Below are 461373 nucleotides of genomic sequence, written 5' to 3' on the forward strand. Positions count from 1 at the left end.
GAGCCGATGAGGATCGTGCCCGCCGGAGTGCCCTCAACGACGGGGGATGCCTGCAGTCCGGCGTCGGAGCTGCCGACGTTATCGACATACTCGGCGGCGTACACCTTGTGGTGCACCATTGGAGGCAGCGGTTCGGTGACGAGCACAAATCCGCGCCGCGGTTTGACGGGAACGTTGACGCCAGCGAGTGCCGCGATCTCTCCAGCCCAGGTGCCCGTCGCGTTGACGATGTGCTCGGCAAAGAAGTCGCCGTTGGGGTACGCACACCGGTGATTCGGTCACCATTCCGGAGAAAGCCTGTGACCGGGGTGCGCACCTCAAGTTGTGCCCCGGCGGTCCTCGCGAGGCGGAGTAGCTCACTCGCGGCGAGGATCGGCTGCACCTGGCTGTCTTCGGGGTAGTAAGCCGCGCCGAGTGCGCGGTCGGTGACGTTCGGCTCAAGCTCGCGCAGTTCTTCAGGGGAGAGTGTGCGCGACGTGATCCCGAACGACCGCTGCGCCGTGGAGAAACGATCAAGGGACGCGAGACTCGACTCCTTCGAAGCGACGATGATGCCGCCCTTTGACTCAAACTCCCAGAGCGCGCCGTGTTCTGCGAGTTCACCCTTCCAGAGACCGAGCGAGTAACGGGTGAGTTCGAGTTCTGGGCCGAGCTCTTTGTCGGAGACCAAGATGTTCCCCTCGCAGCGCGAGGTGGTGCCGCTCGCCGGAAGGTCGCGCTCAATGACACGGACTGACAGCCCCGCCCTGGCTACAAAGTAGGCGGTGGCGGCTCCAATGATGCCGGAGCCAATAACTATCACGTCCGTGGTTTTTGTCATGTGTCGCTGTCTGCCTTGCTGTTTTCGGGGTACCCGTAGCCCACGAGTTGCGGGTGTGGGCGATGTGCTCGTGCATGAGATGTTCGGCGGCGTCTGCGTCGCCGGCCCTCAGCAGTTCGATGAGTTGCTGGTGCTCCTGCGCGGAGTGCGCGAGCAGCCCGTTCTCTGCGAGTGTTGCGATGCCGTACATGCGCGCCCTGATGCGGAGGGAAGTTGCGAGATTCGCGAGTTGAGGGTTGCCGGACTGCTGCAGCAGCAGTGCGTGGAACTCGCGGTCATCGCGAAGGTACTCGACAAGGTCACCACGCTTGGCGGCCTCCTGGCAAGCCTCCGCCAGTGCGACCAGCTCTGCGTGAGTGCCGTCATCGATGTTGCCAACGACCAACTGCATGGCCGGGGGCTCGATGAGGCGACGAAGCTGGGCAAGGTCGTCGAGGTCAGCATCGCTCATGGTCGTGACCCGAAAACCCTTGTTTTTGATCGTCTCGACGAGACCCTCGCGCACCAGATCCATCATGGCCTCGCGCACAGGGGTCGCGGAGACCCCAAGTGCCTGCCCCAGGGTTGGCGCTGAGACCAGCTCGCCCTCAGCGATCTCGCCCGTGATGATGGCGGTGCGCAACTGCTCGAGGACCGTCTCGCGCAGGTTAAGTGGTCTGGTGAGTGGCCTCAGGGGTGAGTGCTGACCCTCTTTGGACGCGTGAAACGGTGGCATGGTGGTCTCCTCAGTGCAGTCTCATGAGCGCTACCTCAGCAGCGACGTTATGCTGACCGTCCCTCGGTGAACACCGCGGCCGCACAAATGAGATCTTCCCACGACATACCGACTCCGGTATAGCAGGCAGGCCGCCCCGGGGTACGAACGAAGCGACCAGCAACCAGATCTTTCAGGTTCGCCGGTGGAGTGTTCTCCCAGTCGGCGTCTGAAAGAGCTGTCGACAGGTTGCCGTTTTCAGTGCGGGCCGACTTGCGACCCTCCACCACGATGTCGGAGCGAGCCACAAGCGCGTCATCGAGTTCGCGGGCGTCGAGTCCGTGGGTTCCGACGGCCGCAACAATGGCGTTGTCGCGAACGAGCGAACCGTCGAAGAGCGGGGTTGTTGAGGTGGTGGTGCAGAGGATCACATCCGCCTCACTCACAGCAGCGTCGCGGTCGGCAGCGTGACCGGATCCGCGATCTACTATGTCGAGTTCTGGGAACTGTGCGATGAGCTGTGCGACGCGCTCGGGGCTGCGCCCGATGATCTCGAAGCGCGCCGAGGGATACAGCGCGTGCGCGGCGGCGACGTGTCCGATCGCTTGAACGCCGGCGCCGAACACGAGAATTCTGGGACTCTCGGGGAGTTGCTGCTCGGGGGTTTTCACTGCCGCTGCGATGCGGCTGACCGCGAGCAGGGCAACGGCTGGGGTGCGGATCGCCGTCAGACTCGCGCCCTCAAGCACCGCGGCGGGGGCGAGCGTGTCAGAGGAATAGAGCACGTAGAGGCCCTGGATTTTTTCGAGACCGCGGGCAGGGTTCTCAGGGGCGATTGTGAGCGCCTTGACCCCACTGAACGCACCGCCCTGCGCAGGCATCAGCAGAAACTCGCCGTTTGGGGCCGGGCTGAACAGGCGCGGGCCGTCTTCTTCGGGGTCAACATCGTTCTGGAGTGCGCTTTCGAGCGCCAGCACCGCGCGATCGTAGGGAAGGAGCGTGCGCACCTCATCGGCGTCGAAGTAGGGGAGATTGGTCACAGCAGAAACCCTTTCGGAAACGGGTCGGTGGGATCGAGAAAGTACTGCGCGGTGCCGGTCACCCAGGCTCGCCCCGTGATGGTCGGGATAACCGCGGGTTTGCCCGCAACCTCGGTCTTGGCGGTGAGCCTGCCGGTGAAGCGGGAGCCGATGTAGGACTCGTTGACGAAGTCGGTGTCGAGTGGCAGTGCTCCGCGCGCGTGCAACTGGGCCATGCGTGCGCTGGTACCGGTGCCGCAGGGGGAACGGTCAAACCAGCCCGGGTAGATCGCCATCGCGTGCCGCGAGTGCTCCGGGGTGGATCCGGGTGCCTGTAAATACACGTGGTGGCAGCCGCGAATGTCGGGTCTCTCGGGATGAACCGGTTCGTCGGCGGTGTTGATGGCGTCCATGATGCTGTGGCCCGCCTGAAGAAGCTCCTCCTTGTTTGAGCGATCCTCACGCCACTCGATGCCGAGCTTCTCAAGCTCAACGATGGCGTAGAAGTTGCCGCCGAAGGCGAGGTCGTAGTCGACCTTGCCGAACCCCGGCACGTCAACTTGTGCGTCGAGCCGCTCGGCAAACGAGGGTACGTTCACAATGGTCACCCGCTCGGCGTGGCCGTCGCGCACGGCAACCTCCGCAACAACGAGCCCGGCTGGAGTGTCGAGTCGAATAGTGGTGACCGGCTCCGTGACCTCAACCATGCCCGTTTCGATGAGCACCGTGGCCACGCCGATCGTGCCGTGGCCGCACATGGGTAGGCAGCCCGAGACCTCAATGTAGAGCACACCCCAGTCGGCGTCGGGTCGTGTCGGGGGCTGCAGAATGGCCCCGCTCATCGACGCGTGCCCGCGCGGTTCAAACATGAGCAGCTGACGGATCTCGTCGCTGTTCTCCATGAACCAGGTGCGGCGCTCCGCCATGCTGTCGCCGGGGAAAACGCCAACACCACCTGTGATGACTCGGGTGGGCATGCCCTCGGTGTGGGAGTCGACCGCGTGAAAAACCCGGGACGTGCGCATACTGGGCTCCTGTTGTGCTCGGTTGAAGAGGTGAGTGGGTGATGCAGAGGGGTGAGGATCCGGGCGCTCAGATCCTCACCCCATTACAGCGAGGTTACTTTCCGTATCCCTTGGCTACTGCAGCCTTGGTTTCGGCGATGATCTTGTCAGCGGTGACCTGCGGTAGGGGCAGACGTGGCGGGCGGCACGCGCCACCTTTACGACCGAGCACGTCCATCGAGAGCTTGATGGCCTCGACGAACTCAACCTTGGAGTCCCAGCGGAGCAGCGAGTGCAGGTCGCGGTAGATCTCTTGCGCGCGCACGAGGTCTTGCACGTTACCCGAGGTGCAGAGATTGTACAGCTCGATGCAGCTCTGCGGGATTGCGTTCGGGTAGCCCGAAACCCAGCCGACGGCGCCCGCAAGACCAACCTCGAGTACGGTGTCATCGGTGCCGATGAGGATGTCGATGTCGGGTGCGAGCTCCTTGATCTCGTAGATGCGGCGGGGATCGCCGGAGAACTCCTTGACACCCACCATGTTGCCCGCTGCGTGAATCTCTGCAATGAGATCGGGCACAAGGTCAACCTTGGTGTCGATGGGGTTGTTGTAGCCAACGATGGGTAGGCCGACCTTGCCGACGGTGGCGTAGTGATCTTTCACCTGCTCGCGGTTTGCACGGTAGGTGTTCGGGGGAGCAGCATGACACACTGCGCGCCGGCTTCTGCGGCCTGCTCTGCCCAGTGTGCTGACTGAAGCGCGCCGTAGGCACCAACACCTGCCATCACGGTGAACCCCTCGGGGGAGGCGTCGACGGCGGTCTTGATGACCTGCGCACGCTCGGCCTCGCTGAGGTTTTGGTACTCACCAAGCGAGCCGTTCGGGGCAACGCCGTCGCAGCCGTTCTCGGCGAGCCAGGCGACGTGCTCGCCGAAGGCGTCAAAATCTACGGAGAGGTCGTCATTGAAGGGGAGCGCGGTGGCGACGAGGACTCCGTGCCAGGGCTGCGTTTTCTCGGTCATGTGGTGCCTTTCAATAGGAGTGATGGTGGGTAAAAATCTTTATAAGGTGTGACATTGCACAATGTAGCACCTTGGCTGGGGCTTGGCAAGAAGGTGGACTTTTGGTGTTGCTTTCACCGCGATTCGCTTGCCCTGGCTCGCCATGGCGATTATGTTATGTGACATGGCACTTATTGAGTGGTGGCACTGAGCTTAGAGATCGCTTCTGAGCTGTGGCACAACCTGGTCTGTCGCTTTCTTGAGCGCCATGCTCACCTATCCAATGACGGAAGGAAACATCTCGAATGGACGAACTGCTGAGGGTCATCGGCTCCATCAATACGGCAATCTGGAACCCCATGGCCTATCTTGCGCTGGGGCTTGGGTTGTTTTACACCGTGTGGACCGGAGCGGTGCAGGTGCGGCATCTGCCGTCTCTCGTCAAAGTGCTGCGTGAGGAGAGTAAGGGGGAGGGTGAGATATCCAGCTTTCAAGCGCTGATGCTCACGCTCTCGAGCCGTGTTGGTGTTGGCAACATTGCGGGTGTCGCGACGGCCATAGCCGCCGGCGGTCCGGGTGCGCTCTTCTGGATGGTCGTGATGGCACTGTTCGGTGGGGCGACAGCCTTCGCCGAATCAACCCTCGCGCAGATCTATAAGCGGCGTGTTGGTGGAGAGTACCGCGGTGGCATCCCCTACTACATCGAGAAGGGGCTTGGTCAGAAATGGTTAGCCGTGGTTGCCGCGGTGGCGACCCTTGTGTTGTACTCGGCCCTCGCTCCCGGGGTGCAGAGCTTCAATATCGCGAACAGCATGGGGGTGGGCTTTGGCCTGCCGGGCTGGGTGAGCGGTCTTGTTGTCACCGCTCTATTTGCGCTTGTGGTGCTGGGCGGTACGAAGAGGATCGCCGCGGTCGCCGACAAGGTGGTGCCCATCATGGCCATTGGGTACCTACTCATGGCGCTCGTGATCATCATTATTAACATCGCTGAGGTGCCCGCGGTTTTTGCTCTGGTCTTCTCAAGCGCGTTTGGTGTGCACCAGGTGTTTGGTGGCATCGTGGGCGCCGCGATTGCGTGGGGTGTGCGTCGGGCGGTGTTCTCGAACGTGGCCGGTGTTGGTGAGGGAACCTACGCCTCTGCCGCGGCAGCAGTGTCACACCCGGCAAAGCAGGGGATTGTGCAGGCGTTCTCCGTGTACGTTGACACCGTGCTGGTGTGCTCAGCGACCGGAATCATGATCCTCATGACGGGAAGCTACAACGTGATTACCGAGGCAGGCAAAACGCTCGTTGAGAATCTTCCCGGGGTGAGTGCTGGCACAGCCTACACGCAGTCCGCGATCGAGACGATTCTGCCTGGCTTTGGGCCAGGATTTGTGGCGGTCGCACTGTTTCTCTTTGCGTTCACAACACTCATCGCCTTTAACTACATCGCCAGCTCTGCCACAGCCTATCTGTTCTCGGAGCGCTCGCTGCCCCTGGCAACACGCGTGATGCAGATCGTGATGCTCGCCATGGTGTTCTTTGGTGCGGTTGCGCCAGCTGATCTCATCTGGGGGCTCGGCGACATTGGCTACGGCACGCTTGGCTGGGTCAATATGATCTGCTTGATCTTTCTTGCGGGCATCGTTCGTAAGACACTCAAAGACTATGACCGCCAGCGGAGAGCTGGACTCGATCCAGTGTTCGACCCGATTAAATTGGGTATACGCGGCACAGAGGTGTGGAACACTGCGACACCCACAAATAGTGTTCGCATTGCCATGCTCTACAACGAAGAGCTTGAACGCTCTCGAAGCTAGACACTGATGCTTGAGAGCTCGGAGTGCTGGGCAGGCGTCACTGAAACGAGTGGCCGGTGGCATGATTTGATGGGTTCTATGTGTCTAGGGCTTACATAATTAGATTCGAGAGTGAGGACCGCACGACGATGAATGACATCTGGTACCCGATCGGGCAGAAACTTGTGGCACGTGATCTGTGGGTGGAGACGCCGCTCGATTGGTCGCAGCCCGACGGTGAGACCATACGGGTCTACGCCCGCGAGGTCGTCGACGCGACGCGCCAGGGAGAGGATCTGCCGCTGCTCGTGTTTTTGCAGGGCGGCCCCGGCGGCAAGTCACCGCGTCCGCTCGATGCTGATGGCTGGATCGCGAGCGCTGTGAAGCGGTTCCGTGTGATCCTGCCCGACCAGCGTGGCACGGGCAGATCGACGCCGCTCTCTGCTGCCGATTTTGCCGTGCTCACACCCGAGGAGGGTGCGCGACGACTCGCGCTGCACCGTGCTGACTCGATCGTGCGTGACTTCGAGGCGCTGCGGGAGCGACACTTTTCTGGTCGGCAGTGGTGGACTCTGGGGCAGAGCTACGGTGGGTTCCTCACGCTGCAGTACCTGTCGCACTTTCCGCAGTCCGTCGTGGCGTCGGCGATTACGGGAGGTATTCCGAGTATCGATCCCGACCCGGCGGTCGTCTACGCCCGCACCTTCCCGCGCATCGCTGAGAAGAACCGCCTATTCCGTGCGCGGCACCCGCAGTTGGTCGCGCGGATCGACCGCGTTGCAGATCTGCTAGCGTCGAGCGACGTGCGGTTGCCGTCGGGGGATCGGCTGACTGTGCGGCGACTGCAACTGCTGGGGCTGGATTTTGGCATGAAGCCCGGGTTTGATCGCGTGCACTGGATCTTTGATGAGGCGTTTGCCGACGAAGCCGAAACCCGGTTGAGCGACGTGTTCCTTGCAGAGGTTGAGGCCGCCACGAGCTTTGCGACCAATCCGTTGTTCATCGCGCTGCAGGAGGCGATCTACGGGCCGGGTCCTTCTGCTTGGGCGGCGCAGCGGGAGCGCGAGCGTCACCCCGAGTTTGCGGAGGACGCTCGGCCGCTGAGTTTTACCGGCGAGACAGTGTTTCCGTGGATGTTCTCGGAGATCTCACCGCTTCGTGGCTTTGAAGCGGCGGTTGAGCATCTCGCGACGCACGAGCAGCCGATCGAGCTCTACGATGTCGCTGTGCTCGCTCGAAATGAGGTGCCGGTTGAGGCGGCGGTCTACTACGACGATATGTATGTCGACGCGCAGCTGTCGCTTGAAACGGCGGGCCGGATTGCCGGGCTTCACGCCTGGGTCACTAACGAGTTTGAGCACGACGGGCTGCGGCTGGGCGACGTTGCGGAGCGTCTGTTCGCAGCCCTTGAGGTGCGCCTCGGCGGCACGAAGCGCTCGCGCGAACTGTAAAGACCTGAACGGAGAACACATGTCACAGCAAGACGCTGGCATTCAACTGACCGGACTCGCACAGCAGGTGCTCGTGGTCGACTGGGAATCGAGCATTCCCATGTCGCGCGCGGTGCGTCGCGATCCGCGCATGCCTAAACTCACAGAGGTGCCGGGTTTTACGAACTGGCTGCGTGAGGGCTGGGGCGACGCCGATCGGACCCCGCATCTGGAGGACGGCGCCGTTGCTGCGGCTGCCGCGCACCGCCACCGACTATCGGAGGCCCTGCCGGGTCGCACCCTGGTGATCACGGCGGGCCGCGCGCAACTGCGAGTGGGGGACACCTTCTTTGAGTTCCGCGCTGATAGCGACTTCCTGTGGCTGGTCGGCCACTCGGTCGAAGATGGTGTGCTGGTAATGAGTCCCGTCGCCGGTGGGCACGAGGCGACGCTGTACCTGACACCGCCCGCGCGGCCTGGAGACACCGCGTTTCACGCCGACGCCAATCACGGCGAGCTATGGGTTGGTCCGCTGCCCGGACTCGCTGAGCTTGAACCCGCGCTGCAGCTTCACACGGCGCCACTCTCGGAGTTGAACGTGGCTGACGACGCGCTCGTCGCGGGTGCTCCCGTCGTGGGCATCGGGGCCGGTCGCGCGCTTGACGGGTGGGCCCGCTCGGGCTGCTTGCTCGGGTGATCTCGGAGCTGCGCGCGTTCAAAGACGAGTGGGAGATCGCCGAGCTGCGCAAAGCGGTCATCGCCACCGCAGAGGGTTTCGCCCAGGTGCGACGCGAGATCCCGCGCGCGGTTGAGGGCGGTGGTGAGCGCTGGCTGCAGGGCACGTTTGACCGCTGGGCGCGCACGGTTGGCAACGGCCCTGGCTACGCGAGCATTGTTGGATCGGGCGCGCACGCCCCCATCTTGCACTGGGTGCGGGCCGAGGGTGAGGTGGGCGCAGACGAACTGCTGCTGCTCGACATGGGCGTGGAGAACCGCAGCGGCTACACCGCCGATGTGACCCGCACGATTCCGGCCTCTGGGCGTTTCAGCCCCGAGCAGCGTGCCGTGCACGATCTTGTTGAGAAGTCGCACCGAGCTGGACTTGACGCTGTGCGCCCGGACGTCTCTGGGCAGATTTTCACGCGGCCTGCATGGAGGTTATTGCGCAGGGGCTTCACGACTGGGGAATGCTGCCGGTCTCGGTTGATGAGGCGCTCTCTGAAACGGGGCAGCACCACCGTCGCTACATCGTGTGCGGTGTGGGCCACCACCTCGGTCTTGACGTGCACGACTGCGAGTCGTCGCGCTACGAGACCTACCTCGGCGGCACGATCCAGCTCGGCATGGCGCTGACGGTTGAGCCCGGGCTGTACTTTCACGCCTGGGATGAGACGGTGCCGCCCGAGCTGCGCGGCATTGGTGTGCGCATTGAGGACGACCTCGTGGTGACCTCCGACGGCATCGACGTGCTGAGTGATGTGCTGCCGATTGATGCTGCCGGGCTTGAGGCGTGGATGGACCAGACCAGCTAACACCTATCGCTGTTCAACGTAGTGAGCGCCTCCGCGTGCAACTCGGGCGTCGCCGCGGCGAGGAACGTGGAGGTCGAGTGTAGCGTAATCGGCTCCCCGAAGCCGTCACTGCACTTGCCTCCCGCTGCCTCGATGATCGGGGCTAGCGCGCAGACATCGTGTGGGCCAGTGGTGCCGCTCTCGATCGCCAGGTCGAGCGCGCCCGACGCTAGGCGCCCGCACCCGAACGCCGCCGCACCGAACACCCGCCAGGCGGTGAGCGCGTTGAGGCGTTCTCGACCCGCGAGGTGAGGATCAAGCACAACCTCGGGGTTGCTCCACGACACGGTGGCCCCCGCGACCGTCGTGCGCCCGCTCGTGTGCACCACCTCACCGTTGTGTGTGGTGACCCCGCCGCTGACTCCAAGCCAGCGGTCATCTGTTGCGGGTGCGTCGATCAGGCCTACCACGGGGGTCCCGTTGTGGCAGAGCGCGATGAGCGTGGTAAACACCGGAATGCCGGCGATGAACTGCTTCGTGCCGTCAATGGGATCCATGATCCACACAAACTCTGCGTCAGGCAGCTCCGCAGCAAACTCCTCGCCAACGATGCCGTGGTCGGGGTAGCGGTGGTGGATACGGTCGCGCAGCATCTGCTCAACGGCCCGGTCGAACTCGGTAACGGGACTCGCGTCGTCTTTTGTGTCGAAACGACGAACCCGATGGTGGTCCGACAGCGCAGCTCGGGCCGTGTTGGCGAGTTCGGCGATAAACGCCATGAACTCGCCAACACGAGAGTGATCGGCAAACGTCACCACTGCTGCGTCTACCGCGCTCAGTTCTTTGCCCATGAGGAGAGGAACGTCTCGCGACCCTTGGCATCTTCTGGGCCGTGAATGTCGACGATAGTGAGGTCTTCGAGCTTCTTAAAGTCAACGAACTCGGTCGGGTCGATGTCATCTCGAACGGGGCGACGGAACGATTGCTTCAGGTTTTCTTCCTGTGCTTCCTTCGAGAGGATCACGTCGATCAGCTGCTTTGCTGCCGCCGTATGCGGCGCACCCTTCACAACAAATGCCGAATCGTACTCAACGAAGGTGCCGTCCTCGGATACACCATTTCGATCCCTGCTTGCTCGCCAGCGACGTAGGGGTAGATGTTGGACTCGTACGCAATAGCCACGGCGTATTCACCCTGGGCCACCGCCGGGTACACGTTGCTTGAGTTTTCGGTGACCTCGAGATTCTCCACAAGTTTTGTGAAGTCGTTCTCGCCGAGCACCTTCGAGGCCCCGTAGAGTGCCGTGAGCGCCGTCGAAGATTGGCTCGGATCGGCAACGATCACTTTGCCTTTCCACTTGGGGTCAGTGAGGTCTTTCCAACTCGTTGGAGCCTTCCCGCCGTCAATCTGGTCGGTGTTGGCCATCAGTGCAACAACGTGGGTGTTGGTGGGAACCCACCGATCCTCGGCGTCCAAGAGATCTGCGGGGATTGCGTCGGCCTCGGGTGAGCGGTACGGTTCCGCAAACTCACTGAAATCGGCAAACGTGGTCGCGGGGGCGCTGTAAAACACGTCCGCGGCCGGAGCGCTCGCTTCGCTCTTGATGCGCTGCAGCAGTGGACCCGAGCTGCCCGTGACGGCTTCGACCTTCAGTGACGGATCGCTCGCTGCCGCTGCCGAGGTCACAACCCCAACCGTCGTTTCGTTGTTAGAGGTGTACATGACGGCCTTCGAGGTCTCGGCTGCGGAGTCACCACCCGAGCAGCCTGCAAGAAGAAGAGCGGTGGCGACGATGCCAATGCTCGATGTGATGGCGTGGGACAGTTTCATGGGGGTGCCTTTCTAAGGGAGGGCAGAATTAGGTGAACAGTCGGATCTTGAAGACCCGCGTGGCGACAACAATGGGAACAATGGCGAGCAGAACGAGGATCAGCCCGTAGGCCGCAGCCTGGCTGTTTAACCCGGTGTTCATCAGTTGGAACACCTTGATGGTGATCGTCTCGCGACCCGCGGAATACACCACGAGGGAAGCGGAAAGCTCGGCGATGATGGTGGTCCAGGTCAGCACGGTGGCGGCCGCAATGCCAGGAACCATCAGCGGCAAGACCACTTTTACGAACGAGCGGAAGGGCGGGACACCCAGGCTGATCGAGGCATCTTCAAGGGAATCCGGGATCGCGTGCAGTGTCGCTGAGGCGCTGCGCAGACCGTGCGGGAGTCGTCGTACAACAAACACAAGCACGATGATCGCGGAGGTGCCAGAGAGCGTGATCCAACTCCCGCTGCCGAACGCCGTCATCATGCCGATGCCGAGGACCGTACCGGAGAGGGCCATAGGCAGCATGACGAGGTAGTCGAGCGCGGGCGTGAGCGGGTTCTTTTTCTTCACGATGAGCACGCTGATGATCGAGCTGGCAACGACCCCGATCAGGCAGGCAAGACCGCCAAACATGACCGTGTTGAGTATCGGTTGCGGTTCGCGAGCGAGAACGGTCGTGATGCTGTCAAGGGAGAACTCGCCCCACTTCAGCACCGGCCCGCTGCTCTTGGTGAACGCAATGAGCACAACCATCACCAGGGGGAGCGTTGACGCGACAAGCAGAATCCCCGCGACGACCGCGGTGGCGGAGCCCGCGAATCCGCGAAGTGGGATTGGGGTCCAGGAGCGCCCCTGCACCATCTCGTACTTCTTGCGCCCGACCGTCAAGCGCTGAACAAACAGCACGAGCGCAACAATTGCAATGGACACGGTCGCGAGCGTTGACTGCATCGTGGGATCACCGCCGGTCTCCGCGAGGAACACTTTGTAGGTGAGCGGAGCGAGCAGCTTGACGTCTCCACCGACAATCGTGGAGGTGGCGAAGTTGCCGAGTGTGAGGGTGAACACAAGCAACGAGGTGGCAGCGATGGCGGGGAACACCGCGGGGATCATCACCTTGAGACGTGCTTTTAGTGGCGAGGATCCGAGGCTCATCGCGGCCTCTTCGAGCTGAGCGTCGAATCCCTTGAACGCGGCGAGGGTGCCGAGGTAGACGTAGGTGTAATACAGAAACGGCAGGATCAGAATGAGTCCGGTCCAGCCGTAGAGTGAGGGAGTGCCACCCGAACGCGTCGCGTACGAACCGGGTGAGGAACCCGTTGTTGCCAAGGAACATAAGCCAGGACTGTGCCACGATCACCTCTGGCACCAGGATCGCCGTGATCGGCAGAACCGCGATAACGGCCTTTGCCCAGAACGAGAACCGCGAGGTGAAGTAGGCGAGAAACACGCCGATCGCGGTTGCGAGTACCGTCACGATGGTCGCGAGCAGCAGTGTGTTGCCGACCGCGCGAGTGTATTGCTCGTCGGCAAAGAAGGTCGACCAGCCGGCGAAGGCCCCTGTCTCGCTGCTTGAAATCGAGCCGATAAGAATGTTGATAATGGGCCAGGTCACAAACGCGAGGATCAACGCCAGAAAGATCACACTGAGAAGTAGCCAGGGCGAAAACTGCCGCTTCTTCGCCTCCCGAGTGATCGTGTAGGCGCGGGTTTCCGTGGCAACAGGTGGGGGAGCCGTGAGGGTCATGAGGCCATCACCAGCGTTTCTGCGGTCGGAAACACCACGGAGACGAGGTCGCCCGCACTGTGGCTGCTTCCCGAAGCGGGCTCCGCACTCGCGATCACGGTGCCGTCAGTGAGGCGCACGCTGTACTGGTGTTTGTAGCCGAGGTACTGGTGGCGAATCACCTCGCCAGGGATCACCGAGCTTCCGGTCTCTTCGTGCGAGGGATCACTGTGGCCGTCGCCGGGCAAGAGTCGTAGGTGTTCGGGCCTTGCAACGGCGTATGCCGATCCCGCGCGCAATGCCGTGCGCCGTATGCCCCGCAGGGAGGCTGAACCGAGGCTCACGGTGACGGTTTCGTCGTTGGTTGCGGCATCGTCTGCGATCGTTACCGGGAGCACGTTCGCCGCCCCAATAAAGTCGGCCGCGTAGCTCGATGCGGGCCTGCGGTAGATTTCGTTGGGTGTTCCCAGCTGGTCAATGTTTCCGCTGCGAAACAGTGCGATCCTGTCGGAAAGTGCGAGTGCCTCCTCCTGGTCGTGGGTCACAAACACGGTGGTGATCCCGAGCTCACGCTGCAGGTCGCCGATCGCCTCGCGGATCGAGAGCCTGAGTTTTGTGTCGAGGTTTGAGAGTGGCTCGTCCATCAGCAGAACCCTGGGGCGAATGGCGAGCGCACGCGCGAGTGCCACGCGTTGCCGCTGCCCGCCCGAGAGTTCGCCGGGAAGGCGGTCGCCGTAGCCGGTCATGCCGACCTGTTCGAGCGCCTCCTCAACGCGGTTCGGGATCGCACTTCGCTCCAGGTGGCGCGCCTTGAGGCCGTAGGCGACGTTGGTGTTGACGGTCTTGTCGGGAAAAAGTGCGTAATCCTGAAAGACCATGCCGATGTCGCGGCGATGGGTTGGCACCCGTGTGACGTCGGCGTCGTCGAACGACAGGCGACCGGCCACCGGTGTGATGAAACCGGCGATGGTGCGAAGCAGGGTGGTTTTGCCGCACCCGGAGGGGCCGAGGAGCGTAAAGAACTCACCGTCGTGAATGGTGAGACTGAGTTCATTGATGACTTTTGTGTCGCCGTACGACACCGAAAGTTGATCCACCTGGATTGCGGTCACGTTTCCTCCTGACAGCCACAGTGCTGTTGTTGTGTGTCTCGCCGAAACGAAACGAGTTGTGCAATGGTACACAGACTTTTCTCAACTGGTCAATACCAGTTGAGAAACTGGTGCGTGAAAACCATCTGATTTGATTGGTTTTCGACGCTGTGTGTTTCCGGGGATTGGTAACTTTTGCGTTAAGGTATGAACCAGTTTGAGGGATCCGTGCGTGTCAGAGTTCGAGGGGTTAGGGTGAAACGATGAGCACAAACCTTCCACTGCACTCGCAGGTGTATGGGACGCTCCGTGAGTGCATACTCTCGGGTGAGTGGGAGCAGGGAGACCGGGTGCCGAGCGAACGGCGCCTCGTTGAGGAATTCGGTGTGTCGCGCGGCACCGTTCGCCAGGCGCTCGCCGCACTGCGGGCTGAGGGGCTGGTGCTTGGGGGATCGGATCAGCACCCCGGGTACAGCGGGTGGTGCCATCGCAGTCGTTTGACACCTTTGTGTCGTTCACGGAGTGGGCAAAGAGCCTCGGTCGAGTGCCCGGCCAACGGGTGATTGAGATTTCTCGCCGCCTCGCTGACACTCAGGAAGCGGAGGGGCTCGGGATCGAGCCGAGTGCGTCGATCGTGGAGGTGCTTCGCGCGCGGTACTTCGACGATCAGCCCGTCATGCTCGAGTCAGCGCTGTACCCGCTCGACGTCGGTCGCTACTTTCTTGTCGAAGATCTCGAGCAGGCCAGCATGTACCAGATTCTGCGGGAGCACGGCCTGGCTCCCGTGCGAGCCCACAACGTGATCGACGCCGAGGGTGCGGGGCAGCGCGAGGCGAAATGGCTGGGTGTTGCCGAGGGAAGCGCGTTGCTGCGGGTGCGGCGCACCTCTTACGGTGCGCGCGGCATGATCCTCGAACTCGCGACCAACCGCTACCTGCCCAACATGGCGAACTTCACCATTGACAATGCGGTTGACCCCGCTGTGGTCGGCGGTCCTCAGTTGTCCCGTAGTGCCGCTCCGCGCGACTCGGGCAAGGCTGATAACCGAAGGCAAGGATGCTTACCCGCTAGTTTCTTTGCCGGCGGTAAAGTCCCTTGCCGTTGGCGCAATTCGTATCGCCCCGCCACACGAAGCCCTACCGCAGCACAAACCCACTGCCGAGGGGGTCCGCGGGATCAAGCATGAAGCGGTGCTCGCCGGTTTGGTAAGCGGTGCCCGTCACGAACGGGGTGACGAGTGTTTCGCCGCTGAGGTCCACCCCCGCCGCCTCCCAGCGCGCTCGAAACACCGTGTCGACAATCGAGTGGTGTTCGAGGGTGTCAGTTGCAGTGAGGGTGCCATCGTCGGCGAGCAGGGCAACGCGCGCGCCGGTACCGGAGCCGCAGGGCGAGCGATCCACCTCACCGTCAGCGAAGACCGTCACGTTGCGCTGCTTGGGACCCTCGGTGCCTCGGCCCAGGTCATCCCACAGAATTGTGCCGTAGACGCCGGAGAGCCGCGGGTCAGCGGCGTACTGTGCCTCGACGGCATCGTTGAGCGCCCACTTCACCTCGCGACCGAGCGCGATCAACTCGGTGTAGTGCTCAGGATCAACGGAGAGCCCCACATCGGTGGCGCGCACCGAGGCGTAGATTGCGCCGCTGAAACTGAGATCGACGAGCACCGAGCCACGGCTTGTTTCGAGGCACACCCCTCTGGCAATGACGTGCGAGGCTACGTTGCGGAATGTGGCGCTGACCAGCTTGCCGTTCCGCCGCTCAACTTGTGCTGCCACGCGGCCTGAGGGCACATCGATGCGCACCTCGGTCACGCCATCGGGATCACTCTCGACGAGACCAGTGTCGGTCGCCCACACTCCAAGCGCAATCGTGCCGTGCCCACAGGCCGTCGAGAAGCCGTCCTTGTGCCAGAACAGCACACCGAAGTGGGCCCCGCATCATCGGGCGGCACAATGAATCCGCCGTACATATCGGCGTGACCGCGAGGCTCACTGCAGAGCAACTCGCGGACACAGTCAGCTTCTGAGCCCGCCGTCATTGCCGCGACGCGGCGTTCCCCAACGGTTTCGCCGGGCGGAACGGGGGCATCCTCGTGCACGATGCGGAAGGGTTCGCCGGCCGTGTGGTAGTCGGTCGTGCGAATCCACTGCCCAAACAATGACCCAGCCGGTGAGCCCCCAAACACTAGATCACCCCATCGCTCAGATGGTTCGGCGTGCCGAAGCGGTGCGCCGTGATCGACACTGCCTGCTCGCGCAGGTGCGGCAGCATCTCGACGCGACCCGCCGACACGACGGGACCGCCGTAGACCGCGATGTCGGGTTTGCCACCCGAAGCCTCGTAGGTCGCCGAGATAACGTCCTCGCGCGAATCGCCCGCGATGATCCTGATGCGTGCACCGGCGGCTGGCCCTTGGCGTCGGGCAAGGCCGGCAACGCGGGTGGCCCAGGCATCGTCATCTTCGAAGTGGATCGCGACACCGGCTGTTTCGAACGCCGCGAGAATAGCCTGGGGGAGCGCTGTCGGCAGACTCAGTAGCGGGGCCGATCCCGCTGTCACTCCTGCGGCAACTGCACGAACAACGTGGGCCACAGAGGCATCCGCTGTCGCGCGAATCACAGTTTGGGCCGGCAGATAACGCAGCACGTTGCGCTCGATCCCGAGCCCCGAGGCATCGCGGCGCACACCGAATTCCTGCTCCCAGGCTGCGGCGTCCGAGCCGAGAGCTGCGCGCAACCACTCCAGTGACTCCTCGGGCAGATCGGCCTGCTGCGCGGCCCGCAGTAGCGGGGCCGCCGCGGGCATCGGCCGGATCGGATCGGCACTGCTCGGATCAGCAGCGCTTGGCGCGTCTTTCCAGTCGCCGAGCCCGAACAGGTAGCTCGGGCCGCCGGCCTTAGTGCCCGCGCCGATCGCCGACTTCTTCCAGCCGCCGAAGGGCTGGCGGCGAACGATAGCGCCGGTGATACCGCGGTTGACGTAGAGGTTGCCCGCCTCGATGCGTGAGAGCCACAGCGTGAGCTCATCGCGGTCGAGGGAGTGCAGGCCGCTCGTGAGACCGTAGTCGATGTCGTTGACCATGTCGATCGCCTCATCAAGCGTCGAAGCCGTCATGATGCCGAGGATCGGGCCGAAGTACTCGGTGAGGTGGTACTCACTTCCGCGCCGCACACCCTCGCGAACGCCGGGTGTCCACAGCTTTGAAGCGCCTGAAGCGTCGCGGGCGAGCGGGTGATCACCCTCAACGGGACCAGGCTTCACCATCCAGCTCTGCCCCGGCTCAAGCTTCGTGAGACCGCGCTCTAGTTTGCCGGAGGGGGCCGCGATCATTGGCCCCATCTGGCTCGTAAGCTGATCGGGGGTGCCGATGTCGAGCGAGCGCACCGCGTCAAGCAACTGGCCGCGGAAGCGCTTGGACTGCGCCACCGAGCCGACGAGAATCACGAGTGACGCCGCCGAGCACTTCTGACCGGCGTGACCAAACGCGGACTGCGCGACATCGCGGGCGGCGAGATCGAAGTCGGCGTTCGGGTGACGATGATGGCATTTTTGCCGCTGGTCTCGGCGAGAATCGGTAGATCCTGGCGCAGGCCGCGGAAGGTCTCCGCGGTTTCGTAAGCACCGGTTAGGATCAGCCGGTCGATCCGTGTGTCGGCCACAAGGGCCGAACCAAGCGCGCGGTCCGTAAACTGCACCATCTGCAGCACGTCGCGGGGAACTCCTGCCTCCCACAGCGCCTCAACCATCACGGCACCGGAGCGGGCCGCCTGGGTTGCGGGCTTGATGATCACTGAGGAGCCTGCGGCGAGTGCGGCGAGGGTGCCTCCGGCGGGATTGCGACCGGGAAGTTCCACGGCGGAATCACCGCGGTGAGCTTTTGCGGCACGAATGTCGCACCCTCGACCTGCTCAAGCGCCTGGCCGAGCGCCGCGTAGTAGTGCGCGAAGTCGATGGCCTCGGAGACCTCGGGGTCGCCCTGGTCGAGCGTTTTGCCGCACTCCGATCCCATTACCTCAAGCAGAGCAGCGCGGCGAGCTTCGAGTTGCTCGCCCGCGCGGTGCAGAATCTGTGCCCGTTCGTCTGCGCTGAGCGCCTGCCAACCAGAGGCAGACGCGCGGCCACGCTCGATGGCGGCTTCCAGATCGGCACTGTCTGCGATGAGAGAGGCATCGACGGTCGCCTTGCCCAGCTGTGAGTGAACCATGCGGTTCGCGATCTCACGACCCCACTCGCGGTTGCCGGGCAGGTCAGGGTCGGTGTCGGGTGTGTTCTCAAACCCCTCGATGCCCGCGGCTACTCTTGCGGCGATGCGATCGTCAGCGGTGTCCGCGCGAGACACGCGACGATCTTGGCTGCGCTGCGGGCTGGGCACGTTGAAGTGCTCGGGATCACCGTCGGCGGTGATCGCTTCGAGGTCGGCGAGCGACGCGAGAAAGCGGTCTTTTTCGCGCTCAAAAAGCGCGGAGTTGTCGTTGAGTTCGAAAACGGCCGACATGAAGTTCTCGTGGCTGGCTCCCTCTTCGAGGCGGCGAATTAGGTAAGCGATTGCAACGTCGAACTCCTGCGGGTGCACGACCGGCACGTAGAGCAGCAGACCGCCGACCTCGCGCCGCACGGCCTCCGCCTGCCCCGTCGCCATGCCGAGCAGCATCTCGAACTCGATGCCGCTCTGAGCCCACGTGCCTTTGCGAGAAGCCAGGCCAAAGCCACATCGAAGAGATTGTGACCGGCAACGCCGATCCTCACGTTCTTCACACGTTCGGGGTGCAGCGCGTAGTCGAGTACGGCCTTGTACCCGGTGTCGGATTCCTGCTTTGATCCCCAGGTCGCGGCCTCCCAGCCATGAACGGTCGCCTCGACCAGCTCCATCGGCAGGTTTGCGCCCTTCACGACGCGCACCTTGATGGGCGCGCCACCGCGCGCGACGCGGGCCGCCGACCACTTCTGCAGACGCATCATCGCGCTAAGCGCGTCGGGCAGGTAGGCCTGCAACACGATGCCTGCTTCGAGATTGAGAAACTCGGGGCGGTCGAGGATTTTGGTGAACACGGCGAGTGTGAGATCGAGATCTTTGTACTCTTCCATGTCGAGGTTGATGAACTTGCGTGGCGACGCGGCCGCGGCCCTCTCGAAGAGCGGCAAGAGGTGTTGCTCGATTTCGACGACTGCCTCGTCAAACGCCCAGTGGTTGTGCGGTGCAACGGTCGATGACACCTTGATCGAGACGTAGCCGACGTCGTCGCGCGCGAGCAGCTTGTGGGTGCCCTCGATGCGGCGCTCTGCCTCTGCCTTGCCGAGGATCGCCTCGCCGAGCAGGTTGATGTTGAGGCTCACACCGTCGCGCTTGATCTTCGCGATGGCGGGCCCGAGCTTCGAGTCGCTCGCGTCGATAATCAGGTGGCTGACCAGTTCGCGCAGCACACGACGGGCCACCGGCACCACAACTCCCGAGAGCGGCTTCGCGAGTGCACCGCCGAGGGTCATGCCTCCGCGCATGTAGCCGGGCAGAAACTTTGGGGTGAGTGAGGTCAATTCGCTGAGGCGCTTCGCTGCGACGTTGAGGTCTTCGGGGCGCACCACACCGTCGACGAATCCGACAGCAAAGTCGAGGCCGTTCGGGTCGCGGAGCAGGCCCGCGAGACGCTCGGCTGAGGGATCAGCTGGAACCTGCGCGGCTTCGGCGAGCCAGCGGCGCACAAGGGCAATTGCTTCATCCGCGAGTTGCTGGGGGCGGACGTCAGTTGTGGCCATGGTTACCTCGCTCGTTGGGTTGTTCATGAGACCAGTTTCACCCCTTGCAAGAGTGAAGTAAAGCAACAGTTTATGTGGGATAGTGTGAAGTAAAACTGCATGAATTGGGGTGCGCTGTGCTTGAGATGAAACGGCTCCGTCTGCTCTGGGAACTTGATGCCCGTGGAACCGTCGCGGCGGTGGCCGAAGCGCTGCGTTACAGCCCCTCCGCCATATCGCAGCAGCTCGCGTTGCTCGAGCGGGAGGCCGGCGTGACGCTGCTACGTCGAGTCGGGCGCACGCTTGAATTGACAGCCGCAGCGCAGGCGCTCGTGGCCGAGACGCAGGAGCTGCTCGCAGGACTTGAGCGTGCCGAGGCGGCACTGCATCGCGCGCACGCCGAGGTATCGGGCACCGTGCGGCTGGCTGTGTTTCAGACGGCACTCTTGGCACTGATGCCGCAGGTACTCAGGAGGTTGCGAGCGGCGCACCCGAGGCTCCGAGTCGAAATGGTGCAGCACGAACCTGAGGCAGGTCTTGAGGAGACGCGCGCAAGAGCGTTCGATCTTGTGGTGGCTGAGCAATACCCGGGGCACTCGGCGCCGCACTTTTCCGGGTTGGATCGCGAACCCCTAGTGCGGGATCATATCCGTCTGGGCTTGCCTCCGCTTGATGCGGGAGATCCTGAATTTGATCGTGTCGAGCGGCTGCAAGACGCTGCTGGGCTGCCCTGGGTGATGGAACCAGAGGGAGCAGCCTCGCGGCATTGGGCCCTGCAGTTGTGTCGAAGCGCCGGGTTCGAACCCGACGTGCGTTACGAAACTGCCGATCTGCAGACACACGTGCGGCTCATCGAGACGGGTAACGCGGTCGCGCTTTTGCCAGACTTGGTTCACCGCGGCGCCATTCACCAACTGCGACTCGTCTCGTTGAAGGGGGATCCTCAGCGCACGGTGTTTACTGCGGCTCGCTCCTCGAGCGGCATTCACCCGGCACTAGAAGCGGTAAGGCACGCGCTTCACGAAGAAGCTGCTGCGCTTGATGAGGTGGAGTAACTCTGCTCTGCCCTGCCCTGTTTGCTCTGACCGTCCGCGATTTCTCGGTTCGCGTACCGCGAATTGCATCCCCTAATTTGATTTGCTGAGTTGAGAGTGGAAGCCTCAACCCATGACCCGGAGAATATTGCTTGTGGCTGGGGGCATCATCACCCTGATTTTTGCCCTCTTCGTATTTGCGCCTGGATTCGCTCCGATTCAAGCCCTGAGCACATACTTTCCATTCGCTCAAGTGCTCTCGTTTCCGAGAGTGTTTGCGCCATTCGTTGCTGCGCTCTGCGTGATCGTATATTTGATGACGGTGCTCGCGGCATACGTTCGACGTCGCCGGTTGGCAAAGGTTGATGGAGTTCGCACTCCTCGTCGTTTTGTCGGGCTAATTCTCATCTGCGTGATGAACGTGTCTAGCATCTGGGTGGTGGTAGCGCCTTCGGGGCATCTCACCAGCGAAACCCGGCCTCTCCAAACAGGGGAGGCCAAAGACGTGACCTTGGTGGCCTTTAACACACTGCGCAATCTCGATGGTGAGACGATGCAGTACATGATTGACCGTTTTGATCCAGACATCCTGGTCTTGCCTGAGACCTCGCAGCTCGAAGTTGAGGAGGCAATACTCGGAACGAATTTTGTCGGTTATTCATACGTCGGAACCCCCGATCTGGGTGGGGCGTCTCCGACAACAGTGATGACGAACCCGCGTTTAGGGATTTGGCACCAGCGCAAAGGCCCCAACACAACATTTGGCACCGTGACGCTGCAAAACACTGATTCCGACATGCCAATGATCGTTGCCACTCACACCTCACCCCTTTGCCGGGGCGCATGAGCCAGTGGCGTGCAGACCTTGAGAATCTCGCGCACTACGATAGCCTCGATCAGCCGATCATTATGGCGGGGGATTTCAACGCAACGTTGCGGCATGGCTTCTTCACCGACTTGCATTCTCTCAGCGATGCTGCGGTGGAGTGTGGAGCTGCGAACATGGGAACCTGGCCCGTCAGCGTGAACTCAGCGATTGCGGCTCCCATTGACCACGTGCTTGTGAGTGCAGACATCAAGGTGACAGGCTGCGAGGTGTTTGCAACCGATATCTCAGACCACAGAGGGATCGCGGTCTCAATTCGATTGCCCGTGGAATAACCCGAGCCGAGGCAGCACGACCCGGCCTCTCGCCAACAGAGATTAGCCGCGATCGAACGATTCACGCAGCGCGGGTTCGAGGTCTGAAAATTGAAAGGTGAAGCCCGCCTGCTGCAGCTTTTCTGGCAGAACCCAGCGGCTCTTCAATACAAGTTCTGTCTCGGTGCGTATCAGAGAAGCTCCGATTTCCAGCATCCATCGTGGTGTTGGGAGCCCAAAGTTCACCCCGAGCACACGTCGGACGGTTGCCATAAATGTGCGGTTATCAACGGGGTTCGGTGCACTTGCGTTAATCGGACCGGATAGTGTCGGTGTGGCCTCCGCAAAGTCAATAATTCTGCCTACGTCTTCGATGTGTATCCAGCTGAATCGCTGCTGACCTCGCGCGGCGCCTCGCAGGTGCGCGGTTCCCGCGGCCTTCCGAGCACGGCTCACGGGCCAGCGGCCGTCGTGTTGTGGGCCACCGAGGCCAAATCTTGTCAGGGTGCGGATCGGGCCGAGCACCCCGCCTTGCCCCAGCACGATTGCGCTGCGAAGTGCGATGCGGCGAGTCGATGGAAGCGGATCAGCGAACAGGGCTTTCTCCCACGCTTTCGCAACCTCGACCGAGAATCCTGTTCCTATATCGCCGTGACTCTCCGTCATCGCGCGGTCTTCGGCATGGCGGTAGATCGTCGCCGTTGATGAATTCACCCAGAGTGCCGGGGGCGTGTTCGCCGCTGCGATGGCGGCTGAAAGTTCCGCGGTGGTTTCCAGGCGCGAGCGAAAGATCTCTGCACGGTTAGGCGCGGTGTACCGACAATTCACACTCTTGCCAGCGAGCCCGACCACAAGTGCAGCGCCGTCGACTGCTGCAGCGATCCCGATCGCATCGCCCCAACTCAGGTCAGCCCCGGCGCGTCCGATTGTCACCACCTCTCGACCGGATTCGCGGTATCGTCTAGCGAGGTATGAACCCATAAATCCGCCGGCGCCGCCAACAACAACTCGGCCAGTGTGTTCGGACGTCATAGCCTGCCTTCCAACTGAGTATCGACCTCTAGCCTATGTCGAGATTGAAGCCAAGATGTCCGTGGATTCCAAGGGATCCGTGCGCTTGAAGGCGCTAGACTTTGGGGCGATGAGACCCATGTTGACGGCAGTGGTTGCTGCAATTGAAGCGCTCGCCGTTGCCATCGCGGGGGTCGCGATTGTTGCCGTGCCTGCGCTGCTGCTGTGGGCGGTAACGTTTGGTTTGGCTGCCGAACCGGGCGACGTCGCGACGAACATATCCGCGGTCTGGCTGCTTGGCCATTTTGTGCCGCTCACCTTTTCGCTGACCCAGGAAGCAGCGGTTTCCTTCGGCTTAGCGGCAGCACCGTTGAAGTTCACACTGTCACTTGCGCCGCTCGGCGTTACGCTCATTACCGCATTACTCGCAATGCGCTCGGGCTGGCGCTTTGGACGCCGCGGTGGAACGGGCGTTGCTGGTGTGGTGGGCGGCGCGCTCGGGTTTGCCCTTGCTGCGAGCCTCGTTGTTCCGTTCGCGCACGGTCGAATTGTGTGGTCTGCAGGGTTGGCGATCTTTGTTGCCGCGCTCGTCTACGGCTGCGCCTCAGGCGCGGCGTTTGTGGTGAGAGCCGCCCGAGACGAACATGATTGGTGGCTCGTAATCTTGCGCTGGAAGCAACAGGGCCTTGATCGACTCGGGGTACCTGCCGCTGGTGCGCTTCCCGCGCGACTCGCTGAGGTGGTGAGGATCGCCGCGGCGCTTATCGCCGGGGTCATGGGAATCGCGGGTATCGCCCTCACCGTCGCGATTATTGCGGGGTATGTGAGTATTACAACTCTCAGTCAGAATCTGCAGCTTGATGGGGTCGGGGCCTTCCTGCTTTTCCTTTTGCAGCTTGCGTACCTGCCGACCATGTTAATTTGGGGTGTTTCCTGGGTTTCAGGCGCGGGGTTCGCGGTTGGTGCGGGAAGCTCGGCCTCACCCTTTGGGGCGTTGCTTGGCCCGATGCCTGCGCTACCGATGTTCGGGGCGATTCCCCAGGGGTGGGGAAGTGCTGGTTTGATTGCTCCCCTGCTGTTTGTGCTCGTGGGAGTCGGGATCGGCGTGCTGTTTGCAAGTCGCGATGAGATTCGTCGTGCGAGTTGGGTAGTGGGGCTCATTCTTCCGGTGGCTGCCGCGGTGCTTGTGGGCCTCGCCGTGACCGCACTCGCCTCGTTTGCGACCGGTTCGATTGGGCCTGATCGACTCGTCACGGTGGGGCCTGAACCCTGGCTTGTTGGCGGCTTAGTCGCCCTGGAACTCGGAGTTGGGGCAGTAGTCGGTGTCGCCGCTCGCAAGACCGACTATTCCCGCCTTCGTGCCATGTTGCCCGAGCTTTCGGATGCGTCAGATCGGCTTCCCGGGATAGGCGCAAACCAAACTGACCACATCGAGGCTGGTCACCTTGGCGAGCACGAGACCGTCGAGCTTGGCGAGGTAGGGGAAATGAGGGGGGTGCGCAGTGTTGTAACGCTCCCGGAGTCCGAACGCAGCGACAACGAAGGTGCTGCTTCTGAACCGTTTGAAACGGGGGCGTTCGAGACTGAATCGTTCGAAACTGAGCCCTATGATATTGAGACGCCGCCGCGCGATCCCGAGCTGTATGACCAGGAAACGCATGCGCCCGATTCTGAACCTGCTTTGGCCGAAACCGTTGGTTCAGGACCCGTCAGTGCTGAGGACATGGAGACCGAGGAACTGCTGAGGGCCTACTCGTGGGATGCAGTGGATGCGGCTGAGTCTGAAGAACCTAAAGACCACCACAGGGGTTGGCGCTGGCCGGGCAAGGAGCACTAGGCTAAGAGGGTAATCCACGGGAGTCCCTGCGCGAGGGGCTGAGAGGGAGCACGCGAGCTCCGACCGTTCAACCTGATCTGGTTCATACCAGCGGAGGAAGGAACTCTTCATGACGCATGTTCGTGCGCGCGCTCGCCGCGCCATAGTTGCCCCGATCGCCCTGATTGCGGCGGTAGGTTTAACACTCAGCGGGTGTTCGGCGGAACCGCAGGCCGGGGCCACCGAGAAGGACTCGAAGAAGGTCACAATTGCCGTGCACGATTCGTTTCCGAACAAGGAGTTTGCGGCTGCGGCGAGTAAAGCAACCGGCTACGACATTGAGGTGATCTCAGCGGGTGACGGTGGTGAACTCACAAGTAAACTTGTGCTCACGAAGGGTGCGCCAATTGCGGACGCATTTTTCGGCGTAGACACAATTTTCGCCTCCAGGGTCGTCGATAACGACGTGGTTGAGGCCTACGCGCCTAAAGACCTGCCTCAAAGCGCAGCTGATTACGCCTTTGACAACAAGGGATCACTCACGCCGGTTGATGTTGGGGCGACGTGCATCAACATCGATACCGGATGGTTCAAGGATCACGGGGTCGCAGAGCCCCAGGGATACGAGGATCTTACGAGCTCTAAGTATCGGGATCTCACGGTGCTGCTTGATCCCACAGCCTCCTCGACAGGGGCCTCATTTCTGATCGGCACTGTCTCCGCATTCGGTGAAGACGGCTTTGTTGACTACTGGAAAAAGCTGGTCGACAACGGCGCCCGGGTCGAGCAGGGCTGGACCGAAGCCTACAACGGGCAATTCACTCAGGGTGGTGGCGACGGCACCAAACCGATTGTCGTTTCCTACAGTTCGTCACCCGCGTTCACGACTAGCGAAGACGGCACCTCCACGACTACCAAGGCACTGCTTGACACCTGCTCCAACCAGGTTGAGTACGCGGGTGTGCTCGCGGGGGCTGCGAACCCGAAGGGCGCGAAGGCGGTGCTCGACTACATGGTCTCGGGGGAGTTCCAGAAGACGATCCCTGACACGATGTACATGTACCCGATGGATGCTGAGGTCGAGCTTCCCGCGAACTGGGCTCAGTTTGCGCCGATGCCGACTCAGGATCAACTGCACGACCTGCCTAGCGACAAGATTGAGCAGGGGCGTGAGGGATGGCTGCGCAAACTCAGTGATCAGATCGGCCTCTAGCCACTCGATGCACGCCGGGCGGTGGCTCGGGTGGACGTTCGCCACCCTGCTGCCGCTCGGCTTCATACTGCTGTTTTTTGTGTGGCCGGTTTTTTCGCTGGTCGCAACGGGGTTTGCCAGTGAAGGTCGCCTTGATCTGAGCGGGATCCCAGAAGTGTTCGGCGACCCCCGCACTTGGCAGGTGATCGGGCAGACGATCCTGCAGACTGTTGGCTCCACCGTCATATCACTGCTTTTGGGATTGCCCGCAGCCTATGTGCTATACCGGCTTGATTTTCCGGGTCGCGCCGTTTTGCGAGGTTTTCTGACCGTGCCGTTTGTGCTACCTACCGTTGTTGTTGGCACCGCGTTTACGGCGTTGTTGGGTCCGGGTGGCCCACTTGAGTGGCTCGGCCTCGATCGCAGTTTTGTTGGCATTGTGCTGGCGCTTGCCTTCTTTAACGTCACCGTCGTGGTGCGCACAGTTGGGGGCTTCTGGGCTCGGCTCGATGACAGTGCGGCGATGGCGGCCAGGGTGATGGGCGCAGGGCGTGTGCGCGCCTGGCTCACCGTGACGTTGCCCGGCCTCGTTCCTGCATTGGCATCGGCTGCGGCTCTTGTGTTTCTCTTTAGTTCAACCTCGTTTGGGATCGTGCTGATTCTCGGCGGACGCGAGTTCGCGAACGTCGAAACCGAAATCTACCGGCTTACCGTGCAGTTTCTTGATCTGCGCTCGGCGGCGGTGCTCTCGCTCGCACAGTTTGTGATTGTGGGGCTCGCACTCACGGTGTCCGCGCGCTTGCGAAGCTCAGGGGAGCGTGCGGTTGAATTGCGCGCAGAGGCTCCGCGGGGGCAACGGGACAAACGACCGGGTGTTGCGGATCTGCCAGCACTCGCGGTGTTTGGCGCGACGGTTCTCATATTGCACGCGTTGCCGATCCTGACCCTGCTTGGGCGGTCGCTGCGGGGGGCCGATGGAACCTGGGGGCTCGGCAATTATGTTGCGCTGTTTTCGGCTGCCGATCTGCCGATTGATGGGACGGCTCTCGAAGCGATCTGGCTGTCGCTGCGCATTTCGTGTGTGGCGGCGGCGATTGCGATGATTCTGGGTGTGTTGATTGCCCTGGTGCTGTCGCGCCGACCCGGTTCGGCGATGCTGCGCCGAGGCATGTCACTGTTTGATGGTCTTGTGATGCTGCCGCTCGGAGTCTCGGCCGTGACGCTCGGTTTTGGGTTGTTGCTCACGATGAACAAACCGCTCGGTGTCGGCTTCGACCTGCGAACCTCTGTTGTGCTTATTCCGATTGCGCAGGCGCTTGTGGCCCTACCTCTGGTGGTGCGTACGTTATTGCCGGTGCTGCGGTCGATTGATCAGAGACTGCGATTCGCTGCGACCTCGTTGGGAGCCTCTCCGTTTGCGGTGTTGCAGACGATCGATTTGCCGATGGTGGGGCGCTCGGCGGGGTTAGCCCTCGGCTTTGCGTTTGCTTCTTCACTCGGCGAGTTTGGGGCGACCTCGTTTTTGGTGCGCCCGGGGGAGCAGACCCTGCCCGTGGTGATCGCTCAGCTGATCGGGCACCAGGCGCCGGGGAGTTACGGGGCCGGGCTTGCGGGGCCGTGCTGCTGGGAACACTGACGGCATCTGTGATGGTGGTGGCAGATCGCCTGCGGGTAGATCGAGTTGGGGCTGAGTTTCGGGGGAGTTTTAGTGTTGGAGGAGATGTTGTCTGAGTTGGTTTCTGACCTCGAGTCCGCCGACGTGGTGCTCATTGATGGTCGTTCGGGATCGGGCAAGACCTCCCTTGCCGCGCAGCTCGTGGGCCACCTACAGGCTCAGGGGCGTGCGGTGCAGCAGTTGTGTGTTGAGGATCTTTACCCAGGGTGGGACGGGCTTGCCGAGGGATCCCGTGCCGTCGCCGAAGTCCTCGCGACCGGACGGTATCAGCGATATGACTGGGTGCGGGGTGAGTTTGCGGAGTGGGTTGAACTTGTGGCTGACTCGTCGGCCCCGCGAGCGGATCGTGTCGACGCCATCCCGGTGCTCGTTGTGGAAGGCTGCGGGGCGGTGACCCGCGAGAGCATCGCCGCGGCCACCGCGTGGGCAGAACGAACGGGGCGCGGGATCGTGTTCAGCGTGTGGCTCGACGTGCCAGCTGAAGTGCGACGATCCCGCGCGCTCGCCCGTGACGGCGAGATGTTCCGTCCTCACTGGGAACGCTGGGCGGCGCAGGAGGAAGCGCTGTTTGCGCGTACTCAGCCGGAGTTGCTGGTTGACCGTGTGCTCCAGAGCCCCGCCTACGACACAGGATCCGCAATCTTGCCGTAGCTGAGTGCACTCCAAAAGTCGCCGCGCACGTAGCGCTGTTCCGGCCCGGGGTTGTAGTCCCAGTGCTGCACCCGCCCGGTCTGCAGTGCCTCAGCAACAAGACGGCGACTTGCTTGGCTCGCAAGCACACCCGACTCAAGGGCGCCGAGATCGTAGCGGGCATCCAGCGTCGCGCGCAGATCCTGAACCACCGCCGCATACCCCGCGTCGGCCGCGCGGTTCTCTAGCTCGTGGGGGTCGACCGCAAGGTCAAACAGCTGTTCGGGATCGCCGGGGCAGTACACAAACTTCAGGTTTCCGCGCACGAGGGTGAGCTGCGGACGATAGGTTCCCTCGGCAAGATACTCGATCACAATGTCGCGGTCTTCGGCGCGTGCCTCACCGGCGCGCTCGCGGCGGGCGGTTTCAAGCAGTGAGACACCCAACGCATCGGGGTCACCCGGGCTGGGCACCCCGGCAATTTCAAGCAGCGTCGGCATGAGATCGAGCAGACACACGGTGCTCACAAAACGCCCGCGAGGTACAAACTGCGATGGCCCGTGCGCAATCATCGGCACCCGCGACGACTGCTCATAAGGCGACATCTTGTACCAGAGACCCTTCTCACCGAGCATGTCGCCGTGGTCGCTCGTCACAATAATCACGGTGTTTTTGGCGAGACCGAGCTGTTCGAGCCGCTCGCGAATGCGGCCAATGTGGTCGTCGATGTAGCTCACCGAGGCGTAGTAGGCCCGCCTTGCCCGGCGCACCTCGTCGTTGCTCGGGTCGCGCACGTCGAAGCCGCTCATGGCCCGCAGGCGGTGCGTGTGCGGATCCGCTGCCGCGTCGGGCACCTCAGGGTGCGCAGGATCGGGAATCTCAACCCCCTCAAAACGATCCCAGTGCTCGCGCGGCGGTTCGTAGGGGTCGTGCGGATGAATGAACGAGGTGACCATCAGAAATGGCAGCTCTTCGCCCGCGGCCTGGTTCGCTCGCACCCGATCGTTCAGGTGACGCAGTGTACGAAACCCAACCTCGTCGTCAAAGTCCTGCTGCACCGTGGCGTGTGAGGTGCCAGCCGTGAACACGGTGTCTGCGTCGTGGTACCACTGCAGTCGCTGGTCAAGCGGAAGGGTCCAATCAGGCACCATGTCGAGGTCGGCCGGATACACGTCGGTGGTGAGCCGTTCCTCGAAGCCGTGCTTTTGGTCAGGGCCGATGAAGTGCATGCGCCCTATGAGTGCGGTGTGGTAGCCCGCCGCGCGCAGACGGTGCGCGAACGTTGGCTCGGACGCGGCGAAGTCATCGCCATTGTCGTAGCAGCCAATTTCAGAGGGCAGCCGCCCGGTCATCATCGATGCGCGTGACGGCGCACACAGGGGAGTGTTACAGTAGGCGCGATCGAACACCGCACCCTCTTCAGCGAGGGCGTCGATGTGCGGGGTCTTCGCCGCCCGATTCCCGTATGCGCCGAGCGCCTGCGGGGCCATCTGGTCGGCCTGGATCACAATGATGTTGGGTCGGTTTTGTGTCATGATGCACCCTTTCGGTGTGGAGCGGAACGAACAAAGGGGTTGTTATGGGATGTTGTGGGCCCGCAAGAGATGGTGTGGCGGGGCGTGGTACCGAGGGTGAACTGGCCGCGGCAGGGTTCTCGGCTGCAGCGGCGGATCGGGCAGCGAGCCAGGATCGCGGTGCGTCTCTTGACCTCGGGACTGCTCTTGACCCCGAAACGCTGCAGCGCCTCGCGGCCGCTGCGAGCGGTGAACTGCGCCTGGTCGAGTTGCCCGGTGGGGCCTTCCGCATGGGCAGTGACGACGCACTCGCGTACCCCGAAGATGGTGAGGGGCCGGTCAGAACTGTGACCCTGCAACCGTTTGCAATCGCGGCCACCACCGTCACGATCGCTGACTTTGCGGTGTTTGTGCTCGACACCGGCTACGTCACCGACGCTGAACGCTTCGGCAATGCCCTGGTGTTCGGTGGCCTGCTGCCCGAAGAGCTGCGTGCACACACCCCGCGGGTTGCGGCGACCCCGTGGTGGCACCAGATCGCGGGTGCAAGTTGGCACCACCCCGAAGGACCCGGATCCACTGCCGAACACCGCACTCACCACCCCGTCACCCAGGTATCGCAGCGAGATGCTGTGGCCTACGCCGAGTGGGTGGGCGCACGCTTGCCAACCGAGGCTGAGTGGGAGTTCGCGTCGCGAGGGGGTTTGGATCAGCAGCCGTTTCCTTGGGGTACCGAGCGAGAGCCAGACGGCGTGCCGCGCATGAACACCTTCGTCGGGCGCTTTCCCGATGCCCCCACCGCGCCCGTTGGTACGGTTGCGGCGGACGCCTTCGCACCGAACGGTTACGGGCTCTACAACACGACGGGTAACGTCTGGGAATGGACCACGGGGGTGTTCAGCGCGAGCGACGACCGCCCTGTGATGCGCGGCGGATCCTACCTTTGCCACGCCTCGTACTGCCGCCGCTACCGTACCTCGGCCCGCACTGCGGTTACCGCGGACACCTCGCTCGGGCACGCGGGTTTTCGCCTGGCGCTTCATCGTTCTTCGGCTCCTTCCTCCGCGCGCTCTGCGGACGCAAGCTGATCCGGGGTGATCGCCGAAATCTCACCAGTGGCCGGATCGTAGCCGTCAGCCCACTCGCCGGTTTCAAAGCTGTAATCGACCGGCTCGCCCGCCTCGTTGGTGCGCTGGTACCACTCGGTGTAAACGACGCTCTCCGAGTCAACATCGGCCCCGGCACCACACCCCGGTTTCGCTCGAGCGACCTTGAGTGAAAAATCGTCTCCGTAGCGGTCAACGCCCTGCACAACAGCATCGTTCATGGCCTTCTCTGCGTACTGCATACGCAGCACGAGCGGATCGGTGCGTAACTCGCGAAACCACGCAACAATCGCGAGGATCAGTACGATCGCGAACGGCACGGCAGTCACGATCACGAGTTGCTGCAGCCCCGCCAGCGCCTTGCCGTCACCGAGCAAGAGCATGACGATCGCGATCCCAGACATCACGAGGCCCCAGAACACCACCACCCACTTGCGGGGTTCCTGATCACCCTGCGTCGTCAGCATCCCCATGACCACCGACGCGGAGTCTGCGGCGGTGATGAAGAAGATGGCGAGCACACCCAGCACAACATACGGTAGCCACTCCACGTAGGGCAGGTTGCAGATCATCGCAAACAGCACCTCCTGCAGCGCCATCTCGTTTGAGAAGCCTGGGCTGCCCTCGCGGTACATCCAGATCGCGGTGCCGCCCATAATGCCGTACGCCACAAAGAGCAGCGAAGATGGGATCAGGATCGTGCCGAGAATGAACTGACGAATGCTTCGCCCGCGTGAGATTCGTGCGATGAAGATGCCGACGAACGGTGACCACGAGATCCACCAGGCCCAGTAGTAGACGGTCCACGCCGACTGAAAGTCTTGCGTTTCTGCACCCCACGAGAGCGAGCGGCCCATCATGGCGAACATCGTTCCGAGGTATTCCATGATCGCAGAGGGCAGCAGATTCATGAGGAAGAGTGTGGGGCCGAGAAACAACACGATGGCGATCATGCCGAGGGTCAGAATGATGTTCAGGCTTGAGAGATAGCGGATGCCGCGCGCGACCCCCGAAACCGCCGAGATCACAAAACCGATGGTGAGAACCGCGATAATTACGACGAGCGCATTGTTGGTCAGCTCGTCGGCGCCCGACACAATACTCACGCCCGTGCCAATCTGCATGGCGGCGATCCCGAGCGCGGCGGCGGTACCAAACAGAGTCGCGATGATTGCGAACACATCGACCAGTTTGCCGGCGAAGCCGTCGGTGAGGCGCTGGCCGAAGAGCCTGCGAAAGATCGACGACATGAGTAGGGAACGCCCGCGGCGGTACGCGGCGTAGGCGACGGCCCCGCCCACGAGTGCGTAGATGGCCCAGGCGTGAAACCCCCAGTGGTAGTACATCTGGGCGAGGGCCCCGTGCATCGCCTCGACGGTTTCGGGCTCGTGGGTGAGCGGGGGCGGTGAGATGAAATACCCGAGCGGTTCAGAAGGGCCCCAGAACAGCACCGCCACGCCGAGGCCCGCCGCGAACAGCATCGCCGTCCACGAGAACGTGCTGAACTCGGGTTTGTCGCCGTCTTTGCCGAGGGGGATCTTGCCGTACTTTGAGAAGGCGAGGCCGAGCAGGGCAATGAGCACCACAATGGCAACAGCGTTGAACATCCACCCGAGGTTGTTCGTTGACCAGTTAAACGCGGTCTGTGACACCGCCGCGACGCTGTCGGGTGAGGCGACACCCCAGATCACAAACGCGACGGTGAGGGAGCCAGCAATTGCGAAGACGAGTTTGTCGACGCGGTAGCGGCGACGCTGCTCGTCGATCGCAATGCCGGGCACAAGGATCGGATGGGTGTCGTGCGGGTACTTGGGGAGCCTGTAGTCGAGGCTGCCGAGCTCGCGGCTTTTCTTTGGTTTCTTTGGTTTTGGCGATTTCTGAGTGTTTTTGGGTTCTTCGAGCATGAGGAAACGCCCTCTCAGGGGTGTCCGATCTTCGCGTGTGCAGAACTGCGGTGCGTAAAACTGTGGTGCGCAAAACTGCACTGTTGAGCGCGGGCAAGATCGAGACTGAAAATGGGGTCTAAAATATGGGGCGAACTGGTCGCGGGTGAGTCCGTGTCAACACTGACACAGGTGTCATACAGGTCTTGTTGGTCAAGATGTGGCCCCGGGGTCAGGGCTCGCCGCCCCACCATCCGATCGCATCGCCGTCCCAGGAATCATTCTCGTACCCCGAGGCGGGGTTCGCGAGAAAGCACTTGGTGAGGGAGGTCATGCCTTCGGAGAGTAGCCCGATAGCAGTGACGGTGTCAATAGATGTTTCTCAGACTGCGGATAGCATCGCAGATGGCGTCGTCAGTTGGAGCTGCGATCCCACACGCCTGCTTGCCAAGTGGTTCGAGAGTGGTTAGGGTTTTCACAAGCCAGCAGATATATGAATAATACATCACAGTGGAGTGATCATTATGACTGCCGGTGCCTACCGCAGGAGCGAGGAAGGAAAGCCAGACTGACCGAGGCTCGCCCGGAAACGACGGCAATCGTTGACATGAGTAAACGCCCACAGACAACACAAGAGTTCATCGACTATCTGCGTGGACGTCCGCAGCAGAACGCCACCAAGCATCGCAAAGGCACGGACTTCATTGTGTTTGGGATCGCAGGTGCGGCTGTCGTCGGATTTGTGATTTGGGGGTTTGTTTCTCCCCACGGCCTCGGCGAGGTCGCATCACAGCTGCTCGCTGGCACGATGGATAACTTCGGCTGGCTCTTTGTGGTGGCTGCGGCACTGTTTACGACGTTTATCATTGTTGTAGCACTGAGTAAGTTTGGGCGGATCCCGCTCGGAAAAGACGGCGAAAAACCGCAGTTCAAAACCTCGTCGTGGATCGCGATGATGTTTGCGACGGGAATGGGTATCGGCCTCGTGTTTTACGGGGTGGGCGAGCCGCTCTTTTTCTACATGTCGCCGCCGCCGAACACGGTTGACGCGGAGTCCGCTGAGGCGCTGAACGTTGCGATGGGACAGACCCTGTTCCACTGGACGCTTTTTCCGTGGGCCATGTATGCGATCGTCGGTCTTGGTGTGGCCTACAGTACCTTTCGTTTGCGTCGGTCGCTCCTCTTTTCGTCGATGTTCACCTCGCTGTTTGGTGAGCGGGTTGTGAACGGTGCTGGAGGGCGATTTATCAATATTCTTGCCATTCTGGCCACCCTGTTTGGCTCCGCGTGTTCGCTCGGCCTGGGTGCGCTACAGATTGGCGGCGGTATCCAGTCTGCGGGAGTTGTCGAACAGGTGACGACGCCACTTCTTGTCATCGTTATTGCGGTGCTCACCTCCGCTTTTGTGGCTTCAGCGGTGTCGGGTATTGAGCGTGGAATTCAGTGGCTCTCGAACGCAAACATGGTGTTGGCCGTGCTGCTTGCCGTTGTTGTGTTTGTTGTGGGACCCACACTCTTCATTTTGAACGTGATTCCGACGTCTATTGGTGCGTTCATCGAGAATCTTCCGCAAATGGCATCTCGAACCGCTGGGGTGGGCGATGACGATGTGTCCGCATGGCTGTCGGGGTGGACGGTATTTTACTGGGCATGGTGGGTGTCTTGGGCGCCCTTTGTTGGCATGTTTATCGCGCGTATTTCACGGGGACGCACGATCCGCCAGTTTGTTGTTGGAGTGCTGTTTGTACCGTCAGTAGTGTCTCTGCTGTGGTTCTCCATTTTTGGCGGCGGCGCAATTGGCGTGCAGAAGGCAGCTGAGCGAGGGGAAGGAAACCCGCTCGTGAAAATGGTTGATGGTGCTCCCCAGATTAACTTTGATACGGCACTGTTTGACCTGCTCAATTCGCTGCCGGTGCCGAGCGTCATTAACATTGTGTTGATTGTTCTCACGGTCATTCTGATTGCCATCTTCTTTGTGACCGGAGCCGACTCGGCCTCCATCGTGATGGGCGCGCTCTCCGAGAACGGTGCTGAAGATCCGCGTAAGCGTTCCATTATTTTCTGGGGTGTTGCGACGGGTGCTGTGGCCGCGATTATGCTGCTCGCCGGTGGTGACGATCCCTCAGAAGCCCTGAACGGGTTGAAGAACATCACGATTGTTTCGGCGCTGCCGTTTGTTGTTGTGATGATCCTGCTCTGCGTGGCACTCTGGAAAGATCTGTCGCGAGACCCACTGGTGATGCAGGGGGAGCTTGCCTCGAAGCTGCTTGAAGAATCGGTGGCGAATGCTATCGACACCCACACGGGTTCGTTCTCGCTCTCCACGCAGGAAATCACCATTATCGTTCCTGATGATCTTCCCGACGACGAGGATCTCACTAGCGAGACTGAGGGCAGCCGAGGCGACTGAACGGGCAGGGCCGATCTTCGGTCCTCTGCACTGGAAGTAACACCTGCTGACTTTGCTTCGCTCACAGGCGCGAAAAATGGCTGATATTGGTCGAGTTATCCCTAGGCGTTTCTGTGGCTCGATGGAAAAATTGTTGGCATGGAGTTCTTCACCAAGATCGCGACACGGGTTCAAAGCATCCGTGATCTTGTGGGTGAACTCGCTGACCCATCTGATCTCCCAGCGGCAGTCGCGCGTCTTGATGATGTCGCGGTGTTTGCACTACTGGAAGCTGCTTCGGACCTGGAGCAGACAGTTGAGCGGGTGCGAACTGCCGCGATTGGGATCATCGCTCAGCGTTCGGCAAGACCGACTGGCCATGCGGGGTTGGCGCAATCTCGGGGATATCGAAATGCGGCCTCACTCGTGCAGCAAGTAGGCGGTGTGAGCCGTGCGGAGGCGTTTCGTCAAGTCCGTGTCGGTGAATCGCTCTACGACACTGTAGGTAGCGGTCATCCCTCCGAGACTGTCTTGTCTGTCATAGAGGGTGACGGTGTCGGCGACATACCGGTTACCGATGCTGGCGGGTCCGGCGGTTCTGCGGGGCTACATGAGCAGGGAACCGGCGAGCGAGGTCTGCCGTGGCATGCGCCACTCGGGCGTGCGCTGCTCTCAGGCGCCATCACAACTGCCCAACATGATGTGATCGCTCGCGGGCTCGGGCAACCAGCCGCAGCGCCAAGCCCAACCGCACAACATGCTGTTGTGTGTGACGCGGCCACCCACGCTGCGTGGACGCTGGCGGCGGAAGAGCTGATAGTCGAAGCCGGGCGGGTCACGGTTGAAGAGCTGGCGAGGTCGGCCAGGTGCGTGCGTGACCTTCTAGATCCTGTCGGAGCTGACGCACGTTTTATGCGACGGTTTGAGTCGAGATCGTTTCGTATGTGGACGGACCGCGACGGTCTGACCCGCTGTAGTTTGGTGTGTGACGACCTTTCCGCTGAGTGGTTGCGCGCAACGATTGATGCGGCGATGCGTCCGAGACGTGGCGGCCCGCGATTTGTGGACCCGGCGGAGCGGGCACGCGCGAACACGTTGATTGCGGACCCGCGATCAAACGAGCAGCTCGCGTTTGATTTGCTTATTGATATTGTGCGCTCCGGAACGCTCGCCGACACAGAAACCGTATTTGGGGTGCGACAGCCGGGGGTTCGTTTAGTGCAGATTCTTCCCGACAGCGGAGGTATCCCAGGGATCATCGGTGAAAATCCCGGTCCCGAGCCAGGGCATGAGGGCGGGCCTGACAACGGAAACAATACCCGTCGGAGAGATAGTTTTGCTGGTCCTTCGTGCGTCGAGGACGGCGCTCGGATCGTGCCGGGATGGGTTGCAAAACAGCAGGCCTGCACAGTGGGAACGGTGACCGTAACCACGGACCGCAGCGGTAATCCGCTAAACATGGGACGGAGCGCACGACTATACACAACGAAGCAACGGATCGCGCTCGCCGTTCGTGATGGTGGATGTAGATGGATAGAGTGCGATAGACCGGCGTCATATTGCGAAGCTCATCACATTGATCCGTGGGATGAGCACCACGGGCGAACAGATGTTGACCGGGGCATTCTGCTGTGTCGGTTCCACCACATGCAGCTTCATCGGCGTGGGTGGCGAATCACGCGTGAGGGGACGGCTGAGTTTGTGCTGCACGCAGCAGACGGTCAGCAGACGGTGCTGCCACGGGGTCTAGTGCGCCGATACCTATGGCCAAGGGGTACCTCGCCACCCGCACGATGGTGGGAGCCACCGCTCCCACTCGCCGCGTAACAATAAAAGCCGACGCACACGTGTGCTGCGACATTCGCGGTGCCACGAAACGCCGCGGTGTCGTGTTGCTCTCGCTGCCACGCCGTTCCCGGTGCTGTATGCCGTTCCCGGTGCTGTATGCCGTTCCCGGTGCAGCACGTCACAAGGGCGGCTGCGATACCCCTTAGCGCAACACCACCGTGCGGTTACGGTTGAGAAAGACACGGGACTCGCAGTGCCACTTCACGGCGTCCGCGAGTGCTTTGCATTCTGAGTCGCGCCCGATGGCCACGAGGTCTTCGGGGCTCAGTGCGTGGTCAACGGCCTGCACCTGCTGCGCAATGATCGGACCCTCGTCGAGTTCGTGATTCACGTAATGAGCCGTTGCGCCAACGGTCTTCACGCCACGTTCCCATGCCTGGTGATACGGCTTTGCCCCCTTGAAAGATGGCAGGAAGGAATGATGAATGTTGATCGCGCGCCCGGTGAGCTCTCGCGAGAGATCGTCTGAAAGGATTTGCATGTATCGAGCGAGAACCACCAGGTCAACCTCGAAGCGATCAGCAATTTCAAGCAGCTTTTTCTCGGCCTCGGGTTTGGTGTCTGCGGTGATGGGGATGTGGAAGAACGGGATCCCGTGCCACTCGACCAGCTGGCGGTGATCAGGGTGGTTTGACACGACCGCGACTATCTCGGCTGGAATCTCGCCGACTCGGGTGCGAAATAGGAGGTCGTTGAGGCAGTGCTCAAACTTTGAAACCATCACCAGCACTTGCTGTTTGCTCTGGTTCGAGCGCAGCAACCACTCGGCATCCAGCGTCTTGGCTAGTGCCGTCATGTCGCTGCGGAGGGCGTCTACGGTGCCCTCTGCGGCGTCTGTGAGGCAGAACTTTGCCCGAAAGAAAAAGTGACCGGTGATTTGGTCGTCGAACTGCCTGAGGTCGATGATGTCGCCTCCGTGCGACACCAGGATCCCCGTGATTGAGTGAACAATGCCAGCTTCTTGCGGGCAGCTGAAAGTGAGAACATACTCACTGTCTGAGTTGTGGGGAGACACAAGGCCACCTTTCTTGTGAGCATCAGGATGCCCACTGCAACTCAACCTTGAATCATAGTAGGCAATTGATATATCAGGTTAACTCGATGGTAACTTCGACGGGGAGTTCTCGCAAGCCACCCGGATAACTATTTTGAGTGGACTATCGCACTCGGTGCAGAAGTCTGGTCTCGCGGTTGAGTTGAGCGCTGTGGTGCTGAGTATCGCGGTGCTGCGGCGCTGAGTATTACAGTGCCGAGCGCTACAGTGCCGAGCGCACGGTCGCCTCAAAGTGGCGAACGTGTTCTGCTGCCAGGGCGGCGGCGCGATCCTCATCGCCGTCCAATATGGACTGCATGAGGTCGATGTGTTCGCGAATGTGGTTTGAGATTTCGGGAATGCGATCCCGCACGAGGCACCAAATGCGCGTGGCGAGATCGTCCAGCCGCACGAGCGTCTCGGCGAGATGGTGGTTGTTTGCGGCGCGGTAAATGAGGCGGTGTACTTCGAGGTCGTGCTCAAGAAGACGTCGCAGATTGTCTTTGGGGTGTAAGTTTTGTAGTTCAGTTATGGCGTCGTAAAACTGGGACCTGAGTGGGCCACCACTCTGCCGGGCTGCCTTCCTTGCGGCGAGTGGTTCAAGAGTGACTCGCACCTCGGAGATCATGGCGAGGTCTGTGATGTCGACGTTTGCGGCGTAGGTGCCTCGGCGTGGGTATGAGACAACGAGGTGGTTGTTTTCCAGCCGTTTGAGTGCCTCGCGAATGGGGGTGCGGCCGATCCCGAGTTCTGTTACGAGGGACACTTCGTTGATTGCATCGCCCGGGCAATGTCGAGCATGATGAGGCGATGGCGGAGGGTTTCGTACGCCCTGCTTGCTTTTGACGCCTCGGGTGTGCTGGTGCTGATTGTTGTGTCCATCTGTATCCTCTTGTGTTGGCACAAGCATACAAGTATGATCGTGATATATTAGTTGTCGATTAAAGTTTAGAGTCGAAGGAGATTCTCAATGATGAAGTTAGCGACGTTCGAAAGCACTGCCCCGGTCGCGCTGAACACGCAGCTCGCGCAACTCGACCCACAGATTGCGAGGCACATTGATGCCGAGCTTGCGAGGCAGCGGGAGGGCCTCGAAATGATCGCCTCTGAGAACCACACTTCCTACGCGGTCATGCAGGCGCAGGGTTCCGTTCTCACAAACAAGTATGCGGAGGGGTATCCCGGAAAGCGTTACTACGGCGGGTGCGAGCACGTGGACGAGATCGAGACCATTGCTCGGGATCGGATCAACTCGCTCTTTGGTTCGCAGTATGCAAACGTGCAGCCCCACTCGGGAGCCCAGGCAAACGCCGCGGTGATGCACGCCCTGATTCGTCCCGGTGACACCGTGCTGGGCCTGAACCTTGCGCACGGCGGACACCTTACTCACGGCATGAAGATTAACTTCTCGGGCAGGCTATACAACATTGTTCCCTACGGGGTTGATCCCAAAACCTACCTGGTCGACATGGCTGAGGTAGAGCGGCTTGCACATGAGCATCGCCCCAGCTCATCGTTGCGGGCTGGTCTGCTTACTCGCGGCAACTCGACTTTGAGCGCTTCCGGCGCATCGCGGACGCCGTTGGTGCGTACCTGATGGTCGACATGGCACATTTTGCTGGGCTTGTGGCTGCGGGGCTGCACCCCAGTCCGGTTCCGCATGCTCACGTCACCACATCGACCACACACAAAACCTTGGGTGGTCCTCGCGGTGGCATTATTTTGAGCAACGATGCCGAAATTGCCAAGAAGATTGACTCCGCGGTGTTTCCTGGTCAGCAGGGCGGGCCACTCGAACACGTTATTGCTGGCAAAGCGGTCTCGTTCAAAGTTGCGGCGAGCGAAGAGTTTCAGCAGCGGCAGGAGCGAACGCTCGCGGGCGCACGCGTGTTGGCCGACCGGCTCTCGGGGCTTGACGTCGAAGAGCGAGGCATCGCCGTTTTAACCGGTGGTACCGACGTGCATCTTGTGCTTGTTGATCTGCGCAATTCACCCCTGGATGGACAGGCCGCTGAGGACTTGCTTGCCTCCGTCGGAATCACCGTGAATCGCAACGCTGTTCCGTTTGATCCGAGGCCACCAATGGTGACCTCGGGGCTTCGCATTGGCACCCCGGCACTCGCAACGAGGGGTTTCGGATCCGACGCGTTTGCTGAGGTGGCCGATGTGATCGCCGAGGCTCTGATTGAGGGGACAGAGCCCGGCGGGCCTGATCCTGAGGCGCTTGACCGATTGCGCCTACGGGTGTCTGCGCTCGCAATGGCACACCCGCTGTATCCCAACCTTGAACTGGCAGGTGCGCGCTGATGGCCGACATGTTGCCGGAGCACCCGGACTTTCTGTGGCGTAATCCCGAACCAAAACAGGGCTACGACGCGGTCATCGTTGGTGGTGGTGGACACGGACTCGCGACCGCATATTATCTCGCCAAAAACCACGGCATGACCAATATTGCCGTGCTTGAGCGTGGCTGGCTCGCCGGCGGCAACATGGCACGCAACACCACGATTATTCGCTCGAACTACCTGTGGAACGAGTCAGCCGCCATTTACGAACACTCGCTGAAACTCTGGGAGCAACTGCCCGAAGAGCTCGAATACGACTTCTTGTTCTCGCAGCGTGGAGTGATGAACCTGGCACACACCCTGCAAGACGTGCGCGAGTCACAGCGCCGTGTGAATGCGAACGTGCTAAACGGTGTCGACGCCGAGTGGCTCACACCCGCTGAGGTGAAAGAACTCTGCCCGATTATCAATACGAGCGAGGATCTGCGCTACCCCGTCATGGGGGCCACGTACCAGCCCAGAGCAGGAATCGCGAAGCACGACCATGTCGCCTGGGCGTTCGCGCGCAAGTGTGACGAGATGGGCGTCGACATTATTCAGAACTGTGAGGTGACAGGGTTTGTGAAGTCGGGGGATCAGGTCACCGCGGTCGAAACGACCCGTGGGCTCATAGAGACGCGCCGGGTGGGGCTCGCCGCTGCTGGACACTCGTCAATGCTTGCCAAACTCGCTGGGTTCGCGCTGCCGATCCAATCCCACCCCTGCAGGCGCTTGTTTCGGAGCTGTTTGAGCCCGTTCACCCGACCGTTGTTATGTCAAACCACGTACACGTGTACGTGTCGCAGGCTCACAAAGGGGAGCTCGTGATGGGGGCCGGGCTTGACAGCTACAACGGCTATGGCCAGCGTGGTGGGTTTCACGTTATCGAAGAGCAGTTGGCCGCAGCAGTTGAGCTGTTCCCAATCTTCGCGCGAGCTCACCTGCTGCGAACCTGGGGCGGAATCGTTGACGTGACTCTCGATGCGTCGCCCATCGTATCCACCACCCCCGTTGACGGGGTGTCTGTGAACTGCGGATGGGGCACGGGTGGATTTAAAGGCACTCCCGGTGCCGGGTACACCTTCGCGCACACGATTGCTACTGGAGAAGCCCACCCGCTGAACGCACCATTCTCACTCGACCGATTTGAAACCGGCCATCTGATTGATGAGCACGGTGCTGCGGCCGTGGCCCACTGATACGAGACGTGAAGGAGAAGAACCAATATGTTACTCATCGAGTGTCCAAACTGTGGCCCGCGCGACGAAACTGAGTTCCACTACGGTGGACAGGCTCATGTGCCCTACCCGAGGATCCTCACGCGCTGAATGACCGCGAGTGGGCCGAGTACCTGTTTTATCGCGATAACCCGAAGGGGTTGTTTGCCGAGCGCTGGAACCACAGTGTTGGTTGTCGTAAGTGGTTCAATGCGCTTCGCGACACACTGAGCTACAGGTTTCTCGGCACCTATCCGATGGGTGCGCCGCGCCCCAAGATGCGCGAGGGAGCGACCCAATGAGCGGGCGGCGGCTCACAGCCAATCAGGTGACCGGGGTTGGAATCGATCGCTCTCGTAGCATTTCGTTCACGGTCGATGGACGGGCTTATCAAGGGTTTCAAGGTGACACCATTGCGAGCGCACTGATCGCCTCCGGGCGGATCGATTGCGGGCCGTCGATGTACCTGAATCGCCCGAGGGGCGTGTTTGCCGCTGGAGTAGAAGAGCCCAACGCGCTCGTCAGAGTAAAAAAACGCGCGAGCACAGACGTAAACGAGTCGATGCTGTCGGCCACCACCGTGGAGATTTATGAGGGCCTAGAGTCCGAGTACCTCAGCGGGCTTGGCACGCTCGACCCCGATACCGATCATGCCCGCTATGAATACAAACATGTTCACGTCGACGTGTTAGTTGTTGGTGCTGGCCCAGCCGGGATCGCTGCCGCTCGCGAGGCTGCAAAGGGCGGTGCGAGAACGATCCTGCTTGACGAACGCCCCACAGCAGGCGGATCGCTGCTGGGTGCATCGGGTGAACAGATCGACGGGGCCGCGGCAGAAGAATGGATCACCGCGACGATTCAGCGCCTGAGTAGCGCTGAGGAGTTTGTGTACCTTCCGAGAACCACTGCGTTCGGAAGCTACGACGCGAACTACGTGATTGCCGTTGAAACCTGCGCGGGTGGCTCGAAATTAGCGAAAGCTCCCCGGCAGCGCATCTGGCATGTGCGAGCGGCGCAGGTGATACTCGCCACGGGTGCCCACGAGCGTCCCATTGTGTTCGCAAACAATGATCGCCCTGGGATCATGCTCGCGGGGGCCGTGCGTCAGTACCTCAACCAGTACGCGGTGGCCGTAGGATCGCGTGTTGTTGTGGCAACAACCAATGATGCCGCGTACGCGCTGGTCGATGAGCTGCACGCGGTTGGCATCGAGGTCGCCGCGGTGGTTGATTCGCGGACGCTCCCTGGCATCGCAGCCCAGGAAGTGTTGGAGCGCACGGGAGTCACGGCGTTACTGAGCTCGGCGGTGGTTGATAGTGCAGGTGACGGGCAGGCTGGGAGGATCAGCGCCGTCACGGTGTCGGGCGTTGACGAGTCTGGAGACCTCACCGGAGATGCCAGGGTGATCGAATGTGACACGCTGGCGGTGTCGGGTGGATTCTCCCCGACCGTCCAGTTGCACACGCAGCGACAGGGAAAGGTGCACTGGGACTACGACGTGGCTGGTTTTGTGCCGACGGAGCCCGTTGAGCAGCAGTTGACCGCCGGGGCCTTGAACGGTTCGTACAGTCTGCGCGAAGCGCTCACCCAGGGGCAAACGCAGGTCACTTGGCGGCGCAGAGTTGCGGGTTTACCGCACCCTTGATGGTGCCGGATGCGTCGTTGGTTGACCCAGGAAAGGTGAGCCCGCTGTGGTTGGTTCCAGCGGTGGGAACAGATCCCGAATCCCACGCTGACACCGCCAACTGGCAGCACCACTTTGTGGATTTGCAGCGTGACCAGAGCGCGGCTGACGTGTTTCGTGCGACCGGTGCTGGTCTGCGTGGTGTTGAGCACGTCAAGCGCTACACGTCGATCTCGACCGCGAACGACCAGGGGAAAACGAGCGGCGTGAACGCCATCGGCGTCATTGCCGCGGCACTCGGACAGACCGACCTTTCGGGGCTCGGTAGCACTTCGCACCGTCCGCCGTACACACCCGTCTCATTTGCGGCACTCGCGGGGCGTCGGCGGGGAGAACTCTTTGATCCGGCACGACTGACCTCGATTCACCCGTGGCATGTTGCGCACGGGGCTCGGTTTGAAGATGTTGGTCAGTGGAAACGGCCCTGGTACTACCCGCGTTCAGGTGAGGATCTTGACGCGGCCGTGCTGCGTGAGTGCGCCGCTGTCCGGGAATCGGTCGGTGTAATGGACGCCTCAACCCTCGGCAAAATCGAGATTCGTGGAGCCGACGCGGGAGTCTTTCTCGACCGCATCTACACCAACGGTTTCGCCAAGTTGAAAGTCGGATACGCACGTTACGGACTCATGTGCAAGGCCGACGGCATGATCTTTGATGATGGTGTGACTCTGCGGCTGGCTGATGACCGGTACTTCATGACCACCACAACCGGTGGGGCTGCAGGAGTGCTCGAGTGGCTTGAAGAGTGGCAGCAGACGGAGTGGCCGGAGCTTGATGTCTGCTTCACCTCGGTCACGGAACAGTGGGCCACCGTTGCGGTGGTGGGACCAAAGTCGCGTGAGGTGATCGCGCAGCTCGCGCCCGACGTCGATGTATCGAACGATGCGTTCCCCTTTATGACCTTCCAGGAAACCGTGTTGGCAAACGGGATCCCCGCCAGGCTGTGCCGCATTTCGTTCTCGGGTGAGCTCGCGTTCGAAATCAACGTCGAGGCGTATTACGGGCAGGCTGTTTGGGAGGCGGTAGTTGAAGCAGGCGAGCGTTTTGACATCACCCCTACGGCACCGAGACGATGCACGTGCTTCGTGCTGAAAAGGGATTCATTATTGTCGGACAAGACACCGACGGCACGGTGACGCCACAGGATGCAGGCATGACGTGGGTCGTGTCGAAACTGAAGGATTTCGTTGGCAAACGTTCTTTCAATCGCATAGACAATCAGCGTGTCGACCGGAAGCATCTGGTTGGTGTATTGCCGGTAGACCGAGTAACGCGGTTGCAAGAGGGGCACAACTGGTGAACGCGGGCACGCCTATTACTCCACAAGACGGGCCGGTTTCAATGATTGGCCACGTTACCTCCTCGTATCACTCGGCCGCGCTCGGGCGCACGTTTGGGCTTGCCCTGATTGAGGGCGGACGAGACCGGATCGGCGACACCGTGCAAGCTCCTGTCAACGGCCAGCTTGTTGACGTCGAAATTACCTCCCCAGTGTTGTACGACCCAGAAGGAACCCGTCGCGATGGTTGAAATTGCTTATGATCTGGAAACCCTCCGCGTTTCACCCGCGGCTCACCTGAGCTATGCAATGGGTGTCGCGTCTGCGGAGGCACCTGAAGTTGCTACTGTGCGAGAGGTCCCATTCGCTCTGCAAATGGGTCTGCGATGTTCGCCGGCTGGCACCTCTGCGCAGCAGTTGGAACAGGCTCTGGGAGTCTCTCTCCCAAACCGCGTCGGTTGTGTCACGGGTGACTCAGAGGGGTTGCACGTGATTTGGTTGAGCCCAGACGAGTTCTTAGCGGTTGATACTTCCCGCAGGCAGCGTCCAGGTGACATCGTTGGGTCCGAAAGGTCATTGAGTGGCCTACCGGGTCAAGCTATTGATCTGTCTGCAAATCGAACCATCATTGAACTCGGCGGCTCCCGCTCGCGCGAGGTGCTTGAAAAGGGGTGTCGTGCCGATTTGCACCCGCGTGTGTTTCCGGCCGGCACCGCAATCGCGACGCAGCTCGGACAGGTGCCGCTGATTCTGCACTATGTCGGTGACTCTCGGTACCGCTTGTTCCCGCGGGCTTCGTTTGCGGACTTCACCGTGCGATGGCTCATCGACGCGATGGGTGAGTTTACGGAGCGGGCGGACGAATGACTCTCAGTGTTCTTGACCTGTTTTCTATCGGGGTTGGGCCGTCTTCGTCGCACACGGTTGGGCCGATGCGTGCGGCGGGGAGGTTTCTCAGAGAACTCGGTGAGGTCTGCGGACTTGATCGGGTTGCTCGCGTCGAAACGGGTCTCTTCGGGTCTCTTGGGCCACGGGCATTGGCCACGGTTCGGATGCCGCTGTCATCGTGGGGCTGTCTGGGTATGACCCCGAGTACCTTGACCCTGCCATTGTGCCGGACCTTGTTGCCAGGGCGCGCGATGAGCACACACTGTCGATCGCGGGGGTGCGTGAGATTCCATTTGATTACGCACTCGACCTGACGCTGCACCGCAAGCTCGCCCTGCCGGGGCACCCCAACGGAATGCGTATGTCCGCCTATGACTCCGTCGGAACGCCTCTGCTTGAGCGGGAGTATTACTCCGTTGGCGGCGGTTTTGTCGTTGCAGCCGAAGAGCTAGGTGTCGCCGAGCAGGGGGCGGAGGATCCACTGCCCTTTGCCTCGGGTGACGAGTTACTTGCGCGTTGCGCGCAGGTGGGCGGGGAATCGCGCGTGTGATGATGGTCAATGAGAGCGCCCATCGTTCAGAAAGCGAAGTGCGACAGCAATTGCTGCGCGTCTGGGAGGTGATGCAGGAGTGCGTGAGCAACGGTTGCACGCGCAGTGAACCGCTCTTGCCTGGCAAACTCGGCGTGCAGCGTCGTGCCCCGGACTGATGCGGCGATTGCAGGGTGACGCCTCTCGGGTCTCAGCGATTCGGTCGACGGAGGTGCTCTTGATGCGCTCGAATGGGTGAACCTTTACGCGCTTGCGGTGAATGAAGAAAACGCTTCGGGTGGGCGTGTGGTCACAGCCCCGACAAACGGAGCCGCTGGAATACTGCCGGCGGTGCTGCACTATTACACCCGCTTTGTTCGCGGAGCGAATGAGGATCGAGTCGTCGACTTTTTACTCACTGCCGGGGCGATCGGCATGCTGTTCAAACGAAACGCCTCGATTTCGGGGGCAGAGCTCGGGTGCCAGGCCGAAGTGGGGTCAGCCTGCTCAATGGCGGCCGGGGCGCTCTGCGCGGTGCTTGGGGGCACACCCGAGCAGGTCGAGAACGCGGCGGAGATTGGGTTGGAACACAACCTGGGGCTTACCTGCGACCCCGTCGGGGGACTCGTGCAGGTGCCGTGTATCGAGCGCAACGCGATTGCCTCGGTCAAAGCAATCAATGCGGCAAGGCTCGCGCTCGCCGGTGACGGGTCGCACCGCGTGAGTTTGGATCAGGCCATTGCGACCATGAGGCAGACCGGCATCGACATGAAAACGAAGTACAAGGAGACCTCTCGCGGCGGTCTCGCTGTGAATGTGGTCGAGTGCTGAGATTGGAATCGGCAGAAAGTAATTGACAGGGCCAACAGGTGCTCGTAGTCTAATATATCAGTTTCATTTCAAAATTCCGCTTGAGCTAGTCTTGTCGCCAGCGTCTGGGAGTAGCGGTCGCTCGTCAATGATGACGAGGGAATGAGACTCGCCCCGCCGGTGGACTCCTCTCGGCGGAGAAGGGAAGCCATATGCCTACCTCAAGCCCCGCAGCGCAACCTAACCCAGTTGAGGAATCGCGTGTCACCACCAACACGGGAACCCTGCGCATTACTCAAGCCCGTATTCGGTGGCCGGTGCTCATCGGGTCGGCCACCATGATTATTGCCATCTCTATTTGGGCGATTGTTGCCCCAGAGCAGGCCGGATCCTTTATCGGTGGTGCCGTCAGCTGGGTTTCAGAAACATTTGGCTGGTACTTTGTGCTGCTCGCTGGTGTGGTGGTGGCGTTTGCGCTCTATCTCGCGTTCTCCGCGAACGGGCGCACGAAACTCGGCCCTGATCACTCGAAGCCGCAGTTCAACATGTTTACCTGGGCCTCGATGCTTTTTGCCGCGGGCATCGGTATTGACCTGATGTTTTTCGCGGTGGCTGAACCTATTGCGCAGTATGTTGGCCCACCAAGCGGGGAGGCTGAAACGATCGAAGCCGCACGCCAGGCAATTGTGTGGACGCTGTTTCACTACGGACCTGTTGGCTGGGGTATGTACGCGATTTTGGGAGCGGCATTCGCCTACTTTGCCTATCGGCGAAATCTCCCCCTGAACATCCGCTCGTTGCTCTCACCAATCTTCGGGAGACGGGTTGAAGGGTGGACGGGCCACACCTTCGATATCTTGTCGATCCTTGGCACAATCTTCGGTATTTCGGTCACGCTGGGCATTGGTGTTGTGCAGCTCTCTTACGGCATGCATATTTTGTTTGGCACCCCGACAACGTTGGCATGCAGATCGCACTTATTGTGCTCTCGGTTGTTATGGCGACAATCTCAACGGTATCTGGGGTAGACAAAGGCATCAGGCGGCTGTCTGAACTCAACGTGATTCTTGCCATTGTGCTGCTGGTGTGGATTGTGATCACGGGCGAAACCAGGCGACTGTTTGACGGCATGGTCATGAACATCGGTGATTTTGTGTCGCGCTTTCCAAGCATGGTGATGGACACCTACGCGTGGGATCGGCCCGACGCGTGGATGCAGGGCTGGACCCTGTTCTTCTGGGCATGGTGGGTGGCTTGGGCCCCGTTCGTTGGGCTCTTCCTCGCGCGCATTTCGCGTGGCCGTACCATCCGCCAGTTTGTCACCGGCGTGCTCGTCATCCCGTTTGCGTTTATCGCGGTGTTTATCTCGATCCTCGGTAATTCGGCGCTCGAACTGGTCATCGGCGGTGACAAGGGCTTTGCTGACGTCGCGGTGACCGCCCCGGAACAGGCGTTCTTCTCGTTGATGCAGCAGTACCCTCTCGCGCCGGCGGTGGTTGCTCTTGCGCTTGTGACCGGACTGCTGTTTTATGTCACCTCGGCAGACTCCGGCGCGTTTGTGCTGGCCACACTCTCTTCACAGATCGAAGATCCGCGGCAAGACGCCTCAAAGGGATTGCGTATTTTCTGGTCCTTTACGACCGGGTTGTTGACGCTCGCGATGCTATTGGTGGGAGGGTCTCCACGCTGCAACAGGCCACGGTTGTGCTTGGTTTGCCCGTGTCCGTGTTGATCTTCTTGGTTATGATCTCGCTGTTCCGAGCATTGCGCACCGAGACCCAACACCAAGAGGGCTACGCTATGACCATGCCACTGCGTCTCGGGCACTCCGAAACAAGCTGGCGTCGCAGGCTGCGGCGATCCACCACCTACCCAACAGATCGAGAAGTAGCAACGTATGTTGACGCGATCGTCAAACCTGCGCTCGCTGAGGTGGTTTCTGAGCTGCGCAGCAGCGGAGTCAAGTGTGCGCTTGAAATCACTGAATCACCCGTCGCAGGTCTTGGCTCCCTGCTGCTCACCGCACGCTTCGACCAACAAAAAGCCTTTACCTATCAGGTCTATCCGGTCTCGCACGAGCGGCCGAAGTATGCACTGGGTGACCACGATCCTGGGTCTTACTATTACCGCCTTGAGGTCTTCACCGCATCCGGATCACACGGCTACGACGTGTGGGGTACAGCTCCGAACGGATTATCGGAGATGTACTGGGTCACTTTGAATCGCACGTTGAATACCTGCGTATCGCGGAGGCGGGGACCGGTGCGAGTAACGATGTACACGATCCAGTGATTACTGACTGGCAGGACGATTTTGGGCGACCCGAGGAACTTGAAAGCGTGGTGGCGTCTCCGGTTGGAATCGAGACCCCTCGGGATCAACAGGACCACCCTGATCCACCTCAACTTTCGAATCTGGCGGATCAAGTGGATCCACAACACCTCACAAAGGAGCGAACTGAATGAGCGCAACACTCTACATCGGCGGCAGGTGGACGGCTGCACAAAGCGGCGGAACTCGAGACATCCTCTGCCCGGCAAACGGCGAGTTTGTTGGCACCGTGGCTGCCGCCACGGAAGCAGACACGATTGCGGCGATTGAGGCCGCCAAGGCTTCCTGGGATTCGCGCGAGTGGGCGCTCACCCCGGCAGCTGAGCGGGGTGACTTTTTGTTGCGGATCGCGGCGCTGTTGCGTGAACGGCAGGAAGAATTTGCGCGCGCCGAGTCGCTTGACACGGGAAAACGCCTGGTGGAATCTCGCCTTGATATGAGCGATGTCGCGGCCTGTTTTGACTACTACGGCAAGCTCGCGGCGCAGGACGCGGGGCGTGTGGTCGACGCCGGTGATGCCAACGTTGTGAGTCGTATCGAGCATGAACCCGTGGGGGTCTGCGCGCTGATCACCCCGTGGAACTATCCGCTGCTGCAGGCTGCCTGGAAGATCGCTCCGGCGCTCGCCACGGGCAACAGCTTCGTGCTGAAACCGGCCGAGTTGACGCCGCACACGTCTATCCTGCTGTTCCGCCTCTTCGATGAGCTGGGGTTGCCCGCGGGAGTCGCCAACCTCGTGCTCGGTACGGGGTCAGTGTGTGGCAACCCGCTTTCCACCCACAAGGACGTTGATATGGTCTCGTTCACGGGTGGCCTGCCGACAGGCCGTCTGCTCGGCCGTAACGCGGCCGACACGGTCAAGAAGATTGCACTTGAACTCGGCGGCAAGAACCCCAACGTTATTTTTGCCGACGCCGACTTCGATGCGGCGCTCGACAACGCGCTCAACGCGGCATTTGTGCACTCGGGGCAGGTGTGTTCGGCGGGGGCGCGTCTGGTGGTCGAGGAGTCGATCGCCGAGCGCTTCGTTGATGAACTGGTGCGTCGGGCCGAGGGGATCCGCCTCGGTGGTCCGTTCGACGAGGCCGCGGAGACGGGGCCGCTGATCTCGGCGGCGCATCGCGATAGCGTCGACGCGTATGTGCAGGCTGGTATCGCCGAGGGAGCGCGCCTGCGCTGCGGTGGTAAGCGCGGCGAGGGGGCACTCGAATCGGGCTTCTACTACTTGCCAACCGTGCTCGACCGCGTGCAACGCGGCATGTCCGTCGTGCGCGACGAAGCCTTCGGGCCGGTCGTGACCGTTGAGACCTTCACGACCGAAGACGAGGCCGTCGAAATCGCAAACGACACGATCTACGGTCTGGCTGGCGCCGTGTGGAGCCAAGATGCGGGCAGGGTGCAGCGGATCGCACGCAGGTTGCGGCACGGCACCGTGTGGATCAATGACTTTCACCCCTACCTGCCACAGGCGGAGTGGGGTGGTTTTGGCCAGTCTGGTTTTGGTCGGGAGCTCGGCCCAACAGGCTTCGCTGAGTACCGCGAGCCAAAACATATCTACCAGAACCTCACCCCCGCGGTGACCGACTGGTTCCCGAAACACTGAGTTGCCTGCGCGCAAACCTCAAAGGAGAGAATAAACATGGAGACAACACACACCTTCGATTATGTTGTGGTGGGCGGCGGATCAGCCGGCGCGGTCGTTGCTGCTCGCTTGAGCGAAGATCCCAGCGTCACGGTGGGGCTGCTCGAAGCCGGTCCGAGCGACACCGATGAAACCGTTGTGTTGCAACTCGACCGCTGGATGGAGCTGCTTGAGTCTGGCTTCGACTGGGACTACCCGATCGAACCGCAAGAGAACGGCAACTCGTTCATGCGGCAGGCCCGTGCCAAGGTGCTGGGCGGCTGCTCATCGCATAATTCCTGCATTGCGTTCTGGACACCAAAAGAAGACCTCGACGAGTGGGCCGAGAAGTTTGGCGCCGAGGGTTGGGAGTCGGCCCGCACCTTCCCACTGCTGAAGAAACTAGAGAACAACGAGGACCCGGGCGAGCACCACGGCCACGACGGGCCAGTCGCTCTGATGAATGTGCCGCCACGCGACGCGTGCGGTGTTGCGCTATTGGAAGCGTGCGAGCAAGCGGGCATACCGCGAACGCAGTTCAATACGGGCAAAACCGTGGTAAACGGGGCGAACTTCTTCCAGATTAACCGCCAGGCCGACGGCACCCGCGCTTCGTCCTCAGTGTCGTATTTGCACCCGATCCTCGACCGCAAGAACCTCACGATTCTCACCGGACACCACGTCAAAAAGCTTGAGTTCGATGAGGCCCGCAAGTGCGTTGGTGTTGAGGTCGTGGCGAACGCGTTCGGGCGCGCGACCCGCATTGCCGTGTCCCGCGAGGTCATCGTGTCGGCCGGGGCGATCAACACACCCCAACTCTTGATGCTCTCAGGCATTGGGCCGCGCGAGCACCTGGAAGACGTGGGCATCGAGGTACTGGTTGATGCACCAGGTGTTGGATCGCACATGCAGGATCACCCCGAGGCCGTGATTCAGTGGGAGTCGAAGCAGAAGATGACCCGGGAGTCTCCTCAGTGGTGGGAAATCGGCATCTTTGCGGCGACCGAGGAGGGGCTGGATCGCCCGGACCTCATGATGCACTACGGGTCTGTGCCGTTTGACATGCACACCTATCGGGCGGGTTACCCGACGTCAGACGAGATGATCTGCCTCACCCCAAACGTGACGCACGCGAAATCCCTGGGCACGGTGCGGCTGCGCTCGATTGACTACCGTGACAAGCCCCGGGTGGATCCGCGCTACTTTACCGACCCAGAGGGACACGACATGCGCGTGATGGTGGCGGGCCTGCGCAAGGCTCGCGAGATCATGGCGCAGCCTGCGATGGCCGAGTGGGCCGGTGTCGAGCTCGCTCCAGGCATCGATGCGCAGACTGATGAAGAGTTGGCTGCGTACGTGAAGCGTACCCACAACACGGTGTATCACCCGGTGGGTTCGGTGCGCATGGGCCCTGTTGGTGACGCGAGCGCTCCGCTCGATCCCCAGTTGCGGGTGAAGGGTGTGCAGGGTTTGCGCGTCGCTGATGCGTCAGCAATGCCCGAGATCGTGACGGTCAACCCGAACATTACCGTCTACATGATGGGAGAGAAGTGCGCTGAGCTGATCCGCTCGGGGAGTAGCCAGCCTGCGATACACGCGGAGTGCTCACCACTCGGCGCATTCGACGCCCTCATACTCGTGAATGGCGCTGTCTTTGCTCACCACGGTGAGGCCATACATCTGAGCCTGAGCGACGAGAAGCCTGTCGAACGGGTCTCGATGTTTCCAACTCAGTGTTCCGGCAAGTAGCATGTCGGACCCGGTCATTGGTAGCTCGGTCGCCACCATCAGCTCTAGTAGCTCACCCCACCGAGCCAGCACCGCCTCGGCTTGTGGAAGCCTGCCCGATCGCGACTTCTGTGCCAACTCGTAGACGCTCACCGGGGAGACGAACAATTGCTCGGCTTCGGTGAGTTTCGCGCGAACCGTCGAGGGAATCCGATCTGGAGAAATTGCCAACCACAACACCACGTGGGTGTCGAGCAAGAATCGTTTCACCGTAGAGCCTCGCCCAGGGGGTCTCCTGGGTGCCCCTGTTCCCAGGCCGCCAACTCGGCACTGTCCACCCCGCTCAACACGAGTGCGTCGTCTGCGGCAGGGATTCCTGGCAGAAGGGGCTTGTCGAAACGCCTTGCCACCGGCTCGATCGCTTGCAGTCGGGCAATGCCCTTCCCAGCCCGTGCAATGACAACGTCTTCACCGCGCTCAACCAAGCGCAGTAGCTCAGATAGCCGTGTTTTGGCTTCTTGTACGTTCAGCATCGCGGTCATGAGTGTAATTTATCACAGTCTGGTCAAGTTGACCAGACCAACCAAAAATAGTTCCCCCGCGCTAATGATGGTGTGAGTTTGCCGCTTCGCCGCGGGCGAACTGGCAAACTCACACCACCAGATTGAGGAACGTTTCGATGCGGCTCAATACGCGGCCGGGTGGCTCGGCCTGGTCGTTGCTCTACCCCCGCAGCTTTGTCATGCCGGGGTCAACGAGGGGCTCTTCAGACACGGTCGCTGCGATCCGCTTGCCAAAGTACTCGATGTCTACCTTGGCGCCGACCGCGACATTGGCGGGCAGCCAAGCGTAGGCGATGGGACGACCGACCGTATAACCGTAGGCTGCGCTGGTAACGTAACCAGCAATCTCGTAGCCAATATGCACAGGTTCTTTGCCGAGAACAACCGTGGAACCATCGTCGATGGTGAGGCAGCGCAGTGCGGTGGTGGCGGCTTCGCCGCGATCCTGAACCGCCTCGCTGCCCACAAAGTCGCTCTTCGTTTGTTTGACAGCAAAACCCAGCCCGGCCTGAACGGGTTCATGCTCCGTGGTCACATCGGTGCCCCACGAGCGGTACCCTTTCTCAAGACGAAGTGAGTTGAACGCGGCGCGTCCTGCGGCAATGATGCCGTGCTCCTGGCCCGCCTGCCACAGCACCTCCCATAGTCGATGCCCGGCATCCGCGGAAGCGTAGATCTCCCAGCCCAGTTCACCGACGTACGAGAGCCGCATGACGGTGACCGGAATGCCGCCGATCGAAGCCTTCTTCGCCCGGAAGTACTTCAAACCGTCATTGGTGAAATCGTCCTGAGACACTGCAGAAATGACCTCGCGCGCCAGTGGACCCCACAGACCGATACAGCAGGTGCCCTCCGTGATGTCGCGAACGTGCACCCACTGAGAAGGATCCGCTGTGCTCTGGGCGCGTGCCTCGCGCTCAATATAGGCGTGATCTATGCCGCTGTTGATGCCCGCTTGGTACGTGGTTTCATCGAGCCTGGCCACGGTAATGTCGCTTGCGACACCGCCCGCTTCGTCTAACAGCAGCGTGTAGGTGACGGCTCCGGGAGCGCGCAGCATTTCGCCCGTGGTGAGGCGCTGGAGAAGTGTGCCCGCACCCGGGCCCGAGAGCTCGAGACGCTTGAGCGGAGTCATATCGTACATCGCGACCGCGGTGCGAGTTCTCCAGGCCTCAACGGCCGCGATGGGGGAGTGAAACTGCGAGGCCCAGGCTTCGCGATCGGGTGCCTGCCACTCCTGTGGCAACTCTGAGAGCAGCGCGGCGTTCGCCTCGTACCAGTGGGGTCGTTCCCAAGCGGCCCCCTCAAGACACACGGCGCCGAGCGCCTGCTGCTGCTTATGGAAGGGGCTGAGACGCACATCGCGTGGTGCCAAACGGGGCGAAGCGGGTGCAAAATATCGTAAATCTCGATGTAGTTTTGTCGCGAGGTCTGTTCGACGTATTCGGGTGTGGTTTGCACCTTCTCGAAGCGGTTAGGATCACACACGCTGAGGTCGGTCTCCGAGTATCCCTGCGTGAGCACTTCTGCCAGTGCGCGGGCCACACCCACCCCGTGCGTCACCCACACGGCCTCCGCCATAAAGAAGCCGTTAAGATGGCGCGACTCGCCAACGAGTGATCCGCCGTCCGGCGTGAATGAGAAGATGCCGTTGAAGCCGCCAGCGATCTCGGTGTCTCGCAGCTCAGGCATTAGCACACGCGATGCTTCCCACTCAGGCACAAAATCCTCTGGCGTAAACGGCAAGCTTGAGGGCATGCGGTCGTGAGTAATCTCGTCGGGCGTATACCGAGGCAGCGTATCGAGGTCAACCGGAATCGGATCGTGTGCGTACGATCCAATGCCGATCTGATCGCCCCACTCGCGAAAGTAGAGGCTGCGATCCTGATGCCGAATCACCGGCAAACTTGCGCCGCTCGGGCCGGCGTTTTTACCGCGAAGGCTGGCGAGCGGCGTTGTTTTCACGTACTGGTGAGCGAGCGGAAGCAGCGGGATCGGCACACCCGCCATTTTTGCGATGGTCGGTCCCCAGAACCCAGCGCACGAGACAACGATGTCTGCCGGGAAGCGCTCTTCGCCAGCGAGCACGGCGGTAACACGACCGCCCTGCTGTTCGATGCCGGTGACCGTGGTACGGTCGCGGTACTCGACACCCTGCGCGCGGGTGCGCTCGACGAGAATGTGGTTGGCATCCACCGCGAGTGCAAGACCGTCAGTGGGGGTGAGGAGCCCACCAAGCACCACGTCTGGGTCGAGCAGTGGGTGTCTGCGCACACACTCAGTGGAGTCGATGATGTGAGCCTCGATGCCCCAGGAGCGGTTCCAGCCCGCACGGCGCTGTAGGTCGTGCAGACGCTCGGGTGTTGTCGCCACCTCGATACCGGTGACGGCGTTGAAGCACGAGCGGCCGTCAGGTAAGGTGAGCGAACTCAGCTTCTGGATCGTCGCTTGTGCGAACTCCGCCATCGTTTTTGAGGGGTTTGTGGAATAAACGACGCCTGGTGCGTGCGAGGTGGATCCACCGGGAAGCCCCAGCGGTCCTTGATCGATGACGAGAACGTTGGTGTGGCCGCGCTGAGCAAGCTCGTCTGCGAGGTTCACACCGACAATGCCAGCACCGATGATGACGATGCGTGGCGTTGCGGTCGATGACATGGGGGCTCCCTTGATGTTAGGAATGAGGGGTGACGAACGGGTGTGACAGGGTGAAGGGGGTGTGAAGTTATGCGTCGATAACGAGGTTGCTGAGCGGAGTAGAACAGCACGGCAAAAATTTGCCAGCTTCAATTTCACGGGCGCGGATGCCACCCTGGTGGTTCATCTCAACCTCGCCCTCGAGTTTGACTGACTTGCACGAACCGCACATACCCTCTTGGCAATTCACGCCGATCCGAACCCCCGCACGCTTGGCGATCTCAAGAACCCGCTCGCCCGGATTAATGCGCACGTTGAGTCCGCTACGCACAAATGACATGGTGAGACTGCCTGAACCAACGGTTGTATATGAGGCTCGGGTTGCCGCGGAGTCTGAGGCACCGTGCGGATTGGTATCTACCGACTCCTCTGTCGGCTCAGCGATGAGGTTTGCGGCCTCCGCGGCCTCGACGTTCTCTTCCGCGTACTCGTCGGCAAGTTTCTCTGCCATTGCGACTTCTTCTGCGTATTCAACGCGGGTCTCACGGTCTCCGCTGAAGATTTCAAGGTTCACCCCGGTATCGTCAACCCCCACGTCCCGCAGCAGTTCGACCGCGGTGTCCAGATAACCGGCGGGGCCACAGAGATACACCTGGCGACCGGTGATGTCTGGTGCAACCCTGTTCAGCATGTCTGCGCTGAGGCGACCTGACATCCCCTGCCACTCGTGATCGGGGTTTTTGCTTCCCAGCGAGGTGAACACCCTGATGCGCGGGTCCGTCGCAGCGAGGTACTGCAGTTCTTCTGCAAACGCGAACTCTTCTGGGGTTGCCGCGTGATAGAGAAGGATCGCGTCGATCTTGCCGGGGAGGGAGTGGATCGTGCGCATCATCGACATGAGCGGGGTGATCCCAGATCCTGCTGCGAGCATGAGGTAGCGTGCGCGACGATCTCTGTCTGGCAGGTGAAACGCACCCACCGGGCCGAGCACTTCAAGAACCGTGCCCGGCTGCACGTGCTCGTGTGCCCACCGCGACACTAGGCCCTCAGCATCACGCTTGACCGTGATCGAGAAGGTCCATGGTTGAGTTGGGCTGCTTGAAAGCGAGTAGCTCCGGTCGACCGGATCCTCATCGTCGCCGTTCACCGGAAAAGCAATGTTCAGGTACTGGCCCGCGCGAAAGGAGAAGGGGTTGCCGTCTGCTCTGCGGAATACAAACGTCATCATGTCGCCGTGTTCTACAACGGTTTCGACACACTCGGCAAGAAACTCCTGCGGGTGTAACTGCTGAAACACCCGAGCCGCTCCCGAATCGGGGTCTGCTTCTGCAGCGTTTTGGAGCGCCCGGTTCCAGGGCATCTCGAGGCCACGAATGCCCCGAGTCGGGGAGCTAGGGTTGCGGTGGGGGTCATGCGAGGTGTTCCTGCATGCGCTGCCTGTACCAGTCGATGAACATCTCAACCTGGTACTCGCTCTTCATGTAGGGCCCCTGCTCGTAAGCCGGGCTCGATGCGCCCTTCTGGCATAGAGCCACGAAGTTTGCGTCCTGCAGGTTGGTTTGCTTCCAGGTGTGGGTGAGCGTGTCGAGATCGTAGTCGACTCCCTCAACCGCATCGTCGGCCACAAGCCAGGTGGTGCGCACCAGGGTCTGTCGTTCGTTGATGGGGAATGCCGCGAAAGTAATGACGTGATCCGAGAGCATGTGGAACCAGCTGTTGGGCTGCAGGTGCAGCGAGCACCTGCCGAGTCTAAAGTCGGGTAGGTCACCGAGCAGCTTCTTCGATAGGCGCCGGCCACTCTCCGAGAATGACTCGCCGTGACCGTCAAGAGATTCGCGGGATATTCGGAACCCTGCGATGCGAGTGTTGAGCTCTTCTATCACTCTGTAGGGCAGGCCATAGCGGTCGCAGCGATCCTGGAGCTCCTGTTCCGCGGTCTGATTGCGATCCCAGACCTCCTCCAGATGCGGAGGAATGAGTCCGTCTGAGAGCCCCCAAGTTGGGAAGAGTGAGCAGGCAAGCTCGGGGTGGCCGTCGCAGTGGTAGCACTCGCGATTGTTCTCCATAACGAGCTTCCAGTTGCCCTCTTCAAGGATGTCCTGTTGGTAGGCCACCTTGGTTTTGTTGAGCTCGTGGGGCAACAGATACGGCTCGATGGTCGGAATGATCGCGTCGAAATCCTCCGGGGGTTCGGTCGCCAGACAGATAAAGACAAGCCCCGCAACCACCCTGCTGTGAGCGCGCTTCAGCGCAAAACAGTCTTTATCGAACTTCTCGCCTGGTGCTGAGGCCGCGTGAATGAGGGTGCCGTCCGGTGCGTATGTCCACGAGTGGTAGCCGCAGACGAGATTGCCGGTGGTTCCCGACTGCTCTGTGAGCACTCGCGCCCCTCGATGGCGGCAAACATTGTGGAGTGCATTGACTCCGCCATTGTCGTCGCGCACCAAAATGAGGGAGTGGGGACCGTAGTCGACCGTGACGTAGTCGCCCGGCTCGGGGAGTTCTGCGACGCTCGCGGCGAAAAGCCAGTGGTTCCCAAAGATGCCCTCCATGTCGGCATCGAACACTCCGCGGTCAGTGTAAAACGGGTCTTCAAGTGAGTAGCCGATCCTCCTGCGCTCAAGAAGCTGTTCAAGCTGATCGATCGTTTCGCGCGAAACAACCGAAGTGGAGGGGTAGAAACTGTTGTCGTGCGGGGTCTGGTCGCTGTAAAAGTCATGTCTCGTCTCCTGATACTCGATACCGTGCGTCGGGGTTCGAGACTGCACCGTCGTTGGTGCGTATGCCTGTGGCAGTGGGGAATTCGAACGTGCGACGTTGAGTAACACGATACGGAGTCACCTACATGCAATAAAAACGCAAAATTTAGTGCAATAACGTGCAGAATATTCGTATGATTGATCATCGCCTTACAACACTTCGCACCTTCGCTTCCTGCGGCACTATTGCTGCCACAGCCGAACTCACGGGCTTTTCTCCATCCGCTGTCTCCGCGCAGTTGAGAGAGTTTCAGCGGTCGCTCGGCATGACGTTATTGGTCAAAGACGGCAGGAATTTGAGGCTTACCGCGACCGGGCGTGATCTTGTGAACAGATCCGATGCGGTCGTAGTCGAGTGGGAACGCACCAGGGCGGCTGCGCTGAGTGCTGGACAACAGACGCAGAGACGGTTTGGGATTGGCGGCTTTTCTACGGCAGCAGCAAACCTTCTTGCGCCGCTGGCCGCAAATTTGCGGGTGATGCGGCCTGAAGTGCAGGTGGGCGTGATTGAAGCGGACCCGGAACGCTGCCTCAAGTTGTTGACCGCAGAGCGCCTGGACCTGGCGGTGATTGTTGCAGCCCAGGCCGATCCAACACCAGGTGAATCTGCTTTCGAGCGGATCGAACTGCTCACCGACCCGCTCGACGTGATGATGCCGAGTGCCCACCCGCTTGCTCAACGAGAGTCGGTGACCCTCGAAGAGTTGGCTGGGGAAGATTGGATTACCGATGCCGAGGGAGGGCCTTACCAGGCTCTGTTTGTTGCTGCGTTTGCTTCTGTCGGGTTATCGCCGCGCGTGCTGCACGAGGCGATTGAGTGGGAAACCGCCATGGCGCTGGTTGGGGCAGGCTTGGGGCTAGGGTTACTTCCGCGTTTGGTGAGTGTGGATCGTGTGCCCAACGTTGCGAGGGTGCGGCTTGCTGGCTCCGTGAGGTCTAGTCGGCGAATTCTTGCTGTGGTGAGGCGAGGCAGCGCAGAGTCTCCGTTGGTCGCAGAATCGCTTGAAACGCTCCGTGACATCGCGAAGGCCATTATGCATGAGCGCCTGCTGAGTGAGATTTGACACTTGACTTTTTCTTCAGTGACCCGCAGGCTGCTTGAACAAGATGTTTTAGTATGTAACTGATATGCCAGATGGTAAATGGGAATAGTGAATAGGTGACTGAGGAGGCTCAACGATGAGCAACAAAGCAGTGAGTTACGCAGGGCCGGGAAAAGTGGAGGTCATCGACATCCCATTCCCCGAGTTTGTGCTGCGAGATGGCCCGGGCGTCCATCCCGCGAACGTGGGGCGGAAGGTGGATCACGGCGTGATTCTTCGCACGATTGCCACCAATATCTGTGGGTCTGACCAGCACATGGTTCGAGGGCGCACAACCGCACCAGAGGGTCTTGTGCTGGGCCACGAGATTACCGGTGAGGTAGTGGAGATCGGCCGAGATGTTGAGTTCGTGAAGGTCGGCGACGTTGTCTCGGTGCCTTTTAATATTTCTTGTGGGCGCTGCCGAAATTGTAAAACCGGTGCAACCGGTATCTGTTTGAGCGTGAACCCAGACCGTCCAGGATCCGCCTACGGCTACGTCGACATGGGCGGGTGGGTCGGCGGACAGGCGGAATACGTGCTGGTGCCCTACGCAGACTGGAACGTGCTGAAGTTTCCTGATCGCGAGCAGGCCATGGAGAAGATCCTCGACCTGACGATGCTGTCAGACATTTTTCCGACCGGGTTTCACGGCGCGGTGGGTGCGGGTGTCGGTGTTGGCTCAACTGTGTATGTCGCGGGTGCCGGCCCCGTGGGTATTGCAGCTGCGACCTCGGCGCAGCTGCTGGGGGCGGCAGTCGTCATCGTCGGTGACCTCAACGCTGACCGTCTTGCTCAGGCCCGCAGTTTCGGGTGCGAAACGGTTGACGTATCCTTGGGAGACCCGAAAGATCAGATCGAGCAGATTCTAGGCGTACCCGAGGTCGACTGTGGCATTGACGCCGTGGGGTTTGAAGCACGAGGACACGGACGCGAAGCCCAGACTGAGCAACCAGCCACGGTGCTGAACTCGCTCATGGATATTACTCGTGCAGGCGGAAGTCTTGGCATCCCAGGGCTGTACGTGACGGGTGACCCCGGAGCGGTTGATGAGGCCGCCAAAGTCGGATCACTGTCAATGCGTTTCGGTCTCGGCTTTGCCAAGTCGCACACCTTTGTGACCGGCCAGTGCCCCGTTATGAAGTATCACCGCGGGCTGATGCAGGCGATTCTGCAAGACAAGGTCACGATTGCGAAGAACGTGCGAGCCACACCGATCTCTTTGGCGGGTGCTCCCAACGGCTATGCCGCCTTTGACGATGGTGCCGCACAGAAGTTTGTGATCGATCCGCACGAGTTGATTCCACGATAGGCAATCGTGAGTAAGTAGTGGTGGGTCGCGCGCAGATGGCGTGCGGCCCACTTTCGCTGTACCTGAAGAGTGGTGCCGTTAGACTGGGCGGGTGCTGAAACTCGCTGTGTTGATCTCTGGTGGCGGTAGCAACCTCAAAGCGCTGATTGAAGCGGCCGCGGATCCAAGCTATCCGGCACGGATCGTGTGCGTTGGGTCAGACACCGAAGCTCCCGGACTTGAGCACGCTCGAGCCGCCGGTGTGCCCACTTTTGTTGTGCGTCCGCAAGACTCTGACAGCCGCGAAGAGTGGGGTCAACTGCTGGCAGCGGCCATCCAAGAACACGGTGTTGGCACCGGGCCCGAACCAGGACTTGTTGTGAGCGCGGGGCTTATGCGCATCCTGCCCGCCGGGTTTGTGCGCGAGTTCTCGCCGAACCTCATTAACACACACCCTGCGCTCTTGCCACTTTTCCCCGGTGCCCACGCTGTGCGTGACGCGCTCGCCGCAGGGGCCACTGAGACGGGGGTTACCGTGCACATTATTGATGAGGGTGTCGATACCGGTCCCGTCTTGCGGCAGGCACACGTCGAGGTGCAGCCGGAGGAGACCGAAGAAGAACTGCACGAGCGCATCAAGCAGCTCGAACGCCCGCTACTTGTGCGCACCGTGCGTGATATTGCGCTCGACACGCTCGACCTCGTTCAGATTTCACAGCAGCACCAGTCGTAACGACACACTCAAAAGGAGCCCCGCCACATGGCAGTACAGAGCCACGATCCCAGCCTCTACACGCACCGCGACCAGATCCCGGTTCGTCGTGCACTCATCTCGGTGAGCGACAAGTCTCACCTCTTGGATCTCGCCGAAGCGCTCACCGCTGCCAACGTTGAGATCATCTCCACCGGCTCAACCGCCGCGACCATCCGCAATGCAGGCCACCCGGTAGTCGATGTTGCCGAGGTGACGGGTTTCGCCGAGGCGCTCGATGGCCGAGTCAAGACGCTGCACCCTGCTGTGCACTCGGGGCTTCTCGCGGATTTGCGCCTCGCAGACCACCGTGAACAGCTTGAGCAACTCGGCTTTGCTCCGTTCGAGCTGGTTGTTGTAAACCTCTATCCTTTCGAAGAGACCGTGGAGTCGGGCAAGCCCGCCGCCGACATCATCGAGAATATCGATATTGGTGGCCCGGCGATGGTGCGAGCCACAGCGAAGAACCACGCCAATGCGGCGATTGTGGTGGATCCGGCTCGCTACGACGAGGTCATTGACGCCGTGCAGAACGGTGGCACCACACTTGAGCTGCGACGCTCGCTCGCGACCGAGGCGTTCATGCACACCGCAAACTACGACGGTGCGGTTGCGAACTGGTTCCTTGATCAAGAAGACGTCGCTTGGAGCGACGCTCCTGTGGACGAAGCTGAAGACGCAGAAGACACCGAACTTTCAATCGACATGATTTTTGAGGCTTCTGAAGACGCCTCGCTCAACGACAAGACCATTGGCTACGAGATGCTTGGCATGCGCGAGGCTGTGTTGCGCTACGGCGAAAATAGTCACCAGCGCGCAGCGCTCTTCACTGAACTGCAGGGATCCGGAATCGCGCAGGCGACCCAGCTGCACGGTAAAGAGATGTCGTACAACAACTACGTCGATGCTGACGCCGCGGTGCGAGCTGCTTACGATCACGAGCGGCCCGCGGTTGCAATCATCAAACACGCAAACCCCTGTGGGATCGCGGTGGCACCCGAGGGTGCGGCCGATCCCATCGCGGCGGCACACGAACTCGCACACGCCTGCGATCCCGTCTCGGCGTTCGGTGGTGTGATCGCAGCGAACCGCGTCGTAACCGCGCAGATGGCGCAGACCGTTGCCGAGATCTTCACCGAGGTTGTGGTTGCGCCAGGCTTCGAGCCAGAAGCGCTCGCGATCCTCACCCAGAAAAAGAACGTGCGTTTGATCGTGCTGCCCGCGGACTTCGAACAGAACCCCGTTGAGATGCGCCAGGTCTCGGGTGGCTTCCTAGTGCAAGACACCGATCGTTTCTTTGCACCCGCCGCCGAGTGGCAGCTCGCTGCCGGCGAGCCAGCCGATGCTGAGACACTCGCCGAGCTTGAGTTTGCGTGGCGGGCGTGCCGCGCGGTGAAGTCGAATGGAATCCTGCTCACGAGCAACGGTGCCTCGGTCGGGGTCGGCATGGGTCAGGTCAATCGCGTCGATTCCTGCCGCCTCGCCGTCGAGCGCGCCGGTGAGCGGGCCCGTGGGGCAGTGGCCGCCTCCGACGCCTTCTTCCCGTTTGCTGACGGACTGCAGGTGCTCCTTGATGCCGGCGTTCGCGCTGTTGTGCAGCCCGGTGGTTCGGTTCGCGACCCCGAGGTGGTTGAGGCCGCGACCGCTGCCGGAATCACCATGTACTTCACGGGTGAGCGACACTTCTTCCACTAAGCATCCCGCGCGGCAACTCGCGTCCCCCCCGGCATCTGCCGTCAATATAGGAGAGAATGGTTTCATGGAAATTGTTAAGGGGATTTTGGTCGTACTGCACATCATCGGTTTTGGCGTGGTACTTGGTGGAACGCTGGCTCAGCTGCCCGCCGTGAAGCTCGGCAAGGCTCGCATTCTGCCGGGTGTGCTGCACGGTGCCTCGCTGCTATTCGCAACCGGTTTGCTGCTCGTGGGCACGATCTACATGCTGGGTGGCCAGCCGAACAACATGAAGATTGGTGTGAAGCTGCTTGTGCTGATCGGCATCATCGTGCTGATTCTCATGAACCGCAAGAAAGAAAACGTCTCAGGGGGAGTGCTCGGTGCTATCGCCGGGCTCTCGATTGTGAACGTTTGCCTGGCGGTTCTGTGGTCCTAGGCTCATTGAGCTAGTCTCACTCAGAGAAACGCGAGAGGGTGCCGATTTCGGTGCCCTCTTCGTTTTTTATCACGAGCTTGTCGCCGGAGATTTTTGCAGCGTGTGCCGTCTCTAGCCAGGTATCGACACCCTCGCAGAGCATTCGCGTGGATCGCATCGCGCCGAGATCAATGGTGCCGTCGTTGGCCTCGGTGAAACTGCCACCCACCGTGTTGCAGCCGTCGGTGCCGGTGTACTTCCCATCGGCAGTGAACTCAAGCGAGGGTGATCCCTTGGCTTGCGGATCGCCCCAGGTGCCCTCGATGCTTCCCGTGCTGTCGGCAGTGCCAGTGCCGTCGGCAGATCCGGTGCACGCTGAGAGTAGGATCGCCGCGACCATTGCCGCCGCAAACATTGAGGTGCGTAGAACTGCTGATTTCATGGGGCCAGCATATTCCTCGGCACCTTCGTACGGCTACCCCATTGAGTCAGTTTTGTGGACTTGACTTTGCAACTCTACCCCTGGGCTGCGGTGCCCCAGGCTTGAGACTCGCCCGCGCGAGCAAGGGCCTGCGGAACGCCGAGCGGGTTCGCGTCGCGGAGTGTCTCGGGCAGGAACGCCGCTGGTGCATTCTGGTAGGCAACCGGGCGCAAGAATCGCTTGATCGCGGAAGAACCAACCGAAGTGCTCGTATCGTTTGTTGTTGCGGGCCACGGACCTCCGTGCTGTTGAGCCGGGGTAACAGCGACACCGGTTGACCAGCCGTTGAAGAGCACACGGCCGACTTGTTGGGAGAGAGCTTCAACGAGGGCGCGAAGCTCGGCCGCGTTTGCTGTCTCCCCGGTGGCCTCGTTGGAACTGAGGTGGAGGGTGCCGGTGAGGTTACCCTCGTAAAACTCGGGCATGAGGGCTGCAAGGTCCGTGCCCTCCGGGGTTTCGACCAGAATAGAAAGCGGCCCAAACGCCTCTTCGACGAGGGCTTCCTTGTTCGCGCGGAAATCTTCGAGCGAGACAGCAACGATGGTGGGGGTCGCCCAGCCGTGCCCGGCCTCGTCAAAACGAATTCCACCTTCGATGACCGGTCGGACGCCGCTCGCGGTCACGATCGCCTCGCGCCGCTCGTTGAAGCTGCGGGCAATGCGGGGGTCGAGGAGTCGGTGTTCGGAGAGCTCGCCCGCAGCGGCTTGAATTGCCTCGGGCAGCGCGGACCCCTCTGGAATGAAAGCAAAGCCTGGCTTTGTGCACAGCTGGCCCGCGGATCCTGAGACGCTCACGAGGTAACCCGAAGCGATGTCGACAGCACGCTCCTCAATCGCGGCCGCGGTGATAAACACGGGGTTTACCGAGCCGAGCTCGCCGTAGAACGGGATCGGCGCTGGGCGAGACGCCGCGATGTCGGCGAGTAGGCGACCGACGTTGATGGAGCCGGTGAAGGCTCCGGCCTTGACGCGGGGGTCTTTCAGAACGGCAACACCGGCCTCGCGTCCGTGGATCAGTTGGAAGGTTCCGGCGGGCATTCCCGCCGCGGTGAGCGCAGAAGTCGCGACCTCGGCGGTGGCATCGGAGAGGTCAGGGTGGCCCGAGTGTGCCTTCACAATGAGCGGGCACCCCGCCGCGAGGATTGCGGCAGAATCGCCGCCCATCACCGAGAATGCGAAGGGGAAGTTTGACGCGGAGAAATTGATGACCGGTCCGACTGGAACATGGGTGCGGCGAATATCGGGGCGCACGCCGAGCGCGAACTCCGGGTCGGCGTAGTCGATGCGGGCATCGAGGTACGAGCCGTCAACCAGTGTGTCAGCGAAGAGACGCAGCTGAACAGCCGTGCGCGTGACCTCGCCGTTGAGGCGAACGTCGGTCAGCCCGGTTTCGCGCATTGCGATCTCAACAAGTGAAGCCTTCGCGGCTTCGAGGGCGTCAGCGACCGCAACGAGTGCATGGGCACGCGCCTTCGGGCTGGTTGCGGCTAGCGCAGGAGCCGCTGCGGTCGCGTTTGCGACGATGTTCTCGAGTTCCGGGGAGAGAGCTTCGGCGGTCATACCTGAATCCTTCGATGGTGTGTGGGTGCCACTGGCGTGGCGCATCCCGTAAGTCTGTCACGGGAAGTGAGACGCGCGCCTGTTCACCTCGCACAGTTTTGAAAAGTGGGGCAGTGCGAGGTTGCGCCCGTCGCTCACAGTTGCCGGATATCGGAACCCGCGGCCGAGTTATCCACAAAAGTGGCATTCTCGCGTCTTTGCTTTTCTCTTCGACCTAGCGTGAAAAACACCTAAGTTTCGCCCTGAAAGGAACAAGGGGCTCGGTCACTGTCCCGGACGGATTGCGCGTTGAACCGCACGAGCTCGCCACTGCCGAAAACCCCAAGACGCTCGGGTACGACGTAGTGTTTAATGGGATCAACAACGAGGTGCACGCCAAGAATCCCGACCTGACGGTAAACGGGGAGCTCTGGGAACTGAAGAGTCCGAGATGAACTTCGGAAAGAAGTACAATCCAAGATCAGTTCAAGAAAGCCCAAAGACAAGCGCGAATAGCGGTCATTGACGTGCAGCGATGTGGGCTGCCGGATGATCTTGCGTTACGGCAGATCAGACGTCGATTCCACGGGCAAAAGAGAATTGTCCGAATGTTTGTCTTCGATCATGAAGACCGGGTGACAGAGTTGAACCACGGTGATAATCTATAGAGAGAAGCGGCAGGCATCCCACTAGGCGAAAGCTCGGGTAGCCCGGCCGCTTCTCTCGTTCTCGCGGTGCTACGCCCTCGGTTGCTGCTGCGTGATGCAGTGGATGCCGCCGCCGCGCGCGAAGAGCGGACGCGCGTCGATGCCGATCACCTTGCGACCCGGGTACACCTCTCGCAGTGTTGCCAATGCTTGATCGTCGGCAGGATCATTAAACGAGCACGCGAGCACGGCCCCGTTGATGACGACATGGTTGATGTAGCTGTAGTCGACCCAGCCCTCTTCGTCGCGAAGCGCTGTGGGTGCGGGAATGTCGATGATCTCGAAACCAGCGGAGCGGTCATCGCGGTAGCGCTCTGCGACCTCGCGGTTGGCCTGCGAGATCATGCGGTCGGGGTGGGAATCGGAATCCTGCCGGTGCATGAGTAGGTGATCGGGTGTGGCAAACGCCGCCAGAATGTCGGAGTGACCGCGGGTACCGAAGGTGTCGTGGTCTCGAGTGAGGCCGCGCGGAAGCCACATGGCGCTGGTGGTGCCAATCGTGCGGTTGAGTTCAGTCTCAACCTGCTCGGCCGTCCACCCAGGGTTGCGGCCCCGGTCGAGTTGCACGGTCTTGGTGAGGATCACATGCCCCGTGCCGTCGACCTGAATGCCGCCGCCTTCGTTGGTCATTTCGGAGTTGATGAGCGTGGCACCAGCTGCTTCGGCAACAATTCGACCGATGTGCTGATCCTTGTCCCACTGCGCCCAGTCTTGCCCACCCCAGCCGTTAAACACGTAGTTGACGGCACCGAGTTCGCCGTTCTCTCCGAGAACGAAGCTGGGGCCGATGTCGCGCATCCACGCGTCATTCAGAGGAGCCGATAGCGTGTCGATCTGGCTGGAAAGGTAGCGCGCCGCGATTGCCTCGTCGCCGGGATTGACCACGACGGTGACCGCTTCAAACTCGCTCGCCGCGTTGGCGACCGCGGCCCAGGTGGTGCGGGCCTCTTCGACCTCTGCCTCGGTGTCGCCGAGCGTGTAGCCGGTTGTTGGCCAAGCCAGCCAGAGTCGTTCTTGTTCGTGTCCTTCGATGGGCATGCGCCACGTGGTCATCTTGAGATCTCCTGGGTGGGTAGGGAAGCGGGCGGGAGTAAGAGTGCACTCATTCTAGCCTTTACTGGCGGAGTGACCAATAAGAAGAGTCGCTCATCGCGCGGAATCTATTCATCTATAAATATATGAAATCAGCTCAATTGAAACGGTGAAAGGTGTATAGCTCAATCAAATATTGATTTTTAAAACATCTAGATGTAGGTTGTATCAGACCGCACTCGTGTGAGTGTGGCTTCTCTGGCCAACGTACAAGGGAGTACCTGACGACCATGGATACCGCGAACCCAACAGTCGAACATCACGACGAGGATGCCGCGCACCTCGCCTCGCTCGGCTATAGCTACGACACGACCTTTAAACGCGAGATGAGTTTCTGGGGCAACGTTTCTCTCGGCTTTACCTATCTTTCGCCCATTGCGGGTGTGTACTCGATGTTTGCGATTTCGCTTGGGCAAGCGGGGCCGCCGATGGCCTGGGCGCTGGTTATCGCGCTCGTCGGCCAGTTCTTTGTCGCCCTGATCTTCGGTGAAGTGGTATCGAACTACCCTGTGGCCGGTGGGGTTTACCCGTGGTCGAGGCGCCTCTGGGGCCGCAAATGGGCTTGGATGAACGGTTGGATCTACGTTGTCGCCCTCATCGGAACGATCGCTGCGGTGGCCTACGGCGCCGCGCCGTTTGTGGCCTCGGTGTTCGGAGCTGAGCTCGACGCCGGGGGCACGGTGCTGATTGCGCTCGGAACGCTGGTGATCGCCACGGTTCTGAACTTTATGGGAACGAAGGTTCTCGGCATGGCAGCAACTGTCGGGCTCATCGCGGAGCTTGTTGGGTCCGTGGTGATCGGTGGCTACCTGTTGCTTTTTGGCCGTCAGCACGACTGGTCGATCCTGTTCGATAACCAGGGAATTGGCAACGATGCCCCCGGCGGTTATCTTGGCGCGTTCGCCGCGGCCGCGCTGATCGGCATGTTTGCCTACTACGGCTTCGAGGCGAATGGAGATGTTGCCGAGGAGATTAAGAACCCGAGCATGCGCGTTCCGAAGGCGATGCGTATGACACTCTACATCGGCGGATTTGCAGCGAACCTGCTGGTGTTCTCGCTCGTTCTTGCCGTGCCCGACTTTGGGGCGGTCGCGAGCGGCGAGGTGACTGACCCGATCGGTGTGCTGCTGCACAATGCGTTCGGGCCCATCTTTCCGCTTGTGATGCTCGTTATTGTTGTCGCCTTCCTGTCGTGCATCACGAGCTTGCAGGCAGCCGCGAGTCGCCTGGTTTACTCCATGGCGCGCGATCATTTCTTGCCGGGGTCGCACATGCTTTCGCGCTTCAACGAGCGTCGCCACGTGCCTCACAACGCGCTGCTGGTGGCAGGCTTGTTCCCCGCGGCGGTAGTGGTGCTCTCGCTCTTCCTCGAAGACGCGCTCACTGCCATGGTCGGTTTTGGTACGGTCGGCATTTACGTCGGGTTCCAGATGGTGGTGCTGGCCGCGCTGCGCGCCCGCATCCTCGGCTGGAAGCCCGCCGGAAAGTTCCAGCTGGGGCTCTGGGCGTACCCGGTCAACATCGTCGCACTGATCTGGGGTCTCGCCGCCGTCATCAACATTATCTGGCCGCGCCCAACCGGCGGTGGCTGGGCTGAAGACTACCTGATGATCATGACAACCGTCGGGTCATCGCCTTTGGGTGGATCTACATGTTGGCCTCGAAGGCGTATGCTCGCGGCGATGCGCCTGCGGGTGACGCGAGCGGTGCCATCAAGACGGTCGTGCGCTAGTGCAGGCGGCTGACGCGGAGCGCCTCGAGGGGCCAGCGATTCCAATGGTGGTTTCGACGACCTTTCCCGGAATTGGGGCCGCCGCGCAGCGCATGCAAGACGAATTTACGCGCATCGCCTTCGAAGCGGTGCGCCTGGCGGGAGGGTGGCCGATCCTCGTAGATTCGGCCGCCCAGGTGCTCGCGAACGCAAGTGACGTGTTCGCAGGTGCCTCCGCCATTGTGTTTCTCGGCGGTGGCGACGTTGAGACGTCGCTTTACGGTTACGATGGGCCTCCGCCCGAGAATGAGTACGGGGTCGACAAGCGGGCTGACGAGTACTGCATTGACCTGATCCGCGAGGCCGTGGATCGGGATCTTCCCACGCTCGCCATTTGCCGCGGCTCTCAACTGCTCAACGTCACCTTTGGTGGCACCCTGATTCCAGACATTGAGCAGTTTTCGCTGCATCGCGGCGGTGCGGGATCACCGCTGTTTATCAACGAAGACGTGCACCTTGAGGGTGACTCCGAGATCGCCCGGATCCTTGGTCGCACCGAGGTGACCGTGCGCAATGGACACCACCAGGCAGTCGCTGAGGTAGCGCCCGAGCTCCGGGCGACCGCGTTTGCCCACGACGGCATCGTCGAGGGGACGCAACACCGCGAGGCAAGCTGGGTGATTGGTATTCAGTGGCACCCGGAGGAGCCCGAAGCGAACGAGGCTGATCGCGCGCTCATCTTCGGGGCGCTGGTTGAGCGCGCTCGGCCTTTGGCTGCGTCGCTCACGCGCTAAGACAACAGCTCAGCGCCCGGGCGCAATTGACGCTGGTCGGGGCCCGCTAGCCTGTCATGCATGACCGAAGAAGTTCGCGCAGCAGTTCAGAAGTATGTTGACGGGTGCGTTGCCGCCGACCCGCAGGTGGTTCGCGACGCGTTCGACGAACACGCCACAATGTGGGGGTATCTCGGCGACGAGTACGTGAGCATGAACGGCTACGAGTTTGCCGCCAACGTGGTGGGAACGGCTGAACCGGCAGGTGAGACCTATGCCGCAAGGATTCACGGCATTGAAATCACAGGTGACGTTGCGAGCGCGATCCTCGACGAGGAACAGTTTTTGGGCGCGAACTTTCGCAACCACTTCGGGCTGGTGAGGCGCGACGGGGTCTGGCGGATCGTGAGCAAGGTGTTCACGACCGTTTAGTGGGTCCGCCGCTGCGGGACAGACCCCGCACGCCACAACGCCTAAGCTGCAGCCGACTCGCTCACGGCCTCCAGCACACCAGGCAACCACTCGAGGGCGACGTCGCTGCCGAGATCCCATGAAGAAGCATCGTGGCGGCCGTACTCGCCGACGCGAACCGCACCTTGCGCGGCGAAGCGGCGGTCGATGTGTTCGCTGCCCTGGCTATAGGTTGCTTCGTAGAAGGTGTCGCCCAGGCCAAACATGGCGTACTGGATACCGGTGAGGTCAGGCAGCGCGGCGTCAAACGCTTCCGCAAACGGAATTGCAGAGTTGGGCAGGTCGCCATCACCGTGGGTTGAACACACAACCAAGTAGAACCGCTCCGGTGTGAGATCTGCGGGGTCAACGTCTTGCAAATCGTGCACCTCAACGTCGAGCTCGGTCTCGCGGAGCTTTGCGCCGAGGTCTTCGGCGATCAGCTCGGAGTTGCCGGATTCGGTTCCGTACAGCACTGTGAACTTCACTTGGGTCTTCCTCTCGTCAGAACGCATGTTGAATCGGTCACGGGTTATGACTGGCCGCGCGCGATCGCAACCATGCGGTCGTGGTCTGAAATCTTTTGTCGCACGCGGTTTGCCGGGGCAAACTCGCGCTCGTGAGCCTCGAGTGTGAGCCACTGCTCGTAGCTGACGGCACGTTCTTGCAAATCGGTGGGCAGACCCTCAAAGCCGAGCGTAGACGCTGAAACCGAGAGTTTGCCCAAGGTGATGTCTGCCGTGATCTCTTCCGCGACCGACTTGGCGCAGGCGCGGTTCTCGGGGATCGCACCGCGTGGCCCGCGCTTGGCCCAGCCCGTGCGATAGAGGCCTGGCTTGATGCGCCCAATCTCGGCGCTGGCGGCGGCGGGCGTGATGAGTTCAGCGAGTGCCCCGGTGGGTGCAAAGCCGATCGCGGTGAGGATTGCGGAGGCTGGCATCAGCGCGACAGTTGCGCCCGAGGAAAATTCGATGCCCTCCACCCGGGTGTTGCCAACAACCCGAAGTGGGGAGAAGCCGAAACACAGTGTGACCTCGGGGCCCTCGAACGCGGGGCGATCCTCGGTGAGTAGTTGCTCAATCGCGGCGATACGTGCGGTATCTGTGCGGTCAAGTTCTTGACCCGGGGCTGACTCTGCGACCGGCACCGAGGTGTCGTGCAACCGGTACCGGGCGCGCGGGAGAGCGGCGAGCTCCCGAAGCATCTGCGGGTCACCCTTGGAGAGTGCCGCGGCGGAGCGGCTCACCAGTGTGATCCGCTTCGCGGGGGCGGCGGCGTACTGCTCGAGCAGTGGCTCTGCAATGTCGCTTGCGTCGTGGTGCTCGCGATCCTTCACGAGAAAACGGAGAAGATCGAGTGCTACATTCCCAGCGCCCACAATCACCACGTCATCGCCGAGTTCAGGAAGCGTTTCGTGCTCGTCTGGGTGTGCATTAAGAGCGCGGGTCAGGGTGCCCGCGCCAATGATTCCTGGCAGATTGTCTCCGGGGATCCCGAGTGCGTGATCGCCGCTGAGCCCGGTCGCGACCACCACGGCGTTGAAGTGCTCGCGCAGGTCTTCGAGGTTGACGTCGCGCCCGAGTTCAACGTTTCCGGCGAAGCGCACGTTGGGGGTTTGGAAGAGCCGTTCGAACTGGCGAGTGATCGCCTTAGTGTGCTGGTGATCCGCGGCTACCCCGTAGCGAATGAGGCCGTAGGGGGATGCGAGTCTGTCGAAGATCACAATCTGCGCGTCGGGCAGGCTGCGCAGCAGCGACTGCGCGAGATAGCAGCCTGAGGGGCCGCTGCCGACGATGGCGATGTGGGGGGAGGGTGCGCCCGTCATCGTGGCTCCTTTGTGTCAGGTGGGGTGCGTGTTCGCATCCCACTAGCGTAATTGTAACTATAAACATTTGCTTTGTGAATGTTTTATTTCTAGCTTTATCTGAATGTATCCAGAATGCTTATCTGTACTTGCGTTTTAAAACATTCAGATATAGCTTATTTAAGGAATTGTTTCGTCAGTGATGACGAAGCAGGAAATTCGACAAAGGAGTACGGATGACCAACAGCGTCGAACTTGCAGATGTTGCCTACCTCGACATCGCTTCGCCTGACTTTGCGATGAGCTCGGAGGCGGTGCGAGACGCACGAGAACGCAACTGGTACGCCAAGACCAACTACGGCATCGGCGTGCTGCGCTACCGCGAAGTGACCGAGTTGCTGAAGCACCCGAGCCTGAACCAGGGCAGCGCCAAATGGCCGGATCACCACGGCGTGCACAGCGGAGTCTTCTACGAGTGGTGGGCCAAGAACCTGCTCGTGCTTGAGGGCGAAGAGCACCACCGCATTCGCCGGCTACTGAACCCCGCATTTTCACCTACGGCCGCTCGTCGCCTGGAACCCGAGTTCGCGGTGATTGCCAACGAACTCATCGACAACATCAAGGCGAAGATCGCGCGCGGGGAAGCCGTTGAGTTTGTCGCCGACTTCTCAGAACCTTTCGCAACGCGCGCACTCTGCACAATGATGGGCCTGTCGCACGAGCACTGGCCGTTCATCGCTGACCGCGCCAACACCGTGGGCTACGCCCTGAGTGTCGAAATCAAAGAAGACATCGAGAAAATCGATGTTGCGGTGCAAGAGCTGTATGACTTTGTTGATCAGCTGATTCAGGATCGCAGGGCGAACCCGGGTCAGGATGTGGTCTCTCGCCTGGTGCAGTTCAGTGAAGCCGACGACAAGCTGACCGATTCAGAGCTGCGAAATGCGCTCGTGCTGATGCTCTTTGGTGGCATGGACACCACCCGCAATCAGATCGGCCTCGTGCTGCAGACCTTCATGCGTAACCCGGAGCAGTGGGAACTGCTCGCACAGAACCCCGAAGAACTGGGTAAACCCGCGCTCGAAGAAGCGCTCCGCGTGAACCCGACAACCCGCTGGGTGACCCGCGAAGCGAATGAAGACTTCGAGTTTGAGGGGCTGGAGATTAATCAGGGTACAACCGTGCACCTGTTCACTATGGCGAGTGGTACTGATCCCGAAGCCTACCCAGACCCTGAAATCGATATTCAGGCGAAGGATCGCAAGCTTCACCACACCTTCGGAGGTGGCGTGCACCACTGCCTCGGGCACTACATCGCTCGCTCAGACATGGGAGTCGCACTGCCGCTGCTCGCCCAGAACTTTACTGACATCAGCTGCCCCGGTGGTGACGAGTGGCTGCCGGACTCTGGCAACCACGGTCCTGTCCGCCTACCCATCACCCTTTCAGTACGCAAAGGAGCGTAACGATGCTGCAAACGATCGATCCACAAACGGACCCCAAGCCTTCCAGTGAAGAAAAGGCTCAGATATCAGATCTGAGCACTGGTGGGAGATTTGGTGCCGCGCTTCGCGAGATTCTCGCTGACACCACGGCCTTCTCGCGCCACCAGGAGACGAACATGCGCCCCGAAACGGTCGAGGCGCTCGGTAGTAAGATTCACAAGAGCGGCGTGAAATACATCTACTACATGCTCCCCACGGTCGGCAGCCGCACCGTCGCGAAAGTTGTGCCGGCGGAGCTCTACAAGCGCATGCTCAAAAAAGGTATCGCGTTTCACCGCACGGCTCTGACCGACCTGCAGACCAGTCGCGAGGGCGAGCTGATTGGTGGCGGTGTTGACGCGCACGAGTTCTGGGGGCTGCCTGATCCCGAGACCTTCCAGGTGTTGCCCTGGGACACCGAGGTCGGCAGGATCTTCTGCACTGCCTACGATCCGCCCCACCTCGGTGAGGGCGGTGGCCGTCTCATTCCGCTCGACACCCGAGCCCTCTTTAAGGCGGCGCACCGCGGCTTCACTGAGCGCACCGGACTCGAACTGCGCAGCGGGCTTGAGCCCGAGATGACCTGGGTAGGCCCGGGCATCGAAGTGGTATCGAAAGAGGATCAGAGCCCGGCGTATCAGGTGGAGAACCTTGAAAAGATGCGCCCCGTCTACAAGAAGATTATTGGCTACGGTCAAGCGCTCGACTTCACCATGATTCAGGGTGATTACGAGGACGACGGTCAGATCGAACTGAACTGGGACTATGATCGTGCTGAACTGACGGCTGAGCGCATGACCACCTACCGTCAGATCTGTAAGCAGGTCGCGCGCGAGCTTGGGCTGCAAGCGAGCTTCATGGCGAAGCCCTACAACGGCAAGATGGGTAACGGCTGCCACCACAACCTCAGCCTGTGGCGGGTAGCGGATGGTCTCGAAGCTGAAAACGTGATCGAAGATGGCCGGGTCGAGTTGCACGCGACCGACACTGCCCGTCACGCGATCGGCGGTATGCTGCTGCATACCCCGGGGTCAATGCTCGTGATGGGGTCGACGGTCAACTCGTACAAGCGCTACTGGGACGCGGGCCAGTTCGCACCCTCGGGGCCGACTGGGGTCTTGATACACGCGGTGTCGCGATCCGCATCTCCGCCAACGGGCGCATGGAGTATCGTCTGCCGGACGCGAGTGTGAACCCCTATCTCTCACATCTCTATTTGCTCGCCGCGATTGAGCATGGACTCGAGGCGCAGCTCGACCCTGGTGACCCGGGTGAGCCGAGCGCCGCCCTCGACGGAGTCGTTGTGCCGAACACCCTGGGAAGCGCGATCGAGGCATTCGAAGCCGACGAGTATCTGATGGGTGCGATCCCCGAAGAGCTCACCCGCATCTTCTTGCAGCTAAAGCGAGATGAGTGGGCGCGCTACTGCGGCCAGATTTCACAGTGGGAGTTCGATCAGTACTGGGAGGCAATTCCGTGAGCAACAACACCAACGAGGGCCGCAGCGCTGCCCGCAAGATTCGTTTGGCCTGCATCGACTCGGAGGCGCTGCCGCTGTTTGCAAAGAGCCCCGACGGGGTCACGCGCGACGGCTACGAACCGGAGGCGGCTCGCCTCGTGTTCGACAGGATCGGTGCCGAGATTGAGTGGGTTATGGTGCCATGGGAAGAGATGATTCCCGCCGTGCGCCGCGGTGATGCCGACGCCGTGTGGTGCGGCCAGGGCATGACGGCTGAACGAGCCGCTCTTGTCGACTTCACACACCCGTACGCAGTGTTCAACGAGACACTGATTGTGCGCGCCGATGATCCCGCCCGTGCTGCCGAGCACCTCGACGGCTACCGGATCGGCGCCATCGCCAACTCAACCAACATGAAGCTCGCAGAGACGTTCCCTGGAGTCGAACTCGTCAGCTTCGGTGCCAGTGACGACGTATTCGGCGACATGATCGAGGCGACCCGCTCGGGAGCCATCGACGGCTTTGTTGACGATGATGTGGTGATGATCCCGCTCGGCAAGGAGGACCCCGACTTTGTGGAGGCCTTCACCGTGCTCACCGGCAATCGCTGGGGTATCGGTGTGGCACCAGGTAACGAGGCGTTGCGCCGCGAGATCAATGCAGCGATCGAGGGCGTCATTGATGACGGCTCGCTTGAAAAGATATGGGCCAAGTGGATGCCGCTGTTGCCGTTTCCTCTTGAAGCCGCTTTGCTCGCGACGTCTGGAAGACGCGAACAGTGAGCGCACCGCGTATTGGTGTGACCGGCATGTGGTCGAACCAGATTCATGGTCTGCGTTTCGACGGCAGCGCAGTATCGTCTGCCGTGCTGCGTTCTGTCGTGCGCGCGGGTGGCGAACCCCTGACCTTATTTGCAGAGGGTCCGTCACCAGCGATGGATCGACTGCGCGGACTCGACGGGTTGCTGGTGCCGGGAGGAGCCGACGTGAATCCTCGCCGCTACGGTGAAGAACCCGGACCCGCGACCTCTGTCGCGGATTTTTCTGTTCAGGATCAATTCGAGGCCGACATGATGGCGGCGGCGATTGCTCAGAGGATTCCTGTGCTTGCCATCTGCAGAGGCTTCCAGCTGCTGAATGTTGAACACGGTGGCAACCTTGTGCAAGATCTTGCCGCAGACAGCCCACACCGCAACGGCGTACACGAGGTTGCACTCGAACCTGACTCGCGACTCGCAGCAGTTGTGGGAGCGGTTTCGCTGCCTGTTTCTTCGTATCATCATCAGGCGATCTCGACGGTAGGAGTGGGGTTGCGAGTTGTTGGACTCGCACCAGACGGCGTCGTCGAAGCACTGGAGCACAGTTCTGCCGAGTTGCTCGCGGTACAGTGGCATCCAGAAGATACCGCTGCTGTCGAACCCGCGCAGCACGCGATATTCCAGTGGTTGGTGGATCGCGCGCGCGTGAGTACCGAGAGTTTGGAAACAAGGGAGATCGCAGTATGAGCGACGCACGTGTGCTTGTCGTTGAGCATCAGGCAGATGCGGGACTTGGGCTTTTTATGTGGAGCCTGACTGAGAGCGGTGTTGAACTCGAACGAGTTGGACCCACAAACGACAGGCCCGTGCCCGAGACGCTCGATGGTTACGACGGGCTCATTGTGCTTGGTGGATCCATGGGGCCCACTGATGATGAGCAAGCACCGTGGCTGCCAGCTACCCGCGCGCTGCTTTCGGCAGGTGTTGCGCAACAGATTCCCACCTTGGGCATTTGCTTGGGGGCCCAGCTCATGGCAACAGCGCTGGGCGGGCACGTGCGCACCAACCCAGAAGGACCAGAGGTCGGGCTCCACTCGGTTGAGTTTTCCCGTGATGCCTCGGGAGACCCGTTGTTCGGGGAGTTCAGCGACTCCAGCGTTCCCGTCGTGCAGTGGCACTGGCTCGAAGCCGACCAACTACCCGAGGGTGCAACTCTGCTGGCATCGAGCGCAGGCTGCCAGAATCAGGCGTTCCGTGTTGGCCCTCGTGCCTGGGGCGTGCAGTTTCACCCGGAAGCACTCAGCCAGACCGCAAGCGATTGGGCTGCGGATGACCTGCAGGGGCTCACGGAGTTGAACTTGGTGGCCGATGAAGTAGTGGCGCAGGTGCGCGCTGCCGATCCTGAACTCAACAAAACCTGGTCTGGGGTTGCTGCTCGGTTTGCAGAGTTGGTCTCTGCCGACAGGGCGTAGCTCCTGTCGTGGTGCGCTGACCAGACCTTCACTACACGGGCCACTTGTGCACAGTATTTCTCACTTTCACTGTGTTCAAGCGACCCGGCAGCGTCGGTGCCCAGCGCGCTAGCTGTTTGTTGAGTAAACGGTGCTGGATCCGCCACCGGTCGCGCGACGGCCGGTACGGCGCTGGCGGCCCTGCTGGTCACCAGAGCCACCTTGGCCGCCACGGGTTTGACCGCCCTGCCCCTGGTTGCCCTGGCCTTGACCGCTGCGGCTCTGGCCGGACCCTGCACCCTGGCTGCGGCCCGAACCCTGCCCGCGACCTGACCCCTGACCCTGGTTGTTCGAACCGCCACGACCACCGCGTGAGCGCTTGCGCTTCGCGTTGGCCCCCTGGCTGCGTCCCTCACCCTGCGGTGAGTGCCCTGCTGCGCGCTGCTGCGCATTCTGAGCGGCGGCACGCTTGCGCTCAATCTCCTTGGGATCCATGCGCGGCGCGACTTCGCCAATGAGTGCGAGCACCTCTGGGTCGATGCTGGCAGCATTAGGGTTGACGTGGCGAGGCGAGACCTTAATCTTCGCCTGGCGCAGCAGCGATTTCATCTCGCCGCGTTGCTCGGGCAGTACGAGCGTCACAACGTCTCCCTCGTTACCGGCGCGCGCGGTACGGCCGGAGCGATGCAGGTACGCCTTGTGCTCGACAGGCGGGTCAATGTGCACGACCAGATCGACACCGTCGACGTGCACACCACGGGCAGCAACGTCGGTCGCAACAAGCACACGTGCGTCGCCGCTCACAAACTCTGCCAGGTTGCGGTCGCGTGCGTTCTGCGACAGGTTGCCCTGCAACTCAACCGCAGGGATGCCCTGTGCGGTCAGCTGCTTGGCGAGGCGTTTCGCCTGATGCTTCATTCGTGTGAAGAAGATGCGGCGGGCGGTGCCACTCGCGAGCGCCTCGATGAGCGCGTCCTTGTCTGCCTTGCCCGAAACCTCAAACACGTGGTGCGTGAGCTGCGGCACCGGTGACTCGGCAGAGTCGACCGAGTGCATGATCGGATTGTGCAGGTACTTCTTAACAATGTTGTCCACGCCGTTGTCGAGTGTGGCGCTGAACAGCAGGCGCTGACCGCGCTGCGGGGTCTTATTGAGAATCCGCGTGACGACTGGCAAGAAGCCCATGTCAGCCATGTGATCGGCTTCGTCGAGCACGGTAATTTCCACCGTGCTGAGGTCAACGAGGCCCTGTTTCATGAGGTCGTCAAGGCGGCCTGGAGCGGCAACGACGATGTCAACACCGCGCTCAAGTACTTCTTCTTGGCGGCGCTGTGAGACACCTCCGAAGATGGTGGTGACCCGTACGCCAACAGGATCCGCGAGGAATTTGATGGTCTCCGCGATCTGCGTAACAAGCTCACGAGTCGGGGCGAGCACGATGGCGCGCGGTTTGTTCGGGCGACGCTTCTGCGCCACGTTCTCGGCGAGGTTTGCAACGAGCGGGATCCCGAATGCGATGGTCTTGCCCGAGCCGGTGCGGCCGCGGCCGAGTACGTCGCGGCCAGCGAGTGTGTCGGGCAGGGTGTCGCGCTGGATCGGGAACGGCGCAGTCTTGCCGTTCTTTGCGAGTGCGTCTGCGAGCGGAGCGGGAACGCCGAGATCCAGAAAGGTTGGCGTTGCTGGGGTGGTCTCTTCGGTCACTGGGACCTTTCATGCTGGGCAGCTTGACAGTGTGCATGATCGAAATGCCCGCGTGATCATGAGATCAGGGGAAACCGCGAAACCGCGAACACCGTGCGTCACTGCAAAATATCGAGTGCGCGGGATCGCGCATCCGTTCGCCGCGGATCGGGCCGAACGGCGCCCAGGCCTATGAAACAGGCGGGCGGTGCGGTGAATAGCGACGCGTGGCGCTTGCGCGCCAACTGATCTAGTCTAGCCGGTTACTGAGCGGAATTGGCTGAGAAGTCGGTGACTTGGAAAAATCGCCCCTGGGCAGCGCCTCAGTTTTCTGGCAGGATCTGTTCATGGCACGCATTCACATTCGCGAATTTCACGATGACGACCTTGACGCAGTCGTTCGGCTGTGGTGGGAGGCGCGCACCTCGGCTGAGCAGCCGGTGTACTCGCTCGCCGAAGTAACTGCGTCGTGCCGCGAGGACCACGCAGTGGTGGCGGTGCGCGACGACGAGGTGGTCGCGGCCGCTGTTGGTCGCGCGGCGCACGCGCAAGGTTGGGTCGTGTTTTTTGGGATCGAGGAGGGTGCTCGCTCCGAGAACGTGTCCGGTGCCCTGTTCGATGCGCTTGAGCGACGCATGGCGCCGCTCGGGCTGTCAACACTCTCTGTGCTGATGCCTGAGGGGAGTCGGCTTGAGATGCTGACCTCAAATGGCTTTGTCACCCGCCACAGTCTGCGCTATCTGGAGCGGCAGATGCCAGTGCAGCGGCGCGAGCTTGACCTGCTCAAAGACGTGGGTGGCCGTGTGCTGCCGCGGCACCTGTGGGGCAATGTCGCTGGTATGCGGCACGAGAAGCAACTGCTCGAAGAACGTCTGGTTGCCCCACTTGCCCAGCCGGATCTGGCAGACCGCTACGGTGTGGTGCCGCCACGGGCCGTGATGCTCTTTGGGCCTCCCGGCACCGGCAAAACAACGTTTGCCAAGGCCGTGGCTTCTCGCCTCGACTGGCCGTTTGTGGAGGTCTTCCCCTCTCGCCTGGGTGATGGCACGACCAGCATGGCCGCCTCGCTGCGCGAGACGTTCGAACAGATCGTGCAACTTGAGCATGCCGTGGTGTTTATTGACGAGGTTGAGGAGATCGCCTCACAGCGCCGTGGTGATCCGCCGTCACCCACGCAGGGTGTGACGAACGAGTTGCTCAAGATCGTCGCGGAGTTTCGGGATCGCGAGGGCCTGCTGCTCGTGTGCGCGACCAACTTCGTGCGCGCGCTCGACGCTGCGTTCCTGCGCCATGGGCGTTTTGACTACGTGCTGCCGATCGGCTTGCCCGATGACGAGGCGCGAAAGGCGATCTGGCATCGTTATGTGCCTGCCGAGATTGCGCAAGACGTAGACGTTGCGGCGCTTGTCATTGCCAGTGCTGGCCTCACCCCGGCTGATATCGAGTACGCGGCGCGACGGGCCTCGCAGGATGCGCTCGCACGTGCGCTGCGCGCCGGAGCACGTCAAGACGACGAATCGGCGACCGAGCTAGCGACCTCAGACTACCTTGCAGCGCTCGGGGTGACCCGCGCGACGGTTTCGGCCGAAGAACAGGCTGCGTTCCTTGAAGACATAGAGGCGCTGGCCCGGCTGTGACCGGATTTCAGGTCTAGACCAGCTTGTTGTCGCTGAGCCACTTCTGAGCAATCTTCGAGGCAGACTCTTCGTCGTTCACGCTCGCCGCATTGAGCGCAATGAGGTCTTCGGGGCTCATCGCGGCGCTGATCTTGTTGATAATCTCGGCGGCTTTCTCATCGACACGGTCGCTCGCGAGTGGCACCACGTGAGACGCAAGAAACACTCCCTTGGTGTCTTTGAGTGAAACCAGTTTGTTGTCGCTGAGAGTTGGGTCGGCAGTGTAAATGATGGCGAGTTGAATCGAATCGTCTTTGAGCGCTTTGACGGTGAGTGGTCCGCCGCTGTCTTCGATGGGGGTGAACCCGACATCCTTGATGCCGTAAACGTCTGCAAGGCCTTTGGGGCCGTAGGGGCGTGACTCGGCTTCGGAGTTTGCCCCGAGCGTGAGTGGGCTCGCCACGTTTGAAAGGTCTGCCACTGTCTTCAGTTTCCACTTGTCAGCAAAGTCTTGCGTGACTGTATAGCTGTCTTGGTCGGTGGCAGGGGACTGGTCAAGCACGCGGAGACCCTTTGGCGTGGCCTTTGTCAGCGCTGAGTAAACGTCGTCCGAGAGGCGTGCCGTGGTGTCGGGCTCCCAAAACTGCAACAGGTTGCCGGTGTACTCGGGGAAGAGATCGATCTTGCCCGCCTCGATCTCGGGCAAATAAACCTCGCGCTGGCCGATCCTGAACTGGCGGTCAACCGAGTAGTCGTCGACTTCGAGCGCCTGCGCGTAAATCTCGGCGATGATCTCGTTCGAGTAGTAGTCTTGCGAACCGATCACGATGGTGTCACGATCGGCAGAAGCGTTGCCGGGTGCTGAATCCAACGGCTCGCTTGATCCGCAGGAGGAGAGTAAAAGCGCCCCGGTAACGGCAAGCGCTGCGCAAGCAGCGGAGACGAGGCGTGAGCGTTTTTGGGTGGAGTGAAGCACGGTCAAAGGTCCTTCCATCGGGGTGAGATGCATGGTCTGGGATTAGCGTGCCGGTTCGGTCACGCCTTTACTGCTGGTCTTGCGGTCGTGCGTTCTTGGGCTGCCGGGACTGCGCACGCGCCGTGCAAGTCTCTGGCAGTAGGCGAGCGCACCTTCCAAGGTGAGGGTGAGCACGAGCACCAGTATCGCGCCCGCGAGCATCTGGGGGTAATCCCTTGTTTTCAGCCCCGTGAAGAGATAACGGCCCAGTCCAAAGTCTGCTGTGTAAGCAGCGAGTGTTGCGGTCGAAACAACCTGCAGTGTCGCGGCACGGAGGCCACCGACTATTACCGGCAGAGCAAGCGGAACTTCAACACGCAGGATGACCTGGGTCGGGCTCAAACCAATGGCTCGCGCCGCCTCGGGAAGCGTTGGATCGATCGCTTGCACACCCGAATAGGCACCCGCGAGCAGCGACGGGACCGCGAGAACCACGAGCGCAATGAGGGGTGCAGCGAGACCGATCCCCAATGCCAAACCGAGAAGGGTCAACAGCCCGAGAGTGGGCAGGGCTCGCGCCGCACCTGTGAAGCCGCCAACGATCCCCGCTCCACGACGGGAATGCCCGATGAGGACACCCACCGGAAGCGAAACCGTGGAAGCCAGGAGAACGGCGAGTGCCGTGATCGCGAGGTGTTGCAACACGCGAGTTGGGATCCCTCCTGGGCCTGTCCAATGTTCAGGGGCGAGGATCCAGTTGAGTGTGTCTGCGAGTAGGTTCACGAGCTCACCCGCTGATCCGTGCCAGTTGAGGCCGCAAATCCCTGGCTTCGGGCCGACGAATGCCGTCGCGCCCAGGGGGAGAGCCAACGACCCGCCAGCAGAATGAGTCCGTCGATCAGCAGAGCAAGGGCCACAGTTGTGATTACTCCGCTCCACACCTCCGCGGCGATCCCACGCTGAAATCCATCAGTGAGGAGTGTGCCGAGACTCGACACCCCAATGAGCGCTCCGAGGGTGACCAGGCTGATCGTAGAGACGGCCACCACCCGAACTCCCGAGATGAGCACGGGGAGCGCGAGTGGTAGGTCGACCCGCCAGAACAGACTCGGCGCCGAGTACCCCACCGCGATGGCGGCTGCCCGCACGCCGGGATCAACCGACGCGAACGCGTCTGCAGCGGAACGCACGAGTAGAGCAACCCCGTAGATCGTGAGCATGATTACCATGTTTTGCCAGGAGCGAAGGGGGATGCCCAAGACGACCGGAATGATAATGAGGAGCGGCAAAGCTGGAATAGCGTAGGCGAGAGCCGTCGCCGAGAGAAGCGGGCCACCGATACGGGGTCGCTGAAATGCGAGTCGACCAAGCGGTACTGCGATCAGGACTGCGAAGAGGATCGCGGGGAGGCTCAGCCGCAAGTGATCGACCGCCAGCTCGGCCACTCGAGACCAGTTCTCGAAGAACCAATTCACGGGTTTATCACCCCGACGGCGCGCCCTTGGGCATCGACCGCGATGCGCTTGCCGCCGCGCTCGACGGTGCTGAGCTGACGCTCAGCGCGATCTGCCCCGATGAATTCACGTACGAAGTCGTCTGCGGGCGCGGCCATAATTTCGGCGGGAGTACCCCGTTGCGCGATGCGCCCTCGATCCCGCATCACAACAACCTCGTCGCCGAGCAGAAAAGCCTCATCAATATCGTGGGTCACAAACACGATGGTCTTCCCGAGCTCAGCCTGAATCCGAATCAACTCGCGCTGCAACTCTCGACGCACAATCGGATCCACCGCGCCAAAAGGTTCATCCATCAAAAGGATGTTGGGGTTCGCCGCGAGGGCCCGCGCTACGCCCACCCGCTGTTGTTGACCGCCTGAAAGCTGTGATGGATAACGCTTTCCGAGCGTGGGATCGAGGCCCACCCGCTCGAGGAGCGCTGTTGCCTCGGTTCGGGCCTCGCGCTTCGGCGTTCCCTGCAACACGGGAACGGTGGCAACATTGTCGAGCACGGTTCGGTGGGGCATGAGCCCACCCTGTTGAAGCACATACCCAATTGAGCGTCTGAGTTGCACCGGGTGCGTGTTGCGAACGTCCTCGCCATCGATGAGAATCCTGCCGGTCGACGGGGTGACCATGCGGTTCACCATTCGCAGCAGCGTGGTCTTACCTGACCCTGAGGAGCCAACAAACACCACGGTCTTGTGTGAGGGGATGGCCGCCGAGAAGTCGCCGACGGCTTCGGAACCATCATCGTATGTCTTCGACACATGCTCAAACTCGATCACGCCACACCTCCGGGTTGGTTTTCGATGATCGTCCGTTTAACCCTAGCGTTCGCGGAGCCCCCAGACGTGGCAGAGTTGGTTGATACTGCTTGACAACCCAGAATGTCCGAGGTCAGATCTAGGCTGGGAGTAACGGCAACCCCGCTGTCAGAATCGAGGATCGCGCATGTTCATTCAGAAGCGCAGCGGCAACGCCGCTGGTAGCCACGGAACTGGCGGCGATGGCGACATCAAGCTTGTGACGAGTGCGAGCGACTTGACGAGCGCGAGCGCGTGTGAGTTCGCCCTGCTGCGTCGGGTTGACGCCAAGTTGGGTCGTGACGTTGAGGTTCCTGCTGATGACGACCCTATGCTGAGGCGCGCGGCTGAACTGGGCGGGGTTCACGAAGACCGGGTGCTTCAACGGTACCGAGAAGAACTTGGTTTGGGGAGCCTTGGGAGCGCGGGTGGGGTTGTTGAGATCCCTCAGGTCGATTCGAGAGTTGAAGCCGAGCTTTTTGAGGCTTCGCGGCAAACGGAGTTGGCACTGCGCGGAGGGGCGGACGTCGTATTTCAAGCGACGTTTTATGATCCGGAGCAGAGGCCAGCTGAGAAGGCGAAGGGGGATCCCGCAATTGCTTTTGTCGGGTTTGCGGATTTTCTCCGTCGCTTGCCGAACGGCGACTATGAGGTGCAAGACACCAAGCTTGCGCGACGTGCCAGGGTCACAGCGCTCATGCAGCTTGCGGCATATGCCGAGCAACTGGAACGGATGGGGGTTCCTGCAGCACCCGAGGCGATGCTCATTCTCGGGGACGACGCTCAGTCGCGGCACCGACTTCTTGACATCGCACCAGTGTTTCGGCGTCGCCGTGAGCGACTGCACACCATTCTGTTGGAACGAGCGGGGCGGTCGGCCGAGACGGCACGCGTGCGAGCGCCGCTCCGATTGCCTGGGGTGCCCCAGGGGTAACCGCTTGTGGCCGATGCGAGGTGTGTGAGCCAGAGATTGAGCGTGCGCGGGATCCGCTGCTGATCGCGGGTCTCAGCAGGGCACAACGAGATGCACTGATTGCCGCGGGATACAACTCCATTGAGCGTGTTGCGTCACTCACTGAAGCAGGAAGCCTTGAGCTTCCCGGTCTCAGTGCGCAGGTGCTTGAACGTGCGAGTGAGCAGGCTTCGCTTCAACTTGAGGCAGCTCCCGGCAAGAAACCGCCTGTGCGTGTGTTCGATCCCGAGTCGCTTGCGGCGATCCCACAGCCGAACCCCGGCGACATATTTTTCGATTTCGAGGGAGATCCGCTCTATAGGGAGCCCGGCGAAGACGGCTCGGCGCGCTGGGGGCTTGACTACCTCTTTGGCATGGTCGATACGGATGAGCACTTCACAACCTTCTGGGCTCATACGCTGGAGGCAGAAAAGCAGGCGCTTATCGACTTCTTGGCGTTTGTGCGCCGCCGTCGAACTCAGTACCCGGATATGCGGATCTATCATTACGCCGCATATGAACGCACCCACCTGCTCAGCATCGCCGCACGTCACGGCGTTGGTGAGGCCGAAGTCGATGAACTGCTGCGTGAGCATGTGCTTGTCGACCTGTACCCGATCGTTCGTCGAGCGCTGCGCGTCGGATCCCGCTCCTACTCGATCAAGAAACTTGAACCGCTCTACATGGGCGCGGCACTTCGAGACGAAGATGGCGTGACAAGCGCTGCCCAGTCAGTGACTGAGTACGCCGACGCTAGCGCCTTGCTCGCGCGCGAAGAAGCCGCAGAGCGCGCCGAGGGCAGCGCAGACTCGAGGCGATTGCCGATTACAACCGCTACGATTGCGTCTCTACACTGAGGTTGCGAGACTGGCTCCTGTCGCTCGCCGCTGAACATCAGATCGCGCCGTATCCGACCCAGGTCGTTCAGAACTCTGAGACGCCAGAATTGAATCTGAGTTCCATTGCGGTTTCACTCACCACACACGCGGCCCGCGCGCGTAGTTCTTGCGACCGCACCACCGCCGCACTCGCTGCGAGCGCTATCGACTATCACCAGCGCGAGCAGAAATCGTTTTGGTGGGCGCACTTCGCTCGCATTGTTGATCCCGTCGAAGACTGGGCGGATACGAGAGACGTATTGATTGTTGATGTGCGCTCGAGCGCTGTGCTGGCCGACTGGTTTCTCCCCAGCAGAGCCCGCGCGGAGCGGCGACGGATCCGGCTGCGCGGCGATATTGCTCCGGGCAGCAGTCTTAAGGTCGGCACGGATGCGTTTCTGCTCTACGACTACCCCTCACCGTTCCCGCAACCCGGAGCAGCGCCGGGCGCTCGAGGGGCCCGCCGGGTCACGATTATCGATCGTCACGACGATGGTGTCACCGTTGAGGAGGTTCTTCCCGCGGGGCCGAGCGCTACGCCGAAATGCCGATTGCGCTGGTGCCGGGTCCGCCTCCGCCAGCCGGAGCTCAGCGAAGCGCGATTGAAGAGTGGGGCCAAGATCTCGTGGCTGCGCTTGATCAGGGGAAGTACCCACGCGACCCCGTGATTGACCTGATTCGACGCACTCCACCCAGACTCGCCACGGCAAACGCGGGGGAGTCGAGCGCGCTCGGCACCATTGTGGCGGCGGATGATGATCCAATCACCGCAGTCACTGAGGCGGTGCTGAGGCTCGATCGCAGCTATTTGGCGGTGCAGGGGCCACCCGGAACGGGCAAGACTTACCTCGCCACGCGGGTGATCAAACGATTGGCTCAAGATTATGGTTGGCGTATTGGGGTTGTCGCTCAGTCGCACCGGGTCGTTGAGCACGTGCTTGAGGGTGTGGTTGCCGCTGGGCTCTCCCCGCGTTGCGTCGCGAAGGTGCCGCAGGGGGGCGCACTCGCTGAAGGTGCGTCGACGCCCCCATATTCGGTGCTGCGCAAGAACGGGCACAGCGTGTTCCTGCAGGAACGGGTGGCAGAACAACACGGATGTGTGATTGGCGGAACCGCTTGGGACTTCGCCAATCACAGCCGCGTTGCTCGTCGAGAGCTTGATCTGTTGGTAATTGACGAAGCGGGCCAGTTCTCCCTGGCACCGACCATCGCCGCTTCCGTCTCAGCGCAACGGCTTTTGCTGTTGGGGGATCCGCAGCAGTTGCCACAGGTGTCGCAGGGGTCACATCCCGAACCGGTTGATACCTCTGCGCTTGCCTGGTTGCTTGGCGAACACGAAACGATGCCCGATGAGCTAGGCGTTTTTTTAGCCGAGACGCGTCGCATGCGGCCGGAACTCACCGAGGTGGTTTCAGAGCTTGCCTACGAGGGGCGCCTGCGGGCGCACCCGACCACCACTCGACGATCTGTGGCGAGTGCCGGGCTGCCCGGTCTCACCTGGCACCCCGTTATGCACACTGGAAACTCGACCAGTTCCCCTGAAGAGGCTGCCGTGGTTGTGAGGCTCGCGAACCGTATGCTGCTTGGCGAGCTGACAGAGGCGGGGCGAGATCCTCGCTCCCTTACCCAAAACGACCTCATTGTTGTGGCGGCCTACAATGCGCAGGTTGAGTGCGTTGCTCAGGCGCTCGCCGGGGCCGGTCTCGACGAGATTCGTGTTGGCACGGTCGATAAGTTCCAGGGGCAGGAAGCAGCTGTGGCCATCGTGACGCTTGCGGCCTCGAGTGCAGAAGATGTGCCACGTGGGCTCGAATTTCTCCTGCTGCGTAACCGTCTGAACGTCGCGATCAGCCGGGCCCAGTGGGCTGCGCACCTGGTCTCCTCTGCGCTGCTGGGCGATGGGCTGCCCAGCAGCGCAGAGGGAGTTGCAGCGCTTTCTGGCTACCTGCGACTCACGGAGCGCGGTGCGCACTCAGAAGTTACCCCTGAACTCATGCACTGAGTCAATGACTTCACCAGTTTCACTGAGTTCGAAGATTCACTGAGCGGTCGACGGTCTTTCTTGGCTTATGTACCCCGCTACGGTCACAAGGTCGTCCACGCCGTTTGCCGCGTTTGTGACCGGGGTGTCGTTGTCGCGATGCTCGCTAGGGTGCGGGCGCAGCCGTGATTCTTGCAGAGACCTTCGGTGTTGCGCAAGGCTAGATAGTTTGTGCGGAGCGGGTATATGTTGTGACACAGAGTCAACTTCGCTCTTCACGGGGAACGCGAACGCAGTCTCCGGAGCACTCAGCCAAAGGAGAAAGACATGTCGGATCAAGATCAAAGCGGACAGAGCCAGGCATCGGAAGAAGTGCGAAGCATTCGGGACTGGGCTGACCTGGGCCAGGAAATGTGGTCGTATCTTACGGGACGTCACGCCATGGTGAATTACTCGTTTGACGATATGACTGTTGAGGTGCCTCGGGACATCGGTCCAGATGCGCCGCGCGCTGTATGGAAGTTCAACGGCACCGTGCGCATCACGACCAGCGATGATCATACAGAGGGGTGAGTCAAGTGGCTGCCTCTACCAGATTCGATGTCGATGTGAGCTTCGAGGTCACACTGCCCGAGGCTGACGGCCAAGACGTTAAGCGTGTGACGGGTACCATCCAAGCTGCCGGAACTGACATCGTCTTGAACTGTGACAGCCCAGAGGTGTTCATGCAGAGCGGTGTCAAGAATCAAACGATCTTGCGTGCGTTCGCCGAAGTACTCGCATCTCGGGGAACAACCGTATCCGTTGAGGGGCCTGACGGAATGGTGGTTCGGCTTGGGGATCTGCAAAGTCCTCTGGTGCAACGCATGTTGTTGCGGAGTCGACACATAGAGTTTGGTCCTGGGATTAAGCTCACCTCGTTGCTTGGAAATGGAGCATCCCGAAGCCAAAGAGATACAGTGTCGTCTTTGATCCCGCCATTGACCCTCAGTCCGATACTGCCCACGTTCGGAAGAAATATCGTGAGGACCGTCACCACCACGAACTATGGTTACGGGGCTGGGCATCCCCGTCTTGCCTACGTGCTCGACTCCGACCGTTGGAATGGCTCAGCTCCGAGCGTCTGCGACCTCACCAAGAAAGTTACGACGATCGGTTCCGCGCAAGAAGCGGACCTGGTGCTTCCTGGCGCGAGGTTGATACACGCAGAGATTCGGCACACACCCGAGGACGAGTACGTGCTGATCGCACACGGTCCGGCAAGCACCGGCATTGATCCCAAACACACCACGGCAAAGGGAGCCGAGGGTGGTGTGCTTCTTCGCAACGGCGCCAGAATCGGAATTGGGGATTGGCGTATTGCCTTCTTTCGGGAGGAGTATGCCGATCATGGCCGACCGTTTGGGGCAGAGCCGGCGGGGAATGGTCGCATCAGCGCCCTCAACCTCCCAGAAAGATCCATCGTGAAGAGGACGAGGAGTAACGGCGAAGCTGCTGTTTGGCGCGGTGCCTAGTCTGTGGGTATCGCGCCGAATTGTTTCCGTTGACCTGCCGTGAGTCATTGCCTCGACGAACGCCCGCGATTCCGGCTAGCGTGGGGGTATGGCAAAAGCAGGCGGTCCTTTCAAAACCCCTCCATCCGGAACGCTGCCGCTCCTCGGTGCAAACTCGGGATCGGATGTTCGAGAGGGGGTGACTGTGCCTATGCCTTCGAAACGTTCTCACATACCGGCCTTCGAGGTGATGCGGATCACTGACGAGATCGCTCGACGGCGTGCGGGCGGTCACGACGTCGTTTCGTTGTGCGCGGGCGAACCGAGCGCGAGGCCGGTGCCCGGCACGCTCAAGCCGGCCGGCTACACGGGGCCGCTCGGCACTATGCCGTTGCGCGAGGCCATCGCGGGTCACTACCGTGACTGGTACGATCTCGAGGTTGATCCCGCGGCGGTTGCGGTGACGACCGGATCCTCGGGGGCATTCCAGCTGGTGTTCCTCGCGGCGTTTGATCCGGGTGATCGCGTCGCCCTTGCGAGTCCCGGCTACCCGGCCTACCGCAATATTTTGACGGCGTTGGGGGTGCAGGTCGTTGAGATCCCGACCGGACCTGAAACCCGCTACCAGCCGACGCGCGAGCTTCTCGACGCCGCGGTAGAGCAGCACGGCTCCCTGGCAGGGCTCATCATCGCGTCCCCAGCCAACCCAACGGGCACCATGCTGCAGCGCGGAGAACTCGCTCGGCTCGCGGCGTGGTGCCGCAGAGGCGGCGTGCGGCTCATCAGTGACGAGATTTATCACGGGATCACTTTTCCTGCACCGGGATCACCTGATCCTCGCGGGGTCAGCGTGCTCTCGGCCGAACCCGAAGCTATCGTCATCAACTCGTTTTCGAAGTACTGGGGCATGACCGGCTGGCGGCTTGGTTGGGCGATCTTGCCGCCAGATTTGCTTGCCCCGATGGAGGCGTTGGCCTCGAACTTTGCGCTGTCGCCACCGGCGCCTGCACAAGAGCTTGCCCTCACCGCGTTTACTCCCGAAACTTACGCTGAGCGCGACGGCATCGTTGCGAATTTTGCTCGGGCGCGTGAACTCATTCTGGCGGCGGCCCCCGAACTGCAGTGGGGAACCGCTGCACCCTCAGACGGTGCGTTTTACTACTACTCCGAGCTTGGCCCGCAGCTCGAACGGTTCAGCAATTCGGTTGACTACGCGCGAGCGCTCCTTGAGCAAGCGAACGTCGCTATCGTGCCCGGTGTTGATTTTGATCCCGTCGCGGGCACCCGTGCGGTTCGTCTCTCGTACGCCGCGGGCGAGTCGGCGGTCGTGGAGGCGCTTGAACGGATCATTCGGTTTCAGAACGCCGGGTAATGAAACCGGTCACGTACGGGGACCCTGCGATTGGTAAGGTCTGGAGCCAGTGAGATGTTCCGGTAGTCTCAGTCTTCTTGTTACTGGCTGAGTGCTCATTGCCGAGATTCAGTACGCGAAACAGAGTCAACCTATGCCACCCGCACGGGCCTCCCACTGGCGATGCCGGTTCGGCGCTGGAACGCCTCAGTGGTCAGCGCGAGCGCATGATCCTGAGCCGCCTCAAACCCAAGCGCATCAGCAACGTGCTGCTCTGCCCCGCCGAGCTGCAGCACAATCGCCGTCACAGAATCCGCAAGTGGACCCTCCAGCTCCGCCACAACACGCGCCACCGCTGACTGCACGGCACGCGCAAGCGCGCGCGGATCCCGAGCTGATTCTTCGACCTCGGCCCGGCCGTAGGTGACCCCGTCACCCGACAGTGCTTCGGCAAACACCGCAGACTCGGTGCATCGCACCTGAATCTCAAGCACACTACTCGAGGAGGCCGGCGCGACCGAAAACGGGAGCGGAATGCCCGAAGGGCCCCACCCTGCTCATCGTGATGATGATCGGGTGAAGCCCCTCCGAAACTAAACTTCAAATCCATGCATTACAGCTTAGGTGCTGCACGAACGCGAAGGCTGCATGCGCGGCGTGTTACGCCTGGGCTGCGAGAACTTCTTCGACGGTCGACGATGCGAGGTCGGGGAATGCCTGCTCAACGCCGGCATTGGTGATAACACCAGCGTGGGCATTGAGGCCCTTTGCGAGCGAAGGATCAGCCTTCAGCGCTGCAACCCAGCCCTTGTCAGCGAGTGCGACGACGTAGGGGAGCGTTGCGTTGGTGAGCGCTGCGGTTGAGGTCTCGGGGACCGCACCGGGCATGTTGGCCACGCAGTAGTAGATCGAGTTGTGTACCTCGAAGGTGGGATCGTCGTGCGTGGTGGGGCGCGAGTTCTCGAAGCAGCCACCCTGGTCGATCGCGATGTCGACGAGCACAGAGCCCGGCTTCATCTGGGCAACCATCTCGTCGGTGACGAGCTTCGGAGCCTTCTCGCCCGGGATCAGGACGGAGCCGATGACCAGGTCGGCTTCTTTGAGGGCCTCGGTGATGTTGTGTGCATTCGAGGTGCGGGTCTGGATGCGACCGTTGAACTCGTCCTCCAGCTGCTTCAGGCGGGGGATGAAAATGTCGATCACGGTGACCTCTGCACCCATGCCGTAGGCAATACGGGCAGCCTGCTCGCCGGCAGCGCCGCCACCGATGACAACAACCTTGCCGCGACGGGTTGCGGTGACGCCGCCGAGCAGAATGCCACGGCCACCGTTAGCCTTCATGAGGCTGTAAGCGCCAACCTGCACTGAAAGACGTCCTGCGACCTCAGACATGGGGCGAGCAGGGGCAGGCCGCGGCTAGGCAACTGCACGGTCTCGTACGCAATAGCGGTGGTGCCCGAGTTGATCACGGCGTCGGTGCACTCGCGTGAAGCAGCGAGGTGCAGGTAGGTGAAGAGCACCTGATCCTTGCGCATCTTGCTGTACTCAGCCGCGATGGGCTCCTTGACCTTGAGGATCATGTCGGCCTGTGCCCACACGTCGTCTGCACCCTCAACAATCTTTGCGCCTGCAGCAATGTACTCGGCGTCGGTGATGGCGGATCCGAGACCGGCACCGGCCTGGACGAGAACCTCGTGGCCGCGGCGAGCGAGCTCGTAGACGCCGGCCTGCGTGATGGCCACGCGGTTTTCATTGTTCTTAATTTCGGTGGGAATACCGACGCGCATGTTGTGCTCCAAACGAAGTCGCGGAATGTGGATGGTCGAGCGTTAGCTCGCGACACCAACAGCGTAATCGATGTTGCGCGCGAGAGAACGTACTGATTGTGCAGTATATTCGTATTCCGTGGTGAAAAGGTGAATTCTCTTCGGAATTCGTCTAAATTGTGAATTGAATGCAAGCGGAAGGTGGGTTTTGGTGTCCGAAGCTTCGAAGAATCTGCGCCTCGACGTCGAACTCGATGAAATCGACCGCAAGATTATTGAGGAACTGCAGACGAATGGTCGCATTACCAACGCGGAGCTTGCTGACCGAGTTGGGGTTGCCGCGTCCACCTGTATTGCTCGAGTGCGCAACTTGGTTTCCCGCCGCATCATCACTGGGTTCACCGCGACGGTCGATCCGAGGGCAATGGGACTCGAACTTCAGGTGCTCGTGAGCGTCACGGTTCGCTCTGGCGCCCGTCAGCGCATCGCAGAGATGAGTAACGAACTTCGTGCCCTGCCCGAGGTCATGCAGCTGTTCTTTTTGGGCGGTGTCGAAGACTTCATCATTCATCTTGCGGCGCGCGACTCAGATCACGTGCGTGATTTTGTGATGGAGAATCTCTCCGCTCACCCTGCTGTGTCATCGACACGCACCAGCATCGTCTTTAGTCACCATCTGAACCCGGTTCGCGCTGAGAATTAGCGAGCAGGGGGCGGCCTGGGTCACTCCTAGTGCAACGAGGGCGGCATGAGCCGTGTCTCGTGGGCGTCAAGTGCGAGCTCCGCGGTGCGCAGGGCTTCAGAACTGTACTGACCAATAGCCCGCTCTTCGAGCAGCGCGTTTCGTTGCGCTTCAAGGGCGAGTCGTGCGTAACGCAGATAGCTTTGTGCGGGGGTCTCCTCGCTCGGGATCATCACCTGACCTGTTTCAGGGAGCGCAAGTGCGATCGGCGCGAGAGCGTTACGTGCACTCGCCCGGGCTCGATCAACTGCCTCGGTAGACGCTGGATCAAGCTCTTTCGATTTCTCTTGATTCGCGACCGCGTCGTCGATCGCCTCGTTGCCGGCCTCGATGAGGTCCTTGCTGAGCGAGGCCAACTCGCCCGCGCTCGGCCCCGAGTTGGTGCCCTTGGGCCAGAGTCTGCGAATGAGCGGCGGCAGGGAGAGCCCGTGCAGTAGCAGCGTCACAACGGCCACACCAAAGGCGACCAGAATCAGGTGCGCTCTGAAAGGAACAGCGGTTGGAATAGATTGAGCTGCAGCGAGCGTCACCACACCGCGCATGCCACTCCAAGAGAGCGCCGCGCCCTCGCGCCAACCCAGCCGCTGCTGGCGCTCGTGAACGAGATCGGCTTTCGAACGCTGGGCGAGTAGTTCAAGCTTGCGAAGTTTTCGAGTGCTCGGATTTGCCTCGTCGCGCACGCGCTTTGCGATTTCGGAGAATCCGTTGCTGCGTTGCTCATAGACTCGTGAGGTGCCTCGCATTGAAAAGAGCATCGGCACCATAAACGCCGCGCGGCAGATGATGAGAACTGCCACGACCAGTAGCACGATAAGGCCAACGTGCTCTAGTCGCAGAGGACTGTCTCCAACCTGACTGACGAGCGTGTGCAACTGCAATCCCATGATCAGGAACACGCCATTTTCAAGGATGAACTGAATGGTGCGCCAGTTCAGCCGCTCATTCATGCGAGCGGTTGCGCTGAATCTGCGAGAGGCGTGGTGCCCCGTATAGAGCCCTGTAACGACTACCGCAAGAACTCCCGAAGCATCTATCGCCTCCGCAGGAATGAACGCGACGAAGGGCACCACAAACGAGATCATCGTGTCAAAGACGGGATTGCGCAGTTTTGAACGCATCCACACCGTGACCAGACCCATAACAAATCCGACAAGAATCGCGGCAGCGACAGAGTAGGCAAACGTGCCCGTGGCGTTCCAAAAGGCGAAGCTCCCGGCAACAGCCGCGAGCGCTGTTTTGAGAAGTACCAGCGAGGTCGCGTCATTAACGAGGCTTTCGCCCTCAAGAATCGAGACCACACGGTCTGGCATGCCGAGCCGCTTACCGATCGAGGTCGCCGCGACCGCGTCTGTCGGGCTTACGACGGCTCCAAGGGCCACCGCGATGGGAAAAGGAATGTCGGGAATGACGGTGTGAACAACCCAGCCGATGACCACCGCAGAAATGATCACGAGCAGCACTGAGAGACCCACGACGGGGCGAAGATTGCGCCTGAAATCAACGAGCGGCACGTTCACCGCGGCGGCGTAGAGCAGTGGCGGTAGCACACCCAGCAAGATGATCTCGGGGTCGATCTCTACTATTGGTACGAAGGGCAGATAACCCGCCCCGATTCCCAGCACCACAAGCAGAAGCGGTGCTGCAATGCCGATTCTTCCGCCGAGAATTGACGCGCCCACCAGCACAATCACGCCCAATACCGCGATGAGCCCCAGTTCCATGGATTTAGCCTACGGGGTCGTCGCAGTGCTGGGCTGCGAGAGTCAGCGGAATATCTGCAAATCCATAAAATTGCGCCCAACGCTCGAACTCGGGGAGAGCGGCAGCGATGTCGAATCGTTCGCCGGGGAAAGGAGAAAGATTCACGGTTCCTCGTTTTCGTGTGTCGTGTTTCCAAGTACCGACCACACGACCATCATCTACAACTGTCGCTAGGAACATGCCGTTTTTGCCGGGCACAATGTGTTCAAAGTATTCGGGCGCAATCTGCGCGTCTCGATTGGTGTATCCCAGGAGATGTTCGTCAAAGGCAGGGAGCAAGTGCAAGCCGGAAAGAGCGGACGAATGCCCGGAGAGCGGCTCGTCAGGACTGTCGAGCAACTCGGGATCGACCCATAGCGTGTCAGTGTTATCTGCCAGCGAGACCGACACAAGCCGTCCCAATTCCTCAGCGAGAGCCAAACTGCGGTCGGTTTCGCGAAGCGTCAGCCCACTCCACCACGCGAGATCTTTGCGCCGAATTGGTCCTCGAGCAGCGGCATAGCGGGTGGCGAGCTCTGCAAGGGCGTCATCGCCGCCGAGAGATCGAGGATGTTGGATCCAATCTTCAGCGAGTACCAGCCTGGGTTCGCTGTCGCCCTGCTGTGGCCCGAACACTGCGAGACCGTTTTGGCAGAGCCACCAGATCAAGTGGTACCTCCAGGCGCTCTGCCACTCGATGCCGGCCTCGGTCCAAGTCGTCGAGAGTTCGTCTCTATCAAGGGAGTTGTCGTTGGCGAGCGCAGCGAGCGACGTCTCGACCAGTCGATCGAGCAGCGCATCAGTGATGCCGAGAAAATCACGTCGTTTGGGAGCACTCGCCAGTACTCGGTGGTTGGTCAGAGACTGCATCCATCCAATGTCTTCGGCGGCTACAACGTGGATGGTTCCGCGCATGGGCCACGATCGAACGATAAGCCTCTTGTTAAACGCAGCGTAGACGTCAGCAACAGTTGTTCCAGGGCTGCGAACTCCGAGTGCCCACCGCGATGATCGCCAGTCTTGGCCCTGCATCGCGAGCATGCGCGATGCAGTCGCGGCGATCCTCTCTGGGCCGGTCGCAACGGCAGCGTCCACACCCGGTGCCGCGCCCGCACCCTGCAACCCCTGAGCCCGCATCCTTAGCCGCAGCAGTTCGTCTTGATTGATCGTCGCGTTCATGCGCCCAGTGTATTCTCGACCTCCGACCTTGCTGCCCGAATCTAGAACCTCGCGCGTGCGTACTGCGCTGGCACCAGCGACGAAGCAACGGGAGCGCGCAACTCATGGGCCCAGCTGATCGGCAAATGCGGATTTGTGAGCAACGGCCGGGCAAGCAGGATCACATCGGCTTGACCCGTTGCCAAGATCCCTCGGCTTGTGCAGAAGTGGTAATGAGCCCAACCGCACCAACGGGAAGCGACCCGCGTCGCACGGCAGCCGCGAGGCCAACCTGGTATGAAGGCCCAACCGGGATCGGAGCGTTGGGCACGTTCGCTGCGGATGACACACTCACAAAGTCAGCGCCAGCCTCGGCGAGCAGCTCGGAAAGCTCGGTTGCTTCTTCGACCGTGAACCCACCCTCAACCCAGTCAGTCGCCGAGATTCGCACCGAAATCGGCAGCTCTGGGTGGTTCGAACGAATCGCACTCACCACCTCCAACAGCAAGCGGGATCGCCCAGCAAGGTCTCCACCGTAACCATCGGTTCGTTTGTTTGAAAGCGGTGACAAGAACTCGTGCAGCAGGTAACCGTGCGCCGCGTGAATCTCGACCAGGTCAAACCCGACGCTTACCGCTCGATCAGCCCCCGCGGCAAATGCGCTCACAAGCTCGGGTAACTCAGACGTTTCAAGGGCGCGCGGTGTTGCATAATCGCCGAAAGGGATCGCGGAGGGTGCGACAGTTTCCCAGCCGCCTTCTTCGACCGGCACTGACCCCGAAGGCTGGCCCGGCAGACTCGGGTAGGTCGATCCCTTGCGGCCCGCATGCGCGAGCTGGATCCCGATCTTCGCGCCGTGCGAGTGCACAATCTCAACGATCCGACGGAGTGGGGCGAGTTGATCCTCACTCCAAATGCCGGGGCACTGCGGGCTAATGCGCCCTCAGGCACAACTCCGGTCGCCTCCATGGTCACAAGGCCGGCGCCACCGCGTGCCAGCCCACCGAGATGCTGCAGGTGCCAGTCGCTAACAACACCGTCTACAGCGGAGTACTGACACATGGGTGCAACCCACACTCGGTTGCGAATCTCAAGGTTTCGGATGGTTATGGGGCGGAAGAGAAATGGATCGGCCATGCGATTCAGTCTAGGGATGTTCGGCCCGCTCAAGACTCCGGTCAGTGCATTGTTGCGTCGGTTGACATCGCGGGGCACCCTTCCGTCGCGGCTTCGGGCCTCAGCTCGTAGTGCCAGGGTTCATTTTCGTAGGTCTGGCATAGCCCATACGACGCACCAAACTGCGAGAACCACGCGGTAGCATCCACGCCACCGAGGTCAACTGCGCGACCGGAGACATGGGAAGAAACCTCGGGTGTCGCGACCCAGCGCGAAGCCTCCTCTTCAGAACCGTACTTGGCCGCTGCTTCGCGATAGAGCTGAGCCTGATATTCCTTTGATCGCCAGCCGCTGTTCACAAACACATCGACACCTTCAGCGTTCGCCGCCGTGCTCGCCTGGCGCAGTGCGTGCAGCAGGTCGGGATCCAAATTCACGATTCCCGGGAAGTGATCGCCGAAGGCGGTTGTCTTGTTCGGGAGCTTACCCTGTGACTCGGGATCGCTGCTCTGCGACTCATTCCTACTGTCTAATGCAGACAACACCACGCCCGGAGCCATATTCATGTCCTGCTGTCCCGAAGCTTGTGAAGCGAAGGGCTTGAGTAGTAGCGTCACGAGCACAATCGCAATGACCGCGACAAGGCTCGCGGCACCTATCAGAACGACGGCGGCTGACCGGGGAATTTGATGAGTTGTGCCATTCATACCCTCAACCCAACTCCCTGAGCTGTTGCCCGGGCGTATGCGGCTTTCGATACATTGACGATATGTAGGGCGACGTAGGATCGAACTCATGCGCGTGTTAATCGTCGAAGACGAGCCCTTTATGGCCGAGGCAATTCGCGACGGTCTGCGTCTTGAGGCGATTGCGGCCGACATTGCGGGTGACGGTGACACCGCTCTTGAACTGCTGAGCATCAATGACTACGACATTGCGGTGTTGGATCGAGACGTTCCGGGCCCCTCTGGTGACGAGATTGCGAAGCGGATCGTGGCGTCGGGGAGTGGCATGCCGATCCTTATGTTGACGGCCGCCGACAGAATCGACGACAAGGCCTCTGGCTTTGAACTCGGCGCCGACGACTACCTGACGAAACCGTTTGAGCTACAAGAACTCGTGCTGCGGTTGCGCGCGCTCGACAGGCGTCGAGCACACAACCGCCCGCCCGTGCGTGAAATCGTTGGGTTGAAGGTTGATCCGTTTCGCCGTGAGGTGTTTCGAGACGGCCGGTATGTCGCCCTCACCCGAAAGCAGTTTGCCGTTCTTGAAGTGTTGGTCGCTGCTGATGGCGGCGTAATCAGCGCCGAAGAGTTGCTGGAGCGGGCGTGGGACGAAAATGCCGATCCATTTACAAACGCGGTGAGGATCACGGTTTCGGGGTTGCGGAAGCGCCTCGGCGAACCCTGGCTTATCGCAACCGTCGCGGGTGTGGGGTACCGCATCGACACCGGGTCGGATACGGACTCAAATGCCGACTAGCGAAACCCGCTCTCTACGAGAGCCCGGCATGAGCGTACGACTGAAGCTCACCCTCAGCTACGCCGGGTTTCTCATGCTTGCTGGGGTGTTGCTGCTCGCGGTTGTTTGGGTGTTTCTGTTGCGTTATGTGCCACCCGAGGCTGTCTACGCTCAGAGCGGGCACTTCTCTCCTGGGCGTGACGATCTGCTGAAGGAGTTTGTTCCCCGTGCCGGTTGGGCGCTGTTTGCACTGTTGGTGTGTGGTTTGGGTGGCGGCTGGCTTCTTGCGGGTCGTATGCTTGCTCCACTGAATAGGATCACCGCGGCAACACGCCTGGCCGCAGCGGGGTCGCTGTCGCACCGGATCCAGCTCGAGGGGCACGAAGATGAGTTCCGTGAGCTTGCTGATGCCTTTGACGCGATGCTCGCGAGGCTCGAATCTCAGGTCGGCGAGCAGCGTCGATTTGCAGCGAATGCCTCGCACGAGTTGCGCACGCCACTCGCCATTTCGCGAACGATTCTGGATGTGGCTCGCAAAGATCCCGAACGAGATGTGCGAGCAGATATTGAGCGACTGCACACGGTCAACGCGCGGGCCATCGCGCTGACTGAGGCGTTGTTGTTGCTCAGCCGGGCAGACCAACGCACCTTTGACCGAGAACAGGTGGGTCTCCCGCTGATGGTCGACGAAGCGGTCGAAACGCTGCTTCCGCTCGCTGAGAAGCGCGGTGTCGCGCTTCACATTTCTGGGGAGTCGGCGGTGTGCAGCGGATCCCCGGCTCTACTGCTGCAGGTTATTACCAACCTCGTGCACAACGCGATCGTGCACAACCTTTCCGAGGGAGGGCATACCTGGATTACCACGGGTGTGCGGGAGTCTTCGGTTTTTGTGGCCGTAGAGAACACCGGAGACGTTATGCCGCCCGAGCTGGTGGCTACGCTCACGGAACCGTTTCAGCGCGGTACCAATCGCATTCACCGTAATCAGGCCGGAGTTGGGCTCGGCCTCGCGATTGTGAACAGCGTTGTGCAGGCACACGATGGCGCATTACACATCACGCCTCGCAATGCGGGCGGGCTTGTCGTTGTTGTGGAATTGCCAGGGACTTGAACTCTATGAGTGAGCCTAGCTGGCGAGCGAATCACCGCGATCAACCCGCACCGAGTACGGTTGTAGGGATATGAACAACGGAGAACGCGTGAACCTCGGCCAGCTGCTTGACGATCAATCATTTGGTGGGGGCAGCGTTAACGCTGACGACGTGTTTGCCGCGTTCGAAGAGTGGGCCTGGGAAGAGAAGGCCCTGCGGCTCTACCCCGCGCAGGAAGAGGCGATCCTCGGCATCGCGCTCGGCAGCAACGTGATCCTCGCGACGCCCACCGGCACAGGCAAGTCGCTCGTGGCTCTCGGAGCCCACTTCATCGCCGTCGCGGCGGGGCAGCGCACTGTCTACACCGCTCCCATCAAGGCTCTCGTCAGCGAAAAGTTCTTCGATCTCGTCGACGTGTTCGGCGCAGAGCGTGTCGGCATGGTGACGGGGGACACCTCGATCAATCCAGACGCCCCGATCCTGTGCTGCACCGCCGAGATTCTTGCGAATCTCGCGATTCGGGATCGCGACGCCGGTGGTATTACCCAGGTGGTCATGGACGAGTTTCACTTCTACGCCGAGCCCGACCGAGGTTGGGCGTGGCAGGTGCCACTGCTACTCATGAACAACACGCAGTTTTTGCTCATGTCGGCAACGCTGGGTGATGTGACCGACCTCGCTGACGATCTCAGCCGTCGTACGGGCCGCGACACAGCGCTCGTCACGGGGGTCGAACGCCCAGTGCCACTGCACTTTGAATACCAGGTTGCGCCTGCTCACGAGGTCGTTGAGAAACTTATTGAGGATCGGCAGACCCCCGCCTATCTTGTCCATTTCAATCAGTCGCACGCGATTGAGCAGGCGCAGGCTCTCGCCAGCATTCGCGTTGTTGACCGCGCGGGCCGCGACGAGATTGCTGAGGCAATTGGAGACTTCAAGTTCTCGACCGGGTTTGGCAGTACCCTGTCACGCCTCGTGCGATCCGGCATCGGCGTGCACCACGCGGGTATGCTGCCGCGCTACCGCCGCCTCGTCGAACAACTTGCCCAGCGAGGGTTGCTGCGGGTCATCTGCGGCACCGACACGCTCGGCGTCGGTATCAACGTGCCGATCCGCACGGTTGTGCTCACGGCCCTCACTAAGTTCGACGGCGAGAAAATGAGGCGGCTTTCAGCCCGTGAGTTCCACCAGATCGCCGGTCGTGCCGGTCGCGCTGGCTTCGACACCGAGGGTGATGTGATTGCTCTCGCGCCCGAACACGAGATCGAAAACGCAAAGGCCGTCGCCAAAGCCGAGGCGAAAGCGGGTGGCGGCAAAAAGGCGAAGCCGGTCAAGAAGAAGTCGGCACCGCAGGGGTTTGTTGCCTGGTCGGAAGCGACGCTCGACAAGATCGTCGCTTCCCAGCCCGAGGCGCTCGTCAGCCGTATGCGGGTCACCCACGCGATGGTGCTCGGCGTGATCGGTCGTGGCGAGCGGCGCGAGGGGGAGGCCCTCGAAACCATGCGCACGCTCGTGTTCGACAGCCACGAGCCGCGCGCCACCCAGTTTGCCCACGCCCGCACGGCAATCGAGATCTTCCGCACGCTCCGCAATGGCGGCATCGTGGAGGTGCGCGAGGACGCTAGGGGCCACCGGCTACTGGGATTGACCGTTGAACTGCAAGCGAACTTCGCGCTCAACCAGCCGCTTTCGCCGTTTGCGCTCGCCGCAATCGAACTGCTTGACCCCGAATCAGACAGCTATCCGCTCGATGCGATCTCTATTATTGAGGCGACCCTCGAGAATCCGCGCGCGATCCTGCGGGCCCAAGAACACAAGGCGCGTGGTGAGGCCGTCGCCGCGATGAAGTCCGAGGGGATCGAGTACGACGAGCGCATGGAGCTGCTCGAAGCGGTGACCTACCCCATGCCGCTGAAGGAACTGCTCGATGAGGCGTTCCACGAGTACCTCAAGGAGGTGCCGTGGGCGCGCGATTACGAACTCAGACCAAAATCGGTAGTGCGCGACATGATCGAGCGTGCGTTCGGGTTTCGGGATCTCGTGTCGTTTTACCAGCTCAGCCGCGCCGAGGGTGGGGTGCTGCGTTACCTCAGTGACGCATATCGGGCCATCGAGCGCACGGTGCCCGAGCAGGCGAAGACACCGGAACTTGAAGAGCTCATCGACTGGCTCGGTGAGCTGGTGCGGCAGGTCGACTCGAGCCTCATTGACGAGTGGGAAGAACTGGCGAACCCCGACCCCGAGGCCCACCGCGCCGCGCACTCGGGCGGTGGGATCGACGTGCCGCCGCCGGCGCGCTCCGTGCTGAGTAACGAGCGTGCATTCATGGTGATGCTGCGCAACGCGCTCTTCAGACGAGTGCAGGCAGCTGCGTTCGAGCGCTACGACGTGCTCGCCGAGCTTGAGAGCGCCCACGCAACCGGGCCCGGTGCCTTTAATGAGGACCGCTGGCGCGACGCGCTCGCCGGATACTTCACCGAGTACGACGAGATCCTTACCGACGCCGATGCGCGCGCGTCTAGGTTTCTCGAACTCGATCGAGGTGCGGAGGCGCTTGCCGCAGGTACATGGCGCTTCCGTCAGGTACTGCTTGACCCGGAGGGCGATCGCGACTGGGGCATTGAAGGGATCGTGGATCTCGACGCTTCTGAAGCCGAAGGTGAACCCGTGATTCGGGTGGAGCGTGTCGGCCCATTTCATGAGTAGCAGGCTGTTTTATAAGTAGGGTGGGTGCATGACTCAGCAGAATCTCACGGCTGAACTCTTCTTGAAGATTGCAGACCACACGTTGCTGGCCCCGGGAACAACTCCTGCCGAGCTTGACGCTTTTCTGGTCACGGCTGCTGACATTGGTGTTGTACGTGTTTGTGTGAGCCCCGCGCTGCTGCCCGCAGACGCACAGGGCGCAGAGATTGTGACCGTCGTCGGATTCCCCTCTGGCGCCCATCACACTGAGGTGAAAGTGGCTGAGACGGTGAGGGCTGTGGCCGACGGTGCCCAAGAGATTGACATGGTGGTGAACCGCGGACTTGTGCGTGCGGGTAGGTGGGCCGACGTCGAAGCCGAAATTCGGGCGGTGCGAGAAGCTTGCCAGGGCCTTGTGTTGAAGGTGATCATCGAGTCCGCGGCGCTGAGTGACGATGAAATTGTGGGTGCCTGCCGGGCGGCCGAGGCGGCTGGCGCCGACTTCGTAAAAACTTCTACGGGCTTTGACCCTGCCGGTGGAGCGAGCGTGCATGCCGTGCGTTTGATGGCGGTGACGGTCGGTGACAGGCTCGGGGTGAAGGCATCGGGCGGGATCCGCACCGCCACTGCGGTGCGTGAACTGTGGGCGGCGGGCGCCACACGGTTCGGGGTCTCGGGCACCGCGGCGATTCTCGCTGAATGGGATGCGCCAGCGACCCTCAATGAGGCGGGCTCTTCTTTCGATTCGGGAACGTATTAGCGACCTCGGGCCGAGCACAAAAACTGCCCTGTAGCATCAACTCTGAGATCGATGCTACAGGGCAGTTTGGCTGTATCTAGCTGGCGGCTGCCTTGCTGAGTGCAGCCTGCTTGAGCGAGTCGAACTCAGCCTGGGTGATGGCGCCCGAGTCGAGAAGCTCCTTGGCGCGAGCAATCTCATCGGTGGGTGTTGACGAACCGGCTGCGACGGTTCTGATGTAGGCGTCAGCCTGCTCGCGAGCCTGCTGGGATTGGCGTTCCGCCCGTTCACCCATGCCACGACCGCGGGCGATGAGGTACACGAGGGCGGTAATAAAGGGCAGGAACACGAGGAATAGTAGCCAGAGTGCCTTGAGCCATCCGTTGAGCTTTCGATCACGGAAGAGGTCGGCGATGATTGAGAACAGAGCCATCAAGTAGGCAATGAACACGAAGAACGTCAGGAACCACCAGATTACGTCCCAGATAGAAGACCAAAAAGACATGTCAGTTCCCCTTTTTGCCATAGTTGCGGTGCCCTCGGATGAGCGGTACCGCGTATTGAGTTCACCACCGAGGTCTAGGACGACCTCTCATGGCTCAGCATACAACTGTGAGAAAAGTTGCCGTGGGGCCTTGATAATGGACGCTTAAAACGGTAAATAAGTCGCTACATCGTGACGACGTGTTTTCCCACCGCGTGACCGTCTGCCATGTGCGAAAGCGCAGCGGGAAGTTGCGGGAACGGCCATTCACGCTCAATGACAACCCTGAGCTCATTTTCCGCCACACTGTGTGCGAGCTTCGCACTCAGTTCGGGCTGTGTTGTTGCGGCGAGGGGCTTAATGCGACGCCCGCCGCCACCACCGCCGAGAAACATCGCCCGAAGTATGCGTCCGATTGGCCCGAGCACGCGCCCGCCGTTTCCCGCAACGAGTACGAGGGTTCCTCCCGGTGCGAGAAGCCGACGAAGGGAACGAAGCGGCGAAACTCCCGCAATATCAAGAATTGTGTCAAACGACCCCGCGGGCAGTTCGGGTGATTCCGCGGCCGGGTCGACGGCCTTGTAATCAAATGCTTGGGAAGCCCCCAACTCGCGCGCGAGTGTGAGTGCGCGCGATCCGCACAGCGCCCACACCTCGGCACCCCGTGCGGCGGCGAGCTGGATCGCAAACGTTCCAACACCACCCGCACTGATCACGAGCACCCGGTTGCCCGCCGTGACCCCGGCCAGTGTCAACGCCTGCTCGGCCGTTCCACCCGCGAGTGCAATGCTCGCCGCGGTCGTTGCGGAAAGCTCTGCGGGTCGCCGAACCAAGAGGTCGGCGGGCACGGTGGCGTGTGTCGCGAATGCACCACCCGGAATCTCTCCGAACACAGCGTCTCCCGGAGCTAATGAATGCACGCTGCTTCCGACGGCAAGAACCGTTCCGCTGACATCACGACCAGGTACCTTCGCGCGCGGGCGGCGCAGGCCAAAGAAGAGGCGCAGGAGGAGCGGTTCGCCGTGCATCAGGTGCACATCGGCTGCGTTGAGACCGGCCGCTTCGACCTGAATCGTGACCTCTGCGGGACCGGGTTCTGAAATGGGGAGGGTGTCTGTGCTGAGTGTTTCGGGGCCGCCATATTTCTGCTGGGTCCACGCGGTTCCGGCTGGGTGACTCATGATGATTCCTCTGAATCGAAGGGGTATTGGAAAACGTCATCAAGGGGAACCCCGAAGACGCGGGATATTTGGAACGCGAGCTCGAGCGAGGGCGAGTATCTCCCTTTTTCGATGGCGATCAGTGTTTGGCGAGTGACGCCGATGCGACGAGCAAGCTCTGCTTGGGTGAGATCTCCGTGGGTGGCACGCAGATCGCGGATGCTGTTTGTGACTTGAGTGGGCCTCACCATGCTGGCAGCCCCCTGCGGTACGAGACGACCCTGGTTGTGACGTCGAGCAGGCTGGAGAGTGCGAATCCCAGGTAGAGGGTGTTGCCGATCCAGAACCAATCAATCTGCAGCATTGAGAGTGCGATGCCGCCGACCCCGCCCAGCACGAGGAACGCTTGACCGACACGACTGCCAAGCCGCTCGATATCACGATCTCGTTGATCGAGTGTGGGCTTTTCGTGGCTACGCGCACCCGAGAGGATTCCCCAAATGATGCTCAGCAGAATTGAGAGCAGGATCGCCCCCACTATGGTTCCGATCATTGGCCAGGCCCACTGGATATCGCCAACAGCAGTCGTGCCGAGTTGCGGGACGATGATGGTGAGGTAGGTGACGAGCGCCGCGACGGTCGCAATGAGCTGCGACCAGGTATTGCGTTCTGCGTAGACCACGGACCGCTCCTTTCGGTGTTAAGAATATTTGACATTTTGAGAATAGGTCGACGTCGGTTAAATGTCAAGAATTCTTTACGTAATGTGGTTGGGTTCGAACTCGTTGCCGCGCTTGCGGGTTGCCGGGGCTTAGCCCAATAGACTTTCCTCATGCGACTCGGAGTGATTGACGTGGGCTCGAATACTGTCCACCTGCTTGTGGTTGACGCGCACCCCGGGGCGAGCCCGATTCCGTTCCACTCGCAGCGCTCAACTGTGCGCCTGATGCGCTATCTCGACTCGGATGGAGCGATCGTTGAAGAGGGCGTGCGGCTGATCCTCGAAGGGGTAAAAGAATCCGTGCGCACGGCGCGCGAGATTGGCGTTGACGATCTGATCTCGACAGCAACCAGTGCGATTCGTGAAGCTTCGAATGGCGAGGAGGTGCTCGCGCGGATCACCCGCGAGACCGGGGTGCAGTTGCAGGTGCTCTCGGGGGAAGATGAGGCGAGGATCACGATGCTCGCCGTGCGTCGATGGCTCGGTTGGTCAGCGGGGAAGTGCTGCTGTTTGATATCGGCGGCGGCTCGTTTGAGATCGCGCAGGGTGCTGACGAGTATCCCGACGTGCAGGTGTCGCTGCCGCTTGGCGCTGGGCGTTCGACCATTAACTTCTTGGTTGAGGATCCGCCGCCGTATGAGGCGGTGTCGAAACTGCGCGCGCATGCTCGCGCTGAATTCACCCGCGTGCGTGAGGAGTTCTTTCTTGAGCGTCCGCGCCCGAAGCGAGTTGTCGGCACCTCTAAGACGATCCGATCGCTCGCGAGGCTCGTGGGTGGTCCGCCCGATCCGATCACCGGGGATCTTGCGCAGTTGCACTACGTGGGTCTGCGGGAGTGGGAGCCATCACTGCGCCAGATGCAGGGATCGGTGCGGGAATTTCTGCCTGGAATTACGCCCGAGCGCGGGTATCAGATCTTGGCGGGGGCTATTGTGCTGCGCACTGCGATGAAGGTATTTGGGGTTGAAACCCTCAATGTGTCACCCTGGGCGCTGCGCGAGGGGATCGTGCTGCGCTATATCGACGCTCTTGACGGTCGGGGAGCGGAGCCGGTCGAGGGATAGGACCTTCGCTCACAGCCCCGACTTCTCCACAGATTTCCGATTCTTGGCCCTGGTGACCCTCGTAGCGGGCAGTGTGGGTTACATGACTCAAACACCCCCGATCCCAAACCGCAAACGAGTTCTCACCACCGACGAAGAGCTGCACCAAACGCTCGAGTTTCTGCTGCAGGGAGCCAACCAGCGCCAGGTCTGGCTCATCATGCTCGGCGAAGACAAATGTGTTGCTGGGCCTCTTATGCCGATGGCTGACTATCCGATTGACCCCGGAGAACTCATAGAGGCTGACGACCTCGGGTCGGTGACGTTTTCACGCGCGCTCCTGGTTCGATCCAGCACGATTTGCGGAATGGCGGGTGGGCGCGAGTTGGTCTTTGTGTGGGAGCGCCCGGGATCCCGTGATCTCACACCCAGCGACATCGCCTGGGCGCGTGCCGTGGAACAGGACGTGGCAGTGGGTGGTGCCCCTTTGGTCCGGGCCCAGTTTGTGTTGCACGATAGGGGGCTTCGGCAGCTCAGGCCCGACGATCTAGTGTAGTTGAGCAGATCCGGCGCGCGCGGCCCACCCTGATTTGATGTTCGGGGCTTGGGTCTGTAAGCTTGACTCTCGGTGCCAAGCTCCCTGGAGTCTTGGATTTCCGCCATTGGGATATGGTGTAATTGGCAACACTACGGTTTCTGGTACCGTCATTCTAGGTTCGAGTCCTGGTATCCCAGCAAAGTAAGACCCTCGCGTTTCTCATTGAAACCGAGGGTCTTTTTGTGTTTGTGGTCCGTGCGTATTGTTCCCAGTTTTGTGGAACTTGCAGTCGTGTAATATTTCAGGTCTGCAAAAAGAAACACTGCGCCTTTGAAAGGCTGGAATGTCCTCTACTTCCACCACCGGGTTCACTCCGGTCGCACAATCCAATACCTCAAAGCCGATCATGTCGCATCGCCAGATCCTCCTCGTGATCTACGGCCTGATGGCCGGTATGTTCTTGTCTTCTCTCGACCAGACCATTGTCGGAACTGCCATTCGCACGATCGGCGACGATCTGCACGGTCTTGATCAGCAGGCCTGGGTAACCACCGCCTACCTCATCACTTCCACGATCTCCGTGCCGATCTATGGCAAGCTGTCCGACATCTTCGGTCGCCGCCCGCTCTTCATCTTCGGTATTTCGGTCTTTATTCTCGGCTCGGTGTTGTCGACATTCTCGACGTCGATGCTGATGCTGGCCGGATTCCGCGCGTTCCAGGGCATCGGTGCCGGTGCGCTGATGTCGCTGCCGCTGGCGATCATGGCCGACATGCTTGCGCCGCGCGAGCGCGCGAAGTACCAGGGCTACTTCTTTGCCGTCTTTGGCGTGTCCTCTCTGATCGGCCCGCTGGTCGGTGGCCTTTTTGCTGGAGCGAACGAGATTCTCTGGATCGCCGGATGGCGTTGGGTGTTTCTGATCAACCTACCGATTGGGCTTGTTGCTCTCGGCATGGTGATTGCGTTCCTGCACCTGCCCAAGGTGGGTAAAAAAGACAACCCGCGTATTGACTGGTGGGGCGCTACCGCGGTTATCGTGGCACTGGTGCCCTTGCTGCTGGTTGCAGAGCAGGGACGCGAGTGGGGTTGGGGTTCCGCGGGATCCATCACTTGTTACGTCGTCGGTGCGGTTGGCGCAATCGGGTTTGTGCTTATTGAGATTGCGATGAAGGACGACGCGATCATTCCGATCCGCCTGTTCCGCTCCAACACATTCTCATGGGCGACCATTATTGGTGTGCTCGTTGGCTTCGGCATGTTTGGTGCCATGATGACGATTCCGCTCTACATGCAGATCGTCGCGGGTCTCACCCCGACCGAGTCGGGCTTTGCCATGTTGCCAATGGTGGTGGGCCTGATGGCCTCGTCTATGGCGGCGGGCCAGATCACCGCGCGTACAGGCAAGTATGGGATCTTCCCGCGTACGGGAACGATCACAACCGCGACGGGCTTCTTCCTGCTGACGTTTGTATCGGCCAACACCGAGGTGTGGTTCATGATGATCGGCATGTTTGTGGTCGGTCTTGGGCTCGGTCAGCTCATGCAGTCTCTCACCATGGCGAGTCAGAACGCGGTCGAGGCTCCAGACATGGGGGTGGCAACAAGTTCCGCGACCTTCTTCCGCCAGATCGGTGGCACACTGGGCACCGCAATCATGCTGTCGGTGCTCTTCACCCTGCTTCCCACGAATATTGTGCACAGCATGGCTGACAAACCAACGCTCACCGCTGGGCTGGATGCCGCGCTGAACCCTGAGGTTGCTGGCGCTGAGCAGAACAAGGGAGTCATGAAGCAGCTCTGGACTCCTATCATCGGGCCGATTCAAGAAGGGATCCAGACTCAGCTCGACGAAGGGGCGACCAAAGCGAAGGCTGCTGCCTATGACGCTGTGAAGGAAACCGTTACAGATGGCGTGAACAAGGCCGTCGCTGCGGGGGAGATCCCTGAAGCTGCCGCACGGTCAGTGATCGATCAGAAGATTGCTGAAGCAAGCCCGGCTGCTGAGACAAAGGCATTGCAGACAGTCGCAGACAAAGCGCACGCCACCGTCGTTGGCGACACCGTCACGGTGGACTGGTCGAATGAGGCCCAGCGAACGCACTGGGTTGAACAGCTCGCACCCGACATCGTTGACCAGATCAACGACGGCAGCTCTAACGCATCAAAGGGATCGAGCAGTTCTGTGAGTGACACATCGTTCCTGAACGGTGCTGATGCTGCACTGACACGACCGTTTATGGTCGGTTTTACCCAGGCGATCGATGTGATCTACTGGGTTGGCTTTGGGGTGCTGATGCTCGCGTTTGTGCTGAGCTGGTTCTTCAAGGCGCCGCCGCTGCGCACGCGCTCAGCATTGCAGGAGCGCGCCGATATGGCGGGGGTCACAGACACCGGCACGATCCAGGTGCAGAGCTAGCGAGATGAACGACCAGCGCGCAGGGGAGACCTCTGGGCTTCGCGAACGCAAAAAGAAATTGCGACGTGAAGCTCTGCACGAGGTTGCCCTGCGCCTGGTTGAAAAGCAGGGGCTTGACGGCACAACCGTCGAGCAGATCTGTGAAGAGGTCGGCGTCTCGGCGCGCACATTCTTCAACTACTTTCCCTCGAAGACCGCGGCTGCACTCAATCTGCACGAACAGATTTTTTCGCCCGAATCGGTCGCTCGATTTCGAACGGCGACAGGCGAGCTTATGCCCGCGATTTGTGAGCTTCTGGCCGACTCCATGAGTTCAGGGGTTGAGCGCAAAAGACTGAAAAGGCTCATTGCTGATCAACCGCAGCTCGTGACCGAATTCACGCAGTGGATGGGAACGTTTAAGGTCGAGTTTCTGGCGCTGGTAGAGGAGCGCGCCGACTCTGCTGAGATGGCTGATGCTGCAATTATGCTTGCTCTGGCGGCGATGCGCACACTCATGCATCAGCCGACCACGGACGCTCGACCAGATGCAGTTCGACTGCTTGAGACGATGGATCGTCTGATCGGTGTGCGTCATGCGGTAATGACAGAGCCTCAACGGCGCTGAGTCAAGTATGCGTGCCCGTTCTTGCCCGGCAAACGCTACGAAGATTGGAAACTCGACGATCCTGCAGGCCAAAGCATCAAGTCCGTGCGGCCGATCCGCGATGAGATCAAGGCCCGTGTCGAAACTCTTATAGCGGAACTCCTTGACCAGCGCTGAGAGCGAGGAGGTGGGAATCTATCCTTGATTCCCGTCCTCCTGCTTGGCCGAGTCTTACTGGCCGGGTGTAGCTCCTTGGGTCATCGGTTCCGAGCCAATACAGCAGCCGTCCGCTGCGGGCTTCGGGGTATCAAAGAAGCCTGACCTGCCACACACCCCTGTATCAGGCAGTGTCAACTCGACCCGTGCGGCGGCTTCGTGATCGCCCGCGAGGTTCGCGGCGATTGAGCGCACCTGCTCGTACCCGGTTATCGCAAGGAACGTCGGGGCGCGCCCATATGATTTCGCTCCCACGATGAAGAACCCCGAGTCTGGGTGCGAGAGTTCTGCTGCTCCGGTCGCGCGCACTGAGCCGCGCGAATGGATGTTCGGGTCGATCTCGACGGCGACTCTTTTTGGGGCTTGGAGGCGGTGGTCCAGCTCGAGTCGGATCTCTGACAGAAACGACAGATCAGGCCGGAACCCCGTCAACACGAACACCCGATCCACAGGGTCGAGCACTCGCCCATCCTCCGCTGTAACGATCACGTGGCCGTCGCCGTTGAGCGTGATAGCGTCGGTGCGGAACGCCGTCACGAGGGTCACCAGGCCCTCTTCGACGGCTCGCTTCGCCCGCTGCCCGAGCGCGCCTCGCTCCGCCAGTTCATCAGCCGCTCCACCACCGAACGTGTTTCCCACACTTCCGCGCCGCAGCAGCCACGACACCCGCGTGCCTGGATGCGCCCGCACGGTCTCAGCGAGTTGGATGATCGCAGTCGCAGCTGAATGCCCGTTCCCGACAACCACGACATGCCGGCCGTCGAGCCCCTGTGCTTCTGCGTGATCAGGGATACGGTGCGCGACGAACCCAGCAGCAGTAGCGGCCTGCTCTCCGAGCGCAGGAATCCCAGACGCCCCAGCAGGTGCGGGCGTCGACCAGGTGCCCGAGGCATCGATCACTGCACGCGCCTCTACTCGCGCCTCGGTGCCGTGGGCGTCGCGGGTGAGTACGACGAACGGCTGTTTCGCACGCCCGGCATCGACCAAGAGATCGCGGCCTTTGCGCGCGACCCCGACCACGCGGGTGTCAGTGCGCACTCGCTCGCCGAGCGCTGCCGCGAGTGGGGCGAGATAGGCCTCGATCCACTCGCTGCCCGTTGGGTGCCCCGCAACCGGCGCGACCCATCCGGTCGACGCGAGTAATCGCTCGGCTGCCGGTTCGACCAGTTCCGGCCACGAGGAGAACAGTGCCACGTGCCCCCACTCTGCGACCGCTGCCGCTGCTGTTGATCCGGCCTCGAGGATCAGCGGTTCGATCCCGCGCTCTAGCAACTGGGCGCCAGCGGCGAGCCCCTGCGGCCCAGCCCCGATCACGACGACGGGCAGTTCCATTACAACCTCCACGTATCGACAAGCATCAATGTGATAAGACTTTCATGACGTATCGACAAATGTCAATACCTCGGGCAGTATGGAACTATGATCCCTACCCAGACCACTGCCGAAGTGTCCGCGGTCCCATGCTGCGCACCCGGCGAGCTCCCACTTGGTGACGAACACGCGGCAGATCTCTCGCGCGTGTTCAAAGCACTCGGTGACCCGGCACGAGTCAAACTCTTTGCCCTCATCGTCGCTTCCCCTCGGGTGAGATGTGCGTGTGTGACCTCACCGAACCGGTGGGGCTGTCGCAACCGACGGTCTCGCATCACATGAAGCTTCTAGTTGGTGCGGGGCTCGTTACTCGTGAGCAGCGCGGCAGATGGGCCTACTACTCGCCTACGCCGGGGCCGTTGCTGGCGGCGGTGCGGCACCTCGCGGGGTCGTGAGCGTCGCCATGGTTCGGGATATGACCGAAAGTGATTGGCCCGACGTCCATGAGATTTACGCTGCTGGCATTGAGACTGGACACGCTACTTTCGAGCCCGCACCCCCGGCGACATGGGAAGTGTTCGAAGCGGGCAAGCATCCGAAGCTGCGGCTGGTCGCCACGGACTTTGCTGGGAAGGTGCTCGGTTGGGCATCTGGTAGTCCCGTGTCTGCCCGAGCGGTGTACCGTGGCGTGGTTGAGGACTCGATCTACATCCGCCCTGACGCAATCGGGCAGGGCCTCGGTGGGAGGCTCCTTGCGGCGCTGATTGAGCGCGCCGAAGCAGTTGGGGTCTGGACTATACAGTGCTCGATCTTCCCCGAGAACATCGCTAGCATTCGGATCCACGAACGGCACGGGTTCCAAGTGCTCGGCACTCGCGAGCGGATCGCATACATGAGCTACGGGCCTGAAGCTGGCCGGTGGCGCGACACGGTCATGCTCGAGCGGCGCTCGCACGCAGTGTGAAGCCCGCAGCCAATTCTCCTTCCGGAGCTCTGTTGCTGATGCTTCATGGAAGGCGAGCGCAGCTAGTCGCCCGCTAGTGCATCACGACGCAGCCGCTCAACTTCTAGTTCGAGGTTCTGCCGGGCCCGCCGCTCCCAGAGTTGCCGCGCGGGCTCGGTGTGATAAATAGCTGGGCGTTCAAGGTAACCGGTGAGGATCCGGGCGCGGCCCAGGGCAAAGTCTGTCGTCGCGATGTGAGCGTACTCGAGGCGCACTGATTGTGCGTATTCTTCATAGCGGGTGGGCCGTGCCGCGAAGATCGAGAGATCCGCGTCGAGCAGGTGGGCGAGTGGGGTTGCCGGATCCCGAACCACATGCGCTGGTGCGGTCGCGGCGACAAACGAACTGACTTGATTGACAGCCTCGGGAGTGAAGAGGAAAATGCCGAGCTTCTCGACCGCGAGGCGCGCCGAATCGAGCTCGTCGGACTCCGTTCCCGCATAGACCGCGTCGTGAAACCAGGCGGCGAGCAGCGTGGTGTCAGAGATGGACTCACCACGGGCCGCGAGTTGGTTGAGCGCGAGTAACACGTCTTCGAGGTGGCGCTCGTCGTGATAGCTGCGGTGCGGCTCGTTCCAACGGTCTACGAGTTGCGACCCCAGACTGTGCCACTCGCTGCCCGAATGCCCGGGGTCCGCGACCCCCAACCGCTCGCCGAGTTCTGCCCACTCGCCGACTAGGTACTGCCGTCGCCGCACGGGAGCAACAGACTGGCGATCCACCTGTCGCACCCGGAGCCCGGCATCTTGCAATCGGTGAACTATCTCTCTCCCGCTGATGGGCCGCGCGCCGAGCGCTATGGCCTGCTCGTAGAGAGAGGCGGGCACGTCGTAGTGATCGAGATCGAATCCGCGCCTCGGAACGTTCAGGCGCGCTGCGAAGGCGTGCAATTCGTCGTAGCTGGTGTCTGAGACGAGGTGACTCCACAGTGTGCCATGTGCTGGCCATGCGGGCGGGTCGATGAGAATCGCCATGATATTAGCGTAGTGCTCGCCGCACGATGGAGTCGGCGGTCTAGTCCGTGGACTATATAATCACAGCGTGAGCATAGCTACACCGATCCTTATAGCCGTTGGCGTCGTTCTGTTGACCGCATCAGTCATGCTGTTTCGACGGGCGGCGGTGAAGCGGCGAGTCATCGACCGCGTGTGCGTGCAAGGGGCCGTTGTGCGCCACGTTTTTCTGTACCGGCCACCACGACTTGAGTTTGACTACCCCGCGCCCGATGGTTCGCGTCTTCGTGCAATTGGGCAGATCGCGTTTTCCCTTGGAGGGATCCAGCAGCAGCTTGAGGGGCTGAGCCCCGGAGCTCCGATCCTCGTCTATGTTGATCCTCACAATCCACAAGACGCGATTCTGACCCCGGGGCTTCAAGCGGCAACGGCTGGTTGCTTGCCGCGGTTCTAGCACTCTGTTTCGCAATCCTGCTTGTTGCTTCGGGATTGCTCTTCTTTATGCTGTCGATGCTTGGTTAGTTGACAACCTCGGCAGTTACGTGCTCGGCTGCAGCCTCCTTGGCGGCCTTTGCTGCCTTGCGCTTAGCAAGATTGCGCCGCACGAGCGGCCAGAAAGCAATCAGTACTACTGTGGCGATGAGGCTGGTCCACACCTGGGTGCGGCCGGACTCCGAGGTTAGCATGACTCCGAGAATGGCCACGATCGCGACAATGAGCAAGATGTTGAGCCAGGGGTGCAGCCACATCTTGAGCTTCAGTCCGGCTGCCTCTTCGGGGGACATCTTCTGGCGCAGGCGCATTTGAGTGAGCGCGATGAACGCGTACACGAACAGTGCTACAAGGCCGGCGGAGTTCATGATGAAATCGAAGATGCCGGATCCCGGTGCTGCGAAGTTTACGATGGTCGCGATGAGGGCACCGCTGATCGACGCAAGCAAAGCCCATACGGGAACGCCATTGCGTGCCTTCTTCGCCATGATCTTTGGTGCGAAACCTTCTGCGGCAAGTGAGGAGAACATGCGCGACGCGGAGTAGAGACCCGAGTTGAGGACCGAGATGACGGCGGTGAAGATAACGAGCTGCATCACCATGGCTGCACCGGGCAGGCCGAACAGGGTAAATACGTACGTGAACGGTGCAGTGGCGACGTTCGTGGGCTCGGGGAGCTCGTCCCAGGGAACGATCGTCACAATGATGAGGACTGCGCCAACGAAGAAGAGCAGGATGCGCCAGATGACGGTTGAGGTTGCCTGGCGGATGCCCTTCGCGGGGTTCTCGGATTCGGCGGAGGCCATGACCGCGATCTCGGTGCCGAAATAGGAGAAGATCACGAGCGCAACGCCGGTGAAAGCCACACCGAAGCCGTTCGGGGCAAAGCCGCCGTGCTCCCACAGGTTCTGCACGGAGAAGGTGGACTCAGGCCAAAGTCCGAGCGCAAAGAGCACACCAGCTCCCAAGAACACAACAATTGCGAGCACCTTGACGCTGGCAAGCCAGAACTCAACCTCGCCGAACGAGCGCACTGAGACCATATTTGCGCCAACAAAAATGGCGAGCAGCACAAGGGACCATGCCCACGAGGGGAGAACCTCAAACCACGAGTGGAGGGTTTCACCACCGAGGACGGCCTCGTAGGCAAGCACACCCACCCAGAAGTACCAGTAGAGCCAGCCGACCAGGTAGGCGGCCCAGTCGCCGAGTCCGACGCGAGCGTACTCCATGAAAGATCCGATTGCGGGCCGAGCTGCTGCCATCTCGCCGAGCATGCGCATTGCGAGGAAGACGAGCAAGCCACCAACCAGGTACGAGATGATGGCGGCGGGGCCGACCGAGCGGATCACATTGCCTGATCCGACGAACAGGCTCGCTCCGATGATGCCGCCGAGCGTGATCATCGTGACGTGACGTGAGCGAAGCTTTTTGTGAACCACCGCCTTCGTTCCAGCTGATGTTTCGGGGGAGACGGGGTCTGAAAATACGTTCGTGTCGCTGGGGTTAGCGGCGTTCATTAATAAAGCTTTCTGCGTAATAAACAGTGGTACAAGCGGGGTCCTGATGTTTAGGACCTAGGAAGTTTAGTTGAGGACTCTCCTCATTAAAAATCGCGCACTTGGCTGTCGGCGGAAAGTAAACCGCGAGCGCTTAAGGCTGCTGCCATCCCTGTGTCGGAGAAGCCGGTGGCGTTGGGGGTGCTGGGGGTGCCGGGTATGCAGGGGGAGCCGCAACCGGTGTGGCGAATGGGTAAGCCATGTGCTGTGCAGGAACACCCTGGTTGACTCTGTTTTGCCAGTTCTCGATAGTGAGGTCGAGGCGTTCGGCCTTGCCGCGGGCATCGAGGTAGAGCAAAGTTGAGGCGATCGCTATGCCGAGTGCTCCAAGCTCGGTAATCGGTGCTGTTATCGCGTCGCTCAGCACCGTGAGCACTGAGAAGTCATAAGGTGACAGCGGGTTGGGTGAGGCTGCAGTGAACGAGCTATATCCGCCTGCTAGTGACCCTCCAACAAAAAAACTGATGATGCCTACAGCGGCACCAAACGCCAGTGTCACGACAAGAAGAATACCGAAGGTTCGCCAGACTCGCCCTTGGTGAGCTGCCACGAGCGCGATAGGGCGACCATGATTGTGGCACCCTCAAAAACCATCGCGCTGGGAACGAATGTGAGCTTTGTCGCGAGCCAGACAAGAAACACAGTGCCCGTGATGATAACTGCGGCGAGAAGCAAACCGATGAGCAGGGTGGCAGGCCCGCCCGCTGCAATTGCAAACAGCACGCCAAAAATCAGCGCAATGACGACTGCGACTATCGAAAGCCCAACGCCAATAATGACGCCCATCACAACCGTGTAGCCGAGGATCCGCCAAACGACACGACTAATGCCTGCCCAAATTTCCCGTGCATTGGAACGGTACCCCAGAAGCCGAGAACGAATGTTCTCGGCGGCAAAGGCAGGCACAAAGGCTGAGGATGCAAGAAGCACGCACATGTAGACGAGCCAAGCGAGAAGCCCCAGAAAACCGAACCCGACTGCTGAAAGTGGGTTTTGGCCCCGAAATCGGTGCTTGATACTGACCCGAGCAACGTAAAACTCATGAGTTGGTCAGCGAGGAAGGAAGCAACTGCTGGCACAAAAACAGCCCAAACGAGCAGAACCGCTGCTTGTCGCCATGGCATTGAGAACGCCTGCGTGAGTATCTCCGAGAAGGAGGAGAGCTTTCGAATCGCAGCACCGCTCTGCTGACCCGGCCAGTTGTCGGAGCTCGGAGGAGGAACCGGGGCTCCGTTGGGGTGTGCGTTGCCGGGCAGCGGGCTACTCATGATGAAGGCTTTCTTTCATTTTTTGCGCGAAGTTTGCTGTGATGAAGTTTTCCAAATAATGAGACTACTTCGAAGAAGGCCTTTACATCAAAACCATCGCGTAGCCTGGGAACATTCGATTGCTGAAGATCGGTGACACCCTGGGCAGCCCTCGAAAGGATTTACCATGAACGAAACCGTCATTATCGCTGGTGCCCGTACCCGATCGGCAAACTCCTTGGAGGACTCGCCACAGTGTCTGCTCCTGAGCTCGGAGCCCACGCAATCCGTGAAGCGCTCGCACGTGCAAGAGTTTCCGCGGCGGATGTCGAGGAAGTGCTAATGGGAAATGTTGTGCAGGCAGGTGTGGGCCCAAACCCGCGCGACAAGCTGCACTCGCGGCCGGCATCGGACTCAGTACGCCAGCCGCCACGCTCAATAAACTCTGCCCCTCCGGGCTTGCGACTATCACGGCGCTCGACCGTTCAATCAGGCTCGGCGAGCGCCGTGTCGCTGTTGCTGGTGGGTTTGAATCAATGACCCAGACTCCCCATCTTGTGAGGGGGGCTCGCGTTGGGTTGAGTTACGGTGACGGCACTTTCGAAGACGCGTTGAACCGTGACGCGCTGTTCTGTGCCATAGATCATTGCGTCATGGGTGAGGGAACTGAGAGTCACCAAGAGCCCTACGGGCTGAGTCGTGAGGAACTCGACAGTTTTTCTGCCGAGTCACATCGTCGTGCCGCAGCCGCTCGTGAGGCCGGGTACCTCGCGGAGGAGATTGTGCCGGTCGAGATAGTGAGTCGCCGCGGTACAGTCACCGTGGCAGAAGATGAAGGAATTCGTGAGGGCACCACGGCGGAGTCGCTCGCAAAGCTTCGGCCTGCCTTTGCCAAGAATGGGATCATCACAGCCGGTTCGTCGTCGCAGCTTTCAGACGGTGGGTGTGCGCTCGTGCTCATGTCGCGAGCGGAGGCTGAGCGCCGGGGAATTCCCTGGCTGGCAAGGGTGCTGGGCGGATCTGCGGTTGCTGGCCCAGATACGTCGTTGCTGTTGCAACCCGCACGCGCTATTGAAGCGGCGTGTGTGGCAGCCGGAGTCGCCGTTGCCGATCTCGATCTGCTTGAGATGAACGAGGCTTTTGCGGGTGTTACGTTATTGTCTGCTCGTGAGCTTGGTGTTGACCTTGAGCGAGTGAACGTCAATGGAGGCGCTATCGCCCTGGGGCACCCCGTGGGCATGAGCGGTGCCCGAATCGTGCTTGCGTTGGCCTTGGAACTCCGCCGCAGGGGAGGCGGGGTCGGCGCGGCCGGGCTCTGTGGCGGTGGTGGTCAGGGGGACGCGCTGATCATTGAGGTGCCCGCGAGCTGAGTCAAGAGATAGGGAAGGTTGTGGCCTTTAACCGATCGCTGCAAGATGCAGGGCAGATTCTTGCAGTGCGATCGTGTTAGCAGCGCGGATCACCGCTTCCAGGGTCGCGGACAGCACAGATGAAGCCGATCCCGCAACCCAGCGGACACCCTGTGGCACGCGCACCTCAAGTAAGGTCAGCGCGAGGCTGTCGTTGCCGTACCCGATGCTCGTTTGATGCAGCGTGAGTATCTTGATATCGAAGCCGTGCCTGCTGAGAGCTGAGGTGAGCGACTCGACAGGACCGACACCCGCGTGGGTTGACACTTGTTCCACGCCATCGACCAGAACGTTCACCCGGGAGTGCGGCGCGGATCCCGAACCCGATTCCACGACCTCATACGCGGTGAGCTGAACGCGCTCAACGCCGGATTTCGGGAGATAGTTCCGTTCGAACACTTCCCACACCTCGTGTGCATTGACTTCTGCACCTGTAGTGTCGGTGAGCGCCTGTACGTGTCGAGCAAGCTCGATCTGAAAACGTCGGGGCAGCTCGATGCCGTAGGAGGATTCGAGCAGGTACGCGATCCCTCCTTTGCCCGACTGAGAGTTGACTCGGATGACCGCGTCGTAACTGCGACCGAGATCGCTTGGGTCGATCGGCAGGTACGGTACCCGCCACTCGAGCTCACGCTCGGGGTGTCAGTGCGCGTAGCCCTCTCGCGGTGCTCCGCGAAGCCCTTTTTGATCGCGTCTTGGTGAGTTCCGCTGAAAGCCGTGTGCACGAGATCACCCACGTAGGGGTGTCGCGGGTGAAGTTCAAGCTGGGTGCAGTACTCGACGGTGCGGCGAATCTCGTCAACGTCAGAGAAGTCGATCATGGGATCGATACCCTGGGCATGCAGATTGAGCGCGAGCGTAGCGATGTCGACGTTACCGGTGCGCTCGCCGTTGCCAAAGATGCAACCCTCGACCCGCTGCGCTCCGGCGAGCACGGCGAGTTCAGCGCACGCGATCCCGGTGCCGCGGTCGTTGTGCGGGTGCACCGACAGGATCACGCTGTCGCGCCGGGCGAGGTTCCGGTGCATGTATTCGATTTGGTCCGCGTAGACGTTGGGTGTTGCGATCTCGACGGTCGCGGGCAGGTTCAGGATCACTGGGCGCTCCGGGGTGGCCTGCCACAGCGCGGTTATCGCGTCACAGATTTCCAGTGCGAAGTCTGGCTCCGTCAGGTTGAACACCTCGGGGGAGAACTGAAAGCGCACATTTGGCAGGTGCGCGGCCAGCTCGTAGACGTCGCGCCCGCCCGCGAGGATCAGGTCTTTGAGGGCTGCGCGATCCTTACCGAGTACCGTGTTGCGCCAGACCGGTGCCGTCGCCGTGTACATGTGGATCACCACGGGGTTCGTGATTCCCCGGATTGACTCGACCGTGCGCTCGATAAGGTCGCGACGGGCTGGCGTAAAGACCACAATGGTGACGTCGTTGGGTGCGAGGTTGGTCTCGGCGATCAAGCGCACAAAGTCAAAGTCTGTTTGTGAGGCTGAGGGGTAACCCACTTCAATTTCTTTGTATCCCATCGCGATCATCAGTTCGAAGAACCTTTGTTTGCGCTCCGGGTTCATTGGTTCAGCGAGGGCCTGGTTGCCGTCGCGCAGGTCGACCGGCACCCAGAGGGGTGCTTCGCTAAGTTGACGCGACGGCCAGTGGCGCTCGACGCGCGGAACCTGGACTCGGTCGAACGGATTCTGGTAGCGGTGCGAGGGCATTTGTGAGTGCCGCTGTCTGTTCCACTCGGGGGAGTGCGCTGGTATCTCGCCCGCCGGGGTCACGATGCTGGTGAAGTTGGGGGTCGTCTGCTGGTTACTGGTCATGCTGTCATTCCTGGTGTTGAAGGGTGACCGGCACAGCGTTCGACTCCACGGAGGGGAGCCGGTCTGGCTACACCCCGCCGTGGCAGCGAAGGAGAAGGTTGGAGGTGTAAAGCATGGGTAGACTGTAACACAACTCCTCAGACAAGTAGAGGTGTTGCTCAAATTAGGGACGCACATGGCTCAGATTCAGAGAACTCCGCTTGCCGATCAGGCTGCCGAGGCGCTGCTGGATCGTGTGCGCGCGGGCGAGTGGCAACTCGGGGCTAAACTGCCCGGTGAGACAACTCTCGGCCCGCAGCTCGGGGTTGGCAGATCGACGGTGCGGGAGGCGATTCGCCAGCTTGCCGGCCGTGGTGTGCTGAGTTCGAGGCAGGGGGCAGGGGTGTTTGTGGTCGCCCTCGATGTGCCTGACGACTGGGACGCGGTGCTTCGTCGCTCCGACATCGTCGCGGTTATTGAGGCGCGCGCCGCGATCGAGGGTGAGGCTGCGGCTCTCGCAGCAGTCCGGCGCACCCCGGCTGATCTGCGTGCGATTCGGCGAGCACTGCGTGAGCGTGCCAGGCATCGATCCGTCATCGAGGACCACGTCGACACCGACACCGCGTTCCATCGCAGTATTGTCGCCGCCGCCCACAACCCGATTCTGCTCGAATTTTTCGACGGCTTCACGCCGCGGTTGCGGCAGGCGATGCTCGAGATGCTGCGCACTCGGCCGGGGTTTGCGGGTGGCAGCGACGAGGATCATGCCGCGCACGAGCGGCTTGCCGAGGCGATAGCGGGTCGAGATGCCGAAACGGCGAGCTCTCTTAGTCGCTCGCACCTGGTTGCGCTGGCTGCTGCACTGGGGTGACCCGGCATGACCCTTCCCGAGCCCATGAAATTGATGGAACACAAGAACTGTTGCAGAATGAACACGTTCAGTGAACGTGTTTATTTAAAGGGACTGCATGACGACCAGAGAAGCCCTTCGGCGCAACACTCGCGCTAATGTTCTTGCCGCAGCAGCGAAGCTGTTTCAGGAGCGCGGGTTTGAAACCACGACCATTCGGGACATCGCTGAGACCGCCCAGGTCAGTGTCGGAACAGTGATGTTGGTCGGTGACAAAAGCACACTCCTTGTGAGGATTTTTGACGAGAGTATCGAAAAGGTTCACGTTCAGAGGGTTCCGGGGCTCTTGGAAGAACCACGGTCTACAACCCGCAGTTGCGCGGATGGTGTCTTCGAGTTGCTGCAGCCGTTCGCCCTGTTGTTCGCCGGGCAGGCTGACCTTGCACGCAGTTATGCGTCGATCCTGGTCGCAGGAAAACACTCGTCCAAAGTGTTCGCAGAACTTGCGGAAGTGCTCAAACAAGAGATTCGAGCGGTGGTCTCCAAACAACGTGGGGGATGCGCGACAGATCCAGAAAGTCGCGCAACGGCGGTGTACTTCGCCTACATCGGCATGCTGTTTTTGTGGTCGGCTGACGGGAGCGTGGCTGGAGAGGCCGCAACCTCCGACGAGACTGCGAGGCTCAGCCAAGGAGTGAAGACGGTGCTCGCAGAGTTTTGCTCCTGCGTGAAGGAAGCGCAATGATCCTGCTCGCCCAACCCTGGTGGATACCCGTTGCGCTCGCCGCTATTTTGCTCGGCGACGCCATCATCTCGACTCGACCCTCGGCGTTTATTCGTCATTGTCTCGACGGAGTCAAGCTGCCACGAGAGTGGTGGTGGATTCTCATTGTCATTAAGCTGCTCGCCGCTGCGGGTTGATCGTGGGCATCTGGATTCCGGGTATCGGATTCGCCGCAAACGTTGGTGTAATCGTTTACTTTGTGTGTGCTGCGGCCGCACACGTTCGCGCGAGATTCTTGAAACGAGAGTTTTGGATCAACTGCCTCGGCATGCTGCTGCTTTCGATACTCGCGTTTGTAATTTCGTATCTTGACTAGTGGAGGCTGCCCCTATGCCGCGGCCACCGGCTGGCGCAGGATTGTACGGAGCTTTTCGGGGGCAACTTTGCGGGGATCACCGAGATAGATCTCGTGGTGTTTGCCCGTCATGCGCAGACCGTTTTCGGGGATGAACTCGGTGTGTAACTGTTCAAGCAAGGGAGCCTCGTCGTCGTACGATCCGACGTGCAGCGTCTGCACGCAACGGCCCTCGGTGAACGCTTCTAAACGAACATCATCGAGACGCTCGGGGCGATCCTTCGCAGAGACCTGCTCGCGAACGGCCGCAAACATCGCTGCATCGATCCAGTCGGGCACCATGATCATCATCGTCCAGTCCCACTGTGACTTGTCACGCCCCAATGTAAACGAGTCCATATCGTCGGCCCACCACAACCCCTCGAGTGGCATCACCACGTAGTCGCGGCCCAGCTCACGCTTGCTCGCAAACTTCAGCTTGTAGGCGAGTGGGTAGAGCGCCGCCAGCGCGGCGGCATACTCGGGGTCGGTGTTTGGATCGCCGTGTCCATCGATCATGAGGAACTGCATCGCGGGTACCTCAAGCACCCGAAACTGCCCGCGCTTTGCGCGGTAGGCGTCTAGCTCCTTTTTGAAGTCAGTCTTCGACGCCTGGGTTGATGCCGCCATTACTTCTCCTCTGTTGTTGAATCTGCAACCGTAAACTCGACGCGCTCGTGCGGCACACCGTTCACCTGCAGTGCAAGTGCATAACTACCCGGGTAGTACTTGCGTGTTGTGATCGCTTTGAACGAGTGTCCCGTCTCCACCTGCGTGACCTCGCCCGGCTGCAGGGAGCGCTGGGTGATCTTGAACACCTTCGAGCGCTCACGACCGCGCGCGTCTGGGAATGACAGCACGTAGTCGATAACAAGATTTGCTGGTCCCTCACCCACGTTGGTGACCTCCGCCCCAAAACGCACCGCACCACCCGCAACAACCTCCGTGTCAGAAAGCAGAATCGGTGAGACTCGAACCCGCGCCGGCGGAAAACCGAGCAGCGCAAGCGCGCCCGCATCGCCGCGCTTTACGAGCGTGCGGAGCGCGTGCCGAGAAGTTCGTTCGACGTGGGTTCCACCCTGATCCCGCCACGCCTGCACCACCGACACGGTGAACTCGGGGTGAGCGCGACTGTGGTCGTTCAGGTGATTCGCGACGGATCGCCGCACGGATTCTTCGGGGTCGTCATAAAGCGCGTCGAGAATTGGCCGGGTCGGTGAGGGATCACTGACCAGCAGCGGCAACCGTTCGCCCCAGGGCAGCAGCGGTCGACTGCCCTCGGAGGCCAGTCTTCGCACGTGCCAGTTGGGATCGTTTGTCCACTCGCGCATGTGCCCAAGCCCACGCTCAAGATCGTGCAGCAGCAGCGGGCGAATCGCAAACTCCGAGGTCATTTGTGGAGTGAGCTCACGCATGAGGTCCATACCGTTGTCGAACGCGGCTGCCGATCCCGCGTCAACCGCACTCCATGAGGCGGCGAGACCCACCGGCCACAGCACCCACCCTCGAACTCTTCGTTGCGCAGCGCAGAGCGCACCACACGCGAGAGATGATCTCGGTCGCCCCCGACATCGTTCAGGATCGCTCGTGCAACGGCTCGTGCTCGCTCGCTGAGCGTCAGCGATTCAAGTTGGGCACCCGCTGCCCGAGTCGCGACAAAAGCGCTATCGGTATCAGCGATCTCCAGCATTTCAGAGAGCCGTGTGATGCTGCGCTCTCCGAGTAGCTCGTCTGTCATCGACACAGCTGTATCCTGCCTTTACTTAAGAGATGCGCGAATCATCGCGACAGCGGATTCAATGCGGCGTAGTCGTGTTTCGGACTTCTTGGCGTCTTCGACCGCCCGAACATGCTCTTTGCGATGTGTGTAAGGGAGCGCATCAAACGCCGAGCGCACGTTTGGGTCAGCGTCCAGCGCAGCCGCAAGATCTGCGGGCACCTCGACCTCTCGCGGTGCGTCGTCAAGCGTGATGACGGCCGCGATCTTGTCACCAGTGTCAACGCCCAGCTCGGACCTGGCAGCTTTCGACAGCCCGATGAGGTTTTTGCCGCCCATAACCCCCAAACGCAGCCGAGCAGTTTTCTCGCCAATTGTCACGGTTACGGCCGCTCGTTTGCCGCCACCGAGTGCCACGACCTGCTCGTCACTCAGCTCAATCGCGGTTGCCGGCCCGTGTGGCTCAAGGGTGGTCTGAATCTGAATGCCCATGCAAAACATGCTACTCGGCACCCCCGACAAAGCTGGAGCGCACGGCGTAGGCTTGCCGCATGTGCGCGAGTTATGGACTTGGCGGAGGACCTCACGAGCTCGGCCTCACCTTTGATCTGCCGCCAATGCACGAACCGGAGAGCCGAGAACTCATCGCTCAGTGGGCGCGAGAAAATCACAGCAAAGCCTCCATCACGGGCCGTCACGCGAGAAACCTCAACCCGCTGATTCACGAGGGGTACGGTGAGCGCACGGTCGAGCTTGGTTGGTGGTGGCTCCATATTGGATCGGAGCCAGCCCCCTTTAGTGCCTTCAACTCACGCGACGACAATCTGCTCGCGAAGTGGCGCGACCCTCTGCAGCGTCGCGCGATCCTGCCCGCCCACTGGTACATCGAGAAGGGGCGCACGTTCGCGATGCCCGACGACGAGTTATTCGGAATTGCCGCGATCGTGACCCCGGTTTCGCAGCCGGATGGCAAGAAGCTCATGACCTACTCGATGGTGACGAGAGCATCACTCGCCCGCGCCGCCGACGTTCACCCGCGCATGCCACTGCTGTTGCCGCGGGAGGCGCACGACACCTGGCTGGATCCGGCCCGACCGGGGGACAGGTCACTTGTGACCGAGGCTGTTCGTGCATCGGATGATTTTGCCGCCGAGGTCGTCATCATTTCTGACCCCGATGCCGGGGCGACGCTAGGCTAAATGAGACGCCCGAGTCTGGGCAAAACACGCGAATGGAGATGCAGCAATGAGTCAACAGGTCGAACCAGATGCGATCGAAACGGCGGTTCGTGGTCAGGTCGTAGCGCAGTTTGAGCGGACGGTTGAAGATCTCTGCGCGCTCGTGAGAATTCCGTCCGTTTCTTGGCCCGCATTCGATCAGGCTCACGTGGCGCAGAGCGCAAAAGCTATCGCCGAGATGCTGCGCGAGATTGACATCTTTGACGTCGTGGACGTGCGCCAGGCGCCGATCGAGGGGCAACAGAACGAAGCTGATCCTGAGCTTGGTCACCCCGCAGTTATCGCGCGTCGTGAGGCTCGGAACGGTCGCCCCACCGTGCTGCTCTACGCACACCACGACGTGCAGCCTCCCGGCAAAGATGAAGACTGGCAAACTCCACCCTTCGAACCGACGCTTCGTGATGGCAGGCTGTACGGACGAGGCGCGGCCGACGACAAGGCGGGGTCATGTCCCATGTTGGTGCGATCCGGTCCCTGGCAGAATCGCTCACCGCCCTCGGCGAGGATCTGGATCTCGGCATCGCGCTTTTTATTGAGGGCGAAGAAGAATGGGCGTCGCAGTCCTTCGGCAACTTTCTGCGCGAAAACCGAGAACTGCTGGCGGCAGACGCGATTATCGTTGCTGACTCGGGCAACTGGGACCTGAATACCCCGGCACTGACCGTTGCGCTGCGTGGAGCAGTTGCTTTTAACCTAAAGATTGAGACGCTCGATCGTGCTTCACACTCTGGCATGTTCGGGGGAGCGGTGCCCGACGCGATGCTCGCGACCGTGCGACTTCTCGACACGATGTGGGACGCCAACGGTGCAGTTGCGGTCGAGGGATTGCGCGATGCAGATCTCACGGTTCCCAATTACAGTGAGGCGCGTCTGCGAGAAGAAACCGGGCTGCTCGAAGGCGTCTCGCCGATCGGCACGGGCGAAATCCTGTCGAGGATCTGGGCGAAGCCCTCAATCTCGATTACCGGCATTGATGCACCAGACATCGCGAACGCTTCGAACACCCTGATCCCGAGTACCCGCGTGCGCATCAGCGCGAGGATTGCCCCGGGACAGGAACCCGCCGAAGCATTTGAGGCGTTTAAGCGTCACCTGCAAGCCCGTGCCCCGTTCGGCGCAAAACTCACGTTTGAAGACGGTGACTTTGGTCAGGCCTTCCAAGTTGATACCTCGGGCTGGGCTGTCGCGGAGGTTCGTCAAGCGATGGCTGACGCTTGGGAACGTGAGCCGGTCGACATTAGTGTTGGCGGATCCATTCCGTTCATCGCGGAACTGGTTGAGGAATTCCCGAAGCAGAGATCCTGGTTACGGGTGTCGAAGATCCCGATGGGCGGGCGCACAGCCCGAATGAGTCACTTCACATGGAGACGTTCCGCAAATCATTGCTCACGGAGGCGCTGTTTCTAGCGCGGTTGAACCAGCGCACCAGCTGAGCGGGCAAGCCTCAGTAAACGACAAAGAGTCGCAGGATCTATGGGGTAGATCCTGCGACTCTTTATGTATCGGGAAGTTACTACTTGTTTGTGTCGGCCTGAGCTCGCAGTAGATCGCGGATCTCGGTGAGGAGTTGCTGTTCTGTCGGCACGGCAGGCTCTTCTGCAGCCGGCTTGCGAAGCCTGTTCATTGGCATAACAAACACGAAGTAGACCACCGCGGCGACGATCGCGAAGTTGATGATTGCTCCGACGAGCGCACCAAACGCAATCTCGCCGCCGCCAGGCAACCCCACGATCATCGCGCCGTCGAGCGAGTCAGCCTTAAAGAACATTCCAATAATCGGATTGATCAGTGCGTCGACTACCTTCTGGACGACCGTGTTGAACGCGGCACCGATAACCACGGCGACGGCCAAATCGATCACGTTCCCGCGAAGCAGAAACTCCTTGAACCCCTTAAACACGTGTTCTCCCTCACATCATGCTGCGTGGGTTCATGTTACAGGCAGGCCATCGTGTCGTCGAAGACTGCGGAAGAGAACTCCTTGAGGATTGCCTCGAAATCTGCGCCTTGTGCGGACGTCGGGTCCGTCACGAAGCTGTAGTACTTCTTGTAAACCTCTTGGTTAGGGCTCTTTACTTCTGCCAAAGCACCAAAAGCTGCCTTAATTTCTTCGGTTGCCTCTAGGCCCGATGAAGAGACCGTGGAAATTTTGTCGAGTGCTGCGCAGAATTCAGGAGAGCGATCGTCGCTAGCGGAGGAACTGCTGCTCGAATCGTCAGAGGAATCGCTGGACGACGAGTCGTCACCGAGGCTCGGCAGATCTTCGGTAGCCGAGTTGAGCTCTTCTGATGACTTCTGCAGGTCGTCTGACAGCTTGTTCAGACTGTCGCTGGCGGTGTTGAGGATCACGAGCGAGAAAATGAGCACTGCGCCGGACGCGAGAATTGCAACCCCGCCGGTGATCAGACCGGTGATCGACATTCCCTTGGACTGAGCCTTCTTGAGAGCGAGGACGCCGAGCACTACGGCCGCGATGCCGCCGAGGATGCCAACAAAGGGAATCAAGAACAGTACGAGGCTGGCAATACCAACGATGAGTGCGGAGATAGCAAGACCCTTGGTCTGCGTGGGTTGAGGCACTCCCTGGTAGCCGGGGTATCCACCGGGTACTCCGGGGGGAGTCGGCGGCTGCGCTGCGCCGGGGTAGGCTCCTGGCGGCGTGGCTTGAGGGGGCTGAACAGTCATCGCTGGCTGAGTGGGCTGGAACGGCTGCGTCGGCTGCTGAGGCGGGGCCGGTGGGAACTGCTCAGCCGAAGGGAACTCCTGGGTTGGTTGTGCGGGGGCTGCTGGCTGCTGCGGCTGAGCTGGCTGACCAGGAGCGACAGGCTGCTCGGGAACAGCTGGCTGTTCCGGGTTCAAGCCATCAGGTGTGTTTGGATCCGACATGAGCTGCTTCCGTTCAAAATAAAGGGGCTGCACTGAGTCACACGATGTCCCCAGCAAATTCCATTGTACAGAGCACCCACGGATGATACTATTCGCGCGATTACGTTGACTGATCGGGTGCATATACATTGCGTAGATACTGAGCGCCGCAGGCATAGTGGTCGCGGTAGCGTAGAGGCATGGATTTTATTGGGGCCATGCCCACCGTTGACCTCACGTACTCCGATGTTTTTCTCGTGCCGCGACGCTCAGAAGTGCGCAGTCGACTCGATGTAACGCTTTCACCAGGCGACGGTACGAACGCGACGTTGCCGCTCGTTGCCTCAAACATGAATTCGGTGACGGGGCCCCGACTCGCTGCTGTGCTTGCTCGGCGAGGCGGGATCGCGGTTCTGCCGCAGGACATGACCATCGCTGACATGGAACGGGCGATTCGCTGGGTAAAGGATCAGCCGGTCGCGTTCGACACTCCGCTCGTGCTCGCTTCGACCGCGACGGCCGCTGAAGCGTTACGTCTCGTTCCGCGTGCAGAAGGCCAGAGCGTAGTTGTCGCGGATCGCCCTGTGTCGGGGGAGAAGCTTGACGCGCGGGCGGTGAAAGGAGTGCTGCCAGCGACTCGCCTCGCCTCGGTGCCCGATGACGCTCGGCTTGGAGACCTGCTGCACGGTGCGCCCTCACTGATCGAGGCATCAGACCTCACAGATCCTCGCACCGCCTTTGACCTTGTTGTTACGGCTACGAGTGATGAGTCGCACGGGGCAGAGTCAGTGTGTGTTGTTGAGAACGGTGAGCTGGTGGGGGTGCTGTCACGGCGCTCTGCGCTGCGTCGCACCATTTACTCTCCCGCGCTTGACGCTGACGGGCGACTCGTCGTGGCGGCCGCTGTGGGCATCAACGGTGACGCCGCTGCAAAGGCTCGTGCACTCGCCGCTGCCGGTGCAAACGCGCTGGTTGTTGACACAGCGCACGGACATCAGGGAGGCATGCTGCGCGCTCTGGGAGCGGTGGCAGAGCTCTCGCTTGGTCTGCCGATTGTTGCGGGCAACATTGTGACTGCTGATGGTGTGCGGGATCTGGTGGCTGCGGGAGCGTCGATTCTGAAGGTGGGCGTTGGGCCCGGCGCCATGTGCACCACCCGCATGATGACGGCCGTGGGGCGCCCGCAGTTCTCCGCCGTGCTCGAAACCGCGCAGGCCGCTCGAGAACTCGGAGCGCACGTGTGGGCCGATGGTGGAGTGCGGTACCCGCGTGATGTGGCCCTAGCGCTCGCCGCGGGTGCATCTTCGGTGATGATCGGATCGTGGTTCGCGGGAACCGCGGAATCGCCGGGTGAACTGCGCACCGACGTTGACGGCCGTCAGTTCAAAGAGTCTTGGGGCATGGCGTCCACGAAAGCCGTGCAGGGACGCTTTGGCGGACTCGATGTGTACGAACGAGCGCGCAAAGAACTGTTTGCCGAGGGGATTTCTTCGTCCAAGATCTATCTTGACCCCCAGCGCCCCAGCGTAGAGGACCTGGTCGACATGATCACGTCGGGCCTGCGATCCTCGTTTACCTATGCCGGAGCAGACAGCCTGCAGGAGTTTCACCTGCGTGCACACGTGGGCTTGCAGTCGGCTGCGGGTTACGAAGAAGGTAAGGCGTTGCCAGTGAGCTGGTAGCGCACCCCCGTAGACTGGACCAGCGACCATTCGGCACAAACTCGAGGAGCCAACTTGAAGTACATCTCGACCCGCGGCGGCATGGATGCTGCAACGTATAGCGCGATCCTGCTCGAGGGACTCGCAACAGACGGCGGGCTGGTGGTGCCCGAGGTGATGCCGCGGCTCGAAGCCGGGCAGATTGAGCGGCTGCGTGGTTTGGGCTATGCCGAACTCGCAACTGAGATCTTGGGGTTGTTTGCAACCGATATCCCTCGTGAAGACCTCGCTGAGATGTGCCGTGTAACCTACAGTCGCGACAACTTCGCGAGTGAAGATGTGGTGCCGCTGACCGCGATCAGTGACGAAATCTCTCTCGTAGGGCTTTCTGAGGGGCCGACGCTCGCGTTTAAAGACATGGCGATGCAGTTTTTGGGGCAGTCGCTCGAATATGTGCTTGCTCGCAGCAATCGCACGCTGAATATCGTCGGTGCGACCTCCGGTGATACCGGATCGGCAGCCGAGTACGCACTTCGCGGAAAGCAGGGTGTTGCCGTCTTCATGCTGTCGCCCCAGGGTCGCATGAGCGACTTCCAGCGCGCGCAGATGTACTCGTTGTTTGACGACAACATTCACAACGTCGCAGTTGAAGGGGTCTTTGATGACTGCCAGAACCTGATGAAGGCACTCTTTGAAGACCTGGATTTTAAACGCGCGCACCATCTCGGGGCCGTAAACTCCGTCAATCTTGGCCGTATCAGTGCGCAGATTGTTTACTACTTCTGGGCCTGGCTGCGGCAGACCGACGGTGTCGCTGCTGCTGACCGCGCAACAACCGAGGTGTCCTTTACGATCCCGTCCGGCAACTTCGGCAACATCTTGTCGGGCCACTTTGCGCGTGCAATGGGGTTGCCGATTCGGCGCCTCGTGCTCGCCGCGAATGAGAACAACGTGCTCGACGAGTTTTTCCGCACTGGCATCTACACACCCCGTGGAGGCGCTGATACCTTTGCAACCTCGAGTCCGTCGATGGATGTCTCAAAGGCCTCAAACCTTGAGCGCTTTGTATATGACCTGCTCGGGCGAGATTCCGACAGGCTGAGCGCGGCCTGGCGCGAACTCGCAGAGACTGGTCGCATCGACCTCCGGTCCGAGCTGCCTCGGTTTGTTGACGAGTTTGGTATTCAGAGTGGCACAAGCACTCACGCCGACCGGGTTTCGACGATCAGCTCCGTGTTTGAGCAGAGCGGCGTTTTGATTGATCCGCACACCGCAGACGGTGTCAAGGTTGCTCGGGAACATCTCGAACCAGGGGTGCCGATGCTGGTTCTCGAGACCGCAAAACCTGAGAAGTTCCCGGAGATCGTGTTTGAAGCGACCGGTGAGCGCATCGGTGTTCCGCAGCGGCTCGAAGGGTTGCTCGAGCTGCCGCAGCGCGTCATCAAGATGGCAAATGACGAGCAAAAACTGCGCAAGTTCGTTGCAGAGCACGCCGTGTAGCCTGAGGGCATGACAATGAAGCGAAGGCTGCGGTGGGGGCAACAGCGTGGGGGCTTGGCGCACGCGCCCTCGGTCGAAGCCGAACGTGGGCTCGTGGTGCAAACCGAACCCAGCAAGACCCAGCGTATCTGGGGTGAGGGGTTTGGGATACTCGCGACTCGCGCGCTGCAGATCATCATCGTGCTGGTGCTCACCGGGGCGATCATGTGGGGCATGCACATGCTCACCACGGTTGTTATCCCGATCCTGCTTGCTCTGATCTTCGCGAGTACCTTCTCGCCGGCGATGCGCTGGTTGCGATCCCACGGGGTCGCGGACGCACTAGCGACGGTGATGGTGCTGCTCGGGATCGTGTTGATCCTCGCCGGCATCGGCTGGTTGATTGTTTGGGCTGTGCAAGATCAATGGGACGACCTCTCTTCGCAGGCCCAGGACGGCTTCGCGCAGGTGCTTGACTGGGTGAAGACGCTGCCGTTTGCGCCAGATTCTGCTCAGATTGCTCAGTGGCGCGACTCTGTGATTGATTTTCTGACCAGTTCTCAGTTTGGTTCGGGGCACTTGCGGGGGTGGGGGCGGTTACAAACTTTGTGACCGGGTTCGTACTGATGGTCGTTGTGCTGTTTTTCTTCTTAAAAGACGGACCGCGCATCTGGCGGTTTGTGCTTCGCCCGTTTAGCGGAGAAGGATTGGCTCGCGCCCGTCGTGCCGGTGACAAGACCGTAGCTACACTCGGCTCCTATGTTCGCGGCACAGCAGCTGTCGCGGCCGTTGACGCGATTGGAATCGGGATCGGCCTGCTCATCTTGCAGGTTCCGCTCGCGCTGCCGCTCGCGGTTCTTGTGTTTGTGCTCGCTTTCATTCCGTTGGTTGGCGCGACGGTCGCGGGAATCCTCGCAGCGCTGGTTGCACTCGTTGCCAACGGGCCGCTCAGCGCGGTGCTGGTGGTTGGTGTGGTGATTCTTGTGAATCAACTGGAGGGAAATTTTCTGCAACCGGTGTTGATGGGGCGCACTTTAAAGCTGCACGCACTGGTTATTTTGTTGGCCTTGACAATTGGAACCGTGACCGGGGGCATTCTCGGAGCCGTGCTCGCCGTTCCGATTGCCGCTGTAGCCTGGGGAATTATCCAGGTCTGGGACGGGCCGGGTCTTCCAGCGAAGTGGGCGAGGGAACGCTAGAAAAACATTTCCCCGCGCGGTGCCCCCGTTGCAGTACTGTGAGAAAAACACCGGGCTGCTCTGGGGAGAAGGCCGGACCTGACTGCTCTTGAGAAAGGAGCTGGCCATGGGGGATATCGAGTCAGCAGGGGAACTGCAGGCGCGCCTGGAACAGGTTGAGCGTGAAAATGAAGAGCTGCGGGGTCGTCTCAAAGGCCAACCTATGGGTGCTGTCACTGTTAAGCCTGTTGCGAAGAAGCGCGGTCGATCAGTGTTTGCGGTTATCTTGATTGTGATCGGTGCGATACTCGCTCCGGTTGCGACGGTAGGTGCGCGGGCTAACACGCTGCTGACCGACACGGACCAGTTTGTTGCGACCTTTGGTCCGCTCGCGAAAGACCCTGCCGTGCAGAAGCTCGTCACCGACGAAACGGTGACGCTGATCAAAGAGCAGGTTGATATTCCTGCCCTGACCGGATCACTCATTGACGGCATCGCTGACTTGGGTGCGCCACCAAGGGCGGTGGCTGCTGCCAAAGCGCTGAAAGGGCCATTGAACGCCGGGCTCTCCAGTCTGGTCGATACAACGGTGTCCAACGTCGTTTCTTCTGACGCCTTCGCGAGTACCTGGGACGAGGCGTTGCGTTTGACTCACTCCCAGTTGCTGAAGACGCTGCAAGGAGACCAAAACGCGGCACTCGCGATCGCCGGTGACGGTTCACTCAACCTGCAGCTTGCTCCCGTGCTTGAGAGCCTGAAGAAGGCGCTCGTGGCGCAGGGCATTGACTTTGCAGCTCAGATTCCTGCGGTCGATATGCAGATTCCCATCGCAAAAGATGTGTCGCTCACGTCGGTGCAGCTCTCGTACGGTGTCGCTACCGCGCTGGGGCAATGGCTGCAGTGGGTGTCTTTGGGGCTGCTAGCCCTTGGAGTGCTCGTTGCCCCGAGGCGGCGGCGCGCGTTGATGGGGGCCGCCACCGCACTCGCAATCACCACGGCGCTGCTGCTTATCGGTTTTGCGGTCGCCCGATCCGTGCTGCCTATCGTGACCCCGCTGCCCAATGACGCGGTTGAGGCTGTCTTCGCAGCCGTCACGGACCCGATTGTGCACACCGCTATGGCCGTCATCACCGTCGCTGTGTTGTTGGTGATTGTCGGTTGGTGCACCGGGCCCGCGAACCTGCCGACTCGGCTTCGTGCGCTGTTCGGCGCGGGAACGGCGCGACTGAGAGAAATTAGTGACCGTTACGGCGTTGACACGGGTGCATTCGGGTTCTGGTGCGAACGCTGGCATCGAGTGTTGCGGGTTATTGTTGCGGTTGGGGCAGGCACGCTTGTGCTGCTGATACGGCCACTTACGACGGGGCTTGTTGTATGGACGCTCGTCGGTGCGCTCGTATTGTTGCTTCTTAGCGATCTGCTTCGGCGGCCGAATACTGCAGAACCAGAGAATGACCTAGAAGCTGGGGCCGACATCACTGCCTAGAGCAGATTTGTCTCACTTCTACGCGCCAAGCCGGTGAAAGCGGTGCGGAGAGAACGGACGCTCCCGCAGCACACCTGAGTTTTGATTGCAAGGGTGTAACTTATCTTTTTTTCTGAGGGCAAACTGCGACAAAATGAACCTTAGCTTAGGAAAGCAATTTATAACTTTGGAGGACGTCGGTCGATGCGTTTAAGGACGAGAAAAGGGACCAGAAAAGTCCGGGGAGGGGTGCAATCCGCGCACTACTTCGGGGGACGTCGATTTGTTGCTGGTCTGACCGTGTTGTTGCTCTCGTTTTCGGGCCTCGGAACTTTCACAATTGCTTACCCAGCGGAGGCAAAGGCAGAAGCGCTCGACAACGGTTTCAGCCAGACCTTCTACGTGAATGATGCTCGTGATATCGCGGATGTAAGTCCGGGTGATGGGGTGTGCGCGACCAGATTCTCTGCGGGTAGCCCCGCTGCTCCAACTTGCACGTTGTATGCGGCCATTCAAGAGGCGAACGCGCGCCCCGTTGGCGAAAGCATCTTGATCGCTCCTGCACCCCAAATACGTCAAGTCGATGGGAGCTACGCGCCCAGCGCCGAGATCGATCTCAACTGGAATACCACCAACAATCCGACTCCGCAGGTGACCGAGATGTCGCTCAGCATGGTGGCCGATTCGGGAATCAGTGGCGTTATCGACGCCGACTACTATTCTCGTTACTGGGTCAAACACAACAACGTCACGCTCGACTTTCAGAATCGACTCGGCTGGAAAATTGCGACCGACTCGGGTTACAACGTGCTGCTTTTCACCGGAAAAGATCAGACATTTCGAAACTTTACAAAGCTGACGAGCGCCGAGGCCGGCATCTATGTCGGCGCGACCGCCGAGAACTTCTCGCTTCTGAACGGTGCCATTATTAATCCGGCGACGAGCCCTGCACTGCCTTCAAACTATGCCATCGAACGTAGCGTTGTTATTGTCGAGGGCGCCAAAAACACGGTCATTCAGAACATTGCGTTTGAGCGTGCGTACTGGGATGCGGTGTTGCTTGCACCAGCCAGCAACACTTCGCTTGCGATTGACGGTCTCACAATCGACCGCAGCCGTTGGGACCAGCCTGTCAACGGGGGCGGCTACGACCCCGTCTACAACTTTTTTGTGCGTAACTGGAGCTCGGCGGTTTCGGGAAACAATATTCTGATCACCAATAACTCTGTCAGAGCTTGGGGAGCTGACGGCGGCAACAGCAACGTCATCTCACTCGTGAACGGCACGTGGAATAACGTCATGATCCGCGGCAATACCTTCACTGCCACCGTAAACCAGAGTGTAAATCCAATCATTGTTAACGGCGTTGGGGCGACTACCACAACGGTTCGGGACAACACGTTCGCTTACGCTGGTCCTGGAAACCGTGGAAGCACCGTGGACTATGCGTGGGTACGTAGCTACGCCAATACCAACGGGATGCAGATCTTTAACAACCGTTTTGTCGGCGGAAATAACACTGTGCAGATCGCCAATCAGGCGACGACTCCCGCATCAACAACTGTGCCAACCTTCCGCAACACAATGACGGGAGTCGCTGGCACTGTAACGTCTGCTAATGAAAACACGCTCGTTACAAACGCCAACATCTATAACAACTCGAACGGGCTTATTCGAACGACATATCCAACGCTTGCCAGGGTCATCGACGTCCCCGCCCAGAGCTGCCAGATCGACCTTACGATCGCTCCGCCAGGCACGGGAGGAAACGCGATCCCAACCCAGGCAATTTATGTTGATGTGTACCTTGGGCGAACTACAGCGAGCGGCGGTGACAACGTTGGCCTTGAGCAATACCTGGGCAGGATCAGCACCACTCAGGCTGCGCTTCCGGCCGTCTTTAGTCTGCCCTACACCGGAGCGGGCGCGGGAAATGTGGTTCGTTTGCAGACCACCGAGGCCGCTACCGGACGAACATCGCAGTACTCCCGAACCGTTGCGGCTACGGGTGCAGACACGTGTGCGCCGCAGTCCTGGATCAAACAGGGGGTTGGTTCAGCGAAGCTGAAAGCATTTCTTCAACGCAAGAGGATCCCACTTCGTTCCGTAAGGTTCAGTTTGATATTCAAACTTCGGAGCCTTTAGGCGCTGACGGCCTTACCGCTTCCGATATTGTGTTCTCGGGCACGGCTCCAGGGCAGCAGGTCGTTTCGCTCACCCAGGTGTCGAGCACCAGTTGGTCATTGGTAACAAAAGCCAATGGGACCGGCACGATTGTGCCCTCTGTTGCTGCGGGAGCCATCAACGATGTCAGCGGTAATGCCAGCATTGCCGAGTCGAACTCAACAACTGCACCGATCAACTTTGCGGGGTATAGCGATGCCTCCCAATCGCAGGGCATCGCAGGGCCCGACGTCGACCACTCGGTTACCTACAACTCTCCGCTGCAAATCACTCAGCCAACCCCTCTCAACCTAGAGGTCGCTGAGCCGGGGGCCCAGAGTCAGACGTTCCGGGTGGAAAACCTCACGGCAAACGGGAACGGACAGGTCGAGAAAGCGCCATCCGCCACGGTGTTCCTCAACCAGGTGTGGTCCGATCTGGTTCCCGATTCGAGCCTGCCAACACCGGTGCCTCCGCAGGGGCAGCAAGTATCGCAAAAGCGCTCCCAACTCATCCAAATCTCAGCACCACTCAGCCCACACTAGACACCATTGACCTGTACGTGGATGTACCGGTTCAAGCGATCGACAATCTAACCGTTGACGGCACCAGGGCCGCGACTCTCGACCTTGAGGTCACTTCCGCCGATCCCGAGTTTGACGGTCTGCTTCTGAGCCCAGTTCAAGTCTCTGTGACCGACAACGACCAACCCATTGCCGAAACCTCTGTACTGGCCGTTGCCCAGAATGGTCAGCTTGCGAACGGCAGCGCATTAAACGCTCTGACCGCAAGTGTGAAAAACGCTGACGGTGCTCTGGTGGGCAACGCCCCGGTTGAGTTTACGATCCCGACGAACACCGTATGGGTCGGACCCGACGGCATCCCGTCGACCCCCGACGACGTTGTCGGTGGAGACGGTGTAACCGTGAGTATTGTCACGGCTGCCTCTGGGATTGCCGAACTGAAGCTCTTTTCAACTCAGGTGGGCACCTACGATGTGGCGGCGACGGTGAACGCTGGTGCAGCGGTTTCAGGATCTCCACAAAGCATCAACTTTGTCCGAGTGCCAGTGAACATCGTTTCGCCCGACACAAATTACACGGTCAGTGGCGGCAACGTCGTGGCAAACGGAACCTCCACCCACTCGATCACCGTGAATCTGCGTGACGGCTCCGGTAACCCTGCAACTGGGTGGGCGGGATCACTCTCGGCAATCTCAACTCCATCTGCGGGTGTGGCTGTCGGAGAGTTCGCACCAACGGCTACTCCCGGTGAGTATTCCGCGACGGTCACCTCTACGAGCAGCGGAACCAAATCGATAACGGTCTCGCTCACGGATGATGCCTCGGCGCGTCATCCCATTAGCCTGCTTGTTGGCGGAAACTCTGATGCAGTTTTTGTGGCTGGTCCCCCGGTGCTGACCGACGGAAAGTCTTCGGTCAGCATTGATGACAGTAACAGTCGTCTCGCTGACGGCATCGCGTTCCACCGCATAACAGTTGTGCTGGCGGATGCAAACAACAATGCCGTGACCGGAGCTGCAGCGAGGCTTTCGTCGAGCGTCGCAGACAATGGCAACGGTGCGGTTGTTGCAACTGCGTTCTCGGAGACCGCGGTGCCCGGCACATACCAGACGCTGGTGCGGTCAACCGAAGCCGGCCCCCAAGCTCTCACCGTCGTCTACGATGGCACCCTTACTATCGGCACCGTCAACGCCAACTTTGCCGCGGGTGCGGTCGACCTTGGGAATGCGGGAAGCCGATTCACGGTATCGTCGGGTGGCCAGCCCGTTGCTTCCGGACAACACACGATTACCGTTACTCTCGCGGATGCCAACGGCAACCCCGTCTCAAACCAATCATCGTCACTGAACTCGGTTATTAGCGGGTCGCTTGGCGCAGGTGTTGCTTCAGGGTTTGTGGAAACTGCTACGCCAGGAACCTACACCGCGACAGTCACCTCAACGATTTCCGGCACCAAAGGGGTTGCGGTTCGTCTGGGAGTCGCCGCCGTCACCCTCGGCGGAAACGGTTCGGCGGTCTTTACCGCCGGAGATGTTGACCTCGGGAACTCGTCATCGACCTTCACAGTTTCCGGCGGAGACGTTTCCGTTGAAGGTGGTGAACACGGCGTCACGGTGAGGCTCGCCGATGAGTTCGGCAACCCAGTGAGCGGGCGCGCCGCAGACTTGAACGCAACCACGGGAGACAGCCTCGGCAGCGGTTCCATTGCAGATTTTGAAGAAACCGGACCGGCAGGAACCTACACCGCAAAGGTCACCTCCACGGCTTCGGGCAACAAAACGATCGCGGCTACACTGGGCGGCGACCCCATCACGCTTGGCGGGAACAACGTTGCATCATTTGTTGCTGGAGGCGTGGACACGGACAGCATTGGCACACGCTACACAGTGTCGAGCGGTGACGAAACAGCTGGCACAGGATCGCACACCGTGACCGTTACGCTCGCTGATGCGAACGGTAACCCTGTCTCGAACGAGGCCGACGGTATCCTCTCGACAACACTCGACGATCTTGGTGCAGGATCGATCTCAACCTTCACGGAAACAACCACGCCGGGAACCTATACGGGCACCATTACCTCGACAGTCACCGGTGACAAAGCCATTACAACGGTGTTTGGAGCTGCCAAACTTACCGTGTTGCTTGACGGAAATGATACGGCCACCTTTATTCCGGCAGCTGTCGACCTCGGTAACGGGCTGAGCGGATACTTCGTGTCTCCCGGATCGCAGCCCGTTGGCACGGGACAGCACACGGTGACTGTCAGACTCGCAGACGGTCTCAACAATCCAGTTTCCGGCCTGGCAACGCAACTGCTCGTCACGACGAACGACGCGCTCGGCACGGGTGGGGTTTCGGCCGTGACCGAAACTGCGGTTCCCGGAACTTACGAAGCGACGGTGACGTCGAGCACTGCCGGGATGAAGAGCTTCGTGGTAACCCTCGGCGGAGACACCGTGAACCTGACCGGCAATGGGATTGCGACGTTTGCCTCCGGCGGGGTCGACCTCACCAATCCGTCCAGCACCTACTCGGTGTCGGGCGGGGATGCTCCTGTGTCGGGCGGATCACACTCGATCACGGTCTCACTCGTGGACTCCTACGGAAACCCGGTGGCCGCGCAGGCGGCGCTTCTCGACGCGGCCACACCCGACAACCTGGGGAGCGGCTCCATCGGGGCGTTTGTGGCGACCGGACCGGGGACTTACGCGGCGACGGTGACATCGTCAGTTTCGGGTGACAAAACCATCGGTGTCACGCTCAACAGCAGCGGTGTAACACTCAGCGGCAACGGTGTTGCCCGGTTTGTTGCTGGTGGAGCTGACCCGACGAACGACAACACACGCTTCAGCGTTTCAACCGGCAGCCAAGTTGTGGGCAGTGGATCTCACACGATCACGGTCAGATTGGCGGACGCTGATGGCAACCCTGTTCCAGGCCAGGCCGCAGGACTCGCTGGCAGTTCCTCCTCGGCACTCGGGTCTGGAACCGTCTCCGACTTTACCGAGAGTGTAACGACCCCGGGAACCTACACCGCGACCATTACCTCGACGCTGTCGGGGCCAAAGCGGTGACCGTTCACTTTGGTGCAAACATGCTGCTTGTTGATGGCAACGGTTCAGCCCTGTTCGCAGCAGGTGGGGTGGATACGGCCAACGCGAACACGGGATACAGCGTCTCGAGTGGCCAGGTTTCCGTTGCGGGAGGAACCCACTCCGTTACTGTGAATCTGGCCGACCAGTTTGGTAATGCGATTACCGGACAGGGGTTCCTGCTGAACGCGACAAGCGGTGGCCCCCTCGGAACCGGAGTGATTACAGCGTTTGCTGAGAGCTCAACTCCGGGAATGTATTCGGCCACCGTCACCTCGTCTAACGCTGGGGTGAAGCCCATAAGCGCGACCTGGGATGGCAACGACCTCACACTGCGGGGCAACGGCACGGCAGCCTTTGTCGCAGGCGGAGTCGACACCGGTAACTCAGGAACAAGGTACGAAGTTTCCTCGGGAAGCCAGCCAGTCGGTACCGGAATACACACCGTAACGGTGACCCTGGCCGATGCGGACGGCAATCCGGTTTCGGGCCAGGCCGCAGGGTTGAACGCAACCACCACCGGTGATTTTGGCTCAGGTGGTGTCTCCAACTTTGTTGAGACGGGCACTCCGGGCACCTACCTTGCCCAGGTAACCTCTACGGTGGCCGGTGGAAAAACGATCACTGTGACCTTCGGAGGATCCGCAATAACAACTGTGTCGAACAACGTCGCTTCGTTTGCAGCCGAAGGCGTGGACCCGACAAACCCAGCAACCGGTTTTTCGGTGAGCGCGGGTAACGCGTCAGTTGTTGGTGGCTCCCACACCGTGACCGTAACCTTGGCGGATCAGTTTGGCAATCCGGTTGAGGACCTGGCCGCAGACCTTGACGCTGCGAGCGCTGCGAGCCTTGGCACGGGCTTCGTGAGCGGCTTTGTTCCAACCGCCACTCCAGGCAGCTACTCCGCATCTATCACGTCGAGCATTTCCGGAGCGAAGCAAATCACCGCGACTCTCCTGGGTTCCCCCTTGACGGCGCTCGGCAACGACCAAGCCACATTCGTTTCCGGGGCTGTTGATCCTGCCAACGACGCAACCCGTTACTCCGTATCGACCGGATCGCAGACTGTCGGAACTGGAGAACACACGGTCACTGTGACACTCGCGGATGAGCTCGATAATCCAGTGACTGGGCAGGCTGACACTCTCTTAGCTTCAACCACCGATGATCTCGGTGACGGCGAGATCGGTGTTTTCACTGAAACCTCGACACCAGGTACCTACGCGGCTCCGGTTACCTCGACGGTGTCGGGAGACAAAACGATCTCTGTGATGGCGGATGGCGCAGCCATCACCCTTGAAGGGAACGGTGTTGCAGAGTTTGCCGCGGGAGCCCCCGATCTGACAAACGACGGGACGGCGTACTCTGTTTCCACGGGAACGCAGACGGTTGTCTCTGGTGAGCACACGGTGACCATCACTCTCACTGACGAGTTTGGAAACCCCGTTCCGGGGCGGGCTGCCCAAATTGTGCCGACCACAACGGACGACCTCGGCAGCGGCGAGATCTCGGAGGTCACCGAGACCTCAACCCCCGGCACTTACACGGCCACTGTGACTTCTTCGGTCGCGGGTGCAAAGAGCATTACCGTAGAGGTCGCGTCTCAGGCTGTCACGCTGAACGGAAACGGCACAGCCTCGTTCGAAGCGGGAGTCGTCGACCCCGGTAACGATGCAACGGGCTTTGTTGTGACCACGGGGCCGCAGACCGTCAGCACCGGAACCCACACGGTGACCGTAACACTCGCTGACGCCGAGGGTAATGCAGTCGCGGGCCAAGCGGGATCGCTTCTTGCTTCCACGGCGGATGGCCTAGGAACCGGTGCAGTGTCTGACTTTGTCGAGACCGTCACCCCGGGAACCTACACGGCGACAGTGACCTCGACACTGTCGGGTGGCAAAACTATTGCGGTCGCAGTGGGCGGAGCGGGTCTTACCGCGAGTGGAAACAGCATCGCCCTGTTCGCCGCGGGCAGTGTTGACCCCGTAAACGCGGGCACGAGCTACTCGGTGACGAGTGGCCCACAAACCGTGGGCTCAGGTGAACACACGATCACGGTTCTTCTCGCGGACTCGTTTGGCAACCCCGTACCGGGGCAAGCTGCCAGCCTACAGGCGACGACGGCCGATGGCCTTGGAAGCGGCGAGGTCGGGTCCTTCTCCGAGACCGGAACTCTGGGAACCTACACAGCGACGGTTACATCGACACTCGCGGGTGCAAAGACCCTGACCGCTAGTGTCAACAGCACAGCGATCCAGCCAGGCGGCAACACCGTGGCCACATTTGTGGCGGCCGACGTGGATCTCGCGAATGGCGGATCGGCTTTCTCCGTGTCAGCGGGAGACGTGTCCGTTGCAGGCGGATCCCACTCGGTCACCGTGACACTGGCTGATGAATTTGGTAACCCAGTGTCGGGACGGGCTGCGGCACTCGCTGCCTCCACCGCGGATAATGTTGGAAGCGGCGGGATCATCTCGTTCTCAGAATCCGGTGGCACAGCAGGAACCTATACCGCCACAATTACTTCGAGTGTGGCGGGCGACAAAACGATCACCGTTGTGTTTGGCGGCGATGCCGTGAGCGCCGATGGCAACACAATCGCAAGGTTTGTTGCCGGTGGTGTTGATCCTGAGAACGCGGGAACACACTATTCGGTCTCGACCGGAGACGAAGTTGTGAGCACCGGTCAGCACACGGTGACGGTCACGCTTGCCGACGCCGACGGAAACCCGGTTTCTGGTCAGGCTGGTGGGGTTGAAGCAACGACGGACGACAACCTAGGCGCAGGATCGATCTCACCGTTTACCGAAACTTCAACCGCTGGCACCTACACAGCGACCGTTACATCCACTATCTCGGGAGGCAAGACGATCGCTGTTACCTTCGGCGCCTCTGAGTTGGCCGCTGACGGCAACTCGACCGCCTCGTTTGTGGCAGGTGAGGTGAGCCTCGGCAACCCGGGAACGGCCTATTCTGTGTCAGGCGGGGCACAAACTGTAGGAGCCGGTTCGCACACCGTCACGGTGACACTCGCAGACGCGTTTGGCAATCCCGTTGGCGGCCAGAGCTCTCTGCTGACTCCAGCAACCGCCGCAAGCCTAGGCGGAGGGACCCTGACGGGTCTTGTAGAGACCGGCACTGCGGGAACCTACACAGCCACTGTGACTTCGACGCTGAGCGGAACGAAGCCCATCACCGTGGAGTTCGACGGTTCACCGATTGCCCCCGCTGGCAACAGCCTGGCCCTCTTTGTCGCTGCGGGTGTTGACCTTGAAGCCAGCGGTAGCGGTTTTGTCGTCTCTACGGGTGACGCTTCGATTGAAGGCGGTTCGCACTCCGTTACGGTGACGCTTCATGATGAGTTCGGCAACCCGTAAGCGGTCTCGCAGCAGACCTGAACGCCACTACTTCCCAGGAGCTGGGAAGCGGATCGATCAGCGGTTTTGCCGAGATCGGATCAACCGGTGTGTACACCGCGTCGGTAACTTCAAGTGTCGCCGGTGCTAAGACAATGACCGTCACCTACTCTGGCCAGACGGTAACGGCGTCGGGTAATGCGGATGCCGTGTTTATCGCGGGAGGTGTTGACACCACAAACGATGGCACACGTTTTTCGGTGTCGACGGGAGACGAACCCGTTGGCAGCGGTGAGCACACCATATCCGTCAGGCTTGCCGACTCCGAAGGTAATCCTGTCCCGGGTCAAGCGGCGGGCCTGTCTGCGAACAGTTCCGGTGGCCTCGGCGGAGGTGGTATTTCGACGTTCACCGAAACAGCGACCGCGGGCACCTACACGGCCACCGTTTCCTCAACTGTTGCTGGGTCAAAAGTGATCACGGTTGCCTTCGGAGCAAATCAGGTGTTGGTTGATGGCAACGGCACAGCCGCGTTTGTCGCTGGGGGTGTGGATATCGCCAACGCGGCAACCAGGTTCTCGGTGAGCAGTGGCGACACGTCTGTTGACGGGGAAGCCATGTTGTGACGGCCGTGTTGGTTGACGAGTTTGGTAATGCGGTCTCCGGCGAGGAGACGGCTCTGCTCGCAACAACCGCTGACGGCCTCGGCAGCGGCGGCATCACTGCCTTTACCGAGAGCGTAGTTCCCGGCACCTATACCGCAGCCGTCACATCGAGTGTCGCCGGTAATAAGACCTTGGCAGTTGCCCTCAGCGGTGAGCCAGTGCTTCCTGCAGGCAACACCATCGCGCGCTTTGTCGCCGGTGGTGTGGATACCGGCAACCCAGGAACGACGTATGCGGTCTCGGGTGGGCAACAGACGGTGGGAACTGGTGCCCACACAATCACCGTGACGCTGGTTGACGCCGAGGGCAACCCGGTTCCTGCGCAGGCTGCGGGCATTAGCGCCGACACCGGTGACGATCTCGGTGATGGGTCGATTTCGGACTTTACGGAAACGGGCACCGCAGGAACCTACACCGCCTCGGTCACATCGACGGTGTCGGGACCCAAGACAATCACCGTGCTCTACGGCGCCAACCCGGTGACCCTTGCAGGGAACGACACGGCTCTCTTTGTGCCAGGCGCGATAGATTTCACGAACGCCAACACAAACTACACCGTGTCGACCGGCACCAGACCTGTTGGGGCTGGGGAGCACACGGTTACCGTGATCCTGAGCGATGAGTTTGGTAATCCCGTTTCGGGCCAGCAAGCGGCCATTGTTCCGGCAACTGCCGATGCCCTCGGAACAGGGGAATTCTCGGCATTCACAGAGACCGCGACCGCCGGAACCTATGAGGCGACGGTTACCTCCAGCGTGTCTGGCGTAAAAGCGATCACCGTGAGCGTTGGAGTCAACAGTGTGCGTCTCAGCGGCAACGGCACAGCAGCATTCGTTTCTGGTGACGTTGATCTGGAAAACAGTGAGACCAATTACGTCGTGACCACCGGAGACGTCTCTGTCGATGGTGGCTCGCACTCCGTCATCGTGACCCTCGCTGACGAGCTCAACAACCCGGTCACGGGGCAGAGCGCCGATTTGTTGGCGAGTACAATCAACAGCCTCGGGTCCGGAACGATTACGGGGTTCACCGAGACCGCAATTCCCGGTGAGTATCAGGCGACTATCACATCAAGCATCGCCGGCAACAAAGACATCACCGTCTCTCTGGGCGGCGAACCAGTGACAGCCGCGGGCAATACTGCGGCCTCGTTCGTAGCCGGTGGGGTAGATGTTGGAAACAGTGGAACACGGTACAGCGTTTCAGCGGGAAACCAGACGGTGAGCACTGGGTCGCACACTGTCACCGTCACACTGGCCGATGCCGAAGACAACGCTGTTTCGGGTCAGGCTGCGGGGCTCTCTGCCACGACGGCTGCAGACCTCGGAACGGGGGAGATTGGTACGTTCACTGAAACCGCTACGGCGGGTACCTATCAGGCCACGATCACCTCCACTGTGTCTGGTCCTAAGCCCATCACGGTCACCTACGGTGGTTCTGCAGTCACAGCAAGTGGCAACACCACCGCGGTCTTTGTTGCGGGTGAGGTTGACCTGAACAACGGCTCCACCCGCTACAGTGTCACCACGGGTGACCAGGTAGTGGGTTCAGGTCAGCATACTGTCACCGTTACGCTCCGCGACGAGTTCAACAACCCGGTGACGAACCAGGCCTCCAACCTTGTTGCCGACAGCGCGCAGAACCTTGGTGTGGGAACGATCTCGCCATTCACTGAAACCTCTGATGGTGTGTACGAGGCAAGCCTGTCTTCCACCGTCTCCGGAAGCAAAAACATCACTGTTGCACTGGGATTGGCCAGTGTGCCCCTCAGCGGAAACGGTGTTGCAAGCTTCGTGGCAGGCTCCGTTGACCTGAATGATTCCGGCACCGTGTATTCGGTTAGCACGGGAGAGCAGCAGGTCGGCACCGGGCTCCACACAATCACGGTGACTCTGCTCGATGTGTTTGGTAACGGAGTGCCTGGCCAGCAGGCTTTGATTGATGCGAACACTTCAGCCGTGATCGGCACAGGATCTTTCTCGGCTTTTGCTCCCACAGCAACCCCGGGAATCTACACAGCAACCGTGAGCTCGAGTATTTCCGGAAGCAAGCCGATCGACGTGAGTTTTGAAGGGGCAGCGGTCGATGCCTCGGGCAACACCGACGCTCTCTTCGCTGCAGGGGGAGTGGATCCTGCCAACCCGGCTAGCAACTACGCTGTCTCTACGGGCGACGAAATCGTAGGAACCGGCTCGCACACGGTGACTGTAGCGCTGGCTGACGCGCTTGGAAACCCCGTCCCGGGGCAGGCCGCGCAGCTCGCGGCCACGACGTCAGGCGATCTCGGTACTGGTGCCTTCACAGGTTTCGTTGAATCGGCGTCGGTCGGCATCTACGAGGCTACGATGACCTCGACCGTGTCTGGCAGCAAGCCCGTGACCGTGACCTATAATTCGGCACCGATTACGCTGGCCGGAAACGGCTCGGCCTCGTTTATTTCGGGTGACACTGACCTCACGAGTCCGGCGACCAGTTACTCCGTCAGTTCAGGCAACGCCTCGGTCGAAGGCGGTTCACACCTCGTCACGATTACGCTCGCGGATTCCTTCGCGAACCCGGTTCCAGGCAAGGCAGTTGACCTTGTCGCCTCCACCACCGACGACCTCGGGTCTGGCACCATAACTGCTGTCACGGAGTCGCTCACAACTCCCGGAACTTACCAGGCGACGGTGACTTCTTCGGTTGCCGGAGGAAAGGCAATCGCCGTCGCTCTTGGAGGCGACAGCGTAACACTCAACGGAAACGGCACTGCTCAGTTCATCGCGGGTGGCCCTGACACAGACAACGCCGGCACCGTGTTTGAGGTCACCGAAGGGCCGCAGACCGTTGGTGCCGGAAGCCATACGGTGCGTGTGAATCTGCGCGACTCGTCCGGTAACCCCGTCTCTGGCGAAGCCGCTGGGATCAACGCCAACACGGTCGATGGCCTCGGATCGGGTACGATCTCCAGCTTTACCGAAACAGGTACTCCCGGACTGTACGAGGCCTCAGTCACCTCCACCCTGATCGGTGGCAAATCGATCACGGTGAACTACGGTGCGTCGGCAATCACGGCGCAGGGTAACACGGTCGCGCTCTTTGTGGCGGCCGCGGTCGACCCGGGCAGCCCGGGCACAAACTACAGCGTGACCTCTGGCAACCAGCAGGTCGGCACCGGTCAGCACACTGTCACGGTTACGCTAGCCGACGCCTTCGGTAACCGGGTGTCGGGTCAGAGCGCCCTGCTCGACGCGGCGACAACGGATAGTCTTGGCTCAGGCACGATCGGTGGTTTTGTTGAAACGGGAACAACGGGTGTTTACCTGGCACCGGTAACCTCCACACTTGCGGGCAGCAAAGCCGTGACCGCGAGCTACAACAGTCTACCTATCACGCTGAGCGGTAACGGCAACGCTGTTTTTGTGGCTGGTGGAGTGGACGTTGGTAACGCCGCCACTTCGTACACGGTGTCGTCGGGTGACGCCTCTGTGAGCAGTGGTTCACACACCATCACAATGACTCTCGCTGATGCGTTTGGTAATCCGGTGCCGGGTATGGCACCGAGGGTCACGGCAACCACGGCCGCTAATCTCGGATCAGGAACGATCACTGGCGTCACTGAACAAGCGACTCCCGGAACCTATCAGGCCACGGTGACCTCAAGCATCGCGGGAAACAAAGACATCACCGCATTGTTCGACGCAGCGCCACTCACGCTCAGCGGAAACGGCATCGCCCGATTCGTTGCCGGGGAGTTGATACTGCAAACCCGGGCACCGCTTTCTCCGTGAGTACCGGAAACCAGATTGTTGGCTCGGGTCAGCACACAATTACGGTGACACTCGCTGATGCGTCGGGAAACCCGGTGGGTTCTCAGGCCGCGGGCCTCGAAGCTACGTCGACCTCAGATCTTGGTTCAGGATCGATTGGAGTGTTCAGCGAAACTGGAACCATTGGTACATACTCGGCGATCGTCACCTCTACGAAGGCCGGTGGCAAAGACATCGTTGTCACTTTTGGGGGCAGCAACGTCACGCTGAGCGGAAACGGCACCGCGGTATTTGTGGCGACCACGGTTGATCCTGGTGTCTCCTCATCCTTCTACACCGTTTCTTCCGGTGATCAGGTTGCGGGCGCAGGGTCACACACGATTCTCGTTTCGCTCACTGACAGCTTTGGTAACCCCGTAACGGGCGAGGCTTCCGCGCTCTTCGCCGCACCTGTTCAAAGTCTTGGCGCAGGATCGGTTACGGGTTTCGTTGAGACGGGGGTGCCCGGAACTTACAGCGCAACTGTGACCTCAACCGTGAGCGGCACAAAGACCTTCACGGTGATTCATGGAGCCTCGCAACTAACTTCCGGGGGCAACGGTGCGGCGGTCTTTATCGCAGCCGGTGTTGACCTTGGTAACGCTTCGAGTTACTTCTCCGTTTCAGGCGGTGACGCTTCAACGAGTGGTGGTTCGCACCGCATTGTGGTGACTCTCGCCGATCAGTTCGGAAACCCGGTTTCAGGTCAAGCCGGATCCCTGGTAGCCAGCACGGTGGACAACATCGGGAGCGGGAGCATCTCCGGGTTTACCGAGAGCTCGACCGCTGGCACCTACGAGGCCACCATTACATCAACGGTCGTTGGTGACAAAACTATCACGGTCGTATTCAGCGGTGATCCGGTCACGCTCAATGGTAACGACGTAGCCCACTTTGTTGCGGGTGGTGTCGATTCAGGCAACACAAATACGCTGTTTACCGTAACCACCGGCGATCAGCGGGTGGGATCGGGGCAGCACACCGTAACAGTTCAACTCGCGGATGACGGAGGCAATCCGGTGGCAGGGCAGGCAGCGGGCATTTCAGCCAGCAGTTCCGCCTCGCTTGGAACCGGCTCTATTTCCAGCTTCGTTGAAACTTCGACCCCGGGAACCTACACTGCAACGCTGACCTCTTCGGTCTCGGGTGAAAAGACCATTGCAGTGAGGTTCGGTGCTGTAAACCTTGCCCCGTACGGCAACTTCATCGCGAGTTTTATTCCGGCAGACGTTGATCTCGGTAACACACAAACAGGTTTCACGGTCAGTCAAGGAAACCGAACCGTTGGAAGTGGATACCACACGGTAACCCTGGTGCTGGCAGACAGCTTCGGTAATCCCGTCCCCGGTGTTGACAGAGATGCTCTCGCGGCAACCACCAGTGCTTCACTCGGTGCAGGAAGGATAGGGGCGTTTACTGAAAGTTCCTCCTCGGGAACCTATACGGCGCAGGTGTCGTCGACGCTTGCGGGTGGTAAGCCAATGTTGGTCACGTTTGATGACGAGGCTGTGTCTGCACGGGGCAACAGCGTTGCCCGTTTTGTCGCAGCGGTCCCCGACCCATCACGAACGGTAGTCAGTGCGACATCTCCCGTGGTCGCGAACGGGCGTGACACCAGCACCATCACGGTTAGACTCTTCGACGAGTTCGGAAACCCCGCAGATGCCGAGGTGCCTATTGTTCTCGCCAGCACCCTCGGCACCGTCAGTGCCCCGCGGTATGCAGGTAGTGGCATTTACACGGCTACCGTGTCCTCGACTGCAGCCGGAACCGCGACGGTATCCGTTGCTGTTCAAGGGTCCCTAACCGAAGCAACCGCGAAGATCGAGTTCACGCCTCAGGCTGTGAACCGCATCTGGATGGAACTGCAGAGTGAACGGTTGCGACAGGGAAGCACCCAGACCGCTTTTGGGCACCTGTTTGTGCCAGGGGAAAGGGTTACCGGCCTGCTTGAATCCGACCCGATCAGTCTGGGCACGGCGACCGCAGATTCCAGAGGAAACGTGGAGTTTGAAGTCTGGATCCCGACTGACTTTGAGCTCGGCCGACACACGGTTACCCTAACGGGGGAAACGAGCGGCAGTGTGCAAGCATCGTTTGTCGTTGAAGCGAAGGATCGACCCCTGGCCCTCACGGGTGGCGATCTAGGGCTGCCAATTGCGATCGCTGTGGTGCTTCTTGTCGGGGTACAGCCTTTTGGTTCCTGTCGGTGAGCCGCCGAAGGAGGTCCAAGAACGACAAGCTGTAAGGTTCGTTCCGATTGGGCACCTTAGACTCGTTGGGAAATTGGACGCCCCACGAGGAGGATCTTTGACGGACGACAGCGCCTTGTTAGTCGCGGAGCAGGTTGCCGTCGCAATCGACGGGTTCACTCTTTTGTCTCCCACGTCTCTCCGTCTTGGATCAGGGTCGTGTGTTGCCCTGCGCGGTGCGAACGGCGCAGGTAAAACAACGCTGCTCAGGGTGCTCGCGGGCAGGTTGAGAGCCACTGCAGGCTCCGTCACACTCGCGGGGGTGCCACTTGATGAGCGCCGTTCAGATCAGCGAGCCGCAATCGCAGCGCTGATAGAGCCACCAACGCTGTATCCCGACCTCACGCTGCGGGATCAGCTCACCCTCATATCGGCCGCGTGGGGTGTTGGGGATCCCGATCAAGCACTCCGTCGGTTCGGCATTGAGGCGCTACACGAGCGATTCCCTCACGAACTTTCGAGCGGCCAGAGACAGCTGGTTTCCCTCGCGGTAACCTTTGCGCGGCCGTGCTCGGTATTACTTCTCGACGAACCCGAGCAGCGGCTTGATCCTGATCGGCGCCAGCTGGTTGCCGCGGCGATTCTGGAGGCCCGCGACCGCGGTGTTGCTGTCGCGTTTGCCACACACGATCAGAGGCTGGCAGAACGGGTTGCTCAGGCGGAGCTGGCTGTTGGCTCTTAACGTGCGAACGGATGGGTCACGGCTTTGTGAGGTGCGTCGTGTGCTGCGCAACCGTGAGGGCCGAGCGGACGCGGGTGAGATCTCCTACCGACTGTACATGGCCGTGATGCTCGTGATCGTGGTGGTCGCGCCCGTTGTGCGTGTCAGTGTGCTCGGTTTTGCTGACGCCTATGCCGGCGGAATCCCGGCCATTGTCGCCTCGGAGGTCACAGCGCTCACGGCGTTGTTGGTTCTCGCGGGAGCGCAGGGTGGGCCCGCCTACGCTGCCCTGGCACCCATTGATCTATTGTTCACAACCGCGATCCCGAGAGCTCGCTTGTTCGTTCGACCGGTCACTCGGGGGCTGCTCGTTGGGGCCACCGTCGGTGTACTCGTCAGCGGCCTTGTCGTGACCGCACGTGTGGTGCGCGGTGACATGACGGTGAACCTGGCGCTGGCCTCGCTTCTTGCGGGGGCCACGATCGGGCTATTGGCTGCCTTCGGCATGCTGCTGGGTCAGCTCGGGTGGGGAGTTCGCTGGGCGCTCGCGGGGGCGCTCCTGCTGCTCGCTGCGGCACAGGTGCTGTGGGGCTTTCACGCGGATCCGTGGTCTTTGGGTGCCTCGGTTGTGCTGTCGCAAGCGGGTGGATCAGGCGAGGCCGAAGGGCCGCTGGGGGTTTCGGGGCTCGTCCTGCTCTGTGCGCTACTGATTTCGAGTGTTGCCCCGAGGATCGCCGCACTGCTGCGGTGGGAATCGCTTCGAGAGCATGCTGCGCGCTGGGACGTGATTCGTGTATCCGCGGGCACTGGTGACCCCAAAGCCGCACTCGACCGCCTGGGCGCTCCCGTTCGTGTCGGGCGAAGGTGGCCCCTTCGGGTTTCTCGTGGACTGACGCTCGCGATCCTGCGCCGCGACCTGCTCGGATTGCTTCGCACCCCGCCCGCAGTCTGCTGGGGATAATTGGTGTGGCGGGCGCGCTGGCCCTCTGGCTGGGGGCGCTCGGGAGCGCTGTCGTTGGTGGGGGAGCCGCGGATCCTAGCTCCGTGCGGGCTGGAGTGCTCGGTGGGTTCGCGATGCTGCTCGTAACGATTGCGCTTCAGCCGTTGTGCCGTGGCCTTGCCGCGGCCGCGGAGGGGGCGGGGTCATCTCCGCTGCTGCCAGTTTCGTCGCAGGGCCTTCTGGCCAGGCATCTGCTGGCACCGCTTGGGTTAACCGCTGCTGTGATCGCTCTGGGTGCTGCGGTGTGCGCGGCGTTTGGGTTGACCGCTGGCACCTCGCTGTTGGGATCCGCTAGCTCAAGTGTTGTGCTGGTCTGCTGTGCGCTTGCGCTGCGACTGCTGGCAGCCTTGAAGGGAACGATCCCGCTGCGGCTACTCGCGCCGATCCCAACGCCCATGGGCGATGCTTCTGGGATTAACGTTGCACTCTGGATGATCGATGGTCCCGTACTGGCAATGCTGCTTGGTGCACTGCTCGGAGTGCTCTGGGCTGCAGGCCTGGCGGGTGGCGTCATGCTGACCTGGGCGGCAGTGATCTCAGTTGTTGTTCTTGTGTGTGTTCTGCTGTGGGCACAAGGTCGTTTGAAGGCCTGAGTTTCGCGTGTTTTCGGCGAGACTCGCCGCGCGCGCAACCTCATTTTGCGCGATTTCAATTGATGTGCCAAGATAGATGAGTTGCTGCGGCGGTTGAGGAGAAATTCTCTAAGTCACAAAAACTCCGGCCCCATCGTATAGCGGCCTAGTACGCCGCCCTCTCACGGCGGTAACGCGGGTTCGAATCCCGCTGGGGTCACCGGATCGAAAGCCTCACCTTCGGGTGGGGCTTTCTTTTTCTTGTCGTTCTGCCCGAACTCGCGGCTTATAGGCCCGAAAGAGTGGATAGCGTCGGGTGTGTCATCCGCGTCCCGCCCATCCTGTGCGTAGCCAGAGCCCTTCGTCGGGGCTGAGTGCTGTTCCGTAGAGTGGCGTATCGGGTTCGTCTGGATGTTCGGGTTTGGCGGGCTCTGGGGCGGCGGCTTTGGCGGGCAGTGCGTGTTGCATGGCCTCTTCCAAGGACTGTTCGTGGAGGGTGAGGAACCACTCGACCGCGCGTTTCTGGTGTGGTTCACTCATCCCGCGGTGGCGGCGGAGGACCTCACGGATCTGACTATTGATACCCCTTCGAGTGGGCTGGTCGTTCGCGGGTTCCCGTATGTGACATAGGTGAACAGGGTGTTGTTGCGCACGACCCCTCGAACGAGGAGCCAGGCTTTGCGGAGTCGGTCGTGAGTGAATCCGAACTGGCCGTTGCGGAGCAGGGTGCGCTCTTTCGTGAGGTGCCCGAAGGCCCGCCACCATTCATCAAGTTGGATCTGCCAGACGATCGCGGCGTCTTCGTCGTGTACGCTGCTGAGCTTCATCACCAGCCCACGTAACGCTCTGCCCGCGTCAGTGCGGGGGTTCATCGTCAGATGTCTGGACACACGCATTTGCAGATGAAAGAGACACCGTTGGTGTTTCGTTTCTGGCCAACACATGCCAAGCGCGGTAGGGATCCCTGTTCCCCCGTCAGAGACGAGAACCCCAGGTGCTGCAACTTGTGTGAGCAGCGCTTTCCAGGCCGCGACGGATTCACCTCCTGACCATTGCCAGGCGAGAACGTGGCCGGTGTCGCTTTGGGCGATCAACAAGCACCACCCGGAGATCCAGATCCCGTCGACCAGGATCGCATGATGGATGGTGGTCGCGGGGGCCAGGCGCGGTTCGATATCCCAGCACCACATGGTGTGGCGTCGGAAGGTTCGCCCGCTCGCGGTTCCGTCGATCTCGGCCTGGGTGTGTTTGCCGACGAGCCAGGTCACGAACTGTCGCAGTTGTTCTCGGCGGGTGACGTCTGGGCGGCGTCTCACGCTGGAGGCCCCGCATGATGGGCACCGCCAGCGTTGAGTTCCTGATCGGTGTCGGCCGTTCTTCACCAGAGAGCGGCCACATACCATGCACTTCGTTGTATTTGGGGGAAGGTCCACAACTAAGCATCACGGACCATACCGATCCCTATTTCAGCGCGGAGTTACGCGGCTCAACGAGGATCACATCCACTCCTTTTGGCCGATAAGCCGAACTCGCGGGTCAATGGTCTTTTGCTCGATGGTCGGACTACCGGTTTTTGAAGTAGCGGAATAAATGTTTCTCCTGTGTCAAGCCCAGGGCAACCAGTGCTCCTGCGACAGCAGCAACTAGGGCTGGGCCGAATACTCTGAGCGCGAGTACGAATGTGGCCTCGCTCGTGCCTAATGTACTGGAGGCTGCAAAAAGAGTGGCCGTAATTGCGGAGAAGATTCCCGCGGGGATAACCCAAGAACTAGTCTCAACTGTCACCAGTATGGTGAGATCGAGTTTGGAGACACCCGCATGAATTGCTGACGCAAGCTGAATGCGTCTGACTCGAATCGAGACGAACCCGATCCCAAACGCAATGATAACCGCAGCCAGCGGTGCGAACTGTGTAACTCTATTCAAAAACTTGCCGTTCCCGTCAAAAGCTCTGCCCAGTGATGTGTTGAGTTGCGAGAGCACAGCTTTTTCCGCCTTGTCTCCGCCAGGAATGAGCGTTGTCTGAAGCAAGATTGGTGCCTCCTTGATTGTGGGCCACACGTCGATCCAGCATTCGTCGAATGGTCCGCTATCAGGAACAGGGGAGAGGATCGCATAGCCGTATCCCGACCGTCTTCCGTCTGAGGGGTATTCATACACTCCCGAGACTTTGGCTAACCTATGGTTCGCTGTTTGAACTTCGTCCCAGGGCTCACTCCCAGTGCATCGGCCACTGCGTCAGAGATGATTGCACCAGAGGCAGACGAGCTTTTGGTGCCCATGAGTTCTGAGAAGCCTGCTGTCACTTCGAACGAGGGAATCGTTGACGAGGGGAGTGCGGAGGCTTTAGTGCCCGTGTCGAGAGAGCGAATAGCGCCGGAGGAGTGAACGTTGGGAACCGCGCCGAGGGACTCGCAAGTGTCTCCGTCAATGCGTCCTGGGGCTGAGAACGTGATGATGGAGGCACCCGATTTCTGAAATTTGACCGCATCGGCGACGAGAGATTCACTCGTGGTGAGGTCTGCTAATACAAGACATGCGAGGACCGAAGAGAGGATTGTGGCGAATACGACGGTTCGAGTAGTGCCTGAAGTGATGTTGCGCACTGCTTCTCCAATGATTACCCGGAGTCTCATTGGTTGATCCCACCGCTGCCTGGATCTTGGAAAAGCCTGAGATCTATGAGGTCAGTGCAGGCGTTTCGCGTTTGTTCATCATGCGTTGCTACAACAACCGTCACGTTGTCATCAGCGAGCTTTGAAAGGGAGGAGTTTACTTCTGAGGATGTGGAGAGATCCAACTGCGCCGTTGGCTCATCGACTAGAAAAAGTGAGGGCTTTGACGCAAACCCTCGGGCTAACATGAGGCGTTGTGCTTCTCCTCCGGAGAGTGCCCTGAAAGGACGGTTCTCTGCGTGAAGAAGCCCGAAGCGATCGAGCAGACGCGATGCCTCTTCACTCGCTTCACGATACGAGTTTCCGTGAGCCAACAGCGGAAGTGCTACATGGTCTCGCGCAGATCTTCCTGGTACACCGTGGGGTTTTGAAATACCCAAGCTGTTCTTCCGGTGCCGCCGTATTGAATGGAACCCTCTGTGGGCTTCTCCCAACCTGCGAGCATGCTGAGTAACGTGCTTTTGCCTGAACCGGATGGGCCAGTGAGAGCGTACACGTGGCCGGGTATGAGAGTCTCATCTAGATTCCTAAAGAGCCAAGCCCCTCCTCCGAACCGGTGCCCTACGCCGTGCAGATCTACTTGCATTTGGGCGATCCGCTCGGCGATAGCTCTACTTCAGTAGGAGGTTTGGCGGAATCAAAGAGAACAAAGCTCTGTCCGAGTTCTGAGCCAAGGACGCTTACGGGTAGCGACTTATTCCCTGCGAGAACACAAGCCTTCGAATCGTCTAATCCGAAAAGCGCCGAGGGGGAAACTACAGCAACCTCGATGGGTTTCGCAAGAACAAAGCTGGCAGGAATCGATGTTGCAGCATTCCGCATCGCCTCGGCAAACACCTCGTTCTGGGCAAGTTTGTTCAGCGCTTCCTTGTCGATAACCCGCCCTGCGTCGTCGGTGGGTAGTCTGTCTGGTCCGACGCTAAGGAGACGCTTTCCTGCGACGAGGCCTTCAGGTAGATGGGTGACCGCGACTTCCATCAGGGCTGCTGGAAGTTCGGCGAGTTTGTCTCCTGCAGAAATCCTGCCTCCAACTGGTGATAGACAGTTTTTGACTCGGGTCTCAGGGGCAGGGAGCCACAGAATCCGATCAATTGGAATGTTCCCAGCAACAAACTGGCCATCACCAACTTTTTGCATTGCTTCAGCCACCGCGTTTAACGTATCTTGCCCCACCGGTCCCTCAGTCGAAACCGTATATCCAAGCCGATTAAGTTCACGCTGTAATGAAGCTACGTCCGTCCCCGCATCGCCTATGTTTAGATCTCGCCACAGCGGAACTTCTGTCGAGAGATTGAGGACGGGCTTGCCGTCAATTGCTACCGAAGAGGCACCTGAAGTGAAGGCACCCCCAGCAGCGCAGCTGAAGCTGGTAAGAGTGCCTGAAGCGGGAGAGACTAAGGCTGATTCTGCTCCGAAAGAGAAACCGAGTTCGACCGTGCGTGCATCATCGTATTGCTGCTGCGATACAGGAGCCGTAGTAACTGCGTTGGCAGCGCGAAGCGACTCGGGCGTTGCGTCTGCGAAATAGAGTGCGCCGATCCCAAGACCAAGAGCAACAGCCAGCATCAATGAAAGTGTGGCCAACGCGAATTTAGTCTTTGTCATGCGACTCCATTGTCAAGTAGAGACTTCTCCTAGTCGAACAGGCCCAGTGGATCTGCATTGCAATCGGTGAAATCCGAAGCTCCGTGTCCGGAGAGGTATGGGAATGTCTGGCCGGGAGCATCCAGGGCGAAGTCAGCAGCGGAGTATGAAGGATCAACCGCACCCTTTTTGACGAGACATGCTGCCATGATGGTGTCGACATCAAGGTTGTCGGGGTTTATTCGAATGAAGGCGTGCAAGGATGAAATGTGCTGCTCGCCGGACTCTGCTGAGCACTGTGTAACTTGTTTTTCGGTCTCTTTAGATTCTGCGTTTTCTGGAGACTGAAAAGTAAAGGAGCTGTCTTCCTTTATTTTGATGTCGTAGTGACCATAGGCTTCAAGACAGGTCGTAAATCGATCGAGTGTTTCTGCCAGTTCTTGATCGGTAATCTTCTCATCCTCAAGAACGGATCTCTCAAAATCTGATTCTGCAGCTGCGTAGGCGGCTGAAAAGTTTGTCGCCCAAGGGCCGCTAAAGTCAGGGACATCGCTCTCTTCCGTGCCAACTTGTTTTTTTGAGGAGCCGTCTACCTCAGTACTTGCGCACCCAGAGAGCAGAAGCGCAGTTACGCATATTGCGCCTACGAGAGGTAGAGACATAAGCGTTAGAGCATTCTGCTCTCTGGGTATTTTCATGCCGCTGCCTGAGAACCGTAGCTGGTCACGCCGGCATAACAAACTGCTTGGTAAGACGTGTACCTCATTGCGACCCAAGGTGCCCAGCTTGTGCCCCACTTACCCGAGTTCCAATGGCGCATCTTTGGTTGATAGCAGAGTACGTCACTGCTGGAGCACAGCCCGCTGCTTCGGCGGGTGCTGCACTTGACATACTGAATCCCACGACCCCTGTCGAAGCCAAGGCGGTAACGCCCAGCATCGTCATGAGTCTTTTCTTCACGAGAACCTCCATTGCTTCTTATGAGATGTAGCTTTGGGGAAATCTAGCTACATTTCGCAGTGTATGGGAATTTTCGTAAAATTACTAGTGTTGTCTGAAGTGTTCTAAGAAAGATTAAATCGTCTCTTGGTCTTGTCTCGGCAACGGATGTGCGCAATTCAACTAGAAAACTAACGCCGCCCCCACTCATCAACGGTCTCCACGAGCGAACGCTCGAGTAACTGCCGCAGCGCCTCGTGATCCACACCGGTGAGCCGCGTCAAATAAAGGCACGCCTTGCTGGCCTTGTACTTGCCAAGCCTCGACATGAGGTCTGGCCAGTGATCCTCGAAGTCGTGGGTCAGATAGATGGTGTGCCGAGCCGCTCCTGGCGCGAACCCGAGCAGGGGAGCGCGGCCGCTGTGCCCGGTCTCGTAGGTGTACTCATATTCACCAAAACCAATGATCCGCCCAGCCCACACGACGGGCTCCTCGCCGCTCAACTCGCGACACATTTCGAGCAGTTCTTCGGCCTCGGCGCGCCTCGGACCGGTCGCCTTGTCGAGCACTGTCTCGACAGGGGTAGACGATGGTGACATCGCGGGTTCTTTTGCAGCCATGACTCCTCCTCCGCTGAATGATTAATGACCCAGCCTAGTGTGAGAAGGGGGCAGGATCCGAGGCCCAGGCGGCAGTATGCTGGAACGACGCGTGCAAGCATTTTGCAAGCAGAAAGCAAGCCCCACACAGCAGACCCAGCACACAGTAGGCAAAGGAGCGCCAGTGACCCGCACCATCAAGCTCGCAGTAATTCCCGGCGATGGTATCGGACCGGAGGTGATTGAGCAGGCGAACCGTGTGCTTGACAAGGTGCTGGCTGGCGGCGACGTCACGCTTGAGCGCACCGAGTTCAAGCTGGGCGCTGAGCGGTTTCTTGCAACCGGAGACACACTTCCCGCAGACGAGCAGGCGGCAATCGCTGATCACGATGCGATCCTCTTTGGTGCCGTTGGTGGCGTGCCGGGCGACCCGAGGCTGAAGACCGCGAACATTGAGCGCGGTCTGCTGCTCAAACTGCGCTTTGACTTCGATCACTACGCCAATGTGCGCCCCTGCACACTCTTCCCTGGCGTCACCTCGACGCTCGCGGACCCGGGCGACGTTGACTTCCTCGTTGTGCGAGAGGGCACCGAGGGCCCCTACGCGGGCAACGGCGGCTCGTTACGCACCGGTACTCCCCACGAGGTCGCAACTGAGGTGTCTGTAAACACGGCCTACGGTGTTGAGCGTGTTGTGCGCTACGCCTTCGAGACCGCGCAGTCGCGTCCGCGCAAAAAGCTCACCTGGGTCCACAAGACAAACGTGCTCGTGCACGCGGGATCAATCTGGCAGCGAGTTGTCGGGGCCGTAGCTGCCGAGTATCCCGAGATTGCGGTCGACTACATGCACGTCGACGCGGCCACCATCTTTATGGTGCAAGATCCCGCGCGCTTCGATGTCATTGTGACTGATAACCTATTTGGTGACATCCTCACAGACCTTGCCGGCGCCATTGGTGGCGGCATCGGGCTCGCAGCCTCCGGCAACATCAATCCCGACGGCACGTTCCCGAGCATGTTCGAACCCGTTCACGGATCTGCTCCCGACATCGCAGGGCAGCAGAAGGCGGATCCGACCGCGGCGATCCTCTCCGCGGCAATCATGCTCGATCATCTTGGCCTCACCACCGAGGCCAGCCGCGTGCGCGACGCCGTGCGCGCCGACCTCGCCGAGCGCGGAGCTGCTCCTCGCTCGACCGCGCAGATTGGTGACGCAGTCATCGCGCAGCTTCCCGCGCAGGCACACGCGGCAATCGCTTAACTTCGCTCGCGCTCTCTACGCGACCCAACACCAAAGGCAACATCATGACCGAACTCACGTTTACCCTTACCGAGGCCAAACGACTGCCCGCCGCCGAGCGCGACGCGATCCTCGCAGACCCGGGTTTTGGCAACTACTTCACCGACCACATGGTCTCGATCGTGTGGACGAAACAGGATGGCTGGCATCAAGCGGAGGTTCTGCCTTACGGGCCAATTCCAATGGATCCTGCCTCTTCCGTGCTGCACTATGGGCAAGAAATCTTCGAGGGGATGAAGGCCTACCGGCGCTCTGACGGTTCGATCGTCGCGTTCCGGCCTGACGAGAACGCCAAGCGTCTGAACGATTCGGCCCGCCGCCTCGCGTTGCCCGAGATCCCGGTCGGCCTATTTGTTGAGGCCGTGCGTGAACTCATCGCGGCCGATGCTGATTGGGTGCCGAGCGGTGCAGATCAGAGCCTGTACCTGCGGCCCTTCATGATCGCCGACGAGAATTTCCTTGGAGTGCGGGCCGCCGAACGAGCTCGCTTTATTGTGATCGCTAGCCCGGCCGGCCCCTACTTTAAGGGCGGCGTGAAACCGGTCTCGATCTGGCTGTCGCAGGAGTACTCACGCGCGGGTCGCGGCGGAACCGGCGCGGCGAAGTGCGGGGGCAACTACGCTGCGTCACTGCTACCGCAGAATGAGGCCGCCGAGAACGGCTGCCAGCAGGTGCTCTTCACCGATTCCGGGACCGAAGACACGATCGACGAGCTTGGCGGCATGAATCTGTTCCTTGTGCGGGCCGATGGCACGCTGCTCACACCGAGGCTGAACGGCAACATTCTTGCGGGCATCACACGTAAGAGCCTGATCCAACTCGCAAAGGATCGGGGCCTCGCCGTTGAAGAGCGTGACCTGACCGTGAGCGAGTGGCGTGCTGGCGTCAAAGATGGCTCGATCACCGAAGCGTTTGCCTGTGGCACCGCCGCCGTGATCACTCCGATCGGCCAGCTCAAATCACCTGACTTCAGCATCGACTTTGGTGACGCGGCCCCCGGCCCGGTGACGTTGTCGCTGCGTGAAGAGCTGACCGGCATTCAGTTCGGCACACAGGCAGACAAACACGATTGGCTCAAAGTTATGGTGGAGGCGTAAGCATGAAGGTCGCACGTTTTCAGGTTGAAGGTGAGATCTCCTACGGGATCCTCGATGCCGCCGAGAGCGGTGGTGGCGTTGAGGTCGTAGAGCTCGTCGCTGATCCGCTGGTCTCGGGTTACGACACCACGGGGCGTCGTTTTCCACTTGAAGACGTGCGGCTTTTAGCTCCGGTTATCCCGCGCTCGAAGGTTGTGTGCGTGGGCAAAAACTACCTCGATCACGTTGAAGAGATGCGTGGCGTGACGGGCGGTTCTGACGCACCGCCGGCGGAACCGCTGCTGTTTTTGAAGCCCAACACCTCCGTCATCGGACCCGAAGACACGATCGTGCGACCCGCGGTGTCTGATCGAGTTGAGCACGAGGGTGAACTCGCCATTGTGATCGGTGCGATGGCAAAAGACGTTAGCGAAGAAGACGCACTGAAATACGTCTTTGGGTTCACCTGCGCCAACGACGTCACTGCCCGCGACATTCAGATTAAAGACGGGCAGTGGACTCGGGGCAAGGGCTTCGACACGTTCTGCCCGCTCGGTCCGATCATCGAGACCGATCCCGACCTCAGCGACGCTCGTGTGGTCACAAGGGTGAACGGCGAAGTTCGCCAAGATGGCCGCACCTCGCAACTCATCCACAGCCTCCCGAAGATCGTCTCCTATGCCTCGCAAGCGTTCACGCTGCTACCCGGCGACGTGATCCTCACCGGCACACCAGCCGGTGTTGGACTGCTCGAATCGGGTGACGTGGTCGAGGTGGAAATCGAGGGGATTGGGATCCTCCGCAACTCTGTGCGTTAGGGAAATCGTGCGGTAGGGAAACCGTGCGGTAGAGTGCCTTATGGTTTCCACACAGGGGGGTCCGCGCCACTTCGGCGTAGAAGAGGAATACCTGCTTCTCGACGCGCAGACAGGTTTGCCGAGGGACGCTGCGCAGCAGATGATCGCGGCACTGCCCGATTTGCGCGCTGAAGTTGAGTACTTCGAGAGTCAGCTTGAGACGGCGACCCCGGTTTGCACGTTTGCGAGTGATGCCGAAGACACCCTTTTCGCTTTTCGTTCGGGGGCGGCGAGCGCCGCCGCTGACCTCGGTGTTGTGCTGGCGAGCACCGGGCTGCCACCTGTCGGAGGTGACCAACCCGGCACAGTCACCGCAAAGCCTCGGTACAAAGCCATTGAGAGAAACTTAGGGAACCTCGTCTCTCGGTACTACTCGACCGGCACTCACGTGCATGTTGAGGTGCCGTCGCGCGATGTTGGGGTTGAAGTAATGGCGCGCATGGCGCGCTGGTCGCCGCTGCTGGTCGCACTGACAGCGAACTCGCCCATTCACCTTGGCGAGGCAACCGGGTTCGCGAGTTGGCGGTACCTGACCACGATGCGGTGGCCGACCGCTGGGTACCCGCCCTACTTCGAATCGGGCGCGGATTACGATGTGATGATCGAACAGTTCATGCGCAGCGGAATTGTGCTCGATACGGGGGTCGTGAACTGGTCGATCCGGCTGTCGGAGAACTTTCCGACTGTAGAACTCAGAACGGCCGATGCGCAGCTTGATCCACGTGACACCGTTGCCTTTGCCGTGATCGTGCGAGCGCTGGTTGACCGCTGCGTTACAGAGGCCGAGTCAGGATCGCCCAGGCAAGATCCCGACCTCAACCTTGTGAGGGGTGCACACTGGCTTGCGGCGCGCAATGGTCTGAGCTCTCGGCTGGTGCATCCGCTGTCTGGTGACGCGGTGCCCGCTGCGGAAGCGATTTCGGCACTGATTGATTATGTGCAGGACCAACTCGCCGCTGCGGGTGATCTCGACCGCGTTGAAGGATTTGTTGCCCGCCGCTGCGCTGAAGGGGAGCCCGCGAGGTTGCAGTTGCAGACCTTCTCGCAGGGTGGCATTGACGCACTGCTGCGACTCTACTCAAGCGCGGAAGAACTGGGGTAGCCTCGGGGTAACGCTGCGAAGGAGGAGCCCATGGCGAACGGATGGCAGGCCCTGCGTCAGGGGAGTCCGTGCGCGATCGCCGACGCCTACTCGAACGGGTGCATGAGCAGTTTGTTGGGGCTACTGAGACGAGCGAGGCGCTACAGGGCCTCGCGCGGGCTGCGCTACGGCCAGTTGTGCTCCACTCTTGGATGCGTTCTCATCAGCGAACGATTGATCCGGATCGTGTGCCAGATCAGCTTGTTCTGACTCATGACGAACTGGCGGAACTGCGCAGGATCCACCCGCTCGGTCGTGTGCTCCCCGTGGTGCGAAGATTGTTGCTCGACGAGGCAAACGACTCGGGGTTTATTGTTGCTGTCGGTGATGCCGAGGGGCGATTGCTCTGGGTAGACGGCGACTCCGGGCTCCGTTCGGACGCCGAGAACATGGGGTTTGTTGCGGGAGCGGATTGGTCGGAGGCTGCGGTCGGCACGAGTGCACCCGGCAGTGCCCTGGCGCTCAACCACTCGATTCAGGTGTTGGGCGCCGAGCACTACAATCGCTCAGTCCATCAGTGGAGCTGCACAGCGGCTCCCGTGCACGACCCGAGCGATGGCTCGATCATCGGAGTGATTGACGTGACCGGCGGTGATGAGGCGGCCGCACCACATCTATTGCCACTCGTCGAAGCTACACTTGCGGCTGTCGAAGCAGAACTGCAACTTGCCGCGCTCCAAGCGACTATCGAACGGGAACGCACACGGGGTGGTTCGTTACGATCCCGCGCGGTTCCCCAGCGTGCACCGCGTCTACTAGTGCTTGGCAGGGACCCAGCAATGCTCGAATCGAGCTGCGGCTCGTTCCCGCTTAGCGGTCGCCACGCAGAGATTCTGCTCGCCCTCAGTGCCGCCCCGCACGGCCTGAGCGCCGCCGAACTTGCCGAACAAGTGTACGGGGATCGCAACCACGAATCGACGCTGCGCCCCGAACTTGTGCGACTTCGCAAATGGTTGTGCGCAAGCGAGGTCGACCTCGAACTGGAATCCCGGCCGTATCGCCTCAGCAGCGCGCTGAGGGTTGACGCGGGTGAGGTGCTGTCGGCGCTCTCACGAGGTGCGCACCGACTCGCGCTTGCCGCATATGAAGGTTCGGCGCTGCCATTCTCCGATGCCCCGCTCGCTGAGTCCTTGCGTGCCGACGTTGACGCTACGTTACGAGAGGCAATGCTGCAGTCGGCTGGAGCAGAACTGCTGTTTGAGTACGCTCAACACTGGGCTGACGAAGATGCCGAGGTGTGGCATACGCTGCTGACGATCCTGCCCCCGCTGTCGCCTCGTCGCGCACGAGTCGTGGCAAAACTCCAAACGATGGAGAACATGCAACGTTAGTGCAACCTTGCTCTGCGTAGTCTGACGGGTACCCGAGCGTGCGCAAGCGACTCGGGATTCACCTGACATCGACGTCAAAGGAGTCAACCATGGTTGTGTACGCTTCTCCGGGGCACCCCGAATCGCTGGTCATATTTCAAAGCCGTTACCAGCACTACATCGGGGCGAGTGGGTTGCGCCGGTAAAAGGCCAGTACTTTGAAAACCCAACCCCCGTCACCGGAAAGGTGTTCTGCGAGGTAGGACGCGGCACCGCCGAAGACATTGAAGCCGCGCTCGACGCAGCTCACGCGGCCGCACCAGCTTGGGGGCGCACGAGCCCGGCAGAACGCGCGGTGATCCTGAACAAAATAGCGGATCGCATGGAGCAGAACCTTGAGACGCTTGCCGTCGCCGAGACCTGGGACAACGGCAAGGCCGTGCGCGAAACCCTCAACGCGGACATCCCCCTCGCCATTGATCACTTTCGTTACTTCGCGGGTGCGATTCGCGCCCAAGAGGGCGGTCTCTCGCAGATCAACGAAGACATGGTCGCGTACCACTTCCACGAGCCTCTCGGAGTGGTCGGTCAGATCATTCCTTGGAACTTCCCGATCCTTATGGCGACCTGGAAGCTGGCACCGGCGCTCGCCGCGGGCAACGCGGTGGTGCTGAAGCCCGCGGAACAGACACCCGCGTCGATTCTGGTGTTGGCGGGGCTCATCGGCGACCTGTTGCCACCCGGGGTACTGAACATCGTCAACGGCTTTGGTGCCGAGGCCGGTGCGCCGCTCGCGAAGAGTTCGCGGATACGCAAGATTGCCTTTACCGGAGAGACGACCACCGGCCGCCTCATCATGCAGTACGCCTCCGAAAACATCATCCCGGTCACGCTTGAGCTCGGTGGCAAGAGCCCGAACATCTTCTTTGAAGACGTGATGGCGAAGGACGACGCCTACTTCGACAAGGCGAAGGAGGGCTTCACCATGTTCGCACTGAACCAGGGTGAGGTCTGCACCTGCCCGTCGCGCGGCCTGCTGCAGGCCTCGATTGCCGATGATTTTCTTGACGCGGTTGTTGATCGGACCGAGCGTATCGTCCGTGGAAACCCGCTTGACACCAACACGATGATTGGTGCCCAGGCTTCGAACGACCAGTTCGAGAAGATCAAGTCCTACCTCGATATCGGCCGCCAGGAGGGTGCGCAGGTGCTCACGGGTGGTGAGCCCGACGACCGCGGCGGTGAGTTCAGCGATGGCTTCTACATCAAGCCGACTATTTTCCGCGGCGACAACTCGATGCGCATCTTCCAAGAGGAGATCTTCGGTCCGGTTGTCTCAGTCACGACGTTCACCGACTTTGACGACGCCATCCGGATCGCCAACGACACACTGTACGGACTCGGTGCCGGGGTGTGGAGCCGCGATGGAAACACCGCCTATCGCGCCGGTCGTGCGATCCAGGCGGGTCGTGTGTGGGTGAACAACTATCACGCCTATCCGGCGCACGCGGCCTTCGGAGGCTACAAGTCGAGCGGCATTGGCCGTGAAAACCACCTGATGATGCTCGACCACTACCAGCAGACCAAAAACTTGCTCGTCAGTTATAAAGAGACGGCTGACGGCTTCTTCTAGATCGGTGTGCCGAGACAACCGTCAGCAGTATCGACCAATACCCCCAGGAGATAACCAATGAACGCAAACACCTCTAGGCCCACGACCATGCGTGCGGCAAGCGTGAGAACCCTCGGTGCCGCGCTCAAGATCGACGATGTCCCGGTGCCGAAACCTGGACCAGGGCAGGCGCTCGTGCGCGTACTCACATCCGGTGTCTGTCACACCGACCTCCACGCGGTCGAGGGAGACTGGCCGGTCAAGCCGAGCCCGCCATTCATCCCGGGCCACGAAGGTGTCGGCACCGTCGTAGAAATCGGCGACGGTGTCACCGAGCTCGCCGTTGGTGACCTGGTCGGTAACGCCTGGCTCTGGTCGGCGTGTGGGCACTGCGAGCACTGCCGCACCGGCTGGGAGACACTGTGTGAGAAACAGCAAAATGGTGGTTACTCGGTCGACGGCTCGTTTGGTGAGTACATGCTCGTCGACGCTACCTACGCGGCAGTGTTGCCAGCAGGATCCGATCCCGCCGAGGTTGCCCCGGTGCTGTGCGCAGGCGTGACCGTTTATAAGGGGCTCAAAGTCACGGGTGTGCGCCCGGGGCAGTGGGTTGTGATCTCGGGCATCGGTGGCCTCGGCCACATCGCCGTGCAGTACGCAGTAGCCATGGGCATGCGAGTTGTCGCAGTTGACGTCGCTGACGACAAGCTCGTGCTGGCAAAGCAGCACGGCGCCGAGGTCGTCATCAATGCTCTCAACGAGAACCCGGTTGAGGCGGTTCAGTTCGCAACAGGGGGAGCGCACGGTGTGCTTGTCACAGCGGTTCACCCCTCTGCCTTCGGTCAGGCGATCGGCATGACCCGTCGTGGTGGAACCATTGTGTTCAACGGACTCCCGCCGGGAGATTTCCCCGCTCCGATCTTCGACATTGTGCTTAAGGGCCTCACGATCCGTGGATCGATCGTGGGAACTCGTCAGGACATGATCGAAGCGCTTGATTTCTATGCGCGCGGCATGATTCACCCGACCGTCGCCGAGCGGCCGCTCGACGACATCAACGAGGTGTTTGAAGAAATGAAGGCCGGTGCGATCGACGGTCGCATCGTGCTGCGGCTGGCAGACGCCTAATTCGCAGCCGCCGTTGAGGGTCGCTGTCCCGGGTTCTGAATCTCTTCTCGGGGCAGCGACATAACATGGTGGTAAGCGGCACCGAGGTCGTAGAAGGAGGGCAAAATGTCCGGTCATTCGAGCGAGGATCGCGGGCTCGTCAGCGCCCGCCCCGAAATGCCGGGGGAGCACGAGAGTCGCCTGGCCTTCACCCCGGCCGCGGTCGAACTCATCGACCGGCTCTGGGTCGTGCACGGTCCGCTCATGTTCCACCAGTCCGGTGGTTGCTGTGATGGCAGTGCACCCATGTGCTACCAGAACGGTGAGTTCAAAACGGGGGCACAAGACGTGCTGCTTGGCACGCTGGAGCTGCCCCCACTCGAGGGAGGTTCAGGATCACCGCGCGAGATCCCGTTCTGGATGTCTCGCGAGCAGTTCAACGTGTGGGCCCACACCCACCTGACTATTGACGCGATTCCTGGTCGCGGTAGTGGGTTCTCGCTTGAGGCCCCTGAGGGTCAGCGCTTTTTGATCCGCTCGCGCCTGCTGTAGCCCATCGTCCAGCACAACCTGCAACAATGGTGCGGTGGATCCGAACAAGCTCAATCACACCTCAGACGCATCGAAAGCCAAAGCTGAAGCCGCTGGCTACAAAACGACGCGCCCGCAGGTGCGCCCGAAAACGGAGGGTTGGAAACAACTCGCAGATCCCGATGGTCGACCGACGCTGCAGTTTGCATCGCCGCGTGTCAAGCAACCAGCAACCCACCTTGCCGATATGACGCTTAAGGAGCGTGAGGCGAAGGTCGTCGAAATGGGGCTGCCAAAGTTTCGTGCGAAACAGATTTCGAAGCACTACTTTGAGCACCGCACCACCGACCCCGAGCAAATGACTGACCTGCCGAAGGATCGCCGTGGCGAAATGGCGGAGGCGTTTTTCCCGCCGCTGCTCACCGAGGTGAAGCGCCTGGTTACCGATGACGGTGACACGGTCAAATTCTTGTGGCGCCTGTTCGACGGTGCGCTCGTTGAGTCCGTGCTGATGCGCTACCCGGGCAGGATTACGCTCTGCGTGTCGAGCCAGTGCGGCTGCGGCATGAACTGCCCGTTCTGCGCAACCGGGCAGTCGGGACTTACCCGCAACATGTCGACCGCCGAGATCCTCGACCAGATCGTGCAGGCGAATCGCGTGATCGAAGAGGGTGGCCTCGGGCACACTCGCAAAGCCGTGAACGGTGCCGAGCCCGAGCGCGTGAACAACATCGTGTTTATGGGCATGGGGGAGCCGCTCGCCAATTACAAGCGCGTCATGAATGCCGTGCACCGCATGATCGCCCCATCACCTGAGGGGCTCGGCATGTCTGCGCGCGGCATCACAGTATCGACAGTGGGGTTGGCTCCCGCGATCCGCAAGCTCGCCGACGAAGAGATCCCGATCACCTTCGCCCTGTCGTTGCACGCGCCCGACGACGAGTTGCGCGACGAACTGATCCCGGTGAACAGCCGTTGGAAGGTCAAGGAGGTGCTCGACGCCGCCTATCACTACTACGAGAAGACCGGCCGTCGGGTCTCGATCGAGTACGCACTCATTAAGGACATGAACGACCACGCCTGGCGCGCAGAACTCCTTGCCGACAAGCTCAACGAATACGGCAAAGGCTGGGTGCACGTGAACCCGATCCCGCTGAACCCAACGCCCGGCTCTATCTGGACCTCGTCAACACGCGAGGTGACGCGCGAGTTTGTGGATCGCCTCAACGCAGCCGGTGTGCCGACCACACTGCGCGACACTCGTGGCAAGGAGATTGACGGCGCGTGTGGGCAGTTGGTAGCAACCGAGCAGGATCGCGCTGACGCCGACGCGGCGGTCGGGGCCGAGGTTGTCTTAAGTTCCTAAGTTCCTAAGCTGTTTGGTTCAAGCTCCCCGGCAGGGTTGCGGATCCCGAGAAATGAGACAAGCGATCCCGCGAGAAATAGCGCACCAGTCACGATAGCTGCCGAGTGGAACCCAGCGAGGTTCAGGCTCCCGCCGACGATGCTCGAGAGTAGTGCGATCACAATGAGTCCGGCCACGCGCGAGATTGCGTTGTTTACCGCTGAGGCGATGCCGCTGCGTTCGGGGCCGATGGCACCGAGGATGGTCGCAGTGAGTGGAGCGACCATCAGCGACAGTCCGAGACCCATCACGATCATCGACGGCAATACTTGCCACCAGTAAGAAAATGGCTGACCGACCCAGAGCAGCATAAAAGCTCCGATGCTGAGCAGCAGCGGGCCTACAGACATGAACAGACGCGGCCCATACTTGCCCGAGAGTGTGCCAACCTTCGAGCTCAGCAGCACCATCAGAATTGTGATCGGCAGGCTCGCGAGGCCGGCGAGTGTGGCGGTCAGCCCCGGGCCGTCGGTGTTCTGCAGATACACCCCAATAACAAAGCCGTTGAGTGACAGTGCTGCGTAGATGAACAGGGTCGCGAGGTTGCCCGTCCAGAAGTTGCGCACACGAAAAAGACTGAGGGGCAGGATCGGCGATACCGCGCGCGTCTGCCACCACAGGAAGCCCGCAAAGAACAGCACCCCTGCGAGCAGCGGGATCCAGATCTGCGGGCTGGTCCAACCGTGGGCTGGCTCCTCGATCAGCGCCCAGACCGCAAGCCCGAGCCCCAGCGCGGCCGCTGCGCCTCCCGCCCAGTCAATGCGCACGCCCGTTTGCCGGTCGTCGGTGCCTCGTAACTGCACGAGCATCCAGAGCGTGATCGCGATAGGAATCACGCTGATGAGAAAGACCAGTCGCCAAGACAGGTAATCGGTGAATAGCCCACCCATGAGGGGGCCAACGATCATCGCGCCGGTTGTCGCTGCCGTCCATACACCGATGGCCTGGCCCTGCGCGGCGCCCGAGATACGAGAGGTGATGAGTGCAAGTGAACTTGGCAGCAAAAACGCACCCGCTGCGCCCTGCAACGCACGCGCTGCGATCATCATCTCAGGATTAGCAGCGAAGCCAACCGCTATTGACGCGATCCCGAATCCGACGAGCCCGATGCGCATAATGAACACACGCCCGTAGGCATCTGCGATTGATCCGGCCAGCAGCATGAGTGCGCTGAGTGTCACCAGGTAGCTGTCGACCACCCACTGCTGTGTTGCGAGGCCACCACCGAGATCTGCCGCAATTCGAGGCAGCGCCACATTGGTCACCGAAGCGTCAAGTGAAGTGACGAACGACGCGAGAATCGCGATGGTGACAACGAGCCGCTGCTGCTCGGTGAGGGCGTGATCGGTCATGCGAGCAGTTTACGTCTCAGCTCGCGGCCGCGTCAGGGGTGGGTGCGGTACTAACGCCCTAGCGCTCTCCCCAGCAACTCCACGTCCGCGGTCGTATTCCAAAGATGGAACGAAATTCGTGCGTTGCCTGCGCGGCCCGAAGCAGTGATTCCGGCCTGCTGCATGGCCGCAAGTGCTGTGCCTTCGGGATCGGCCCACGTCACAATTGCGGACTTACCCTCGGCCAGTCCAAGTACCTCTCTGGCTGAGTTCGCGAGCGCAAGGTCGTGAGCGTACACGAACGCAGAGTCCAACTCGGTGAAGAGTTCCAGTGCCGCGGCGGTTCCCTCGATAACGGGCCAGGCGGGTGACACACTGAATCGGCCAGCTCCCTCTGCGAGGGGCGTGTGGCCGGCGTAGCAGGATCCCCACACATCGTCGGCGGAGCACCATCCGGCTGCGATAGGAGTGAGTGTGTCGTCGAGGCCCGCCCTGACAGTAAGGAACGCGGTGCCTCGAGGTGCACACAGCCACTTGTAGGCGTGGCAGACGGTGTAGTCGAAATCGCTGGCACCGATGGGCAACCAGCCGAGTGACTGGGTGAGGTCTACGCAGGTGCGCGCGCCGACTGCGGCGGCGGCACTCTGGATCGCGGCCGCGTCGGCAACAACACCCGATGCGGATTGCACAAGCGAAAACGCGACGAGCGAAGTCTTGGCGTTGACAGAGGAGGCCAGCTCCGGCACTGGTACATAACGCACGGTCACCCCGCGACTGCGAAGCTGTTCAAACGGATGCGTCAGCGAAGCAAAATCGCCTGAGGCGCACAGTACCTCACCACCATCGGGCACTGAGGTGGCGACGATCGACACCAGCTGTGATACCTGTGACCCAATTGCGACTCGGTCGGGCGCTACTCCCGCGATCGTAGCGAAGAGCTCGATGCAGCGATCAGCTTCCTTCCCAATGGCCCGGGCGTCCATCGTTCCAGCAACCCAGGAATCAACAAAGTGGTGCATGGCCGCGCTCGTTGCGTGGCTGGGAAGCCCGCCCGTACACGCGGAAAGATATCCGGGCGCCGGTGAGAACTGACTCTGCAGGAAAGCGGAGGTATTGACGGATTCAGTCATGCAGCCAGGTTAAGCGACGGCTCCATATAATGAAAGTGAAAGATTCTTATCATTTCCCTCATCCTGGGTTATGATTGCCGCATGACCACGATTCGCAGCGCCGATCCACTGGGTTCAATCGACTCGACTGAGCTTCGCATTCTGCATGCCCTCGCACTGTCAGGCTCGCTCACTGCAACCGCCGCTCAGCTCGGCCTGAGCCAGCCGGCGGTGAGCCAGCGCATCAAGCGCGTCGAGACCAGGCTTGCGGTTCCCCTCATTGAGCGCAGCGGACGTGGCATTCGACTTACGCCAGCAGGCAAGATCCTCGCGGAACACGGCCGCACCGTCGTCTCCGAGATCGATGCTGCGCTCGCGGCGATCGACGACCTACGCGGCGAGCGTGCGGGCACGCTCCGTCTAGTGGGCTTCCCCTCCGCGTCTGCAACCGTCGTCCCCTCGATCATGCGTTCACTAGCCGCGCAGGCGCCCGAGGTCTCGCTGCAATACCGTGAGGCTGAGCCGCCCACAGCGACGGAAATGCTACGCGATGGCGAGGTCGACTGCGCGCTCGTCTTTGATTACCAGGGCGCCGCTGAGTTGCCCGCCGGTAGTGCTTTCATGCCGCTGTGGCGCGAAGAAGTGAGTCTGGTCGTTTCAGATGAGCGCGCGGGCGACGCAACGTCGGCAACGCTTGGCGAGTTCTCTGAAGAGCACTGGATCGCCGGCTGTGAAAAGTGCCGCGGACACCTGTTGACAGCCGCTGGTGAAGCTGGATTTGAACCTGACATTATTCAAGAGACAGACAATGTTCCCGCGATGCTCGCGATGGCCGCCGCGGGCGGTGCGGTTGCTCTCGTGCCCGGTCTTGCGCTCGCGGCTGCCCGCACACTGCCAGAGGATGCGAGAGCCTTACCGCTCACCCCGCCCCGCTACCGCACCATCGGTCTTGTTTCGATGGTCACTGCTAACGAGAGCCCTCAGGTCAAACTCGCGAAGCGTTTGCTATCCGAAGTTGATGGCAGCTGCTGGGGATTGGCACCCGTTGTCGACTAACGCTTTCGCAATTCAAGCTCACGTGCAGCGCCGCACTGTCACAGTGCTGGCGCTCGCCACGATCCTCGGCGGTCTTGGCGTGGGGCCTCGCTGTCGGCGGGTGCTCTGCTCATTGCCGACATTACAGGCAACCCCGCGCTGTCGGGCCTCGGCTCCACCATGAACGCAGTCGGTGCTGCAATCGCGGGTATGCCACTTGCGCGCCTTGCGGCGAAGAGTGGGCGTAGGATCGCGCTTGCGACCGGCAACCTCACTGCGGTGGGCGGCGCGGCGCTCGTCATTGTCGCAGCGGCCACCCACATTGTGCCGCTCCTATTTGTAGGTCTCGCGGTGCTCGGCATTGCCGTGGCGGTGCAGCTGCAATCGCGATTCGCCGCTGCCGATCTCGCGCTGTCCGAGCGGCGCGGGCGAGATCTTTCGCTTGTCGTCTGGTCAATCACCATTGGTGCGGTCACCGGGCCAAACCTCATTGGTCCGGGGGAGTATCTGGGCATAGCCCTGGGACTCCCCGGTCTCGCTGGTATTTTCATCTTCACGATCGCTGCTCAGCTGGCCGCAGCCTGTGTTGTGTGGTTCGGCTTGCGCCCAGATCCTCTGCTCGAGTCACGCCGTCTTGCGACCGCCGTTGAAAAGAAGGGCGGATCCGCGGCGCCCACCGAGGCATCCGCCGAAGTGCAGAGCTCACCGACCCAGCAGTACCTCGCGATAGCGGTTATTGCACTCGCTCACGCTGTCATGGTGGGCCTCATGGCGATGACTCCGCTCCACCTGACCCACCACGGTGGCAGTATCGAGCTCGTTGGGTTTACCATCAGCATCCACATCGCAGGTATGTACGCTCTCTCTCCCGTGTTCGGTTTCCTCACCGGACGCTTTGGCGCGATCCCCGTTGTGTTTGTGGGATTCGGGGTTCTTGGACTTGCCGCGATTGGCACGTTCTCAGGGGTGAGAGTGTGGCGATTATTCAGACGGCGCTTGTGTTGCTTGGTATCGGGTGGAGCATGGTTACGGTTGCAGGCGCGACTCTTCTGACGAACCTGACACCACTTGCGCAGCGCCCACGAAGACAGGGGCAGTCAGACACAGCGATGAATGCAGCGGGGGCCCTCTTTGGAGCCGCTTCCGGCGTCATTTTTGCGTTAGGTGGCTTTCCGACGCTTTCGGTTGTCGCCGGTGTGTTGATTCTCTTGGGGATCGCGGCCGCTGCGCGGCTCGCCACTGTTACGCGAGGGTAGACTATTGGGGATGGCACACACCGAGACCCCCCAGTTTTCAAACGCGACCGGTTCCGACGTTCGCGTCCGTTTCTGTCCCTCTCCGACGGGCACACCCCACGTTGGCATGGTTCGTACCGCCCTGTTCAACTGGGCATACGCTAGGCACACGGGTGGCACCTTTGTGTTCCGCATCGAAGATACCGATGCTGCGCGCGACAGTGAAGAGAGCTACGCACAGATTCTCGATTCACTGCGCTGGCTCGGGCTCGACTGGGACGAGGGCATTGACGCTGGCGGCTCGCGGGGACCGTACCGCCAGTCGCAGCGTGGCGACATCTACCAGGGCATCATTGCCCAGCTGGTCGATGGGGGATACCTCTACGAGAGCTACTCGACAGCCGAAGAGATCGATGCTCGTAATGAGGCAGCTGGTCGACCAAAGCAGCTCGGCTACGACAACTTTGATCGTAATCTGACTGAGGAACAGCGCGCGGCGTTCCGGGCAGAGGGTCGTCAGCCCGCACTGCGTTTCCGAGTCCCCGAAAGCGATCTGTCCTTCACCGACCTGGTGCGCGGTGACATCACGTTCCCTGCCGGCTCGACAATCGACTTTGTTGTGGTGCGCCCGAATGGAGCCCCGCTGTACACACTGGTCAACCCGGTCGACGACGCACTCATGGGCATCACCCACGTGCTGCGTGGTGAAGATCTACTCTCTTCGACCCCGCGCCAGATTGCGCTCCACCATGCACTCGTTGACCTTGGCATCTCAGAGGCGATCCCGCAGTTCGGGCATCTTCCTTATGTGATGGGCGAGGGGAACAAGAAGCTTTCGAAGCGCGATCCCGAGTCCAACCTTCTGCATCACCGCGAGCGTGGCTTCATCCCCGAGGGGTTGCTCAACTATCTGTCGTTGCTCGGCTGGTCCATCGGGCCTGATCGCGACATCTTTACGAGCGAAGAGATGATCGCCGCGTTCGATGTGACTGATGTCAACCCCAACCCTGCGCGCTTCGATCAGAAGAAGGCTGACTCCATCAATGCGGATCACATTCGCCTGCTGAGCGAAGAAGACTTTGGTGAGCGGATCCGTCCGTACCTCGTTGCGAGCGGTGTGCTGCCGATCGAGCCAAGCGCGCACCAGAAAGAGATCATCCGTAAGGCCGTGCCGCTGGTGCAAAGCCGAGTGACGGTGCTGTCTGAGGTATCGGCAATGCTGGGCTTCCTGTTCACCTCGGTTGAGGCGCTTGAATACGAAGACGACGCGATGAAATCCCTGAAAGAGGATGCGCCCCAGGTTCTTGCCGCAGGCACTGCGGCGCTCACGGAGATCTCAGAGGCAGAGTGGAACACCGAACGGATCCAATCCGCTCTGCAGACCGCTCTTATCGATGGACTCGGGCTCAAACCCCGCGTTGCGTTTGGTGCGCTCCGTGTCGCCGCTTCGGGTCGCCGCGTCTCACCACCTCTGTTTGAATCATTCGAGTTGCTGGGCCGCGAGGAGTCCCTCGCGCGGCTCGCAAAACTTGAGGGTCGCCTCAGTGCTGAGTCCTAGCGGGCAAGTTGTAACTCTTCCGGTCCACTAATACAACTAAAGGAGAAGCTGTCGTGCAAGAGACTAAGCTGCCTGTCGGAGTTGCGATCATCGGTGGGGGTCCTGCTGGCCTTTCAGCGGGACTGCAGTTGGTGCGCGCGAACCGCCGCATCACGGTGCTCGACAGCAATCGGCCCCGGCACGCGGCGACCCTGCGTTCGCACGGCTTTTTGACCCGGGACGGTGTTCCACCGCTTGAGGTACGCAGGCTTGCGCGTGAGGAGTTCGAGGCTTACCCAACCGCCAAGGTCGTGCAGGCCGTGGCGAGTGAGGTAACCCCGCTGAGCCGAGAAGAAGCGCTTGAAGTTGGTTTTCCTGACGGCATCGGTTTCCGAGTGCGCGGCACCGGAGTGCGCGGGGCCGCAGACGCCGAGGTGATTTCGCGTCGAGTGTTGATTGCGGCTGGTCTCACCGAGGATCTGCCTGACCTACCGATGATCCGCGCCTACTATGGCACCGCACTGCACAGCTGTGTTGAGTGCGATGGATTTGAGAAGAGCGACAAGCCACTCGTGCTGATCGGTGAGACGAGCGATCTGTTTGCGAGGGCGTTGCTTATCAGCCGAATCAGCTCAGACCTCATCGTGTTCACAAACGGTGCTGACACAATCACACCCGCGCAAGAGGAGCAGCTCTCCAAGATCGGGATCCGCGTCGAGCGTCGACAGATCGACGACATTGTTGGCGAGAAAGCCGACATGACCGGGGTTCGTCTTACTGATGGCGAGGTCATCCCTCGTGTAGGTGGTTTCGTTCGCCCTCGCTGGCATGCACCCGTCGAGTTCCTGGGTGAAAACGCGATTGAGCGCGATGACTGGGGGCTTGTGGTTGTGGACAAGCGGGGTGAGACTTCCGTGCGCGGCATCTACGCCGTGGGTGACATTGTTCCTCCCGGACCACAGCAGATTGTGATTGCTGCCGGCGACGGAGCCCGTGTTGCAGCGAAGCTCAATATGGACATGATTCGCGGAGCGTTGGGAGTGGGCCTCATTGATGAGTGAGACGGAGCAGAGAGTGAAACAGGACGCAGCGGAATCGTCTGATTCCTCGAAGTACTTGACGCCGGGCGCTCGTGCCGCGGCAAGCGGTGCGCGCTACGCGACGATTTCTGCTGTCTTCGTAGGCATTCTGCTGATCTCAAACGTGGTGGCCGTGAAGCCGATCGCCTTTGGCGCGATCCCGTTGGGCGACTTCTCGCTGCCGCTAGTTTTCGACGGAGGAGTTTTTCTCTTCCCGCTCGCTTACGTCCTGGGTGATGTGCTTGCCGAGGTGTATGGATTGAAAGCCACTCGGCGCACAATTTTCACGGCGTTTGCTCTGGCTGCGTTGGCTTCACTGACGATCCTTGCAACCCAAGTTTCACCACCCGCTGCTGGCTGGGAGAACCAGGAAGCGTTTGCCGCAGTGCTCGGGTTTGTGCCGCGCATTGTTATTGCGAGCCTTGCCGGTTTCCTTGCGGGTCAGCTGCTCAACGCGTGGGTTATGGATCTCATGCACCGCCGCAGCAAAGGCCGCTTCCTGCGATCTCGTTTGATCGTGTCGACGCTCGTAGGGGAGCTCGCCGACACTCTGCTGTTTTGCACCATCGCTTTCGCGGGCATTATCACGGGCATCGACTTTGTGATGTATGTCGTGCTCGGCTACCTAGTGAAGGTACTTGCCGAGGTAGTGCTGCTGCCCGTGACGACGCGAGTGATCCGAATCGTGCGCCGCGCCGAAGAGGCTATTGCGCATTAAGTAGGCGGTGCTTGGCTGCAGCCTCGCGTGCAAATTCTGCACCGTACTGGCGCCCGAGCACCTCATCGCGGAGTTCGGCAAAGGTGCCGTCGACGATGCTCGCGCGAATACGGTCAACGAGGCGCACAATAAAACGCTCGTTGTGAATCGTCGCGAGGGTTGAGCCCAGCATCTCCTTTGCCTTGAAAAGGTGGTGAAGGTAGGCAGCGGTGTAGTTCTGGCAGGTATAGCAATCGCACTCTGTGTCGAGTGGCTCAAAACTGCGACGCTGCGCTGATGCCTTCGCATTGATGCGGCCCCGCGAAGAATACATGGTGCCACCGCGGGCCTGCCTCGAGGGTGCAACACAATCAAATGTGTCTGCGCCCGCGGCGATGGCCGCGAACAGGTCATCAGGTTCTGAAATGCCAAGTAGGTGCCTCGGCTTGTTTTCGGGGAGCTCATCGTTCACCCACGACACGATGGTGCCGAGACGACTCTTCTCAAGTGCGCCACCGATCCCGAACCCGTCGAACTGCTGTTCAGGTGCTTCGGCGCCCGTCATGGTGGCCAGACCAGACGCTGCCTTTCGGCGTAGATCCTCGTATTGCGCTCCTTGAACAACCCCAAAAAGTGCCTGATACGGACGGTGCGTGCGCTCTGCGGTTAGCCGCGCGTGCTCATCGAGGCAACGAACAGCCCAACGAGCGGTGCGGTCTACTGAGTCTTCTTGGTAGATGCGGGTGTTCATTAGAGTGGTGCACTCGTCAAATGCGAAGATGATGTCTGCGCCGAGCTGATGCTGGATCTGCATGGAGACCTCGGGTGTAAAGCGGTGGCGATCCCCGTTGAGGAATGACTTGAAGGTGACTCCGTCTTCATCGACGTGAGCCAGTCGCTCCTTTGTTGAGGCGATCACCTCGGTGCTCGCATATTCTTCCTCTGCCATAGAGATGACCTTCTTGAAGCCGACGCCGAGCGACATAACCTGGAAGCCGCCCGAGTCGGTGAAGGTCGGGCCACTCCAGTTCATAAACTTGCCGAGCCCACCTGCCTCGTCGACAAGATCGCTGCCTGGCTGTAGAAAGAGGTGGTAGGCGTTTGCTAGTACCGCCTGCCCGCCGAGATCCTTCACTGTTTCTGGCAGCATCGCCTTGACCGTTGCTTTGGTGCCAACCGGAATAAAAGCCGGGGTCTGGATCTCGCCGTGAGGAGTGCGGATCGTTCCCGTGCGTCCGAGAGCCTGGTCGCGGGATCCGCGGGCACCTCCCTCTTCCAGGCGATGTTCGAGAGTGAAGCTGAAATCAGAGGAGCAGGGCTGAGTGTTTGGGGGAGTGGAGTCGTTCACCCGACTATTCAAGCAGGTGTGTTGATTGCTTGGCTGTGCTTCTTGGATTGGCACAGTGCTCCGGCGCGCCCGGGAAACGTGGCGTGCGAGGCAGTTTCGCTGGTTTTGAACGAGTTTTGGGGCGAGCGCGAAACGGACGCCTCCGAGGTCCGGATACCGAGATCCGCATGATTCTGCGGAGACACGCCCGGGTTGGGTACACGCTTTGCCACCCCTGCCCGATCCGCGTAATGTTTTCCCTTGTCAGCGAGACGGTGCGGGAAGCGAAAGCGGCCCGGATCGAAAGCCTGAATAAGATCCCACTCAAGGATCACATTCGAACTTGATTAGTCATGTTCTCGTGTGTAGAGTAGGGAACCTCATCTCACCGAAACCGTGACAACACCAACGGGTGTATCATGTTGGTGCCGAGAATTGAATGATTCGGCTAGCCTGGTTTTTCAAGGTTGTTTTGGTAGGTTTGGAAAGTTGCTTTTCGGAAGCCCGGTTGGGTGTGTACGGGGGTGTCTGGTCCTTGAGAACTCAATAGTGTGCACTTTAATTGTCAAATGCCAATTATTTATCCCGTCGCTGATCACGTTTTGTGGTTGGTTGATGGCGATTCCTTTTGGACAAAACATATATGAACGTCAGTAATGATGTTTGTTTTTTTGTCAGGTTGAACTCGTTCACGTTCTAGCTTATTCCGCTGGTCGTGGGCATGTAATTTTTTACGGAGAGTTTGATCCTGGCTCAGGACGAACGCTGGCGGCGTGCTTAACACATGCAAGTCGAACGATGAAGCCCAGCTTGCTGGGTGGAAGAGTGGCGAACGGGTGAGTAACACGTGAGTAACCTGCCCCTGACTCTGGGATAAGCGCTAGAAATGGCGTCTAATACTGGATATGACCTATCACCGCATGGTGTGTGGGTGGAAAGATTTATCGGTTGGGATGGACTCGCGGCCTATCAGCTTGTTGGTGAGGTAATGGCTCACCAAGGCGACGACGGGTAGCCGGCCTGAGAGGGTGACCGGCCACACTGGGACTGAGACACGGCCCAGACTCCTACGGGAGGCAGCAGTGGGGAATATTGCACAATGGGCGCAAGCCTGATGCAGCAACGCCGCGTGAGGGATGACGGCCTTCGGGTTGTAAACCTCTTTTAGTAGGGAAGAAGCGAAAGTGACGGTACCTGCAGAAAAAGCACCGGCTAACTACGTGCCAGCAGCCGCGGTAATACGTAGGGTGCAAGCGTTGTCCGGAATTATTGGGCGTAAAGAGCTCGTAGGCGGCTTGTCGCGTCTGCTGTGAAAACCCGGAGCTCAACTCCGGGCCTGCAGTGGGTACGGGCAAGCTAGAGTGCGGTAGGGGAGATTGGAATTCCTGGTGTAGCGGTGGAATGCGCAGATATCAGGAGGAACACCGATGGCGAAGGCAGATCTCTGGGCCGTAACTGACGCTGAGGAGCGAAAGCATGGGGAGCGAACAGGATTAGATACCCTGGTAGTCCATGCCGTAAACGTTGGGAACTAGATGTAGGGCCTGTTCCACGGGTTCTGTGTCGTAGCTAACGCATTAAGTTCCCCGCCTGGGGAGTACGGCCGCAAGGCTAAAACTCAAAGGAATTGACGGGGGCCCGCACAAGCGGCGGAGCATGCGGATTAATTCGATGCAACGCGAAGAACCTTACCAAGGCTTGACATATACGAGAACGGGCGAGAGATCGTCAACTCTTTGGACACTCGTAAACAGGTGGTGCATGGTTGTCGTCAGCTCGTGTCGTGAGATGTTCGGTTAAGTCCGGCAACGAGCGCAACCCTCGTCCTATGTTGCCAGCACGTTATGGTGGGAACTCATGGGATACTGCCGTGGTCAACACGGAGGAAGGTGGGGATGACGTCAAATCATCATGCCCCTTATGTCTTGGGCTTCACGCATGCTACAATGGCCGATACAATGGGCTGCGATACCGCGAGGTGGAGCGAATCCCAAAAAGTCGGTCTCAGTTCGGATTGGGGTCTGCAACTCGACCCCATGAAGTCGGAGTCGCTAGTAATCGCAGATCAGCAACGCTGCGGTGAATACGTTCCCGGGCCTTGTACACACCGCCCGTCAAGTCATGAAAGTCGGTAACACCCGAAGCCGGTGGCCTAACCCTTGTGGAGGGAGCCGTCGAAGGTGGGACTGGTGATTAGGACTAAGTCGTAACAAGGTAGCCGTACCGGAAGGTGCGGCTGGATCACCTCCTTTCTAAGGAGCACTCAACCCCTTGTGGGTTGCAGAATGGCTCGAACAGTGGCGAATGTTCACTGCGAGCTGCTCATGGGTGGAACATTCGACAAGACAAGTCTTGATTCATTCGTCTGTGTTAGTACACCGGATCCTTTGTGGGTCTGGTCGGAACAGGTGGGCGACTCGAGTGAAGGCTTTACTTAAGTGCATACTATTGGGTCCTGAAGGCCCAGCCACCACGGTAATGGTCGTTCCCTGAATTTGGGGAGTGGTTGTTGGTGTGGGAACTGAGTCTTCGACCCTGGGTTGTGGAACATGTTGTCCATGGCGCGGGGATCGACCGTACGTTGAGAACTACACAGTGGACGCGAGCATCTTTCAAGACAAGGATGTGCTTCTCTCCTTCGCGGAGAGTAGTGCTTGTCTTGTCTTGAGATACTTTATTTTTAATTTCATTGGTCGCACACCATTTTTTGGTGTGTGTCTTTTTATGATGATTATGCTTATGTGATTTCAAGTTTTTAAGAGCAAACGGTGGATGCCTTGGCATCTGGAGCCGAAGAAGGACGTAGTAATCTGCGATAAGCCTCGGGGAGCCGATAAACGGGCTGTGATTCGAGGATTTCCGAATGGGGAAACCCCGCCAGGGCGCTTGCGTACCTGGTGACTCCCGCCTGAATATATAGGGCGGGTAGAGGGAACGGGGGAAGTGAAACATCTCAGTACCCCAGGAAGAGAAAACAACATGTGATTCCGGTAGTAGTGGCGAGCGAAACCGGATGAGGCTAAACCAGTCATGTGTGATACCCGGCAGGGGTTGCATGGTTGGGGTTGTGGGACATGCCTGAGTGGTCTGCCGGCCACTCGACGTGAATGTGTAGCTATAGGAGAACCGCTTGGAACGGCGGACCGGAGTGGGTGAGAGTCCCGTATCCGAAATGGTGGCACTGCGTGGTGTGTATCCCAAGTAGCACGGGGCCCGAGAAATCCCGTGTGAATCTGTCAGGACCACCTGATAAGCCTAAATACTCCCAGATGACCGATAGCGGACTAGTACCGTGAGGGAAAGGTGAAAAGTACCCCGGGAGGGGAGTGAAATAGTACCTGAAACCGTTTGCTTACAATCCGTTGGAGCACCCTTGTAGGTGTGACAGCGTGCCTTTTGAAGAATGAGCCTGCGAGTTAGCGATATGTGGCGAGGTTAACCCGTGTGGGGTAGCCGTAGCGAAAGCGAGTCTGAATAGGGCGATTCAGTCGCATGTCCTAGACCCGAAGCGAAGTGATCTATCCATGGCCAGGTTGAAGCGCGTGTAAGAGCGCGTGGAGGACCGAACCCACTTAGGTTGAAAACTGAGGGGATGAGCTGTGGATAGGGGTGAAAGGCCAATCAAACTTCGTGATAGCTGGTTCTCTCCGAAATGCATTTAGGTGCAGCGTTGCGTGTTTCTTGCCGGAGGTAGAGCTACTGGATGGCCGATGGGCCCTACAAGGTTACTGACGTCAGCTAAACTCCGAATGCCGGTAAGTGAGAGCGCAGCAGTGAGACAGTGGGGGATAAGCTTCATTGTCGAGAGGGAAACAACCCAGATCACCAACTAAGGTCCCAAAGCGCGTGCTAAGTGGAAAAGGATGTGGAGTTGCTGTGACAACCAGGAGGTTGGCTTAGAAGCAGCCACCCTTGAAAGAGTGCGTAATAGCTCACTGGTCAAGTGATTCCGCGCCGACAATGTAACGGGGCTCAAGCACGCCACCGAAGTTGTGGCATTCATATAACAGGTAGGCCTTCGTGGTCCAGCCGTATGGATGGGTAGGAGAGCGTCGTGTGGCGAGTGAAGCGGCGGTGTGAACCAGCCGTGGATGCCACACGAGTGAGAATGCAGGCATGAGTAGCGAAAGACGGGTGAGAAACCCGTCCTCCGGAAGACCAAGGGTTCCAGGGTCAAGCTAATCTTCCCTGGGTAAGTCGGGACCTAAGGCGAGGCCGACAGGCGTAGTCGATGGACAACGGGTTGATATTCCCGTACCGGCGGTAAACCGTCAAAGACCTAACGAGTAGTGCTAAGCAAACTGAAGCTTCACGGATCCTTCGGGTGATGTGGGGTGGAGGCTGCGAACCCAAACTCGGGTGGTGAGCGTGAGGTGTGACGCAGGAAGGTAGCCTGTGCCGGGCGATGGTTGTCCCGGTGTAAATGTGTAGCCTGTCGATTATTAATAGTTTTCGGCTTTGGGTGAGACATGATGCGGACCCGTATGGGGAAGCAGGTGATCCTATGCTGCCGAGAAAAGCATCGACGTGAGGTTTGCTGTTGCCCGTACCCCAAACCGACTCAGGTGGTCAGGTAGAGAATACTCAGGAGATCGAGATAATCATGGTGAAGGAACTCGGCAAAATGCCCCCGTAACTTCGGGAGAAGGGGGGCCATCCACTTATTAGGATTTACTCCGAAAGGGTGTGGTGGCCGCAGAGACCAGTGGGAAGCGACTGTTTACTAAAAACACAGGTCCGTGCTAACACGCAAGTGGACGTATACGGACTGACGCCTGCCCGGTGCTGGAAGGTTAAGAGGAGAGGTTAGACTTTCGGGTCGAAGCTTTGAATTTAAGCCCCAGTAAACGGCGGTGGTAACTATAACCATCCTAAGGTAGCGAAATTCCTTGTCGGGTAAGTTCCGACCTGCACGAATGGCGTAACGACTTCCCAGCTGTCTCCACCGTGAACTCGGCGAAATTGCACTACGAGTAAAGATGCTCGTTACGCGCAGAAGGACGGAAAGACCCCGTGACCTTTACTACAGCTTGGTATTGGTGTTCGGTGTGGCTTGTGTAGGATAGGTGGGAGACTGTGAAGCAGGGACGCTAGTTCTTGTGGAGTCATTGTTGAAATACCACTCTGGTCATATTGGATATCTAACTACGGACCCTGATCGGGTTCTGGGACAGTGCCTGGTGGGTAGTTTAACTGGGGCGGTTGCCTCCTAAAAAGTAACGGAGGCGCCCAAAGGTTCCCTCAGCCTGGTTGGCAATCAGGTGGCGAGTGTAAGTGCACAAGGGAGCTTGACTGTGAGACTGACAGGTCGAGCAGGGACGAAAGTCGGGACTAGTGATCCGGCAGTGGCTTGTGGAAGCGCTGTCGCTCAACGGATAAAAGGTACCTCGGGGATAACAGGCTGATCTTGCCCAAGAGTCCATATCGACGGCATGGTTTGGCACCTCGATGTCGGCTCGTCGCATCCTGGGGCTGGAGTTGGTCCCAAGGGTTGGGCTGTTCGCCCATTAAAGCGGTACGCGAGCTGGGTTTAGAACGTCGTGAGACAGTTCGGTCCCTATCCTCTGCGCGCGTTGGAAATTTGAGAGGATCTGACCCTAGTACGAGAGGACCGGGTTGGACGAACCTCTGGTGTGCCAGTTGTTCTGCCAAGGGCATGGCTGGTTGGCTACGTTCGGGATGGATAACCGCTGAAAGCATCTAAGCGGGAAGCCGGCCTCGAGATGAGATTTCCGTCACCCTTTGTGGTGGTGAGGCTCCCAGTAGATGACTGGGTTGATAGGCCAGATGTGGAAGTGGGGTAACTCATGGAGCTGACTGGTACTAATAAGCCGATGACTTGACTTCAACCCCAACACTCTTTCAGGGTGGGTGGGGACATGAGAGAATTTTGTAACGATAATCGCGTCCGCTTTGTGGTTCTTGACGTACGGCCACACACTCCTAAAATGAAGTGGGGTGTGGGACATGTCAATAGAGTTACGGTGGTTATAGCGTCAGGGAAACGCCCGGTCACATTCCGAACCCGGAAGCTAAGACTGACAGCGCCGATGGTACTGCGAGGGGACCTCGTGGGAGAGTAGGACACCGCCGGACAACTTTTAGAAAGGGCTCCCTCGGAGCGACAATCGGTGACGATTGTCAATCCGAGAGGGCCCTTTCGCATTTTAGAGGGCATTGCAGGCCAAGGATCTGGGTGCTCGGTTTCCGATAAGCTTTGTTTTGGGAACCAACGACGACCGAGCGAAAGAGGCCGCCTATGGGTGTGATGACGAGCACACTGCTCGCGCTCGCACTCATCTCGCTTCTCACCCACCCCATTGTTCGGCAGTTCGGGCGCAAAACGTTTATTGGTCTGGCTGCCGCAATGGCTGGCGCCTTTGCTGCCCTGTTCATCGCGGTTGCGCCGGTGTTTTCTGGTGAAGTGATCACCGAATCATTCGAGTGGATCCCGCAGCTGAACATGACGCTTAGCTTTCGCTTAGATGGGTTCTCCGCGCTCTTTGCACTACTCGTGACCGGGGCAGGTGCGCTGATCCTGCTCTACTGCGCCTATTACTTTGAAGAGGGCGAAGCGGGGCTCGCTCGTTTCGCTGCGGTCTTCATGGGCTTCGCGGTTGCCATGCTCGGACTCGTGCTCGCGGACGACGTCTACCTGCTCTTCATCTTTTGGGAGGGGACGACGATCCTGTCGTTTTTGCTCATCGGACACGTCACGAAACTGCGAACCGCAAACGCGGCCGCGCTTCAGGCGTTGATGGTGACCACCTTCGGGGGACTCGCGATGCTTGTGGGGTTTGTGTTGCTTTCACAGGCGGCTGGAACAACACTCCTGTCTGAGATTGTCTCCAATCCTCCGCAGGGTGCGCTCGGCACAGTCGCCGTCTACCTGGTGCTGGCCGGCGCGCTCTCAAAATCGGCTATTTTTCCTTTTCATCTGTGGCTTCCGGGCGCCATGGCCGCGCCGACCCCGGTGAGTGCTTACCTGCACGCCGCCGCGATGGTCAAGGCGGGAGTCTATCTGATCGCGCGCATTAGTCCTGGTTTCGGAGACGTGGTGGGGTACCGCGAGACACTCGTGATCCTTGGCGCGATCACAATGCTTAACGGTGGAATACGTGCACTCAAGCAGTTCGACATTAAGCTCATCGTCGCTCACGGCACGGTGAGCCAGCTTGGGCTGCTCGTGATGGTATTTGGTTTGGCGGATCCTCGCGCTGCTTTTGCGGGACTCGCGTTGCTCTTCGCTCACGCCGCCGCCAAAGCACCGCTCTTTTTGTCAGTTGGCATCATTGATCACGCCACCGGCACTCGCGACTTGCGCAAGCTCTCCGGGCTGGGGCGAAAGATGCCAGTGCTCTTTATCGTGACCGCCCTGGCCGCAGCCTCAATGGCGGGCCTGCCGCCGCTAGCAGGGTTCGTCGCAAAAGAATCCGCGTTCACAGAGATGTTGAGCATAGGGGCAGACAGTCCGCTCGCCCTTTTTGCGTTCACGGTTGCTGTGCTCGGAAGTATTCTGACGGTCGCCTACATGGGCCGCTTTCTATGGGGCGCTTTCGCCCGTAAAACCAACACCGAAACCTGCACCGTGATTCACTCTCCGGGCCGCGCAATCCTCGTCGCCCCGATGGCCTTTGTAGCAGTTGCACTGTTTACTGGACTGTTCGCAAGCGCGATCGACCCCTTCATGCAGGCTGCGATTGCGCCTCAACTTGAGGGCGCAGAAAAGGGCCACACTATCGAGCACCTCGCACTGTGGCACGGGTTTACCCCGGCGCTGGGTGCTTCTGCTCTGGTCATTATTCTGGGTCTTCTGCTGGCCAAGTTCTGTTCGCGCACCACAGCTGTATTCCGCACAGTGCCCGAGCGATTCTCCGCCTCACACGTGTACTGGCTGATAACACAGTGGCTTGACGTTGTTGCGGTGAAGTTGACCTCACTCACGCAGCGCGGATCTCTCCCGTTTTATCTTTCGGTGATCTTGATCGTTATGGTGGGCACCCTCGGAGGCACACTCATTGCGACGGATCAGTGGCCCGCGTCGTTTGAACTTATTACTTCGCCAGTGCAGATTCCGATCGCAATTGTGATGGTGGTTGCGGCCGTCTTCTCGCTTCGCGCGCGCACCAGGTTTCAATCCGTGGTGCTCGTTGGTGTGACTGGTTATGGCATGGCGGCGATCTTCGCGATGTCGGGAGCTCCTGACCTCGCCCTGACCCAGGCGCTTGTCGAGACCGTCACGCTAATTGCGTTTGTACTTGTGATTCGCCGTTTGCCACAGCGGCTTGGCACTTCATCGACGAGGCGGGTCCGCTGGATCAGGATCATTATTGGTGCCTCGGTCGGACTGACGATCGCTGCGCTTGCCCTCGTGGCGCTAGGATCTCGCGTTGCCGAACCCATTTCACTGCAGTTGCCCGAACTGGCCTACAGCGGGGGCCACGGTAGCAACGTGGTCAACGTGATGCTGGTTGATATTCGAGGGTGGGACACCATGGGTGAGCTCTCGGTGATTCTTGCAGCGGCCACGGGTGTCGCCTCGCTCGTGTTCTTGAACACCCGCGAAGATAACCGGCCCAAACTCAGCCGCAGCGCCGCACGCACGCAGGCGCGCGAGCATCTGCTGCGGGTGGTGGATCCAAAGGATCCGATGCGTCGCATCAGCTGGTTGCTTGCGGGTCGACACCTGGATCCTGCACGACGCTCGATCATGCTTGAGGTCGTGGTGAGGCTCATCTTCCACGCCCTCATCATTTTGTCGATCTTCTTGCTGCTTGCCGGGCACAACGAGCCCGGTGGTGGGTTTGCGGGAGGACTCGTCGCCGGGCTTGCGCTTGTCGCGCGGTACCTCGCGGGAGGTCGCTACGAACTTGGTGCAACTGTGCCGCTTGACGCGGGACGCATTCTCGGTGCTGGCCTTGCCCTCGCCGTCACGATGGCATTCGTGCCGATGTTCTTTGGGCAGGCTGCGCTTGCTTCATCGTGGGTCGATGTTGACCTCGGCATCTTCGGCACGCTGCCTTTTGTAACGTCTACGCTGTTTGATGTTGGCGTGTATCTCGTGGTGTTCGGTCTGATTCTCGATGTGCTGCGCAGCCTCGGCGCTGAGATTGATGAGCACGAAGAAAACGAGGCCTCGATGACGGAGGAAGAGGAGGTGGAATCCCGATGACGACGATGCCCCTGGTGCTGGTGGCACTCATGGCCGTGATGTACGCGTGTGGGATCTACCTCATGCTCGATCGGACTCTCACGCGTCTGCTGCTTGGTTTTTTGCTGGTCGGTAACGCGACGAACCTGCTCATTTTTCTCATGTCAGGATCCTTTGGTGCCGCACCCATCGTCGGTGAGGCATCCGCCGAAGATATGAGTGATCCGCTGCCGCAGGCGTTCATTCTCACTGCGATTGTGATCACGTTTGGGGTGAGTGCCTTCTTCCTAGCGCTCATTTACCGCTCGTGGCGGCTGGCACAAGACCGTGATGACACCGTGCAAGACGACGAGACAGATCTCGAACTGGCGACGGCAGACGAGCTCTCCGTCGATGAGGTCACCGATGAGGATCTCGCAGAGACCCCTGAGTTCTCCGATGATGATTCTGACGAGCCTGAAGATTCGGACAACCGCACTGAGCGTGCGGCAGCCGAATCCTCAGTAGAGGGGAGCGAACAGCGATGACCGTTCTCGTTCCGCTTGTAGTGTTGCTGCCGCTGGTCGGCGCAGCGCTTGCGCTCGCAGTACCGGGAAGGCGCCGCCTTCAGCAGGGAATCACTCTGGTCGCCCTTGGTGGTGTCGTTGCGCTTGGCGGCATCCTCATGGTTGTGGTCAATTCCCAAGGCACCCTGGTGATGGAGGTCGGGGGATGGGCTGCGCCGTTTGGTATCGCGCTGGTCGTGGATCGCGTCTCGGCGCTGATGCTCACCGTCTCGGCCGTGGTGCTGCTCGCGGTGTTTATCTTCTCAACGGGTCAGCGTCTCGCAGACGGTGACGAAGACGCCCCGGTTTCTATCTATTACCCCACCTATTTGGTATTGGGTGCGGGGGTGTTCAACGCGTTTATCGCGGGGACCTCTTCAATCTGTACGTGGGATTCGAGATCCTGCTTGTGGCCAGCTACGTGTTGATCACCCTGGGTGGTACTGCGCAGCGCATTCGCGCTGGCGTGACGTATGTTGTGGTCTCGCTTGTGTCGTCGGTATTGTTCCTCGCCGCGATCGCCATGATCTATGGGGCGACCGGCACCGTCAACATGGCGCACCTGACCGTAAGGATTGCGGAGCTGCCGTCCGAGGTTCAACTACTCCTGAACCTGATGCTGCTCATTGCGTTCGGGATCAAAGCCGCCGTGTTCCCGCTCTCCTTCTGGTTACCAGACTCGTACCCAACGGCTCCGGCCCCGGTCACGGCAGTGTTTGCGGGTCTGCTGACGAAGGTTGGCGTCTACGCGATCATTCGAACGCAGACGCAGCTGTTTCCAGATTCCAGCGTCGACAAGCTGCTCCTCATTATCGCGGGGCTCACCCTACTCATTGGGATACTTGGTGCCGTCTCGCAGCTAGACATTAAGCGTCTGCTTTCGTTTACGCTGATCAGCCACATCGGCTACATGATCTTTGGCATCAGCATGGCGAACGCCGCGGGATTTGCAGCGACGATCTACTACATCACCCACCACATCATCGTGCAGACCACGCTCTTCCTCGCGGTTGGCCTGCTTGAGCGGCAGGGGGCACGACGTCGCTCTCTGGGCTCGGTGGCATGCTCAAGACCGCCCCCGTGATCGCCGTACTCTTCTTTATTCCCATGCTGAACCTCGGGGCATCCCGCCCTTCTCTGGATTCATTGGCAAGATCGGACTATTTACCGTCGCGGCAGACCTCGCCACTCCTGGCGCCTACTGGCTGATTGGGATCGGCGCGCTTGTCTCGTTACTCACCCTGTACGCGCTTGCGCGGGCCTGGGTGCTGGCATTCTGGCGGCAGCGGCCGAAGGCCGCTGGTGAGAGCGGGCGGGATCGGGCTGCCTCGCTTGAAACGGGACCGATCCCGACCCCTGGCGCTGCACCGGGACCGGCAACCGAGGCACTCCGGCTGCGCGAGCGCGAGGAAGCGCTTTTCGAGAGACTCCACGACGCGCCTGACGCGCAGCCGCAGCGGGAACGCAAGACGATCCCGAAACTGATGGTTGGAGCCACGGCGGGCATGGTGCTTGTGAGCATCGCGCTGACCGTGTTCGCTAGTCCACTTTACGATTACTCTTGGAAAGCAGGGAAAGACCTTGCTCAGCCGGGCAAACTCGTGGAGCGGGTGCTGGGCAATTCTTCGAACGGTCTTGGTGGTGGCAGCGGGAAGACCGAACTGAGCGGTTCAGACGACGGTGAAGGAGGGGCCAATGAGTAGTAATCAGAACCTACCCGCACTCCCCACCGCTCGTCGCATCGAGTGGGGTGTTCGCTTGCACGAGCTACCACTGCTCATCGGGCTCGTACTGCTGTGGATGATGCTGTGGCAGACGCTCTCTTTGCTGTCGCTCGTGAGTGGGTTCATCGTCGCCTTTACTGTCATGCGCCTCTTCTACCTTCCGCCGGTTGAGCTAGCCGGCCGGTTTAACGTATGGTGGGCGGCACGTTATCTTGGTTTCTTCCTGTGGCAACTCGCGGTGGCCTCCTGCCAGGTTGCGTTGCTCGCTGTGCGCCCCGGCCCGCCGCCCAGAACTTCGATTATTGCGGTTAAGCTGCACACTCGTTCCGACTTCATACTCACCATGGTGGGTTTGACAACTTCCCTTATCCCGGGTCGCTCGTGGCAGATATCGATCGCTTCGAGTCGACGCTCTACTTGCACGTGCTGAACACTCCAACACAAAAGGAGATCACCAAGATGAGGCGCGAGACGCTGTACATTGAGCGTCTTCTTGTGATGGTCGTGGGATCTCGCGAAGAGATGCGGGTGCTTCGATGACGATGTTCTCGACGGCTTTGCTCATCGCGGCTGGGATCGGCTTAACCGCCACCGCGCTCATGGCGCTCGTGCGCATTGTGCGTGGTCCTACCATTCTTGACCGCATGGTGGCCTCTGACGTGTTGCTCACCACGCTGATGCTTGCCGTCGGTGCTGACATGGTGGCGCGGCACCACACCGCGAGCATTCCACTGATGACGGTTATTGCCGCGACCGCAACCTTTGCGACGATCGTGGTGGCGCGCTTTGTGAAGCGCCGCGCTGCGTTGCAGGCCGGGGCAGAAGCAACGACAGACTCGGGGAGGCAACCCATGTTTGAGCAGATCCTTGATCTCACCGCTCTGGTGTGTGTGGTTCTCGCTGCTCTGCTGTCGGTCGCCGCTGGCGTCGGGCTGCTCAGGTTTTCCGATGCGCTGAGTCGACTGCACGCGGCCACAAAGCCGCAGATCTTTGGGCTGCTGCTGGTCATTGCCGCGATCGCGCTCGATCAGCGCTCGATTGCGACACTCCTCGGCCTGATCCCGGTGTTTGTGTTCCAGTCGCTCACGGCGCCGATCGCGGCCCACATGGTGGGCCGCGCGGCGTACCGAACAGGTCAGCTCGACTCCGAGTCGCTTATTTTGGACGAGCTTGGCCCCGCGATCGAGCGCAGCGACAACGACATGACCCGGTAGAGAAACTACAGCTGTGCGACGATTTCGTCTGCTCGTTCTGGTTGGCCAGTTTGGCGAAGCAGATCAATGAGTTCGCTCGCCGTGTGAGCGCGCTCTTCACGACGCTGAGCCACGCTGAAACCCTCGAACGCTGACTCCAACGACCACAGCGCGTCCGTGGTCTGACCGTTTTCAAGCTGCACCTTGCCAGCAAGCCAGAAGGCGTGCGCGGCGTCGGCGATCCTGCCCAGCTGCGCGAACTCTTCGCCCGCTGAGGTCGCCTCTGCGGCGGCCTGCTCCAAGCCAAAGCCAGACGGACGCTGCTCGGGAGCTGCTGCCGCGAGGGATCGGGCGAAGGTGTCACGAAGTGTCGCACGCTCGAGTAGCCACTCGGACCTTCGGCGCTCCGCGAGATCTTCGCTGAGCCCTTCGGCGTTAAACTCCTCGAATCGCTGTAACTCTTCTTGGGTGATCCGAAGCAGAGTCTCGGGATCGTTCATGCGCGCGGCGATGGGCGCCCACGCTGTGAGTACAGCTGAGAGCGTGCCGGTGTTGCTGCCCCCAGTGCGTAGCCGCGAGACTGCGGCGGTGAAGAACTGGTGCGACGTTTCTTCCTCGTTGGCCAAGGCAGCGCACTGCGCCGCCTCAGCAAACGCGAGCCCGGAGCGTTCGAGCCAGCCCCCTGATTCCAACAGCTTTGCGGCTTCCGCATAAAGCGGGATTGCCTCGCCGTAGGCCTGCTGTGCAGCGAGTCCCTCGGCCTTGGCGAGTATCGAATCGGGTGCCGTTGGCGGGGTAGCCGTGCTCACTGACGCCGTGCCTTCAGCGGAGCCCTCAATCGCGGAGGTGGCTTCCGTACCGACGTCAAGCGCGTCAACGGGGGACTCCGCGAGTGGCTTCTCTACTCGCGTGGCGGCGAGAGCACGATTGATCGATCGGGCGTACATATCGTTCCCGTTGCGTGCGTCGAGATCTCGAGCCAGCCCCTGTGCAGCTGCAAGCACCCAGGCCTGCAGACCCGCAACGGTGTTCCACTCGGGTTCGCGGAACCCCGTTGGTAGTTCGCCGTGATCAAGGTTCGCCGATAAACCGGCGAGCACCCCCAAATAGAATCGCAGGTGGTAGGCGGGACTCTCACCCTTGGTCAGGGCCTCGGGTAGTCGTTACGCAGCAGACGAAGCGCCTGTTCGAGGCGGCCACCACGGGCCAACGTTTCGAAGCCGTATCCACGAGCAGAAGCAAACTCGGTCGGTCCGCCATCGTCGGTTGCGAGCGCTCGCTTGTGCATCGTGAGCGCAAGGTCAGGATCGCCACTCAGCAGGGCGGCAAGTGCAATTCCGTACCAGGTGCGAGTCGGCTCGATGTTGCACGAGCTGTCTTGGGTGAGGCCCAGTTTGACGGCCTCGTCATAGCGCTCAGCCGCGGTGAAGTAATCGACCTGTTGGCCGATGGTGCAGGCGCGGCAATCTTCAAACTCGTCACGCAGCCCCGTAATCCACTCCAGACGGAACGCATCCGTGTCGGGGTGGCCGGTGTGCCAAGCCCAGCGAAAACGGCTCATTCGCACCGACGAAACACCGTGCCCCGCAAGTTCGAAGCGACGCTCCATGTCGTCGAGAAATGCGACGGCTTGGGCGAGCGAGATTTGCGGATACTCGGCGAGGTCACCCGCCACCCACTTGAACTCCCAGAAGAGGTTTCGCTCGTCGCCCTCGTCGAAGAGTTCGGGGCTTTCATCCCAGAGTCGCAGGGTGCGGGCAAAGGCGGAGAACGACTTCACGCCCTGATCTGAAAAGCTGTACGCCTCGACCAGGTCGAGAAGCGCCTCTGCCAGCAGCTCCTTCGGGCCCTCCGTCTCAATGCGGCGTGTGATCGCCTCACTGGCTGATGTTCGCGCGGTGCCGTATGGCATGCGTCGAATGTCGTTGAGTTCGCGCTGTACTGTTGCGATCACAGGTTGCCTTCCTGGGCGGGGCGCCAAGGGCGCCATCGAGGAGTGTTCCAAGGGCGTCGGTGAGTGCCGCTGATTCAGACGAGCGGAGACCATCACCGGCGAGCATCACGGCCGACAGATACAGTGAACGCAAGCCCGCATCAAACACGTCACCGGGTGGTGCTGTGAGTAGGCGTCGTACGACACTCGAGGTGTCATTCAACACGAGGGTGCGCGTGCGGGACTTGGAGTCGCCCGCGAGTGAATCGAGCAGACCGTCCCAGCGTCCAGGTTCTGCTTCGCGTTCGCGGTTCAGCTCTCGACGGTGCTCACCGTCGGAGTCGCGCAGCAGCATCGCGGGCACGGTCTCGGGCGAGAACTCGCGCACGACCACGTCGCAGTCATCGGCTTCGAGAACTGTGCGAGCGTGAGCCACCGCGTCTGTAATCTCCCAATCGCGGCTCAGGTCTAGCTGCCCAAGCACCTGCACCAGATCTGAGCTCTCCAGCTCTCTCACACGCCAACCGGGGCGCTTTCCGAGGCGCTCCATGAGGTCAGCATCGTAGACATAGCCTGCGTTCACCACAACGAGTCCCTGAGCGCGTGCTACAGCGGCAACTCTGCGATATGCCTCGGTAGTGGTCGTGTAGACAACCTCGCCCGCCTTGGCGGCCTGTGCCAGTGTCATCGGGCCGTCCGTGGTTTCAAAGGGGAGAATTTCGGAGACCAGATCGAGCATCGCTGGATCTGTAAGCGCGAGGCCACGTAGCGCGAGGTGATGGGTCGCAATGACCGTGCGTGCGAGGGGTGAGGATCCGCGTAGCTCTGAAAAGGCCCACTGTTTGAGCTGCTCGCCGATCGCTTCGCGCACCCCCATGAGCACCTCATCATCGTGCAGTTGCTCGCGTGACGCGGTGGGTGACAACGAGTTGGTGTCGAGCACGGCGCGCACAAAAAAGGCCCAGTCGGGCAGCACCCGGTCGACACGGGGACCAAGCAGCATACGCTTCGTGTAGACACGGTGCTGGCCAGATCCTGGCGACACCGCCTGCGGCAAAATGAAGGCCACACCGCTCACCCCGCAACGGGCAGATCAAGGTTGATGCTGCCGAGAGGTGTGAAACCGAAGGTGCGCTCGCAGTACTCGTTGAGCGCTCGCTGCCGCGCTGCGGGCGAGGGGTGCTTGATGCGCCAGGGGAGTTCAGGCTCGGTGATTCGGCGCCAGACGTCATCTGAGGCATCGGAACCCTCGAGCTGCGTGCGCACGGCAATGTCAAAAGGCAACAGGGACGCGTACTCGGTCGCGAGGGCGAGTACGGTGTCGTGCGCCATCCAGTGCGCGACGTCTGGTCGGCCTGTGAGGCGCACGGTGGTGCCGGGGATGGTGGCATCAGGATCCTCGGTGATATCGAAGGTGCCGTCTGCTCGGCCGAGCCAACGAATCGGGTGGATCCCGCACGCGCCGAAAACGAACGTACCTCGATGGTTTCGGCAACCATAAAGGCGGCGAGCATGCCGATCCCGAACTGACCGATGAACTCGGCTCGGCCGATCCCGAATTCCTCATTTCGTTTCGAGGATCGTCCAATCGTCGCCAGCATTTCTGTGGCCTCTGTAGCAGTGAGTCCGATGCCGGTGTCGGTCACCTCAAGTGTGGGCGACCGTCTTCGTCGGTGCCAGCGCTCAGCCGAATCTGGGCGGGGTATTGGCATCGAGTTCACGACGCGCGGTTACTGCATCGACGGCGTTTTGAATGAGCTCGCGCACATATACCTGCGGACCCGAATAGAGATGGTGAGAGAGAAGGTCGACCATTCCAGAGAGGTCGACTTGAAAGCGTTTAGACACTGGGTGCGTTCTCCGGGTTGTACTTCTCCCAGACCTCGGGGTAAGCCTCGTTCAAGCTGTCGTAAAAGGCGTTGGCGGTGTTGATCGCGCAGAGCAGCTGCTGCGAGAGCTGACCGTCGGTGAGGCCCTGCTCAAAGTCGACGTTGTGCTCGGTATGCACGCGCACCATGCCCTCGTCGTCAATACGCGCGTAAGTTTTTGGCCACAGCTTCTGTGAGTTCCAGGAGTTGCAGAGCTCCAGGGCACGACCGAACTCGGTTCCCGGAAGAATGCCGCGCCACGCGCCACGAATGCAGAACAGCTCTTCGTTGTTGCCCGTCACAAAGAAGTAGTATGAGGCGGCTTCCCAACCTCCTCCGATGTCGCCGTCTTCGTCGACACCGTAGTTCCATTCTTCGCGGTCGAGGCCAGCTTTCACCCGCTCCTTCGAGAGGGTTGGAGGGTGTCTGCACCGCCAAGTGAGGGTGTGCTGTCCTTCGTGAAAAAAGCCATGCTCGTGTGTCCTTTCGAGGAAAAGTGCTCTCCTGAAGAATGCCACGTCAAGCTATGAAACATCCTGGGACGCACGGGTGCTTCGCAACATCAAAGGCGGCCCGGATCCGAGCAGGATCCGGGCCGCCTAGTTCTGTAGCGTGTGTTTACGCGTCGACGAGGTAGCGGCTGTAGGCCGGCACCGTGAGGAACGTTGGGAAGTCATCACCCAATGCGACGTCGGTGAAGAGTTCTGCCGCATCCTTATAACGATCGCCCTCGAAACGTTCGAAGGATTCCAGGGTTTCCTGGAGTACATCGGCAACCCACTCGCGGGTGATGCGCGTGCCCTCGGCGGTGGTCTGATCCTGGTGGATCCACTGCCAGATCTGCGAGCGGCTGATCTCAGCGGTTGCGGCGTCCTCCATGAGGTTGTCGATCGCGACGGCCCCGAGCCCCCGCAGCCACGCCTCAATGTAGCGGAGTCCGATCGAAACATTGTCGCGCACGCCCGCGTCGGTCACGTCGCGCCCGATATGCACGTCGAGCAGTTCCGCGGCAGTTACGTGTACGTCATCACGCTGGCGCTTGAGCTGATTGGGGTGATCGCCGAGCACCGCGTCGAACTCAGCCTGAGCTACCGAGATGAGGTCGGGGTGGGCCACCCAGGTTCCGTCGAAGCCGTCGTTCGCCTCACGGTTTTTGTCGGCGCGAACCTTCTCTTCGGCCCGTGCAGTGACTTCGGGATCGCGGCGGTTCGGGATGAACGCGCTCATGCCACCGATAGCGTGTGCGCCGCGCTTGTGGCAGGTCTTGACGAGCAGTTCGGTGTAGGCCCGCATGAATGGCACCGTCATGGTGACCTCGCTGCGATCCGGCAGCACAAACCGTGCGCCGCGGCCGCGGTAGTTCTTGATGATCGAGAAAATGTAGTCCCATCGGCCAGCGTTGAGACCAGCGATGTGATCACGCATTACATAGAGAATCTCTTCCATCTCGAATGCAGCAGGCAGTGTCTCGATGAGCACTGTTGCGCGGATGGTGCCGTGGTCGAGGCCGAGGGCCTGCTCGGTAAATGTGAAGATGTCGTCCCAGAGTTTTGCCTCTTCGCTCGACTCAAGCTTGGCGATGTAGAAGTAGGGTCCGCGGCCACGTGCCACAAGCTCGCGGGCGTTATGGAAGGCGTACAGGCCAAAGTCAACGAGGCTGCCCGAGGCAGCACCCGACTGGCCCTGCACATCGGTGAAGCGGATGTGTTTCTCAACCAGGTGCCAGCCGCGCGGGCGCATCACGATGGTGGGAGTGCGCTCGGCGGTGACACGGTACTCCTTGCCCTCCGGGCTGATGAAGCTCAGCCGCTCGCGAATCGCGTCGAGCAGTGAAAGCTGGCCGCCGATGACGTTGCGCCAGGTGGGGCTCGTTGCGTCCTCTTGGTCAGCGAGCCACACGCGTGCCCCCGAGTTCATTGCGTTGATGGTCATCTTCGGATCGGTCGGACCCGTAATCTCAACACGACGATCCTCGAGTCCAGGACCGGCCCCAGCAACCTTCCAGTTCGCGTCCTCGCGAATCCGGCGGGTGTTCTCACGGAACTTCGGATCGCGGCCGTTACCAATTTCGTAGCGCCGGCGCTGGCGATCCGCGAGCCGCTCGTGCCTGGTGCTCGCAAAACGGTGGTGCAACTCGGTGAGAAACTGCAGCGCCTCGGGCGTAAGAATCTCATCGAAGCGTTCGAGCTGCGGCCCGAGCACCTCCATGCGTGGTGAGCGAGTGCGATCCTGAGTTGGGGTGGCGGTCTGCGTCTGCTGCGGAGCCGCCTGCGTGATGGTCATAGTCCTGATCCTTTGTGTGAAAAGTGTTGTCAGGGCCTCGCCTGGTTGAGCGAGACCGAAGCTGGAAAGCTGGTGTACTTCTATCTTGCTGGGTGCATTTGAGGTGAATGCGGCTGATAGGGGGGTGAAGATTTGCGATATTTCTGCTTGCTAGAAAATTTCGGCTCTGGCAGCATTGTGGGCATGACGAATCTCGACACTGCCGGACCGGTTGCTGACGCTGAGAACAGCACCGACGCGCTGACACTTGGGCGCCAGGTGCGTGAGCGCCGCATCGCACGCGGGTTGACTCTCGAGCAACTCGCAGCGGCGGTGGATCGTGCGCCCTCACAGCTTTCGGCGATCGAGAACGGCAAACGTGAGCCCAGGCTACCGCTGTTGCGTGCGCTCGCCGCTGCTCTCGGGGTGACCGTCGACGAACTGCTGAGCGACGAGGCCCCGAATGAACGAGCAGCGCTTGAGATTTCTGTGGAGCGTGCACAGCGTGGCGCGGTGTTTCGCTCGCTCGGAATTCAGCCCGTGCGAGTATCAAAAGCGACGAGCGATGAGACGCTGAAGGCGATTCTTGGTCTGCATCAAGAAGTTGAGCGCTTACACAGCGAGCGCGCTGCCACTCCCGAGGAGGCCCGCCGCGCGAACACTGAATTGCGCGCGGAAATGCGGGTTGCGGGCAATTACTATCCCGATCTTGAAAAAGCGTCGGTCCAGCTGCTCGACAGCGTCGGTTACAGTGGTGGCCCGGTGTCGCAGCAGATGATCTCGACTGTTGCAGAAAAGCTGGGGTTCCAGCTGCACTACGTTTCGAACGTGCCGCACTCGACCAGATCCGTGATCGATCGACGCAACGGTCGTATTTATCTGAGCAGTAATTTACCGTCGAGAGACGCGAGGGCACCGATTCTGCGAGCCCTCGCGAGTGTGGTGTGCGGTCACGAAGAACCCAAAAACTATGCAGATTTTTTGCGGCAGCGAGTTGAGGCGAACTATCTTGCCGGTGCGGTGTTGTTGCCTGAAGAGGCGAGTGTCGACGTGCTTCAGGAAGCAAAGAAGCAGCGCAGGATCTCAATGGAGGACCTGCGCGATGCGTTTGGGGTGTCGTACGAGATGGCGGCTCACCGCTTTACGAACCTCGCTACGGAACGACTGGGGCTGGAGGTACACTTTATGAAGGCGCACGAGTCGGGCACCCTCATTAAGGCCTATGAGAATGACGGTGTCAGATTCCCCTCTGATGCGCTGGGTAACTTTGAGGGCGCGATGGTGTGTCGCAACTGGACCGCCCGCACTATCTTCTCTCAGCCGGATCGGTTTAACCCCTGGTATCAGTACACCGACATGGCAAGTGGTGGAACGTACTGGTGCACCTCGCGTGTTGAGAAGGCTAAGGAGGGGCTCTATTCCGTGAGCGTTGGGGTGCGCTTTGAAGATGTGAAGTGGTTCAGGGGGCGAGAAACGCCCCATCGTTCGCAGTCGTTCTGCCCCGATGACCGTTGTTGTAGACGCGCCTCTGACGAACTCACACGGAAATGGCAGGCAGCGGCCTGGCCCGAGGCCGCAACCCCAACGAGTTTGCTTGCCGCGTTGCCGACTGGCACCTTTCCAGGGTTGACTCCCATGAGGTTTACGAGTTTCTGGAGACTCAAGAGAGACTTTCCCGGTAAAGTGTGCGCGCCACGCCGGTGGCTGGCAGAATTTAGCATTTCGAGATGCGGGTTATGTGCTGGCTGCGATAGCGTAGGGGCGTGGAACCGATTGGTTTCGAGAAGGCGCGAGTGTAGAAGACGGGTGAGGGCGTGGACTCCGAGAAGCAGATTCGTCGTGACGACAGCACTGAGGTAAAGGCTACCCAGCAGTTCCGTGACGACCTGGGGTCCATGATTCGTGCTCGAGCGACCGATCTTACGATCGATGAGCGTGATGCGGTTGAGGCGCTGCCTTCAGGCGCTGCGCTGCTCGTAGTGCGTCGTGGCCCCAATCTTGGCGCGCGTTTTTTGCTTGACCAAGACGTGACGGTTGCGGGGCGTCACCCCGCCGTCGATATTTTTCTCGACGATGTGACGGTTTCCAGGAGGCACGCGGAGTTCCGCAGGAGTGGCACGGAGTTCTCCGTAGCGGATCTGGGGTCACTGAACGGTACTTTCTGTGACGGTTCACGCATTGACGGTGAGTTGCGATTGGAAGACGGTGCAGAGGTGCAGGTGGGCAAGTTCCGTTTCACGTTCTTTGCCTCCCGCTTTGATCTCGCGGAAGCGCTCTAGCGTGACGGCTGCTGGTGCCCAAAAGCTAGCTGGCGGACTTCTCAGCATCGGCCAGGTGCTTGCGGCTCTTCAAGACGACTTCGCTGACCTCACCCCGTCGAAGCTTCGTTTCCTTGAGGAACAAGGCCTTGTTGCTCCTCAGCGAACTAAGTCTGGGTACCGCAAGTTTTCGCAGGCCCATATTGAGCGTCTGCGACTGATCCTTACCCTGCAGAGGGATCATTACCTGCCGTTGAAGGTGATTGCGGAAGTCCTGGACGACATGGATCAGGGTCTAGACCCGATCATTCCCGGGGCTTCTCAGCGAAACGCGTCAAGTGTGCTCGCTCCTAAAAGGGTGCTGAGTAGCGACGAGCTGCGGCGAGTCACGGGCGCGACTTCTCGTTTCTTGGGCGAGGCTATTGCGGCGGGTCTGCTGCCCGCTGCCGAGGTCTTTCCACACGATGCAGTGCCTCAGCTGACGGCCCTCATGCGGCTAGCTGAGCGGGGATTACTCCCCGTCACCTGCGTTCGCTTCGAGTCGCGGCCGAGAAGGAAGCGGAGATGATCTCGCACGCGGTTTCGACGCGCGGTGTAAACAGTCGCACGCCTCTCGGTACGGAGGACTCGTTGGAACTCGCCGGGTACCTCGATACCGTGCGCTCCGGCGTGTTGCGCAGACGTTTTAGCGGACAATAATTCGATCCGATTTCCGCGTAATTTCAACCTTCAAGTGAAACTTGAGAGCGACACGTTTAAATTGTTGTTCGGAGGTCGTTGCACAGGGATCACGCGGTGGGTAGCGTTAGTGGAGTTCGGTGCGGTGCACCGCCCGAGAAAGGACCGTCATGGAGAACTCCCAGCAGCCGATTGATTCAGATCTGCTGTTTAATGACGGCCTTCCCCGCCCCAATCAGGACGGTGGATTCAAGGGGGCAACCGCGGCGAAGGCCGCGGGAATCAGCTACCGCCAGCTCGATTATTGGGCTCGCACAGGACTCGTTGAGCCGACCGTGCGCGGCGCTCAGGGATCGGGATCACAGCGTCTCTACGGTTTCCGTGACATTCTGGTGCTGAAGCTTGTTAAGCGACTTCTCGACACCGGTATTTCACTGCAGCAGATCCGCACGGCTATCGCACAATTGCACGACGCGGGAGTGCACGATCTCTCGCAGACCACCCTCATGAGTGATGGTGCGAGTGTGTACCTGTGCACCTCGAACGATGAGGTTATCGACCTCGTCAGCCAGGGGCAGGGCGTGTTTGGGATTGCCGTGGGCAAAGTGCTTCGAGAAGTTGAGACCTCACTCGTTGACATGGAAGAGCATCGCGACCAGGCCGAACCTGCTTCTTCTGCGAGAGACGAGCTCGCTCAGCGCCGTAAAGCCCGCAAGATTTCCTAACTAGGCTGGGCCTTGCGGGCCGAACTAAGTTTTACTCGGCAGCGTCAGCCATGCCGGCCGACCGGAGGATGCGATCGAGGATCGTATCGAAGTTTGTAGCCATCTCTTGCGACGCTTCGCCCGGCCACATGTGGACGGGTCGTGCCGCGCCCTGGGCCTGCTGAAGTGACGGGCGTTCTGGAAGCTGCGGGCTCAGAATGAGTGGGCCAAACATCTCGCGAAGTTCGCGAATGCGGAACTGATGCTCCATCGACTGCGGCTGGGTGCGGTTGATGAGTACACCCAGGGGCTGCAGACGCGGGCTCACTCCACGTCGAATTTCTTCGATCGCACGGAGTGCTCGGTCGGTTGCCGCGACGGCAAACAGGCTTGGCTCGGCAACGATCAACACGCGGTCACTCGCTGCCCAGGCCGTGCGGGTCAGGGCATTGAGCGACGGGGCGCAGTCGACGAGCACGAGGTCGTACTCAGACTCGACGGTCGCAAGCGCTTCCTCAAGCTTCCAGATGTCGCGAGCGGAGGGGTGCGGGCCGTCAAAGTTGATAGCAGACGGGCTGCCAACAAGCAGGTCGATGGTGCCACCCTCGTGGTACTGATTCCAACCGCTGTGAGCAATCGCATCACGCACAGTCTTTTCCTTCGGGCTCTCCAGAACATCGGCGACGTTGGCATACCCCTCGGGGTTGACGTCGAGGCCGGTCGACACGTCGGACTGTGGATCGAAGTCGACAACAAGGGTGCGAAGACCCCGCGAGAAGGCAGCCGAAGCGAGGCCAAGTGTCACAGTTGTCTTGCCGACGCCACCCTTAAGGGAGCTCACACTCAATACATGCACGACCACAGTTTAGTGGATTCATGCGGAAGAACTTCCCGAAAGAGGTGTGAGCCTGAACAATCCACTGACTTTGAGTCCAGTGCAACCACAGCGTGTACGCTGATTCTGGTAACAGAAACGGTCTGGGCAACCGGTTTACTACAGCAAATACAGAGAGGTGTTCCTGGATGTTCGGTAAAGTTTTGGTTGCTAATCGCGGAGAAATTGCGATCCGTGCGTTTCGTGCGGCGCACGAACTCGGAGCCCGCACAGTCGCGGTGTTTCCATACGAGGATCGCAATTCCCTACATCGTTTGAAGGCAGACGAGGCGTATCAGATTGGTGTTGAGGGACACCCTGTGCGGGCCTACCTTGACGTTTCTGAGATTGTTCGGGTAGCCCGGGAGTCGGGGGCCGATGCCATTTACCCCGGGTACGGGTTTCTTTCAGAGAACCCGGAGCTTGCGGCGGCGGCCGATGCAGCGGGCATTCGCTTTATTGGCCCTGGCAAACTTGCGCTCGAGATGGCTGGCAATAAGGTCGCCGCGAAGGAACACGCGATCGCTGCTGGCGTTCCCGTGCTGAAATCGACTCCTCCCTCACAAGATCTTGACGCGCTGATAGCGGGTGCAAAAGAGATCGGCTTCCCGGTGTTTGCCAAGGCCGTGGCCGGAGGCGGCGGGCGGGGCATGCGCCGGGTCGAGCGGGTTGAGGATCTCAAAGACGCACTCGAGGCTGCTATGCGTGAGGCAGAGTCCGCGTTTGGTGATGCAACGATGTTTATTGAGCAGGCGGTGCTGCGCCCTCGACACATTGAGGTGCAGGTGCTGGCCGATAAGACTGGTGCTACGGTGCACCTGTTCGAGCGCGATTGCTCGGTGCAGCGCCGTCATCAGAAAGTTGTTGAGATCGCGCCCGCCCCGAATCTGTCGCAGGCGCAGCGTGACGCACTGACGCGGGACGCCGTCGCGTTTGCGGAATCGATTGGCTACGAAAATGCGGGCACCGTCGAGTTCTTGATGGACACCGAGGGGCGCGTGCTGGCCAGCACGTGTTTATCGAGATGAACCCTCGCATACAGGTAGAACATACCGTGACGGAAGAAGTCACCGATGTTGATCTCGTGCAAGCGCAGATGAAGATCGCCGCGGGCGCGACACTCGAAGAGCTCGGTCTGTTGCAGGATCAGATTCAGCTGCGCGGCGCCGCTCTGCAGTGCCGAATTACGACAGAGGATCCCGCAAACGGTTTCCGCCCTGACCTTGGACGCATCACCGCGTACCGTTCCCCGGTGGCGGCGGAGTGCGCCTTGACGGCGGTACGATTAATGCCGGTGCGCAGATCAGCCCGCACTTCGACTCGATGCTCGCAAAACTCACATGCCGTGGCCGAGATTTTCAATCCGCGGTGATTCGTGCAGAGCGCGCTCTCGCTGAGTTCCGCATTCGCGGGGTCGCCACAAATATCCCGTTCTTGCAGGCAGTGCTGGCGGATCCCGATTTTCGCTCGGGTGACGTTTCAACCTCGTTTATTGAGGAGCGACCCGAACTGTTGCAGATGAACAAGCCGAAAGACCGCGCCACGAGGCTGCTGCAACACATCGCTGACGTGACCGTGAACCAACCAAACGGCCAGCGCCCGGCGCAGTTGGATCCGGGGCTGAAGCTACCGGCTATCGACGTTACTCAGCCCGCGCCTTCCGGGTGTCGCCAACTGCTGCTCGACCTCGGTCCTGAACAGTATGCGGCAAAACTGCGCCAGCAGACGGCCCTGGCTGTCACAGAAACCACCTTCCGTGATGCACACCAGTCGCTGCTCGCGACGCGTGTGCGCACACGCGACCTTGTGCGGGTTGCCCCCTACGTTGCGCGGTTAACACCCGAGCTTTGGTCCGTAGAAGCCTGGGGTGGGGCGACCTACGATGTCGCGCTCAGGTTCTTGGGGAGGATCCGTGGGATCGGCTCGCCGCGCTGCGCGAGGCCCTCCCGAACATTCCGATTCAGATGCTGTTGCGTGGTCAGAACACCGTTGGCTATACGCCCTATCCGGAGCGGGTCGCCCAGGCATTTGTAAAGGAAGCAGCCGAGACGGGCGTGGATGTCTTTCGTATCTTTGACGCGTTGAACGATGTCGGTCAGATGCGGGTCGCGATTGACGCCGTGCGCGAGACCGGCACCGCGGTAGCCGAGGTGGCGATGTCATATACGGGCAACCTGCTCGACCCGAGAGAAGATAAATACACCCTCGAGTACTACCTGCAGCTCGCAGACAAGATCGTCGCCGCAGGTGCACATGTGCTCGCGATCAAAGACATGGCGGGGCTGCTTCGCCCGGCGGCCGCAGGCAAGCTTGTGACGGCTCTGCGGGAACGTTTTGACCTGCCGGTGCACCTGCACACCCACGACACCCCCGGTGGGCAGCTCGCGACGCTGCTCGCCGCCAGCGCCGCGGGCGTTGATGCCGTTGATGTCGCATCCGCGCCGATGTCTGGGACCACAAGCCAGCCCTCAATGTCTTCGCTCGTTGCGGCGCTCGCAAATACCGAGCGAGACACTGGCCTCGACCAGGACGTTGTGTATGCACTCGAGCCCTACTGGGGTGCGGTCCGTGAACTATACAAGCCCTTCGAGTCGGGTCTGCCGAGCCCGACGGGACGCGTGTACACGCACGAAATCCCAGGCGGACAGTTGTCAAACCTGAGGCAGCAGGCCATCGCTTTGGGGCTCGCTGGCAACTTTGAGAAAATCGAAGACATGTATGCGGCAGCTGACCGGATCCTGGGTCGCATTCCCAAGGTGACACCCTCTTCGAAAGTCGTGGGCGATCTGGCACTGCACTTGGCCGCGGTTGACGCGGACCCCAAAGACTTCGAACAAAATCCCGGCAAGTACGACATCCCCGACTCAGTGGTTGGGTTCCTCGCGGGTGAGCTCGGTGAGATTCCGGGCGGTTGGCCAGAACCGTTCCGCACGAAGGTGCTTGCGGGTCGCGACGTGAACATTGAGGTAGCTGAGGTGAGTGATGCGGATCAGGCGCTTCTTGACGGTACCAGCGTCGAGCGGCGCCAGACACTCAACCGGCTGTTGTTCCCCGGGCCGACAACGCAGTACGAACAGTCAAAGGAGCACTTCGGAAACCTGTCGGTGCTCGAAACCAGTGATTACCTGTACGGGCTCGACGCAGGCACGGAGCACGCGATCGACCTTGCTAAGGGTGTGCGGCTCTACGTTGGACTCGAAGCGATTGGTGAGGCCGACGATAAGGGCGTGCGCACCGTTATGGTGCGGGTGAATGGCCAGCTGCGGCAGGTGTTCGTGAAGGACACCGCAGTGGCCGTGACTGTAGTGGTCGCTGAGAAAGCGGATCGTACGCTCCCAGGCCACGTGCCGGCCCCGTTCTCGGGAACCGTAACCGTGAGAGTTGCTGCTGGAGACACGGTCGAAGTTGGGCAGCCGATTGGTGTGATCGAGGCCATGAAGATGGAAGCCGCCATCACCGCCCCAGTAAGCGGTACGATCGAACGCGTTGCATTCTCTGGTGCCCGAGCAGTCGAGGCCGGAGATCTTATCGCCGTTATTGCATAGGAGACCGCATGGCCGTCCGAGACATCCGCATCTTTGGAGACCCGGTGCTGCGCACCGTCTGCGACCCGATTCTTGAGGTTGACGACGGTGTGCGAGCCCTCGTCGAGGATCTGTGCGAAACGGTGGATTTCGACGGCCGTGCGGGCCTCGCGGCAACCCAGATCGGACACACGCAGCGCGCCTTTAGCCTGCACATTGACGGCAAGATCAGCTATGTACTCAACCCCGAGATAGTCTCGCTTGAGGGGGAGCCGCAGCTTACCGGTGAGGGTTGCCTCTCAGTGCCTAACCTCTGGTTCGAGGTGCTGCGCTACCCAAAGGCGACAGTGCGCGGCATGGATCTCGAAGGCAATGAAATCGTGATCTCTGGTGAGGGTTTGCTTGCGCAGGCGCTGCAGCATGAGTGCGATCACCTCGACGGTAAGCTGTACATTTCACGGTTGGATCGCGAAAGCCGCGGTGAGGCCATGCGCCAGATCCGTACCTCGGATTGGTTCTAGGGACTCACCGCGGCTTTGAATGATTTGTTAGGCACCTGCCCGCTGTGTGTTCACGATTTCAGTCTGAGGGTTGTCGCCGTATAGCTCAGCAATATCGTGCGAGAAATCGCGAAGGATGTTGTCTCGCTTGATGCTCATCTTCGGTGTGAGGTGACCGTTTGCTTCGACAAACTCCGTCGGCAGAATAACAAATTTGCGGATCGACTCTGCACGAGACACGTACTTGTTGCCTAGGTCGATCGCGCTCTGTACCTCAGCCAGTACCTTCGGATTCTTCACCGCCACTTCGAGAGACATTGACGGGTCTTCACCATTGTTCTTCAACCACGCAGGGAGTATCTCGGGATCGAGTGTGACGAGGGCCGCGATGAAGGGCTTCTGATCGCCAACAACAACTACCTGGCCGACAATGGTGTTTGAACGGATCGGATCTTCGAGCGCTGCGGGGGAGACGTTTTTGCCACCGGCAGTGACGATGATTTCCTTCTTGCGGCCCGTGATCGTGAGGTAGCCCTCGCTATCCAACGAACCGAGATCACCGGTCTTGAAGAAGCCGTCCTCGGTAAAGACCGCCCTCGTGGCCTCCGGATTGTTCCAGTACTCCTTGAAGACGTCGATGCCCTTGACCTCGATCTCGCCGTCGGCTGCGATGCGCACTGTGTGACCAGGAAGAGGTGGCCCAACGGTACCGATCTTGAAGTGGTCGGGCAAATTGACGGTGACCGGAGCGGTTGTCTCTGTGAGACCGTAACCCTCAAGAATCTTGACGCCAAGACTGCGATAGAAATGGCCAAGGTAATGGCTGAGAGGGGCGGAACCCGAAACCGCAAACTTGACGCGGCCTCCGAGACGCGCGCGCAGCTTGGAGTACACGAGCTTGTCGAACACCTTGAACTTAATACCGAGCATGAGTGGAACTTTGCCGGCGTCAAGTGCTTTGGAATGTGCGACAGCCACCTTTGCCGCCGCGCGGAAGATATTGCCCTTGCCCTCGGCCTCGGTCTTCTGCTCGGCGGAGTTGTACACCTTCTCGAACACGCGTGGCACCGCGAGCAGAAAGGACGGCTTAAACGAACCGAGCGAGGGGAGCAGTTTTGTCGTATCTGGTTGGTGCCCGACGCGGACTCCGCCATGCACACAAAGCACTGAGATGAACCGTGCGAACACGTGAGCCAGGGTGACGAAGAGCAGCGTCGACGCTCCCTCTTCTTGCACCACCTGCGAGAGAGCAGCACCAGCGTTGCGAGAGAGATCAACGAAGTTTGAGTGGGTCAACACGCAGCCCTTGGGGCGACCGGTTGAGCCCGACGTGTAAATCAGTGTTGCGATGTCGCTACCCACTGCGATGTTTCGGCGACGCTCGATCTCGTCGTCGGCGACCTCTGCGCCTCCTTTAGTGAGCGTTTTCAGCGCATCCTCATCCATGCGCCATGCGAGTTCAACCTTTGGTGCATCGCTGCGAATCTCAGCTAGGTGCTCAGCGTGCGCGGCGCTCTGCGTCAAGATGCCACGCGCTCCTGAGTCTTCAAGGATCCAGTGGAGTTGCAGTGCGGATGAAGTCTCGTACACCGGAACCATGATTGCGCCCGCGTAGAGGAGGGCGAAGTCTACGAGCGACCACTCGTAGCTGGTCTTGCACATGAACGCGATGCGATCGCCTGGCTCAACACCGGCTGCGACGAAACCCTTTGCGAGCGCAACAACCTGGGAGCGAAACTCCGAGGCCGTGACGTCGTTCCATGAATCGCCAGCGGGCGTCGCAAAGACGACACGATCGGGTGTTGCTTTAACGCGCTGCTCGAGCAGGTCAGTGATGTTGTCTTCGGGAACAATCGGGATAAGAATCGGCTTTTCTGACACATTCATGGCAGCTCCTTTGATACCTCGTGTATCGAACGCGGGTGTGGCACTTCCATTTCTCCGCACCCTTCATTTCCATTCAGCATATAGGTATGCCTCGGGTTAGTTAGGGATCACGCTATTCTGTTCTGAGTCGAGAGGAAACCACACCGTGTTGTACTGGTTTTTTAAGCACCTAGTATTTGGGCCGCTGTTGAAAACGATCTACCGCCCGTGGGTGGAGGGTTCCGAGAATCTTCCGGCGACCGGACCGGTCATTATTGTGGGAAACCACCTCTCCGTGATCGACTCATTTTTTATGCCGCTCATGATCGATCGGCGTGTCTACTTCTTGGCTAAGAGCGATTACTTCACTGGGAGGGGCCTCAAAGGGTGGATCGTCAAGAACTTTATGCTTGCTGTGGGGCAGCTTCCCATCGACCGCTCGGGGGCAAAGCTTCTGAAGCTTCACTGAACACCGGGCTCGGGGTGCTGGATCGCGGCGATGTGCTCGCCATCTACCCCGAGGGCACACGAAGTCCAGACGCGCGCCTGTACCGCGGACGAACCGGCGTCGCCAGGCTCGTGCTCGAATCGGGTGCCCTCGTTGTGCCAGCAGTGATGATTGACACCGAGAAGGCGATGCCGATCGGCGCCAAGATTCCAAAGATCCGTCGCATCGGCACCGTCATCGGTGAACCCCTCGACTTTAGTCGTTTCGCTGGCATGAGCGCGGACCGCTTTGTGTTGCGCAGCGTGACCGACGAAATCATGCTTGAGATCCAGAAACTGAGTGGCCAGCAGTACGTCGACATTTATGCGTCCAGTGTGCGCAAGCCCTCGGCGTAATCTGGCAGCGGTTCACACCGCCCTTCGCTAGGCTAGAAGACTGTTGCGTCGAGCACGGCGTGCCAACACGATGTAAAGGACCACGGTGGTGAGTGTGAACAAAACACACGAAATTGATGCCCGTCTCGTGAACGAGGGGCTCGAGGCCTATCGTGTACTTGAGGCGAAGCAGCAGCCACAGTGGCCTGACGCTTCAGCGGTCCAGCTTGCTTCAGACGAGCTTGCCTCTCAGCCGCCCCTGGTGTTTGCGGGCGAAGCGGATCAGCTTCGCACCCGACTGGCCGCCGCCGCGCGCGGAGAAGCGTTCCTGTTGCAGGGTGGCGACTGCGCCGAGACGTTTGAGGCCGCAACGGCCGACAAGATTCGGGATCGGGTCAAGACGTTGCTGCAGATGGCGGTTGTGCTGACGTACGGTGCGTCAATGCCGGTTATCAAGGTGGGGCGTATGGCCGGGCAGTTTGCCAAGCCGCGTTCGAGCGACACAGAGACGCGCGACGGCGTGACGCTGCCCGCCTACCGCGGCGACCTCGTGAACGGCTACGACTTCACCCCTGAGGCTCGGGCGGTTGACCCGAACCGCCTCACCCGGGGCTACCACGTCTCAGCCTCGACGCTGAACCTGATTCGTGCCTTCACGCAGGGCGGTTTCGCCGATCTGCGTCAGGTGCACGAGTGGAACAAGGGTTTTGTGGGCACCCCGGCAAACCAGCGCTACGAATCGCTTGCCGCCGAGATTGATCGCGCGCTCAAGTTCATGGAAGCCTGCGGTGTGGATCACACGGCGCTCACGCAGACCGAGTTCTACGTGAGTCACGAGGCGCTGCTGCTCGACTACGAGCGACCCCTGGTTCGCATTGATTCACGCACAGGCCTGCCCTACGGCACCTCGGGTCACATGCTGTGGATTGGGGAGCGCACACGCGACCTCAACGGCGCACACGTCGACCTGCTATCGAGATTGCGCAACCCGATCGGGGTGAAGCTCGGTCCGACCGCCTCGGTCGACGATGCGCTGCGACTCATCGACAAGCTCGACCCCGAGCGGGAGCCTGGCCGCCTGACGTTCATCACGCGCATGGGTGCCGGCAAGATCCGCGACGTACTGCCTGGATTGCTTGAGGGTGTGCGGGATGCCGGGGCCCAGCCGCTCTGGATCACCGATCCGATGCACGGCAATGGCATCACCACCGAAACCGGCTACAAGACCCGCCGCTTCGACGACGTCATGGACGAGCTGCGAGGCTTCTTCGAAGCGCACCGCGAGGTCGGCACGTTCCCCGGTGGCATCCACGTTGAGCTCACCGGTGACGACGTGACCGAGTGTCTTGGCGGGTCAGAGAACATTGACGAGGAGACCCTCGCGACTCGCTACGAGTCACTGTGTGATCCACGGCTCAACCACCGTCAGTCCCTGGAACTCGCGTTCCAAGTGGCTGAAGAGCTGAAGAAGCTGAAGCACTAGACGCGCTTCGCGCTGATCCCGCCTTACAAGAGCACCCCTGCCCTACAGCTTGAGGGTGCTCTTTACGCTGATCTCGGTGCCCGCGGGCACCTTCTGACCCGCGGCAGGGTTCGTTTCGGTTGCCGTAGCGAAACCGCGGAGCGCATCAGGTACGAGCGTTGTGGGGGCAAACCCAGCGTTTGAGAGTGCATCCATCGCCTCTTGCAGGCCCATTCCCGAGACATCGGGAACTTCAAAGAGTTCGGGCCCAAGAGAGACCTGCAGCCCCACCGCATCGCCGGGACGCACGGGGTCGGTATTCAGCACAAGTGAGATGACTTGGCCCTTTGGTACGTCGTCACTGTGTGCTTCGCTGCCAAGCGTGGGGTCGACGCTGAGCTCACTCTTAGCGAGTGCATCGGTGGCCTGCTTCACCTTCATGCCCGCGACGTCGGGAACGCTGCCGACAGAAATCTGAAGTCCTACAGAATCGCCTGTACGGAGTGGATCGGTGTTTGTGTTGAGTGAAATAACGCTGCCGGCGGCTACGTCGCTGTTAAACGCCTTGGTATTGAGCTCAGAGTTAACGCTGAGCTCACTCTTCGACAAGATTTCGGTAGCGTTTTTAACCGATTTGCCCGCTACGTCGGGCACGCTACCCGCCGAGACAATGAGATCAATGCGAGCCTGCTCGGGGTAAGTATCGCCGAGAGCTTCACCGTTGTCGCCAAGGGCAGCCAACACCGAATCGGCGGGTTCGTCAGAGAAACGTTTTTCGATGACCTTGCCAAAAGTGAAACCGGCGTTTTTTATGGCCGTTTTTGCCGGCTTAATTGACAGACCGACAATGGTCGGAACAGCTTTCATCTCAGGGCCGGTAGATTTGCAGACTTCAACAGAGCTGCCGCGTTCGAGCCGAGTTCCGGCCTTTGGTGTTGTGGCCGCGACCTTGCCTGCTGGGACCTTCAAGCTTGAACACTCAGCTTCGGTTACTTCAAGTGAACGATCAATAAGCGCGGTTCGAGCTGTGCTCAGATTCGACCCGACGAGATCGGGAACCTCCGCCATCGAGCCAGGACCTTGCCCAAACCACCAGCCGATCCCGCCCGCGGCCACGATAAGCGCAACCACACCGAGCGCGATGATGCGCCCGCGAACACTGCGACGGTGTGCGGCGTTCGCAGCAGACGTGAGAGTCGAGGACTGCTCGCTTGCACTGTCGTCAAGGCCTGTTGCGGGATCGTGCCCTGAAGCCAGCAGATCTTGTTGGGCTTCATCAAGCACCGTCGTTGACGGGGTGAGGGCCGTTGTAGCCCGAGTGGCGGGAGAACTCGCGTAGCCTGCACTGGCGCGCCGTGGCGAAGCGCGGAGATGTATTCCAGAGCCTCGCCGGCATCACGTGGGCGCTGGTCTGGCTCTCGCTGGGTGGTCCAGCGCACAAGCTCATCGAGTTCGGGAGGTGTCTCGACATTTTTGAGCGAGGGCACCGGAACCTCTGAGTGTGCGTGCTGGTACGCGATCTGCATCGGCTGTTCGCCGGTGAACGGTTGCGCGCCGGTAAGCATCTCATACAGCATCACACCGAAGGCGTACAGGTCGCTGCGTGCGTCGGCAACGCCGCGAGTCACGAGTTCGGGCGAGAGATACGCGATCGTTCCCAGCAGCGCTTGTCCGGTTGTGGTGTTGGCTGACACGGCGCGGGCAAGACCAAAATCACCAAGTTTGATGCGGCCGTCGTCGGCGAGCATCACGTTTTCGGGTTTCAGATCGCGGTGCACGATGCCTGACTGATGAGCTGCGGAGAGACCTGCCAACACAGCCTCACCGACCTCAAGCGTCTGCTCGATGGTCAAGTGCTTTTGCTGCTTGAGGAGGTCGCGCAGTGTAATGCTTGGAAGGTACTCCATTACCAGGTAGGTGCGCCCGAGATCTTGACCCTGATCAAACACGTTTACCAAGTTGGGATGAGAGAGGCGAGCCGCGCTGCGGGCTTCTTGCTCAAAGCGTCTCGTGAAGTTGTCGTCTTCGGCGAGATGTTCGTGCATCACCTTGACGGCGACGCGGCGTTCGAGTCGAAGATCGTTTGCGAGGTAGACCATGGCCATACCGCCGCGAGCGATGCGTGAGCGAATCACGTATCGCTCGTCAAGCGTCTGCCCGATGAGCGGGTCGGAAGGCACGGAGGACACAAGGAGAGTTTACGGAACAACTGCTGTGTGAAGCCGTGCGCGCGCCGTGCGGTCGAAGATTGCGCTCGCGCGAGGTCACTGGCAAAGTTAAGGTGTGTCCGAGAAATCTACGTCCGAAACTGTTTATCTGACAATCCCCGATCTGGTTGAGCGGCTAGACCTCGCCCCGGAAAGATCCACCGGCTTATTGAGGATTCATACCTCGCCGCGGTCCGTGTCGACGGGGTGCTGAAGGTTCCCGCTGAGTTTGTGCAGGGTAACGAACCGTTGCCACCCCTTCGTGGAACGTTGCTCGCGCTCTTCGACGCCGGATACTCCAACGAAGAAGCTGTTGCCTGGGTCTTTGAGCACAACGAAGAGCTCGGTGAGCGACCTATTGATTCGCTCTTGGCTGGGCGAAAGAGCGCAGTGCGCCGCGCAACACAGTCACTCGCGTTCTAGCTCAGAGCTATGCGCTGCGTCGCGCCGCCCGCTCCGCAAGCTGCGTGAGCGAGGCGACCGCGTCTGAGCGAAGCGGCGCTCCGCTTACCGCTGCCGTTGAACGGGAGATGTTTCGTGAGATCATGCCCTCGACCTGATCGACGGCTCCGCTCTCCCGAATCGAGCGCTGCAAAATCGAGATCTGATTGGCATCGAGTTCGGTTCCCAGCAGATCATCAAAAATGCGCCGGTGTGTAGTCGGCAGATGCTCGCGGGCGAGCGTCACCAGAACCGTGCGTTTGCCTTCTGCGAGGTCGTCACCGCTCGGTTTGCCCGTGACTTCCTCGTCTCCGAAAACCCCAAGCAGATCATCGCGCAATTGAAAAGCAACCCCCACAGGGAGGCCAAAGTTACTGAGGGCGGTTTCCTGTGCCTCGTTTGCGCCTGCCAATGCCGAGCCAATGAGTAGAGGCGCCTCGACGCTGTACTTTGCTGACTTGTAGACGAGTACCCTGGTTGAGCGCTCCAGCTGTTCCGCGTGTTCTGCGAACAGAGGCTGCTGTTCTTCTAACACGTCAAGGTACTGCCCAAGTGCAACTTCACTGCGCATGCGATTGAAGTGAGCACGTGCTGCGCGGGCGGCAGATGGATCCGGCACAGCATCGCAGGCTTTCTGCATAAACTCATCAGCCCAAGACTGCAACAGATCACCCAGCAAGATGGCCCGGCGAGTCCAAAGTGCTCTGAGGCTCCACGCCACCCGTGCTGCTGGTGCATCGCGGAAAACAGGCGGTGAGTCGAGGGTCGACCGCGGCGGGTGTCGGAGCGATCGATGAGGTCGTCGTGAATGAGCGCGGCAGCGTGAAAAAGTTCAAGGGCACATGCCGCGTCAAGAATGGCACCAAACTCGGAGGTGACTTCTCCCGTGAGGTCGAGGGGCTTCACGGCGCGGTAGCCGAGGGTCGCGAACTGGGCCCGGAAGCGCTTGCCGCCAGAAAGAAATCCGAGGGCTTCGTCAAGAAGTGGCTCGGTATCGTGGCCGAGGGGTTTGAGGTCGCGTCGGTGGCCAGCGAGGGTATCGGAGATCCGCTCCTGAATAAGGCCTGCGAGTCGTGTCGTTTCGTGCACGCAACTAGCCTAGCCGTGGTGGGGCAGCGTAGACTGTTGTGACATCAGGATCCATCGACCGCAGGAGGGTGTTATGGCTCTGTCAGAGCACGAACAGCGGCTGCTGGACGAAATGGAACGCGGTTTCTATCGCAGCGAAGCTGACGTTATGCAGACCGCTTCCGTGCGTCGCACTCGTACAAATTACCGATCTCTCGTGCTGGGCACCATCGTTTGCATCGTCGGTATCGGCGTGCTGATTGGCGGTGTCGCTGCTCAGCAACTCTGGCTTGGGCTTATCGGCTTTGCCACCATGCTGGGTGGAGTGCTTCTCATGTTCGCGCGTGGCCCAGATGCCGAAGCGACCGATGAGGAGGGCTCGCCAATGAAGAAGAAGGAAGAGCGGGAGTCCTTTAGCGAGCGCATGGAGCGCCGTTGGGATGAGCGCATGGAAGGCGAGCGCTAGTCGCATAAGCAGCAGTTTCTAGGGACCGTGGCATTAGCCACGGTCCTTTTTTCTTGCCCACGGTGTCTGTCTCGCTTGGGTGCCTCTTTTGGGTGGTCAGTTGCTCCACTTTGCTCCACAATTGCGTGAAAGCTTGCATCTGCGGCTCCCAATTGTTGATTTCAAGCGGTGTCACGTGCTCAAGGGTGAGTTTGGCGTGCCAGAAGAATCGGCGCAATCGCGGGCAATTTCTGCATACCTTTAGTGAAGTGGAGTAAAAAATCATCTAAGTGGAGGAAAGTGGAGTAGTCTGGGGTCGTTGATCGCGTCAGGGAGAGGAGAGGTGCCATGTTTTTGGGAACCTTCACGCCTCGCCTTGACGAAAAAGGACGGCTGATCCTTCCCGCAAAGTTTCGTGATGAGCTCTCTGACGGTCTTGTGATCACTCGTGGGCAGGAACGTTGCCTCTACGTGTTCAGCGAGGCAGAGTTCGCGTCGATGCACGAACGCATTCGACAGGCACCAGTCACTTCAAAGCAGGCGCGTGACTACCTGCGTGTGTTTCTGTCGGGTGCGCACCCGGAAACACCGGATAAGCAGTCTCGAGTGACCATTCCCGCAGGCCTTCGCGAATACGCGGGGCTCGACCGCGAACTCGCTGTTATCGGCGCCGGATCCCGAGCCGAGATCTGGGATGCCGAAGCCTGGCAGGCTTACCTGACGGCGCAGGAATCCGCATTCTCTGACATCGAAGAGGAGGTGATTCCGGGCATGTTCTAGCCCGGAGACCCATGACTCAACACGATGAACGAGACGCAAGCGCACTGCACACTCCGGTACTGCTGCAACGCTGCCTTGAACTCCTCGCTCCGGTTGCTTCGCAAGAGGGAGCCGTGGTGGTCGATGCAACCCTCGGCATGGGTGGCCACAGTGAAGCGCTCCTTGAGAGAAATCCTGGTCTCACACTGATTGGGTTGGATCGGGACACCGAAGCTCTGCGGCTGGCAGGGAACAGGCTTGCGAGGTTTGGTGAGCGAGCCATCCTGGTACACGCGGTCTATGACGAAGTCGCAGAAGCCGTGCTCGATGCCGGGTCTGACCGCATCGACGGAGTGCTCTTTGACCTGGGTGTCTCATCGCTGCAACTTGATGAGGCCGAGCGCGGATTTGCGTACGCGCAAGACGCGCCACTCGACATGCGAATGGATCAGAGCAGGGGTGAGACCGCTGCCGAGGTGCTCGCGGTTGCCCCCGAAGGGCGACTGCGCGCGATCTTTGAGCGCTACGGCGAGGAACCGCTCGCGGCACGGTACGCGAGGGCCATTATCGCGGCTCGTGCTGACTCGCCGATCGAGCGAAGTGGACAGCTCGTTGACATTTTGCAGCAGGCAACTCCCGCTGCGGTGCGTGACCAGCGGCATCCAGCAAAGCGCGTTTTTCAGGCGCTGCGGATCGAGGTCAACAGCGAACTTTCGGTGCTTGAGCGCGCGATCCCCGCGGCTCTTGACTTGCTCGCGCTGAACGGTCGAGCCGTCATCATGGCCTACCAATCACTTGAGGATCGCCTTGTGAAGCGAGAGCTTGCGCAGCGGTCCCGTTCGACGGCCCCAGCGGGGCTGCCCGTCGAACTTCCTGAACATCGTCCCGAGTTTCGCCTGCTTACACGCGGAGCGGAACTCGCCGACGAACAAGAACGTGCCCAAAACCCACGGGCAATCCCGGTGCGCTTGCGCGCCGCTGAGCGAGTAAGGGGTGTGGAATGAGCATTACCGTTCCACTCGAACTGGACCGAGACCGGCTGCTTGGAGCAGTAGCACCGCTGCCCGAGCCGACCGAGCGACCCCTGCGGCTCGCTGAGACCCACAAACCCGTCAGAAAGAGTCCCCTGGTTGGTGCTCTTGTTTCGGTCGGCATCGTGCTCGGTATTCTCGCAGCGCAGCTTGGCCTCAGCATTGCTATTTCGCAGGGCGCCTATGAGGTACGAGCTCTCGAGATTGAGAAGCGCGACCTCAGTCGTGTGCAGCGTCTACTGTCGCAGAATGTCGATAAGCTCGCTTCACCGCAAAACCTTGCCGCAAACGCTGCTGCGCAGGGCATGGTGCAGAATGTGCAGCCCGCAACGCTGCAACTCAGCACAGGGGCGATTCTTGGCTCGATGGATTCGAAAACCACCGAGGCAAACAGCAATCTCGTACCCAACGCAACTCTGAGCACCCTGCCGACAGTCGACGCTCAGGGCGTGTCCGTCTCGCGCAACACCGGACTCCCAGCTGCCACTACCGCCAAGTCAACTGACGCGCCGGTACGGTGGAAGGGGAAACTTCCGGCGCCAGACACGCACTAGGTCCGGTTTTAGAGTGAGGAGCGGAATGTTGAGACTGCGCCAATCGCGGTTTCGCCGCGCAATTGCCCTAGTGCTCGTGGTGAGTGCCTCGTTGGCTTTTCTGGTGAGACTGGCTGACGTGCAGTTGGTGTCAGCCGCGGCTTTGAATGAAGAGGCAAAAGATAAGCGTGCCGTGCCTGTCGAGATTCCGAGCATGCGCGGTGACATTGTCGATCGCAACGGCGTAGTGCTGGCGACCACGGATGCCCGCTACGACGTGCAGCTCTCTCCGAAGAACACGAAGCTGAACGGGGGAGTGTTCACCCGGCCAGACCCGAAGGGTGGCGTCGGCACGATCAACGTCACCGCAAAAGAGGCCTTTGAAGAGATCGGTGCCATCACCGGACAGAAAGCAAGTGAGATTCAGAAAACGGTTGACGACGCTCTGAAGAAGAACAAGAAATCAGACTTCGCCTACGTGAAGCGTTCCGTTGACCTTACTGTTCTGAACAAGCTCAAGGCGCTCAACATCCCGTGGCTCACGTTTAGCACCCACATGACTCGCACCTACCCGAACGGTGCCGTTGCTGGCAACATCATCGGGTTTTCAGGTGCCGAAGACAAACCGCAGGCCGGTATCGAACTGTCACAGGACAAGTGTCTCACGGGCATTGACGGAACCGAGAACTACGAGCGCAGCGCCGACGGTGTACCGCTGCCAGGCAGCGTTGTCGTGACTCAGAAAACGCTCGACGGTGGCACGGTCAAGCTGACTCTTGACCGTGATCTGCAGTGGCAAGCCCAGCAGATCATCAACGAGCAGGTACAGAAGGTAAGCGCCGAGTACGGATACCTGGTCATCATGAACGTGAAGACGGGTGAGCTCGTGGCGGTTGCAGAGGACGGCTCCGTGGATCCCAACGACGTTGACGCCTCTGACCCTGCGAAGCGCGAGGCGCGATCCTTCGTGGCGCCCTACGAGCCGGGGTCTACGTTCAAAGTGATCACCGCGGCGGCGCTCATCGATCAGGGGGCGGCGACCCCGAGACCCAGAACGCGACGCCTGAAAACTGGCGACCCGAGCCCGATGTGTACTTTGAAGACGCCTTCAGCCACGAGGTGAAGCAGTGGACGCTGGCTGGCATCCTGACCACGTCCTCCAACGTGGGCACTTCGATGCTGGGCGCGAGGCTCACCCCTCAGGTTCGCTACGACTACCTGCACAAGTTCGGGGTCGGGACCGCGACCGAGTCGGGCATGCCTCTTGAAGACTCCGGCCAGTTATGGCCCGTCGACAAGTGGGACGCCCAGACCTCGTACAACACTATGTTTGGGCAGGGGCTCTCCTCCACTATTGTGCAGACCGCCGGTGTATATCAGACGCTTGCAAATGGAGGCAAGCGCGTGCCCCCGACCCTTGTTGAATCGTGCAAAACACGCGATGGAAAAACCGTGGTGCCAAAGCACGGTGACCCGGTTCAGGTGGTAAAGCCCGAGACGGCCCAGCAGATGATGAGCATGATGGAGACCGTTGCAACCCAGGGCTGGTTCAAAGCCGATCTCGTGATCCCGGGTTACCGCGTCGCTGGTAAGACCGGCACCGCGGAAGAGGTGGACCCGAACACCGGCCTATACCGCACTGACGGTTACGTTAACTCGTTTGCCGGAGTCTTCCCTGCCGACAACCCGCAGTACGTCGCGGTAGCATCTATTGGGTTCTCCGCCTCGGTGAATGATGGAAGCATGGCGGCCCGAATCGCATTCCGTGATGCGGCCGAGGCCACGATCCGTACCTTCCATATTCCACCGTCCACGGGAGAATTCACCCCGTACCCAATAGAGTATTGACCGAAGACCCGCCCAGGAGGCAAGAAGCACGTGAGTTCCGGAGACGCACTCAGTATTCGACCCAAAGCGCCAACGCCGGTACCCCTGGCCTCCCTGGCGGAGCGGTTTTCGCTTGAAGTGCACGGTGGTGCCAGTGGCTCCAGTGGGATCGATGGCGTTTCAACGACCGGGGTGACCCTCGACTCGCGTGACGTGCGTCCCGGCGATCTCTACCTGGGGGTGCCTGGAGCGCTGCGCCACGGCGCGGAGTTTGCGAGGCAGGCTGCCGAACTGGGAGCAGCCGCAGTCTTAACCGATGCGGAAGGTGCTGAGCTTGCAGTCGCCGCGCTTACGAACTCCGAGATCGCGCTGCCGATTGTGGTGACGTCGCTTCACCCTCGCCATATCGCTGGTGAAGTCGCTGCTGTCGTCTACGGAACCGACGAGCGCTTCGACGCCAAGACCTTTGGCATTACCGGAACAAACGGCAAAACCAGCGTCGTCTACATGCTCGCCGAACTGCTGAGCGCGGCGGGGTTTACCCCCGGCCTCAGCTCGACCGCTGAGCGCCGCATCGGCGACGAGGTCATTACGAGCAACCTGACGAGCCCGGAAGCGCCTGAACTGCACGGTCTGCTCGCGCGCATGCGAGAGGCCGGGGTGGACGGTGTTGCGCTCGAAGTATCGGCGCACGCCGTCGAGCGCCACCGCATCGACGGTGTCCACTTCGACGTGGTTGCCTTCAACAATTTTTCACAGGACCACCTTGATGACTTCGGTGACATGGAGACGTACTTCGCCGCAAAGCTGGCGCTGTTCGCGCCCGAGCATGCGGAGCGCGGTGTGGTGGTTGTTGATTCGCCATACGGGCAGAGGATCGCGCGTGAATCTCAGATTCCCGTGACCAGGCTCGCGACCGAGTTTGGGCAAGAGGCAGACTGGCACCTTGCAATCACCCGGCAGACGCTCGACGGAGTTTCGTTTGTGTTGCAGGGTCCTGCAGGGGAACACTTTCGCGGACGAGTTCCGGTGTTCGGTCGGTTCATGGCAGAGAACGCGGCGCTCGCGCTCATTATGTTGCACGAGGCGGGGATCCCCATCGCTCAGGTCGAGGCGGGTCTCGACGGGGGATTGATCCCGGTATACATTCCCGGTCGGCTTGAAGAGATGACTGATCACTCGAGCGACAACAAGCCACGTTTCTATGTTGACTACGGCCACACGCCCGGTGCCTTTGAAGCCATGCTCGAGGCTCTTGGCGAGGTTGCGCCCACGCGGGTCATTTTTATGTTCGGTGCCGATGGTGATCGGGACACGACCAAGCGTGAAGAAATGGGCAGGATCGCGGGGTCTCTTGCCGACACCGTGATCATTTGCGACTACCACCCACGATCGGAACCACCCGAACAAATCCGAGCGCAACTGCTGGCGGGTGCTCGATCCGCAAACCACGCGACGGTGATCGAAGAAGGGGATCCGCGGCGCGCGGTGCGGCTCGCCATTTCGCTTGCCGGGCCGGGGGACGTTATTCTATATGCCGGTCCCGGACACGAGGACTACCAAGAGGTCGCCGGGCAGATGATTCCCTACTCGGCGCGTGATGAAGTACGCGGCGCGCTCCGCGAGGCAGGATTGCTCACGTGATTGATCTGACGCTCGCCGAGATTGCGGCGGCCATGAACGGGCGGCTGGTGATCGGCGAATCTGCCGGGGCCGTCTCTGAAGACACGGTTATCAATGGCGAATCACAGACAGATTCGCGTGAGGTGCGACCCGGGCAAATCTTCTTCGCCCGGCGCGGCGAAGAAACCGACGGTCACCTCTTTGTCGTGAAAGCGATTGATTCAGGCGCGGCTTTGCTGGTGGTTGAGCGCGAGGTTGATGGTCGAGTCCCGCAGATCGTGGTTGAAGACGCCACGGTCGCGCTTGGCCAGCTCGCCACTGAAGTTGTGCGACGTGTGCGCGCGGGTGGCGAACTGACAATCGTCGGGATCACCGGTTCGAATGGCAAGACCACCACTAAGAACTTGGTCGCCGCGATGGCTGAGCGACGCGGATCCTCCGTTGCCTCAGAGAAGTCCTTCAATAACGAGGTCGGTGGGCCGCTCACCATGCTTCGTGTGCAGTCGGACACCCGCACGCTCGTTGCCGAGATGGGTGCGAGCGCCGAGGGTGAGATTGCGCGCCTCACCGCGATGGCACCGCCGCACATCGGTGTGGTGCTGACCGTCGGACTCGCGCACGCCGGCGAGTTTGGCGGCATCGAAACGACATTCCGCACCAAGAGCGAGATGGTGCAGGATCTGCCGAACTCGGCAGTGGCAGTGCTCAATCGAGACGACGCGCATGTGTCTCGCATGGCTGAGTTGACCTCTGCCCGCGTGCGTTGGTTTGGCCTGCACCCTGAGGCCGACGTGCGCGCGAGCGACATCGACTCTGACGCCGCGGGCACCCGCTTCACGCTGCATGTTGACGGCGAGTCAGCCCCGGTGAACTTTCACGTGCTCGGTGAGCACCACGTCACGAACGCCCTCGCCGCCGCGGCTGTCGGTCACGAGCTGGGGTTGAGCCTCGCCGAGATTGTTGACTCGCTACAGAGCGCGACAAAGGCCGCGCGTTGGCGCATGGAAGTTATGGGCGGCCGCGACGGCGTCACTATCGTGAACGACGCCTACAACGCGAGCCCCGACTCGATGGCAGCGGGGATTCGTACACTCGCGCAGATCCGCAAGCCTGATGGTCGTGCCGTTGCCGTGCTCGGTGCGATGAGTGAGCTCGGTGAATACTCGATCGAGGAACACATTCGCATCGGTTTGCAGGCCGTGCGCTTGCGCATTGACGAACTCGTGGTGGTTGGCAAAGAAGCCAGGCAACTGCACATCAGCGCCATCAATGAGGGTTCATGGGATGGCGAGAGTGTTTTCTTCGAGGGGCAAGACGACGCATTCGAGTACCTGATGAGCACACTTCGCCCAAACGATACCGTGCTCGTAAAATCTTCTAATTCCGCGGGACTCCGCTTCCTCGGAGACCGACTCGGAGAGGCCTTCGCATGATCGCCCTGTTGATTGCGGGCGGCTTTTCGCTGCTCTATTCGCTGTTGCTGACGCCACTCTTTGTGCGCGGCTTCCGCAAACTATCGTGGGGGCAGTTCATCCGTGAGGACGGGCCCGAATCGCACTTCGCGAAGCGCGGCACTCCCACCATGGGCGGCCTGATTTTTATCTCTGGTGCGGTCATTGCGTACTTCCTCGGCAAATTCCTGATGGGGGAGCAGCCGAGTCCCTCCGCGCTGCTCGTAATTCTGATGGCCGTTGGCTCTGCCGCTGTCGGGTTTATCGACGACTTTATGAAGACGCGTAAGCAGCAGTCCCTCGGCCTTGGTGGCTGGGCGAAAATTGGTGGTCAGGTGCTCGTGGCTATCGTGTTTGCGTTCCTCGCGCTCCGCTCGCCGAACGATTTCGGCGTTACTCCCGGCTCCACCCACATCTCGATTTTCCGTGACCTGCCATTTGACTTCATGTCGTTCGGCACGATTCTCGGTATTAGCCTGTTTGTGCTCTGGGTGATTGTGATCGTCGTTTCGACCACCAACTCCGTCAACGTGACCGACGGTCTTGACGGTCTCGCGGGCGGCGCCTCTATCATGGTGTTTGGCGCCTATATGATCATCGGCTTCTGGCAAGCCTCGCAGAGCTGCTTCAGCACGGCGTATGAGGCAGGCTGCTATCTTGTGCGTGATCCGATGGATCTCGCCGTCGTTGCGGCCGCGTTCCTCGGCGGCCTTGGGGGCTTTCTCTGGTGGAACACGAGCCCCGCTCACGTCTACATGGGTGACACCGGATCCCTCGGACTGGGCGGTGCTATTGCGGCGTTTGCGATCCTCACTCAGACCGAACTACTGCTCATCTTGCTTGGTGGGCTCTTTATTATCGAATCCGGATCCGTCATTCTGCAGCGCGCCTACTTCAAAGTGACGCGCGGTAAACGTATCTTCCTGATGAGTCCAATCCACCACCACTTCGAGCTCAAAGGATGGGCCGAGGTGACGGTGGTTGTCAGGTTCTGGATCATTGCGGCGCTCTTTGTGATCGCCGGAGTGGGAGCCTTCTACGGAGAATGGTTGTTACAGCAGTGACGGAAGCATCAAACGCGGTTCGGGATCGAGTGCTAGGCCTGTCGAGCTGGCACCACGATTGGACTGGCCTGCGCGTCGCCGTGCTTGGGCTCGGGGTGACGGGGTTTTCGGTTGCGGACACGCTTGTTGAACTCGGATCGCGCGTACGCGTGATCTACGGGGCTCCAGACCCCGACCGTGAACGACTGCTCGATGTGATCGGTTCGGAACGCTACTGCGATGACAACAACGATGGTCAGCTCACCGATCTGCGTGTGTTTGATCCCGAACTCATCATCGTGTCTCCGGGGTACCGCCCCGACCACCCGCTGACCGAGTGGGCTGGCGAGAACGGCATTGTTGTTTGGGGCGACATCGAACTCGGGTGGCGGCTGCGCGACAAGACCACGCGAATTGCCGACTGGATCTGCATCACCGGCACCAACGGCAAAACCACAACGACCGAACTCACCGCGCACATGCTCGTCGCGGGAGGACTGCGTGCGACACCGGCAGGCAACATCGGTACTCCAATTCTCGACGCGCTGCGTGATCCTCAGGGCTACGACGCGCTGGTTGTTGAACTCTCAAGCTTTCAGCTCGAGCGCCTGGGTGAGATCTCGCCCTATGCGAGCGCCTGCCTCAATGTTGCCGACGACCATCTCGACTGGCATGGCAGCCCCGGCGCTTACCGCGCGGCCAAGGCGAAAGTCTACGAGAACACGCAGGTGGCGTGCGTCTACAATCGCGCAGACGCGGCGACCGAGCACATGGTCGAAAACGCCGACGTGGTCGAGGGAGCCAGGGCGATTAGCTTCGGTCTCGACTCGCCGCCGCCGAGCGGCTTCGGTGTGGTCGAGGGCATTCTGGTTGATCGTGGATTCCACGCCGAGCGGCGCAACGAGGCCTTCGAACTGGTAACCGTCGAAGAGCTGCTTGAGCGCGGCACCGCGGCGCCACACATGGTGCAGAACATTCTTGCCGCGAGCGCGCTCGCGAGGTCGCGCGGAGTGGAACCCACCGAGATCGCTGGCGCGATCCTCAGCTTTCAGCCCTCGCCGCACCGGGCGCAGCAGCTCGGTGAATACAACGGGGTTCGCTGGATCGATGATTCGAAGGCGACAAACGCTCATGCGGCTGACGCGTCGCTGCGCGCGCTGAGCGATGTCGTCTGGATTCTTGGGGGTCAGCTCAAGGGTGTGGACATCAACGAGCTCGTGAGCACCCACACCTCGAGGTTGCGCGGTGCAGTGGTGATTGGTTCCGAGCGCGCCGAGGTGATGGCCGCTCTGACTCGCCACCTGGGTGAACTGCCGTTCGTTGAGATCTCCGATGAGGACCCGGACGTGATTATGGCCCGGGCGGTCGGGGCCGCGGCGAGGATCGCGCAGTCCGGTGATACGGTGCTCCTTTCGCCGGCCGCCGCCTCGCTTGACCAGTTCAGCGGCTACACGGACCGCGGACGCCGTTTCCAGCGCGCGGTGGGCGAGCTGACCGGAGGAGCCGCGGGTGTCGTCGGGGAATAAACCCGCCGCATTTGGTGCCCAGACCCGCATTAGTCTGGGGGCCTCACTCAAGTCTGGCACCGACCGCACGGTAGCTGCGCTCTATGCCATCACGCTGCTGCTTGTTGGGTTCGGTCTGATCATGGTGCTATCGGCCTCGTCCATTAGCTCTTACGTCGCCGAACAGGGCTTCTTCGGTGGGTTTTGGCGGCAGGCGCAGTTTGCCCTTATCGGGCTGCCACTCATGCTGCTCGCCGCGGCGATGCCGGTCAGCTTTTGGAAGCGCTGGGCGTGGTGGTTGTTTGGCGTCGGACTGTTTTTACAACTGCTTGTGTTTACGCCGCTTGGTGTCGAAGTGTACGGTAACCGCAACTGGATTCAGATTGGCACCTCGTTCAGTGCGCAGCCGTCGGAGATGCTAAAGCTTGCGCTTGTGGTATGGATCGGTGCGGTGCTGCTGAAGAAAGAGCCGTTGCTCGGACAAATGAAGCATGAGCTGATACCGGTGGTCTTTCCGGGGGCCTTGCTGGCTCTGGGGCTGGTGCTGCTCGGCGATGACCTTGGCACCGTGATGATTATGGCCGCGCTAGTTATTGGTGCCCTCTACTTCGGGGGCATGAGCTGGAAATCGCTCGGAGTGATTTTGCTCGGTGGAGTGCTCGCGGTTATCTTCTTTCTCGTTACGAGTCCCAACCGCATGGCGCGACTCTTCGGCCACGCTGATGGCAACACTGACTACAGCGGCCTCGGCTGGCAGCCGCTCCACGGGCTCTGGGCGCTTGCGGGCGGTGGTCTCTTTGGGGTAGGCCTCGGCGGGTCAAAAGCCAAATGGATGTGGCTGCCTGCTGCCGACAACGACTACATTTTTGCGATCATCGGTGAGGAACTGGGGCTCATCGGCGCGATCCTCGTGATCGCCCTGTTTGTGGTGCTTGCCGCCGTTATGTTGCGAGTCATTTCGCGTGCGCGTGACCGTTTCGGTAAGGCCGTGGTCGGAGGTGTGCTGGTGTGGATCGTCGGTCAGGCATTCGTGAACATTGGTGTGGTGATCGGTATTCTGCCGGTGCTTGGTGTTCCGCTGCCTCTGATTAGCTCAGGAGGAACAGCCCTTATTGCGTGTTTGATCGCGATGGGCGTGGTGATTTCGATCGCGCGTGATGGCACGCTGTACCAGCGCGAACTCGCAGAGGGTAAGCTGCAACGATGACCAGCTATCTGCTTGCGGGGGGTGGCACTGCGGGGCACGTGAACCCGCTGCTTGCTCTCGCCGATCTGATTCGTGCACAAGAACCTGACGCCGAGATCGTTGTACTCGGCACCCGAGAGGGACTCGAGGCCAGGCTTGTGCCTGAGCGCGGATATGAGCTCGCCTACATTGCTCGACTCCCTTTTCCGAGGCGCCCAAATCTCGCGGCGATCAAGTTTCCGACGCGTTTCGCTGGGGCCGTACGTGAGGTGCGCGAAATGATTCGTTCTCGGGGGATTGACGTTATGGTGGGCTTTGGTGGCTATGCGGCCGCTCCCGCCTACCGCGCAGCTAAAGCCGAAAACATCCCTTACGTGATCCATGAGGCGAATGCCAAACCCGGAATGGCAAACAAACTGGGCGCACGTAACACCGACTTTGTCGCCGTGACATTTCCTGGCACCCCTATTTCAGGGGCTCGGGTGACGGGGATGCCTCTGCGGCCAGAGATCACGGGGCTTGATCGTGCTGAGCTGCGACCGAGTGCACGTACACACTTCGGGCTTGATCCTGAACGACGCACGCTGCTTGTGACCGGGGGTCTCTGGGAGCGCGTGCGATCAATCGAGGGATTTCCTCGTCAGCAGCCGACTTGACCTCGGCAGGAGTGCAGGTGTTGCACGTGTGGGGAGGACTCACGGAGCTTCAAGACCCGGGGGTGCCCGGGTACAACGTGATTCCCTACTGCGACCGCATGGACCTCGCATTTGCCGCTTGCGACTTAGCCGTATCGCGTGCCGGGTCCACCACGGTGAGCGAACTCGCTGGCCTCGGCGTGCCTGCTGTGTTGGTGCCCTATAGTCACGGCAACGGTGAGCAGCGCTTCAACGCTGCGAGCGTGGTGTCGGCCGGGGTGCCTTGCTTGTTGAAGACGCTGAACTGACCCCTGCTTGGGTGCGAGAAACTCTCATCCCGTTGCTGGGCAATGAGGATCGGTTGGTGGAGATGTCAGAGCGTGCGCGAAGCGCGGGATCCCTTGACGGAACCGAACGGCTACTAGGTTTGGTGCGCGAGGCGCTGGCGGGCTAGCGATTTCCAAACAATAGCGGAACTACGAAGCTGGGCGTGCTGGCCAGCTTCCAAGGCGTATAGCGCTATTCTTGACGGGCAGACCCCAGAAGGAGCCCCGATGATTTACCCTGATCTCGACCTGAAGATTCCCGCCGATCTCGGTAACGTCCACTTTGTTGGCATTGGCGGCTCAGGCATGAGCGGGATCGCACGCATGATGCATCAAGCGGGGGTCCGAGTTACGGGATCCGATCGCAGTGCAAACTACTCGACCAAGGCGCTTGAAGAGCTCGGGATTACGGTTGCAATCGGCCACGATGCAGCGAACGTTGGTGACGCCGACACTCTTGTGGTCACCGGCGCACTCTGGCAAGACAACCCTGAGTACCAGCTGGCCCTTGCAAAGGGCTTGCCAGTGCTCCACCGCTCACAGGCGCTTGCCTGGTTGTCGCGTGGTAAGCGAGTGGTGGCAGTTGCCGGTGCCCACGGCAAAACAACCTCAACCGGCATGCTGGTCACGGGAATGCTTGGGCTTGGTCTCGACCCCTCATTCGTGAATGGTGGGATCATCGAATCCCTCGGGGTGAGCTCGGGCGCGGGGACAGACGAACTGTTTGCGATTGAGGCAGACGAGTCCGACAAGTCCTTTTTGCTCTACGACACGGCAGTGGCGCTCATCACCAACGTCGATCCTGAGCATCTGGACTTCTACGGCTCCCGCGAAGCATTCATGCAGGCATTTGTCGACTTCGCTCGAGGTGCTACTGAGCAGATCGTGATTTCCGCCGACGACAAGGGGGCGCTTGAAGTTCTCGCTACCCTCCGTGCAGAGGGGACAACGACACCGATTCGCACCTTCGGGGAAGCCGCAAACGCCGACGTGCGAATGGTCGATGTTGATGACTCGGGTCCGGTGCGCTTTGGTGTCGAGATTGACGGTGCTCGGTTCGAAGCGCAACTGGGTGTGTATGGGAGACACAACGCCGTGAACGCCGTTGGTGTGCTCGCGGTGCTGACCGCGCTTGGGCACGAACCCGGTGCAGCTCTCGCCGCGATTGCCGAGTTTGGTGGCACGAAGCGCCGTTTTGAGTTTCACGCAGATGTTGCGGGTGTGCGAGTCTACGACGATTATGCGCACCATCCGACCGAGGTCGCGGCTCTTCTGGAATCGGCTCGCGCCGTGGTGGGTGAGGGGCGCCTCATCGCAGTGCACCAGCCGCACCTCTTCAGCCGAACCCATACATTTCATAGGGAGTTTGCGGAAGCGCTTGAGCGTGGCGCAGATCACACGGTCGTGCTTGCTGTCGATGGGGCGCGCGAAGATCCGGTTCCTGGTGTGACGGGTGAGCTTGTGTCGCGTGACTTTAGCGATTCCACAAAGGTGGCTTACCTCGACGACTGGCAGAACGCCGCAGATTACCTTGCCGGCATTGCCAAACCCGGTGACGTAATGGTCACGATGAGCTGTGGAACGGTCTACCAGATCATTCCGCAGATCGTGGCGGCGCTGCAGAATCGATTTGACGCAGTGGAGTCTGCAGCGAAGTGAAACGACCGGGCGGGTTTGACCGAATGCCGGACCGGCAAGAGCCCGATGAAGAACTGACAGCTTCGGAGTCGGAATCCGATGAAAATACTGCGCCCGACCACTCGCGGCGGCTGCGCGGTGTGCTCAGTAGATTTCAGGCTGAACATTCGAGCGATCTTGAGTCAGCGCCCGTGCGCGCTTCGGAACCCGTGTACAGGGCCGAACCTGATCCTGTGGCCGAAGCCGAGCGCCAGCTACGCGAAGCCGCTCGACGGGCCAAAGCCCAGCGGCGGCGGGAGAGTCGCAGGTTCTCGGCGCATACGCGCCGACGTCGCCGCAACTGGTTGATAGCGCTCGGCACCGTTATAGCCCTTGCGCTCTTTGTCGCCGTTGGTGTGTTTACGCCGCTCATGGCGGTGCGTCAGGTGCAAATTGAGGGTGCGTCGAGCGTCAAGGTTGAAGACCTAAAGAAGGCGCTTTCCGAGTTTGAAGGTGTACCGCTCGCCCTCGTCCAAGACTCCGCGATTCGAGATGCGCTTGAGCCCTTCCCTGGAATCGAGCGCTATTCCATGGAGGTGATTCCTCCGAGCACGCTCAAAGTGCGTATCGAGGAGCGTGTGCCGGTGCTTTCAATCGAAAAGGGCGGCACTTTTCAGCTCTACGATGCGGCGGGTGTGATGCTCGGGACCGCAGAGGCTCCGCCTGCGGGCGTACCACTTGCGAGTGGGCCAGCATCGGACAAAAAGTCGAAGGCCTTCGCTGCGTCAGCTCGCGTGCTGCGCGACATGCCGGCCGAACTGCGTGCGCAGGTTGTGTCGATCACCGCATCAAGCGGACAGGACGTAACGCTCAAGCTCGCGAGCGGGGTCGAAGTGATGTGGGCGACGCCGAGCTCTCGAAGAAGAAAGCCGTCGTGCTCACCTCGATGCTGGGTGCCCTCGGGGATCGCGCGATCACACGCATCGATGTTTCGTCAACTGAAGCTCCCGTCTTCCAGTAGTTTCGGCGTGTCTCCGAGGGTCTTGCGTCCCTGGGACATACCTTGGTGCCCAGGAAATGTATACGGCGATACTAACTTTTAACTTCAGGTAGAGGTTGAAGGTTAGGGGCGGAGGAACCACGTGTCAACGAACCAGAACTACCTCGCGGTGATCAAGGTCGTCGGTGTTGGCGGCGGTGGCGTCAACGCTGTCAACCGCATGATCGAGCTTGGTCTGCGCGGAGTTGAGTTCATTGCCGTGAACACCGACGCACAGGCTTTGCTGCTCAGTGATGCGGATGTCAAGCTCGACATCGGGCGCGAGCTGACCCGTGGGCTCGGCGCAGGCGCCGACCCTGAGGTTGGCCGTCGCGCAGCCGAGGATCACGCTGAGGAGATCGAAGAGGCCCTTGCCGGGTCAGACATGATTTTTGTGACCGCGGGTGAGGGCGGTGGCACTGGCACCGGAGCGGCACCGGTCGTGGCGCGGATCGCAAAGTCGATTGGTGCGCTCACCATCGGTGTTGTGACCCGTCCCTTTAGTTTCGAAGGTAAGCGCCGTGCAGCCCAGGCCGATGCTGGTGTGCATACGTTACGCGAGGCGGTTGACACGCTCATCGTTGTACCAAACGACCGTTTGCTCGATATCAGCGAGCCGGGTATCAGCATGATCGAGGCGTTCGCTGCCGCAGACCAGGTGCTGCTCGCGGGTGTTTCGGGCATTACCGACCTCATCACGACCCCCGGTCTCATCAACCTCGACTTCGCCGATGTGAAGTCGGTTATGCAGGGCGCGGGTGCTGCCCTCATGGGTATCGGATCGGCGCGCGGTGCTGATCGCGCCATTAAGGCGGCCGAGCTTGCCGTTGCGTCGCCGCTGCTTGAAGCCTCGGTTGAGGGCGCGCACGGCGTGCTGCTCTCCATTCAGGGTTCCTCGAACCTTGCGCTCAGTGAGATCTACGAGGCGTCGACGCTCGTGCAAGACGTTGTGCACCCTGAGGCCAACATTATCTTCGGTACTGTCATTGACGACACGCTCGGTGATGAGGTGCGGGTCACAGTGATTGCAGCCGGTTTTGATGATGAGCCCGTCGCACAGACTGCACCTGTCGAGCGCGGCCGTCGTGGGAGCCACGTCGAGGGGATCGACGAGGCTGCAAATACGGCACGCATTGCAGCCGGTGTCGGTGCTGTGAGCGCCAGTGGTGCTGAATCACTCTCCAGTCCCGCCACGGGGCAGTTCGGAGAAGTATTGTCGAACCCTCCCGTTGAGGCACAGCTGCCCGATCCCGCGTTTGATGGTGACGATGACGATGATCTCGACATTCCCGAGTTCCTGAGGTAAATCATTGGCAAGTGAAGCTCTGTCGTCTTATCCAGAACTCGGTGCTCGCCTGCAGTTCGTGCAGGCGGGTATCTCCGAGGCCTGCAAGCGGGCCTCTCGGGATGCTGGCGACGTCACGCTTATTGTGGTGACGAAGTTTCACCCCGCGAGTCTCGTGGCTGCCCTCTCTGAGCTGGGAGTCCGTGACGTGGGTGAGAATCGTCACCAAGAAGCCCAGGCAAAGGCTGAGGAGCTTGCCCAGCTTAATCTGAACTGGCACTTCATTGGTCAGTTGCAGACCAAAAAGGCTCGGCAAGCCGCCAGGTACGCGCACGCGATTCACTCGATCGATCGTGAACGGCTCGTCGATGCGCTCGCGGATAATGAAACTGGTCGAGTGATTGATGCGTTTGTGCAAATCAATCTCACTGACGATCCTGGTCGTGGGGGAGTTGCCCCCGACGGGATCGAGACTCTCGCTGAGAAAGTGTTACAAACGCCCTCGCTGCGGTTGCGGGGCGTGATGTCTGTGGCGCCGTTGGAGGAGCCAGCCGCCGCCGCATTCGAGCGTCTTGCCGGTTACTCGGATCGGGTGAGAGCGCTTGAACCTTCGGCCTCGGCGATATCTGCGGGTATGACCCATGACTACGTCGAGGCCATTGCGGCGGGCGCGACACACCTTCGTATTGGCAGCGCAATCACGGGTAATCGGCCGGAGCACCGGTAGTCTCAAAACACCGCACCGTTGGGAGAGAAAATGAGTAACGCGCTGAAGAAGACCATGGTGTTCCTGGGGCTCGCCGAGGAAGACCTCGAAGACCAGAACGCCACGGCGCAGCAGCCGACCCAGTCGGTGCAGCAGAGTTCTGTCGCGACGCCGGCGGCGAAGCCCCAGAACAGCCGCCCTGCTCCGCAGCGCGCTGCCGTCACTCCTCTGCGCAGGGTCACGCCCACCAGGCAGGCTGGCGCTCCAGTGATGAACGAGATTTTGACGGTTCACCCGGCAGAGTACCGCGATGCAAAGTCGATCGCGGAGGGCTTCCGCGATGGTCTTCCCGTCATCATCAATCTGTCGCGCATGAATGAACCGGATGCAAAGCGGCTCATCGACTTCGCAAGTGGTCTCACGATGGGTCTGAACGGGCGCATCGAGCGGGTTACCAGCAAGGTTTTTCTGTTGACCCCCGAGCATATCGAGGTTGGCAGCGACGAATCCGCACCGAACGACAGTGGTTCGTTCTTTGTGACACCTACTGCATAACGTGGAGATTTTGCTTTTTGGGGTGCTGACGACCATTCGTGTCGCTCTGCGCATTTATGTCATCGTGCTCTGGGCGCGGTTTGTGATCGACTGGATCCGTGTGCTCAGCCGCAATTTCCGGCCGCGTGGCCCGATGGCTGTCGCAGTTGAGTTTGTCTACACCTTGACGGACCCTCCCATCCGAATGTTCCGCCGCCTTCTCCCTCCGATCCGTCTTGGGCAAGTTTCCTTGGATCTTGGCTGGCTGCTTACTATGCTGACTTGCTGGATCTTGTTAGCGGTCATTCCTGGCTATTTGTAGTAGAAAATGGTGCGCGCTGCGAGAATCAGGCTTTTTTTGCTAGCGTTGTACTGATCACGTGAGTGAACCCGAATTGAAAGAGACGTAACGATGGCCTTAACTCCTGAAGATGTCGTAAATCAGAAATTTACGATCACTAAGTTCCGCGACGGTTACGATCTCGACCAGGTCGACGATTTCCTTGACTCAATCGTCGAGTTGCTGCGCCAGCACGAGCTGGAGAAGTCTGAGCTTCAGGCACAGGTCGACGATCTCACCCAGAAGCTTGCGGCTTGCGAGGCCCGCTCCGGCGCCTCCGAAGAGGCGGTTTCCGAGCAGACCATCGTTGTCGAGGCACCGGTTGCTCCTGCGGCTCCTGCTGAGGCGCCAGCGGTGCAAGAAACACACGCTGCTCAGCCTGATGCCGTGAAGTCGAGCGCAATGCTGCAGCTCGCACTTGAACTGCACGACAAGCACGTTCGTGAAGGCGAAGCAACTCGTGACAGTCTCATCAGTGAGGCGCAGGCAAAGCGTGACCAGATGGTCGAAGACGCCGAGCTCACCGCAAAGCAACTCATCGAAGAAGCGCAGAAGCAGCGCGCTGAAGAACTTCGTCTGCTCGGCAACGAGCGCAGCGATCTGCAGTTCAAGATCAAAGATCTTCGTCAGTTCGAGAGCGAGTACCGCTCGACGCTGCGCTCCTACATTCAGTCGCAGCTGCGCGGCCTCGACGGCTCACCGGAGCCCGCTGGCGCACCTGACGGCCTGCAATAATCGAGAGCGTGAGTGACACTCCCGAGGCTTCGGGAACTTCAGGGCAACCCGCTCCGCGTAAGCGCTGGATACCGCTGCTGCTACTTTTGGTAGCGGCAGCGGTCTTCATCGCTGACCAGCTCGTAAAAAACTGGGTTGTTGCGAATCTGCCAGAGGGAGAAACGGTCCCTGTTATCGGCGAGTTTTTGCAGTGGCACTTCGTGCGCAACCCGGGCGCAGCATTCTCCATGGCGAGCGGCTCGACCTGGATTTTCACGATTCTCGCTGCTGTCGTTGTTGTGGTGATTCTGTGGCAGATCCGTCGTCTGCGGTCGATCTCATGGTCAATATTCCTGGGGTTACTGCTCGGCGGTGTGCTCGGTAATCTAACTGATCGGCTGACGCGCGATCCTGGCTTCCCAGTGGGACACGTCATTGATTTCATCTCAACCCCTTGGATGATTCCTGCGATCTACAACATCGCAGACATGGGCATTGTGGTTGGCATGGTGCTGTTTGTGCTCATCACCCTGTTTGGGGTGCCGATCGACGGATCGCCACGCGTTCGGAAGAGCGCAACCGGCGAGCGGGAACCTCATTCCGATCCTGAGCTCAGCGAGGGAAACGATGGAACACCGTAGTCTTCCCGTGCCCGACGGCCTCGCCGGTCAACGGGTCGATGCTGCGCTCGCGAAGTTGATGGGGTTCTCGCGGAGCTTCGCCGCAGAGGTGGCGCAGGCCGGAGGGGTGACCCTTGACGGAAAGGTGCTGGGAAAGTCAGACCGCTTGCACACTGATTCTTGGCTCGAGGTGAGCTGGACAGAAAAGACCGGGCCAGAGATCGTGCCGGTCGAACTGCCAGAACTCGGCATCATCTACGATGACGAAGACTTTGTTGTTGTTGATAAACCTGCGGGAGTCGCGGCTCATCCTTCTCAAGGCTGGGAAGGCCCTACTGTGCTTGGCGCACTTGCAGGGGCTGGGTATCGGATCGCAACCTCGGGACCGCCCGAGCGTCAGGGCATCGTGCACCGACTTGATGCGGGAACGAGTGGTCTCATGGCCGTAGCCAAGAGCGAACGTGCTTACAGCAGACTGAAGCGCGCTTTCAAACAGCGCGAAGTTGACAAAATCTACCACACAGTGGTGCAAGGACACCCAGATCCCTTCTCCGGGACGATTGAGAGTGCTATCGGACGGCATCCCGGACACGAGTGGAAGTTCGCGGTTGTGCAAGAAGGAAAACACTCCATCACGCATTACCGCACGCTCGAAGCGTTTCCCTACGCAACACTGCTTGAGGTCGAACTCGAGACTGGACGCACACACCAGATTCGCGTGCACATGTCTGCGCAGCGTCACCCCTGCGTGGGAGATACAATGTACGGCGCCGATCCCACGCTTTCTGAGCGTCTGGGACTCGACCGTCAGTGGCTCCACGCGATGCGGCTGGGATTCAGGCACCCAGGTACCGGTGAGCCTGTCGAGTTCGAGAGTGTCTATCCTAACGACCTGCAGCACGCCATTGACGTGCTTGACGCCTAGTTAACCGCGCTTCTTGCGCAGATCCAGACTCAGATTGCCCTGGTTCGTGGCGTAGGCGAGGCCTCCAAGCTTCTGCCCCTTCTTGAGTGGCGCAGTGCGGACTCGCGTCTGGCGGCCGCTCAGGTTTGGATGGACCTCAGCTATGGTCCACATATCAACACGCTCACCAGGAAAGCGCCGAAGCAGTTCTTCGGGCAGCACAAACCGAAAGTGGAGAGATCCATTTTGTGCGCCAACCAGGCGGCCCGGCACGGCGATAGCGTTGCGCACTCGACGACCAGCAAGCATCAGGTAGGCGCCGGGTGCACGCCCAACCGCAATTTGTGAAAGTTTGCGGCTGAGGCCACGCGCAAAGTGGTGTCCAAAGAACGGGCGCAACACGCGGTGCACAAGACGGGCCAGGTTTAACCGCCATGCCGAGGGTGTGCGGCTCTGACCAAGAATGCTGGTTGGATCTTCGGGCGTGACCGCAACGAGAAGCTCCACACCGTAGGTGCCATGGGTCCCACCGAGATATTGATTCGTGTGTACGAGCTCTTGCTCAGCAGCAATCAGGCGGTCGAGGCCGATGACGTCGCCCGCGCGTATCAGCATCACCTTGCGGCGATCAGTGACGTTTTGAATGAGGGCGTCGCTCTCTGACGGCACGAAATCGCGCAGAAACTGCTGGTGCAGGGTGACCCAACGCTGCTTGCGCTCGGCATCAAACTTCAGCCACCGCTTCGCCGCATAGAAGCGCAGCCCCTTGCGAGAAAAGAACTGGCGAATCAGTCGTTCGGATCGCTTCGCATCAGGCACACCATCACGCAGTAGCTCGGCGATCTTGCGGCACGAAGAGACATAGTTGTCAGGATCTATGGGGCGCGCTGAGATGTTTTGCCCGTCATCGCGCTCGGCAATGAAATAGAGCGGGCCGGTACCGCAGAACGTAATTCGGCGGGCGATGGTGTAGGCGCGGGTGATGAAGATGCCGTCTTCGAGGCGAACCTTGCCCTCGGGAAAGCGCAGCTGATCCTGTTCGATCATGCTGCGGCGGAAGAGTTTCTGGGGTGAGAGCGTCTCCATTGCGCGGGGAAGACCAATGTCGCCCTCCGGGAAACTGAGGAAGAGGCCCTGCACCTGACGACCACCGGTGCCCTGGAAACGCGGGATGACAATATCGGCCTGGCGATCCTCGGCCATGTTAACCATCGCGCTCAGAGCATTGCGGGCGAGCGTGTCGTCTGAGTCCATGAACATGACAAAAGTACCGCGCGCGATGTCGAGGCCGCGGTTGCGGGCATACCCGGCCAGCCGCTGTTCGGTTGGTGATGCACGGTGACACGGCTGTCAAGCGCGGCAAACCGGTCAAGTTCCTCGCCTGACCCGTCGGTTGAGCCGTCATTCACCGCGATGACCTCTAAGTCTTGGAGGTCTTGCGACAGGACCGACTCCATGGTCTCTGTGAGGTATGGCATCGAATTGTAGACCGGCAAAATGACGCTGACGGTTGGGGACTGGTGGTACCTGCAGATTCGCTCACCCTCGCAACTTTAGCGCGCTCAGATTGTTAGCATATTCAGATGGCGAAGGCGGGGCAGCAACAAAGTGCCTTCTCACGCGTGCAGCACTTCGACCTGTTGCGTGTGCTTGCAATTGTTGCCGTTGTGATGCTGCATGTCTCAATTACGGAGTGGCACGACCTGACTCCTGATAATCCACGCTGGGATGACCTAGCGGTGTTCGGATCTTTCCTTCGCTACTGTGTCCCCGTCTTTTTCATGATTTCGGGGGCGCTTTTTCTAGATCCAAAACGAGACGTGACCTGGCGCTCGTTGTTTCGCAGGAGCATCCCAAGGCTTCTGCTCCTGTATGCATTTTGGTCACTGTTCTACGCGACGCTTGAGGTGTACGGTCCAGGGGCAGCTGGGATCTGATGGAGTTCGTTACCCGTGTTGTGACCGGTCACTTTCACCTCTGGTTTCTCCTGGCTCTCGCAGGACTGTATCTGGTCGCACCCATTCTGAGACTGATCGTTCGAGATAGGCGAGTCGCCTGGTATTTTGTCGCCCTTGCGATTCCGTTTGTGTTTGTTCTTCCTTTGTTGACACGTATTCCCGTGGCTGGTGAGTTGCTCGCTGAAGTGCTCGGAACGATCAGGCTGGAGTTGGTACTGGGTTACTCCGCGTACTTTTTACTGGGTTACCTGCTCAGCACCTGCAGGCTTGGCTCCCGTGCTGTGACCTGGTTGAGCGTTGCTGGCCTACTCGGGCTGGTGGGAACTATCGTCGGTACCGTGATGGTGTCGCACGCCCGAGAAGAATCCGATGAGCTGTTTTATCGATACTTGACGATCAACGTAGCGGTCGTTGCAGTTGCGGTGTTTGTGCTTGCGCGAGCGTGGGGTGAGCGGGTAAGGCTCTCGGGAAGCCACTACGTCTGGTGATGTTCTTAAGTGCGAATTCGCTTGGCCTCTATCTGATTCACCCGTTCTTCCAGTGGCTGTATAAACAGCTTGGCTTTGAAACCACCACGGGCCCGGTGTGGGCGACCGTGCCTCTGCTGACGTTACTTGTGTTGATCCCGAGCCTGTTTGTGACGGTGCTCATTCGGCGGATTCCGCGTGTCGGCAAATACCTCGGGTCGTAGCTCTCACATCAAAGCAGGGTAACCTTGAGTGGTCTGTGAAAGGGGCGTCCTCTGTGGCTGAAAATGACGGATTTGTTCACCTGCACGTGCACAGTGAGTATTCAATGCTTGATGGGGCAGCACGAGTTAAGCCGCTGATTCAGGCGGCGGCTGAGCAGAATATGCCGGCGATTGCAGTGACTGACCACGGCAACACGTTTGGCGCCTTTGATTTTTGGAAGACCGCAAACGATGCGGGCGTGAAGCCGATTGTCGGTATCGAGGCATACTTGACGCCGGGTACTCACCGCGGCGATCGCACCCGCGTTCGTTGGGGCGACGGTTCCGGTGACGACGTTTCTGGTGCTGGTGCATATACCCACATGACGCTGCTGTCGGAGACAACCGAGGGTATGCACAACCTCTTTCGGCTCTCAAGTCTCGCTTCGATGGAGGGCTACTACTTCAAGCCCCGCATGGACCGTGAATTGCTGCAGAAGTATTCAAAGGGTCTCATCGCAACAACCGGTTGCCCCTCTGGCGAGATCCACACCCGCATTCGCCTCGGCCAGTTAAAGGAAGCCCGTGAGGCTGCGGCTGAGTTTCAAGATCTCTTTGGCAAAGAAAACTTTTTCTGCGAGCTGATGGATCACGGCCTCGATATTGAGCGCCGCGTAAAGACCGATTTGCTTGAGATCGCCCGCGACCTGAAGATCCCGCTCGTCGCCACGAACGATCTGCACTACGTACACGAAAGTGATGCTGAGGCTCACTCGGCGTTGCTGTGTGTGCAGTCCGGATCTCGCATGGACGATCCCAACCGCTTTCAATTCAGCGGCAGTGGCTACTACCTCAAGTCAGCTGCAGAGATGCGGCACATCTTCCGTGAACTACCGGAAGCCTGCGACAACACGCTTCTCATCGCTGAGCGCTGCGGATCCGAGTTCAACACCAGCGCAAACTACATGCCGCGCTACCCAGTTCCCGATGGCGAGACCGAGGAAAGCTGGTTTATCAAAGAGGTCGAGCGTGGCCTGCACTACCGATACCCAGACGGGATCCCTGACGCAGTGCGTAAGCAGGCTGAGTATGAGACTGGCGTGATTACCCAGATGGGCTTCCCCGGTTACTTCCTAGTCGTTGCCGACTTCATCAACTGGTCAAAAGACAACGGGATTCGAGTGGGACCCGGGCGTGGTTCGGGGGCCGGTTCGATGGCCGCTTATGCAATGAGGATCACGGACCTCGACCCGCTGCAGCACGGGCTCATCTTCGAGCGGTTCTTGAACCCCGATCGTGTGTCGATGCCCGACTTCGACGTCGACTTCGATGATCGCCGCCGTGGCGAGGTGATTCAGTACGTCACCGAAAAATACGGCGATGAGCGTGTTGCGCAGATTGTGACCTACGGCACGATTAAGTCGAAGCAGGCCCTTAAAGACTCTTCGCGTGTGCTTGGATTCCCGTTCGGCATGGGGAGAAACTCACCAAGGCCATGCCGCCCGCCGTGATGGCGAAGGATATCCCGCTCTCTGGCATCACCGACCCCGCGCACCCCCGGTATAAGGAAGCCGCAGAGTTCCGTGCCGTTCTGGCCGAAGACGCGGAGGCCAAGCTGGTCTATGAGACCGCGCTCGGGCTTGAAGGTCTGAAGCGCCAATGGGGTGTGCACGCTGCTGGTGTGATCATGTCGAGTGACCCGCTCATCGACATCATCCCAATTATGAAGCGTGAGCAAGATGGCCAGATCGTCACGCAATTCGACTACCCAACCTGCGAGGGTCTTGGACTCATCAAGATGGACTTCTTGGGGTTGCGTAACCTCACGATCATCTCTGACGCGCTCGAAAACATTCGCCTGAACAAGGGCGAAGAACTAGATCTTGAGCGACTCGCACTTGACGACGCCCCATCGTATGAGCTGCTTGCTCGCGGTGACACACTCGGGGTGTTTCAGCTCGATGGCGGTCCCATGCGTGGGCTCTTGCGGCTGATGAAGCCGGACAACTTCGAAGATATCTCAGCTGTGCTCGCACTGTACCGACCGGGACCAATGGGTGCAGACTCACACACGAACTATGCTCTTCGAAAAAACGGGCTGCAACCGATTACCCCGATTCACCCAGAACTTGAAGAACCGCTGCGTGAGATTCTCGACACGACCTACGGTCTGATCATTTATCAGGAGCAGGTCATGTCGATTGCGCAGAAGGTCGCGGGTTTTTCGCTCGGCCAAGCGGATATTTTGCGGCGCGCAATGGGCAAAAAGAAGAAGGAAGAGCTCGATAAACAGTACGAGGGCTTTTCTGGGGCATGAAGGCGAACGGCTTCGGCGAAGCCGCAATCAAGGCGCTGTGGGACATTCTGCTGCCCTTCTCCGACTACGCCTTTAACAAGGCGCACTCGGCCGCCTACGGGGTGATCAGTTATTGGACCGCGTACCTCAAGGAACACTATCCGGCGGAGTACATGGCCGCGCTGCTGACCAGCGTCGGAGACTCGAAAGACAAGCTCGCGATCTATCTGAACGAGTGCCGCCGCATGGGCATCAAGGTGCTGCCGCCCGCGGTAAACGAGTCGTTTGCTGACTTTGCTGCTGTCGGCGAAGATATTCGCTTTGGGCTCGGCGCGATCCGTAACGTCGGCGCCAACGTTGTCGAGGGAATTCGTGAAGCTCGAGAGTCCCAGGGAGCCTTCGAGAGCTTTCACGACTTCCTCAAGAAAGTGCCTCTTGTAGCCCTGAACAAGCGCACAGTTGAGTCGCTAGTGAAAGCCGGCGCGTTTGACGGTCTTGGCGGCACCCGGCGTGCGCTGGTTGAGATTCACGAGCCCGCGATCGAGAGCGCGGTAAAAGACAAGCGCGACGCAGAGAAAGGCAACGTTGGTTTCGACTTCGACAGCTTGTTTGCAGAGGCTGCAGAGGCTGGCGAGGTTGAACCCGAACAGGTATTGCAGATTCCAGATCGCCCCGAGTGGACCAAAAAGGACAAGCTTGCCTTCGAGCGTGAGATGCTTGGGCTCTACGTCTCAGATCACCCGCTTCGTGGCCTCGAGTCGGCGCTCGCAAAAGAAGCGTCTGCGACGATCCAGCAGGTCACCGATCCCGACGCGAGCCCTGGGTTTGACGGTGAGATTGTGACGTTTGCGGGCCTGCTGACAAACGTGCAACATCGCACCGCAAAATCAGGCAACCTCTACGGCATGGTCACGATCGAAGACTATACCGGTGAGGTGCAGGCTCTGTTTATGGGCAAGTCCTACCAGGAGTTTGGACAACTGCTTCAACCTGACTCGATTGTCGCACTGCGCGGCAAGATGAACTCTCGCGACGACGGTATGACCATGCACGCCTACGGTGTGCGCCCCATTAACGCGGCTGTGCAAGATGACGCGACAACACTCATGCTTACGCTCTCTGACACCCGAGCAACCGAAGAACTCATGGAAGAATTGAAATCGATGCTCGGGCGGCACCGCGGTGATAGCGAGGTTCGCTTGAATCTGTTGACCAACAATGTCGTGCGAGTTTTTGAGTTGAAGCAGCAGGTCCGAGTGACAGCAGATCTTTACGGTGAACTCAAAGGGCTGCTTGGCCCGCGCTGCTTGAATTCAATTGAAGAAGCGTTTGCTTAGCCGGTCAGCATCGGAACCGAGAGATGACGGGGGCAATGTGAAGAATATGCGCAAAACTCAGGGAGAGATCGTCGAGGCGCTCGGAACCGCGCCCGAAATAGACCCGACTGATGAGATTGAGCGGCGGGTGGCGTTTCTTGCTGACTATGCCTCCTCTCTTCCAGGGGCGCGTGGGTTTGTGCTCGGTATCTCGGGAGGCCAAGACTCCTCTCTCGCGGGTCGGCTCGCCCAACTCGCGGTTGAGAGGCTGCGTGCTGGGGCCGCGACGCCGAGTTCATTGCGGTTCGCCTGCCTTACTCAGTGCAGCACGACGAGGACGACGCCCAGCTGGCGCTCTCGTTTATTCGTCCAGATCGATCGGTGTCTGTCAACATCGCGAGTGGGGTTGACGCGCTTACCGCAGAGGTTACTCGGGCGATGGGGGAGCCAGTCAGCGACTTCAACCGGGGCAACGTCAAGGCTCGGATGCGCATGATCGCTCAGTACGCCATAGCGGGTGAGCGTGGGCTGCTGGTTATCGGCACGGATCACGCCGCGGAGGCCATCACAGGGTTCTTTACGAAGTTTGGGGATGGGGCTGCGGATGTGCTTCCTCTCTCTGGATTGACAAAAGGGCAGGGGCAGCATTGCTGCAAGAGCTCGGTGCTCCTGAGCGGCTTTGGGAAAAGATCCCGACCGCCGATCTGCTTGATGGAGACCCAGGACATACCGACGAGTTGAGCCTCGGGGTGAGCTACACGGATATCGATGCTTACTTGCGAGGCGATGAGATTTCTACGCCCGCGGCTGAAAACCTTGAGCGACGCTATCGTGCGAGTGAACACAAGCGTAGGCTTCCTGTCGGGCCCGCTGACACCTGGTGGAAGGAAACACTGTGAATACAACACCCGCTCTCACTACCTACGTGGTCGCTGGAGGGTGCTTCTGGTGTCTCGACGCGGCTTATCGTCAACTCCGAGGAGTGACTGAAGTGCTCTCCTGCTACACGGGGGTCAAACGAATCAACCTAGCTACGAGCAAGTGTGCACCGGCACCACCGGTCATGCTGAGGCAGTCGCCGTGACCTTTGACGAGACCCTCGTTCCGTCTGAGGTGATCCTTGACGCATTCTTCACAATGCACGATCCCACCCAGGTGAATCGGCAGGGCAACGATGTTGGAACACAGTACCGTTCAGCGATGTTTCCCGCAGACGCCAATCAACGAAGTGTGTTTGAGGCGGCAATCAAGCGGGCGAGCGAGTGGTGGCCTGGCGAGATCGCGACCACTCTCGAACCCCTCGGGGAGGTATTTGCAGCCGAGGAATACCACCAGGATTTCTTCGCGAAGAACCCAACTCAGGGTTACTGTCTTGCCGTTGCGGTGCCCAAAGTAAACAAAATACGTGCGGCCTTTACCGCTTACCTGCGCTAGGCAGCGGCGCTTACCTGGCTAAACCCATCGTTGTTCTGCCCCTGTTCGGGAGCATCCGCCGTAGTCAGCCACCCGTCATTCACTGAATTATTCAGGGGCTTCGGTTCAGCCGCCGTCATTTCTGTCGGCTCGGCATCGGGAACGGGCGTTCCAATCATGCGCTTTTTGAATGTCGAGACACCCCAGCGCAGGTCGTGCCCGAGTCCGTCGGCATCCAGCTCAACTGAGACCCCCTTGCGGTCTTGGGCTTCCCAGCGTTTCACACGAAGCTTTCCGTTCACGATGACACGATCCCCGACCGAAAATGATTCTCGCGCGTGTTCAGCGAGACTGCGAAACGCATTGACTGAAAGCCATGTTGTCTCGCCGTCGACCCACTGGTTTTTCTCGCGGTCATAGCGTCTCTCGTTGCTCGCCACGCGGAACGTGCAGAACGAGGTCTTCCCCGCTGAGTTGAGAAGCTTTGGCTCTGTGGCGACGGTGCCGACGACACTGATTTGTATGGACATGTGGTCTCCTCTGCTGAGTTTACTCGCGCAAATTGAATGGTGTGTTGAGATGAAAGAGCGGACGGGCCGTGCCGTGCGGGATCCGGACCGTCCGCTCATCTCCAGACTGCCTCGCCGGGTATCTTGGAGTGCTGAAGATTGAAAAATGTGGATAAGATCCTGAGCTAGCGGGAAAAATCGTACATGTGAACGAATGTCGTTTTGGATGACGCTCAGCAAGCTAGGGCGCAGCTTGCGTAAACTAGCGGGGTGACTGAATCCACAACTGTCAAGCGTCTGGGCCGCGCCGCGTTAGCGCTTGGAATTGCGCTGCCCCTGTTAGCCGGGTGCTCGGTCGTCGAAAGTGTGGTTGCGGGACCAACACCGCAGACCCCGAAGCGCGAAGAGACGACAAAGAAGCCAACTGTTGCTCCGGTATTCGTGCCGGATGGCACAGCGGAGCAGAATCTTCCTTACTTCACCGAGGTCATCCGCAAGTACACCGCGGGTAAAGAGCCAATCGTGGGCAAACCGGTCGCGCAGGCCGTTATCGACGCCGGGTTTGATCCCACGATGATGCAGTTCAGCTTCGATCAGACAAAGACGAACCTTGAAGCCGACAACATCTTTGTTTCCGTGCGTATCGGTACCGACTGCTTGATTGGGCAGTTGGTCACTGCCGATCGCACCTTTGTCGCCAAAAATGAGCCCGCCGTCGGCCCAAACACAGACATATGTCTGATTGGCAACACGCGTTCAGTTGATTGGTAGCTGCACACACTTTTGCTGACCGCCGGTAGAGTAGTCAGAGTTTCGTTTTTCGCCTCTTAAAGCAGGGAGTTCGGGGACCACCCCGGAAGTTATATGGCTGAGTACATTTACCAGATGGTGCGCGCACGTAAGGCGCACGGCGACAAAGTAATCCTCGACGACGTAACCATGGCGTTTTTGCCCGGCGCGAAGATCGGTGTTGTGGGTCCGAACGGTGCCGGTAAGTCGACGATCTTGAAGATCATGGCCGGGATCGATACCCCTTCAAACGGCGACGCGATCCTGACGCCCGGATACTCCGTTGGCATCTTGATGCAGGAGCCAGAGCTCGACGAAGATAAAACTGTTCTCGAGAACGTTCAGCAGGGTGTCGCAGACATCAAGGGCAAGCTTGATCGCTTCAACGAGATCTCGGCCGAAATGGCTGATCCAGATGCCGACTACAACAAGCTGCTGCCAGAGATGGGCGAGTTGCAAGAAGCGATCGACCACGTCGACGGCTGGGATCTTGACAACCAGCTTGAGCAGGCGATGGACGCGCTGCGCTGCCCGCCTTCCGACGCCATCGTCAAGAACCTCTCGGGTGGTGAGAAGCGCCGCGTTGCGCTTTGCAAGCTGCTGCTTGAGAAGCCCGATCTGCTTCTGCTCGACGAGCCGACTAACCACCTCGACGCAGAGAGTGTGCTCTGGCTTGAGCAGCACCTCTCTAAGTACCCCGGAGCCGTCATGGCTGTGACTCACGACAGGTACTTCCTCGACCACGTTGCCACCTGGATTTGTGAGGTCGACCGCGGTCGCCTTTACCCATACGAGGGCAACTACTCGACGTACCTTGAGCAGAAGGCCGCGCGCCTTGAGGTGCAGGGCAAGAAGGACCAGAAGCTGCAGCGCCGTCTGAAGGACGAACTCGAGTGGGTTCGATCCAACGCGAAGGGCCGCCAGGTCAAGTCGAAGGCTCGTCTCGCCCGCTACGAAGAAATGGCTGCTGAGGCCGAGCGCACCAAGAAGCTCGATTTCGAAGAAATCCAGATTCCTGCGGGCCCACGCCTTGGTAACCTAGTGCTCGACGCCAAGAACCTCAAGAAGGGCTTCGACGGGCGTGTGCTCATCGACGGGCTCTCGTTTACCCTTCCGCGTAACGGAATCGTCGGCATTATTGGCCCGAACGGTGTGGGTAAAACAACACTCTTCAAAACGATCGTCGGTGTCGAGCCACTCGATGATGGAGAACTGAAAATTGGCGAGACCGTCAAACTCAGTTACGTGGATCAGACCCGCGGTGGCATCGACCCGAAGAAGAATGTGTGGGAGGTCGTTTCTGACGGGCTCGACTACATTCAGGTCGGCAACACTGAGATTCCGTCGCGCGCGTATGTGTCGACGTTTGGGTTTAAGGGGCCGGATCAACAGAAGCTTGCAGGCGTGCTCTCCGGAGGCGAGCGCAACCGCCTGAACCTCGCGCTTACGCTCAAGCAGGGTGGCAACCTGCTATTGCTTGACGAGCCGACGAACGACCTCGACGTCGAGACCCTGTCGAGCCTCGAGAACGCACTGCTTGAGTTCCCCGGCTGTGCTGTGGTCATCACTCACGATCGGTGGTTCCTTGATCGCATCGCAACGCACATTCTTGCGTACGAGGGCACCGAAGAGAACCCGTCGAACTGGCACTGGTTCGAGGGTAACTTCGAGTCCTACGAAGCAAACAAGGTTGAACGTCTTGGCGCTGACGCCGCGAAGCCCTCGCGCGTGACCTACCGCAAGTTGACCCGCGACTAGCGTCGTGATAATGGTCTGACATGGCACGCACCTACGTCGATATTGAGCTCCGCTGGGGCGATCAAGACGCGTACGGCCACGTGAACAACGTCGCCTACGCGCGCTACCTTGAGGAAGCGCGCGTACGCGTGTTCTGGCGTGGCAGTGGGCGCCAGGCCACCGGCATGGAGGGTTACTTTCGCGGTGACACTCCCGAGGGCCTGAAGATGCTCGTCGCGAACCAGCAGATCGAGTTTCTCGGGGTGCTTGAGTACGGCGATACCCCGATCGTCGTTGAGATGTGGATCGGCAAACTCGGTGGATCGAGCCTTGAACTGCACTACGAAGTTGTCGACGCGGCGGCGGAGCCGGAACGCCGCGTGGTCGCCCGCGCGATTACCACGGTTGTGATCGTTGACGGTGTGCACCTGCGCCCGATCCGCATCCCCGCGGAGGCCAGGGCTGCTGTCGAACCCTGGAGGGACGAGCCGCTGAAGTTCCGCCGGGGCTGACACGACACACCATCCGATAGTGCCAAGTGGTCGCTTCGTCTCGGACCAAGCGGCAAACCCGCACTACCGGATGGGTTATGGGTGAAGCTCAGCCCGCAACCGGGCGCGAAGCCTCGAGTAGCGCTGCCGAGCGGCCTCGGCCTTGAAGCCCAGTACGGCTCCGGCTTCGGCGACCGACAGGTCCTCCCACGCGACGAGCAACAGAAGTTCGCGATCCTTCTCCGCCAGCTTGGCGAGCGCGCTTGCAAGTTGAGGGTGAGGATCCGGGGCCACCTGGGGAGCCACCACCATTTCGCGCCGCAGCCGCTCTGCCAACTCGGTGTGCCGCACACGGCCACGTCGGGCTTTGAGAAGCACTTTGCGGGCCACCCCAAAGCCGTACTGTCTGAGTGACTCGCGATCCCGGGGCGGCTGATCCTGCTTTCGAACGAGCACGAGCAACACATCAGCGGTGGCGTCAGCCGCGTCGTCGGGATCAGCGAGCCTGCGCAGAAAATATCCTGTGAGATCGGGCAATAACTCGGCAACAATCTGGTTGAAGTCGGTTTCATTGTAAATGAACGAGGTTGAGAGCCTGGGTGTTCAAATTGGTCAACGACCCTGGGGTGGAAAGCGCGGTCATTTGACGTCTCCGCCCTCTGACTGCTCACCCTTCCAGACCGGCTCGTCCTTCCACATCGATGGCCCGAGTCGACTGTGGCCTACCGCCGCCGCTGGATCTTTCACCCCTGCTGCCGTCGCAATGTTGACAAGCGCGCGGTCGTAGTCATCCCAGTAGGGGGAACCGGCGCTGGAGTCATCTTCGCTTGAGACAGTGTCGATTCCCGCGAGAATCTCGGTGATGAGCAGCTGCCGATCACGGTGATCCCATACCTCGTACAGTTTGTGAAATGCGGGGCCACGCGTTGCAAGCTGCTCGTCCGCGGGTAGAGCGTCGGTGAGGTCTAGCTCGATGAGCTGGTCCACCCGAGCAATCTGTCCGGTTTCGCGCTCGGCCAACGCTTGCGCGGCGACCCTGCGAGCCTGGGGATCTGCTACGTTCATGCGAGCAACAAATGCCCACATGCTGTAGCGAATACCGCCACCGTCAGAACTCGCAATGTTCGGCCAGCTGGGTGCCTCGCGAAGCGCAGCCATCGCTGCCTCGCGCCTCACGTCGTCATTTTCGTGGTCCGCCATGATCCACTCTGCGATCCATGCCTGCCACAGCGTATTTTCGAAGTCACAAATGAGGGTGGCGTCTTCGATATAGCCGCCCTCATAACTTTGGTACCACTTGGCCGCGACCTTCGCTTCGGCGTCCCAGTCAAGCCACTCGGGTGCGGGCAGGTGCTTGGGAACAATACTCAAGAGGTACGACTCGTAGTCGGGACTGCCGGTGTAGATCCACTCGTTGCCGGCTTCTGACTCCGTGGTCTCCTCGGAGAACTCACCACTCTGTGCTTCAAAGATGCGCTCGGCAACGGCCGCGGTCGGGATCGCGAGCAGGCTCACAGCGATGAGTGCTGTCGGCATGAGCCAGATCCGACGGCGTCTGCGGTGACTCGCGGATCGCGCGGCCTCGTGCGTGAGAGCGAGTGCTACCGCAGAGTCAATTGCGGGGTAGGAGGAGCGAGCGAAGCTGCGCATCAAGCTCTTTGTCGGTGAGTGACATGGTGACCTCCGTGGTTTGTTGTTCACCATGTACCTGCCAGTTTCACCGCAAACGTGACAAATTCTTCTGACGAGTCCCGTGGGGCGTTGCGGCCGTGAAGGTCGAAGCACATGCTAACTACGACTGGGCCACTTTTCGGCGGGGAAGTCCCGTGGGAAAGGGGCCCAATCGTTGGAGAGAGGTGGCTCGTGCAAACTGCAAACCTCGAACCCGGTGAGTGATGTAGCCACAGCCGCAACTGCCAACGCAGCCGCCGACAATGGCTTGAAACTACTCTCCGCTGGGCAGTCGGATCATGCTCTCCTGTGCCACACTCGCGACCAGGTCGCCAGAGGTATTGTAGAAGCGTCCGTGCGCAAGCCCGCGGCCACCCTGCGCCGTGGGGGAGTCGAGCTCGTAGAGCAGCCACTCGTCGGCGCGGAACGGACGGTGGAACCACATCGAGTGGTCGAGGCTCGCGGTGCTGAGCCCCGGGGTCGCCCACGGTACACCGTGGCGCCGTAGCACGGGCTCCATCAAAACATAGTCCGAGGCAAACGCAAGCGCGGCCGAGTGAATGAGCTGTGTGCCGGGCAACGTGTCGCGTGCCCGAAGCCACAACCGTTGGCGGCTTGCCTGATCCTCAACCCGCAGCACAATGTCAGACTCGACGTAACGCAGGTCGAACGGTCGGTTGAGTACCCATGAGGCACGACCACTGTCGGCCAGGTGGCCGTATTTTTCCCATACTGTGGACAGGTCATCGGGTGAGGGGATCCCGGACATGTCCAGGCTTTCCTGGTGTTCGATGCCCTCTTCGATCCCCTGGAAGGAGGCGATCATCGACATCAGCACGTCACCGTTTTGGTACGCCTGTGCGCGCCGTGTTGAGAACGAACGGCCGTCGTAAAGCCGCGCGACCTCAAACGTCATGCGTTCCGAGCTGGATCCGGGCCGCAGAAAGTAGCCGTGCATCGAGTGGATTTCGCGCCCCTCGGCAACCGAGGTGCCGACCGCGGCAATGGCCTGCCCAAGAACTTGGCCTCCGAAGGAGCGACCGTGGGGTGTTGGCAGAGGCGGCCCCGTGAGAATGTCATAGTGGGTGCGCGCGTCGGAATCAATCACCGAGAGCATGGCGAGAAGTTCGGATTCTGCAGTCATGGTTCCTCCCTGCGGTTGACCTGGTATGGATCCAGGTAGTCTTGTCGGCAACCAGTCTATGGCCGCCGGGTGACCGCTAGGCTGATTGGAATGGCTGCCACACTACTGCTCGCGGATGTCGCGACGCGAGACGACATGCGAATCTTTCTTGAGCGTCTGTTGCGCGCTGGGCAGGCTGAGGTGCGCCTCGTGACCCGCGGATCAACACTCGCCGTTTACGGCTGCACACAAATGCCGCGCGGGATCACCGACGCCGTTCCCGTGGTGCTGGTCATGCGGGCGTTTGCGCTTGCCGAGCAACCCGCCGAACCCGTCGACACTACGGTGCAGGCGCGCGCGATCCTCGATCGAATTGCACGGCTCGGGATCGTTGGACGTACCCTGGAATTGCCCGATGTGACCGTGATGGCGGCGTGGGCCGGGGTGCTGCCGCCAACTTCGGGGTGGGAGCCTGCTGGGAGTGTCGACGGTAACTCGCTTGCTCAGGTCGCCGCCGAGGGGATCGAACGGGTGGTCTCGCTGCTGCCGGCGGACCCCGGTGAGGCCGTGGTGCAGAAGGTGCGCGCGAGTGTGTGGGGCGTTGAAATTGCGCCTGGTTTGCCAGCAGCCGCGGCGTTTGCCGCGGAGATGCTGGGGTTTTTGGTCGAGGGCGAACCGGTTCGCCGTTCCCGGTCGCTCACCTGGACACGTCTCACAACGGAACGCGGGCACGTGCTGGTGCGATCACTGTTGGGTTAGCCTATCCGGGGCCGACAGGGTACAATGGCTAGGTCTATTAGAGGAGTGTTTACATGGCCAATGTTAACGGCATCATTGATCCGCCCATCGACGAGCTGCTCGATAAGGTGGATTCGAAGTACGCTCTGGTGATTTTCGCTTCGCAGCGCGCGCGTCAGATTAACAACTACTACACCGATTTGCACGACGGCAACCTGTTCGACAATGTCGGTCCGCTGGTCGACTCGTCTGTTGATGACAAGCCCCTGTCGATTGCGCTGCACGAGATCGTTGAGGGCAAGCTCACGATGACGAAGCACGAAGAGAGCGCTGCACTGTAGCGTTCACGCGTAACTTACTGCTGCACAAGCGGCAATGTCAGTGGCGTCGGATACTCTGTAGAGAGTCCGGCGCCACTGTCGTTTGCGGCTTTCGGATCTGTCATTTTTGTTCGTTTTACGACCTAGGAGCATCGTGTCGCTGCGCCAGTTCACCTCCGAGTCCGTGACCGAGGGGCACCCCGATAAGATCTGTGATCGCATTTCAGATTCGATTCTTGACGCCATTCTGAAACAGGACCCGGGTGCGCGTGTTGCCGTTGAGACGCTCGTGACGACGGGGCTTGTGCATGTTGCCGGTGAGGTCTCGACTTCGGGGTACGTCGAGATTCCGCAGATTGTGCGTGAGGCCGTGCGCGATATCGGCTACACGAGCTCAGATATGGGCTTCGACGGTTCTTCTTGTGGCGTCTCGATTTCTATCGGCCAGCAGTCGCCCGATATCGCGAGTGGTGTTGACACCTCGCTTGAACAGCGCAGCGGTGCCACCGACGACGGCTTGAGTCGCCAGGGCGCGGGCGACCAGGGCATTATGTTTGGTTTTGCGACAGACGAGACTCCCGAGTTGCATCCGCTACCAAGCTGGATCTCACATCGTTTGGCCGAGCGCCTCACCAACGTGCGCAAGAGCGGACTGCTGCCCGAACTGCGGCCAGATGGCAAGACTCAGGTGACCATTGGGTATGACGGGGATCGCCCAGCGACCGTTGAAGCCGTGGTCGTATCGACGCAGCACCAGCCCAGCATCACGCAGCCCGCGTTACACGACGCCGTCATGCGTGAGGTCATTCGGCCAGTGCTCGACCGGGTTGATCTCACGAGTAACGACACCCAATACTTCATAAATCCAGCCGGGCCGTTTGTTGTTGGTGGCCCAATGGGCGATGCTGGCCTGACCGGGCGCAAGATCATTATTGACACCTACGGTGGTTCAAGCCGTCACGGTGGTGGGGCCTTTAGTGGTAAAGACCCCTCGAAGGTCGACCGCTCGGCGGCCTACGCGATGCGTTGGGTAGCGAAGCACGTGGTGCGTGCGGGGCTCGCTCGACGGGCCGAATTGCAGGTGGCCTACGCCATCGGTCGCGCCCACCCCGTTGGATTGTACGTTGAGACCTTTGGCACCGAGACTGTACCGCGGGAGAAGATCGAAGTCGCCGTGCGCGAGCTCTTTGACCTGCGCCCGCTCGCCATCATTCGGGACCTGCAGCTGATTCGACCCATTTATGCTGCCACGAGTGCCTATGGCCACTTTGGTCGTGAGCTGCCCGAGTTTACCTGGGAAGCGACTCCTCGGGTCGCGGAGTTGCGCGCCGCTGTTGGCCTGTGAATGAAGCCTTAGGAAGTCTCTGAACGTGGCGGCTGTCGTGAATATCGCGAGCGCCTATGAGCTTGCAGAACCCGCTGCCGGACGACCGGTAGCGCAGGTGCTGCTCGACTCCGCCTTGCCGCAGCTTGATCACCTCTTCGATTATGCAGTGCCGGTAGACCTCGCTGAAACCCTGCGCGTCGGGCAGCGAGTGCGTGTGCCGTTCCGTTCGAAAGACCGAAAGACTTTCGGGTACATCGTCGGGTTTGCTGACCGCAGTGAGTTTGGCGGCGAACTGTCTCCCATTGCAGACATCGTCACGACGGTTCCGCAGCTGACGCCTGACGTGTGGCGCCTTGCGCGTGCCGTCGCGGATCGGGCTGGCGGTTCGGCAGGCGATATCTTGCGCCTTGCGATCCCGACCCGGCAAGTGAGGGTTGAAAAGAAACACCTCGCGGGCGAGGCAAAGGGCGCAGTCACGGTCGCAGCTGCCGAGGGTGCACCCGAGCGTGAGATAGAGACAACCCCAGAAGGAGCGATCGCAGCGGAGCTGATTGTCGGAGCGCGCCTGTCACACACGGCCTCACACGGGCCAGAACGTCTGCACACCGGCGAGTGGGTCGGTGGGTGGGCAGCTCAAATGGCTCGTGTTGCGCTCGCGGTGTTTGCGAGCGGTAGGAGCGCGATCCTCGTTGCCCCCGATTACCGAGACCTCGATCAGTTGCGCGACGCTTTAGCGGCGCTGGGGCACCCCGACGTGGTCCGGGTGGATTCCCGGCAGTCAAACTCCGAGCGTTACGCAGCATTTTTGCGCGCGCTCGATGCGACACCTCGAATTGTGCTGGGTAATCGCTCCGCGGTGTACGCGCCGGCTCATAATCTGGGTGCGATCCTGCTCTGGGATGATGGTGACCCCGTGCTGGCGGAACCGCTCAGCCCCTACGTGCACGCGCGTGACGCGGCGTTGATTCGCGCTGAGCAATCGGGCGCAGGGTTGCTGTTCGCCGGGCATGTGCGCAGCGCAGAGGTGCAGCGTCTCGTTGAGATTGGGTATGTACTGGCGCAGCAGAATCTGCCGCGGCGCACCCGCGTGTTTCACGCAGACGCCGCGCGCGCGCCAGATGCCTTTGCGGGTCGTGTACCTGAGTTTGCTGCGCAGACCATTCGTGAGGGCTTGAAGACCGGTCCCGTGCTTGTGCAGGTCGCGACGCCCGGGTACGCGCCGGTGGCGGTGTGCGGTGACTGCGGCGATCTTGCCCGCTGTATGAACTGCGCCGGGCCGATTGGGTTCCGAGTGGTGGGTCGGGCTTCGTGCCGATGGTGCGGCGAATTCGCGAACGCCTGGCGGTGCGGCAGCTGCGGCAGCGGGCGCCTGCAGGAGCGCGGCATGGGATCCGGACGCACCGTTGAACAGTTCGAGCGTCAATTTGCCGGGGTGCGAGTGCTGCTGAGCGACGGCGAACACCCGCGTGAGCGCGTTGATGCCAGACCAGCCCTCGTCGTTGCGACTCGCGGGGCCGAGCCACTTGCTGCCGGGGGATACCGCGCGGTGGTGCTGCTTGATGCTGAGCGGTTGCTCGGCATTGAGACCCTGCGCGCGGGCGAGGACTGTTTGCGATGGTGGGAGAACGCTGCGGCACTCGCAGCCCCCGACGGTCTGTGCCTCGTGGCTTCGGGCGGGGGTCCCGTAGTGCAGGCTTTTGTTACGGGCCGCAGCGAAGAATGGCTGCGGGGCGAGGTGCGGGATCGGCACACGTTGCGCTACCCGCCCGCCGTGCGGGTGGCGAGTGTGAGCGGCGGATCCGAAGAAGTCGAGCGTGCGCTGCACACCATTGCCGATCTGCCTGGAGTTGATTATCTCGGTCCAACTCAGGTTCCGGTGCGTGTTACTCAGGGCGGAGCTGCCTCACCCGCGGGGATCGTGCGTGCGATCGTGCGCTTCGATTACGTTCAGGGAGCAGAAGTAGCGAAGCGTCTTCGTGGCGCCCTGGTTGCGGATGCAGCAGGATCCGCCTCCCGTGCCAAAGGCCGCGCCCCGGGCCGTGCCCGACCCGAGGCGCTGCGCCTGCGCTTCGACGATCGTGGTGTGTTCGACGGATAGGTTTGACGCTTGCGCAGAGGGCTCGCCCCGCAGTGAAAACGATCCTCTTAGGCTCCGCGCAGGCGATCCGCGACGAAGTCTACGTCTTTGTCACCGCGGCCCGAGAGGTTCGCGATGATGATTGCGTCGCTCGGAAGTGTCGGGGCAAGTTTGACGACCTCCGCCAGAGCGTGTGCAGACTCGAGGGCCGGGATGATGCCCTCCTGCCGAGTCAGTAGCTGGAACGCTGACACTGCCTCCTCGTCAGTTACCGAGACGTATTCGACTCGACCCAGCTGTTCAAGGTGCGCGTGCTGCGGCCCGACTCCCGGGTAGTCGATGCCCGAGGCGATGGAGTGCACTGCGGAGGGCTCACCGTCTGAGTCCTGCAACACCTTCGTGTGCATACCGTGCAGCACACCCGGTACACCGAGTGTCATGGTTGCGGCGTGCCGATCCCCATCGAGCCCCTCACCCGCGGGCTCAACCCCGATGATTCGCACGGACTCGTCTTCGAGAAACGCGTCAAACAGGCCCATCGCGTTTGAACCACCACCGACAGCTGCCACGAGCACTTCGGGCAGGCGCCCCTCTTCCTCAAGAATCTGAGCGCGCGCCTCGCGCCCAACGACGGACTGGAAATCGCGCACCATTGAGGGGTACGGGTGCGGCCCCACAACCGATCCGATGGCGAAGAAATAGTCTTCGGGCTTTGAAGCGAAGACCGCAAACGCCGAGTCGACTGCCTCCTTGAGCGTCTTTCCACCCTCTTCAACGGGTACAACCTTGGCACCGAGCAGCTCCATGCGCACCACGTTTGGGTGCTGCTTTGCGATGTCGACCGCTCCCATGTGGATCTCGCACTCCAGCCCAACGAGGGCGGCGGCGGTCGCGAGCGCAACGCCGTGCTGGCCCGCCCCGGTCTCGGCAATGAGCGTCTTTTTGCCCATGCGCTTTGCGAGCAGAGCCTCACCGAGACAGTGGTTAATTTTGTGGGCACCGGTGTGGTTCAGATCTTCGCGCTTGAGGTAGATACGAGCGCCTCCGAGAGTAGCCGTCAGGTTCTCAGCGAAGTACAGCAGAGAAGGGCGGCCAACGTACTTTGTGAGTAGCGACTGCAGCTGGCGCTGAAACTCGGGGTCTTGTGACGCCTGCTCGTAGGCGGTGGCCACTTCGGTGATCGGCTCCACCAAAAACGGCGGTAGTGCGGATCCGCCAAACTCGCCGAAAAATCCAGCTTCGTCAGCGCGGTAGGGAGAAAGTGTGATGGTCATAACTTCTGGTCCTTTGCTTCATTGCGCCGCCCATAGACAAAAATACCGCCTACGAGGAGGCGGTATTGGAAATATGCGTATGCGCACGGGAAACCGCCCTCAGGCGGTCCACCACTGAATCACAATGTGCATGAGGGGAGTGTAGCAGGTGTGCACCGCACCTTGGCAAGCAGCAAAAGCTGCGAGAATGGTCGAATGCGAGTTGTCTTTGCCGGGACCCCGGAGTTTGCCGTACCGAGCCTGCGTGCGCTCGCTCAGAGTGACCACGAAGTCGTTGGTGTCATCACGAGAGAGGACGCACCGCTCGGGCGCAAGCGGATCCTCACCCCTTCGCCGGTTGCTCTTGCGGCTGACGAACTCGGCATCCCCGTATTCAAGGCAAACAAACTCGGTGACGAGGCTACTGCCTGGGTTCGCGACCTGGCCCCGGAGCTCGGTGTGATTGTCGCCTACGGCGGACTTGTTCGCGAGCCACTGCTGTCGCTGCCAACCCTGGGGTGGATCAACCTGCACTTCTCAGATCTCCCGCGCTGGCGCGGTGCCGCGCCTGTGCAGCGCGCGCTGCAAGCGGGGGAGCAGGAACTCGGTGTGACCGTGTTCCGCCTGGTTGAGGCGCTGGATGCGGGTGACGTGTTGACACGTGATTCGCAGGCTTTTGCCCCCGGAACATCCGCGGGGGAGGCTCTCACCGCGCTCTCACAATCCGGCACGGATGCCCTGCTTGCTGCGGTCGATGGGCTTGCTGATGGCTCTCTCGTAGGCGAGCCGCAGACCGGCGACGCGAGCTATGCGCACAAGCTGAGCCGAGAAGATGGGCGACTAGATCTCAGCCTTCCCACACAGAGCGTGCTCGCCCACTGGGCGGGAGTGACACCGGAGCCCGGTGCATTTGTGCAGGTTGACGACCAACCATTGAAGGTGCTTGAGGCGAGCGCGGTCGAGCAGATCACCGGTGTGCTCCCTGGTGCTGCAACGATTCAAAAGGGTAAGGCGGTCCTGAATCTAGTTGATGGCGCGCTCGAACTCACTCGGGTGCAACCGGCCGGAAAGGCCGCGATGGATGGGGCCGCGTGGCTACGTGGCCGCGGTGAGGAAGCGGTGGCGCGATGAGTGAGCGGCAAATACGTGGCGGTCAGGGCAAGCAGCGGGGCGGTCAAAATCGCAGCCAGGATCGCCGGCCTCGTGTATCCCGAGTCGAGATCTCTCCGGCTAGGTTGGTTGCTTATGACGTGCTGCGAGACGTAGAAGACCGAGACGCGTACGCGAACCTTGCGCTGTCTTCGCGGATTCGCGAGGCTAATCTTGACGGGCGTGATGCTGCGCTCGCGACGGAACTCGCCTCGGGCACGCTGCGTGAACGAGGACGTTACGACCGAATTATCGAATTAGCCGCGAACCGCGCTGTGAGTGATATTGATACTCGAACCCTCAACGTGCTTCGCCTCGGCGCTCATCAACTGCTGTCGATGCGCACGGCGGCGCACGCCGCGGTGAACGAGAGCGTCGAACTTCAGCGTCGTGTCGCAGGTCAGAGCGGCGTTGGCTTTGTGAACGGTGTATTGCGCGCGATCGGGCGTTCAACGCCGGCTGCGTGGGAGGCGAAGATCGTAGAGTCGGCAAGTTCTCCCGACGAGGCTCTGGCTGCGCGGGATTCACATCCGGCCTGGGTGGTGCGTGCGCTGCGTGACGCATTGCGTTCCGAGGGACGTGAGCAAGAGCTCAAGGCTCTTCTCTCCGCAAATAATGAGTCACCCCGAGTCAGCCTTGTTGTGCTGTCAGGCTGGCACGCTGGAGATACGGAAGCTTTGGCAGACGCCGACGATCTCACCGCGAACGGACCGTCTCCTCTCGGGCTCGAACTGGCGGGAGGAGATCCCTCGCGCGCGATCAGTGCACTCGGGTTTCCTGAAGGCGTCGTGCGTGTGCAAGATCAGGGCTCGCAACTTGCAGCACTCGCTCTCACCCGGCTACGGCCCGTAGCTGAGGGGGAGCGCTGGCTGGATCTGTGTGCTGGCCCGGGGGGCAAAACGGCGGTGCTTGCTGCAGAGCTGCGCGGCGATACGCCTCCTGTGCGCGCCAATGAAGTGTCTGAGCACCGGGCCGAGCTCGTGCGACGCTCAGTTATTGCGGTCGCAGATAGCGTAAACGTGGTGAGTTTTGATGGCCGCGAAGCTGATGCTTACGGCGACGCGGACGCGCGATTCGACCGCATTCTTGTCGATGCGCCCTGTTCAGGGCTCGGCGCGCTGCGTCGCCGACCGGAGGCGCGCTGGCGCAAGCAACCCTCTGACCTGCCTGAGCTGACCGCTCTGCAGGGGGAACTGCTTGATGCTGCGGTGGCGCGACTCGCCCCAGGCGGGGTGCTCGCTTATGTGACGTGTTCGCCTCACCTTGCGGAGACCAGAGTGACGGTTGACCGACTATTGAAGCGCAACTCAGAGATTCGTGAACTCGATGCGAAAGCCGTGCTTCAGCGTGTGGCGCGTGGTGATTTGGATCTCGCGGGCAGCGCCTTGAGTGCACAGCTGTGGCCGCATCGTAACGGTACAGACGCGATGTTTATCGCGCTGTTCGAGCGGGTCTCCTAGCGGTCTACCGTATTTCGACATGATCATCACCCCCTAGAGAATGTCGGTGGTGCGATTTAACCTGTCTGCATGAGTGCAGAGAGCAAGAATGCAGCGCAGAACGCCGACGCGCTCCAAACTAAGAAGAATATGCGTACCTTCTTGCAGGTGCTCGTGAACACTGCGGTTGCCAACCTCACCACTAATTTCTTATGGTTCGCGATTGTTTTCTGGGTGTACCTAGAAACCAAGAGCATTTTGGCCACGGGAGTGCTCGGCGGGGCGTACATGATTTTGCTTGCGTTGAGCTCGATGTGGTTTGGGTCGCTCGTGGATCGCCTGCGCAAGCGGCGGGTCATGCTGATTTCAGCTTGGTCCTCGCTTGTCGCGTTTGTGATTGGCTGCGTGATGTATTTCACGCTGCCCGAGTCGGTGCTGCTTGATATTCAGGGTCCGTGGTTTTGGATCTTCACGTTCATTTTGCTGGCGGGCTGCGTTGTTGAGATGCTGAGAAATCTGGCCCTCGCCACCACCGTGACGCTGCTCGTGCCCGTCGAGCGCCATGCGAACGCGAACGGGCTCGTCGGCACGGTGCAGGGAATCGCGTTTATCGCCACGAGTGTATTCAGCGGTCTTTCTGTAGGGTTGCTCGGCATGGGGCTCACCATGCTCATTGCGACGGTGTTTGTGGCGGTGCCCATTGTGCACTTGTATGTGCTGCAGATTCCTGAGCCAGAGGTCGTGCCAGATCCTGACCGCAGCGCCATCGACTTCAAGGGTGGGATGGCGGCGATGGTCGCAGTCCCAGGACTGTTTGCCCTCGTGCTGTTTACGATGCTGAACAACCTATCCGGTGGAGTGTTCATGACGCTGTTGGATCCTTACGGTCTCAACATGTTTCCGGTGGAGGCGTGGGGCATCGTGTTTGGGGTCGCCTCTACCGGTTTTATTGTCGGAGGCATCGTCGTGGCAAGGTGGGGGCTCGGCAAGAATCCGATTCGAACCATGCTGATACTTGTCGGTGTACTCGGGGCACTCGGTATGGTCTTCACGCTTCGTGAATGGCCGTGGCTGTTTGTCGTCGGCATCTGGGTATTTATGGCGATCATGCCAGCCGTTGAGGCCGCTGAACAGACCGTTATTCAGAAGGTTGTTCCCTTCGAAAAACAGGGGCGGGTGTTTGGACTCGCAATGACGTTTGAGGCGGCCGCCGCACCGATCACCGCGCTGCTCATAGCGCCGGTCGCCGAGTTTTGGGTGGTGCCCTACATGGCGGGGCAGGCCGGTCAAGACCGCTGGGGGTGGTTGCTTGGCGAAGGGGAGAGCCGAGGTATCGCGCTCATCTTCCTGGTGTCAGGCGCCGCTATGATATTGCTCGCGGTGGGGGCTTCACTCACGAAGCAGTATCGATTGCTCTCGCGCAGCTATTCCGAGGCGTTAGTTGAAGTACGCTGACGCGGTTATGCTCACTTTTTCCAGGTAACCGTTGGCTTTTCTGCCGCGAAGTCAACGGTTGGGGTGAGCAATGGGCCGCCGTAGACCCGACGAGACCGGTTAGCATCTCCATTTGTGAGGCTCACCTCGATGTCGACGAGGGCAAACGCAGAAACCGATGATGGAGATTCAAAGTCTGACCGTGTCTTGAGTCCCTTCAGATCTGTCTCACCCTCAGCAGTCAGGGTCCGCCGAATGTCGCCGTCAGCGACAGTCGAACCGTCGGAGAGTTTTGCGTCGACGTTGTTGCCGCAGGGGGTTGTGAGAGTTTTGAGAGCGAGACACTCTTTGAGTGAGGTGCTTACGAGTTCGGTGAAGAGCTTATTTGCGTTCTCAGTGAGAACGGGGTGAGTCTTTCGCTGTGCGAATAGGCAGTGTCGTGCGTGAGCGCGACGGTATTCGTTCCGCCTTCGAGGGTGAACGCCTCAACCGACATATCAACTTCGTAGGTGCCGGGGAAGAGTTGAACATAATCGTCCTTCACGGGGACACCGTTGAGAGAGACTCCCAAGCCCTTGAAAGCAGACAGGGACACATCGGCAAGTCCGTCTTCGAGTTCCCACTCGCCCTCATAGTTATCGTAGACGCTGAAATCACGGGTGATCGTTTTGCCTCCGAGATCGAAAGAAGCTGAAACGGTTGCCCCGTAAGAGTCCTGCTGGATCGAGTTGTCGTCTACCGAGATGTTGGTCATCGGTGCGAACTCAAGTGACTTCTTCAGGACCTCGTTAGATAGCAGTTTGTTGGAAGAGGTTTCACCAACGATGTCGCGGGCGGCGTCAGCATCACCGTCTGCGAGGGCGTTGAGGTACTCCTCCACGATGTCACTGGGGGAGCCCAGGGCCGGATCCTCATTGTCGTAGTCAGATGACCAACTCGAACTGCTCGAAGCTACAGCACCAGCAAGGACGGCACCGACTGCGACGATACCTCCAAATGCCAGCAGCAAGAGTAATACGAAGGCACCCGCACCCGCGACGATCCCGATGATTGCCCCCGCAGAGAGCCCTCTCTTGGGTGGCTGTGGCGCGCCGTACTGGCCCGGGTAGCTGGTGTGCTGCTGAGGTGGTGGCTGCTGCGCATAGTGAGGCTGGGTTGGCTGCGCATACTGAGATGCGTACTGCGGCGACTCGGTAGGAGGCGCATATTGCGGTGGCTGGGACGGCTGCACCGGCTGTGTCGGCTGTGTCGGCTGTGTCGGCTGCGTGAACTCTGGTTGCTGGGGATCCTGGGGCACAGTCATGGATTCCAGCATATTTGTATGTGACCCCAGCTAGAAATTGCGGCTCTAACTCACCAGGTTGGCAACACCTGAACCAATGAGTTTCGCCCCAAGCATCAGGAACAGGATGGTCATGATCTCTGAGCGGTTTGAAGGCCAGCCAATCCCGCATTCCGCTCAGTCTTGCCTCGACCGCGTTCGACGGGATGACACTGAATAGCCAGGGGGTGCCCCGACCCAACTCGGTCGTATCAGTGGTGGAAATGCGATCCGCTGCTGGCCTTGCGGGGCAGAGGCGTCTCCAACGTCTCCAAGAACTCAACCTCACCCTTGATGTCGGAGAGCAGAGCGGTCGCGAGATCGCGGCTCATGCCAACCTTGACGACGATGCGCTGAAGCACCATGTCAGAGAGGTCGTCTGCCATGGGGTAGGCCGGTACGAGCCAACCCTTCATGCGCAGCCGATCCGCCAGATCATAGAGAGTCCAGTTCTTTGTTGCACCGTCCTTCAAGATCCAGGCGAACACGGGAATTGTGTCGCCCCTGGTGACCAGCTCGAACGGGCCGATCTCTGCGATGCCTGCCGAGAGGTACTGTGCCACGTCGAGCGAGTTCTGCTGGACGGCACGATAGCCCTCTCGGCCGAGGCGCAGGAACTGGTAGTACTGCAGCAGCACCTGCGCGCCAGGTCGCGAGAAGTTCAGCGCCAGGGTTGGCATGTCCCCGCCGAGGTAGCTGACGTGGAAGATCATGCTCTCGGGCAGCACCGCGGTATTGCGCCAAATGACCCAACCTACACCTGGGTAAACGAGACCGTACTTGTGGCCAGAGGTGCTGATCGAATTGACCCGGTCGACTTTGAAGTCCCACTCAAGCTCTGGCTGGCAGAACGGCGCGATCATGGCACCTGACGCACCGTCGACGTGAATCTTCACGTCGAAACCGGTGTTCGCCTGAATCTCATCGAGCTTCTTCGCGATTTCCCTGACCGGTTCGTAGGCTCCGGTGAAGGTCTGGCCAAGGATAACCACAACGCCGATAGTGTTCTCGTCCACGTACTTTTCGAGGTTGTAGCCGTCGAAGAATAGGTGCTCCTTCGTAATGGGCACGTAGCGCGGCTCGACGTCCCAGTAGTTGCAGAACTTCTCCCACACCACCTGTACGGCAGCCGACATGATCAGGTTTGGCTTTTCGGTTGACTTGCGCTCAGCCCTGCGTCTCTCTTGCCACAGGCGCTTGAGTGCCAGGCCACCCAACATGCAGGCCTCCGACGAGCCGATGGTCGAGGTGCCGATGGTGTCGTTAGGATCCGGCACGTGCCACAGGTCAGCTAACATTCGCCAGCAGCGCTCCTCGATCGCGGCCGTCGCAGGGTATTCGTCCTTGTCGATCATGTTCTTGTCGGCGGCCTCGGCGTATAGCTTCTTCGCTTCGTCATCCATCCACGTGGTGACAAAGGTTGCGAGATTCAGGCGTGAGTTGCCATCGAGCATGGCCTCATCGTGAACGATCTGGTAAGCGGTCTCCGGCAGGCTTGGTTCGTCCGGCATCACGAACTTGCTAAATTCGGTTGCCTCGCCGGGGCGTACGAACACCGGGTTGATGCTCAGCACGGGGTCGACGTTGCTTGACTGACGTGCTTTGCTGTTAGTGGTAGCCATTTCTTCTCCTCAGAGTGGGTTCAAAGACTTCCTCGGGCGTGGCCACTGGGTGATTGGGCAAGCGATGCACCCGCGACCAGCAAGTGCCTACCCTTTGCGGTTCTTCCGAGGGCGGAACCAAGGAAACAGGGAGCCGATCACTACACCGGCGAGAAGAACAGCAAGAAACCATGCCCAGGTCGGCATCGTGAACCTTAGAAAGAGAAAGTGCAGAGTTGCGTCGCCCACGTTTGAGAATACGAAGGCGAGCGCGGTGATAGTCAGAACAATCGCAACAATTGGTTTGGTGTAGTTCTGTTGTTCCACCGCTGACCCCGAGACGTTGATTGATCCTTGGTGCTCATGATTGCTTCCCCCTTTTTTTGTGATCTTATGTAAAAACGTCCTGAAATCTTAGTGAGATCTTATGCCAGGGTGGTTCTAGAGTGAAGCCTAGTGTCCGAGGAGCGATCTACGGTTTTGGGTCTACTTAGATTGTTGAGCGGAGAAACACCACATTGCTTCCGGGCGAGCGGTGGCACGGGTGTGGCGATGCTCTATGCAAAACGATTGAGCGGCCCGGTCCGGCCCAGCGCGCTGAAGCCGCGGTGCTTTCTCGGGGCTGAGGGCTTCGAGATGAACCAACTCTTGCTTGCCGCAGGAAGAATCGGAGGCTGTCGAGTAACGTAGGCTAGTTTTTGTGACCGCGCAGCGTATTAATCCGAGCATCCTTTCCGCCGACTTCGTGAACCTTGAGTCAGAGTTGAAGGCGATTCGTTCCGCCGACCTTGTGCACGTTGACGTGATGGACAATCACTTTGTGCCAAATCTCACGATGGGGCCGCCGATTGTTGAGCGCATTCAAGCGGTGTCACCCATCCCGCTTGATGTGCACCTCATGATCTCGGATGCGGATCGCTGGGCACCGGGCTACGCAGAGCTTGGTGCCTACTCCGTGACGTTTCACGCCGAAGCCGCGGCCGATCCCGTGGCGCTCGCCCGTAAAATTCGTGAGGTTGGTGCCCGCGCTGGCATCGCGCTCAAGCCCGGCACAGATCCTGAGCCATACCTCGAACTGCTGCCTGAGTTCGACCAGGTGCTGGTTATGACGGTGGAGCCTGGTTTTGGAGGGCAATCATTTATGGCTGACATGATGCCAAAATTGCGCCGCTTTGCTGAGGCAAAGTCTAGGCAGGGGCTTGATCTTTGGTTGCAGGTAGACGGTGGTATTACGGTCGACACAATTGGGATCGCGGCCGAGGCTGGAGCCGATACGTTTGTTGCAGGCTCTGCAGTCTACGGTGGCGTTCCCGAGGATCGCATTGCCCAACTGCGTACCGCTGCGGCAGGACACGCACACTAAAAAACAGTCCGGAATCCAAGACACCGCAAGACAGGATACGCTAGACGAGTGAAATCCTTCGAAGAACTGTTCGCTGAGCTTGGCGAGAAGGCGTTGACCCGCCCGGAGGGTAGCGACACTGTCGCGCGGCTCGACGCCGGTGTGCACTCAATCGGCAAAAAGATTGTGGAGGAGGCCGCCGAAGTTTGGATGGCCGCCGAGTACGAGTCGAAAGACGCGTGCGCCGAGGAGATCAGCCAACTGCTGTACCACCTGCAGGTCATGATGCTCGCAAAGGGCATCAAACTCGAAGACGTGTACACGCATCTCTAGCGTCGGTGCGACGGTCCCCATCCGCAGCCGACGCCAGCCGCTGATTTCTCTACTCCGGCCGCGACACGGCCACCACGGAAGGATCCATTCGACCATGCTGCGTATTGCCGTTCCCAACAAGGGTTCGCTCTCCGAAATTGCCGCCGAAATGCTCGCCGAGGCGGGCTATTCTGGACGTCGCGATAGTCGCACTCTCGTGCACACCGATGCTCGCAACGATGTCCAGTTCTTCTACCTGCGTCCTCGCGATATTGCGACCTACGTTGGTTCCGATGCACTCGACGTCGGCATTACGGGCCGGGATCTGCTGCTCGATTCCGGATCCAACGCCAGTGAAATTGCCGAGCTGGACTTTGCAGACTCTACGTTCCGTTTTGCTGCTCCCGCGGCTGGCGACATAGCTGAGATCGCTGACCTGAGAGGCCGTCGCGTCGCGACCAGTTACCCCAAGCTCGTAGATGACTTCTTGCGCTCACACGGGGTTGAGGCGACGCTCGTGCAGCTTGACGGTGCGGTCGAATCAGCTGTTGAACTCGGTGTTGCTGACGCTGTCGCCGATGTGGTTTCGACCGGCGCGACGCTGCGTGCAGCCGGCCTCGAAATCTTCGGTCCCGTGATCCTCGAGTCGACCGCGGTGTTGATTCGCGGTGAATACGAGCACCCAGGTATTGCTCGCCTGCTACGTCGCTTGCGCGGTGTACTTGTAGCGCGCAAGTACGTGCTCATGGACTACGATTTGCCGGTCGAGCAACTGGACGCCGCAATCGCGGTTGCCGGTGGCATCGAGTCACCCACTGTCTCGCCGCTGCGAGATGAGAAGTGGGTCGCCGTTCGGGTCATGGTGTGTGCTGACGAGGCAAACGAAGTCATGGATCGCCTCTACGATTTGGGTGCGAAGGCGATTCTCGTGACCGCTATCCACGCGGCGCGCCTGTAAGAGATAGGGGCAGACATGTCAGTTGCAACACGTGTGATTCCATGCCTCGACGTTGCGGGTGGCCGCGTCGTGAAAGGCGTGAACTTTCTGAATTTGCGAGACGCGGGGACCCGGTTGAACTGGCCGCGCGCTACGCAGAGCAGGGTGCCGACGAACTCACCTTTCTTGACGTCACCGCAACCGTCGACGACCGCTCAACCACTTACGATGTGGTGCAGCGTACCGCCGAACAGGTTTTCATTCCGCTCACCGTGGGTGGGGGCGTGCGCAAGGTCGACGACGTTGCCCGATTGCTCGCTGTTGGGGCCGATAAAGTCGGGATCAACAGCGGCGCAATCGCGAGGCCCGCGGTGATTGGTGAAATCGCTGACCGTTTTGGTGCGCAGGTGCTTGTGCTCTCTCTCGATGTGAAACGCAGTGACCGTACCCCCTCTGGTTTTGTGGTGACCACCCACGGAGGTAAGCATGAGACCGATCTCGACGCGCTGGAGTGGTGCAGCGAGGCGGTTGAGCGTGGCGCGGGAGAGCTGCTCGTTAACTCAATGGATGCTGACGGTACACTTGCGGGTTTTGACTTAGAACTGACGGCAGCGGTGCGGGAACTCGCGACGGTCCCGGTGATCGCCTCGGGTGGTGCTGGCAAACTTGAGCACTTCGCGCCGGCGATCGAGGCGGGAGCCGATGCCGTGCTGGCAGCCTCGGTCTTTCACGACGGCACGTTTACCGTTGGCCAAGTCAAGCAGGCCCTTGCTGATGCCGGGCACACTGTGCGGCTGACGAATACCAGTGCCGGGGCCTACGCATGAACCCCGTAGACCCCGTTCCTGCGGATCTCGTTTTCGATGCGAACGGCCTGATCCCCGCCATTATCCAAGACGACGAGTCGGGTGATGTGCTGATGCTTGCGTGGATGGATCACGAGGCAATACGACGTACGCTCACCACCGGTAGAGTGACCTTCTGGTCGCGCTCTCGCGGCGAATACTGGCGCAAGGGCGACACCTCTGGCCACAGGCAGTACGTTCGTAGCGTTGCCGCCGATTGCGACAGTGACACGCTGCTTGTGCGCGTCGTTCAAATTGGGGCGGCGTGTCACACTGGCACCCCCAGTTGCTTCACAGACCGGCAGATTCCCGCGCTTGTGGGGGATCCAGACTCACCTGTCTAGCGGCCATGGCGCGATAGGCTGTGACGGTGACTCTGACGACAACGCGAGCCGCCTTTGACGCTGCGCGTGCATCCCATGCCGTTCTTCCTGTGTGCCGCGAGATTTTCGCGGACGCTGACACGCCCGTCAGTATTTATCGCAAGGTGGCCGGTGGTCGCGCCGGAACGTTTTTGCTTGAATCGGCGGAACAGGGTGGGGTGTGGACTCGCTTCAGCTTTGTTGGAACAGGCAGCTTCGGGGTGCTCGGCGAGCGAGACGGCCGCGCTCACTGGGTGGCGAACCCTGATGATCAAAGCCTGTCTGAAGAGAGACTGCTGCTGGGCGGCGTGAGCGAACTCGCGCCAGTGGAAGCGCTGCGCGCCGTGTATGAGCGTTGGAGGTCACCCCAAGTTGAGGGATTGCCTCCGCTCGCGAGTGGTTTTGTCGGTTATGTGGGCTGGGACACGGTGCAGCAGTTTGAGCGCATCGAGGGTGGTGCTGTGGCAGCTGGCTCAGGGCCGGGCCTGCCTACCCAGGGCCTGAGCTTTGTGTCCGAACTTGTGGTGATTGACCATCGCGAGGGTTCCGTGGTGCTGTTGGTGAATGTGCTCAACGACGATGAGACCGTCTCAGGTAACGATCAGTGGGCATACGCACAGGCCCGGCTCGACTCATTGCAGGCCACCCTTGCTGCTCCGGCGTCATCGCCGCTGGGGGCGCTTGACCCGGATGCGATGCCGTATCCAACTCGCCGCACGACGAGTGCTGAGTTCATGGAGACTGTCAATACAGCGAAGCGCCACATTGTTGACGGCGACATTTTTCAGGTTGTACCCTCCCAGCGTTTCGAGCAGGAGTGCTTGGCTGATCCGCTCGACGTCTACCGGGTGTTGCGCCACCTAAACCCGAGTCCTTACCTCTACCTATTGCAGCTCGAAGACAACGAGGGCCGCCCGTTTGCAGTTGTGGGGTCGAGCCCCGAGGCGCTCGTGACAGTCCAAGAGAATGGACACGCGATCACGCACCCGATTGCTGGTTCGCGCCCGCGTGGGGCGACGATTGAAGAGGATCAGCAGCACGAGCGTGAACTGCTCGCAGATGAGAAGGAGCGGGCCGAGCACCTTATGCTCGTGGATCTTGCGCGCAACGACCTGTTGCGGGTTTGCCAGCCCGACTCGGTGGAGGTCACCGAGTTCATGCGAATCGAACGTTTTAGCCACATCATGCACATCGTGTCTACTGTTGAGGGGCAGGTGAGCGAGGGGAATAACCCCGTTGACGTATTCCGCGCCACGTTCCCCGCTGGCACACTCTCTGGAGCCCCAAAACCGCGTGCTTTGCAGATTATCAACGAACTCGAGCCCGTCCCTCGTGGTGTCTACGGTGGAGTCGTTGGCTATTTTGGCCTCGGCGGTGCCGCTGATCTGGCGATTGCGATCCGCACAGCAACGATTCGTGACGGCATCGCGGTTGTGCAGGCGGGTGCCGGAATTGTTGCGGATTCCGTCCCTGAGACCGAGGATGCGGAGTGCCTCAGTAAAGCAGCCGCACCTCTGAGAGCGGTCGCCGTGGCAAACACATTGCGCCCATTGATCACCGGACTACAGACGAGTGTGGAGGGAAGCAATGCGCGCTAAACCACTGGTTCTGCTCGGGATCGCCGCCGCGGGCGCTGCTTCGTTGCTGGCGGGTTCGCAGGCCTGGGTGTCATTTATGCTTGAGGGCGTCCACAAAGTCGAGACAGTGCCGGGGCAAGATATTAACCCGGCACTCACACCACTTGCCCTCGCTCTTGTTGCCGCAGCCCTTGCGCTCACGATCGCCGGTCCGGTGTTTCGGAGGGTGCTCGGTGTGCTGGTAGCGTCGCTGGGTGCTGGATCGGCTGCCCTTACATGGAGTGCACTTGTTTCCCCCTTAGCGCCATCTCTGGCAAAGTAACGGAGCTCACCGGTATTACGGGGACCACATCGGAAGCGGCCATCGTCTGGTCAGAGGTGTCACCCTGGAGCTACGTCACCCTCGTGCTCGGGGTCGTGGCAGCGTTGCTCGGGATCACCGTTGTTGTTTGGGGTGGACGCTGGGGATCGGCGGGACGTAAGTATGACGCCGAGCGCAAGCGCCAAGAGTGCAAAGCTGACGGCCCCGACCGCATCTCCGACTGGGATGCGCTCAGCGACGGCGACGATCCAACACAACCGCAGTAACTGCGGTGAGCGGTCGCCAAACTCAGCGCGCAGCCGCCAGCGGCTCAAGAAGCTGAGAATATCCGGTAGGCTTGAGTCGTTCACTTCGCATCTAGAGGAGATTCATGAGTACCCAGCACGGAGACCCCGGCCACGGCGATTCACCCGCCGCATGGACAGCAGTTATCGTGATGCTTCTTGGCGTCGCAGCTGGTGCAGTCTTCTTCTTCCTGCACATCCCAGTCGGCGTTTACGCCTGTGTTGGTGTTGTGGTTCTGGGTGCACTGCTCGGTTTTGTGCTCTCGAAGGCCGGGTACGGTGTCAACGGGCCAAAGTATTCGCCCAAGACACACGAGTAAGTTGCTGCAGCAACTCCTCGCCGGCTCGCTCGAAGACGCAGCCACTAGGAGGCAACAGCGTCCGTTCTCGGAGGTTGAGGCCGAGGCGCTGGCGCGTCCTGTTGCGCTAGACGTGCTCGAAGCGCTCTCTCCGGCGGAACACATTAAGGTCATCGCCGAGGTGAAGCGGGCTAGTCCTTCCCGTGGCGACCTGGCAGAGATCGCCGAACCTCGCGCCCTTGCCGCCCAGTACGAAGCTGGTGGGGCAAGCGTAGTCAGCGTATTGACCGAGGAGCGAAAGTTTAAGGGATCACTCGCCGATCTCGAAGACGTGCGCAAGGCTGTGAGCATTCCGGTGCTGCGCAAGGACTTTATTGGCGATGAGTACCAGTTGCTTGAGGCACGTGCCGCCGGCGCCGATCTTGCGCTGCTCATTGTTGCGGCACTTCCGCAAGCGACCTTGGAACGCCTCTATGCTTTCACCCGAGAACTGGGAATGACCCCGCTCGTCGAAACCCACTCTGCTGACGAGGTCGCGCGTGCCGTTGATCTTGGTGCTCAGTTGATCGGCGTGAATGCGAGGGATCTCTCCACATTTGAGCTTGATCGTGATCTGTTCGGTCGTGTCGCTGACCAGATCCCGCGGGCGTTATTCGTGTGGCAGAGTCTGCGGTGCTCGATGTTACCGATGTGGTGCACTATCGCGAGGCCGGCGCTGACGTTGTGCTGGTTGGCGAAGCGCTCGTCACGAATGATCCCATTGCAACACTCTCTTCATATTTGAGCGTTTAACCTGACAGGCAGAAATGACAAACCAGCAATCCGATGTAGTGGCGTCGCGAGCACCAGGCCAAGGCCTGAGAACTCAGACAGGCCCCTTCTTTGGCGAATTTGGTGGCAGGTTCATGCCCGAATCGTTGATCGCGGCACTCGACGAGGTGCAGCGCGCTTACGAGGCTTCCAAACAAGATCCTGAATTTGCTGCCGAGCTCGCTGAGCTGCACCGCAGCTACACGGGCCGCCCGTCCATTCTTACCGAGGTGCCTCGATTTGCGGAGCACGCGGGTGGTGCGCGCATTATCTTGAAGCGCGAAGACCTGAACCACACCGGTTCCCATAAGATCAATAATGTCTTGGGTCAAGCCCTGCTCGTGAAGCGGCTCGGCAAGACCCGCCTCATCGCCGAGACGGGTGCGGGCCAGCACGGCGTGGCCACTGCGACAGCCGCCGCGCTTTTCGGCATGGAGTGCACAATTTACATGGGTGAGGTTGATACCGAACGGCAGGCACTCAACGTCGCGCGCATGCGGCTTCTCGGAGCCGAGGTCATTCCGGTAAAAACCGGTTCTCGCACGCTGAAGGACGCAATTAATGAGGCGTTTCGCGACTGGGTAGCAAACGTTGAGAACACTCACTATTTGCTCGGCACGGTCGGTGGGCCGCACCCGTTTCCCGAGATGGTGCGCGACTTTCACCGCTTTATTGGTGAGGAAGCCCGCGAGCAAGTCCTTGAACTTACGGGAAAGCTCCCCGATGCGGTAGCTGCCTGTGTAGGCGGCGGATCGAACGCAATTGGTATTTTCCACGCGTTTCTCGATGACGCCGATGTGGCTCTTTATGGCTTCGAGCCTGGCGGCCACGGCATCGAATCCGGTGAGCACGGTGCCACTCTTAGCGAGGGGCGTCCCGGAGTCTTTCACGGTACCAAGACTTACCTGCTGCAGGACGAGGACGGGCAGACCAGGGAGTCGTACTCGATTTCTGCTGGCCTCGATTACCCGGGTGTTGGACCCGAGCATGCTTGGCTGAAAGACCTCGGTCGCGCGACTTACGAGTCGGTGACCGATGACGAGGCAATGCAGGCGCTGCGACTCCTCAGCCGCACCGAAGGCATCATTCCGGCGATCGAATCGGCGCACGCTCTCGCGGGTGCAATCCGCATCGGCAAGAATCTCGGTCCAGACGCTGTGATTCTCGTGAACCTTTCTGGTCGTGGTGACAAAGACATGGTGATGGCAGGTCGGTACTTCGGCCTGCTTGATGGCGATCAGACGGAGGTTATGGGATGAGTGCGCGTGAGTCCCAGGTTTCCCGGGTTATTCGAGAGGCGAACGAAAGTCGCCGAGGTGCGCTGATCGGTTACCTGCCCATCGGTTTCCCTGATCTCGACACAAGTGTTGAAGCGGCTATTGCGATGGCCCGTAACGGCGTCGACGTAATCGAGCTCGGCATCCCTTACTCTGACCCCGTCATGGACGGTGTTGTGATCCAGGAAGCAACTCTCACTGCGCTCAACGAGGGATTTCACGTCTCGCAAGCGTTTGAAGCCGTACGGCGCGTGCGCGAAGCCGTCGACACACCCGTGCTGATCATGACCTATTGGAATCCGGTCATGCAGTACGGGGTCGATCGTTTTGCTCAAGATCTTGCCGCGGCGGGTGGTGCTGGGCTCATTACCCCAGACATCACACCTGATTCCGCAGATGACTGGATCGTTGTCAGCGAAGCCCACGGCCTTGACCGCGTGTTCCTAGCGGCTCCCACCTCAGCAGATGATCGTCTCGAAATGATCGCCCGAAGTGCTACAGGATTCATCTACACGGTCTCGACGATGGGCATCACGGGGGAGCGAGCACAGCTTGACGCTGCTGCGCGTCGCCTCACTGAGCGCCTACGTGAGCACGGTGCCGAGCTTGCGTGTGTGGGGATTGGCATCTCCACAGCAGATCAGGTTGCGGCAGCACTTGAGTATGCCGATGGCGCGATTGTTGGCACGGTGTTCGTTCGTGCACTGCGTGACGTTGGTGTTGAAGGTCTCGCCGCCACCGTCCGAGAAATTGCTGCAGGAACAGTGCGATAGCGCACGCTAGGATTGATCCGTCCGTCTGAATGACGTGGCGGAACCAGCAAGCAGGATTCAGCGGCGATAGTCGCCAGCGAAAGAGAAGTGAATGATTCTCCCGTTCAGTATTCCGAGCCCGGATGTGCAGTACATCGACTTCGGCACGTACCAAATATTCGGTTTTACGTTCTCGCCGGTCGTCCACTTCTATGCACTGTGCATTATCGTCGGCATCATCTTCGCTGGCATTTGGACGGCTCGCCGTCTTGGGCAGCGTGGTGGTGAACGCGGTGCAGTGTTCGACTTCATCGTTTGGTCGCTCGTCATGGGAATTGTTGGCGCGCGTCTCTACCACGTGGTAACCCACTGGGGTGATTTCTTCGGCCCAGACAAGAATCCGCTCGACGTCTTTGCGTTCTGGAAGGGCGGCATCGCGATCTTTGGTGCGCTGCTCGGCGGCGCGATCGGTGTGCTCATCGCATCACGACTCACCGGTATTCGGTTCCTGTCCTTCGCTGACGCGCTTGTTCCCGGTCTGTTGCTTGCGCAGGCTATTGGCCGCTTGGGCAACTGGTTCAACCACGAGCTCTTCGGTGGCCCAACCACACTTCCATGGGGTCTCGAGATAGAGTCGAGCAACCCCGCGTTCCCGATCGGGCTTCCTGAGGGAACACTCTTCCACCCCACGTTCCTCTACGAGGCCGTGTGGAACATTCTGGGCATCATCGTGCTGCTGGCGATTGAGCGAAAGTGGCGTCCGCGCTGGGGCAAGTTCTTTGCCATGTACCTTATCTGGTACGGCATCGGACGAACCTTCACCGAGTCGCTGCGAGTGGACCCCAGCTTGCTGTTCCTCGGACAGCGAACCAACGTACTCGCTGCGGCGCTTGCGGCGGTGCTTGGCATCGTGATTCTCATCGTGCAGCACCGCCGTCACCCAGGCTTGGAGCCTTCTCCCTACCTGCCGGGCCGACAGAATCCCGCCGATGCCGTACTGAAGTACACCTCGAATCCTGACGAGTACTACCACGTGATTGACCGTGGAGAGAGGCCAACGGATGCATCGAACGATGAAGATCTTGAACATGCCTCAGAAGAAGAGGCTGCCGCGGATACCGCACTAGCCAGCCCAACCAACTCCTAAGCAGCAGGGAAGTTACATGCGCCACGCAAAGATCGTTGCAACCTGGGGGCCCGCGGTCTCTAGCTACGACCACACACTCGACCTGATTCGGGCCGGTGTGAACGTGGCACGGCTGAATATGTCCCACGGTACCTACAACGTGCACGAGGGCATCTATCGCAATATTCGGCGCGCCGAGGCCGAGGTTGGCCGCCCCATCGCGGTGCTGGCCGACCTGCAAGGCCCCAAGATTCGCCTCGGCAAGTTCGAGGGTGGTCCGTACGAGCTTGAGGTTGGTGACGAGTTTGCGATCACTACACGCGACATCGTTGGAGGCCGTGAGATTTGCGGCACCACCCACAAGGGCTTGCCCGGTGACGTGAACGTGGGGGATCCGCTGCTCGTTGATGACGGTAAGGTTGGGCTGCGCGCCCTTCGTGTGACTGAGGACACGGTCTACACGGTCGTCGAGATTCCGGGGGCGGTGTCGAACAACAAAGGCATAAACCTGCCCGGTGTTGCGGTGAACGTGCCCGCGCTGTCGGAGAAAGACGAAGAAGACTTGCGTTGGGCGATCAAACTTGGTGCTGACTACATCGCGCTCTCGTTTGTGCGTGACGCGGCCGATATTGTGCGCGTGCACGAGATCATGGATGAAGAGGGTGTGCGCCTTCCTGTCATTGCCAAAATCGAGAAGCCGCAAGCGGTTCAGCACCTCGAAGAGATCGTTGATGCCTTCGACGGCATCATGGTCGCCCGTGGTGATCTCGGCGTAGAGTTGCCGCTCGAGCAGGTTCCGCTCGTGCAGAACGAGGCGATCAAGCTTGCCCGTCAGAACGCAAAGCCGGTGATCGTTGCGACCCAGGTGCTCGAATCGATGATCGAGAACCCCCGTCCCACACGTGCCGAGGCCTCCGATTGCGCAAACGCAATTCTTGACGGTGCCGACGCGGTCATGCTGTCGGGCGAAACCAGCGTTGGTGCTTACCCGGTTGAGGCCGTTGCCACAATGGCCCGGATCATCGAAGCGACCGAGGATCACGCGCTCGACCGCATCGAGCCCCTTGGCACGCCGCCCCGAACGCAGGGAGGGATCCTGACCCTTGCTGCGGCCGAGGTTGCAGAGTTTATTGGTGCTAAGTACATCTGCGTGTTCACGGAGTCCGGCGATACTGTGCGCCGTATGTCGCGGCTTCGTAAGCCCAAGCCGATTGTGGTGTTCACACCGGATCCCGAGACCCGTCGCCGTATGGAGCTCACCTGGGGGGCGCGCAGCTACCTGGTGGATCGTGTCGGCAGCACCGACGAGATGTACGTTCAGGTTGATCAGGTGATGCTTGATCACGACCGACTTGAGGTCGGCGATAAAGTTGTGATTATTGCCGGTTCCCCTCCCGGGGTCGTTGGTACGACCAACACCTTACGCATTCACCGTGTTGGCGAGGCGACTGGCCAACTGCCTGAAGCTGGGCCGCGTAAGCACGTTGTTGGCCGAGGCAAGGTGTTTGTCTAGCCCGCAGGCGACCAGCTATCGCTCGGATCCCTCCGTTCTCGGGGTGCTGCGTTCGCCTCGTCTGCTAACGCGGGAGGCTCTCGCGGGTCTGGTCGTTGGCCTTGCCCTGATCCCCGAGGCAATTGCTTTTTCCGTTATCGCGGGGGTTGATCCGAAGGTCGGGTTATTCTCGTCGTTCATCATGGCGGTCTCGATTGCCTTTTTGGGTGGTCGACCCGCGATGATTACGGCGGCGACGGGTGCGGTTGCCCTCGTTGTTGCGCCAATTGTGCCGACCTATGGGCTCGACTACCTGATTGCAACGATCATTCTCGCCGGGGTGTTTCAGATCCTGTTTGCGCTGTTGGGGGTCGCGAAACTCATGCGGTTCATTCCGCGAAGTGTGATGGTCGGGTTTGTGAACTCGCTTGCGATCCTGGTGTTTATCGCCCAGTTGCCGCACCTTATCGGAGTGCCCTGGCTCGTGTATCCGTTGGTGGGTGCAGGGATTCTCGTGATCATCTTTATGCCGAGGATCACGAGGGCGATCCCGGCTCCGCTCATATCTGTCATCGTGATTACTGCGACGGCAGTGGTGTTTTCGCTGAACGTGCCGACCGTCGGTGACCAGGGTGAGTTGCCGCACAGTTTGCCGGAGCTGTTCATGCCGCAGCTGCCGCTGAACTGGGAGACCCTCACGGTCATTGCGCCGTTCGCGTTTGCGGTCGCGATCGTGGGGCTGCTGGAGTCGTTGCTGACAGCGAAGCTGGTCGACGAGATTACAGATACCCACTCGAACAAAACGCGCGAGTCGTGGGCTCAGGGTGTCTCGAACGTGCTGTCGGGGTTTTTCGGCGGCATGGGCGGCTGCGCCGTTATTGGGCAGACCATGATGAACGTGAAGGTGTCAGGGGCGCGCAGCCGGGTCTCAACGTTTCTGGCGGGTGTGTTTTTGCTCGTGCTGGTCGTGGTGCTCGGCGATGTGGTGAGTGTGATCCCGATGGCGGCCCTTGTTGCCGTGATGATCATGGTGTCGGTCGCGGCTTTCGACTGGCACAGCATTGCACCGAGCACGCTCCGCCGCATGCCGAAGAGCGAAACTTTTGTGATGGTAACAACGGTGCTCGTCGTTGTGCTGACCCACAATCTCGCTATCGGTGTGATCGTTGGAGTGGTGGTGGCCTCTGTGCTGTTTGTACGTCGTGTCGCGCACTTCGTATCGGTGGAGCGCACGGTGAGTTCGGCATTTGGCGTAGAGACCGCGCACTATTTTGTGACTGGGGAACTATTCTTTGCATCGAGCAACGACCTCACGACACTTTTCTCTTATGGCGAGGACCCCGAGCGTGTTGTGATCGACATGTCGCAGGCGCATGTCTGGGATGCGTCGACGATCGCCGCTCTCGACGCGATCACCACGAAGTACACTCATCGCGGCAAACGCGTCGAACTGTTGGGCATGGACGAGGCTGCAACCTCACTTCACACGCGACTCTCAGGTGGGTTTGGGGCCGAGAACTAGCGCCTTCTACGCTTCTTCGTTGGGTGTTGGTGTCTCTTCACCTGTTGAAGTGTGGCGGATCAACTCGGGGTTGTCCATGCCGAATCGAGGATCCACGTCTTCGTCGTAGTGTTCTGTGGACCCGTCAAGAATCGGGTGCCTGAGTGTTTCGCCTCGCGGTGAGTGATGAACGGTACCGAGCCCGTTTGCGGCTTCGGTCTCGCTCTCACCGTGTGGAGCGTGGGCGTCGTGCGTTGGCTGAGACATCATTGACCCTCCTTGGCTTGCGTGCTCCCATGCTAGAACGGTTCGCGCTTTAGCTCTAGTGCCTTGAAGGCACTGCCAGGAGAAGGTGACAGAACCTATGCCAATATCTTGTGCCGGATGAGGGACTCGAACCCTCACGTCTTTCGACAACGCATTTTGAGTGCGCCGCGTCTGCCAATTCCGCCAATCCGGCTTGCTATTTTGTTGTGTGCCATTCCGTTTCAAGCGGAACACCAGATCTACCTTAGCGTAGGTTTTGGTCCGAAGAATCTACGTTATTGATAAGTGCCGGGAATGTTGCAGACTCTCACCAGCCTGAGCCGGTAAGCTAAACGGCGTGAATGACCAAAGCACTGCCCCGAGCACCCCGCGTCGCGTTGTCGTTGCGGAGGACGAGTCCCTGATCCGCCTTGACATCGTTGAGACCCTTCGCGATAACGGATTCGATGTAGTTGGCGAGGCTGGTGACGGCGAAACCGCTGTGAAGCTGGTTGAAGAGCTGCGCCCCGACGTCGTTGTGATGGACGTGAAGATGCCTGTGCTTGACGGTATCTCTGCAGCCGAGCAGATCAACAAGACCCACATGGCCCCCGTGGTGTTGCTCACCGCTTTCAGCCAGCGTGAGCTTGTTGAGCGCGCCAGCGAGGCGGGTGCGCTTGCCTACGTGGTGAAGCCGTTCACTCCTGCTGATCTGATCCCCGCGATCGAGATCGCTCTCTCGCGTTTCCAGCAGATTGTCGCCCTTGAGAGTGAAGTCTCTGACCTCGCCGAGCGTTTCGAAACCCGAAAGCTGGTTGACCGCGCCAAGGGCATCTTGAACGACAAGATGGGTCTCAGTGAGCCTGAGGCGTTCCGCTGGATTCAGAAGGCATCGATGGACCGCCGCCTCACCATGCAGGACGTGGCAAAGACCATCATTGATCAGCTTGGTGCCAAAAAAGACTAGTTGTTACACAGAGATGCCCGAAAGCCACCAAGGTTTTCGGGGCATCTGTATTTTCAGAGCACGAAATTAGCGTTTGAGCTTCTTGTAGTGGTTCGTGATCCTTACGGTTGAACAACGCCGCCCGTTCTCATCGCTCACAACGATCTCGTGGACCGCGACCGAGCGGCCACTGTGTATCGGCGTGCAGACGCCCGTGACAAGCCCTGAGGTTGCTGACCCCGTGTGGGTCGCGTTGATATCAACTCCGACCGCAACATATCCCTCGGGTGCCATTAGGTTTGCGTGCATTGAACCGAGCGACTCGCCGAGCACAACATACGCGCCGCCGTGGAGCAGCATGATGGGCTGTGTGTTTCCCTCAACCGGCATCGTTGCTACAGCACGCTCAGCCGTGAACTCAAGCATTTCGATGCCCATTTTTTCGGCCAAAGCGCCGAGGCCGCGCTCTCGAACGTAGGCGAGTGCATCAATGTTGACGGAGGAGGATTCGGTCATTTCAGCATCTTTCTCTGCGGGGCAACTGTGGTCGCGAGCAGCCCAGGCTTGTAGGCTTGTGTGCGTGTCGAATACGCCTCAGCCTACCCTCATGATCATTGATGGACACTCGTTGGCCTTCCGGGCCTTTTACGCGCTGCCCGTTGACAATTTCCAGACGCAAACTGGGCAGCATACCAACGCGATTCACGGTTTTATCGCGATGCTGATCAACCTGCTCAGCAACGAAACGCCCGACTCGCTCGCGGTGGCGTTCGACATTTCGCGGCACTCGTTCCGCACCGAGGAGTACCCGGAATATAAGGGCACCCGCGGTGAGACTCCACCCGAGTTTAAAGGCCAGATCCCACTGCTGCAGGAGGCACTGCACGCGATGGGGATCCGCACCATCGAAAAAGAGAACTTTGAGGCAGACGATATTCTTGCGACACTCTCGACCCGTGGCAGCCAGGCTGGCTACCGGGTGCTGGTGGTGAGTGGGGATCGCGACACGATTCAGTTGGTCGACGACAACGTCACGCTGCTCTACCCCTCGAAGCAGGGTGTGAGCGAGCTCACCCGCTACGACGCCGAAAAGGTGATGGAGCGCTACGGGATCCGCCCCGAGCAGTATCCCGAGATCGCAGCTCTCGTGGGGGAGACAAGCGACAACCTGCCCGGCGTGCCGAAAGTCGGCGAGAAAACCGCGGTGAAGTGGATTAACCAGTTCGGTTCGCTCGAAGAGATTCTGCGTCGCCAAGACGAGATCGGTGGCAAGGTTGGCGAGAGCCTGCGTGAGAACGCGCACCTCGCCGTGCGCAATCGTCGCCTGAACCGCCTCGTGCGCGACGTTGAGCTCGATGTTGAGCTCGACGATCTGAAGCGCGGCGAGATGGACATGGCGGCAGTGCAGCAGGTGTTCGCGCAGCTCGAGTTCCGCACGTTATTGCAGCGCGTCGCGAAGCTCGCAGGTGCCGAGGTGCCCACGGGTGGCGCGGCGGCCGCAGTATCGCTGGCCCAGAAAAGCCTGAGGCCAAGAACCTGATCGATGAAGAACTGGGTGATTGGCTCGCGAAATCAGATACCCCCGCCGTGCTGCTGCGCGAGGTTGGCTCGGGGATCGAGGTTGGTATCGCGACCCCAACCGCTTCGGTCCTGTTTCAGTGGCAGTTGGGTGGCCGCGACTACACGCAGTTCGAAGAGTGGCTCGCATCAGATGCGCCCAAGATGTTCTGGGATTCGAAGCAGCAGATTGGCCTCGCGAAGCGCCTCGGCAAAGAGGTCGGTGGTGTCGCCGGTGATCTACTGATCGCCTCCTGGCTGCTGCGCCCCTCGAACGCGGAGAAAGATATTGCCGACGCCGCCTTCCGCTACCTGGGCGAAGAGGTGCCGCAGGGGGATCCAAACCAGCTTGTGCCCGACGAGGGCACCGTCTCTGACGCGGCGGCGCTCGCGTGGTACACCGTGCGCACGCACGCGGCCGTGGTCGAGCGCTTCCAGTCGCGTACCGGAGAGATCTACCGCGACATCGAGCTGCCACTCGTGCCCGTGTTGGCAGCGCTACAGTACCGCGGTGTGCAGATCGACCTGCCGCTTCTCGAGGCGCACGACGCCGAGCTGCGCGAGCGCGTCGCTCATCTCGAGAAACAAGCGTTTGCGGCCATCGACCGCGAGGTCAACCTCTCGTCGCCCAAGCAGCTGCAGGAAGTGCTGTTCGAGCAGCTCGACATGCCAAAGACCCGCAAGACCAAGAGTGGCTACACGACCGATGCCGCAGCGCTCGCTGATCTGCAGGTCAAGAACCCGCACCCCTTCCTCGATGCACTGCTCGCGCACCGCGACGCCAACAAGCTGCGGCAGATGGTCGAAACGCTTATCAAAGCTGTGAAAGAAGACGGCAGGATCCACACCACCTTCGTGCAGACGGGGTCGAGCACTGGCCGCCTCGCCTCAACCGACCCGAACCTGCAGAACATCCCGGTGCGCTCGGAAGAGGGCCGCCGCATTCGCGAGGGCATCATTCACGCGCCCGAGTTTGAAACCCTCATGACCGCCGACTATTCACAGATTGAGATGCGCATCATGGCGCACCTCTCGGGGACGAGGGACTCATTGAGGCTTTCAACCAGGGCGAGGATCTGCACCGCTTTGTCGGCTCACGCATTTTCGGCGTGCCGCCAGAAGAAGTGACGAACGATATGCGCTCGAAGGTGAAGGCCATGTCGTACGGTCTCGCCTACGGCCTCTCTGCCTTTGGCCTCTCAAAGCAGCTCGGCATTTCCGCTGCCGAGGCCAAGCAGCTGATGACGGACTACTTCGAGCGGTTCGGTGGGGTTCGTGACTACCTGCGCTCCGTTGTGGATCAGGCGAAGCGCGATACCTTTACTGAGACCATTTTTGGTCGCCGCAGGCCGTTCCCGGATCTATCCAGCCCAAACCGCATTCTGCGTGAAAACGCTGAGCGAGCCGCTCTGAACGCGCCGATCCAGGGTTCGGCTGCCGACATCATTAAGCGCGCCATGATCGAGGTCGAGCGCCGCATGTGTGAAGACTCGATGAAGTCGCGCATGCTGCTCCAGATTCACGATGAGCTCATGTTTGAGGTTGCCGAGGGGGAGTGGGACGCGCTTGAGGTAATTGTGCGCGAGGAGATGGCCGGTGCTGCCGAACTATCCGTACCGCTTGAAGTTCAGGTCGGCCACGGCCCGAATTGGAACGCCGCTGCGCACTAGGCAAATCGACCCGGAAGTGGTGCCAACTTCCGCATAATTCTGGGACTGGCCAGACGGTCGAGTCGCAAAAATCGCGGCTGAGTTGGGGCCGGTTGACCTTGCACGATTGAATGCTGAGTATGGACATCACCAAACAGGATTTCGGTCGTTTTGTCACCGAGCGGCGGCACACAACCGGCCTCACCCAGCGTGAGCTTGCTGGGCGGCTGCACGTTACAGAATCTGCCGTCTCAAAGTGGGAGCGTGGACTCTCATATCCAGACATCACACTCGTAGCGCAGCTAGCGGGTGAGCTTGGAATCACCGCGCAAGAACTCATTAGCGCGAGTGAGGATCGGCTCGGCCGCGCCGAGCGAAGAGACGCCCGCAGCTACCGTCAGTGGCGGGGAGCTGTTCTCTGGACCACGCTGGGGTGTTACGCTGCGGCGATCCTGACCTGCTTTATCGTGAACCTGTCTGTCGAGCACACGCTCTCCTGGTTTTGGCCAGTGCTGCCCGCCGTGGTTCTAGCGTTCTCGCTCACGACCTTGCCGCTGTTGCCAGTGCCTCGGCCGGGGTGGACCGCGCTTGTGGGTGCCACAGTGAGTCTTGGATCGCTGCTGCTTGTTGTGTGGGTGAGTTATGCGTCCGGACCCTGGTTCGCTGTCGCCTGCGCCGCGATCCTCTTTGGAATGTTGGTGGTGTTTGGTCCCATCTGGTTGTGGCTTTGGGAGCTTCCGGCCCCGCTTGCCAACCATCGCGCTGCGCTTGCCCTCGGGATCGACACGATCGGTCTCCTGGCTCTGCTGCTCGTCATTTTTGTGTCGATTGGGCGAACGGATCTGTGGCTGTGGCCGGTGCTCGCGCTGGCCGGGATCGGGTTGGTTCCTGTTTGGCTGATTGCGCTCACTACTCGCTACCTGCCGCTCAGTGGACTCGGTCGGGCCGCGGTAGTTGTGGCACTCTGCGGTGTTTTGGTGTTCGCCGTAGATCTGGCGGTTGACTGGGTGCTCGAGTCAGATCGTGATGGCGCATTGGATCTCGCTCGCTGGGACCCGGTCACGATCAGCGCAAATGTTCAATTCCTTGTGCTGGTGGGATTGCTGTTGCTCGCTGCCGTGCTGGGGCTGGTGGCTGGAGTGCGCCGTCGCCTTGATTTCGGGCGTGTCGGGTAGATAGGATGGAGTGTCACATTTGTGGCGACTCAACTATGTCCACGTGTGTGTGACTCGCGAGCTTTGGCTCGGCCGGATTTCCGGATCGCACACGCCTGATTCCCTGTCCATTCTGGAGACCAATTACATGACGAACGCAACGACCGAACGCAAGCAGGTTGCAGTAAACGACATCGGCTCGGCCGACGACTTCCTTGCAGCGGTCGAACTGACCATTAAGTCCTTCAATGACGGAGACCTCATCGAGGGCACCGTAGTGAAGATCGACCGCGACGAGGTTCTCCTTGACGTAGGTTTCAAGACCGAGGGTGTTATCCCCTCGCGTGAGCTGTCCATCAAGCATGACGTGAACCCCGACGAGGTCGTTGAGGTTGGCGACTCGGTTGAGGCGCTCGTTCTCCAGAAAGAGGACAAAGAGGGTCGCCTGATCCTGTCCAAGAAGCGTGCTCAGTACGAGCGTGCCTGGGGCGATGTGGAGAAGATCAAGGAAACCGAGGGTGTGGTTACTGGCACCGTCATCGAGGTTGTCAAGGGCGGCCTCATCGTTGACATCGGGCTCCGTGGCTTCCTCCCTGCTTCGCTTATTGAGCTGCGCCGTGTGCGCGATCTCACCCCGTACCTGGGCCAGGAGATCGAAGCGAAGATCCTCGAGCTCGACAAGAACCGCAACAACGTGGTTCTGTCGCGTCGTGCGCTTCTCGAAGAGACGCAGTCGGCAACTCGCTCCTCCTTCCTCGCCGAGCTCAAGCCCGGCCAGGTTCGCAAGGGTGTCATCTCGTCGATCGTCAACTTCGGTGCGTTTGTTGACCTGGGTGGCGTTGACGGCCTCGTGCACGTCTCCGAGCTCAGCTGGAAGCACATCGAGCACGCCTCTGACGTTGTCGAGGTTGGCCAGGAAGTCACCGTTGAGGTTCTCTCTGTCGAGCACGATCGCGAGCGCGTGTCGCTCTCGCTGAAGGCTACGCAGGAGGATCCTTGGCAGGTCTTCGCGCGTACCCACGCGATCGGCCAGATCGCCCCGGGTGCTGTCACCAAGCTCGTCCCCTTCGGCGCGTTCGTGCGTGTTGCAGACGGCATCGAGGGCCTTGTGCACATCTCCGAGCTGTCGGGTCAGCACGTTGAGCTCGCTGAGCAGGTCGTTTCGGCAGGCCAGGAAGTCTTTGTCAAGATCATCGACATCGATCTTGAGCGTCGCCGCATCTCGCTCAGTCTCAAGCAGGCGAACGAGGGTGTTGATCCCGAGGGCGCCGAGTTCGATCCGGCGCTCTACGGTATGACCACCGAGTACGACGAGAACGGTGAGTACAAGTACCCCGAGGGCTTCGATCCCGAGACACAGGACTGGAAGGAAGGCTTCGAGTCACAGCGCGAGAAGTGGGAGCAGGAGTATGCTGCTGCCCAGGAGCGCTGGGAAGCGCACAAGAAGCAGGTCGCTGCTTCTGCCGCTGAGATCGCTGCCGCTCCCGCGTCCGAAGACGCCGCTGCAGGTTCGAGCTTCTCGAGCGACTCGGCTTCGGCTGGCGCGCTCGCTGATGACGAGGCGCTTGCCGCACTGAAGGCACAGCTCGAGGGTAACTAACCCTTAGTCCAAAGGCCCGGTCCCACTTCGGTGGGGCCGGGCCTTTGCCGTTTGCGGGTCTAATCGAGTGTCGCCAAATGTCTAGTTCAGCAGCGTTCAACTATACATTTGGCGACACTCGATTAATGGCGCGGGCCCTGCGCTCGGCAAGAGCGCGGCGAAGCCGGCGCACGAGCAGCACCACGATCAGAATGAGTAGCACGAGGGCCAGAACCGGCACGATCACAGCCAGCACCGTGAGTACTGCTGCACCGAGATCCTCGAAAAAGCTCATGACCGCTGCGCCGGCGCCGGCCGTCAGTATGTTTAGAACCGGGCGCGCCACCGCCTTCAGAACGTGCGGGATCAGGGCAATCCCGATTCCGAGCAGAAACGGCCACACTTGCGCCGAGGTAAAGAGCGCAGCGGGGTCCTCAACGGCGAACGTGTTGCTCGCGGATCCCGCAGCAAAAACCATACCGCCCGAGGCGGGGCGCACGATTGTCTGCAATACGTCGTTGACGCTATCGAGCGCGGGAACCTTGTCGACGATGATCTCAATCACGAGTAGCACAGCAATGATGCCGAGCGACCAATCATTTTCAAGCCATAACCAGCTCGCGGGCAGTTCGACCAGGTCGGTGAAGCGAGAGAGAAGGCCGAGGCCAAGCAGCGGAATATAGGCGTTGAGTCCAGCTGCGGCCGCAAGCGTTAACCCTGTGATAACTTCAATCAATGCAGATCCTTTCTGGATCAAGCATATGGCTGTGAAGGAGTGGTTCGCTTGACGCTCATTGCGCTCACAGGGGGTATTGCCTCCGGAAAATCGACCATTGGTGCTCGCCTCGCAGAACTGGGGGCGATGCGCATTGACGCTGACCAGCTCGCCCGCGACGCTGTGGCGGTGGGATCACCGGGGCTTGCGCGGGTGGTAGAGCAGTTCGGTGACGGGGTGCTGCAGAGTGATGGCAGTTTGGATCGGGCGGTGCTCGGCAGCCTCGTCTTTAGCGACCCTCAGTCGCTTGCCAAACTGAACGGGATCGTGCACCCCGAGGTGCAGCGGCTTGCAGACGAACGGATCGCTGAGGCGCGCGCGGCTGATCCTGCCGCCGTTGTCGTCTATGAGATCCCGTTGTTGGTTGAAACACTTGATGAGCGGGCGTCTAACAAAAAGTGGGACCTGGTGGTGGTGGCAGATGCGCCCGTGGAGCAGCGTGTGCAGCGGATGGTGACGCTGCGCGGCATGACCGAGCAAGACGCAAACACGCGCGTCTCAAATCAAGCGAGTGACGCGGAGCGCAGAGCTATTGCGGACGTGATCATTGATACGTCAGGGAGCAAAGAGGAAACGCTCGCGCAGGTTGAGGCGCTCTGGAAGCGCCTCACCGTGGCGAACTAGACCCGCGAGAACTCAGCGAGCCAGTCGAGGCGCAGCTGTGCTGTGAATGCGATCGCGATGTAACAGATCAGAATGATCACCCAAGCCCAAGAAAGCAGCTTTTCAAAAAGCTGCTGTGTTGAAGTCTTCACGGGAATGTCACCCGACGCGTAGGGGCGGAAGAGCGTCACCCAGAACAGTGGGATAGTGACGGTCCACACCACCATGCACCATGGGCAGAGTGTGCCTAGCGAAAAAAGACTCTGGTAGGCGAGCCAGAACACAAAGGAAACGCCACCCAACATGCCAAGTTGATAAATGCGCCAGAACCAGGGGGCAAACTTTGCACCGGCTAGCAGCGCAACACCCACGATGATGGGTGCCATGAATGCTGCGATCCCGAGCAGGGTGTTTGTGAAGCCAAACGCGGATCCCTGCCATGACTCCATGTTTGGTCCGCATGACACGATGACGCTGACATTGCAGTTAGGAATGTAAGAGGGATCTTTGAGTTTGTGAATGAACTCTGTGAGGAGTTCGAACGAAGCGAACCACCCGATCACCCCAGCCACAATCGAAAAGATTGCGAAACCGACGGGCCGTGATTCGGTGCGAAGTTCAGAACTCATAGTTCGATCATAATCCACACCTTGCTGCGCATTCGGTGATGGCCGTGACATAATGAGTGTTGGTGTGGCATTCCGAGAAGGTGAGTCGCACGCACAGTCTTTTGGCTGCCGAGTGGTAGCCACCGGTCGCTGACCGAGCGCGGATGGCTTATCCGCGGAGAATAGAATTTGCGGAAAACCACCGCACGAATAGGTTCCCGGCGAGAATACAGTTCTCCTGGGTCAGAGGAGCACACCAGGAATGGTGAATAACGAGAACACCGAGGAATTGGTAGCGCATGCTGGCCAAGACCCTGTAGCGGAAACCGAAAAAAATGTTGATCAGTCAAACGAAGATGTTGCAGCCGAGGATGGTTCTGCAGCGGAGTCTTCTGTTGAGGCGGTAGACGCAGTTGAAGCGAGCACTGAGGCCCCCAAAGATGCAAAGTCGGAGGGGCCCAAGCTGATTCTCCCGCTCGCAGAAATGACGCCTGAGGAACGCTTCCGAGCGACGACCCGACTCATCTTCCTTGCGCCAGATGTACCTCCGATTGAGCCGCGGCCTCGTCGCGGAGATCTGAGTCGTCTTGACGACATGCTCGACCAGCGTTTTACGCGTGACGGAGATCGTGAGCGCCGCGACGGTCGCAACTCGCGCGACGATCGAAATGGTCGTGATGATCGGGACTCGCGTGACGACCGCGAGGATCGCGACAGTTTCTCAGGTCAGCGCCGTCAGCGCCGTCGCTTGGGTGGTTCAGAGAACGAAGATGACTCCGAGCGTCGAAGCTCAAGATCCGCACCCCCTGTTGTTACTGAGCCGCAGCGCGTCAAGGGTTCAACTCGACTCGAAGCTAAGAAACAGCGCCGTCGTGACGGTCGTGACGCTGGCCGTCGCCGCGTTGTTATTACCGAGTCCGAGTTTCTCGCGCGCCGTGAGTCGGTCGATCGTGAAATGATTGTGCGCTCAACAACGGATCGCGTGCAGATCGGTGTGCTCGAAGACAAGGTGCTCGTTGAGCACTACGTTGCGCGCTCCAGTGAAAATTCGCTTATCGGCAATGTCTACCTCGGTCGTGTGCAAAACGTGTTGCCGAGCATGGAGGCCGCTTTTGTTGATATTGGCCGCGGTCGCAACGCAGTGCTGTACTCCGGCGAGGTCGACTGGTCAGAACTGGAAGGCGGCAACACCGCTCGCCGCATTGAGAATGCTCTGAAGCCTGGCGATCACGTGCTTGTGCAGGTGACCAAGGACCCTGTGGGCCACAAGGGTGCTCGACTCACGAGCCAGATTTCGCTGCCTGGCCGCTACCTCGTCTACGTGCCGGGTGGGGCCATGAACGGTATCTCGCGCAAGCTTCCAGACACGGAGCGTGCGCGCCTCAAGAAGATCCTCAAAGAGGTGCTGCCTAGTGGTGCGGGCGTGATTGTGCGCACCGCAGCCGAGGGAGCGAGCGAAGAGCAGCTTACGCACGATGTACAGCGCCTGACGCGCCAGTGGGAATCGATTCAGAAGCGTGTTGAGAAGGGTGGTGGCCCTGTGCTGCTTCACTCGGAGCCCGACATGCTCATTAAGATTATTCGCGATGTTTTTAACGAAGATTTCCAGCGTCTACTGATCTCGGGCAACGATACTTACACTGTGATCGAGGATTACCTCTCGCAGGTGGCTCCCGACCTGCTGCAGCGGGTCGAGCGTTACGAAGAAGAGCGCGACATTTTTGACGAGTATCGCATCACCGAGCAGATCGCGAAGGCGCTCGACCGAAAGGTTTGGTTGCCCTCGGGTGGTTCACTCGTGATTGACCGCACAGAAGCCATGACCGTTGTTGATGTCAACACGGGTAAGTTCGTGGGTACCGGTGGCAACCTCGAAGAGACTGTCACGAAGAACAACCTTGAGTCTGCTGAAGAGATTGTTCGTCAGTTGCGTCTGCGCGACATTGGCGGCATTATCGTCATTGACTTCATCGATATGGTGCTGGAGTCGAACCGTGATCTGGTGTTGCGCCGCCTAGTGGAGTGCCTGAGCCGGGATCGCACGAAGCATCAGGTCGCGGAGGTAACCTCGCTGGGCCTCGTGCAGATGACCCGAAAGAAGCTTGGCCTTGGGTTGCTTGAGTCGTTTAGCGAGCCGTGTGAAGTTTGCGCAGGTCGAGGTGTGATTGTGCATCACGATCCCGTCAATAAACACCGCAGTGCTGACGGCGGTGCTCGCAATCAGAAGCGCGGCAGGGGGTCGGGATCCGGATCGCAGGCACCGGCACAAGAGCCAAAGTCGCAGACCCATGCGATCACTGACGGAGCCAAGAACATGCTCGCTCAGGTTGCGGCGTCGACCATTCCCGGGGCTAAACCGGAGGCAGAATCTGCAGAACCGCAGGTTTTGGCGCCGATCGCAGAGACTCCCGCCGAGCCCGTTGTAAAGCGGACCGGTCGCGTCCAGTCGCGCCAGAAGCGTGCCGTTGACACGAACGAGCAGGTCGAGAGTGGCTCGAAGACGTTGGGTGCGGATCTCCTTGGGTCGGTGCTCGATGCGCTGCCAGAGGCTCCCGCCGCAGGTACCGGGCGGGCGCGCAGTCGCCGTGTTTCAACGAGTACGCTCAAGGGTGGCTCGACCGAGCAGAACTCGGAAGCGGCGCAGGCAGCTCAACAATCACTCCTGGAAGCTCTCGACGCCACAACCCAGCGGCGCTCGAACTCCTAGGCGTGACACGCGTGACATGTATTTGACCATCGGGGAATGTGTGAGATACGATGGAGCGTTGGTGTCGTCCGTTCGCGGATGACGTATAACTCAGACTTCGAATACGGCCAGGCCGCGATTCGACACGTAAGACGATCCTCAGGAAAAGGGTGACAAGTGGTTTACGCAGTAGTGCGCGCAAGCGGCCGGCAGGAAAAGGTTGAGGTTGGCTCAATCATTACCGTCAACCGTGTAGCGGGCGACGCAAAGGGCAAGCTTCAGCTGCCTGCAGTTTTGCTCGTTGATGGCGACAAGGTAACCACTGATGTTGCCGCGCTTGCCAAGGTGAAGGTAACGGCTGAGGTGCTCGACGACTTCCGCGGTCCCAAGATCGTTATCCAGCGTTACAAGAACAAGACCGGCTACAAGAGCCGTCAGGGTCACCGTCAGGATCTGACCCGCCTCAAGATCACTGGCATCAAGTAACCGGTAACGGCTAAAGCTTCAAGGAGTTAGAGACAATGGCACATAAGAAGGGCGCAAGCTCAACTCGTAACGGTCGCGACTCAAACGCGCAGCGCCTCGGCGTTAAGCGCTTCGGTGGCCAGGAAGTCAACGCGGGCGAGATCATCGTTCGTCAGCGTGGCACACACTTCCACCCCGGAGTGAACGTCGGTCGCGGCAAGGATGACACCCTGTTCGCGCTTTCCGCTGGCTCGGTTGAGTTCGGTGCGAAGGGTGGCCGCAAGGTTGTCAACATCGTAGCTGCTGCGTAACGCAGACAGTCAAAGGCGAGGCGGGCTTCGGCTCGCCTTTTGCCGTATCTAGAGAAGATTTCGAAGAGTTTCGGCGGGTGGATTCAGCATGGTGACATTTGTGGATCAGGTGCAGGTGCACCTGCAGGCGGGTCGCGGTGGAAATGGTTGCGTATCGATTCGGCGCGAGAAGTTTAAGCCACTCGCGGGTCCAGACGGTGGTGCCGGCGGTAACGGTGGCGATGTTGTATTGATCGCTGATCCGCAAGTTACGACTTTGCTGGAGTACCACCGCCGCCCGCACCGAGAGGCAGAAAACGGCGGCTATGGCGCCGGCGATTACCGTGACGGTGTGAACGGGCAAGAGTTACTTTTGCCCGTGCCAATCGGTACGGTGGTGAAGAACGACAAGGGTGAAACGCTCGCCGACCTCACTGAACCCGGCACCCGCTACGTCGCGGCTCAGGGTGGCCTTGGGGACTCGGCAACAACGCGCTCGCGAGCCTGAAGCGTAAAGCTCCGGGCTTTGCCCTACTCGGTACAGCTGGCACGAGCGGCAGCTTCACGCTTGAACTGAAAACAATCGCTGATGTGGCGTTTGTGGGGTACCCCTCCGCGGGCAAATCAAGCTTGATTGCGGCCATGAGTGCCGCCAAACCAAAGATCGCAGACTACCCGTTCACAACGCTGAGTCCGAACCTTGGCGTGGTCGAAACGGGAGAGCATCGCTACACCGTTGCCGATGTTCCTGGACTGATCGAGGGTGCGAGTGAAGGCAAGGGCCTTGGCCTTGACTTCTTGCGCCACGTTGAGCGCTGCAGCGCTCTGCTTCACGTGCTCGATTGCGCAACGCTGGAGCCTGGGCGTGACCCCATTTCAGACCTTGACGTGATCCTCGCTGAGCTGGGTGCCTACCCGGTTCCCGACGGGCAGACGCCGCTCTTGGAACGTCCACAGCTCATCGCGCTGAACAAAGTCGATGTGCCCGAGGCTCGTGAACTCGCTGATTTCGTGCGCCCAGAACTCGAATCACGCGGATACCGGGTGTTTGAGATTTCGGCAGCCTCTCACGAGGGACTGCGGTCGTTGAGCTTTGCCATCGCGGACCTGGTTGAAAAGGCTCGAGCCGAAGAACTTGCTGAGGCCGAGAACAAACCTCGCATTGTGTTGAGGCCCAAGGCGGTCAACGACGGAGGCTTCCGCATCGCGACGGAGGGCGGTTCCTACGGAACGCTGTACCGTGTGCTGGGCATCAAGCCGGAGCGCTGGGTCGAGCAGACCGACTTTACGAACGACGAGGCCGTTGGCTACCTCGCCGATCGCCTTCAAAAGATCGGCATTGACGACGCCCTGGTGAAGGCTGGTGCCGTCGCCGGCTCAACTGTTGTGATCGGCCCGGGATCCGGCGTGGTGTTCGATTGGGAGCCGACGCTCACCAGCGCCGCCGAGGTGCAGGTGGGTGCTCGCGGCACCGATTCACGCGTTGACCCGAATGATCGCCGCACAAACAAGGAGAGGCGCGCGGAATACACGGCCCGCATGGATGCAAAGGCTGAAGCGCGTGCAGAGCTCGAGCGTGAGCGCAAGGCAGGGATGTGGAAAGAAGAATCGTGAGCGTAGGCGAGGAGTTGCTGGCTGCACGCCGTGTGGTCGTGAAGGTTGGATCATCATCCGTCAGTGGCGAGAACGCATCCCAGATCCCAACCTTGGTGTCTTCACTCGCTCGACTGCACGCTGCCGGCGCCGAGGTGATCCTTGTCTCCAGTGGCGCGATTGCCACCGGTGTGCCCTTCCTCCGCCTTGAAGAACGACCCGAAGATCTCGCGACACAACAAGCCGCCGCCGCTGTCGGTCAGAATATTCTCGTTAACCGTTACCAGCGAGCCCTTGGCAGTCACGAAATCATTGCGGGTCAGGTGCTGCTTACCGCACATGACATGGAAAACCCGACCCACCGCGGAAACGCAAGGCGCGCAATCGAGCGTCTGCTGCAGCTCGGGATCCTGCCGATTATCAACGAAAACGACACCGTTGCGACCCACGAAATTCGCTTTGGTGACAATGACCGCCTTGCTGCGCTCGTTGCCAGGCTCGTTGAGGCGGATCGCTTGGTGCTGCTCTCCGATGTCGATGCGCTGTACACGGCACCACCCACGATGGTCGGAGCGACGCGGATCGCGCATGTTCCCTACGGCGATGCTCTTGAGGGCATCGAAATTGGTGAGGCTCAGTCGGGCTGGGGCACTGGGGGAGCCGCAACCAAGGTCGAGGCCGCCAGACTTGCCGCCGATGCGGGCGTCGCAGTGCTGCTGACCGAGACTCGTTTACTTGCCCCGTGCTTGAAGGAGCTGACCACGGGACGCGTTTTGATGCCGTGCCCGCATAACTGTCGAAAGGTAGACTGACGCCATGCCAACCGTTGACCCGTTTCTCACCAAGCTTGAGCGTGCCCGCGTCGCAGCCAAGAGCTTTGCCACCGTTACCACCGGCCAGAAAAATAGCGCACTCGAGGCGATCGCTGCAGCGCTCGAGAACAATATCGAAGCGGTTGTTGCCGCGAATGCGCTTGACTTGGAGCGTGGCCAGGTGGATCAGATCGGTGAGGGGCTCCTCGATCGGCTCGCGCTGAATGAGGATCGGCTGCGGGCACTCGCTGCGGCTGTGCGCGACGTGATCGCTCTGCCCGATCCGGTCGGCCAGGTGGTACGAGGAAGCACGCTCGCCAATGGGATCACGATCAATCAAGTGCGTGTGCCATTTGGAGTTGTCGGGGCTATTTACGAAGCGCGCCCGAACGTCACCGTTGATATCGTGGCGCTTGCGCTGAAGAGTGGAAATGGCGCGGTTCTGCGCGGCGGTACCGCAGCCGAGAGCACTAACGCGGTTCTGGTTTCGCTGATGCAGAGGGCTATTTCGAGTGCGGGTCTTGATGGCGAGGCCGTGCAGACGATTGACGAGTTTGGTCGAGAAGGTGCTTCGCGGCTCATGAAGGCGCGAGGGTATGTCGACGTGCTGATCCCGCGCGGAAGTGCAGGCCTGATTGCGACCGTGGTGCACGAATCGACCGTTCCTGTTATTGAGACTGGTTCAGGGATCGTGCACGTGTTTGTCGATGCAACGGCCGACGAAGAGATGGCCGTGAACATTGTGCGCAACGCGAAGACCCACAGGCCGAGTGTGTGTAACGCGGCTGAGACGCTGCTTGTGCATCGAGACGCCGCTGAGCGACTGCTGCCCCGTCTCGCGAGGGAGCTGATTGCCGCGAACGTCGGGTTAAGGGTGACGAAACGACTCGAGCGTTAGTTGTTGAAGCTGACGTCGCTGATGACACCACTTGGGCTACCGAGCACCTGGCGCTCGAGATGGGGGTGAGGGTGGTCGACTCGATTGATGAGGCGATTGCCCATATTGATCGCTATTCGACGAGGCACACCGAGTCCATAGTTACGCGGGACTATGCCAATGCGGAACGTTTTTTAGCGGAGGTTGACTCGGCCGTTGTGATGGTCAATGCCTCCACTCGATTTACCGACGGCGGAGAATTTGGTTTCGGTGCAGAAGTCGGAATTTCAACTCAGAAACTGCACGCTCGCGGTCCGATGGGCCTGTCAGAACTGACCAGCACAAAGTGGCTTGTGCGCGGTGCGGGTCAGGTTCGTTAGCCGAAACCGATAGACTACTAGTTGACCATCCAATTTGTAATGAATACAGGGGTTTCCCATGTCGCTTCTCGCAACGATAGCCGCCGCTGAAGAAGGCTCACACACTCTCAATGAGTTGTGGTTTCCAGCACCCATCTTTGGTATTGCCATCTTCGTTGTGCTGTCCGCTCTCGCAATCGTGACATTCACGTTCCGCGATGTTGCCAATCGCCATTCCGATAAGGCCGAGGCCTACGCTCGCGAGCACGGCGCAAGTCAGCAGCACTAGTCAGACGATCGGGCGGTGCGTAACCAACGTCGTGTCGGAGTGATGGGTGGAACCTTCGACCCCATTCATCACGGCCACCTGGTCGCGGCAAGTGAAGTCGCCCAGCGATTCGACCTCGACGAGGTAGTGTTTGTTCCCACAGGGCAACCTTGGCAAAAGGCCAATGTCACCCCGAGTGAACATCGGTACCTTATGACCGTTATCGCGACAGCTTCAAACCCGCGATTCACTGTGAGTCGTGTGGATGTTGATCGCGATGGCATGACCTATACTGTCGACACGCTGCGCGATCTGCGCGAGCAAATGCCTGAAGCGGAACTGTTTTTCATTTCCGGGGCTGACGCGGTTGAGCAGATCCTCAGTTGGAAAGATGTAGACAAACTCTGGGAGCTTGCACACTTTATCGCGGTGTCAAGGCCTGGACACGAGCTTTCCCTTTCGGGATTATCTGGTGAACACGTAAGCTTATTAGAAGTTCCTGCACTGGCAATCTCGTCAACGGACTGCCGGAAGCGGGTATCTAGGGGAGACCCAGTCTGGTACCTCGTGCCTGACGGGGTTGTGCAGTACATTGCAAAACATGAGCTGTACAGCGAGGAAGTGATGAAGAGATGACTGAGCACGATGAACAACAACCGCTAACGCGGCGCGAGCGCCGCCTGCGGGAAATGAGTGAAACCGGGGCTCTTGATATCTCGGAGGCAACGGTAGCGCAGGTTGAGGCTGTTCAGCCCGCTGCAGAGCCTGCTGCTCCAGCGACCCCCGTCGCTGCAGTTGCTGGCGAAGATGACATTGAGATTTCTCCTGTTAACCCAGACGGAACACCACGAAGCCGACGCGAGATGCGGCAGCTACGCGAAGAGGCGCTTGCTGCACGTGAAGCTCGGGCAGCGCACGTCGTTGAGGTGGAACCGGAGCCTGAACCGGTAGTCGAGCAGGTTGCTGCGCCTAAACCAATCGTGGTATCTGAGCCCGTGGTTGTGCCAGAGCCAATTGCTGCGCCTGAGCCTGTTGTTGATCATGTTCCTGTCGTTGTGGAAACTGGTGTTGCCCCGCAACCTGCCGCTGAGGCTGTGGCACCAGCCGTTGCAGAGGAACCCGCCGCCGTGTTCCCTCAGCCCATTGCTGAGGAGTCGCCCGCTGTTGACGCCGCACCCGCGATGGATTTTGACTCGCTCATCTCGCCCCGACCGAGGCGTTCACGGTTGAAGAACTTCAGGAAGCTCAGACGGCAGCTCGGGCAGAGAACGTTCAAGCGGAGTCATCTGAGATTCCCGCTGTGCCCGAAGAGTCTCCGGTCATTTCTGATGTGTCGCCGGTTGCTGAGGAAGAATCGAAACCGAAGCGTCGTTTCTGGAAGCGCGGCAAAGATGCTGAAGAGTCTGCAACTCCTGCAGTTGAGCTACCTGTCGAAGCGGTAGAGATTGAGCCGGTCGTGCCTGTTGTCGAGGCCGAGGTGGTCGAAGGCCAGACCGCAGATCCCGTTCTTCAGGTTCCCGTCGAGCCTGAGCCCGTGATTCAGGAGCCGGTAGCGTTTGTTCCACCTGTTGCTCCGGCTCCCGCCGACGCAGAGCCGGTCGTTGCGCTCGGGACCTCGGATCCTGAGCCAGCTGCCGACACCAACTCGACTGCTGCGTATTCGTTCCCAGACATTCAGCCGCCCGAAGAGTGGCGTTCAGTCTTTGACGATCCGACTTCGCGCACCACTCCCATGCCCGGAAAGCGGAATGAAGGGTCAGGCGACTTTGACGATCTCATCTCGCGTGCGGTTGCGCAGGAAGGTGCCGCGGGGACCTCGAATACCTCTGCGCTGATCCTGCCCGCGATGCCTGATGACACCGGTGGCCTCAAGGGGCCCCTTGGTGGCACAGGGGAGTTGTACCTCACGGGATCAATTGAGCTGCCGAAGTCTCTTGGCGAGACCGGTGGACACTCTGCACTGCATGATTCCATCGAGATGGATCCGATTATTGGGGCCGAGGTTCCCGAGTCGCAGATTACAGCGGATCAGGGGCCCGCTCCCGTTGCTGCACGTCACGCTGTGAGTGCGCGGGTCGTCTCGGGTGCTCCCGTCGTGGCGAAGCCGACCAAGGAACACAGCAAGCTTCCGCTGGTGCTGGCATTGACGGGCGGTGGGCTGCTCGTTGTTGTCGTTGGCTTCGGAGTTTGGGGCGCAACGAACGGGATGTTCGGCTAGGCTGACCGAAGCTTCCCGGTGTCAACACGCCCCGAATCAATTTTTACCAAAGGACATGAACTGAATACCATGGCAAATCAGCCGAACGACGTGTTCGAAAGCCTGCGAATTGCCGTACAGGCAGCTGACAGTAAGGGCGCAACCGCTCCTGTGGCGTTGGATGTAGCAGAGCATTTCGCGCTGGCCGACGTATTTCTGGTGCTGAGTGGCGCTGTCGAACGAAACGTTCAGGCGATCTCGGACGAGGTTGAAGACGCCCTGAATCTCTCGGGTGTGCGCACAATTCGGCGCGAGGGACGCGAGGGCGGCCGTTGGGTGCTGCTTGATTTCGGCGACCTGATCGTACACGTGTTCCACAGCGAAGAGCGTGATTTCTACCAGCTCGAGCGCCTGTGGCAGGATTGCCCGGTGATCGACGTGAGCACCATGCTCAAGGAGGCCGCCGATTTGCGCGCGACCCCGGGTGATGGTCTAAACTAGAGAAGTTGTCGGGTGAGCATTCGCCCGACTTCCCGGGTCTGTGGCGCAGTTGGTAGCGCACCTGCATGGCATGCAGGGGTCAGGGGTTCGAATCCCCTCAGATCCACCAAATGATTGCAGTTCACACATGCGATTGGTTTGCAAGGACGGGTGACTGCTTTACGCACAGCCAAGTTCGTGTAGATGAGCATCATCCATCTCGGAATAGTGGCCTATTTCGTGAACCAGGGTGATTCTCACCCTTGCTCGCAATTCATCGAGGGCGTGACTGTGCTGCTGCCTATTGTTTTGATCGAGGGTGATTCGGTCGGGGATCGCGTCGTACTCATCTGCGGTCATTCGCTGGAATATTTCGGCGCTCATTTCAATCATTTTCACCCGTGGTTTTTGCGTGGGTGTGCAGGAGTCATCGAGCGTATGTAAGCGTCAAAATCTCAGTGGCGTATGGGGACGAAAGGGAATCTCTGTATATGCTGGCCCGATCGCTTGCCGGTCGCAGGGTGCTGGGCGGGAGCCAAACATTGAGTTCGGCTCCCGCGTGTTTTACTGAGTCGCGGACGACCCCCAGAACGCATCCTCAGCGGGGCCATCCGCTGAAAACAGGTGCACCTCGACGATGAGCCCGTCATGGACGGTCAGCAGATCGAGTCCGAGCTGATCGAGCTGAACTCCGTCATTCCGGGAGCCGGTGAAGTGTACCGGTGCAGCTACAAGGGCTCCGTTTGCCATGAGTGGTCCAGCCGGGGCGAGTGCGAAGGTGCCGCCGCTGACGCCCATCATGCCTCCAATGAGGGTGGAGACGGCATCGGGGCCGGTGTGAACACCGGAGAACTGATTCTGGCCGGGTTGGTGCCACTGTACCTGTGGGTGAAGCTTGGCGAGCGCGTCGGGCACCCGCCCCTCAGCGAGCGCGGTGAAGTAGTCGGTGACGACGGTGATCGGTGCGGATTGCGGGGACATAAAATTCCTTTGAACTTAAAGTTACTATTTGTGAGTGATAATAGTTTCATGATGTAACATGTTACCTCAACGTAACTAAAGGAAATTTTGTGGAAAAAGTATCGTGGAACGTGCTGACCTCAACGTGTCCCTCTCGCACTTCGCTGGCCAGGATTGCGAACAAATGGACAGCAATGATCGTCATTGCGCTTTCTGACGGGCCTTTGCGCTTCAAAGACATTCACTTGACCGTTCAGGGAATCAGCGGAAAAGTGCTGACTGATACGCTGCGCGCGCTCGAGCGGGATGGCATTGTCTCTCGCAGGGTGTACGCGGAGATTCCACCCAGGGTTGAATATCAACTCACTGCGCTTGGAGAGACACTCTCGACGCCCTTAGGGGTGCTCCGCTCGTGGGCGGAAGCGCACATCGAAGAGGTGTTAGAAGCGCGTGAAGCTTACGACCTGCGCTCGTGAGTGCGCGGTAGGAGATCGAGAACTTGGTTCGCGGGGCAATGGGTGTTGCTATTGAACGATTCTTTGTGGCTTGGTCGTAAGATCGACTTCTCCATGTGATGGGATCGTTGTTGAAACTCGTGCGGTCTACACTCGGCCCACAAGCTCTGCGGTTGCTGCACCGGGTGTCGTGAGCCTGTCGGCAACCTCCTGGATGATCGACTGCAGTGCTGTGCTCGCTGGCGTTGGTGTCATGTCTGAGCGTCGGGCAATGCTTATGGTGCGGGTTAGAGTTTGGTCTGCGAGCGGGGTGGCGCGCAGCAGCGGACGGTCAACCGCAACCATTGCGGGTACCACAGCAATACCTATGCCCCGCTCAACGAAGCGAAGTACCGCATCCATTTCGGCACCCTCAACCGCGACGAAGGGATGCACGTCGTGGGCCTGAAGTGCCGCGTCTACCGCAACGCGGAGGTCGTAGTTCTTCGGGAACATGATGTGAGGCAGCTCGGCGAGATCTTCGATCTCCGCGGCTGATCCTGCTATTGAAGTAAACGGGCTGGGGTCGGAGGAGGCGGAGACGACAACGAGGCTCTCGCGCAAGACCGCCTTGCGCTCAAGTACCGCACGCGCTGCGCCCGATGACACACTCGTCACAATGAGCGCAAGGTCAAGCGATCCTTCCACGAGCGCCTCGATGAGTGTGCGAGAGCCGCGCTCAAGGATCTCGACATCGATGCCGGGGTGGCGATGTCGAAACTCGGCGAGTACATCGGCAACGAGGCTTGTGCAGAGTGTCGGGGTGGCTCCAAGTCGAATCCGACCGCGTCGAAGCCCCGCGAGCTCCGCCATCTCGCCGCGGGCGGTGTCGGCATCGGCAAGCATTCGGCGAGCGAGGGGAGCAGTCGTTCACCGGCGCTCGTTAGAGCGATATTTCCGCGTGCCCTATGAAGTAGCTCAACGCCAAGGTCTGCCTCGAGGGTGGCAATCTGACGGCTGAGGGAAGGCTGCGCGAGATGTAGCTGTTCTGCGGCGCGAGTGAAGTGGCCGATCCTCGCAACCTCAGAAAAGCTTCGTAACTGCTCGAGGTTCATGTTAATAGCATAATCGAATCGTAATGATTTGATCTATTCATTGGAGTAATCGAAAGAGTCTCCGTAACGTGGTCCGCATGAGTATCTCAAAGTCACCCAACCGCAGCGAACGCCTGCTGGCAACCTCCGTCCTCGTTATCGGAACCGGCGGCGCGGGCCTCCGCGCTTCCATCGAGCTAGCCGAACGTGGGGTCCAAGTGCTCGCCGTTGGCAAACGTCGTGCCCACGACGCCCACACCACCCTCGCGGCCGGTGGCATCAATGCTGCTCTCGGAACGATGGACCCCGAAGACAGCTGGCAACAGCACGCGGCAGACACGCTGCGCGAGTCGTACTTTCTCGCCGATCCCGCAATCGTTGAGGTTGTTGCTCGCGGAGCCGCACAGGGGATTGAGGACCTTGAGCGCTGGGGCATGCCCTTTGCTCGGGAAGAAGACGGGCGGATCAGTCAGCGCTTTTTCGGCGCACACAAATACCGCCGCACCTGCTACGCGGGGATTACACGGGGCTGGAGATCCAGCGAACGCTGATGCGCCGCGCCGCCGAACTGCGGGTACCGATCGTGGACAAGAACTACATCACCCGACTACTTGAGAGCGACGGACGTATCTTCGGTGCGTACGGTTTTGACATCGTTGACGGTTCTCCCATCGTGATCCACGCCGACGCCGTGATTCTTGCGGCCGGTGGGCACACTCGTATTTGGCGCAACACCTCTTCCCGTCGGGATGAGAACACGGGGGATTCGTTTCGACTTGCGGCGCTCGCTGGCGCAAAGATCCGCGACGCCGAACTCGTGCAGTTTCACCCCTCGGGCATCTTGGAACCGGCCGACGCTGCGGGGCTGCTGGTGTCTGAGGCGGCTCGAGGTGAGGGCGGGATCCTGCGCAACGCTCTCGGTGAGCGTTTTATGGCGCGCTACGATCCTGAACGCATGGAGCTTTCAACCCGGGATCGTGTAGCGCTGGCAAGCTACACCGAAATAGTGGAGGGGCGCGGCACCACCAACGGCGGCGTGTACCTCGACGTTTCGCATCTGCCGCGTGAGCAGATCCTCTCGAAGTTGCCCAGGGTGTACCGCAACCTCATCGACCTGCAAATGCTAGATATTACTGAGCAGCCGATCGAGATTGCCCCAACGGCGCACTACTCGATGGGCGGGGTGTGGGTGCGGCCAGAGGATCATGGCACGGGGTCGAAGGGCTCTACGCGATAGGTGAGGCTTCGAGCGGGCTTCACGGGCAAACCGCCTCGGTGGCAACTCGCTGATTGAACTACTTGTGTACGGGCGGATCACCGGCGCCGACGCGGCAAACTACGTCGGCGGTGTGACGACTGTGCACCGGGATCCTGCGGCCGTGGCCGCGGCACGAGCTGAGATGGCGGGGCTGCTCGGAGACGCGCCGGTATCGCATGGTGGAAGCTCCGCAGCGAAGAGCACCGAGAGTCCCCGCCTGTTGCAGCGTGTGCTGCGTGATCTGATGACCGAGCACGCCGGTGTAGTGCGTGACGAAGCTGGGCTTCTCGCGGGTCTTGCGAAGCTGGAAGAACTTGACGAACGGGTCGCTCGCGTAACAGCCCACCCCGATATCGCTGGGTTCGATGACCTAGCCCACGCATTTGACCTCTACGGATCGGTGCTTGCGGCCCGCGCGACGCTCGAGTCTGCGCTGGCGCGCAAGGAGACCAGGGGCTGCCACAACCGCTCTGATTTTCCTGAGCAGGACGATAGCCTCCGCGGCAACATGGTTTGGACGCCAGCGGGCGGGTAGCCTTTGAGTCCGTGGCCGACGCCCCCAGCTCGTTCCGTGATCTTGCGACTTCCGGGATCGATGACTCAGTCGTGGGGAAGCTCGTGGAGTAGTAGGTGCTGCGGCCTATGCCATAACCTATCCGCGCAAGATAGATGTCATCTTTTTGCCGCGGGCAACTTCGTCGACAAGTTTGTCCATGTAGCGAATCTTTTGCATCAGCGGATCTTCGATGTCTTCCACCCGAATGCCACAGATCACTCCGGTGATGAGGCCCACGTTGGGATTGATTGCTGGTGCGGCGTCGAAGAATTGTTCAAGGTTGATCTCATCGGCAATGACGCGGCGGATCGCATCACTGTCGTAGCCGGTGAGCCACTCGATGACCTGATCAAGTTCTTCTTGAGTGTGGCCCTTCCTCTCGAGCTTGGTGATGTAGAGCGGATAGAGGTCCGCGAAGCTCAGGTCGAAGATTCTGTGGCGGGTCATTGTGATGATCCTTCGATATCGGGCGTTTGGGAGTGGCGTGTGCGTGTTCGGTGATCATTTAAGCTTATTGTGCCAAGACAAGGGATGGCTGGCTCTTCTTTGATATTCAAAGAATGAGTATCGTGGTCGACATTCACACCCGCAGTTGCTCTGAAGATCGTGCGGCGAGTGGTCAGATCCCCGCGCGCACCAAACGAGCCGGTTGTTGCGGTGGATTTGCTGCGAGAGCACCTGAAGCGGTTGCGCCATGCTTTGAGGGTCAGTCCAAGAATCGGGCTTGAGCCCGTGAGGCGGGAAGCTCTGCAAGTGTCGAGAGCAGGGAGTTGGGCACGAGTGAGAGATTTGCTTCTCCCGATTGCACGAGCTCGGCGATCATCGTTCCCACCTCGCTCGTGGACATGCCCATCTCGGCACCAGCGAGTGCCGGCAGCTCTCCGAGAACCTGCACAGTCACCGCTTCAACGCACCGAGCTGCCTCACCCTCGCCGAGGTGGCCGAGCATGAGTGCGAGGGAGAGGATCGCGCCCGAGGGGTTCGCCCAGCCCTTCCCCGCGATGTCGGGAGCTGAACCGTGGATCGCCTCGAACATGCTGGGAGCCGAACCGTCGAGGTTCAGGTTCGCGCTGGTCGCGACACCGAGTCCACCCTGAACGACCGCGCCGAGGTCGGTGATGATGTCGCCGAAGAGGTTGTCAGTGACCACAACATCGAAGCGCTCGGGGAGAGCGGGAGGTGGAAGCACATGGCATCGACGTGCACGTAGTCGACCTCTACCTCGGGATACTGCTTTGCGAGATCGTTGACGACCTCCTGCCACAGTTGGCCCGCGGTGACCAGAATGTTCGTCTTGTGGCAGAGAGTGAGCTTGCGGCGGCGGCCGAGAGCGAGGCGGAACGAAAAATCAACCACACGCTCGATGCCTGCCCGGGTGTTCAGTGATTCCTGCATGGCGACGGCGTTTGGTGTGCCGGCGTGCACCGTCGAACCGCGCCCTACGTAGGCGCCCTCGGTGTTCTCGCGCACGATTACGAGTTCGCAGCGTTCCGGGGTGAGACCCGTGATGGGGGAAGGGACACCCGGGTAGAGCCGCACGGGGCGCACATTTGCCGCCTGCTCGAAGCGCTGGCGCATTTCGAGGATGAAGCCGCGCTCAAGGATGCCGGGGGTGACACGAGGATCGCCCATCGATCCAAACAGAATCGCGTCTTGGTCGCGCAGCCTTTCTGCCAGCTCATCGAACAGTTCGCCTGTGCGCAAATAGTGCTGGGCGCCAGCCTCGAACTCGCTGCGGTCGGTGCGAAACCCGAAGCGTTGCTCGGCTGCGTCAAGCACCTCAAGCGCGCTGCTAATCACCTCGGGTCCGATGCCGTCGCCCGGCAGAACGGCGATTGAGTAGGAGCGAGTCATGATGAACCTTCCGATGGGCAAGCGGAGCTTTGTTGAACCGTGTGTTGTGATCTATATTAAATGGTAAGGCCACTCGCAAGAAGTGGTATTGCTGAGAGTGATCCCCACCGATCACCCGTCGCACCGAGGCACGGATTCGGGAGAACTGCGGCGTGAGCCCAACACTGAGGACAGTCCGCCATGCAAGACACCGCTTCACGACTCGCGCCACTCCTCGCGCCCGCTGGGGCACTGCCAATCGGTTCAGAGTGGCGGGCCATGAGGGCGAGTTCTCCGATCGTGTTCCCCTTTGACGGCAGCGTTGTTGCGCAGGCACCGACCTCGACCGCTGCTGAATCGCGCGATGCGTTGAACGCCGCAGAGTCGGTGCTCGCCGAGGTTGCGGCGCTCACCACCGCTGAACGGAAGTCGATTCTGCAGGGTATTCACGACCGCGTGAAGGCCGAGGGTTCTCGACTCGAGGACCTGCTGATTCTTGAGACCGGCAAGCCCCGGGCTGACTGCAGAACCGAGGTTGCACGCACGCTCGTAACGCTGCAGGCGACGGCGGAGGAGGTCTCGCACATTCACGGTGAGACCGTGCCGCTCGACCTGCAAGAACTTGGCCGCGGCATGATCGGGTATTACACCCGTCGCCCCGCTGGAATCGTGATTGGTATCGCCGGGTTTAACTATCCTCTGCTGCTCGCAACCCACAAACTTGCACCCGCTCTCGCCGCGGGCTGCCCCGTGATTCTGAAGCCCGCTCCGAACACGCCGCTGGCGACCCTTGAACTTGTTGCGATCACGCGCGAGGTTCTCGCCTCACACGGTGTTACTCAAGCCGCCGTGCAGTTGGTGAACGGTGATCCGATCGTTGGTGAGACGCTCGTGCGTGACCCCCGGTCACAGATCGTTTCGTTCACGGGATCCGCGAAGATCGGCCACCTCATTGCGCAGCAGGCGGCCCCGCGGAAGACGCTGCTCGAACTCGGCTCGAACACCGGCTTTATCGTTGCGGCCGATGCTGATGTCGAGGCCGCCGTCAACGCGGTGCTCGCGGGCGGGTTCTACGCCAACGGGCAGGCGTGCATCTCTGTGCAGCGTGTGGTGCTTGATCGCAGGATCGCCGAGCAATTTACGGCTCGCCTTGTTGCACGCATCGACGAGTTGGTCGTTGGCGATCCCCGCGACGCGGCGACTCGGGTGGCGCCGGTGATCAATGCGGCCTCTGGCGAGCGCATTCGTGCCATGATCGACCGGGCGGTATCGGCCGGGGCCACTCTGCTGGCCGGCCCGGATGGCAGCGTCGCTGACGACGCGGCCGGCGGATCCTCGAACCCCGCCCTTATCTACCCAACCGTGCTCAGCGAAGTGCCGACTGCGCTCGATGTGTGGGCTGAAGAGATCTTTGGCCCTGTTGTGTGCCTGACCACGGTGGACTCAGTGGGCGAGGCGATCGACCTCGTCAATGCCTCGCGTTATGGGCTGCAGGCGGCCGTCTTCACTTCCTCGCTCGAGAGTGCATTCGCTGCGATCGAACGCCTTGAAGTTGGTGGTGTGGTGGTGAACGAGATCCCCGGATTCCGTTCAGACATCATGCCCTACGGCGGCGTCAAAGATTCGGGCATCGGTCGTGAGGGGCCGCGGTACGCCATCGAAGAGTTCACCGTTACTCGGATGGCGATGATCCGGCCTGTGGCGGGCAACTAACCAGTTTTCCCTGCAACCCTCTCACTCACTCCACAAAGGAACTCATGTCTCTCTCTGCCGCTCCCGACTACTCCAAGCTATTTCGGCTCGATAATCGCTCCGTTGTGATTATCGGAGCGGGCAGCGGGATCGGGCGCGAGGCAGCCCAAGCGCTTGCCGCCCAGGGGGCGCACGTGGTTGTTGCGGACCGCATGGAAGACGCGGCGGTCGAGACGGTCGGGATGATCCAGGAGCGCGGCGGATCGGCCGAGGCTATTCAGCTCGACGTTCTCGATGATGCTGCCGTCGAGGCTGCGGCCACAAGGTTCGCGGATGCTGCGGCCATGGTATTCACCGCGGCGACAAACGTGCGCAAGCGTATGGACGGCTACTCGATGGACGAGTTCGACCGCGTCGTGAACCTGAATCTGCGCGCCTCCTTCCAGCTGATTCGCCATTTCGGGCAGAGCTTCAGTGAACGTGGCGGTGGTTCGATAATTGGATTCAGCTCTATTCGTGCGCAGGTCGTGGAGCCAGGCCAGGGTGTCTACGCGGCCACCAAAGCCGGACTCACACAGCTGGTGAAGACCGCCGCGGCGGAGTTCGGACCGCAGGGCGTGCGTGTGAACGTGATCGCGCCGGGCGTAGTTGAGACTCCGCTGACCGCGCAGATCAAAGCGAACCCGGAATGGTACGGAGCGTATGCAGCGAAGAGCGCGCTCGGTCGCTGGTCTCGCCCCGATGAACTGGCCGGTGCGGTCGTGTTTCTCGCGTCGGATGCGTCATCGTTTGTGACGGGCACCACCCTTACCGTTGACGGCGGTTGGACTGCGATTGATGGACGGTTCACGCCGCCGGCCTAGGTGGGGGTGTTTGCGTTTGGGGTGGGCTGATCCTGCTTGGCTTGGCCTGCTTCGCTAACAGTTGGCTGTTTTCTCCTGTTCAGGTGAGTTATCCACCGCTTTTGGTTGTCTTGGGTCTATGAGCCGTGAATGTCAGGGGCTCCGTGTGTAATTGAGGCATGTTTAGACCACGCCCTGCATCCTCTTCTGGCGCTTCGAGTGCCAGAATGCCGGGAGGTTCTGGGACTGGTTTCCCTCGGTCTCCGGCGGACGCGTATGCGGCAGTCGTTGGCCCCGCCATTGCTGAGCTCGTTGAAATTCGAGCGAAAATGGCTGCCTTGCAAGCTCGGGAGGCCACTCTTCTGGCCCTGTGCGACAACGCAGCCGCAACGCTTGCGAAAACCGAGAATCACCCTGACCGTGGTGAATTTGCGCACCGCTCGCTTGCGGCAGAGATCGGTTTTGCTGTTCGCGAGTCCGACCGCGCAACGGCCCATAAGATTGCACGAGCGATCACGCTTGTGAAACATTATCCTGCGGTTCACGCTGCTCTAGGTAGGGGGAAGATTTCGCAGGCCCACGCGAACGTGATCTGTGACGCAGGTGAGGTGATCGGAGCAGATGTCGACGACGCGACGCTGGCGAGGCGGGCCGCGTATGAGAGACAAGTTTTGGCGGTTGCGCAAGAAGAGACATCTGGCAGGCTCCGTCCGATTGCGTGGGGTCAAGCTGAAACCCAGGCTCTCCGATCGCTCGATGAACGGCATCGCGACGCGGCGAGAGCTCGTCGGGTGGTGCTGGTGGAGCAGCCGGACGGCATGACAGACATTATTGCGACGGTTCCTGCGATCTACGGCAAGGGTGTCATGGATCGTCTCGACCAGATCGCTTGGGTGGTGAAGAACGCGAACCGAAACGCTGAGGGTGATGCGACGGACGACAGCGGTTCGAGCACTGTCGGCGATGAGCGAGCAATCGATGATCGGGGGCTCGATGAGATTCGCACGGATGCGTTTGTTGAGATGCTGCTCGGTTCGGATCCCTCGAAGATGCTAACTTCTCGGGGGAAGGGCTTGCCTCGATCCAGGCTCGAGTTCAAGTGATCGTTCCCGAGGAGAGGCTGTCGCCAGAAGAACCATTTGGTAGTGGAGATGCCGCGAACGCCGCGTCAGCGGAACTTGTTGGATATGGCCCCGTAGACACACAGACCGCACGCAAGGTTGCTGGGTTGGCAGCTTCTTGGGAGCGTGTCATGGTGAGCATGATGACGGGCGATGTTTTGAGTGCTGACGCGTATCGACCGTCAGCGGCGATCAAACGGTTCCTCGCCGCGAGAGATCTGCGCTGCAGGGCACCCGGCTGCAATGTCACCGTAGGTCGAAGCGACATTGACCATACGATTGATGCCGCCCTTGGCGGACCTACGTCGACCGATAATCTTGCCACTCTATGTAGATACCACCACACGATGAAGCATCATCCCGGTTGGAAGTTGGTTCACAAGCCAGGTGGGGTAATGGAATGGGAGACACCGCTGGGCAAAAAATACACCGACAGGCCAGGTAGTCGAGTCAGGTTTCAAAAACGTGATGTCTCAGAGAACCATTGATCGTTTTGTGTAACGACATCGATAGTCGTTTTGGGGACGGTTTCGGCGACAGTTTTGGTGATCTTGGTGGCGACACCGCTGCTGTTTACTGAAGCCTCCAGGCATCATATGCCGCCTACTCACGAACTGTGATTACGGTTTTGGCAGCAGTTCGTCGTCAATGTAGCGCACCAGAATCTCTTGCATTGCTGGGATGGTGATGCGAAGGGAGCCGGTGAGAAACTGAATGGCCAGTCCGTCTGTCATGGCGGTGAGCCGTTGGGCCACCGTTTCGGGATCGGCGTTTGAGCGAAATGCGCCCTGGCGCATGCCTCGCTTTACAGTGCGTTGCACCGTTTCGTACCAACGATCGTAGTAAGTGCGATGCGCGGTGCGGAGTTCTGGGCGCACGGTGGCCTCGGCCCAGAACTGTACCCAGATGGACCATTCGTCGCGAACCTCTCCGATGCGCGGAAGCTGCATGTCGATGAGGGTGAGTAGGCGTTGGTGGGCGTCATCAATCTCACGAAGCACCTGACTCTGGCGATCAAACGCTCGGTCTACCGCTCGCACGAGGGCGGCGTTAAGCAGGTCATTCTTGCCAGCGAAGTGATAGTGCACCAGGCCTGTACTGATGCCGAGTGTTTGGGCAACATCAGAGATGCGAACATTTGAGAATCCGCGCTCGGCAATGAGACCGGCGGTGGCATCGAGGATGCGAACCCGCGCATTGTTATGGTCCTCAGCGTGTGCTTCTTGCTCGGTGCCCACCGTGCCTTGGTTGGGCACGACCTCGGTGTGGCGTGACATGAGTTTGAGTGTAGTACGAACCCGAATCGCCGAGGCGGGCTCGGGGTGTTATCCGCGAGTTCCAGAACTGATTCTATAGTCAGTCGCTTGAAGAAGTGTTGCAGTTAGTGAGGCCAAAGTGCATCATATCTCTTGATATGAAAAGAACTTCTTGACACTGACTTAAGAGTCAGTCTAGCCTGATTCGAAAGTCAGTCGAGCGGAGACAACGATGTCGAATGAGAATCGACCCTCCCCAGGGTCAATAGTGCTCAGGCACGATGCGCTGTACGGAAACGTGGTGTTGGTGACGGGCGCCGGAACTGGAATCGGCAGAGCCATTGCGCTTGATGCGGCCGCGGCCGGAGCGGCGGTGGTGCTGGTGGGGCGCCGCGAGGACCCGCTTCGCGAAACTGAACGCGAGATCCTTGCCCGTGACGCAGACTGCCTCGTCATTACCGCTGATATTCGCGAAGAAGTGGACGTAACCCGCATGGTCGATCAAACGCTCGAGCGCTTTGGTTGCATCGATGTGCTCGTGAATAATGCTGGTGGCCAGTTTATGGCCGCCGCGGAAGACATCACTCCGAAGGGGTGGCGGGCGGTTCACCGACTTGCGGTAGACGGAAGCTGGATGGTGACTCGCGAGGTCGCCACCCGGTCAATGATTCCGAGGCGCAGTGGCGTCATCTTCTTTATCGGGTTTTCACCGCGGCGCGGGATCCCGAACATGGTTCACGCCACTGCCGCTCGCGCGGCCCTCGAAAACCTCGCTTCGGGACTCTCGCTTGAGTGGAGTCGTTACGGCATTCGCTCGCTCTGCGTCAACCCGGGCACCATCAACACTTCAGGTCTGCAGGAGCAGTACGGCGAGTCGGATCGCGCCGGTTGGGCCGCCGGGGTGCCGCTCGGACGGCTCGGTTCCGAGTGGGACGTCTCCGCGCTTGTGACGTTCTTAGCAACCCCCGCCGCGGCATTTGTGACCGGAACAAACATTGTTATTGACGGTGGGGCCGACGCATGGGGAGCCGCGCACCCCGCGCCCTCGCTTGAGACACGATTCGTTGATGATCTGACAGAAGTAGGAGCCGCACGTTGAACACACGCGAATTTACTGCACTCTTCGAGCCGAAGTCCGTTGCGATTCTCGGTGCCAGTAACGACGAAACGAAGTACGGTAACTGGTTGAGTGTGCAGGCCCTGAAGATGCTGGATCACCGCAGCGTTCACCTCGTGAATCATCGAGGGGTGTCGGTTCTCGGGCAACCGCCGACGTCGTCACTGAGCGATATTGATGGTGGGGTCGACCTCGTAGCCATTACCGTTCCAGCAGGCGGGTTTGAACTGGCCATTGAAGATGCGATCGGTGCGGGGGCAAAAGCGATCATTGGCGTCACCGCCGGGTTTGCCGAACTCGGCGCCGAAGGGCGTGAGATGCAAAACCGTGTGGTGCGGCGGGTACGCGACGCTGGGGCATTGCTCATCGGCCCCAACTGTTTGGGAGTTCTTGATACCTCGTCAGGGCTCACTCTCGCTTCCAACCCGCTGCCCAAGGGGAGGTAGCACTCCTGTCGCAGAGCGGAAACATGGCGCTTGAGCTCAGCGGATTTCTGAGTGAGCGTGGGCTGGGGTTCTCGCGGTTTGTCTCCCTGGGTAACCAGGCGGACGTGACAGCTGCCGAGTTGATTGAGGCCTGTGCGGATCACGAGGCCACTCGCGTGATTGCCCTGTACTGTGAAGATTTCGGTGATGGCAGGGCCTTCACCCGTGCAGCTGCCCGTGCGGTCGACGCGGGGAAACCCGTCATTCTCATGACCGTGGGTGGCAGTGAAGCATCTATTCGCGGGGCCCAGTCGCACACGGGGGCGCTGACCTCAGACAGCGCAGTCATCGATGCTGCCTGCCGCGACGCCGGCATCGTACGGGTTGCGACACCTCGCGCGCTGGCGGACGCGGCAAAGGTGCTGCTGAGGTTTGGCACCGGGCACAGGCCTCATCGGGTAGCCGTCGTTGCTGACGGAGGCGGCCACGGCGGAATCGCCTCGGACACGTGCGAGCGGGTCGGACTATCTGTCACCGCCCTGAGTGCAGAACTGAGTCGAGAGATAGGCGATTTACTCCCTCCTTCGGCAGGTACCGCAAACCCCATCGACCTTGCCGGAGCGGGGGAGCAAGACAACCCGTCGTTTGCCCACGTACTTGAAGCGTGTCTGCGCAGTGATGAGGTCGACGCGGTGCTCTTCACCGGGTACTTCGGCGGGTATGGTGCCTACGGTGAGGGGCTAGCCGCCGAAGAATTGTGTACTGCACAGCGAATGATCGACCTTACGGCTGCGCATGGCAAACCCGTGATTATGCACACGATGGCTCACGAGTCACCGGCCGCCGAATTGCTAGACACGCAGGGAATGCCCGTGTTCTCCGCTGTGGAGGATGCGGTTGGTGCTCTCGCCGCACTTGGAGGAGCCTCACGGCCGGACACATTGGAGCCGGGCGCAACCGAGCCAAACGTTGAACTAGTCAGTGACGACTACTGGCTGGAGCGCGAAATGCTCACCGCGATCGGAGTGCCCTTCGCTGCGGCAGAGCGAGTTCAGAACGCGGCTGAGGCAGTGGAAGCAGCTGAACGCATTGGTTACCCTGTTGTCTTGAAAGCACTCGGACTGCTTCACAAATCAGACACGGGCGGTGTTGCCCTGGGCCTAAGTGACGAGGAGGCCCTGGTCACCGCCCTGGATCGCATGCAGCAGACGCTTTCGCCTCCCGGCTACGTGCTGGAGCGTATGGTCGACACGCGGGACGCCGTTGAAGTCATCGTTGGAGTGCAACGTGACCCGAGATTCGGTCCAATCGCAATGGCAGGGGCTGGCGGCGTGTTTACCGAGGTGCTCGGTGACGTGGCGTTTGCGTTTGCCCCGGTGAGTGCCCAGCGCGGCACGGAGCTCTTCCGATCGCTGCGCACTGCCCGACTGCTCGACGACTATCGGGGTCGCCCCGCGGTAGACGTTCCAGGGGCTGCGGAGGTACTCGCCAAGGTTTCAGCGTTCGCGGCGGCCAATCCTCGCGTCAGCGAGATTGAAATCAACCCACTGCTCGTTTCGCCTCAGGGAACTCTCGCGCTCGACGCACGAGTGATCCTCGCGCCCGAAGTAACCAACGATTAACCGTCTACAGATAACTCTCTACAGAAAGAAGCCATGATGGAATTTGCATACACCAACCGCCTCTCTGAGCTTCGTGAACGCGCGCGATCCCTGGCGAATGTGCTTGAGACCTTTGAACTTGAGTGCGAGGAGAACAACGGGCTCAGTGCGGAGTCACACGCGACGATCAAACAGGCCGTACTCGACCACCAACTGAACGCCATCAACACCCCCGTGGAATACGGCGGAACCGGACTTTCGGTGTTGGAACAGGCCGTTGTGCAAGAGCAGCTTGGCCGCGTGACAGGTGTGCTGTGGGACACCGTGTGGCGGCCAGCAAACCCGCTCGCACACGCCACCCCGAGCAGCGCGAGCGCTACCTGATTCCGGGGGCTCGCGGTGACCGCCGTGATGCCGTGGCTATTTCGGAAGCGCTGGCCGGATCCGACTTCTCCTCAGCCACCACAAGCGCGACCCCAACGGAAGATGGCGGTTACCTGTTGAACGGCGAGAAGTGGTTTGTGACGGTCGGCGACGTCGCCGACTACCTGATTGTGCTCGCAATGGTCGGGCAGAACGCGCGCCCACGATATTTCTTGTCGACATCGATACACCGGGAGTCGAGAAGCTTCGTACTCCGCGCTACACGCACACCTTTGTGTACGAGCACCCGGAATTCGGTTTTACCGACGTGAAAGTCGGGGCGGACGCGGTGCTCGGCGGCATTGGGCAGGGACTCGAACTCACGCGTGACTGGTTTACCGAGGAACGCTTAATGATCGGCGCGCGCACGATTGGTGCCGCAGAGCGTGCGCTTGAACTTGCCGTGGACTGGGCAAAAACCCGCGTTCAAGGCGGAACCCGCATCTTCGACCACCAACTCATTCAGGGCATGATCGCCGATTCTGTTGCGGAGATCGCCGTGAACCGAGCTCTGACACACCAGGTTGCCTGGGAATTCGACCAGGCGGATCCCGCAGACCTTGCGCGGCGCAAGACCCTGCATGCAAAGGCAGCGACCGTGAAGCTCGCTGCCTCAGAAGCCTCGAACCGGATCGCGGATCGGGCAGTACAGATTCTCGGTGGACGCGGCTACATGCGTGAGAACGCAGTCGAGCGTCTGTGGCGTGAGCTGCGAGTTGATCGTATTTGGGAAGGGACCTCCGAGATTCAGCGTGTTGTCATCGCAAACGAGGTCGACAAGCGTGGGCTGAGCGGTGTGCTGGGATTTAGTGGGGTAACTGAGACTGAGCAGTCGTGGGCGAGAATACCAGCGCTGGCGCTGTAACCGTGAGTCGTGCCGGCGCAGTTGCGCTGGTCATGATCGACCGGCCCCTCAAACGCAACGCACTCTCCACACACATGGAGAGTGAACTGCAACGGGCGATTCAGAGCGGAGACGTATCGAGTAGTCGGGCAGTGGTGATCACCGGAGCAGGGGGGTGTTTCTCTGCCGGAGCCGACACAACGGAGCTCCGGGAAATGACCCCCTCAGCAATCGCCAGCTACTACCGCGAAAGCGGCGGAGTCTACGAACAGATCGCGAACTTGAGGCAACCAGTTATCGTCGCGATCACCGGCTACTGCCTGGGCGGTGGGCTCGAGCTCGCGCTCGCCGCGGACACCCGCGTGGCCGACGAAGACGCGGTATTCGGGTTTCCCGAGATTGGGATCGGCATACTGCCCTCATCGGGAGGGGTGACTCGCGCCATCCGATGTGTTGGCGCGGGTCGTGCCCGCGACCTCGTGCTGCGCGGACGTCGTTTCGGCGCGGTGGAAGCGGAGCGATGGGGGATCCTGAACGAACTCACGAAGCGCGGAGAAACCGTCACCCGAGCCCTGCAGATCGCGAGTGAACTCGCTGAGCTCGATCCCCTCGCGCTCGAACACACCAAACAGGTACTCATGGCGAGTGAGGAGTCAAGCTTGCAGGCCTCCCTGCTACTTGAGCGATTGGCCTATGCGGCACTGAATCGCACCTAGGCCTAGGCCTAGGCCTAGGCCGAATACGAACGAACGAACAAGATCAAAGGAGATCGTATGAGTTCATATGAGTTCATGGAACATCCCGCGAAAAAGGGGTTCCTAACGAAACTGCTGGTTGCGTGCTGCGGGGGTCCCTTCCTCGACGGCTACGTCATGAGTATTATCGGCGTGGCCCTGGTGGGGGTGAGCGCTGACTTGCAGACCACCGCCTCAGAAATGGGGATGATCGGTGCAGCCTCACTCGTTGGCATTTTTATCGGGGCGGGAGCTTTTGGGTTTCTCACCGACCGATACGGGCGCGAGAAGATGTACGCGGCCGACCTTATCGTGCTGGTGATCGCCTGCGCGCTCAGCGTGTTTGTGCAGGAAGCCTGGCATCTGATTGCGCTGCGGTTTGTGATCGGCATGGCGATTGGGGCTGACTATCCGATTGCCACGTCGCTGCTGACGGAATTCACGCCGTCGAAGAAGCGCGGTTTTATGGTGGGCGCTTCGGCAGCGGCCTGGTCTGCAGGCGCAGTGTCTGCCTACCTGGTGGGGGCGATTGTGGTCGGGCTCACTGGCAGCAACGAGAACTGGCGGTTGCTGCTGGCATCGACGGCCGTGCTCGGTGTGATCGTGATCCTGCTGCGGCGCGGCATCCCTGAGTCACCACGGTGGCTCACCCGCAACGGGCGAGTTGCCGAAGCAGAGCAGGTCGCGAAGCAGATTTATAACGTGGATGTTTCGCTCGCTGACGCGGAAGGCGCTGGGGTGGTGGGCAAGCGCGTGAAGATCGACCTGAAACCGTTGTTCAGGGGTGAATATCTGCGTCGGCTCATTATGTGCAGCGTGCTCTACATTGCGGTAGTCACCCCTCTCTACGGGCTCGTCACGTTTTTGCCCGCGCTGCTCGAAGGGTTCAACATCGACGGCGGCGGCGTCTCAGGAATGTGGGTTGAAACCGTGATCCTCGCGATCACCGTGGCGGGTTCACTGATCGCGATGTCGAAGGTTGACCGATGGGGGCGCAGGCCGCTCGCCGTGTACCCGCTGCTGTTGATGGCCCTACCCTTATTGGGACTCTGGCTGTGGGCAGACGGGCCGATCTGGTTTGTGCTGGTCGCGTTCTGCGCTTATAACTTCTTCTCAGGAGGCCCTAGCATTCTGGTGTGGATCTATCCAAATGAACTGTTTCCCACGGAGTACCGCGCAAGCGCCGTCGGGATCGCTACCGCGGCGAGCCGATTCGGCGCAGCCACGGGAACCTACCTGCTACCACTCAGTCTTGAAGCCTTCGGTAGCGGCACGACCATGCTGTTTGGGGCCGTGCTGACCATGATCGCGTTTGTGGTGGTCGTAGCGATGGCACCCGAAACCCGGGGGCGCTCGCTAGAGCAAACCGGCTCTATTCCGGTGGTTGCCGCGATGGCTCGCTAGTTAGAAGCCGCGCACTGTCTCGAACCAGGCTGCCACACGCAGCAGCATCGGGTCTGTGCCAATGTGAGAGGCGATCTGCAGGCCGATGGTGCGACCGTCGGCCTGCACGCCAGCGCCCACCGACACAGCCGGTTGCCCCGACATGTTGTACGGCACCGTAAACGAGATGTGACCCATAGTTTCGAGGGGTCGGTGATCGGCATCGGATCCTCCGCCGCGAACGCTGCAACAGGTGTGACCGGCGAGAGGATCAGGTCGTAGCCCGCGGTCGCTGCGCGCGTCAGCTGAGCCATTTCGTCAATACGATTGCGGTTGCGGATCGTCTGCGCCGCCGAGAACTCAGCCCCTGCCAAACACCACTCGGCGATGAACGGCAGCACACTCGCGCGCTCGGCCTCACTCAACTCCTCGTAGTCGGCGTACGATCGGCTGCGCCAGAAGTCCACGAGGCCATCGAGTACGTCCGCGCCGACGAAGGGGTCAAACGGCTCAATGATTGCCCCAGCCTCAGCGAACAGTGACGCTGCGCGCTGCACGGTCGCGAGCGTTTCGGGCTCGACGGGGAGGCCTGATCCCGCATCAAGTTGCAGCGCAATCCGCATGCCCTTGGGAGTGAGCGGCTCGGTTGACCACTCCATCTCGCCATAGGGGCGACTCAGATAGTCACGCTCATCGGGGCGCCCGATCAGCGACATCAACCGGATGGAATCTGCCACGGTGCGCGTGAGCGGGCCCGCGGCGCGGCCGTCGTAGGGCACATCCAGGGGATCAGACCCTCACTCGGCTTGAGTGCGGTAAGACCCTGCCAGCTGCCGGGCAGTCGAATCGAGCCACCGATGTCGGTGCCAACGTGCAGGGGGCCGTACCCGGCCGCTGCCGCGGTTCCAGCCCCAGCGCTCGAGCCACCCGAGGTAAGTGCCGGGTCGAGTCCGTTGCGCGTGATCCCGTGCAGACTGGAGACCCCAGAAGAGAGCATGCCCCAGTCCGGCATGGTGGTTGATCCGACGATGACTGTGCCGGCCTCAAGTAGTCGGTCGGTGGTTGGCGCATTGCGCACAGAAACTGGTGGATTCGGAATCGCTGTGCCCGATGGCTTGGGCTGACCAGCCCTAGCGATGTTCTCTTTGACGGTGACGGGTACGCCGTCGAAGTCGCTGAAAGGGGACCCCGAAGCCCAGCGGGCCGTCGAAGCTGCAGCGTCTGTGCGCACCTGATCCGCGTCGAATAGATACATAGCGTTCAGTTCAGGATCGCGCAGCTTGATTCGTGCGATCACGTCTTCGAGCACGTCGGTGGGTGTGAACGAACCCTTGGCGTACCCCGCGGCGAGGGCGCCCGCGTCGAGATCGGCGAGGCTGGAATCGTGGGTTGACGGTGGAATAGTCATGTTAAGCAACTCCCGTCAGTTCTTGCCGCAGAGTGAGCGAGGAATCGATGAGTCGTTTGGTGTACGGATGCTGCGGTGAGCGATACACCGTTTCGGTGTCGCCCGCCTCGACAATCACTCCCGACTGCATCACGATCACCGAGTCGCAGAGGTACCGCACCACGTTGAGGTCGTGGGAGACAAACACGAGGGTGAGTCCGTACTCGTCAACCAGGTCTGCGAGCAGGTTCAGCACCTGGGCCCGCACCGACACGTCGAGTGCGCTCACGGGCTCGTCGGCCACCACAATCTGCGGGCGGCAGATGAGCGCGCGGGCGATCGAGATGCGCTGCCGCTGTCCGCCCGAGAATTGGTGCGGGTGGCGGCTTGCGGAGGCGGCAGGCAGCCCCACTGCTTCAAGCATCTCGGCGACCATGGCCGTGCGCTCTGTGCTGGTCTCGTTTCGGCCGCGCACGAGCAGCGGCTCAGAAACAATCTGGCCGACCGTCATGCGTGGATCGAGCGAGCCCATCGGGTCTTGAAACACGATCTGCAAGTTTTGCCGCAGCTCACGCAGTTGCTGTTCTTTTGCCCCAGTGACCTCGTTACCCGCAACGATCGCGCTGCCGGATGTCGGTTGATCGAGACCCGCAAGGATCCGCAACAGTGTTGACTTGCCCGATCCCGACTCGCCAACAACCCCAAGTCGGCCACCTTTGGCCACCTCGAACGAGATGCCCTGCAGCGCCTTCACCTCGGGAGCGGGCTTGAACAGGCTTGTTTTGCCGCGGGTGTAGGTGCGCACGAGGTCGGTGACGCGCATGACTGGTGGTGCTGAGGTTGTGGCCGGGGGAGACGCGATCTTGGCCTGTGGTAGCTGCTGAACCACACCTTCGCCCAGCACCGGGGTACATAGTTCTGCGCACTCGCGACGGTGAAGAGACGCCCGGCTTCGTCAACCGCATCGAGGTCGGAGGCCGCGAGCAGGCCCCGCGTGTACGCGTGTTGCGGGCGTGTAAACACCTGTTCGGTGGTGCCCTCCTCGACGATCACACCGTGGTTCATGACGAGCACACGCGTGCACATGTTCGCGACCACTGCAAGGTCGTGTGTGATGAACAGCAGCCCGGTGTTGCGCTCGCGCACGAGCTCCAGGATCAGATCGAGAACCTGCCGCTGCACCGTCACGTCGAGCGCGGTGGTTGGCTCATCGCAGAGCAGCAGACTCGGGTCGTTGGCGAGTGCCATCGCGAGCATGACGCGCTGCCGTTGCCCGCCCGAAAGCTGATGCGGGTACGCCTTGGCGGCCTGTGCGGGGTCCGGCAGGTGCACGGCATCGAGCATCTCGACTGCGCGCCGGTTTGCCTCGGCCTTGTTTGGTGCGAGCTTGTGCTGCAGCATGATCTCGGCGACCTGGGCGCCGGCCCGCATGAGTGGGTTGAGAGCGGTGAGTGGCTCCTGGAACACCATTGCCACGTCTTTGCCGCGCAGACGCATCAGCTCAGACTCGGGGCCTCCAGCAGGTTTCCCGCGTGGCCGTTGAGCGTCACAGAGCCGTCGGCGGTCACGCCAGCGGGCAGCAGGCCGAGCAGCGCGGTGGTGGTCATGGACTTGCCCGAGCCCGACTCGCCGATGAGTCCGATGCGCTCACCGCGTGCCATGTGCAGCGAGAAGTCGCTGACGAGGGTGCGATGCGGGGTGCGCACGTTGAGATGGTCAACTGCAAGTAGTGAGTTAGCACTGTGTAGTGAGTTGGCACCGTGTAGTGAGTTAGCACTGTGTAGTGAGTTGGCACCGTGCGGCGTCTTTGTCTCGTCCGTCATGACTGACTCCCATTCAGTTTCGGATCGAAGCGGTCGCGCAGGCCGTCACCGAGCAGGTTGAAGCCCATCACAGCGACCGCAATGGCGACGCCGGGCCAGATCGCGAGCAGCGGGTGGGTGCCGAGGAACTGCTGGGACTCCTGCAGCATACGCCCCCACGACGGGGTTGGTGGCGGTGTACCGAGACCCAAAAAGCTGAGGCCTGCCTCGGCCAGCACGGCCAGCGCAAACGACACTGAGCACTGCACCACGACAATACCGATGATGTTGGGGAGCACATGCCTGAGGGCGATGCGGAAGCGCGACTGGCTTGAGGCGCGTGCCGCGAGCACGTACTCGGTGCTCATCACCTGCAGCGTGCCGGAGCGCGCGACGCGTGCAAAGCCCGGGATCGTGGAGATGCCGATCGCAATCATCGCGACGAGCGTCGAAGCGCCAAACACCGCGGCGAACATGATGGCGAGCAGCAGCGCCGGGAACGCGAGGGCAATGTCGGAGGCGCGCATAATCACCTCTTCGATCCAGCCACCGCGAATGCCCGCGAGAATGCCGAGTGGGGTGCCAACCAGCAGCGCGATCCCGACCGAAATGACGCCGACGAAGAGGGTGATGCGAGCACCGTACAGCATTGCTGAAAATACGTCGCGACCGTACTTGTCGGTCCCCATGAGGTGCGCCGCGGTGGGGCCCTGCAAGCGGGCGGCAGCGTCGGCCTGCACCGGATCGTACGGCGTCCAAATGAACGAGATGACGGCCGCGGCAACAACAATGCCCACCAAAATGAGGCCTATGAGGAGCGTGGTTGAGAGCCGACGAGGCTTGCCCTCGGCCTGCACGAGGCTTGATCCGCCCGGTGCCTGAATCGCACTCGTGCGCGGGGCCTGCACCGGGGAGAAGGGATGTTTTGGGCGGTCATGGTTAGGCACTCCTTCGCATCCGCGGATCGATAACCGTGTAGAGCACGTCCACAATCAGGTTCAAGATGAGTGTGATGGCGACCAGTACCATCACAACCGACTGCACGGTCAGTAGATCACGGTTGCCGACCGCGTCGAGCAGCATAGAACCGAGTCCGGGAATCACAAAGACCCGCTCGATCACCACCGCACCGATAATCAGCGCGGCGATCTGCACACCCGTTACCGTGATAACAGGAATGGCAGCGTTACGAAGGCCGTGTTTGACCAGGGCTCCTGTTTTGCTGAGCCCCTTCGCGCGGGCTGTGCGCAGGTAGTCCTCGCTCATCACCTCAAGCACGGCCGAGCGAACGTAGCGGGTCAGGATCGCCCCCTGCACCGAAGCGAGGGCGACCACGGGCAAGATCAGTCTTCTTAGGAAGTCACCAAAGTCCTCAGAAGGCGGAGTCCAGCCGTTCGCGGGAAGCCACCCGAGCCCAACCGCGAACACCATGACGAGCAGGATGCCAGCCAAAAAGCCGGGGATCGCGACACCGATCTGCGATCCTACCCCGATGGCAACACCCGAGAAGTTGCTGTGCTTCACCGCGGCCCAGGTGCCGAGGGGGATCGCCACCGCGAGCGCCACCACCATCGCCGTCAGCACCAGGATCAGACTGACCTGGAGCCGGTCGCTGACCATCGGGCTAATGTCCGTCTGCGTGAGGTAAGACGTGCCAAAGTCGCCGCGCAAGATGCCGCCAGCCCAGTCGAAGTACTGCACGATCAGCGGCTGATCGGTGCCGAACTCCTTCTGCTTCTGCGCGAGCAGCTCGGGGGTCGCATTGACCCCAAGCGCAATCTGTGCGGGATCACCCGGGATAAGCCGCATGAACAAGAACACAACGATCGTCGCGACCAGGTAAGTCACGGCGAAACGCGTGAGATTAATCAGAATCCGTATGCCCATGCGGCTTCCTCGGGTTGTAGGGGGAGAGTACTTCCAGCTCGTTATTTCCAGCTGAGCTCGGTGAGATTGAGCGATTCGACGATGGCGTTCTTCGGGAGACCCTGCAGGTCAGCCTTCGCCACCACGATGTTCGGGAAGAGGAACAGCACACCCGATGCTGCGTCGTCAACAACCTGACGGGCGACCTTCTTCATGCCCGCAACGTATCCGGCCTCGTCTGCGGCGTCGGCCTCAGCGGCAATCGGCGCGATCACCGAGTTGTCGTAGCCAATGTAGTAGTTGGGGTCGTTGAACACTGTGAGCAGATCCCGAGCCTCAACGGCAAGCACGGTGGTCATCTGGTAGTCGTGTTTCGTGAAGACATCATCGAGCCAGACTGCAGGGAACTCGGAGGACTTGATCGTCACATTGATGCCAACATCCTTCAGTTGCGAAACGACGATCTCTGAGACGGCCTGGGCGTAGGGGCGAGTGGGAACCGTGTAGGTGATGTTGAGGTTCTCGGCTCCAGCTTCTTTCAGTAGTTTCTTGGCCTTCGCGGGGTCGTAGGGATACACCTTGTTGAGATCTTCGTAGTACGGATCGGTCGGGGTGACAAGCGTCGAGGTGAGCGTGCCGTAGCCGTTCCAAGCGGTATCCATGATCGCCTGCTTGTCGAGCGCATAGAGCACAGCCTGGCGAACTCGCTTGTCGTTAAACGGTGCCGTTTGGTTGTTCATGGAGAGTGTGACCTCGCCGCTCGACGTGCCGGTGATGACCTGGAACTTGTCGTTGGACTCGAATGAGCTGAGCAGTTCGGGGGCCTGAAGGTTCGCAATCGCATCAACGTCACCGGTCTGCAGTGCGTTGGTTGTTGCCGTTGCGTCGGCGAAGTACTTCAGCGTGACCTGCTTTACCCCGGGCTTTGCGCCCCAGTAATCGTCGCGAGTCTTGAGCACGATGCTCTCGTTGGGAGTCCACTTTTCGACAGCGTAGGGGCCGGTGCCAACGGGGGTGTTTGCGAGATCTTTCACGCCGTTCGGCGAGAAGATTGCACCGACCGGGGTGGCGATGTTGAAGAGCCACGCGTTTGATGGCTGCTTGAGGTGCACGGCGACCTCGGTGTCAGAGACGACCTCGACGTTGTCAACAACGTCCATCTTGGCCTTCAGGCTCGACACCCAGTCTGACTTGACCCGGTCGAAGCTGAATTTGACGTCCTTTGCGGTGAAGGGGTCGCCGTTCGAGAACGTCACACCCTCTTGTAGGTTGAACGTGTAGGTCTTGCGATCGTCGCTGAGCTTCCACTCTTTTGCGAGGAGCGGAATGACCTCGCCCTCCTGGTTGACCTCAACAAGGCCCTCGTACACGTTCGACATCAGCGCCTGCGGGATCGCCGCACCCGCGGTCGTTGTGAAGTCGAGGTTCGTGGGGTGCCGGTGAGAGCGATTGTTGCCGTGGTTGGCGTCTTGCCGTCTGAGGTGTCCTTCGAGCTTGTCGAACCAGCGGAGCAACCTGCGAGCAGCAGGGATCCTGCTGTGAGCACTGCTGCGGTAATGAGGAGGGGAGATTTGCGTCGTCGCATCATTGCTTCCTGTAGTGAGTTGAGTGACGGCAGAGCCGCGCGAAATTGGGAGGGGACGGTGTGTGACTTGAGCGGCGGTGCTCGCCGACTCTTCCGCAGGGTCCTTGTGAGATCCAATATTAGGAGAGTCGTGCACAATCCTTTCGAACGTTGGCCGAATTTAAACCAGGATACATGGTAAGGCCACTTAGTGGGGGTCATAACGGCGCGCTACGATGTGTAGAGTTCGGAGCGCCCCGAATTCGCGCCGGTGTGAAGGTAACCAAGTGAATCTCGCTCAGTGAAACTCGCCCAGTGAATCTCGCCCAGTGAATCTCGCCCAGCAGGAAGACCCCAGACGATGGCCCACAATTTTGAACCGGCAGTTCCCGTGCACACCTACCAGCGCATCGTGGATCAGATCGAGCAGGCAATTGTGTCGGGGGCGATCCCGGTTGGATCGCAGCTCGCAAGCGAGCGAGACCTGATGGTGCAGTTCGGTGTGAGTCGCCCAACCGTGCGCGAGGCGCTGCGGATTCTGCAGAGTATGGGGTTGATTGAATCTCGGCCTGGCACACGCGGTGGTCCCCAGGTGCTGGCACCAACCTCAAAGAACCTGACTCGCTCGATTCGTGCAATGGTGGGAACCGATGCGCTGAATGTCGCGGAACTCGTGCAGTATCGTGTGGTGCTTGAAGGATCAACCTGCAAACTCGCGGCGCTCCGCCACACGGCCACACAGCTTGAGCGTATGCGTGTCGCCGTCGAACGGATGACCGCGGCCGCCGCCGAAAACGCCTCAGACTTCGCCGACGCGGACCTTGAGTTTCACGAGGCAATCTGGGCCGCGAGTGGCAATGGGATCCTTGAGATGAGCGGACAGGCCGTCTCGGGGGTACTGCGCGGGCTCATGCAGCGTGACGCCGAGGGATCAGGCCTCGATAACAGTGTGAAGCTTGCGTCTGCTGACATTGACCGTGGGCTTTTTGACGCTATCGCCGCGCGTGATGCCCAGCTTGCGGGCAGGATCGCGAGACGCGCCGTCGCTGAACGCTTCGCGCCGCTGCTCGACTCCGAAGCAGATCGACAAGTGCTCGCACTGCTGGCTGAGTAAGGGTTTTGGCGGAGCTCGTGCATAAATTTGCGTGTTCTTGCGTGTGAAAGCTTGCATAAATGTCGGCGGCTGCTGGAATGATGATGGCATGCAAACAACGCACACCCCGGAAACACACCCACTGAGCGCTTCGGGCCTGCAGCACGAGGCCATTGAGATACTTGCGAAGCTCACGGGTGTTTCTGGTCCGCGGTTTCATGACGGTCAGTTTGAGGCGATTCAGACGCTGGTGCAGGGCCGTCGCCGCGCGCTCGTGGTGCAGCGCACAGGCTGGGGCAAGTCGGCGGTGTACTTTATTGCGACGCTGTTGCTGCGCCGTCGCGGTGCCGGGCCAACGCTGTTGGTATCTCCTTTGATTGCGCTGATGCGGGATCAGGTAGCCGCGGCTGCTCGGGCAGGTGTGCGGGCCGTCGCTATCAACTCTGCGAACGCTCACGAGTGGGACTCGGTTCGCGACGCGCTTGCCCGCGACGAGGTGGATGTGCTTCTGGTCTCGCCTGAGAGATTGAACAATCCGCGGTTTCGAGACGAGCAACTACCCTCGCTTCTTGAGCGCATAGGCCTGCTGGTGGTAGACGAGGCACACTGCATTTCAGATTGGGGCCATGATTTCAGACCCGACTATCGGCGTATTGCCGAATTAATTGCACAGTTACCTCCAGACCTTCCTGTGCTTGCGACAACGGCGACAGCGAATGCGCGCGTGGTGACCGATGTTGAAGAGCAGCTTGGTGGTGCCAGCGTCGTCACGATCCGCGGCTCGCTCGCCCGCGCTTCGCTGCGCCTCGGGGTGCTTGAACTGCCGCACTCCCGCGACAGACTGGGCTGGTTGCTGAGCCATTTGGGCGAGCTCAGCGGTAGCGGCATCATTTACACCCTGACCGTTGCCGCTGCCGAAGACACAGCCAGGCTGCTTCGGGAGGCAGGGCACACGGTGCGCGCGTATACCGGGCGCACCGACAACGACGAGCGCGAGGAGTCCGAGCGCCTGCTCAAAGACAACCAGCTGAAAGCGCTCGTCGCGACGAGCGCACTCGGCATGGGATTTGATAAGCCCGATCTGGGATTTGTGGTGCATCTGGGAGCACCATCCTCTCCCGTTGCCTACTACCAGCAGGTGGGGCGTGCCGGGCGTGGCACTGATCGCGCCGACGTGCTGCTGCTGCCGGGAAACGAAGACCGAGAGATCTGGCACTACTTTGCGACAGCCTCTATGCCCGACGAAGCACGGGCGCAGGCAGTGCTTGCCGCGTTGAGTGACATGCCGCTCTCGACTCCCGCACTCGAGACTCGTGTGAATCTTCGCCGTAGCCCGCTCGAACTGCTGCTAAAGGTGCTCGACGTTGATGGCGCAGTGCGGCGGGTTGAGGGCGGGTGGATTGCGACGGGTTCACCGTGGCACTACGACGCTGAGCGCTATGATCGCATTCGGCAGGCGCGCATCGCCGAGCAAAGCTCCATGATCGAGTATCAGCGCACCGGCGAGTGTCGCATGGCCACTCTGCAGCGTGATCTCGATGATGACACAGCTGCGGCGTGTGGTCGCTGTGATCGGTGCGCGGGGCCCTGGTATGCGGTTGGCATCGCAGACGAGGCGGCGCACGCCGCTGCTTCGTCGCTCGACCGTGTATCGGTTGAAATCGAACCTCGGAAGCAGTGGCCCACCGGGGCGGCGCAGCTGGGAGTGCTCCTGAACGGGGCTCCGGTGCGTGGCAAGATCACACCGGAGCAGCAGCTTGAACCGGGGCGTGCAATTGCGCGACTCACCGACCTGGGCTGGGGAAACACGCTGCGGGATCTGTTCGCGCCGCACACGCTTGATGCTTCGGTCTCGGAGTCGATCTTCGGTGCCTGTGTTCGTGTGCTTGCGGAGTGGAACTGGCAGGAGCGACCAGTCGCTATCGTCAGCGTGCCTTCGCGCACCCGCCCGCAGCTTGTCGAGTCGGTTGCGAGCGGGCTCGCGCGGGTCGGGCGGCTGCCTTACCTTGGGCAGTTGAGTCTGGTCGGAGACGGACCAAGCGGAGACTCGGGCGGCAACAGTCCCTATCGGCTCGCCGCGGTGTGGGGCGGGCTCGCCGTGGGCGAAGAACTCGCCAGCGCGATCACTCGTCTGAGTGGTGGTCCGATCCTGCTCGTAGACGACAGAGTTGACAGCCGTTGGACAATGACCGTCGCGGGCATGCGCCTGCGAGAAGCTGGTGCAACCGCGGTGCTGCCGTTCGCGCTCGCGGCGACGGCGTAGCTTCTCAGCTCTCGCGACTTGAGTGCGATTTGACTGCGACTTGGCTGCGATTTGACCCTGCACCGGGGTGCAGGGCTCATGATCGGAGCATGTTAGAAAAACGTGCATTAACCGTTGTCCGAGTATCCGCTGTATACGATCTGCTCATAACCTTCGCCTTTGCACTGCCGTTTACCGCGCCGTTGGTGTTTGGCGGTTGTTCAGGGTGTGGCCGTCATCAGTGCTTTTCGCGCCGAAACGAGAACACAGCGAGAGCGGAGCAAAGGCCCCCGCCTGGCGTGAGGTTTAGGGTAGAACAATGAGAATCGCTGAAATTGCGAGAAAGGCTGGGGTGAAGGTTTCGACCGTTCGATATCACGAACGCCACGGGGTGCTTCCCGAGCCTGACCGAACGCAAGCGGGGTACCGCGATTACGACAATGACGCGCTGCAGTACGTGAGATTTCTCCGCCGCGGTCAGGCCCTGGGGTTCACACTTTCAGAGCTCAAAGAGCTCGCCGCCTATCCAACCGGGGTTCGACACGGGCACGTGAGGCGAGACGAGGTGGTTGAGGTTGCCTCCGCAAAGCTCGATGAAATCGATGAGCGTATCGCCGATCTTAAGCGCACGCGGGCAGCCATTGAAACGCTGCTGAATGCTGAGTGCATTGATCCGTTGAGTCCCTGTCCTATTGTCACCGCGCTGGCTGAGTCCTCATCACACGCAACAGCCTGAAATGAAGGGAGGGGTGGCTTCGCGGCCCCGCCCTCGAAACCGCTACGATTACCACGTGAGAACCACGACCGCGATGCTCGCCGACCTCGGGCTCGTTGCGCTTGGCGGGACACTTGGAACGCTCGGCAGATACGGCCTCTCTGAAGCCCTTGGAGAGGTGGCTGGGCTACCGTTCGGCGTCCTGATCATTAATCTCAGTGGTGCCTTTTTGCTTGGTGCTCTACTTGAAGCGCTTGCCCTCCGTGGAACAGATACGGGTGCGCGACGCATAACTCGCCTCTTGCTTGGCACAGGGGTTCTGGGCGGATACACGACCTACAGTTTGCTAGCGACGGATATTGCCTTGATGCTCGGGCAGGGAGAGGTGCTGGCTGGGACCGCGTATGGTGTGCTTACCCTAGTGCTTGGAGGCATCGCCAGTTGGCTCGGGATCCTGGCCGCTAAAAAACTGCGTCGGCCCGGACTCAGCAGCGCCAAACCGACAACCACCGAGGCTGTCTCATGAACGGTATCAGCCTCGCCCTCGCGGTTGCCGTTTCGGGTGGCATTGGAGCTGCGGCTCGCTACGCGATCGATTCGGTGGTCACCGCTCTGCTGAAGCCTCGATTCCCCTGGGGAATCATGCTGGTGAATCTCTCGGGATCATTCGTGCTCGGATGCCTCACGGGGCTCGCACTCGACGGCGACGTTGCGCGCATCGTCGCGATCGGTTTGCTCGGTGGGTATACGACGTTCAGCACGGCGAGCATTGACAGCGTGAGGTTGGTGTTGGCGAAGCGCTACTGGGCTGGGCTGCTTAACGGCCCGGGCATGCTCGTCGCGAGCGTCGCGCTCTCGGTCGTAGGGATCTTGCTCGTCCGAGGTTAGGGCTGGTCCGGTCCTGTTTGCAAAACTTAGGCGCGAGAGTGCAAAATGACATGATTTGCCCGCCTTGAAGCATGTAAAATTGCGATCTCGCGGGAGTGTCCACTTTTTTTTGGGGGGGGCTCAGCGCACCCTTGTCGGAGTGAAGCGCATGCTCGGGTTGGCATACGCTTCCTGCGCCTCGATGAGTTGCAGTTCACGCTGGCCCGACGCAGCGGTGATCTCAAGCAGCTCGAAAACACTTGAAGCCGTGCGCGCGAGTGCGTCTGCGGCGTCCCCGAGCGCAGCAGGTGGGCCGTGAAGAGCGCCGTCGTGACGTCCCCCGACCCGTTGGTTTTACCAGGCAGCTGCGGGGTCTGCACGATCCACGCACCGTCGTCGGTGACGGTGAGCATTTCGATGGTGTCGGGATCTCGATCCGGGCGCACAACGTTCTTGACCAGGATCGTGCGTGGTCCGATCTCGCGGGCTTTGTCAGCGGCCTCAAGCGTCGAAGACAGTGAGTCGGGTGACGTGCCGGTGATAAAGCCAAGCTCAAACTGGTTTGGTGCGATCAGATCAGCGTGCGGTACGACCCGATCCCGAATCAGGTCTTGCACCTCGGGTGAAACATGGCAGCCCGAAGTGGCGTTGCCGAGCACAGGGTCGCAGGCGTAGATAGCGTTGGGGCTGTGCTTCTTGACGCGAGCGACGGCGTCGAGGATCGCGTCTCCGATGTCGTTGCCACCCTGATACCCGGAGAGAACCGCGTCTACGTTCTCAAGGCCGCCTCGATCCTCAATGCCCGAAACGATCTCACGAACGTTGTCGCCGCTGAGCATAGGGCCGCTCCACGCACCGTAGCCGGTGTGATTCGAGAAGCAGACGGTGGGCACCGGCATGACGTCAACGCCGATGCGCTGCAGAGGGAAGACTGCTGCCGAGTTACCGACGTGACCATAGGACACCAGCGACTGGATTGAGAGGATTCGCATGCTCCGATCCTGCCACTGGTCCACGTGGTGGACCACCGGGGCTGAAGGGGAGTGGACCACTTGGGTTGCAGGAGTGCTAGATTGCACGATCCGGTGTCAAAATTCCATGAGGATCGAGCGCCTCTTTAATCGCCCGCTGCACATCGAGTGTGACGGCGTCGAGTTGCCACGGGAGTTCGTGGCGCTTCACCGAGCCGATGCCGTGTTCGCTAGAGATCGTGCCGCCGAGTGTCAGCGCCAGGCGTGTAATGTCGTCAAGCACGGCGTCGGCCGCGAGAATGCCGTCGGGCGTGTCGAGTGCCTCGACGGCACTGTGTAGATTGCCGTCGCCAGCGTGCGCAACAGTGGACACTCTGAGGCCATGCTGGCGCGAGATCTCTCCGATGCCGCGAAACACCTCTGAGAGAGCGGCGATTGGCACGCCAACATCGCAGGAAAGCTTCAGTCCGCGCGCGTTCAGCGCGGGGTTCGAGAGTCGGCGAGCCTCAAGTAGCGAGTCCGATTCCGAGATCTCCACCTCATTTGCGCCGGCGTCCAGGCAAGTCCGCGTAATCGCCTCTGCCTTCGCCTGAGCATCGACGCCCACGGTCTGCCCGACGAGCATCGCGCCCTCGGGCACAACGAGTCCGCTTGGAAAGTACGACTCGACGATCTCGATGCTGAGAGCGTCCATCAACTCAAGTACCTCGGGCTGAGCGGCACCATTCACAATTGCAGTGACCGCATCTCCGGCGCTCTCCAGCGTCGGGAAGCCCGCGCGAAAGGTGCGGGGTGTGCCCGGTGCCACTGGCTTCAACCTCACTGTCGCGGCCGTGATCACACCGAGGGTGCCCTCGGATCCCACGAGCAGACTCGTGAGATCAAACCCGACCACGTTTTTGCGGGTACGAGCGCCCGTGTGCATGATGCGGCCGTCGGCGAGTACAACCTCTAGGGCCGCAACCGCGTCCGAAGTGACCCCGTGTGAGACGCAGCGCAGTCCGCCGGCATTGGTGGCAATATTGCCCCCAACGGTTGAGGTGCGAGCGCTTGCCGGATCCGGCGGAAAGAAGAGCCCGTGCTGATGAGCCGCAGCATCGAGCTCTGCCGTGATCACACCGGGCTCCACCACGGCGAGACGATTCGGAACATCGAGGCTGAGGATGCGGTTCATACGCTCGAGAGAAATGATGATGCCACCCTCGTAGGCGACCGCGCCGCCAGCGAGGCCGGTGCCGGCCCCGCGCACGCTCACTGGCACTTTCGCCGCGTTTGCCCAGGAGAGCGCGGCGGAGACGTCGGCGGTGGACTCAGCTAGCACGACCGCCTGCGCGGCACCCGCGACAAGCTCCCGAGAGGAATCACGGGCATACTTTGCTATCTCTGCCGCCTCGGTGACCAAACGGCTTCCAAGGGCACGATGCAGAATATCGAGTTCTTCCACGCTGATCTCCTCACCGAGGGGGTATTTTGGGCAGAGGCCGGTGACTTCAGACTATCTGCGCGTGGGAAGATGATGTCATGTCTTTTTCGCCCGCAGCAGACGGAGCCGGTCGGTATGCTCCCAGTCCCTCGGGTGATCTGCATCTTGGCAATCTACGCACCGCGTTGCTCGCCTGGCTGTTTGCGCGCTCAAGCGGTCGTCGTTTTATGATGCGCATTGAAGATTTGGATCGCGCGCGTGACGCCGGCAACGCCGAGAGCCAGCTAGCAGACCTTGCAAGCATCGGCCTCGATTGGGACGGCGACCTGGTGTGGCAGACGGAGCGAGGCTCCGCCTATGAAGCCGCGATCGAGCAACTGCGAGAGCGCGACCTCGTATACGAGTGCACCTGCACGAGGCGAGACATTCTGGCGGCACCGACTGCACCGCACGCACCGCCTGGCGCCTATCCAGGAACCTGTCGTGATCGCAGCGACGCTGAGCGTGCGGCGGCGCGAGCCACGATTCATCCACGCCTACCAGCCCTGCGTTTGCGGGCTCCGCGTGAACTCACACGGATGGAGTTCCAGGATCGGCTGCTCGGCACTGTGTGCGGTGACATCGATGACTTTGTGCTGCGCCGCGGAGATGGCACGGTGGCTTACAATCTCGCGGTTGTTGTAGACGACGCGGCGATGAGGGTCGACCAGGTGGTGCGTGGTGACGATCTCGCGAGTTCGACGCCGCGTCAGATCCTGCTCCATCAACTGCTGGGACTGCTCAAGCCCGAGTATGCCCATGTACCCCTCGTGCTTGGCCCGACCGGTGCACGTCTCGCCAAACGCGACGGTGCGGTGACGCTGAGGCAATTGCAGGATCAGGGAGCGAACCCCGAGCAAGTGCTCACACTGCTCGCGCGTTCCCTGAATCTAGCGGGCCCTGAAGAAACGGTGAGCGCCACGCAACTGCTCGCCCGTTTCGATGCGGATCTGCTCCCCAAGACTCCTTGGACGTGGAACGGAATCGCTACCGCTTCAATGCACGAATAACTCGCGCCAGCGCGCGACCAGCAACCCACACAAACGGGGCACCAACGACAAGAAGTGCGATGATGTTCGGCTCAAAACGGGTCACGCCGTCGCGTGTCACGTAGGCCCCGACGGGAATAGCCACGCCACCGCCGCCACCACCGGAACCCTCACCTTGGGCTTCAGCGTCATCTTCGCCTCCCATGCCTGCGGCTCCGCCACCTTCGCCACCCCCAAAGCCGTAGCCTGTGCAAGCCACGGGCATGATCTTGGTGCCGTCTACGTCAACTGGATCGCCAAAGGCGGCGTGAACGCCCACCTTGGTCACAGTTTCTGCGAGCTGCTTTGTGAGGTTTGCCATGTTGTCCACCCTATCTCTCTGCGAATTGTTCTTACTAGGAGTGTCGCCCGATACGAACCGAGCTTGGCTGGGGCGCTTGGGCTCAATATCGTCGCCTGAGGATACCTGCTTAATCCGTCGAACGACCCAGGGTACAAAATGCTCGCGGGCCCAGACCACGTCTTCTTTGCGAGCCTGTCGCCAACTGCGTACGGGGAGAGACGGAGGATCAAGTGGCTCTAGACTGTTCGGAATGTTGAGTTCCTGAAGAGCAGCCCGCGCAATGGTGTGGTGCCCGAGGGCGTTCAGGTGGAGGCGATCACCCGCCCAGAACCGTTCATCTTGAAGAGCCTCGATGGCCCACTGGTCTACGACGATACAGTCGTGTTTCTTTGCGACCTTGCGAACGTTTTCGTTGTAAATTGCGACTTTGCCGCGAATTGAACGGAACACCGGTTGAAACGCAACATCGGCCCCGGTAAAAAGCAAGATCGTGGCTCCAGTCTCGCTCAAGCGCGCCACCATGCGATCGAGCTTCGCGGCGACCTCGTCTGGGTCGGAGCCCGGGCGAATCACGTCGTTGCCACCGGCGCACAAGCTGATCAGGTCGGGGCGCAGATCTAGTGCGGCCTCAATTTGCTCGTCCGAAATTTGCTGAATGAGCTTGCCCCGCACCGCGATGTTGGCGTAAGCAAAGTCTTCGTTCAAGTCGCTGAGTACCTCGGCGAAGCGGTCAGCCCAACCGCGCAGGCCGCCGGGGCTGTCTGCGTCAGGGTCGCCAACTCCCTCGGTAAATGAATCACCAAGTGCCACGAAACGTGACCAAGGAATCTGGGCTTCTGGCTGCGTGGATGGTTGGTCCTGCGTCACCTTCACACTCCCTTTCGGATCTCCTGTGTAAACCGCGAGCGTGCTTGCGGCCATCACAGGTAGTCTAGAACGTTGTGACAGATTCGGACCAAGCACTACACCTTCCGGGGACGAGTGCCGCCGAACACCTGCCCCCCGCGTACCCAGAACGTGCTGCACACGGCACCGCCGGAACGCTGCGAGCGTGGCAGGAAGAGGCGATTCGGCTCTACCTTGAGAAAGAACCAAAAGACTTTCTCGCTTCGGCGACCCCGGGCGCAGGAAAAACGACGTTTGCGCTCAGGCTCGCGGCGATCCTGCGCGCCAATCACACCGTGCAGCAGATTATCGTGGTGGCACCAACGGAGCACCTGAAAACTCAGTGGGCAGATGCGGCCTTCCGTGCCGGCATTCGGCTCAACCCGAGCTACTCGAACAATGATGGCCTTGGCTACGGTCGCCACTACCACGGTGTTGTTGTGACCTACGCTCAGGTCGCCATGAAACCGGTGCAGCACCGGCTGCTGACCGAGCACTCCGACACCATGGTGATCCTCGACGAGATTCACCACGGCGGTGACGCGTTGAGTTGGGGTGACGCGATTCGTGAGGCCTACGGATCGGCGAAGCGCAGGCTCTCTCTGACCGGCACGCCGTTCCGCTCTGACGACGCGCCTATCCCATTTGTGCAGTATGCGCCGCAGGGGACGGATCGAAGGTTTCGCTCACCGATTACGACTACGGCTATGGTCGGGCGCTCGCTGACGGCATCGTGCGTCCCGTCATCTTTATGGTCTACGCCGGGGCGATGCGCTGGCAGACGTCGGCTGGTGAAGAGATGGAGGCTCGCCTCGGCGAGGGCAACACCAAAGACATCACCTCGCAGGCGTGGCGTACAGCGCTAGACCCTGCGGGGGACTGGATTTCGAAGGTGCTGGAGGCTGCGAACCGTCGGTTAACCGAGGTGCGTCTGCAGATCCCCGATGCCGGTGGGTTGGTTATTGCGACCGATCACGCCTCTGCAAAAGCGTATGCGCAACTGCTGCACCAGATGACAGGTGAGGAGGTCGCGCTGATCCTCTCTGACGACAATGGGGCGAGCGAGCGGATCGACTCTTACTCACACGGAGATTCGCGCTGGATGGTTGCGGTGCGTATGGTGTCGGAGGGCGTGGATGTGCCACGACTCGCCGTCGGCGTGTATGCGACAAGCTCGTCAACACCGCTGTTCTTTGCGCAGGCGATCGGCCGGTTTGTGCGCTCGCGGCGACGCGGCGAGGTAGCGTCGGTGTTCATTCCGAATGTGCCTGCGCTCATGCAGCTTGCGGCGGAGCTTGAGAAGGAGCGCAACCACGTTCTCGAGGGACCGGGCAGCGCAGAGGAGATGTGGGACGCCGAGGCCGCGCTGATGGCGGAGGCGGAGCGCGAGGATCGTGCCTCGTCTGACCTCGAAGAGCAGGAGTTCAAGTATCAGGCGCTCGCGTCTGACGCGCACTTCGACCGGGCCGTCTTCAACGGTGATGAATTTGGTGGGTACGCAGAGGTCGAGAGTGAAGAAGAACTCGACTTTCTTGGGCTGCCAGGAGTGCTCGAACCGCAAGAGGTGCAGGTTCTTCTGCAGCAGCGGCAAGCGCGGCAGGCTCGTCGCAGCGCTGCGAAACAGGGTTTGCTTGAGCACGCCCCCGATCGTGCTGAGGAGCCAGGGGCCCTGCACCGCACCCTGGGCGAGCAGCGCAAGCTGCTATCGAGTCTCGTGGGCATGTACGCGAAGGTGTCGGGGGAGCAGCACAAAGACATTCACACCGAGCTGCGGCGCGTCTGTGGCGGGCCCGCTGTCGCTCAGGCATCTGTGACGCAGTTGCAGAAACGGATCGATCTGCTGCGACGGCGGCTGCGGCCGTAGACCTCTGAAAATCGCTCATACAGGGGCGGCGCGCGCGAATTCCCGAGTAGATTCGATACCCGCTCGGATCCGTGCTAAGTTATTCTCTGTTCGGCTGATGGAGGCCGGATCGTTCGCGCGGGTGGCGGAATGGCAGACGCGCTAGCTTGAGGTGCTAGTGCCCGTATTAGGGCGTGGGGGTTCAAGTCCCCCTCCGCGCACGTGAATGGAAAACTCCCGGTCTGAGATTGCTCTCAGACCGGGAGTTTTTGCGTTTTGCGTCGCCCGAGTTCCGGCAGCGTACGGGCGCTCGGTACGGGTCCGGCGCAGGATCGGCGCGGCATGACCCAGCGAGTAGCTGTGCAGCCACAGGCAGCAGCCCCTTTCCCACGCTTACGGTGCTCGCCACCTCCGGGGTGCTCGTCCCGCTCAGCGTATTTCCTGATGGGGTACAGACGGTACTGCGGATCTTTCCCGCTACCCGGTTCGTAGACGCCATAAACGCCCAGCTCGCGGGTCAGGATGCAGCCATCCCACTCGGCATCACCTGGTTACTCATGGCGCTCACCGCGACTCTCTCGCGGTACGCGGCCGCTCGCATCCTCCGCTGGTCCAGGGTGAGCTAGCGTGAAGTTGATGCGCTCAGCGCAAGCCCCCCTTGTGCGCGATTCGAGTCTGAGTAGAGTGACAGCATGACTTCCCGCGGGTTCCGCAACTGGCTTATGGCCGATACAACTCAAGCGCCCGGCACTCACACTGGTCCGCACGGCAAGCCTGAGGGGCACCGAAAGGCCTCCTGGTGGCGGGTCATGTGTTTGAGCGGTGTCGACTACTTTTCGACACTCGGTTATCAGCCAGCGATCGCAGCACTTGCGGCCGGGCTGTTGGCTCCGCTCGCCACGATCCTGCTCGTCATCGTGACTCTTGCAGGTGCTTTACCGATCTATCGACGTGTTGCGCGTGAAAGCCCGCACGGGGCGGGATCGATCGCGATGCTCGCGAAGCTGTTGCCACGGTGGGGAGGCAAACTCGTTGTCTTGGCTCTGCTTGGGTTCGCGGCGACAGATTTTATGATCACGATGACGCTTTCTGCAGCGGATGCGACGGCTCACTTCGTCGAAAATCCGTTTGTGCCGAAGGCACTGCACGGTCAAGAGGTTGTCATCACGCTGGTACTGCTCGCGGCCCTTGGCGCGGTGTTCTTGCGTGGGTTTGCGGAAGCGATACGTATTGCAACCTACTTGGTTGCCGCCTTCCTTGTGCTCAACGTGACTGTGATCGTGGTCGCGTTTATGCATCTCTTCTCCGAGCCGCTTGTGATTACGGATTGGTGGGGTGCGCTCACCACACAACACGGCAGCCCGCTGGTCATGATCGGGATTGCCCTCCTCGTGTTTCCCAAATTGGCCCTGGGGCTTTCCGGTTTTGAAACCGGGGTTGCAGTCATGCCTCAGATCAAAGGGCAGTCGGGGGACACCGAACATGAGCCTCGAGGGCGCATTCGAGGTGCGCATCGTTTGCTCACGAGTTCAGCATTGCTCATGAGCGTGCTACTCATCGCCTCATCGATTACGACAGTGATGCTGATTCCTGCGGCTGAGTTTCAGGCAGGTGGGGCCGCGAACGGGCGTGCGCTTGCGTACTTGGGGTATGCGTACCTGGGGGACGGCTTCGGTACGGCTTACGACATTGCGACCATTGCCATCCTGTGGTTCGCGGGTGCCTCAGCTATGGCGGGTCTGCTGAACCTTGTGCCTCGCTACCTTCCGCGATTGGGCATGGCGCCGCAGTGGGCGCGCGCGATCCGCCCCCTCACGCTCGTGTTTACCGGTGTCGCCTTTCTCATCACCGTTCTGTTCCAGGCCGATGTGAATGCGCAGGGAGGTGCGTATGCGACCGGGGTGCTTGTGCTGATTACCTCCGCTGCGGTGGCGGTGACGCTGTCCGCGAGGCGACAGAAGCAGAAGAAGGCAACGATCGGGTTTGGAATTATCACGGTGGTGTTTCTCTACACGACCGTCACAAACATTGTCGAGCGTCCTGAGGGTATCAAAATCGCAGGGTGCTTTATTCTCGGGATTCTGGTGACGAGCTTCGTGTCGCGGGTTGCCCGTTCAACCGAGTTGCGCGCCGCGACGATCACGTTTGATGCACAGGCTGAACAATGGCTCGCGGAGCGTTCTGGGGAGCGTATTGACCTCATCGCCCATGAACCCGGGCATGCGTCGCGCTACCCGCTGAAACTGCTGCACGCGCAACAGGCACACCATCTCTCAGACCTTGAGCCGTGGTTTATTGAAGTGACAATTGGAGATAGCTCTGACTTTGAGGAAGAGCTTCTGGTGCGAGGCGAAATTCACGACGGGTATCGTGTGCTGGCTCTGCGGAGTAGCAGTACACCCAACGCCCTTGCCGCGGTGCTGATGGAGTTGCGCAATCGCACAGGAGGAGTCCCGCACGTGTATTTCCGTTGGACCGAAGAGAACCCCTTTGCAAACCTCGTTCGCTTTTTGCTGCTCGGTGAAGGAGAAGTTGCGGCGGTGACGCGCGAGGTGCTGCGTAAGGCGGAACCGAACCATACGTGCCGACCATGGGTGCACGTGGCGTAAAGAGAGATGCTGTGACCGATTACACCACTTTTCCAGAAGGCTTGCCTGTTCCACAGGACGGCGGAACCGCAGACCATCTCGTCGGGATTCCCGGTGCGCACGCCTGCACTTACGGCTCACTCTCGTGATTCTGGATGGGGTTATCGAGCAGGTGATTTACCCGATCTTCCCGCCGATCACCCACGCGCAACAGGTACTCGACTGGCTCGGTGAGGGATGAGCGCTGCTTCCTAGGTAACCGCAGCCCGCGTACGCCTTCGACGCGCCACCATGCGAGTCACGATCAATCCGTGCCGAGGACTCAAGAAATACACCAGCGCAAACGCGACCCCCTGTGTGAGCACGATCATGCCACCTGCGGCGGTGTCGAGGTAGTAACTCACGTAGAGACCAATGACCGCGCACAGGGCTGAGATCGCGGGGGCGATCACCAGCATGCGGTTGAAGCGATCGGTCAAGAGGTACGCCGTGGCCCCCGGAATAATCAGCATGGCAACCACCAGCACCACGCCGACCGCCTGCAGCGCAACCACAGCGGTGAGCGCTAATAGACCCAGCAGTGCCGCTCCGAGTATCCGGGGTTCAGGCCAATTGCGTGGGCGTGGGTGGGGTCAAACGCGTAGAGCGTGAAATCGCGGCGCTTCGCGATGAGAATGCCAAACGTGACGGCACCGAGAATGAGAACCTGCGTGAGATCCGCCCACGACACCCCGAGTAGATTCCCAAAAATGATGTGGTTGAGGTCGGTCTGAGACGGAGTCACTGAGATGAGTACCAAACCAAGCGCGAAGAGAGACGTGAAGACGATCCCGATAGCCGCGTCTTCTTTCACTCTGCTGGTGTCTCGCACAGCACCGATGAGGGCCACCGCAAGAAAGCCAAAGACAACCGCTCCCAGCGCGAATGGTGCGCCGACAACGTAGGCCAGCACAACTCCTGGTAACACAGCGTGTGACACTGCGTCACCCATGAGTGACCAGCCAACTAGCACCAGCCAGCATGACAGCACCGCGCACACGATCGAGGCCACGAGCACCGTAGCGAGCGCGCGCACCATGAAATCGTAGCTCAGTGGTTCAAGAAAAAAGTCGACGGGGTTCATACTGCCTCCTCGGTGTTGCCACTCTGGCCCAGCACGTCAAGTCCAAACGCAAGCGCCAGGTTCTCCGGCCGCAGCACCTCTGCTGGCGTGCCGTGCATGAGTACCCGTCGCATGAGCAGCACCGCTTCGTCAGCGAGTGAGGGCAGCGCGTGCAGATCGTGGGTAGATACGAGGATCGTCGCACCGTCACTCGCGAGTTCGCGCAGCAGGCGTGTCATCGTTGCTTCGGATCTCTTATCAACCCCGGCGAACGGCTCATCGAGCAGCAGTGTTGTGGCCCCCTGCGCGATCCCACGCGCCACAAAGGCACGTTTTTTCTGGCCGCCCGAGAGTTGCCCGATCTGTCGCCCAGCGAACTCGGTGAGTTCAACCCGTTCAAGAGCCTGATCCACGGCCTCGTGGTCGGCCCGACGAGGCCTGCGTGTGATCCCCATGCCCCCGTAACGCCCCATCATCACAACGTCACGCACCGATAGTGGAAACGCCCAGTCGACCGCTTCGCTCTGCGGTACGTAGCCTAGGGTGCCTTGCTTGCGAGCCCTTGCGGGGTTCTCTCCATTGATCAGCACACTGCCAGTGTCGGGTCGCAGGCGTCCCATGATGGTGCCAAACATAGTCGACTTGCCGGAGCCGTTCATGCCGATGAGTCCGCACACCCTGCCCGGAGCAACACTCAGTGATGCGTGGTCCAGCGCGAGCACCTCACCGTAATGGACGGTGACGTCGCGAACCTGGATCGCGGGCGAAATCATGACTTGCTCCCGGAGGTGCCAGTCAGGGCCGAAACGATGAGGTCGCTGTCGTAGCGAATCAGGTCGAGGTAGCTGGGCACTGGGCCGTCGGACTCAGAGAGCGAATCAACGTAGAGGGTGCCGCCAAACTTCGTATCCGTCGCATCGACCACCTGCTGCATGGGAGCGTCAGAGACGGTCGATTCGCAGAACACCGCGGGTACGTCGTTTTTGCGCACGAACTCAATCGCTGCGGCTATCTGCTTCGGGGTCGCCTGCTGTTCCGCGTTTACCGCCCAGATGTACTGCTCCGTGAGCCCCGCGTCTCGCGCGAGGTAAGAGAATGCTCCCTCGCAGCTCACTAGCGCTCGCTGTTTCTGTGGCAGCGTGTCGAGTTGAGTGACCAGTTCATCCTGCACCGCTTGCAGCTTGGCCTTGTATGCCTTGCCATTGGTCTCGAAATCGTACCTGTGTTTCGGGTCGAGTTTGCTAAACGCATCCACCATATTGTCGACGTACTTCTGTACGTTGACGGGGCTCATCCAGGCGTGCGGGTTTGGCTTGCCTGCGTAGGTGTCCTCGGTGATGTCGATGGGCTCGACACCCTTTGAGGCAACAACATGCGGCACGTCGAGGTCTGCAACAAACCGCGTAAACCAGGCCTCAAGGTTCATGCCGTTGTCGAGGATCAGGTCGGCGTTGGCGGCTTTACGAATATCGCCGGGGGTGGGCTCGTAACCGTGAATCTCGGCCCCAACCTTGGTGATCGACTCCACCTGCAGGTGGTCACCGGCGACATTTCGGGCGATGTCGGCGAGCACCGTGAACGTCGTCAACACAATCGGCTTTTCGGCTGTGTCGCTCTTTCCACTGTTGGTGTTGCTGGCGCCGCACCCTGAAAGTGCAACCGCGAGCGCAATCGCGATAACAGAGACGGTTGCGTGTCGTAGAGACCGGCTGGGGCTCATGTGTGCTCCTCGCGGAATGGTGTACGTGTTTTGGGTACTGCTAACTATATTGTTCGTTATGTCGAACTTCAATTCAAGGGGTGCCGTACTTTTCGTTAGGTAACCGAATGATGCTGGAAAATCGCCCACGTTCAGCCGCGGCCAGATACGCTTGGGGTCATGTTGGCAACTGCAGGCGAGGATGAGCAGCAGCTCTCTGAAACGGTGCGTATCGCGCGCGATCTGATTCGTATCAACACAACAAACAGGGGCGGGGGAGATGCCGAACCGGAGCGCCCCGCGGCAGACTACGTGGCCGCGTACCTTACTGAACTGGGCCTGCAGCCAGAGATTTTTGAGTCAAACCCGGGCCGCGCGAGTGTGGTTGCGCGAGTGGAGGGAACGGATCCCGAACTGCCCGCGCTCGTGTTGCACGGGCACCTCGATGTTGTGCCAGCTGACCCCGTCAACTGGTCGGTAGATCCGTTTGCTGGTGTTATCAAGGACGGCATGCTCTGGGGTCGTGGCGCTGTCGACATGAAGGACATGGATGCCATGATCCTGACCGCCATGGCTGAGCTGTTGCGCGCGGGTGAGTGCCCCGCCGCACCGTGATTCTTGCTTTTTTTGCTGACGAAGAGGCCGGTGGCGAGCTCGGTTCCCACTACATGGTCGAGCACCACCCCGAACTCTTCAAAGGGGCCGCAACGGCAATCAGCGAGGTCGGTGGTTACTCGATCGACGTCGAGGGCACCCGCGCCTATCTGATCCAGACCGGCGAAAAATCTCTCGATTGGATCAAGCTGCGCGCGCGGGGCACAGCGGCCCACGGCTCGCGAGTGTGGCAGGACAACGCAGTGACCAGGCTCGCCGAGGCTGTGGCGGCGCTCGGGCGACACGAGTGGCCCCTGAATTTATGCGACACCACTCGTGAACTCATCGATGCGCTCGCGGCGATTCTGGGTGAGCAGCCGACCGAGGCTGGTGCCGAAGACCTCGTGATGCGGCTTGGCAAGGGCGGCGGTTTCATTCACGCGAGTCTGCGCAACACAAGTAACCCGACGGTGCTGAACGCAGGCTACAAACACAACGTGATCCCTGACACAGCCGAGGCACTGGTCGACGTGCGGGCGATCCCCGCAGATCAGGCGACAATTCTCGACGAGGTACAGCGCATCGTGGGCGACGACATTGAGATCGAGGTCATGCACTCCGACATCGGCCTCGAGGTCCCTTTTGGCGGTGAACTGATCGAAGCGATGACTGCGAGTCTGCAGCGCCACGATCCTGAGGCGCGCGTGCTTCCCTATCTACTCTCGGGAGGCACCGATAACAAGGCGCTCTCGAAGCTTGGCATTACGGGCTATGGGTTTGCCCCGCTGCGGTTGCCTGCAGACCTTGACTTTCCGGGCATGTTCCACGGTATCGACGAGCGGGTGCCTCTTGACGCGATCGACTTCGGTCACCGCGTCCTCGTTGATCTGCTCCGCACATATTAAGGATCAGTCCGCTATTCTTGACGGCGGCCCTGTCACGTTTGCGTGAGTCTGGGCTGGGCGAGACCCCCTCGCTGTGAAAGGAAACATGGGAATCTTCGAGGCGATCCTGCTCGGCATTTTGCAAGGCCTGACCGAGTTCCTCCCGATCTCGTCGAGCGCGCACCTGCGGGTGGCGAGCGAACTTATGGGCATTGGTGACGCGGGAGCCGCGTTCACCGCGATCACGCAGATCGGCACCGAAGCCGCCGTGATTGTGTTCTTCTGGCGCGATATTGTGAGGATCATCGGCCGCTGGTTCCGTTCGCTCACAGGATCGGTGCCGCGCAAGGATCCCGACGCGCTCATGGGGTGGTGGATCATCATCGGCACGCTGCCGATCGTGGTGCTCGGACTGCTCTTTCAGGATCAGATTGAAACTACGCTGCGTTCGCTGTGGTTTGTCGCCATCAGCCTGATCGTATTTGGTCTGCTGCTCGGCGTCGCAGATCGCGTCGGACAAAAGGTGCGCCCGCTCGAAAAGCTCACGTGGAAGCACGGCCTCATCTACGGGTTTGCCCAGGCACTCGCGCTGATCCCCGGTGTCTCGCGTTCAGGCGGCACCATCACCGCTGGTCTCTTCATGGGCTACAAGCGCGAGGCAGCAGCGCGCTACTCGTTCCTGCTCGCGATCCCTGCCGTGCTCGGCTCCGGTTTCTACCAGGTGTACAAGGCGCTGAAGGCTCCTGAATCTGAGACGCCGATGAGTCTGACGCTCGTCGCTACCGTGGTCGCGTTTGTCGTTGCGATCTTCGTGATTGGCCTCTTCATGAAGTACATCTCAAAGGGCAGCTTCTTGCCGTTTGTCATCTACCGTGTGGTGGTCGGCGCTGCGATCATCGTGCTGCTGAGCACCGGAGTGCTCTCGGCCGATGGAGGTACCGCTGCGAGCGGGCAAACTCCGCCCGTTCAGACTCAGTCCGCCGAACTCACGACTGGAGCCGCGCTGTGAGAACCTGGACTCCGCCAGTACTGCCCGAGTTGCCTGGAGAGGGCCTGACGCCCAAACTCTTCAACACGGCGAAACAGCGACTCGAACACCCCGCAATTCCTGATGGCCGCGCACTTCTCTACGTGTGCGGCATTACGCCCTACGACGCGACCCATCTCGGGCACGCGTTCACCTACCTCACGTTTGACATCATGCAGCGGGCCTGGCGTGACGCGGGCATCGAAACCGTGTACGCGCAGAACATCACTGACATCGACGATCCACTGCTTGAACGCGCAAACGCTACGAACGTCGATTGGCAGGAGCTCGCGGAAGAACAGATTGGACTGTTCCGCTCAGACATGCACCGCATGGGCATGATCCCGCCCGAGCACTACGTCGCTGTGACCGAACAGATCACCGAGATCGCTGAGGCCGTGCGCGAGCTAAAGCAGCTTGGGTTTGCGTACGAGGTGCCCACGGAGGGTGCTGCCGGACACGACATCTATTTCGACATTGATGCTGCACAGCAGTCGTCGCAGTGGCGGCTCGGTGATGTTGCCCCCTACGGCCACGCTGTCATGCTGCAGCTGAGTGCTGAACGCGGCGGCGATCCCGAGCGACCCGGCAAGCGCAACGCGCTAGATCCTCTGCTGTGGCGTTCGGCCCGCGAGGGCGAGCCCAGCTGGCAGAGCCCGGTCGGTGAAGGGCGCCCAGGCTGGCACGTTGAATGCTCGGTCATTGCAACGCGCGCCCTCGGTGGTGCGTTCACGGTGCAGGGCGGTGGTGAGGACCTTGTCTTCCCACACCACGAGTTCACTGCGGCCCACGCCACGGCGCTCTCGGGCACCCCGCTCGCGCACGCGTATTGCCACGCTGGTCTCGTCTCGTATCAGGGTCACAAGATGTCAAAGTCGCGTGGCAATCTGGTGTTTGTTTCGAAGTTGCTGAACGCGGGGGCGGATCCGTCCGCGATTCGCCTCGGCCTGCTTGCTCACCACTACCGCTCGGAGTGGGAGTGGAGCGACGGTGACCTTGAGGTCGCGACGCGCAGGTTGAAGGGATGGCAGCAAGGCCTCACTCGTCAGAGTGATGACCCGGCGTCATCTCTCGCGGTGCTGCAGCAGCTGCGCGCAGCCCTCGCGAACGACCTCGACACGACCGTGATGCTCGCGACCCTCGACGCGGCGCTGGATCGTGGCGTCGACGACCCCAATCTGATCGCGGATGCCGTGACAGCCCTGCTCGGGGTGACGCTCTAGCTGACCCTGAGATTAACGCTCGGGGTTCTCATCCGGATCTTCGAATTTCGGCTTCGACTCACGGTCGTCTTCAAGGAACTTCTCGAACTCGAGCGCAATCGCATCGCCCGTTGACTCGGCAGCAAGCGCCTCGTCGCGCGACTCTTCCAACCTGCGAATGTAGCGTGACATCTCGTCGTCTGCCGCCGCGATCCGGTTAATGTTCGATTCCCACTCGTTCGCTTGCGCGAGCAGTTCACCGCGGGGGATCACAATGTCGAGCACTTCCTCGAGCTTGTCGAGCAGGGCCAGCGTTACCTTGGGTGATGGCGTGCTGTGTACGTAGTGCGGCACCTGGGCCCAGAGCGAGATGGGGGCGATTCCGGCCTCTGCGAGGGCAAGGTCTATCACCGTGGCGATCCCAGCTGGCCCCTCGTAGCTGCTGCGCACGGCACCGGTCTCGGCTCGACGCTTGGCGCTTTCCGTTGAAACCGTCGTGACGATTGGGCGAGAGTGTGGCGCGTCCGAGAACATCGATCCAAGGATGATGACGGTGTCGATCGCCCACACGTCAACAAGTTCGAGCACCTCGTCGGCGAAGTTCTGCCAGTCGCGCGCGGGCTCAACCCCGGCGAGCAAAAAAAGATCGGTGACGGGAGTGCCGTCGAGCCTGCGGACCGTCTCCGCAGGGGACTCGTCGGTGCCGTTGTTCTCAGACACGGGCTCCGCCGCGAGCTCTGCAGCAGCTCCGAGTACCGCGCTCGGCCGCTGAACCGTTCCCAAAAGACGGGTGTCTGGCCAGTCAAGAACCCTATTGCCTGCCTCGTCAAAGACCAGTTTTGGGCGATGCACCTGAAAGTCGACGTAACCTTCCGCCGCTATCACATGGAGAACTTCGGCGTCGATGAGCCCGCCAAGATGCTGGAGCACCTCGGTCGTGGCGTCGCCCGCGTCACTCCATCCCTGGAACGCCATGATGAGCACTCGAGGGCGTTGGGAATCGGATTCGGTCACTGGTGTGGGCTCCTCATAAGGGGTTGCGTCGGCGAGACGGGTGAATCTCTCTAGAATACCGACCGCGGCTGGATAGACTTGCTCGAATGAGCGAAGTTTCTTCCATACCCCCTTCCAGTTCTGCCCCGCGGCTGTGCTGTGGGACATGGATGGCACGCTGATCGATTCTGAGCCGCTCTGGCTCGAAGCCGAACTCGTGATGCTCGCCCGATACGGCATCGAGCTTACGTCAGAGGTAAAACACTGGCTGGTCGGTTCGGGGCTGCGCGCCGCGGCGGCAAGGTTTCAAGAACTCGGTGTGCCAATGTCTATCGACGAAATCATTGCTGAGTGGCGAGACGCTGTGATCGCGGGTTTGCTCGACGGCGAGCCGGTGTGGCGGCCCGGTGCCGTTGAACTACTTGCGTCGCTTCAAGCGGCAGGGATTCCAAGCGCACTGGTCACAATGGCTGTGCGGTCGATCGCGGACGCCGTGGTGGGCATGCTGCCAAAGGGATCGTTCGCAGCGATTATTGGGGGAGACGAGGTGGAGCGAGAGAAACCGGATCCCGATCCTTACCTTCGCGGCGCGGCACTGCTTGATGTACCGATCGAGCGCTGTCTCGCGATTGAAGATTCACCAACGGGACTGAGGGCCGCATACGCGGCAGGGGCGGTGACAATCGGTATACCCAACCTGATCGACCTGGTCGAGGCCCCGAGCCACGCACTGTGGCCGACGCTGGCGGGAGTCGACGCGAAGATCCTGAGCCAACGATTTACTCAGCTGCGGGGAGACGCCCGCAGTTCACAACCAGACGGAAGCAAGTAAGTAAGTGACAGAGAACACAATGCACACGCCCTCACCCAGCGGACCGCTTGGTTACGGTGATCGCGTCAAGCTCACTGGGCCGAAGGGGCGCATCAATACGATCACCCTGGTTCCAGATGGTGAGTTTCATAGCCACCGCGGTATTATTCCGCACGCGCAGTTGGTGGGGCTGCCCGATGCGTCGGTTGTTGTGAACAGCAACGGTGAGGAATACCTCGCGATTCGACCGCTGCTCTCAGATTTTGTGATGTCGATGCCCCGAGGTGCGGCGATCGTGTACCCGAAGGATGCCGCGCAGATCGTGTCCCTCGCTGATGTCTTTCCCGGATCTCGAGTCGTTGAAGCCGGGGTTGGTTCTGGCGCTCTGTCGCTGCACCTGCTTCGTGCGACGGGTGCGGACGGTGAGCTTTTCTCGTTCGAGCGACGGGAAGAGTTCGCGGATATCGCACGCGGCAATGTTGCCGCATTCTCGGGCTCGTTTCCCGAGAACTGGAGCATCACGGTGGGGGATCTGCAAGATGCGCTCCCCGCTCGCTGCGAGGCTGGCTCAATCGACCGGGTGGTGCTCGACATGCTCGCTCCCTGGGAGTGTGTCGACGTTGCTGCGACGGCCCTCAAACCGGGCGGCGTGCTGATTTGTTACGTTGCAACGGTGACCCAGCTGTCGCGCACGGCGGAGCAACTGCAACGGAGTGGATTGTTTACTCACCCGCAGTCATCTGAGACCCTCGTGCGCGGTTGGCACGTTGAGGGGCTCGCGGTGCGACCTGATCACCGAATGGTGGCTCACACCGGATTTCTGATTGCCGCCCGAAGGCTCGCCCCGGGCGCGGTGCTGCCAGAGCTGAAGCGGCGCGCCTCAAAGAGCGAATTCAGTGACGAGGATCTGGCAACCTGGCTTCCCGACCTTGGCGCGAACGGTGACGCAGCAGCCTGGGATCCAGAGAGTGTCGGTGAGCGCCCGAAGAGCGACAAAATTCTGCGTAAGAAGGTTCGAGACGCGCGGAAGTTTGCAGAGGAGCGCGGCGTGCAGGATCCCAGCCAGGATTCGATAGGATAGCTGAGTTCACACGCGTGGGGGATCCGCAAGGATCAACCACCCACAGTCTCTTGCAGAGGTGCATATGCTTCGTCGAATTGTTCCCGCTACTGCTGCCGCCGTGCTGCTACTCACGGGGCTCACTGCTTGCAGTGCGCAGCAGGATCAGTCGAGCGACTGTGTGGCGCAGCTAAAGCCTGGTGCGTTCAGTGATGGTGTGAAGGTGAAGAACGGCTTTGGTGAGTTGCCCGAGGTGACGATTCCCAAGGACATCGATATCGAGGTTTCGCAACGGTCCTTCGCTGAAAAGGCGAAAGATCGTAGCCAGCTTGCGGGTGAGAACACCCTTGTTTCCATGAATATGGCGCTCTACGACGCTACGACTAGCACTCCCGTATACGCAAGTCCCGCGTTTAGCGGGGAGGCGGCCGGGCCCGAGTTTTTGATGGTCTCAAAAGAGCAGTCAAACCCCGTGAGCGAGGCAGTCCGTTGTGCTGCGGTTGGTGACCGCATCGTAGTTGGTATTTCGGCAAAGGACGCTGCTCAGATCAGTGGCGATGATAAGACCACTCTGGTGGGTGTTATCGACGTTGTTGCTGAGAGCCCCTTCGGGCTCAGGGCAAGACACACGGACTGCCAAACGGCTTCCCTGCTGTCGTTACAAACGAAGAAGGTCGCCCCGGGGTGGTTGTGCCACCGGGCAATGCTCCTGAGGGTACTCGTTCCGCGGTGCGCATCGAGGGCGATGGTGCCAAGGTCAAGAGCACTGAGAACATAGTGGCTCAGGTCACCGAGGTACTGTGGGATCCAACCGTCACTGACAATTCCCAGAAGCTGCTCTCTGACACCTGGACGGACGGTCTTAAAGCGCTTGGCAACGAAGATCAGATTGCCCAGTCAGGTAACACTTTCCGCACCGAGCTCACCGGCAAGACAGTGGGATCGCAGGTCGTGGTTATCGAGAACACCGGTGGAGAGGCTCGCGTTCTCGTCGTAGATATCCTCGGAGTCAGCTGACGCGTGTCGAAAACCCCCGAACGCTCAACTGTTCCGAGCGAGCAGCGGGTCTTCGGTTTAGTTCTCGCGCTGGTAGCGAGTACCGAGGGCTTGACGAAGAGTTCTCTGCTCTCTTCGGTCTACGGCTACTCAGAGCGTTACCGACGTGGCGGCGATAACTCCACCCTTGAACGGCAGTTCGAGCGCGACAAGGAGTTATTGAGGTCACTCGGTATTCAGATTGAGACGCTCGATTCTCCGCTTGAGCCGGGCAATAACCTGCTCACTCGGTACCGCATTTCAAAAGAGCTTCTGCAGTTTCCCGAAGACCTCCGCTTCACCGAGCGCGAACTCATGCTTCTGCGGCTTGCCGCGGTTGCGTGGAGTGAGGGCAGCCTGAGTGCGGAGTCTCGTCGGGCCGCGATGAAACTTGAATCGCTGGGGGCCGGTCTTGATGTTCAGCATCTCGGGATCGCTCCACGTCTCGGCACTGCCGAACCCGCTGCCGCGCCTCTGCAGCGCGCAATTGACACCGGTGTCGTGGCGCATTTTGACTACACAATGCCGGGGCGAGACACCCCACTCATGCGAAGGGTCGCTCCGCTCCGACTGCATCGGGTTGACGGTCGTTGGCACCTTATCGCATGGGACCTTCAACGAAATGCGGATCGGGTCTTCCTTCTGTCTCGCATCTCGGGCGAGGTGCGAGTCGGACCAGAACCCTTTGAGCCAGAGTTGCATGAGCGAGCGGACGGCATCGTTGCTGACTTACTGCACCGTCGTGAAACTCAACTCGCGACGGTGCGAGTGCGAGCCGGAAGCGTTGCTGAGGCCCGGCTATCGTCGCGAATGACAACCTCTCAAGGCGTAGTCGGAGCACCGCAGTCGGGTGAGAATGTCGAGCTTGTTGTGGGCATGCTCGACGCGCACGTGCTCGCGGCCGAGCTTGTCGGTTACGGCGCAGATGTGACGGTGCTTTCGCCGCCAGAATTGCGCTCGCTTGTGGTCAACCGTCTCCGGGCGGTAGCGGCCGCGCACGCGGAGGCGGATCATGCATAAGGCTGTTCTGAGTTCTGACCGTGTGATGCTACTTCTCGCGCTTGTTCCTTACCTCGCGGAGCACGGTCCCACAACCGTGACCGAGCTCGCCGCGGCATTTGAAACTTCTCCGGCGCTCTTGCGTAAGCTTGTGACGATACTCGGAACCGCCGGTGTTCCTGGCGAGACCCTTACGTACCAAGACGACGACCTCTTCGACATCAACTGGGATGCGTTCGAACACGAAGATCTGGTGAGCCTCACGAGGGTGGTTGGCGTCGACGACGCTCCTCGATTTGCTCCCGCGGAGACCGCCGCATTAGTAGCTGGTTTGCACGCCCTGACAGGCGTACTGCCGCAGGAGTACGCAGATCTCGCCCGCGCAACCGCAGAGAAACTCGGAGCTGCGCTGGGCGATCCCGAGCGAACTGCCGCGATTACCGTTACCGCAGATCGCGAAGATGCGCGACTGCCGATTGCGGTTTCAGCGATCGAGCAACAAAGAGTGCTCGCGTTTGAGTATCGTGACGCGGCTGGTGAGCACACCTCTCGCACGGTCGATCCGATCGAGCTATCGCAGCACGGTGGCTCTTGGTACCTGCGAGCGCACTGTCACGACCGTGAAGCCGGTCGAACGTTTCGTCTCGACCATATGAGTGAGCTTCGACTGCTCGACCCTGTCGAGGCGTCGCAGCGGGCGCATCTTGCCCCTTCCCATGCAACCGACTCAGATCCTGACCAGCGCAGTTTTACAGTGACTGCCTCGCTGCCTGCACGCTTGCTGACACACATTCAGGGTTTCGACCCCGAGGTGGTTCAGGATCTGTCGGCTGATCGGGTTCTCGTTGCGATCGATGCCTGGCATGAGCGTGCGGCCATCCAATTAGTGCAGGTTGCTCCCGGCCAAATTGTGATTGAGTCGCCCGCAGCCGCGTGTGCCGCGGTTCGAGACTGGACCGCGCGTGCCCTCGCCGCGTACGACGTGTGAGCGTGACTCGCAGGCACCCTGGGATAAACTGAACAAATGGCAACTGAGGCGCGAAAGAAGCGCAACACCGAAGGGCGCATGAGCCTCGGTGCACACCTCGTTGAACTGCGAAAACGGCTGTTCATTTCGGCCGCGGCGATTGTCGTGGGGCTCGTCGCGGGCTGGTTTCTGTCAGCGTGGGTTTGGGACGTGCTGCGTGTTCCTATTCTGCAGCTTGAAGACAAAGGTCGTGACGCAATAATCGCTTACGGCGACATTACGGGTGCTTTCAACACCAAGATGCAGATTGCTCTGTTCGTCGCCATTCTGATTGCGTCGCCGGTGTGGCTCTACCAGATCTGGGCGTTTGTGGCCCCGGGGCTCACGAAGCGTGAGAAGCTTTACGGCGTGGCGTTTCTCGGTGCCGCGGTGCCGCTGTTTCTCGGTGGGGCTTTTGCCGGCTGGATTGTGATGCCGAACATTGTGCGACTGATGGCAAGTTTTCAACCGAAGGAAGACGCGTTCTATCTTGACGCGCGCAGCTATCTGGATTTCGCAACCAAGTTGCTTCTCGTTGTTGGTGTCGGATTCGTGATGCCGGTGTTTTTGGTGATGCTGAACTTCATTGGCGTGCTGCGAGGAGCATCGATTCTGAAGAGCTGGCGCATTGCCTTGCTCGTCATTATTCTCTTCGCGGGCATCGCCACCCCCGCGGCCGACCTCGTAAGCATGTTCTTGCTGGCGGCACCCATTATCGTGCTGTACTTTGCGGCGGCTGGCATCTCCATCCTGCACGATAAGCGGGTCGATAAGCGCCGGGCCAAGGAATTCGCCGATTACGATCTCGCGACGACCGACAGCGAGGATGTAGCGTGAGTGACCACCCCGCGCTCGCGCAGTTCTCTGCCCGCCTCGGTTACACACTAGACACGTTCCAGGTCACAGCCTGCGAGCGCCTCGAAGAAGGACGGAGCGTGCTGGTCGCGGCCCCACGGGTTCAGGCAAAACGACGATTGCGGAGTTTGCGGTGTACCTCGCCCGACGCGAGCGTGACGCACGAATCTTCTACACGGCCCCGATTAAGGCCCTGTCGAACCAGAAGTTCCACGAGCTCTGCGCGGAGTACGGTGAAGACGAGGTCGGCCTACTCACTGGCGACACCAACATTCGCGGAGATGCCCCGATCGTTGTGATGACGACCGAGGTGCTGCGCAACATGATTTACGCCGACTCAGAGGCACTGCACGACCTCGCGTTTGTGGTGCTCGACGAGGTGCACTATCTGGGTGATCGTTTTCGCGGGGCAGTGTGGGAAGAGATCATTCTCCACCTGCCGCGTGCGGTGAGACTGGTCTCGCTCTCTGCAACGGTGTCGAACGCCGAAGAGTTTGGTGACTGGATGCATGCGGTGCGGGGCGACACCGACGTGGTGCTATCTGAGCATCGCCCCGTTCCGCTGTATCAGCACGTCCTCACCTCAAAGGAATTGCTGCCCCTCTATGTCAGCGATGCTGGCGAATTAGTGGCGCGCGGAAGACTGAACCCGAGTTGCGCATGCTGGAGCGGAGGGGTGGTCCCGGAAACCGCGAGGTGAACGGCCGTGGTCGCAGTAGCGAGTATGGCAGCGCTCAGGGACGTAACCACTACGAGCGTGGGCAGCAGCGGGGCCATGGGCAGCAGAGCCGTGGCCAGCAGGGCCGAAATCAACGCAGTCGAGGCCGTGCCCCCGTGCGCACCAAACGAATATCGCGCGCCGACGTCGCTCGCGCCCTCGATGAAACCGAACTGTTGCCAGCGATCGTGTTTGTGTTCAGCCGCAACGGCTGCGACCAAGCTGTTCGACAGTGCCTCTACGACGGTATCCGGCTGACAACTCGCGAAGAACGCGACGAGATCCGCAGGGCGGCCCTCGCTGAGGTCGCAGACATGAGCGATGAAGAGCGGCGGGTGCTTGGAGTGAGCGAGTGGATCTCTGGCCTTGAGCGTGGCATCGCTGCGCACCACGCAGGCCTGCTGCCTGCGTTCAAAACCGTCGTTGAGCAACTGTTTCAGCGCCGACTCGTGAAGCTCGTCTATGCAACCGAAACCCTTGCACTCGGCATCAATATGCCGGCGCGTGCCGTTGCGATCGAGCGTCTTGACAAGTTCAACGGCGAAGAACGTGTGGCGCTCACCTCGGGCGAGTACACGCAGCTCACCGGGCGCGCTGGGCGTCGTGGCATTGACACTGAGGGGCACGCCATCGTGGTGTGGAACGACGGGGTCGAACTCGAGTCGCTAGCCCACCTGGCGGGCGCACGATCCTTCCCAGTGAAATCAAGCTTCCGCCCCACGGCAAACATGACCGTGAACTTACTGCAGCGCATGAACCTTGAGGTTGCGCGCGACACGCTGGAGCTCTCGTTCGCGCAGTTTCAGACAGATCGTGCGGTGGTCGATCATGCCCGCGAGCTGCGCGCGGAACAAGAGTCGCTTGCAAGCTACGACGCGGCAGCGGCGCGCGCGCACGGATCTGACCGCAAGCGTTGGGAGGATCGCGCGCGCAAGCTGCGTCGTAAGGTCGAGCGCGGTCGGCGGCAGATCGCTTCGCGCACTGGCACCATCGCGCGAACCTTCGAGCGGGTCGTGGAAGAACTGCTGCAGCTTGAGTACCTTGAGAGCGTCGAGGGCGAGCCCGAGGTAACACTCTGGGGAGAATTGCTGCGTCGAATCTACGGAGATCGGGACTTGCTCGTCGCGGAGTGCTTGCGCCATGATGCGTTCCGCGGGCTCGACGCCGCAGGTCTTGCCGCAATGTGCTGTGTGCTCAGCTATGAGCCACGTCGCGACGACGATATCGAGCCTCGTTTGCCCGGTGGGGCGGCCTTTGCTGCAGCCCACGACCGTGTGCTTGACACCTGGGTACTGCTTGACGACCTGGCTGAGCGCTACCGCCTACCTCGAACCGAGATGCCTCATGCCGGGCTCGCCTCAACCATGCATGCCTGGTCTCGAGGAATCTCAATTGAGCGGCTGCTCGAAGACACTGGCATTGGGGCAGGTGACTTTGTGCGCTGGTCGAAACAGACCATTGACCTGCTCGATCAGATTGCTCAGGCCTGTGAAGCGGCGGTGCTTGCGCAACTCGACGAGGATCGGCTCAGCGACCTTGCACAACTCGCACGTGAGGCAAAACGCAGCGTGCGGCGTGGCATCGTGGAAGCTTCAAGTTCAAGCTGATGGGTAAGTCAGACTTGCTGCTGCGCACGTCTCTCTGGAGGGCGCTGCTACTCGCTATCGCTGGTGGCCTGCTGCTCGATGCCGCGACGCCGTCACTCGGCTGGTGGTGGGCCGTGTTTCCAGGAGTTCTGGCGATCCTAATCGCCCTGTGGCAGCAACGAGTGTGGCGAGGCGCACTTATTGGGGCCGTTGCGGGGGCTGCTTTCTGGCTGCCGCATATCTCGTGGCTGACGCTGTATCTGGGGCCCGTGCCGTGGCTGGGGCTCTGTGGCCTCATGATTATCTGGTTTGGGTTGTTTGGTCTGCTCACGGCGGTCACAACACGCGGCATTGCCAGCCTTAAGTGGTTTGGGCATAGGCCCCTGCTGCTCGCCGTGGCTCAAGCGTTTGCCGTCGCAGGGTTGTGGGTTGCGCGCGAGCAGGTGCAGGGATCAGTGCCGTACGGTGGATTCCCCTGGGGAAGACTGGTGCACACTCAGGCCGATGGACCTCTCGCGCAGTCCGTCTCGTGGGTGGGGTTCGCGGGCTTGAGCGGTCTCATCGCACTCGCCTGCGCTGTGCCGGTCGCCGTATGGTTTGTGAGCCGGGCCTGGCGTGACTCGGCGCTGGATGCGTTCCGCGATCCTGTGCCGTTCGTAGCCGCTGGTGCCTCGCTGGCCCTGCTCCTGCTGCTGGCACTGGTTCCCGCTGCCTCGCTCGAGTCCAAGGGCACTCTGCGGGTTGCTGCCGTTCAGGGCAATTCCAAGTCGGGCATTTTTGATGACCGCGAATCCGGGGCGGTGCTGAACGACCACATCAAAGCGACGAAAGCTCTGCTCGACAATCTGGAAGCCAAGGGGGAGTCGGTTGACCTCATTGTGTGGCCCGAAAACAGTGCCGAGTTTAATTTTGCGGGCAACCGTATCGGACGGTTCCAGATCGAAGAACTCGCGGATCGCGCAAACGCTCCCATCGTGCTCGGTTCGGTGATGCCGAACGATGACGGCACCTACACCAACAGCACGTTAGTGTGGGGGAGCGCCGGCGAGGAGCCAGGGCGCTACGACAAAAACTACCCGGTACCATTTGCCGAGTACATGCCGAACCGCGACTTTTTCCACGCGCTCGCACCAGACCTGGTGGACTTGGTGCAGTTGGAGTATGTCCCGGCACACGTTCACCTGTGATTGACGTGGCGACCGATGCCGGGCCTGTGCGTGTGGGCATCGCGATTTGTTTCGACATCATCTTTGATCAGCAAGCGGTTGAGCTTGTGGGTGATGAGGCCGAGGTGGTTTTTGCGCAGACAAACAACGCTGACTTTGGACGCACCGACGAGAGCGCCCAGCAGCTTGCGATCGCTCGCATGCGTGCGATCGAAACGGGTCGAGCTCTCGTGAATATCTCAACGGTCGGCACAAGCGCTATTGTCGCGCCCGACGGTACCGATCTCGCGCAGCTGACACCCTTCACTGCCGATGCAATGGTCGCAGAGCTGCCGCTTGTGTCGGGAGAGACCCCCGCGCTTCGATTTGGTGCCGTTTTCGCAGCGCTTTGGGTTCTCTGCGGTGCGGCTGGAACAGGAGTGGGCGTCGCAGTTCTGCTGCGACGCCCACGTATCGCTTCCGATTAACCCTTGAAGGTCTCGAAGATATTCGTGTAGTTGGTGAGTTCCTCGTTGCTGCAGGGCTTCACCGGCTTCGCGAGATCGTAGCCCTTCGGAATCACGATAGCTTCGCTCTTTGCGAGCTCCGGCGACATCAGTTCGTCGGTGCCCTTCACACCCGAAGCGTAAGCCTGGAAGTTTACGGCCACGGCCATGTTCTTGGGATCAAGCATCCAGTTCAGGAAGGTCTTGGCCTGGTCGACGTTCTTGGCGCCCGACGGGATCGTGAAGTTGTCCTGCCACAGCGCGATGCCCTCCTTCGGGTACACGTAGGTGAGTGACGGCTTCTCTTGCATCGCGCGGTGTGCAGCACCGTTCCAGATCATCGCCATCGACTGCTCGCCGTTTGCGAGACGCTCAAGGATCGCGTCGCTGTTGATCGTGCCGACGTGTGGTTTGAACGCGGTGAGTAGATCCTGTGCCGCCTGCAACTCGGTACCGTCGGTGGTGCAGAACTCACCGCCCGTGGCACGAAGCGCGGAGTTCACAACCTCCACCTGGTCGTTCATCGTACCGACCTTGCCCGCAGAGGCGGGTGGATTGAAGTAGTCGTTCCAAGAGGTGAGGTCTTCTTTGATCACGTCCTTGTCATAAGCGAACGAGGTTGTGCCGTAGAGATATGGGGTTGAATACTGGCGGCCCTCGTCGAAATAGACATCGAGGAAGTCATCCTTAATGTTGCCGCCGTTGGGTAAGGTCGAAGCATCGAACTTCATCAGCAGGCCGTCGTTCTTCAGAATCTCAACCATGTAGTCGCTCGGCACCACCACGTCGTACCCCGCGCCGTCAGAGGCGCGAAGTTTGGCCTCAAGGTTTTCGTTGCTGTCGAAGTAGTCGACGTTGAGCTTGATCCCGTGTCTTTTGTGAATTTCTTTACGAGCTCGTCGGGAAAGTAGTCGCTCCAGGTGTAAAGGTTCAGTTCGCCGCTCGTTGCCTCGACGTACGTTGACGAGGCCTTGTTTCCGCTGTCGCTGCTGCCGCTATCGCTGACCCCACCTCCACACGAGGTGAGCGCGAGAGCGCCAACCGCGCCGATGGCGAATGCCGAAATGACCCGTGATTTTCGCAGTGAATTACGCATGTTTATTACTCCTTCGTTGAGACTGCAGGAACGTGATGGTGGTAACGACGATTGCCAGCACAAGCAGCATGGTTGCCACCACGTTGACTGCTGGGCTCGCGCCTCGTCGAATCAAACTGAACAGGAACACCGGCAGCGGGGTCGCCCCGCGGCCGAGAGGAAATTCGAGATGATGAAGTCGTCGAGTGAGATCACAAACGCGAGGATCGCGCCCGAGATGATTCCCGGTACGAGCAACGGCAGTGTGACCCTGCGGAACACCTGCAGGTTTGTAGCTCCCAGGTCTGTCGCGGCCTCGAAGTAGGTGTTTCCGAGGCCTTTCAGTCGCGCCCGAATTGGCATGAGAGCAAACGGAATGCAGAATGACGTGTGGGCGAGAATCAGGGCGAACATACCGGGCTGCAAACCGATCATACGAATGAATCCGAGCGTTGCAACCGCGAGCACAATCTCTGGGATCACAAGTGGAGCGGTCAGGATCGCGGTGGCGATTGCACTGCCCTGCCTGCGTAGCCGTTCGACCGACAGGGCAAACAGGATCGAGAAGATCGTGGCGACGACGGTGGCGACCACCGCGATCTGCAGTGACACCCAGACCGAACTCATCAGGTTCGAGTTCTGCGCGACCTCTCCGAACCAACGCAAACTGAACCCCTTCCACACCAGGGCAGAGGATCCATCGTTGAACGCGTAGATTGTCGTAATGATGATGGGAACGTAGAGAAAGACGAGCGCAAAAATTGAGATCGGAGCAACACCCGGAAAGTCTCGCAGGCGCAGCGCGCGTGAAGGCCTGCGGTCTCGCCGAGTGATGGTGTCGACGGGCTTAGTTGCATCGGTGTAGGTCATAGCGAGATCTCCACCTTTCGTCCCGACTTTCGGGAGTAGAACGCGATCGCCATGAGTGCGATCATCAGCATGACGAGAATAATGACGGAGAGTGCCGCACCAAACGGCCAGTTGCGCGCATCCCCGAACTGCGAAGCGATGAGGTTACCGATGAGCAGCACCTTGCCGCCACCGAGCAACACGGGCTGCACGTAAGAGCCAAATGCTGGCATAAACACGAGCAGCACCCCCGAAATAATGCCGGGCGTCGCAATAGGCAAGATGATGCGGCGAATGACAGTCCACTTGCGCGCACCGAGGTCATACGCAGCTTCAGCGAGCCGGAAGTCGAAGCCCGCGAGTGATGCATAGATCGGCAGCACCATAAACGGCAGGAACGTGTAGATCAGGCCGAGCTGTGACGCGAAGGGCGTGTAAAGCAACTCCATCTTGCCGAAACCGAGAGCCGACGAGGCGTTGTTGACGATCCCGTTGTCGTTGAGGATCAGCATCCAGGCGTAGGTGCGCACGAGCAGGTTTGTCCAGAACGGGATCGTCACGATCAACACAAGAAAGTTTTGCAGTTTTGCGGAGCGTGTGGCCATCCACAATGCGAGCGGAAACGAGAGTAACAGACAGACTGCCGTGGTGACCAGGGCCTGCCAGAGTGAGTCTCCGAACACCCGCAGATAACGCGGGTCGAAGGTGGTGTTGCCGACGAAGTCGCTCTGAAAGAGAAAACTGATGTAGGGATCGAGCGTGAAGTCGTAGACGACACCGCCACCCTGCGGGGGCCGTGACATAAAGGAAAACAGCACGATAATGACGAGCGGGCCGACCGTGAATAACAGGCCGATGATGATCGCCGGTGTGCTCGCGAGCCACCCCAGTTGGCCGGGTCGGCATGGGGTGCGCAGTCTGTTTGGTTTCGCTGTTGTTGTGGGTGCCGTCTGGCTGGCAGGATCCTGCGCTCGCTCTGGCGCCTGCACGCTCATGACCGCACCTCGGCGGGTTCCGATGTGAGCGGCCGCAGCGCGGTCGGCTCTGCATACAGTGAGACACGCGCCTCAGGACGAAGATCGTCGTGGAACGGCGGTGGGATCCGAACGCTCATCTCGGTGCCGTCGTCGAGTGCCACTGTGCAGCGCAGGTCCGTGCCCATGTAGACCAGCTTCGAAATGGTGCCGCTCGCAAAGCGGTGTCCGCCAGCGGAAAGGCTGATTCGCTCAGGCCGAATCGTAACGGTCACTGTGCCATCGGGGGTCGGCACCGATTTCGGCAAGACCACGGGCTCACCACCCGGCAGCTGTACCTGGATGAGGTCATCACCGTCGACATCGACCCTGGTTGCCGGGGTCTTGACGAAGTTAGTTTCTCCAATGAAGTCGGCGACGAAGCGACTCACCGGCTTTTCGTAGATCTCTTCGGGGGTGCCAATCTGCTCGGGTCGACCCTGATTAAACACCGCGATCCGGTCGCCCATGCTCAGGGCCTCTTCCTGATCGTGGGTGACAAACACAAAGGTGATGCCTGTTGTGCGCTGCAAGCGCTTGAGCTCGCTCTGCATGCCGCGGCGCAGTTTGAGGTCGAGGGCCGCGAGGGGCTCGTCAAGCAGCAGTACCTCTGGCTGCTTGGCCAAAGCCCGAGCGAGCGCCACGCGCTGCTGTTGACCCCCGGAGAGCTGGTCGGGCTTGCGGTTCGCCATCTGCGAGAGCTGTACGAGCTCCAGCATCTCTTGCACACGATCACGAATCTCACTCTTCGGTTTGCGCTCCATCTGCAGTCCAAACGCGATGTTTTCAGAGATCGTGAGGTGCGGGAAGAGCGCGTACGACTGAAACACCGTGTTGACGGGCCTATCGTGTGGGGCGAGTTGGTCGATCCTGCGACTGCCGAGCAAGATCTGACCCTCGTCAAGTGTCTCAAGCCCCGCAATACTGCGAAGCAGTGTGGTTTTCCCGCAGCCTGAAGGCCCAAGCATCACAAAGAACTCACCCTGTTTAATCGAGAACGAAACGTCGTCGATCGCGTTGAGTTCCACTTTTTCTGGAGTCATGAATGACTTACGCGCGTGTGAAATCGTAAGTTCTCGGGAGGGGAGTCTTCTGGGGCAATACGGTCGAACCCGCTGATGGTCGGGATGGGCGTTGTCATAGCGTCGCCAACTCTCTCGCTAGCAGCTTGCGCCTGTGCAAGCCGACGTGTTTTGATAAAGCTAATGGCCGTAGATTTCTTCCGCAAGGTTTGATTCAAGCCTTTACCAAGCTGAAACATTACGGATATGATCCCCAACACTCGAGAGGGGCCTCAAAGATGAGCGCACCGCGAAGTCCGGAGTCGCAGCCACGCAAGCCGGGACGACCGAGCCGACCACCGCTCACCGAGGCAGATATTGCGCAGGCCGCGCTCGACATTATTGACGAGTGCGGGTGGAGCGCGTGCACGATGGCGGCGCTCGCGCGGCGCCTGGGTGTTCGCGCGCCCTCGCTCTATCACTACGTCAGTGGGCAACAAGAGATCGTTGATCTGGTGCGAGAGTTGGTGGTGAGAGAGATCCACGACCCTGCCATCGTGGACCTGCCATGGTCTGAAGCGATGCACCGGTTTGGCATTGCGTATTACCGAGCCTTCACAAACCACCCCAACGTCATTCAGGTGCTCAGCACCACTCCCGTGCGCGACGCCGCGACCCTCCAGATGTACGAGACGTTTTTGCAGACGCTGCACCGCGACGGCTGGGAGGGATCGCGCGCTTTTGAAGCGCTACTCGGCATCGAACACCTCGCGCTCGGGTTTGCGTTCGAGTGGAACGCCGAAGACCTGATGCTCGATTCGGCGCTTGCAGCCGGGCTCGGTGCACCGCTGCTCGCTGAGATCACGCGGGATCGCACCGACCAGACGGATATCGCGGAGGCGAGTTACCTCAGCCTGCTGCGGCGCTACATAGAGATGTTTCGTTTGGAACTGAACGAGATTCGCTAGTCGCGCGCGCCCATGTCGCCGGTGAGGGGTCTTCCTTCGAGCCGTTCATAGCGCTGCATGACTGCCCCGCTCGGAGAAACAACAACCGGCTCTAACAGCTTGAGGGACGTAGGAACTGAACCCTCCGCGAACACCCGTTTTCCGGGGCCGAGCAGGATCGGGTACACCCAGAGTGTCAGACGGTCGTAAAGGCTTTCTTCGAGAAGGGATTGCACAAAGTCGAGGCTGCCGATGACGTGAACTTCGTCGTGTCGCTCCCTGAGTTCTGCGATGGCCTCCGGCAAATTTGGGCCGAGAAGTGAGGATCCGGGCCACTCAAGGTGAAGAGTTTGGCGCGAGGCAACGTACTTCGGAACCCGATTGAATCGTCTAGCAATGCTGTCATCCGTACCGCCCTCTTGGTGCGGCCAATACGAGGCAAAAATGTCGTAGGTCTTGCGACCAAGCAAGAGGGCATCCATGCTATTGATGCCGTCTTGCACCTGCTGGCCAACGACCTCGTCGATAAGAGGAGCTTGCCAACCGCCAAACTGAAAATCGTCCGATGGATCTTCTTCTGGCCCACCGGGCGCCTGCGCGACGCCGTCGAGGGTGGTAAACAGATCGATGTGTATGCGTCCCATGATGGCTCCGTGCTTGCTGGCCTACGAAATTAATCCGCGCCGCCACCGCGCCGTGCGCGAAGCAATTGAAGTCGCTCTTCCAACAGTTCTTCGAGTTCTTCACGGCTGCGACGTTCAATCAGCATGTCCCACGGGGTTCGCTGGGATGCTTCCTTCTCTTCGAATTCGGTGCGTGCCGTTCGCCCCGCTTCGTCGTCGAGAAAACCGACCTCGCCACTTCGCTGATCCACCCACTCAACGGGAGGTTCAGCGTCGGCGTCAAACATGACGGTGAAAGCGCGACCTCGATCGGTGAGGTACTCGACGGCGCGTCTCGGAGAGAGCTCGACTCCCTCTTCTCCTTGCAAGCTTGTCGCGCCAATGCGCGTGCCGCGAAGCGTTCTGTCAGCCATGTGCCCCTCCTCGCCGGTGTTCTCCACAGCTGGGCGATTCCGATGGCGGATGCGCCCTCACTCCTTAATCTGAAGCGTACTCTCTTGCCGAGATCGTTGGTACCCTTCCAACGGTGAGAGAGTTCTGATAAAGGGGCCGGTCGTTCCCAGTTAGGCGGCTATTGGGGTGGATCGGCGGATTGTGATGTCGCCGTGGCTTGTGTGCGCCGTTACCTCTACCGTTGCTTGCTCACCACCGTGTTGCCATGTGCGTCATTAAGTCGAATCCGACAAGAAATCTCGGATATATGCACATCACCCTTGTGGTGTTGAAAAGTGACACCGCTGGGAGTGAATCTTGGGTGACTTGCTCGAGTGCTGCGCATGTGCTGTCTACTACGCTTGGAGTGTTGAACCTCAATATCACTAGGAGCTTTTGTGACTCAAACACTCGAATCGGGCAGCCTCGCAGGTCGCCGCGCCCTTGTTACTGGTTCGTCGCGTGGAATTGGCGCTGACACCGTGCGTATGTTTGCTGAGGCGGGTGCCGACGTGGTTGTGAACTTCCGCAACAAGGCTCCACGCGCCGAGAAGCTTGCTGCGCAGTTGCGGGAGCTCGGTGTTCGTGCGCTGGTGCAGGGCGCTGATCTGACTGATTCCGACTCGCTTGCGGCGATGATGTCTGCGATTCGCGAGGATTTTGGTGGCCTCGACATTCTTGTGCTCAATGCCTCCGGTGGCATGGAAAGTGGCATGGGTGAGGATTATGCTCTGAAGCTCAATCGTGATGCCCAGCTCGCGGTGCTCGATGCCGCGCTGCCGCTGCTCGCGGATGGTGCGCGTGTGGTTTTTGTGACGAGCCACCAAGCTCACTTCATTCGCACAACTCCGACTATGCCAGAGTATGAGCCCGTTGCTCGCTCCAAGAGGGCTGGCGAAGACGCGCTGCGGGCAAGGATCCCAGAACTTGCTGCGCGTGGCATCGAGTTTGTTGTGGTGTCGGGCGACATGATCGAGGGCACCGTTACGGCTACGCTGCTTGAGCGCGCTAATCCGGGCGCGATTGCTGAGCGTCGCGAGTCTGCTGGAAAGCTCTACAATGTTTCTGAGTTCGCTGCAGAGGTTGCGCGGGCCGCCGTTGAACCGGTGCCCGCCGACAATACTCGTCTGATTGGTGATACCTCCAGCTTTGGCGAAGAAAGCTAGCCAACTCGGACGGTTTCAGTCCTGCAAACTGAGTGTTTCGGGCTTGTTTCGGGGGCCAGTGCCCTGCGGTCAAACCTCATTATTGCCGCATAAACTGCGAACTGGTTCCCGAAATCGCCATATTCTCTGCATAAAGCAGAGCTATCGATTGTTTCCACCGAATAAACGAGTGGTAAACTCAAGGCCCTGAGCGGGGCCACCGACGTCCCGTCGAGAGAAAGGGCGTCGATGAGCGAGCATCAATCGAGCCGAAACAGCAATCCAGATTTTCCGCGCGCCATAGGTCTATACGATCCGGCCAGCGAGAAAGACGCCTGCGGTCTTGCCTCTGTTGTGTCGCTTAAGGGTGAGCCCTCGCACGAGATCATTGCCCTCGCTCTTGAGGCACTTGGGAACCTTGAGCACCGCGGTGCCGTCGGATCAGACGCTGGCACCGGTGATGGTGCTGGGATCCTGAGTGATTTGCCGGATCAGCTCATTCGAGAAGAGCTTCATGCGCGGCAACCCAAATTGAGGTTGCCCTCGCCAGGAAATTATGCCGCTGGCCTCGTATTCTTGCCGCAGGCCTCAACCGAGCGCAAAGCCACAAAGTATCGCATCGCCGCTATCGCCTCGGAAGAGGGTCTTGAGGTGCTTGCTTGGCGACCCGTTGCGGTGCGACCGGAGGTGCTCGGCGAAAGCGCACGTGCGGCAAGCCCAGTCATTGAGCAGGTCATTCTTGCGCCGCGTAACAACGATCCCATTGACACAGCGCAAATCACGCCGGTTCAGCTCGAGCGCCGTGCGTATCGCACTCGCAAGCGTGTTCAGCTCGAGACCGGGTGTTACCTGCCGTCGCTCTCAGCCCGCACGATTGTTTACAAGGGCATGGTTACCACGCTGCAATTGCCCGGTTTCTACGAAGAGCTCTCTGACGAGCGCTTCACCTCACGCTTCGCGATTGTGCACTCTCGTTATTCCACAAACACGTTCCCGTCCTGGCACCTTGCCCAACCGCTCCGCATGGTGGCGCACAACGGCGAGATTAACACGGTGCGAGGTAATCGCAATTGGATGCGCGCTCGCGAAGCTCAGCTTAAGTCTGAGCTGCTGGGAGATCTGCGCCCGCTGCAGCCAATCTGTTCCGATGGCGGCAGCGACTCCGCGAGTTTTGATGAGGTGCTCGAGTTGCTCGTCATGGCCGGTCGTTCGCTGCCGCACGCGCTCGCAATGATGGTGCCCGAGGCGTGGGAATCAGAAACCGGCCTGCATCCCGAGCTTGTTGACTTTCTCGAGTATCATTCGCTGGTCATGGAGCCGTGGGACGGTCCCGCGGCGATGATTGCCACCGACGGCAATGAACTCGTCGCACTGCTCGACCGCAACGGGCTGCGCCCCGGTCGTTACCTCACGACTTCGGACGGCCTCATGGTGATTGCGAGCGAAACAGGTGTGCTCGATATTGCACCGGAGCGCGTGACGCAGCGTGGCCGACTGCAGCCGGGGCGTATGCTCGCCGTTGATCTTGTGACGGGCAATGTGCGCCATGATGACGAGGTGAAAACTGAGCTGTCGCAGCTTGCGCCGTGGGGTGTGTGGCTGCGAGAGGGGCGGATCCGCCTCGGCGATCTGCCGGAGCGCGAGCACCTGGTGCATCCGCCCGCCTCGACCAGCCGTCGTCAACGCACCTTCGGGTACACCGAAGAAGAACTGCGCCTGCTTATCACCCCGATGGCGCGCGACGGCATCGAGCCGCTCGCGGCTATGGGCACAGACACCCCAATTGCCGTGCTTTCGGATCGCCCGCGACTCGTCTTCGACTACTTCGTGCAGCAGTTCGCCCAGGTGACGAACCCACCACTCGACGCGCTGCGTGAAGAACTTGTCACGAGCCTGCTCACGGGCATCGGACCCCAGGCGAACCTACTCACGGCGTCGGCGGATCACGCCCGCCAGGTGATCCTCGACTTTCCGGTCATCAACAACGACGCACTGGCCAGAATTCAACACTTCGGTGAGGACCCGAGCGCGAGCGTGCGGTGACTATTCGTGGGCTGTATCCAGTTGATTTTGCCGCTAAGGGCCTCGCGGATCGCCTTGAAGCAATGTGCTGGGAGGCCAGCGCCGCCATCGAGGCCGGTGCAGAGTTTGTGATCCTGTCGGACCGCGACTCCAACAAAGATCTCGCGCCAGTGCCGTCGCTACTCGCGGTCTCGGCGGTGCACCACCACCTGATTCGTGAGGGTCAGCGCATGCGTGTCGCTCTGATCGTGGAGGCTGGCGACGTGCGTGAGGTGCACCACGTGGCCGCACTCATCGGCTACGGTGCCGCCGCGGTGAACCCGTACCTGGCGATGGAGACAGCAGAACTGCTCGTGCGCGACGGCTCGATCACCGGCGTCACCGCCGAAGACGCCGTCGCAAAGCTGATCAAGGCACTCGGCAAGGGCATGCTCAAGGTAATGAGCAAAATGGGCATTTCGACCGTGGCTTCGTACTGTGGCGCCCAGACCTTTGAAACGATCGGGCTTGCCCAAGATGTGGTGGACCGCTACTTCACCGGCACGACCTCACGCCTCGGCGGAGTGGGCCTCGACGTGATCGCGACCGAGGTTGCCGCGCGGCACCGGGCCGCGTACCCCGACGATCCAGCGACCCTCGCGCACAAGCGCCTCGAAACAGGCGGCGAGTATCGCTGGCGCCGCGGCGAAGAGCCGCACCTCTTCGACCCTGAGACGATCTACAAACTGCAGCACGCCACTCGCACCGCACGTCGCGAGATCTTCACCGAATACACCGCACGCGTGAACGAGCAGCAAGAGCGTCTCATGACCCTTCGTGGCCTCATGAAGTTTGTTCCCCAGCGGCCACCAGTGCCGCTTGATGAGGTGGAACCGGTGGACGCCATCGTGAAGCGCTTCGCCACGGGTGCCATGAGTTACGGTTCGATCTCACTCGAAGCGCACCAGACGCTCGCTATCGCCATGAATCGGCTCGGCGGCAAGTCAAACACGGGCGAGGGCGGTGAAGAAGAAGAACGCTTGCTCGACCCCGAGCGCCGCAGCGCGATCAAACAGGTCGCCTCGGGCCGCTTCGGTGTGACGAGCATGTATTTGACGCATGCCGACGAGATTCAGATCAAACTCGCACAGGGCGCGAAGCCGGGCGAGGGTGGCCAGTTGCCGCCGGCAAAAATGTATCCGTGGATCGCGCGCACCCGTCACGCGACCCCCGGTGTCGGATTGATTTCGCCGCCACCGCACCACGACATCTACTCAATCGAAGATCTGAAGCAGCTTATCTTCGATCTCAAACGAGCTAACCCGAGTGCGCGCATCAGCACCAAGCTCGTCGCCCAGAGCGGCATCGGTCCAGTTGCCGCGGGCGTTGCGAAGGCGCTCTCCGACGTCATCCTGGTTTCAGGACACGACGGCGGCACGGGCGCGAGCCCCATGAACTCACTGAAACACGCGGGATCACCCTGGGAACTCGGGATCGCCGAGGCGCAGCAGACGCTCATGCTCAATGGACTGCGCGAACGGGTGGTGCTGCAGGTTGACGGCCAACTCAAGACCGGCCGCGATGTAGTGATCGCTGCGCTGCTCGGTGCCGAGGAGTTTGGCTTCGCCACTGCGCCGTTGGTGGTTTCCGGCTGCATCATGATGCGCGTCTGTCACCTCGACACCTGCCCGGTAGGAGTCGCCACCCAGAACCCCGAGTTGCGCGAGCGCTATACCGGCCAGGCCGAGCACGTGGTGAACTTCTTCCGATTCATTGCCGAAGAAGTGCGCGAATTGCTCTCCGAACTCGGCTATCGCACCCTGGAAGAGGCCGTCGGCGACACCAAAGCCCTCGATATTGACGACGCGATTCGGCACTGGAAAGCTGAGGGCTTGGATCTCACGCCGATCCTGCGCGGCCCGGTGTTTAACAACAGCGAACCGCGTCGCCACGGCCAAGAGCAAGACCACGAGCTGGCTACCCACTTCGACCAGCAACTGCTGTCGATGGCGGCCGACGCCCTAGAGCGGCGCGATCCTGTGTTCGCCCAACTGCCAATCCGCAACATTGATCGCGCGGTTGGCACGATGCTCGGGCACGAGATCACCAAGCGCTTCGGGTCCGAGGGCCTCGCTCCCGGCACAATCGATGTCACACTCACCGGGTCGGCGGGCCAGTCACTCGGCGCGTTCATTCCGCCCGGACTCACGCTCAGGCTTGTTGGAGACGCAAACGACTACGTCGGTAAGGGACTCTCGGGCGGCGAGATCGTCGTGAGGCCCGATCCGCGTGCTGGGCACGGCTCGGCGGGCAACGTGATCGCGGGCAATGTGATCGGCTACGGCGCAACGAGCGGTTCACTCTGGATTGCGGGTGTGGTTGGCGAGCGGTTCTTGGTGCGCGGTTCGGGTGCAACCGCGGTGGTGGAGGGAACAGGTGATCACGCCCTTGAGTATTTCACGGGCGGTTTTGCCTTGATCCTTGGACCAACGGGCCGAAACATCGGAGCGGGAATGTCTGGTGGTGAGGCTGTGCTGCTCGACCTCGACCCCGCGAACATCAACGCCGCAGAGGTTGGTTCGGGATCGCTGACGCTGCAGTCACTCACCGGTAAATTGCCTGCAACCGAACAGCGGGCATTGCGCGAAAAAGTCTTCGCGCTGCTGCAGCGACACAGTGAGCAGACCGATTCACAACTGGCAAAAGAACTGCTGGCTGAGATTGAGGCCGATCCCGAGCGGGCGTACTCGCGTTTCACCCGTTTGATTCCGCGCGATTACTCGCGAGTGCTCGACATTCGGGTGCGCGCGAACGAGCGGGGGCCGACCCCGACGGCGAGCAGGTATGGACCGAGATTCTGGAGGCGACTCATGGCTGATCCGCGCGGATTTCTGAGGGTGCGCGAGCGCGAGCTTGCCCCGAAGCGACCGGTTGCTCTGCGGCTGCAGGACTGGCGTGAGGTGGTGGATCCTGCGGACCCGAAGCTCGTGGCAAGGCAGGCCTCAAGATGCATGGACTGCGGAGTTGCGTTCTGCCACCAGGGCTGCCCGCTCGGCAACCTGATCCCGGAGTGGAACGACCTCACCTACCGCGGTCGCGAGCGCGACGCCATCGAACGGCTGCACGAGACCAACAACTTCCCGGAGTTCACGGGCCGTGCGTGCCCGGCACCCTGCGAGTCGGCGTGTGTGCTTGGCATCAACCAGCCAGCGGTCACCATCAAGCAGATCGAAAACAGCATCATTGATCAGGCCTTTACAAACGGCTGGGTGCAGCCGCAGCCGCCCTCGCGCCTCACCGGTAAGACGGTAGCAGTTGTGGGATCGGGGCCGGCCGGTCTCGCCGCAGCCCAGCAGCTCACTCGCGCGGGCCACACCGTGGCGGTTTACGAGCGCGACGCAGAACCGGGCGGACTCCTGCGCTTTGGCATCCCCGATTTTAAGCTCGAAAAAGAACTTGTCACGCGCAGGATCGAGCAGCTACGCGCCGAGGGCACACGCTTCCGCTGCGGTGTCGAGATCGGTGGTAGCGAGGCCGGGCGCGACATGAGCTGGGCAGAGTTGCGCCGCCGCTTCGACGCGGTGATTGTTGCAACGGGCGCGACGATCCCGCGCGAACTGCCACTGCCGGGTCGCGAGCTGGCGGGTGTGATGCCCGCGATGGACTACCTCGTCGCCGCGAACCTCGTGCAGTCGGGTGCTGCCGAGTCAACGCCGTTCGATGCCGCTGGCAAACACGTCATCGTGATCGGGGGCGGTGACACCGGTTCCGACTGTGTAGGAACCGCGCACAGGCAGGGTGCGAAGTCGGTGACGAGCCTTGCGATCGGACGTCAGCCGGGCGTCGAGCGGGCGGATCATCAGCCGTGGCCCGTGCACCCGACACTGTTTGAGGTGTCGAGCTCGCACGAGGAGGGCGGCGAGCGCAGTTACCTAGCCTCGACGGTCGAGTTTGTGGCGGGAGAGTCCGGTGAAGTGAGCGGTTTGCGCGTCGCCGAGACAGGTTTTGTTGACGGTCGCCGTGAGCCGATCCCGGGCACAGAGAGACTGATCAAGGCCGATCTTGTGCTCATAGCGATGGGTTTCTCCGGACCCGAGCAGATCGAAGAGTCTGCGTTTGTGCTGCCGGTTGGTGTGCGCGGTTCGTTTGAGCGCGGCCGTGACTATTCGACCGACCTACCTGGAGTGTTTGTCGCGGGAGATGCCGGTCGTGGCCAATCGCTTATCGTGTGGGCGATCGCCGAGGGGCGTGCCGCCGCTGCGTCGGTTGACGCTTACCTTACGGGCGAGACGGTGTTGCCCTCGCCGGTTGCTGCCGACGCCAGGGCGTTTGCGTAATCGCGGCTCGCTGGGGAATAGTGCGCGCCCGACACCGGTTGCTGTCAGTGTCGGGCCGTGACCCAGCGACCCCCGAGAGCGAAGGACCCAGCGATGACTGAATCTGTGACAACCAAGGTAAGCATTATCGGCGGAAGTGGCTACGCAGGATCCCATATCGCCGAAGCGGCGGCCGTTCGTGGCCTCGACGTGCGCAGCTTTAGTCGCAAGGAAGCCGCACAGCAGACTGCCGGGGTGAAGTACGAGACGGGATCAATCGCCGAACCCGCAGATCGCGCCCGGATCCTTGACGGCGCCGATGCTGTTGTCATTGCGATTGCCCCGCGTGGCGACATGGCGGGCAAGGTTCGGCCGCTCATCGCTGCGTTCGCCACTGAGGCAGCGGCAGCCGGTGTTCGACTTGGTGTTATCGGTGGTGCAGGATCGCTGCTCGTGTCCGAGGGAGGCCCGCGCCTGGTCGACACCCCCGAGTTTGCCGAAGAGTTCAAGCCCGAGGCACAAGAAATGGGTGCGGTTCTTGAAGACCTGCGCGCGATGCCCGAGGGCCTTGACTGGTTCTTTGTCAGCCCTGCGGGCGATTTTGGGCCTTGGGTGGCCGGCGAGTACACCGGTGAATACCGTGTTGGCGGCGACGTACTGCTGAAGGACGCCAACGGTAAGTCGGCGATCGGTGGTGCAGACTTCGGCCTCGCCATCACCGACGAGCTTGAGACCCCGCGTCACCACCGCACCCGCTTCACCGTCGCGTACTAGAAGCACTGTGGTATCAAACCCCCTACGCTAGTGGGGTGGATCCTGAACTCATCGACCTATTGCGCGCGGATCTGACCTCCGCCGAATACAACACCGCTGCGGTCACCTCGCTGCTGGGTGTCACAGCCGACGGAGCAAGGCAACGCGGAGTGTTCACCCCCGCGCTGAGGGTGCTGAAGGGGCGGGAAACTTCGGCACTCGCGACACTCACAAGGGTGTTTTTGCTGGGGGAGACCGGCACAGCTGCCGAACTCGACGCAGCCCTGCCAAAGCTCGGCCATGCTGGTGCAGAGCAACTGGGTTTACTGACGGGCGATCCCGATTCGCATCATTTCCGAGCGGTGCTCTCGCTGAACCCGGTTGCGCTCGAAGCCGCCAGCGGAGCCTCGGAATGGTGGATCATCTCTGACCTTGACGATCAACTGCGCCGCGGCCCGGCACGCCCAGACCACGTGATGGGCGTCGGGGGAGCAACCCGCTCTCTGATTACGCAGGCACCATCTGGCAAAGTTGGATCCGCTCTAGACCTCGGCACAGGCTGCGGCATCGTGGCGCTCCATCTTGCCTGCGAGCTCGTGGACGTAGCGGATGCCAAGATCGTGGCCACTGACATCTCCGAGCGTGCCCTCATGCTTGCGTGTGCAAACGCACGACTCAACGGCCAACAGGATCGCATCGAGTTTCGCCAGGGCAGCCTGTTCGAGCCAGTAGACGGGGAACGGTTCGACCTGATTCTCTCGAACCCACCGTTTGTGATCACCCCGCAGAACCAGCCCGCAGACACCGAACGATACGAGTACCGAGACGGCGGCATGCGCGGTGACGATCTCGTGGCGGGCGTGGTCTCTGACGCCCCAAAGCACCTCACCGTTGGTGGCACCCTGCTGTGTCTCGCAAACTGGGAGTGCCCGTGGGGCGTTGATGGACTCGAGCGAGCGCAAGAGTGGATCGCCGGGCCTCAGGATCGCGCCGAGCACGTTGCTGCCTGGGTGATCGAGCGTGACCGCATCGAACCCGCGCAGTACGCCGAAACCTGGGCTCGCGACGGTGGGGCACGCCCGGGTTCCGAAGCGTTCGACACGCTGATGACCGGTTGGCTCGACGACTTTGCTGAGCGTAACGTTGTGGCGATTGGACTGGGATCGATCAGACTGCAACGTCTAGACATGAACAACTCATGCTCCGCGTCGATCCACGTCGAACGCGCCGGGGGACCCTTCTCGCCAGACGCCGGTGAGGTGCTCCAGTCGGCCTTTAAAGCCGCGACTCGTGTCGCCCAGATGAGTGATGCACAACTGCTTGAAACCCGATGGCTGCTTGACTCGGGAGTAACCGAAGAACGCGAGCATCAGCCGGGCAGGAATCCCCGAGAGCGATCACACTCGCTACCGAACGCGGAATCGCCCGTCGCGTGACCGCTGACCCTCTGCTTGCCGCCGCCGTGGGGGCCTGCGATGGCGACCTCACCCTCGGGCAAATAGCCGACGCCCTCGCGACTCTCCTTGAGGTTGACGCAGCCGCGGCAGAAGAAGCGCTCATCACGAGCACGCGCGAACTTGTATGGATGGGGATTCTCTCGCCAATACTGGCCACGGCGGACCGGTAGACTGGCTCAGTGATGCGAACTATCGATCTGAGAGGCAAGAGCCTCTCTCGGGCCGAACTGCTGAGCCTCGTGCCGCGGGCTGCATTGAGCGCCGAGACCGCCGTCGAACAGGTGCGACCCCTCGTTGCCGATGTTGCTGAGCGCGGCGAGGCGGCGTTGCGTGAGCAGGCGCTGAAATTTGATGGGGTCGAGGATCACGCACTGCGTGTTCCAGCCGAAGCCGTTGCGGCATCTCTCGCTGACTGTCCCTCCGATGTGGAGGCGGCCCTGCGCGAGCTCATCGTCCGTCTCCGCAAGGGGTCGGCAGCCCAGGTTCCGGCGGAGCAGGTGACTCGTCTTGCCGATGGTGCCGAGATTCGCCAGCGGTGGCAGCCGGTGTCTCGGGTAGGGCTGTACGCTCCCGGCGGCAAGGCGGCCTACCCCTCGTCCGTCATCATGAACGCTGTTGCGGCGCAGACCGCGGGGGTGCCGAGCCTCGCACTCGCCTCGCCCGCGCAGCGAGACAACGGTGGGCTGCCGCACCCGGCCGTGCTCTGGGCCGCCGCGCTCTGCGGCATCGATGAGGTGTACGCGATTGGTGGAGCCGGAGCGATCGCTGCATTTGCGTACGGTGTTCCCACCATCGCGCTTGACCCAGTTGACGTTGTGACCGGGCCGGGTAACGTGTTCGTCGCCGCGGCAAAGCGGGTCGTCAATGGCATCGTTGGCATTGACTCCGAAGCTGGCACCACCGAAATTTTGATCATTGCCGACGACTCGGCCGACCCCGGTTTCGTCGCGGCAGATTTGATCAGCCAGGCTGAGCACGACGAGGCCGCGGCCTCCGTGCTGGTGACGGATTCGGCTGCTTTTGCAGAGGCCGTCGCCCGCGAGCTTGAGGTCATCGCGCCGACAACCCGGCACGCGAGTCGTGTTGCTACCGCGCTGAGTGGCCAACAGTCTGCTGTGATCCTGGTTGATGACCTCACGGTCGCGGCCAGGGTGAGCAACGCCTATGGTCCCGAGCACCTTGAGATTCAGACGCGCGACGATGCAGCCGTGCTCACGAACGTGTTTGATGCCGGGGCCATTTTTCTGGGCGGTTACACTCCTGTCAGCCTGGGAGACTACCTCGCCGGTTCCAACCACGTCTTGCCCACGGGTGGCACTGCTCGCTTCGCTTCGGGGCTCGGTGCTCACACCTTTCTGCGGCCTCAGCAGGTTATTCACTACGATCGGGCTGCGCTCGCGGAGACTAGTGAGTTGCTTGTCGCGCTTGCCCAGGCCGAGGGTCTGCCCGCGCACGGTGAGGCCGTGACCGCTCGATTTAAGCAGCCAGTTCAGCACGAGCAAGGAGGACACTGATGTATTGCCCGTTCTGCAGACACCCCGATAGTCGCGTTATCGATTCACGCACGGCAGATGATGGTCTCTCAATTCGACGCCGTCGGCAATGCCCTGAGTGCGGTCGTCGCTTCACCACCACTGAAACCGCAAGCCTTACAGTCATCAAGCGGTCGGGCGTGGTCGAGCCATTCAGCCGCGAAAAAGTGATGAGCGGCGTGCGTAAGGCGTGCCAGGGGCGCCCCGTAACCGAAGCAGATCTTGCGATACTTGCGCAGCAGGTCGAAGAGTCGGTGCGATCCACCGGCATTGCCCAGTTTGACGCAAATGAAATCGGCCTTGCGATCCTGCCCCACCTGCGTGATCTCGATCAGGTCGCCTATCTTCGCTTTGCAAGCGTGTACCAAGCCTTCGATTCGCTCGCGGACTTCGAATCAGCGATATCAGAGTTGCGCACCCACCCGAGTGCCGCGCGACCAGACTCAACCAAGGAGTAACTCGGCATGCGACTCTACCCACACCTGTTCAATTTGGTTTTTAAACGGATGGATCCCGAGCGGGCTCACCACCTTGCTTTTCGAGTGATTCAGGCGGCCCCGCTGCTCGGTGGTGTCGTGCGACGGGTGTGTGCCCCAGATCCTTCGCTGCGGGTCTCTGCGCTCGGCATTGATTTTCCGAGCCCCTTCGGGCTTGCAGCGGGCTTCGACAAAAATGGTACCGCGATCCTCGGCCTAGGAGCCCTCGGGTTTGGTCACGTTGAGATCGGCACACTCACCCGACACGCTCAGCCTGGCAACCCCAAACCACGAATGTTCAGGCTGGTGGGGGATCGCGGTCTCATTAACCGCATGGGCTTTAATAACGGGGGATCCGCTGCCGCGCTGCCACGAGTCGAGAAGGCTCGCCTCGCGCGCAGCCGCCCGGTGATCGGTGTGAACATTGGTAAGAGTCGTGTGACCGAGGTTGAGAACGCGACGCAAGATTATGTGTGGAGCGCAGAGCGACTCGCTCCCGTCGCCGACTATCTCGCGGTCAATGTCAGCTCACCCAATACCCCGGGACTTCGCGGTCTACAAGAGCTGGAGTCTCTCGAACCGCTGCTTGCCGCTGTGCGTGATGCGGCAGGATCGACACCACTGCTCGTGAAAATCGCCCCTGACATGGGTAACGAACAGATCGATGGCATCGTCGCGCTTGCCGTGCGGCTAGGGCTCGACGGAATAATCGCAACAAACACGACGGTTTCTCGAGAGGGATTGACCACCGCCGACTCCGAAGTCGAACGCATGGGTAACGGAGGACTCTCGGGAGCGCCACTTAAAGATCGCTCACTGGAAGTACTCAAACGAATCGTTGCGACTACGCCTCAGGGATTCTGCATTATCTCGGTTGGTGGGGTGTCTAACGCTGAGGATGTTGTGGAACGTTTGCGCGCCGGCGCCACCCTGGTGCAGGGATACACGGCGTTTATATACGAAGGGCCGCTGTGGGCGCGACGTATCAATCGTGATCTGCGACGTCTGGGGTGGCGGGCGCCAGCCGCTGCTTAGTTCGGGAACTTGCCGCGCTTGACCTGTGGCTTCGGCGCGCGCAGCATGCGGAACTGGAAGGCACGCATTGCCGCATACCAGCGGAATCCGGGCTGAACTTTGTCTTCACCGAACTTCTTGGCCAGGATTCGCTTGAGACGGAAGCCGAGAAACACCGCGTCAAGCACTGCGAGGCCGACGAAGATCCAAATCACAACGAGGCTGACGATCTGAATGATGCCTGGGATAAACGTCATCACTAGCACGACGAGCATCATCGGAATAAGCATTTCGCCGATATTCCAGCGTGCGTCAACATAGTCACGCACAAACCTACGCTGAGGGCCCCTGTCGCGCACGGTGAGGAATCGCTCTTCGCCATTCATCATGCCGATACGAGCACGCTCACGTTCGCTGGCTTGCTGTAGACGCTGTTCTTTCGCGATCGTCTTGTCTTTTGAGCCAACGATGGGCCGTGCGTTTGCCGCCTGCGCTGCTTTGCGCGAGGGGGTGGGCCGACCCTTGCCGACAGTCGTCTCTGTGACGTCTTCGTTGGTCTCTGCGGCGTCCGCCGCACCCTTCTTTGCCACGCCTGGTCCCTCTCGCTGTGCACCTTTTGTGCTGTTAACTACTGCGTCGACGCAATATCGACCTCGTACCAGACTACCGGGCGAAATCATGGAGAAGCCGCGAATGTGCGAGGTAGACTGATTCCCACACATCATCACGTGAGCGAGGAGTACGTATGAGCACTGTAGTAACGGGTACTGCCGCTGATCAGGCCCACGGAGTAAAACTGAGTGTCGCAGCGAGCGACAAGGTTCGCAGTTTACTTGCGCAAGAAGGGCGAGATGACCTCCGCCTACGCATCGCTGTTCAGCCTGGCGGCTGCTCCGGACTAATTTACCAACTCTTTTTTGATGAGCGCGAACTTGAGAACGATGCCGTAGTTGATTTTGACGGCGTTGAGGTTGTGGTGGATGCCATGAGCATTCCCTACCTCAACGGAGCGACGATTGACTTCGAAGACACGATCCAGAAACAGGGTTTTACCATAGATAACCCAATGCGGAAGGAAGTTGTGCTTGCGGAGACAGCTTTAGTTGATCCGCTAGAGACAATTTTTCGCGGATTTGCGCAAATTAGTGCGCGCGACACCCTCTACGTGTACGGCGAACGCTCAGGTTCGCGCTAAGCTATCAGGGAGTCATCAGTTTCGCGCGCTTCACGTGCGGACGAGAAACAATTCGAAAGGTATGCGGTGCGTTCCAATCGTCGAATGAAATGGGTCGCGGCCCCGGCAGTACTCTCTATTGGGTTACTGCTTGCAGGTTGCACTCCAGAGCAGCAGCGGGGCTTTCTTCCCGCAGGATCCACGGATGCCACGAACCTAACGCCGGGTATCACCGGCCTTTGGGTCACCTCTTGGATCGTGCTCCTCGCCGTGGGTGTGATTACCTGGAGCTTGATTCTCTGGGCAACCATCGCTTACCGCCGCCGCAAGGGCCAGACCGGCCTTCCTGTGCAGCTGCGCTATAACATGCCGATCGAAACTTTTTTTACGGTTGTTCCCGTGATTCTGGTGCTGGGTTTCTTTGCCTTCACCGCACAGGAGCAGAGCAAGATCGAGGCGCGCTACGACAACCCTGAGAACGTTGTTCAGGTGTTCGGCAAGCGCTGGGCCTGGGACTTCAACTACGTAAAAGACGACGCCTACTTCCAGGGCGTTCAGGTTCAGACCGATAAGGCTGGCGAGCCCAAAGATGGCACGATGCCCGTTCTTTACCTGCCGGTGAATAAGAAGACCGAGATTCAGCTTGAGACTCGCGACGTTATTCACTCCTTCTGGGTGGTCGAGTTCCTTTACAAGAAGGACATGATCCCCGGTCAGGTGAACTACATGAGTTTTACTCCCACCAAAACCGGCACCTTCATGGGTAAGTGTGCCGAGCTTTGTGGGGAGTACCACTCGATGATGCTGTTTGAAGTTCGCGTTGTCGAGCAGGACGAGTACGACGCTTATATCGACTCGCTGAAGGCCGCAGGTAACAAGGGCCAGGTTGAGGGTGACCTTAACCCGAATCAGGAGTACTTCTTCGGTGACGAAGCCAAGGCTGAGAACGAATAATGAGGGATAGCAACATGAAGAAGGGCAATATCATTGTCTCGTGGCTAACGTCCACGGACCACAAGGTGATTGGGTACATGTACCTCATCAGCTCCTTCGTGTGGTTCCTGATCGGCGGCCTGATGGCTCTGCTGATCCGTGCGCAGCTCTTTGCTCCGGGCCTTGAGATCATTCCAACAAAGGAACAGTACAACCAGCTGTTCACCATGCACGGAACAATCATGCTGCTGATGTTCGCAACCCCGCTGTTTGCGGGTTTCGCGAACGCTCTCATGCCGCTCCAGATCGGTGCGCCTGACGTGGCATTCCCCCGTTTGAATGCTTTCGCGTTCTGGCTGTACACATTTGGATCGCTCATTGCTGTTGGTGGCTTCCTCACCCCGCAGGGTGCTGCTTCCTTCGGATGGTTTGCATACGCACCGCTTTCTGAAATGACATATTCGCCGGGTATCGGCGGAAACCTATGGGTGCTCGGTATTGGCCTCAGCGGTTTCGGTACGATTCTCGGTGGCGTTAACTTCATTACGACCATCATTACGATGCGCGCACCGGGAATGACCATGTGGCGTATGTCTGTGTTCACCTGGAACACGCTCATCACCTCGCTCCTGGTCATCCTGATCTTCCCTGTTCTTGCAGCGGCAGCCTTTGGCCTCGCGGCAGACCGAATCTTTGGGGCGCAGATCTACAGTGGTGAGGGCGGAGCCATTCTCTGGCAGCACCTCTTCTGGTTCTTCGGTCACCCCGAGGTCTACGTCATCGCCCTGCCGTTCTTTGGTATTGTCTCCGAGATCTTCCCGGTCTTCAGCCGTAAGCCGATCTTCGGCTACAAGACACTTATCTACGCAACAATCTCGATTGCCGCACTCTCGATGACGGTGTGGGCTCACCACATGTACGTCACCGGTTCAGTGCTGCTGCCGTTCTTCGCTCTGATGACCATGCTCATTGCGGTTCCGACCGGTGTGAAGATCTTTAACTGGCTTGGCACGATGTGGCGAGGATCGATCACCTTTGAGACTCCCATGCTGTGGTCGCTTGGCTTCCTGGTGTCGTTCGTGTTCGGTGGTCTGACCGGTGTCATCCTGGCTTCGCCAGCGCTTGACTTCCACCTCTCAGACACCTATTTCGTTGTGGCTCACTTCCACTACGTCATCTTCGGAACCGTGGTCTTCGCGATGTTCGCTGGATTCTACTTCTGGTGGCCAAAGTGGACCGGAAAGATGCTCGATGAGCGTCTAGGCAAGATTCACTTCTGGGTGCTCTTCATTGGCTTCCACATGACCTTCCTCGTGCAGCACTGGCTGGGCGTTATGGCCATGCCTCGTCGTTACGCTACTTACCTGCCAGAGGACGGAGTCACCTGGGGTAACCAGTTGTCGACCGTCGGTGCGATGGTGCTCGGTGTCTCAGTGATTCCGTTCTTGCTGAACGTTTACATCACCGCGCGTCGCGCACCCAAGGTCACAATTGACGATCCGTGGGGTTACGGTCGTTCGCTCGAGTGGGCAACCTCTTGCCCGCCGCCGCGACACAACTTCACCTCTATCCCTCGCATTCGCTCGGAGTCTCCTGCTTTCGATCTGCACCACCCTGAAGTCAGCGGTGTAGAACAGCCGAAGCCGGCGCCCGCGATTGCCGAGAAGAAGTAACCGGAGGCAAACTGAATCATGAAATCTAACATTGTTATCTTCTGGTTACTGACGACCTACTTCATCATCCTTGCGACGGTGTACACGGTGTGGAACATCAGTATTCACGATCGCCCAGAGTGGGCTGGGTCAATCGCGATCCTGCTCTCCGGAGGCCTTACCGCCTTTATCGCGTCCTATTTAGGCCTCGTAAAGAAGAAGCAGGGTGGTGTTCAGGTAGCTGATATCGACCTTGCTGATATTGATGACGGCGATCCCGAGGTTGGCGAGTTCAGCCCGTGGAGTTGGTGGCCTATCTTCCTCGCCTTCGCTCTGGGACTTGTGATACTCGGTGTGTGCATCGGATTCCAATTCTGGATGGTCTTTTTCTCACTGCCTCTCGTGATCGTCGGCGTCGTCGGCTGGGTATACGAGTACTACCGCGGCAACTTCGCCCGCTAGGTCACTCACCTGTGAGCATCTCTATTCGACGCGGCCGGAGCGAAGACGCAACTGCGCTCTTTGCTCTGGCCCGTCAGTATCAGACCGGTCGCGAAGCTATCGGCCGAGACGAATTTCTTGTCGCACTCGATAACGTCTTGCGACACCGCGACCAGGAAGCAAACGTCCTCTTTGTCGCTGAGCTCGATGGAAAGGTTGTGGGTTACTCGCTCATGACCGTTTCCCGGTTGCTTCACGCTCCGGGACTGACAGCCCACCTGCAAGAGATCGTGGTCGATGAGACGACTCGTGGACACGGTGTTGGTGACAGGATCATGCAGGCAAACGAGCACTACTGCATGGGCCGTGGAGTACGACAGCTCTCGGCCTCGACATCAAGGATTGGCTCGTTTTATAACCATCGTGGCTTTGAGCCCATGGGCGAGCACTACCGCAAGATCCTAGACCTCTCTTAGACCATGTCCTCGCGTCGACCGCGGCGTAGACCCGGGCAGAACCATGAACTCCTTATCGAAGCGGGGATCGTCGAGTTTGGCCTGTATGGTTACCAAGGCGCTTCGACGTCGGCGATCGCCGTTCGAGCCGAGGTGCCACAACCTCACGTCTACGCAAACTTTGCGACAAAGCAGGAACTCTTTCTCGAGTGTTTTCTGCGAGTTTCGACGCTGATATTCGCCTCGCCGGGTGAGGCGCCCCAAACCATTCTGTATTCATTTTCCAGGCGGTTTCAGCGGTAAACGACCCCAATCTGGCACAATCGCTCCCGCTGCGCCTTGCTGCATTCAGAGAAGAACTGGGTGATATTCGTTTCTACGATCTGCTGTCGGAGGGCGCGCTGACGCTACTGAATGCTGCTCCGTTGCAAGTCCTGAAGCACTAGATCGTTGGGTGAGTCGCCGGCTCGACTCTTACATCCACTTCTTGCGCTTGAACACAACCCATAGTGCGGTGCCAAGACCCACCATGGACATTAGCGCAAGCGGGTATCCAAGGGCCCAGTGCAGCTCCGGCATACTGTCGAAGTTCATGCCGTAGATTGCTCCGATGAGGGTCGGTGTGAAAAGGATCGCGGCCCAGCCTGAGATCTTCTTCATGTCTTCGTTCTGCCGTTGTGCCACGAGCGTGCCGTTGACGTTAAGAATCTGTGAGAGCGCGTCTTTGAGTTCTATCGTTTCGGTGAGTACGTGTGCGAGGTGATCTGCGACATCTTCTAGATAGGTCTGCAGCTCGTCGGGGATGGCATACTTATCGGCGCCGTTTCGGAGCCCCTGAACAAGTTTCGTGAGTGCTGTCGTTGCATGTAACACGTCGATCACTTCGCGGCTCAGTAGATAGATACGCTCGGCAGCCGCTGCATCGCCGCTAAATACCTGGCGCTCAATTTGCTCCCGATCATACTGAAGGCCGTCCAGTGTGGGGGAGTAGGAGTCGACAACCGCGTCGATAAGGCGGTAAACGACGCCCTCGGTGCCGAGAAGCTTGAGATAGGTGCTCGGGACACTGGCCAGTGCAGTGGCGCGTAAGGTTTGTGCGGCGAGGTTTGGATCGTCTGGGATCTCTGTTCCATCGATGAGTCGCCCGTCTTGGCACACAATGAGCACGGCACGCGACTTGACCAGTAAGTGAAACTCGCTAAATAGAACTTCTTCGAGCTCATCAACGTAGTGCGCGGATCGCAGTACGAGTGATAGCACATCGCCGTAACGTTCGAGTTTGGGGCGCTGCCCGGCCTGCAAGAGATCTTCGGTAAGCATCGGGTGTAGGTCCCAAGCATCGGCGAGCTCAGCTATGAGCACTGGGTTGGGACGCACCAACACTGTGTGACTGGTTACAGACGAATCGTCAGCTTCTCGTTGCAGAGCCTCACTCAGGGAGGAGACCTCAACCAGTTCTTCGACCTGTCCCTTGACAACATGGCGCGTAAAGATCTCGGCCATGATACGATCCTTCCAATTGAGAGAACACAATGGGCCCGCAGGAATACCTGCGGGGCCCATTGCTCTGTCTCAAGAACACTCAGGTCTAGTGGCCCCCATTGTGTCCTTCTTCGATTTCACCCTTTGTAGGGGGAACGATCCTGTCCTCGAAGAACCAGCGGCTGAAACCAGCACGCAGTCGCTTAGAGAACGGAATCTTCCCGTCATCGTTCGGGCGCAACATCAGCGGAGCGTAGTCGTGGTAGCTCACAAGCTCCCACTGCTCATAAGCGCTGAGCGGCTTGTGGATCTCGGTGTACTGGCCCCTGGGAGGCGAACAATGCGACCCGACTCGTAGCCGTGCAGAGCGATAGAACGATCCTTCTTCTGCAGTGCGAGGCAAATTCGCTTCGTAGTCACGTAAGAGATGATCGGACCAAGGATGAGGAGTGCCTGCAGCGTGTGGATAACACCCTCCATCGACAGCTGGAAGTGTGTTGCCATAAGGTCTGAGCTCGCACCCGCCCACATGACAGCGTAGAACGTGACTCCTGCAGCTCCGATTGCGGTACGGGTAGGAGCGTTGCGCGGACGATCCAGAATGTGGTGCTCACGCTTGTCGCCGGTTACCCAAGATTCAATGAACGGATAAATGGCAACGAGCACAAGGAAGAGTCCCATGATCGCCATAGGGATCAACATGTTCCAAGACCAGGTGTAGCCGAACCACTCGGTCTCCAACCCCGGCGGAATCAAGCGCAGCATGCCATCGGCAAAGCCGATGTACCAGTCGGGCTGAGTACCAGCAGACACGGGTGAGGGATCGTAAGGTCCGTAAGCCCAGATCGCGTTAATACTCACGAGTGAAGCGATAAGCATGATCACGCCGAAGACGATGAAGAAGAAGCCACCGGCCTTGGCTGCATAAACAGGCAGTACGGGGAAGCCGACGACGTTCTGCTGCGTCTTACCCGGACCGGGGTATTGCGTGTGCTTGTGAATCACAACGAATGCGAGGTGAAGCGCGACGAACAGGATGACAAGCGCAGGCAGCACCATGATGTGGAGCATATAGAGGCGACCAACAATGTCGGTGCCCGGGAACTCGCCTCCGAAGAAGAAGTAGGAGAAGTAGGTTCCGATGACGGGGATCGACTTCACGAGTCCATCAATAATGCGGAGACCGTTACCCGAGAGAACATCGTCGGGGAGCGAGTAGCCGGTGAAGCCCTCAGCCATTGCGAGAATGAAGAGAACGAAGCCGATGACCCAGTTGAGCTCGCGCGGTTTGCGGAAGGCACCCGTGAAGAAGATGCGGAGCATGTGCAGACCAATGGACGCTACAAATAGGAGTGCTGCCCAGTGGTGCACCTGGCGCATCAGGAGGCCACCACGGACCGAGAAGGAGATATCAAGTGTCGAGGCCATGGCCGCGGACATCTCGACTCCCTTCATCGGGAGGTAAGGACCGGTGTAGACCGTCTCAACCATCGATGCTTGGAAGAACAGGGTAAGGAAGGTGCCCGAAATCAGAATCACAACGAAGCTGTAGAGGGCGACCTCACCAAGGAGGAAGGACCAGTGATCTGGGAAGACCTTACGGCCGAATTCCTTGACCGCAACACCAATCTTGGTGCGATCATCGATATAATTTGCCGCCGCAGATGTAAAACGGGTTCCGTTTTGTGCGGGGATTCAGTTACGGTGCTGCTCACTTGAGACGCTCCCAGAAGCTCGGGCCGACAGGTTCATGGAAATCACTCTGTGCGATGAGGTAACCGTCCTTATCGACAGTGATTGGCAGCTGCGGAAGCGGACGCTTCGCAGGTCCAAAGACAACCTTTGCGTGCTCTGACACGTCGAACTGTGACTGGTGGCAGGGGCAGAGCAAATGGTGAGTGTGCTGCTCGTACAGGGCAACAGGGCAGCCAACGTGTGTGCAAACCTTGGAGTAAGCGACGATACCGTCGTACGACCAATCTTTGCGGTCCGGAAGCTCTTTAAGCTGGGACTGATCGAGACGCATCAGCAAAACGATGGCTTTGGCCTTAGCGTCAAGGAAATTCTCGCTGCCTCCGCGCTCTTCAAGTGAAAGCTTTGAGAATTCCTCATGGGTGAGGGTCTCAGGGATGACGTGAAAGGCGGAGCCAATGGTGACATCGGAGGCCTTGATTGCAACACCCGAGGGGTCACGAGCCAGGCGGATGCCCTTGTCCCACATGGTGTGCTTCAGCAGCTGTACAGGATCGCGATCCTGAGGTGCCAGGCTGCGCATCAGAGTGATTCCCGGGAGAGGAAAAGCTATGAGCGCACCGATCAGGCTGTTGCGAACGAGCGAACGACGTGAGAAGCCCGACTCCTTGTCAGCGAGAGTAAAGACCTCTGCTGCCCCTTCGCGAGTCTCCTGGTTGCTCGGCACTGGATGGCGCTCATCGATGGATTCGTGATCGGCCATAAGCGCCTTGCCCCAGTGGACGGCACCAATACCAACTGCAAGAAGAGCGAGCGCCATGGCGATTCCCACAAACATAGTGTGAAGTCGAATTGCCAGCAGCTCTCCCGTTTCGATCGGGAAGAACATGTAGGCAAGCACTGCGCCGAGGCTGCCCACAATTGAGATGTAGAAGAGGGTGTAAACCGTGCGTTCTGCACGTTTTGCCTTCTTGGGATCGAGATCCGTTACACGTTCCCGATGCGGGGGAAGGCCCGGATTTTGCACTGCATCAGAAGAGAGCACAGCGGTTCCCACTGCTGCTCCATCTGCGCTGTGGCTCTGGGCTGCGACAACGGCGTCATTCACGCCACTGTTCTTCGCTTCCTCTGCCATGTTGCTCCTTGGTTCCTGACTCATGAATTCTGTCTGCGCTGTCGGTTAGTTCGACTTTGCAGTGACCCAAACGGTGAGGGCGACAATTGCACCCAGGCCGATGACCCAAATGAACAGACCTTCAGCTACTGGACCGAGTGACCCGAGAGTCAGGCCGCCAACTGATGGCTTCTCTTCGATGTACTTGAGGTACGAAATGATGTCGGCCTTCTCCTGGGGGAGATATTGGTGTCACTAAAGACCGGCATATTCTGCGGCCCAGTTACCATTGCCTCGTAAATGTGCGTGGCGGGGACCCCGGTGAGTTTCGGGCCATCTTGCCTTGAGTCAGTGCGCCACCAGCAGCAGCAACGTTGTGGCACATTGCGCAGTTGATGCGGAACAGCTCGCCGCCCGCTGCAACATCGCCATCGCCTTTAAGGTAACGGGTCTCGGGCAGACCAGGTCCCGGGGCCAGCGAGGCCACGTATGCAGCCATCTGCAGCGTTTGCTCTTCAGAGAACTGCTTCGGCTTGACCATGCCCTGCGGGCCCTGGAATGCAAGAGGCATACGCCCAGTGCCGACCTGGAAGTTTACAGAGGCTGCGCCAGCGCCCACGAGGGAGGGACCGTCTTTTGTGCCCTGTGCGCCGGCACCGTGGCAGGTGGCGCAGTTCGCGCCAAAGAGCTTCTCTCCCTCTGAAATGGTGCTTGCCGAGTTGAGGTCGATCTCTGCAGTTGCAGAGGTCTGGCTGAATCCTGCGTAGGCAGCGCCGGTAACCAGGAGCCCCACTGCTACAAGAGCAACGGTTGCGAATGGATGCCGACGGCCCGACTTACGGACGTTCTGAGTGGCGCGAGCCATAATGTCGATTTCTCCTGATCTCTATCGGAGGACGTAAATGACGATGAACAGGATGATCCAGACGATATCCACGAAGTGCCAGTAATAAGACACAACGACGGCGCTGGTCTCTTCCTTGTGCCCGAAGTTCTTAACCGCGTAGATGCGGCCAATGACGAGCAGGAAGGCAACGAGGCCCAGGGTCACGTGGATTCCGTGGAAGCCGGTAGTCAAGTAGAACGCGGATCCGTAAGGATCGCCGTTAAAGAGAATTCCCTCTGAAACAAACGTTGCGTACTCGTAAGCCTGGCCGGCCACGAAGATGGCACCCATAAAGAAAGTGAGGTAGAACCACTCAACCGTGCCCCACTTGCGTAGGCCCCGTCCGGTAGCTCTGGGCTGCATCCGCTCAGCGGCGAAAACGCCTGCCTGGGCCGTAAATGATGATGCAACAAGAACCAGGGTGTTGATCAGAGCAAAAGTGAAGTTATGCTTCTCCACTTGTTCTGCCCAAAGGTCTGGATTCATGGCGCGCAGCGTGAAATAGATCGCGAAGAGGCCAGCGAAGAACATAACCTCGCTGCCGAGCCACACGATCGTACCGACGGCGACGATGTTCGGTCGCTTCACCGTGGGCACGGCTGACTTCGTATTCATAGTGGTCGTAGTCACCCCTCCATTATGGCTGAAAGTTTGGTGTGCGTTTTGCCTGAGCGCGGCGCGCCGAACTTTCTGCGAACTTCCTGAGTAAGCTTACCGCGTCTGAGAGGGCTTTGTGTGCACGCGACGCGCTGAGGCCACTCGATAAGATTGCTTCATGATCGAAGAACGCAACTGGCCCTCCGTGCTGACTACCCTTTTGGATAGTGAAGACCTCAGCGTTTCGCAGGCAGAGTGGGCGATGTCTCGCGTGATGACGGGGTCTGCAACCGGTGCACAGATGGGTGCTTTTCTTGTTGCACTTCGTTCAAAAGGGGTCACGATTGATGAGGTAATCGGATTTCGAGACGCGATCCTTGCCGAGTCATTGCCGCTCTCGCTGCCCGCGATGTCGCTGGACATTGTCGGGACAGGGGGCGATCGCTTTGGTACGGTCAATGTTTCGACGATGGCCTCTGTGACCGCAGCAGCCGCCGGGGTTCCCGTGGTGAAACACGGAAATCGTGCTGCCAGCAGCCTTTCGGGATCCTCTGATGTTCTGAGTGCACTTGGCATAAATCTGGCTCTCGACGCCGATCAGCTCTCTGAATCTTTCGGTAAAGCGGGCATTGCGTTTGTGCACGCAGCCCGCTTCCTTCCAGGATTCCGCCACGCGGCTCCGGTTCGTTCGGAACTTGGGATCCCAACCGTGTTTAACTTCCTCGGCCCACTCTGTAACCCGGTCAGGCCTGAAGCTTCTGCGGTGGGTGTCGCCGATATTGAAAGGGTTCCGCTTTTTGTCGGCGTTTTTCGGCTTCGCGGCGCGTCGGCTCTGGTGTTCAGAGGTGATGATGGGCTCGACGAACTCACAACCACCGGTCACTCGCGTGTGTGGGAGGTGAGCCGAGGTGGCCTCACTGAACACGACATAGACCCCGAGACCTCGGCATACCGCGTGCAGAGATTCGCGACCTCGTTGGTGGAACTCCCGACGAGAACGCTGACGTGGTTCGTCGCCTGTTTGCGGGGAGAAGGGGCCGGTGCGCGATATCGTTCTACTGAACGCTGCCGCTGGTCTAGTTGCCTATGACCTCGCGAGTCGACCCGAGTCTGTCGAGAGGCCCCTGCTTGAGCGCCTCGCGGAGAAGATTTCAGTAGCGGCCGAGACTATTGATTCCGGTCTCGCTTCAGCGAAACTCGAAGATTGGGTCCGCGCGACTTCGGTCTATCACGGGACGCCCTCCTAGAAGCGAAATTCGGAGGCGTCGAGAAATTAGTCTCCGCGTGCAGGCGTTGCTGTGGGGTCAGGCGCACAACCTGTTTACCTAGTCGTTCGTGTGAGGACGATCCATTCGGCTGTACTTCGCTAAGAACGGCATCGGGTCGATGGGTTTTTTGTCGAGTACAAGCGCTAGATGCAGGTGCGGTCCAAACGACATTCCGGTGTTGCCCACGCGGCCAACTGGATCACCCATCTTGACGTCATCTCCGACTTTTAGGGTGTGCGATCCCATTTGCATGTGACAGTAACGGCTCGTGAGGGTTTTGTTATCGATGCTGTGTTCAAGCTTGAGACCGAACCCGCAGCCATCGTCTGCGAAGCCCGCTTCGAGTACCTCACCATCCGCAATTGCTTGGATGGGAGTGCCCGCTGTCGCCGCAAAATCTTGAGCGTCGTGAAATTGCTCTACGGGGGCGGTGCGGTACCCGAACGGGTCAGTAAGCATTACCGTTTGAACAAACGGATAGTTCACGAGAGCTTCGGGGCGGAAGGTAAACGAAGTCGGCGAAGAGTCGAGGGTTTCAACCGCATCGATGTTGCTGAGAGAGTCAGCCAGAGCTTCGGGAGCCTCAGCGGTACTGAATAGCCGCTGCTGCGCTGCGACAGCTGGCTCGGTGTAAGCGACATTTTCCGTGAGGGGAATTGAGAGTGCGAGTAACAACGCACACGCGCTACTGCCTGCTGCAACCTTGATAAAGGGGTGGCGACGCTTCGAATCAGTAGCCTCGGTCTCTATTGCCACAAGGGGAACGTGAGTACGAGCTGGAACGCGAACTGAAGAGGTATGGGTGGCCACGTGTTCAGCGCGCCGCGCGGGCGTGGTGAGCAGTGCTGTGGTTGCCACATCGGAAAGCTCATTTGCAACTGGTGTGGTTGGTGTTTGTCGTTCCCGCTGCTCTCGAAGAGATTTGCGAGAGGGGTAGCGGACCGGTGCCGGGGAGGAGCGTCTACCATTCGACCCCGCGTTACGGGAGTGTCGCAAGTAATAACCTCGCTTGAACATAACGGACAGATTACAACGAAGCCGCGCTGAGCGCCATCTCATTATTGAGAAAGCATTAACTGTGTGCTCGACTCAAAGACTGTTTTGCGGCACGAATAAATTTTTCTACAAGCGCAAGATCTTTCACTCCGGGGGCGCATTCCACGCCGCTGGAAACGTCAACCCCCACGGCGCTGCAGCTGAAATCGCCGAGGATACATTGTCTGGGGTGAGTCCCCCAGCGAGGATCCAGTTGCTGCCTAGGGCGCCAGGTTTTACTTGAGCGAGATTCCATGTTTCGCCCGACCCCGGCGTCGCGCCGTCGACCAAAAGACGCTCCTCGAAATACTCGCCAGATCGTAGTTTCGGGTGTGTCGTAAGCGAAGTAGCGCGCCAGACTCGAGGCAGGATCAACCGCGCCTTCGTGAAATCATCAAGAGTATATGCCTCCCGTGGAGCTGAAGAACGTTAAAACCAAGATCCCGAGCTATCTTTGCAGCCTCGATCGCGGGAACGCGGTTCACTACCAGAACGGTATCCGCGTGGGGGTTGGTGGTATTCACTGCAGACACGACCTTTGCCGCGATTTCGGGCTTTGCGTCACGTGGGCGCCGTGATCCCATGACCACCCCGATTGCATCGGCACCGAACCCAACTGCGCGCCGTGCCATCTCGGCATCGCGTAGCCCACAGATCTTTACATACACACTAGACAGGTCAGGCACGCAAGTAGTTAATCAGAGTAACGGGTGAGAGCCCTGTGTGTTCGCCCTCGTCGAATTACCGGGGCAAGTACATGCAGCGGGTCTATGCTCAGAGCATGTGGTTGCGACGAGCGTTTTACTGGTGGCTCTTTCCCTCTGCGATGTTGTTACCGCTCTGGTTACTTATTGGGTGGGGTGTGTTTCAAGCTGGTGGGTGGGTCTTTCTCTGGGTGCTGTTCGTCGCGATCCCGTCGGTGCTGATCGGTCAGTTGGTGCTGGCCCTCCTTGTTCGTTCCAGACCGTCGGTTCGTGCCAATGGGGCTGTGTCTTGGCTTGACGTTATGGGCTTCTCCGTGTGGCACGTGCTTGTGATTCTCGTGGGCTGCTTTATCGAGGCCTGGTTTCCGTTGCTGCTCACCGCAGCAATTGTTGCTGCGATCGGGTTGTTCTGGTTGACCTTTCGGCAACTGCGGGCTGAGATCGTGGCCCGTGTTGAGATGAACTCAGGGGAGTTATCTATGAGGAAGCATCCACGAGTGGAACGGGTTTTGCGAAACCGGGGAGGTGCTCATCATTACTGATGCCCCTTCAGATGATGAGGATCCTCGCGCGACACCAAAGAATTGACTAAGCGTGAATGGCGATCCTTCGGAGGCGGTCAATAGTGTGCGTGAGGCCTATGGTCTCAGAGCAGCGGAGTATGCCAAGGTCTTAGGTAACATGGGGGCAACCCACTCCGCGGATCGTGAGTTCGTGCTGCGCTGGGCAAGGCGATGCGTGGGGCCGGTTATTGATGCCGGTTGTGGTCCAGGACATTGGACCGAGTTTCTCAGGCTTGAAGGTATTGAGGTAGAGGGAGTCGACTGTGTTCCCGAGTTCATCTCGGAGGCCGAACAGCGATACCCCGACACTTTGTACAGGCTTGCGGTTCTGCCGGACCTTGAAGTTGCCTCAGGGGCACTCAGGGGAGTGCTCGCGTGGTACTCACTGATTCATTTGCCTCCTGAACAAATGGGGGCGACGATCACCTCACTGGCCAAATTCTTGCAACCAGGAGGTGAACTCGCACTGGGCTTTTTTGAAGGACCAGAAATTGAGCCATTTGAGCACGCGGTGGTGACCGCCTATTTTTGGCCAATCAATGAGCTTGTGCGTCACCTTGAAAGCGCAGGTTTTGAGATCGTAGAAATCGACATGCGTGCAGATCCTCATGCTCGTTCGCACGGGGCGATCTCAGCTCGACTCTCTGCGCGATAAACTCGTGCCCGCACCCACTTCGTGCGATTGAGTTTTGGAGGGCAACAATGAAGCAGCAGGAAAGCCCAGCCAAAAACGGCATTGCCCGTGTTGAAAAATGGGAAATGCGAACCGCCTGGCCACTGTTTTTGGGTTCCGTCGCCTTTGTGACGATTCTGACCTGGACTTTCTTTAATGAGGGAACGCGGGAAGACCTCCTAACGCTCGCAATAGCGACGCTTCCGCTGCTCTGGGTCTGGTTTGCGACCGACTATTTTGTTCGTCTCGGAATGGCTGGGCGGGATCGTCGACACTTTATTGCCACGCGGTCGCTTGACCTCGCGAGCCTGATACTGCCGTTCCTTCGGCCCTTTCTCATTCTTGTCTACATTTGGAGACTTCCGGTGTTCAGGCACGGATCCGGGCGCGCTCAACGCGTTCGCTACATCCTTACAATCACCCTGTTCACCTTCATGCTTGTGTACACCGAGTCGTACTGTGTGTGGCTCGTCGAGAGAGATGCCCTGGGTGCAAACATCGTGAACTTTGGTGACGCCTTGTGGTGGGGCTTTGCGACGATTGCGACCGTCGGGTACGGCGATTTTGTGCCGGTCACTGTGCCTGGGAGAGTGCTCGCTGTCACGCTTATGGTCGGGGGATTCTTCGCGATCGGAGTTGTCACAGCGACCTTGGTTTCAGAACTCAACGACCGGATCCACAAGGCAGCACAAAAGATCAAGGAACGGCGTGAAGCAACGGAGCATCAAGCGGACACTGGTTGAAGTGTGGCTATGACACCGTCATTGCTGCAGCGGTGATGATCACAAAGCCGAATGTGCTCCAGTCGTTCAAGATGTGAGCACCCGTTGATACCGCGATGTTCTTTGTACGAATAAAGGCGAGGGTCAGTACGAGGCGGGCAGCTCCGATGATGAGGAGTGCCTGCGCAAAGTTCCAACCGTAGGTTGGCAGGTGCGCAGCACTGAACCACATGGCCGTGATGACCCAGGCGAGAATGATGGAGGTTTTGCGGCTTAGTTTTGCCTTTGAATAGAGCAAGTACATCACGGCGAGGAAAGGGAGGATCGTGAAAATCTCCTCTCCAAAGAGCTGAATGCCGGTTCCGAGGAAAAACGCGAGGACTTCGACTTCACCAGCATCGGCGAGGCCATCGGCGGCCGTATTTGCATTTGCGCCGAAAAGCATCGCAACGAGAATGCCAACGAGCGACGTCACAGCGAGGTTTAGTAGCCAGAACACGACCATTGTCAGTCAGTCTCGACCGCTGAGGCGATGGAAGATGGCCGACCAATACTTCCCAGTGAACACGACAAATAGAGTGAGAGGGATCGCGGGGAACAGAATGCGGGGGATTAGCGCCGTAAGCTCGTCGGAACGCGGAATTGATATGAGTGCCAGAAACCCGAGAATGCAAGCCACGATGATGAGCAGCCATTTCCACGTGCCTACCATAATCGGTTCACCGTCGTAATACGGGAAGTCGCGATCATCATTTCGTTCGATGAAGCGACCGAAACGTTTGGGTGCTGCGAGCTCTGGATTCATGACTGGATTATTGCAGTTCGAATTCTGTGGCGCAGGGGATGGTGCTGGTATGACGTGCGCGGTAATGAGGGAGCGGGCAATTCTGCTTAAACTGACATAATATAGATTATCGTGCAATCGCGAATCGGATTGCAGGATAATCTATGGCCCAATCAGGGACCGGTTGTTGGGTACGTATTTGGGTGCACGATAATCTGAGTCAGCATTCAGCGGTGAGCGGTTGATAGCCACGCAACCGCGGCAAAAGAGTATGTAGTAACTTCTGGCCAGGAATCAGCCAAACAAGAACGGGTATGGATCCAGGTAAGGCACATAGTAGTTATCGTTGAAACCTGGGATGACCTCAAAGTGCAGGTGGCAGCCCGTGCTGGCTCCTGTCGAGCCAACCCAGCCAATGGTCTGGCCTGCCTGCACGTACTGACCGGCGCTCACCGGCGGCCAGCCAATCATGTGAGCAAAACGTGTCTGGTAACCATTGTCTTGGTTGAGATAAACCATGTTGCCACCAAAATTGTCGACATAGCCCGCGATGCTGACAGTGCCTCCAACAGGTGCCACGATGGGTGTGCCGCATGGTGCAGCCAGGTCCAATCCAGTGTGGTCGGGACGCTCAGGCGGGCGGAAACCCTCAGAGATGTAGTAGTTCGAAGTCGGGATAATCCAGCCGGTTGACGACTGGCCGCCACCACCACCGCCTCCGCCAGTGTTGCCTCCGCCTCCAGTGTTTCCGCCGCCAGAGTTATTGTTGTTCGCGTTCTCGGCGTTCTTTCTGGCTTCTTCTTCGAGGCGCTGGCGCTCAGCTTCTTCTTCGCGCACGCGTTTCTCGTAGCCGGCAACGGTGTTTGTCGTGGTGTCTTTGAGGGCAGCCAGCTGAGCCGTAAGCTCATTCTGTTTCGCTTCCTGGGCCACCACGCTCGAGCGTTGCGCCTCGACCGCCTTTGCCGCAGCAGCCTCCTTGGCCTGCAGGTCAACCAGCAGCGCCTCACGTTCCTTCTTTGCGGCTTCGGCTTGTTTGCCGAGTGAAGCAGCGTTGTTAGCGGACTGTTCTGCTTCTCCTGAGATTTCGCTATTGCGCTCAGTTGCCTTCGACATTGACGCGAGGCGATCAAGCAGTGCATCGCTGGTCTTCGCATCTGACTCCAGCAGCAACTCAAGGCTGCGGTCCACTCCCCCCGAGCGATACATCTGGGCGACGATCACGCCGGCACGGTCTGCCGCATCGTCAGCCTTCTTTTTGCTGTCTGCAGCCTGGGTGACGAGTGAGTCTGCTTTCCAAGCGGCATCGTTAAACTTTTGCTGAGCCTCGCGCATTGCCTCGGTCGCTGCCGCGTGTGTGTTTCTCAGACGAGTGAGTTCCTTCTCCCCGCGGCAATGAGACCCTCTATCTCCTTAGCTTTGGCTGCGGCAGCCGCCTCGTTTTTCTTGGCATTTTGAACGTCTTCCCAGGTTGGCAGGTCAGTTGCCTGCGCTGGAACCGGGGTGAAGTGTGCGGGTGCAGCCAGCGTGAGTGCCAGAGCGGCGGCAAGTATTGCACGCACCCAAATGTTCTTGCGTGCGGTGGTGTGCTTAGCCATGTGATCCCAAACGGTAACTCAATTAGATGTCCGGAACGAATCTATCGAGAATTTGCCGAAAAAACCGTGAGTCAAATTCGCGTTTTCCTGAGAATCTGTCAGATTCGATGTTTTAGGTGCTGAGACGAAAGAGCGAACGCGAGCCAAGAATACTGGTCCCGATGACACCGTACTGCCCCGCGTTGAGCAGCAGGCCTTGATTCGAGATTGCAACCGACACGAACGCCAAAACAATAGCTGCCGCGATGAGAACCCAACTCAGTATTGCCATTCCGACCAAGGCCGTGCCCGCGAGCAGGGGCGTTCCCCGTGATGTCGATGGTCGAATCAGCGTGGCAATTGCAAACGCCACGATCCCGAGCGCAATTGCCCCAAGCACATCGCTGGGTCTGTGCCAGCCATAAGCCAGCAGCTGCCAGCCAACGGCCGAGAGGGTCGCCGCCCCACCGAGAGTGACGATTGCACGAGCCCTCGTGGGTACCGCCCAAATGATCGCCGCAACGAGCACGGTGAAGACGGTCATGTGACCGCTGGGAAAAGTGTTCGGGGCATCAAGCTCAAAGAGCTCGGGACGATCTAATAGTTGCAGCTTCAGCAACTGTGAGGTAAGAATCGCGAGTGCAGATATAGCCACAATTCCCACCGCGCGAACGATGCCGTGCACGATCCAGGCTAGAATTCCGATGGCCAGCAGTGCGACGCCCACGGAAGGAGTCGACACCAGGTTGAGCGGCGCAGGCGGGTCCGTGGTAAATCTGGCAGCCTCGAGTACGCTGGCCTCCGCCTCCTGCCCGAGTGCGCTCTGTACGCCAAACACGTAAGAACCGATGCCGAGGGCCGCCCAAAACAGTGTCGACCAGAGCGCGCGCAGGCGCCGCCCGGTAAGCGCTATGCTCATCGTGAAGCCCCCGCACAGCCGGTGAGTTTCGCTTGATCTGCGGTGCGCACAGCCCAGAGGGCAAGAGCCGCAGCGGTTGACACGTTGAGGGAGTCCACGCCGTGCTCCATCGGGATCACAACGGAACGTGAGGACGAGGCGAGCGCTCGTCTGCTCAGACCTGTCCCTTCGGTTCCAAACATGAGCGCCAGGCGATCTGGAAGATGGTTAACGTAGTCGGCAAGATCTTCTGCGTCATCTTTCAAGGCAAGGGCCGTGAGCTCGTAGCCCTCTTCGCGAAACATTGGTCCGGCAACTCGCCAGTCTGGCATGCGTGCCCAAGGCACCTGCAGTACCGCCCCCATGCTCACGCGCACCGCACGGCGATAGAGAGGATCAGCACAGGCTGGGGACAGCAGTACCGCATCGGCGCCGAGCGCCGCAACCGACCGAAAAATGGCGCCGACGTTTGTGTGGTCGGCCAAGTCTTCAAGAACCACGACACGCCGTGACGTGCGCAGCAATTCAACCGGATCGCGATCGGTGGGCCGGTGCATTGAGGCCATTGCTCCCCTGTGGAGGTGGAAGCCCGTGAGCTGTTCGAGCTGCGCCGACTCCCCCACATAAACCGGAACCTCGGGGTAATCCGTAAGAATCGACTCAACCTTGGACAGCCAATCCTCAAGTAGTAGCAGGGAACGCGGTTGATGCCCGGCTCTGAGAGCACGCTCAATAACCTTCGGTGATTCTGCGAGGTACAGTCCCTCCTCGGGCTCGCGCACGCGCCGCAGTGCCACATCGGTGAGCTGCGTGTAATCGGCGAGTTCGGGCGCGGTGAGATCGCTTATCCGCGTCACCCTCACGCGGCAACCTCATTTTTTGCTGCGTTGGAGTTCTCAATCAGAAACTCGGAGATATAGGTGACCGCGTCTTCCACAGCTTCGTAATGCACAAGATGTCCGGTGCCAGGGATGATCCGAAGTCGCGACCAGGCAATGCGATGGTGCAGTTCCAGCTGCTTTGAGAGCGGGGTAATGTCGTCGCGCTCCCCCGCAATCAGGAGCGTCGGTCGATCAAACACTGCAGCGCGCTCGATGACGGTGTTGGAGACCGATGCCCGGAAGGCTTGGAAGAGCGTTGAAGGGTCTGAGAAGGTGCTGAAATAGCTGGCGTGTTGGCCGTGGATCCAGGCACGTAATTCGACGTCGCCCGTTTTAGCCATGACCTCGCTCATGCCACGCACGACTATAGGGCTGCCGAGAAGCTGACGCGCGGCACGCTCTGGCAGCAGTTCTGCGGCACGGTAATACCCAATTGTCAGTTGAGTAAGTGCGGCTTGAGGTCCCTTGAGAGCTGGTGCAGAGATCGGGTTGATGAGTACCACCCGGCTAGCTTCGAGTCCCCGGCCATTGCCGCTGTCACGACCAGTGAACCGAATGAGTGGCCGAGGATTGCGAAGCCCTCGGAGCAGCCTCAGCTGCGAAGGCACGCAGCCATTCGCCATATAGGTCGATGTTGTGCTCGCGGTTTGGGATCGCGGGTGTTTCACCAAAACCGGGCAGATCGGGCACCACTGTGCGCACGCCCGGCAATGCCTTGGCAACTCCGCGAGCGATGGCATCTAGACCGTGGTGATCCCCTCGGAAGCCGTGTACGAGGATCAGGGTCGGGGGGTGCGTGTTCCCCTCTGTCGCGCTGTCAGCACCGTAATGCCAGGCTCGTGTTTCAATGCCGAGCGTGGGAACAAAAAGAGGTGCGGTAGTCACGAAACGATCCTACCGAGGGGTCCTGGCAGATGGCTGCGCCACGTCGGGCCCCGCAAGCTACCAGCAGTCGGTAACATCAAAGGAACGAAAGGACCTCTGTGACCCCCTCTACTCCTCTTTGGGCAGCCAATCTCGCGGTGTTCGACACCGAGACCACGGGCGTCGATACCGCCCACGCACGCATCGTGAGTGCGACGGTCGCCCTCCTCGGGTCCGAAGGTGAGGTGCTTGAGCGTTACGACTGGCTTTTGAACCCCGGTATCGAAATCCCTCCGGCGGCTCAGCGAGTGCACGGAATCAGCACCGAGATCGCACGCGCGAGCGGCATCGACGCGGCGGTGGGTGTGCAGCAGATCATTGAGCAGCTTGCAGAGATGATTGAGCGCGGGTTTCCGGTTGTTGCCTACAACGCACCCTACGACCTCACGCTGTTGCGTGCCGAAGCTGCGCGATACAGTCTCGCGTGGCCGGAGATCTTCGCCCCCGTGATCGACCCGCTGGTCCTCGATAAGCAGTTTGATCGTTATCGAAAGGGCAAACGTACGCTAGAGGCCGTAGCCGCCCACCACGGCGTGGAAATCGGTACAGCCCACGACGCCGGTGATGATGCGATCGCGGCGGGACGTGTGTTGCAGTGCATCGCGCGTAAATACGGAGATGTGATACCGAGCGAACTCGAAGAGTTGCACCGCGCGCAGATTGCCTGGGCAGCTGCGCAGGCCGCCAGCTTTCAGGAATACATGAGGAAGGCTCGCGATCCTCACTTTGTCGCGGAGGGTAGCTGGCCGCTGCGTTAAGACTGCTGAGGGCAAACAAAAAGGTGGTGGCGATTCGAAGATCGCCACCACCTTTTGTGTAAAGCCTCTGACTATGCGCCGAAGCCCTTGAAGCGCTGGTTGAACTTCTCCACGCGACCGGCGGAGTCCATGATGCGCTGCTTGCCCGTGTAGAACGGGTGTGATGCGCTCGAGATCTCAACGTCGATGACCGGGTAGGTTGCACCGTCGAGCTCGATCGTCTTGTCGCTCGACAGCGTCGAACGGGTGAGGAAGGTCTCTCCGGAAGCGAGGTCGCGGAAGACGATTGCGTTGTACTCGGGGTGGATGTCGGTCTTCATGAGTGTCCTTATATTGAGTAGTTGATGCTGCGATTCGCGCACCGAAGTCTTGCGGCTTGTCCGCGCCAAGGTTCTACTTTAGCAGAACTCGCCACGAACATGCGCCGTGAAACAGATTAGTTCCAGCTTAGGGCCTGGCAACCGCGGCGTAGCGCCCATCTTGCACGGTCAACCCGAATGGCATCCCAAAGGTTGCCTCAAGATTTTCCGCGGTGAGGGTGTCTGCAATTGGCCCGGAAGCCTGGATCTGCCCGTCGCGCAGCATGAGCACGTGGGTGAACCCCGGAGGCACTTCTTCAACGTGGTGTGTCACCATGATCATCGCTGGCGAGGAGGGTGATTGGGCGAACCCTGAGAGCATCTGCAGCATGCGTTCGCGGGCGCCGAGATCGAGGCTCGCACTGGGCTCGTCGAGCAGCAGCACCTCGGGATCGGTCATCACCGCGCGCGCGATGAGCGCACGCTTGCGTTCCCCGTCGCTGAGGGTGCCGAACGTGCTGTCCGCGAGCTCAAGCAGATCCCACTCCGCGAGGATACGCTCGGCCTGTCGCACGTCGATCGGGTCGTACTGCTCGTTCCAGCGACCCTCGACAGAGTACGCGGCCGTCAGCACAATATCGCGCACGATCTCGTTTGCGGGGATCCTGCGGGCTGTCGCTGAGGACACAAAGCCGAGTCGGGTGCGAAGTTCAAAGATATCGACACGCCCGAGGCGCTTTTCGAGCACGTCGACCGTGCCCGATGTCGGGTAGTCGTTGGCAGTCGCAAGCTTCAGCAGCGTTGTTTTTCCCGCGCCGTTCGGCCCGAGGATCACCCACCGCTGCGAATCTTCAACGGTCCAGTTAATGCCGTTGAGAATCGGGCGACGATTGCGGAGGTAGGTGACATCGGTGAAGCGCAACACATTGACCATGGCAGCAAGCCTAACCAGACGCGCGGCAACCGTGCGCAAGCCACCCCGTCATCTCTAGACTGGATCGCATGAGCCTTTCCCCCTTAATCGTTCTCGACTGCGACTCCACCACCATTCAAGACGAGGTGATTGAGCTCATCGCTGACGTTGCGGGCACTCGCGAACGGGTTGCCGAGATCACGGAGCGCGCGATGCGCGGTGACTTGGACTTCTCTGAAAGTTTGCAAGAGCGAGTGGCGACACTTGCGGGTACACCCGAATCGGTGTTCGCTGATGCCTATAGTCGTGTGCGACTCTCCCCTGGCATTCGAGAGCTGATTGCAGAGGTGCGCAAGCGTGGTGGCAAAGTGGGGGTAGTGTCGGGTGGCTTTCACGAGGTGCTGGATCCAATCGCTCGAGATCTCGGCCTTGATTTTTGGCGCGCAAATCGACTTGAGGTTGTTAACGGCCTCTTGACTGGTCGCACGGTTGGACCCATCATTGATGCCGCAGCAAAGGCCGAGGCCCTTACAGAGTGGTCGGCCGAGTCCGGTATTCCGCTCACCGCCTCGGTTGCCATCGGCGACGGAGCGAACGACCTCGAAATGATGAAGATCGCAGGCTTGGGCGTGTCTTACAACGGTAAGCCGATCGTGCGGGATCAAGCGGACGTATCCGTAGAAGACGATTTGGCCCGTGTGATCCCTCTGCTTGATCGCCTCAGCTAGAAGTTGTTCAGTATTTCCGTGTCGCTCGGAATCACTCCTTCGCCGAGCAGTGAAGCGCCGAGCCTCTTGAGTGCTGTCAAAGCGACATTCTGCGGCATTGGGCCGTAGGAGATGCGAGCAACACCCAGCGACTCGTATTCGCCTGCGCTGAGGGCCCCAGGAAGGCCAATCACGCTGACCTTGCGCTCTCCAATGCCGGCCACGAGCTGGCGTGTCACATCGGCGTCGAGAATCCCCGGCACGAAGATGCAGGTCGCGCCTGCGTCGAGGTACGAACGCCCACGCTCAACTGCATCCGCGATGATTTCGTCAATAGGGCGGTTGCCGCCCCGCACAAACGCATCGGTGCGAGCATTCAGCGCAAAACTGACACCCTCACGCTCCCCCGCCTTGACTGCATCCGCCACAAGCCTGGTCGACTCCACCAGGGGACGAAGCTGATCCTCGATATTGGCGCCGGAAACGCCTACGCCAATTGCGCGGCGCACGGTCTCTCCAGCGTCTCCAAAACCACCGTCGAGATCCGCCGAGACCGGCAGATCGGTCGCCAAAACGATACGGCCTACAGCCTCAAGCATCAGGTGAAGCGGAATCTGCTCGCCATCGGCGTAGCCGTGGCTTGCTGCGATCGCGTGACCAGCGGTTGCGATGGCGCGTGTGCCGGGGAGCTCCGCTACAACGCGTGCGCTCACGGCATCCCACACGTTGACAACCCGAAGTACCTCGGATGCTTCGTAGAGGGAACGGAGTGTGTTGGCGTCTTCTGCGACGGCTGAACGTGTGCGTGGGGCAGGAATGTGGTTCATGTCCCTCACCCTACGAACAACCGTCGCAAAACGAAAGGGTCTTGTGTACTAGTGGCCCATGCCAAGGCCACCGTCGACCGGAATCACGGCACCCGAAATGTAAGCCGCGTCGTCTCCGGCGAGGAATGATGCGGCTCCGGCGATCTCCGCGACCTGGCCGAAACGGGCGGCAGGAATCTGTGAGAGATACTGCTTCTGCTGCTCGTCGCTTAGCTCGGCGGTCATGTCGGTCTCGATGAACCCGGGCGCAATGACGTTCGCTGTGATGTTGCGGGCACCAAGCTCGCGGGTGAGCGAGCGAGCGAAGCCCACAAGCGCGGCCTTCGAAGAGGAGTAATTGATCTGACCTGGTGATCCGTAAAGTGCAACCACGCTCGAGATGAGAATCACGCGCCCGAAGCGCCCCTTCAGCAGCCCCTTCGCCGAACGCTTTACCACGCGGAAAGTGCCGGTGAGGTTTGTGTCGATGACACTCGTAAATTCTTCCTCGGACATGCGCAGCAGCAGTGTGTCCCGAGTGATTCCTGCGTTCGCCACAACAACCTCAACGGCTCCAAGCTCTGCCTCGATTTGAGTGAAAGCGGCATCGATCGAGGCGGCGTCGGTCATCTCTGCGCGCACCGTGAGTGATCCTGCTGGCCCCTCGCCCGAACGAGCGGTGACGGCGACCCTATGGCCGTCCGCAATCATCCGCTCTGCGATGGCAAAACCGATGCCACGATTGCCACCGGTCACAAGAACAACACGGGAGGTGCTCATTGGGAGACCCTTTCTGTAGGAAAAGTGCGACTCTCACCCTATCGTTCGCTCGCATGCTTGGGGCTATGGTCCGGTGTTTCTTGGGGCTAAGGCCCAGCGGAACGGCGTAGGCTATTCGCGGTACGAAGAAGGAGCCCATGGCTGAGAGCTACAGTGTCACGTCGGCGGGAGTGAACCCCGCTGAGGATCGCACGCACCGTATGCGCATGTACTTCATCGCGATGGCGCTTCGAGTGGTGTGTGTGGCCTCACTCTTTTGGCTGCGTGATTGGTGGGTGTTGCTAGCAGCGGCCGGTGCTATCTTTCTCCCCTGGTTTGCTGTGATGGTTGGTAATGCGGTGGCCCACAGCGTTGATCAACCCGTTGACGCACCTGACCCGCTCCAGCTTGAGAGCGGAGAACCAGAGGTCTCGACCGACTCCCCCGCCGACATGTTGCTCGTGGTTGACGTTGATCCTGAGCGGCGAGGATCGGGCGGAACCGCCGAGCCCGAATCGCCCGAGTCCACTGACTCAGACTCAGACTTAGGTGAGCCTCAGCCACCCGCCCAGGGAATTGCCCAGTGAGCGCCGCGGTGTTCCCCGGGCTCAGTCTCGGGGTGATGCTGCTCAGCGGTTTGAATGCTCTAGGGCGGGTTGTCGCGAGTCGGCGGACTGGGCGATCCTGTGGCGCAACCCGAAGATCCATGCTGAGGATCGCCGCAAGACCTGGCTCGCCTGTGAAGCTCACCTGTCCACGCTGCGCGAGTTTTTGTCTGATCGATCGTTTCCACTTGAGGTTGTTACCGTAGGAGAACTTGATGTCTGATCCCACACAGGTCGGGTGGACGTTTCTGCGGTCGCGTCGCTGGATCGGGTACTTTGCGATGCTGATTGTGTTCTCGATCGCGTGTGTGATGCTCGGCAACTGGCAGTTCGAACGCCGTGCCGAGGCACGCGCAGAGATCGAGCGAATCGATAACAACTACGGTGCCCCAGCGATTGCACTTGCTGACGAGCTTCCAACACTTGATGCCTTTGACGAGTCGAAACAAAAATGGCGGACGGTCTCGGTTGTTGGTGAGTACTTCGGTAATCCTTTTCTTGCTCGCAACAGGCCCGGCCCCAACGGGGTTGGCTCCGATCTGATCCAGCCGATCCGCACGAACTCCGGCGAGGTGTTTTTTGTGGATCGTGGCTGGGTGAGTATCGACGGCAGCGAAGCCAGCAGCGTGAAGGTTGAGGATCTGCCTCAGCCCGCCGCAGGCAAAGTTACCGTCGAGGTGCGTCTGCGCGCCGGCGAACCCAAGATCCCTGGTCGCACCTCTTCGGGTCGAACGGTTGCGAGCATCGACCTGCCTGAGCTGGCGAAGCTCTCGGGAACCGAAGGTGAAAGTTATACGGGTGCCTACGGCATGCTGATCTCTGAGTCCCCGCGGGAGAACACGGTTGGCTGCCGCCGAAGCCGGAGCGTGACGAGGGACCACACCTCTCTTACGCGCTGCAGTGGTACGTGTTCATTTTGATAGCCCTGATCGGAGTTGGGTTCGCCGCGAGGCAGGAGTATCGCGGCCTTAACGCTGGCAGTGGATCTGTCAAAGAACAGGATCGCCGCCGCGCTGAACGCAAGACCCGAAAAGGCCCCACCGATGCTGACGAAGAGGATGCACTGCTCGATGCGTAAAATGACCACTCTCGCTGTTCTTGGTCTCGCGGGTGTGTTCGCCCTCTCTGGTTGCGCAGCAGAGCTTGACCCGGTAGAGGCGCGAGATTCTTTGGCAGAAGTGACCGAAGATCCCGAACCGCCGGCAACTGCCAGTGAATACGACGCTGAGCTACACCCGGAGCCCGTGGTTGAGCCACAGGAGTGCTCACGCTACCTCGTGATTACCGCACGAGGCACAGGGGAGCCTTCGAAGGGGCAGCTGCTCTCCCCGTGGCGAAAGACATCTCAAAGGCTCGCCCGGGCGAGGTAACAACTGAAGATCTCGACTACCCCGCCGACACCAACGTTAAAGAGGGTGGTACCCGCGGGGTGCGCGTGCTGATTGACACCCTCAACGTTCAGACTGAGGCGTGCCCTGATCAGAAGTTTGTGCTGCTCGGCTACTCGCAGGGTGCCATGGTGATCGGTGACGCTCTCGCTGATGCCAAGACCCGCATGATCGGTGAAACGACCGGCGCGCTCACTCAAGAGGCCGCCGAGCACGTGCTTGCGGTTGTTCTGTATGGTGATCCGCGGTTTGAGGGACAAGAAACCTTCAATGTCGGGAGTTTTGATCCCAAACTAGGCGGAATTATGCCGCGTCAGTTGGGCTCCCTGGGCACCTACGCTGAGCGCATTAGAGATTTTTGTGTCGAGGGAGACCTTGTGTGCCAGGCAAGCCTAGCGGCGGGCGAGTCCCGCGAAGCGGTCGATTCCGCCCAGGAGCAGCACGTCGCTTATTACACAAACGGCATGCAAAAGGAGGGGCCGAATTCGTCATCGACAAGCTCGACCCCAAAACAAAGAAAGCTACGCCAACTCGATGAGCTCGAGGTAGTCCTTTGACCAGTGATCTTCGGTCGCGTCGGGCATGATCAGTACGCGCTCAGGGTTGAGCGCCTCGACGGCGCCCTGATCGTGTGACACGAGTACAACAGCACCCTTGAAGTGTGCCAGGGCGTCGAGGATCTCCTCGCGGCTCGCGGGGTCCAGGTTGTTGGTGGGCTCGTCAAGCAGTAGCACGTTCGCGCTTGATACCACGAGCATCGCGAGCGCAAGGCGGGTCTTTTCGCCGCCTGAGAGCACTCCCGCTGGTTTGTGTACGTCGTCGCCCGTGAACAGGAACGAGCCGAGCACCTTGCGCGCTTCGGTTTCGGTCAGGTGGCGCGACACCGAGATCATGTTCTGCAACACGCTCGCTTTGACGTCGAGCGTCTCGTGTTCCTGCGCGTAGTAGCCGACTTTGAGGCCGTGGCCGGCAACAATCTCGCCGGTGTCGGGCTCGTCCACCTGGGCGAGCAGGCGCAGCAGAGTGGTCTTGCCCGCACCGTTGAGACCCAAGATCACCACCTTTGAGCCGCGGTCGATTGCAAGATCAACGCCGGCAAAAATCTCGAGCGAACCGTAGGACTTCGAGAGCCCCTCCGCCATGAGCGGTGTTTTCCCGCAGGGGCCGGATCCGGGAAGCGCAGCTTTGCTACTCGATCGACCTGGCGCACCTCTTCAAGGCTCGACAGCATCTTGTCGGCACGCGCCACCATTTGGTGAGCAGCTGCCGCTTTCGAAGCCTTTGCTCCGAAGCGGGCGGCCTGATCCTTGAGTACCGAGGCCTTCTTTTCGATGTTCGAGCGTTCCTTGCGGCGACGCTCTTCGTCGGCAGCGCGCTGGCGCAGGTACAGCTTCCAGCCCATGTTGTAGATGTCGATGACCTGGCGGTTGGCATCGAGGTAGAAGACACGGTTGACGGTCTCACCCACAAGGTCGATGTCGTGACTGATCACGATGACACCGCCCTTGTAGGTCTTTAAGAACTCGCGCAGCCAGACAATGGAGTCGGCGTCGAGGTGGTTGGTGGGCTCATCGAGGATCATCGTGTCGGCGTCCGAGAAAAGGATGCGCGCAAGCTCGATGCGACGACGCTGACCACCGGAGAGGGTGCCGAGCGGCTGATCAAGAATGCGATCGGGAAGCCCAAGGTTGTGTGAGATTGAGGCGGCTTCTGACTCGGCAGCGTAGCCGCCCAGCGCGTGGAAGCGGTCGGTGAGATTTCCGAAGCGCTTCATCGCCTTTTCAGCGGTAGCGGGATCGTCAGACGCCATTTCTTCGGTCGCCTTGGCCATGTTTTTGGTCAGGGTGCCGAGTCCACGGGCATCGAGAATACGGTGTCGTGCGAGCTGGTCGGGGTCGCCGGTACGTGGATCCTGCGGCAGGAAGCCCAACTCGCCCGAGATGGTGATGTTGCCCTCAGCGGGTGGCAGCTCACCCGAGAGTGTGCGCGTGAGCGTTGTTTTGCCGGCACCGTTGCGCCCGACGAGACCAATCTTGTCGCCGGGGTTTACCCGAAACGTGACCCCTGACATCAGGCGACGCGCACCGACATCGATCGCTAGATCCTCGACCGTAATCATGTGTGCGTTCAACTCCCGGGTTCGTGTTCGGGAGAGCATCTCCCGCCAGACAACCTTGCTAGTCTACGTCACTTTGGGTTGAGGGTTGGTCCTGCGTGCCGCATGAAGCAAGGGAGCTCACACCAGGTGTACAAGAATCAGTAGGCTGGGGGCAGGCCACACACGAGAAGGAGTCTCAAGATGAGTTCTGAAGAAGACGCACAGCGCGAGGCTGCCGAAGAGTCGAAACGGAAGTTTCGCGAAGCTCTTGACCGGAAAAAGAAGCAGCAAACACAGCCGCGCGGTGCTGGGAAACGAGGAGATGCTGGCCCCGTTGGCCATGCACAGGGGTCCGCGGCGCATCAGCGCGAGTTTCGCCGCAAGAGTGGCTAGATAGCAAAAGAGCTCCTCACCACACGGGTGAGGAGCTCTTCTCGTTTCGCTACTAGATCGAAAAGCCCAGCGCTCTCATCATGTCCCGACCGTCGTCGGTGATGCGTTCCGGCGTCCACGGCGGCATCCACACCCAGTTGATGCGGAAGGCCGTCACGAGCCCGTCGAGCGACTCAGCGATGTCGTTCTCGATCACGTCGGTGAGGGGGCAGCCCGCACTGGTCAGCGTCATACTGATAACCAGAGCATCGTGTTCCTCGTCGAAAGCTAGATCGTAGATCAAACCGAGGTCGACAATATTCACGCCGAGCTCGGGATCGGACACGTTCTTCAGTGCTTCGATCGCCTGCTCGCGGAATTCCGGGTCGATTGACTGCGGAACTGTGGTCGTGTTCTCGCTCATGGTGACAGCCTACGCCTTAAGCCTCAACGAGGAAACGGTCGTAGCCCTCTTCTTCAAGGCGATCTGCAAGCTCGGGGCCACCCTCTTCTGCGACGCGACCGTTCACGAACACGTGCACGAAGTCGGGCTTGATGTAGCGCAGGATTCGCGTGTAGTGCGTGATCAGGAGGAGCCCGAGTCCGGTGTTGTCTTTCGCGCGGTTCACGCCCTCGGACACAATCTTGAGCGCGTCAACGTCGAGGCCGGAGTCGGTCTCGTCGAGCACAGCGAACTTGGGCTTCAACAGTTCGAGCTGCAGAATCTCGTTGCGCTTCTTTTCGCCGCCGGAGAAGCCCTCGTTCACGTTGCGCGATGCGAAGGACTCGTCCATGCGCAGGTTCTCCATTGCAGACTTGACCTCCTTCATCCAGGTGCGGATGGCGGGGGCTTCGCCGTCGATGGCGGTCTTGGCGGTGCGCAGGAAGTTTGCGTTGGTGACGCCCGGGATCTCAACGGGGTACTGCATCGCGAGGAAGAGTCCAGCCTGAGCGCGCTCATCGACGCTCATTTCGAGCACCTCTTCGCCGTCGAGCAGGATCGATCCACTGGTGACCTCGTAACGTGGGTGGCCAGCAATTGCGTAGGCAAGCGTCGACTTGCCTGAACCGTTCGGGCCCATGATGGCGTGGGTCTCGCCCTGCTTGATGGTGAGGTCGACTCCGCGCAGGATCTGCTTCGCGCCCTGCTCGGTCTCGACACTGACGTGCAGGTCCTTGATCTCAAGAACTGAACTCATGACTGAATCTCTTTCGTAACGTTGGGGTCTATGTACACGTCGCCGTGGTTAATCTCGACGACATAAACGGGAACCGGTTCGTAGGCCGGCAGGTTTTGGGGTTGGCCGGTGCACAGTGAGAATGCTGAGCCATGTGCCCAGCACTCCAGGGTGTCACCCTCCACGAAACCCTCAGAAAGGCTGATCTGGCCGTGGCTGCAGGTGTCACCGATGGCGTGCACTTCGCCCTGAGAATCGAGCACTACAGCAATCGGAACACCATCGATGACCACACGAGTGGCCTGATCCTGAACCAAATCGCTGATTGCGAGTGCCTTCTGCAGCCCCATTTAGATGGAACTCTCGGCGAGTTCAGCCTCGATTGCTTCCTGCAGTCGAGCCTCAGTTGCTTCGTGGCCAATCTTGCTGACCACCTCAAGCAGGAAGCCGCGAACGACAAGCTTGCGTGCTTCCTCTTCTGATACGCCGCGGCTCATCAGGTAGAACAGATGTTCCTCGTCGAAGCGGCCCGTTGCCGAGGCATGGCCCGCGCCCTCAATGTCGCCGGTTTCGATCTCAAGGTTCGGGATCGAGTCTGCGCGGGTGCCCTCTGAGAGCACAAGGTTGCGGTTCTGCTCGTAGCTGTCAGTGCCAGTTGCGTTACGGCGGATGAGCACGTCGCCGATCCACACGGTGTGAGCACCCTCGCCCTGCAGCGCACCCTTGTAGGTGACGCGGCTGCGGGTGTGAGGGGCGTCGTGGTCCATATAGACCTGGTGCTCAAGGTGCTGGCCAGCATCGGCGAAGTACGCGCCGAAGGCCTCGCCGTTTGCGCCTTCGTGATCCAGGTGGATCGAGGGGTTCAGGCGCACGATGCTGCCGCCGAGCGATACCACGATGTGGGTGAACGACGCATCGCGGCCCACGGTGGCGTAGTGGCTGGCGAGGTGGATCGCCTCGCTCCCCCACTGCTGCACCGAAACCAGAGTGAGGTTCGCGCCGTCGCCGACGACGATCTCGACGTTTTCGGAGAGCTGCGCCGAGCCGGTGTTCTCGACGATAACGAGGCCCCGGCTGTTCGCCTTGGCCTCGATGATCGTGTGTGCGGCGCGAGGCGCCGCATCAAGGGAATCACGAGTGATCGTCGCGGTGACGTGCTCGTCGCCCGACACGGTGACCAGGTGTGCCTCCTGGAACGCGCTCCACGCCGCGGCAGCTCCGCGCTCTTCGGGTGTGCCGGCGCGACCGATACGCTTATCGTCGCGTGCGATCCACTCTGCGGTGATCCCCGCTACGGCAGGAACCTCAACCGCGATGCGGGAACCGTCGAGTTCACCGTTTAGTAGAGCGTCGAGCTTCGCGACTGGCGAGAACTTCCATGCGGCCTCGCGGCCGGTGACCTTCTCGAACGCCGCAACGTCGGTTGATTTCGGGCGCTCTGAGCGAGTCTGCACCGGGATGCGGTTTTCCCAGTCTCCGTCGGAGTGCGCTTTCAGGCCGTGCTGAGCATTACCCTCTGCTGCGGGCACTGGTTTGGTGGCTTCAGCTGTGGTCATTATCCGACGGATCCTTCCATGCCCATTTCAATGAGCTTGTTCAGTTCGAGGGCATACTCCATGGGCAGCTCACGAGCGATCGGCTCGATGAAGCCGCGCACGATCATTGCCATGCCCTCTTCTTCCGCCATTCCGCGGCTCATAAGGTAGAACAGCTGCTCTTCGCTGACGCGGGAAACGGTAGCCTCATGGCCCAGTTGAGCGTCATCGGTGCGAATATCGATGGCAGGGTAGGTGTCGCTGCGCGAGATTCGGTCTACGAGCAACGCGTCACAGACCACCGAGTTTGCGGAGTGGTGAGCGCTGGCTTCGATGCGAACCTCGCCGCGGTAACCGGTGCGACCGCCGCCACGTGCGATCGACTTCGCGAGGATCGACGATTGTGTGTTGGGTGCGAGGTGAATCATCTTCGCGCCCGTGTCCTGGTGCTGGCCGGGGCCCGCAAACGCTACGGAGAGAGTCTCTCCCTTTGCACGCTCTCCCGTCAGGTAGATCGACGGGTACTTCATGGTGACCTTGGATCCGATGTTGCCATCGACCCACTCCATGGTCGCACCCTCTTCTGCCACGGCACGCTTGGTGACGAGGTTGTAAACGTTGGTTGACCAGTTTTGGATCGTCGTGTAACGAACGCGAGCGTTCTTCTTCACGATGATCTCAACGACTGCGGAGTGCAGCGAGTCAGACTTGTAGATCGGGGCCGTGCAACCCTCGATGTAGTGCACGTAGCTGTCTTCGTCGGCAATGATGAGCGTGCGTTCAAACTGGCCCATGTTCTCCGTGTTGATGCGGAAATAGGCCTGTAGCGGGATCTCGACGTGAACACCCTTCGGTACATACACAAAGGATCCGCCCGACCAAACGGCCGTGTTGAGTGCGGCGAATTTGTTATCGCCCGAGGGGATAACGGTGCCGAAGTACTCTTCAAAAATCTCTGGGTGCTCGCGAAGCGCGGTGTCGGTGTCAAGAAAGATGACACCCTGCTCTTCGAGGTCTTCACGGATCTGGTGGTACACCACCTCGGACTCGTACTGAGCTGCGACGCCGGCTACAAGGCGCTGGCGCTCTGCCTCGGGAATGCCGAGGCGCTCGTAGGTCTCTTTGATCTCTTCCGGCAGCTCTTCCCAGGTGGTTGCCTGCTTCTCGGTGGAGCGCACAAAGTACTTGATGTTGTCGAAATCGATGTCGGAGAGGTCAGCGCCCCACGACGGCATCGGTTTCCGACCGAAAATCTGCAGAGCCTTCAGGCGTCGCTGCAGCATCCACTCGGGCTCGTTTTTCAGGGCTGAGATCTCGCGCACGACCTGCTCACTGAGGCCACGTTTTGCAATCGCGCCCGCCTCATCGCTGTCGTGCCAGCCGAATTCGTACTGGCCCAAGCCCTCAAGCTCTGGCCGGTCGATCAATACCTCAGGCATGATCCCTTCCTCATTCATTGTCTCGCTGACAGGGCCTTACCTATATGAGATTAGACACTCACACTTGGCCCTGCAGCGGTGCAGTAGTCTGGTTTGTGGACGGCGCCGGCGCTGAGCGGTGACGTACACCGTTTCTGGCTTCGCCGTTCGCAACCACAGCTTCCCATTCTACAAGGTTCCCGTTCAAAACGGGAGGGCTGTCACGCAGTCAGCGTAAAGTGGGGCGCAGCCGAGAGGAGCACCCTTGTCCGCCGCCACCAAGTCAGGTCCCGGAAGTTCGCAAAATGGTATCGCCAAGCAAAGCGACGGTCCCCTGGCGCATAGGCCGACACAACTCCTGCGGGTTTTCGCTTGGATCTCTTTCGTTTTAAACGTTGTCATTATTGGAACAGGTGGAGCAGTACGACTCACCGGATCGGGCCTGGGATGTCCGAACTGGCCGCTCTGCGCGCCAGGATCGCTTATTCCAACAGAGGAGCTGACCTATCACTCACTGATTGAGTTCGGTAACAGAACCCTAAGCGGACCTCTTCTCGTCTTTGCGCTGCTCGTATTTTTGCTGAGTTTGCGAATACGCGAACAACGCCGTGACCTCTTCACGATCTCGGCGGTTGTACTCGGTCTGGTGTTGTTGCAGGCGGTTATTGGTGGAGTCGTTGTGTGGATGCACCTCAACGCAAATCTTGTGAGCGTTCACTATGCGATCTCCCTTGCGATCGTTTGTATCACCGCCGCGTATCTGGCTCGGATGTATGAGGTGGCTGCGCCTCGTGAACTTGTGGTACCGAAATCGTTCATGATTCTCACACACGTAACGACTGTGGCGATGGCGATCACGGTGATCTTTGGTGTGATCACTACAGGATCAGGCCCGCACTCGGGTGACGCCACGATTCAGCGGGACGGGGTCGACGCAACCTTGATGAGTCATATTCACGCTTGGCCGGGTTATGCTGCGCTCGCGCTAACACTTGTCCTGCTCGTTCTGGCTGCAAAAGACAAGCTTCGTCCGCTGCGATGGATCATTGCACTTCTTGCGGTATTGATCTTGCAGATCGTGCTCGGTGTTTACCAGGCGCGCAATGGCCTACCAGCGCTTGTAGTCGGTGCTCACATGATACTCGCCACGTTGACGACGGCCGCGATGACGCTTGTGGTATTGCGCTTAAAGCGCCCTGTGGCGCAGTAGCGCCTACTTGCTTCGAAGCTTGTAGTTCAGCGGCGGGCCAAGATCTCGGCGTGGGGCATGAGGAGCCATCCGTCGGGATCGTTAGCCCAGCGCTTCCAGCCTTCCGAGATACGCTCAAGGGTCGCGCGATCCGCCAGTCCGAGGCGTTGCGCGTTCTCCGCAAACGCAGAGTCGACAGCGCGCTCAGCCCACATGCCGCCCCACCAGGCGCGGTCCTCGTTGTTCTCGAAGAGCCAGGTTGAGGCCGTACACGTCACTTTCGTGAGCCCAGCTTCCCTCGCCCAGGCTTTAAGAAAGCGTCCGGCGGCAGGTTCCCCGCTCACTCCGCGGTGAACTTTGAGGTATAGCTCCAGCCATTCCGTAAGTTCAGGGCTGCGTGGCGACCAAATGACGCCCTCGTAGTCAACATCGCGTACGGCCACGGTGCCGCCGACGGCAGTGACTCGCTCCATCTCGCGCAACATAGCCACGGGTTCCCTACGTGTTGCAGCACCTGGTGAGCGTGAACCACATCGAAGGTGCCGTCGGCAAACTGAAGGTCGTAGGCGTCTCCGGTTGTGAAACTTAAGTTTTCGTAACCAAGAGACGCAGTGTCCGCCGTCGCTTTTGCGATGACCTCTGCGGAGGCATCAATACCAAGAACACGGCCCGGCGTGACGATCCGCGCGAAGTCAGCGGTAATCGTTCCCGGCCCGGAACCGATGTCGAGAACGCTGGTACCCGGTTTGAGTAACGGGAGCAGGTAGGCGGCAGAATTCTCTGCCGTGCGCCAGGTGTGCGACTTCAATACGCTTGCGTGATGACCGTGGGTGTATGCGTCTGCCATGGTGCAAGCGTAACGACCCCGCTGGCAGTCGACCAACTAGAACGGCAGCAGCGGATCGATCGCGATCGCGAGTGAGAGCACGGAAAGGTAAGTGATCGAGCCGTGGAAGACCTGCATAGGTTTCCCCTCTTGGCCACGAATGGCGTTGCCATAGAGGCGGTGCGCCTGAATGATGAAGTAGCCGCCAGATGTGACCGCAACGACCCCGTACAGCCAGCTGATTCCCGGCGCGGGAAGAAGTAGCAGGCTCGAAGCGACGGTCGCCCACGCGTACAAGATGATCTGTAGGCCAACAGTTGCGCGGCCGCGCACGACACCGAGCATTGGGACTCCGGCTGCAGCGTAGTCATCGCGGTAGCGCATCGAGAGTGGCCAGTAGTGCGGTGGGGTCCACAAGAAGATGATGAGAAAGAATACCCAGGCCGGCCAGTCGAGACTGTTGGTTACTGCAGCCCAGCCGATGAGCACGGGGAAACACCCGGCGATCCCGCCCCAGATAATGTTCTGTTCGCTGTGACGCTTCAGCAGCATCGTGTAAATGACAACGTAGAAGAAAATAGCCCCGATTGAGAGCGCAGCCGCAAGCCAGGTTGTGGTGAAATACAGCCATACAACCGAGAGTGCGCCCAGCACCCAAGCAAAGACGAGCGCGTTGCGATCGGAGATCTCACCGGTGACAAGCGGGCGGTTTTTGGTCCGCTTCATCTTGCGATCCATGTCGCGATCGAGGTAGCAGTTGAAAGCACCCGCGGATCCTGCGCTCATGGCACCGCCGAGCAGTGTCGCGAGTACCAGCCACAGGTTCGGCAACCCACCCTGCGCAAGAATCATGGCGGGTACGGTTACGACGAGCAGCAACTCCATAACGCGGGGCTTGGTGAGCGCGACGTAATTGTTTACGGTGCGCCAGAAGCTGCGTCGAGGGTGTTGCGCCGCCGACTGGGTCTGGGCTGAGATCTCGGTGGACATCTCCTCCATGATACCCCGCCTGCCGGTAGGATTGTTTGGGTGTGCGTGGAACGGCGCGCAGACGTCCCTTCGAGAGGTGAAGCATTGGGAAAAGAATTGCAGTGGGATGAGCTTGACGGCCGCGCCGTCGATACCGCGAGGGTGCTTGCGGCAGACGCGGTGGAGAAGGTCGGCAATGGCCATCCGGGTACTGCGATCAGTCTGGCACCCGTGTCGTATTTGCTTCACCAGAAGGTGATGCGCCACGATCCTTCCGATGCGAAGTGGGTTGGTCGGGATCGCTTTATCCTGTCTGTCGGGCACTCCTCGTTGACGCAGTATGTGCAGCTGTACTTGGGCGGCTACGGCCTTGAGCTCGATGACATCAAGTCGCTGCGCACCTGGGGATCTAAGACTCCCGGTCACCCCGAGTATGGTCACACCGACGGCGTCGAGATTACGACCGGCCCACTCGGTCAGGGCCTCGCATCTGCGGTTGGCTTTGCTTACGCCGCGCGTTACGAGCGCGGGCTGTTTGATCCAGATGCCGCCCCGGGCACGAGCCCCTTTGACCACTTCATCTATGTTATTGCTGGTGATGGTGACCTGCAGGAAGGTGTGACCAGCGAGGCATCGTCGCTCGCTGGCCACCAGGAGCTTGGCAACCTAATTGCGATCTATGACTCCAACCAAATCTCGATTGAGGACGACACCGACATCTCCTTCACGGAGGACGTTGCGAAGCGCTACGAGTCGTACGGTTGGCAGGTTCTTGAGGTTGACTGGAAGAAGACGGGCAACTACGTCGAGGATCTCATTGAGCTCAACGATGCAATCGAGGCGGCAAAGGCTGAGACTTCGAAGCCGACCCTGATCGTTCTCAAGACCATCATTGGCTGGCCCTCCCCGGTAAGCAGAACACCGGTGGCATTCACGGGTCCAAACTCGGTGGCGAAGAACTCGCTGGCCTGAAGCAGGCGCTCGGTTTTGATCCAGAGCAGCACTTTGTGGTCGCCCCCGAGGTGATCGAGCACACGCGCAAGGCTGTTGAGCGCGGTGCCGAGGCGCGCGCTGAGTGGCAGGTCTCGTTTGACGCCTGGGCTGCGGCGAACCCCGAGCGTAAGGCACTGTTTGATCGCGTGGAGGCCCAAGAGCTTCCTGTCGAGGCGGCAGAGGTGCTGCCCACGTTCGAACCCGGCACCAGCGTTGCGACACGCTCCGCGAGCGGCAAGGTGCTCGCCGCGCTCGGCCCCGTGATGCCCGAGCTGTGGGGTGGATCCGCAGACCTCGCAGGATCGAACAACACCACAATTCCTAACGTTCCCTCATTCGTTCCGGCCCGCCGCTCAACCTCGAGCTGGCAGGGTGACCCCTACGGTCGTGTGCTGCACTTCGGTATTCGCGAGCACGCGATGGGCGCGATCCTCAACGGCATACAGCTGCACGGCAACACGCGCAGCTACGGCGGCACCTTCCTCATCTTCAGCGACTACATGCGCCCCGCGGTGCGACTCGCAGCTCTCATGAATGTGCCCAGCATCTTCGTGTGGACGCACGACTCGATTGCCCTGGGCGAAGACGGACCGACGCACCAGCCGATCGAGCAGATGGCGACGCTGCGTGCGATCCCGAACCTCGCCATGGTGCGGCCCGCCGACGCCAATGAGGTTTCGGTCGTTTGGCACGAGATGCTGAGCCGTCACGCTGGCCCAGCAGGTATTGCCCTGACACGCCAGAACGTGCCGGTGCTGCCCCGCGGCGGCGACTTTGCTGCGGCCGAGGAAGCTCGTAAGGGTGCGTATGTGCTCGCGGACTCCCCCACCGACTCGCTCGACGTGATTTTGATCGCGACGGGATCGGAGGTGCAGCTCGCGGTTGAAGCTCGGGATCGTTTGGCTTCAGAGGGCGTTGGTGCCCGTGTTGTATCGGCCCCGTGTTTGGAATGGTTTGCCGAGCAGACCAAGGAGTACCGCGCGAGTGTGCTGCCCGCAGAGGTGACCGCGCGCGTGAGTGTTGAGGCTGGGCTGTCGCTCGGTTGGGAGCGCTTCGTTGGTGACCGTGGGCGTTCCGTTTCGATCGAGCACTTTGGTGCATCGGCTGATTACGAGACACTGTTCCGGGAATTCGGGATCACTACTGATGCTGTTGTGGCAGCTGCCCGCGAGAGTCTGGCGGCGTAGATGGCTACCCCCACAGCTGAGTTCAGCGAGGCAGGCGTCAGCATCTGGTTGGACGACCTGTCGCGCGACCGCATCGAGAGTGGTAGCTTGCGTGAGCTGATCGGCTCGCACAGTGTGGTCGGCGTGACCACCAACCCGACTATCTTTGCTGGAGCAATTGGTAGTGGCGTTGGTTACGGCGATCGCATCGCGAGTTGTGCCTCGCGTGGTCTCAGCGTCGACGAGACTATTTTTGAGTTGACCACGGCTGACGTGGCCGATGCCTGCGACATTTTTGACGGTGTGTTTGCCCTGACCGGCGGTCTCGATGGCCGGGTCTCGATTGAGGTCGAGCCCGGTCTCGCACGTGATGCGGCTGGGACCGTTGCGCAAGCTCGTGAGCTTTGGGACCGTGTCAACCGGCCCAACGCCATGATCAAGATTCCCGCGACGGTTGAAGGGCTTGAGGCCATCACAGAAACCATTGCGGCCGGTATCAGCGTGAACGTGACACTGATCTTTAGCCTCGAGCGCTATCGCCAGGTCATTAACGCCTATCTCACCGGACTCGAGCGCGCGCGTGCTGCCGGAATCGACCTCTCCAGTGTTCGCTCCGTTGCCTCGTTTTTTGTGTCTCGTTTGGACACCGAGATCGACGCGCGTCTCGATGTCGTTGGTACCCCCGAGGCGCTTGCTTTAAAGGGTAAGGCCGGTGTCGCGAACGCGCGCCTCGCCTACGAGGTGTTTAAACAGAGCTTTAGGAGCGAGCGGGCGCAGTTTCTGAGGTCGCTTGGTGCTCACGTGCAGCGCCCTCTGTGGGCATCCACTGGAGTAAAGGATCCTTCGCTGCGCGACACTCTCTACGTTGAAGAGCTTGTCGCTGCCGATGTGGTCAACACCATGCCCGAGGCTACTCTCCGGGCTGTTGCCGATCACGGTGAAGTGCGTGGCGACACGATTACCACGGAGTTTCTCGAGTCAAACCAGGTGCTCAACGCCATTGATGCGCAGGGTATCGACTACGTTGAGGTGACAACGAAGCTTGAAGATGAGGGGCTGAAGAAGTTCGAAGCCTCGTGGTCAGAGCTGTGCGAGACAGTAAACCAGGCGCTTCAGAGCTAACATGACTATTCAACTCAGCATCCCCAGTGTTCTTGACGAACAGAAGCTCTCCCGCGATCTTGCCCTTCTCGTGCAGGATCGCGTAGCCAGTCGCATCTTTAGGAAAGACGCGACACTGTGGGGTGAAACGGCCGAAAAGGAAGCGGCGATCCGGCTCGGCTGGACTGACTTCGCGCAGCCAGCCGAAACTGTCGTTTCTGAGGCCGAGCAATTTCGAGCAGAGTTGCTTGCACGCGGGGTTGACCGAGTTGTGCTCTGCGGCATGGGGGATCAAGCCTTGCCCCCGCGGTTATCTGCCGCTGGGCAGGGGTTGCGCTTGAAACAATTGATTCGACGCACCCTGCAGCCGTGAAGGCAGCGTTACAGGGCGACCTTCCCCGAACTATTGTGGTGGTGAGTTCCAAATCTGGCGGAACCATAGAGACACTGAGCCATCGCGCAGCGTTCAACGAGGCGTTTCGTGAAGCAGATCTTGATCCCGCGCAGCACATGGCAGTGGTCACGGATCCTGGGTCTGCGCTCGAAGCTGACGCTCGTGCGGCTGGGCAAAGGGTGTTTCTCGCGGACCCCAATGTTGGTGGGCGGTTCTCTGCGCTGACGGCGTTTGGGCTTGTGCCCTCGGTTCTCGCGGGAGCAGACGCGCGGGTGCTCGTCGCTGAGGCTCAGGCTGTGCGAGAAGAACTTGCCTCCGACACTCCGGATAACCTCGCTCTGCGGCTCGCCGTGGCAATCGTGGCGGAGCTTCCCGAGAAATACGTGCTTGGCCTCGTTGCCGAGCCGGATGCCCGTTGGGGCCTCGGGGCGTGGATCGAGCAACTGGTAGCTGAGTCGACCGGTAAAGAGGGTAAGGGAGTGCTGCCAATCTCGCTCCCTGAAGATGCTATTGAGATTCAGTCGCCCCCGGCAAACACCCGCATTGTTCGCCTGGGAAATGATCATGTCTCACCGGGCTTCGTCGGCGAACTAGCAGTCGCCGCTCCGCTTGGTGCTCAGCTCTTGCTATGGGAAACGGCCACCGCCGTGATCGGTCGTCTCATGGGTATCGATCCGTTCGATCAGCCAGATGTTGAATCGGCGAAGGTGGCTGCCCGCGTGCAACTGGAGGCTGTCCCCCAATCGGAAAACGCCTCCGCCATGTCGCCCCGTGCAAGCGCCAGCGAGTCGCAGGATCTGAACGAACCACTTGCAACTCTCCGTCAAGGCACCCCAGCGAACGGTTACCTTGCGATCCAGGCCTACCTCGACCCTAAAGGTCCGAGCGCACCGCTGCTACACGAGCTGCGAAACAGACTCGCAGAGTTGCTCGGCGTTCCGGTCGCACTGGGCTGGGGTCCACGATATCTCCACTCGACCGGCCAACTACACAAGGGTGGGCCCGCACTGGGCGCCTTCTTGCAAATCACAGAGCAGAATCTTGAACCGCTTGCGATCCCCGGCTCAAGGAATGGTTTCGACAGGCTCATTTCGGCCCAGTCCAGCGGCGACCACGATGTGCTGATTTCTCGGGGCCGCCCAGTTTGGATTCTCGCCTGCGCTGATCCCGCAGCTGGACTGCGTTCGCTTCTCGCTGCGCTATAGCAGTGGTTGTGTGCTGAAACGAGAGAAGACCCCCGCCTAAGCGGGGGTCTTCTCTGTAGAGCTTGCGAGTACTAGGCCGTGATCTTGGCTGTTCCGCGACGCTGGCGAAGCTTGAGTAGTGCTGCCTCTAGCAGTTCCTCAGCCTCTTCAGGTGTGCGGCGCTCCTTCACGTATGCGAGGTGCGTTTTGTAGGGCTCGTTCTTGAGCAGAACGGGTGGGTTCTCTTTGTCCCTGCCCGCAGGAAGCCCAGTTGTTGGGCAATCAATCTGCTCGGGGATGTCCTCTTCAATGATATCGGCCGCGAAGTAGCGAACCGTCTCATTGCCGAGCGCATCCCAGTATGAAATCTGAACACGATCTGCGCGAACGCCGTGATCTTTCTCCCCCATGGGGCCAGATCCAACGCGAGCGCCACGAATGGCGTTACTGCCTGCCACGAAATACCTCTTCTATACAGTCGAGCGCTAGACCACCGAGAAACGAGCAATCAGCCCGAGCCCGATGATCGATACAACCCAAATCAATGACACCACAATGGTGATGCGGTTAAGGTTACGTTCCGCTACCCCCGACGACCCGAGACTCGAGGTCACTCCACCACCGAACATATCGGACAGGCCGCCACCGCGGCCCTTGTGGAGCAAAATAAACAGCGTGAGCAGCAAGCTCGTGATCACGAGAATGACGATCAGTGCGATCTTGAGGATGAGCACGAGGTCACCTTTCCTGGGTCGAGGGCGCGATGCGCCGCCTATGAGTATACCGCGACTCTGGCTGAAGCGGTGCCACGGGGTGTTAAGCGGTCACGTGTTTCTTAAATTGGACAATGCGGCTGAACTCGTCAACCTTGAGGCTGGCACCACCAACGAGGGCTCCATCAACATTCGGCTGGCGCATAAACGCAGCAACGTTCTGGCTCGCGACGGATCCGCCGTACAAGATTCGTGTGGCGGCAGCGCGGTCATCACCACGAAGATCACGGAGCGCCTCACGGAGCGCCCGAGCAACCTCTTCAGCCTGCTCAGGGGTTGCTGCCTGACCACTACCAATTGCCCACACCGGCTCGTACGCAACCACAAACTCGGCATCAGCCGGAAGCTGAGTGACAGCAGCCTGCATCTGGGCGAGTGGGATCGCCGCGGCACCGTGGGCTTCCAGGTCTTCTGCCGTCTCCCCCACGCAGATGACGGGGATCATCCCGGCTGCCTGTGCGGCACGGGCTTTCGCGCCGACAGCTTCGTTAGATTCGCCGTGACCGTGGCGGCGCTCAGAGTGCCCAACGAGCACGTACTTGACCTCAAGCTTCGCGAGCATTGCCGCAGAAACGTCGCCCGTAAAGGCACCGGCCTGCTGAGGTGATACATCTTGCGCGCCGAGTGTGAGCGCGAGCTTGTCAGCAGCGAGCAGAGTCTGCACAGAGCGGAGATCGGTGAAAGGTGGGAAAACCGCAACCTCAACATCTCCGAAGTCGTGCTTGACATCTTTCAATGCCCACGACAGTTTCTGCACAAAGGCGATTGCCTGGAGATGATCAAGGTTCATCTTCCAGTTGCCCGCGATGAGCGGTGTGCGCTCCACAAACGGCAGCGGTTCGCGTATCAGCTGCGGTTGCTCCTGCTGTGCGGCTTGTCCAGGCTGAGCGCCGGGAATGTTCTGATCGCTCACGCGAGTACCTCCAGACCGGGCAGTGTTTTGCCCTCAAGGAACTCCAGGCTGGCGCCGCCACCCGTGGAGATATGACCAAATTGATCGTCTGCAAAACCCAGCGCGCGAACGGCGGCTGCGGAGTCACCCCCACCAACAACGGTAAACCCGTTGGTCTCGGTGAGTGCCCGCGCGACGGTGCGCGTGCCTGCCGCAAATGCATCCATTTCGAACACTCCCATGGGGCCATTCCAGAAGACCGTTGCCGAGTCGGTGATGATCGCCGCGAAAGCGGCCGCGGTCTCCGGGCCGATGTCGAGGCCGATGCCGGCGGCTCCGAAGCTGCTGGATTCAATTGCATCAGCTGCGACGGTCTCGTGAGCCGCGTCAGCCGCGAAGGCCTCTGCAACAACGATGTCGGTAGGCAGCAAGATGCGCACGCCTCGCTGCTCGGCCTTGGCTAGGTAGCCGCGTACTGTGTCGAGCTGGTCTGCCTCGAGCAGGCTCGCAGCAACACTGTGCCCCTGAGCCGCAAGGAAGGTGAAAAGCATGCCGCCGCCGATGAGGAGAGTGTCGACACGCTCAAGCAGATGAGCAATAACACCAAGTTTGTCGGAGACCTTTGAACCTCCGAGGACCACAGTGTAAGGGCGGGCGGGATCGTCGGTGAGCTTGCGCAGCACTTCGAGTTCGCCAGCGACCAAACGACCGGCGGCACTCGGCAACAGCTCGGCGAGATCAGTGACGCTTGCCTGGGCACGGTGCACCACTCCGAATCCGTCTGAGACAAACACGTCACCGTAAGCAGCTAGCTGCGAAGCGAACGCACGACGCTCGGCCGCGTCTTTGCTGGTTTCGCCCGGGTTGAAACGGAGGTTCTCGAGAAGAACCACGTCGCCGTCGTTGAGACCGGCAATAGCAGCTTGGGCTTTGTCGCCGACAGTTTCAGCCACAAACTGCACGGGTGCGCCGAGCAGCTCAGCCATGCGGGCAGCAACTGGCTTCAGTGAGAAACGTTCTTCGGGTTCACCCTTGGGGCGGCCGAGATGGCTGACAAGAACAACCTTCGCGCCCGCGTCGCGCAACTCGCGAATGGTGGTGAGTGATGCACGGATCCTGCCATCGTCGGTAATAACGCCGTCTGATAGTGGAACATTCAGATCACAGCGAACGATGACGGTACGTGATGTGAGCGAACCCAGAGACTCAATGGTGCGCATGCGGTGCGGTACTCCTTGAAGGTGAGATGTACGGGAAACGCGGCTGTGGGCCGATCCTGTCACCAGAGATCGACCCACAAACGAGGATGCTAGATCAGACCGGGGGTCTGTGTGCGAGCGGCCTCGAAGCGCTTTGCTACGTCTTGCCAGTTCGCGATGTTCCAGAACGCCTTCACGTAGTCGGCGCGAACATTGAGGTAGTCGAGGTAGTACGCATGCTCCCAGACATCGAGCATGAGCAACGGAACGGTGCCGGCAGGCAAGTTGCCCTGCTGATCAAAGAGCTGAACGACGTTGGCACGCTGACCAAGGGCATCCCATGCAAGCACGGCCCAGCCAGAACCCTGCACACCCATCGCGGTCGCGGTGAAGTGTGCCTGGAACTTCTCGAAGCCGCCGAAGTACTCGTCGATCGCTGCGGCTAGCTCGCCCTCGGGGCGCTCGCCACCCTCGGGCGATAGGTTGTTCCAGAAGATCGTGTGGTTCACGTGCCCACCGACGTTGAAAGCGAGGTCCTTTTCTAGCTTATTGACCGCGGCAAGGTTGCCGGAATCGCGAGCCTCGGACAACTGCTCAAGAGCGGTGTTTGCACCCGTCACATAGGCCTGGTGGTGCTTGTCGTGGTGCAACTGCATGATCTTGCCACTGATGTGTGGCTCGAGTGCTGCGTAATCGTACGGAAGCTCAGGAAGTGAGTAGGCGGCCATAGGGCGCTCCAATCTCTGATGTGGACGTGTGTCGTTTCAGTCTATGCCCGGCCTGCGACACTGGCAGGAAAGCGTCTTGCGCCCCTGGCGAACGGCATCCGGGAATAAACTCAGTCCAGTTCGTCGGGCAGGTTCGCGTCGGTGCCGGGGATACCGCGGGCTTCGGCTTCTTTATCGGCCATTGCGAGGAGTCGGCGAATGCGACCAGCGACCGCGTCCTTGGTGAGCACCGGCTCAGCGCGGGCCCCCAGATCGTCGAGGCTTGCCTCGCGATGCTTCAACCGCAACTCCCCTGCGTAGCGCAGGTGCTCGGGAACCTGGTCGCCCAAAATCTCAAGCGCCCGTTCTACGCGCGCGCACGCTGCAACAGAAGCCTGTGCCGAGCGTCGCAAGTTGGCGTCGTCGAAGTTTACGAGGCGGTTAGCGGTGGCGCGGGTTTCCCGTGCCTTGCGCAGTTCGTCCCAGCGAGCACGGGCGTCGAGTGCGCCCATCGCTTCGAGCATTTCGCCGATCACTTCAGCGTCGCGAATCAGAACCTTATTCTGGCCACGAATCTCCCGGCTCTTTGACTCGATTCCGATTCTGCCCGCTGCCCCAACGAGGGCCATGGCAACCTCGCTGCTTGGGCAGAGAATCTCCAGGCCGGCAGAGCGGCCGGGTGCTGTGATGCCGCCGCGCGCGAGAAACGCACCGCGCCATAGTGCGGCGAGCTCAGTCGGTGAGCCCGTGGTCAGGCGATTGGGTAGACCTCGAATCTGACGACGTCGCTGGTCGAGCAGACCAAGCTGACGCGCGAGAGTTTCGCCATCGAGCACACGAACCAGAAACTGCGGTGCCCCGGGTCGGGTTGCTGTGGGAGGGAGCTGTTTTGCTTCGGAGCGAACCCCGTAGAGTTCCGCGAGATCTTTACGAACGCGCTGCACAATCTGGGGTGTGTGGAGTTCTGCCTCGAGAGCGATCCGACCTGAGATCGTGTGGAGACCGCCCGCAAGTCGAAGGATCGTCGCCACCTCAGCGGTGCGTTCCCCGGTGCGCTGCATCGGAAATCGCACAAGCTCGCTCTTAACCTCGGAGGTAGACGGCACAAAAAATCCTTTCAAGAGCGTAAGACAGGGGTGAAGAAAAAGAAGAAGTATTGAGTTGGAACTATTCGCGACCGAGGTCACGGTGGCGTAGTGTCACATTGACACCCGGCAGACCCGCGAGCCGATCCGCGAGTTCGCGCGCGATCGCAACTGAGCGGTGTTTGCCACCGGTGCAGCCTATAGCAAGAGAAGCGTGACGTTTGTTCTCGCGCTGGAAACCTGAAAATACCGGGGTCAGCGCAGCCACGTAATTGTCGATAAATTCAGCGGCGCCGTCGCGGCTGAGTACGTACTCTTTGACCTCGGGATCAACCCCGGTCAGTGCACGAAGTTCTGTCTCCCAGAAGGGGTTTGGTAAGAAGCGCATGTCGGCCATCAGGTCTACGTCGGTTGGTGCGCCGTACTTAAAGCCAAAGCTGAGGACGGAGAGTTGCAGCCCGGGCGTGTTGTCGTCGGAGAACAAGTCGCGTGTGGCCGTCGAGAGATCGTGCACGTTGTAACGCGAGGTGTCGATGACGACGTCGCTGGATGCGCGCAGTTCTTGGAGTCGATCGCGTTCGAGGCGAATACCCTCGAGCAGGCTGCCGGCCTCGCCCTGCAGGGGATGGGGCGGCGTACGGACTCGTAACGTCGCACCAGAATCTCGTCGGTTGCGTCGAGGAAGACAACACGTACGGTTGCGGTCTCACGGAGATCTTTGACGGTGTGTTCGATGTCAGAGTAGAGGTCGCGACCACGAACATCAACCACAGCAACGATTCGAGGCAGTGCTCCCCCGACTTATCTGCCATGTCGGCGAGCGTTTTAACCATCGTGAGGGTAGATTGTCAACGACGTACCAGCCCAAGTCTTCAAGGGTGTTCGCGACGGTGCTTCGCCCGGCGCCAGACATACCCGTGACAATCAGGATCTCCTGACCGGATGCTGCCTCGTTCATTCGGTCTCCCTCCGGTCCTGATCCGATTCGTTTGCTTCATCAAGCTTAGCGGGCGTTGCCTCAGTATTCAGGTGGTTCAGGATCTGCTCGGCTAGTTTTGTGCCGAGTCCGGGTGCGGCGGCCAGTTCTTCGACCGAGGCACTGCGCAATCGAGCCACTGATCCGAAGTGTTTGAGGAGACCCTGGACACGTTTGGGTCCAAGACCTGGAACCTCGGAAAGCTGGCTCGCTATTGACGTGCTGCGACGCTGACGCTGGAAAGTAATGGCAAAGCGGTGCGCTTCGTCGCGAATGCGCTGCACCAAAAACAGAGCTTCGCTTGTGCGGGGCAGAATAACCGGGAAAGGATCCCCGGGAAGCCAAATCTCTTCGAGGCGTTTTGCGACGCCGCACAGAACGATGTCTGTGATGTTCGCCTCTGCGAGTGCGCGAGCGGCTGCCTTGACCTGCGGCTCGCCACCGTCAACAATGAGAAGCTGCGGGCGGTCACGGTAGATGCCCGAAGACGGTTCGTTGTTCTCTCGGGCGAGGTTGAGCTGAGCCGCACGACGAGACACCACCTGGTGGATTGAGTCGGTGTCGTCGCGGGTCTGTTCGATTCTGTACTTGCGGTAGGCACCCTTCGCGGGGAGACCATCTTCGAAAACCACGAGAGAGGCAACGACGCCGGTGCCCTGAAGGTGCGAGACATCGATGCACTCGATGCGCAGCGGAGCCTCGTCCATGTCAAGGGCCTGCTGCAGTTCGGCGAGGGCGTCAGTGCGGGCCGTGAGGTCGGCCGCTCGTTTGAGCTTGTACCTGATGAGGTGCTCTCCCGCGTTGAGTGTCGCACGATCCATAAGCTGCACCTTGTCACCGCGCTCGGGGATGCGTATGCGCACTTTGCCGCGGCGTGGGCGCTTTGCGCTCAGTACTTCTTCGAGTTCGAGGGAGTTCTCTGGCATCTGCGGCACGAGAATCTCGGGAGGTGGTTCTCGGTCTCCCTCGTATGCCGATTGCAGTACCTGCTCAAGTAGCGTGCTGGGCGAATCATCGATCTCGACGTCAACAATCCAGCTTCGCTCGCCGCGAATCCTGCCGTCGCGAATAATGAACTGATGTGCAGACGCGGCGAGCTCGTCTGCTCGCAATCCAAAGACGTCCACGTTGGTGTCGAGGCCCAGCACGACGGCGTTCTTTTCCATGACGTGCTCGACGGCCTGCATCTGGTCGCGCAAGCGGGCCGCGTCTTCGTAGCGCTGATCTGCCGCAGCCGCGCGCATATCGACGCGGAGCTGCTTGAGGTGGCTCTGATCGCCTCCCGCCAAAAACGCGACGAGTTCCGTGACACGTTCGCGATGATCCTCAATGCTGATCTGCATGGAGCAGGGGCCACCGCAGCGACCTATTTGACCGGCCAGGCACGGTCGACCGCTGGTCATAGCCCGTTTGTAATCTGCGTCGTTGCAGGTGCGGATCGGGAAGGCCTGCTGCAGCAGGGCCGTTGTTTCACGGAGCGCCCAAACTTTGGGATACGGCCCGAAATAGCGTGCGCCACGAATCTTTTCGTTGCGAGTAATGATGAGGCGCGGGGCCTCCTCGCGCAGTGTGACGGCGAGGTAGGGATAGGTTTTGTCGTCCTTGAACTGGACGTTGAAGGGTGGCTTGAACTCCGTGATCCAGGTGTGCTCAAGTACCAGCGACTCGGTATCGGTCGCAACGACCGTCCAGTCGACCTTCGCCGCCAGGGCCAGCATGCGCTGTGTGCGCGGCTGGAGTGAGTGAAGCGGTTGGAAGTAGTTGGCTAGGCGGGAGCGGAGAACTTTCGCCTTGCCGATGTAGAGCACTCGCCCGTGGCGGTCGCTAAAACGATAGACGCCAGGGCTCGTGGGAATTTCGCCCTGGGCAGGGCGAAACGATCCTCGGTTATCAACTCCCTGGATCAAACCCCCACCTTCACCGGCTGCTTCTCTGTGAGTGCACGTGCAGTCTTGTCTGCCCAACCACCCAGCACCTCGGCGAGAAAGAGCCCTGTGTAGCTTCCCTCAACCTTTGCGAGTTGCTCGGGCGTGCCCTCGGCGAGAATCGTGCCGCCACCCGAGCCGCCCTCTGGGCCAAGGTCGATGACCCAGTCCGCGCTGCGGATCACGTCGAGGTTGTGCTCGATCGTGATAACAGTGTTGCCCTTGTCGACGAGGCCGTTCAGCACGAGTAGCAGTTTGCGCACGTCTTCAAAGTGGAGGCCGGTCGTGGGTTCGTCGAGCACGTAGATGCTGCGACCGTTTGAACGCTTCTGCAGTTCGGTTGCGAGCTTGACGCGCTGAGCTTCGCCGCCTGAGAGGGTGGTGGCACTTTGGCCGAGGCGCACGTAACCGAGGCCAACATCGACCAGGGTCTTCATATAGCGATGAATTGAACTGATCGGTTCGAAAAACTTCTCGGCGTCGGCGATGGGCATCTCAAGCACCTCTGAGATGTTCTTACCCTTGTAGCGCACCTGCAGGGTCTCTCGGTTGTAGCGCTTGCCGCCGCAGGCCTCGCAGGCGACGTAGACGTCGGGCAAGAAGTTCATTTCGATCTTAAGAGTGCCGTCGCCCGAGCAAGCCTCGCAACGGCCGCCCTTGACGTTGAAGCTGAAGCGACCTGGTAAATAACCTCGAATCTTTGCCTCGGGGTCTCGGCGAAGAGCGTGCGAATCTTGTCGAATACGCCTGTGTAGGTGGCGGGGTTCGAGCGTGGGGTGCGGCCGATTGGTGCTTGGTCAACGTGCACGACCTTGTCGAGGTGCTCAAGACCCGTGACACGGGTGTGCTTGCCCGGAACTAGGCGTGCGCCGTTGAGCTGATTTGCAAGCACGCGGTACAGGATGTCGTTGACGAGCGTTGACTTGCCCGAGCCACTCACTCCGGTGACCGCGGTCATGACGCCGAGCGGGAACGTAACGTCGACGTTCTGCAGGTTGTTGGAACGGGCGCCCTGCACCTTCAGTTCGCGTTTGCGGTCGCGCTTGCGACGCTTCTTTGGGGTGTCGATGGAGCGGCGCCCTGCGAGGTAGTCCCCCGTGACCGACTCGGTGTTTGTGAGCAGTTCGGCGTACTCGCCAGAGTGCACGACAGTGCCTCCCTCGACGCCAGCGCCGGGGCCGATATCGACAATCCAGTCGGCGGCCTCGATGGTCTCTTCGTCATGCTCAACGACGATAAGAGTGTTGCCGAGATCTCGGAGTTTGATGAGTGTCTCGATGAGGCGGCGATTGTCGCGCTGGTGCAGTCCGATGCTGGGCTCATCGAGCACGTAGAGCACTCCGGTGAGGCCCGAGCCAATCTGGGTGGCCAGGCGGATGCGCTGTGCTTCGCCGCCCGAGAGCGTGCCAGAGGCACGAGCGAGCGTGAGGTAGCCAAGGCCGACCTCGATGAGAAAGTCGAAGCGCAGACGAATTTCACGCAGCACCTGGGCGGCGATCTTGGCCTCGCGTTCGGTGAGCGTGACCTCATCGAAGAAACGCTTGGCGTTGAGTAGGCTAAAATCGCCAACCGCGGCAATCGATTCCTCGTTGACAGTGACCGCAAGTACCTCAGGCTTCAGGCGCTGACCGTTGCAAGCGTGGCAGGGTACCTCTCGTAAAAACTCCGACCAGCGGTCGCGCTTGGCATCTGATTCGGCCTCGGCGTATTGGCGCTCGATGAACGGAATGACTCCCTCGAAGCCGGAAGAATACTTCACCTCGCGGCCGAAGCGGTTCTTCCAGCGCACATTGACCTTGAAGTTGTTGCCGTAGAGAACGGCCTGCTGCACGTCTTCGCCGAGTGAATCCCAGGATGCATCAAGCGAAAAGTCGAGGTCTTGTGAGAGGCCCTTGAGTAGCTTTTCGTAGTACTGGTAGAGGCTCTTGCCCTGGCTAGTCCATGGCACGATGACCCCCTCGGTAATGGAGAGTTGGGGATCGCCGAGCACTAGGTCTTCATCGACCGACATGCTGGTGCCGAGCCCTGAGCAGGTGCTGCAGGCACCAAACGGGGCGTTAAACGAGAAGGTGCGCGGCTCGATCTCGGTGAGTTGCACCGGGTGTTGGTTTGGGCATGAGAGGTGCTCGGAGAAAAGCTGCGTGCGATCCTCGGCCTTTTCGTCGCGGTCGATGAAGTCGATGCACACGATGCCACCAGCGAGCTTAAGGGCAGTCTCAAGTGAGTCGGTGAGGCGGCCGAGGCCTTCCGGGCTTGCTACGAGGCGATCCACAACGACCGAAATATCGTGTTTTATCTGCTTCTTAAGCGTCGGTGGCTCGGAGAGCTGGATCAGTTTGCCGTCGACAACCGCGCGGGAGTAACCGCTCGCTGCGAGGTCTTGGAAGAGTTCAACGAACTCTCCTTTTTTCTTGCTGACGACCGGTGCAAGTACCTGAAAGCGCGTGCGCTCGGGAAGTACTATAAGCTGATCCGCGATCTGCTGCACGGTTTGTGATTCGATGCGCTCCCCGCAAATCGCACAGTGTGGCACGCCGATGCGAGCCCACAACAGGCGCATGTAGTCGTAGATCTCGGTGATCGTGCCGACAGTCGAGCGCGGGTTGCGGTTGGTTGACTTCTGGTCGATTGAGACCGCCGGGCTTAGGCCCTCGATAAAGTCAACGTCGGGGCGATCCACCTGGCCGAGAAACTGACGAGCGTAGGCGCTCAGGCTCTCGACGTAGCGCCGCTGCCCCTCGGCAAAGATTGTGTCAAACGCGAGGCTCGACTTGCCGCTGCCCGAAAGGCCGGTGAACACCACCATCGAATCGCGTGGGATTGAGAGATCAACGTTCTGAAGGTTGTGGACCCGCGCACCCTGCACGCTGATGTGTGCGTGTGTAGCGGAGGAGCGGATCGGTGTTGAGAGCTGCGAAGTCACCGTCTCATTCTACGGGGTTGCGACTGAAAATTCGAACATATGTGCGATTGGGTCGAGAAGTCTTTGGCGGCACGCCCGAGAAACTTGAACCTGCTCAGGTGATACAACGTGTCCGAAATGTTCAAGACAGAAAAACCACGCGGACTTAGGCTTGAGCCATGACACTCACATTCAATTTCGTCGGTATCGTAACGCGTGATCTCGGAGCCTCTCTCGAATTCTATAGAGGCCTTGGGCTCAACATTCCAGTGGAACAGGACGAGGCCCCGCACGTTGAAATCGTGCTTTCGGGCGGGGTGAAACTCGCTTGGGATCCGGTGTCGACTATCGAGAGTTTCCAACCCGATTTTGAGTTCCCTACAGGACCTGGTCGAATCAGCTTTGCGGTCGAGGCTGACTCACCCGCCAGCGTAGATCGTGCATACTCCGAGATTGTTGAGCGCTTTCCTTCTGCAGCCCACACCGCACCCTGGGATGCGCCGTGGGGCAGCGCTACTCCACGCTGCGCGATCCTGACGGCAACACGGTGGATCTCTACGCAGGTTTAGTCGAAGAAGTATAATTTGAACTCCTCAACGAGCATCCTTCTCTCTCTGGTTCAGCCCCACGGGACCGGGGCAAAGAGACTACTAGGGGTTGTGCCCGCAAGCCTTTGAAGCTCGCGGGAAAGGTGGGATTGGTCGCTATAACCTGCCCTGTGCGCAGTTTCTGTTGGGTTGAGTCCAGTTGCAAGCATTACTCGAGCGCGTTCTGCGCGAACGACTCTGCGAAGCGTTGTGTAGCCATACCCGAAACTCGCAACCATGCGGCGATGCATGTGCCGCTCGGAACTCGCGAGCCTCTGCGCGAGCATCCATGCGGCCTCTCCACGACCCGCGGCATCATGCGCAACCGCGACCCACTTTCTTCCTGCGGAAGGGTGAGCGTACTCTGCAGCGAGGTCGACGCAGGCGATCCTCTTGGCTTCCGGGGTTGACGCGTCCCGCAGCTGACGCAAGAGCGAGAGCCCTCGTTGTTGTGCGTCAGGAGTGAGGACATCTGCAGCGTCGAAGTGCAAGTCTCGCAATCGCCCAAGCGGCATTCCAAGTGCAGCGTCCGCTGTGCCAGGCAGAAAGCGTAGACCCAGGGTGACGCCTTGTTCACCACTGCGTCCGATGAATGCCTGCGTGGAAGGGCCTGCCACCACTAGTGCATCGTCTCGGAGGATCAAATCGGTACAACCGTCGGCTGGTAAAACGGCAGATTCCTTTTGTTGGCTGATTGTGCACCACAGCACGCCGATGCCGTCGAGCTTCAACTCCCGATACGCCGTTGTAGTCACCGTTGTATGCGAATCTACAGGTGCCCGGCGGCGTCCATGCTGCGTAGCTCCCGTTTGAGTTCGGCCACTTCGTCTCGTAGACGAGCAGCGAGTTCAAACTTGAGTTCCTCAGCAGCGGCAAGCATCTGCTCATTGAGATCGGAGATGATCTCTTCGAGTCTTGCGGCGCCCTCCCCCGCGATGGCGCCAGCCCGTGCGGCGCTTTTACCCTTGGCTCGTTGCGGTGATCCCTTTTGCGCGTGTGCGCTCGCGCGCGAGTTGAGCACCTCTTCGGTATCCGCTGCCTCGCGTGCGAGCATCGCGGTGATGTCGTTGATTTTCTTTCGCAGAGGTTGGGGATCGATACCGTGTTTGGTGTTGTACTCGATCTGGATCTCGCGGCGGCGATTCGTCTCGTCTATGGCCTCACGCATAGAACGCGTTATCTTGTCGGCGTACATGTGAACTTGACCTGAGACGTTACGTGCGGCGCGGCCGATCGTTTGGATGAGAGAAGTGCTCGATCGCAGGAAGCCTTCTTTGTCTGCATCAAGAATCGCCACCAAGGAGACCTCGGGGAGATCGAGTCCCTCACGCAGAAGGTTAATACCAACGAGCACGTCGTACACGCCGGCACGTAGTTCACTGAGCAACTCGACGCGTCGTAGAGTGTCAACGTCGGAGTGCAGGTAGCGCACACGCACACCTGCCTCTTCCATGAACGTGGTGAGTTGCTCCGCCATCTTCTTGGTGAGGGTCGTGACAAGCACACGCTCGTCTCGCTCGGCACGGATTCGTACTTCTTCGAGCAGGTCGTCTATCTGGCCCTCACTTGGCTTCACGATGATCTCTGGGTCGATGAGTCCTGTCGGGCGAATAATCTGCTGGACCACACCGTCGGCGAGTTCCATCTCGTATTTGCCAGGCGTCGCAGAGAGGTAGACGGTCTGCCCTACGCGCTCTTTAAACTCCTTGAATTTCAGAGGGCGGTTGTCGAGCGCGCTCGGCAGACGGAAGCCATGGTCGACAAGCGTACGTTTACGAGAGGAATCGCCCTCGTACATCGCGCCGATCTGCGGCACGGTGACGTGTGATTCGTCGATGACCACGAGGAAATCATCAGGGAAATAGTCAAGTAGACAGTGTGGGGCCTCCCCCGGCTGACGGCCATCAATGTGCCGAGAGTAATTTTCGATACCAGAGCAAAAACCGATCTGCTCCATCATTTCGAGGTCGAAGGTGGTGCGCATGCGCAGTCGCTGCTCTTCGACGAGCTTGTTCTGCTGCTTCAGCTCTTTCGAACGTCCGTCGAGTTCGTCTGAGATCTGCCCCATCGCCCGGTTCATAACGGTTCGGCTCGCAACATAGTGCGAGCCGGGGAAGATCGAAACGGCTTCTACCTGTTTGATAACGTCGCCCGTCACGGGGTGTAAGTAATACAGCGCCTCGATCTCGTCACCAAAGAACTCGATGCGGATCGCGAGCTCTTCGTACATTGGGATGATCTCGACGGTGTCGCCGCGAACCCGAAAGTTGCCGCGCACGAACTCAATGTCGTTGCGCTGGTACTGCATGTCGACGAAGCGGCGCAGCAGTACGTCGCGATCGAGGATGTCTCCGATCTGCAGCGGCACCATGGCCTCGTAGTACTCTTCGGGCTTACCGAGGCCGTAGATGCAGGAGACGGTGGAGACAACAACCACGTCACGACGGCTGAGCAGTGCGTTGGTGGTTGAGTGTCGAAGTCGCTCGACCTCAGCATTGACTGACGAGTCCTTCTCAATAAACGTATCGGTCTGCGGCACGTAGGCCTCGGGCTGGTAATAGTCGTAATAGCTGACAAAATATTCGACCGCGTTGTTGGGCATGAGCTCGCGAAACTCGCTCGCGAGCTGCGCCGCGAGGGTTTTGTTGTGGGCCAGGATCAGCGTTGGTCGTTGCACGGCCTCAACCAGCCAAGCGGTGGTCGCCGACTTGCCGGTGCCGGTAGCACCCATGAGCACAATGTCGGTCTCACCAGCATTTATTCTCTTCGCGAGCTCTTCGATAGCCTGCGGCTGATCGCCGCTGGGTTCGTACTCGCTAATTACCTCGAAAGGGCGGACGCTGCGCGTGGGTTCCATAGTTTCGAGCCTACTCTGGGGCGCCGACATTCAAGCCGCGTGGCTTGACCCTAGCGCGATCGATCATGCCGTGATTTTATTATCAACATGCGCATACAACGGGGTAGGGCAACGAAGACACTGGCGCTTGTAACTGGGACCATCGCCTTCGGGCTGCTGCTTGCAGGTTGTGCGGGATCAGTCGGAACAGCCGAGACTCAGAGCCAAGATGCCGCAAAACAGCCCACTGAGGATGAGCTCACCGACACCATCTCAAGGTTCCTTAAGAAGGAGGGAGTTCCAGGGGCTGCCGTGGTTGTCATCGGGGCAAAGAATGAGGAATACAAGGGAAATTTCGGAGACGCGGTTATTGACGACCCCGTGACGGCCGAAACTCGCTTCGCCTATCGAAGCATCACCAAGGCCTTCACCGGAACTGTCATTTTGCAACTGGCAGATGAGAACAAAGTGAAACTCGACGACCCCGTGTCAAAGTATGTAGACGGCGTGCCAAACGGTGAGAATATCACCCTTCAAGAGCTCGGTGACATGCGCTCTGGGCTGGCCAACTACTCGTCGAACCCCGAGTTAGGTGCGATGCTAACCAAAGACCCGAGCCGCGAACCCAACGTGTCAGAGCTGCTCAAGCTGGCGTACTCGGAACCCGCTAGCTTTAAGCCGGGTGAGAAGTATGAGTACTCGAACACCAACACGCTCCTGCTGGGTGAGGTCATTGAAGCAGTAACCGGAATGCCGTGGCAGGACGAGGTAAAGACTAGAATACTGACTCCCCTGAAACTCAATTCTGTCGAGTACGGCTTTACTGACCCCAACCTCGACGCCACGGGCTACGAGGTCGCCAACGGCAGGGTCGTTGAAGCACTGCCCGTGCTCGCTCCAGGGTGGCTTGGCTCCGCGGGTGCGCTGACTGGCACCGCGGCTGATCTCGCCACCTGGGGTCGAGCGCTCGGTAGCGGATCGCTGATTGACGCCAAGACGCAGCAGCTGCGCGTCGAACAGTTCGGATCAACGGCCGATGACCAGAAGAGTCCGGAGTACGACCGCTACGGATTCACAATGGGAGAGATAGAGAGCTGGGTCGGCCATACCGGAACCGGGGCCGGGTTCCAGGGGCTTGTCATGTACGACGCGAAGTCGGAGCGTGTGATCGCGATCCTGCTCAACGCCACGGGCGAGGAGCCCGACCTGCCAGCGCACCTGTTTAAGGAGATGCTGCCGCTATACAACTAGTTTGCTTCGGGATCGAAACGGTTTGGCAGCGCGAGGTTGCCGACGCCGCTAACGCTCACCGATTCGAGGCCCTGCCAGGCGGCAGCGCGCGCAAGCAGCGTCTGGGTGGCCTCCGCTGTGCGGGCGGGCGCGCGATCCTCTTGCCATGCCGCCTGCACCAGCAGCTCGCGGTTCTTGCGGTCAGCCTTCAGGTCGATGCGACCTGCGAGTACACCGTTCACCATGAGCGGCAGGCAGTAATAGCCGTACTGCCGTTTCTCCTTGGGGGTGTAGATCTCGATGCGGTAGCGGAAGTCGAACATGCGCTCGGCGCGTGGTCTGAACCAGACAACTGGGTCGAACGGTGTGAGCAGCGCGTCTGGACTCAGTCGGCTTGGCACTGCGGCGTCGCGGTGGATCCACGCCTGTTCAGGCGACCCGTTCACTTTCAGCCAGCCAGCAACAGAAACCGGGGTGAGGATCCCACTCTCTTCGAGCGCCTTCACAGCGACTCGGGCGTCCGCCGTTTTGAGGCGGTGGTAGTCGGCGATGTCTGCGAGCGTCCCCACGCCGAGGGAGCGCGCGGCTTGCTCTACGAGCTGCCGCTGGGCATCCTCGCGACTAACCTCGATCAGCGCAGGGGTGGGAAGCACCTGTTCCGCGATCGCGTATCTGCGCTGGAACCCCTCGCGGCCGATGGACACCACGTCGCCTCGAGCAAACAGCACCTCGACGGCGTGCTTTGTCTCGCTCCAGTCCCACCAGGGTCCGCGCTTTTCGCGCGGGCCTTCCTCAAGCTCTCGCACGAACTGGGGGCCACTATCAGCGAGTGCCTCGCGCACCCTGTCGAGCGTCGGCTGCAGTGCTGCGTAGCGCTCCTGACCCGCGTAGCGGTCTCGAAACTCCTCCATGCGCCACCCGAAGAGGGGTCGATCCTCCACTGGGATGAACGCTGCCTCGTGCGCCCAGTATTCTGTGTACTCGCCACTGTTCCAGAGGTGATTGTCGAGCTGGTCCGAATCGTAGCTGCCATGCCTTGAGAAAATCGGCAGGTAGTGGCTTCGCGCGAAGACGTTGACGGAGTCGATCTGCAGCACGTGTAGTCGCTCAAGCGCGGGATCGAAGGGCCGCCGGGCCCGCAAACGCGCAGACGCGCGAAATCCCTGGGCTGCGAGAGCAACACGGCGCGCTTCTGCTGCGCTCAGGGACTCGCGGGTCATGAGCTGAGAACGCCTACGCGAACCAGAGCGAGAGCTCGCGCTCTGCCGACAGAGTCGAGTCAGAGCCGTGAACGAGGTTCTGCTGCACCGCAAGACCCCAGTCGCGACCAAGATCGCCACGAATTGTGCCGGGAGCGGCAGCAGTAGGATCGGTGGCCCCAGCGAGCGCCCGGAATCCCTCGATCACCCGGTTGCCCGAGGCGCGCACAGCGACCACGGGTCCGGAAGCCATGAACTCGACCAGTGGCTCAAAGAATGGCTTTCCCTCGTGCTCTTCGTAGTGAGCCACGAGCAACTCACGGCTTGCGGTCACCATGCGCAGATCATTGATGGTGTAGCCCTTTGCCTCAATGCGACGCAGAATTTCGCCGGTCAGTCCGCGCGCGACTCCGTCAGGCTTGACCAGGATCAGGGTTTCTTCTGCAGACACGTGTACTCCTTGAAGTATTGAAAGTTGGTGGGATGTTCCCCGAACAATAAGCCTAGCTTGGGTCTGAGTGCTCGGCGATCCAGGCGGCGCGCTGCCTGTCAAGCTGTGCGCCCTTCACCATGCAGTACACCCACAGCGCGGTAAACAGCACACCAACGACCAGCGCCATCGGCAAGATAATCGCCGACAGCAGCATCAAACCGTGCACCGCCCAGCCCAAGTAAATGCCGACCTTCCCCCGACGCATAATGGCCAGCGCCACCAGAATCACTACGGCGAGTCCCCCACCGAGGTAAAGTCCGAGCTCGCGGGGCTCGGTGATCCCAAGCCCAAAAATGGTGAGGCCGATCAGCACCACAATGATGAGCTCAAAACCGAGCACAATCGAGGCGAGGGCGCGCTGCGTGGAGCGTTGCCCCTTTGCTGCGCCAGAGATGCGCATGGCAGAGTTGTGAGCCATCGTTTCTGACGGTGACAGCTCAAGTTCATCTTCTGGCTCGGGATCCGATCCGAACCCAGGGCTCACAGAACTCATGCAATCCCCCACCCTTCGCTTCGCGAAAACTCGATGGCCTCGCCAGCCAGCAAGACTGACCCAACGACTAGCACGGCGCGCCCTTCAGCGCGGCCCGCCCAAGCTCGAGCATGATCGAGTGCCTCGGGTAAAGACGATGCCACCTCGATGGGGGTGTCCGGGATTGCCGATGAGGCCATAACAAACAGGTGTTCGGCTTCGAGACTGCGCGGTGAACTCACCGGAGTGACTGTGACGTGGTGTGCGATGGGCGCGAGCGCCTCAAGCAAACCAGAGGCGTCCTTCTCTTCGAGCACACCAACAACCAGCGTGAGTTCTTCAAAGCTGAACGACTCCGTGACCGCTTCAACGAGGGCCTGGGCTCCATGAGGGTTGTGCGCCGAGTCGACGTAGACGATCGGATCGTTGCCGATGAGCTGTAGACGGCCGGGTGAGGTGAGTTGCCCCAGTCCCTCGTCGAGCACTTCTTCTGGCACAGGTCGTTCGGAACCGAAGAACGCCTCCACTGCCGCGATCGCCAGCGTGATATTCTCTGCCTGGTGCTTGCCGTGCAGCGGTACGAATGCGGGATCATAGGCCTGACCCGTAGCTCCGACGACGTCGATCTGGCGGCCGCCGACGGCGAGTCGATCTTCGATAAGACGGAAATCGCGACCCTGTACGACGAGGCGCGAGCCATTGCGCTGGGCCGCCTCTTCGACCTCGATCATGGCGTCGGCGTCTTGTACCGCGGTAACAACCGTGCTGCCGGGCTTGATGATGCCTGCCTTGGTCTTCGCGATTGTGGCGGTGTCGTTGCCGAGGATCGCGGTGTGATCGAGCGCGATTGGCGTAAACACGGCCACCTGCGCGTCTGCGATATTGGTCGCGTCCCACTCGCCGCCCATGCCGACCTCGATGACGGCGACCTCAACGGGGGCGTCAGCGAAGATCGTAAACGCGAGCACCGCGAGCGCCTCGAAGAAGGTGATCGGACTGTTGCCGGCTGCCTCGAGTTCGGCATCAACGACTTCTAACGGCAGCCGTAGCTCATCCCAGGCTGCCGCAAGCACGGTGTCGTCGACCGGTGCGCCGTCGAGCTGAAAGCGCTCCGTGAATGCGAGTAGGTGCGGGCTCGTAAAGAGGCCGGTGCGCAGGCCGTGTGCCCGCAGTAGCGACTCAATCGCGCGACTGGTTGAGGTTTTGCCGTTGGTACCCGCGACCTGGATAACCGGGTAGGAGAGCTGCGGCGACCCTGCAAGCTCAGCCAACCGGCGCACCGGTTCGATACGTGGGCGCGGGTTTGCCTCGCCGACCCGCTCCAGGAGTTCGGTGTATACCTTCTCAGCGTCGCTCATCGTGCAGCCTCCTTCGAAAGGGAGATCCCGAGGGGATCTTTACCCGTGCCGAGTGCCTGTGCCGCATCCCTGGAGTTCCAGGATCCAGATTCCATTACCCTGACCGAGACACCCTCGGCGGCGAGCGTTTCGGCGGCGATCAATGCACTGTGAGTCTGCAGCGCATCTGCGTGCTCAGGATCGACGGTCAAAACCAGTCCGATGCGATCGCTCACCTCAAGACCGGCGTTCTTGCGGGCCTCCTGCACGGCGCGGATCGCGTCGCGCGCAATGCCCTCGGCCTCAAGCGCCGGGGTGGTGGCCGTCTCCAGCAGCACAAAACCGCCGCCCGGGATCAGCGTGAGTGCGGGGCCCGCCGCTGCGTCTGGCCCGTCCGTGCCGCCAACATTGAGCGTCAACTCGTACTCGTGTGGTTCGAGCGCGATCCCGCCCGCGGTGACAACTCCGTCGGTTTCGCTCCAGTCGCCTGACTTTGCGCCCTTAATGGCCTGCTGTACCTGCTTGCCGAGACGAGGGCCAGCGGCTCGCGCGTTCACGGTGAGTGTGTGCACGATGCCGTGATCCGCCGCACTCGACTCTGTCTGCTGCACCAGTTGGACGGTCTTAACATTGAGCTCCTCGCGGAGGATCTCAACGAAGGGAGTCAGCGCCTCCGGGCGTGCGGTGACAACGGTGAGCTCAGCGAGCGGCAACCGCACACGAAGCTTACGAGCCTTACGCAGAGAGAGCGCGTGCGAGGTGATCTGGCGAATCTCGTCCATCGCTTCAACGAGCTCGGGGTCACTCGGGAACTCAGTGACGTCTGGCCAGTCGGTGAGGTGCACCGAGCGGCCGCCCGTAAGGCCACGCCACATCTCTTCGGTGACCAGAGGGGCGAGCGGTGCTGCCACTCGGGCCACCGTTTCGAGCACGGTGAAGAGTGTGTCGAAGGCCTGGCGGTTTTCGGGCTTGCCGTTGGCGCCGGCCATGCCTTCCCAGAAGCGGTCGCGTGAGCGACGCACGTACCATTTCGTCAGCACATCAGCGTAAGCGCGCAGCGACTCGGACGCCGAGGTGGTGTCGAGATTCGCGAGGTGATCCCCCACCTCGCGCACGAGGTCGGCGGTCTTCGCGAGAATGTAGCGGTCGAGCGGGTCGCTCGAGTCGGTGCGGCGTTCCGCGGTGTAGTTGTCGGCGTTGGCGTAGAGCGAGAAGAAGTACCAGGTGCTCCACAGCGGCAGAATGAACTGGCGCACACCCTCGCGGATACCCTCTTCGGTGACGATGAGGTTGCCGCCGCGCACGACCGGTGAGGCCATGAGGAACCAGCGCATCGCGTCGGAGCCGTCACGGTTGAACACCTCATTGACGTCGGGGTAGTTCTGCAGCGACTTCGACATCTTGTTGCCGTCGGAGCCGAGCACGATGCCGTGGCTGATCACGTTCTTGAACGCGGGTCGATCGAACAGCGCTGTCGCGAGCACGTGCTGCAGGTAGAACCAGCCGCGCGTCTGCCCGATGTACTCCACGATGAAGTCGGCGGGCTGATGGCTATCGAACCACTCCTGGTTTTCAAAGGGGTAATGCGCCTGAGCGAAGGGCATTGATCCCGAATCGAACCACACGTCGAGCACGTCTTCGATGCGGCGCATGGTCGACTTGCCCGTTGGATCGTCGGGGTTCGGGCGAGTGAGCTCGTCAATGTAGGGGCGGTGCAGGTCGATTTCGCCCTCGGCATTGCGTGGCAGCTCGCCGAAGTCGGCCTCAAGCTCGGCGACCGAGCCGTAGACGTCGACGCGCGGGTAGTCAGGGTCGTCGCTCTTCCACACCGGGATCGGGCTGCCCCAATAGCGGTTGCGGCTGATCGACCAGTCGCGCGCGCCCTCAAGCCACTTGCCGAACTGGCCGTGCTTGACGTTCTCGGGCACCCAGGTGATCTCTTCGTTGGTCTCAAGCATGCGGTCTTTGATGTCTGTCACGCGCACAAACCAGCTCGACACCGCCTTGTAGATGAGCGGGTTTCGGCAGCGCCAGCAGTGCGGGTACGAGTGCATGTAGCTCTGCTCGCGCAGCACGCGCTGCTTCTCGTTCAGCAGGCGGATGAGAGGTCGGTTTGCGTCCATCCATAGTTCACCGGCGACGTCGGGCACCGACTTCACGAAGCGGCCACCGTCGTCGAGGCTCAGGATGGTCGGGATGCCCGCGGCGTTGCCGAGGCGCTGATCGTCTTCGCCGTAAGCGGGGGCCTGGTGCACGATGCCGGTGCCGTCGCTGGTCGAGACGTAGTCGTCAACGAGGATCTGCCAGGCATTTTCGGTGCCCCAGAGTTTCGTGTCGGCGTAGTAATCGAAGAGCCTCGCGTAGCGCACACCACTGAGTTCTTTGCCTGAAATCGTGCGCGTCACCGCCTCGCGGGCTGCTTCGGCCGATTCGTAGCCGAGATCCTTCGTGTGATTGCCGACAAGATCGAGGGCGAGCATGTACTGGGCTGTGGCCCCGGCTCCCCCGTCAGCTGCACCGTTGGGGCCAGCGGGCAGGATCGCGTACGCGATCTCCGGTCCGACCGCGAGTGCGAGGTTGGTCGGCAGGGTCCACGGTGTTGTCGTCCAAGCGAGCGCGCGGACACCCTCGACGCCGAGTTCTGAGGCTTTTGCCCCCTCTAGCGGAAAGGTGACGGTGAGCGAGGGATCCTGACGCATTTGGTACACGTCGTCATCCATGCGCAGCTCGTGGTTGGAGAGTGGAGTTTCGTCGCGCCAGCAGTAGGGCAAGATGCGCGAGCCCTCGTACGCGAGGCCCTTGTCGTAGAGCTGCTTGAATGCCCAGATGACACTCTCCATGTAACCGAGGTTGAGGGTCTTGTAGCCGTTCTCGAAGTCGACCCAGCGGGCCTGTCGAGTCACATACTCCTCCCACTCGCGCGTGTACTGCAGCACCGACTCGCGCGCCTTTTCGTTGAAGGTCGCGACACCCATCTCTTCGATCTGGGCCTTCTCGGTGATGCCGAGCTGCTTCATCGCCTCAAGCTCGGCGGGCAGACCGTGGGTGTCCCAGCCGAAGCGGCGCTCGACCTTCTTGCCGAGCATCGTCTGGAAGCGCGGGAAAACGTCTTTGGCATAGCCGGTCAGTAGGTGACCGTAGTGCGGTAGCCCGTTCGCGAAGGGAGGGCCGTCGTTGAAGACCCACTCTTCGGCATTCTCGCGCTGGCGAATCGACTCGCGGAAGGTGTCGTCTGTTTTCCAGAACGCGAGCACCCGCTCTTCGATCTCGGGAAACTTTGGAGAGGGCGTGACACCAAACGCGGCACCCGCGTTGGTAGTCGGCTCGCTCGCTGCGCCAGTTGACTGCTGAGGATATGGCATGGGCTTCCTTATGGTTCCGGCTTACGTGTAAAGCTTCTGCCGGGACGAGCGCTGCGCGGCTCTCGCCACCAACTCCCGCGGTACCACCCCGCTTGCGCACGCGGTTCCGTTTGGGATCGCGGTGTGCCTCTTCGTTTGGCTGTAACGGGCCTGCCCGCCCGGTTCTAGTGGGCTCTCTCGCGAAATTCATCTCGAGAGAGCTGTTCTTCCGGGGACTCCCCATTGATGGTGGATCGTCGTCTCTAGTGAAGAATCTTAGCGCAGTTGCGCTGGGGTTAGGTTGGCGGTCCCAGCGCAACTGCGCGTGTGCGGCAACTAGTTGTCGCGGATCGTTGCGTTGAACCGGCTCTGAACGATCGCGTCGCCGATGACTCCGAGCAAGAAAATCAGGAGGAAGGCGGCAACCTTGCTCATGCGATTCTTTGTGAACTCCTCAACTGCCGTGGCGTAGCGCCACAGCCACCAGATATTCACGAACGGAATGATGAACAACCAGGCCGTAGGAACGCGGGTTCCGGTGTTTGCGGCGTTCATCTCGTTTTTGGTCTTCACGTACCAAACGAGGGTGTAAATTCCGAAGGTTACAAAAGGTAGCAGGAGGGGTGCTGCGGGACTACGAAGCTTCACGAAAAGTTATCCTTACAAATAATGAACAAAGCCATGATTGTAGCGGTTCCGCGTTCACTTCACGGCATCGAGCCAGCTCAGTCCATTGGGTTGCGACCGCACCAGCCCGAAATTCTTACACCGACGAGCCCGTTGATGGTCTGTCGGTCGTGCAGATCAGCGGAAGCAATCGGTAGTCGCTCGCCAACGGCCACGTAGCTGTCGGTTCGAGTGGGCGTAACGGTGCAACTGGCCTCTCTCCAGATATCGCTTGGCCCTCAGCTGTCTTTAGCCCCTCCGGCGAACTCTTAGCCGTCGCCGCGATCATCGTTTGTATCTCGGTTTCTACCTCGGCCGGTGTGAAGGTTGGTGGTGATTCTTCTTGAGGCGTGGAGGAATGCTTTTGGGTTGACTCCGCGTGCTCAGTAACGCTCTTCAGCTTCTTAGAACCATTTATTTAAGACAAACACCAGAGTCACGAGAAGTATGGCCCCACTGAGGGCTCCTGTTGAGATCCATCTTTTCGAGGGATACCAGGTCGCGAAGACGGTGACAATGGCGGCGACCGCAACGCTAATGGCGGCTGCGATCACAACTTCGTTCACGCTTCGTGTCGTGGAGACCACTTCTACGGTCCAGGCCTCATTCGTTGAAAAGTCATTTGGGTCGAGCGAGGCTGCCCCACCCAAGAATATGGATGCCACTATGAGGCATCCACTTAGCAACCTCGAGAGCTGTTCGCTTCCAACTTTTTGTCATGCGTTCAACCTCCGCTACCAACCGCGTTTAGATGAACGGCTGAGCATACCAGTGCGCACCTCTTACTCATCTGATATCCCTCGGCCTAAACTGATGCCAAAGACGAGTGAACCTGAGGAGACCCAACCATGACCGATTCCGCTTTTCCAACACCCGAACTCACGGAGTCGCCCGAGCGGCACCTCGTAGTTGTGCGCGAGACCGTGCCGATGGACCGCATTCCCGATCTCTATGATCGCGCGTTCCCCCTTATCTTTGGTGCGCTCGGTGCCGCGCAGGTCACTCCGGTTGCGGCCCCGATGGGCGTGATCCACGGGGTCCCCGGTGACTCGCTGGATTTGTCGGTGGCGGTTCCCGTTGCGGAGCCCTTTGCCGCGGTCGATGCTGCCGCGGGACTCGCAGCAGAAACGCTGCCGGCAGCTAAAGTCGCAACCCTTATGGTTTCCGGTGACTACTCGCGCCTTGCCGACGCCTACGGTCATCTCTACGGCTGGCTCGCAGAGAACGGTCTTGAGGCGGGCGACATCGCCTGGGAGCAGTACCTCACGGAGCCGGAACCGGGCGGCGACCCCGCAGCCAATGAGACTCTGATCGGGGTGCACCTTAAGGAGCTGGAGTAGCTTGTCAACGTTTATTGCAGGTGTGCGGCTGGGTCTATGCGGCGAGGGTGAATCGTTTGGACGGTGGGTCTGTCCCGGCCCACGCATACCGTAGCGTGATCTGACGCGGCAGCTGGCGCCTCCGGAACACGGTTTCGGCGTGGGCGAGGGGGCCTGCCCACAGCACGTTAATCAATAAATCAAAAGCGAGCTGATCATTCGTGTGGGGATCACTTGATAGTTCCTTCGCACGCGCTTGCTCCGCGGTATCCGCAAACCTTGGACCACCCCGTCTTGGCCGAAGCGCCGCAGAAATTATGGACCTCACCCACGCGGCAGAGAGATCATCAAACACCACCCTCGCATGAGTTAGCCCGCTTGTATCGGTCCACATCCGAAACGACCCCGCCTCATGCCGAGCAAAATATCGGGTTTCAGCACCGGCCGTATCAAGCAGATCACGCACATTTCTTGCGGCCTTCGCGAGCCCTTTGACGGTCACCGCACCGGTTTCGGTGAGAAGGTCTTCAGCAGCAAGAGTCCACGCTAGAACCAAAGCTTCAACCTGGTCGGGACTGCCACCGCCATCTTTGACATCTGCTGTTGGTGGTTCGCCGAGTACCTGCCGAATGGCATCGTGCTGGGCCGCCGTGATGGTACCTGTCAGGAGTGCGCGCCCGAGAGACGCGTGCTACGGAGCGCCAGCACCATCGAATCCAGCCTTGCCATCCACCCCATTGGCGCCACTAGAACCACCATTTCCAGGTCCGCTGATTCCGACCCCGCCAAGTTCCCCGTTGATGAGTGCTTCACCAACTCGTACCTGGCGGGCCGCTTCGGCACGCTGCGCGACCACTCCCGCAGCCGTCGTACCCAACCGCTCGGCCAATTGCCCCAACTCTGACGCGCGTTCCAACAATAAGATCGCATCAGTATCATCGAGCTGATTCACCACGGACGGTAAAACGGAAACCTCCATGGCATCACCGAGCAACGCACGGATCAATGCGATCTGTGTGTCGATATCGGCGAATAACTTCATCCCCAATTTTCCCAGATCGTGGCAACAAGCACCTAGGGATATTGCATCAGTGCAGCGAAGTCGCGCTAGCGCGGCCTCATCAGGGAGTCTGCTTCTCGCTGCCGAGCCTGCAGCCCACAACTGGAAGCTCGGCAATCTACCGTAGGTTCGGCTGCGCCTCACTCAGCCCGACGGGGTTCGCCGCAAATCCACACAGCCCCGGTGCGCCTCTGATCCCCAGCGTGATTCCCGGTAAACTAGCGGAATTGACCATCAGGCACCAGAGCGCCGCAGTACTCAGTAAGCACAGCCCAAAAGCACCACGCGCTCACCGACTCGGTGCCGCCCGCATCGAACCCCACGGAGCACACGCATGAGCGCGATTCCCGACAAGCCGGCACTCGAAGGCCTCGAAGAAAAGTGGGGGCTGTCTGGGAAGATCAGGGCACCTACGCTTTCCCCCGCGAGGGCGCAGCGCGCGAAGACGTTTACAGCATCGACACTCCCCCGCCCACGGCCTCAGGATCCTTGCACGTCGGTCACGTGTTCTCGTACACCCACACCGACACGGTCGCCCGCTACCAGCGCATGCGTGGTAAGCGCGTCTTCTACCCGATGGGCTGGGACGACAACGGCCTGCCCACCGAGCGCCGCGTGCAGAACTACTACGGTGTGCGCTGCGATCCGTCGCTCCCTTACGTCGCAGACTTCGTCCCTCCGCACGACGGTGGTGAGGGCAAAAGCATTAAAGCCGCGGATCAGCAGCCCGTCTCACGCCGCAACTTCATTGAGCTGTGCGAGCGCCTCACGGTGGAAGACGAGAAGCAGTTTGAGGATCTGTGGCGCACGCTCGGGCTCTCGGTCGACTGGAAGCAGACATACCGCACCATCGGACAAGACTCGCTGCGAGCCTCGCAGCTCGCGTTCCTGCGCAACATCGAACGCGGTGAAGCTTACCAGGCGCAGGCCCCTACACTCTGGGACATCACCTTCCGCACCGCCGTGGCACAGGCTGAGCTGGAGGATCGGGATCAGCCCAGCGCCTACCACCAGCTCGCGTTCCACAAGAGCGACGGCAGCGGAGACATCCTGATCGACACGACGCGCCCCGAGCTGCTCGCGGCCTGTGTTGCGCTCGTTGCTCACCCCGACGACGAGCGCTTCAAGCCGCTCTTCGGAACAACCGTGCGCACGCCGATCTTCGGCGTTGAGGTGCCGATCCTCGCCCACCACCTTGCCCAGCAAGACAAGGGCACCGGCATCGCGATGATCTGTACCTTTGGTGATGTCACCGACGTTGTGTGGTGGCGCGAGCTGAACCTGCCGAACCGTGCGATCCTTGGCTTCGACGGCAGGATCCTCGCGGAAGCCCCTGAGGCAATCACCAGCGATGAGGGCCGCGAAGCCTACGCCCAGATCGCGGGCAAGACCGTGTTCAGCGCGAAGCAGACCATGGTCGAGCTGCTGCAGGCATCGGGCGAACTGCTCGGCGAGATTCGCAAGATCACGCACCCCGTCAAGTTCTTCGAGAAGGGCGACCGCCCGCTCGAGATCGTGTCGACGCGCCAGTGGTACGTGAAGAACGGTGCCCGCGACGAGGCGCTGCGCGAGCGCCTGCTCGCCCACGGCCGTGAGATGGAATGGCACCCCGACTTCATGCGGGTGCGCTACGAGAACTGGGTCGAGGGTTTGTCGGGTGACTGGCTGATCTCGCGCCAGCGCTTCTTCGGGGTGCCGATCCCGGTCTGGTACCCGCTCGATGCCGAGGGCAACCCGGTGTTCGACGAGCCGATCCTCCCCACCGCTGATCAGCTTCCCGTTGACCCTTCAAGCGACGTTCCTGCGGGTTACGAAGAGGCCCAGCGCGGCCAGGCCGGTGGTTTCCAGGGTGAGGTCGATGTGATGGACACCTGGGCGACCTCCTCGCTCACCCCGCAGCTTGCGGGCGGTTGGGAGCGCGATCCCGAGCTCTACTCGCTCGTGTTCCCCTACAGCCTGCGCCCGCAGGGCCAAGACATCATTCGCACCTGGCTGTTCTCAACGCTGCTGCGCTCTGAGCTTGAATCGGGCCAGCTGCCGTGGCAGCACGCGGGTATCTCGGGATGGATCCTTGACCCGGATCGCAAGAAGATGTCGAAGTCGAAGGGCAACGTTGTGACGCCCGCGGGTATGCTCGCGCAGCACGGCTCTGACGCCGTGCGCTACTGGGCGGCCTCCGCGAAGCTCGGCACCGACGCTTCATTTGATCCGCAGAACCCCACGCAGATCAAGATTGGCCGACGCCTTGCGATCAAGCTGCTGAACGCGGCGAAGTTCACGCTCGGGTTCGACGCGAGTGCCGCGGGCACGGTGACAGAGGCGCTCGACCGGTCGATGCTTGCTGGCCTCGCCTCCGTGATCGATGACGCCACTCGCGCCTTCGAGTCCTACGATCACGCTCGCGCGCTCGAACTCACTGAGTCCTTCTTCTGGACGTTCTGTGATGACTACCTTGAACTCGTCAAGGAGCGCGCGCACGGTGGTGAGGGCCAGGCTCAGGCCTCCGCGGTTACCGCGCTGCGCGCAGCGCTCTCGGTCTTCGTGCGACTTCTTGCCCCGTTTTTGCCCTACGCGACCGAAGAGGTCTGGTCGTGGTTTGGCGAGGGCTCGGTGCACCTGGCTGAGTGGCCCGCTTTGAGCGAACTCACCGCGTTGGCTGGCGCCGATGCTGATGCCGGGTTGCTCGGACTCGTTGGCGGTGCCCTTGTCGGCATTCGCGGCGCAAAGACCGATGCGAAGGCTTCCCAGAAGACTTCGGTGACGCTCGCGGTTGTGCACGCGCCGGCGGTAGATCGGGATCGCCTAGCGCTTGCAGCGTCTGACCTGTCTGATGTGGGTCGCATTGTCGAGTTGCGTATCGAAAGCGCTGACGTTGCTGAGCCGACGGTGGTTGAAATTCAGCTCGAAACGGCGGAGGCTTAAGCCATGCAGTTGGGGGCACGTTGGAGGGTCGGCGCCCCGCCGCACTCCAGCCTGCCCCCTGAGCTCTACGCGGAGATCGCGGAACAAGAGAAGAAGCATCCCACTGCAGACTCGTGGACGCTTACCTGGCTGGAAGGGCGGCCGCGAGCAGCACTCGACGACCTCGTGATCGTCAGTGTGAGTGCTGAGAGACAGATTGTGGTCTCGTCAGTGAGGGGCTCTCTCCCCCAAGACGATGACGATGATTGGCTGAGCTAGACGCGAAAATCTAAGCTAAGCGCTCTCGCGGCCACTGCGGGCCTGGAGCACGCGCGGTGGTGCCTCACCCAGCACGGACTCGCTTGTGACGATCACCTTGGTGATGTCATCGTCTGAGGGAACATCGAACATGACCGGCTGGAGCACGTTTTCGAGGATGGCGCGCAACCCGCGCGCACCCGTCTTTTTCGCGACGGCCATCTCTGCGATTGTCTCAAGCGCCGCCTCTTCGAATTCGAGGCTCACGCCGTCGAGCTCAAACATGCGCTGATACTGTTTAACCAGCGCATTTTTCGGTTCGGTCAGGATGCGGGTGAGTGCCTCGGTGTCGAGCGGATCGACGGTGGCCACGACAGGCAGCCGGCCGATGAATTCGGGGATCAAACCGTACTTGTGGAGGTCTTCGGGCTGCACCTTGGAAAACAGATCTGCCTCGTTACGCTTGCTTGAGACGGGTGCGCCGAAGCCGATGCCTCCCTTGCCTAGGCGAGAACCGATGATCTCTTCAAGCCCGGCAAACGCGCCTGCCACGATGAAGAGCACGTTGGTGGTGTCGAGCTGCAGGAACTCCTGGTTTGGATGTTTACGCCCACCCTGGGGTGGAATTGAGGCGACGGTGCCCTCAAGAATTTTGAGCAGTGCTTGCTGAACGCCCTCGCCCGATACGTCGCGCGTGATGGAGGGATTTTCGGCCTTACGAGTGATCTTGTCGATCTCATCGATATAGATGATGCCGGTCTCAGCGCGCTGCACATCGAAGTCGGCTGCCTGGAGCAGCTTCAGCAAGATGTTCTCGACGTCTTCGCCGACATAGCCCGCCTCGGTGAGCGCGGTCGCGTCTGCCACCGCAAACGGTACGCCCAACTGTCGGGCAAGTGACTGCGCGAGATAGGTCTTGCCGCAGCCGGTGGGGCCGATCATGAGGATGTTCGACTTCGCGATTTCCACCTGCTCAGAGGCAACCTCGGCAGAGGTGAGGGTGCTGAGCGCGCGCACGCGCTTGTAATGGTTGTATACGGCCACCGCGAGTGACTGCTTCGCCCGATCTTGACCGATGACGTACTGGTCGAGAAAGTCAGAGATTTCGCGTGGCTTGTGCAGGGTGAAGTCTGAAGGTTCGGCGGTTTCGTGCTCCGCGAGACGCTCTTCAATGATCTCGTTGCACAGAGCAACGCACTCGTCACAGATGTAAATCTGAGGACCAGCGATGAGTTGCTGTACCTGCTTCTGTGATTTTCCACAGAAAGAGCACTTGAGCAGTTCGCTGCTCTCGCCGATCTTTGACATCCGGAGGCTCCTTCGGGATCAGTGAATGTTTTCCAGTGAAAATCTCTCATTCGAGATTAACTCTAGCCACCGACATTCTTCGGCGGCGCGCCGCGGGCCCCGACTGGTCTCACCATTCCGGGGCCCGCGAGCACTCTACTGAGCGATAACCGCTTGAGGGTTCTTGCGACTCGTCAGCACCTGATCAACAAGGCCGTACTCAAGTGCCTCTTCTGCGCTCAGGATCTTGTCACGATCGATGTCCTTGTGCACCTCTTCAGGGGTGCGTTTGGAGTGCTTCGAAAGTGTCTCTTCAAGCCACTCACGCATGCGCATGATCTCGGCCGCCTGAATCTCGATGTCGGATGCCTGGCCGTGGCCAGCCTGTCCGGTCGAGGGCTGGTGAATCAGCACGCGCGCGTTGGGAAGCGCGAGACGCTTTCCGGGGCTACCACCCGCGAGCAGCACAGCGGCTGCGGAGGCAGCCTGGCCAAGGCAAACCGTCTGCACGTGCGGACGAATGTACTGCATCGTGTCGTAGATCGCCGTCATCGCGGTGAACGAGCCACCGGGTGAATTGATGTACATGGTGATGTCGCGCTCGGGATCTTGGCTTTCCAGAACCAGGAGTTGCGCCATCACGTCGTCGGCCGAGGCATCGTCGACCTGCACGCCGAGGAAGATAATGCGATCCTCGAAAAGTTTGGCGTACGGATCCTGACGCTTGTAGCCGTACGCGGTGCGCTCCTCAAACGAAGGAAGCACATAGCGTGAACCGGGCATTTGCAGGCTTGCGCCGCCTGATTGCGGCATTTGTGGGGTCATCATCGAATCGTTTACTCTCTGTCCCGTTGCCTAGTTGGTATTTGTTCCGCCGCCACCGACGACATCTGCCGCGGAGTCACGGATGAAATCAACGAAGCCGTACTCAAGTGCTTCCTGAGCGGTGAACCAGCGATCACGATCGCCGTCTTCGTTGATCTGCTCCACGGACTTACCGGTCTGCGCGGCGGTGATCTCGGCGAGGCGGTTCTTCATCGAGGTGATGAGCTGTGCCTGCGTCTGAATATCGCTCGCGGTACCACCAAAGCCGCCGTGGGGCTGGTGCAGCAGCACACGTGCGTTTGGTGTGATGTAGCGCTTGCCCTTGGTGCCAGCGGTCAGCAGGAACTGGCCCATTGAGGCAGCCATTCCGATGCCCACTGTGACGATGTCGTTTGGCACGAAGGACATCGTGTCGTAGATTGCCATTCCCGCGGTGATAGATCCACCTGGCGAATTGACGTAGAGGTAGATATCTGCCTCGGGATCTTCTGCTGCGAGCAGCAGGATCTTGGCGCAGATCTCGTTTGCGTTGTCGTCGCGCACCTCGGACCCGAGCCAGATGATGCGATCCTTCAACAATCGATCAAACACACTGTTCGGCGGCACTTGTTCTGCCATGCGGAGCTCCATTCGTTGTTGCTTGATTCGAGGCTACAGACTCGAGGCCCGCGATATGGCCTTGTTCGCCGTGGGCGCATGCTGTGGAAACGCGAAGATCCCCCACCCAATATATGTGGGTGAGGGATCTCTGCCGTGTTGAAGGCGAATTACTTCGCTTCGGAATCCTTGGCGGCAGTCTTCTTTGCTGGTGTCTTCTTTGCCGGTGCCTTCTTCGCGGCAGGCGCCTTCTCGGCGGCGGCTTCTTTAGCCTTTGCCGGTGCTTTCTTGGTGGGAGATTTCTTCGCGGGCTTCTCTTCTTCGGCCTCTGCGATTTCTTCGGCCTCTTCGACGACTTCCTCTTCCGCCTCGGTATCAACCGCGGTGAACTCGCTCAGGTCAACAGCCTTGCCGTTCTTGTCGACAACCTTGGCCTTTGAGAGCGCAACGGCTAGAGCCTTATTACGGGTGACCTCGCCGAGAATAACGCCCATCTGGTTGCCCTGGCTGATTGCCTGGAGGAACTCGGTGGGCTCCATGCCGTACTGCTGAGCAGACTGGAAGATGTATTGCGACAGCTCGTTCTGTGTCGGAGTAACACCCTCGGCCTCAACGATTGCATCGAGCAAGAGCTGCAGCTGGATCTGCTTCTCGGAAGAAACGCGAACCTCTGCGCGGTGCTCATCATCTTCGAGGCGACCTTCACCTTCAAGGTGACGGTGAACTTCTTCTTCGACGAGCTCCTCGGAAACCGGGATGCCGGCCTTCTCAATGAGGGTCTCGGTGAAGAGATCTCGAGCCTGCTGGCCCTGGGCGAACACCGACGCACGTGCGACCTGATCCTTTAGGCTCTCGCGCAGTTCCTTGATCGTGTCGAACTCGCTTGCAAGCTGCGCGAACTCGTCATCTGCCTCGGGCAGTTCACGATCCTTCACAGCGGTGAGCGTGACCTCAACCTCTGCGTCCTGACCCTCGTACTCGCCGCCCAGGAGCTGGGAAGAGAACGTGGTGGTCTCGCCAGCGGTGAGAGTTTCGATTGCCTCGTCGGTTCCGGCGAGCAGGTTACCCGCGCCGATCTCGTACGAGACACCACTTGCCTGGTCAACCTCTTTGCCGTCGATGCGTGCGACAAGGTCAAGCTCAACAAAGTCGCCGGTCTTCGCGGGGCGGTCCACGGTAACAAGCGTTCCGAAGCGCTCCTGCAGCTTGACGAGCTCCGCGTCAACCGCGGCATCGTCAATCTCAACGTTGTCTACGGTCAGCTTGAGGCCGTCGTACTTGGGAAGCTTGAACTCGGGGCGAACCTCGACCTCAAAGGTGAGCTCCAGCTCGCTCTTCGGATCCTTCGCGTCTGGCCAAGCGGCCACGTCAGCAGTGGGGCGTCCCATGGGGCGCTCGTTCGACTCCGCGAGAGCCGACTGGTAGAAATCGTCGAGTGAAGCGTTTACTGCCTCTTGCACAACGGCCTCGCGGCCAACACGCTGATCGATGATCTGCGCGGGAACCTTGCCCTTGCGGAAGCCAGGGATCGAAACCTGGTTCGAGATGGTCTTGTATGCCTGCTTGAGGTAGGGCTCCAGCTCGTCGAGCGTAACCTTCACGCTCATCTTCGCGCGGGTCGGAGTGAGCTTCTCAGCTGTCGTCTTCGGCAATTTGACCTCTCATGATTGTCCATTTGGCGGTATCAGCCTGTGTCGGGCCTTGTGACCCTGGTCGGGGCGACAGGATTCGAACCTGCGACCTCCCGCTCCCAAAGCGGGCGCTCTAGCCAAGCTGAGCTACGCCCCGAAACCCTAAGGTTTCTTCGTGTTGATCCCGCGCTTGCGCGAGCAACCTGAGCAAGTCTAGCTGATCTGAAGCTGGGTGTGTGCCACGTACGGAAATTACGGGCGTTTCGTCCTGGTCAGCAGACGGTGATGGTATTTGGAGGGGATGACGGGAATCGAACCCGCGTAATCAGTTTGGAAGACTGAGGCTCTACCATTGAGCTACATCCCCGGAGCGGTTGCCGTGTTGCAATCGCACCTCAATGATCATAGTGCATTTTTGCTCGCATTTTTTCCAAGTGCGTTTTGGTGGTTCGCTGTGTACTCGAGATATACCTCAGCATTGCGCCGAACGGACTCGCGATCCTCATTGCTTAATGTGCTGACGACTCGGCCGGGAATACCGGCTACGAGCGAGTGGGGTGGGATCACGGCTCCCTGCGGTACCAGTGCTCCAGCGGCAATGAGGGATCCTGATCCAACGATCGCACCGCTGAGCACGGTCGCGTTCATGCCTATCAGGCAGCCGTCTTCAACCGTTGCGCCATGCACGACCGCGTTGTGTCCGATCGAAACATCGTCGCCAATGATCGCGGGGTGCCCGCGATGGGTGTGGATCACTACACCGTCTTGCACGTTGCTGTTGGAGCCGATTGTGACGCTGTCGGAGTCACCGCGCACGACCGCGTTGTACCAGACGCTGCTGCCACCTCCCAGCGTCACGTTGCCGACCACAACAGAACCTGGTGCGAGCCACGCGCTTTTGTGAATCTCGGGCGTGCCGTAGGGGTCGACGCCGAAGATTTGGGGCGGATTCATTTCACTCATGCCAGGATCTTACTTCCCCGGCTGGGTGCGTAAATCAAAACAGCCCCCACCGTGAAGGTGAGGGCTGTTTTGTATTCTGCTCCCCCGGCTGGGCTCGAACCAGCGACATCCTGATTAACAGTCAAGCGCTCTGCCAACTGAGCTACAGGGGATCATTTCGTTGCCGTGGCAACCTGACTATATTACCAAGCCAAGTTGTCTTTGCAAATCCGGGCTCGCGTTTCGCTTACTCTTCGGCGATCTCGTCATAAGCGGTCGCCCGAAGTGCCTGTGCGAGTTTCTGCACGTAACCGTGATCCGCCTGCCGAAAGATGGCGTTGATGTCGCCGTGACCAACCAGGCGCCCCTGCTGCAGCACGAGCACGTCGCGTGCCAACGCCTCCAGCATCCCAATATCATGGCTGATGAGCACCAGTGTGGCGCTGGTGCGTTCGCGATACCAGCGCAGCAGTTCAACGATTTTCGGCCGATTATTCGCGTCGACGCCCAGGGTGGGCTCGTCTGCGATGAGAACGGTAGGGTCAAGCATGAGCGAGCGCATGACCGCGACACGCTGTCGTTGCCCCTTGGAGAGTTCGTAAGGGTATTCCTGCAACTTGCTCAGGGGTAGGGCAATGATGTCCATCATCTCGGCGATGCGTTCGCCGAGAGCGTCACGATCAAAGTTTTTGCTGCGCTCAACAATCGGTTCAAACAGAATGTCGCCGACGTTGAGCTCGGGAATGAGTGTTGCCCCTGCGTCTTGAGCGAGGTGTCCGACATAGGCCGTCAGGCGCGCTCGGGCGCGTCGGCTGAGTTTGGCCATTGGTACGCCAAGCACGTTGGCGTCTCCCCCGGTGAATTTGATACGAGCAGACTTTTCGCCCGCATCGGACCCGCGGCCGGCAAGAAACTTCGCCAGGGTTGACTTACCAGATCCACTCTCACCCAGAAGGGCGACGACATCGCCTTGAGGGATATCGAAGGAGACGCCCTCAACCGCCTGGAACTCGCGGCCGCCTGCGTGGGCTGGATACGACAGGGAAAGATCTGAGACTCGTATGGTCGGGTCGGCATTAAGCCGCGGATGTACCATGGTCTGTTCCTTCAATGAATGCGGGGTGGGTATGTTAATGAAAACTAACCTGACCAGCCTAGGGCATTGTCTGGTACACCGATCACTCGTCGCGAAGCCCACGTCTTGCCGCTTCAAGCGCCACAAGTTGTTCTTGAATACGACGGGATCCAGGATCGCTCGAATCACCGATTCTCTGCATTCGTGAGAGCAGTTCTCCCTTAAGCGAAAGAAGATCCCGATCTAGAAGCGACACAACAACCTCGCGTGCGTAGACCTTCAGTTGATCGGGTCTGCGCTCGGGCATGGGTGCCATCGCCAGTTCACGGACGAGATCTTGATGGCTCGGTGGGGTCGCCGCCAGTACAGCCTCAAGCCACCCGGTCGTGCCGAGTTGCGGTAGGGCTGCCGCCAGCGCGTCGCGCACCACTTTCAGGTTTGGCTCCATGACCTGTGCGGTGACCGCTTGCGCGAGCAGATCCGCGCCCACGGCTTCGCCCTGTTGCAGCATCGACATCAGCGCGTCACGCTCAAGCCAGGTTGTTGGGGTGGACCTCAGGGTTGAAAGAGAGGCTCTTGGCATTTGCGGCTGAGCCTGCGACTGGAAATCGGGGTCGAACTGCTCGTTCGGTGGGCCCTGGGTGTCTGTGCCTTGGTTGTACCGCCGCCGGTCAGCCTGACGGTTGTGCTGTTGGGATCGCTGCTGGCCCTGCTGCTGGAGGGTTGTTCGGCCAGGTGCACGTTCGGACTGCTGCGCAGCCTGGCGAACTGCCTGTTGAACCTCGGACAGTTCACCACCCAGCATTTTAGTGAGCTCTCTTGTGTAGCCGGGCCGCATTGAGGGGTCCTTGATCTCGGCAATGATTGGTGCGGCCTCACGAAGGGCAGACACGCGCCCCTCGACACTATTGAGATCAAAACGGCTCACGGCACGCTTGAGCGCAAACTCAAAGAGTGGAACCTTACGTGTGAAGAGTTCTCGGACCGCCTCGTCGCCCCTGTGGAGACGCAGGTCGCAGGGATCAAACCCCTCGGGTGCCACCGCGACATAGGTTTGTGCCGTGAAGCGTTTTTCTTCACTGAACGCCCGCAGTGCGGCTTTCTGCCCGGCCTCATCGGGGTCAAAGGTGAAGACGACCTCGGATGCACTGTCGTCGCCCATAATTCTTCGCAGCACCGAAATGTGGTCTTTGCCAAACGCGGTGCCACAGGTTGCGATCGCAGATTCCACCCCAGCTAAATGGCACGCCATCACGTCGGTGTAGCCCTCAACTACCACGGCCTGATGGCCACGCGAAATCGTTTTCTTTGCGAGGTCAAGTCCGTAGAGCACCTGCGACTTGTGGTAAACCGGGGTCTCGGGCGTGTTCAGGTATTTGGGACCTTTGTCGTCTTCATAGAGGTGGCGCGCACCAAAACCGAGCGTCTGCCCGCTGGTATCGCGGATTGGCCATACCACTCTGCCGCGAAAACGGTCGTAGACGCCACGTTGCCCCTCGGAAACAAGGCCGGATTGCACAAGTTCTGCCGGGGTATAACCCTTTGCCCGGAGGTGTTTTGTGAGTGCGTCCCAACCTCGAGGCGCGTACCCAACGCCAAACTGGCCCCAGGCGGCTTCGTTGAATCCCCTATCGCTCAAGAACTGACGACCGGTTGCGGCCTCTTTGCTGCCCAGCTGCTCAGTGTAAAACTTGGCGGCGGCGGCATTCGCTGCGAGCAAGCGGGCCCGGTTAGGGCCTTCTTCTCGTGCGAATCCGCCCTCTTCGTAGGTGAGCGGGTAGTGGATCCGTGCCGCGAGCCGCTCGACCGACTCTGCAAAGGTGAGGTGATCCATGCGCTGCAAGAAGGTGAACGCATCGCCAGATTCTCCGCAGCCGAAGCAGTGGTAATAGCCGAGCGCTGGGCGCACATGAAAGCTGGGACTGCGCTCGTCGTGAAAGGGCAGAGCCCCTTCATTGAGTCGATGCCCGCGTTCTTGAGCATCACGTAGTCACTGACAAGATCGGCCAGATTGGTGCGACGTTTCACCTCTTCGACGTCACTCGCCTTAATCCGACCTGCCATAAGCATTGAGTCTAGCTAATGGTGGCCCCGTAATCTTCCCAGCTATACGTGACGCCAATTTGAATGGCAGAAGTGCGACTGAGTCGCACAGCATATTGATTTTGGATTCACGGTTCAAGGGGTTGTCTGAGCGATTTCAAAGTCGTAGGTTACTCCCAAGTTCACCCGCAGGGGGGTGCGACGGTTCATCCACGGGGAGGGTGACCAATATGGGTTCACGCAGCTTATTAGGAAGCATTTGTGCCTTAGCTTTGGCGGGGGGTGCACTGGTGCTTCCGTCAGGCGCAGCGGCCAATGCAGAGTCAGCAGCAGGTGTTTGGTTTGTCGACGATGCTGCTCCCCCGACAGAAATGCAACAGCAATCTCAGGCGGTCCCACCTTCGGGCTCGTCAAAAGCACCCAGTGTGGCACCAGACGCGCTCCCGCCCTCTGACGTGAGCCAATCAAGGGTGTCGCCACTCGACGCAGACGCAGCCCTAGGTCAGCTGGTATCCCCAGACGTGCTCGCGCAGGATCCAGGTGATGAACGAGTTGTCGTTCCCTCGGCGAGCAACTTTGCCCTGCAGCTCTTTGACGGCCGTCAGATGCAGGTGACGGTACAAGAGGTGGCTCTCACGAAATCAGTTGGCGCATCAACTCAGTCCCCGACGTTGAGGTGCTCGGGCAAGCGATCACCCCTGAGGGTGGCACGGGATCGGTGACACTCTCGTTTGTGCCTGGGGTGACGGGATATGAACTGTTTGGTGGTGTACAAGAGACGTCGAATCCATCGGTGATTATCAAACCAGACGAGGGCAAAGACAATACCTACAGCATTGAAGAGACGAATCTCGCTTACGAGCCCACGCAGAATATGACGGAGCCCGAAGGAGAAGCTCCAACTCAGGAAGACATCAGCGCTGCCGAGGAACTGGGAGCTGCAGAACCCGATACAACTACGGAGGCTGCCACGAGCGCCGCACAGGGACTCGCCACTATCGATGTTCTGGTTGGTTTCGCCAACAACTTTGAGAGTGTGGGGGCAGTGGAGAGTTATATCGCCAGCCAAATCGCATTCATGAATCAGGCGCTCTTGAACTCGGGCGTGACACTGCGTGTGCGGGTCATGAAAATTATTTACGTCAACTACACACAGAGCTGGAGCAATATCGTGACTGACATCGATAACCTCAGGAGTGGCGCGGGTGACCTGTGGCGGCTTAAAGCTGAGCGCGATGCGATCGGTGCGGATCTCGTGACCATGATTGTGCCAAACGCGACAAATGCCTGTGGTGTGGCTGGGCGACCAACTTCCGTGTACGGTGCTCGTGAGGGTGGGGCCTACAGCGTCACGGCAACCGCGCCCTACTGCTATCGCAAGTTTACGCTCGCGCACGAACTCGGACACAGCCTGGGTCTGTCGCACAACCCCGAGGTTCCCGCCGCTGCACCGCCGATTTTTCCTTATAGCCACGGCAGCTCCACACCTGGGGTGGCCCGAGACATTATGGGATACGAGTGCTGGAGTGGTGGGGTCGACACCTGCCCAGTTCGATTGCAGTACTCAAACCCCTGGATCAATTACTTGGGAACGGGAGTTGCATCAGGAGAACCCGTGTATAGGCATGGGGCACGAGCTCTCAACGAGATGGCGGCCACGATAGCGAACTACCGTCAGCGAGTGCGGGCTTGGGATGTGCCGACTTCGCATAAGTTCTTCAAAGAGATCAACTGGATGATTGGCAAGAGGTACTCCAACGGGTTCTCGGACGGAACCTACCGACCCAACGACTCAGTCTCGCGCGAGGCAATGGCAGCCTTTCTCTATAGGTACGCGGGTAGCCCCTCGTACCGCCCACCCGCACGTTCTCCGTTTACTGACGTACCAAGAGGCCACAAGTTCTATAAGCAGATTACCTGGCTAAGTTCGACCGGCATCACGACCGGCTACAAAGACGGTACCTTTAAACCTGGCTATTCGATCTCGCGACAAGCAATGGCGGCGTTCTTCTACCGGTTTGCCGGCTCACCAAAGTACACGGCACCGACCAAGGCCCGCTTCAAAGATGTGAGGCGATCCGCTCAGTTCTATAAAGAGGTCAGCTGGCTCGCCTCGACGGGCATCACAACGGGGTACGGGGGTGGAATCTTCCGCCCGAATGAGCCCGTCACCCGCGGTGCAATGGCGGCTTTCATTTATCGCTACGATCGCAAATTCTAAAGAACGAAGATTTAGACCAGAGGGACGTCGCACAGACGCTTGTGCCAGGCGATCGCTGATTGATCGGTAAGAGAGGCAACCTGATCGACCACCGCGCGCTTGGCATCGGCGTCGTTGCGGGCGGCTCGATAATCATCGGCGAAAGCGGGCTCTAGTTCGCTGCCGTCCGATTCCCACAGTACCTCGAGCAGCTCAAGCAGTAGGTCTCGTTGGCGGCGATAGGTGGGCTGGCGGCGACCGCTCGCCATAACAAACGCTGCAACGATGCCCTTGAGCACGGCAATTTCGGCACGCACCTCGCGCGGCACCACGATGCTCGCTCCGTACCGGGTGAGAGGGGACCCATCCGCGGCTTCGAGTGTGTCGTGAATTGCGGCGCGCGCAAATCGCCCGATCATGTCGCTCGTAAAATTCTTGAGTTGCGCCTGGTGTCGCCTGGTGCCGTCCCAGCGGATTAGCCAGTTCGAAGACTCCGCGATGCGATCGTAGCCGGCACCGAGCTCATCGGTGGTGAATGATCCGCCGGCCCACTCTGCAACCGCATCGATGAGCGAGCTGTGACCGGAGCGGGAAGTGAGAATTTCAGGATCGATGAACTCGCTGACAACCGCGTCTTCAAAATCATGCACCGAGTACGCAATATCGTCCGCCAGATCCATAGCCTGGGCCTCGGCGCACTTCACACGAGCCGGGGCTCCCGCACGCAACCAGCGAAACACCGGTTCGTCGTCGGTAAAGAACCCAAATTTGCCGCTGCCCGCGGGAGCCTCGGAGAGGCTCCACGGATACTTGCAGCTGGCGTCGAGTGTGGCTCGAGTGAGATTTAGCCCAATGCTGGTGCCATCGGGAGCAAAGCGCTTTGGCTCCAGTCGGGTCAGCAGCCGCAGCGTTTGGGCGTTGCCCTCAAAACCGCCTGCATCGGCTGCCCACTCGTTGAGCGCTCTCTCACCGTTATGGCCGAAGGGAGGGTGGCCAAGATCGTGCGCGAGGCACGCAGTGTCCACAACGTCTTGAGCGAGACCCAGCGACACGGCTAGCTCGCGGCCAATCTGTGCGACCTCAAGCGAGTGAGTCAGCCGGTTGCGCGCGAAGTCGATACCTGCGGTGGGGCTCAGCACCTGCGTTTTAGCGGCGAGCCTGCGCCAGCCGCTTGAATGGAGCACGCGAGCGCGATCCCGCGCGAAGTCACTGCGGGTGCTGCTGTGCTGCTCCGGCACGACTCGTTCGGCGTCTTCGACGTCGTAGCCCACGGGCAACTGCGTTGCAGCCGTCAACATCTCAACCACCGGAATCGTCTCGCTCCGCCTCTGCCAGCTCAGAGAAATCGATGCTGTCGCTGGTGCGGCTCTCGAGCCAGCCCTGCGGCAGGATTGGGCGCTTTGGGCTGCCAGCGCGGCCGCGCGGACCCTCTGCGCCCTCGCCCGGGTAGGGCATCGAGCCGTCCATCGTGCCGAAAATCTCGTCCATGTGTTCGATCGATTCGACCGTGGCGAGCGCGCGCCTCGTGTCGCCACCAACCCCGTAGCCCTTGTAGTACCAGGCGACGTGCTTGCGAATATCACGGCAGGCATGGCCCTCGTCGCCGTCGAAAAATTCAACAAGCAGCTCCGTGTGGCGGCGCATCGCTTGCATGACAAAGCCGAGCGGGGGTTTTGCGATCGCGGCTTCGGCCTCATCCCAGGTGATGTCCCCGCGCTCGGCGCGGAAGGCCGAGGCGAGGTCGCCGAACAGCCAGGGGCGGCCCAGGCAGCCGCGGCCGACAACCACACCGTCGCAGCCGGTCTCGCGCACCATGCGGATCGCGTCTTCAGCCGACCAGATATCGCCATTGCCGAGAATTGGCACGCTGGTGATCGTTTCCTTGAGGGTCGCTATTGAATCCCAGTCGGCCTGGCCCGAGTAAAATTCGTTGGCGGTGCGCCCGTGAAGCGCGATAGCTGCAACACCCGCATCCTCTGCGGCTTTGGCCGAGTCTAGGTAGGTGAGGTGATCCGCGTCGATGCCCTTGCGCATCTTGATCGTGAGTGGAATTTCACCCGCAGCCCTCACCGCACCCTCAACGATCGCGCGGAACAGGTCGCTCTTCCAGGGCAGCGCCGATCCGCCACCCTTTCGAGTCACCTTAGGAACAGGACAGCCGAAATTGAGGTCGATGTGGTCGGCGAGATCTTGATCAACAAGAAACTTGACGGCCTCGGAAACCGTTTTCGGGTCAACGCCATAGAGTTGGATGGAGCGGGGTGTTTCGCTCTCGTGGTGCTTGATTAGTCGGAGGGATCCCGGTGTGCGCTCGACGAGGGCGCGGCTTGTAATCATCTCTGAGACGTAAAGTCCCGCACCGTACTCGCGGCACAGTCGACGGAACGCTGTGTTCGTGATTCCAGCCATGGGGGCCAACACAACGGGCACGTCGAGGGTGAGCGGCCCGATGTTGAGGCGGTCGCCTGTGAGAGTTTGCGAGTTCATATCCGGTCTATTGTCGCAGATGAATCCCCAGGCTCCTCTGCGCGCGCCGGGCGGCTCAGGATCCGGTGCCGGGCAGGTCAACTGCTCCACCGAAGCGGCGGTCACGATCCTGATAGATCTGGATCGCACGCCACAGCTCGGTTCGGCCGAAATCGGGCCAGAGGGTGTCGAGAAACACCATTTCTGCGTAGGCGGACTGCCACAGCATGAAATTGCTGGTGCGTTGCTCGCCCGAGCTGCGCAAGAAAAGATCAACATCGGGAAGTTCGGGCACGTACAGATGGCGTTCGATCGTGCGCTCGCTGATGCCGCTGGGCGAGAGCCTGCCGATCCGTACTTCTTCCGCGATCTTGCGCACGGCGTCAGTGATCTCGTTGCGCCCACCGTAGTTAACACACATGGTGAGTGTGAGGCCGGTGTTGCCCGCGGTCACGCGCTCAGAGGTCTGAAGCTCATTGATGACCGAACCCCACAGACGTGGCCGGCGACCGGCCCAGCGCATGCGCACGTTCCAAGCGTCAAGCTGTTCACGTCGACGGCGCAGTACATCGCGGTTAAACCCCATGAGGAAGCGCACCTCATCGGGCGATCGCCGCCAGTTCTCGGTGGAGAACGCGTAGACGCTGAGGTGTGTGACCCCCGCCTGGATCGCGCCAGCTACGACATCGAGCAGAGCCTGCTCCCCCATGCGGTGTCCCTCGACACGAGAGAGGCCACGACGGTTTGCCCACCGTCCATTCCCGTCCATCACGATGGCAACATGGCCGGGGACAGCAGAGACAAATCGGGGTGGTTGCTCTCCGGTCCAATCGACGGGCACCAGAGAGGTGGGAGCAGTGCGCATGCGTGCAAGTTTATGCCCGCGCGCCTGGCTTAGGCCCGAGGTGAGCTGCTGTGCCGCGAGCTAAACGAACGAAGTCCGCGTTCGAGGTGCCACTGTGTGTGCGCGGCGGCAATCCCCGCGGCCTGGCCGCGTTCTCTTTCGGTCGAGTCACTCGCGGTCTCCCAGTCCCCCGCCAGCAGGGCTGCGAGCAATCGAATGCTGCCGGGATCGAGTCTCGGCGATCCTGCCTGGCGACAGTTTTCGCAGACAACCCCACCGAGCTGTACCGCGACTACGGTGTGTGGCCCGGGCGCGCCGCATCGCACACACGCGTCAAAACCGGGGGTCCATCCCGCGAGTCCCATCGCTCTGAGCAGAAACCCGTCACGCACAAGCTCAGCCGGAATGTTGGCGGCCGCGAGTGTGCGAAGTGCGCCAACAAGCAGCGCGTACTGCTCTCGCGATGGGCCACCCTCGGCGATGCGCTCGGCGGTCTCGACGATCACACTGCCGGCGCGGTAGCGGTCGTAGTCGGCGCTGATGTTGGGGCCATAGGCTCCGAGGGTCGAGGCCTGCGTGATTGTGTCGAGCGTGCGGCCCTCGTAACACTGAATGTCGGCGACCATAAAGGGTTCAAGACGAGCACCGAACTTAGACGAGGTACGCCGCACACCCTTTGCGACCGCCCGAAGCAGTCCGCGACCACGAGTGAGCAGGGTGACGATGCGATCAGCTTCACCCAATTTATGGGTGCGGATCACAACGCCTTCTTCGCGGTAAAGAGGCATGAAGCCAGTATCTCGCACTCAGTTGCGAGGCCCGCGGCGGGCGCCCGACTTTTGTTCCGCTTCGCGCCAGGCGCGCTGCGCGGGGTTTCCGTTCCCGGGGCGGCACCGCGACCGAGGCGATCGGCCGATCCCCCTCTTCCCAGGTGCCAGGCATGGGTGATGGCGAGCGCCAGCGCGTCGGCGGCGTCCGCCGGCTTAGGGGGTGCCGCGAGGCGCAAAAGTCTCGTCACCATCGTGGTGACCTGAGACTTGTCTGCCGCCCCATAGCCCGTGACCTGTGATTTCACCTCGTTGGGTGTGTAGAGCGCGACCGGAATGCCGCGTTGCTCGGCGAGAAACATGACGACCCCGCTGATCTGCGCGACGCCCATCACACTTGGCAGGTTCTGCTGGGCGAACACGCGCTCAAGAGCAATGCCGTCGGGTTTTTCGCCGTCGAGCAGGCGCTGGATCGCGGAGCCGAGCAGCAGCAGCCTCTCTGGTGTGCTCGCCGAGGCCGGGCTGTGCAGCACCTCGACGTGCTCGAAGGTGACACGCCGCCCGGCTTCAGAGGTGACGATCCCGACCCCAAGTCGTGTAAGGCCGGGATCAATCCCGATGATGCGCATCGGTAGCGGCTACTCGTCGTTGGCGAGTTCCGCCTGCACTTCGGGGGTCAGGTCGAAGTTCGAGTACACGTTCTGCACATCGTCGCTGTCCTCGAGGGCATCGATAATGCCGAAGACCTTGCGGGCGGTCGCGGCGTCGATCTCAACCTTCAGACTCGGCACAAACTCGGCGTCGGCGGAGTCGTAATCGATGCCGGCCTCGACGAGTGCGGTACGAGCAGCGACAAGCTCGGAAGATTCAGTAATGACCTCGAACGCCTCGCCATTGGGAGTGAGGTTGACCTCTTCAGCACCGGCATCGAGCACCGCGTTCAGCACGTCGTCTTCCGTGGTACCCTCGGCGGGAACTGTGATAACACCCTTACGCGCAAAGTTGTAGGCAACACTTCCGGGATCCGCGAGTGTGCCGCCGTTGCGGTTGAGCGCAGTGCGCACCTCGGCAGCCGCACGGTTCTTGTTGTCGGTCAGACACTCGACCATGAGAGCGACACCGTTCGGGCCGTATGCTTCGTACATGATGTTGAGGTATTCAACAGCGTCGCCGTCGAGGCCCGCACCACGCTTGATCGCGCGATCGATGTTGTCACCCGGAACCGAGTTCTTCTTTGCCTTGTGCACGGCATCGGCGAGAGTCGGGTTACCCGCGAGGTCGGCACCCCCGATGCGGGCCGCAACCTCGATGTTCTTGATGTACTTGGCGAACGCCTTGGCACGGCGGCTGTCGATAATCGCCTTCTTGTGCTTGGTCGTTGCCCACTTGGAGTGTCCTGACACGGGAGCTTCCCCTTTTCTGAAGTGTGTTGTTCGCTGAATCGAGTCTAGACGCGAGCCGCTCAGAGCTTGCGTTGAATGCCGTGCGGCGAGTTGTGCTAGGGATGCGGCCAGGCAGCCGCGAGCGACGCGCGCACATCTCCAAGCAGCTGAGGCAGGGCCTTTGTCTTCGCGATGATCGGAAAGAAATTGGCGTCTGACGACCAGCGCGGCACGATGTGCTGGTGTAGATGTGAGGCAACCCCCGCACCCGCAATGGCACCCTGGTTCATTCCAATATTAAAGCCCTGGCAACCCATGACCTCGCGTGCAACCCGCATAGCAGTCTGCGTGAGAGCCGCAATTTCGGCGACCTCTTCGTCGGTTGCCTCGTCGTACAGCGAGACGTGGCGATACGGGCACACGAGCATGTGGCCGTTGTTGTAGGGGAAAAGGTTCAGCAGCACGTAAGCGGTTTTGCCGCGAGCAACGATGAGAGCATCCTCGTCACTGCGATGTGATGCCTCGCAGAACGGACAGTCGCTGTGATCGGGCTGGTGGTGATCCGCGACGTACACCATGCGGTGTGGCACCCACAGCCGCTGCATGTCGTCGGGATCACCGACGGCAGCCGTCGTGCTGAGGTCTTCTACTCCGTCCACGCCGTCGACACCTGCTCGTGCATTTCGATCGACTTCACGATCCGCTCGACAGCCTCAGCTACCGGCACACCGTTGAGCTGGGTGCCGTCACGGAAGCGGAAGCTCACGGCACCGGCCTCGCGATCTTCTTCGCCCGCAATCAGCTGGAACGGCACCTTGGCCTTCGTATGATTGCGAATCTTCTTGGGCATGCGGTCGTCGCTGTGATCAACCTCGGCGCGCACCCCGCGGGCTCGCAACTGGGCGATTACCTCGTCAAGATAGTCACCGTATTGCTCAGCGACCGGGATCCCGACCACCTGCACGGGTGACAGCCAGACGGGGAATGCGCCCGCGTAGTGCTCAAGCAGAATCGCGAAGAAGCGCTCGACGGAACCGAGCAGCGCGCGGTGGATCATGATTGGCTGCTTGCGCGTACCGTCAGCAGCGGCATATTCAAGCTCGAACAGCTCCGGCTGGTTGAAGTCGAGCTGCACGGTCGAGAGCTGCCAGGTGCGTCCAATGGCGTCGCGAGCCTGGACGGAAATCTTGGGGCCGTAGAAGGCAGCACCGCCGGGATCGGCAACGAGTTCGAGACCGGACTCTTCGCCCACCTGGCGCAGCGTCTCGGTGGCCGCTTCCCACTGCTCGTCTGAGCCTACAGACTTTTCGGGATCCCGCGTCGAGAGCTCGAGGTAGAAGTCATTGAGTCCGTAGGCGCGCAGAGTCGCAAACACAAACTCAAGCTGGCGCTTGATCTCGTCTTTGACCTGCTCGTCGGTGACGTAGATGTGGGCGTCGTCTTGGGTAAGGCCGCGTACGCGGGTGAGACCCGAGAGGGTGCCGCTCTTCTCGTAGCGATACACGGTACCGAACTCGGCGAGGCGGAGTGGAAGCTCGCGGTAGCTGCGGGCACGCGCGCGGTAGATGAGGTTGTGGAACGGGCAGTTCATGGGCTTCAGGTAGTAGTCCTGGCCCTGCTTGGTCACGTTACCTTCGGCGTCAGCAACCTCGTCGAGGTGCATCGCCGGGAACATGCCGTCTTTGTACCAGTTTAAGTGCTGGCTGGTCTCGAAGAGCGTGCCCTTGGTGATGTGGGGGCTGTTGACGACCTCGTAGCCGTTCTTGAGTAGCTCGTCGCGCATGTACGACTCGATCTCGTGGCGGATGATGCCGCCACGAGGGTGGAAGACGGCGAGGCCGGATCCGATCTCGTCGGGGAAGCTGAAGAGATCCATCTCAACACCGAGCTTGCGGTGGTCGCGCTTCGCGGCCTCCTCAAGACGGGTCTGATAGGCGCGCAGCTCGTCTTTGGTTGGCCAGGCTGTGCCGTAGATGCGCTGCAGCATGGGGTTCGCTTCGCTGCCTCGCCAGTACGCACCCGCGCTGCGCATGAGCGCCCAGCCATTGCCGAGCATGCGGGTATTCGGAACGTGTGGGCCACGGCAGAGGTCTTTCCAGCAAACCTCGCCGGTCTTGGGGTCAACGTTGTCGTAGATGGTGAGTTCAGCGCCGCCAACCTCAACGCTCTCGTTATCGTCGCCGGTGTTGCCACCTTTGAGGCCAATCAGTTCAAGCTTGTAGGGCTCGCTTGCGAGCTCGGCGCGCGCCTCGTCTTCCGTGACAACACGACGAATGAAGCGCTGACCCTGCTTCACAATCTTCTGCATCTGGGCAGAGATCGCCTTGAGATCCTCGGGCGTGAACGGCTCAGCCGGATCAAAGTCGTAATAGAAACCATCGGTGATGGGCGGCCCAATGCCGAGCTTTGTGTCTGGGTTGATCTGTTGCACCGCCTGCGCGAGCACGTGGGCTGCGGAGTGGCGCAGGATGCTGAGACCGTCAGCGGAGTCGACCGTGATCGGCTCAACGGTGTCTGTATCTGTCACCTCTGCGGCGAGATCGCGCAGTTCACCGTTGACGCGCATGGCGACAATCGAACGGTCGGTAAACAGGGAGAATCCGTCTGCCACGTGGCACACTCCTTCAAAGCGAGTGAACACGGCACCTTGGCACTGCCTTGGGGCGTTGCATCGAATACTGCCGTGTTCAGGGTTACGACGTAACGATCCTACTGGGTCGAGGTGGTGGAATCTTCCGCGCGCTCACGCAAGACGCGGCGTTTGCCGGCCCAGAGCCACAGCACGCTCCCAATGATTGGGAGAAGTACGATCAAGACGATCCAGCGGCCGGCCCTAAGTGCCGTCATCGAGCTCGCAACCTTACTCATTGAAATGACCGCAATGAGTGCCAGTACCAGATGGCTTACGACGAAGATGCTCCAGATGAAATCAGTCATGTGGTGGGCGATACCGGACTCGAACCGATGACCTCTTCCGTGTGAAGGAAGCGCGCTACCAACTGCGCCAATCGCCCGTACGCGCTGGCTCGGGATCTTTCGATTCGCCACCTGCGCTGACCGGAACGATCCTACACGGATTCAGCGCGCACGAAAAATCTACTCTTCGGGGCGAGTCGTTACGGGGGCGAGATCACTGTTGAGTTTGCCTGCAAGCTCGGAGCTGACCTGTCCCAGCTCCTGAAGTTGTTTACGCAGGTCGTTGTAGTGATCGATGTCCGCTTGCAGGTCGGTGAGGGCTGCTTGCAGCGCGGATCGTCGCTCAGACAGCTCTGCGCGGATACGATCGAACTCGTCAGGGGTTTCCGAGAATTCGAACCGCTCGTTGCGTGCCCGAAACTCCGCCGCATCGAGGTTGAACTGCTTGACAGCAGCGTCGTAGCTGAGATTTCGCTGCTCGACATCTGCACGCAGGGACGACATTTCACTCTGCAAATCTTCGGCGCGATCCTGAAGTCCGATGAACACCGAGTGGTACGAGTCGAAAACGTCGACGAGTGCGCCGCGATCCTTAAACCAGGTGGCGTAATGCGTGTTGAGCCAGGTGGGTAAGTCTCGTACTTCGGTGCCCAGAACTGAGTTCAACTCATTCGCAAATGCGGAGTCTGAGAGGTGCGAGTAAACGCTCATGCGGTCAACAAGTTCAGGATTGTTGGTGCTCATCACGTCGTACTCGTTGAGTAGCTTCTCTGAGTACGCGGTGCGGTCGCCGTCGCTGAGGCGCGAAAAAGCCGCGTGGAGCAGTTCGTGCGCGGCAGTAACCTCGACAATTCCGCGCACTCGCTTGTCGGTCACGTCAAACAGATGGATACGATCCCCCGTGAAACATCCAAGAACGTGCCCCTCTTCCGAGTGATCAACGTTGGCGCACTGCTCATTGAACTTCTGGCTGCCATCAACCGTGGGATGCGATGCCAGAAAGACACGCTTACCCGTCGGGGTGAGTTGAAGTGCCTTCATGACCTCGACAGTGCGAGTCGACGGGTCAAAGCTTGAGGCGCTGAAATGATCTTGGATGTCTTGCCTGTGAGCAAACGCGACTATGAGCGCAATAACAACCATGACAAAGGCAGATATGCGCAGTGCCCGCTTGGCACCCCTGCGCGACTCCGTCCCCATCACTCCACAGTATCCGTCAAGCTCATTCAATGTTGGCAAAATAATCGCCTGGTTCAAATTGTTACAGCAATTTGAGGCAGACAGGGCGGCACGCCCGAACACTCACGCCGAATTTGCGAGGTCCAGGCAAGTCCCCTATAGTCATTTGGGTACACGGAAACGTGCACAAGCGGATGTAGCGCAGTTGGTAGCGCATAACCTTGCCAAGGTTAGGGTCGCGAGTTCGAGTCTCGTCATCCGCTCGAATGGATCGGTTCGCCGAGCCATGATGTGGTGTAAATCACTGCGGTGGCGTGGCCGAGAGGCGAGGCAGCGGCCTGCAAAGCCGTATACACGGGTTCGAATCCCGTCGCCACCTCTCTATAACTAAATAAGCCTTAACTGGCGCGATTGGCGCAGCGGTAGCGCGCTTCCCTGACACGGAAGAGGTCACTGGTTCGATCCCAGTATCGCGCACGAACAAGACCCGGCTAGCGCCGGGTCTTTTTGTTGTGCACAGCTTCGGCCGGGCTCTTTGTGTGTGCAAGATACTAGTCACTGGTATGCGCGAACGACCTTCCTGCCGAGTCACCCGGGTCGTCGCTCAGGCGTGCAGCACTCGCAGAGCTCGAAGGCACCCGATACCGACGAGAGCCCCCGATAATCACACGTCGGTATCCAGGGACCTCGTCGGTATCGGGCGCACTCGCCAATCTCACGAAGAATGCGGACCCCAGATCACGCAAACGCTGGCGCGTTTGCTCTGAAGAATCTGCGCCGTGGCAGGATTTGAGTTTGTGGCAGAAGCAGGCGACAAACGTGCAATGAAACGATGTGGATCTGCCCACCGAATTTGCTCGTGTCGCCGTTTCATCAAGCGGAAATGCTGCAGAGGACGCCACCCCCAGAGGGAAGAATGGCGCTAAGTAAAGTACCGCAACGATAATCGTGCCACCACTTCAGAACTAACAAACACAGAAATGGCTCTGTCTCTCTTGTTGGAGCGACAGGGCCATTTCTTTTGTGGTGAGAGTGTGTATGCCCACAACAAAGTCCGAATCTCGCGAGTGTATCGACCCGCATACATCTAGCGTTGTTGACATGATTGTTACCGGACTTGATTCCCAACAGCTGGCCGAGATGCGTACTTCGGGGCTTGACCATGGCCAGAACGCCGTGGAGCCGTTCACCGATCTCGAAGGCGGTTGGCCGCTGCGCTGCTGCCTAAGTGACTCAGTGGTGGGAGATAAACTCGCGATTGTCGCTTGGAACCCCTTCCCCTGGCGAGGACCTTTCGCTGAGACCGGGCCCATAGTGGTCCATGTCGAACTTTGCGACTCGCGCGAGCACACCAGAGTGCCTTCTCAGTTCGAACACCGTCGACAGCTTGTGCGTCCCTACACCTTGGATCATCGCATTGCGTACGACCTGGTGACTATCGTTGAACCCACTGAATCGCTCGGAGACGCGCTCAAACATCTCGTTCGCCGAGACGATGTCGAGCGTGTCATCGTACGCAACGTACTTGCCGGTTGCTACAGCTTCACAGCTGTGCATCATTCCTGACGGTCGGCGGCGACTGGTCGGCCCAAACATCCACTATGTTGGTGTGATGCGCCCGCTTGCGGGCAACGACAGGCACAGAAAACGGGCCACAAAGGAGTAGCCAATGACCGCTCAGCCCAAAAGATACGCACTGATCGGTGCTGGACCCACGGGCCTCGCCGCGGCCCAGAAGATGCTCGCGAAGGGCGTTATATTTGTTGGGTTCGAATCGTCGGACGGCGTGGGTGGACTCTGGGACATCAGCAACTCCCGCAGCACGGTCTACGAGTCGGCGCACCTCATCTCTTCCCGCACAACAACTGAGTTCGCAAATTTCCCGATGAGTAAGGTGCGTGCCGACTACCCCAGTCACCGCGAGCTCAAGCAATACTTCGACGACTTCGCTGATGCATTCGATTTGCGCGAGCACTTTCGCTTCAACACCACGGTCAACGCCGTCACTCCCGAAGGCAACCGCTGGCAGGTCAAGTATCAAGACGAACATGGCGAGCACACAGACACATTCGACGGTGTGATCCTCGCCTCCGGAACCCTTGCGCACCCAAACAGGCCGAAGCTCAAGGGCACCTTCGACGGCGAGTTGCTGCACACCGCCGACTACAAACATCCGCGTGTGTTCGACGGCAAGCGTGTTCTGCTCATTGGTGCGGGTAACAGCGGCTGCGATATCGCGGTCGACGCGGTGCACTACGCCAAATCGGTCGACATGAGTGTGCGCCGTGGTTACTATTTCGTGCCCAAATATATGTTCGGTAAGCCGACCGACACACTCACTCAGGGCAAGCCACTCCCCGTCCCATCAAGCAGGCCGTAGACTCGCGCTTGCTCAAAGCCTTCACTGGCAAACCCGAGCGCTTCGGCTTCCCGAAGCCCAAGTACCGCATCTACGAGTCTCACCCGGTGGTCAACACCCTCATCTTGCACCATGCGGGTCAGGGCGACGTGAAGATCCGGCCCGACATCACTCGCGTCGAAGGACACACGGCTCACTTCGCAGACGGATCCCGAGCGGACTACGACCTCGTGATGCTCGCGACCGGTTATGTGCTCGACTACCCCTACATTGACAAGACTCATCTCAACTGGATCGGCGCTTCTCCCAAGCTCTACCTCAACATGTTCAACCCGAGTTTCAACGGCATCTACGTGCTCGGCATGATCGAGGCGTCAGGCATCGGGTGGGAAGGTCGTGCCGAGCAGGCCGAGTTGCTCGCAAGCTATTTGGCGGGGATTGACGCGCAAGACGGCACAGCCGAGCTGATTCGGGATCGCGCCGCCGCTCCCTGGCCCGATCTCACCGGCGGATACCGCTATCTCGGACTCGACCGCATGTCGTACTACGTCGATAAACACACCTACCGCACCACCGTGAAGACGCTGACCGCCGAGCTCACGAAGAAACGCGCAGAAGCATCGGCTCCGGGGCGCACCCTGGTGGAGCAGTCATGAACATCGACGAGGCTGCGGTTAACTTCACACCGGGCTCGCTGATCGCGCTCGGTGCGGTACTCGCGTTCGTGATGTTCGGGATCGCGCTCGACACCAAGGTGAGCGACTTTCGACGCGCGCTTCAGAACCCCAAGGCGATTATCGTTGCGATTGCAGCCCAGTTTTTGCTGCTGCCGGCGATCACGTTTGGACTCACCATCTTGCTGGGGCTATCAGCCTCGGTTTCGCTGGGCCTGATCCTCGTTGCCTGTTGCCCGCCCGGCAACGTCTCTCAGGTGCTCACCTATCGCGCTAAGGGCGATGTGGCGCTCTCTGTGTCGATGACCGCAGTCTCAAACGTGATCGCCATCTTCGTCATGCCAGCGAACCTTGCTTTTTGGGGTGGGCTGCATCCAACCGCGCACGAAATTCTCAAGACGGTGCGCCTCGAACCCCTGCAGATGCTGATCGAGATAGCCCTCATTATCGGTGCACCATTTGTGCTCGGCCTCTTGATCGCTCACCGCTGGCCGCGCTTTGCCGCGAAGGTGCAGCCCTGGGCAAAACGGCTCAGCCTGCTGGCGCTGCTCGGATTTGTGCTGGCGGCCCTGCTGGGAAATCTGCAGCTCTTTATAACCTATATCGGGCTGGTGCTGGTCGCGGTGTTTCTGCATGAAGCGATTTCGTTGGCGCTTGGCTGGGGTATTGCCCGCGGGTTCGGGCTACCGCCCAAAGCAAGGCGAGCGATGGCCTTTGAGTTGGGCATCCGCAACGCCGGACTGGGCCTCGGCCTTGTGTTTACCTTCTTTGGAGGGCTCGGTGGCATGGCCGTTGTGGCGGGCTGGTGGGGCATCTGGGATATTATCGCGGGCCTGATCCTCGCGACGTTTTGGGCGCGTTACAGCACACGATCTGAGGCGCGCAGAGTTGCGCAGTCGGAGGTGCCAGCGTGAATGCTGAGGCATTGCATGCCGAGGATACAAACACCGAGTTGACGGGGCGCCGTGTGCTTATTACGGGTGGCAACGGGTTTTTGGGACGCTCCGTTATCGAGCAACTGTGTCGTGGGGGCAGGATCGCCGGCGTTGAACACGTGGTCAGCGCAGATATTCGCCTGCCCGCCGACGGTGACCGGATCCCAACCGTGAGTTATGAGCTTTGCGACGTGACGGATGCGACTGCGCTGCCTCCGCTGTTGCGTAAGCACGGGATCACGACCGTGATCCACCTCGCCTCGATCGTGAACCCGGGCAAACAGACAACCGAGGCGCAGGAGTACGCGGTCGACGTCACCGGAAGCCGAAACACAATCGACTCCTGCCTCGCTGAGGGAGTGCAGCGCATCATCGTGTCTTCGAGCGGGGCGGCCTACGGGTACCATGCTGATAACCCGAGTGGCTTACCGAGGCGGACCCGCTTCGTGGCAACGACGAGTTTTCGTACAGCAAGCACAAACGCCTGGTTGAAGAGATGCTTGCTGAGTGTCGCGAGCAGCATCCCGAGCTTGAGCAGAGCATCTTCAGGATCGGCACGATCCTCGGAGAGGGGTTGCAGAATCAGATCACGGCCCTGTTTGACGCGAAGCGGGTGCTCGCGATTGCGGGCAGCGACTCCCCCTACGTGTTTATTTGGCACAGCGACGTGGCGACGGTGCTCGCAAAAGCAGTGACGAGCCCGGTTACCGGCATCTTTAACGTGGCGGGAACGGGCGCTCTCACGATCCAGAACATTGCCGCTCGCATGGGTAAGCGCAATCTAACGCTGCCGGCCTGGCTGCTATCGGTCGGACTCACTGTGGCACACGCGGTTAGGCTAACCCCGCACACGGCTGCCCGCGTGAACTTTGTGCGTTACCGGCCCGTGTTGAGCAATACGGCGCTCATAGAACGCTTCGGTTACACCCCGAGCAAAACGTCGGCGGAAGCCTTTGAGGCTTTCTGGGCGAGCCGTCCTCAGAAGCACTCGGACTAGCCCAGCCCAACGGCCCGCATCTCGTCGTAAGCGGCAAGCGCGGATACGCGCGTTTTGCGCAGATCGACAATCGGCGTGGGGTACGACGCACCAAACAGCGTCTCGGCCTCGGGGGCACGCTTGCCCGCAACTTCCCCTCAAATTCAGGGACCCAACGCTGAATATAGTGAGCCTCGGGGTCAAACTTCTTTGCCTGCGTCTCCGGGTTGAACACCCGAAAATAAGGGGCCGCGTCCACCCCGCTGCCGGCAACCCACTGCCAGTTTCCCGGGTTGCTCGCCTCGTCGGCGTCGACGAGAGTGTCCCAGAACCAGGCTTCACCGATGCGCCAGTCGACCAAAAGGTTCTTGACCAAAAAACTGGCAGCGACCATTCTGACCCGGTTGTGCATGACGCCCGTGTGCCACAGCTCGCGCATGCCCGCGTCGACAAGAGGAACGCCCGTTTGCCCCGTCTGCCAGGCTTCCAGTTGTTTAGAATCAGGATCCTTCCAAGGAAACGCGTCAAACTCGGGACGCACGTTCTGGTCACGAAGACGGGCATGTAAAACAGGATGCTGGCGTTGAACTCGCGCCACCCGATCTCGCTCAAGAACTTCGCTGCGTTGTCGAGCGATTGCCCGGAGAGCAGGGTTCGCTTTGCCAGGTCTACGGCGTGCCAAACCTGGAATGGGCTAATCTCACCAAACCGCAGGTGTGGGCTGAGCATCGAGTTCACCGCTTCGGAGGGTTCGTCGCGACGGTGGTACGAAGCCAATCCAATCTCAAGAAACGTGCTCAAACGATTCAGGGCACCCTGCTCCCCCGGCTGCCAGGTCTCGCGTAACCCTGACGCCCAGTCGGGATTCCCTGGCAAGAGGTTCCAAGACGACAGATTATCGCTGGCAACGTGTGTCGTCGGTGTTGTGATTTGCTCTGGTGCGGGTAGGGGTGCACGCGGCACCGGTCTACTCAGGCAAGCGCGCCAGTAGGGTGTGAAGACTCGAAACGGAGTGCCCGATCCCGTGCTGACTGTCCAGGGTTCGTGAAGCAGGTTCGCTTGAAAGCTGTGCGCGTCGATTCCTGAGACGTGCAGTCGCGATTTGATGGCGCCGTCGACGGCGCGGGCGTTTGTGTAGCGGCGATTCCAGTAGACCCCGGTCGCGTTCACCTCGTGCGCGAGTTCGGGAATCACCGACGCCGCATTGCCACGGCGCAAGACCAACTCGCATCCGATCGCGCGCAGCCTTGAAGCCAGTGCGGTGAGCGAGTGGTGTAACCACCACCGCGACGCGCCTCCCAGGGGCCGGGGTGCGTTCGAATCGGGTACGGACTGGTGTGCCTCTTTAAATTCCAGGCCGTGCGACGAATTCTGGGCCGGCAATGGGTACTCCGTGGCGTCGGACTCTTCGAGCACATACACGACAACAACCGCACCCTGCTCGCCTGCGGCCTGAATACCAGCGATCAACGCGGGGTTGTCTTCAAGCCTGAGATCGTTGCGCAGCCACACCAAGCTCACGGTTGGACTGTCGGGTTTACTCACCGTTTTTGGCTCCTGCGGCTTGAATGATTCGGTTTGCCATACCGCTAAAGATTATGCCGTGGAAGGGAAGAATGGAAAACCAGTAGAGCCTGCCAAACAGTCCGCGTGGAAAGAAGATGGCGCGCTGTTGGTATCGACACCCTTGGCCATCGTCACTAGGCTCGGCGCTTAGTTCAAGCCAGGCCCGCCCAGGAACCTTCATCTCCGCGCGCAGACGCAGGAGGCGCCCACGGTCTAGACCTTC

At 60.3% G+C, this 461373-nt stretch carries 386 protein-coding genes, 12 tRNA genes, 3 rRNA genes, 67 pseudogenes and 1 riboswitch (2 of these 469 running past the window's edge); of the genes and pseudogenes, 273 read left to right on the forward strand and 195 right to left on the reverse strand.

Annotated features, from left to right (window positions below):
• The 6 genes and pseudogenes from G7066_RS17365 to G7066_RS17790 all read right to left on the reverse strand — a co-directional run.
• Positions 1–230: pseudogene (locus G7066_RS17365) on the reverse strand (NAD(P)/FAD-dependent oxidoreductase); its annotated part reaches 157 nt to the left of the window's first position; the annotation flags it as partial.
• 83 nt (positions 231–313) lie between these two features.
• Positions 314–820 (reverse strand): annotated as a pseudogene (locus tag G7066_RS17370) (NAD(P)/FAD-dependent oxidoreductase); the annotation flags it as partial.
• On the reverse strand, positions 720–1535 hold the full coding sequence (locus G7066_RS05125; RefSeq protein ID WP_166329544.1) for a GntR family transcriptional regulator: 816 nt from the start codon (positions 1533–1535) through the stop codon (positions 720–722). The gene G7066_RS05125 and the pseudogene G7066_RS17370, both read right to left, overlap by 101 nt.
• A gap of 47 nt (positions 1536–1582) precedes the next feature.
• Complete coding sequence (locus G7066_RS05130; RefSeq protein ID WP_166329546.1) at positions 1583–2554, reverse strand: ornithine cyclodeaminase family protein; 972 nt, start codon at positions 2552–2554, stop codon at positions 1583–1585.
• Positions 2551–3558: a proline racemase family protein gene (locus G7066_RS05135; protein WP_166329548.1), complete on the reverse strand. Its 1008-nt coding sequence runs from the start codon at positions 3556–3558 to the stop codon at positions 2551–2553. Before G7066_RS05135 ends, G7066_RS05130 begins: the two co-directional genes overlap by 4 nt.
• 94 nt (positions 3559–3652) lie before the next feature.
• Positions 3653–4560, reverse strand: a pseudogene (locus G7066_RS17790) (dihydrodipicolinate synthase family protein).
• A 284-nt stretch (positions 4561–4844) separates the two neighbouring features.
• Between G7066_RS17790 and G7066_RS05145 the strand changes: the two are divergent.
• The 5 genes and pseudogenes from G7066_RS05145 (at position 4845) to G7066_RS17390 (ending at position 9282) form a co-directional block, all read left to right on the forward strand.
• Positions 4845–6341, forward strand: a complete 1497-nt coding sequence (locus G7066_RS05145; protein ID WP_166329550.1) for an alanine/glycine:cation symporter family protein — start codon at positions 4845–4847, stop codon at positions 6339–6341.
• A 128-nt stretch (positions 6342–6469) separates the two neighbouring features.
• A complete protein-coding gene (locus tag G7066_RS05150) occupies positions 6470–7771 on the forward strand; it encodes an alpha/beta fold hydrolase (RefSeq protein ID WP_166329552.1) in 1302 nt (433 codons plus the stop codon).
• Between the two features lie 19 nt (positions 7772–7790).
• Positions 7791–8447, forward strand: coding sequence for an aminopeptidase P N-terminal domain-containing protein (locus tag G7066_RS15240; RefSeq protein ID WP_205881531.1), 657 nt, complete (start codon positions 7791–7793; stop codon positions 8445–8447).
• 86 nt (positions 8448–8533) lie between these two features.
• Positions 8534–8797, forward strand: a pseudogene (locus G7066_RS17385) (M24 family metallopeptidase); the annotation flags it as partial.
• 104 nt (positions 8798–8901) lie between these two features.
• On the forward strand, positions 8902–9282 hold the full coding sequence (locus tag G7066_RS17390) for a M24 family metallopeptidase (protein WP_341873865.1): 381 nt from the start codon (positions 8902–8904) through the stop codon (positions 9280–9282).
• On the opposite strand, the gene G7066_RS05160 is transcribed toward G7066_RS17390, so the two are convergent.
• The 5 genes from G7066_RS05160 to G7066_RS05180 form a co-directional block, all read right to left on the reverse strand.
• Positions 9279–10112, reverse strand: coding sequence for an inositol monophosphatase family protein (locus G7066_RS05160; RefSeq protein ID WP_205881532.1), 834 nt, complete (start codon positions 10110–10112; stop codon positions 9279–9281). The two genes, G7066_RS17390 and G7066_RS05160, sit on opposite strands and share 4 nt — an antisense overlap.
• Positions 10097–10330: a hypothetical protein gene (locus G7066_RS05165; protein WP_166329554.1), complete on the reverse strand. Its 234-nt coding sequence runs from the start codon at positions 10328–10330 to the stop codon at positions 10097–10099. Before G7066_RS05165 ends, G7066_RS05160 begins: the two co-directional genes overlap by 16 nt.
• Entirely contained in the window at positions 10327–11091 is a 765-nt protein-coding gene (locus G7066_RS05170) for an extracellular solute-binding protein (RefSeq protein ID WP_166329556.1), read from the reverse strand. Before G7066_RS05170 ends, G7066_RS05165 begins: the two co-directional genes overlap by 4 nt.
• 28 nt (positions 11092–11119) lie before the next feature.
• Positions 11120–12409 (reverse strand): ABC transporter permease, encoded by a 1290-nt coding sequence (locus G7066_RS05175; protein WP_205881533.1) that lies wholly within the window; start codon positions 12407–12409, stop codon positions 11120–11122.
• A gap of 414 nt (positions 12410–12823) precedes the next feature.
• Entirely contained in the window at positions 12824–13918 is a 1095-nt protein-coding gene (locus G7066_RS05180; RefSeq protein ID WP_166329558.1) for an ABC transporter ATP-binding protein, read from the reverse strand.
• Positions 13919–14160: 242 nt separating this feature from the next.
• Here G7066_RS05180 and G7066_RS05185 point away from each other — a divergent pair, with 242 nt between their 5' ends.
• Positions 14161–14460: a GntR family transcriptional regulator gene (locus G7066_RS05185; protein WP_166329560.1), complete on the forward strand. Its 300-nt coding sequence runs from the start codon at positions 14161–14163 to the stop codon at positions 14458–14460.
• Positions 14442–15083 carry a GntR family transcriptional regulator gene (locus G7066_RS05190; RefSeq protein ID WP_166329562.1) on the forward strand — a complete coding sequence of 214 codons (642 nt, stop codon included), beginning with the start codon at positions 14442–14444 and terminating at the stop codon, positions 15081–15083. The genes G7066_RS05185 and G7066_RS05190 overlap by 19 nt, the downstream gene beginning before the upstream one ends.
• On the opposite strand, the gene G7066_RS05195 is transcribed toward G7066_RS05190, so the two are convergent.
• The 3 genes and pseudogenes from G7066_RS05195 to G7066_RS05200 form a co-directional block, all read right to left on the reverse strand.
• Positions 15034–15816, reverse strand: a complete 783-nt coding sequence (locus tag G7066_RS05195; RefSeq protein ID WP_280116243.1) for a proline racemase family protein — start codon at positions 15814–15816, stop codon at positions 15034–15036. The genes G7066_RS05190 and G7066_RS05195 overlap by 50 nt on opposite strands.
• The gene (locus G7066_RS16890; RefSeq protein ID WP_341873866.1) at positions 15705–16082 is read right to left on the reverse strand and encodes a proline racemase family protein; all 378 of its coding nucleotides are present in this window, start codon (positions 16080–16082) and stop codon (positions 15705–15707) included. The genes G7066_RS05195 and G7066_RS16890 overlap by 112 nt, the downstream gene beginning before the upstream one ends.
• A pseudogene (locus G7066_RS05200) lies at positions 16082–19675 on the reverse strand (bifunctional proline dehydrogenase/L-glutamate gamma-semialdehyde dehydrogenase). The gene G7066_RS16890 and the pseudogene G7066_RS05200 overlap by 1 nt, the downstream one beginning before the upstream one ends.
• 89 nt (positions 19676–19764) lie before the next feature.
• Between G7066_RS05200 and G7066_RS05205 the strand changes: the two are divergent.
• The 3 genes from G7066_RS05205 to G7066_RS05215 all read left to right on the forward strand — a co-directional run bounded on the left by G7066_RS05205 (position 19765) and on the right by G7066_RS05215 (position 21822).
• Positions 19765–20682 (forward strand): LysR family transcriptional regulator, encoded by a 918-nt coding sequence (locus tag G7066_RS05205; RefSeq protein ID WP_166329564.1) that lies wholly within the window; start codon positions 19765–19767, stop codon positions 20680–20682.
• Between the two features lie 112 nt (positions 20683–20794).
• A complete protein-coding gene (locus G7066_RS05210) occupies positions 20795–21508 on the forward strand; it encodes a hypothetical protein (RefSeq protein ID WP_166329566.1) in 714 nt (237 codons plus the stop codon).
• Positions 21505–21822, forward strand: a complete 318-nt coding sequence (locus tag G7066_RS05215) for an endonuclease/exonuclease/phosphatase family protein (RefSeq protein WP_166329568.1) — start codon at positions 21505–21507, stop codon at positions 21820–21822. The genes G7066_RS05210 and G7066_RS05215 overlap by 4 nt, the downstream gene beginning before the upstream one ends.
• A gap of 42 nt (positions 21823–21864) precedes the next feature.
• Here G7066_RS05215 and G7066_RS05220 read toward each other — a convergent pair whose 3' ends face one another.
• Positions 21865–22833, reverse strand: a complete 969-nt coding sequence (locus tag G7066_RS05220) for an epimerase (protein ID WP_166329570.1) — start codon at positions 22831–22833, stop codon at positions 21865–21867.
• A gap of 109 nt (positions 22834–22942) precedes the next feature.
• On the opposite strand from G7066_RS05220, the gene G7066_RS05225 reads away from it, so the two are divergent.
• From G7066_RS05225 to G7066_RS05240, 4 genes are all read left to right on the forward strand, one after another.
• Positions 22943–24649: a cell division protein PerM gene (locus G7066_RS05225; RefSeq protein WP_166329572.1), complete on the forward strand. Its 1707-nt coding sequence runs from the start codon at positions 22943–22945 to the stop codon at positions 24647–24649.
• A gap of 6 nt (positions 24650–24655) precedes the next feature.
• Positions 24656–24765: riboswitch (TPP riboswitch) on the forward strand.
• Positions 24759–25841 carry a thiamine ABC transporter substrate-binding protein gene (locus G7066_RS05230; protein WP_166329574.1) on the forward strand — a complete coding sequence of 361 codons (1083 nt, stop codon included), beginning with the start codon at positions 24759–24761 and terminating at the stop codon, positions 25839–25841. (Overlaps the previous riboswitch by 7 nt.)
• A gap of 7 nt (positions 25842–25848) precedes the next feature.
• The gene (locus G7066_RS05235) at positions 25849–27456 is read left to right on the forward strand and encodes an ABC transporter permease (protein ID WP_244303303.1); all 1608 of its coding nucleotides are present in this window, start codon (positions 25849–25851) and stop codon (positions 27454–27456) included.
• An 84-nt stretch (positions 27457–27540) separates the two neighbouring features.
• The gene (locus G7066_RS05240; RefSeq protein WP_166329576.1) at positions 27541–28146 is read left to right on the forward strand and encodes a nucleoside/nucleotide kinase family protein; all 606 of its coding nucleotides are present in this window, start codon (positions 27541–27543) and stop codon (positions 28144–28146) included.
• Here G7066_RS05240 and betC read toward each other — a convergent pair.
• Positions 28116–29660, reverse strand: a complete 1545-nt coding sequence (gene betC, locus G7066_RS05245; protein ID WP_166329578.1) for a choline-sulfatase — start codon at positions 29658–29660, stop codon at positions 28116–28118. The two genes, G7066_RS05240 and betC, sit on opposite strands and share 31 nt — an antisense overlap.
• A 74-nt stretch (positions 29661–29734) precedes the next feature.
• Here betC and G7066_RS05250 point away from each other — a divergent pair, with 74 nt between their 5' ends.
• Positions 29735–30727 carry a formylglycine-generating enzyme family protein gene (locus G7066_RS05250; protein WP_244303304.1) on the forward strand — a complete coding sequence of 331 codons (993 nt, stop codon included), beginning with the start codon at positions 29735–29737 and terminating at the stop codon, positions 30725–30727.
• Here the strand turns inward: G7066_RS05250 and G7066_RS05255 are convergent.
• Entirely contained in the window at positions 30679–32649 is a 1971-nt protein-coding gene (locus tag G7066_RS05255; protein WP_166329582.1) for a BCCT family transporter, read from the reverse strand. The two genes, G7066_RS05250 and G7066_RS05255, sit on opposite strands and share 49 nt — an antisense overlap.
• 586 nt (positions 32650–33235) lie before the next feature.
• Here G7066_RS05255 and G7066_RS05260 point away from each other — a divergent pair.
• Together G7066_RS05260 and G7066_RS05265 are read left to right on the forward strand one after the other, a co-directional pair.
• Positions 33236–35038, forward strand: a complete 1803-nt coding sequence (locus G7066_RS05260; RefSeq protein WP_166329584.1) for a BCCT family transporter — start codon at positions 33236–33238, stop codon at positions 35036–35038.
• Positions 35039–35176: 138 nt separating this feature from the next.
• Positions 35177–36844, forward strand: coding sequence for an HNH endonuclease signature motif containing protein (locus tag G7066_RS05265; protein ID WP_166329586.1), 1668 nt, complete (start codon positions 35177–35179; stop codon positions 36842–36844).
• Positions 36845–37007: 163 nt separating this feature from the next.
• Here the strand turns inward: G7066_RS05265 and purU are convergent, their stop codons facing one another.
• Both purU and G7066_RS05275 read right to left on the reverse strand, forming a co-directional pair.
• Positions 37008–37880 carry a formyltetrahydrofolate deformylase gene (purU, locus tag G7066_RS05270; protein WP_166329588.1) on the reverse strand — a complete coding sequence of 291 codons (873 nt, stop codon included), beginning with the start codon at positions 37878–37880 and terminating at the stop codon, positions 37008–37010.
• A 241-nt stretch (positions 37881–38121) separates the two neighbouring features.
• Positions 38122–38780, reverse strand: a pseudogene (locus G7066_RS05275) (GntR family transcriptional regulator).
• Between the two features lie 91 nt (positions 38781–38871).
• On the opposite strand from G7066_RS05275, the pseudogene glyA reads away from it, so the two are divergent.
• The 10 genes and pseudogenes from glyA to G7066_RS05320 all read left to right on the forward strand — a co-directional run.
• Positions 38872–40205 (forward strand): annotated as a pseudogene (gene glyA / locus G7066_RS05280) (serine hydroxymethyltransferase).
• Positions 40205–41421: pseudogene (locus G7066_RS17395) on the forward strand (sarcosine oxidase subunit beta family protein). Before glyA ends, G7066_RS17395 begins: the two co-directional pseudogenes overlap by 1 nt.
• 27 nt (positions 41422–41448) lie before the next feature.
• Positions 41449–41741: pseudogene (locus G7066_RS05290) on the forward strand (sarcosine oxidase subunit delta).
• Positions 41738–44653, forward strand: a pseudogene (locus G7066_RS05295) (2Fe-2S iron-sulfur cluster-binding protein). The pseudogenes G7066_RS05290 and G7066_RS05295 overlap by 4 nt, the downstream one beginning before the upstream one ends.
• A complete protein-coding gene (locus tag G7066_RS05300; RefSeq protein ID WP_166329590.1) occupies positions 44646–45269 on the forward strand; it encodes a sarcosine oxidase subunit gamma in 624 nt (207 codons plus the stop codon). Before G7066_RS05295 ends, G7066_RS05300 begins: the two are co-directional and overlap by 8 nt.
• Positions 45266–46650 (forward strand): annotated as a pseudogene (locus G7066_RS05305) (L-serine ammonia-lyase). The gene G7066_RS05300 and the pseudogene G7066_RS05305 overlap by 4 nt, the downstream one beginning before the upstream one ends.
• A gap of 317 nt (positions 46651–46967) precedes the next feature.
• Positions 46968–48361 (forward strand): annotated as a pseudogene (locus G7066_RS15800) (BCCT family transporter).
• A 74-nt stretch (positions 48362–48435) separates the two neighbouring features.
• Entirely contained in the window at positions 48436–48921 is a 486-nt protein-coding gene (locus tag G7066_RS15805; protein ID WP_244303305.1) for a hypothetical protein, read from the forward strand.
• A 169-nt stretch (positions 48922–49090) separates the two neighbouring features.
• Positions 49091–50563 carry an aldehyde dehydrogenase family protein gene (locus G7066_RS05315; protein ID WP_166329592.1) on the forward strand — a complete coding sequence of 491 codons (1473 nt, stop codon included), beginning with the start codon at positions 49091–49093 and terminating at the stop codon, positions 50561–50563.
• A 36-nt stretch (positions 50564–50599) separates the two neighbouring features.
• Positions 50600–52156, forward strand: a pseudogene (locus G7066_RS05320) (GMC family oxidoreductase); the annotation flags it as partial.
• A 30-nt stretch (positions 52157–52186) separates the two neighbouring features.
• Here the strand turns inward: G7066_RS05320 and G7066_RS17795 are convergent.
• The 5 genes and pseudogenes from G7066_RS17795 to G7066_RS05340 form a co-directional block, all read right to left on the reverse strand.
• Positions 52187–52579, reverse strand: coding sequence for a type II toxin-antitoxin system VapC family toxin (locus tag G7066_RS17795; RefSeq protein ID WP_425280754.1), 393 nt, complete (start codon positions 52577–52579; stop codon positions 52187–52189).
• On the reverse strand, positions 52576–52851 hold the full coding sequence (locus G7066_RS05325; RefSeq protein ID WP_166329596.1) for a type II toxin-antitoxin system Phd/YefM family antitoxin: 276 nt from the start codon (positions 52849–52851) through the stop codon (positions 52576–52578). Before G7066_RS05325 ends, G7066_RS17795 begins: the two co-directional genes overlap by 4 nt.
• Positions 52852–53032: 181 nt before the next feature.
• Positions 53033–55527: pseudogene (locus G7066_RS05330) on the reverse strand (GcvT family protein).
• A 67-nt stretch (positions 55528–55594) separates the two neighbouring features.
• A complete protein-coding gene (locus tag G7066_RS05335) occupies positions 55595–56866 on the reverse strand; it encodes a ferredoxin reductase (protein WP_166329598.1) in 1272 nt (423 codons plus the stop codon).
• A 49-nt stretch (positions 56867–56915) separates the two neighbouring features.
• Positions 56916–58151, reverse strand: a complete 1236-nt coding sequence (locus tag G7066_RS05340) for an aromatic ring-hydroxylating oxygenase subunit alpha (protein WP_244303376.1) — start codon at positions 58149–58151, stop codon at positions 56916–56918.
• A 248-nt stretch (positions 58152–58399) separates the two neighbouring features.
• On the opposite strand from G7066_RS05340, the gene G7066_RS05345 reads away from it, so the two are divergent.
• The 5 genes from G7066_RS05345 to G7066_RS05365 all read left to right on the forward strand — a co-directional run bounded on the left by G7066_RS05345 (position 58400) and on the right by G7066_RS05365 (position 63502).
• Positions 58400–59329, forward strand: a complete 930-nt coding sequence (locus G7066_RS05345; RefSeq protein WP_166329600.1) for a LysR family transcriptional regulator — start codon at positions 58400–58402, stop codon at positions 59327–59329.
• A gap of 115 nt (positions 59330–59444) precedes the next feature.
• Positions 59445–60659, forward strand: coding sequence for a formaldehyde dehydrogenase, glutathione-independent (fdhA, locus tag G7066_RS05350; RefSeq protein ID WP_166329602.1), 1215 nt, complete (start codon positions 59445–59447; stop codon positions 60657–60659).
• 91 nt (positions 60660–60750) lie between these two features.
• On the forward strand, positions 60751–61371 hold the full coding sequence (gene purN / locus G7066_RS05355) for a phosphoribosylglycinamide formyltransferase (protein WP_166329604.1): 621 nt from the start codon (positions 60751–60753) through the stop codon (positions 61369–61371).
• Positions 61372–61398: 27 nt separating this feature from the next.
• Entirely contained in the window at positions 61399–63084 is a 1686-nt protein-coding gene (purH, locus tag G7066_RS05360) for a bifunctional phosphoribosylaminoimidazolecarboxamide formyltransferase/IMP cyclohydrolase (RefSeq protein ID WP_166329606.1), read from the forward strand.
• A gap of 64 nt (positions 63085–63148) precedes the next feature.
• The gene (locus G7066_RS05365) at positions 63149–63502 is read left to right on the forward strand and encodes a hypothetical protein (protein WP_166329608.1); all 354 of its coding nucleotides are present in this window, start codon (positions 63149–63151) and stop codon (positions 63500–63502) included.
• 16 nt (positions 63503–63518) lie between these two features.
• Here the strand turns inward: G7066_RS05365 and G7066_RS05370 are convergent, their stop codons facing one another.
• Positions 63519–63923, reverse strand: a complete 405-nt coding sequence (locus G7066_RS05370; protein ID WP_166329610.1) for an META domain-containing protein — start codon at positions 63921–63923, stop codon at positions 63519–63521.
• Positions 63924–63997: 74 nt separating this feature from the next.
• Positions 63998–65521, reverse strand: a complete 1524-nt coding sequence (locus tag G7066_RS05375; RefSeq protein WP_166329612.1) for an aldehyde dehydrogenase (NADP(+)) — start codon at positions 65519–65521, stop codon at positions 63998–64000.
• A 281-nt stretch (positions 65522–65802) separates the two neighbouring features.
• Here G7066_RS05375 and G7066_RS05380 point away from each other — a divergent pair, with 281 nt between their 5' ends.
• Positions 65803–65955, forward strand: coding sequence for a hypothetical protein (locus G7066_RS05380; RefSeq protein ID WP_166329614.1), 153 nt, complete (start codon positions 65803–65805; stop codon positions 65953–65955).
• A gap of 18 nt (positions 65956–65973) precedes the next feature.
• Positions 65974–66168, forward strand: a complete 195-nt coding sequence (locus tag G7066_RS17800; RefSeq protein WP_166331920.1) for a hypothetical protein — start codon at positions 65974–65976, stop codon at positions 66166–66168.
• Positions 66169–66237: 69 nt separating this feature from the next.
• Here G7066_RS17800 and G7066_RS05390 read toward each other — a convergent pair whose 3' ends face one another.
• Complete coding sequence (locus G7066_RS05390) at positions 66238–67260, reverse strand: agmatine deiminase family protein (RefSeq protein WP_166329616.1); 1023 nt, start codon at positions 67258–67260, stop codon at positions 66238–66240.
• Between the two features lie 269 nt (positions 67261–67529).
• Between G7066_RS05390 and G7066_RS05395 the strand changes: the two genes are divergently transcribed.
• The 3 genes from G7066_RS05395 to G7066_RS05405 are packed head-to-tail and all read left to right on the forward strand — an operon-like array spanning position 67530 to position 70215.
• Positions 67530–69044 (forward strand): APC family permease, encoded by a 1515-nt coding sequence (locus tag G7066_RS05395; protein WP_244303306.1) that lies wholly within the window; start codon positions 67530–67532, stop codon positions 69042–69044.
• On the forward strand, positions 69031–69804 hold the full coding sequence (locus G7066_RS05400; RefSeq protein ID WP_244303307.1) for a gamma-glutamyl-gamma-aminobutyrate hydrolase family protein: 774 nt from the start codon (positions 69031–69033) through the stop codon (positions 69802–69804). Before G7066_RS05395 ends, G7066_RS05400 begins: the two co-directional genes overlap by 14 nt.
• Before the next feature lie 60 nt (positions 69805–69864).
• Positions 69865–70215, forward strand: coding sequence for a nuclear transport factor 2 family protein (locus G7066_RS05405; protein ID WP_166329618.1), 351 nt, complete (start codon positions 69865–69867; stop codon positions 70213–70215).
• A 41-nt stretch (positions 70216–70256) separates the two neighbouring features.
• Here the strand turns inward: G7066_RS05405 and G7066_RS05410 are convergent, their stop codons facing one another.
• Positions 70257–70721, reverse strand: coding sequence for a flavodoxin domain-containing protein (locus G7066_RS05410; RefSeq protein ID WP_166329620.1), 465 nt, complete (start codon positions 70719–70721; stop codon positions 70257–70259).
• A 44-nt stretch (positions 70722–70765) separates the two neighbouring features.
• A complete protein-coding gene (locus G7066_RS05415; protein WP_166329622.1) occupies positions 70766–72058 on the reverse strand; it encodes an FAD-dependent oxidoreductase in 1293 nt (430 codons plus the stop codon).
• Between the two features lie 215 nt (positions 72059–72273).
• On the opposite strand from G7066_RS05415, the gene G7066_RS05420 reads away from it, so the two are divergent.
• From G7066_RS05420 to G7066_RS05440, 6 genes are read left to right on the forward strand one after another with little or no spacing between them, the layout of a single operon-like run.
• Positions 72274–73503 (forward strand): cytochrome P450, encoded by a 1230-nt coding sequence (locus tag G7066_RS05420; RefSeq protein WP_166329624.1) that lies wholly within the window; start codon positions 72274–72276, stop codon positions 73501–73503.
• A gap of 2 nt (positions 73504–73505) precedes the next feature.
• Positions 73506–74714 carry a type I glutamate--ammonia ligase gene (locus tag G7066_RS16905; protein ID WP_280116244.1) on the forward strand — a complete coding sequence of 403 codons (1209 nt, stop codon included), beginning with the start codon at positions 73506–73508 and terminating at the stop codon, positions 74712–74714.
• Positions 74684–75001, forward strand: a complete 318-nt coding sequence (locus G7066_RS16910; protein ID WP_280116245.1) for a type I glutamate--ammonia ligase — start codon at positions 74684–74686, stop codon at positions 74999–75001. Before G7066_RS16905 ends, G7066_RS16910 begins: the two co-directional genes overlap by 31 nt.
• Positions 74998–75762: a substrate-binding periplasmic protein gene (locus G7066_RS05430; RefSeq protein ID WP_205881534.1), complete on the forward strand. Its 765-nt coding sequence runs from the start codon at positions 74998–75000 to the stop codon at positions 75760–75762. Before G7066_RS16910 ends, G7066_RS05430 begins: the two co-directional genes overlap by 4 nt.
• Positions 75759–76484, forward strand: coding sequence for a gamma-glutamyl-gamma-aminobutyrate hydrolase family protein (locus tag G7066_RS05435; RefSeq protein WP_244303308.1), 726 nt, complete (start codon positions 75759–75761; stop codon positions 76482–76484). The genes G7066_RS05430 and G7066_RS05435 overlap by 4 nt, the downstream gene beginning before the upstream one ends.
• Positions 76481–77209, forward strand: coding sequence for a type 1 glutamine amidotransferase (locus G7066_RS05440; protein WP_244303309.1), 729 nt, complete (start codon positions 76481–76483; stop codon positions 77207–77209). The genes G7066_RS05435 and G7066_RS05440 overlap by 4 nt, the downstream gene beginning before the upstream one ends.
• A 108-nt stretch (positions 77210–77317) precedes the next feature.
• Here the strand turns inward: G7066_RS05440 and G7066_RS05445 are convergent, their stop codons facing one another.
• Positions 77318–78889: a DEAD/DEAH box helicase gene (locus G7066_RS05445; RefSeq protein WP_166329626.1), complete on the reverse strand. Its 1572-nt coding sequence runs from the start codon at positions 78887–78889 to the stop codon at positions 77318–77320.
• Positions 78890–79215: 326 nt separating this feature from the next.
• Here G7066_RS05445 and G7066_RS05450 point away from each other — a divergent pair, with 326 nt between their 5' ends.
• Entirely contained in the window at positions 79216–80505 is a 1290-nt protein-coding gene (locus G7066_RS05450) for an ATP-binding protein (protein ID WP_166329628.1), read from the forward strand.
• Between the two features lie 13 nt (positions 80506–80518).
• Here the strand turns inward: G7066_RS05450 and G7066_RS05455 are convergent, their stop codons facing one another.
• From G7066_RS05455 to G7066_RS05470, 4 genes are read right to left on the reverse strand one after another with little or no spacing between them, the layout of a single operon-like run.
• Positions 80519–81478, reverse strand: coding sequence for an ABC transporter substrate-binding protein (locus G7066_RS05455; RefSeq protein WP_166331925.1), 960 nt, complete (start codon positions 81476–81478; stop codon positions 80519–80521).
• Between the two features lie 24 nt (positions 81479–81502).
• Positions 81503–82222: an ABC transporter permease gene (locus G7066_RS05460; protein ID WP_166329630.1), complete on the reverse strand. Its 720-nt coding sequence runs from the start codon at positions 82220–82222 to the stop codon at positions 81503–81505.
• Positions 82219–82914: an ABC transporter permease gene (locus tag G7066_RS05465; protein WP_166329632.1), complete on the reverse strand. Its 696-nt coding sequence runs from the start codon at positions 82912–82914 to the stop codon at positions 82219–82221. The genes G7066_RS05460 and G7066_RS05465 overlap by 4 nt, the downstream gene beginning before the upstream one ends.
• Positions 82911–83723 (reverse strand): ABC transporter ATP-binding protein, encoded by an 813-nt coding sequence (locus tag G7066_RS05470; protein ID WP_166329634.1) that lies wholly within the window; start codon positions 83721–83723, stop codon positions 82911–82913. The genes G7066_RS05465 and G7066_RS05470 overlap by 4 nt, the downstream gene beginning before the upstream one ends.
• A 166-nt stretch (positions 83724–83889) precedes the next feature.
• Between G7066_RS05470 and G7066_RS15815 the strand changes: the two genes are divergently transcribed.
• The 7 genes from G7066_RS15815 (at position 83890) to G7066_RS05490 (ending at position 90417) form a co-directional block, all read left to right on the forward strand.
• Positions 83890–84675, forward strand: a complete 786-nt coding sequence (locus G7066_RS15815) for a hypothetical protein (RefSeq protein WP_244303311.1) — start codon at positions 83890–83892, stop codon at positions 84673–84675.
• Positions 84676–84695: 20 nt separating this feature from the next.
• On the forward strand, positions 84696–85550 hold the full coding sequence (locus G7066_RS15820) for a TM0106 family RecB-like putative nuclease (RefSeq protein WP_244303312.1): 855 nt from the start codon (positions 84696–84698) through the stop codon (positions 85548–85550).
• A 2-nt stretch (positions 85551–85552) separates the two neighbouring features.
• The gene (locus tag G7066_RS15825; protein WP_244303313.1) at positions 85553–86239 is read left to right on the forward strand and encodes a hypothetical protein; all 687 of its coding nucleotides are present in this window, start codon (positions 85553–85555) and stop codon (positions 86237–86239) included.
• Entirely contained in the window at positions 86197–87573 is a 1377-nt protein-coding gene (locus tag G7066_RS15830; RefSeq protein ID WP_244303314.1) for a DEAD/DEAH box helicase, read from the forward strand. Before G7066_RS15825 ends, G7066_RS15830 begins: the two co-directional genes overlap by 43 nt.
• A gap of 306 nt (positions 87574–87879) precedes the next feature.
• Positions 87880–88125 (forward strand): hypothetical protein, encoded by a 246-nt coding sequence (locus G7066_RS05480; protein ID WP_166329636.1) that lies wholly within the window; start codon positions 87880–87882, stop codon positions 88123–88125.
• Positions 88126–88130: 5 nt separating this feature from the next.
• The gene (locus G7066_RS05485; protein ID WP_166329638.1) at positions 88131–89066 is read left to right on the forward strand and encodes an FHA domain-containing protein; all 936 of its coding nucleotides are present in this window, start codon (positions 88131–88133) and stop codon (positions 89064–89066) included.
• Positions 89067–89154: 88 nt separating this feature from the next.
• A complete protein-coding gene (locus G7066_RS05490; RefSeq protein ID WP_166329640.1) occupies positions 89155–90417 on the forward strand; it encodes a pyridoxal phosphate-dependent aminotransferase in 1263 nt (420 codons plus the stop codon).
• Positions 90418–90548: 131 nt separating this feature from the next.
• Here the strand turns inward: G7066_RS05490 and G7066_RS05495 are convergent, their stop codons facing one another.
• Both G7066_RS05495 and ald read right to left on the reverse strand, forming a co-directional pair.
• On the reverse strand, positions 90549–90890 hold the full coding sequence (locus G7066_RS05495) for a hypothetical protein (protein WP_166329642.1): 342 nt from the start codon (positions 90888–90890) through the stop codon (positions 90549–90551).
• Between the two features lie 166 nt (positions 90891–91056).
• Positions 91057–92183: pseudogene (ald, locus tag G7066_RS05500) on the reverse strand (alanine dehydrogenase).
• 190 nt (positions 92184–92373) lie between these two features.
• Here ald and G7066_RS05505 point away from each other — a divergent pair.
• Positions 92374–92865 carry an Lrp/AsnC family transcriptional regulator gene (locus tag G7066_RS05505; RefSeq protein ID WP_166329644.1) on the forward strand — a complete coding sequence of 164 codons (492 nt, stop codon included), beginning with the start codon at positions 92374–92376 and terminating at the stop codon, positions 92863–92865.
• A gap of 26 nt (positions 92866–92891) precedes the next feature.
• On the opposite strand, the gene G7066_RS05510 is transcribed toward G7066_RS05505, so the two are convergent.
• From G7066_RS05510 to G7066_RS05525, 4 genes and pseudogenes are all read right to left on the reverse strand, one after another.
• Positions 92892–94625 carry a cation:proton antiporter gene (locus G7066_RS05510; protein ID WP_166329646.1) on the reverse strand — a complete coding sequence of 578 codons (1734 nt, stop codon included), beginning with the start codon at positions 94623–94625 and terminating at the stop codon, positions 92892–92894.
• 4 nt (positions 94626–94629) lie between these two features.
• Complete coding sequence (locus tag G7066_RS05515; protein WP_166329648.1) at positions 94630–95823, reverse strand: winged helix DNA-binding domain-containing protein; 1194 nt, start codon at positions 95821–95823, stop codon at positions 94630–94632.
• Positions 95824–95983: 160 nt separating this feature from the next.
• Positions 95984–96939 (reverse strand): annotated as a pseudogene (locus G7066_RS05520) (oxidoreductase).
• A gap of 41 nt (positions 96940–96980) precedes the next feature.
• The gene (locus G7066_RS05525) at positions 96981–97625 is read right to left on the reverse strand and encodes a M15 family metallopeptidase (RefSeq protein ID WP_205881535.1); all 645 of its coding nucleotides are present in this window, start codon (positions 97623–97625) and stop codon (positions 96981–96983) included.
• Between the two features lie 88 nt (positions 97626–97713).
• Here G7066_RS05525 and G7066_RS05530 point away from each other — a divergent pair, with 88 nt between their 5' ends.
• The 4 genes from G7066_RS05530 (at position 97714) to deoC (ending at position 102915) form a co-directional block, all read left to right on the forward strand.
• The gene (locus G7066_RS05530) at positions 97714–98400 is read left to right on the forward strand and encodes a response regulator transcription factor (RefSeq protein WP_166329650.1); all 687 of its coding nucleotides are present in this window, start codon (positions 97714–97716) and stop codon (positions 98398–98400) included.
• 28 nt (positions 98401–98428) lie between these two features.
• A complete protein-coding gene (locus G7066_RS05535; RefSeq protein ID WP_166329652.1) occupies positions 98429–99490 on the forward strand; it encodes a sensor histidine kinase in 1062 nt (353 codons plus the stop codon).
• Positions 99491–99560: 70 nt separating this feature from the next.
• Positions 99561–102176, forward strand: coding sequence for a DEAD/DEAH box helicase (locus tag G7066_RS05540; protein ID WP_166329654.1), 2616 nt, complete (start codon positions 99561–99563; stop codon positions 102174–102176).
• A 28-nt stretch (positions 102177–102204) separates the two neighbouring features.
• Positions 102205–102915 carry a deoxyribose-phosphate aldolase gene (deoC, locus tag G7066_RS05545; protein WP_166329656.1) on the forward strand — a complete coding sequence of 237 codons (711 nt, stop codon included), beginning with the start codon at positions 102205–102207 and terminating at the stop codon, positions 102913–102915.
• Between the two features lie 76 nt (positions 102916–102991).
• On the opposite strand, the gene G7066_RS05550 is transcribed toward deoC, so the two are convergent.
• From G7066_RS05550 to G7066_RS05565, 4 genes are all read right to left on the reverse strand, one after another.
• Positions 102992–103399: an SHOCT domain-containing protein gene (locus G7066_RS05550; protein WP_166329658.1), complete on the reverse strand. Its 408-nt coding sequence runs from the start codon at positions 103397–103399 to the stop codon at positions 102992–102994.
• Positions 103400–103563: 164 nt separating this feature from the next.
• The gene (locus G7066_RS05555) at positions 103564–104559 is read right to left on the reverse strand and encodes an NAD(P)-dependent alcohol dehydrogenase (protein WP_166329660.1); all 996 of its coding nucleotides are present in this window, start codon (positions 104557–104559) and stop codon (positions 103564–103566) included.
• Positions 104556–104789, reverse strand: coding sequence for a helix-turn-helix transcriptional regulator (locus G7066_RS05560; RefSeq protein ID WP_166329662.1), 234 nt, complete (start codon positions 104787–104789; stop codon positions 104556–104558). The genes G7066_RS05555 and G7066_RS05560 overlap by 4 nt, the downstream gene beginning before the upstream one ends.
• Entirely contained in the window at positions 104783–105220 is a 438-nt protein-coding gene (locus tag G7066_RS05565) for a hypothetical protein (protein ID WP_166329664.1), read from the reverse strand. The genes G7066_RS05560 and G7066_RS05565 overlap by 7 nt, the downstream gene beginning before the upstream one ends.
• Before the next feature lie 264 nt (positions 105221–105484).
• Here G7066_RS05565 and G7066_RS05570 point away from each other — a divergent pair.
• From G7066_RS05570 to G7066_RS15835, 6 genes and pseudogenes are all read left to right on the forward strand, one after another.
• A pseudogene (locus G7066_RS05570) lies at positions 105485–106323 on the forward strand (Ppx/GppA phosphatase family protein).
• Positions 106324–106405: 82 nt separating this feature from the next.
• Entirely contained in the window at positions 106406–106858 is a 453-nt protein-coding gene (locus G7066_RS05575) for a hypothetical protein (RefSeq protein ID WP_166329666.1), read from the forward strand.
• A 107-nt stretch (positions 106859–106965) separates the two neighbouring features.
• A tRNA-Gln gene (locus G7066_RS05580) sits at positions 106966–107037 on the forward strand.
• Positions 107038–107183: 146 nt separating this feature from the next.
• Positions 107184–109256: an MDR family MFS transporter gene (locus tag G7066_RS05585; protein ID WP_166329668.1), complete on the forward strand. Its 2073-nt coding sequence runs from the start codon at positions 107184–107186 to the stop codon at positions 109254–109256.
• A 4-nt stretch (positions 109257–109260) separates the two neighbouring features.
• On the forward strand, positions 109261–109863 hold the full coding sequence (locus G7066_RS05590) for a TetR/AcrR family transcriptional regulator (protein ID WP_166329670.1): 603 nt from the start codon (positions 109261–109263) through the stop codon (positions 109861–109863).
• Between the two features lie 9 nt (positions 109864–109872).
• A pseudogene (locus G7066_RS15835) lies at positions 109873–110019 on the forward strand (heat-shock protein HtpX); the annotation flags it as partial.
• A gap of 54 nt (positions 110020–110073) precedes the next feature.
• Here G7066_RS15835 and G7066_RS05600 read toward each other — a convergent pair.
• Entirely contained in the window at positions 110074–111390 is a 1317-nt protein-coding gene (locus tag G7066_RS05600) for an NAD(P)-binding domain-containing protein (protein ID WP_166329672.1), read from the reverse strand.
• Positions 111391–111477: 87 nt separating this feature from the next.
• Between G7066_RS05600 and G7066_RS05605 the strand changes: the two are divergent.
• A pseudogene (locus G7066_RS05605) lies at positions 111478–111824 on the forward strand (ArsR/SmtB family transcription factor).
• Between the two features lie 20 nt (positions 111825–111844).
• Complete coding sequence (locus tag G7066_RS05610) at positions 111845–112333, forward strand: GNAT family N-acetyltransferase (protein ID WP_205881536.1); 489 nt, start codon at positions 111845–111847, stop codon at positions 112331–112333.
• Between the two features lie 62 nt (positions 112334–112395).
• Here the strand turns inward: G7066_RS05610 and G7066_RS05615 are convergent, their stop codons facing one another.
• Positions 112396–113346 carry a DUF4031 domain-containing protein gene (locus G7066_RS05615; RefSeq protein WP_166329674.1) on the reverse strand — a complete coding sequence of 317 codons (951 nt, stop codon included), beginning with the start codon at positions 113344–113346 and terminating at the stop codon, positions 112396–112398.
• 67 nt (positions 113347–113413) lie between these two features.
• Between G7066_RS05615 and G7066_RS05620 the strand changes: the two genes are divergently transcribed.
• Positions 113414–113779 (forward strand): DUF3592 domain-containing protein, encoded by a 366-nt coding sequence (locus G7066_RS05620; protein ID WP_166329676.1) that lies wholly within the window; start codon positions 113414–113416, stop codon positions 113777–113779.
• A gap of 64 nt (positions 113780–113843) precedes the next feature.
• Here G7066_RS05620 and G7066_RS05625 read toward each other — a convergent pair whose 3' ends face one another.
• The 3 genes from G7066_RS05625 to G7066_RS05635 form a co-directional block, all read right to left on the reverse strand.
• Positions 113844–115337 (reverse strand): amino acid permease, encoded by a 1494-nt coding sequence (locus tag G7066_RS05625; protein ID WP_166329678.1) that lies wholly within the window; start codon positions 115335–115337, stop codon positions 113844–113846.
• Between the two features lie 133 nt (positions 115338–115470).
• A complete protein-coding gene (locus tag G7066_RS05630) occupies positions 115471–115875 on the reverse strand; it encodes a hypothetical protein (RefSeq protein ID WP_166329680.1) in 405 nt (134 codons plus the stop codon).
• Positions 115872–116312 (reverse strand): DUF7847 domain-containing protein, encoded by a 441-nt coding sequence (locus tag G7066_RS05635; RefSeq protein ID WP_166329682.1) that lies wholly within the window; start codon positions 116310–116312, stop codon positions 115872–115874. The genes G7066_RS05630 and G7066_RS05635 overlap by 4 nt, the downstream gene beginning before the upstream one ends.
• Positions 116313–116878: 566 nt before the next feature.
• Here G7066_RS05635 and G7066_RS05640 point away from each other — a divergent pair.
• Positions 116879–117993, forward strand: a pseudogene (locus G7066_RS05640) (acetyl-CoA C-acyltransferase).
• 27 nt (positions 117994–118020) lie between these two features.
• On the opposite strand, the gene G7066_RS17405 reads toward G7066_RS05640, so the two are convergent.
• The gene (locus tag G7066_RS17405) at positions 118021–118638 is read right to left on the reverse strand and encodes an alpha-isopropylmalate synthase regulatory domain-containing protein (RefSeq protein WP_425280764.1); all 618 of its coding nucleotides are present in this window, start codon (positions 118636–118638) and stop codon (positions 118021–118023) included.
• An 83-nt stretch (positions 118639–118721) separates the two neighbouring features.
• Positions 118722–120023, reverse strand: a pseudogene (locus G7066_RS05645) (2-isopropylmalate synthase); the annotation flags it as partial.
• On the opposite strand from G7066_RS05645, the gene G7066_RS05650 reads away from it, so the two are divergent.
• The 4 genes from G7066_RS05650 to G7066_RS15845 all read left to right on the forward strand — a co-directional run bounded on the left by G7066_RS05650 (position 120022) and on the right by G7066_RS15845 (position 121775).
• Positions 120022–120696 carry a FadR/GntR family transcriptional regulator gene (locus tag G7066_RS05650; RefSeq protein ID WP_166329684.1) on the forward strand — a complete coding sequence of 225 codons (675 nt, stop codon included), beginning with the start codon at positions 120022–120024 and terminating at the stop codon, positions 120694–120696. The pseudogene G7066_RS05645 and the gene G7066_RS05650 overlap by 2 nt on opposite strands.
• A gap of 97 nt (positions 120697–120793) precedes the next feature.
• Positions 120794–121420: a TetR/AcrR family transcriptional regulator gene (locus G7066_RS05655; protein WP_166329686.1), complete on the forward strand. Its 627-nt coding sequence runs from the start codon at positions 120794–120796 to the stop codon at positions 121418–121420.
• Positions 121417–121596 carry a hypothetical protein gene (locus G7066_RS15840; RefSeq protein WP_244303316.1) on the forward strand — a complete coding sequence of 60 codons (180 nt, stop codon included), beginning with the start codon at positions 121417–121419 and terminating at the stop codon, positions 121594–121596. The genes G7066_RS05655 and G7066_RS15840 overlap by 4 nt, the downstream gene beginning before the upstream one ends.
• A 2-nt stretch (positions 121597–121598) precedes the next feature.
• Positions 121599–121775 (forward strand): hypothetical protein, encoded by a 177-nt coding sequence (locus tag G7066_RS15845; protein ID WP_244303317.1) that lies wholly within the window; start codon positions 121599–121601, stop codon positions 121773–121775.
• Between the two features lie 12 nt (positions 121776–121787).
• On the opposite strand, the gene G7066_RS05665 is transcribed toward G7066_RS15845, so the two are convergent.
• From G7066_RS05665 to G7066_RS05675, 3 genes are all read right to left on the reverse strand, one after another.
• The gene (locus tag G7066_RS05665) at positions 121788–122423 is read right to left on the reverse strand and encodes a GyrI-like domain-containing protein (RefSeq protein WP_166329688.1); all 636 of its coding nucleotides are present in this window, start codon (positions 122421–122423) and stop codon (positions 121788–121790) included.
• Complete coding sequence (locus tag G7066_RS05670; RefSeq protein ID WP_166329690.1) at positions 122423–123292, reverse strand: DNA alkylation repair protein; 870 nt, start codon at positions 123290–123292, stop codon at positions 122423–122425. The genes G7066_RS05665 and G7066_RS05670 overlap by 1 nt, the downstream gene beginning before the upstream one ends.
• Positions 123293–123552: 260 nt before the next feature.
• Positions 123553–124002, reverse strand: coding sequence for a YdeI/OmpD-associated family protein (locus G7066_RS05675; RefSeq protein WP_166329692.1), 450 nt, complete (start codon positions 124000–124002; stop codon positions 123553–123555).
• Between the two features lie 59 nt (positions 124003–124061).
• Between G7066_RS05675 and G7066_RS05680 the strand changes: the two genes are divergently transcribed.
• Complete coding sequence (locus G7066_RS05680) at positions 124062–124709, forward strand: SOS response-associated peptidase family protein (protein WP_166329694.1); 648 nt, start codon at positions 124062–124064, stop codon at positions 124707–124709.
• A gap of 46 nt (positions 124710–124755) precedes the next feature.
• A pseudogene (locus G7066_RS05685) lies at positions 124756–126181 on the forward strand (M20/M25/M40 family metallo-hydrolase).
• An 80-nt stretch (positions 126182–126261) separates the two neighbouring features.
• On the opposite strand, the gene mscL reads toward G7066_RS05685, so the two are convergent.
• Both mscL and G7066_RS05695 read right to left on the reverse strand, forming a co-directional pair.
• On the reverse strand, positions 126262–126648 hold the full coding sequence (gene mscL / locus G7066_RS05690) for a large conductance mechanosensitive channel protein MscL (RefSeq protein ID WP_166329696.1): 387 nt from the start codon (positions 126646–126648) through the stop codon (positions 126262–126264).
• A gap of 35 nt (positions 126649–126683) precedes the next feature.
• The gene (locus tag G7066_RS05695; RefSeq protein ID WP_166329698.1) at positions 126684–127634 is read right to left on the reverse strand and encodes a DUF4190 domain-containing protein; all 951 of its coding nucleotides are present in this window, start codon (positions 127632–127634) and stop codon (positions 126684–126686) included.
• Between the two features lie 179 nt (positions 127635–127813).
• Between G7066_RS05695 and guaB1 the strand changes: the two genes are divergently transcribed.
• From guaB1 to G7066_RS05770, 15 genes and pseudogenes are all read left to right on the forward strand, one after another.
• Entirely contained in the window at positions 127814–129295 is a 1482-nt protein-coding gene (gene guaB1, locus G7066_RS05700) for a GMP reductase (RefSeq protein ID WP_166329700.1), read from the forward strand.
• A 54-nt stretch (positions 129296–129349) separates the two neighbouring features.
• Positions 129350–130774 carry a threonine synthase gene (gene thrC / locus G7066_RS05705; protein WP_166329702.1) on the forward strand — a complete coding sequence of 475 codons (1425 nt, stop codon included), beginning with the start codon at positions 129350–129352 and terminating at the stop codon, positions 130772–130774.
• A 9-nt stretch (positions 130775–130783) separates the two neighbouring features.
• Positions 130784–131952: pseudogene (locus G7066_RS05710) on the forward strand (AI-2E family transporter).
• A 106-nt stretch (positions 131953–132058) separates the two neighbouring features.
• A complete protein-coding gene (locus G7066_RS05715; protein ID WP_166329704.1) occupies positions 132059–133417 on the forward strand; it encodes a hypothetical protein in 1359 nt (452 codons plus the stop codon).
• A 228-nt stretch (positions 133418–133645) separates the two neighbouring features.
• Positions 133646–135541: a right-handed parallel beta-helix repeat-containing protein gene (locus G7066_RS05720; protein ID WP_166329705.1), complete on the forward strand. Its 1896-nt coding sequence runs from the start codon at positions 133646–133648 to the stop codon at positions 135539–135541.
• A gap of 29 nt (positions 135542–135570) precedes the next feature.
• Positions 135571–136104 carry a hypothetical protein gene (locus tag G7066_RS05725; RefSeq protein WP_166329707.1) on the forward strand — a complete coding sequence of 178 codons (534 nt, stop codon included), beginning with the start codon at positions 135571–135573 and terminating at the stop codon, positions 136102–136104.
• A 17-nt stretch (positions 136105–136121) separates the two neighbouring features.
• Positions 136122–139157: a beta strand repeat-containing protein gene (locus G7066_RS05730; RefSeq protein WP_166329709.1), complete on the forward strand. Its 3036-nt coding sequence runs from the start codon at positions 136122–136124 to the stop codon at positions 139155–139157.
• Between the two features lie 20 nt (positions 139158–139177).
• Complete coding sequence (locus G7066_RS05735) at positions 139178–142552, forward strand: beta strand repeat-containing protein (RefSeq protein ID WP_166329711.1); 3375 nt, start codon at positions 139178–139180, stop codon at positions 142550–142552.
• Between the two features lie 89 nt (positions 142553–142641).
• The gene (locus G7066_RS05740; protein ID WP_166329713.1) at positions 142642–143157 is read left to right on the forward strand and encodes an Ig-like domain-containing protein; all 516 of its coding nucleotides are present in this window, start codon (positions 142642–142644) and stop codon (positions 143155–143157) included.
• Positions 143154–146966 carry a beta strand repeat-containing protein gene (locus tag G7066_RS05745; protein ID WP_166329715.1) on the forward strand — a complete coding sequence of 1271 codons (3813 nt, stop codon included), beginning with the start codon at positions 143154–143156 and terminating at the stop codon, positions 146964–146966. Before G7066_RS05740 ends, G7066_RS05745 begins: the two co-directional genes overlap by 4 nt.
• Positions 146963–149197 carry an invasin domain 3-containing protein gene (locus tag G7066_RS05750; RefSeq protein WP_166329717.1) on the forward strand — a complete coding sequence of 745 codons (2235 nt, stop codon included), beginning with the start codon at positions 146963–146965 and terminating at the stop codon, positions 149195–149197. The genes G7066_RS05745 and G7066_RS05750 overlap by 4 nt, the downstream gene beginning before the upstream one ends.
• A gap of 97 nt (positions 149198–149294) precedes the next feature.
• On the forward strand, positions 149295–149918 hold the full coding sequence (locus G7066_RS05755; protein WP_244303318.1) for an ABC transporter ATP-binding protein: 624 nt from the start codon (positions 149295–149297) through the stop codon (positions 149916–149918).
• Positions 149919–149958: 40 nt separating this feature from the next.
• Complete coding sequence (locus tag G7066_RS05760; protein WP_166329719.1) at positions 149959–150858, forward strand: hypothetical protein; 900 nt, start codon at positions 149959–149961, stop codon at positions 150856–150858.
• A gap of 5 nt (positions 150859–150863) precedes the next feature.
• On the forward strand, positions 150864–151490 hold the full coding sequence (locus G7066_RS05765) for a hypothetical protein (RefSeq protein ID WP_166329721.1): 627 nt from the start codon (positions 150864–150866) through the stop codon (positions 151488–151490).
• A 126-nt stretch (positions 151491–151616) separates the two neighbouring features.
• Positions 151617–151689 (forward strand) — tRNA-Glu (locus G7066_RS05770).
• A gap of 101 nt (positions 151690–151790) precedes the next feature.
• Here the strand turns inward: G7066_RS05770 and G7066_RS05775 are convergent.
• The 9 genes from G7066_RS05775 to G7066_RS05810 form a co-directional block, all read right to left on the reverse strand.
• Complete coding sequence (locus G7066_RS05775) at positions 151791–152009, reverse strand: hypothetical protein (RefSeq protein WP_166329723.1); 219 nt, start codon at positions 152007–152009, stop codon at positions 151791–151793.
• The gene (locus G7066_RS05780) at positions 152006–152872 is read right to left on the reverse strand and encodes an IS1/IS1595 family N-terminal zinc-binding domain-containing protein (RefSeq protein ID WP_244303319.1); all 867 of its coding nucleotides are present in this window, start codon (positions 152870–152872) and stop codon (positions 152006–152008) included. Before G7066_RS05780 ends, G7066_RS05775 begins: the two co-directional genes overlap by 4 nt.
• A 160-nt stretch (positions 152873–153032) precedes the next feature.
• Entirely contained in the window at positions 153033–153629 is a 597-nt protein-coding gene (locus G7066_RS05785; protein ID WP_166329727.1) for a hypothetical protein, read from the reverse strand.
• A gap of 14 nt (positions 153630–153643) precedes the next feature.
• The gene (locus tag G7066_RS05790; protein WP_166329729.1) at positions 153644–154075 is read right to left on the reverse strand and encodes a hypothetical protein; all 432 of its coding nucleotides are present in this window, start codon (positions 154073–154075) and stop codon (positions 153644–153646) included.
• 26 nt (positions 154076–154101) lie between these two features.
• On the reverse strand, positions 154102–154578 hold the full coding sequence (locus tag G7066_RS17805) for an ATP-binding cassette domain-containing protein (RefSeq protein ID WP_425280755.1): 477 nt from the start codon (positions 154576–154578) through the stop codon (positions 154102–154104).
• Positions 154470–154730: an ATP-binding cassette domain-containing protein gene (locus G7066_RS17810; RefSeq protein ID WP_425280756.1), complete on the reverse strand. Its 261-nt coding sequence runs from the start codon at positions 154728–154730 to the stop codon at positions 154470–154472. The genes G7066_RS17805 and G7066_RS17810 overlap by 109 nt, the downstream gene beginning before the upstream one ends.
• Positions 154721–155749, reverse strand: coding sequence for a peptidoglycan-binding domain-containing protein (locus tag G7066_RS05800; protein WP_166329731.1), 1029 nt, complete (start codon positions 155747–155749; stop codon positions 154721–154723). The genes G7066_RS17810 and G7066_RS05800 overlap by 10 nt, the downstream gene beginning before the upstream one ends.
• Before the next feature lie 29 nt (positions 155750–155778).
• Positions 155779–156426 carry a hypothetical protein gene (locus G7066_RS05805; protein WP_166329733.1) on the reverse strand — a complete coding sequence of 216 codons (648 nt, stop codon included), beginning with the start codon at positions 156424–156426 and terminating at the stop codon, positions 155779–155781.
• 432 nt (positions 156427–156858) lie between these two features.
• Entirely contained in the window at positions 156859–157287 is a 429-nt protein-coding gene (locus G7066_RS05810; protein WP_166329735.1) for a DUF1801 domain-containing protein, read from the reverse strand.
• 163 nt (positions 157288–157450) lie between these two features.
• Here G7066_RS05810 and G7066_RS05815 point away from each other — a divergent pair, with 163 nt between their 5' ends.
• From G7066_RS05815 to rlmN, 9 genes and pseudogenes are all read left to right on the forward strand, one after another.
• The gene (locus G7066_RS05815; protein WP_166329737.1) at positions 157451–158527 is read left to right on the forward strand and encodes a 3-isopropylmalate dehydrogenase; all 1077 of its coding nucleotides are present in this window, start codon (positions 157451–157453) and stop codon (positions 158525–158527) included.
• A 44-nt stretch (positions 158528–158571) separates the two neighbouring features.
• Positions 158572–159663, forward strand: coding sequence for a branched-chain amino acid aminotransferase (locus tag G7066_RS05820; protein WP_166329739.1), 1092 nt, complete (start codon positions 158572–158574; stop codon positions 159661–159663).
• Positions 159664–159665: 2 nt separating this feature from the next.
• Positions 159666–160460, forward strand: coding sequence for a fumarylacetoacetate hydrolase family protein (locus tag G7066_RS05825; protein WP_166329741.1), 795 nt, complete (start codon positions 159666–159668; stop codon positions 160458–160460).
• Between the two features lie 40 nt (positions 160461–160500).
• Positions 160501–161601 (forward strand): carboxylate-amine ligase, encoded by a 1101-nt coding sequence (locus G7066_RS05830; protein ID WP_166329743.1) that lies wholly within the window; start codon positions 160501–160503, stop codon positions 161599–161601.
• 41 nt (positions 161602–161642) lie between these two features.
• Complete coding sequence (locus G7066_RS05835; RefSeq protein WP_166329745.1) at positions 161643–162971, forward strand: GAF domain-containing protein; 1329 nt, start codon at positions 161643–161645, stop codon at positions 162969–162971.
• 89 nt (positions 162972–163060) lie between these two features.
• Positions 163061–164583 (forward strand): annotated as a pseudogene (gene exaC / locus G7066_RS05840) (acetaldehyde dehydrogenase ExaC).
• A gap of 87 nt (positions 164584–164670) precedes the next feature.
• Entirely contained in the window at positions 164671–165690 is a 1020-nt protein-coding gene (gene adhP, locus G7066_RS05845) for an alcohol dehydrogenase AdhP (RefSeq protein WP_166331929.1), read from the forward strand.
• Between the two features lie 105 nt (positions 165691–165795).
• On the forward strand, positions 165796–166221 hold the full coding sequence (locus tag G7066_RS05850) for a DUF779 domain-containing protein (RefSeq protein ID WP_166329747.1): 426 nt from the start codon (positions 165796–165798) through the stop codon (positions 166219–166221).
• A gap of 34 nt (positions 166222–166255) precedes the next feature.
• Entirely contained in the window at positions 166256–167566 is a 1311-nt protein-coding gene (rlmN, locus tag G7066_RS05855; protein ID WP_166329749.1) for a dual-specificity RNA methyltransferase RlmN, read from the forward strand.
• On the opposite strand, the gene G7066_RS05860 is transcribed toward rlmN, so the two are convergent.
• Both G7066_RS05860 and G7066_RS05865 read right to left on the reverse strand, forming a co-directional pair.
• Positions 167563–168957, reverse strand: a complete 1395-nt coding sequence (locus tag G7066_RS05860) for an MFS transporter (RefSeq protein ID WP_166329751.1) — start codon at positions 168955–168957, stop codon at positions 167563–167565. The genes rlmN and G7066_RS05860 overlap by 4 nt on opposite strands.
• A gap of 50 nt (positions 168958–169007) precedes the next feature.
• Positions 169008–170066, reverse strand: a complete 1059-nt coding sequence (locus G7066_RS05865) for an aminotransferase class V-fold PLP-dependent enzyme (RefSeq protein ID WP_166329753.1) — start codon at positions 170064–170066, stop codon at positions 169008–169010.
• Positions 170067–170147: 81 nt separating this feature from the next.
• Here G7066_RS05865 and G7066_RS05870 point away from each other — a divergent pair, with 81 nt between their 5' ends.
• The 6 genes from G7066_RS05870 (at position 170148) to G7066_RS05890 (ending at position 175649) form a co-directional block, all read left to right on the forward strand.
• Positions 170148–171101 carry a LysR family transcriptional regulator gene (locus G7066_RS05870; RefSeq protein ID WP_166329755.1) on the forward strand — a complete coding sequence of 318 codons (954 nt, stop codon included), beginning with the start codon at positions 170148–170150 and terminating at the stop codon, positions 171099–171101.
• A 159-nt stretch (positions 171102–171260) separates the two neighbouring features.
• Entirely contained in the window at positions 171261–172133 is an 873-nt protein-coding gene (locus G7066_RS05875) for an MFS transporter (protein ID WP_244303320.1), read from the forward strand.
• Positions 172134–172189: 56 nt separating this feature from the next.
• Positions 172190–172336, forward strand: coding sequence for a hypothetical protein (locus tag G7066_RS15850; RefSeq protein WP_244303321.1), 147 nt, complete (start codon positions 172190–172192; stop codon positions 172334–172336).
• A gap of 10 nt (positions 172337–172346) precedes the next feature.
• Positions 172347–173873 (forward strand): glutamate--tRNA ligase, encoded by a 1527-nt coding sequence (gene gltX, locus G7066_RS05880; RefSeq protein WP_166329757.1) that lies wholly within the window; start codon positions 172347–172349, stop codon positions 173871–173873.
• Positions 173874–173926: 53 nt separating this feature from the next.
• The gene (locus tag G7066_RS05885) at positions 173927–174913 is read left to right on the forward strand and encodes an NAD(P)/FAD-dependent oxidoreductase (protein WP_166329759.1); all 987 of its coding nucleotides are present in this window, start codon (positions 173927–173929) and stop codon (positions 174911–174913) included.
• Positions 174914–174926: 13 nt separating this feature from the next.
• Positions 174927–175649, forward strand: a complete 723-nt coding sequence (locus G7066_RS05890) for a queuosine precursor transporter (protein ID WP_244303322.1) — start codon at positions 174927–174929, stop codon at positions 175647–175649.
• On the opposite strand, the gene tgt is transcribed toward G7066_RS05890, so the two are convergent.
• Positions 175636–176976 carry a tRNA guanosine(34) transglycosylase Tgt gene (tgt, locus tag G7066_RS05895; RefSeq protein ID WP_205881538.1) on the reverse strand — a complete coding sequence of 447 codons (1341 nt, stop codon included), beginning with the start codon at positions 176974–176976 and terminating at the stop codon, positions 175636–175638. The two genes, G7066_RS05890 and tgt, sit on opposite strands and share 14 nt — an antisense overlap.
• Before the next feature lie 709 nt (positions 176977–177685).
• On the opposite strand from tgt, the gene G7066_RS05900 reads away from it, so the two are divergent.
• From G7066_RS05900 to mnhG, 8 genes and pseudogenes are all read left to right on the forward strand, one after another.
• Positions 177686–179207 (forward strand): 16S ribosomal RNA (locus G7066_RS05900).
• Between the two features lie 493 nt (positions 179208–179700).
• Positions 179701–182802 (forward strand): 23S ribosomal RNA (locus tag G7066_RS05905).
• Positions 182803–182935: 133 nt separating this feature from the next.
• Positions 182936–183051, forward strand: a 5S ribosomal RNA gene (gene rrf / locus G7066_RS05910).
• The 16S, 23S and 5S rRNA genes sit together here, the layout of an rRNA operon.
• 163 nt (positions 183052–183214) lie before the next feature.
• Positions 183215–186127: a Na+/H+ antiporter subunit A gene (locus G7066_RS05915; RefSeq protein ID WP_166329763.1), complete on the forward strand. Its 2913-nt coding sequence runs from the start codon at positions 183215–183217 to the stop codon at positions 186125–186127.
• Positions 186124–186633 (forward strand): Na(+)/H(+) antiporter subunit C, encoded by a 510-nt coding sequence (locus tag G7066_RS05920; protein ID WP_166329765.1) that lies wholly within the window; start codon positions 186124–186126, stop codon positions 186631–186633. The genes G7066_RS05915 and G7066_RS05920 overlap by 4 nt, the downstream gene beginning before the upstream one ends.
• Positions 186630–188354, forward strand: a pseudogene (locus G7066_RS05925) (Na+/H+ antiporter subunit D). The gene G7066_RS05920 and the pseudogene G7066_RS05925 overlap by 4 nt, the downstream one beginning before the upstream one ends.
• On the forward strand, positions 188347–188805 hold the full coding sequence (locus G7066_RS05930) for a Na+/H+ antiporter subunit E (protein ID WP_341873870.1): 459 nt from the start codon (positions 188347–188349) through the stop codon (positions 188803–188805). The pseudogene G7066_RS05925 and the gene G7066_RS05930 overlap by 8 nt, the downstream one beginning before the upstream one ends.
• A 106-nt stretch (positions 188806–188911) precedes the next feature.
• Positions 188912–189589 (forward strand): monovalent cation/H(+) antiporter subunit G, encoded by a 678-nt coding sequence (gene mnhG / locus G7066_RS15855; RefSeq protein WP_244303323.1) that lies wholly within the window; start codon positions 188912–188914, stop codon positions 189587–189589.
• Positions 189590–189594: 5 nt separating this feature from the next.
• Here the strand turns inward: mnhG and G7066_RS05945 are convergent, their stop codons facing one another.
• From G7066_RS05945 to G7066_RS15865, 4 genes are read right to left on the reverse strand one after another with little or no spacing between them, the layout of a single operon-like run.
• Positions 189595–190668, reverse strand: a complete 1074-nt coding sequence (locus tag G7066_RS05945) for a hypothetical protein (RefSeq protein WP_166329767.1) — start codon at positions 190666–190668, stop codon at positions 189595–189597.
• Positions 190669–190712: 44 nt separating this feature from the next.
• Positions 190713–191522, reverse strand: a complete 810-nt coding sequence (locus tag G7066_RS05950) for a hypothetical protein (protein WP_166329769.1) — start codon at positions 191520–191522, stop codon at positions 190713–190715.
• Positions 191446–192570, reverse strand: a complete 1125-nt coding sequence (locus tag G7066_RS15860; protein ID WP_244303438.1) for an HSP90 family protein — start codon at positions 192568–192570, stop codon at positions 191446–191448. The genes G7066_RS05950 and G7066_RS15860 overlap by 77 nt, the downstream gene beginning before the upstream one ends.
• Before the next feature lie 5 nt (positions 192571–192575).
• Positions 192576–192833: a hypothetical protein gene (locus tag G7066_RS15865; RefSeq protein ID WP_244303439.1), complete on the reverse strand. Its 258-nt coding sequence runs from the start codon at positions 192831–192833 to the stop codon at positions 192576–192578.
• Between G7066_RS15865 and G7066_RS15870 the strand changes: the two genes are divergently transcribed.
• Positions 192825–193031 carry a hypothetical protein gene (locus G7066_RS15870; RefSeq protein ID WP_244303440.1) on the forward strand — a complete coding sequence of 69 codons (207 nt, stop codon included), beginning with the start codon at positions 192825–192827 and terminating at the stop codon, positions 193029–193031. The two genes, G7066_RS15865 and G7066_RS15870, sit on opposite strands and share 9 nt — an antisense overlap.
• A gap of 153 nt (positions 193032–193184) precedes the next feature.
• Here the strand turns inward: G7066_RS15870 and G7066_RS15880 are convergent, their stop codons facing one another.
• The 3 genes from G7066_RS15880 to aceB form a co-directional block, all read right to left on the reverse strand.
• On the reverse strand, positions 193185–193349 hold the full coding sequence (locus G7066_RS15880) for a hypothetical protein (protein ID WP_244303324.1): 165 nt from the start codon (positions 193347–193349) through the stop codon (positions 193185–193187).
• Entirely contained in the window at positions 193342–193767 is a 426-nt protein-coding gene (locus tag G7066_RS05960) for a type III secretion system chaperone family protein (protein ID WP_166329771.1), read from the reverse strand. The genes G7066_RS15880 and G7066_RS05960 overlap by 8 nt, the downstream gene beginning before the upstream one ends.
• Before the next feature lie 220 nt (positions 193768–193987).
• Positions 193988–195652: a malate synthase A gene (gene aceB / locus G7066_RS05965; RefSeq protein ID WP_166329773.1), complete on the reverse strand. Its 1665-nt coding sequence runs from the start codon at positions 195650–195652 to the stop codon at positions 193988–193990.
• 183 nt (positions 195653–195835) lie between these two features.
• Here aceB and G7066_RS05970 point away from each other — a divergent pair.
• The 4 genes and pseudogenes from G7066_RS05970 (at position 195836) to G7066_RS05985 (ending at position 199292) form a co-directional block, all read left to right on the forward strand.
• Positions 195836–197313, forward strand: a pseudogene (locus G7066_RS05970) (helix-turn-helix domain-containing protein).
• A 132-nt stretch (positions 197314–197445) separates the two neighbouring features.
• Positions 197446–197910, forward strand: a complete 465-nt coding sequence (locus G7066_RS05975; RefSeq protein ID WP_166329777.1) for an FHA domain-containing protein — start codon at positions 197446–197448, stop codon at positions 197908–197910.
• Between the two features lies 1 nt (position 197911).
• Positions 197912–198588 (forward strand): annotated as a pseudogene (gene ftsR, locus G7066_RS05980) (transcriptional regulator FtsR).
• Between the two features lie 149 nt (positions 198589–198737).
• The gene (locus G7066_RS05985) at positions 198738–199292 is read left to right on the forward strand and encodes a MerR family transcriptional regulator (protein ID WP_166329779.1); all 555 of its coding nucleotides are present in this window, start codon (positions 198738–198740) and stop codon (positions 199290–199292) included.
• 31 nt (positions 199293–199323) lie between these two features.
• Here the strand turns inward: G7066_RS05985 and G7066_RS05990 are convergent, their stop codons facing one another.
• Positions 199324–200127 (reverse strand): ParA family protein, encoded by an 804-nt coding sequence (locus G7066_RS05990; protein ID WP_166329781.1) that lies wholly within the window; start codon positions 200125–200127, stop codon positions 199324–199326.
• Between the two features lie 167 nt (positions 200128–200294).
• Between G7066_RS05990 and G7066_RS17815 the strand changes: the two are divergent.
• Both G7066_RS17815 and def read left to right on the forward strand, forming a co-directional pair.
• Positions 200295–203690: pseudogene (locus tag G7066_RS17815) on the forward strand (pyruvate carboxylase).
• Positions 203691–203698: 8 nt separating this feature from the next.
• A complete protein-coding gene (gene def / locus G7066_RS06000) occupies positions 203699–204190 on the forward strand; it encodes a peptide deformylase (RefSeq protein WP_166329783.1) in 492 nt (163 codons plus the stop codon).
• Between the two features lie 27 nt (positions 204191–204217).
• Here the strand turns inward: def and G7066_RS06005 are convergent, their stop codons facing one another.
• Positions 204218–206056, reverse strand: coding sequence for an AMP-dependent synthetase/ligase (locus tag G7066_RS06005; RefSeq protein WP_166329785.1), 1839 nt, complete (start codon positions 206054–206056; stop codon positions 204218–204220).
• A 145-nt stretch (positions 206057–206201) separates the two neighbouring features.
• On the opposite strand from G7066_RS06005, the pseudogene G7066_RS06010 reads away from it, so the two are divergent.
• Positions 206202–206878 (forward strand): annotated as a pseudogene (locus G7066_RS06010) (lysophospholipid acyltransferase family protein).
• 127 nt (positions 206879–207005) lie between these two features.
• Positions 207006–208340, forward strand: a complete 1335-nt coding sequence (locus G7066_RS06015) for a class II 3-deoxy-7-phosphoheptulonate synthase (protein WP_166331932.1) — start codon at positions 207006–207008, stop codon at positions 208338–208340.
• A gap of 42 nt (positions 208341–208382) precedes the next feature.
• Here the strand turns inward: G7066_RS06015 and G7066_RS06020 are convergent, their stop codons facing one another.
• Together G7066_RS06020 and G7066_RS06025 are read right to left on the reverse strand one after the other, a co-directional pair.
• A complete protein-coding gene (locus tag G7066_RS06020; protein WP_166329787.1) occupies positions 208383–209387 on the reverse strand; it encodes a PASTA domain-containing protein in 1005 nt (334 codons plus the stop codon).
• On the reverse strand, positions 209351–210508 hold the full coding sequence (locus G7066_RS06025; RefSeq protein WP_244303325.1) for a protein kinase domain-containing protein: 1158 nt from the start codon (positions 210506–210508) through the stop codon (positions 209351–209353). The genes G7066_RS06020 and G7066_RS06025 overlap by 37 nt, the downstream gene beginning before the upstream one ends.
• 225 nt (positions 210509–210733) lie before the next feature.
• On the opposite strand from G7066_RS06025, the gene G7066_RS15885 reads away from it, so the two are divergent.
• Positions 210734–210949, forward strand: a complete 216-nt coding sequence (locus tag G7066_RS15885) for an Rv2175c family DNA-binding protein (protein WP_244303326.1) — start codon at positions 210734–210736, stop codon at positions 210947–210949.
• 7 nt (positions 210950–210956) lie between these two features.
• Here the strand turns inward: G7066_RS15885 and G7066_RS06035 are convergent, their stop codons facing one another.
• Both G7066_RS06035 and G7066_RS17820 read right to left on the reverse strand, forming a co-directional pair.
• Complete coding sequence (locus G7066_RS06035; RefSeq protein ID WP_425280757.1) at positions 210957–211607, reverse strand: polyprenyl synthetase family protein; 651 nt, start codon at positions 211605–211607, stop codon at positions 210957–210959.
• Positions 211496–212056, reverse strand: coding sequence for a polyprenyl synthetase family protein (locus G7066_RS17820; protein WP_425280758.1), 561 nt, complete (start codon positions 212054–212056; stop codon positions 211496–211498). The genes G7066_RS06035 and G7066_RS17820 overlap by 112 nt, the downstream gene beginning before the upstream one ends.
• A 73-nt stretch (positions 212057–212129) precedes the next feature.
• On the opposite strand from G7066_RS17820, the gene G7066_RS06040 reads away from it, so the two are divergent.
• The 20 genes and pseudogenes from G7066_RS06040 to G7066_RS06135 all read left to right on the forward strand — a co-directional run bounded on the left by G7066_RS06040 (position 212130) and on the right by G7066_RS06135 (position 232179).
• Positions 212130–212501: a DUF3040 domain-containing protein gene (locus G7066_RS06040; RefSeq protein WP_166329789.1), complete on the forward strand. Its 372-nt coding sequence runs from the start codon at positions 212130–212132 to the stop codon at positions 212499–212501.
• Between the two features lie 327 nt (positions 212502–212828).
• Positions 212829–213260: a division/cell wall cluster transcriptional repressor MraZ gene (gene mraZ, locus G7066_RS06045; protein WP_166329791.1), complete on the forward strand. Its 432-nt coding sequence runs from the start codon at positions 212829–212831 to the stop codon at positions 213258–213260.
• Positions 213261–213271: 11 nt separating this feature from the next.
• Entirely contained in the window at positions 213272–214243 is a 972-nt protein-coding gene (rsmH, locus tag G7066_RS06050; protein ID WP_166329793.1) for a 16S rRNA (cytosine(1402)-N(4))-methyltransferase RsmH, read from the forward strand.
• Entirely contained in the window at positions 214240–214824 is a 585-nt protein-coding gene (gene ftsL / locus G7066_RS06055) for a cell division protein FtsL (protein WP_166329795.1), read from the forward strand. The genes rsmH and ftsL overlap by 4 nt, the downstream gene beginning before the upstream one ends.
• A 193-nt stretch (positions 214825–215017) precedes the next feature.
• A pseudogene (locus G7066_RS06060) lies at positions 215018–216651 on the forward strand (peptidoglycan D,D-transpeptidase FtsI family protein).
• Between the two features lie 30 nt (positions 216652–216681).
• Positions 216682–218274 (forward strand): Mur ligase family protein, encoded by a 1593-nt coding sequence (locus G7066_RS06065; protein WP_166329797.1) that lies wholly within the window; start codon positions 216682–216684, stop codon positions 218272–218274.
• Entirely contained in the window at positions 218271–219686 is a 1416-nt protein-coding gene (locus G7066_RS06070) for a UDP-N-acetylmuramoyl-tripeptide--D-alanyl-D-alanine ligase (RefSeq protein ID WP_166329799.1), read from the forward strand. Before G7066_RS06065 ends, G7066_RS06070 begins: the two co-directional genes overlap by 4 nt.
• Entirely contained in the window at positions 219683–220768 is a 1086-nt protein-coding gene (mraY, locus tag G7066_RS06075) for a phospho-N-acetylmuramoyl-pentapeptide-transferase (RefSeq protein ID WP_166329801.1), read from the forward strand. Before G7066_RS06070 ends, mraY begins: the two co-directional genes overlap by 4 nt.
• Complete coding sequence (gene murD / locus G7066_RS06080) at positions 220750–222273, forward strand: UDP-N-acetylmuramoyl-L-alanine--D-glutamate ligase (RefSeq protein WP_166329803.1); 1524 nt, start codon at positions 220750–220752, stop codon at positions 222271–222273. The genes mraY and murD overlap by 19 nt, the downstream gene beginning before the upstream one ends.
• Positions 222257–223459 carry an FtsW/RodA/SpoVE family cell cycle protein gene (locus tag G7066_RS06085; RefSeq protein ID WP_166329805.1) on the forward strand — a complete coding sequence of 401 codons (1203 nt, stop codon included), beginning with the start codon at positions 222257–222259 and terminating at the stop codon, positions 223457–223459. Before murD ends, G7066_RS06085 begins: the two co-directional genes overlap by 17 nt.
• A pseudogene (locus tag G7066_RS06090) lies at positions 223456–224527 on the forward strand (UDP-N-acetylglucosamine--N-acetylmuramyl-(pentapeptide) pyrophosphoryl-undecaprenol N-acetylglucosamine transferase). Before G7066_RS06085 ends, G7066_RS06090 begins: the two are co-directional and overlap by 4 nt.
• Positions 224528–224627: 100 nt before the next feature.
• Positions 224628–226058 (forward strand): UDP-N-acetylmuramate--L-alanine ligase, encoded by a 1431-nt coding sequence (gene murC, locus G7066_RS06095; protein ID WP_166329807.1) that lies wholly within the window; start codon positions 224628–224630, stop codon positions 226056–226058.
• On the forward strand, positions 226055–227119 hold the full coding sequence (locus G7066_RS06100) for a cell division protein FtsQ/DivIB (RefSeq protein WP_166329809.1): 1065 nt from the start codon (positions 226055–226057) through the stop codon (positions 227117–227119). Before murC ends, G7066_RS06100 begins: the two co-directional genes overlap by 4 nt.
• A gap of 39 nt (positions 227120–227158) precedes the next feature.
• On the forward strand, positions 227159–228361 hold the full coding sequence (gene ftsZ, locus G7066_RS06105; protein WP_166329811.1) for a cell division protein FtsZ: 1203 nt from the start codon (positions 227159–227161) through the stop codon (positions 228359–228361).
• A gap of 4 nt (positions 228362–228365) precedes the next feature.
• Entirely contained in the window at positions 228366–229067 is a 702-nt protein-coding gene (locus tag G7066_RS06110; RefSeq protein ID WP_166329813.1) for a YggS family pyridoxal phosphate-dependent enzyme, read from the forward strand.
• Positions 229068–229097: 30 nt separating this feature from the next.
• A complete protein-coding gene (locus G7066_RS06115) occupies positions 229098–229601 on the forward strand; it encodes a cell division protein SepF (protein ID WP_166329815.1) in 504 nt (167 codons plus the stop codon).
• 1 nt (position 229602) lies between these two features.
• Positions 229603–229902: a YggT family protein gene (locus G7066_RS06120; RefSeq protein WP_166329817.1), complete on the forward strand. Its 300-nt coding sequence runs from the start codon at positions 229603–229605 to the stop codon at positions 229900–229902.
• A gap of 90 nt (positions 229903–229992) precedes the next feature.
• Positions 229993–230655 carry a DivIVA domain-containing protein gene (locus G7066_RS06125; protein ID WP_166329819.1) on the forward strand — a complete coding sequence of 221 codons (663 nt, stop codon included), beginning with the start codon at positions 229993–229995 and terminating at the stop codon, positions 230653–230655.
• An 8-nt stretch (positions 230656–230663) separates the two neighbouring features.
• Positions 230664–231275 (forward strand): signal peptidase II, encoded by a 612-nt coding sequence (gene lspA / locus G7066_RS06130; protein WP_244303328.1) that lies wholly within the window; start codon positions 230664–230666, stop codon positions 231273–231275.
• Positions 231262–232179: an RluA family pseudouridine synthase gene (locus tag G7066_RS06135; protein ID WP_166329821.1), complete on the forward strand. Its 918-nt coding sequence runs from the start codon at positions 231262–231264 to the stop codon at positions 232177–232179. Before lspA ends, G7066_RS06135 begins: the two co-directional genes overlap by 14 nt.
• Here G7066_RS06135 and G7066_RS06140 read toward each other — a convergent pair whose 3' ends face one another.
• Positions 232180–233412 carry a glycosyltransferase family 2 protein gene (locus G7066_RS06140; RefSeq protein ID WP_244303329.1) on the reverse strand — a complete coding sequence of 411 codons (1233 nt, stop codon included), beginning with the start codon at positions 233410–233412 and terminating at the stop codon, positions 232180–232182.
• Positions 233376–233636 carry a glycosyltransferase family 2 protein gene (locus G7066_RS06145; RefSeq protein ID WP_166329823.1) on the reverse strand — a complete coding sequence of 87 codons (261 nt, stop codon included), beginning with the start codon at positions 233634–233636 and terminating at the stop codon, positions 233376–233378. Before G7066_RS06145 ends, G7066_RS06140 begins: the two co-directional genes overlap by 37 nt.
• 105 nt (positions 233637–233741) lie before the next feature.
• Between G7066_RS06145 and G7066_RS16935 the strand changes: the two genes are divergently transcribed.
• The 7 genes and pseudogenes from G7066_RS16935 (at position 233742) to msrA (ending at position 239832) form a co-directional block, all read left to right on the forward strand.
• Positions 233742–234095: an acyltransferase family protein gene (locus tag G7066_RS16935; RefSeq protein ID WP_280116249.1), complete on the forward strand. Its 354-nt coding sequence runs from the start codon at positions 233742–233744 to the stop codon at positions 234093–234095.
• A complete protein-coding gene (locus G7066_RS06150; protein ID WP_280116250.1) occupies positions 234095–234604 on the forward strand; it encodes an acyltransferase family protein in 510 nt (169 codons plus the stop codon). Before G7066_RS16935 ends, G7066_RS06150 begins: the two co-directional genes overlap by 1 nt.
• Complete coding sequence (locus G7066_RS15895; protein ID WP_341873885.1) at positions 234604–234807, forward strand: hypothetical protein; 204 nt, start codon at positions 234604–234606, stop codon at positions 234805–234807. Before G7066_RS06150 ends, G7066_RS15895 begins: the two co-directional genes overlap by 1 nt.
• A 104-nt stretch (positions 234808–234911) precedes the next feature.
• Positions 234912–238419 (forward strand): annotated as a pseudogene (gene dnaE / locus G7066_RS06155) (DNA polymerase III subunit alpha).
• Between the two features lie 46 nt (positions 238420–238465).
• Positions 238466–238603: pseudogene (locus G7066_RS17825) on the forward strand (ammonia-dependent NAD(+) synthetase); the annotation flags it as partial.
• A gap of 116 nt (positions 238604–238719) precedes the next feature.
• Positions 238720–239297, forward strand: a pseudogene (nadE, locus tag G7066_RS06160) (ammonia-dependent NAD(+) synthetase).
• Between the two features lie 26 nt (positions 239298–239323).
• A pseudogene (gene msrA, locus G7066_RS06165) lies at positions 239324–239832 on the forward strand (peptide-methionine (S)-S-oxide reductase MsrA).
• On the opposite strand, the gene ssb reads toward msrA, so the two are convergent.
• Positions 239829–240341 (reverse strand): single-stranded DNA-binding protein, encoded by a 513-nt coding sequence (gene ssb / locus G7066_RS06170; protein ID WP_166329825.1) that lies wholly within the window; start codon positions 240339–240341, stop codon positions 239829–239831. The pseudogene msrA and the gene ssb sit on opposite strands and share 4 nt — an antisense overlap.
• A gap of 249 nt (positions 240342–240590) precedes the next feature.
• Here ssb and G7066_RS06175 point away from each other — a divergent pair, with 249 nt between their 5' ends.
• The 3 genes from G7066_RS06175 (at position 240591) to G7066_RS06185 (ending at position 243358) form a co-directional block, all read left to right on the forward strand.
• Complete coding sequence (locus G7066_RS06175; protein WP_166329827.1) at positions 240591–241091, forward strand: DUF6993 domain-containing protein; 501 nt, start codon at positions 240591–240593, stop codon at positions 241089–241091.
• A 93-nt stretch (positions 241092–241184) separates the two neighbouring features.
• The gene (gene ettA, locus G7066_RS06180; protein ID WP_166329829.1) at positions 241185–242867 is read left to right on the forward strand and encodes an energy-dependent translational throttle protein EttA; all 1683 of its coding nucleotides are present in this window, start codon (positions 241185–241187) and stop codon (positions 242865–242867) included.
• A gap of 20 nt (positions 242868–242887) precedes the next feature.
• Positions 242888–243358, forward strand: a complete 471-nt coding sequence (locus tag G7066_RS06185; protein ID WP_166329831.1) for an acyl-CoA thioesterase — start codon at positions 242888–242890, stop codon at positions 243356–243358.
• 75 nt (positions 243359–243433) lie between these two features.
• Here the strand turns inward: G7066_RS06185 and G7066_RS06190 are convergent, their stop codons facing one another.
• The 3 genes from G7066_RS06190 to G7066_RS06200 all read right to left on the reverse strand — a co-directional run bounded on the left by G7066_RS06190 (position 243434) and on the right by G7066_RS06200 (position 246152).
• On the reverse strand, positions 243434–243916 hold the full coding sequence (locus tag G7066_RS06190; protein WP_341873886.1) for an RNA polymerase sigma factor: 483 nt from the start codon (positions 243914–243916) through the stop codon (positions 243434–243436).
• A 60-nt stretch (positions 243917–243976) separates the two neighbouring features.
• Positions 243977–244987 (reverse strand): hypothetical protein, encoded by a 1011-nt coding sequence (locus tag G7066_RS06195; RefSeq protein WP_166329835.1) that lies wholly within the window; start codon positions 244985–244987, stop codon positions 243977–243979.
• Positions 244988–245282: 295 nt separating this feature from the next.
• A complete protein-coding gene (locus tag G7066_RS06200; RefSeq protein ID WP_166329837.1) occupies positions 245283–246152 on the reverse strand; it encodes an acyl-CoA thioesterase in 870 nt (289 codons plus the stop codon).
• 90 nt (positions 246153–246242) lie between these two features.
• Between G7066_RS06200 and G7066_RS06205 the strand changes: the two genes are divergently transcribed.
• The 4 genes from G7066_RS06205 (at position 246243) to G7066_RS06220 (ending at position 250614) form a co-directional block, all read left to right on the forward strand.
• The gene (locus tag G7066_RS06205; RefSeq protein ID WP_166329839.1) at positions 246243–246890 is read left to right on the forward strand and encodes a DUF8185 domain-containing protein; all 648 of its coding nucleotides are present in this window, start codon (positions 246243–246245) and stop codon (positions 246888–246890) included.
• Positions 246891–246943: 53 nt separating this feature from the next.
• A complete protein-coding gene (rpoZ, locus tag G7066_RS06210; protein ID WP_166329841.1) occupies positions 246944–247210 on the forward strand; it encodes a DNA-directed RNA polymerase subunit omega in 267 nt (88 codons plus the stop codon).
• Between the two features lie 133 nt (positions 247211–247343).
• Positions 247344–248534: a methionine adenosyltransferase gene (gene metK / locus G7066_RS06215; protein ID WP_166329843.1), complete on the forward strand. Its 1191-nt coding sequence runs from the start codon at positions 247344–247346 to the stop codon at positions 248532–248534.
• Positions 248535–248559: 25 nt separating this feature from the next.
• Positions 248560–250614, forward strand: a complete 2055-nt coding sequence (locus tag G7066_RS06220; protein WP_244303331.1) for a primosomal protein N' family DNA-binding protein — start codon at positions 248560–248562, stop codon at positions 250612–250614.
• Positions 250615–250661: 47 nt separating this feature from the next.
• Here G7066_RS06220 and trpB (G7066_RS06225) read toward each other — a convergent pair whose 3' ends face one another.
• Positions 250662–251867 (reverse strand): tryptophan synthase subunit beta, encoded by a 1206-nt coding sequence (trpB, locus tag G7066_RS06225; RefSeq protein WP_166329845.1) that lies wholly within the window; start codon positions 251865–251867, stop codon positions 250662–250664.
• A 195-nt stretch (positions 251868–252062) separates the two neighbouring features.
• Between trpB (G7066_RS06225) and fmt the strand changes: the two genes are divergently transcribed.
• The 3 genes from fmt (at position 252063) to G7066_RS06240 (ending at position 255889) form a co-directional block, all read left to right on the forward strand.
• Positions 252063–252977: a methionyl-tRNA formyltransferase gene (gene fmt / locus G7066_RS06230; RefSeq protein ID WP_166329847.1), complete on the forward strand. Its 915-nt coding sequence runs from the start codon at positions 252063–252065 to the stop codon at positions 252975–252977.
• Positions 252974–254455: an RsmB/NOP family class I SAM-dependent RNA methyltransferase gene (locus G7066_RS06235; protein ID WP_166329849.1), complete on the forward strand. Its 1482-nt coding sequence runs from the start codon at positions 252974–252976 to the stop codon at positions 254453–254455. The genes fmt and G7066_RS06235 overlap by 4 nt, the downstream gene beginning before the upstream one ends.
• 69 nt (positions 254456–254524) lie before the next feature.
• Positions 254525–255889, forward strand: a complete 1365-nt coding sequence (locus tag G7066_RS06240; RefSeq protein ID WP_425280759.1) for an MFS transporter — start codon at positions 254525–254527, stop codon at positions 255887–255889.
• A 340-nt stretch (positions 255890–256229) separates the two neighbouring features.
• Here the strand turns inward: G7066_RS06240 and G7066_RS06245 are convergent, their stop codons facing one another.
• Both G7066_RS06245 and gad read right to left on the reverse strand, forming a co-directional pair.
• Entirely contained in the window at positions 256230–257171 is a 942-nt protein-coding gene (locus G7066_RS06245) for a hypothetical protein (RefSeq protein ID WP_166329851.1), read from the reverse strand.
• Between the two features lie 230 nt (positions 257172–257401).
• Positions 257402–258811 (reverse strand): glutamate decarboxylase, encoded by a 1410-nt coding sequence (gene gad, locus G7066_RS06250; protein WP_166329853.1) that lies wholly within the window; start codon positions 258809–258811, stop codon positions 257402–257404.
• A gap of 679 nt (positions 258812–259490) precedes the next feature.
• Between gad and rpe the strand changes: the two genes are divergently transcribed.
• From rpe to G7066_RS06320, 14 genes and pseudogenes are all read left to right on the forward strand, one after another.
• Entirely contained in the window at positions 259491–260153 is a 663-nt protein-coding gene (rpe, locus tag G7066_RS06255) for a ribulose-phosphate 3-epimerase (protein WP_166329855.1), read from the forward strand.
• Positions 260154–260201: 48 nt separating this feature from the next.
• Positions 260202–260465: a phosphoribosyl-ATP diphosphatase gene (locus G7066_RS06260; RefSeq protein ID WP_166329857.1), complete on the forward strand. Its 264-nt coding sequence runs from the start codon at positions 260202–260204 to the stop codon at positions 260463–260465.
• A 94-nt stretch (positions 260466–260559) separates the two neighbouring features.
• Positions 260560–261402, forward strand: coding sequence for an ATP phosphoribosyltransferase (gene hisG, locus G7066_RS06265; RefSeq protein ID WP_166329859.1), 843 nt, complete (start codon positions 260560–260562; stop codon positions 261400–261402).
• A 15-nt stretch (positions 261403–261417) separates the two neighbouring features.
• A pseudogene (hisF, locus tag G7066_RS06270) lies at positions 261418–262208 on the forward strand (imidazole glycerol phosphate synthase subunit HisF).
• Entirely contained in the window at positions 262205–262570 is a 366-nt protein-coding gene (gene hisI, locus G7066_RS06275) for a phosphoribosyl-AMP cyclohydrolase (RefSeq protein WP_166329861.1), read from the forward strand. Before hisF ends, hisI begins: the two are co-directional and overlap by 4 nt.
• Before the next feature lie 26 nt (positions 262571–262596).
• Entirely contained in the window at positions 262597–264186 is a 1590-nt protein-coding gene (locus G7066_RS06280) for an anthranilate synthase component I (protein ID WP_166329863.1), read from the forward strand.
• Positions 264176–264753: pseudogene (locus G7066_RS06285) on the forward strand (Trp biosynthesis-associated membrane protein). Before G7066_RS06280 ends, G7066_RS06285 begins: the two are co-directional and overlap by 11 nt.
• Before the next feature lie 104 nt (positions 264754–264857).
• Positions 264858–265091 carry a DUF6704 family protein gene (locus tag G7066_RS06290; protein WP_166292822.1) on the forward strand — a complete coding sequence of 78 codons (234 nt, stop codon included), beginning with the start codon at positions 264858–264860 and terminating at the stop codon, positions 265089–265091.
• 1 nt (position 265092) lies between these two features.
• A pseudogene (gene trpC / locus G7066_RS06295) lies at positions 265093–265862 on the forward strand (indole-3-glycerol phosphate synthase TrpC).
• Positions 265863–265876: 14 nt separating this feature from the next.
• Positions 265877–267139, forward strand: a complete 1263-nt coding sequence (gene trpB, locus G7066_RS06300) for a tryptophan synthase subunit beta (RefSeq protein WP_166329865.1) — start codon at positions 265877–265879, stop codon at positions 267137–267139.
• Positions 267136–267930 carry a tryptophan synthase subunit alpha gene (gene trpA, locus G7066_RS06305; RefSeq protein ID WP_166329867.1) on the forward strand — a complete coding sequence of 265 codons (795 nt, stop codon included), beginning with the start codon at positions 267136–267138 and terminating at the stop codon, positions 267928–267930. Before trpB (G7066_RS06300) ends, trpA begins: the two co-directional genes overlap by 4 nt.
• A 91-nt stretch (positions 267931–268021) precedes the next feature.
• A complete protein-coding gene (lgt, locus tag G7066_RS06310) occupies positions 268022–269056 on the forward strand; it encodes a prolipoprotein diacylglyceryl transferase (protein ID WP_166329869.1) in 1035 nt (344 codons plus the stop codon).
• Positions 269057–269072: 16 nt separating this feature from the next.
• Positions 269073–270548 carry a pyruvate kinase gene (pyk, locus tag G7066_RS06315; RefSeq protein ID WP_166329871.1) on the forward strand — a complete coding sequence of 492 codons (1476 nt, stop codon included), beginning with the start codon at positions 269073–269075 and terminating at the stop codon, positions 270546–270548.
• Positions 270541–272049: a SulP family inorganic anion transporter gene (locus tag G7066_RS06320; protein WP_166329873.1), complete on the forward strand. Its 1509-nt coding sequence runs from the start codon at positions 270541–270543 to the stop codon at positions 272047–272049. Before pyk ends, G7066_RS06320 begins: the two co-directional genes overlap by 8 nt.
• Before the next feature lie 6 nt (positions 272050–272055).
• On the opposite strand, the gene G7066_RS06325 is transcribed toward G7066_RS06320, so the two are convergent.
• Both G7066_RS06325 and G7066_RS06330 read right to left on the reverse strand, forming a co-directional pair.
• Positions 272056–272298, reverse strand: a complete 243-nt coding sequence (locus G7066_RS06325; protein ID WP_166329875.1) for a hypothetical protein — start codon at positions 272296–272298, stop codon at positions 272056–272058.
• Positions 272299–272406: 108 nt separating this feature from the next.
• Positions 272407–272488 (reverse strand) — tRNA-Leu (locus G7066_RS06330).
• A 144-nt stretch (positions 272489–272632) separates the two neighbouring features.
• On the opposite strand from G7066_RS06330, the gene G7066_RS06335 reads away from it, so the two are divergent.
• Complete coding sequence (locus G7066_RS06335; RefSeq protein WP_166292830.1) at positions 272633–273241, forward strand: ANTAR domain-containing response regulator; 609 nt, start codon at positions 272633–272635, stop codon at positions 273239–273241.
• 66 nt (positions 273242–273307) lie between these two features.
• Here the strand turns inward: G7066_RS06335 and G7066_RS06340 are convergent, their stop codons facing one another.
• The gene (locus tag G7066_RS06340; RefSeq protein WP_166329877.1) at positions 273308–273736 is read right to left on the reverse strand and encodes a hotdog fold thioesterase; all 429 of its coding nucleotides are present in this window, start codon (positions 273734–273736) and stop codon (positions 273308–273310) included.
• Positions 273737–273827: 91 nt separating this feature from the next.
• Here G7066_RS06340 and polA point away from each other — a divergent pair.
• The 3 genes and pseudogenes from polA to rpsA all read left to right on the forward strand — a co-directional run bounded on the left by polA (position 273828) and on the right by rpsA (position 279180).
• Positions 273828–276447: pseudogene (gene polA / locus G7066_RS06345) on the forward strand (DNA polymerase I).
• Positions 276448–276566: 119 nt separating this feature from the next.
• Entirely contained in the window at positions 276567–277601 is a 1035-nt protein-coding gene (locus G7066_RS06350) for a helix-turn-helix domain-containing protein (protein WP_166329879.1), read from the forward strand.
• A gap of 127 nt (positions 277602–277728) precedes the next feature.
• Positions 277729–279180 (forward strand): 30S ribosomal protein S1, encoded by a 1452-nt coding sequence (rpsA, locus tag G7066_RS06355; RefSeq protein WP_166329881.1) that lies wholly within the window; start codon positions 277729–277731, stop codon positions 279178–279180.
• A 100-nt stretch (positions 279181–279280) separates the two neighbouring features.
• Here the strand turns inward: rpsA and G7066_RS06360 are convergent, their stop codons facing one another.
• Entirely contained in the window at positions 279281–279895 is a 615-nt protein-coding gene (locus G7066_RS06360; RefSeq protein ID WP_166329883.1) for a DUF4126 domain-containing protein, read from the reverse strand.
• 48 nt (positions 279896–279943) lie between these two features.
• On the opposite strand from G7066_RS06360, the gene coaE reads away from it, so the two are divergent.
• Complete coding sequence (coaE, locus tag G7066_RS06365) at positions 279944–280558, forward strand: dephospho-CoA kinase (protein WP_166329885.1); 615 nt, start codon at positions 279944–279946, stop codon at positions 280556–280558.
• On the opposite strand, the gene G7066_RS06370 is transcribed toward coaE, so the two are convergent.
• Positions 280555–281166 carry a vitamin K epoxide reductase family protein gene (locus G7066_RS06370; protein ID WP_166329887.1) on the reverse strand — a complete coding sequence of 204 codons (612 nt, stop codon included), beginning with the start codon at positions 281164–281166 and terminating at the stop codon, positions 280555–280557. The genes coaE and G7066_RS06370 overlap by 4 nt on opposite strands.
• Before the next feature lie 241 nt (positions 281167–281407).
• Here G7066_RS06370 and G7066_RS06375 point away from each other — a divergent pair, with 241 nt between their 5' ends.
• The 11 genes and pseudogenes from G7066_RS06375 to G7066_RS06425 all read left to right on the forward strand — a co-directional run bounded on the left by G7066_RS06375 (position 281408) and on the right by G7066_RS06425 (position 291302).
• Positions 281408–283852, forward strand: coding sequence for an Rne/Rng family ribonuclease (locus G7066_RS06375; protein ID WP_166329889.1), 2445 nt, complete (start codon positions 281408–281410; stop codon positions 283850–283852).
• A gap of 156 nt (positions 283853–284008) precedes the next feature.
• Positions 284009–284317 (forward strand): 50S ribosomal protein L21, encoded by a 309-nt coding sequence (gene rplU, locus G7066_RS06380; RefSeq protein WP_166329891.1) that lies wholly within the window; start codon positions 284009–284011, stop codon positions 284315–284317.
• Between the two features lie 35 nt (positions 284318–284352).
• Entirely contained in the window at positions 284353–284607 is a 255-nt protein-coding gene (rpmA, locus tag G7066_RS06385) for a 50S ribosomal protein L27 (RefSeq protein ID WP_166292840.1), read from the forward strand.
• A gap of 88 nt (positions 284608–284695) precedes the next feature.
• Positions 284696–286200: pseudogene (gene obgE, locus G7066_RS06390) on the forward strand (GTPase ObgE).
• Entirely contained in the window at positions 286197–286991 is a 795-nt protein-coding gene (gene proB / locus G7066_RS06395; protein WP_244303333.1) for a glutamate 5-kinase, read from the forward strand. The pseudogene obgE and the gene proB overlap by 4 nt, the downstream one beginning before the upstream one ends.
• Positions 286992–286995: 4 nt before the next feature.
• Positions 286996–288248, forward strand: a pseudogene (locus tag G7066_RS06400) (glutamate-5-semialdehyde dehydrogenase).
• A gap of 58 nt (positions 288249–288306) precedes the next feature.
• The gene (locus G7066_RS06405; protein ID WP_166329893.1) at positions 288307–288516 is read left to right on the forward strand and encodes a hypothetical protein; all 210 of its coding nucleotides are present in this window, start codon (positions 288307–288309) and stop codon (positions 288514–288516) included.
• Between the two features lie 15 nt (positions 288517–288531).
• The gene (gene nadD / locus G7066_RS06410; protein WP_280116251.1) at positions 288532–289131 is read left to right on the forward strand and encodes a nicotinate-nucleotide adenylyltransferase; all 600 of its coding nucleotides are present in this window, start codon (positions 288532–288534) and stop codon (positions 289129–289131) included.
• A 664-nt stretch (positions 289132–289795) separates the two neighbouring features.
• Positions 289796–290713, forward strand: coding sequence for a hypothetical protein (locus G7066_RS06415; RefSeq protein ID WP_166329895.1), 918 nt, complete (start codon positions 289796–289798; stop codon positions 290711–290713).
• 69 nt (positions 290714–290782) lie between these two features.
• The gene (gene rsfS, locus G7066_RS06420; RefSeq protein ID WP_166331940.1) at positions 290783–291193 is read left to right on the forward strand and encodes a ribosome silencing factor; all 411 of its coding nucleotides are present in this window, start codon (positions 290783–290785) and stop codon (positions 291191–291193) included.
• Positions 291194–291227: 34 nt separating this feature from the next.
• Positions 291228–291302: transfer RNA gene (locus G7066_RS06425), tRNA-Ala, on the forward strand.
• Positions 291303–291352: 50 nt separating this feature from the next.
• Here the strand turns inward: G7066_RS06425 and G7066_RS06430 are convergent.
• Both G7066_RS06430 and G7066_RS06435 read right to left on the reverse strand, forming a co-directional pair.
• On the reverse strand, positions 291353–291565 hold the full coding sequence (locus G7066_RS06430; protein ID WP_166331941.1) for a metallopeptidase family protein: 213 nt from the start codon (positions 291563–291565) through the stop codon (positions 291353–291355).
• 171 nt (positions 291566–291736) lie between these two features.
• Complete coding sequence (locus tag G7066_RS06435) at positions 291737–292153, reverse strand: nuclear transport factor 2 family protein (RefSeq protein ID WP_166329897.1); 417 nt, start codon at positions 292151–292153, stop codon at positions 291737–291739.
• 89 nt (positions 292154–292242) lie between these two features.
• Between G7066_RS06435 and G7066_RS06440 the strand changes: the two genes are divergently transcribed.
• A complete protein-coding gene (locus G7066_RS06440) occupies positions 292243–292608 on the forward strand; it encodes a winged helix-turn-helix transcriptional regulator (RefSeq protein ID WP_244303334.1) in 366 nt (121 codons plus the stop codon).
• A 126-nt stretch (positions 292609–292734) separates the two neighbouring features.
• Here G7066_RS06440 and G7066_RS06445 read toward each other — a convergent pair whose 3' ends face one another.
• Positions 292735–293472: a LysR family transcriptional regulator substrate-binding protein gene (locus tag G7066_RS06445; RefSeq protein WP_341873873.1), complete on the reverse strand. Its 738-nt coding sequence runs from the start codon at positions 293470–293472 to the stop codon at positions 292735–292737.
• An 83-nt stretch (positions 293473–293555) separates the two neighbouring features.
• A pseudogene (locus tag G7066_RS17420) lies at positions 293556–293681 on the reverse strand (LysR family transcriptional regulator); the annotation flags it as partial.
• Between the two features lie 77 nt (positions 293682–293758).
• Between G7066_RS17420 and G7066_RS06450 the strand changes: the two are divergent.
• Positions 293759–295545, forward strand: a pseudogene (locus G7066_RS06450) (FAD-dependent oxidoreductase).
• Positions 295546–295570: 25 nt separating this feature from the next.
• Here G7066_RS06450 and G7066_RS06455 read toward each other — a convergent pair.
• Both G7066_RS06455 and G7066_RS06460 read right to left on the reverse strand, forming a co-directional pair.
• Entirely contained in the window at positions 295571–295921 is a 351-nt protein-coding gene (locus tag G7066_RS06455) for a DUF2200 domain-containing protein (protein ID WP_166329899.1), read from the reverse strand.
• Positions 295922–296180: 259 nt separating this feature from the next.
• Positions 296181–297328 (reverse strand): annotated as a pseudogene (locus G7066_RS06460) (3-isopropylmalate dehydrogenase).
• 180 nt (positions 297329–297508) lie between these two features.
• Here G7066_RS06460 and G7066_RS06465 point away from each other — a divergent pair.
• The 4 genes from G7066_RS06465 to G7066_RS06480 all read left to right on the forward strand — a co-directional run bounded on the left by G7066_RS06465 (position 297509) and on the right by G7066_RS06480 (position 301450).
• The gene (locus G7066_RS06465) at positions 297509–299020 is read left to right on the forward strand and encodes an aldehyde dehydrogenase family protein (RefSeq protein WP_166329901.1); all 1512 of its coding nucleotides are present in this window, start codon (positions 297509–297511) and stop codon (positions 299018–299020) included.
• Between the two features lie 44 nt (positions 299021–299064).
• The gene (locus tag G7066_RS06470) at positions 299065–299862 is read left to right on the forward strand and encodes an SDR family NAD(P)-dependent oxidoreductase (protein WP_166329903.1); all 798 of its coding nucleotides are present in this window, start codon (positions 299065–299067) and stop codon (positions 299860–299862) included.
• Between the two features lie 206 nt (positions 299863–300068).
• Positions 300069–300944: a DUF222 domain-containing protein gene (locus tag G7066_RS06475; protein ID WP_280116252.1), complete on the forward strand. Its 876-nt coding sequence runs from the start codon at positions 300069–300071 to the stop codon at positions 300942–300944.
• Positions 300941–301450 carry an HNH endonuclease signature motif containing protein gene (locus tag G7066_RS06480; protein WP_166329907.1) on the forward strand — a complete coding sequence of 170 codons (510 nt, stop codon included), beginning with the start codon at positions 300941–300943 and terminating at the stop codon, positions 301448–301450. Before G7066_RS06475 ends, G7066_RS06480 begins: the two co-directional genes overlap by 4 nt.
• Positions 301451–301582: 132 nt before the next feature.
• On the opposite strand, the gene G7066_RS06485 is transcribed toward G7066_RS06480, so the two are convergent.
• Positions 301583–302239, reverse strand: coding sequence for a TetR/AcrR family transcriptional regulator (locus tag G7066_RS06485; RefSeq protein ID WP_166329909.1), 657 nt, complete (start codon positions 302237–302239; stop codon positions 301583–301585).
• 211 nt (positions 302240–302450) lie between these two features.
• On the opposite strand from G7066_RS06485, the gene G7066_RS06490 reads away from it, so the two are divergent.
• Genes G7066_RS06490 through G7066_RS06510 form a run of 8 tightly spaced genes read left to right on the forward strand, consistent with a single transcriptional unit; the run spans position 302451 to position 308766 of the window.
• Positions 302451–303317 (forward strand): SDR family oxidoreductase, encoded by an 867-nt coding sequence (locus tag G7066_RS06490; RefSeq protein WP_205881539.1) that lies wholly within the window; start codon positions 302451–302453, stop codon positions 303315–303317.
• Complete coding sequence (locus tag G7066_RS15250) at positions 303314–303781, forward strand: CoA-binding protein (RefSeq protein WP_205881540.1); 468 nt, start codon at positions 303314–303316, stop codon at positions 303779–303781. The genes G7066_RS06490 and G7066_RS15250 overlap by 4 nt, the downstream gene beginning before the upstream one ends.
• A 23-nt stretch (positions 303782–303804) precedes the next feature.
• Complete coding sequence (locus G7066_RS06495; RefSeq protein WP_205881541.1) at positions 303805–305382, forward strand: acetate--CoA ligase family protein; 1578 nt, start codon at positions 303805–303807, stop codon at positions 305380–305382.
• A 33-nt stretch (positions 305383–305415) separates the two neighbouring features.
• Positions 305416–305745 (forward strand): acyl-CoA dehydrogenase family protein, encoded by a 330-nt coding sequence (locus tag G7066_RS15255; protein WP_205881542.1) that lies wholly within the window; start codon positions 305416–305418, stop codon positions 305743–305745.
• The gene (locus tag G7066_RS15260) at positions 305688–306056 is read left to right on the forward strand and encodes an acyl-CoA dehydrogenase family protein (protein WP_205881543.1); all 369 of its coding nucleotides are present in this window, start codon (positions 305688–305690) and stop codon (positions 306054–306056) included. The genes G7066_RS15255 and G7066_RS15260 overlap by 58 nt, the downstream gene beginning before the upstream one ends.
• Positions 306020–306649 (forward strand): acyl-CoA dehydrogenase family protein, encoded by a 630-nt coding sequence (locus tag G7066_RS15265; protein WP_205881544.1) that lies wholly within the window; start codon positions 306020–306022, stop codon positions 306647–306649. The genes G7066_RS15260 and G7066_RS15265 overlap by 37 nt, the downstream gene beginning before the upstream one ends.
• Positions 306619–307344: an enoyl-CoA hydratase/isomerase family protein gene (locus tag G7066_RS06505; RefSeq protein WP_205881545.1), complete on the forward strand. Its 726-nt coding sequence runs from the start codon at positions 306619–306621 to the stop codon at positions 307342–307344. Before G7066_RS15265 ends, G7066_RS06505 begins: the two co-directional genes overlap by 31 nt.
• 57 nt (positions 307345–307401) lie before the next feature.
• The gene (locus G7066_RS06510; RefSeq protein ID WP_166329911.1) at positions 307402–308766 is read left to right on the forward strand and encodes an MFS transporter; all 1365 of its coding nucleotides are present in this window, start codon (positions 307402–307404) and stop codon (positions 308764–308766) included.
• Here the strand turns inward: G7066_RS06510 and G7066_RS17425 are convergent.
• The 6 genes and pseudogenes from G7066_RS17425 to G7066_RS06535 all read right to left on the reverse strand — a co-directional run bounded on the left by G7066_RS17425 (position 308763) and on the right by G7066_RS06535 (position 315314).
• The gene (locus G7066_RS17425; RefSeq protein ID WP_341873874.1) at positions 308763–309482 is read right to left on the reverse strand and encodes an amidase; all 720 of its coding nucleotides are present in this window, start codon (positions 309480–309482) and stop codon (positions 308763–308765) included. The genes G7066_RS06510 and G7066_RS17425 overlap by 4 nt on opposite strands.
• Complete coding sequence (locus G7066_RS16945) at positions 309461–310153, reverse strand: amidase family protein (RefSeq protein WP_280116253.1); 693 nt, start codon at positions 310151–310153, stop codon at positions 309461–309463. Before G7066_RS16945 ends, G7066_RS17425 begins: the two co-directional genes overlap by 22 nt.
• A gap of 1 nt (position 310154) precedes the next feature.
• A pseudogene (locus G7066_RS17830) lies at positions 310155–311955 on the reverse strand (ABC transporter ATP-binding protein).
• A complete protein-coding gene (locus G7066_RS06525; RefSeq protein WP_205881570.1) occupies positions 311952–312818 on the reverse strand; it encodes an ABC transporter permease in 867 nt (288 codons plus the stop codon). Before G7066_RS06525 ends, G7066_RS17830 begins: the two are co-directional and overlap by 4 nt.
• Positions 312819–312873: 55 nt before the next feature.
• Positions 312874–313821, reverse strand: a complete 948-nt coding sequence (locus G7066_RS06530) for an ABC transporter permease (protein WP_166329913.1) — start codon at positions 313819–313821, stop codon at positions 312874–312876.
• Positions 313822–313862: 41 nt separating this feature from the next.
• Positions 313863–315314 (reverse strand): ABC transporter substrate-binding protein, encoded by a 1452-nt coding sequence (locus G7066_RS06535; RefSeq protein WP_341873878.1) that lies wholly within the window; start codon positions 315312–315314, stop codon positions 313863–313865.
• 411 nt (positions 315315–315725) lie between these two features.
• Between G7066_RS06535 and G7066_RS06540 the strand changes: the two genes are divergently transcribed.
• The 5 genes from G7066_RS06540 (at position 315726) to G7066_RS06560 (ending at position 320302) form a co-directional block, all read left to right on the forward strand.
• Entirely contained in the window at positions 315726–316478 is a 753-nt protein-coding gene (locus G7066_RS06540; protein ID WP_166329914.1) for a FadR/GntR family transcriptional regulator, read from the forward strand.
• Positions 316479–316566: 88 nt separating this feature from the next.
• Positions 316567–318720, forward strand: coding sequence for a RecQ family ATP-dependent DNA helicase (locus G7066_RS06545; RefSeq protein ID WP_166329916.1), 2154 nt, complete (start codon positions 316567–316569; stop codon positions 318718–318720).
• Between the two features lie 298 nt (positions 318721–319018).
• Entirely contained in the window at positions 319019–319435 is a 417-nt protein-coding gene (locus G7066_RS06550) for a heavy metal-responsive transcriptional regulator (RefSeq protein WP_166329918.1), read from the forward strand.
• A 55-nt stretch (positions 319436–319490) separates the two neighbouring features.
• Positions 319491–319940 (forward strand): fluoride efflux transporter FluC, encoded by a 450-nt coding sequence (locus tag G7066_RS06555; protein ID WP_244303337.1) that lies wholly within the window; start codon positions 319491–319493, stop codon positions 319938–319940.
• On the forward strand, positions 319937–320302 hold the full coding sequence (locus G7066_RS06560; RefSeq protein WP_166329919.1) for a fluoride efflux transporter FluC: 366 nt from the start codon (positions 319937–319939) through the stop codon (positions 320300–320302). Before G7066_RS06555 ends, G7066_RS06560 begins: the two co-directional genes overlap by 4 nt.
• Positions 320303–320422: 120 nt before the next feature.
• Here the strand turns inward: G7066_RS06560 and pdxY are convergent.
• Both pdxY and G7066_RS06570 read right to left on the reverse strand, forming a co-directional pair.
• Positions 320423–321273 (reverse strand): annotated as a pseudogene (gene pdxY / locus G7066_RS06565) (pyridoxal kinase PdxY).
• A gap of 76 nt (positions 321274–321349) precedes the next feature.
• Entirely contained in the window at positions 321350–322696 is a 1347-nt protein-coding gene (locus G7066_RS06570; RefSeq protein ID WP_166329921.1) for an FAD-binding oxidoreductase, read from the reverse strand.
• A 77-nt stretch (positions 322697–322773) separates the two neighbouring features.
• Here G7066_RS06570 and gluQRS point away from each other — a divergent pair, with 77 nt between their 5' ends.
• Positions 322774–323724, forward strand: a complete 951-nt coding sequence (gene gluQRS, locus G7066_RS06575) for a tRNA glutamyl-Q(34) synthetase GluQRS (RefSeq protein ID WP_166329923.1) — start codon at positions 322774–322776, stop codon at positions 323722–323724.
• Between the two features lie 400 nt (positions 323725–324124).
• On the opposite strand, the pseudogene G7066_RS06585 reads toward gluQRS, so the two are convergent.
• Positions 324125–324856 (reverse strand): annotated as a pseudogene (locus tag G7066_RS06585) (SGNH/GDSL hydrolase family protein); the annotation flags it as partial.
• Between the two features lie 131 nt (positions 324857–324987).
• On the opposite strand from G7066_RS06585, the pseudogene G7066_RS06590 reads away from it, so the two are divergent.
• The 4 genes and pseudogenes from G7066_RS06590 (at position 324988) to G7066_RS06605 (ending at position 329383) form a co-directional block, all read left to right on the forward strand.
• Positions 324988–326795: pseudogene (locus G7066_RS06590) on the forward strand (DEAD/DEAH box helicase).
• Between the two features lie 115 nt (positions 326796–326910).
• A tRNA-Leu gene (locus G7066_RS06595) sits at positions 326911–326995 on the forward strand.
• Positions 326996–327022: 27 nt separating this feature from the next.
• Positions 327023–327400 carry an ABC transporter permease gene (locus tag G7066_RS06600; protein ID WP_166329925.1) on the forward strand — a complete coding sequence of 126 codons (378 nt, stop codon included), beginning with the start codon at positions 327023–327025 and terminating at the stop codon, positions 327398–327400.
• 66 nt (positions 327401–327466) lie between these two features.
• Entirely contained in the window at positions 327467–329383 is a 1917-nt protein-coding gene (locus G7066_RS06605; protein ID WP_425280760.1) for an APC family permease, read from the forward strand.
• Between the two features lie 230 nt (positions 329384–329613).
• Here G7066_RS06605 and G7066_RS06615 read toward each other — a convergent pair.
• The 3 genes and pseudogenes from G7066_RS06615 to G7066_RS06625 form a co-directional block, all read right to left on the reverse strand.
• A pseudogene (locus G7066_RS06615) lies at positions 329614–330485 on the reverse strand (metal ABC transporter permease).
• Positions 330482–331237, reverse strand: coding sequence for a metal ABC transporter ATP-binding protein (locus G7066_RS06620; protein ID WP_166329927.1), 756 nt, complete (start codon positions 331235–331237; stop codon positions 330482–330484). The pseudogene G7066_RS06615 and the gene G7066_RS06620 overlap by 4 nt, the downstream one beginning before the upstream one ends.
• Positions 331234–332184, reverse strand: coding sequence for a metal ABC transporter substrate-binding protein (locus G7066_RS06625; protein ID WP_166329929.1), 951 nt, complete (start codon positions 332182–332184; stop codon positions 331234–331236). Before G7066_RS06625 ends, G7066_RS06620 begins: the two co-directional genes overlap by 4 nt.
• A 159-nt stretch (positions 332185–332343) precedes the next feature.
• On the opposite strand from G7066_RS06625, the pseudogene G7066_RS06630 reads away from it, so the two are divergent.
• From G7066_RS06630 to mshC, 3 genes and pseudogenes are all read left to right on the forward strand, one after another.
• Positions 332344–333662 (forward strand): annotated as a pseudogene (locus G7066_RS06630) (M20/M25/M40 family metallo-hydrolase).
• An 85-nt stretch (positions 333663–333747) separates the two neighbouring features.
• On the forward strand, positions 333748–334650 hold the full coding sequence (locus G7066_RS06635) for an undecaprenyl-diphosphate phosphatase (protein ID WP_166329931.1): 903 nt from the start codon (positions 333748–333750) through the stop codon (positions 334648–334650).
• Positions 334647–335891, forward strand: coding sequence for a cysteine--1-D-myo-inosityl 2-amino-2-deoxy-alpha-D-glucopyranoside ligase (gene mshC, locus G7066_RS06640; protein WP_166329933.1), 1245 nt, complete (start codon positions 334647–334649; stop codon positions 335889–335891). The genes G7066_RS06635 and mshC overlap by 4 nt, the downstream gene beginning before the upstream one ends.
• A 12-nt stretch (positions 335892–335903) precedes the next feature.
• Here the strand turns inward: mshC and G7066_RS06645 are convergent, their stop codons facing one another.
• Positions 335904–336884: a proteasome assembly chaperone family protein gene (locus G7066_RS06645; protein ID WP_244303338.1), complete on the reverse strand. Its 981-nt coding sequence runs from the start codon at positions 336882–336884 to the stop codon at positions 335904–335906.
• A 133-nt stretch (positions 336885–337017) separates the two neighbouring features.
• Between G7066_RS06645 and G7066_RS06650 the strand changes: the two genes are divergently transcribed.
• The 10 genes and pseudogenes from G7066_RS06650 to G7066_RS06685 all read left to right on the forward strand — a co-directional run bounded on the left by G7066_RS06650 (position 337018) and on the right by G7066_RS06685 (position 346566).
• Complete coding sequence (locus G7066_RS06650; protein WP_280116254.1) at positions 337018–337695, forward strand: HAD family hydrolase; 678 nt, start codon at positions 337018–337020, stop codon at positions 337693–337695.
• Between the two features lie 19 nt (positions 337696–337714).
• The gene (locus G7066_RS06655) at positions 337715–338755 is read left to right on the forward strand and encodes a tRNA (adenine-N1)-methyltransferase (RefSeq protein WP_166331950.1); all 1041 of its coding nucleotides are present in this window, start codon (positions 337715–337717) and stop codon (positions 338753–338755) included.
• A gap of 64 nt (positions 338756–338819) precedes the next feature.
• Positions 338820–339512, forward strand: coding sequence for a hypothetical protein (locus G7066_RS06660; protein ID WP_244303339.1), 693 nt, complete (start codon positions 338820–338822; stop codon positions 339510–339512).
• Positions 339512–339751: a hypothetical protein gene (locus tag G7066_RS15910; protein ID WP_244303340.1), complete on the forward strand. Its 240-nt coding sequence runs from the start codon at positions 339512–339514 to the stop codon at positions 339749–339751. Before G7066_RS06660 ends, G7066_RS15910 begins: the two co-directional genes overlap by 1 nt.
• A 3-nt stretch (positions 339752–339754) precedes the next feature.
• Positions 339755–340789 carry a helix-turn-helix transcriptional regulator gene (locus G7066_RS06665; RefSeq protein ID WP_166329937.1) on the forward strand — a complete coding sequence of 345 codons (1035 nt, stop codon included), beginning with the start codon at positions 339755–339757 and terminating at the stop codon, positions 340787–340789.
• The gene (locus tag G7066_RS06670; RefSeq protein WP_166329939.1) at positions 340782–341756 is read left to right on the forward strand and encodes a helix-turn-helix transcriptional regulator; all 975 of its coding nucleotides are present in this window, start codon (positions 340782–340784) and stop codon (positions 341754–341756) included. Before G7066_RS06665 ends, G7066_RS06670 begins: the two co-directional genes overlap by 8 nt.
• Before the next feature lie 36 nt (positions 341757–341792).
• The gene (tatC, locus tag G7066_RS06675) at positions 341793–342611 is read left to right on the forward strand and encodes a twin-arginine translocase subunit TatC (RefSeq protein ID WP_244303341.1); all 819 of its coding nucleotides are present in this window, start codon (positions 341793–341795) and stop codon (positions 342609–342611) included.
• Positions 342608–344954: pseudogene (locus tag G7066_RS06680) on the forward strand (DEAD/DEAH box helicase). The gene tatC and the pseudogene G7066_RS06680 overlap by 4 nt, the downstream one beginning before the upstream one ends.
• On the forward strand, positions 344954–346120 hold the full coding sequence (locus G7066_RS15915) for an apolipoprotein N-acyltransferase (protein ID WP_244303342.1): 1167 nt from the start codon (positions 344954–344956) through the stop codon (positions 346118–346120). The pseudogene G7066_RS06680 and the gene G7066_RS15915 overlap by 1 nt, the downstream one beginning before the upstream one ends.
• On the forward strand, positions 346018–346566 hold the full coding sequence (locus tag G7066_RS06685) for a nitrilase-related carbon-nitrogen hydrolase (protein WP_244303380.1): 549 nt from the start codon (positions 346018–346020) through the stop codon (positions 346564–346566). The genes G7066_RS15915 and G7066_RS06685 overlap by 103 nt, the downstream gene beginning before the upstream one ends.
• Here G7066_RS06685 and G7066_RS06690 read toward each other — a convergent pair.
• The 5 genes from G7066_RS06690 to G7066_RS06705 all read right to left on the reverse strand — a co-directional run bounded on the left by G7066_RS06690 (position 346563) and on the right by G7066_RS06705 (position 350564).
• Complete coding sequence (locus G7066_RS06690) at positions 346563–347450, reverse strand: extracellular solute-binding protein (protein ID WP_244303381.1); 888 nt, start codon at positions 347448–347450, stop codon at positions 346563–346565. The genes G7066_RS06685 and G7066_RS06690 overlap by 4 nt on opposite strands.
• Entirely contained in the window at positions 347333–347680 is a 348-nt protein-coding gene (locus G7066_RS15920; protein WP_244303343.1) for a hypothetical protein, read from the reverse strand. Before G7066_RS15920 ends, G7066_RS06690 begins: the two co-directional genes overlap by 118 nt.
• A gap of 111 nt (positions 347681–347791) precedes the next feature.
• Positions 347792–348529: an ABC transporter permease gene (locus G7066_RS06695; RefSeq protein ID WP_166329943.1), complete on the reverse strand. Its 738-nt coding sequence runs from the start codon at positions 348527–348529 to the stop codon at positions 347792–347794.
• A complete protein-coding gene (locus G7066_RS06700; RefSeq protein ID WP_166329945.1) occupies positions 348526–349503 on the reverse strand; it encodes an ABC transporter permease in 978 nt (325 codons plus the stop codon). Before G7066_RS06700 ends, G7066_RS06695 begins: the two co-directional genes overlap by 4 nt.
• Positions 349500–350564, reverse strand: coding sequence for an ABC transporter ATP-binding protein (locus G7066_RS06705; protein ID WP_166329947.1), 1065 nt, complete (start codon positions 350562–350564; stop codon positions 349500–349502). The genes G7066_RS06700 and G7066_RS06705 overlap by 4 nt, the downstream gene beginning before the upstream one ends.
• Positions 350565–350821: 257 nt before the next feature.
• On the opposite strand from G7066_RS06705, the gene G7066_RS06710 reads away from it, so the two are divergent.
• Positions 350822–351490, forward strand: a complete 669-nt coding sequence (locus G7066_RS06710; protein ID WP_166329949.1) for a TetR/AcrR family transcriptional regulator — start codon at positions 350822–350824, stop codon at positions 351488–351490.
• Here the strand turns inward: G7066_RS06710 and G7066_RS06715 are convergent.
• Both G7066_RS06715 and G7066_RS06720 read right to left on the reverse strand, forming a co-directional pair.
• A complete protein-coding gene (locus tag G7066_RS06715) occupies positions 351487–352113 on the reverse strand; it encodes a dihydrofolate reductase family protein (protein WP_166329951.1) in 627 nt (208 codons plus the stop codon). The genes G7066_RS06710 and G7066_RS06715 overlap by 4 nt on opposite strands.
• A 29-nt stretch (positions 352114–352142) precedes the next feature.
• Positions 352143–352505, reverse strand: coding sequence for an RNA polymerase-binding protein RbpA (locus tag G7066_RS06720; protein ID WP_166329953.1), 363 nt, complete (start codon positions 352503–352505; stop codon positions 352143–352145).
• Positions 352506–352922: 417 nt separating this feature from the next.
• On the opposite strand from G7066_RS06720, the gene G7066_RS06725 reads away from it, so the two are divergent.
• From G7066_RS06725 to G7066_RS06760, 9 genes and pseudogenes are all read left to right on the forward strand, one after another.
• Complete coding sequence (locus G7066_RS06725) at positions 352923–353690, forward strand: SDR family oxidoreductase (RefSeq protein WP_166329955.1); 768 nt, start codon at positions 352923–352925, stop codon at positions 353688–353690.
• 228 nt (positions 353691–353918) lie between these two features.
• Positions 353919–358548 (forward strand): annotated as a pseudogene (gene gltB, locus G7066_RS06730) (glutamate synthase large subunit).
• Between the two features lie 10 nt (positions 358549–358558).
• Positions 358559–360007, forward strand: a pseudogene (locus G7066_RS06735) (glutamate synthase subunit beta); the annotation flags it as partial.
• 93 nt (positions 360008–360100) lie between these two features.
• Positions 360101–360760, forward strand: coding sequence for an NAD(P)-dependent oxidoreductase (locus G7066_RS06740; RefSeq protein WP_166329959.1), 660 nt, complete (start codon positions 360101–360103; stop codon positions 360758–360760).
• Positions 360761–360795: 35 nt separating this feature from the next.
• Positions 360796–362175, forward strand: coding sequence for a DUF7059 domain-containing protein (locus G7066_RS06745; protein ID WP_244303344.1), 1380 nt, complete (start codon positions 360796–360798; stop codon positions 362173–362175).
• On the forward strand, positions 362172–362366 hold the full coding sequence (locus tag G7066_RS15925) for a hypothetical protein (RefSeq protein ID WP_244303345.1): 195 nt from the start codon (positions 362172–362174) through the stop codon (positions 362364–362366). The genes G7066_RS06745 and G7066_RS15925 overlap by 4 nt, the downstream gene beginning before the upstream one ends.
• Before the next feature lie 12 nt (positions 362367–362378).
• Positions 362379–363710: a histidinol dehydrogenase gene (gene hisD / locus G7066_RS06750; RefSeq protein WP_166331953.1), complete on the forward strand. Its 1332-nt coding sequence runs from the start codon at positions 362379–362381 to the stop codon at positions 363708–363710.
• Positions 363710–364186 (forward strand): transcriptional regulator NrdR, encoded by a 477-nt coding sequence (gene nrdR / locus G7066_RS06755; RefSeq protein ID WP_166329961.1) that lies wholly within the window; start codon positions 363710–363712, stop codon positions 364184–364186. The genes hisD and nrdR overlap by 1 nt, the downstream gene beginning before the upstream one ends.
• A 6-nt stretch (positions 364187–364192) precedes the next feature.
• Entirely contained in the window at positions 364193–365239 is a 1047-nt protein-coding gene (locus G7066_RS06760; RefSeq protein ID WP_166329963.1) for a quinone-dependent dihydroorotate dehydrogenase, read from the forward strand.
• On the opposite strand, the gene G7066_RS06765 is transcribed toward G7066_RS06760, so the two are convergent.
• On the reverse strand, positions 365236–365808 hold the full coding sequence (locus tag G7066_RS06765) for a DUF3043 domain-containing protein (RefSeq protein WP_166329965.1): 573 nt from the start codon (positions 365806–365808) through the stop codon (positions 365236–365238). The genes G7066_RS06760 and G7066_RS06765 overlap by 4 nt on opposite strands.
• Positions 365809–365963: 155 nt before the next feature.
• On the opposite strand from G7066_RS06765, the pseudogene G7066_RS06770 reads away from it, so the two are divergent.
• From G7066_RS06770 to G7066_RS17835, 6 genes and pseudogenes are all read left to right on the forward strand, one after another.
• Positions 365964–366325: pseudogene (locus G7066_RS06770) on the forward strand (HesB/IscA family protein).
• A 172-nt stretch (positions 366326–366497) separates the two neighbouring features.
• Positions 366498–367346, forward strand: a complete 849-nt coding sequence (gene ctaC, locus G7066_RS06775) for an aa3-type cytochrome oxidase subunit II (RefSeq protein ID WP_205881546.1) — start codon at positions 366498–366500, stop codon at positions 367344–367346.
• A gap of 14 nt (positions 367347–367360) precedes the next feature.
• Positions 367361–368998 carry an aa3-type cytochrome oxidase subunit I gene (ctaD, locus tag G7066_RS06780; protein ID WP_205881547.1) on the forward strand — a complete coding sequence of 546 codons (1638 nt, stop codon included), beginning with the start codon at positions 367361–367363 and terminating at the stop codon, positions 368996–368998.
• A gap of 18 nt (positions 368999–369016) precedes the next feature.
• Complete coding sequence (gene ctaF, locus G7066_RS06785; RefSeq protein ID WP_166329971.1) at positions 369017–369439, forward strand: aa3-type cytochrome oxidase subunit IV; 423 nt, start codon at positions 369017–369019, stop codon at positions 369437–369439.
• An 11-nt stretch (positions 369440–369450) separates the two neighbouring features.
• Positions 369451–369894, forward strand: coding sequence for a GNAT family N-acetyltransferase (locus tag G7066_RS06790; protein WP_244303346.1), 444 nt, complete (start codon positions 369451–369453; stop codon positions 369892–369894).
• Positions 369895–369897: 3 nt separating this feature from the next.
• Positions 369898–370176, forward strand: coding sequence for a helix-turn-helix domain-containing protein (locus G7066_RS17835; protein WP_166329973.1), 279 nt, complete (start codon positions 369898–369900; stop codon positions 370174–370176).
• 171 nt (positions 370177–370347) lie between these two features.
• Here G7066_RS17835 and G7066_RS06800 read toward each other — a convergent pair whose 3' ends face one another.
• The 5 genes and pseudogenes from G7066_RS06800 to ctaE all read right to left on the reverse strand — a co-directional run bounded on the left by G7066_RS06800 (position 370348) and on the right by ctaE (position 375662).
• The gene (locus G7066_RS06800; RefSeq protein WP_166329975.1) at positions 370348–371376 is read right to left on the reverse strand and encodes a magnesium and cobalt transport protein CorA; all 1029 of its coding nucleotides are present in this window, start codon (positions 371374–371376) and stop codon (positions 370348–370350) included.
• Between the two features lie 85 nt (positions 371377–371461).
• Positions 371462–373070 (reverse strand): annotated as a pseudogene (gene qcrB, locus G7066_RS06805) (cytochrome bc1 complex cytochrome b subunit).
• On the reverse strand, positions 373067–374182 hold the full coding sequence (gene qcrA, locus G7066_RS06810) for a cytochrome bc1 complex Rieske iron-sulfur subunit (RefSeq protein WP_166329977.1): 1116 nt from the start codon (positions 374180–374182) through the stop codon (positions 373067–373069). Before qcrA ends, qcrB begins: the two are co-directional and overlap by 4 nt.
• Before the next feature lie 45 nt (positions 374183–374227).
• Positions 374228–375026, reverse strand: a pseudogene (qcrC, locus tag G7066_RS06815) (cytochrome bc1 complex diheme cytochrome c subunit).
• 21 nt (positions 375027–375047) lie between these two features.
• Complete coding sequence (gene ctaE, locus G7066_RS06820) at positions 375048–375662, reverse strand: aa3-type cytochrome oxidase subunit III (RefSeq protein ID WP_166331955.1); 615 nt, start codon at positions 375660–375662, stop codon at positions 375048–375050.
• A gap of 160 nt (positions 375663–375822) precedes the next feature.
• On the opposite strand from ctaE, the gene trpD reads away from it, so the two are divergent.
• Complete coding sequence (trpD, locus tag G7066_RS06825) at positions 375823–376734, forward strand: anthranilate phosphoribosyltransferase (RefSeq protein ID WP_244303347.1); 912 nt, start codon at positions 375823–375825, stop codon at positions 376732–376734.
• Between the two features lie 235 nt (positions 376735–376969).
• Here the strand turns inward: trpD and G7066_RS06830 are convergent, their stop codons facing one another.
• Positions 376970–377770, reverse strand: coding sequence for a M23 family metallopeptidase (locus G7066_RS06830; RefSeq protein ID WP_244303348.1), 801 nt, complete (start codon positions 377768–377770; stop codon positions 376970–376972).
• A gap of 214 nt (positions 377771–377984) precedes the next feature.
• Positions 377985–378322: pseudogene (locus tag G7066_RS16955) on the reverse strand (phosphoribosylanthranilate isomerase).
• 406 nt (positions 378323–378728) lie between these two features.
• Here G7066_RS16955 and G7066_RS06840 point away from each other — a divergent pair.
• From G7066_RS06840 to G7066_RS06850, 3 genes are read left to right on the forward strand one after another with little or no spacing between them, the layout of a single operon-like run.
• Complete coding sequence (locus G7066_RS06840) at positions 378729–379193, forward strand: MFS transporter permease (protein WP_166329981.1); 465 nt, start codon at positions 378729–378731, stop codon at positions 379191–379193.
• Positions 379194–379245: 52 nt separating this feature from the next.
• Positions 379246–379869: a class I SAM-dependent methyltransferase gene (locus G7066_RS06845; protein ID WP_244303350.1), complete on the forward strand. Its 624-nt coding sequence runs from the start codon at positions 379246–379248 to the stop codon at positions 379867–379869.
• 47 nt (positions 379870–379916) lie between these two features.
• Positions 379917–380630, forward strand: coding sequence for a potassium channel family protein (locus G7066_RS06850; protein ID WP_166329983.1), 714 nt, complete (start codon positions 379917–379919; stop codon positions 380628–380630).
• Positions 380631–380637: 7 nt separating this feature from the next.
• Here G7066_RS06850 and G7066_RS15270 read toward each other — a convergent pair whose 3' ends face one another.
• The 8 genes from G7066_RS15270 to G7066_RS15940 all read right to left on the reverse strand — a co-directional run bounded on the left by G7066_RS15270 (position 380638) and on the right by G7066_RS15940 (position 385631).
• Positions 380638–381114, reverse strand: coding sequence for a CPBP family intramembrane glutamic endopeptidase (locus G7066_RS15270; protein ID WP_205881548.1), 477 nt, complete (start codon positions 381112–381114; stop codon positions 380638–380640).
• A gap of 6 nt (positions 381115–381120) precedes the next feature.
• Positions 381121–381414 (reverse strand): hypothetical protein, encoded by a 294-nt coding sequence (locus G7066_RS15275; protein WP_205881549.1) that lies wholly within the window; start codon positions 381412–381414, stop codon positions 381121–381123.
• A 273-nt stretch (positions 381415–381687) separates the two neighbouring features.
• A complete protein-coding gene (locus G7066_RS06860; protein ID WP_166329985.1) occupies positions 381688–382725 on the reverse strand; it encodes a M23 family metallopeptidase in 1038 nt (345 codons plus the stop codon).
• Positions 382726–382754: 29 nt separating this feature from the next.
• Positions 382755–382988: a hypothetical protein gene (locus G7066_RS06865; protein ID WP_166329987.1), complete on the reverse strand. Its 234-nt coding sequence runs from the start codon at positions 382986–382988 to the stop codon at positions 382755–382757.
• Between the two features lie 112 nt (positions 382989–383100).
• Positions 383101–383886, reverse strand: coding sequence for a phosphatase PAP2 family protein (locus tag G7066_RS06870; protein ID WP_166329989.1), 786 nt, complete (start codon positions 383884–383886; stop codon positions 383101–383103).
• Complete coding sequence (locus G7066_RS06875; RefSeq protein ID WP_166329991.1) at positions 383883–384728, reverse strand: TrmH family RNA methyltransferase; 846 nt, start codon at positions 384726–384728, stop codon at positions 383883–383885. The genes G7066_RS06870 and G7066_RS06875 overlap by 4 nt, the downstream gene beginning before the upstream one ends.
• Positions 384725–385249 carry an alpha/beta fold hydrolase gene (locus G7066_RS15935; protein ID WP_244303351.1) on the reverse strand — a complete coding sequence of 175 codons (525 nt, stop codon included), beginning with the start codon at positions 385247–385249 and terminating at the stop codon, positions 384725–384727. Before G7066_RS15935 ends, G7066_RS06875 begins: the two co-directional genes overlap by 4 nt.
• Before the next feature lie 34 nt (positions 385250–385283).
• Entirely contained in the window at positions 385284–385631 is a 348-nt protein-coding gene (locus G7066_RS15940; protein WP_244303352.1) for an alpha/beta fold hydrolase, read from the reverse strand.
• A 98-nt stretch (positions 385632–385729) separates the two neighbouring features.
• Here G7066_RS15940 and G7066_RS06885 point away from each other — a divergent pair, with 98 nt between their 5' ends.
• Positions 385730–386428 (forward strand): exonuclease domain-containing protein, encoded by a 699-nt coding sequence (locus G7066_RS06885; RefSeq protein ID WP_166329993.1) that lies wholly within the window; start codon positions 385730–385732, stop codon positions 386426–386428.
• Between the two features lie 71 nt (positions 386429–386499).
• Here the strand turns inward: G7066_RS06885 and G7066_RS06890 are convergent, their stop codons facing one another.
• Positions 386500–386748 carry a type B 50S ribosomal protein L31 gene (locus tag G7066_RS06890; protein WP_017884662.1) on the reverse strand — a complete coding sequence of 83 codons (249 nt, stop codon included), beginning with the start codon at positions 386746–386748 and terminating at the stop codon, positions 386500–386502.
• A 127-nt stretch (positions 386749–386875) separates the two neighbouring features.
• The gene (locus tag G7066_RS06895) at positions 386876–387661 is read right to left on the reverse strand and encodes an ABC transporter ATP-binding protein (protein ID WP_166329995.1); all 786 of its coding nucleotides are present in this window, start codon (positions 387659–387661) and stop codon (positions 386876–386878) included.
• Positions 387662–387729: 68 nt separating this feature from the next.
• Here G7066_RS06895 and serB point away from each other — a divergent pair, with 68 nt between their 5' ends.
• A complete protein-coding gene (gene serB / locus G7066_RS06900) occupies positions 387730–388368 on the forward strand; it encodes a phosphoserine phosphatase SerB (protein WP_166329997.1) in 639 nt (212 codons plus the stop codon).
• Here the strand turns inward: serB and G7066_RS06905 are convergent.
• Together G7066_RS06905 and fabG are read right to left on the reverse strand one after the other, a co-directional pair.
• The gene (locus G7066_RS06905) at positions 388365–389174 is read right to left on the reverse strand and encodes an isocitrate lyase/PEP mutase family protein (RefSeq protein ID WP_166329999.1); all 810 of its coding nucleotides are present in this window, start codon (positions 389172–389174) and stop codon (positions 388365–388367) included. The two genes, serB and G7066_RS06905, sit on opposite strands and share 4 nt — an antisense overlap.
• A gap of 48 nt (positions 389175–389222) precedes the next feature.
• Positions 389223–389933, reverse strand: coding sequence for a 3-oxoacyl-ACP reductase FabG (gene fabG, locus G7066_RS06910; protein ID WP_166330001.1), 711 nt, complete (start codon positions 389931–389933; stop codon positions 389223–389225).
• Positions 389934–390070: 137 nt separating this feature from the next.
• On the opposite strand from fabG, the gene G7066_RS06915 reads away from it, so the two are divergent.
• The 5 genes from G7066_RS06915 to G7066_RS06925 all read left to right on the forward strand — a co-directional run bounded on the left by G7066_RS06915 (position 390071) and on the right by G7066_RS06925 (position 392462).
• The gene (locus tag G7066_RS06915) at positions 390071–390499 is read left to right on the forward strand and encodes a DUF3099 domain-containing protein (protein ID WP_166330003.1); all 429 of its coding nucleotides are present in this window, start codon (positions 390071–390073) and stop codon (positions 390497–390499) included.
• A 233-nt stretch (positions 390500–390732) separates the two neighbouring features.
• Complete coding sequence (locus G7066_RS06920; RefSeq protein WP_244303354.1) at positions 390733–391437, forward strand: SURF1 family protein; 705 nt, start codon at positions 390733–390735, stop codon at positions 391435–391437.
• On the forward strand, positions 391425–391595 hold the full coding sequence (locus G7066_RS15950; protein WP_244303355.1) for a hypothetical protein: 171 nt from the start codon (positions 391425–391427) through the stop codon (positions 391593–391595). Before G7066_RS06920 ends, G7066_RS15950 begins: the two co-directional genes overlap by 13 nt.
• Positions 391588–391887, forward strand: coding sequence for a hypothetical protein (locus G7066_RS15955; RefSeq protein WP_244303356.1), 300 nt, complete (start codon positions 391588–391590; stop codon positions 391885–391887). Before G7066_RS15950 ends, G7066_RS15955 begins: the two co-directional genes overlap by 8 nt.
• Complete coding sequence (locus G7066_RS06925) at positions 391848–392462, forward strand: cutinase family protein (protein WP_244303357.1); 615 nt, start codon at positions 391848–391850, stop codon at positions 392460–392462. Before G7066_RS15955 ends, G7066_RS06925 begins: the two co-directional genes overlap by 40 nt.
• Here G7066_RS06925 and G7066_RS06930 read toward each other — a convergent pair.
• A pseudogene (locus G7066_RS06930) lies at positions 392427–394024 on the reverse strand (ABC-F family ATP-binding cassette domain-containing protein). The gene G7066_RS06925 and the pseudogene G7066_RS06930 sit on opposite strands and share 36 nt — an antisense overlap.
• A gap of 180 nt (positions 394025–394204) precedes the next feature.
• Between G7066_RS06930 and G7066_RS06935 the strand changes: the two are divergent.
• A complete protein-coding gene (locus tag G7066_RS06935; protein ID WP_166330005.1) occupies positions 394205–394396 on the forward strand; it encodes a DUF5302 domain-containing protein in 192 nt (63 codons plus the stop codon).
• Between the two features lie 52 nt (positions 394397–394448).
• Here G7066_RS06935 and G7066_RS06940 read toward each other — a convergent pair whose 3' ends face one another.
• From G7066_RS06940 to sufB, 5 genes are read right to left on the reverse strand one after another with little or no spacing between them, the layout of a single operon-like run.
• A complete protein-coding gene (locus G7066_RS06940) occupies positions 394449–394799 on the reverse strand; it encodes a metal-sulfur cluster assembly factor (protein ID WP_244303358.1) in 351 nt (116 codons plus the stop codon).
• A gap of 16 nt (positions 394800–394815) precedes the next feature.
• Positions 394816–395574, reverse strand: coding sequence for a Fe-S cluster assembly ATPase SufC (gene sufC / locus G7066_RS06945; RefSeq protein WP_166330007.1), 759 nt, complete (start codon positions 395572–395574; stop codon positions 394816–394818).
• Complete coding sequence (locus tag G7066_RS06950; protein ID WP_166330009.1) at positions 395571–395903, reverse strand: non-heme iron oxygenase ferredoxin subunit; 333 nt, start codon at positions 395901–395903, stop codon at positions 395571–395573. Before G7066_RS06950 ends, sufC begins: the two co-directional genes overlap by 4 nt.
• Positions 395904–397109 (reverse strand): Fe-S cluster assembly protein SufD, encoded by a 1206-nt coding sequence (sufD, locus tag G7066_RS06955; RefSeq protein ID WP_166330011.1) that lies wholly within the window; start codon positions 397107–397109, stop codon positions 395904–395906. It abuts the gene before it with no gap.
• On the reverse strand, positions 397109–398527 hold the full coding sequence (gene sufB / locus G7066_RS06960; protein WP_166330013.1) for a Fe-S cluster assembly protein SufB: 1419 nt from the start codon (positions 398525–398527) through the stop codon (positions 397109–397111). The genes sufD and sufB overlap by 1 nt, the downstream gene beginning before the upstream one ends.
• 244 nt (positions 398528–398771) lie before the next feature.
• Between sufB and G7066_RS06965 the strand changes: the two genes are divergently transcribed.
• Positions 398772–399716, forward strand: a complete 945-nt coding sequence (locus tag G7066_RS06965; protein WP_244303359.1) for a COX15/CtaA family protein — start codon at positions 398772–398774, stop codon at positions 399714–399716.
• A gap of 26 nt (positions 399717–399742) precedes the next feature.
• Here the strand turns inward: G7066_RS06965 and G7066_RS06970 are convergent.
• Together G7066_RS06970 and G7066_RS06975 are read right to left on the reverse strand one after the other, a co-directional pair.
• Positions 399743–400542, reverse strand: a pseudogene (locus G7066_RS06970) (methyltransferase domain-containing protein).
• A 36-nt stretch (positions 400543–400578) separates the two neighbouring features.
• Complete coding sequence (locus G7066_RS06975; RefSeq protein WP_166330015.1) at positions 400579–401511, reverse strand: heme o synthase; 933 nt, start codon at positions 401509–401511, stop codon at positions 400579–400581.
• Positions 401512–401595: 84 nt separating this feature from the next.
• Between G7066_RS06975 and tkt the strand changes: the two are divergent.
• From tkt to G7066_RS06990, 4 genes and pseudogenes are all read left to right on the forward strand, one after another.
• Positions 401596–403670 (forward strand): annotated as a pseudogene (tkt, locus tag G7066_RS06980) (transketolase).
• Positions 403671–404771, forward strand: a complete 1101-nt coding sequence (tal, locus tag G7066_RS06985; RefSeq protein ID WP_166330017.1) for a transaldolase — start codon at positions 403671–403673, stop codon at positions 404769–404771.
• A gap of 1 nt (position 404772) precedes the next feature.
• Positions 404773–405123 (forward strand): hypothetical protein, encoded by a 351-nt coding sequence (locus G7066_RS15960; RefSeq protein ID WP_244303360.1) that lies wholly within the window; start codon positions 404773–404775, stop codon positions 405121–405123.
• The gene (locus tag G7066_RS06990) at positions 405120–406349 is read left to right on the forward strand and encodes a glucose-6-phosphate isomerase (protein WP_244303361.1); all 1230 of its coding nucleotides are present in this window, start codon (positions 405120–405122) and stop codon (positions 406347–406349) included. Before G7066_RS15960 ends, G7066_RS06990 begins: the two co-directional genes overlap by 4 nt.
• A gap of 71 nt (positions 406350–406420) precedes the next feature.
• On the opposite strand, the gene G7066_RS06995 is transcribed toward G7066_RS06990, so the two are convergent.
• The 11 genes and pseudogenes from G7066_RS06995 to uvrA all read right to left on the reverse strand — a co-directional run bounded on the left by G7066_RS06995 (position 406421) and on the right by uvrA (position 416808).
• On the reverse strand, positions 406421–406786 hold the full coding sequence (locus tag G7066_RS06995; RefSeq protein ID WP_166287524.1) for an RNA polymerase-binding protein RbpA: 366 nt from the start codon (positions 406784–406786) through the stop codon (positions 406421–406423).
• 27 nt (positions 406787–406813) lie between these two features.
• Positions 406814–407062, reverse strand: a complete 249-nt coding sequence (gene secG / locus G7066_RS07000) for a preprotein translocase subunit SecG (RefSeq protein WP_166330019.1) — start codon at positions 407060–407062, stop codon at positions 406814–406816.
• A gap of 82 nt (positions 407063–407144) precedes the next feature.
• Complete coding sequence (tpiA, locus tag G7066_RS07005) at positions 407145–407948, reverse strand: triose-phosphate isomerase (protein WP_280116270.1); 804 nt, start codon at positions 407946–407948, stop codon at positions 407145–407147.
• Positions 407949–408010: 62 nt separating this feature from the next.
• On the reverse strand, positions 408011–409213 hold the full coding sequence (locus tag G7066_RS07010) for a phosphoglycerate kinase (RefSeq protein ID WP_166330021.1): 1203 nt from the start codon (positions 409211–409213) through the stop codon (positions 408011–408013).
• Between the two features lie 89 nt (positions 409214–409302).
• Entirely contained in the window at positions 409303–409920 is a 618-nt protein-coding gene (locus G7066_RS07015; protein WP_166330023.1) for a superoxide dismutase, read from the reverse strand.
• A 110-nt stretch (positions 409921–410030) separates the two neighbouring features.
• Positions 410031–411005 carry a DNA-binding protein WhiA gene (gene whiA, locus G7066_RS07020; RefSeq protein ID WP_166330025.1) on the reverse strand — a complete coding sequence of 325 codons (975 nt, stop codon included), beginning with the start codon at positions 411003–411005 and terminating at the stop codon, positions 410031–410033.
• A gap of 61 nt (positions 411006–411066) precedes the next feature.
• Positions 411067–411498, reverse strand: coding sequence for a RapZ C-terminal domain-containing protein (locus tag G7066_RS17445; protein ID WP_425280765.1), 432 nt, complete (start codon positions 411496–411498; stop codon positions 411067–411069).
• A gap of 21 nt (positions 411499–411519) precedes the next feature.
• Positions 411520–411755 (reverse strand): annotated as a pseudogene (locus tag G7066_RS17840) (RNase adapter RapZ); the annotation flags it as partial.
• Positions 411748–411942, reverse strand: coding sequence for an RNase adapter RapZ (locus tag G7066_RS17455; RefSeq protein WP_341873879.1), 195 nt, complete (start codon positions 411940–411942; stop codon positions 411748–411750). The pseudogene G7066_RS17840 and the gene G7066_RS17455, both read right to left, overlap by 8 nt.
• Positions 411939–413867, reverse strand: a complete 1929-nt coding sequence (gene uvrC, locus G7066_RS07030; protein ID WP_166330027.1) for an excinuclease ABC subunit UvrC — start codon at positions 413865–413867, stop codon at positions 411939–411941. Before uvrC ends, G7066_RS17455 begins: the two co-directional genes overlap by 4 nt.
• A pseudogene (uvrA, locus tag G7066_RS07035) lies at positions 413864–416808 on the reverse strand (excinuclease ABC subunit UvrA). The gene uvrC and the pseudogene uvrA overlap by 4 nt, the downstream one beginning before the upstream one ends.
• Before the next feature lie 158 nt (positions 416809–416966).
• On the opposite strand from uvrA, the gene G7066_RS07040 reads away from it, so the two are divergent.
• On the forward strand, positions 416967–417356 hold the full coding sequence (locus tag G7066_RS07040; protein ID WP_244303363.1) for a VOC family protein: 390 nt from the start codon (positions 416967–416969) through the stop codon (positions 417354–417356).
• A gap of 50 nt (positions 417357–417406) precedes the next feature.
• Here G7066_RS07040 and G7066_RS07045 read toward each other — a convergent pair whose 3' ends face one another.
• Together G7066_RS07045 and uvrB are read right to left on the reverse strand one after the other, a co-directional pair.
• Positions 417407–418129: a helix-turn-helix domain-containing protein gene (locus G7066_RS07045; protein WP_166330028.1), complete on the reverse strand. Its 723-nt coding sequence runs from the start codon at positions 418127–418129 to the stop codon at positions 417407–417409.
• 14 nt (positions 418130–418143) lie between these two features.
• On the reverse strand, positions 418144–420231 hold the full coding sequence (gene uvrB, locus G7066_RS07050; RefSeq protein WP_166330030.1) for an excinuclease ABC subunit UvrB: 2088 nt from the start codon (positions 420229–420231) through the stop codon (positions 418144–418146).
• An 87-nt stretch (positions 420232–420318) separates the two neighbouring features.
• Between uvrB and G7066_RS07055 the strand changes: the two genes are divergently transcribed.
• Positions 420319–421461 carry a serine hydrolase domain-containing protein gene (locus G7066_RS07055; RefSeq protein ID WP_166330032.1) on the forward strand — a complete coding sequence of 381 codons (1143 nt, stop codon included), beginning with the start codon at positions 420319–420321 and terminating at the stop codon, positions 421459–421461.
• On the opposite strand, the gene G7066_RS07060 is transcribed toward G7066_RS07055, so the two are convergent.
• From G7066_RS07060 to G7066_RS07085, 6 genes are all read right to left on the reverse strand, one after another.
• Positions 421458–422660 carry a winged helix-turn-helix domain-containing protein gene (locus G7066_RS07060; protein WP_166330034.1) on the reverse strand — a complete coding sequence of 401 codons (1203 nt, stop codon included), beginning with the start codon at positions 422658–422660 and terminating at the stop codon, positions 421458–421460. The genes G7066_RS07055 and G7066_RS07060 overlap by 4 nt on opposite strands.
• A 13-nt stretch (positions 422661–422673) precedes the next feature.
• Positions 422674–423090 carry a nucleoside-diphosphate kinase gene (gene ndk / locus G7066_RS07065; RefSeq protein ID WP_166330036.1) on the reverse strand — a complete coding sequence of 139 codons (417 nt, stop codon included), beginning with the start codon at positions 423088–423090 and terminating at the stop codon, positions 422674–422676.
• 52 nt (positions 423091–423142) lie between these two features.
• Positions 423143–423625: a DUF4233 domain-containing protein gene (locus G7066_RS07070; RefSeq protein ID WP_166330038.1), complete on the reverse strand. Its 483-nt coding sequence runs from the start codon at positions 423623–423625 to the stop codon at positions 423143–423145.
• Positions 423622–424962: a bifunctional folylpolyglutamate synthase/dihydrofolate synthase gene (locus G7066_RS07075; RefSeq protein WP_166330040.1), complete on the reverse strand. Its 1341-nt coding sequence runs from the start codon at positions 424960–424962 to the stop codon at positions 423622–423624. The genes G7066_RS07070 and G7066_RS07075 overlap by 4 nt, the downstream gene beginning before the upstream one ends.
• A complete protein-coding gene (ileS, locus tag G7066_RS07080) occupies positions 424959–428303 on the reverse strand; it encodes an isoleucine--tRNA ligase (RefSeq protein ID WP_166330042.1) in 3345 nt (1114 codons plus the stop codon). Before ileS ends, G7066_RS07075 begins: the two co-directional genes overlap by 4 nt.
• A gap of 315 nt (positions 428304–428618) precedes the next feature.
• Positions 428619–428930, reverse strand: a complete 312-nt coding sequence (locus G7066_RS07085) for a DUF4234 domain-containing protein (RefSeq protein WP_166330044.1) — start codon at positions 428928–428930, stop codon at positions 428619–428621.
• An 866-nt stretch (positions 428931–429796) separates the two neighbouring features.
• Here G7066_RS07085 and G7066_RS07090 point away from each other — a divergent pair.
• Positions 429797–430288: a GyrI-like domain-containing protein gene (locus G7066_RS07090; protein WP_166330046.1), complete on the forward strand. Its 492-nt coding sequence runs from the start codon at positions 429797–429799 to the stop codon at positions 430286–430288.
• A 34-nt stretch (positions 430289–430322) separates the two neighbouring features.
• Here G7066_RS07090 and G7066_RS07095 read toward each other — a convergent pair whose 3' ends face one another.
• A complete protein-coding gene (locus G7066_RS07095) occupies positions 430323–430823 on the reverse strand; it encodes a hypothetical protein (protein WP_166330048.1) in 501 nt (166 codons plus the stop codon).
• A 135-nt stretch (positions 430824–430958) separates the two neighbouring features.
• Positions 430959–431309, reverse strand: a complete 351-nt coding sequence (locus G7066_RS07100; RefSeq protein ID WP_166330050.1) for a hypothetical protein — start codon at positions 431307–431309, stop codon at positions 430959–430961.
• 352 nt (positions 431310–431661) lie between these two features.
• Here G7066_RS07100 and valS point away from each other — a divergent pair.
• Both valS and G7066_RS07110 read left to right on the forward strand, forming a co-directional pair.
• Positions 431662–434249 (forward strand): annotated as a pseudogene (valS, locus tag G7066_RS07105) (valine--tRNA ligase).
• Positions 434250–434252: 3 nt separating this feature from the next.
• Complete coding sequence (locus G7066_RS07110; RefSeq protein WP_166330052.1) at positions 434253–434507, forward strand: Fe-S oxidoreductase; 255 nt, start codon at positions 434253–434255, stop codon at positions 434505–434507.
• Between the two features lie 15 nt (positions 434508–434522).
• Here the strand turns inward: G7066_RS07110 and clpX are convergent, their stop codons facing one another.
• The 10 genes and pseudogenes from clpX to dnaG all read right to left on the reverse strand — a co-directional run bounded on the left by clpX (position 434523) and on the right by dnaG (position 442913).
• Complete coding sequence (gene clpX, locus G7066_RS07115; protein WP_166330054.1) at positions 434523–435794, reverse strand: ATP-dependent Clp protease ATP-binding subunit ClpX; 1272 nt, start codon at positions 435792–435794, stop codon at positions 434523–434525.
• A gap of 135 nt (positions 435795–435929) precedes the next feature.
• Positions 435930–436601, reverse strand: coding sequence for an ATP-dependent Clp protease proteolytic subunit (locus G7066_RS07120; protein WP_166330056.1), 672 nt, complete (start codon positions 436599–436601; stop codon positions 435930–435932).
• A 27-nt stretch (positions 436602–436628) separates the two neighbouring features.
• Positions 436629–437216: an ATP-dependent Clp protease proteolytic subunit gene (locus G7066_RS07125; protein ID WP_166330058.1), complete on the reverse strand. Its 588-nt coding sequence runs from the start codon at positions 437214–437216 to the stop codon at positions 436629–436631.
• A gap of 149 nt (positions 437217–437365) precedes the next feature.
• Complete coding sequence (gene tig, locus G7066_RS07130; RefSeq protein WP_166330060.1) at positions 437366–438847, reverse strand: trigger factor; 1482 nt, start codon at positions 438845–438847, stop codon at positions 437366–437368.
• 58 nt (positions 438848–438905) lie between these two features.
• Positions 438906–438983 (reverse strand) — tRNA-Pro (locus G7066_RS07135).
• Between the two features lie 136 nt (positions 438984–439119).
• Positions 439120–439193, reverse strand: a tRNA-Gly gene (locus tag G7066_RS07140).
• A 35-nt stretch (positions 439194–439228) separates the two neighbouring features.
• A complete protein-coding gene (locus tag G7066_RS07145; protein ID WP_244303364.1) occupies positions 439229–439789 on the reverse strand; it encodes a gamma carbonic anhydrase family protein in 561 nt (186 codons plus the stop codon).
• A 79-nt stretch (positions 439790–439868) separates the two neighbouring features.
• Positions 439869–439941 (reverse strand) — tRNA-Asn (locus G7066_RS07150).
• A 74-nt stretch (positions 439942–440015) separates the two neighbouring features.
• On the reverse strand, positions 440016–440864 hold the full coding sequence (locus G7066_RS07155; RefSeq protein ID WP_166330062.1) for an ATP-binding cassette domain-containing protein: 849 nt from the start codon (positions 440862–440864) through the stop codon (positions 440016–440018).
• Positions 440865–440946: 82 nt separating this feature from the next.
• Positions 440947–442913: pseudogene (gene dnaG / locus G7066_RS07160) on the reverse strand (DNA primase).
• Positions 442914–443341: 428 nt separating this feature from the next.
• Here dnaG and G7066_RS07165 point away from each other — a divergent pair.
• The gene (locus tag G7066_RS07165; protein ID WP_166330064.1) at positions 443342–443608 is read left to right on the forward strand and encodes a hypothetical protein; all 267 of its coding nucleotides are present in this window, start codon (positions 443342–443344) and stop codon (positions 443606–443608) included.
• Complete coding sequence (locus G7066_RS07170; protein ID WP_166330066.1) at positions 443563–445107, forward strand: S-layer homology domain-containing protein; 1545 nt, start codon at positions 443563–443565, stop codon at positions 445105–445107. Before G7066_RS07165 ends, G7066_RS07170 begins: the two co-directional genes overlap by 46 nt.
• Before the next feature lie 11 nt (positions 445108–445118).
• Here G7066_RS07170 and G7066_RS07175 read toward each other — a convergent pair whose 3' ends face one another.
• The 11 genes and pseudogenes from G7066_RS07175 to G7066_RS07225 form a co-directional block, all read right to left on the reverse strand.
• Positions 445119–446384, reverse strand: a complete 1266-nt coding sequence (locus tag G7066_RS07175) for a deoxyguanosinetriphosphate triphosphohydrolase (protein WP_166331961.1) — start codon at positions 446382–446384, stop codon at positions 445119–445121.
• Between the two features lies 1 nt (position 446385).
• Complete coding sequence (gene dusB / locus G7066_RS07180) at positions 446386–447573, reverse strand: tRNA dihydrouridine synthase DusB (protein ID WP_166330068.1); 1188 nt, start codon at positions 447571–447573, stop codon at positions 446386–446388.
• A gap of 55 nt (positions 447574–447628) precedes the next feature.
• Positions 447629–448417, reverse strand: a complete 789-nt coding sequence (locus tag G7066_RS07185; RefSeq protein ID WP_166330070.1) for an isoprenyl transferase — start codon at positions 448415–448417, stop codon at positions 447629–447631.
• Positions 448418–448446: 29 nt separating this feature from the next.
• Positions 448447–449184: a DNA repair protein RecO gene (recO, locus tag G7066_RS07190; RefSeq protein ID WP_166330072.1), complete on the reverse strand. Its 738-nt coding sequence runs from the start codon at positions 449182–449184 to the stop codon at positions 448447–448449.
• A gap of 18 nt (positions 449185–449202) precedes the next feature.
• Positions 449203–449792: pseudogene (gene ruvC, locus G7066_RS07195) on the reverse strand (crossover junction endodeoxyribonuclease RuvC).
• Between the two features lie 9 nt (positions 449793–449801).
• The gene (locus tag G7066_RS07200) at positions 449802–450566 is read right to left on the reverse strand and encodes a YebC/PmpR family DNA-binding transcriptional regulator (protein WP_166330077.1); all 765 of its coding nucleotides are present in this window, start codon (positions 450564–450566) and stop codon (positions 449802–449804) included.
• 95 nt (positions 450567–450661) lie between these two features.
• On the reverse strand, positions 450662–451150 hold the full coding sequence (locus G7066_RS07205; RefSeq protein WP_166331962.1) for an HIT family protein: 489 nt from the start codon (positions 451148–451150) through the stop codon (positions 450662–450664).
• A gap of 41 nt (positions 451151–451191) precedes the next feature.
• Positions 451192–453156 carry a threonine--tRNA ligase gene (thrS, locus tag G7066_RS07210; RefSeq protein WP_166330079.1) on the reverse strand — a complete coding sequence of 655 codons (1965 nt, stop codon included), beginning with the start codon at positions 453154–453156 and terminating at the stop codon, positions 451192–451194.
• 98 nt (positions 453157–453254) lie between these two features.
• On the reverse strand, positions 453255–453482 hold the full coding sequence (locus tag G7066_RS07215) for a PLDc N-terminal domain-containing protein (protein WP_166330081.1): 228 nt from the start codon (positions 453480–453482) through the stop codon (positions 453255–453257).
• A 1-nt stretch (position 453483) separates the two neighbouring features.
• Positions 453484–453559 (reverse strand) — tRNA-Val (locus G7066_RS07220).
• 82 nt (positions 453560–453641) lie between these two features.
• The gene (locus tag G7066_RS07225) at positions 453642–454661 is read right to left on the reverse strand and encodes a hypothetical protein (RefSeq protein ID WP_166330083.1); all 1020 of its coding nucleotides are present in this window, start codon (positions 454659–454661) and stop codon (positions 453642–453644) included.
• 169 nt (positions 454662–454830) lie between these two features.
• Between G7066_RS07225 and G7066_RS07230 the strand changes: the two genes are divergently transcribed.
• From G7066_RS07230 to G7066_RS15970, 9 genes and pseudogenes are all read left to right on the forward strand, one after another.
• A tRNA-Gly gene (locus G7066_RS07230) sits at positions 454831–454903 on the forward strand.
• Positions 454904–454948: 45 nt separating this feature from the next.
• Positions 454949–455019, forward strand: a tRNA-Cys gene (locus G7066_RS07235).
• A 26-nt stretch (positions 455020–455045) separates the two neighbouring features.
• Positions 455046–455117: transfer RNA gene (locus tag G7066_RS07240), tRNA-Val, on the forward strand.
• 624 nt (positions 455118–455741) lie between these two features.
• Complete coding sequence (locus tag G7066_RS07245; protein ID WP_166330085.1) at positions 455742–456206, forward strand: DUF1203 domain-containing protein; 465 nt, start codon at positions 455742–455744, stop codon at positions 456204–456206.
• A gap of 103 nt (positions 456207–456309) precedes the next feature.
• Positions 456310–457020, forward strand: a complete 711-nt coding sequence (locus G7066_RS16965; RefSeq protein WP_280116257.1) for a flavin-containing monooxygenase — start codon at positions 456310–456312, stop codon at positions 457018–457020.
• Between the two features lie 8 nt (positions 457021–457028).
• Positions 457029–457655: an NAD(P)/FAD-dependent oxidoreductase gene (locus tag G7066_RS16970; protein ID WP_280116258.1), complete on the forward strand. Its 627-nt coding sequence runs from the start codon at positions 457029–457031 to the stop codon at positions 457653–457655.
• The gene (locus G7066_RS07255) at positions 457652–458587 is read left to right on the forward strand and encodes a bile acid:sodium symporter family protein (protein WP_166330087.1); all 936 of its coding nucleotides are present in this window, start codon (positions 457652–457654) and stop codon (positions 458585–458587) included. Before G7066_RS16970 ends, G7066_RS07255 begins: the two co-directional genes overlap by 4 nt.
• A gap of 53 nt (positions 458588–458640) precedes the next feature.
• Positions 458641–458967 (forward strand): annotated as a pseudogene (locus G7066_RS15965) (NAD-dependent epimerase/dehydratase family protein); the annotation flags it as partial.
• 137 nt (positions 458968–459104) lie between these two features.
• The gene (locus G7066_RS15970; RefSeq protein ID WP_244303441.1) at positions 459105–459605 is read left to right on the forward strand and encodes a Rossmann-fold NAD(P)-binding domain-containing protein; all 501 of its coding nucleotides are present in this window, start codon (positions 459105–459107) and stop codon (positions 459603–459605) included.
• Here the strand turns inward: G7066_RS15970 and G7066_RS17460 are convergent.
• The 3 genes and pseudogenes from G7066_RS17460 to G7066_RS07270 all read right to left on the reverse strand — a co-directional run.
• On the reverse strand, positions 459514–460182 hold the full coding sequence (locus G7066_RS17460) for an FAD-binding domain-containing protein (RefSeq protein WP_341873880.1): 669 nt from the start codon (positions 460180–460182) through the stop codon (positions 459514–459516). The two genes, G7066_RS15970 and G7066_RS17460, sit on opposite strands and share 92 nt — an antisense overlap.
• 398 nt (positions 460183–460580) lie before the next feature.
• Positions 460581–461129 (reverse strand): annotated as a pseudogene (locus G7066_RS17465) (deoxyribodipyrimidine photo-lyase); the annotation flags it as partial.
• Positions 461122–461373, reverse strand: partial view of an SDR family oxidoreductase gene (locus G7066_RS07270; RefSeq protein WP_166330089.1) — the final stretch only. The gene runs 1251 nt beyond the window's last position; only the last 252 of its 1503 coding nucleotides appear in the window; the start codon falls outside the window, past its right edge; it ends in the stop codon at positions 461122–461124. The pseudogene G7066_RS17465 and the gene G7066_RS07270, both read right to left, overlap by 8 nt.

The sequence above is a fragment of the Leucobacter coleopterorum genome (genome assembly GCF_011382985.1).
Taxonomy (GTDB): Bacteria; Actinomycetota; Actinomycetes; order Actinomycetales; family Microbacteriaceae; genus Leucobacter; species Leucobacter coleopterorum.

What these genes read in the sequence shown, in the direction of transcription:
- G7066_RS06540 (WP_166329914.1), top strand. Translation starts at nt 315,726, where the DNA reads ATGGCCCACAATTTTGAACCGGCAGTTCCCGTGCACACCTACCAGCGC.
- G7066_RS16905 (WP_280116244.1), top strand. Translation starts at nt 73,506, where the DNA reads ATGCTGCAAACGATCGATCCACAAACGGACCCCAAGCCTTCCAGTGAA.
- G7066_RS05185 (WP_166329560.1), top strand. Translation starts at nt 14,161, where the DNA reads ATGAGCACAAACCTTCCACTGCACTCGCAGGTGTATGGGACGCTCCGT.
- hisI (WP_166329861.1), top strand. Translation starts at nt 262,205, where the DNA reads ATGAACCCCGTAGACCCCGTTCCTGCGGATCTCGTTTTCGATGCGAAC.
- G7066_RS05675 (WP_166329692.1), bottom strand. Translation starts at nt 124,002, where the DNA reads ATGGGCATTCAGATTCAGACCACCCTTGAGCCACACGGGCCGGCAACC.
- G7066_RS05585 (WP_166329668.1), top strand. Translation starts at nt 107,184, where the DNA reads ATGTCCTCTACTTCCACCACCGGGTTCACTCCGGTCGCACAATCCAAT.
- G7066_RS15275 (WP_205881549.1), bottom strand. Translation starts at nt 381,414, where the DNA reads ATGAATCCAGAGCTCGCAGCACCCAAACGTTTCGGTCGCTTCATCGAA.
- G7066_RS06720 (WP_166329953.1), bottom strand. Translation starts at nt 352,505, where the DNA reads ATGGCTGACAGAACGCTTCGCGGCACGCGCATTGGCGCGACAAGCTTG.
- G7066_RS15960 (WP_244303360.1), top strand. Translation starts at nt 404,773, where the DNA reads ATGACTATTCAACTCAGCATCCCCAGTGTTCTTGACGAACAGAAGCTC.
- G7066_RS05555 (WP_166329660.1), bottom strand. Translation starts at nt 104,559, where the DNA reads ATGAGTCACCCAGCCGGAACCGCGTGGACCCAGCAGAAATATGGCGGC.
- G7066_RS05535 (WP_166329652.1), top strand. Translation starts at nt 98,429, where the DNA reads ATGAGCGTACGACTGAAGCTCACCCTCAGCTACGCCGGGTTTCTCATG.
- G7066_RS06350 (WP_166329879.1), top strand. Translation starts at nt 276,567, where the DNA reads ATGGACATCACCAAACAGGATTTCGGTCGTTTTGTCACCGAGCGGCGG.
- G7066_RS06530 (WP_166329913.1), bottom strand. Translation starts at nt 313,821, where the DNA reads ATGGGCATACGGATTCTGATTAATCTCACGCGTTTCGCCGTGACTTAC.
- gluQRS (WP_166329923.1), top strand. Translation starts at nt 322,774, where the DNA reads ATGTCTTTTTCGCCCGCAGCAGACGGAGCCGGTCGGTATGCTCCCAGT.
- G7066_RS17810 (WP_425280756.1), bottom strand. Translation starts at nt 154,730, where the DNA reads ATGCAAGTAGATCTGCACGGCGTAGGGCACCGGTTCGGAGGAGGGGCT.
- G7066_RS05415 (WP_166329622.1), bottom strand. Translation starts at nt 72,058, where the DNA reads ATGACGGGCGCACCCTCCCCCCACATCGCCATCGTCGGCAGCGGCCCC.
- G7066_RS06475 (WP_280116252.1), top strand. Translation starts at nt 300,069, where the DNA reads ATGCCGGGAGGTTCTGGGACTGGTTTCCCTCGGTCTCCGGCGGACGCG.
- dusB (WP_166330068.1), bottom strand. Translation starts at nt 447,573, where the DNA reads ATGAACTCGCAAACTCTCACAGGCGACCGCCTCAACATCGGGCCGCTC.
- G7066_RS06290 (WP_166292822.1), top strand. Translation starts at nt 264,858, where the DNA reads ATGAGTACCCAGCACGGAGACCCCGGCCACGGCGATTCACCCGCCGCA.
- G7066_RS07015 (WP_166330023.1), bottom strand. Translation starts at nt 409,920, where the DNA reads ATGGCCGCCTACTCACTTCCTGAGCTTCCGTACGATTACGCAGCACTC.
- pyk (WP_166329871.1), top strand. Translation starts at nt 269,073, where the DNA reads ATGCGCCACGCAAAGATCGTTGCAACCTGGGGGCCCGCGGTCTCTAGC.
- G7066_RS05135 (WP_166329548.1), bottom strand. Translation starts at nt 3,558, where the DNA reads ATGCGCACGTCCCGGGTTTTTCACGCGGTCGACTCCCACACCGAGGGC.
- G7066_RS07255 (WP_166330087.1), top strand. Translation starts at nt 457,652, where the DNA reads ATGAACATCGACGAGGCTGCGGTTAACTTCACACCGGGCTCGCTGATC.
- G7066_RS05325 (WP_166329596.1), bottom strand. Translation starts at nt 52,851, where the DNA reads ATGACCGCGATGCTGAACGTACAAGAAGCCAAAACACGGCTATCTGAG.
- G7066_RS07040 (WP_244303363.1), top strand. Translation starts at nt 416,967, where the DNA reads ATGACACTCACATTCAATTTCGTCGGTATCGTAACGCGTGATCTCGGA.
- G7066_RS05145 (WP_166329550.1), top strand. Translation starts at nt 4,845, where the DNA reads ATGGACGAACTGCTGAGGGTCATCGGCTCCATCAATACGGCAATCTGG.
- G7066_RS06465 (WP_166329901.1), top strand. Translation starts at nt 297,509, where the DNA reads ATGCAAGACACCGCTTCACGACTCGCGCCACTCCTCGCGCCCGCTGGG.
- murC (WP_166329807.1), top strand. Translation starts at nt 224,628, where the DNA reads ATGATTTACCCTGATCTCGACCTGAAGATTCCCGCCGATCTCGGTAAC.
- G7066_RS05600 (WP_166329672.1), bottom strand. Translation starts at nt 111,390, where the DNA reads ATGGAACTGCCCGTCGTCGTGATCGGGGCTGGGCCGCAGGGGCTCGCC.
- G7066_RS05210 (WP_166329566.1), top strand. Translation starts at nt 20,795, where the DNA reads ATGACCCGGAGAATATTGCTTGTGGCTGGGGGCATCATCACCCTGATT.
- G7066_RS05915 (WP_166329763.1), top strand. Translation starts at nt 183,215, where the DNA reads ATGGGTGTGATGACGAGCACACTGCTCGCGCTCGCACTCATCTCGCTT.
- G7066_RS05780 (WP_244303319.1), bottom strand. Translation starts at nt 152,872, where the DNA reads ATGGTATGTGGCCGCTCTCTGGTGAAGAACGGCCGACACCGATCAGGA.
- lgt (WP_166329869.1), top strand. Translation starts at nt 268,022, where the DNA reads ATGATTCTCCCGTTCAGTATTCCGAGCCCGGATGTGCAGTACATCGAC.
- deoC (WP_166329656.1), top strand. Translation starts at nt 102,205, where the DNA reads ATGACTCAGCAGAATCTCACGGCTGAACTCTTCTTGAAGATTGCAGAC.
- G7066_RS06245 (WP_166329851.1), bottom strand. Translation starts at nt 257,171, where the DNA reads ATGACTGTGCCCCAGGATCCCCAGCAACCAGAGTTCACGCAGCCGACA.
- G7066_RS05615 (WP_166329674.1), bottom strand. Translation starts at nt 113,346, where the DNA reads ATGGCGATTCTCATCGACCCGCCCGCATGGCCAGCACATGGCACACTG.
- G7066_RS06370 (WP_166329887.1), bottom strand. Translation starts at nt 281,166, where the DNA reads ATGAGTTCTGAACTTCGCACCGAATCACGGCCCGTCGGTTTCGCAATC.
- G7066_RS16910 (WP_280116245.1), top strand. Translation starts at nt 74,684, where the DNA reads ATGGAGTATCGTCTGCCGGACGCGAGTGTGAACCCCTATCTCTCACAT.
- G7066_RS06235 (WP_166329849.1), top strand. Translation starts at nt 252,974, where the DNA reads ATGAGTGAGCGGCAAATACGTGGCGGTCAGGGCAAGCAGCGGGGCGGT.
- adhP (WP_166331929.1), top strand. Translation starts at nt 164,671, where the DNA reads ATGCGTGCGGCAAGCGTGAGAACCCTCGGTGCCGCGCTCAAGATCGAC.
- G7066_RS07075 (WP_166330040.1), bottom strand. Translation starts at nt 424,962, where the DNA reads ATGAGCGACGCTGAGAAGGTATACACCGAACTCCTGGAGCGGGTCGGC.
- G7066_RS05550 (WP_166329658.1), bottom strand. Translation starts at nt 103,399, where the DNA reads ATGTCTTTTTGGTCTTCTATCTGGGACGTAATCTGGTGGTTCCTGACG.
- G7066_RS15270 (WP_205881548.1), bottom strand. Translation starts at nt 381,114, where the DNA reads ATGGTCGTGTTCTGGCTACTAAACCTCGCTGTGACGTCGCTCGTTGGC.
- G7066_RS05125 (WP_166329544.1), bottom strand. Translation starts at nt 1,535, where the DNA reads ATGCCACCGTTTCACGCGTCCAAAGAGGGTCAGCACTCACCCCTGAGG.
- G7066_RS05560 (WP_166329662.1), bottom strand. Translation starts at nt 104,789, where the DNA reads ATGGTGAGGCCCACTCAAGTCACAAACAGCATCCGCGATCTGCGTGCC.
- G7066_RS06890 (WP_017884662.1), bottom strand. Translation starts at nt 386,748, where the DNA reads ATGAAGACCGACATCCACCCCGAGTACAACGCAATCGTCTTCCGCGAC.
- G7066_RS06445 (WP_341873873.1), bottom strand. Translation starts at nt 293,472, where the DNA reads ATGCTTGCCGATGCCGACACCGCCCGCGGCGAGATGGCGGAGCTCGCG.
- rsmH (WP_166329793.1), top strand. Translation starts at nt 213,272, where the DNA reads ATGACTCAACACGATGAACGAGACGCAAGCGCACTGCACACTCCGGTA.
- G7066_RS06550 (WP_166329918.1), top strand. Translation starts at nt 319,019, where the DNA reads ATGAGAATCGCTGAAATTGCGAGAAAGGCTGGGGTGAAGGTTTCGACC.
- G7066_RS07205 (WP_166331962.1), bottom strand. Translation starts at nt 451,150, where the DNA reads ATGCAGCGGCTGTGGGTGCCACACCGCATGGTGTACGTCGCGGATCAC.
- gltX (WP_166329757.1), top strand. Translation starts at nt 172,347, where the DNA reads ATGGCACACACCGAGACCCCCCAGTTTTCAAACGCGACCGGTTCCGAC.
- G7066_RS06135 (WP_166329821.1), top strand. Translation starts at nt 231,262, where the DNA reads ATGGAACACCGTAGTCTTCCCGTGCCCGACGGCCTCGCCGGTCAACGG.
- ftsL (WP_166329795.1), top strand. Translation starts at nt 214,240, where the DNA reads ATGAGCATTACCGTTCCACTCGAACTGGACCGAGACCGGCTGCTTGGA.
- mnhG (WP_244303323.1), top strand. Translation starts at nt 188,912, where the DNA reads ATGACGATGTTCTCGACGGCTTTGCTCATCGCGGCTGGGATCGGCTTA.
- clpX (WP_166330054.1), bottom strand. Translation starts at nt 435,794, where the DNA reads ATGTCAAAGATCGGCGAGAGCAGCGAACTGCTCAAGTGCTCTTTCTGT.
- G7066_RS06915 (WP_166330003.1), top strand. Translation starts at nt 390,071, where the DNA reads ATGGCTGAGAGCTACAGTGTCACGTCGGCGGGAGTGAACCCCGCTGAG.
- G7066_RS06125 (WP_166329819.1), top strand. Translation starts at nt 229,993, where the DNA reads ATGGCCTTAACTCCTGAAGATGTCGTAAATCAGAAATTTACGATCACT.
- G7066_RS06870 (WP_166329989.1), bottom strand. Translation starts at nt 383,886, where the DNA reads ATGAGCATAGCGCTTACCGGGCGGCGCCTGCGCGCGCTCTGGTCGACA.
- G7066_RS05510 (WP_166329646.1), bottom strand. Translation starts at nt 94,625, where the DNA reads ATGGAACTGGGGCTCATCGCGGTATTGGGCGTGATTGTGCTGGTGGGC.
- G7066_RS15915 (WP_244303342.1), top strand. Translation starts at nt 344,954, where the DNA reads ATGGGTAAGTCAGACTTGCTGCTGCGCACGTCTCTCTGGAGGGCGCTG.
- G7066_RS15240 (WP_205881531.1), top strand. Translation starts at nt 7,791, where the DNA reads ATGTCACAGCAAGACGCTGGCATTCAACTGACCGGACTCGCACAGCAG.
- G7066_RS06710 (WP_166329949.1), top strand. Translation starts at nt 350,822, where the DNA reads ATGAGCGCACCGCGAAGTCCGGAGTCGCAGCCACGCAAGCCGGGACGA.
- G7066_RS05230 (WP_166329574.1), top strand. Translation starts at nt 24,759, where the DNA reads ATGACGCATGTTCGTGCGCGCGCTCGCCGCGCCATAGTTGCCCCGATC.
- G7066_RS05635 (WP_166329682.1), bottom strand. Translation starts at nt 116,312, where the DNA reads ATGTGCGTGCTTCTTGCATCCTCAGCCTTTGTGCCTGCCTTTGCCGCC.
- G7066_RS05800 (WP_166329731.1), bottom strand. Translation starts at nt 155,749, where the DNA reads ATGACAAAGACTAAATTCGCGTTGGCCACACTTTCATTGATGCTGGCT.
- nrdR (WP_166329961.1), top strand. Translation starts at nt 363,710, where the DNA reads ATGTATTGCCCGTTCTGCAGACACCCCGATAGTCGCGTTATCGATTCA.
- G7066_RS06560 (WP_166329919.1), top strand. Translation starts at nt 319,937, where the DNA reads ATGAACGGTATCAGCCTCGCCCTCGCGGTTGCCGTTTCGGGTGGCATT.
- G7066_RS05260 (WP_166329584.1), top strand. Translation starts at nt 33,236, where the DNA reads ATGAGTAAACGCCCACAGACAACACAAGAGTTCATCGACTATCTGCGT.
- G7066_RS05870 (WP_166329755.1), top strand. Translation starts at nt 170,148, where the DNA reads ATGACCACGATTCGCAGCGCCGATCCACTGGGTTCAATCGACTCGACT.
- G7066_RS05480 (WP_166329636.1), top strand. Translation starts at nt 87,880, where the DNA reads ATGTCGGATCAAGATCAAAGCGGACAGAGCCAGGCATCGGAAGAAGTG.
- G7066_RS05530 (WP_166329650.1), top strand. Translation starts at nt 97,714, where the DNA reads ATGCGCGTGTTAATCGTCGAAGACGAGCCCTTTATGGCCGAGGCAATT.
- G7066_RS06005 (WP_166329785.1), bottom strand. Translation starts at nt 206,056, where the DNA reads ATGAATGTGTCAGAAAAGCCGATTCTTATCCCGATTGTTCCCGAAGAC.
- fdhA (WP_166329602.1), top strand. Translation starts at nt 59,445, where the DNA reads ATGAGCAACAAAGCAGTGAGTTACGCAGGGCCGGGAAAAGTGGAGGTC.
- G7066_RS05405 (WP_166329618.1), top strand. Translation starts at nt 69,865, where the DNA reads ATGACCGAAGAAGTTCGCGCAGCAGTTCAGAAGTATGTTGACGGGTGC.
- G7066_RS06975 (WP_166330015.1), bottom strand. Translation starts at nt 401,511, where the DNA reads ATGTCCACCGAGATCTCAGCCCAGACCCAGTCGGCGGCGCAACACCCT.
- G7066_RS15955 (WP_244303356.1), top strand. Translation starts at nt 391,588, where the DNA reads ATGCGTAAAATGACCACTCTCGCTGTTCTTGGTCTCGCGGGTGTGTTC.
- G7066_RS05525 (WP_205881535.1), bottom strand. Translation starts at nt 97,625, where the DNA reads ATGAATGGCACAACTCATCAAATTCCCCGGTCAGCCGCCGTCGTTCTG.
- G7066_RS06950 (WP_166330009.1), bottom strand. Translation starts at nt 395,903, where the DNA reads ATGGGGCTGCAGAAGGCACTCGCAATCAGCGATTTGGTTCAGGATCAG.
- G7066_RS05240 (WP_166329576.1), top strand. Translation starts at nt 27,541, where the DNA reads ATGTTGTCTGAGTTGGTTTCTGACCTCGAGTCCGCCGACGTGGTGCTC.
- G7066_RS05515 (WP_166329648.1), bottom strand. Translation starts at nt 95,823, where the DNA reads ATGAACGCGACGATCAATCAAGACGAACTGCTGCGGCTAAGGATGCGG.
- G7066_RS07060 (WP_166330034.1), bottom strand. Translation starts at nt 422,660, where the DNA reads ATGACCCGCGAGTCCCTGAGCGCAGCAGAAGCGCGCCGTGTTGCTCTC.
- G7066_RS07245 (WP_166330085.1), top strand. Translation starts at nt 455,742, where the DNA reads ATGATTGTTACCGGACTTGATTCCCAACAGCTGGCCGAGATGCGTACT.
- G7066_RS05220 (WP_166329570.1), bottom strand. Translation starts at nt 22,833, where the DNA reads ATGACGTCCGAACACACTGGCCGAGTTGTTGTTGGCGGCGCCGGCGGA.
- G7066_RS05590 (WP_166329670.1), top strand. Translation starts at nt 109,261, where the DNA reads ATGAACGACCAGCGCGCAGGGGAGACCTCTGGGCTTCGCGAACGCAAA.
- G7066_RS05490 (WP_166329640.1), top strand. Translation starts at nt 89,155, where the DNA reads ATGGCAAAAGCAGGCGGTCCTTTCAAAACCCCTCCATCCGGAACGCTG.
- G7066_RS07090 (WP_166330046.1), top strand. Translation starts at nt 429,797, where the DNA reads ATGACCGATTCCGCTTTTCCAACACCCGAACTCACGGAGTCGCCCGAG.
- G7066_RS06040 (WP_166329789.1), top strand. Translation starts at nt 212,130, where the DNA reads ATGGCTCTGTCAGAGCACGAACAGCGGCTGCTGGACGAAATGGAACGC.
- ileS (WP_166330042.1), bottom strand. Translation starts at nt 428,303, where the DNA reads ATGCCATATCCTCAGCAGTCAACTGGCGCAGCGAGCGAGCCGACTACC.
- G7066_RS16945 (WP_280116253.1), bottom strand. Translation starts at nt 310,153, where the DNA reads ATGACTATTCCACCGTCAACCCACGATTCCAGCCTCGCCGATCTCGAC.
- gad (WP_166329853.1), bottom strand. Translation starts at nt 258,811, where the DNA reads ATGGCTACCACTAACAGCAAAGCACGTCAGTCAAGCAACGTCGACCCC.
- trpD (WP_244303347.1), top strand. Translation starts at nt 375,823, where the DNA reads ATGATCGAAGAACGCAACTGGCCCTCCGTGCTGACTACCCTTTTGGAT.
- G7066_RS05170 (WP_166329556.1), bottom strand. Translation starts at nt 11,091, where the DNA reads ATGAAACTGTCCCACGCCATCACATCGAGCATTGGCATCGTCGCCACC.
- G7066_RS07185 (WP_166330070.1), bottom strand. Translation starts at nt 448,417, where the DNA reads ATGCGCACTGCTCCCACCTCTCTGGTGCCCGTCGATTGGACCGGAGAG.
- G7066_RS05215 (WP_166329568.1), top strand. Translation starts at nt 21,505, where the DNA reads ATGAGCCAGTGGCGTGCAGACCTTGAGAATCTCGCGCACTACGATAGC.
- rpsA (WP_166329881.1), top strand. Translation starts at nt 277,729, where the DNA reads ATGACGAACGCAACGACCGAACGCAAGCAGGTTGCAGTAAACGACATC.
- G7066_RS05265 (WP_166329586.1), top strand. Translation starts at nt 35,177, where the DNA reads ATGGAGTTCTTCACCAAGATCGCGACACGGGTTCAAAGCATCCGTGAT.
- G7066_RS05715 (WP_166329704.1), top strand. Translation starts at nt 132,059, where the DNA reads ATGGGGGATATCGAGTCAGCAGGGGAACTGCAGGCGCGCCTGGAACAG.
- G7066_RS06340 (WP_166329877.1), bottom strand. Translation starts at nt 273,736, where the DNA reads ATGACCGAATCCTCCTCCGTCAACATTGATGCACTCGCCTACGTTCGA.
- G7066_RS07215 (WP_166330081.1), bottom strand. Translation starts at nt 453,482, where the DNA reads ATGACTGATTTCATCTGGAGCATCTTCGTCGTAAGCCATCTGGTACTG.
- G7066_RS05315 (WP_166329592.1), top strand. Translation starts at nt 49,091, where the DNA reads ATGAGCGCAACACTCTACATCGGCGGCAGGTGGACGGCTGCACAAAGC.
- G7066_RS16935 (WP_280116249.1), top strand. Translation starts at nt 233,742, where the DNA reads ATGGCGAAGGCGGGGCAGCAACAAAGTGCCTTCTCACGCGTGCAGCAC.
- G7066_RS05610 (WP_205881536.1), top strand. Translation starts at nt 111,845, where the DNA reads ATGACCGAAAGTGATTGGCCCGACGTCCATGAGATTTACGCTGCTGGC.
- G7066_RS06150 (WP_280116250.1), top strand. Translation starts at nt 234,095, where the DNA reads ATGGAGTTCGTTACCCGTGTTGTGACCGGTCACTTTCACCTCTGGTTT.
- G7066_RS15895 (WP_341873885.1), top strand. Translation starts at nt 234,604, where the DNA reads ATGTTCTTAAGTGCGAATTCGCTTGGCCTCTATCTGATTCACCCGTTC.
- G7066_RS06850 (WP_166329983.1), top strand. Translation starts at nt 379,917, where the DNA reads ATGAAGCAGCAGGAAAGCCCAGCCAAAAACGGCATTGCCCGTGTTGAA.
- G7066_RS06035 (WP_425280757.1), bottom strand. Translation starts at nt 211,607, where the DNA reads ATGCAGAAAGCCTGCGATGCTGTGCCGGATCCATCTGCCGCCCGCGCA.
- G7066_RS06660 (WP_244303339.1), top strand. Translation starts at nt 338,820, where the DNA reads ATGCTTCGTCGAATTGTTCCCGCTACTGCTGCCGCCGTGCTGCTACTC.
- recO (WP_166330072.1), bottom strand. Translation starts at nt 449,184, where the DNA reads ATGCCTCTTTACCGCGAAGAAGGCGTTGTGATCCGCACCCATAAATTG.
- G7066_RS15805 (WP_244303305.1), top strand. Translation starts at nt 48,436, where the DNA reads ATGCCACTGCGTCTCGGGCACTCCGAAACAAGCTGGCGTCGCAGGCTG.
- G7066_RS05365 (WP_166329608.1), top strand. Translation starts at nt 63,149, where the DNA reads ATGGAAATTGTTAAGGGGATTTTGGTCGTACTGCACATCATCGGTTTT.
- G7066_RS06200 (WP_166329837.1), bottom strand. Translation starts at nt 246,152, where the DNA reads ATGACTGCAGAATCCGAACTTCTCGCCATGCTCTCGGTGATTGATTCC.
- G7066_RS06760 (WP_166329963.1), top strand. Translation starts at nt 364,193, where the DNA reads ATGCGACTCTACCCACACCTGTTCAATTTGGTTTTTAAACGGATGGAT.
- G7066_RS07145 (WP_244303364.1), bottom strand. Translation starts at nt 439,789, where the DNA reads ATGAGTGAAATGAATCCGCCCCAAATCTTCGGCGTCGACCCCTACGGC.
- rpmA (WP_166292840.1), top strand. Translation starts at nt 284,353, where the DNA reads ATGGCACATAAGAAGGGCGCAAGCTCAACTCGTAACGGTCGCGACTCA.
- G7066_RS15255 (WP_205881542.1), top strand. Translation starts at nt 305,416, where the DNA reads ATGATGGAATTTGCATACACCAACCGCCTCTCTGAGCTTCGTGAACGC.
- mraY (WP_166329801.1), top strand. Translation starts at nt 219,683, where the DNA reads ATGATCGCCCTGTTGATTGCGGGCGGCTTTTCGCTGCTCTATTCGCTG.
- G7066_RS17390 (WP_341873865.1), top strand. Translation starts at nt 8,902, where the DNA reads ATGGAGGTTATTGCGCAGGGGCTTCACGACTGGGGAATGCTGCCGGTC.
- murD (WP_166329803.1), top strand. Translation starts at nt 220,750, where the DNA reads ATGGTTGTTACAGCAGTGACGGAAGCATCAAACGCGGTTCGGGATCGA.
- G7066_RS05655 (WP_166329686.1), top strand. Translation starts at nt 120,794, where the DNA reads ATGACGACCAGAGAAGCCCTTCGGCGCAACACTCGCGCTAATGTTCTT.
- G7066_RS05300 (WP_166329590.1), top strand. Translation starts at nt 44,646, where the DNA reads ATGGTTGAAATTGCTTATGATCTGGAAACCCTCCGCGTTTCACCCGCG.
- G7066_RS06545 (WP_166329916.1), top strand. Translation starts at nt 316,567, where the DNA reads ATGCAAACAACGCACACCCCGGAAACACACCCACTGAGCGCTTCGGGC.
- G7066_RS06635 (WP_166329931.1), top strand. Translation starts at nt 333,748, where the DNA reads ATGGGAATCTTCGAGGCGATCCTGCTCGGCATTTTGCAAGGCCTGACC.
- uvrB (WP_166330030.1), bottom strand. Translation starts at nt 420,231, where the DNA reads ATGGAACCCACGCGCAGCGTCCGCCCTTTCGAGGTAATTAGCGAGTAC.
- purH (WP_166329606.1), top strand. Translation starts at nt 61,399, where the DNA reads ATGGCAGTACAGAGCCACGATCCCAGCCTCTACACGCACCGCGACCAG.
- G7066_RS06185 (WP_166329831.1), top strand. Translation starts at nt 242,888, where the DNA reads ATGGCACGCACCTACGTCGATATTGAGCTCCGCTGGGGCGATCAAGAC.
- G7066_RS15865 (WP_244303439.1), bottom strand. Translation starts at nt 192,833, where the DNA reads ATGGCGCACGACACCGTACTCGCCCTCGCGACCGAGTACGCGTCCCTG.
- G7066_RS06670 (WP_166329939.1), top strand. Translation starts at nt 340,782, where the DNA reads ATGCATAAGGCTGTTCTGAGTTCTGACCGTGTGATGCTACTTCTCGCG.
- G7066_RS06495 (WP_205881541.1), top strand. Translation starts at nt 303,805, where the DNA reads ATGGCGCTTGAGCTCAGCGGATTTCTGAGTGAGCGTGGGCTGGGGTTC.
- G7066_RS07225 (WP_166330083.1), bottom strand. Translation starts at nt 454,661, where the DNA reads ATGGGGACGGAGTCGCGCAGGGGTGCCAAGCGGGCACTGCGCATATCT.
- G7066_RS06860 (WP_166329985.1), bottom strand. Translation starts at nt 382,725, where the DNA reads ATGCGCGAGGCTCAGCAAAAGTTTAACGATGCCGCTTGGAAAGCAGAC.
- ctaC (WP_205881546.1), top strand. Translation starts at nt 366,498, where the DNA reads ATGAAATGGGTCGCGGCCCCGGCAGTACTCTCTATTGGGTTACTGCTT.
- G7066_RS06430 (WP_166331941.1), bottom strand. Translation starts at nt 291,565, where the DNA reads ATGATTGAAATGAGCGCCGAAATATTCCAGCGAATGACCGCAGATGAG.
- G7066_RS06140 (WP_244303329.1), bottom strand. Translation starts at nt 233,412, where the DNA reads ATGGACTCAGACGACACGCTCGCCCGCAATGCTCTGAGCGCGATGGTT.
- tal (WP_166330017.1), top strand. Translation starts at nt 403,671, where the DNA reads ATGGCTACCCCCACAGCTGAGTTCAGCGAGGCAGGCGTCAGCATCTGG.
- G7066_RS06740 (WP_166329959.1), top strand. Translation starts at nt 360,101, where the DNA reads ATGACTGAATCTGTGACAACCAAGGTAAGCATTATCGGCGGAAGTGGC.
- G7066_RS06485 (WP_166329909.1), bottom strand. Translation starts at nt 302,239, where the DNA reads ATGTCACGCCACACCGAGGTCGTGCCCAACCAAGGCACGGTGGGCACC.
- G7066_RS06490 (WP_205881539.1), top strand. Translation starts at nt 302,451, where the DNA reads ATGTCGAATGAGAATCGACCCTCCCCAGGGTCAATAGTGCTCAGGCAC.
- ssb (WP_166329825.1), bottom strand. Translation starts at nt 240,341, where the DNA reads ATGTCCATACAAATCAGTGTCGTCGGCACCGTCGCCACAGAGCCAAAG.
- G7066_RS06620 (WP_166329927.1), bottom strand. Translation starts at nt 331,237, where the DNA reads ATGATTTCGCCCGCGATCCAGGTTCGCGACGTCACCGTCCATTACGGT.
- hisG (WP_166329859.1), top strand. Translation starts at nt 260,560, where the DNA reads ATGCTGCGTATTGCCGTTCCCAACAAGGGTTCGCTCTCCGAAATTGCC.
- G7066_RS06895 (WP_166329995.1), bottom strand. Translation starts at nt 387,661, where the DNA reads ATGGTCAATGTGTTGCGCTTCACCGATGTCACCTACCTCCGCAATCGT.
- ctaF (WP_166329971.1), top strand. Translation starts at nt 369,017, where the DNA reads ATGAAATCTAACATTGTTATCTTCTGGTTACTGACGACCTACTTCATC.
- G7066_RS05440 (WP_244303309.1), top strand. Translation starts at nt 76,481, where the DNA reads ATGAGCGACGCACGTGTGCTTGTCGTTGAGCATCAGGCAGATGCGGGA.
- G7066_RS05450 (WP_166329628.1), top strand. Translation starts at nt 79,216, where the DNA reads ATGGCACGCATTCACATTCGCGAATTTCACGATGACGACCTTGACGCA.
- G7066_RS17455 (WP_341873879.1), bottom strand. Translation starts at nt 411,942, where the DNA reads ATGAACGAGGCAGCATCCGGTCAGGAGATCCTGATTGTCACGGGTATG.
- G7066_RS05820 (WP_166329739.1), top strand. Translation starts at nt 158,572, where the DNA reads ATGACCGAACTCACGTTTACCCTTACCGAGGCCAAACGACTGCCCGCC.
- G7066_RS05830 (WP_166329743.1), top strand. Translation starts at nt 160,501, where the DNA reads ATGGTTTCCACACAGGGGGGTCCGCGCCACTTCGGCGTAGAAGAGGAA.
- G7066_RS07010 (WP_166330021.1), bottom strand. Translation starts at nt 409,213, where the DNA reads ATGCGCACCATTGAGTCTCTGGGTTCGCTCACATCACGTACCGTCATC.
- G7066_RS06840 (WP_166329981.1), top strand. Translation starts at nt 378,729, where the DNA reads ATGTGGTTGCGACGAGCGTTTTACTGGTGGCTCTTTCCCTCTGCGATG.
- trpB (WP_166329845.1), bottom strand. Translation starts at nt 251,867, where the DNA reads ATGACCATCACACTTTCTCCCTACCGCGCTGACGAAGCTGGATTTTTC.
- trpA (WP_166329867.1), top strand. Translation starts at nt 267,136, where the DNA reads ATGAGTGCGCGTGAGTCCCAGGTTTCCCGGGTTATTCGAGAGGCGAAC.
- G7066_RS06705 (WP_166329947.1), bottom strand. Translation starts at nt 350,564, where the DNA reads ATGACTCCAGAAAAAGTGGAACTCAACGCGATCGACGACGTTTCGTTC.
- G7066_RS05335 (WP_166329598.1), bottom strand. Translation starts at nt 56,866, where the DNA reads ATGCCCTGGAACCGGGCGCTCCAAAACGCTGCAGAAGCAGACCCCGAT.
- rsfS (WP_166331940.1), top strand. Translation starts at nt 290,783, where the DNA reads ATGGCAAATCAGCCGAACGACGTGTTCGAAAGCCTGCGAATTGCCGTA.
- G7066_RS07120 (WP_166330056.1), bottom strand. Translation starts at nt 436,601, where the DNA reads ATGATGACCCCACAAATGCCGCAATCAGGCGGCGCAAGCCTGCAAATG.
- G7066_RS05390 (WP_166329616.1), bottom strand. Translation starts at nt 67,260, where the DNA reads ATGACCACGTGGCGCATGCCCATCGAAGGACACGAACAAGAACGACTC.
- G7066_RS06240 (WP_425280759.1), top strand. Translation starts at nt 254,525, where the DNA reads ATGAGTGCAGAGAGCAAGAATGCAGCGCAGAACGCCGACGCGCTCCAA.
- tatC (WP_244303341.1), top strand. Translation starts at nt 341,793, where the DNA reads ATGGCAACTGAGGCGCGAAAGAAGCGCAACACCGAAGGGCGCATGAGC.
- G7066_RS07100 (WP_166330050.1), bottom strand. Translation starts at nt 431,309, where the DNA reads ATGAAGTTATTCGCCGATATCGACACACAGATCGCATTGATCCGTGCG.
- G7066_RS07175 (WP_166331961.1), bottom strand. Translation starts at nt 446,384, where the DNA reads ATGTTGACGGCTGCAACGCAGTTGCCCGTGGGCTACGACGTCGAAGAC.
- G7066_RS05455 (WP_166331925.1), bottom strand. Translation starts at nt 81,478, where the DNA reads ATGGAAGGACCTTTGACCGTGCTTCACTCCACCCAAAAACGCTCACGC.
- mraZ (WP_166329791.1), top strand. Translation starts at nt 212,829, where the DNA reads ATGTTTTTGGGAACCTTCACGCCTCGCCTTGACGAAAAAGGACGGCTG.
- G7066_RS05920 (WP_166329765.1), top strand. Translation starts at nt 186,124, where the DNA reads ATGACGACGATGCCCCTGGTGCTGGTGGCACTCATGGCCGTGATGTAC.
- G7066_RS06195 (WP_166329835.1), bottom strand. Translation starts at nt 244,987, where the DNA reads ATGCGCAGCTTCGCTCGCTCCTCCTACCCCGCAATTGACTCTGCGGTA.
- ettA (WP_166329829.1), top strand. Translation starts at nt 241,185, where the DNA reads ATGGCTGAGTACATTTACCAGATGGTGCGCGCACGTAAGGCGCACGGC.
- sufD (WP_166330011.1), bottom strand. Translation starts at nt 397,109, where the DNA reads ATGACCACAGCTGAAGCCACCAAACCAGTGCCCGCAGCAGAGGGTAAT.
- fmt (WP_166329847.1), top strand. Translation starts at nt 252,063, where the DNA reads ATGCGAGTTGTCTTTGCCGGGACCCCGGAGTTTGCCGTACCGAGCCTG.
- G7066_RS05835 (WP_166329745.1), top strand. Translation starts at nt 161,643, where the DNA reads ATGGCAGGCCCTGCGTCAGGGGAGTCCGTGCGCGATCGCCGACGCCTA.
- G7066_RS06695 (WP_166329943.1), bottom strand. Translation starts at nt 348,529, where the DNA reads ATGACCTACACCGATGCAACTAAGCCCGTCGACACCATCACTCGGCGA.
- G7066_RS05775 (WP_166329723.1), bottom strand. Translation starts at nt 152,009, where the DNA reads ATGAGTGAACCACACCAGAAACGCGCGGTCGAGTGGTTCCTCACCCTC.
- G7066_RS07125 (WP_166330058.1), bottom strand. Translation starts at nt 437,216, where the DNA reads ATGGCAGAACAAGTGCCGCCGAACAGTGTGTTTGATCGATTGTTGAAG.
- guaB1 (WP_166329700.1), top strand. Translation starts at nt 127,814, where the DNA reads ATGGATTTTATTGGGGCCATGCCCACCGTTGACCTCACGTACTCCGAT.
- G7066_RS06405 (WP_166329893.1), top strand. Translation starts at nt 288,307, where the DNA reads ATGTCGCTTCTCGCAACGATAGCCGCCGCTGAAGAAGGCTCACACACT.
- G7066_RS05825 (WP_166329741.1), top strand. Translation starts at nt 159,666, where the DNA reads ATGAAGGTCGCACGTTTTCAGGTTGAAGGTGAGATCTCCTACGGGATC.
- G7066_RS05375 (WP_166329612.1), bottom strand. Translation starts at nt 65,521, where the DNA reads ATGACCGCCGAAGCTCTCTCCCCGGAACTCGAGAACATCGTCGCAAAC.
- G7066_RS15970 (WP_244303441.1), top strand. Translation starts at nt 459,105, where the DNA reads ATGCTTGCTGAGTGTCGCGAGCAGCATCCCGAGCTTGAGCAGAGCATC.
- G7066_RS17835 (WP_166329973.1), top strand. Translation starts at nt 369,898, where the DNA reads ATGTCCTCGCGTCGACCGCGGCGTAGACCCGGGCAGAACCATGAACTC.
- sufC (WP_166330007.1), bottom strand. Translation starts at nt 395,574, where the DNA reads ATGAGTTCAGTTCTTGAGATCAAGGACCTGCACGTCAGTGTCGAGACC.
- G7066_RS05985 (WP_166329779.1), top strand. Translation starts at nt 198,738, where the DNA reads ATGGAGAACTCCCAGCAGCCGATTGATTCAGATCTGCTGTTTAATGAC.
- aceB (WP_166329773.1), bottom strand. Translation starts at nt 195,652, where the DNA reads ATGACCATCACGCAGGCGGCTCCGCAGCAGACGCAGACCGCCACCCCA.
- ctaD (WP_205881547.1), top strand. Translation starts at nt 367,361, where the DNA reads ATGAAGAAGGGCAATATCATTGTCTCGTGGCTAACGTCCACGGACCAC.
- G7066_RS05680 (WP_166329694.1), top strand. Translation starts at nt 124,062, where the DNA reads ATGTGCGCGAGTTATGGACTTGGCGGAGGACCTCACGAGCTCGGCCTC.
- G7066_RS06625 (WP_166329929.1), bottom strand. Translation starts at nt 332,184, where the DNA reads ATGAGCCCCAGCCGGTCTCTACGACACGCAACCGTCTCTGTTATCGCG.
- def (WP_166329783.1), top strand. Translation starts at nt 203,699, where the DNA reads ATGGCCGTCCGAGACATCCGCATCTTTGGAGACCCGGTGCTGCGCACC.
- G7066_RS05695 (WP_166329698.1), bottom strand. Translation starts at nt 127,634, where the DNA reads ATGTCGGATCCAAACACACCTGATGGCTTGAACCCGGAACAGCCAGCT.
- G7066_RS15850 (WP_244303321.1), top strand. Translation starts at nt 172,190, where the DNA reads ATGAATGCAGCGGGGGCCCTCTTTGGAGCCGCTTCCGGCGTCATTTTT.
- G7066_RS05850 (WP_166329747.1), top strand. Translation starts at nt 165,796, where the DNA reads ATGTCCGGTCATTCGAGCGAGGATCGCGGGCTCGTCAGCGCCCGCCCC.
- G7066_RS15920 (WP_244303343.1), bottom strand. Translation starts at nt 347,680, where the DNA reads ATGCGTAATTCACTGCGAAAATCACGGGTCATTTCGGCATTCGCCATC.
- qcrA (WP_166329977.1), bottom strand. Translation starts at nt 374,182, where the DNA reads ATGGCAGAGGAAGCGAAGAACAGTGGCGTGAATGACGCCGTTGTCGCA.
- G7066_RS05805 (WP_166329733.1), bottom strand. Translation starts at nt 156,426, where the DNA reads ATGAAAATACCCAGAGAGCAGAATGCTCTAACGCTTATGTCTCTACCT.
- G7066_RS05420 (WP_166329624.1), top strand. Translation starts at nt 72,274, where the DNA reads ATGACCAACAGCGTCGAACTTGCAGATGTTGCCTACCTCGACATCGCT.
- G7066_RS06935 (WP_166330005.1), top strand. Translation starts at nt 394,205, where the DNA reads ATGAGTTCTGAAGAAGACGCACAGCGCGAGGCTGCCGAAGAGTCGAAA.
- G7066_RS05810 (WP_166329735.1), bottom strand. Translation starts at nt 157,287, where the DNA reads ATGGCTGCAAAAGAACCCGCGATGTCACCATCGTCTACCCCTGTCGAG.
- G7066_RS06905 (WP_166329999.1), bottom strand. Translation starts at nt 389,174, where the DNA reads ATGAACCACATTCCTGCCCCACGCACACGTTCAGCCGTCGCAGAAGAC.
- G7066_RS06375 (WP_166329889.1), top strand. Translation starts at nt 281,408, where the DNA reads ATGGTGAATAACGAGAACACCGAGGAATTGGTAGCGCATGCTGGCCAA.
- G7066_RS05735 (WP_166329711.1), top strand. Translation starts at nt 139,178, where the DNA reads ATGCTGCTTGTTGATGGCAACGGTTCAGCCCTGTTCGCAGCAGGTGGG.
- G7066_RS05540 (WP_166329654.1), top strand. Translation starts at nt 99,561, where the DNA reads ATGAACAACGGAGAACGCGTGAACCTCGGCCAGCTGCTTGACGATCAA.
- G7066_RS06700 (WP_166329945.1), bottom strand. Translation starts at nt 349,503, where the DNA reads ATGAGCGTGCAGGCGCCAGAGCGAGCGCAGGATCCTGCCAGCCAGACG.
- G7066_RS06470 (WP_166329903.1), top strand. Translation starts at nt 299,065, where the DNA reads ATGTCTCTCTCTGCCGCTCCCGACTACTCCAAGCTATTTCGGCTCGAT.
- G7066_RS05665 (WP_166329688.1), bottom strand. Translation starts at nt 122,423, where the DNA reads ATGGCGGCATCAACCCAGGCGTCGAAGACTGACTTCAAAAAGGAGCTA.
- G7066_RS05160 (WP_205881532.1), bottom strand. Translation starts at nt 10,112, where the DNA reads ATGGGCAAAGAACTGAGCGCGGTAGACGCAGCAGTGGTGACGTTTGCC.
- betC (WP_166329578.1), bottom strand. Translation starts at nt 29,660, where the DNA reads ATGACACAAAACCGACCCAACATCATTGTGATCCAGGCCGACCAGATG.
- G7066_RS06455 (WP_166329899.1), bottom strand. Translation starts at nt 295,921, where the DNA reads ATGACCCGCCACAGAATCTTCGACCTGAGCTTCGCGGACCTCTATCCG.
- G7066_RS05875 (WP_244303320.1), top strand. Translation starts at nt 171,261, where the DNA reads ATGAACGCAGTCGGTGCTGCAATCGCGGGTATGCCACTTGCGCGCCTT.
- G7066_RS07070 (WP_166330038.1), bottom strand. Translation starts at nt 423,625, where the DNA reads ATGAGTTCTGTGAGCCCTGGGTTCGGATCGGATCCCGAGCCAGAAGAT.
- G7066_RS06655 (WP_166331950.1), top strand. Translation starts at nt 337,715, where the DNA reads ATGCACACGCCCTCACCCAGCGGACCGCTTGGTTACGGTGATCGCGTC.
- G7066_RS05860 (WP_166329751.1), bottom strand. Translation starts at nt 168,957, where the DNA reads ATGACCGATCACGCCCTCACCGAGCAGCAGCGGCTCGTTGTCACCATC.
- G7066_RS05865 (WP_166329753.1), bottom strand. Translation starts at nt 170,066, where the DNA reads ATGACTGAATCCGTCAATACCTCCGCTTTCCTGCAGAGTCAGTTCTCA.
- G7066_RS06115 (WP_166329815.1), top strand. Translation starts at nt 229,098, where the DNA reads ATGAGTAACGCGCTGAAGAAGACCATGGTGTTCCTGGGGCTCGCCGAG.
- G7066_RS05575 (WP_166329666.1), top strand. Translation starts at nt 106,406, where the DNA reads ATGACTCAAACACCCCCGATCCCAAACCGCAAACGAGTTCTCACCACC.
- G7066_RS05395 (WP_244303306.1), top strand. Translation starts at nt 67,530, where the DNA reads ATGGATACCGCGAACCCAACAGTCGAACATCACGACGAGGATGCCGCG.
- G7066_RS05150 (WP_166329552.1), top strand. Translation starts at nt 6,470, where the DNA reads ATGAATGACATCTGGTACCCGATCGGGCAGAAACTTGTGGCACGTGAT.
- G7066_RS05930 (WP_341873870.1), top strand. Translation starts at nt 188,347, where the DNA reads ATGAGTAGTAATCAGAACCTACCCGCACTCCCCACCGCTCGTCGCATC.
- G7066_RS06510 (WP_166329911.1), top strand. Translation starts at nt 307,402, where the DNA reads ATGAGTTCATATGAGTTCATGGAACATCCCGCGAAAAAGGGGTTCCTA.
- G7066_RS05345 (WP_166329600.1), top strand. Translation starts at nt 58,400, where the DNA reads ATGATTGATCATCGCCTTACAACACTTCGCACCTTCGCTTCCTGCGGC.
- G7066_RS06920 (WP_244303354.1), top strand. Translation starts at nt 390,733, where the DNA reads ATGTCTGATCCCACACAGGTCGGGTGGACGTTTCTGCGGTCGCGTCGC.
- ctaE (WP_166331955.1), bottom strand. Translation starts at nt 375,662, where the DNA reads ATGAATACGAAGTCAGCCGTGCCCACGGTGAAGCGACCGAACATCGTC.
- G7066_RS06145 (WP_166329823.1), bottom strand. Translation starts at nt 233,636, where the DNA reads ATGCCATACCTCACAGAGACCATGGAGTCGGTCCTGTCGCAAGACCTC.
- G7066_RS05225 (WP_166329572.1), top strand. Translation starts at nt 22,943, where the DNA reads ATGAGACCCATGTTGACGGCAGTGGTTGCTGCAATTGAAGCGCTCGCC.
- G7066_RS15815 (WP_244303311.1), top strand. Translation starts at nt 83,890, where the DNA reads ATGTTCATTCAGAAGCGCAGCGGCAACGCCGCTGGTAGCCACGGAACT.
- hisD (WP_166331953.1), top strand. Translation starts at nt 362,379, where the DNA reads ATGCGAACTATCGATCTGAGAGGCAAGAGCCTCTCTCGGGCCGAACTG.
- G7066_RS07055 (WP_166330032.1), top strand. Translation starts at nt 420,319, where the DNA reads ATGCGCATACAACGGGGTAGGGCAACGAAGACACTGGCGCTTGTAACT.
- G7066_RS06605 (WP_425280760.1), top strand. Translation starts at nt 327,467, where the DNA reads ATGACTTCCCGCGGGTTCCGCAACTGGCTTATGGCCGATACAACTCAA.
- G7066_RS06205 (WP_166329839.1), top strand. Translation starts at nt 246,243, where the DNA reads ATGGCTGCCACACTACTGCTCGCGGATGTCGCGACGCGAGACGACATG.
- fabG (WP_166330001.1), bottom strand. Translation starts at nt 389,933, where the DNA reads ATGAGCACCTCCCGTGTTGTTCTTGTGACCGGTGGCAATCGTGGCATC.
- G7066_RS05235 (WP_244303303.1), top strand. Translation starts at nt 25,849, where the DNA reads ATGCACGCCGGGCGGTGGCTCGGGTGGACGTTCGCCACCCTGCTGCCG.
- serB (WP_166329997.1), top strand. Translation starts at nt 387,730, where the DNA reads ATGAGCCTTTCCCCCTTAATCGTTCTCGACTGCGACTCCACCACCATT.
- G7066_RS16965 (WP_280116257.1), top strand. Translation starts at nt 456,310, where the DNA reads ATGACCGCTCAGCCCAAAAGATACGCACTGATCGGTGCTGGACCCACG.
- sufB (WP_166330013.1), bottom strand. Translation starts at nt 398,527, where the DNA reads ATGCCTGAGGTATTGATCGACCGGCCAGAGCTTGAGGGCTTGGGCCAG.
- G7066_RS06325 (WP_166329875.1), bottom strand. Translation starts at nt 272,298, where the DNA reads ATGATGTCTCAGCCAACGCACGACGCCCACGCTCCACACGGTGAGAGC.
- G7066_RS05650 (WP_166329684.1), top strand. Translation starts at nt 120,022, where the DNA reads ATGGCTCAGATTCAGAGAACTCCGCTTGCCGATCAGGCTGCCGAGGCG.
- G7066_RS05370 (WP_166329610.1), bottom strand. Translation starts at nt 63,923, where the DNA reads ATGAAATCAGCAGTTCTACGCACCTCAATGTTTGCGGCGGCAATGGTC.
- G7066_RS06435 (WP_166329897.1), bottom strand. Translation starts at nt 292,153, where the DNA reads ATGTCCCCGCAATCCGCACCGATCACCGTCGTCACCGACTACTTCACC.
- G7066_RS07110 (WP_166330052.1), top strand. Translation starts at nt 434,253, where the DNA reads ATGCAGTTGGGGGCACGTTGGAGGGTCGGCGCCCCGCCGCACTCCAGC.
- G7066_RS06800 (WP_166329975.1), bottom strand. Translation starts at nt 371,376, where the DNA reads ATGGCCGAGATCTTTACGCGCCATGTTGTCAAGGGACAGGTCGAAGAA.
- G7066_RS15840 (WP_244303316.1), top strand. Translation starts at nt 121,417, where the DNA reads ATGATCCTGCTCGCCCAACCCTGGTGGATACCCGTTGCGCTCGCCGCT.
- G7066_RS07155 (WP_166330062.1), bottom strand. Translation starts at nt 440,864, where the DNA reads ATGGTACATCCGCGGCTTAATGCCGACCCGACCATACGAGTCTCAGAT.
- G7066_RS06020 (WP_166329787.1), bottom strand. Translation starts at nt 209,387, where the DNA reads ATGGCGGAGGTTCCCGATCTCGTCGGGTCGAATCTGAGCACAGCTCGA.
- rpoZ (WP_166329841.1), top strand. Translation starts at nt 246,944, where the DNA reads ATGGCCAATGTTAACGGCATCATTGATCCGCCCATCGACGAGCTGCTC.
- G7066_RS06940 (WP_244303358.1), bottom strand. Translation starts at nt 394,799, where the DNA reads ATGAGCGAGAACACGACCACAGTTCCGCAGTCAATCGACCCGGAATTC.
- trpB (WP_166329865.1), top strand. Translation starts at nt 265,877, where the DNA reads ATGACAAACCAGCAATCCGATGTAGTGGCGTCGCGAGCACCAGGCCAA.
- G7066_RS05255 (WP_166329582.1), bottom strand. Translation starts at nt 32,649, where the DNA reads ATGCTCGAAGAACCCAAAAACACTCAGAAATCGCCAAAACCAAAGAAA.
- G7066_RS05625 (WP_166329678.1), bottom strand. Translation starts at nt 115,337, where the DNA reads ATGAACGCCGCTAACCCCAGCGACACGAACGTATTTTCAGACCCCGTC.
- G7066_RS06865 (WP_166329987.1), bottom strand. Translation starts at nt 382,988, where the DNA reads ATGGCTAAGCACACCACCGCACGCAAGAACATTTGGGTGCGTGCAATA.
- G7066_RS06715 (WP_166329951.1), bottom strand. Translation starts at nt 352,113, where the DNA reads ATGGGACGCATACACATCGATCTGTTTACCACCCTCGACGGCGTCGCG.